The sequence below is a fragment of the Brachybacterium endophyticum genome (assembly GCF_003130585.1).
Lineage (GTDB): Bacteria > Actinomycetota > Actinomycetes > Actinomycetales > Dermabacteraceae > Brachybacterium > Brachybacterium endophyticum.
Genome location: NZ_QFKX01000002.1, coordinates 457829 through 914268, shown reverse-complemented (window position 1 = coordinate 914268; position 456440 = coordinate 457829). Strand labels below are relative to the sequence as shown.

Below are 456440 nucleotides of genomic sequence, written 5' to 3'. Positions count from 1 at the left end.
ATCGTCCGCCCCTGCGCGGTCCGCTGCCACCCCGGCCGCCGTTGCCCCGGCCGCCGCCGCGGGGAGTGCCCCCGCGGGTCGAGCCCCCGCGCGGCGCGGGACCGCCGCGGGAACCGCCTTTGCCGCCGCGGGATCCGCCCTTGCCACCGGCCTCCGAGGGCTTCCCGCCGCGAACGGCTCCGCGGCCCCCGGCCTTCGCGCCCTGGCCGCCTCGGCCCGTGCGGCCGCCGCCCTTCGAGGACGTGCGGGGACCGCCGCCGGATCCGCGCGTGCCGCGCTGTCCGGTGCTCGCCGCGGGCTCGTCCTCGTCCCAGGCCGCCCGCAGCTCCTCGTTGGTGCGGCGCTGCTCGGCGCGCTGGGAGTTGGCCCCGGCTCCGCCACCGGACAGGCGCAGCTTGCGCGGCGCGCCCTTGTGCTTGATCTTCGCCGGGTCCTCGACGGGCTCCCCGGAAGGCGACCGCCCGCCGAGCTCGACGAGCGCCTCCTCGTCGGGCCCGTCGACGTCCGCCCACTGCGGCTCCACCTCGGCGGCGGCGAGCACCTCGCGCGTGGCCTTCTTCTGGTGCGGCAGCGCGAGGGTGACGACGCTGCCCGAGGCACCCGCCCGCGCGGTGCGGCCCGAGCGGTGGACGTACTCCTTGGCGTCGTCGGCGGGATCGGCGTGCACGACCATGCTGACGTCGTCGATGTGGAGTCCTCGCGCGGCGACGTCCGTGGCCACCAGCACCGGGTATGCGCCCGCGCGGAAACCGGCGAGCACGTTGGTGCGCAGGCCCTGCTGCTTGTTGCCGTGCAGGGCCGCGGCTCCCACACCGACCTCGACGAGCTCCGCGGCCACGCGCTCGGCCCCCAGCTGGGTGCGCGTGAACACGAGGGTGCGTCCGCTGCGTGCGGCGAGCTGGGCGATGACCTGGCGCTTGGCCTTGGGGGCGATCGCGAGGACGTGGTGGTCCATGGTCTTCACCGCCGCGGCCACCGGCGTCGTCTCGTGCTCGACGGGGTCCACCAGGAAGGTGTCGACGATGGTCTCGACCTGCCCGTCGAGCGTGGCGGAGAACAGCATCTTCTGGCTGCCCATCGCGGTGGCCGCGAGGATCTCGCCGACCTGCGGCAGGAAGCCGAGGTCGGACATGTGGTCCGCCTCGTCGACCACCGTGGTCTCCACGCGGTCCAGGAACACCGCGTCGCGGTCGATCAGGTCGAGCAGCCGGCCGGGGGTGGCCACGATGATCTCGACGCCGCGCGCGAGGGCCTGCGCCTGCTTGTCGATGTTCATGCCACCGGCGACGAGCTGAGCCCTCACGCCGATGGCGCGGGCGAACGGATGGAATGTGTCCACGACCTGCACGGCGAGCTCGCGGGTGGGGACCAGCACGAGGCCCAGCGGGCGGCGGCGGTGCACCTTGCGGCCGCGGAACCGGGCCGTCATCGACAGCACGAAGGCGAGGGTCTTGCCCGAGCCGGTCTCGGCACGGGCCATCACGTCACGCCCGGCGAGAGCGTCCGGCAGGATCGCCTCCTGGATCTCGAAGGCATGCGTGAGGCCCTGCTCGGCGAGGACGTCGAGCAGCTCCTCACTGAGCGCCATGTCGTCGAATCGGGACGAGCGGTGGGCGCTGCGGCGTCGTGCCTTGGGCATCGGGGTCCTCCTGGGTCTGGGCGCGCCCCTCCCTCGGTACATGGGGCGCACCTCCATCATCGCGCAGGATCCGCTCTCGCGAGGCGCTCACGGCCCCGCGCGTGCGCAAGGACTCCCGCCACTTCTCGTCGCCCGGACATCGGGCCGCGTGGAAGAATGGACACCGATGATGCGCACACTGATGACCTCGAAGATCCACCGCGCGACCGTCACCCAGGCCGATCTGCACTACGTCGGCTCGGTGACGATCGACGCGGCCCTGATGGACGCCGCGGGGATCCTCGAGAACGAGCAGGTCTCGATCGTGGACGTCACCAACGGTGCGCGTCTGGAGACCTACGCGATCACCGGTGAGCGCGACAGCGGCGTGATCGGCATCAACGGTGCCGCCGCCCATCTCGTGGTCCCCGGTGACCTGGTGATCCTGATCGCCTACGGGGTGATGGACGAGACCGAGGCCGCCGCGCACAAGCCCTGCGTCGTCCACGTGGACGAGCACAACCGCGTGGTCAAGGTCGGCGACGACCCGGCCGAGCCGGTCCCGGGCATGCCCGACCAGCGCACCGGCCGCTGAGGGTCGGGGTGCGCTGAGCCGTGGCAGGGGTCCTCTCCGGGTTCTTCATCGTCTGGTGCCTGATCGCGATCGGCTGGATCATCGGGCGCACCGGGGTCCTGGGCGAGCACGGCCGCTTCGTGCTCAACCGCACCACGTTCTTCCTGGCCTCCCCGTGCCTCGTGTTCACCTCCCTGCTCGAGTCCGATCTCGAGCAGGTGCTGTCGATCCCGATGCTCATCGCCGGTGTGTCCGGTCTCGTCTCCGGCGGCCTGCTGCTGGGGGTCCTGCGCCTGTTCACCCACCGCCGTGGGCCGGATCTCGTGGTCACGGCGATCAGCGGGTCGGTCGTGAACGGGGCCAACATGGGCTTCCCGATCGCGGCGTACGTGCTGGGGGACACCTCCCACGCCCTGCCGGTGATCCTGTTCCAGCAGGCGATCTACACGCCGCTGTACCTCTTCGTCCTGCACGCGGTCACCACGAAGATGCGCCCATCCCCCGCCGGCGTCCTGCGCAACATCGCCTCGAACCCCACGATCGTCGCGGCCGTGATCGGCATCGTGCTCGTCCTGTGCGGTGTGAAGCTCCCGGCCGTGCTGCTGCGCCCCTTCGACTCCATCGCCGACATGGCGATCCCGGCCATGCTGCTGGCCTACGGCATCTCCCTGATCGGTTCGGCGCCGCTGGCCAAGGACGACGGCTACCGGGGGCTGATCGCGATCGCGACGGTGTCCAAGCTCGCGATGATGCCCCTGCTGGCCCTCGGCCTGGGGCTGCTGTTCGGCCTCGGCGGTCACGACCTGTTCGCCGTGGTGGTGATGGCCTCGCTGCCGACGGCCCAGAACGTCTTCGTCGCCGCCTCCCAGTACAAGGCCGCCGAGAACCTCGCCCGGGACACGGTGCTGCTGACCACTGTGGGCACCGTGGTCACGCTGCTCGCGCTCTCGGGGATCATGGGCACCTGACGCGTCGGCGCGGGACCGCGGAGGATCCCGCGCCGTGCCGGACACGGACGCGGTGTGCCCCGTCGTGCGCTGCGCGGTAGGATCACCCCGTGGCACGTTCGCTCCTGCTTCCGCAGCCGCGCCGGTGACTCGCCGCTCCCGCCCCACCGCGGGAGCGAGGATCGAGGACCGTCGCGGCTCCCCTCGCCTGTGCGGGGGTTTTTTCATGCCCGAGCGGGCGCGCCCCGCGGACCATCTACCCGAGGACACCACCCCATGAGCGAGGCACCCTTCCGCTACACGGCCGCAATGGCCCAGGAGATCGAGACGCGCTGGCAGCGGCGCTGGGACGAGGACGGGACCTACGAGTCCGTCAATCCCGTGGGCCCGCTGAGCGACGGCACCGAGCCCGCGGACCTGCCCGAGAAGATGTACATCATGGACATGTTCCCCTACCCCTCCGGGGTGGGGCTGCACGTGGGCCACCCGCTGGGGTACATCGCCACCGACGTGATCGCCCGCTTCCAGCGCACGCTGGGCAAGAACGTGCTGTACACGATGGGCTACGACGCCTTCGGGCTGCCCGCCGAGCAGTACGCGGTGCAGACGGGCACGCACCCGCGCACCACCACCGAGGCGAACATCGCGAACATGCGCCGCCAGCTGCACCGGCTGGGCCTGAGCCACGATCCGCGCCGCTCCTTCGCGACCACCGACCCGGCGTTCGTGAAGTGGACGCAGTGGATCTTCCTGCAGGTCTTCGACTCCTGGTTCGACCCCTCCGCCGCCAACGCCGACGGCGTGCGCGGCCGCGCACGCCCGATCAGCGAGCTGGTCGAGGAGCTGCGCGCCGGCACCGTCGATCCCTTCGCGCTGGCCGACCATCAGAACATCACGCTGCCCGAGACCTGGCAGGGTCGCGGTGCGGACCAGGTGCCTGCCGCCTCCGAGCCGGAGATCCGGGAGCTGGCCGAGTCCTTCCGCCTGGCCTACATCTCCGAGACACCGGTGAACTGGTGCCCGGGCCTGGGGACCGTGCTGGCCAACGAGGAGGTCACCCCCGAGGGACGCTCCGAACGCGGCAACTTCCCCGTCTTCCAGCGCAGCCTGCGCCAGTGGAACATGCGGATCACGACCTTCGCGGACCGTCTGCTGGAGGATCTGGACCGCGTGCAGTGGCCCGAGGCCGTGCGCTCGATGCAGCGCAACTGGATCGGCCGCTCCCACGGCGCCGAGATCCGCTTCGGGATCCGTGGGCGCCAGGACGACGGCAGCGGCAGCACCGGCTTCGAGGTCTTCACGACCCGGGCCGACACCCTGTTCGGTGCGACCTTCTGCGTGCTGGCCCCCGAGCACACGCTGCTGGCCGACGTCGAGGCGCTGCCGGCCGCGTGGCCGGAGGGCACCGACGACGCCTGGACGGGCGGGGCCGCGGATCCTCGGGAGGCCGTGCGCGCCTACCGCGAGCGCGCCGCGGCCCTGGGCCAGGAGGATCGCACCTCGGAGGACCGCGAGAAGACGGGAGTGTTCACCGGCCTGTACGCCGAGAACCCGATGGACGGCAGGCTGCTGCCCGTGTTCACCGCGGACTACGTGCTGACCGGCTACGGCACCGGGGCGATCATGGCCGTGCCCGCCGAGGACGAGCGCGACAACGCCTTCTCCGAGCGCTTCGAGCTGCCCATCATCCGCACCGTCCAGCCGCCCGCCGACTTCGAGGGCGGGGCCTGGACGGGCGAGGGCGCCAAGATCAACTCGGCCAACGACGAGCTGGACCTGAACGGTCTGAGCAAGGACGAGGCCAAGCGCCTGGCCACCGAGTACGCGACGGCCAAGGGCTTCGGCCGCGCCCGCACCACCTACCGCCTGCGCGACTGGCTGTTCTCCCGCCAGCGGTACTGGGGCGAGCCGTTCCCGGTCGTCTACGACCCCGCGGACCCGCTGACCCCCATCGCCCTGCCCGAGAGCATGCTGCCCGTCGAGCTGCCCGAGGTCACCGACTTCTCGCCGAAGACCTTCGACCCGCTGGACGCCGAGACCGAGCCGCAGACGCCGCTGGCCCGCGCGAGCGACTGGGTGCACGTCACGCTGGACCTGGGCGAGGGCCCCAAGGAGTACCTGCGCGAGACCAACACGATGCCGCAGTGGGCAGGGTCCTCCTGGTACCAGCTGCGCTACGTCGACCCGACCGACGATGCCCACGCGGTCGACCCCGAGAACGAGCGCTACTGGCTGGGGCCGCGGCGTGAGGGCGACGTGGGCGGTGTCGACCTGTACGTGGGCGGCGTCGAGCACGCCGTGCTGCACCTGCTGTACGCGAGGTTCTGGCACAAGGTGCTGTTCGACCGCGGCGTCGTCAGCAGCCAGGAGCCCTTCCACCGCCTGATCAACCAGGGCTACATCCAGGCCTACGCCTACACGGACGCTCGGGGCATGTACGTGCCGGCCGAGGAGGTCGTGGCCGAGGACGACGGCACCTTCACCTACGACGGCGAGCCGGTCTCCCAGGAGTACGGGAAGATGGGCAAGAGCCTGAAGAACGCCGTCACCCCGGACGACATGTACGACGAGTACGGGGCCGACACCTTCCGCGTCTACGAGATGTCGATGGGGCCCCTGGAGGACTCCCGCCCTTGGGAGACGCGCGCCGTGGTCGGCTCCCAGCGCTTCCTGCAGCGGCTGTGGCGCCTGGTCGTGGACGAGGAGAGCGGCGAGCTGCGTGTGAGCGAGGAGCCGGCCGACCGGCCCACGATGCAGGCCGTGCACCGCACGATCGACGGCGTGGCCCGCGACATGGAGGGCTTCGGGTTCAACACCGCGATCGCGAAGCTCATCGAGCTGGTCAACCATCTGACCAAGTCCGGCAGCTCGCCGCGCGAGGCGATCGAGCCGCTGGTGATCATGCTGGCACCCCTCGCCCCGCACCTGGCCGAGGAGCTGTGGTCCCGTCTGGGCCACGACTCCACCGTCACCCGCGAGCGCTTCCCCGCGGCGGATCCGGATCTGCTGAAGGCCGAGGCCGTCACCTGCGTCATCCAGATCAAGGGCAAGGTCCGCCATCGCATCGAGGTGGATCCCGAGATCACCGAGGACGCACTGCAGGAGGCGGCGCTGGCCGAGGAGCGGGTGCGAGAGCTGGTCGGGGACGCGGAGATCCGCAAGGTGATCGTGCGGGCCCCGAAGCTGGTGAACATCGTGATCTGAGACGGCCGCCCGACGGCCGGAGGGCTGCGGACCACCGCCCGACGACAAGAGCCCGGAACCCTCTGCAGGGGTTCCGGGCTCTTGTGCCGGGAGCCCTGCGACCGGTCGCTCGACGAGCGTCGCCCGGGGCTGGAGGGGGCGGGCTCAGGCCGAGCGGCCCGCCGCCGGCACCCCGGCGGCCCCGGGCTCGGAGGCCGCACCGGTCTCCCGCAGGTCCTTGCCCTTGGTCTCCGGCAGCGTCAGCACGATCGTGAGGGTCGAGATCACCATCAGAGCGATCGCATAGACCCCGAAGAGGACCTGTCCCCCGGTGCCGGAACCGGCGTGCGAGGAGATGAAGGTGTTCACGTACGGGGCCGTGCCGCCGAACAGCGCGATCGCCACCGCGTAGGGGATGCCGAAGCCGCTCGTGCGCTCGGCCGTCGAGAACATCTCGGCGTACATCGCGGGCGCATGCGAGATGAAGCCGGCGAGCAGGGCCAGCTGCACGCTGATCGAGACGACCAGCTGCCAGAACTCTCCCTGGATCAGCAGCACCATGGGGATGTAGGCGACCGCGGATCCCATCAGCGCGATCACCGCGCAGGCCTTGCGGCCGATGCGGTCCGAGGCAGCGCCCCACAGCGGCAGGGCGATGATCAGGACGATGTTGCCGATCAGCGAGGCCTCGAAGGCGTGCTCTGAGGAGTAGTGCAGGTTCTGCTGGGCGAGCGAGGCGATCGAGACCGACCAGACGTAATAGCTCACGGTCAGACCCATGGTCATCCCGATCACGATGAGCCCCGTGCGCCAGTTGCGCATCAGCGCCCGCCACACCTGGGTCTTCTCGCCGCTCTCCTGCTGCGCCGCGCGGTTCTCCTCGAACACGTCGGACTCCACCATGGAGCTGCGGATCCACAGGGCCACCAGCCCCAGCACCGCACCGAGGGCGAACGGGACGCGCCAGCCCCACGAGCTCATCTGCGCCTCGGTGAGCACGCTGGAGAGGAACAGACCGATGAGCAGACCCGCGAGCAGGCCGAGGGTGCCGGTGACGTAGATCGAGCTGGCCCAGAAGCCGCGGCGCTCGCGCGGCGCATGCTCGGCCAGGTAGGTCTGGGCGCTCGGCAGCTCGCCGCCGTGTGCCAGGCCCTGGACGAGCCGGGCGAGCAGCAGCACGACCGAGGCGAACAGCCCGACGGATTCGTAGGTGGGCAGCAGGGCGATCAGCAGCGATCCGCCGGAGGCGCAGAGGACCGCGAGCGTGAGGCCCTGCTTGCGGCCGATGCGGTCCCCGATCCAGCCGAACACGACCCCGCCGAAGGGGCGGGCGACGAAGCCGACGGCGAAGATCGCCATCGTGGACAGGAAGGCCGACGCCTTGTCGCTGGAGTCGAAGGCCTGGGCGGAGAAGTACACCGCGAAGCTCGCGTAGATGTTCCAGTCGTACCACTCCAGGGCGTTGCCGATGCCTGTGCCCAGGAGGGTCTTCAGCGTCGACTGCCGTGGGGCGGCAGCACTGGAGGGGCCTGCTGCCTGGGCACCGTGGGGCGAGGAGGTACTCATCATCGTCCTAGGGAAGCACGCCGTCGCCCCCTCTCGTGGCACCGTCCGCTCTCGAGCGGGATCCCGTGTCCCGCCCTCGCGACCCCTTCCCGTGTGAGTTGTCCACAGCGCCGGTCCTCCCCAGGCGCGCCGTCACGCCTCTCCGTAGCGTGCCTTCCATGACGGGATTCCTGGGATGCGACACCGCACGGATGATCACGCTCGCCGAACGGCTAGCCGGCGCGGCGGGCCGTCTCGCGGCACAGGGGGAGCTGCTCACCGCGGCTGCCGGTGTGTCCTGGGAGGGACCCGATGCCGAGGCGTTCCGGGAGGGATCCGCCCGCGCTCGCACAGAGGCCGCCTCCTGCGCCGCGGACCTCACCGACGCCGCACAAAAGATCCTCGTGCATGCCCAGGAGCAGGAACGGGCGAGCAGCGCCGAGGACTCGCCACCGCCCAGCCTCGCCGACCTCGCGGAGCGCCTGGGCACACCGCTCCGGGACCCGCTCCCGTGGGGCCACCCGGAGCAGGACTGGGGCGACGCCGTCCGCCACGATCTGTTCGGCCTGTCGGACGAGGAGCTGCGGGAGATCGCCCGTCCCGTCCCCCTCGGGTATCGAGATCACGAGGAGATGATGGAGGCGGTGCGTCGCACGACCGACCGTGCCGGAGAGGTCGTGGGCGGGCTGGTGGAGCGGGCACGCGACCTCGCCGACTCCTGGGGTGAGCCCGTTCGCGCGCGGGACGACGAGTACGACCTCGACCCAGTCTTCGAGAAGCATGGATCTCACCTGCGACACGTCCTGACGGCTCCTGTCCCCTACGCCGGGGAGGTCCAGACGGCGATGGATATCCACGGCCGAGTGTCCGATGCCCTCGATTCCGTCGAGCGGGCGGCCCAGGAACGCGGGTACGGGGAGGCGGTGGCGCCGGTGGTCTCCGTGGCGCGGGCACACGGCGCGCTGGGCGAGGCCGTGCTCGGGGAGCACTCGGTGCTGGGCGAGGCGGCCTCGCACATCGACAGCTCCCTGGGAAGTTCTCTCCAGTCCGTCTGGGAGACCACCCATGCCCTCGGGCAGGGGGACCTCGGCGGCGCCGCACAGGCGATGGAGAACAACGCCTACCGCCAGCTGGGGATCGGCGTGCACGCCCTGACCACCACTCCCGCCCCCATGCTCGGGGACGCCGCCTCCTCGTACCTCGGTGCCGGTGCGGACGTGCTCGACTCCCCCGTGTTCGCAGGGACCTCCGTGAACGGGGACCAGTTGCGCAGGGCCCAGGCAGCAGTGGACGGCGCCACGGAGATCTGGGAGCGCGGGCGTACCAACATCGCGGACATGAAGCCCGCGCTGGATCTGCGCAAGCAGTACGCCCCGATGCCCTGGGACGACTGAGCGCGCGCCCCGCCTGCTGCGGGAACGCGCGCTCTGCTCGTCACGGCGTCAGTGCGCCGTCGGGTGGTCCCCGAGATCGACGGCAGGGTCGGTGACCCCGGGAGCGGAGGAGTCCTCGAGACGGCTGTCCTCCGCCTCGCGGGCCTCCTGGTCCGTCTCGTCGTCCTCCGGCGGGGCCACCACCCGCAGGTCGAGCGCGTCTCCGCCCGCGGCGACACCCGCTGCGACGGCGTCGCCGTCGTGCACCTCGCCCCGCAGGATCATGCGCGCGAGGGCGTCGCCGATCTCCTTCTGCACCAGCCGCTTGAGCGGACGCGCGCCGTAGAGCGGATCGAAGCCCTGGTCGGCCAGCCACTGGGTGGCGGCGTCGTCCACGCCGAGCGTGATCCGGCGCTCCGCCAGCCGCGCGGAGACCGACGCGACCTGCAGGCGCACGATCCTCGCGAGCTCGGCCCGGTCCAGCGCGTCGAACATGATGACGTCGTCCAATCGGTTCAGGAACTCGGGCTTGAAGCTCGCCCGGACCACGTTCATCACCGCGTCGTGGCGCTCCTTCGTGCCGAGCGCCTCGTCCTGGAGGAAGTGCGCCCCGAGGTTCGAGGTGAGGATCAGGATGGCGTTGCGGAAGTCGACCGTCCGGCCCTGGCCGTCGGTCAGCCGTCCGTCGTCGAGCACCTGCAGCAGGATGTCAAAGACGTCGGAGTGGGCCTTCTCGATCTCGTCGAGCAGCACCACCGTGTACGGACGGCGACGGACCGACTCGGTGAGCTGGCCGCCCTCCTCGTATCCGACGTACCCGGGAGGCGCACCCACCAGCCGGGAGACCGTGTGCTTCTCCCCGTACTCGGACATGTCGATGCGTGTCATGGCGCGCTCGTCGTCGAACAGGAACTGGGCGAGCGACTTGGCGAGCTCGGTCTTGCCCACGCCCGTGGGGCCGAGGAACAGGAAGGATCCGGTCGGACGGTTGGGATCGGCGATCCCGGCCCGCGCGCGGCGCACCGCATCGGAGACCTCGGTGACGGCTCGGCGCTGGCCGATCAGCCGCTCCCCGATGATGTCCTCCATGTCCAGGAGCTTCTGGGTCTCCGACTGCAACATGCGGCCGGCGGGGATCCCGGTCCAGTTCGAGACCACCTCGGCGATGTCGTCGGGACCGACCCGCTCGGAGACCAGGGGGCGATCCTCCTCGGTCTCACCCGAGGCCTCATCCTCCTCGGCCTCCACCAGCTGACTCTTCAGGGCGGGGATGTCGCCGTACAGGATCTTCGAGGCGGCGGTCAGATCACCCTCGCGCTGGGCGCGGTCGGCCTGCATGCGCAGCTGCTCGAGCTGGGCCTTGAGGTCGCCGACCATGTTCAGACCGGCCTTCTCGCGCTCCCAGCGGACGGAGAGCTCCTCCATCTTCTCGGTGCGCTCGGCCAGCTGGCCCTGCACGGACTCCAGCTGCGCCTGACTGCCGGGGTCGTCGCTCCCCGTGAGCGCGAGCTCCTCCATCTTCAGGCGGTCCACCTGGCGGCGCAGGATGTCCAGCTCCACCGGGGAGGAGTCCAGCTCCATGCGCTGACGCGAGGCAGCCTCGTCGACCAGGTCGATGGCCTTGTCGGGGAGCTGACGGCCGGAGATGTAGCGATCCGAGAGGGTCGCGGCGGAGACCAGCGCGGCGTCGGTGATCGAGACCTTGTGGTGGGCCTCGTACTTGTCCTTGAGCCCGCGCAGGATGGTGATCGTGTCCTCCACGCTCGGCTCGCCGACGAACACCTGCTGGAACCGACGCTCGAGCGCGGGGTCCTTCTCGATGTTCTCCCGGTACTCGTCGAGGGTGGTCGCGCCCACCATGCGCAGCTCGCCGCGGGCGAGCATGGGCTTGAGCATGTTGCCCGCGTCCATCGACCCCTCTCCCCCGCCGCCGGCACCGACGACGGTGTGCAGCTCGTCGATGAAGGTGATGATCTGCCCCTCCGAGGAACGGATCTCGTCCAGGACGGCCTTCATCCGCTCCTCGAACTCGCCGCGGTACTTCGACCCGGCGACCATCGAGGAGAGGTCCAGCGAGATCAGGGTCTTCTCGCGCAGGGACGCGGGGACGTCGCCGGCGACGATGCGCTGGGCAAGCCCCTCGACGACCGCGGTCTTGCCGACGCCCGGCTCGCCGATCAGCACGGGGTTGTTCTTCGTGCGGCGGCTGAGCACCTGCACGACGCGCCGGATCTCGGCGTCGCGCCCGATCACGGGATCGAGCTTCCCCTCGCGGGCCTGCTCGGTCAGGTCGAGGCCGAACTTCTCGAGGCTCTCGAACGTCGCTTCGGGGTTCTGTGTATCCATGGGGTTCTCTCCGATCAGTGCGGGAAGGGCATCGCGCAGCACGCGGGGCGTCGCGCCGAAGTCGGCGAGCAGCCTCGCGGCGTCGTCCTTGCCGAGCGCGATGCCGATCAGAAGATGCTCGGTGGACAGGTGTGTGCGGCCGGCTTCGTCGGCCGCCCGACGGGCGGACTCCAGGGCGTCGTAGCCGGTGCCGACGAACGTCGGGTGGGTATCGCTGCCGCTCACGCGCGGCAACGCCTCGATGGCGTCGTTCGCGCGCGGGATGACCCGGGCGGGGTCTGCTCCGACGCGCTCGAGCAGGGCGCGCGCGATGCCGTCCTTCTGCTCGGCGAGTGCCGCGAGCAGATGGATCGCGAGGACCTGCGGGTTGCCGAGCTCCGCCGCCCGTTCGGCGGCCTGGGCCACGGCTTCCTGGGAACGGGCGGTGAAGTGGAACTCCACGGTCGCTGCCTCCGGTTCGTGGGTGGTCGATGGGTGTGAACGCGGAGCGCTCCCCGGCGGGGCGGGGACGGAACCCGCCCGGGCGCTCGGGGACGCCGACGTCCGACATGGAGCACAACGCCCGCAGGGTTGAGTCTATTCCGCTCAACCCTGTGGGATGCCGGCTGTCTCGCCTCCTCGCACGATTCGCGTCCTCCGCCTCCTATGCCCCCGACCGATCCACGTCATCGTCGCGCGTGCGGCTCTGTCCGTCCATCCCACGACGGCGCCGCACCACCCGTCGTCCACAGGATCCACGGACGGCCAGGATGCGCGGGACTGCCCCGGTAGCATCGACGCCACCGGCGCCTCCTCGGCTCCAACCCGCCATCCCACCACCCCGCCATCGCCGCTTTCCGCGAGGACCTCATGACGCATCCGCCGTCTTCACCCCCGCCCTCCCACCAGCCCCGACCTGTCCCGTCCGAGCAGAGCCCACCGGCACAGCAGACGGGCAGGGCCCCGCGTGGACAGCAGGCCCCGTTCGTGCACTACGAGCTGCCACGTCTGTACGACACCTCCGCACGTCCGGCCGGCGCCCTCACCCGCGCCCGCTATGCCCCCGCCCCGATGCAGGCCCCGCAGGACCAGCAGCCGGCATCGGCCTGGAGCACGCAGACCCGCCGCATACAGCAGGTCCAGCAGCAGAAGCCCGGCATGCCGGTGCCCGTGGTGCTGGGGTGGATCCTCGCGGTGCTGCTGGGGTTCGCTCTGCTGGTGGTGCTCTCCCTGCTGTTCCTGCTGTACGTGCTCGGCGGCGCCGATCCCGCCGCCTGGATCCTCCAGGCGATCCTGGCCGCCTTCTCCCTGCTCGTGATCGTCGGTGTGATCGTGCTGGCGGACAGGTGGGATCCGCAGCCGCTGCCGCTGCTGCTGTGCGCCGTGCTGTGGGGCGCCGCCGTGGCCGCAGGGACGGCGTACATCGTCAACTCGCTGATCATGATCCTCGCCTACTCCGCTGTCGGTGACGAGTCGATCGCGATGGGGATCGGCGCCGTCCTGGGAGCCCCTTTCGTGGAGGAGACGATGAAGGGCCTGGGGCTGGTGGTCCTGTTCCTGCTGGGGCGCAGGTACTTCAACGGGCCGCTCGACGGCCTGGTCTACGGGGCGCTGATCGGGGAAGGCTTCGCCTTCACCGAGAACATCACGTACTACGGAGACGCCTGGAACAACGGTCAGGTCGGAGGCATCGCGTCCAGCGTGGTCATCCGGGGCGTGATCGGGATCTTCGGGCACGCCATCTACACCTCCCTGACCGGTGTGATCATGGGACTGGTCGCCCGCAAGTGGGGCACGCTCCCGGGCGTGCTGATCTTCCTGGTCGCCACCTGGCCGGGGATGTTCCTGCACTTCGCGTGGAACGGCTCCGCGACGCTCTTCCCTTCGCTCGGCGCGCTGCTGATCATGCTGATCGCCGAGTTCGCGCTCTCCGCGCTCTGGCTCGGGCTGATCGCCGTGCTGGTCTTCGACGAGTCGCGGCTGACGCGCGTGCGACTGGGCGAGTACGCCAACATGGGCTGGCTGACCCACGAGGAGGTCACCATGCTGGGCACCTGGAAGGGCCGCCGCGAGGGCCGGGCGTGGGCGCGGTCGATCGGTGCCCTGCCGGCGATGAAGAGGTTCATCAAGGAGGCTGCGGCGCTCGCCGCGACGCGTCAGCGTCTGCTGGCCGACGGCGCATCACCGCGGGCGATCACCCACGAACGCGACCTGCTGGGACGACTGACGAGCAACCGCAGCGCGCTGCTGACCCGCGCCTGATCGCGCACCTGCGCCGGCCGCGTCCGCTCAGTGGTCCCCGGTGCTCTCGTCGCGCCTGCGCAGCCGGTCCATCTCCCGGCGTTCCTTCTTGGTGGGGCGGCCCGCGCCGCGCTCACGGCGCGGAGGGGCGGCCAGCAGCTGCGGTGCGGGCTCGGGTGAGTGATCCTCGTAGGCCTCGCGGGCGACCGGGGCGCCCACACGCTTGGAGAGCAGACGGGTCACCACCACGACCCGCTCGCGTCCGGGCCGGCGGATCCGCAGCTCGTCGCCCACGCTGATCCTCTGGGCCGCCTTGATCGCCTCACCCTCTCGGCGCACGTGCCCGCCGCGGCAGGCAGTGGTCGCCGCCGATCGGGTGGGGAACAGGCGCACGCTCCACAGCCAGACGTCCGCGCGCACGGCGGCCTGCTCCGTCACGGTGTGGGGACCTCGTGCACACCGGGCCAGGGATCGACGTGCTCGAGCTGGGCCGCGAGGGCGAGCAGCAGCTCGTCGTCCCCTGCTCGGACCGCGCCCAGCTGCACACCGAACGGCAGCTCGACGCCCTCGATGGATTCCCGGTGCAGCGGCAGCGACATCGCCGCCCGACCGGTCATGTTCCACGTGCTGGTCCACGGGGTGAAGGCGCACTGGGCGTCGAAGTCCGCTGCCGGGTCCTCGAGCTGGAGGTCGGCCGGGAATGCGGGCGGGCCGGCGAGCGTGGGTGTCAGCACGACGTCGAGGTCCTCGAAGGCCTCCCCGACCTCCCGGGCGAGCTGCTGCATGCCCGTCAGGGCACCGCCGAGGGCGCGACCGTCGTACTCACGACCCCGTGCGCGCAGCCACCGGGTGAGCGGCATCAGCCGGGCCTCAGCCTCCGCGGGGAGATCCATGGCTGCGGCACCGACCGTCCACAGCGGCATGAAGGTGCGCCAGCGATCGGTATCGAAGGGCGCGGGGACCGCGCTCACCCGGTGGCCGAGCCCGCGCAGCGCCTCGGCCGCGCGCTCGCTCGCGCGCAGCGCGGCCGGATGCACATCGGTCGCGATGGCGAGAGGGTCGGTCAGCAGGCCGATGCGCAGACCCCGGGGCGCCCTCTCGGTGAGCGCGAGGTAGGACTCGGCGGGCGTGGATCGGGGGAAAGCGTCGCCGGGCCGCACACGGGCGAGCAGGTCCAGGCCGAGGGCGGTGTCGCGGACGGTGCGGGCCAGCACACCGTCGGTGACCAGCCCCGGTCCCTCGGCGCCGTGGGGACCGGGCGAGACCAGCCCCCGTGAGGGCTTCAGTCCGACGATTCCGCAGCAGGCGGCGGGGATCCGGATCGACCCGCCGCCGTCGGACCCGTGGGCGATCGGCACGATGCCGCTGGCGACGGCGGCCGCGGCCCCGCCGCTCGAGCCGCCCGCCGTGCGGCGGGTGTCCCACGGGGTGCGGGCCGGAGCGGAGGTCGCAGGTTCGGTGTAGCAGGGCAGGCCGAACTCGGGGGTGGTGGTCTTCCCGATCGTCACGGTCCCGGCATCGAGCACGTCCTGCGCGACGCCGTCGGTGACCTCCGCCCTGTTCCCCCGCAGCACGGCGCTGCCGGCCTCGAAGGGCTCCCCCTGGATGCGGGAGAGGTCCTTGATCGGCATCGGGACGCCGAGGAGAGGCCGTTCCCGCGCCAGCCGCTCCCGGTCGGAGGTTCCGCTCACCCGCTCGATCTCGCGGGCTGCGGCCTCGGCCTGTGCCCGGCTGCGCTCGGGCAGCAGATGGGCGAAGGCGCCCACCTGCGGCCCCACCGTGCGAGCGGCCTCGAGGACGTGCTCGGTGTGCTCGCGCACGTCGATCGTGCTCTCGCGCAGGGCGCGGGCCAGGGAGAGCGTGTCGGAGCGGGCCGCACGGTCGATCTCTGCGCGGTCGGCCGCGGCACCCTCCCCGCCCGGGCGAGGGGCGCGTCCGCCGGCCGGGTGCGACGAGGTCATGCCAGGCGGGAGCGCACGTGCTCGACGATGCCGCGCGAGGCGGCCTCGATCTTGTCGGCCGTGTCCTCGAAGTCCGTGCTGTCGCCGTACCAGGGATCGCGGATCCCCAGGTCCTCGGGCGCATCGGGATCGAACTCCCGCAGCATGTGGAGCCGATCGGCCAGGTTCTTGCCCCCGACCCGCTCGATCGGGCCCACGTGGTCGTGATCGAGGGCGAGCACGAGGTCGGCCTGCGCGAGCTCCTGAGCGGTCACCTGGTGCGCGCGATGGGAGGAGGGGTCGAAGCCGAGCTCCCGGAGCTTCGCCCCGGCGCGGGCGTCGATCGGTTCACCGCTCTCCCAGCTCGTGGTGCCGCCGGAGCTGATCTCGACGCGCTCGCCCAGGCCCTCGTCCTCGAACGCGCCGCGCAGCATGTACTCGGCCATCGGTGAACGGCAGATGTTGCCGGTGCACACGGTGATGATCCTGAAGGTCACGAACGGCCCTCCCGGGCGTCGGGCGTCTGGGCGTCGGGCGATGGCTCCCCGGGCGAGGGCTCGTCGGACGGCGTCCCCGCGCCGTGACCGGGATGGCGCTCGAGATAGCCGTGGGCGAACCAGCAGGTGGCCTCGATGTCCAGGCCCGCCTCCTCGGCGTCCGCGATCGCGGTGCGCACGAGCGCGGTGCCGATTCCGCGACGTCCGTGCTCGGGGTCGACGACGGTCGACAGGATGTCGCGCGCGTCCTCGTGGCTGCCGGGTCCGTACTGCAGGACGCCGATCAGGTGATCGTCCAGGAGTGCCTCGTATCGCTCCCGATCAGCCGCATGGGTGATGCGCAGTCCTTCGGCGCCTCGTCCGCTGTTGCCCATGGGGCATCACGGTACACTGCCGGGCATGCCTGCGCCTCTGATCTGGCACATCACCGAACGTTCCGCCTGGGACGCGGCAGTGCCCACCGGCCGCTACACGTGCTCCACCCGCGGCCGCACGCTCGACGAGGTCGGCTACATCCACGCGTCCTGGCCCGAGCAGATCTCGATGGTCGCCAAGCGGGTCTATCCCGACCGGCCGACGGACCTCGTCATCCTCGAGATCGACGTGCAGCGCGTCGAGGCGGCGGGCATCGCCGTCGACGTCGAGCAGGACTCGGAGAGCTCGGGCCGCTCCTACCCGCACATCCGCGGCCCGGTCCCCATCAGCGCCGTGGTGCGCCTGCGCCGTACCAAGTGGCTGGGACGGGAGTTCGTGGTCGTGGCCTGAGCGTCTCCCCGCTCGCCGTCCTCCTCCCTCTCCCCCGTCGTCACACCGGCCTCCGCGGACGTAGCATCGAGCATGGCCCGATACCTGGACATCCATCCCGTCGATCCGCAGCCGCGTCTGATCGACCAGGCGGTGAGGATCCTGCACGAGGGCGGACTGATCGCCTACCCCACGGACTCCTGCTACGCGCTGGGCTGCACCCTCGACGCCCACCAGGGTCTGGTCCGGATCCGTCGCATCCGACAGGTCGGCGCCGATCACGACTTCACGCTCGTGTGCGCCGACTTCAAGCAGCTCTCGCAGTTCGTCCTGGTCTCGAACCCCGTGTTCCGCCTGGTCAAGAACACCACCCCGGGGCCGTACACGTTCATCCTGCGGGCCACGAAGGAGGTGCCGCGGCGGATGGCGCACCCTCGCAAGAAGACCGTCGGCGTGCGCATCCCCGAGCACAGGGTCACCCATGCCCTGGTGGAGGCCCTCGGGGAGCCGATCGTCTCCTCGACATTGCTGCTGCCGGGCCAGGAGACGCCGCCGTCCCAGGGCTGGGAGGTCCAGGACGTGCTGGACCATCAGCTCGAGGCGATCATCGACTCCGGCGAGGTGGGCACCGAGCCGACGAGCGTCATCGACCTCACCGGGGACGTCGCCGAGATCCGGCGCGAAGGTTCCGGTGACCTCTCGATGCTCCTCTGATCCGGGAAGGCGCCTCGGACCGGGACGCCACGCGGGCTCAGCGCCGCCCCTCGACCTCAGCGAGCGCCGGCGGGCCCGTCACTCTCCTCTGCCCGGCCCCCTCCCCCGGCGCAGGTGGCGAGAGCCCCGGAGAACGCGAGGATCCCGAGCGCGTACACGGGGACCAGCCAGAGCGCGTACCGCAGGGTCAGCGCGTCGGCCAGGGCTCCCACGATCGGCGGTGTCACGAAGAAGCCGATGCGCGCGAACCAGCCGACCACGGTGATCCCGAGCCCGTGCGGGACGCCCTCCATCTCGTCGGCCGCGCGGAAGGCCGCGGGGAACAGCGTCGCGATCCCCCACCCCGCGCACGCGAAGCCGATCAGGGCCGTGACCGGGTGAGGCAGCAGCAGCGCGAAGGCCATCCCGGCCCCGCTCAGCAGGGCCCCCAGCCGCGCGGTCAGCCGGTCACCGAGTCGGTCCACGACCCCGTCGCCCACGAAGCGGCCGATGGTCTGCGTCCCCTGCAGAGCGACGAAGGCGAGACCGGCGAGGAACGGGGTCGCGGCGAAGGTGTCGCGCATGAACAGCGCGCCCCAGGTGTTGCCGGCGTCCTCGGTGGCGCCGGCGAAGACGAGCACGAGGCCCAGGGCTGCGATCGCGAGCAGGCCTCGCGTCGCGGCGTGGCGCGACCGTCCTCGTCCTCGCGCTGCGGCGTCGATCCTCTCGCTCTTCTCAGCGGTCCCGGGATCGACGGGGCCGGAGGCCGAGGCCTCTGCCGCCGCTGATTCCCCACCCGTACCGGCCGAGGCCGGGGAGGGCGCCGCCGCTCCTGCCTCGAGGACGGCCGGACGACGCTCGGTCGAGTCATGACCGCCGAGCAGGAAGCGCCTGCTGCCCACGGCGAGAGCTCCGAAGACCACGAGCCCGACGAGGCCCTGGATCCACAGCGGCACGGCGAGCTGCGCGCAGGCCGAGCCGAGGAGCCCGCCGGTGACGGCACCGAGCGACCACCAGCCGTGATAGCTGTTCAGGATCGAGCGGCGGTAGCGGCGCTCGACGCGCATCCCGTGGGCGTTCATCGAGACGTCGGTGATCGCGTCGCTGGCGGCGGCCAGGAACAGGGCGACGGCCAGCCACAGCCAGGTGGCCGAGGTGTAGACGAGCAGGTGGACGGTGCTCGCGACCACCTGGAAGGTCACTGCGACGCGCGCCGAGCCCCACCGGGCCATCAGCGGCGCGGCCAGCAGGCCCGCGGCGAGCCCGCCGATGGGCCCGAGCCCGACCGCCAGTCCGAAGGAGCCGTTGGACAGCCCGATGGACTCCACCAGCTGGGGGTAACGCGGGAGGATCGCGCAGAACGAGGCGCCGTTGAGGAAGAAGATCAGCGAGACGGCCCAGCGGGCGTGACGGGCGTCGGCCGCGATCGGGGCGTGCCGCGTGCGTGGGGAGGACACGTCGTCGGTTCCTTCCGGGGCATGGGGTGGGACGTGGACGGGCCCCGCCCTCCGTGCGGAGGACGGGGCCCGTCGCGACGGCGCGGCACCGGTCTCAGATGCCGCCGCGCGTCATTTCAGCAGTGCGGGGATCGCCTGGAAGGCGAGGAACAGGGACAGGATGCACATCCCCAGGCCCACCACGAACAGGAACCAGGCGATGGTGTAGAGGCTCATGACCCACAGCCCGCCGATGAACAGTCCGAACACGACGATGAACAGCACCCAGGTCACCACGGGGTTGTGCGCGGAGGGCGTATCGGCCTCCTGCCGGGCGTGATCGGAGTGCGGGTCGGTCGTGGAGCTCATCGTTCCTCCAGGGAATGCAGCGGGGACACCCCTTATCCTAGACCAGCGCGCCCCCGTCGGCGCGCGCAGGAAGCGCGTGGATCGCGGTGACGAGCGCCTCGAACAGCCCGTCTTGCTCGCGGTCGAGCTCGGGATGCCACTGCACGGCCAGCACGGGGGCCCCGTCGACCGCCTCGAGGGCGAGCGGCAGACCACTGGCATGACGACCGACGACGCGCAGCCCGGCACCGACATTCCGCGCACCCTGGTGGTGGAAGGCCGTCACCTCGGGCTGGGTACCGACGGCCAGGGCGACGTCGCTCGCGGCCTCCACGTCGACCTCGACCCGGGTGGGCCGCTCCCCCGTGCGGGGGTGTGCCGGGAGGTCCTCGGGCAGGTGCTGGTGGAGGTCGCCGCCCTCGGCGACGGTGATGATCTGCAGCCCGCGGCAGATGCCCAGGACCGGCAGCCCGACGCGTCGCGCGGCGCGGTACAGGGAGGTCTCGAAGGCGTCGCGCTCCGGGGCGGGCGTCATGTCCGTGGCCCGCACCGGGGCGCCGTAGCCGGCGGGGTCGAGGTCGGCGCCGCCGCTGAGGACGATCCCGTCGAGCTCGGCCAGCTCCTCGTCGGTCCACTCGTCCTGCGGCGCGAGGATCACCGGCCGCGCACCTGCGCGGCGGATCGCGGCGACGTAGTGCTCGGTGAGCACCACCGCCTCGTGCCCTTCCCAGGCGCCGGACATCAGGGTGGACGTCCCAGCGGTCACGCCGATGAGCGGGCGACGGGTGCGCTCAGCCATGAGAGGTCCTTCCATCCTGTGGTCTCCCGCGCAGCGGGAACGATGATCCGACGTCGCCGGTCGGCGCGTCGGGATCCATGGGACCTCGCGGGCGCCACCGGGCGCCACGTGTGTGGCCGAATGTGTCGCGGGCACGGCCTCTGATAGGAATCGGTCATGTCGCTGGACCAGCCCGAGATGCTCGTCATCGAGCACGAGACCGATTGCCCGCCCGCCGTGCTCGCCGATGTGCTGGCCGAGCAGGGGGTCACGCTGCGCCTGGTGCGCGCGCACCGCGGCGAGCCGATCCCCGAGGACCTGCGCCACGTCGAGGGGCTGGCGATCCTCGGGGGAGGCATGGACGCCGACGACGACGCCTCCCACCCGTGGTTCCCCACCGTGCGCGCCCTGATCCGCACCGCGCGTGATCGCGGGGTGCCCACTCTCGGGATCTGCCTGGGCGCCCAGCAGCTGGCGCTCGCCCTCGAGGGGCGGATGGGCAGACGAGCGGTGGCCGAGGTCGGGATCCTGCCGGTCCGGGCCACCGACGACGGCGCCCAGGACCCGCTGATCTCGGCGCTGGGCCCCGATCCCCAGGTGCTGCAGTGGCACCAGGACCAGGTCGAGGAGATGCCGCCGTCCTCGCGGCTGCTGGCCACCGGAACGGACGGCTCGATCCAGGCCTTCGTCACCGAGGGGATCGCCTGGGGCGTCCAGTTCCATCCCGAGGTCACACCCGAGGTGGTCGCACGCTGGGCGGCCACCAGCGACCTGCTGCCCGTGGGCTCCACCCCGGAGCAGCAGGCCGCGGCCGTGGAGGAGGCCGAGGGGCCGCGGGCCTCCTGGCACGGCCTGCTGGCGGCCTTCGCAGGGATCGTGCGCGGCGACTGACCGTTCCCCGTCCCCTCCACGGCGGTCTGCTTCGCCGGAGGGCCTCGGCGCCCACCCGGCGGCCTCGGCCTCAGAGGCGCGCGGAGGCGAGCGCCGCTCCCTGGACGAGGGAGTCGAGCTTGGCCCAGGCGATGTCGGGGTGGACGCGTCCGCCCAGCCCGCAGTCGGTGGAGGCGATCACACGCTCGGGACCCACGGCGCGCGCGAAGCGTTCGAGCCGCTGCGCGACGAGTTCCGGGTGCTCCACGACGTTGGTGGAGTGGGAGACGACACCGGGGACGATGACCTTGTCGGCGGGCAGGTCGAGCTTCTCCCACACGGTCCACTCGTGCTCGTGGCGCACGTTGGCGGCCTCGAAGCTGAAGTACTTCGCGTGGATGTCGAGCATGGTCGGGGCGAGGTGCTCGAACTCGAGGTCCGTGGTGTGGGGGCCGTGCCAGGATCCCCAGCACAGGTGGAAGCGCACCTGCTCGGCGGGGATCCCCTCGAGCGCGCGGTTCACGGCGTCGATGCGCTTGCGCGTGAAGGCCAGGTAGTCCTCGACGCTGGGCTCGGGATTGATCTGGTCGAAGTTCTCGGCGATCGAGGGATCGTCGATCTGCAGCAGCAGGCCGGAGTCGGCGATCGCCCGGTACTCGGGGCGCATGACCTCGACCCAGGCGTCGAGGAAGGCGTCGACGTCGCCGTAGTGATCGTCCTGGATGCGGCTGCCGGATCCCGGCGAGAGCGTGTTGAGGAAGCCCTGGGAGATGCCGTGGGCGTCGAGGGCGCCGCGGAGGTTGCGGATGTCCTGGTCGACGAGGTCGCGGCCCAGATCGGTGAAGGCGACCTCCCCGGTAGCCGCGGGGAACACGTGCTGCTCCCCCAGCGAGATGCCGGAGGCCGGGTCGGCGTAGGCGTCGGCGAAGCGCACCCAGTCCCGACGGTCGGCGAAGCTCGTGAGCTGCACGTCCCCGGGGGCGGAGCGCACGGGTGCCTGCGTGCGATGGTCGACGCCGGTGACCTCGAGGCCGCTCACCCGGTCGAAGACGTAGCTCCACCAGGTCCCGTAGTTGTAGGTCGATCCCATCGCGTGGCCGTACTCGCCGTCGTTGGGGACGGTGATGCCCACCCGCTGCTGGCGGGCGACGATGTCGTCGACCGCGTCCGCGAGGATCTCGCGGAACTCGTCGGTGACGACGGGGGTGACACCGTCCTCGGCGAGCGCACGGGAGGCGTTGGCCTCGATGAGCTCGGGGGTGCGAGGGAGGGAGCCGGCGTGGGACGTGAGGATCTCGGTCATGCTCGCAGGCTACGAAGTTCCCTCCGCATCTGCGACACGACCTGACATCCGCGTTCACACCGCCGGCTCTCCCCGACCTCCGCCGGGCTCAGGATTCCGCGTACGCCTCGGGGCTCTGGCAGGTGCACACCAGATTGCGGTCACCGTAGGCCTGGTCGATCCGGCGCACCGGCGGCCAGTACTTGCCGGCGATCCGCATCTGCTCGCTGTCATGGCGGTCCGCGCCGTACGCCCCGCGGGAGGCCCACACCCCCGGGTACACCGCGATCTCGCGTGAGTAGGGATGCTCCCACTCGTTGCTCGCGATCGAGCGTGCCGTGTGCGGGGCGTTGACCAGCGGGTTGTCGTCCGCGGGCCAGGTGCCGTCGGCGACCTGCTCGGCCTCCCGGGCGATCTGCAGCATCGCGTCCACGAAGCGGTCCAGCTCGGGGAGGTCCTCGGACTCGGTGGGCTCGACCATCAGGGTGCCCGCCACCGGGAAGGACATGGTGGGCGCGTGGAAGCCGTAGTCGATCAGGCGCTTGGCGACGTCGTCGACGGTGATCCCGGTGCGCGCGGTGAACGGACGCAGGTCGAGGATGCACTCGTGGGCGACCAGACCGTTCTCCCCGCGGTAGAGGATGTCGAAGGCGGACTGCAGGCGCGAGGCCAGGTAGTTCGCCCCGAGCACCGCGGAGGCGGTCGCATGGCGCAACCCCGAGGCACCCATCAGGCGGATGTAGGCCCACGGGATCGGCAGGATCGACGGGGAGCCGTAGGGCGCCTGGGAGACGGGGGCACCGCCGTGGACGGCCCGCGGGTGCCCGGCGACGTAGTGCTCGGGGTCCTGCATCATCGGGTGGCCGGGCAGGAACGGCGCCAGGTGCGCCTTGGCCGCCACCGGGCCGACGCCCGGACCGCCGCCCCCGTGGGGGATGCAGAAGGTCTTGTGCAGGTTCAGGTGGGAGACGTCGCCGCCGAACTCGCCGGGCCGCGCGACCTCGACCATCGCGTTGAGGTTCGCGCCGTCGACGTACACCTGGCCCCCGGCGTCGTGGACGAGCTCGCACACGGTGCGCACCTGCTGCTCGTAGACGCCGTGGGTGGAGGGGTAGGTGATCATGATGGCGGCGAGCTCGTCGCCGTGGTCCTTGATCTTCTGCTGGAGGTCCTCGACGTCGACGTTGCCCTCGGCGTCGGAGGCGACCACGACCACCCGCAGGCCCGCCAGCACGGCGGAGGCGGCATTCGTGCCGTGGGCGCTCGCGGGGACCAGGCACACGGTGCGCTCGCTCTCGCCACGCGAGAGATGGTAGGCGCGGATCGCGAGCAGGCCCGCGTACTCGCCCTGCGAACCGGCGTTGGGCTGCAGCGAGACGGTGTCGTAGCCCGTGATGTCGGCGAGGTAGCGCTCGAGGGAGTCGATCAGCTCGAGGTAGCCGGTGACGTCCTCGCGGGGCGCGAAGGGGTGGACGGCCGCGAACTCGGGCCAGGTCACCGCGCTCATCTCGACGGCGGCGTTGAGCTTCATCGTGCACGAGCCCAGCGGGATCATGCCGCGGTCCAGGGCGTAGTCCTGGTCGGCCAGACGCCGCAGGTAGCGCATCAGCGCCGTCTCGGAGTGGAAGGAGGAGAAGACGGGATCGGTGAGATACGGGCTGGTGCGGTGCAGCTCGGCGGGCCAGGCACGGCCGATCTCGGCGAGCCCGTCCTCCTCGTCCCCCTCCGGCGGGGCGGACGCGGCGGGGGCGAAGTCCTCGAGCACCTGCACGATCGCGTCCAGCGTCTCGGCGTCGGTGGTCTCGTCGAGGCTGAGCCGCACGGTGTCGGCGTCGACGGCGCGGACCAGGTAGCCCGCGGCACCGAAGGCCTGCACGACCTCCTCGGCCCGCCCCTCGACGGTGACGGTGAGGGTGTCGAAGACGGCCTCGTGGGCCAGGGCGAAGCCGCTCTGGCGCAGCGCGGAGGCGAGATCGCTGGTGCGGGCGGCGACCTGGCGGGCGATGCGACGCAGTCCGTCGGGCCCGTGGTGGACGGCGTACATCGAGGCCATCACCGCGAGCAGCACCTGGGCGGTGCAGATGTTCGAGGTCGCCTTCTCGCGGCGGATGTGCTGCTCGCGGGTCTGCAGGGCGAGCCGCAGCGCGGGCGATCCCTCGGAGTCCTGGGAGATGCCGACGAGCCGACCGGGCAGCTGACGCTCGAGGCCCTTGGCCACCGACATGAACCCGGCGTGGGGGCCGCCGAAGCCGAGCGGGACGCCGAAGCGCTGGGAGGAGCCCACGGCCACGTCGGCCCCGAGCTCACCGGGAGAGGCCAGCAGCGTGAGCGCGAGCAGGTCCGTCGCCAGCACGAGCTTGCCGCCCGCGGCGTGGACGGCCTCGGCCAGCGGCTGCGGGTCCCACACCAGTCCGGAGGCCGCGGGGTACTGGGCGAGGACACCGAAGGCTCCGTCCTCGAGGGCGGATGCGGCCGAGGACGGGTCCTTGAGGTCCGCCGTGACCAGGTCGATGCCGACGGCCTCGGCGCGGCCGCGCACGACCGCGTCGGTCGCGGCGAAGACGTCCTCGTCGATCACGAAGCGGCCGACCTTCGCCCGGGTGGCGCGCCGCGCGAGCAGCATCCCCTCGGCCGCGCTCGTGGCCTCGTCGAGCATCGAGGAGTTCGCGATCGGCAGGCCGGTCAGGTCGGAGACCACCGTCTGGTAGTTCAGCAGCGCCTCGAGCCGACCCTGGGAGATCTCGGGCTGGTAGGGCGTGTAGGCCGTGTACCAGGCGGGATTCTCCAGGATGTTGCGCTGGATCGCCGCGGGGGTGATGGTGCCGTAGTAGCCCTCGCCCAGCAGCGGGGTGCGCACCGTGTTGGCGCGGGCGAGCTCGCGCAGCTCCGCCAGCACCTCCCGCTCCCCGACCCCTTCGCCGAGGGCCTCGTCCGTGCGCGGATCCAGCAGGATCGTGCCCGGGACGGTCTTCTCCAGGAGGGTGTCGAGGTCCTGGACCCCGATGGTCTCGAGCATGCGGCGCTGGGCCGCCTCGTCGGTGCCGACGTGCCGGTGGACGAAGGCGTCATGGGGGAACTGGCTGGTGGTGCTGCTCATCGACGTAGGTCGCCTCGCGTGGTGGTGGTGATGGGTGATTCGGTCACTCGCCGGTGAACTCGGTGTACTCCTGGGCCTCCATGAGATCCGGGGGCAGCGAAAGGAAGGAGGCCTTGACCAGCCAGCCGTCCTCGAAGGGCGAGGAGTTCACGAGCTCGGGCTCGTCGACGACCGCCTGGTTGACCTCGGTGACGGTCCCGTCGAGCGGGGAGAACAGGTCGGAGACGGACTTGGTGGACTCGATCTCGCCCATCTCCGTCCCGGCGCTGATGCTCGCTCCGACCTCGGGCAGGTCGACGTAGACCACGTCGCCCAGCTGGCCGGCGGCGAAGTCGGTGACGCCGATGACGGCCACGCCGTCCTCGTCGACGCGGACCCACTCGTGGTCCCTGCTGTACAGGAGCTCTCCGCTCATGGTGCTGTCCTTCCGATGGGGCGATGGGGCGATGGGGTGGTTCGGACGTCGATGGAGCTGACGCCGGTGGGGCGATGGCCGGTCGCGAGGACCGGGAGCCACGTCGTGGCGGGTCGGGACCGAGTATGACGGACCGGCAGCCCTCAGGAGCGTCGGTAGAAGGGCAGGGGGACGACGGTCGCGGGCAGGTCCTTGCCGCGGACGTCGATCACGACCTCGGTCCCCTCCGCGCTCGCGGCGGGATCGAGGTAGGCGAGGGCGATGGGGTGGCCGAGGGTCGGGGAGAGCACGCCGGAGGTGACCTCGCCGATCTCCTGGCCGTCCTGATCGCGGATCGCCGCCCCGGCGCGCCCGGCCCGGCGACCTTCGGCGGCGAGGCCGACGAGCACGGGCAGTGCGCCGGCGTCGGCGGCCTCGACGGCCTCCCGGCCCACGAAGTCGCCCTTGGAGGTGAGGGCGACGACGCGCCCCATGCCGGCCTGGGCCGGGTAGGTGCTGCGGCTGAGCTCGTGGCCGTACAGCGGCATCCCGGCCTCCAGGCGCAGGGTGTCGCGGCTGGCGAGTCCGCAGCAGGTCAGCTCGGCTCCCCCGGCCTCGGTCAGCACCGCCCACAGCGACAGGGCGCGCTCGGCGGGCACGTACAGCTCGAAGCCGTCCTCCCCGGTGTAGCCGGTGCGCGCCACCAGCAGCTCGTCGTCCTCGAAGCTCCCGGTGATGACCCGGTAGTACTTCAACTCGGCGATCTCCTGGAGGGTGATGCCGGTGCGGCCCGCGACCATGGCGCGGGTGACGATGTCCGCGCTGGACGGTCCCTGCACGGCGATCAGGGCGACCTCGGTGGAGCGGTCCTGGACGCGCACGTCCAGACCCTCGCTCCGGGTGCATAGCTCCTGCGCGACGACCTCCGCGTTCGAGGCGTTGGCGACCACCAGGAAGCGCTCCTCGCCCAGGCGGTAGACGATCAGGTCGTCGATGATCCCGCCGTCCTCGGTGAGCATCAGGGAGTACTTGGCGCGACCTTCCGAGATCCCGGAGAGCTTGCCGGCCAGCGCATGGTCCAGGGCCTCCCCCGCCTGCGGGCCGACGAGCTCGATCTCGCCCATGTGGCTGAGATCGAAGATCCCCGCGTGCTCGCGCACGGCCCGGTGCTCGGCCAGGTCCGAGGTGTACCGCACGGGCATCTGCCATCCCGCGAAGTCCGTGAAGGTCGCCCCCTGCTCCTCGTGGACGGGCTGCAACGGCGTGGTGCGGGACGTGGCGTCGGGCATCTGCTCTCCTGATCCGATCGGGCGGCTCACCCTCGGGCCGTCCCCGCGCAGGTGGGAGGGGACGACCAGGGGCGCTCGCCGCGTCCTCGCGGCGCTGCTCTCACTGTACCGGGGCGGGCGGGTAGACTGGGACGGTGACTCGGGAAGGTACATGGGAATGGCCGATCACGATCCGAGGGGATCGGGTCGTGATCCGCGCACCCGAGGACCCCGATCGCGCGGAGCTGATCCGGCTGATGACGGACCCGATCACCCGTGAGTACCTGGGCGGTTCGGTCGACTACGCCTCCCGCCAGGCCCTCGAGCTCTCCCCTCTGGGCCTGAGCTGGGGCCACTGGGTGATCGCCCGCGCCGAGGACGAGAGTCGGATGATCGGCTCGATCACCCTGGACTACGACCGCGGCGAGCTCGAGCTGTCCTACGCCCTGCTGCCCGAGGCGACCGGGCAGGGCCTGGCCGCGGCATCCTGCCGGCAGCTGCTCGCCTGGGCGCAGGAGAACCTCGAGGACGACCACGTGATCGCGGTGACCCAGACCCGCAACAAGCGCAGCGTGGCCCTGCTCCAGCGACTGGGCTTCAGTGTCCGCCGGGGTCTCGAGGAGTTCGGCTCCCAGCAGCTGATGATGGAGCGGTCCCTGGAGACCGCTCTGCCCAGCGCCGAGGAGATCGCCGCGTTCACCCCGCCGTACGCCCCGGCCGCCTGGCGCTGAGACTCGACGACCCCGCCGCCCGCGACCGGGCGGCGTCCACCGCACCATCGATGATCCGGGAGGATCCCTTGACAGCACAGAACACCCCCAGCGTCCCCACCACGACGTTCGCCGATGGTTCCCCCATGCCGCTGATCGGGTTCGGCACCTCCTCGACCAAGGGCGTCGAGGGCGCCGAGGCGATCGCCCGGGCGCTCCAGCAGGGGTACCGGCTGATCGACACCGCGGCCCAGTACGGCAACGAGGCGGCCGTCGGCCAGGGCCTGCGCGCCAGCGGCGTCGACCCGGCCGAGGTCGTCGTGACCACCAAGGTCGCGGGCGGGGACCAGGGTCGCGAGGCGGCCCGCACGGGCGTCCAGGAGTCGCTGCGCCGGCTCGGTCTCGAGCGCGCGGACCTGGTGCTGATCCACTGGCCCAATCCCTCCCGCGGTCTCGCGCTCGACACCTGGCGCACCCTCCTCGACCTGCGCGAGGAAGGCCTCGTCGCCCACGCGGGCGTCTCGAACTTCCGCCCCGAGCAGCTCCTGGAGCTCTTCGACGCCACCGGCGAGTGGCCCGAGGTCAACCAGATCCAGCTCTCGCCGGCCCTGCAGCGCCACGAGGCCGTCGCCTTCCACAAGGAGCACGACATCATCACCGAGGCGTGGGGCCCGCTGGGTGGGCGCGAGGGCCTCGGCGAGCAGTTCGCGATCCGTCGCATCGCCGAGAAGCACGACGCCTCGATCGCGCAGATCGCGCTGCGCTGGGCCGTGGACCAGGACATCGTCGTGATCCCCAAGTCCGTCAGCCCCGAGCGCCAGCGCGCCAACCTCGACCTCTCCGCCGTCGCCCTGGACGACGAGGACCGCGCGCTGCTGGCGACGCTCGACCTGGGCGAGGGCACCGCGTGGGACTCGCGCGAGCACGAGGAGTGGTGAGCCCCCGGTGACGGAGCCCGCCCCCTTCCGGCCCTCACCGCAGCAGCGACTGGTGGTCCTCAGCGGTGCGGGACTGAGCGCCCGCACGGGACTCGGGACCTTCCGGGGGCCCGGGGGCCTGTGGACGCTCGAGCCGGAGGTGGAGCACGCGATGCAGGCGAGCGCGCTGCCGGATTCCCTGCCCTCCCTGTGGAGGGTGTGGGGTGCGATGGCGCGGGTGGCCGGCGGACACGGCCCCACCCCGGGGCACTACGCGATCGCCCGGATGGGCGCGCCGGTGATCACCCAGAACGTCGACGGCCTACACCAGGCGGCGGGATCGACCGACGTCAGCGAGCTGCACGGCCGCGCCTACACCGCGGTGTGCCTGGACCCCGTCTGCAGCTGGGAGGCCCCGCTGACCCCCGGGGACGGGGAGCGCGCGGAGGATCACGGCGTTCCCTCGCAGTGCCCGCTCTGCTCGAGCCCGACCAGGCCCGACGTGGTGCTGTTCGACGAGATGCTGCCCGAGGGGGCGCTGCGACGGGCTCAGCAGCTGGCGGTCTCGGCCGATGTGTTCGCGGTCGTGGGCACCAGCGGCACCGTGTTCCCCGCGGCAGCCCTCGGCCCGCTCGCTCGCGAGCACGGGGCGACCACGGTGCTGATCGACATCGAGCCGCCGTCGGACCCCTTCGTGCGCGAGTCCTTCGACCACGTGATCACGGGGGACGCCCACCAGGTGCTGCCCGACTGGGAGCGCCACTGGACCCGCCCCGGCGGCGCCGTCAATCCGTTCCTGGACCCGTTCGGCTGACGAGGACGGAGAACGGCGGCCGACCCGGCGCTCAGATCCAGATGGCCGGGTCCACGAGCTGCTCGGGGTGCGAGCTCTCGCTGCGCACCCGCGCGGGCACGCCCACCGCGGTGGCATGGGGCGGGACGTCCCGCACCACCACCGCGTTGGCGCCCACCTGCGCGCCCTCCCCGACCCGCACGGGACCGAGAACGCGCGCTCCGGCACCGATCACGACCCCGTCCTCGAGGGTGGGATGACGCTTGATGCGGGCCATGCTCCGACCGCCCAGGGTCGCGCCGTGGTACAGCATCACGTCGTCGCCGATCTCGGCGGTCTCGCCGATCACCACGCCCATGCCGTGGTCGATGAAGAAGCGTCTGCCGATGCGTGCCCCCGGATGGATCTCCACGCCCGTGAGCGTGCGCGCGATCTGGGCGAGCAGCAGGGCGGGCAGACGCCCGCCCCTGCGCTCCCAGACGTCGTGGGCGATCCGGTGCGCCCAGATCGCGTGCAAGCCGGGAGAGGTCAGGGCGAGCTGGACACCGGAGGTCGACGCCGGGTCCCGCCGTCGGGCGGCCGAGACGTCCTCCCGCGCAGCGGCGAACACCCCGCGCCCGCGACCGGTCAGGCGTCGGGTCAACCGTCCCATCCCTCTCCTCGTCGGTCCTGCTGCTCGGCCGCGCGCATCCTGCTCAGCGGACTCAGTCCAGGTACTCGGCGTACAGGGGCGTGGTCAGGTAGCGCTCCCCGAAGGAGGGGATGATGACCACGAGGCGCTTGCCGGCCATCTCGGGGCGCGAGCCGACACGCACGGCGGCCTCGATCGCCGCACCGGAGGAGATGCCCACCAGCAGGCCCTCGCTGCGGGCCGTGGCGCGGGCGCGCTCCATGGCGGTCTCGGCGTCGATGTCCAGGACCTCGTCGTAGATGTCCCTGTCCAGGAGACCCGGGACGAAGTTCGCCCCCAGTCCCTGGATCTTGTGGGGGCCGGGATCGCCGCCGTTGAGGATCGGGGACTCGGCGGGCTCGATGCCCACGATCCTCAGGTCGGGGTTGTGCTCGCGGAGCACCTGGCCCACACCGGTGATGGTGCCGCCGGTGCCGATGCCGGCGATCAGCGCGTCGACCTTGCCGTCGGTGTCCTCGAGGATCTCCTGCGCGGTGGTGCGGCGGTGGATCTCGGGGTTCGCGGGGTTGTCGAACTGGTTGACCTTGAAGGCGCCGGTCTCGGCCGAGATCTCCTGGGCCTTCTCGACCGCGCCCTTGACACCCTTGGCGGCCTCGGTCAGCACGAGCTCGGCCCCGAAGGCGCGCAGCAGGGCGCGACGCTCCTTGGACATCGAGTCGGGCATCGTCAGGATCACCTTGTAGCCGCGCGAGGTGCCGATCATGGCCAGCGCGATACCCGTGTTGCCGCTGGTCGCCTCGACGATCGAACCGCCGGGCTTCAGATCGCCGGACTTCTCGGCGGCGTCGATCATCGCGACACCGATGCGGTCCTTGACCGAGCTGCCGGGGTTGTAGAACTCGAGCTTGGCGACGACGTCGGCCACGACCTCGTCGCCCAGGTGGTTCAGGCGCACCAGGGGCGTGCGGCCGACGAGCTCGGAGACGTTCTCGTAGATGGGCATGCGGGTCCCTTCCGTTGCGAGGGCCGACGGCTGCGCGCCGACCCCAGGTCCTAAGATCTGCTTGGGGCAACTATAAGGGGACTTCCTGGTCGCTGGTCGGGAGCTCCCTCGACCTTCGGAGGATCCCACACACGAGGCCGCTTCGTACCGTGAACTGCATGCTGCTCCCGACCCCGCTCCACCCCGCCGCGGCACCGCCCCTCCACCGTCCCGGCCCGGCGGCCCTCGCATCCCGACGTTCGCGGGGCCCGTTCCTGGCCGTGCTCGCGGCCGCGGTCGTGGCCTCGATCCTGCTGGCGCCGATCTCGACGCCGGCCGCCCTCGCCGCTCCCCCGTCCTCGGTCGCCATCGACGACGGCGAGCACGTCATCGACGATCCCGACGCCCTCGAGGGACGCCTCCAGCAGGTGTCCTTCCGCGAGCAGGTGGACGTCGCCGTGGTCACCCTGGACATCGCCGACCACGGGGCCGATCCGGCGGCCGACACCGGCCTGAACGACGCCGTGCTCGACGCCGCCCGCACACAGCATCCCGAGTGGATCCGCGGCGAGAAATGGGCCGACGGCATGGTGATCCTCGCGATCGACCCGGAGGGCCGCAAGCTCGGCACCTATGCCGGCGAGGACGTGAAGCTCTCCGACGGCGGCTTCGAGGACGTGCAGGAGGCGATGCGCGAGGACGCCGGCGACGGCGCCTGGGACGACGCCTTCGTGGCCGGCGCCCAGCAGTACGCCGACCTGCTCGGCAGGCCCTGGTGGCAGAGCCCCGCGGCGATCATCGTCGCGTTCCTCGCTCTCGGCGCCCTCGGAGCCGTCGCGGTCGCAGCACTCGTGCGTGGTGCGTCCGCACGTCGCCGGGTGCGCGGGGCCTCCGAGCGTCATGCCGACGTGCGCGCCAGACGGATGGAGACGGACCAGGCGGCCTCCCGGATCCCCCGGGACTCCCTCTACGGGGCGGCGGTCCTCGCCGATGTCGAGGACTACCGCCGAGCGGTCGACGAGGCCGAGGAGATCGCGGGGCGGCTGCCGGCGCGCCCGGGCCCACTGTGGGGCATCGGCGCCGGGTCCTCCCGCCTCGCCCGTGAGTACGAGAGATCCGTCGGGACCGCGGACACAGCGGACGACACGATCATCGGGGCCGCCGCTCTGCTGGGTCGCAGCGGCGACTACGCGGGCGCCTGGCAGGAGGAGCGCCGCCCGTTGGACGAGTCGATCGCCGCGGTGGATGCCACCGTCGCCGACGTGCTCGACCCCGACGGCACGGACGAGCAGCAGCACGCTCTCGCGTCCTCGCAGGCGGCCGCGGGCCTGCGAGCGACCGCGCAGGAGGTGGCGACCGAGCTCGAGCAGGTCACCGAGGCCTACCTCGAGGGGTCGACCACCCCGGATGCCGCCCTGGAACGACTCGACGAGCTGACGGAGCAGCTCGCCGTCGCCAGCACACGTCTGCGCGAGGAGGCGATCGACGCGCAGACCGAGGACGAGGAGGAGGCCGAGGTGATGCGCGAGGCGGACCCCTCGGGCTTCACCGACGACTTCCCCGGCTCGGTGCGCGGACGGCGCTTCGCCCGCCACCCCGGGGAGTACGTGGGCGAGTACTCGCTCAGCCCGGTGCTGTGGACCGGCGCCTGGTACGCGGGCGCCGGCACCGAGCTGACCGCGCACCGGAATCCGAGCGGCACCGCCGGGAGCACGAGCGGCTATTCCGCCGGCGGGTTCTCCGGGGCGGGCAGCTCGAGCAGCTTCTGAGCGGCCCGCGGCCCCGAGGCCGTCAGTAGACCATCCCCATCACCTCGCGCACGTGCGCGAGGGTCTCGTCGGCCACCGCGTTCGCCCGCTCGTTGCCCGCGCGCAGCACCGAGAAGAGGTAGCCCGGGTCCTTCTCGAGCTCCGCGCGGCGCTCGCGTAGGGGGGCGAGGTGCTCGTTGAGGACCTCGGCGGTCATCACCTTGAGAGTGCCCGCCCCCTTGTCGCCGATCTCCTCGGCGATCTCCTCGGGGCTGCGGCCGGTGCTCTGGGCGGCGATGGTCAGCAGGTTGGCGACCTCCGGGCGGTTCTCCGGGTCGAAGGTGATCTGCCGGTCCGCGTCGGTCTTGGCCTTCTTGATCTTCTTGGCGGTCTCCTCGGGACTCATCCGCAGCATGACGGTGTTGCCCAGGGACTTGCTCATCTTCTGGCTGCCGTCGAGTCCCAGGATCGTCGGCGCCTCGGAGAGCAGCGCATCGGGCATCGGGAAGTACTGCTCGCCGCCCGCGTAGCGCTCGTTGAAGCGTCGCGCGACCACGCGGGTCTGCTCGATGTGGGGCAGCTGGTCCCTGCCCACGGGCACGAGGTTCCCGTGGCAGAAGAGGATGTCCGCGGCCTGGTGGACTGGGTAGGTGAGCATCAGCCCGCCCATCGCGGACTTGCCCGCCGCGGCGAGCTCGGCCTTGACGGTGGGGTTGCGCTCGAGCTCCGGCTGGGTGACCAGCGACAGGAAGGGCAGCAGCAGCTGGTTGAGCGCGGGCACCGCCGAATGGGTGAAGATCGTCGACTTCTCGGGGTCGATGCCGGCGGCCAGGTAGTCGGTGATCAGCTCGCGCACCGACCCCCGGATGTCCCCGAGCACCTCGCGATCGGTGATCACCTGGTAGTCGGCGACGATCAACCATGTTTCGACCCCGGCGTCCTGGAGACGCACGCGGTTGCGCAGGGAGCCGAAGTAGTGGCCGATGTGGAGGGCGCCGGTGGGGCGGTCGCCGGTGAGCATCCGCAGCCCGCTGGGGTCGGTGCGGATCTTCTCCCAGGCGGCGTCGCTGCGGACGCGTGACGCCTCGTAGCTGGCGTCGGACGAAGGTGCGGTGTCGGTGGGTTCTGCGGAGGTCACCGATCCATGCTAGCCGTCCGCGGGGCACCCACGGTCACGGCCCGGGGAGCGGCGGCGGTGCTGGCGCGCACGATCAGCTGCGGCTTGACCTCGAGCTCGGTGCGGGTCGGGCGTCTGCTGTCCTCTCCCCCGCTGAGCGCGGCCCGCGCGGCCGCCCGCGCCATCTGGTCGACGCTCTGGCGCACGGTGGTCAGGGCCGGCGCGGTCAAAGCCGCCCAGGGCACGTCGTCGAAGCCGATCACGGAGACGTCCGCGGGAACCGAGAGACCGAGCGAGCGCACTCCCTCGAGTGCACCGGCGGCCATCACGTCGGAACCGCAGACGATCGCGCTCGCGCCCTGTCGCACGAGTTCGATCGCCGCCTCGAAGCCCCCCGCATAGGTGAAGTCGGTGAACGCGATCGGGCGGTGGGAGCCGGGCCCCGAGCGCTCGAAGGCGGCGACCTTCCGACGCACGGGCCAGGTGTGTTCGTCGCCGACCGCGAGACCGACGGTCTCGTGACCGAGCTCCTGGAGATGGGCCAGGGAAGCGGAGATCGCGTGGGCGTCGTCGCTGGAGACGAAGGCGGCCTCGAGGTCCTCTCGCACGCCGTTGACGAGCACCAGCGGAATGCCCGCCCGGGCGAGATCGCGATAGGCATCCAGGGCGGCTTCATCGCGCGCATGGAACCCGCTGACCACGATCACGCCTGCCGCCCCGGCCAGCAGCAGGCGGTCGATGGCCTCACGCTCACGCTCCGGGGTGCGGGCACGCATGCCGACCAGCAGGGCGGCTCCGTTCTCGTGGAGGTTTGCCTCGATCCGCTCCAGCCAGAGCCCGAAGACCGGGTTCTCGAGGTCCGGGACGATCGCCCCGACGGTGGTCTCCTCCGAGACGGCCGGCGCCTTGGGTGCGAGGCGCCCCCGCCGGCGAGCGATCTCGAGGACGCTGCGACGTGTCGCCTCGTTGACACCGCCCCTCCCGTTGAGCACTCGCGAGACGGTCGCCTCGCTGACACCCGCTTCCGCGGCAATGTCGACCAGTCGTGTGCCCACGCGCCCACCCCTTCCCCACGTGATCGCTGTCGCGATCGCACCGCCGCGACCGGCTCGAACAGCCGGCTGCAGACTGTACGTGATTGCAAATTCTTGCACAATCTTGCGCCGGAGTTCCGCTCGATGTACCTTCATCACCGCAGGTGGCGCTGAGGCCGCTCTGCTAGACCACCATTCGAAGGAGAACCTGGTGCTCATCCGTCGCAAGTCCTTTCTCGCTCTCGGCGCCGTCGGCGCCTCGGCCGCTCTGCTCGCCGCCTGCAGCTCCTCCGACTCCTCCTCGTCCTCGGACTCCTCGGACGCCGGCGGCAGCTCCGACGGCGGTGGCGACGCCCCCAAGGCCGATGCGAACGCCGACCTGGTGATCTGGGCCGACGAGGCGAAGGCCACCGCCCTCAAGGCCCCCGCCGAGAAGTGGGGTTCCGAGAACGGTCTGAAGGTCGCCGTCCAGACCGTCGCCAACGATCTGCAGACGTCGTTCGTGACCGCGGATCAGGCCGGCAACGGCCCGGACATCGTGATGGGCGCCCACGACTGGATCGGGAACCTCGTGCAGAACGGCGCGATCTCCACGGTGCAGCTGCCCGCGGACGCGAAGGACACGACGCTCTCCGTCGCGCTCGACGCCATGCAGTACAACGGTCAGACCTACGGCGTCCCCTACGCCGTCGAGACCCTCGTGCTGTTCGCCAACAAGAAGCTGACCGACACCCCGGAGCCGAAGACCTTCGAGGAGCTCGTCGAGGCCGGCAAGGCGGGTGGCGCCGACGCGGTCCTCTCTCTCCCCGTCGGCGAGCAGGGCGATGCGTACCACATGGAACCCCTGTACACCTCGGCGGGTGGCTACCTGTTCGGCAAGGACTCCAAGGGCCAGTACGACTCCAAGGACGTGGGCGTGGGCAAGGAGGGATCGATCGCCGCGGCGGAGAAGATGAAGGAGCTGGGTAAGCAGGGCGTCCTGAAGACCTCGATCACCGGCGACAACGCGATCTCGCTGTTCACCGACGGCAAGGCCGCCTATCTGATCTCCGGCCCGTGGGCGATCGCCGACATCAAGACCGCCAAGATCGACTTCACGCTCTCGGCGGTGCCCGGCTTCGAGGGCATGGACAAGGCCGTCCCCTTCGCGGGCGTCAACGGCTTCTACGCCGCCGCTCACGGCAAGAACGCGGGGAACGCCCAGACCTTCCTGAGCGACGTCGCCGGCACCGCCGACCTCGCCAAGGCGATGTTCCCCAAGAACGAGCTCCCGCCGGTGAACAAGGAGCTCCAGAAGGAGCTCGCGGTCGACAACCCCGAGATGGCCAAGGTCGCCGAGCTCGCCGAGAAGAACGCCGATCCGATGCCCGCCATCCCGGCGATGGCGGAGGTGTGGACACCGCTGGGCCAGGCCGAGGCGAACATCATCGGCGGGGCGGACCCGAAGAAGACGATGACGTCAGCCGGCAAGCAGATCTCCTCCAAGGTCTCCTGATCGCGTCGGGAGGGCCGCCGGGCGCGATGTCCGGCGGCCATCCCCGCGCGCCCGGTAGGCCCGTCCCATCCCGCGAAAGGCGAAGACGCCATGACCTCCACGAAGGCGCCCGGTCACGCCACCCGTTCCTCGACGGCCCCGGGGCTCGTCCTGCGCATCCTGCTGCTCGGCGCCGTCCTCGCCGTCACCGTCTGGATCGTCCCGGTGATGATCGGCCAGCGCCAGTGGCTGTGGCTCGCCGTCACGGTCCTCGCGGCCCTAGGGATCTTCGTCCTCTACTCCACACGACGTCTCGTCCCGGGCAAGTACATCTTCCCCGGCACGTTCTTCCTGGTGGTCTTCCTGATCGTGCCGATCGTGCTGACCGTCGGCTACTCGTTCACGAACTTCGGTGACGCCAAGCGCGGCACGAAGGACGAGGCCATCGCCTCGATCACCTCGAACTCGGTGCAGCAGACGGCGAACAGTCGGCGCCAGGCCCTGTCGGTGGGGGTGACCGGTGGCTTCACCGCCTCCGAGGACCCCGCGGACTACACCTTCTTCTTCGTGGACCCCGATGACCACAGCGTGCGCGAGGGCAGCTCCACCCAGGCCGCGACCGCGGCGGATCCCGACAGCATCACGGTCACCGACGGGCGGGTGAGCGCCGCCGACGGCTTCACCATCCTGACCGCCAAACAGGTCAACGAGGTCTACGGGACCCTCAAGGACGTGGGCGTCGAGACCTCCGACACCACCGCCCTGCGCCCACAGGGCACCACGCAGGCATTCGAGGGCACCAAGACCCTCCGGTACGACGCCGCGAGCGACACCATCACCGACAGCATCTCCGGAGCCGTCTACTCCGTGAAGAAGGTCGGCACCAGCGAGTACTTCGTGGACGCCGACGGCAACCGTCTCCCGCAGTCCTGGCTGCAGGGCGTCGGCGCAGCCAACTACGTGCGCCTGTTCACCGACTCCTCGATCGGGTCGCAGTTCCTGCGCGCCTTCGGCTGGACCCTGGTGTTCGCGGCGGGATCGGTGCTCCTGACCTTCCTGGTGGGCTTCGCCCTCGCCCTGGTGCTCAACGACGAGCGCCTGCGTGGTCGACGCATCTACCGCTCGGTCCTGCTGATGCCCTATGCGGTCCCCGGCTTCATCTCACTACTGGTCTGGTCGAACTTCTACAACCGCGACTACGGCCTGATCAACCAGACGCTGCATCTGCACCTGGACTGGTTCGGCGACCCGACGCTCGCCAAGGCCGCGGTGCTGCTGACGAACCTGTGGATGGGTTTCCCCTACATGTTCATCATCTCCACCGGCGCCCTGCAGTCGATCCCGAAGGACGTCCTGGAGGCGGCCCGCATGGACGGGGCCTCCCGGTTGCAGGCGACCCTCAAGGTCGTGATGCCGCTGCTGCTGGTCGCGGTCTCCCCGTTGCTGGTGGCCTCCTTCGCCTTCAACTTCAACAACTTCAACGCGATCGAGCTGCTCACGGGCGGCGGGCCCTTCCCCGCCGACCAGTACACGCGCGGCGCGACCGACATCATCATCTCGATGGTCTACCGGGCCGCCTTCGGCGGTTCCGGTGCGGACTTCGGCTTCGCCTCCGCGATGAGCGTGGCCCTGTTCGTGCTCACCGGGATCCTCGCGGCGGTGCAGTTCCGCTTCACCGCACGCCTCGAAGACATCAGCTGACCGGGCAGGAGACGACCGATGACCACTCCCCAGCACACTTCTCGCCGCACGGCCGAGCCCACACCCCGACGGATGCCTCTGGGGCGCTGGTTCGCCGAGATCGGATGGCGCCACCTGGTGGGCTTCCTCGCGGTCGTCTTCGCGGTGTTCCCAATCCTGTTCGTGCTCTCGGCCTCGGTGAACCCGCTGGGCACCGTCTCGTCGACGGGCATCATCCCCAAGGCGTTCAGCCTCGAGCACTACCGCACCCTGCTCAGCGGGGAGAAGGGCCCCTTCCTGCGCTGGTACCTCAACACCATCATCGTGTGCGTCGTCGTCTCCGTCGCGCAGGTGGCGCTGTCGGTGCTGGCTTCCTACGCATTCAGCCGCTTCCGCTTCACCGGCCGCCGCGCCGGGATGCTCACCCTGCTGCTGATCATGATGTTCCCTGCGATCCTGTCGATGATCGCCGTGTACTCGATGATCTCCGGCCTGGGGAAGATCGCGCCGATGCTGGGCCTGGACACGCTGCCCGGGTACATCATCGTGATGCTCGGCGGCTCGCTGGGCCAGGTGTGGCTGATCAAGGGCTTCTTCGACACCGTGCCCCGGGAGCTCGACGAGGCCGCGATCATCGACGGCGCGAGCCACTGGCAGGTGTTCAGCCGGATTCTGCTGCCCTCCCTGGTCCCGATCCTCGCCACCACGCTCGTGCTGAGCGTGGTCGGGGTGATGAGCGACTTCCTGCTGGGCTCGATCTTCCTGACCGGGGACGACCACAAGACGCTCGCCGTGGGTCTGTACGGGATGCTCTCGGGCGACCGTTCGAACAACCTCGGCGTGTTCGCCGCGGGCTCGGTGATGATCATGGTGCCCGTGATCGTGCTCTACCAGTTCCTCCAGCGCTACATCGTCGGCGGCTCGACCGCCGGTGCGGTCAAGGGCTGACGCGCCGTGGGACCTCGTACCGCACCGGATCCCGCCATCGAACCCAGCGGAGTGCCGCTGCCCGATCAGCCGCATCACGACCAGGGCCCGCTGTACACCGTGGGCCCGACGGGCCCCGGCGCCGACGCCCTCCTGCGGGTCTGGGTGCCGACCGCCTATCCCGTGCGCACCATCGCCCTGCGGGCGGTGCGCGACGGGGAGATCAGCACCGCAGTCCTCGAGCCCGAGGGCGAGTCCGGGCCTTCCCGCGACGCCGGCGTCATGGCTAGGAACCGTCCTCGCAACGCCCCTGGTACCTCCGACTCCGCCGGCCCGTCGGGCACCTGGTGGTCGGTGACACTCACCGCCTGGAACCCGGTGACGCCGTACCGGTTCTGCGTGCTCGCCGAGGCCGGCGCCCGCACCCCGGATGGGATCGAGATCCCTGCCTACGCCTGGCTCACGGCCGCTGGGCTCGTCCCCTGGGACGTGGCCGATGCGACGGACTTCCATCTCGTGACGCACCCGGGCGCACCGGACTGGGTGAACGACGCGGTCGTCTACCAGATCTTCCCCGACCGCTTCGCCCGCGGCTCGGCAGCGCCCGTGGACGAGGAGGAAAGGCCGGCTCCGCCGCTGCTCCCTCAGTGGGCGGTGCCGATGCGGTGGGACGAGGAGCCGGCCGTGCGCGGCGACCTCGCCGGCCGCCAGTTGTTCGGTGGCGACCTCGACGGCATCCGCGAGCACCTGGACCATGTCGCGTCGCTGGGCGCGAACACCGTCTACCTGACCCCCGTCTTCCCCGCGGGATCGGTGCACCGCTACGACGCCTCGACCTTCGACCGTGTGGATCCGCTGCTGGGCGGCGACGAGGCGCTCGTGCGCCTCTCCCGCGCGCTGCACGAGCGCGGGATGCGTCTGGTCCTCGACCTCACCACCAACCACACGGGCGCGACCCACGAGTGGTTCCGCGCCGCCCAAGCGGATCCTGCCGCCCCCGAGGCCGGGTTCTACGTGTTCCTCGACCATCCCGATCGCTACGTCAGCTGGCTCGACGTCCCCTCCCTGCCGACCCTCGATCTGAGATCGCCCACTCTGCGCGCTCGTCTCACCCGCGGGCCGGGCAGCGTCGTCGGCCGGTACCTGGATGCCCCGTTCGCCGCCGACGGCTGGCGGATCGACGTGGCCAACATGACCGGCCGGCGCGGCGAGGTCGACGTCACCCACGAGGTCGCCCGTGAGATCCGCGCGACGATGCGCCGGGTCGACGCGGGAACGGGCCGTGAGTCCTGGCTGGTCGCCGAGCACGGGCACGACGCGAGCGGCGACCTGTCGGGCGACGGCTGGCACGGCACCATGAACTACGCCGGCTTCACGCGCCCCCTGTGGGCATGGCTCGGCGACCCGCGCAGCACTCTGAACTGGCTCGGTCTGCCGATGACCCTGCCCAACCTGGGCGGGGGCGCGGTCTCCCGCACGCTGCGCGAGTACAACGCCCACCTGCCGTGGAGCTCCCGCATCCACTCCCAGAACCAGCTCTCCAGCCACGACACCCCGCGCACACGCACGGTCGTCGGCGAGCGCGGTCGCCAGCTGACGGCCATCGCCGCCCTCGCGACGCTGCCCGGTGTGCCCACGATCTTCGCCGGCGACGAGCTGGGGGCCGAGGGCCTCACCGGAGAGCACTCGCGCACGCCGATGCCCTGGGACGCGATCGCGACGGGTGATCCCACACGGATCGACGCGGAGGTCCTCTCCGTGACACGGGACCTGATGGGTCTGCGCCATGAGCTCCCGGCCCTGCGCCGAGGGGGCCTGCGCTGGCTTCACACGGGCGAGGATGCGCTGGTGTTCGTCCGCACCCACCCGGACGGCGATACGGTGATCCACCTGGCCCGCAGCGCCCACGACGAGATCGAACTCGACCTCGGGTGTCTGCCGGGCCACGTCGCCCCACAGCTCCTGCGCGACATCGGCGCGGCGCACGCGAGCGTCACGGGGACGACGGTGCACCTGACCGCTCAGGGCCCCGGCGCGACCCTGATCGCCGCCCCCAGCGCCTCCCGGTGAACCGGACACACCGGCCCCTTCTCCCCCACCATCCCCCTCGACACGCTCCCACTCGACACACTCCCCGGAGGAACGACCCCATGTCACCACACTCCCCGAAGGCATCCCGGTCCACGCAGTCAGGACCCATGTCCTCCACCACCGTCCTGCAGGGCCCGGACGCCGACGCAGCCCCCGTCCAGTGGTGGCGCGACGCAGTGGTCTATCAGGTCTACCCGCGCTCCTTCGCCGATGCCGATGGCGACGGCATGGGCGACCTCCCCGGCATCACCGCCCGCCTGCCCTACCTGGCCGAGCTCGGCGTCGATGCGATCTGGCTGTCGCCCTTCTACACCTCCCCGCAGAAGGACGCGGGCTACGACGTCTCCGACTACACCGACGTCGACCCGCGCTTCGGGACCCTCGCCGATGCGGACTCCCTGTTCGCCCGCGCCCACGAGCTGGGGCTGAAGGTCATCGTCGACATCGTCCCGAACCACTCCTCGGACCAGCACGAGCTGTTCCGGCGCGCCCTGGAGGCCGCCCCCGGGTCCCCCGAGCGCGATCTCTACATCTTCCGGGACGGCAAGGGCGAGCACGGTGAGCTGCCCCCGAACAACTGGACCTCGATCTTCCACGGACCGGCCTGGACCCGCATCACGGAGCCCGACGGCACCCCCGGCCAGTGGTACCTGCACATCTTCGACACCTCCCAGCCCGACTGGAACTGGGAGAACCCGGCGGTGCACGAGATGTTCCAGGGCGTGCTGCGGTTCTGGCTGGACCGCGGCGCCGACGGCTTCCGGGTGGACGTCGCCCACGGCATGGTCAAACCCGCGGGGCTGCCCGATGCCACGGTCAACGCCGAGGGGCTGATCGACATCCCCGAGGGCGAGGTCCCGGTCTACTTCGACAACGACGGCGTGCTGGACATCTACCGCGAATGGCGCCCGATCCTCGACTCCTACGAGGGTGAGCGGATGATGGTGCTCGAGGCCTGGATCCCCGAGAAGCGCCTGCCGCTGTACATCGGCAGCGAGAAGGCCCACCAGTCGTTCAACTTCGGCTTCCTGCAGGCCCGCTGGGACGTCGCGGCCATGCGCGCGGCGATCGAGGAGCCGCTGGCACTGGCCGAAGCGGTCGACTCCCCCACCACCTGGGTGCTCTCCAATCACGACGTGGTCCGTCACGCGAGCCGTTACGGCTTCCCCGCCGACCACGTCTTCGGCGAGGGCCTCGCGCGTGACGAGGTGCCCGACGCCGACCTCGGTCTGCGCAGGGCCCGCGCCGCGAGCCTGCTGATGCTGTCTCTGCCCGGCGCCGCGTACCTCTACCAGGGCGAGGAGCTGGGACTGCCGGAGGTCCGGGACATCCCCGACGAGCTGCGTGAGGACCCTGCCCACAAGCGCGCCGGAGTGCCCGGGCGCGACGGCTGCCGGGTCCCGCTGCCCTGGACCCGGGACGCCCCGGCGTTCGGCTTCTCGCCGAGCGGGCGCAGCTGGCTGCCCCAGCCCGCGGAGTTCGGGCCGCTCGCGGCCGACGTCCAGTCCGGCGACCCGCACTCGACGCTGGAGATGTACCGCGCCGCTCTCGAGCTGCGCCACCAGCTCGCGCTGGGGCGCTACGACCGGCCCGTCGAGTACCTCGAGGGCTTTCCCGAGGGAGTCCTCGGGATCTCCCGCGGGGACCTCCTGGTCCTCGTCAACACCACCGGGGCTGCGCTGGAGCTCGCGGGCATCGAGGCCACCGCGGACGCCGAGGTGCTCCTGAGCTCCGCCGCCGAGGACGCGCAGGGTGTCGAGGGCGACCGACGACAGGCATCGGTGCCGGCGAACGCCGCCGTCTGGCTGCGCAGGGCGGCGCCGGCCCGCGGCTGAGAGGACGCGTGGGATTGCGCACGGGCCGGCGAGGCCCCGGCGAGGCTGACCGGCACGCAGGCCGGCCGTCGGTAGTATCGCGCCATGCCAACGTCCCCCCAGGCGGCCGATCCGGGATTCGACGTCGTCGTTCTCGGAGCGGGTCTGAACTCCCTGAACCTCACGATCGCCTTCCACCGCGAGTACGGGATCGTCTCCACCCTCGTGGTCCGTGTGCCGGTCGCGATGAACGAGCACACCGTGACCGCGCGCAGCATCGTCCTCGGCGGTGATGCGAGCGACGAGGAGATGCGCGACGTCCTGGTCGAGCTCGCCCACCAGCGTCCCGCGGGTCGTCCTGCGCTGCTGCTGTGCAACGCGGACTCGTTGATCGCGTTCATCGACACCCATCGCGAGGTGCTCGAGCAGCACTACCTGCTCTCGCAGATCGATGCCTCCCAGCTCGAGCGGCTCGCGGACAAGGCCGAGTTCCAGGAGGTCTGCACGTCCCTGGGCATCGCCACGCCTCCCACGGTCGTCGTGGACTTCTCCCGTGCCCGCGAGGCCGGGTGGGACGGCGAGGACCCGCTGCCGTGGAACTACCCGTGCGTCGGCAAGGCGGCGAACACGGCCGAGTACGGGCGCGTCTCCTTCCCGGGCAAGCGCAAGGTCTTCTTCCTCGAGAGCGAGGAGCAACGCCTGGAGCTGGTGCGCAACCTCCGTCAGGCCGGCTTCACCGGGCGCTTCCTGTTCCAGGATCTCGTCCCGGGTGACGACACGGCCCAGCGCTCGATCACGGCCTACCGCTCGAGCCGCGGACGGGTGACGCTGCTGTGCGCGGCGCAGGTCCTGCTGGGCGAGCACACGCCGGAGGCCCTGGGTCGCCCCGCGGCGATGATCACCGGGTCCCACCCCGAGCTGACTGCGGCCGCTGCCCGCTTCCTCGACGCCGTCGACTACGTGGGCTTCGCGAACTTCGACGTGAAGGTCGATCCGCGCACCGGGGAGCAGTGCTTCTTCGAGATCAATCCGCGGATCGGACGGAACAACTACTACGTCACGGCGGCCGGCGAGTCCGTGGCCCGCCACGTCGTCGAGGACCTCGTGCGCGGGGAGGACATCGAGCCGGTCACCGTCACCCGCCCGGTCCTGTACTCGATCCTCCCGGTGCGGCTGGTGCTGCGCTACATCCGGGATCCGCACCTGCGCGTCCGCGTGAAGGACGTCGCGCGCACGGCGCTGGCGAACCCCTTCCGATACCGTCCGGAGGGGCCCTGGATGCGCGCCTACGCGCACGCGTCCGGTCTGAACTTCGTGCGCAAGTACCTGCGGATCTACCCCCGCCCGACCGACACCGGGTTCTGATCCGCCGCTCACGCACCGGCCCCGACCGTCCCGCGCCCGCCGCGTCCACGCGCCCGAAGGAGACCCCTTGACCCTCGCCCCCGCCCGCGCTCGCGGACCCCACCAGCCCCGTGACGACTTCGACCTGGTCATGCTCGGCGGGGACATCGGCGTCTACGCACTGGCCCGCGCCTTCCACGAGCAGTACGGGACGATCTCGCACATCATCACCCGCAGCATCTCGGGTCCCATCGCGGACTCCCGGATCCTGACCGCCCAGGAGCTGGGTGCCTCTGCGAGCGAGGACGACCTCGCCGCGGCGCTGCTGCGCCACGGCCAGGAACGTGCGCGCAACCGCCCGGGCGTCCCCGCGATCGTGCTGGCGAACGCGGACTGGCTGATCGCCCTGCTGAGCAGCCGTCGCGCGCAGCTGGAGGAGTACTTCATCCTCCCCGTCCTCTCGGAGAGCACGCTGCGGGACGTCTCGGACAAGGCCACCTTCTCCGAGATCTGCGAGAGCATCGGCGTCAGCACCCCGCAGACCGTCGTGGTGGACTTCTCCGGCGAGGGACCGACGTCCGTTCCCGAGCTGCCCTTCGAGTACCCGGTCGTCGCGAAGACGGCGCGTTCCTCGGCCTACGCTCACATCGAGTTCGAGGGCAAGAAGAAGATCTTCCACCTGGCCGAGCCGAGCGAGCTCGAGGACCTGGTGTGCCGGCTGGACGCCGCGGGCTACGCCGACCGCTTCGTCGTGCAGGAGACCGTGCCGGGCGACGACACGGCGATGCGCTCGATCACCGCCTACGTCGACAGCACGGGCGAGGTCACCCTGCTGGGCGGCGCCAACGTCCTGCTCGAGGAGCACACCCCCGGTGCGCTCGGGAACCCCGCCGCCATGTACACCACCGACCCCGGGGAGATCGCCGAGCAGGCCGTGCGCTTCCTCGAGCACACCGGGTACCGCGGCTACGCGAACTTCGACGTCAAGGTCGATCCGCGCACCGGCGTCGCGAAGTTCTTCGAGGTGAACCCCCGCATCGGGCGCAACAACTACTACATGACCGCCTCCGGGGCGAACGTCGCCCGGGCGGTCGTGGCCGACGTGATCGACGAGGAGCGCATCGAGCGCCTGGTGCCGGACGAGGAGATCCTGTACTCGATCGTCCCGCGGACGCTGCTGTGGCGGTACGTCACCGATCCTGCGCTGCGGCGTCGGGTGCGACGGATCGGCGCCCGCACCACGGTGCACCCGCTGGCGTACCCACCCGAGGGCCTGCGCCGGCGCGCATACATCGCCGCCGCCACCGCGAACCAGGTCAAGAAGTTCCTGACCTACTACCCGAGGCCCTCGGCCGACGGCTTCTGAGGCCCCGCCAGATCCGGAGCCGTGAGGGATCGGCCTCGGCGAGGGGTATCCCGTAGCCTGACGAGCATGACCGAGAACGCGTTCACCGTCACCTCCCGCTCCACGCCCGACGGCTCCGTGGTCGCGAGCGACCAGCTCGCACCCGAGCTCGACGGCTCCTCGACCTCGCCCGACCTCAGCTGGTCCGGCGCCCCCGAGGGAACCCGCAGCTTCGCCGTGACCTGCTTCGATCCCGATGCCCCGACCGGCTCGGGCTTCTGGCACTGGGTCGCCTGGGACATCCCGGCCGAGACCACGTCCCTGCCGCTGGGGGTCTCCCGTGAGGACGACTCCCTGCAGCAGGCGGCGAACGACTTCGGGCGCCCCGGCTACGACGGGCCGAACCCTCCTGCGGGCGCGCCGCACCGCTACGTGTTCACCGTGCACGCGCTGCCCGTGGAGACCCTGGGCGCCGATCCCGCCGACCCGCACGTGGGGGCCCGCTTCGCGATCTTCACCCAGCAGCTCGCGAGCACCGAGCTGACCGCCACCTACCAGGTCGCCGAGTGAGACCGGAGGCCTCCGCCCGAGCGGCGGAGGCCTCCCACCGGGGGTCCGGCACAGGTGCGGGGTGGGGACAACCCGACACCGCACCCGCCTGCTGGCGGTATGTGCAGGGAACGTCCAGGCGCGAAGACTTGCCGCATGGCTCCTCGTAGCACGTCCCCAGGCAGCACGTCCCCTCGCAGCACGTCTCCCCTGCGCGCCGTTCCTCGCCGTCCGCTCGCTGTCGGCGACTCCCCCTCGAGTTCCGATGCCGGACCGCTCCCGGCCGCCTCGACGGCACCTGCCGGCAGTGCACCGGCCATGTGGCGCGAACCCGCTCGGCGTGTCCCCGCGCGCCGCGCTGCTGCGCCGCGACCTCACGCTATGGTCGGGAGCATGGAGCGCTCACGCACGCGCGGCCAGGGAGGCGAGACGACCGGCCCCGGGCCGGTTCTCGCCGAAAGATCATCCCTGGGGTGGACCCCCGGGGGACCTCCGGTTGACGGAACGACCGGCGCGTCGGCGCAGGATGGAGCCATGACACTGCTCGAGAGGACTGCTCCGGTGAGCCCCGTGCCCGCGGGCGCGGGTGGCGGGCGTCCGCTGAAGGTGCTGCTGACCACCGACTGGTGGGAGCCCGCGGTCAACGGTGTCGTCGCCTCGGTGACCACTCTCCGTCGTCAGCTCGAGGCTCTCGGCTGCGACGTGCGCGTGCTGACCCTCGCCCCGGGACTGCGCTCCTCGTGCTCCGGGAAGGTCTACCGGCTGGGATCGGTCTCGGCCTCGCTGTTCTACGCGAGCGCTCGCATCGGCACCATCCACCAGCGCCGGATCCTCGGGGCGATCACCCGCTGGAAGCCCGACGTCGTGCATTCGAACTGCGAGTTCACCACGCACGTCTGGGCCCGCCGCATCGCCCGCGACCTCGATGTGCCGCTCCTGCACACGTACCACACGATCTACGAGGACTACACGCACTACTACTCCCCCAGCCGCACCATGGGGCGCAAGGCCGTCGCCGGGTTCTCCCGCCGCCTGCTGGAGAGGACCGATGCGGTCATCGCGCCCACCCAGAAGGTCGCGGAGCTGCTCGAGGGGTACCGCGTGAGCCGTCCCGTGCACGTCATCCCCACCGGCCTCGACCTCGGCCGGTTCCGTCCGGCGCAGACCTCGGCCGAGGCCACCGACGCCGCTGCGCTGCGTGCATCGCTGGACATCGGTCCGCGCCAGAAGGTGCTGCTGAGCGTCTCGCGCCTGGCCAAGGAGAAGAACCTCGACCAGGTGATCCGGGACGTCGCCGTCGCCGACCGCGAGGACGCCGTGCTGGTCCTGGTCGGTGACGGCCCCTACCGCGAGCACCTCGAGGACCTCGTGGACGAGCTCGGCCTGCGCCACGCCGTGCGCTTTGTCGGCTCGGTCAGTCCGCACGAGGTACCGCGCTGGTACCGGATGGCCGACCTGTTCGTCTCCGCCTCGCGGTCCGAGACCCAGGGGCTCACCTACATCGAGGCCCTCGCCTGCGGTCTTCCGCTGCTGTGCCGCCGGGACGACTCGGTCGCCGGGGTCCTGGTGGACGGGCAGACGGGATACGCCGTGGAATCGACGCAGGAGTTCGGGGAGCGCCTGGCCGCGCTGCTGGACGACGACATCGCCCTCGAGCGGATGTCCCACCGCGCCCTGCAGCACGCGCGCCGAACCTGCGGCGCGGAGGCCTTCGGCGCCCGCGTCCTCGACGTCTACCGCGGTCTGCGGCGCGAGCGGATCACCCGCACCAGCGCCCCCGGTGCGCGCCGTCCCGCCGCTCCCCTGCTGAGCGTCTGAGGCCGCCATGGGGTCCGACCCGAGCAGCGTCCCCGACAGCGACAGTGGCAGCCCCGATCGCAGCGGTCCTGAGAGCAGCGGTCCCGCGAGCACCGGTCCCGAGAGCGCAGGGCAGACCCGTGCGTCCTCAGCGCGGCCGCGTCTGCGCGTGCTGATCCCCAAGGGGCTCGCCGCGCTGGCGGGACAGTCCGGGATCGGCGAGGCCATCCGGCACCAGCGCCGCGCCGTCGAGTCCCTGGGACACGAGGTCGTCACCTCGCCGTTCGCCGACTTCGACGTCGTCCATCTGAACACGCCCTTCCCCGACACCCCGCTGCTCGCCGCCTGGGCGCACCTGCGCCGGCGCCCGGTGATGATGTGGGCGCACTCGACCGAGGAGGACTTCCGGGACTCCTTCACGGGCGCGAACCGCATCGCACCATGGTTCCGCCGCTGGATCGCCTGGATCTACCGCCGCGGCGACGCCGTCATCACCCCGACGCCCTATGCGCAGGGCCTGATCTCCCGCCCCCGCTACGGGATCCGTCGGCCGATCCACGTGCTCTCCAACGGCGTGGACACCACGTTCTTCCGCCGCCGCGAGGGCGATGCCGCAGCACTCCGGGAGCGGCTGGGTCTCCCGGCCGATGCGCGCGTGGTGATGAGCGTCGGGCTGCAGATGGTGCGCAAGGGCATCCTCGAGTGGATCGAGGTCGCACGGGCGCTGCCCGAGGTCACGTTCGTCTGGTACGGGCGCACCGACCCGCGGCTGATCACCGAGGAGGTCTCCTCCGCGGTGGCGTCGGCCCCGAGCAACTGCCTGTTCCCCGGCTTCGTCGCCCCCGAGCAGCTTCGCGAGGCCTATGGCGGCGCCGACGCCTTCTGCTTCCTCACCAAGGAGGAGACCGAGGGGATCGTGCTGCTCGAGGCGCTCTCGTGCGAGGCCCCGGTGCTGCTGTCGGACATCCCCATCTACTCCGACTGGCTGCCCGACGGCGAGGTCGTCCACAAGGTCGCGGTCCCGCCCGCGAAGGCCGTCGGCAGCAAGACCCCCGGCGCTGCGCACGTCCGCGGCCAGGCCGCGGAACGCATCGCGGGGCGTCTGCGCTCCCTGCTGGACGGGGAGCTCACGGACCTCTCGGCTGCGGGCCGACGGGCCGCCGAGGCCGTGGACATGCACGAGGTCGCCGCGTCCCTGCAGGGGATCTACGAGGCCGAGCGGGTCACGGAGGGCACGAAGAGTACGGGGATCAGCGCCCGCCGCCGGGCCTCCACAGCACCATCGCTCCGCTCTCCCCACGGGCAGGACGCTGGCCGCGCCGCAGAGCGCTGACGCGGCCCGCGCTGTCGGCCGTGAAGACCCGCGAGGTGCTCGCGGCCTCGATGCCGCCCATGGCCTCGATGGTCTCGCGCACGGAGCGCAGCTGCGAGCTGAGCGAGGCGACCTCGTCCTGCAGCGCGAGGATCCGTTTGATGCCCGCGAGGTTGATGCCCTCCTCCTGGGAGAGCCTCTGGACCTCACGGAGCTTGGCGACGTCGCGCGCGCTGTAGCGGCGGCCGCGCCCGGAGGTGCGGCGCGGGGAGACCAGGCCGATGCGGTCGTACTGGCGCAGCGTCTGGGGGTGCATCCCCGCCAGCTCGGCGGCGATGGAGATGACGAACACCGGGGCGTGCTCGTCGATGTGGTGCGTGGGGACCACTGCTCTCGCCTCTCTCCTGCTGCTGGTGACGTCGCCGGGGCCCGCGCGGACCGGCCCCGGACAGTCCGGCCCGGGCGGGTCCCGGAGACGGGCCGATCCGGGGTCGGCGCGGGTCAGCCCTGCGCGGCTGCGGCCAGACCCGCGCGCGGATCCTCGTCGCCGAGTGCGTCCCGCAGGGCCTCGACGGCCTCGCGGGTCTTCTCGTCGAGCTTCTCGGGAACGGCGACCTCGATCTTCACACGAAGGTCGCCCGTGCGCTTGGTCGTCCTCAGGCCCTTGCCCTTGACCCGCAGCGTACGGCCCGAGGGGGTGCCGGCGGGGACCTTGAGCTTGACCGTGCCGCCGTCGAACAGGGGGACCTCGATCCGGGTGCCCAGGGCTGCTTCGTCGAAGCGGACGGGGACGGTGATGTGCAGGTCCGCGCCGTCGGCCGACCACACCGGGTCGCTCGCGACGTCGAGGGTCAGCATCAGGTCGCCGGGCTTGCCGCCGTTCATCCCGGGCCTGCCCTTGCCGCGCAGACGGATCTTCTGGCCGTCGTGGACGCCGGCGGGGATCCGGGTGGTGACGGTGCGTCCGCCGACGTCGAGGGTGGCCTCGGTGCCCGTGGCCGCGTCGCGGAAGCTCAGACGCAGGTGCGCCGAGAGGTTCTCGCCGGGGGCCTCGGTCGCGTAGCCGCCGCGTCCGAAGCCGGCGCCGCCGCCCCCGAAGGGGGCACCGCCCCCGCCGCCGAACATCCGCAGCAGATCCTCCATGTCGACGTTCTGCTGGCCGCCGCCCCCGAAGGAGGTGCGTCCGCCGCCGCCGAACATCGAGCCGAACATGTCCTCGAAGCCGCCGCCTCCGCCGCCGGAGCCGGGGGCGAACCGGGCGCCGCCCGCGCCCATCGCGCGGATCGCGTCGTACTGCTCGCGCTGCTCGTCGTCGCTGAGGACGGAGTAGGCCTCGCCGACCTCCTTGAAGCGGTCCTCGGCCTTGGGGTCGTCGGGGTGACGGTCGGGGTGCAGGTCGCGTGCCTTCTTGCGGTACGCCTTCTTGATCTCCTGCGCGCTCGCGTCCTTCGAGACGCCGAGGGCCGCGTAGAAGTCCTTCTCGAGCCAGTCCTGCTGGGACATCAAGCGCCTCCTTTCGGGGAGCGTCGGTCCGTATGTCGGTATGTCTGTATGTCTGTATGTCTGGGGGGGGGATGCCCGGTCGCGAGTGGGCGGCCCGGGTATCGAGGGCGGATCGGCGGCGGGCCGGCGCGGAAGGTCTCCGCACCGGCCCGTCGCGCCGGAGATCCGGCCCGTGGTCGGGTCGGTCCGCGCTGCTCGAGCGGGGACCGACCCGGTCAGTCGGCGAGGGTCACTGGGGGCCCTCGGTGCCCACGCGGGCGGGGCGCAGCACGCGCTCCCCGACCTTGTAGCCCGGCTGCATGACGAGCTTGACGGTGTTGACCTCGACCGCGTCGGAGTCCTCGTGCATGAGGGCCTCGTGCAGGCTCGGGTCGAACACGTCGCCCACCTCGCCGTAGCGCTCGAGACCCTGGCCGCGCAGGACGTCCTCGAGCTTGGCGGCGATCGAGTGGAACGGGGTCCCCTCGGCGATGTCACCGTGCTGGCGGCCCAGCTCGATGTCGTCGAGCACGCCGATCAGGCTGGCCAGGACACGCTCGGTGGCGGCCTGCTTCTCGACCTGGGCGGTGTTCTCGATGCGTCGGCGGGAGTTCACGTACTCGGCCTGGGAGCGCTTGAGCTCCTCACCGAGGTCGTTCACCTGCTGCTCGAGCTCGGCGATGCGGCTGCTCTCGCCCGAGGCATCCTCGGAGGGGGCGCCGGAGGCATCCCCGTCCTGCTGCGACTGCTCGTAGAGCGCCGCCGCCTCGGCATCGAGCGGGTCCGTGCCCTCGCCTGCCGCCTCGCTCGCGCCGGCCTGGTCCGAGGGACGGACGCTGCCGTCCTCCGGATCCACCCTGCGCCGGTCGGTGAAGGAGAACCCCGCCTCGGCCTGGTCCCCGTCGCGGCCGTCCTGGCCCTCGGGATCCGGCGTCTGCTGGTTCTCGGTCATCACTTCTTCTCCTCGTCCTCGTCGTCCACGATCTCGGCGTCCACGACGTCGTCATCGTCCGACGACGCGGCGCCGTCCGCACCGGCCTCGCCCGCGGCCTGGCCGTCCTCACCCTGCTGGGAGTAGATGGCGGTGCCCACGGCCTGCAGGGCCTCGTTGAGGGAGTCGCGCTTGGCCTCGAGGTCCTCGGTGGAGGCCTCCTCGTTGGCCAGCAGGTCCTTACCCTCCTTGATGGCGTCCTCGGCCTTGGTGCGGTCGGACTCGGAGATCTTGTCCTCGTTGTCCTTCAGCAGCTTCTCGCCCTGGTAGACGAGCTGCTCGAGGGTGTTGCGGGCGTCGGAGTTCTTCCGGCGCTCCTCGTCCTCGGCCGCGTGGGCCTCGGCGTCCTTGACCATCTGGTCGATGTCCTCCTCGGAAAGGGCGGACCCGCCGGTGATCTGGATGGACTGCTCGTTGCCGGTGCCACGGTCCTTGGCGCTGACGTGCACGATGCCGTTGGAGTCGATGTCGAAGGTGACCTCGATCTGCGGGATGCCACGGGGCGCCGGCGCGATGCCGGTCAGCTCGAAGGTGCCCAGCATCTTGTTGTCGCGGGTGAACTGACGCTCGCCCTGGAACACCTGGATGGCGACCGACGGCTGGTTGTCCTCGGCGGTGGAGAACACCTCGGAGGCGCGCGTCGGGATGGCCGCGTTGCGCTCGATGAGCTTGGTCATCCGCCCGCCCTTGGTCTCGATGCCGAGGCTCAGGGGGGTGACGTCCATGAGGAGCACGTCCTTGCGGTCGCCGGTGAGCACGGCGGCCTGCAGGGCGGCGCCCACGGCGACGACCTCATCGGGGTTCACGCCCTTGTTGGGCTCCTTGTTGGTCAGCGACTTCACGAGCTCCGAGACGGCCGGCATACGGGTCGAGCCGCCCACGAGGACCACGTGGTCGATGTCGGAGACCGAGATGCCGGCGTCCTTGATGACCTGGTGGAAGGGAGCCTTGGTGCGCTCGAGCAGATCCGAGGTCATGTCCTCGAAGTGGGAGCGGGTGAGCTTCTCGTCCAGGTGCAGCGGACCGTTGTCGGTCATCGAGAGGTACTGCAGCGAGATGTTCGTGCTCGAGGAGGAGGAGAGCTCCTTCTTGGCCTGCTCCGCGGCCTCCTTGAGACGCTGCAGGGCGATGCGGTCCTTGCTGAGATCCACGCCGTCCTTGGACTTCACCTGCTGGATCAGCCAGTCGACGACCTTCTGGTCCCAGTCGTCGCCGCCCAGGCGGTTGTCGCCCGCGGTGGCCTGGACCTGGATTGCCGCGCCGTCCTCGTCCTTGCTCACCTCGAGCAGGGAGACGTCGAAGGTGCCGCCGCCGAGGTCGAAGACGAGGATCTGCTCGTCGTCCTTGCCCTTCTCCAGCCCGTAGGCGAGGGCCGCGGCCGTGGGCTCGTTGATGATGCGCAGGACGTTCAGACCGGCGACCTGGCCGGCGTCCTTGGTCGCCTGGCGCTCGGAGTCGTTGAAGTAGGCGGGGACGGTGACGACGGCGTCGGTCACGGTCTCGCCGAGGTAGGACTCCGCGTCACGCTTGAGCTTGCCCAGGATGCGGGCCGAGATCTCCTGCGGGGTGTACTTCTTGTCATCGATGTCGGTGCTCCAGTCGGTGCCCATGTGGCGCTTGACCGACGAGATGGTGCGGTCCACGTTGGTGACCGCCTGGCGCTTGGCGACCTCGCCCACGAGGACCTCTCCCTGCTTGGAGAAGGCCACGACGGACGGGGTGGTGCGCATGCCCTCCGCGTTCGCGATCACGGTGGGCTGGCCGCCCTCGATCACCGAGACGCAGGAGTTGGTGGTTCCGAGGTCGATTCCGACGACACGGGACATGGGTGCCTGCCTTTCTGCGGCACGGAGCCGCAAGCGATTGCGATCCGCCGGCGGCGCCGACGGGAAGATCTGAGTCGTACGGACTCAAGTAGAGATCCGCGACGCAGGACTGTCAAACCCTGCTGCAGCAAACTTGAGTACACATGACTCAACTACGGCGGAGTCAGGTTCATTCCCGCTGGCGAGTGATGTGTAGCAGGTCACGGAGAACCTCGGTGGCGAGCCCCTGCGTGCCATACCCTCGCGGGGTGCCCCAGCTCCCCTCCCCGCTCCAGCGTCCCGACGACCACACCGACGCGCCGCCGGACTCCAGCCGCTTCCAGCGCCTGGACGGCGCCGCGGTGCGACGTTCGGCGCAGTCGCTGCAGCAGCGCATCAGCTCCCGCTTCCCCGACCGCACGCTCTGGGAGGTGTGCGGCGAGGTCGTCGGGATCGTCGACGAGATCAACACCGGTTCCGGGATCAGCCGGCGCCGCGTCCGCGCGGCGCGCGTGCTCTCGCGCCTTGGCATGCTGCTGGTCGCGATCTTCCTGGGCGGGGCGGTCGCCCTCGCGGTCATCCAGGTCGCCACCTCCCCCGGCGCCGTCGGCCCGCTGGATCTGCTGCCGTTGATCGAGACGATCGTCAACGACCTGGTGTTCGGCGGCATCGCCGTGTTCTTCCTGTACTCGGTGCCCGAGCGGATGGAGCGTGCGCGGGTGCTGCGGATCCTGCACCGTCTGCGCTCGCTCGCGCACGTGATCGACATGCACCAGCTCACCAAGGTGCCCGAACGCCTCGAGCGCGGCTCCCGCGAGCAGGGCGGAATGGACCTGGACCGCGCGGACCTGACCCGCTACCTCGACTTCTGCACCGAGATGCTGTCGCTGGTGGGCAAGAGCGGCGCCCTGTTCGCCGAGGACACGACCGACGGGGACGTGCTGGACGCTGTCCAGGGCATCGAGGCCCTCACCTCGGACATGGCCCGCAAGGTGTGGCAGAAGATCGGGATCATCCAGCAGCAGGCCTGAGGGCTCGGGTGCGGTGCCGCCTGCTCCGAATGTCGCAGCCGAGTCCTAGAGTTCCTCGCATGAGGCGATTCACGGACGAGGACCTCCAGGGCGCGGAATTCCGCGAATGCGACCTCAGCGATGCCCGCTTGGTCGGCGTGGTCATGCGGGACGCGGTGATCGACGGGCTCGTCACGAATCTCGTCGTGAACGGGGTCGAGGTCATGGAGTACGTCGAGGCCGAGCTCGATCGTCGCTACCCGGCACGCCGTCTGATCCGTTCCGAGGATCCGGTCGAGCTCCGTCGAGGATGGCAGCTCCTACGCGCCGACTGGGCGATGACGGTGGCTCGCGTGCGTGAATCCCCCGGGCTCGAGAACGAGAGCGTGAATGACGAGTGGTCGACGCTGCAGACGCTGCGTCACCTGGTCTTCGTCCATGACTCGTGGTTCCGACGGTGCTGCCTCGGCGATGAGGGCACATTCACCCCACTGGGCCTCGCCATCGACGGCGTGCACGCCGAGGAGCAGGGGGCACGGCGCGGACGGGGTGGAGCGGCGAGGGCTCCGTATGGGGTATACACGGGGGAACCGCTGCTGACGTCGGTCTCGGCCCTCGCAGCGGCGCACTCGCCCCGTCGCACGAGAGGACCGCATGCACGACATCGACGTCCGCGTCCACCGCTCCGAGGAGAACCTGCCGCGCCAGGAGCAGCTGGCCTGGCAGATCGCCGAGGTCGCCACCGATCCGGTCGGGGTCGAGCCGGCCGTGGCCGAGATGATCATCAATCGGATCATCGACAACGCCTCGGTCGCGCTCGCCTCCCTCACCCGGGCGCCGATCGCCTCCGCGCGCGCCCAGGCGCTCAGCCACCCGGTCTCTCGCGGTGGCTCCGGCGCCGGGCTCTACGGGGTCCGGGAGCGCACCTCGCCGGAATGGGCAGCATGGGCCAACGGGGTCGCCGTGCGCGAGCTCGACTTCCACGACACCTTCCTGGCCGCCGAGTACTCCCACCCCGGTGACAACATCCCGCCGATCCTCGCGGTCGCGGAGCACACCGGGGCCTCGGGCGCCGACCTGATCCGCGGGATCGCGACCGGCTACGAGGTGCAGGTCGACCTGGTGCGGGCGATCAGCCTGCACGCCCACAAGATCGACCACGTCGCGCACCTGGGGCCGTCGGCCGCGGCGGGCATCGGCACCCTGCTGGGCCTCGACGCCGAGACCATCTTCCAGGCCGTCGGCCAGGCCCTGCACACCACCACCGCGACCCGGCAGTCCCGCAAGGGCGAGATTTCCACCTGGAAGGCGCACGCCCCGGCCTTCGCCGGGAAGATGGCGGTGGAGGCCGTGGACCGCGCGATGCGGGGGCAGACCTCCCCGGTCCCGATCTACGAGGGCGAGGACGGCGTGATCGCCTGGCTGCTCGACGGCCCGGACGCCCGCTACACCGTCTCCCTCCCCTCGCCCGGCGAGGCGAAGCGGGCGATCCTGGACACCTTCACCAAGGAGCACTCCGCCGAGTACCAGGCGCAGGCCTGGATCGACCTCGCGCGGCGGCTGCACGAGACCCACCCCGAGGTCACCGATCCCGAGGCCGTCGAGTCGATCCTGATCCGCACCTCCCACCACACCCACTACGTGATCGGCTCCGGCGCCGATGACCCCCAGAAGTACGATCCGCGCGCCTCCCGGGAGACCCTGGACCACTCGATCCCCTACATCTTCACCGTCGCCCTGCAGGACGGGCGCTGGCACCACGTGGACTCCTACGCCCCCGAGCGCGCCGCCCGTGCGGACACCGTGGCCCTGTGGCACAAGGTCACCACCACCGAGGACCCCGAGTGGACCCGTCGCTACCACTCCCTGGACCTCACCGAGAAGGCCTTCGGCGGCGCCGTGGTCATCACCATGGCCGACGGCACCGTGATCGAGGACGAAATCGCCGTGGCAGACGCCCACCCCCAGGGTGCCAGGCCCTTCGCCCGGGAGCAGTACGTCGAGAAGTTCCGCGCGCTCTCGGCCGGGGTGATCGAGGACGCCGAGGCGGAGCGCTTCCTGACCGACGTCCAGCAGCTCGCCGAGCTCCCTGCCGGCGAGCTCGAGCGCCTGGGCATCCTCGCCGCCGACGGGGTCATCGACCCGTCGGCCGGACCGAAGGGACTGTTCTGATGCTCTACTCCACGAGGACCCCCTCCCAGAAGCGACAGGACCTGCGCTCGCTGCTGAGGCCGGGCGCGGCCGTGCAGTTCCCGGGCGCCTTCACACCGCTGTCGACCCGCCTGATCCAGGAGCACGGCTTCTCGGGGATCTACCTCTCCGGAGCCGTGATCGCCAACGAGCTGGGACTGCCGGACATCGGCCTCACCACGCTCACCGAGGTCGCCCAGCGCGGCCGCCAGATCGCCCGCTCCACGGACCTGCCCTGCCTGATCGACGCCGACACCGGCTTCGGCGAGCCCATGAACGTGGCCCGCACGATCCAGGAGCTCGAGGACGCGGGGCTGGCCGGATGCCACATCGAGGACCAGGTGAACCCCAAGCGCTGCGGGCACCTCGACGGCAAGGCGGTCGTGGACGACGACACCGCCGCCCAGCGGATCCGCGCGGCCGCCGACGCCCGGCGCGATGGGGACTTCCTGGTCATGGCGCGCACCGACCTGCGGGCCGGAGCCGGCCTGCCGGCGGCGATCGACCGCATGAAGATGCTCGTCGACGCCGGCGCCGATGCGATCTTCCCCGAGGCGATGGCCGACCTCTCCGAGTTCGAGGCCGTGTGCGAGGCGCTGGACGTGCCCGTGCTCGCGAACATGACGGAGTTCGGGAAGTCGGCGCTGTTCACCCGGGACCAGCTCGCCGACGCCGGCGTCGCGATGGTGATCTACCCCGTCACGCTGCTGCGCACGGCGATGGGAGCGATCGATAACGTGCTCGGGACCATCAGCGCCGAGGGCTCCCAGGCACCGCACGTCGACGAGATGCTCACCCGCTCCCGGCTCTACGAGCTCGTCGACTACGAGGACTACAACCGCTTCGACACCGGGATCTTCGACTTCGAGGTCCCCACCGCCCACCAGGACAGGAGCGAGTCATGACCGAGAAGCAGCAGGACGCCCAGCACACCCGGGACACGCAGGACACGCAGGACCCGCAGAACGACGGCGGCTCCGGCGCGGAGGAGACCCCGGAGATCCACCGGGGACTCGCCGGCGTCGTCACCGACGTCACCCAGGTCTCGAAGGTCAATCCCGAGACCAACTCCCTGCTCTACCGCGGCTACCCCGTCCCCCAGCTCGCGGCGAGCCAGCCCTTCGAGGCCGTCGCCCACCTGCTGTGGATCGGGGAGCTGCCCACCGAGCAGGAACTCGAGGACGCCGTCGCCCACGAGCGCTCGCACCGCGACCTCGCCCCGCAGGTCAAGGACGCCCTGGACTCCCTGCCCGTGGACTGCCACCCGATGGACTCGGTGCGCACGGCCGTCTCCGTGCTCGGCGCCCTGGATCCTGCTGCCGAGGACGACTCCCCCGAGGCCGAGCTCGAGAAGTCCCGGCGTCTGCTCTCGCAGCTGCCCGCCGTCGTCGCCTACGAGCAGCGGCGCCGCCGAGCCGGCGGGCCGACCGACCCGATCGCCCCACGCGAGGACCTCGACCACGCCCAGAACCTGCTGTGGATGACCTTCGGGGAGGAGGCGGCACCCGAGGTCGTCGACGCCTTCCGCGTCTCGATGGTGCTCTACGCCGAGCACTCCTTCAACGCCTCGACCTTCACCGCCCGCGTCATCACCTCGACCCTCGCGGACCTGCACTCGGCTGTCGTCGGCGCGATCGGCGCCCTCAAGGGACCGCTCCACGGCGGCGCCAACGAGGCCGTGATGAACACCTTCGACGAGATCGGGATCCGCCCCGAGGAGTCGGCCGACGAGGCCCGATCCCGGGCGAAGGCCTGGATGGACGACGCGCTCGCCCAGAAGAAGAAGGTGATGGGCTTCGGGCACCGCGTCTACAAGAACGGCGACTCGCGCGTGCCCACGATGAAGCAGGCCCTGGACGCGATGATCGAGCACTTCGAGCGCCCCGAGATCCTGGGCCTGTACGACGGTCTCGAGCTGTCGATGGAGGAGGCGAAGGACATCAAGCCCAACCTCGACTACCCCGCGGGGCCGACGTACCACCTGATGGGCTTCGACACCGAGATGTTCACGCCGCTGTTCATCGTCTCCCGGATCACCGGCTGGACGGCGCACATCATGGAGCAGCGCGCGGCCAACGCCCTGATCCGGCCGCTCTCGGAGTACGTCGGACCGGAGGAGAGGCCCGTGCCGTGAGAGCCCGCCCGCGCCTGCACCGGGTCCTGCGGATCCGTGTGCTGGGCGCCGGGATCGCGGGCACCGCGGCGGCGGGTCTGCTCGCCGCCGCGGGCCACGACGTCGAGCTGGTCGACGAGCGCTTCGCGCTGCCGAGCGTGGGGACCTCGCTCGCCCTGTTCCCGCCCGCGCAGCGTGTGCTCGAGCGCCTGGGCGTCCTCGAGACGGTGCGCGAGCGGTCGACGGCGCCACGAGAAGGGCTGCTGGTCGGCCTCGAGGGTCGTGTGCTGGCCCGCATCCCCTCGGGCCGTGCCCTGCTGACGCCGCGTACGCACGTGCTCTCCTGCCTGCTCGATTCCCTGCCGCCGACGGTGCGGCGTCGCACCGAGACGATCCGCGACGTGCGACCACTGCGCGAGGACGTCGACGTGCTGGTCGGGGCCGACGGCGTGCACTCGCCGACCCGTCTCTCCGGCTGGGGCGAGCGGGCGGCCGCCCGCACCCACGGCGTGACCATCCTGCGCGGGACCCTCCAGGAGACCCCGCCGGAGATCTCGGAGACCTGGGGCGGGCCCTGGCTTTTCGGCATCACGCCGCTGCCCGGGGGCGGCACCAACTGGTTCGCCTCGATCCCCGAGCATCGCGAGCCCGACCGTGCCGGGGACCTCGCGCACCTGCGGGAGGTGCTCGGCGGCGTGCGCGCACCGATCGATGCGGTCCTGTCCGCGGCCGATCCCGCCCGCACCCTCGTGCACGGCCTCGCCACCGTGCCGCGGATCCGGCCCGTGCACGAGAACGTGGTGCTGATCGGCGACGCCGCCCACGCGATGGCCCCGAACCTGGGGCACGCCGCGAACACCGCGCTGCAGGACGCCGACGCCCTCTCCCGCGCCCTGTCGCGGACCGATTCCGTGGCGGAGGGTCTGAGGGCCTACACCACCACGCGCCACCTCCCCGACCAGGCCTGGCGCCTGGGCTCGCGGGCGATGATGGTCCTCGGCTCGGCCGATCGCACCGCCCCCGCGCGCGATGCGGTGCTGGGTGCTCTGGGACGGATGACCCGGCCCCCGTCCAGGACCTGAGCCCAGCCGTCGTTCCCTGGCCCATGTCAGGACTTCGTCCTAGGGTCGGGAGCCCGGGCCGCCCGCCTGGACGGTCCCCGCACGGACGACCCCGAACAGGAGATGCGCATGACTCTCGACCTCACCGGTTCCCTGCCCCTCGCACTCGGGGGCAACACCTTCGGCTGGACCAGCGACGAGGAGGAATCCTTCGCCGTGCTCGATGCCTTCCTCGCCGCGGGCGGGCGACACATCGACACGGCCGACGTCTACTCGGCCTGGGCCCCGGGCAACGACGGCGGCGTCTCCGAGCGCGTCATCGGGCGCTGGCTCGCCGACCGCGGCACGCGCGATCAGGTGGTGCTGGCGACCAAGGTCGGCGCGCTCGAGTCCCGCAAGGGCCTCGCGCGCGAGAACGTCGAGGCCGCGCTCGAGGAGTCCCTCGAGCGCCTGGGCACAGACCACGTGGACCTCTACTACGCCCACTTCGACGACGACTCCCAGTCCCCCGCGGAGCTCGCCCGGACCTTCGACGCGCTCGTGCGCGCCGGGAAGGTGCGAGAGATCGGCCTGTCCAACCTGAGCCCCGCCCGTCAGCTCGCCTACATCGAGGCCGCCCAGGCGGAGGGGCTCACGCTGCCCTCGGCCATCCAGGTGCAGTACTCCCTCGCGCATCGGGCGGACGTCGAGTCGGGGTACGGGCAGATCGCCCGGGACCACGATCTCGCTCTGCTGAGCTACTTCTCGCTCGCCGCGGGTCTGCTGACCGGCAAGTACCGCGGGCCCGAGGACCTCAGCGGTGCGGCGCGCAGCGGGCAGCTCGAGGGGTACGCGACCACGGAGGGCTTCGCGCTCGTGGACACCCTGGTCACGGTCGCCGAGCGCCACGAGGTCGAGCCGACCTCCGCGGCGCTGGCCTGGCTGCGGGCCAAGGGCGTCTCGGCGCCCGTCGCCTCCGCCCGCACCACCGAGCAGCTGCCCGCCCTGATCGACGGCGTGCGTCTGGAGCTCGACGAGAAGGACGTGGCGGAACTCGATGCGGCCTCCGCGCCGTTCACGAGCTGAGGTCGGCGCTCTCCCCGATCCGGCCGATCTGGCCGTCGAGGAAACGTGGCAGCCACACGGCCTCCCAGTCGGTGACCTCCTGGGCCATGTTGCCCTCGCGCAGCGGCAGCTCCTGCGCGGTCCAGTACGTCCCGACGCCGTCGCGCTCGAGGTATCCGTAGTCCACGAGCTCGCGGCGCAGGAAGGCGACGTCCTCGTGGATCGGGCGCAGGATGTCACCCACCTGGGCCTCGGTGTACGACTCCCCGGGGGCGAAGCGGGCGAGCAGCTCGAGGAGGACGGCGAGTCGTGTCTTGCGCTTGGCCGGGATGCTCAGCAGGTGACCGTCGCGCAGGAAGGGTCGGATGAGCTTCTCGTGCCGGGCGCGGGCCGCTCGGGGATCCGGGGCCTGCGCGTCGGCCGAGGCCGATGTGTCCGCCGGTACCGGCGCGCCGGCCGATGCCGGCGCGTCGACCGTCAGCCGGTCGGGATCCGTCGCGTCGCGGGCGAGCAGGGCGGCGCGGGCCGCCGTGTAGTTCTCACCGGTGCTCTCCATGCGGGCGCGGACGAGCTTCTTGAGGTCGGAGGAGCGGGTCATCGGGTCACCTCTGCCGCGTGACATCCCCAGCCTGTCTCGGCGGCACGATGCGTCGACGACGATCTGTCCTTACTCACTGCGATCCGAGGATCTGCTCCCCTTCGCCATCGGGCGCGGACTGGGGCCGACGCCGGGCTGGGCGGTGGATCACCGCCGCGCACAGCGTATCCGATCCGCGCGCGATCAGGGCGTCGTCCGCCCGCGAGCAGCGCGTCGCCCCGAATGTCCGTCCGCTCTCCTAGCCTTCGAGCACCGTCCCGTCGGCAGCGCCGGTCTCGTCGAGGAGGAGCCATGGACATCGCCAGTCGCCGCATCCGGCTCGAACGCGAGCGCATCCGCTCGGATCTCCTGAGCAGGGCGCCGGCTCTCGAGCGTCGGCTGACGGAGACCTCTTCGGGGTCGCTCGTGGCATCGGTGCCCGGCGGCGACGCGATCGAGGTCGGCAGGTTGCCCGTCGGTGGCGCGACCTCGTGGGTGGTGGTCGAGCGGCGAGGGAGCCGCATCAGGGTCCTGCCGTGTCGGAGCGCCCGTCAGGTCGTCGACACGGTTCTCAGCGGGCTGCGTGCGGTGCACGCCGCGTGAGAGGCCCGCCCCGGCGGGAACTCTCGGGCGTGGCGCTCAGCTGCACCTCGCCGGCGCGCTCTCAGCTGAGCCGGCGGGCGAGCGTCGAGATGACGTGCCAGTGCTTCTTGGAGGAGGTGTAGGAGCGGCCGTCCTCGTTGCGGACCTCGCGGTCCAGGACCCGGAAGCCGCGGAACATCTCGCCGATCTCCTGGGCGCTGCGGGTCGCGATGTCCTCGCGCTCGGCCCACGTGTCGGACTCACCGAACAGGTCCACGGCCATGACGCCGCCGATCTTCAGGGCCGAGGTGAGGCGCGGCCAGATCTCGCTCAGCCCCTCGGGGCCGAGCATCGGCAGCGCGTAGGCGGAGTAGACGACGTCCGCCGCGGGGAATTCCTCGACGTCGCGCGCATCCATGTGGTGGAAGTTGATGCGCCCGGTCATGCGCTCGTTCTCCACCAGACGCTGGGTCAGCGTGTCGTCGATGTCGTAGGCGTGGACGGTCCAACCGCGGCGCGCGAACTCGAGGGCGTCGGCTCCACCGCCGGCACCGATCTCGATCGCCACCCGACCCGGACCGTCGCCTCCCGCAGCGTGGATGGCTTGCGCCACGACCCGCCGGGCGGGACGCGCCGCAGCACTGGCGTTGTACGCATGCCAGTCGATCGTGGGGGCGGTGTCCATGCAGTTCAGCGTAACGATGTCAGTACAGCATTCAATGTTTTGGAGGTGTGGGGCACATCGGTTTCGTCACCAGCGAACATCACGACGCCTCACAGGGCCTCCCGCGCTCCGTGCGTCACACACCACGAGCCCCGCCGCGCGCCCCGGCACTCCTAGGATGAGCGACATGCCCACCACGCCGCTGCGCCTCCTCGCCGTCTCGCTGCACACGTCACCGCTCGCAGTGCCCGGCAGCGCAGACGCCGGTGGCATGAACGTGGTGGTGCTCGAGGAGGCCCGGGCGCTGGCGGCGGCCGGCCACCAGGTCGACATCGTCACCCGGCGCGCCGACCCCGACGCCCCCGCGATCCAGCAGGTCGCCCCGCGCCTGCGGCAGATCCTGCTGGCGGGCGGTCCCGCCGCTCCGCTCGCCAAGAGTGCGATGGAGCAGGCGATCGAGCCGTTCTCCGCCGACCTCGAACGACTCGTGGAGGACGCCGAGCACGCCGGGGAGCCCTACGACCTGATCCACGCCCATCACTGGTTCAGCGGGGTCGCGGCCCTCCCCGTCGCCCGTCGTCACCAGCTGCCCCACCTGCAGTCCTTCCACTCCGTCGCTGCACCGGAGGGTGAGGTCTCCCTCGGCGCCGGGGAGCCGGCGGAGTCCGCGGGAAGGATCCCCGGCGAGCGCCGGGCCGCCCGGGAGTCCCAGCTGGTAATCGCGGTGTCCAGGGCCGAGGCGCGCACCATCACCGAGCGTTACGGGGTGCCGGCCGACCAGGTCCTCGTGGTCCCGCCCGGTGTCGACACTGAGCGTTTCCGCCCCTCCACGCTGCCGACCGACGAACGGCTGAGCGATCCCGTGCTGCTGTTCGCCGCCCGTCTGCAGCCGCTCAAGGCACCCGATCTCGCCCTCGAGGTGCTCTCCCGGCTCGATCCCGAGATCTCCGCCCGGTTGCTGCTGGTGGGCGCCGCCTCCGAGGACTTCGCCCCGTACCGCCGGGAGCTGGAGTCCGCGGCCGAGGGGCTGGGCCTGGCCGACCGGGTCGAGTTCGCGGGGTCCATGGACCAGGACCAGCTGGCCGACCGGATGCGGGAGGCTGCGATGCTGGTGCTCCCCAGCTGGTCGGAGACCTTCGGTCTGGTCGCTCTGGAGGCCCAGTCCAGCGGCACCCCCGTGATCGCCTGGGAGTCCGCGGGCGGGGTGCGCGAGGCCGTCGGCCCGGGCAGTCGCCTGATCTCGAGCCGCGACGCCGACGTCTGGGCGGAGTCCGTCGAGTCCCTGATCGCCGACGCCGAGAAGTTCCAGGAGGCCTCCCGCGCCGCGCGGGCCTTCGCCGAGTCCCGCACCTGGCAGGCCTGCGCGCATCACCTCGAGCAGATCTACGTCGCCGCGGTGGGGACCGGCGCCGGCCGGCGCTCCCCCGTGGAGCCCTGGCACCTGGTGCGCACCGCGAGCACGGTGCTGGCCGTCCACGCCCATCCGGACGACGAATCGCTCTCGACGGGAGCCCTGCTCGCGGACCTCTCGGCCCGCGGGATCCGCGTGGTCGTGGTGACGGCGACCCGCGGTGAGGAGGGCGAGATCGTGCCGGGCAGCGTCGCGGAGGACGCGACGACTCCTCTCGAGGAGATCCGCGGCCTGGAGGTGCGCCGCGCCCTGGCGGCGCTCGGCGTCCACACGCACCATCTGCTCGGCGAGGCCCCGGCCCTGGAGGAGGGCGCCTCCCCGCGCCGCTACCGCGACTCCGGGATGCAGTGGGTCGGCGAAGGCGTCGCGGGCCCCTCGGACACGGCAGGCCCGACGAGCTTCACGCATCTGCCGGAGGACCAGGAGGTCGCGGACCTCTCGGCGCTGATCGCGCACGAGCGCCCCGACGTGGTCCTCGGCTACGACGACGAGGGCACCTACGGTCACCCCGATCATCTGCGAGCCCACACGGTCGCCGCAGCGGCGGCGAGGGCGCACGGTCTCCCCTTCATCGAGGTGTCGAGTGATCCGGATCCGGAGGCCGAGGTCGAGGGGCTCCCCTTCGCCTTCCGTGAGCAGCCGGGTTCCGCGAGGGCGCTCGAGGCGGCCCTGCGCTCCTACCGCACCCAGCTGACCGTCCTCGGTCCGCTCGAGGAGGGGCCGGGCGGGGTGCAGGTGCGCCACGTGGGCGGGCAGCTGCAGGACGTGCCGCTGCGGACGGGCCTGCGACTGCACGAGCCCGGCGAGTAGTCGCCTACTCGGGCTTGCGCGTGGGGATCTCGATCGGCGCCGTGCCTGCGGAGACCGGCGCGGGCCGGACCACGCGCTCGACGAGGTTCTCGAGCTCGGCGACCTCGTAGCCGGGCCACCCGAACAGCTCGCGTCGCCACTCGGGCGGCACGGCCTTCGGGCCCAGCGCCGCCCCGATCAGGGCGCCGGTGATGCACGCGACCGTGTCGGTGTCGTAGCCGGCGCGCACCGCCGAGGACAGGGCCGCGACCAGTGCCTCGCGGCGGGCGAAACGGTCCTCCGGGAGCGGCATCACCCGGTGCACGGCCGCCCAGGCCGCCTGGAACGCCGCGACCACCCAGCCGTTGCGCGGGAACTCGGCGGGCGAGGCCTGCTCGGCGTCCTCGATCCGTTCGCGCCACACGGCGCGGCGGTCCTCGGGGAGCCGGTCCAGGGCGATGCGCACGTCGATCTCCCCGGTGAGGATCGCGTGTCGCACGGCGAAGCCCCAGAGCACGCAGGCCTCGAGGGCGTCCGGGTGCACGTGCGTGAGCATGCACAGGGTGCGGATGCCGTCCTCGGTGTCGTCGTCGGAGGCATGCAGGTAGGGCAGGACGCTCGCGTGGGCGCGCATCAGGGCGGCGTTCCCGGCCACCAGTGGCAGTTCGCGGTTCGCGGAGGCGGCGGCCTCCTGCAGGTCCACCGCATGGGGCAGCGAACGCCCCGCCTCGCGCGCACCGTCGGCCGCGCGGCGCATGACCGTCGAGGTCAGGGCGCCGATGTCGGGGGTGCCCATCGACCACGAGTACCACTCGCGCGCGATCTGATCGAGGGCCGAGAGCGTCCGCAGGTCGTGGGTCCCCGGGGTCGAGGCCGCGGCCTCCAGCACCACGATCGCCATCGAGGTGTCGTCGGTCCACTCGGCCTCGCCCCAGTCCAGGACGCCGCCGCCGATCATGCCGACGTCCTCGCTGGCGGCGATCGGCCCCTGGAACTCGTAGGGAGCGCCGAGCGCGTCACCCGCTGCAGCAGCCACCACGGAACCGATGGCGCGCTCGAGCACGGCCTCGTCCGTTCTGCGGGCGTCGTCGCGGGGCAGGGGCTGGGTCACGGGGCCATGCTTCCACACCAGGTCGTGCGCGAGCCGTCGGACCGGCTCGATCCGGGCCCGCCCGAGCACGCGGTGGGGAGAACATCACACAGGCTGGGACGGATACAGTGGATCGTCTGCTGAAGGAGCTTCATGACCACCTCGTCCTCGCCCTCCCCCGCCGCGGATCCCGAGGCCCCCGGGGAGAACGCCGCGTGCGGAACGGACCCCCACGACCACACCGGGCACGATCACCCGCCCACCGGCGCCGACATCGTGACCTCGCTCGTGCGAGGCCTCTCGATCGTCTCGCTCGTGATCCCCGCCCTCGCGCTCGTGATGGTGCTCGCCGCGCTCGCGATCGCCCCCGCGACGCCGCTGCCGGCCGTCCTCGGACTCGCCCTGGGTGCCCTCCACCTCCTCGTGGTGGTGCTGACCAGTCTGTTCGTCACCAAGGTCCAGAGCCGCCTGGCGGTCAACCCCGGCCCGATGGCGGTCCGCTGCACGGTCGAGGAAGTGCTGCGGCTCGCGGCCGTGCTGCTCGCGGGGCTGCTGTGGCCCTTCGAACGACCCGGGCCGCTCGGCGTCTGGCTGGGCCTCGGGGCCGCCCTGGTGTGGCTCGCCCTCGCCACCGCGCAGACGGTCAGCGCCCGTCGCCGGATCGCCCGCCCCTCCCCGTGGGCGAGCGACGCCGTGGAGACCTTCCTCACCGAGAAGGTCGGGGTGCGCCGCTCGATGGTGCTGCGCGTGCTGGACGTCGCGGGCACCGCCTGCTTCCAGATCGGCGCGAGCGTCCTCATCGTGCTCTCGCCCGTGATGACCATCGGCACGATCGTGCTGTCGATCGCGAGCGGCCTGTCCACCCTGATCCTGCAGCGCCGCTCCCCCGGCGAGCGCGTCCGCACGGCGTGGGCCTACGCGCCCTTCGCCCTGGGCGTCCTCACCCTCGCCCTGGCGGTGCTGGGGCTCGTCTCCCTCTGACGCCGACGGGGCCGAGGGCCGCAGGGTCCACGGCGCCCCGGCAACCGCCCCGGCACCCCGTGCCGGCCCGCACCCGGCACACACAGCTCTCCCCGACGAAGGAGTCACCATGACCGACGCCACGCCCTCCGCCCCGACCCCCGGCACGCGCTCGGGCCTGGACCGCAGCGGCGTCGCCCCGGGCATCCGCGTCCAGGACGACCTGTTCGGTCACGTCAACGGCGCCTGGCTCGACTCCTACGAGATCCCGGCCGATCGCGCCTCCGACGGGGAGTTCCGCCGGCTGCGGGACCTCTCGGAGCAGCGTGTGCGGGAGATCGTCGAGGAGATAGCGGCCGACGACCAGCTCGATCCCGACACCGACCGTGGCCGGGTGGGGCTCCTGTACCGCCAGTTCATGGACGAGGACGCGGTCGAGAGCGTCGGCGGCGCACCGCTCGAACCGCTGCTGGCGCAGGTCACCGCGACCGCCTCCCTCGAGGATCTCGTCACCCTGCTGGCCGCCCCGACCTCGGGCACGAGCCCGCTGGTCGCGTACGTGTGGACCGATGACGACGACTCCTCCCGCTACCAGGTGAAGGTCCATCAGGCCGGGCTCGGCCTGCCCGACGAGTCCTACTACCGCGAGGAGGCCTACGCGCCGATCCGCGAGGCCTACGAGGCCCATCTCGCGCGCCTCGCCGAGCTCGCCGATCTTCCCGGCCGCGACGGCCTCGTGCCCGGTGACGCCGCGGCGCAGGCCCGCGCCGTCATGGACTTCGAGACGCGGCTGGCGGCCTGCCACGTGGACGTGGTGCGTCTGCGCGACAGCGAGAAGTCCAACAACCCGATGGACGCGGGCCGGCGCGAGGCCCTGGCCCCGACCTTCCCCTGGGACGCCTTCGAGGCCGGGTCCGGGGCCCCCGAGGGCGCCTTCGACGTGGTGTGCGTCAGCCAGCCCGAGTACGTCGAGGCGGTGGCCCCGCTGCTGGCGGCCGAGGACCTCGCCGTGCTGCGCACCTGGGCCGCCCTGCACACCGTCTCCGCCGCGGCCCCCTACCTCTCGAGTGCGTTCGTCGAGGCCGACTTCGACTTCTCCGGGCGGGTGCTCTCGGGCGCGGAGCAGCTGCGCGAGCGCTGGAAGCGCGGCATCTCGCTGGTCGAGGGCGCCGTCGGCTTCGCCGTCGGACAGGAGTACGTGGCCCGCCACTTCCCGCCCGAGCACAAGCAGACGATGCAGGACCTGGTGGCAGAGCTGCTGGAGGCGTACCGCTCCTCGATCCGCGAGCTGCCCTGGATGACCCCGGCGACCCGTGAGAAGGCCTTGGCGAAGCTGGAGCTGTTCACCCCGAAGATCGCCTACCCCGACACCTGGCGCACCTACGAGGGGCTCACGCTGGATCCGCAGGACCTGCTCGCCTCGGTGCTCGCGGCCCGCGAGCACGACGCCGCCCATGACTTCGCGAAGCTCGGCGGCCCGGTGGACCCCGACGAGTGGCACATGACGCCGCAGACGGTCAACGCCTACTACAACCCCGGCGCGAACGAGATCGTCTTCCCCGCCGCCATCCTCGAACCGCCCTTCTTCGACGCGAACGCCGAGGCGGCCGTGAACTTCGGCGGGATCGGCGCCGTCATCGGCCACGAGATCGGGCACGGCTTCGACGACCAGGGCAGCAAGTACGACGGCCACGGCAACCTGCGCTCGTGGTGGACCGACGAGGACCGCGACGCGTTCGAGACCCGCACCACGGCTCTGATCGGCCAGTTCGACCGGCTCACCCCGAGGGTGCTGCAGGACGCCGCCGCGGGCGAGGACGCCGCCGGTGCCGACGTGGCCGAGGGCGGCGAGCCGCCCCACGTGAACGGCTCCTTCACCATCGGCGAGAACATCGGCGACCTGGGCGGCCTCACCATCGCCATCAAGGCCTACCTCGCCCAGACAGGCGGGCAGCCCCCGGAGCTCGACGGAGTGAGCGGCCTGCAGCGGATCTTCTGGTCCTGGGCGACCGTGTGGCGCTCGAAGTCCCGCGCGCAGGAGGCCGCGCGCCTGCTGGCGATCGACCCGCACTCCCCCGCGGAGTTCCGCTGCAACGCGATCGCGAGCAACCTCGATGCCTTCCACGAGGCCTTCGACGTGCGCGAGGGCGACGGGATGTACCGGGCGCCGCAGGAGCGCGTCAGCATCTGGTGAGGCGCCGCGGACCCCGGTCCGTGGGGGCGAGCTCGCGCACATCGACCGTCGGGCCCCGGACCGCGCGCGATAGACTCCCCCTGACATCCACAGACAGGGGAGCACCCCGGCGGTGCTGAGAGTGCGCGAGATGCGCAGACCCTCGAACCTGATCCGGTTCACACCGGCGTAGGGAGTCGGGATTCTTCTGCGGTGTCCGCGGGCCTGACCTGGTCCGGCGGGCCTCGCAGCCCCTTCCGCCACGGAAGGAGAACCAGATGTCCTCACGGTCCACCCCCGCCTCCGCCACGGGCCCCGGGGCGACGGCTCCGTCGGCCGGTTCGACGGATCCGACGACCTCGACACCCTCCGCTGCCTCTGCTCCGACCGGCGCAGCCCCGAGCCGTCCGGCCTCGCCGTCGCCCGCGCTCGCGCGTCGCCCCCTGATGGCCTTCCGCACCGTCGATCTCGTGCTCACGGTCGCGATCGGCGTGGTCTTCGCCTTCGTGTTCCTGGCCTGGGGGCAGGTCTACACGCTGGTCACTCCGCTCCAGCTGGTGCTGCCTCCCTCGGTCGGGATGCTGGCGGGCGTCTGGTTCCTGCCCGCCCTCGTCGCCGTCCTGATCGTTCGCCGGCCCGGCGCGGCGCTGCTGGCCGAGCTGATCGCGGCCGTCCTCGAGATGGCACTGGGTGGCCAGTGGGGCGTGGGAACGGTCGTCAGCGGCGTGCTGCAGGGCGGTGGCGTCGAGCTCGCCTTCCTGCTCACCGCCTACCGGCGTTTCACTCTGCCCTTCGCGATGCTGGGCGGTGTCCTCGCGGCGGCCCTGGAGTGGATCTACGAGCGCTTCTCCTACTACCCGGAGTGGTCCTGGGCGAGTGCCTGGGGCCTGCTGGCCTTCTTCGTCGTCTCCGGCGCCGTCCTGTGCGGGGTGCTGGGCTGGTTCCTGGTCCGCGCCCTGGCCTCGACCGGGGCCCTCGGCGCCTTCCCGGCGGGTCGTCAGTGGGGCCGACGGTCCCGCGCATGACGGTGGGCTCGGCTCAGGCGCAGGTCGGGACGACACCGCTCGACGGGACCGCCTCCACCGATGGGGTCGCCTCCGCGGCCCGGGTCGCCTCCGCGGAGGCGGCCGGGACGCCCCTCGCCCTCGAGTCGGTCACCTGGACTCCCTCCTCCCGCACGCATCCCACGATCCACGACCTCACCCTGGCCATCCCGGCCGGCCAGCGGGTTCTGCTGACCGGGCCCAGCGGCGGCGGGAAGTCGACCGTCCTGAGGGCGCTCGCCGGCCTCCTGGACACCAGCACCGGCGACCTCGAGGGAACGGCCGACGGCCCCACCCGGCCCGGCGAGCGCGGGCTCCTGCTCCAACAGCCCCTGCACGCCCTGGTCGGGGGCAGCGTCGGCCGGGACACGGCCTTCGGCCCCGAGAACGTCGGTCTCGCGCGGGACCGCATCCAGCACAGGGTGACGGCGGCCCTGGAGGCGGCGCGCACCGGCCTCGACGCGTCGACGTCGCCCTGGGAGCTCAGCGGAGGCCAGCAGCAGCGGGTCGCCCTCGCCGGCGCGCTCGCCCTGGAACCCGGTGCCCTGCTGCTCGACGAGCCGCTCAGCATGCTCGACGCCCCCACGGCGTCCCGGGTACGCGAGGCCATCCTGGATGTCGTCAGCGCCCGCACCCTGGTCGTGGCCGATCACCACGTCGAGCACTGGGAGGACCATGTGGACCGGGTGATCGTGCTCGGCGCCGGGGCCCGGGTGCTCGCCGACGGCGCCCCGCACGAGGTGCTCGCAGACCGGGAGTCGGCGCCCGCTGCCAGCGCATCCGGCTCCCCCGAACACACCGTCGGCTCCGGCTCCTCCGAACGCATCGTCGGCTCCGGCGCCCCCGTTCTCGAGCTCGAGGGGGTCGCGATCGCGCGTCGAGCTGCACGGAGTCTGCCGCGGGATGCCCGCACGGATCGACCGCCGCTGCTGACGGGACTGGACCTGAGCGTGGCGGCGGGCTCCCTCACCGCGCTCACGGGTCCCAGCGGCAGCGGCAAGACGACGCTGCTGCGCACCGTCCTCGGGCTCACCGATCCGGCGCAGGGACGGATCGAGCGGCCCGCTGCGGAGCACCTCGCCCTCGTCCCCCAGGAGCCCGAACACTCCTTCGTCGCCCGCAGCGTGCGGGAAGAGGTGCTCGCCTCCCCCTGGGCGCGGGACGAGCAGCTCGCCGATCGTCTGCTCACCGCGGCGGGCCTGGACCACCTCCAGGACGCCCAGCCCTTCGAGCTCTCCGGCGGCGAGCAGCGCCGCCTGGCCGTGGTCGCCGCCCTCGCGCAGGAGCCCGAGCTGCTGGTGCTGGACGAGCCGACGGTCGGCCTGGACCGCGAGCGCCGCGAGGCGCTGTTCGATCTGCTGGACGAGGCCCGACGCGGCGGCTGTGCGGTGCTCGCAGCGACCCACGACCGCGAGCTCATCGACCGCGCCGACGGCCACATCGACCTCGACGCGCACCGGGTCCAGCACGCGCGCGAGGACGAGGCGGCCGCCCCGGACACCACCTTGCGGCCCGCCCGCCGCACCCGCCCCTCCCCTGCGGACGCCCTGAACCCGCTGACCACGATCGTGATCGCCGGCGCTGCCGCGGTCGGCTCCTTCGCTGTGGACCGCTGGCAGACGGGCCTGGTGCTCTGCGCGCTGGTGGCCGTTCTCGCCCCGCTCGCCGTGCGGGGCCTGCGCCGCACGGCGCTGCGCCTCGCCCCAATCCTGCTCGCCGCGATCGGACTGTGCTGGTCGACCGTGATCGCGTCCCCGCTCCCCGCGCTGTCGGGCGGGGCCTGGCTGCTGGGCCTCAAGGAGGCCCTGCGGATCACCTACTTCGTCGCGCCCGGGGTGCTCGTCTTCGCCTCCCTGGACCCCGCACGGCTGGGCGATGCCCTGGGCGGGCGACTGCGGTTGCCCGGCAGGCCCGTCGCCGCGAGCGTCGCGGGTCTGGTGCGTGCAGGACTCACGGCCGAGGTGTGGGATCGCATCATCACCAGCAGGCGTCTGCGGGGTCTGGGTGCGCGACGGGACCTGCGCCATCCGCTCGCGTCGACCATCGCTCTGGTGCGGATGCTGGCCTCGTGCACCCTCGCACTGCTGGTCGATGCCGTGCGGACGACGGAGCAGCAGGCGCTGGCGATGGATGCGCGCGGTTTCGCGACGGCCCAGCATCGCACCTGGGCTCTGCCCAGTCCGTTGACCGCGCGAGACGGCGTCGGACTGTCCCTCGCTGCGCTGCTGCTGGTCGCACCGTGGGTGCTGCGCGCCCTGTTCGGCGGCTGAGCGCTCGCGGATGGCCGGGGCCGAGCGAGCCAGGAGCGGCCCGGCGGCGTCTACCCTGGTGGGCATGACCTCCGATGCCACCCCCTCCTCTGCAGCCGAGAACGCGGACCAGGACGAGCAGGTCCTCGAGCTCGCCCGCGCGATGCTCGACGACGCCCGCGAGGGCCGGGCCCAGCGCCTGCTCCCACTGCTGGATCAGGGGGCGCCCGTCGGCATGAGGGACGCGCACGGGAACACGCTCCTCATGCTCGCCGCCTACCACGGTCACGCCGAGCTCGTCGCGGAGCTGGCAGCCCGCGGAGCGGATGTCGATCAGCTCAACGATCGTCAGCAGTCCCCGCTGGCGGGCGCCGTGTTCAAGGGCTTCGACGACGTCGCGAGGGCGCTGCTCGAGGCGGGCGCGGACCCGGATGCGGGCACGCCGAGCGGCCGCGACTCCGCGGTCTTCTTCGGCCGCGAGGAGATGGGGCAGCTCATCGAGCAGAGGGCGCCTCGCGGCTGACGCTCACCGGGCGGGCTGCAGGAACCGCATCGGCACGTGCTCGATCCCGGCTTCGACGTACAGGGGGCCGGTGGTCTCGAACCCCATGGAGGTGTACCAGGCCTCGAGGTAGGCCTGCGCCGAGATGTGCACCTCCGCGCTCGGTGCCAGCTCACGCGCGTGCTCGAGGGCGGCGAGCATGAGGCGCCGGCCGTGTCCCCCGCGCCGTCGGTCCCTGCGCACCGCCACCCGACCGATGTGCACGGTGCCGTCGAGATCGAGCAGAAGCCGCAGGTGAGCGATCGGCCTCCCGACGCCCTCCGCGTCCGCGGCCCCGGCAGCCGACTCCGCAGCAGCCTCGCCACCCGGTTCTGCAGCGGCCTCCTCGAGCCACATCAGCACGGTGCCGTCCTCGAGCTCGCGGCCGTCGAGATCGGCGTCGTCGGCGTGCTGCTCGAGGGTGAAGACGTCCTGACGCAGCTTGGCCAAGAGGTACACGGTGCGCGGGTCGATGTCGCGCAGATGGGCGTGGTGCAGGGTCGGCGTCCGGTCATCGCTCATCACCCCACGATATCGGTGGGACCTGCACGAACAGCAGTGCTCGTGGCGGCTCGTGCCGGGCGCCCCGGAAGTTCTGCCCGGCACCGTCCTCCCTGCGGCGTAATGTCAGGGGCGCGCGCCCACGCCCGCGCCCACGCCCACGCCACAGGAGGCCACCGATGCCGACCGTCCGCCGCCGCCCGCTGCCCCGAGCGCGTCACCTCGTGCCCACGTCCCTCGCGACCCTCGCCTGCGCGATCGTCGGGACCCGGGCGACCGCGGTCTCCGTGGACTCCGCGTGGTACGAGTCCCTGCGCAAGCCGTCGTTCCAACCTCCGCGGGCGGCGTTCCCGCTCGCCTGGACGGCGCTCTACACCGACATCGCCGTCGTCACCGCGAAGGCTCTGGACGAGCTGGAACCGAAGGAGCGTCGCCGTCTGGTGATCGCCCTCGCGGCGAACCTGGGGCTGAACGCCGCCTGGTGCTGGACGTTCTTCGCACGGCGCGAGATCTCACTGGCCGTGCCCGTCGCCGCCGCGCTCGCGGTCTCCAGCACGGATCTGGCCCGGCGGGCAGGGCGCGCGCGTCCTGCGCTCGGGCTCGCGCTCGCCCCCTACGCGGGGTGGACGACGTTCGCGACCGCGCTCAGCTGGGCGATCGCCGTGCTGAACCTCGAGGAGCAGCAGGTCGCGGCGCGCCGCTGACCGGCCACCCTCGGCTCACGCCAGCGCCCACGCCTCGGCGGGGTGCTCCCGGGTCCAGCTCGCCCGGCGCGAACGCACGCTCTGGCACCGCGGGCACCAGTAGACCGTGCGGGCGGCCATCTCGGCCGAGCGGATGATGGTGCCGCAGACCCGGCAGGGCAGGGACTGGCGGTGGTAGACGTAGAAGGACTTCTCCCGGGCGACCACGCCGGGATCCTCGTCGCCGTTCTGGCGCGTCCCGCGCGACCGCTCCATGATGCGCGCCTCGACGTCCCGGTGCTCGGGCTCGGTGGTGACGATGCGGCCCGTGCGCGCCCCGTACTCCATCAGCGGCACCAGGTCCTCCCAGATGCCGCGCACCATCCCGGCGGTGAGGTACTTGCCGGGCACGAAGGGGTCCAGGCGGGCGCGGAACAGTGCCTCGGCCCGGTAGATGTTGCCGACCCCGGCGATGACGTCCTGGTTCATCAGCAGCACGCCGATCGCGCTGCGCGAGGCGAGGACCCGGCGCACGAAGCGCTCGGGGTCCGCGTCCTCGCGCAGGGGGTCCGGGCCGAGTCGCTCGAGGACTGCTCGTCGACCTTCGGCGTCGACGATCTCGCAGGCGGTCGGCCCGGTGAGATCGGCGAGCCCGTGGCGGCCGATGATCCGCAGCCGGGTCGTCGGGCGCGGCGCCAGGTCGCGCCAGTCGTCCGTGGCCGCGTCGTGCACGTCATAGCCGTCGGCCGCGCCGGTTCCCCCTCGAGGGGCGCCGACGGGGCTCTCGCGCTCCCCGATCCGCACCCGCGGGGCGCCGATCGCGTGCGCGAGGGCGAAGCCGGGCTCGCCCGCGAAGGTCCAGGACCCGTACAGCCCCAGGTGCACACGCACCCAGCGGGTCACGGGATCACCGGGGGCGACGCTCTCCTCGGGCACGAAGGCGATCAGCAGCTGCTTGCCGGCGGCCTCGGCGCCCGCGAGCACCCACCGGTCGATGTCGGCGGCCTCGGGGAAGCGTCCCTGCGGGCTCGAGGTGCGCACCCTCTGACCGCCGAAGCCGGCCTCGAGGGCGGAGGCGAGCCGATGGACCGTGTGGCCCTCGGGCATCAGGCCTCGTATCCGCCGGTGCGCTCGTAGAGACCGACGAGGTCGATACGACGCTGGTGGCGCTCGTCCCCGCTGAACGGCTCGGCGAGGAAGAGGTCGATGAGGTGCTCGAGCTGCTCCTCGGAGTGCTGCCGGGCGCCGATGGAGATCACGTTCGCATCGTTGTGCTGACGGGCGAGCGTCGCGGTGTCCTCGTTCCACACCAGCGCGGCGCGCACGCCCTCCACCTTGTTCGCGGCGATCTGCTCGCCGTTGCCGGAGCCGCCGATGACCACGCCGAGGCTGCCGGGGTCGGCGACCACGGCCTCGCCCACCGCGGTGCAGAACGGCGGGTAGTCGTCGAGCTTCTCGTAGGTGTGGGCGCCGTGGTCGGTGACCTCGTGGCCCTTCGCGGTCAGCGAGTCCACGAGCCGGTTCTTCAGCTCGAAGCCGGCGTGGTCGGTGCCGATGTGAACGTGCATGGGGTGTTGCCTTCCGGGGTCAGTCGAAGATGGGGCCGACGGTGCGGCTGCGCTTGAGCTCGAAGAACCCGTCCACCTGGGACATCGCCTCGAGGCCGTCGAACAGGGTGCCGGCTTCCTCGCCCGTGGGTGCCGGGGAGATCACGGGGCCGAAGTAGGCACGGCCCTCGCCGAAGGAGATCACCGGGGTGCCGACCTCGTCGCCCACGAGCTCCACGACCGCCTTCTGCTTGCTGCGCAGGGTGTCGTCCGAGGAGTCGTCGCCGTAGGCCTCGATCAGGCCCGGCTCCAGCCCGGCCGATGCGAGGGCCGCGACCGCCGCGGCCCGGCGATCCGACTCGCCGCCCACGTGGTAGGCCTGACCGAACGCCGTGTAGAAGTCGGCGAGGTCCTGGTTGCCGCCCGCGTTCTCGACGGCGAGCGCGACCCGGGTGGGGCCCCAGGCGTCGTCCATGCTGCGGCGGTACCCCGCGTCCAGGTCGCGTCCCTCGTTGAGGGCTGCGAGCGACATCAGGGAGAAGGTGACCTCGACCTCGCGCACCTGGGCCGCGTTCAGCAGCCAGCGACTGGTCAACCACGCCCAGGGGCAGATCGGGTCGAAGAACAGTTCGACATGCCGTGTCGTCATGGAGGCTTCCTCTCACGTCGGGTCGCGGGCCTCGTCGGGGTGAGGTCCGCGCCCATTCTGTCACCGCCCGCGATGACGTGCGCATCGGCTCCCGGGCGACGGTCTCCCACCCACGTGGGAACCCGGACACGAGCGGGCCCGGCCGAAGGACGACGAACGGGCACGAACCGGGCAGGAAAAGACATTGCCACCGCTGCCGGTTCGGGATTGGATTCATGAGTGCACGAATCCCTCTCCCCCACCGGTGCGACAGGCGCCGCCGCTCCCGTGCCGCATGTCTCCGTCATGCGGTCGATCGTGCGCAACCATCGCCGCTCGATCCCGTGGATCATGGCGACGTCCGCGCTCGTCGAGGCCGTCGACATGCTGGTGCCGATCCTGGTGGGCTTCATCATCGACGTCGGGATCGTCAGCGGCAGCCTCACCGTCACCGTGCTGGGAGCTGCCGGGATCTTCGTGATGCGCCTGATCAGCACCTGGGTGTGGACGGTCATGTTCACCGCCTCCCAGCGCGCTCGACTGTTCGAGCGCCACCGACTGCGGGTCGCCGTCACCGGCGCGGTCCTGGATCCCCGCTCGCGACCGATCGAGCGCCCGGCCGGCGAGGTGCTCTCGATCGCGACCTCCGATGCCGACAAGGCCTCGGACGTGATGGACATGCTGCCCTGGGCCTTCCCCGCCTCCGCCGTGGTGCTCGCCAGCGGGGTGTGGCTGGCCGTGCTCGATCTCTGGCTCGGGGTCGCCACCCTGGTCGGGATCGCCGTGATGGTGCTCGTGATCCGTGTGATCAGCCCGGTGCTCTCGGCACGCTACGACGCCCAGCAGTCCCGCGCCGCCGACGCCGCCGCCACCGCGACCGACCTCGTGCACGGGCTGCGCGTGCTGCAGGGCCTGGGCGTCCAGTCCCGTGCCCGCGTGCAGTACCGCCGCCGATCCCGGATCGCCCTGGACGCCGCCCTGGTCAACGCCCGGTTCTCGGGTGTCTCCAGCGGCCTCACCACCGTGGTGACCGCCGCGATGATGGCCGCGGTCGTGATCATCGCTGCCCAGCGCACCGTCGCCGACGAGATGACGATCGGCACGCTGATCGCCGTGGTCGGTGTGGCCCGCTCGAACATGGGCATGCTGCAGGGGCTCTCGGGGATCCCGATCTGGTGGGCCAGCATGTCGACCTCCGCGGATCGCGTGCGCCGGCTGCTCGCGGACCTCGGACGCACGGTCGACGACCCGGCGCTGACGGTCGGCCACCTGCAGATCGCCCGCGACGAGCGCGGGGAGTCCCGCCCCGGGGAGCGGCGCCCGTCGGCCGGTGGACTGCACCTGCGGGGCGTCAGCACCGGCAGCCTGCAGGGGCTCGACATCGAGGTGCCCGACGGGCGCGTGATCGCGCTCGCCTGCGCCGACGTGCGCGACGCCGATGCGGTGATCGAGGCGGTCAGCGGCCGCGGCGAGCACACGGGCGTCCACCTGGGCGACCAGGAGGTCACCGCGACCTCGCGCTTCGCCACCCGCGCCGACCTGCTCGTCGAGCCCCACGTCGTCGACCTCTTCGACGGCACGGTGCGCGAGCAGCTCGCCACCCGGGCGCCCGCGAGCGACGCGACCGACGGCAGCGACGACTCCTGGGCCGACGCCGCGCTGCACGCCGCCGGGGCCGACGATCTGCTGCGGATCCTGCCCGAGGGTTACGACACCCGCATCCTGGATCGCGGCGCGAACCTCTCGGGAGGTCAGCGCCAGCGGATCGCGCTCGCCCGTGCGGTCGCCTCCGATGCGCCCGTGCTGGTGCTCCAGGACCCGACCACGGCGGTCGACGCCGTCACCGAGCAGCACATCGCCGAGGCCCTGGTCGCCGCCCGCCGCCAGGAGGATCGGGCGACCCTGCTGGTCACCCGTGCCCCCGCGCTGCTTCGCGAGGCCGACGAGGTTCTCTACGTGCGCGGCGGCAGGATCACCGCGCGCGCCGGGCACCAGGACCTGATGGACCGTGACGACTACCGGGAGATGGTGCGCCGATGATCCCCGACATGACCGCGATCCACTGGGACCGCGAGGCCGAGGACCTGCTGGAGTCCGACGCGACCGCGCGCCGCCAGCTCGACGAGCACGCCCAGATCCTGCCGATCGCCTCGGTGGGCACGTCGTTCTCGCACCTCGGCCGCCGTCTCCGCCAGCACGCGCTGATGACGGTGCTGACCGTGCTGGTCGTCGTCGGCGGCGCCGTCGCCGCCGCCTGGATGCCGCGGCTGATCGGCGGCGCGGTCGACATCGTCCAGGGCCATCAGGGCTCCGCGGCCGTGTGGCGGCAGGGCGCCCTGATCATGCTCGCCGGCGTGCTCCAGGCCGTGCTCTCGGCCCTGGGGTGGGCGCTGGTGAGCGGGCTCGGTCAGCGCGTGCTCGCCGCGATGCGCGAGGACGTCATCGACCGCGCCCTGGACCTGCCCGCGCAGACCATGGAGGTCACCGGCATCGGCGATGCGCTCTCGCGCGTGGCCGACGACGTCGACGTGACCGCCCGGGCCGTGAACAACGTGGTCCCGAACCTCATCCAGGTGGGGTTCTACGTGGTCGTCACCCTGGTGGGCATGGTGCTGCTCTCGCCGTGGCTGCTGATCCTCGTGCTCGTGGTGGTGCCGATGTACGCCGCAGCGGGCGTCTGGTACATCCGCCGGACCGCGCCGATCTACCGCCGCGAGCGCGTGGCGATGGGGGCTCGCGCCCAGGGCCTGCTCTCGGCGATCCACGGCATCCCCACCGTCCACGCCTACGGCATCGAGCGCCGCGAGACCCGCCACGTCGCGGTGCTCTCGGAGACCGCCGCGGTGCTCGGCATGCGGGTGATGGGGCTGGTCACGCGGGTCGTGAAGATCGTGGTGTGGCCGGAGAACCTCTCGATCGCCCTGGTGCTGGTCCTCGGCTACGCGATGGTCCACGTGGGCGGCGCCCCGGTGGGACTCGTGACCGCTGCGGCCCTGTACCTGATCAGCCTGCTGTGGCCGATGATGAACCTCCTGTTCAGCCTCGACGACGTCCAGTCGGCCGCGGCGAGCCTGACCCGGATGGTGGGCGTCATCGAGTCGATCGACCCGGCGACCTCTCCGGGCGAGGAGGTCCCCTCCGACGCCTCGATCCGTCTGCGCGACGTCTCGCACGCCTACGGGGAGGACGAGGACGGCACCGAGCGCACGGTGCTGCAGCCCATCGACCTGGACATCGCACCGGGTGAGTCGATCGCCCTGGTCGGCGCCTCGGGAGCGGGCAAGTCGACGCTCGCCGCGATCATCACCGGCACGCTGACGCCGCGTCACGGCACGGTGCTGCACGGCGGGGCGGACCTCGCCCGCGGGGACCTCGAATCCATCCGCCATCACGCCGTGATCGTCAGCCAGGACGTGCACGTCTTCCGCGGCACGCTCGCCGAGGACCTGCGGCTGGCGAAGCCCGAGGCGGACGACGAGGAGCTGTGGTCCGCGCTGCGGGCGGTCGAGGCGGACGCCTGGGCCGACCTGCTCCCCCGCGGCCTGGACACCGAGGTCGGGGAGAAGGGCGAGCGGCTCACGGCCGAGCAGTCCCAGCAGCTCGCGCTCGCGCGCGTGGCCCTGCGGGACCCCGCCGTGCTGGTGCTGGACGAGGCCACGGCCGACGAGGGCTCCTCCGGGGCACGCGTCCTGGAACGCGCGGCGACCCATGTCGCGCGTGGCCGCACCACCGTGATCGTCGCCCACCGCCTGTCGCAGGCCAAGGAGGCCGACCGCATCCTGGTGATGGAGGGCGGGTGCGTCGTCGAGCAGGGGCCGCACGAGGACCTCGTCGCCCACGGCGGGGTCTACGCCGAGCTCTGGGCGGCGTGGAGCGGGGACGACTGAGGGGTCCTCGCAGCTCAGACAGCAGGGACGGAGGGAGCTCGGCGCGACACGCCGAACGCCTCCGTCCCTGCGCACGCGCCCTGGGCACGTCCTCCGGGGTTGCTGATGCCATTCGTCACTGCGAGGTATGGTCGCCCCATACACCTTCCCCCCGCGGGGTGAAGATCCAGGGCCGACGGGCCGGTCGACCCGGGTCCCCGTGGGGCCTACCCGGCCAGGAGACGTCATGTCCTCCACTGCGCACTGGTCACCCGGCGACCAGGTGACCTGGACCTACTACACCCTGCAGCACCCGACCCGCACCGTCCGCCCCGGCACCGTGGTCCTCGACGACGACGAGCGCGGCCTCGTGGTCTGGATCGCCCCCGGCACCGAGGTGCTGCTGCCCGTCCTCGAGAACGGCTCGCCGCTGCGCCGTGCGGGAGACGAAGGCATGTTCACCCAGCCCCGGGTCCAGTCCAAGCAGCTGTGGACGGGCAACGGGATCCTGATGATCGGTCTTCCCGGACGCCCGTACTCGGTGTGGCTGTTCTACAAGGACGACGGTTCGCTGGGCTGTTACTACGTGAACCTCGAGACGCCCTTCGAGCGCACCGAGGAGGGCGTTCGCACCCGTGACCTCGTGCTGGACCTCGTGGTCCTGCCGCGCAGGGACTGGCACTACAAGGACGAGGACGAGCTCGAGGGCGCCGAGAGCGTCGGCTACTTCTCGTCCGGCGAGGCGCGCGACATCCGCGAGGCCGGCCGCACCGCGGAGCGCGACATCACCCAGTGGGCCTACCCGTTCTCCGCCGGCTTCGAGCACTTCTTCCCCGACCCCAGCTGGTCGATCCCGCCTCTCCCCGCGCACTACGAGTGGGAGCTGGACCTGACCGGTCGGGCCTGACGGGTCCGCGATCCACGGGGGCGCGGGGCACACCTCCGTCGACCTCTCGAGCAGGACCCTCGCACAGGTCCCTCGAACAGGCCCCTCGTGCAGGTCCCTCGCACAGGCCCCTTCCGGTTCCGGTCCGCCGCGCCTCACCGCGGTGGCAGGATGGGAATCATGCCTGTGAATCCTTCCGAGAACCTCACCCGGGACGAGGCGCGCGAACGCGCCGCGTTCCTCTCCACCGACTCCTACGACGTGCGCCTGGACCTGACGACGGGTCCCACCACGTTCGTCACCGAGTCGACCATCCGCTTCTCCGCCACCGAGGCGCGCGGCACCTTCGTCGACCTGATCGCCCCGAGCGTGCGGGAGATCGAGCTCAACGGTGAGCTGCTGGAGGACCCCGCCTCCCGCTTCGACGGCGCCCGGGTGCAGCTGCCCGAGCTCGCCGTCGGCGAGAACACCGTGCGCATCCTGGCCGACGGCGCCTACATGAACACCGGCGAGGGGCTGCACCGCTTCGTCGATCCGGTCGACGACGAGGTCTACCTCTACACGCAGTTCGAGGTCTCCGACGCCCGTCGCATGTTCGCGAACTTCGAGCAGCCCGATCTCAAGGCGACCTTCCGTTTCACCATCACCGCTCCGGATCACTGGCGGGTCATCTCGAACTCCCCCACCCCGCTCCCGGAGCCCGCGGGCGAAGGCACCGCGACCTGGACCTTCGAGCCCACCACCACCATCTCGACGTATCTCACCGCGCTGATCGCGGGCACCTACCAGGGCGGCGAGGGCGAGGTGACGACCCGCGACGGTCGCACGATCCCGATGGGTGTGTACGCCCGGGCCTCGCTCGCCGAGCACCTGGATCCCCAGAACATCATCGACGTCACCAAGGCCGGCATCGACTTCTACGAGGAAGCCTTCGACTGCGACTTCCCGTTCCCCAAGTACGACCAGGTCTTCGTGCCGGAGTACAACATGGGCGCGATGGAGAATCCCGGCGCGATCACGTACGTCGAGTCCTACGTGTTCCGCTCCGACGTCTCCGACGCGATCCGTGAGCGCCGCGACCTCACGATCCTCCACGAGCTCGCGCACATGTGGTTCGGCGACCTGGTCACGATGCGCTGGTGGGACGACCTCTGGCTGAACGAGTCCTTCGCCGAGTACGCCTCCACGCTCTCCAGCGCCGAGGCGACGAAGTGGACCGATGCCTGGACCACCTTCGCGAGCTCCGAGAAGGCCTGGGCCTACCGCCAGGACCAGCTGCCCTCGACCCACCCCATCGTGGCCGACATGGTCGACTTCGACGCCGTGGCGACGAACTTCGACGGCATCACCTACGCCAAGGGTGCATCGGTGCTGCGCCAGCTGGTCGCCTACGTCGGCAAGGACGCCTTCTTCGAGGGGCTGCGCTCCTACTTCCGCAAGCACGCCTGGTCCAACACCGAGCTGAAGGACCTGCTGGCCGAGCTCACCGAGACCAGCGGCCGCGACCTCGCCTCCTGGTCGCAGCTGTGGCTCGAGACCGCGGGCGTGAACACCCTGCGCCCGCGGATCCTCACCGAGTCCAACGGCACGGTGACCGCGTTCTCGATCGAGCAGACCGCGCCCTCGGACTACCCGACCCTGCGGCCGCACCGTCTGGGCATCGCCGGCTTCACGCTTGCCGACGGAACGCTGCGTCGCACCGAGAGCATCGAGGTCGACGTCGACGGGGAGGTCACCGAGGTCGACGGGCTCGTCGGCGCCGGCGCGGACCTCTGGCTGCTCAACGACGGCGATCTCGCCTACGCGAAGACCCGCCTGGACGAGGACTCCCTCGCGATCGCGATGGAGCACCTGCGCGACATCGAGGACCCGCTGGCCCGGACCCTGATCTGGTCGGCGGCCTGGGACATGGTCCGCGACGGCGAACTGCCCAGCCGCCGCTTCCAGCAGCTGGTGCTCGCGAACATCACCGGCGAGGACTCCTCGAGCGTGCTGCGCACCCTGCTGGGCCAGCTGCGCTCGGTCGCCGGCCCCTACGCGGCACCCGAGGAGCGCGCGGAGCGCACCTCCTCGGCCGCCGACGCGCTGTGGGAGCTCGCCCGGGCGGCCGAGGACGGCAGCGACGCCCAGCTCCAGTTCACCGAGTCGTTCGCGCTGATGTCCGCGACCGACGAGCACGCCGGCATCCTCGAGTCCCTGCTCGACGGCACCGTGACGCTCCCCGGCCGCACGATCGACACCGATCTGCGCTGGTCGCTGGTGATCGCCCTGTCGGCCCTGGGACGGATGGACGACGCCGCCATCGACGCGGTGCTCGCCGACGACGACACCCAGTCGGGCCGGAAGAAGGCGCTCACGGCGAAGGCCGCGCGGCCCACGCCGGAGACCAAGGCCGAGGCCTGGCGGACCACCGTCGAGGAGGACACCCTGCCCAACGAGTCGCTGAGCGCCGTGGTGATCGGCTTCGACCGCGTCCACGACGGCGAGCTGATCGCCCCGTACGAGTCGCGCTACTTCGAGATGCTCGAGACCGTGTGGTCCGAGCGGTCGAGCGAGATCGCGAACCGGCTGATCCAGGGGTACTTCCCCTCGCTGTTCGGCGGGGAGTCCGTGCTCGCGGAGGCCGACGCCTGGCTCGCCGCCCACCCCTCGGCCCCGCTCGGGCTGCGCCGCCCGATCATCGAGGGCCGCGACACCGTCGCCCGCCAGCTGCGGGTCCGGGAGGCCGACATCAAGGAGTGAGGGCGCCGCGTGGAACTCGGGGACGGGGCCGGGACGAGGTCCTTGCTCCCGTCCCCGAGCCCTCACGCTCCTTCTCGAAGGTGCCGTGTCCTCGGGGCGCCGTGCGGCGGCCGCTCAGGCTCCGAGGGCCTTCTCGATCTTCCCGGGGAGCACCGTGAGGGCGTACTTCTGGGCGAGCACCGTCCCCAGGGAGAAGGCGCTCGAAAGGTCCCCGTCCACGACCACGGCGTGACCGTCGGCGACCGCAGGGATCTGCTTCCACTGCTTGTCGCCGGTGATCTCGGTGGTCTTGATGTAGATGGGGAAGGCGACGAGCAGGTCGGCGTCCAGGGAGTCGAGCTGCTCGGCGGAGATCGAGACGGAGAACCCGGACTCGCCGGGCTTCCTGGCGGCGATCTCCTTCGACGGGGTGAAACCGAGGCCCTCGAGGAAGCCGAGTCGGGTGTCGCCGTCGACGTAGGCGCCCCAGCCCTCGGAGGTCTTCGTCGCCACCGTCACGGACTTGTCCTTCCAGTCGCCGTGGTCCTCGGCGACCTTCGCGAAGGCGTCGTCGAGCTGCTTCTGCAGCTGATCGGCCTTGTCGGAGGCCCCCAGGGCCTTGCCGATGATCCGGAGCTGGTCCTTGGGCGAGGTCAGGTAGTTCTGCGCCTTCTCGGGGATGCCGACGGTGGTCGCGATCTGCGAGAGACGGTCGTGGCGCTTGGAGTCGCCCGAGCTCTTCACGTCCAGGATCAGATCCGGGGTGAGGGAGGCGATCGCCTCGAAGTCGGGCTCCAGGGTCTCGATGATCGTCGGCGCCGAGTCGTACATGCCCTTGGCCCACGGGCCCACGCCCTCGCCGCCGAAGCCGATCCAGTCCGAGGCCCCCACCGGCTGCACGCCGAGCGCGAGAGCGGTCTCCGCATCACCCCACCCGAGCGCCACCACGCGCTGCGGGCGTTCCTTCACCTCGACGTCGCCGAACGCGGTCTTCAGCGTCACCGGGAACGCCCCGCCGCCGGAGTCCGAGGACCCCGAGCCCTTGGAGGACGAGCCCGACCCCTGGGAGTTCCCGCAGGCGGCGAGCAGACCGGCTGAGCCGAGCACGAGGCCTCCGGCGACGAGGGAACGACGAGTGAGCATGGAGGACCTCCGCGGGATCATGGGACCGACGCAGCAAAGGTTAGACTCACCTCAGCTGGACGCCAACGGCTCGGCAGCAGATTTACTGCACGTCACATCGGCGCCGAAGTGTCAGCATCCATCCGTCATGATCGACGCGTCCGCACGCCCAGCCCGTCCCCGCCCGGAGGCCCCATGATCAGGTCCGGCAGTCGCCCGCTGCTGATGATCATCGCGCTGTTCCTGGTCCTGCTCGCCCTGTGCGTCGCCTCCCTCGCGATCGGCTCGCGGCCCGTGCCGCCGGGCACCGTGCTGCGCGTGCTCACCGACGCGGCGACCCATCTCGGCCACGGCGGCTCCGACCAGCGGGCACCGGCGCTGAGGATGAGCGTCCAGGACTACTCCGCGGTGAGCGACCTGCGCGGCCCGCGCACGGTGATCGCCCTGCTCTCGGGCTCCGCACTGGGGCTCGCCGGAGGACTCATCCAGTCCCTGACCCGCAATCCGATGGCCGAGGCCGGGATCCTGGGCCTGAACGCGGGAGCGGCCTTCGCCGTGGCGCTCGCGATCACCGTGGTGGGAGTGACCTCGCCGTCGGGCTTCGTGTGGTGCGCCCTGCTGGGCGCCTTCATCGGGACGGTCGCGGTGTGGTTCGTGGGCACCGCGGGCGGCGGCGTCTCCCCCGAGCGCCTGACGCTCGCCGGTGTCGCGCTGGGAGCGGTTCTCGCCGGGATCACCTCGGCGATGCGGCTGACGAACCCCCAGCGCTTCTCCGCACTGCTGGTGTGGGAGAGCGGCGACCTGGCACAGCGCGGGTGGTCGCTCGTGCTCCCCGCCCTGCCGTTCCTGGTGGTCGGGGTCGGGTTGGGGCTCCTGCTCGGTCCTGCCATGAACGCGCTCGCCCTGGGTGACGACCTGGCGGTCGCCGGAGGCGTCCACCTCACCCGCACCAGGGTCCTGATGGTCCTGGCGATCACGCTGCTGGCCGGTTCGGCGACCGTGATGGCGGGGCCGATCTCCTTCGTCGGGCTGATGGCTCCGCACGTGGCCCGGTGGATCGTCGGCCCCGATCAGCGCCGCCTGCTGCCCCTGGCGATGGCGATCTCGGCGGGGGACATGCTCGTGGCCGACGTCCTCGCACGCCTCGTGCTCTGGCCGGGCGAGGTCCCCACCGGAATCCTCGCTGCCGTGATCGGCGCGCCCGTGCTGATCTGGCTGGTCCGACGGGCGGGGGCGAGCGCCCTGTGACTCCTCGCCGCTCCCACCCCGCACGGTCGCCCCGTCCCGCACGGAACACCGTGGTGCTGCTCGGCCTCGCGGCCCTCACCCTCGCCCTCGCGCTGCTCGCGCTCTACCTGGGCAGCTCGTCCGTGCTGTGGTCGACCACGCCCCACGGGACGCTCGGGGAGCTCTTCCAGGGGCTCGCCGGGAACGGTCCGCGCGCCCTGATAGTGCAGGAATGGAGGCTGCCCCGCGTGGTGGCCGGTCTCGCCTTCGGCGCTGCTCTCGGGGTCTCCGGTGCGATCTTCCAGACGCTCACCCGCAACGCCCTGGGCTCGCCCGACGTCCTCGGCTTCTCCACGGGCTCCTACACAGGGGTCCTGCTGACCACGCTCGTGCTGGGCACCGGCGGGATCAGCGCCTCCGACGGCGCCCTCATCCGCGCGGCGGCCTCGTTGGGCGAGACCGGCGGGGCGCTGCTCGGAGGTTTCGGTGCGGCGATCGTGGTGTACCTGCTCGCCTACCGGCAGGGCATCCAGGGCTTCCGCCTGATCATCGTCGGGATCGCCGTGGCGGCGATGCTCTCGAGCGTGAACACCCTGTTGCTGCTGCGCGCGGGCGACGAGGCCGCGATGGCCGCCAGCATCTGGGGCGCAGGCTCCTTCGATCTGCTGGCCTGGCCCACGCTCGCCCCCGCGCTGCTCGTGCTCGCGCTGCTGGTGCCGGCGGTGCTGGCGGTCGTGCCCGCGATCCATCAGCTGGAGCTGGGCGACGAGATCGCGGCCGTCCACGGGGTGCGCGTGGAGCGGGTACGCCGCGCGATCCTGCTGATCGCCGTGGCCATGGTCGCGGTGTGCACGGCGGTGGCGGGCCCGATCGCGTTCATCGCGCTCTCGGCGCCGCAGATCGGCCGACTGCTCGTGCGCGCCCCCGGCACGCCGCTGCTCCCGGCAGCTCTCACCGGCGCACTGCTGCTGACCACGGCCGACCTCGCCTCCCAGCAGCTCCTCCCGAAGGCCGTCCCGGTGGGGATGGTCACGGTGGTCCTGGGCGGGGCGTACCTCGTGACGCTGCTGGTCGTGCAGGCCGTGCGATCCACGCGTGCGAGGGTCCGGCGGGTGTGAGCCACCTGCATCGCTCCTCCCCTGTCAGCACGGAGGTCGGGCCACTAGGGTCGGCCCCATGCCGTTGAACGACCTGGTGCCGACGCTCGCAGCGCCGGCCGACGACGCGAAATCGCTCATGGATGCCTTCGTGGGCTGGCTGACCACCCACGGCGTGCGGATCGTGGTGATCCTGCTGGTCGCCACGATCGCCACGGCCGTCGGCTCGTGGCTGATCAACCGGTTCGTGCGCACGATGATCGACTCCTCCACGAAGATCTCGACCTTCGCGGGAGCCGTCGTCAAGCGCGACCAGCGCTCGGCGAAGGCGGCCCAGGCGCGCCGCGAGCAGCGCGCCAGAACCCTGTCGAACGTGGCCCGCAACCTGCTGCGGATGGTGGTCTGGGCCGTCGCCATCGTGATGATCCTGGACCAGCTGGGCCTGAACATCGCCCCGGTCATCGCCTCCCTGGGTGTGCTGGGACTGGCTGCGGGCATCGGCGCGCAGAACATCATCAAGGACGTCGTCTCCGGTGTGCTGATGCTGTTCGAGGACCTGGTCGCCGTGGGCGACGTGGTCGACATCGAGTACGCCAGCGGCACCGTGGAGAACATCAACCTGCGCACCACCCAGGTGCGCGCGCTCGACGGCTCGCTGTGGACCGTCCGCAACGGCGAGGTGATCCGCGTGGGCAACATGTCCCGAGGCTTCTCCAACGCCGTGGTGGTCCTGGACATCGAACCCTCCGCGGACGACGCCAAGGTCACCGAGGTCCTGGACTCCGTCGGCCGGGAGATCAGCGAGGACGAGGACTGGAAGGAGCTGCTGCTGGGGGCGGTCTCCGTCAGCGGCATGCTCGGCGTGGACGCCGCCCACTACCAGCGCCGCGTCGTGGCCCGTGTCCAGCCCGGCGAGCAGTGGACCGTGGAGATGGAGCTGCGCCGCCGCATCCGCCTGGCCTTCCGCGAGGCCGACATCGACTTCGCGCTCCCCCGCTTCAGCGAGACTAGCTGACCCGGTCCGCCCGGCGTCGGCACTCCTCGTCCTGCTCCCCCTCTCCTCCGCACGTCCCCTCCCGTCACCACCTCGGAGTGATCGATGACCATCCCCCTCACGCCCGCCGGCTCCGGTCCTGGCCAGGGCTCCGGCTCCGGCTCCGGCTCCGGCTCCGGACCGCAGCAGACCTTCTACGAGGCCGTCGGCGGCCACGAGACCTTCGTGCGCCTGGTGCGACGCTTCTACGAGGGCGTCGCGGAGGACCCCGAGCTGCGGGCGCTGTACCCCGAGGAGGACCTGGGGCCGGCCGAGGAACGTCTGCGGATGTTCCTCGAGCAGTACTGGGGCGGGCCGAAGACCTACGGCGAGACCCGCGGCCACCCGCGCCTGCGCATCCGCCACGCCCCCTTCGCGGTCTCCCCCTCCGCCCGTGATGCCTGGCTGCGACACATGAAGGATGCCGTCGACTCCCTCGAGCTGCCCCCGATGCTCGCCGACACCCTGTGGGACTACCTCGAGCGCGCGGCCCACTCGATGGTCAACACCGTCGACGGCGGCGAGGCGCCGATGCCCGACGGGTCGATCCCCGCCCACCTGGACTGAACGGGTCGGGTCGACCGAACGGGCCGGGTCGCGCCGAGCGCGCCCCGCAGGCCGCGCTCAGTCGTCCGCGCCCGGCTCCCCCGCGCTCGTGCGCCGCAGCCCCTCGAGGATGAGATCGAGACCGGCGCGGAACTGCACGGCGTCGTCATGCCCCACGAACTCCTCGATGATGAGGTGGATGTAGGGGAACTTCTCGGGGTCCAGGGCCCTCCAGGTCTCGGCGTAGGCTTCCAGCCCGCTGTCGCGATCACCCGCTGCGAGGTCGGCACCCGCCGGCGGCTCCTGTCCGAGGTCGATGGCCGTCCCGATCACGAACCCGAGCACCGCCGAAACGGCGTGGAAGGTGTCACGGGGGCTCATGTCCAGCCGCATCACCTGTTCGCCGAGGCGCTCGTAGGCGATCATCACGTGGGGCTGCGCCTCGGCGTCGCGCATCATGTACTTCCCCATCCACGGATGCAGTCGGATGTCGTCGAAGAGTGCGACGGCCAGTTCCCGGAGGCCCGCGAGGGGGTCCGCGGCGCGTGGAAGGTCCTCGGTGCGCTCGAGGTGGTCGACGACCACCTGGTCGGTCGCCCGGTCCAGCAACTCGTCCTTGCTGGAGACGTACCAGTAGATGCTCGCGACGCCCCCACCCAGCCGGGAGGCGAGAGCGCGGAAGGTCAGCGCGCCTTCCCCCGCCTCGTCCAGCAGTGCGATCGCCTCGCCGATCACGGCCTCCAGGGAGTGCACGGCCCGCCGTCGTCCCTGTGATGCACCAGCCATGGGCGATCCCTCCTGATCCGTTGCGCTCCGACCCCTCCAGGTCTACCTTATCGAACAGCGTTCTATTCTCGAACGGTGTTCGACAAGGAGATCCCGATGACCACTGCCCCGACGCTCCGGGAGCCCGTCGCCCCGGCGCCGTCCCGTACGTACCCGTCCCTGCGTGCCGCCTGGCTGCCGATGCTCGCTCTGTGCCTCGCGTTCTTCGTGGAGATGGTCGACAACACCCTGCTGCAGATCGCCCTGCCCACGATCGCCCGTGACCTGGGCAGCGGCACCACTGACATGCAGTGGGTGACGAGCGCCTACTCGCTGACCTTCGGCGGGCTGCTGCTGACGGCGGGGTCCCTGGCCGATCGCCTGGGCCGTCGGCGCGTGCTGCTGGTCGGCCTCGCGGTCTTCGGCGCGCTCAGCCTGCTGGTCGCATTCGTCCAGACCACGGGTGAGCTGATCGCCCTACGGGCGGCCCTGGGTCTCGCCGCCGCCGCGATGGCCCCGATCACCAACTCCCTCGTCTTCCGACTCTTCACCGACGATGTGGTGCGGATGCGGGCGATCACCGTGATGATGGTCGTGGGCATGAGCGGCTTCATCCTCGGCCCGCTGCTGGGCGGCACCGCGCTCGCCCATGTGCGGTGGGAGTGGCTGCTCCTGGTGAACGCCCCGATCGCCCTGGTGGCCTGGATCGGGGTCCGCTCGGGCGTGGCGCCGGACCGCTCCGAGGACCTCACCACCCAGCGTCTCGACCTCCCCGGGTCGGTGCTGAGCATCGCGGCGATGGGATCCGGCTGCTATGCCCTGACCAGCGGGGTCGAGAACGGGTGGCTCTCCGCGGCCACCATCGGCTGCGTGATCGGCTGTCTGCTCGCCCTGACCCTGTTCGTTCTGCGCGAGCGCAGCGCCGACTCCCCGATGCTCGACCTGCGTCTGCTGTCCACGGCGACCGTGCGCGGAGCCGCGATCGCACAGGTCGGCACCTCCATCGCGATGGCCGGAGTCATGTTCGCCCTGGTCATGCACTTCCAGTTCGCCCTGGGCTGGACACCGGTGGTCGCGGGGCTGGCGAACCTGCCGATGATCCTCACGATGATCCTGGCCTCGCCGCTGGCGGAGAAGCTCGTCGCCCGCTCCGGGCATCGGATCGCGTGCCTGGTCGGGGCCGCGAGCCTCGCCCTCGGCATCGGCGGCATGGCCTGGGGCGTCGGCCACGGCTACCTGCCGATCGCGGTCTCGATGGTCGTGATGTCCTTCGGTCTGCGGATCGTGATGACCACGGGAGCGGTCGCGCTGATCGGCGGGATGCCCGAGGACCGCACCTCGATCGGCGCCGCGATGAACGACACCGCCCAGGAGATCGGCACCAGCATCGGCACCGCCGTGGTGGGCACCCTGATCGCGGCTCTCGTGACCACCACCCTGCCGGCGGGCCGCTGGTCCCCGGCGCTCGTCGAGTCCTTCTTCCACGGGGAGCGGGTGGTCTTCGGGATCCTCGCGGTCGCCGTCGGGCTGATCGCGGGAGCAGGGGCCCTGACCCTCACGAACTCCCGCGAGACCGAGGAGCACCCCGAGTGACAGGGGCCCCCGCCCGGCCGGGCCGGTACCGGGCTGTCCCCTCGCCGCTCAGCTGCGGAACTCGAGCGGCTCCCCGGTGTACTGGTCCAGCAGCACGCGCACCTCGTCGGTGAGGCGGGTCGCGCGGCCCCGCTCGCGCTCGACCACCACGATCGTGGTGCGGGCGCTGACGTAGGGGAAGGAGGCCTCGGGGTCGTCGGTGCGCAGGATGAGGTAGTCCACGTCGAAGCTCGCCCCGCCGGTGCGCGAGACCCACAGCCTCACCAGCGCGCCCTCGCGCAGGTACTCCATCGGCCGGTGGTACTCCAGGCGCTGGGAGGCGATCAGGGTGAGCAGCGGCGCGGTCGCGTCGAACAGGTCCAACTGCGAGGGGCGGCGCACCGCTCCGCGCTCCACCTGCTCATCGCTCGGCGACCAGAACGCGCTGATCCTCGCCTCCTCGAGGAGGCGGAGCACCGCTGCGTTGTTGACGTGCCCGTACGCGTCCAGATCGTTCCAGCGCACGGGGATTGTGATGTCGAGATGAGCCATGGGGCCATCGTAGGGATCCGAGCGCCCGGGCCGACGTACCATCGGGGTCATGTCCGACCCTCTCACCGGTGCCGACGACCCCGCTTCCGCCACGCCCTCCCCTGCGGAGGTCTCCGCGGCCCTGCTGGATCTGCTCGATCTGCGCACCGTGGATGCCGGCGGCGATCCCTCCTCCCGCAGCGCGGCGGTCTTCGAGGGCGACACCCGACCGCAGCCCGGCGGGCACGTCTTCGGCGGCCAGGTGATGGGCCAGGCGGTCGTGGCCGTCGGCCGGACGGTCCCCGAGTCCCGCCGCATCCACTCGATGTACTCCTACTTCCTGGCGCCGGGCGATCCGAAGCTGCCGATCCGCTTCACGGTCGACGCCCTGCGCGACGGGGGCTCGTTCTCGGTGCGGCGCGTCCTGGCCACGCAGGAGGAGCGCACCATCCTGGCGATGACGGCGTCCTTCCAGGAGCAGCAGGAGGGGCTGCAGCACCAGGACCGCGCACCCGAGGCCCCGGACCCCGAGGGTCTGCCGACGACGGCCGAGGTGGTGGCGGGGATCGAACATCCGGTGGCGCGGTACTGGGCGACGCAGCGACCGATCGACATCCGCCACGTCACCGATCCGATCTACCTGCGCCCCGACGGCTCGGCGGCCGAGACCCAGATGCTGTGGATGCGGGTGATCTCCCCGATCAGCGCCGACGCCCTGGTCCACGACGCGATCCTCGCCTTCGCGAGCGACTACACGCCCTTCGAGCCGATCCTGCGCCGTCAGGGGCTGAGCTGGGTGACGCCGGGGCTCCGGATGGCCACGATCGACCATGCGATCTGGTGGCACCAGCACGTGGACGCGGGCGACTGGCTGCTGTACGTGCAGCGTTCCCCCTCGGCCAGCGGCGGGCGCGGACTCACCCAGGGCGAGATGTTCGCGCGCGACGGGTCGCTGGTCGCGACCGTCACCCAGGAGGGCATGATCCGCACCGGTCGCGGCGCACGTCGCGAGGCGTGATCCTTCGCGCATCACGCCCGGACAGGCGCTGACTCCGCGATCCGGGGCGCGAGCGCACGCCCCGGGCGGCGGGCGGGGTCAGGACATCGCGTCGTTGCCGGCCTTCTGCGCCTCCGGCAGCCCCTTTTTCGCGCTCTTGCGGCCGATGAAGATCTCCTGGAAGATCGGCGTCGCCGCGGTCAGGCCCGCGTTGGCCTTCGTGCCCGTGTCGGCAGGGGCAGGGTCCTTCGCGGCGTCGATGAAGGGCGTGACGTCCTGCCCCTTGTCCTTCCAGTAGTCCACGAACGCGTCCTGCACGTCGGCGTTGCCCGGGAAGGACACGCCCATCTCTCCGAGGGGCCGCTGCCCGTCGGCACTGCCCAGCCAGGTCAGCAGCTTGGAGATGCCGTCCTTCTTCTCGTCCTCGGCTTTGGCGTTGCCGACGGCGACCACGCCGTGCACCAGTGACTTCGCGCCCGCGGGCCCGGAGACCATCGGGGCGATCCCCCATTCGAAGCTGTCGCCCACGCCCTCCTCGATCGCGCTCAGGGAGTAGGGGCCGGACTGGAAGAGGGCGAGCTTGCCCTGGGCGAACAGGTCGCGCGTGAGGTCGCCGTTGTCGTTGGTGTCGGCGGCGTCCGGCGCGATGTGGTCCTTGTTGACCAGGTCGGCCAGGTACTGGAAGACCTCGACGCCCTCCTTCGAGGCGAAGGCGTACTTGTCCTTGTCGTCCTCCCACTCGGCGCCGTTGGAGGCGAGGAAGGGCCCGATGATCGCCTGTCGGTCGGCCGAGGAGTTGAAGCCGAACTGGCTGCGGGAGTCGGGATCGAAGCCCTTGTCGTCGGGGTGCCGTCCCTCCCCGTCGAGCGTCAGTGCCCTCCCGGCCTCCCGCAGCGGGTCGGACTTCGCGGAGGGGTCGAAGGAGAGGTCGGAGGGATCGATCTTCTCGGCCTCCAGCAGCTTCTTGTTGTAGAACAGCGCGATCGAGTCCCACAGCTGGGGAACGCCCCAGAGCTTGCCCTCGCGGGTGTAGAGGTCGACGACGGCCTTCTCCCAGGAGCCCTGTCCCTCGGAGACGGCGTCGTCGATCGCGACCAGGTCACCGGCCTGCTGGAACTGCACGTAGTTCGCGGAGTTCATGAGGTAGACGTCGGGGGCCTCGCCGCTGGCGACATCCAGGGGCAGCTTCGTCCAGTAGTCGTCCCAGGCGACCACGTCGATGGTGACCTTCCAGCCCGAGTCCTTCTCGAAGTCCTTGAAGGACTTCTCGTAGGCGGCCTTGGCCGCCTCGTCCCAGAGGCGGAAGGTCAGGGTCTTCTCGTCGCCGGAGCCCGAATCCTTCCCGCCCGAACCGCCCGACCCTCCCGAGGAGGGCGAGCAGGCGGCCGCGGTGCCGACGGCTCCGGTCGCGGCGAGTCCGGTGAGCAGGTGACGGCGACTGAGCATGGGGCGTCCTTCCGGGGATCCAGCGGGGCGTTTCGACGGACCCATTGTGCCCCGATCCGTCCTGTCCGGCGGGGGTCCTCCTCGGCGCGCCCTCGGTTCCTCGTCCGCGCTCAGCGCAGGGTGCCGGCGCCGATCGAGCGGGTGATCTGCCGCTGGAACACCATGAACAGGATGATCAGCGGCAGCATCGCGAGCGTGGTCGCCGCCATCACCAGCGTCCAGTTGCTCGAGTACTGGGACTGCAGGCCCGAGGTCGCCACCGTCACCGTCTGCCACGTCGGCCCCGACGTGATCACCAGCGGCCACATGAAGCTGTTCCAGTGGGTGACCACCGTGATCAGCACGAGGGTGACGATGATCGGTCGGTTCAGCGGGATGACGAGACTCCACAGCAGCCGCAGGGTGCCCGCACCGTCGAGCCGCATCGCATCCAGCAGCTCGGTGGACATGCCGCGGAAGTTCTCGCGCAGCAGGAAGATCGCGTACGGCGACCCCAGCACGAACGGCAGCACGAGCGCCCAGAAGGTGTTGCGCATCCCGGCTTCGCTCATCATCAGGTAGAGCGGCACCACGACCACCACCTGCGGGACCATGAGCGTGGCGACGTACACCCAGAACAGCAGGTCCCGGCCGGGGAAGCGCAGCAGGGCGAAGGCGTAGGCGGCGAGCACCGAGAACACCATCTGTCCGGCCAGGATCACCAGGACCATCTGCACGGTCACCACGATCGGGGTGACGAAGCCGCCCTCGGCGGTGGTGAACAGGCGCGTGAAGTTCTCCAGGGTGCCGGGCACGGGCAGCGCCAGGGGCCCGTCCTGGACGAACTGGTGGGGTGTCTTCAGCGCCGTGATCACCGACAGGGCGAAGGGCGCCAGGGTGAGCACGGCGGCGATCACCAGCACCGCGTAGGTCGCGGCGAGGGACAGCAGGCGTCGGGTGTGCATCGGATCCTCCGTCAGCTCATGTCGTAGGTGATGCGGCGACCGAAGTACCGCTGCTGGAGAACCGTGACCACGACCAGCAGCAGGAACAGGATCACCGCGACGGCGCTGGCCTTGCCCACGGAGAAGGAGTCGAAGGCCTGGTTGTAGATCAACGAGGCGATCACCTCGGTGCGGTGCGAAGGGCCTCCCCCGGTGAGGGCATAGACCATGTCGAAGACCTGGAAGCTCGCGACCACCTGGGTGACGGCCAGGAAGAACGTGGTGGGGCGCAGCAGCGGGATGGTCATGTGACGCAGGCGCTGCAGGGAGCTCGCGCCGTCGATGCGAGCGGCCTCGTAGATCGAGTCGGGGATGCGGGCGAGCCCCGCCTGGAAGAACAGCGAGACGTAGCCGACCTGCTGCCAGATCGCGACGAACGCGACCGCCGGCAGCGCGAGCAGCGGCGAGGTCAGCCACTCGACGCGGACTCCCAGCAGTGCGTTCAGCGCCCCGGTCGAGGGCTGGAAGATCCATTTCCACACCACACCGAGCGCGAGCGGCGCGCACACCCAGGGGATCACGACGATGACCCGCACGATGCTCGAACCCGGCACGGCGCGCACCAGCTGGGTCGCCAACAGCAGCCCGAGGGCGAGCGAGCAGGGGACGGCGATCACGGTGAACAGGGCCGTCACCCACAGCGAGTTCAGCAGCGCGCCGCCGGTGAGCAGGTCCGCGTAGTTCTGCAGACCCACGAACTGCCGGGTCCCGATCAGGTCCCAGCGGAACAGGGAGACGACGAACGCGATCGCGACCGGCAGCAACAGGAAGGCGGTGACGCCGATCAGGCTGGGGGCGAGCAGCAGGTAGGCCACCAGGGGTGAACGGGGACGCATCCGACCAGTATGACGCGGAGCGAGGAGGACGAGGCGCAGGTCGGGACCCCCGACGACCCGCGCGTCGCGCTCTCGCTCCTCTTCCTCCTCCCCCTCCGTCCCGGAATGCACCACGCCCCCTGCCGGTGGGACCGGCAGGGGGCGTGGTGCTCGGCGAACGGGGCCGTGGCCGCGTCGTCAACGCTCGCGACGAGGAGTCGTCAGCGCGTCAGACGACGGTGCGTCACCCGGTGGGGGCGCGCGGCCTCCTCGCCGAGGCGATCGACCTTGTTCTTCTCGTAGGCCTCGAAGTTACCCTCGAACCAGTACCAGTTCGCCGGATTCTCCTCGGTGCCCTCGAAGGCCAGGATGTGCGTGGCCACGCGGTCCAGGAACCAGCGGTCGTGGGAGACGACGACGGCGCAGCCCGGGAACTCCAGCAGAGCGTTCTCGAGCGAGCCGAGGGTCTGCACGTCCAGGTCGTTCGTGGGCTCGTCCAGCAGCAGCACGTTGCCGCCCTGCTTGAGGGTGAGGGCGAGGTTCAGGCGGTTGCGCTCACCGCCGGAGAGCACGCCGGCCTTCTTCTGCTGGTCGGGACCCTTGAAGCCGAACTGGCTGACGTAGGCGCGCGAGGGGATCTCGACCTTGCCGACCTGGATGAAGTCGAGACCGTCGGAGACGACCTCCCAGAGGTTCTTGTCCGGGTCGATGTTCTCGCGGTTCTGGTCGACGTAGCTGATCTTGACGCTCTGGCCTACCTGGAGGTCACCGTCGTCCAGCGGCTCGAGACCCACGATGGTCTTGAACAGGGTCGTCTTGCCGACGCCGTTGGGGCCGATGACACCGACGATGCCGTTCGGGGGCAGGGAGAAGGAGAGCCCGTCGATGAGCAGACGCTCGCCGAAGCCCTTCTTCAGGTCCTCCGCCTCGATCACCTTGGTGCCCAGGCGCGGGCCCGGCGGGATGGTGATCTCCTCGAAGTCGAGCTTGCGGGTGCGCTCGGCCTCCGCGGCCATCTCCTCGTACTTGGCCAGACGTGCCTTGGACTTGGTCTGTCGGCCCTTGGCGGAGGAGCGGACCCACTCGAGCTCCTCCTTGAGGCGCTTGGCGAGCTTCGCGTCCTTCTTGCCCTGGACGGCGAGGCGCTCCTCCTTCTTCTCCAGGTAGGTGGAGTAGTTGCCCTCGTAGGGGTAGAGGTGGCCGCGGTCGACCTCGGCGATCCACTCGGCGACGTGGTCGAGGAAGTAGCGGTCGTGGGTGACGGCGATGACGGCACCCTCGTACTGCTGGAGATGGTTCTCGAGCCAGAGCACGCTCTCGGCGTCGAGGTGGTTGGTGGGCTCGTCCAGCAGCAGCAGGTCGGGCTTCTCCAGCAGCAGCTTGCACAGCGCGACGCGGCGCTTCTCACCACCGGAGAGGTGGGTGACCTTCTCGTCACCGGGCGGGCAGCGCAGCGCGTCCATCGCCTGTTCGAGCTGGGAGTCGAGGTCCCAGCCGTTGGCGTTGTCGATCTCCGTCTGGAGCTTGCCCATCTCCTCCATCAGCGCATCGAAGTCGGCGTCGGGCTGGCCCATCTCCTCGCCGATGGCGTTGAAGCGCTGGACCTTGCGGAACAGCTCGCCCATCCCCTCCTGCACGTTCTCCAGGACGGTCTTGGACTCGTCCAGGGGCGGCTCCTGCAGGAGGATGCCGACGCTGTAGCCGGGGCTCAGGCGCGCCTCGCCGTTGGAAGGCTGGTCCAGGCCCGCCATGATCTTCAGGATCGTGGACTTACCGGCGCCGTTCGGGCCGACCATGCCGATCTTCGCGCCCGGGTAGAAGCTCATGGTGACGTCATCGAGGATGACCTTGTCGCCCACGGCCTTGCGGGCCTTGTACATGGTGTAGATGAACTCTGCCAAGCTGTTCTCCCTGGTAGAAGGTCGGTTTCGCCGCGGAACGCGGCTGTGCCTGCGACGGCTGGACTTGATGTGATCCTGGGCCCTCCGCGACCGATGGGTCCGGGCGGGCGGGCACGGCGAGAGCGAGCGGCCATGCGCGACCCCACGTTACCCGCTCACCGTTCACCGAGCGTCCTGATCCCGGGCGCATGTGACGCAGGTGCAGGGCCGCGCGGTCCTGAGTCCGTCGCGATCAGGCGAGCGGGACCCCGCGCCCCTCGAGCACGCGGCGCGCCATGATCGCGCCGTGCTCGACCGCTGCCGCGTCGTCCTGGTCCTCGACCTCGCCCTCGGCGGCGACCTGCTCGCCGGCCTCGCCGTTGCGCGACCACAGGTGCGCGTCGATGCCGAGCGCGCGGGCGGCTTCGACGTTCTCGGCCCGGTCGTCGAAGAAGACGAGGTCGCCCGGCCGCGTCACTCCCCCGGTCTCGTGAGCCAGGACGTCCATCAGGATCCGGTAGATCTCCGTCTCGGGCTTGACGACCTTCTCCTCGGCGGAGATCACGGCGAGGGAGAACGCCTCGAACCAGTCGGTCCGGCGCACGTCCTCCCCGAAGGCTGCCGACGCGTTGGACAGCAGCGCCATCCGCATCCCGTTGCGGGCGAGATCGTGGATCAGCTCGCGCGAGCGCGGGTCGAGCTGCAGGAAGTAGCGGTCGTCGGCGTCCTGGAGCTCGCGCACCTCGGTCTCGGTGAGCGCCTCGACACCGGCGGCGGTGGCGACCCGGCCCCAGTACTCACCGGCGTCGATGCGCCCGGCGTCGTAGTCGCCGCGGTGCTCCCACAGCGCCCGCCCGACCTCCTGGACGTCCCCGCCCAGCAGCTCGTGGATCGTGGGCACGGGATCATGGCCGGCGCTGAGCACCCCGCCGAAGTCGAAGACGACGGTGATCCGCTTCGGGTCCGCTGCGGCCGGTCCTCGCCTCTTCTTGCTCATGGGTTCCTCCTGCGCTCGGGGTCTCTGCTCATGGGGTCATTGCTGATCGGTCCGCGGCTCGGGGCCGCTCCTCGCGGTCGCCACTCGGGGCCGCCGCTTCTGGGGCGAGGCATTCACCCGCAGGTGGGCAGGCCCTTCGCACTGTCATGCTTCGCGATGCTCTTCACGGCTCCCAGGGCGTCGTCGAAGGTCTTGACCTTGACGACCTGGAGCCCGTCGGGTTCGTTGCCGGCGACCTCGTCGCAGTTGTCGGCGGGGGCGAGGAAGTAGTCGGCCCCACCGGCCTTCGCCCCGACCATCTTCTGGCGGATGCCGCCGATCGCGCCGACCTCGCCCTTGTCGTCGATGGTGCCGGTACCGGCGATGTCCTGGCCCCCGGTGAGGGCGCCGGGGGTGAGCTCGTCGTAGATCGACAGCGCGAACATGGTGCCGGCGCTCGGTCCGCCCACGTCGCCCACGCCCAGCCCCACGTCGAAGGGGAACTCGTAGCCGTCGTCCAGGACGATGCCCATGCGGGCCTTGCCCTCCACCTCGGTGGTGGGGACCTTCACGTCGCGTTCGGTGCCGTCGCGGTCGATGCGCATCGAGACCTCCCCGCCGGGCTTCGTGCGGGCGGCGAGCTCCTTGTAACCGGCTGCGTCCTTCGCGCCCTTGCCCCCGATCGTCAGCACGCTGTCACCGGGCTGGAGGACGCCGTCGGCCGGGGAGCCCTTCTCGACGCCGGCGACCTGGACCGCGTTCTCGTGGTCGATGCCCAGCTCCTGGAGCGCCACCACGACGGCGTCCTGTTGAGAGCTGCTCATCTGGACGTTGTTCTGCAGGGAGGTCTGCTGCTGGGTCTGGCCCTCTGGGAAGACGACCTCCCTGGGCATCACCGATCGTGTCGGGTCGAACCACGCGCGCACGACCTCGGCGGGGGTGACCGAGTAGCCGGGCCCGCCGTCGACGGAGACGGTCGTCATCATCAGCTTGCCGTCGGTGGGATAGGTCTTGTGCCCCTCGATGGAGAGCACGTCCTTGTCGTCGTACTTCCCGAGCACGTCGATCGCCGGGCCCGGCTGCTCGATGACATAGGGGACGGGGACGAACATCGCACCGAGGAGCATCGCGCAGATCACGAGCAGACTGCCCGCGGCCAGGCGGGGGTGGGCGAAGGCATCGCCGCCGATCCACTGCGCTGCTCGTCCCAGGCGTCCGGGGCGTCGGTCGGGAGGACCGTCGGTCGTCGGTTCGGGGGGCGTGGGAGTCACCGGGCCATTGTGCCGCACCGTGCTGGGCGGTCGGTGCCCGGGGCGGGCCGTCTCCCCTCACACCCATCGGCCCACCCGACGGCCCACCCATCGGCCCCGCGCTCGACGCCCTCAGCGAAACTGGGAGCCCGCCCGATGCGGGCGGTGAGGTGCTCGGTACGCTGAATCCGACGACGATCCAGGCCGCGCCGCGCCGTGCAGGACGCAGCCGGCCACATCCGGAGGTGCCTGATGAGCCAGAACCCGACACCCGACGACGACGCCCTGCGCCGCTTCCTCGAGGAGGCCCTGGGCGGAGCCATCCCCGAGGGCGCCCTGGACGGCGTGGACCTCAGTGAGCTCGCCAAGCAGGCGAACCTGCCCAGCGATCCCGCGATGCTGCAGGCCGCCGCCGCGCAGATGCAGCACGTCTTCAACGCCCAGGGCGAGGGCCCGGTCAACTGGACGCTCGCGCAGGACCTCGCGCGACGCACCGCCCAGGGGTCGGTCCAGGTCCCGGGCGCCCCCGCCCCCGCGGGCACGCCGGGCGATCCCGCGCCCACCGAGGAGCAGGTGAAGGAGTTGGACGAGGCCGCCAACATCGCCGCGCTCTGGCTCGCGGACTCCTTCACCTTCGACCTGCCGGCACGGCCGCTCGAGGTGTGGAGCCGCGGCACCTGGCTGCACCGCACCCAGGACAGCTGGCAGTCGATCGTCGAGCCCGTCGCGAAGTACATGGCCGGCGCCATCGGCGAGGCGATGTCCTCGCAGATCGAGAACTCCCCCATCGAGATGCCCGGCGATCCCGGGCAGATGATGGAGCGGATGGGCGGCACGATGTTCGGCGTCCAGTTCGGCCACGCGATCGGTTCGCTCGCCCGCGAGATGTTCGGCACCACCGATCTGTCCCTGCCGCTCGGCCCGGAGGGTCGCCCCGCCCTGGTGGCCGCGAACGTCGCGGACCTGGTGGAGTCCCACGGCCTGGACGCCCCCGCGGCGCGGATCTTCCTGGCCGCCCGGGAGCTCGCCCACACCGCTCTGTTCTCGGCCGCTCCGTGGCTGCCGCGCGCCCTGTACTCGGCCATCGAGGACTATGCCCGCGGGATCACGCTGGATCTCGACGCCCTCGACGAGATGGTGCGGGACCTCGACCTCTCCGATCCCTCGGCGCTGCAGGCCCGCAACCCCGACGAGATGTTCGTCTTCACCCGTCGCGCCTCCCAGGAGCGTGCCCTCGAGGAGCTCGCGACCACGCTGGCCCTGATCGAGGCGTGGGTGGACCACGTGACCTCCGAGGCGCTGACCGGCAAGCTCCCCCAGCTCGACGCCCTGCGCGAGGTGCTGCGCCGGCGTCGCGCGAGCGGCTCGCCGGCCGAGGAGATGCTCTCCAAGACCGTGGGCATCGAGCTGCGGCCCCGCCGTGTCCGAGAGGCGCTCGCCTGGTGGGCGAGCGTGCTGGCGACCGAGGGCGAGCAGGGCCGCGACGCGAAGTGGGCCCATCCCGACCTGCTGCCCGATGTCGAGGTGCTGAGCGGCCGACCGCAGGCTCCTGCGGCCGACGCCCCGGCCGTCGCCGCTGCCGAGGACGGCGAGGCGACGGAGGACTCGGAGGCCGAGGAGGGGATGACCCTGCCCGACGACTTCGACGCCGAACTCGCCAAGCTGCTCTCCGAGGCCGACAAGGCCTCGGAGGAGACGCAGGCACCGGCCGCGGGTGACCCCTCGGGCCAGGACTCGTCGGCCCAGGACTCGTCGGCCCAGGGCCTGTCCGATCAGGAGGATGCCTCGGGCGAGGAGGACTCGTCGGACCAGGACGGCCCGTCGAACGACGACGGCAGCTCGGACGAGGACCCGCGCGAGCGATGAGCCGCGCTCCCGCGCTGACCGAGCGGGCGTTGCAGGAGCTGCGCGCGGCGTCGACGGCGGCGATCGACCCGACTGCCCGCGCGGACTACGTGCACCTGCTCGAGGCGATCCCCGATGCGGTGCTGCGCGACGGGCCCGCGATGGCCGCCGAGGGTGGTGGGCTGCACGTGACGGCGAGCGCCGTCGTCCTCGACGGGGCGGCGGAGCAGCTGGCTCTGGTGTGGCACGGCAAGGCTCACTGCTGGGTGCAGCCCGGTGGTCATCTCGAGGCGGAGGACGCCTCGCTCGAGGAGGCGGCACGCCGCGAGGTCGCCGAGGAGACCGGGCTGCAGGACCTCAGCCTGGTCGGCCCGGGGCCGGCCCTGCTCGAGGTGCACGATCTCGCCTCCACCTTCGGGACCTGCGGCGGACACTGGGACGTCGTGTTCGTGCTGCGCGCCGAGGGCGACGCGGCCGACGTGACACTGCACCCGGAGTCCCCCGACGGCCCGGCCCCGATCTGGGTTCCGTGGCCGAGGACCGAAACGCCGGGAAGCCTCGATGACTCGGGCCTCCCCGCCACCGGGTTCAGTCCGCAGGTACCGCTTCCCGAGAATGCGGCTTCGGACATGGCCGAGATCCTCGCAAGGCTCGCTCCCTACCTCGACGAGTTCGCTGCCCCCACGAGGACGGCGAAGCACCGCGGGCTCTCCGAGGCCGACGGGAACGGCTAGGGCGTCCCAGCGGCGCGCCACGGGCGCCTGTGAGGGAGAGCAACTTCAGCCGAGGCCCACCACGCCATCATCGGACACGTCCTCGGTGCCGTCCGCGGAGTCCATCGGCCCGTGCTGCTGGGAGTAGGAGACGCCGTCGAGGAACCCGCGTGCGCGCTCGGTGTGGGGATACTTCGCCACGAACGCCCAGAACTCCGCGGAGTGGTCGTCCACGAGCAGATGTGTCAGCTCGTGGACGAGGACGTACTCCAGGACGTACTGCGGCATCGTCCGCAGCCTGGTGGACAGGCGGATCTCCCCCGTGCTCGAGGTGCACGACCCCCATCTCTGCCGCTGACGGCCGGACCAGGAGACCGAAGTCGGCCTGGCGCGGGAGTCCAGGTGCTGCTGGGACAGCCGCTCGGCCAACCGCATGAGGTCATCGTCGCCGTGGCGCGCTGGGCCGCGCGCGTTCTCCTTGCGCTGGAGCTGTTCGACCATGCTGCGCACCCAGTGGCGTTCCTGGCGAGCGCCGAACGAGGCGGGCACGGAGACCACGAGGTCGCCCTCGCGACGGGTGATCGACACGGTGCGACGCCGACGCGGCGAACGGCGCACGAGGATCCTCTCGCCGCGCGGACCGCGCATCCCCTCGTGCTCGGTGAGCTCTGGCATGGGCCCAGGATCTCAGAAAAAAATCTCGACGATCGTGTCGTCCCCAACTGTGCATGATCAAGGCGCACGTCAGTCCTCCCCAGACCCCGCGGGTCCCCGAGTGATCCACAGTCGCGGAGCCCTGATCCCCCGGGGGTCCACAGTCCAAGGGCACTTGTCCACAGCGGATCCACTGGACCGGCTTTGACCCCGGACGGGGCAGATACTACGTTCGGACGGCAGTGGAGTCCCGGGATAACTAGCATGGTGCGTACGGGGAAGGTGCACACGATGCTGAGCGCCCCCGGGACTCCACGAGAGCCGAAGAGCATCTCCGCCCGCCCCCGCGATCCCCCGTCGTCGCGGGGGTGAGCTCTGTCCGGGGCTCTTCACTCCGCGGCGGGTTCACCCCCGCCCCCGCCCCTCTGCCCCGGCACCGTTCCGGCTCGGATTCCGCGCCGCGTGGCGCACACGATCCCGATTCCTCATGCGAGGGCCATGCTCTGTACAGTGGCCGGGACGACCTCGCAGGACCCGGCCGTGACGTGCGGCGCCGAGGCTGCGGGGGCAACAGAAGGAGTGAGCATGGCTGACGAGAAGTACAGCGGTGAGTTCTACTGCGTGAAGTGCCGTGAGAAGCGCGAGGCCGAGGGCGACGTCGTCGTCTCGAACGAGCGCCGCATGGCCAAGGCCGTCTGCCCGGTCTGCGGCACCAAGCTGAACCGGATCCTGGGCAAGGCCTGATCCGCAGCGATCTCATCCGCTGAGCGCCGTGCGCTCATGCCTCAGGGGCGGCCCACCAGATGGTGGGCCGCCCCTGACGCTGTCTGGGTGGATGCCGGATGTCGGATCTGCTGATCCCTCGCTCGTGCGGACACGATCCTGCCCTTGCGGTGCCGGGTCAGGCGGCGTTCTTGCGGGGCCTGCCGCGTCCGCGCTTGAACGCGATCACGGCCCCGTTCTCGAGGATCTCCCCGCCCCACACGCCCCAGGGCTCGCCACGCTCGAGTGCACCCTCGAGGCACAGGGCCTTCAAGGGGCAGTCGGCGCACAGCTGCTTGGCGGATTCGAGGTCCGCCGGGCGCTCGGAGAAGAAGAGATCGGCCGCCTCGATGTCCTGGCAGGGCAGGGTCGCCGAGGGAGCGGCATCGTGGTGGATGTCGGGAGAAGTCGTGGGGTCACTGCGGGTGAGGACGTCGGTCATCGTCTCGCTGCTTCGAAGTCGTCGTGGTCGAGGACGGCGGGCGCATCCATGCGCTCTCGCCAGCGGGGGCGGCGGATCGAGACGGAGTCCCGATCAGATCAAGCCGTCAGCCCCTGGGGTCGATAGACCCGCTCGTTCGAGAGAGCGGGCACCGCGCAGAGGGCGGCGTCGAACCCGGAGAAACCGATCGGCGTGATCTGCGTCTTCCATGTGGTCATCAACGACACCCCCTTTCTTCTGCGCGCGCCCCGGTCTCCCGGACCACGTCGTGGACGATAACGAGATCAGACTACACGCCGGCCCACACTTCGGCGCATCTTTTTTTCACCTGCAGTTTTCCCGTCCGGCGGCGGTCTCGTCGACGCTTCTCGAGTGCGCCTCCCCTGCGAGCAGGGCGATGAGCACACGCCTTCAGAACGACGTCAGCGGCGGCCGAGGATCTCGAGGATCTCGCCGCCGTAGCGGCGCGCCCGGTCCGCCCCGACGCCGGGGACGGCGAGCAGCTCCTCCTCGCTCCGAGGGGCGCGCTCGGCGATCGCGGCGAGCGCAGCATCGGTCAGCACCGTGTACGCGGGCACGCCGGCCTGGGCGCTGCGCCCGCGACGCCACAGACGGAGGTTCTCGAGGGTCTCCTCGCCGTGGGCGGGCGGGCAGGCGGTGTGCCTCCCCAGGCGCTGCTCACCAGGGGTGTCGAGACCCTTGCCGCAGGATCGGCAGGTGGTGAAGACGGTCGCGCCGCGGCGGCCCGAGCGTCGCGGCTGGGCGGTGGCGACCGAGTCCTGGGAGCCGGGTCCCTCGAGCGCTCCGTCGAGGAAACGCGAGGGTTTGCGCGAGCCCCGGGAGCCGGCATTGCGGGCCGCCGCCCAGGAGATCGTCAGCAGGTCCTTCGCCCGGGTCAGGGCGACGTAGAACAGGCGACGCTCCTCCTCGACCTCGGCGGCCGTCTGCGCCATCGAGATCGGGAGCAGTCCGTCGCTGGCGCCGATCACGAACACGACGGGCCATTCGAGGCCCTTGGCGGCATGGACGGAGGCGAGCGTGACGCCGTCGACGGTCGGGGCGCTCTGCGCCTCGGCACGCTCCTCGAGCTCGCGCACCACGTCTGCGAGCGTCGCACCGGGACGCCCCAGGATCGTGTCCGTCAGCGACACCAGAGCGTTCAGGGAGTCCCAGCGCTCGCGCACCGCGCCGGTGGTCTCCGGTGCCTGCGCGCTCCAGCCCAGCCCGCCGACGACGTCGCGCACCGCCCGCGCGGGGTCGACCTGCTCGACGCGGGAGGCGGCCCGCAGGGCGACCATGGCCCGGCGGATCTCCTGACGCTCGAAGTACTTGTCGCCGCCGCGCACCAGGTAGCCGATACCCCGAGCCGTGAGGGCCTGCTCGACGGCCTCGGACTGGCTGTTGGTGCGGAACAGCACGGCGCAGTCCGAGGCGCTGCGCCCGTCGGCGATCAGGTCGGCGATCCGGGTGGCGACACCCTCGGCCTCGGCGACGTCGTCAGGATAGGACTCGACCACAGGCGGCTCCCCGCCCTCCCGCTGGGAGGCCAGGGTGAGCCGATGGTCCTTGGTGCGCCCGCGAGCGCCGTCCAGGACGCGATTGGCCAGTCGCACGATCTGCGGCGTCGAGCGGTAGTTGCGCTCCAGGCGCACGACGTCCGCCCCGCGGAACTCCCGCGGGAAGTCCAGCAGGTAGGAGGCGCGGGCACCGGCGAAGGTGTAGATGGTCTGCGCGGCATCGCCGACCACGCACAGGTCGTTGCCAGTGCCCAGCCACAGCCGCAGCAGAGCGTGCTGGAGGGTGGAGACGTCCTGGTACTCGTCGACGACGAAGTGCTTGTACTGGGCGCGGACCTCGCGGGCGACGTCGGGGCGCTCGGTGAGGAAGCCGACCATGTGCAGCAGGACGTCCTCGAAGTCGATGACACCCTTCTCCTTCTTGACCTCCTCGTACTGGGTGAGGATGCGGGAGATCGAGCGGGCGTCGAAGCCGGCGACGCCGGGGCGCCAGGTCTCCTTCGCGGCCTCGGGATAGCTCTCGGGCGTGAGCATGGAGACGCGGGACCACTCCACCTCGGCGACGATGTCGCGCAGTGCCGCCCGGTCAACGCTCATGTGCAGGCGCTGGCACGCCTCCGCCACGCCCGCGTACTTGTTGGGCATGATCTCCGGGACCGCTCCGCCCACCACGCGCGGCCAGAAATGGCGCAGCTGACGCAGGGCGGCGGCGTGGAAGGTGCGGGCCTGGACGGCGGGCACCCCCAGATCTCGCAGTCGCGAGCGCATCTCCGCTGCGGCCTTCGCGGTGAAGGTCACCGCGAGCACGTGGCGAGGGTTGAGGGTCCCTGTCGTCACCCCGTAGGCGATGCGATGAGTGATCGCCCGGGTCTTGCCGGTGCCGGCGCCCGCGAGCACGCACACCGGACCACCGAAGCTGCGCGCGGCCTCCCGCTGCTCGGGGTCCAGAGCCTCCAGGATCGCCTCCGCGGAGACAGGACCGGGGGCGTCGGAGGAGGACGGAGCAGCATCGAGGGTCGCCTCGGGAGCCGGGGCGGTGCGGGCGTCGGGGTGGTTCGCGGTCATCGTCCCTCAGTCTGCCAGCGCGCGGGGACGAACGAGCGGGCGCTGTGGAGGATCAGACGTCGTCGATCGGTCCGCCGTACCAGTCCTCCACCAGCGCCCGTCCGACCGAGGTCGAATGGGGCAGCTGGATCTCACCGGCAGCCACCGCGGCGGCGAGCTCCTCGCGACCGAACCAGCGGGCCGAGGCGAGCTCGCCGTCACCGATCACGATCTCCGGCCCGCCGGCCACCCAGGCCCGGAAGGCCAGCATCAACGATCGAGGGAAGGGCCAGGGCTGCGAGCCCACGTACTCCACCTCGTCCACATCCAGGGTGACCTCTTCGGCGACCTCGCGGGCCACGGCCGCCTCGATCGTCTCCCCCGGCTCCACGAATCCCGCGAGGACGGAGTGGAAGCCGCTACGGAAGCTCGCGTTGCGGGCCAGCAGGAGGCGGTCCTGGGCATCGCGCACCGCCATGATCACGGCGGGGTCGGTGCGCGGGAAGTGCTCGGTGCCGTCCTCGGTGCACTTCAGCACCCACCCGCCCATGGTCGGCGCGAGCAGGGCCCCGCACAGCGGGCAGTGGCGCATCGAGCGGTGCCAGGACCCCATCGCGGCCGCGGCCACGCACACCGCGGCGTCCTCGGGAGAGAGGTCGCCGACCACGCGCCGCAGATCCCGCAGGTCGCGTCCCGGATCGTCGAGCTCGGCGCTGGGTTCGGACGTCTCCACCGCGATCAGCCGCCTGCCCTCGCGCATGCCGAGATAGACGGCCGGGGCGGGCTGGTGCTCGCGGGGATCCTCCATCTCGAGGGCCGGCACCAGGTGGCCGTCGCGGTCCGCGAGCATGCTGGCCGCTCCCGCTCGGGTGACGAGATAGATCGCGTCCTCACCATGGTCCAGGACGTGATCGTCGGCACGACGAAGGGCGTCCCGATCCAGGTCGTGCCGCGTCAGAGGGGTCTGCAGCTGGGGTCCACGCACTCGCACCATGCCCTCAGCGTAGGCGCGTGGCGCATGTCCCGTGCCGGGCGTCCGGATCGGTTCGTCCGACGGCAGCTCCGCCGTGTGTCCCGACGCAGCTCCCAGCCGCATGCCGGGTACGGTGGTTCCGTGCCTCGCAATTCCTACTCCCTGGCAGCTTTCGCCGCCGCATCGGTCCCCGGCTTCGAGCCGGAGCGGACCGTCGCGATCCCGACCCCTCAGGACGATGTCGACGTCGCCGGAGTGATCGGGCAGGACGGGCGTCGGGTGCTCGTCACCTGCCCCCGCAGCACCGCCGGCGGGGTGCGGCTGGAGAAGGAGCTGAGCATCTCCGCGGCTCTCTCCCAGCACCACCTGGGCGATCTCGTCCCGGCGGTACTGGGCTCGGTCAAGCTGGGCGAGGGCGGTCGTGCCGCCGTCACCGACGTCCATGCCGGATCACCGCTGCTGCTGGACCGCCTGGAGCGCGATCGGGACCTGGCGGCATCGCTCGGCGAGGTCATCTCGCGTATCCACCGCGTCCCGGCCCGTGTGGCCGAGTCCTTCGGGGCGGAATCCTTCACCGCGCAGGCGCTGCGGGAGTCCCACCGCGTCCAGATCGCACGCGCCCAGGAGCTCGAGACGCTTCCCACCGCCGTCGTGCAGCGCTGGGATGCATTGCTGGCCGACCACGCCCTGTGGGACTTCGAGCCCGTCTTCATCCACGCCGATCTCTCCGAGGAGAGCCTGTTCTTCCGCGACTCGCAGATCACGGGCGTGCGCGGATGGGACTCAGCGCGCATCGGTGATCCGGCCGACGATCTCGCCTGGCTGGCCTCCGCCCTGGACGAGGACTCCTTCGACGCCCTGATGTCCTCCTACCGCGGGCACCTCGGTGAGCCGGCCCATCCCCGCCTTCTCGAGCGCGCCCAGGCCGTCGGCGAGTTCGCCGTCGTGGACTGGCTGCTGCACGGCATCGAGGCCGAGGACGACGTGATCATCGAGGACGCTCGCGGGATGCTGCGCGATCTCGAGTCCGACATCTCCCAGCTCGCCAAGGACGAGGCCGAGTCCGCTTACCTGTCCCTGGACGCGCACGAGGATGAGGGCGCTGAGCACGTCGGCGACGGGTCGGAGCACTTCGAGCCGGAGCACGTCGGCTCGGAGCGCATCCAGCCGGAGGGCTTCGAATCGGAGGGCTTCGGGGATGCGGGCGCCAGTGATGAGGGCGCAGTCGCACCCGATGACGCCCCGCGGTCTCAGAGGGCAGCGCACCACGAGAACTCTGCACCCCGTGAGAGTGCTGCGCCCCGTGAGAGCGCTGACGAGATCCCGGACGAGAGCGACTCCGACGGGCTGCGCGGTTCCTTCACGGACCCTCGCTCCTGACCTGGCCCCACTCCTGACCTGGCCCTCGTTCCTGCGCGGATCCGCCCGGGCCTCTCGTTCAGGCGGCGTCGGGGCGGGAATCGCCCGTGGGGTCCTCCCCGCGCTCCTGCGCGGCCGGTCGCGGTGGTGGCGACTGGCACAGGCCGGTGACCGCGCCGTCGAGTGAGAAGCCGAAGCCGCCCGTGGTGGGAGCGATCCTCGTGTCCCCCTCTCCCCAGGACATCGGTGGGTGCTGCGCATCCTCGATGCGTAAAGGATGCTCGGCAGCGAGAGGGCTCGTGCAGGCGTTCTCGAGCATCGGCGGCCAGGTGGCCTGAACGGGCCGGCCCCGATCGTCGCGCACCACGAAGCGCGGGGAGAGTTCGTCCGCGAACAGCGGGGAGATCTCGACGTCGTGAGGCCCGACAAGGCTGTCTGTGCGGTGCAGAGACAAACCTCCCTCGTGGACCATCACGTGGTGGCGGCGACAGAGCAGGACCAGGTTGTCGATGTCTGTGGCACCTGCCTGACTCCACGGGACGAGGTGGTGGGCATCGAGGTGCCGCACCTGGTGACAGCCGGGGAACTGGCAGGTGCGCTGCGTGGCGCGGAGCGCACGACGCTGCGCCGGAGATGCCAGACGACGGCTCCGCCCCAGATGCAGCACCTCCCCGTCATGGTCGGTGAGCAGCAGAGCCGTTCTCCCCGTGCAGCTCAAGCGCTGCGCGGTGCGCGCTTCGAGCGGCCCTAGCCCCACCACGCCGCAGCGGTCCCTCGGCGTGCCTGCGGAGCGTGTCGACGTCACGGGCGCGTCGGGCGATGACGGCGAGGAGCCGCGCACGCCACTGCCGCCGGCGGACGTTCCCGCGGGAACGTCACTTCGCTCCCGGGGTGTCATATCCCTCTCGGGGACCAAGCGCCCCGTTCCCGCTGTCGTGGGCATCTCGGCGCATCCCTTGGGCCGGTTCCCCTCGTCCGACTCCGTCGGCGACTGCTCCACGAGCATGTCCGGCGTCGCATGGACCAGGACCAGGTGTCGGTCCTCCCCGGAGCGATCCTGCGGCCCGGCATCGAGATAGGCCCGCGCCAGCTCGACGAAGACGTCGGCCCGTCGCTGCTCGAGCATCGAGCTGTTGGTCGGATCCCAGGCCTCCGGGGTCGTGTCGTGACTCCGGGAGCTCTCGTCATCGTCGGTGCTCTCGTCATGCTGGAGGGCGAGGTCCAGGGCGGTCACGACCTCGGCGCCCAGCTCGGCGGGCAGCAGAGCACGGATCTCGACCATGCCATCGCTCCGGACCTGCCAGGAGGCCTCTCGGCGAGCATCCTGACTCATCCGCGAGCCGGGATCCGCGCGGAACGAGCTGATGGTGCGTGCCAGCTGCGATGCCGTCATCTCCCGTGCCATCCCGACCAGCACGGCCTCGTCGACGAGGGCGGCGACACGCGTCATCTCGCGGACCTTCGAGTACGACAGGGCGCCCCGGGAGAACTCCTGCACGGTCAGCGGCATCTCTCGCAGTGCCCGCGCCACACGCACGTGTTCGCGCGCGGCGCCGGGCGACATGGAACAGGCCCAGCACAGCCAGTGCGCCGTCGACTTCAGGCCGACGTACCAGCGCACTCCCTCCCCGGCGTCGAACTCACCGATCAGCAGGAGGAGGCGGCACTCCGCCTCCGCGACGTGGGCAGCGTGCGCCTGGATCCGCGTGCCGAGGCGCTCGGCGTCCCCCTGGCGCAGCAGGTCCTCGATGCTCGCGAGAGCCTCACCCGCAGCCGACTCCGTCGTGGCCACCATGTCCCCTGTCCTTCCGCTGCCCCACCGCGCTGCTGCCGCCTCACCGCCCGCACTCCGAACCGGTCACGGCCCGGCCCGGTACCCAGGAGCCGTCCGATTCCACGTACCGCGTCCGCGCGAGTCTTCAGCCCATCACGGACGCCGTGCGCACGGGCGTTCGAGATCCGAATGGGGACAGCTGTGCAGTGGGGAGGACCGGTGCGCGCCGACCAGAGGAGCCGACGTCGCCTCCCACGCCCCCGTTCCTCGAGTGGTAGGCGGTCCCCGGTGCTCGGTGCCCGGTACCCGGTCCTCGGTCTCGGTGCCCGGTCCTCGGTACCCGGTGCTCGCTCGGTGCTCGGTGCTCGGTGCTCGGTGCTCGGTGCTCGACCCTCGCTGCTCGGTGCTCGGGCGTGTCTCGCCGCCCTGTCGATCCTCATCGTTCGGGCGAGGTCTCCTCGTCGGCAGCGAGCAGCATCCGTTCCATCGAACTGCGGGAGGGATGGTGCGTGACCTCGTGGCTGACGCCGTCGGCCACGTAGTAGAACACGGTGCGGATCCTGGACAGCGGCATCCCCGTGCGCTCGTGCCAGGCCAGCCGGTAGACCGACAGCTGCAGGGCCCGGGCTCGGCGGCGGGCGCCCGTGGGCGGTGATCCGGTCTTCCAGTCCAGGATCACCACACCGTCGGGGTGCTCGGGATCGGGGAAGACGGCGTCGATCACTCCCCTGATCGCCAGCGGCCCGATCCGCGTGGTCACCGGCTCCTCCACCGCGATGGGCACCTGGGACGCATACGGCGAGGACTCGAAGGACTCGCGCATCCGGGCGAGCGCGGCAGCATCGGTATCGGCCCCGGCGTCGGCGTCGGCGCGATCCTGCGTCCGATCCTGCTCCTGCTCCTCGAGGTCCGCGAACTCGGCGATGTCCTCGAGATCGAGCAGGGCACCACCCTCGAGGCGCTGCTCGATCCAGGCGTGGAACGCCGTGCCCCGGCGCGCCGAGCGTGAGGGGCGGCGCGGCAGGGGTCGCAGCATCGCGCGCGCTGCGGCCTGCGGGTCCTGGGCGCGGGCGACGATCTGGGAGGCCGAGAGGCGCGCAGGGGAACGCACCGTCAGCTGCTCACGACGCTCGGCGAGATCGGCGAGCACCCGCCGGGTCTGCTCGGCGAGCTCTGCGTCCTCGGGGACCTCGGGGAGGTCACCCTCGGAGGCGGCGGCGAGGAGCCGCTCGGCCTCGTGTCGGCGCTGCTCCGCCTCCCCCGGCGGCGGGGGCCACTCGGCCTCGAGGAGCAGGGCATCCAGAGGGTTCTTCTCCGGCACGTCCTCAAGGACCTGGAACGGTGCCGGCACCTGCGGGAGGACCTCCCGCAGGTAGCGCGATCGCGGCCGGGGCTTCGCCGCTCCGGTCCGCCAGGCGCACGAGCTCAGCAGGAGGTCCTCACGAGCCCGGGTGACCGCGACGTACATCAGCCGACGGTCCTCCCTCAGCGACTCCTCCCCCTGGTCGAAGCGGAACTGCTGGATCAGTGACTCGGCGTCGACCTGTGTGTCGGCGGCCGCCCAGTCCAGCTGCGGAAGGATGTCCGCGTCCCCGCGCAGGGAACTGGGGATCGAGGCGTCGGCGAGCTTGCCGAGCCAGCCGGAATCGGCCACGCGCACCGTGCCGTCCTCCGTGGTGCGTGCACGGCGGAGATCGTAGGAGGGCACCGATCCCTCGCTGAGTCCGGCGACGGCGACCAGGTCCCATTCGAGGCCCTTCGCCGAGTGCATGGTGACGACGGTGACGGCGTCCGGGTCCGGATCGGCCTGGCCGGCCCCCATCGACAGCCCCGCCTCCTGGTCCTCGCTGATCTCGAGCAGCGCCAGGAACGGGCCGAGGCCGGGGCGCTGCGCCGTGCGCTCGAACGCCGCCGCATGCTCGCGCAGAGCCGGCAGGCCTCCCAGGGCCGGCGAGGAGTCCGCGTCCGCGAGCAGGGTGAGATCGAGGTCGAGGGCGCGCACGGCCTCGTGGACGAGATCCGGGAGGGGCAGGGCGAGTCGGCGCCGCAAGTGTCGCAGCATCCCCTGCAGATCCAGCAGACGCTCCCGTGCCGCGGCGCTCAGCGAGCGTCCCTCGGAATCCGCCCAATCGGCTGGTGGGAGGTCGTCGACGGCGTCGATCAGCGACATCTCGTCGGCGTCGTCGACGGTCCCGGCCTCGCCGACGCCGCGGCGTCGCCTCGCCCCGAGCCTCTCGCGCCAGCGCCCCAGGACGGCGATGTCCCGCGATCCCAGGCGGAAGCGAGGACCGGCGAGCAGCCGCATCAGCCAATCGCCGCGCGACGGGTCGTGCACGCACTCCAGGAGTGCCCGCACATCGGCCACCTCGGGACGGTCCAGCAGGCCTCCCAGCCCCATCACCTGCACGGGCAGCCCTGCCTCTTCGAGCGCCTCGACGATCGGCGGGATCTGACGGCGGGCGCGCACCAGCACCGCTGCACTGGGCAACGGGGTCGATGTCGTGTCGGGACCGGACGACGAGGAGTCGTCACCGCGCACCTCCGGCCCGCGGCGCCGGCGGATCCAGGCGGCGATCGCTCGGGCCTCTGTCTGTTCGTCGGCTGCTTCGTGGACGTGCACCGTGCCCTCCCCGGCCCCGGGACGCACCTGGAGTTCGGGGATGGTGATCGCGGTGGAGGCGCTGCGCAGCGGCGCGGCGACGCGGTTGGCGACATCGAGGACCGCGCGGTCGTTGCGCCACGAGGTCGAGAGCGTGCGCTGGAGGACCTCCTGGGTCTCGCTCGCGAAGGAGCGTGCGAAGCCGTCGAGGGAGGCGGCCGAGGCACCGCGCCAGCCGTAGATCGCCTGCTGCGGGTCGCCCACCGCGCACGCGGCGTGGCCGGGACCGAACAGGTCGGCGAGCATCCGCAGCTGCGCGACCGAGGTGTCCTGGAACTCGTCGAGGAGCACCACCGGGTGCAGCTCGCGGGCCAGTCGCCCGGCCCCGGGCACCTCGCGGGCGATGCGAGCGGCCAGGTGCACCTGGTCGGAGAACTCCAGGGCGCTGCGCTCGGTGCGCACACGCGCGAACTCCTCGATCAGCCCGATCAGCTCGAGACGCTGCTCGCACGCGGAGACGACGGCGGCCACGTCCTTGGGTGTGGTACGGCGACGCCCGCTGACCTGCAGGGGGATCTGGGCGAGGTGTTCGCGAATCGCTCGCAGCTCGGCGGCCAGCTCGGCCGGGGAGACCAGGTGATCGGCGAGCGAGGAGGTCAGCGAGACCAGGGCGGCGGTCAGCGAGGCCGGAGAGGCGTCCAGAGCGAGAGTGTCGTCGGCGGCCTCGACGAGCTCGTGGGCGAGCTGCCAGGCGGCCGAGGGCGACATCATCGTGAACTCGGGGTCCAGGCCCACGCGCAGCGCGTGCTCGCGCACCAGGTCCAGGGCGAACCCGTTGTAGGTGTGGACCTGCACGTCCTGGCCGAGCAGGTCCTGCCCGGCCCGGGCCAGGCCGCGCGGCAGGGGGAGCCCCTCCGCGCGCAGGACGCTCGCGAGCGTCGAGAGGCGGCCTGCGATGCGTTCGGCCAGCTCGTGGGCTGCCTTGCGGGTGAAGGTCAGCCCCAGCACCTGACGGGGCTCGACGTGCCCGTTGGCGATCAGCCACACCACCCGCGAGGCCATGGTCTCGGTCTTCCCGCTGCCGGCGCCCGCGACCACCAGCATGGGGGCGAGCGGCGCCTCGATCACGGCGGTCTGCTCGGGGGTGGGCGCGGGGCGGCCCATCAGAGCGGCCAGGTGCTCGGCGGAGAACGTGGGCGGCGGCGCGGGCGAGGGCACGGGGTGCGCTGCGGAGCTCGGCGTCACAGCTCTGCCCCCTCGGGCCACAGCGGGCAGATCCTGCGCACGGAGCAGGTGTCGCAGTGGGCGTTGCGCCGTGCGGTCATCCGGGAGCCCGAGACCGCTCCCGCGGTGCTCTCGACCGTCGAGCTGAACCAGTCGGGGTCCTCGGCCGACGCCAGGGCGGTCTGGGTGCGCAGGGCGGGCCGGGCGCTGCCGGTCCCGACATAGACGAGCTGGCCGCCGGCCAGGTGCTGCGGGGCCTGCGGCCCGAGCTCGTCGGCCAGGGCTCCGCGGTCGACGGCGGTCTGGTACGCACCCAGCTGCAGGTCCTCCTCGACGTCGGCGGCCTTCTTGGGCGCCCGGCCCGTCTTCAGGTCGACGATCCGCAGCGTCTGCCCGGGGCCCGCCCCACCTTCGATGCGGTCGATGGCCCCGCGCAGCACGACCCCGCCCAGCCGGTACTCGAAGGGCGCCTCGATCGCGGCGGCCGGCGGGGCGGAACCCAGGTAGTCGTTCAGGAGCCGCACCGAGTCCTCCGCGCGACGCAGGGTGCGACGCCCCGACCAGGTCTCCTCCAGGCGCAGAGGGCGCAGCAGGGTCTGCAGACGCACCACCAGGTCCTCGACGCGTTCGGGGGCGACTCCGGTGGGGTTCTCCTGGGCCAGACGGTGCACGGCCGTTCCCACCAGCTGGGCGGGCCCGGAGGGGCGGGAGCCGCCTGCCCGTTCGAGGAGCCAGGCCAGCGGGCAGGCGTGGGCGCGCTCGAGCGCCGAGGGGCTCAGACGCACCGGCAGATCCGGGTCGAGCACGGGGCTCTCGCTGCTGGGCCGCTGGTGGTACCAGCTGCCGGGGTCCGCGCCGGGGATCCCGGCCTCGTGGAGGTCGTGCAGCAGCACGGCGGCCCGGGCCCGCTCCTCGTCATCTCCTGCGTTCAGGCGGCGCCGCAGGGCGGCGACGAGACGGCGCGGATCCGGGGCGGGGCCGGGATCCTCGGTGATCACGGAGCGATCGACCCATCCCTCCCCGGCCCGTCCGGCGAGCAGCGGGACCAGCGCCGAGGGCGCGAACTCACCACCGTCGACCGCGGTGACCAGCACGCGGGAGCGGGCGCGCGTGAGTGCGCTGACGGCGAGCCGCAGCTCGTCGGCCACCACGCTCTCGCGCTGCACGGCGCGCAGCGCGGCCGGCTCCAGGGGCAGCTCCTCGCCGTGGACGCCGGTACCCAGGAGGCTGAGCTCGGCGGCGCCGAACAACGTCGAGCGCAGGCGGACGTTGGGCCATGCCCCTTCCTGGACGCGCGCGAGGACCACCGTGTCGCGCTCGGCGCCGGCGAGCTGGGCGGGGGTGAGCACGGCGACGCGGCCGGTGGGCTCGGCACGAGGCGCCAGGGTGTCCTCGGCGACGGCCTGGCCGCGTACCTGGTCGATGAACACGAGGGCGTCGGCCTGGCCGCGACGTTCGGTGAAGCGGTCCACGGCGGCGAACAGGGCACCGACCGCGTCCAGTCGGTGCGCGGTGAGCCGTGCGCGGGCACCGTCGGCGTCCTGGTGGTCCTCCCCCAGCGCAGCGCGCTGCCACCCGTCCGCCAGGTGCGCCGCCTCCCACGCAGCCCAGAGAGCATCGGCCGCAGCAGGCGCAGGCCCGAGCTCTCGCACCGCACGGATCATCCGCCGGACCCGCAGCAGCGGCGTGGCGGTGCCCCCACCGTCCTCGAGACCCGGCGTCCGCTCCTCGAGGAGCGCGCGGGCCAGCAGGCGGCCCGAGTCCTCGGCCGACGGGGTGGCGTCCGCACGGTCCGAGTCCAGCAGCGTGCGCCGGATGCGGCGCAGACGCAGATCGTCCGCATCACCGAAGGGGCCGCGCAGCAGCTGCACGGCCTCGGCGGGCGAGAGAGGGAGCGGGGAGCCGGTCACCTCGTCGGTCGCGTCGTCGTCGGTCCCGCCGTCGTCGCCGATCCCGGCGTCTTCGCTAGTCCCGCCGTCTTCGCCGGTCCCGGCGCCATCGTCGCCCCGGACGTCCTCACCGCCCGCTCCCCCACCGTCGATCCCGAGCTCGACGATCCGCAGCAGGTCGAGGACGACCGGTTCCTCCCGCAGCGCGGGCAGACGCTGCGGTGTGGAAACGGCCAGGCCCGCCCGGGCGAGCTGGTCGGCGAGCTCACGCACCGTTCCACCCGAACGGCAGACGACCGCCATCTCGTCGTAGGCCACGGCGTGCTCGTGGTGGAGATCGCGCAGCGCCCCGGCGATGACGCGGGCCTCCTCCTCGGCGTCAGCGAGGGTCAGCACACTGAGTCCGCGGAGTGCGGCCGATGCGGACGGGCCCGCGTCCGACTCGATCGCGGCCGGCTCGGTCACGCCCGGCTCGGTCGCGGCCGGCGCATCCGCGGCGTCGGACGCCACGTCCAGCGGTCGGCGCAGACTGCTCGGGGACCCGGCGAGCGGGAGCCGGCCCCGCAGCGCATCGATCGCCGGGGCGGGGACGGCATCCCGGCGGGACCGGGCGAGAGCGACCTCCCGCGGAGCACGGGGCAGTCCGTCCCGGATCCTCGCGGCGGCGTCGGCGACGGCCCCGCGGAAGGAGTCGACCATCTGGTCGGGGCAGGAGGTCACCATCACGCGGGACCCGGCGCGCGCGAGGGCGAGCACCAGATCCACGCCCGCGGCCGTGAGGTCCTGGGCGTCGTCGACCACGACCGCGCGAGGCAGGTGGCGGGGGTCGAGGCCTCCGAGGAGCTGGGACCCCCGGCGCACGAGGGCACCGGAGTCGAGGCGGGGCCCGGCGTCCAGGGCCGTCATGCTCTGGAGGTCCAGGACGTCGAGGTAGTCGCGGAGGATCTCGGCGGCATCGAGCCAGGCCGGTCGGCCCCGCTGCAGCGCGAGCGTGCGCAGCGCGTCGGGGCCGATCCCGAGCTCCTCGGCGCGGGTGATCACGTCGCGCAGTTCGGTGCGGAAGCCGGGGAGGGCGCGTGTGGACGCCTCGAGGGACAGCGACCAGTCCTGTCGGTCGGCGATCAGATCGGACAGCAGCGCGTCCTGATCGGCGCCGGTGACCAGGCTCGGCTCTCCCTGCCCGCGCGCGATCGCCGCCGCACGGACCACGGCGAAGGCATGGGCCGGCGGGGTCGCGACGCGCACGCTGGCGGCCGCCCCGGCCAGCGCCACGGCATCCCGCAGAGGATCGGCCGCGGCCCGACGAGGCGAGAGCAGCAGCACCTCGTTCCCGACCGTCGTCGCGGAGGCGGATGCGGGCCGGCCGCTCCCGCCGTCACGGTGAGCGAGGTCGAGGGCGGCGGTGAGCGCGAGAGAGGTCCGCCCCGCTCCCGGGACGCCGTGGACGAGCACGTGCTCACCACTCGTGAACGCGTCCAGGGCCTCCGTCTGATCGGCATCGAGGTCCGCACGCGAGAGCGCCGCGGGCAGGCGTCGCCGATCCGGGGGCAGGACAGTGAGCTCCTCGAACGAGCTGCCCCCTCGGCGACCTGCGGACGTCCCGCTCACGGGCTCCGCGGCCGCCTGCTCCTGACCCGTCTTCTGCACGTCCCCCAGTGGATCACAGCGCGGGGACATCCGAGGACGGCGGGCGGGCGAGGACACGGAAGACACCAAAGGACGGACATTCCAGACAAATACCGTAGACTGGGCTCGAGCCGTGCGCCTGGACGGTCGCCCCGACGACCAGGGAACCACGCCGCCCTGCGCGCTAGGAGTGAGAGATGACCGGAACCCCGCAGAGGATGCCACGCTCGGAGCGCCGAGCGATGGTCCTCGCCCGCGCGAGCGAAGGCTTCATGGTGCACGGTTTCCGCAGCACCTCGATGGACGAGATCGCGCACTCGATCGGGGTCACCAAACCCGTGCTCTACCAGCACTTCGCTTCCAAGGAGGATCTCTACCTGGCCGTCCTCGGCGCGATCGGGGAACGGGCCCTGGCGGCCGCCCGGGCGCTGCCTCCCCTCCCGGCCGACGAGGACGAGCGCGCGCGGGCCGCTCTGCGCTGGGTGCGGGAGCTGACCACGGAGCGACCCGACGTGCGCCTGGTGCTCTCCCCGGAGCTCGTCTCCGACCCCGTCTCCCTGATGGCCTCACGCCTGCGCACCGAGCTCGCCCGGGAGATCTCGGTCGCGCTGGTGGGCCGCGACACGCTCAGCGACACCGCGGCCGTGGCGCTCGGACGCTGCCTGATCGCACTCGCGGGCGACGAGGTGCACGGCCGCGGCAGCGACCTGGAGACCGACCCCGAGTCGATCTCGCGCTTCATCGCCCGCGGCCTCTCGAGCATCGCGGAGACTCCGGACGGCCCGCGGCAACAGCCTGACGGCCTCGAAGTGGTCTGAGAGAGCAGCGATTCGTCTGAGAGCGCACCGATCGGCCGCCCCGGACCCGGTCATGGCGACTGCTGCGCCGGTAGGATCTTCCGTGCCGACGACGCGTCCCGAGGGGCCGTCGTCGGCCGTCGGTCCGGCGCAGAGCCGACCGCTCACACACACGAGGGAAGGACCCCGAATGGACATCCGCATCGGCATCCAGCACGCTCCCCGCGAGCTCGTCGTCGAGACCGAGGAGAGCGCCGAGTCGGTGAGGTCCGCGCTCGAGACCGCCCTGGCCGACGGCTCGCTCGCCGCGCTCACCGATTCCAAGGGCGGCACCGTGCTGGTCCCGGGCGAGAAGATCGCCTACGTCGAGATCGCGAGCGGCACGCCGAAGCGGGTCGGCTTCCTGGGCTGACCGCCGCCCGATGGGTCGGGGCCCAGGTCCCGGACCCGCCCGAGCCACGGGGACGAGGAGCGAGTCACACGCCCGGTCACCGCGATCCCGCGAGACCTCCCCGTGGCGCGCCGACGCCCGCGCGCTCCCTGCCTCTCTCACCTCGACGTCCGCGCGCCGCGACCCGGGTCGCGGCAGAGATCCCGGCCAGGGTTGAGCCACGGCACAGCGCTACGATGGCCGCGCACCCTTTTGATCAGAGAGATGAACTGTGCCCGACACCACCACGCACACCCCTGAGGCCGACGGCGCCATCGCGCCCGAGACTCCGGCCTCCTCCATCGCCGTCGAGCAGAGCTCCGGCACCCCCGACAGCGAGACCGCGGCCGCGGAGGCCGCGAAGGAAGCTCCGGCTCAGACCTTCGCCGACTTCGACGTCCGCGAGGACATCGTCGAGGCCCTCGCCGCCAAGGGGATCACCCACCCGTTCCCGATCCAGGCCATGACCCTGCCGATCGCGCTCAAGGGGCGCGACATCATCGGCCAGGCCAAGACCGGCACCGGCAAGACCCTCGGCTTCGGCATCCCGATGCTCCAGAGCGTCGTCGCGCCCGGTGAGGAGAACCCGCAGAGCCGCCCCGTCGGCACCCCGCAGGGCCTCGCCGTGCTGCCCACCCGTGAGCTGGCCGTTCAGGTCGCCTCCGACCTCCAGGCCGCTTCCGCCGATCGCGGCGTGCGGATCCTGACCATCTATGGCGGTCGTGCCTACGAGCCGCAGATCGAGGCCCTCCAGAAGGGCATCGAGATTGTGGTGGGCACCCCGGGTCGCCTCATCGACCTCATGCGTCAGGGCCACCTGGACCTCTCGCAGGTCCGCACGGCCGTGCTCGACGAGGCCGACGAGATGCTCGACCTGGGCTTCCTGGAGGACATCGAGAAGATCCTCAAGGCCGTCCCGACCACGCGTCAGACGATGCTGTTCTCCGCGACGATGCCCGGGCCGATCATGGCCCTGGCCCGCCGCTTCATGAGCAGGCCCACGCACATCCGTGCCCACGACCCGGGTGACGCCTCGCGCACCAAGGCCGACATCAAGCAGGTCATCTACCGCGCGCACCAGCTCGACAAGATCGAGGTGCTCGCGAAGATCCTGCAGGCCCGCGGCCGCGGCCTGACGATCGTGTTCATGCGCACCAAGCGCCAGGCGGACAAGGTCGCCCACGACCTCATGGACCGTGGCTTCGCCGCGGCCCCGCTGCACGGCGACCTGGGCCAGGGCGCCCGCGAGCAGGCCCTGCGCGCCTTCCGCACCGGCAAGATCGACGTGCTCATCGCGACCGACGTCGCCGCCCGCGGCATCGACGTCGAGGACGTCACCCACGTCATCAACTGGAACAGCCCGGACGACGACAAGACCTACCTGCACCGCACCGGCCGCACCGGTCGCGCGGGCAAGAAGGGCACCGCCGTCACCTTCGTGGACTGGGAGGACCTGGCGCGTTGGGCGCTCATCGCCCGCCAGCTGGGGCTCGAGTCCACCGAGGCCGTCGAGACCTACTCGACCTCGGAGCACCTGTTCACCGACCTGGACATCCCCACCGACGCCAAGGGCACCCTGCCCAAGGACCGGCGCACGCGCGCTGGCCTGGACGCCGAGGAGATCGAGGACCTGGGCGGGCCCGAGTCCCGCCGCGAGCAGTCCTCGCGCTCGGACCGCGGCGGACGCGGGGAGCACGGCGGCCGGGGCGGACGCGGCGGACGCGGTCGTTCCGAGGGCGGCGGCTCCCAGGGCGGCAACCGCTCCGAGGGTGGCAGCCGCTCCGAGAGCTCCGAGCGCCGTGAGGGCGAGAGCTCGGACGAGGGGCAGCGCCCCCGCCGCTCCCGCAGCCGCACCCGCACCCGCCGCGTGAACGGCGAGGTGGTCTCCGGGACCGAGCGCGAGAACGGCGGGAACCGCGAGGGCGGCCGTTCCGGCGAGGGCGAGGAGTCCTCGCGTCCGCGTCGTCGGCGCTCGCGCGGTGGCCGCAACCGTCGCCGCGGCGGCGAGGGCGGCCAGAGCGGCCAGGGCGAGCAGACCCCGGCCGGCGGCTCCCAGGAGAGTTGAGCTCACGAAGCGTCCTGATCCTCGGCGGGACCGGCACACTTGCCGCGACCGCCGAGGATCTTGCACGTTCGGGGGCCTCGGTGACCGTCACCTGCCGTCGGCCGGAGCTGGCCCCACCCCATTGGCACGACCTGGGGATCCGGGTGCTGCGCAACGATCGGGAGGACGTCGACGCCCTCGATGACCTGGTCGGCGACGGTCTCGACGGCATCGTCGACGGCCAGTGCTACTCCCCCGCCCACGCGGCGGACCTCGCCCGCTGGTCCACTCGCTGCGAGGGCACCGTCATGCTGTCCTCCCGTGCGGTCTACGTCGATGCGCTCGGGAACCATGCGAACTCCGACGTACGCCCCGTCTGGGACCGGCCGACGTCGGAGGAGAACCAGACCCTGGACTATGCCGGTGAGCCCTGGAACTCCCGCGAGGGGTACGGGACGAACAAGGCCGAGGCGGAGCGCGTTCTCGCCGCGAGCGGCCGACGGGTCTCGGTGCTGCGCCCTGCACGGATCCACGGGCCGAGCACGCGGCGGGTGCGGGAATGGCCGCTGCTCGCGGCACTGCTGGCGGGGACCCGCCGGATACTGGTGCAGAAGGCCGAGGAGGCCGGCTCGCTCACCTCGACCCTCACGATCTCTCGCGCCGTCTCCGCATGCCTGCGCGCGCCGGATGCCCGGAAGGTCAACGTCGCCGATGCCCCAACCGCGACGAACCTCGAGGTCGCGCGGATCCTGGCCTCGTCGTGGGGAGCGGAGGCGGAGATCGTCGCGGCCGGCGACGGGGGCCCGGTGGGCGGCCCCGGGATCGCGTCGGAACCAGAGCCCGGGACGGCCCTGATCCCCGGGGCCTGGGCGACCGGGCAGGAGCTCGAGGGGCGTCGACTGACCGAGCTGATCGGCACGCCGCCGGAGGTGAGGTCCACCCTCGAGCGCACGGCGGGTTGGGTCGGGGAGCTCGCTCGGCGCGCCCCCGACGGGCACTGGGAGCTGCCCGAGCAGTTCGACGGCTCCTGAGGCCACGTCCGCTCGTGCTCTCCCCCCCCCCCCCCGAAGGTTGGGGCTCAGGGACTGCTAGGGCTCAGGGATTGATGCCGAGGCGCTGGGGCTCAGGAGTCCAACGGCTCACGAGCTCAGCCGGCGGGCAGCACGTTCCAGGTCTCCAGGAACGAGTGGACCGCATCGAAGATCATCTGCACGCTGATCGCGGCGAGCAGCACGCCCGAGATGCGCGTGACCAGGGTGACGCCGCCGTCACCCAGGATCTTCGCGATGACGTCCGCGAAGCGCATGAACAGGTAGAGCACGACCGCCATCACCACGAGTGCGAGCGCGAGGGCGCTGACCCGGTCGAGCTCGCCGCCGGACTGGTCGACGAACAGCATCATCGCCACGATCGCACCGGGCCCGCCCAGAAGCGGGGTCCCCAGCGGCACCAGGGCGACGTTCACGCCGCTGCTCTGGGCCATCTCGCCCTCCTTGCCCGTCAGCAGCTGCATCGCGACCAGCAGCAGCAGGAGCCCGCCGGAGAACTGCAGAGCGGGCAGCGAGATGTGCATGTAGGCGAGGATGAAGCGCCCGAACACCGCGAACGTGCCGATGATCAGGATCGCGACACCGACCGCCACCATCGCCGCCCGCGAGCGCTGCTTCGCGGTCATCGTGCGGGTCAGCGAGAGGAAGATCGGCACCGTCCCCGGAGGGTCGACGATCACGAAGAGCGTGACGAGAACGCTCGCGAGGAAGCGCAGATCCACCAGGTTCACGGGGCGAGGACCTCTGTTCTGCTCGTGGCGCGCTCCAGCAGCGCGGCCAGCACGGCGGGGCGGGTGCGGTTCTCGCCCAGCCGGTTGGGTTTGCCGGCGCCATGGTAATCGCTGCCGCCGGTCTCGAGCAGGCCGTGGGAGCGTGCGAAGGCGCTCAGTCTCGCCCGCGAGACGTCGTCGTGCTCCCGATGGTCGACCTCGAGGCCCGCGAGACCTGCGTCGACCATCTCCTCCAGGAGGTCCTCGGGCAGGGACCCGTCGCGCGTGGACGATCCCGGGTGCGCGGCCACGGCGACGCCGCCGGCCGCGACGATCGACCGCACGGCGGTGGCCGGGTCGGGAGCGTAGTAGCGCACGTAGTACGCGCTCGTCGGGCTCAGCAGGTGGCTGAAGGCCGCGGAGCGGTCGGGGACGATCCCCCGCGCGACCAGCGCATCGGCGATATGGGGCCGGCCCACGGTCGTGTTCTCGCCCGCGACCTGCGCGGCGACGTCCTCCCAGGTGATCGGGTGGTCCTCGGCCAGACGCTCGACCATGCGCCGGGCACGGGCGTCCCGTGAGGAGCGCGCCCGCTTCATCTGCCGGGCCAGGTCCGTGTCCTCGCTCGGGTCGGGCAGCAGCGCGAGCACGTGCACGCTGAGGTGGCCGTGCTCGGCGGAGACCTCGATGCCCGGCACCACGCGCACCCCGTGCCGAGCGGCGGCGCGAGCGGCCTCCTGCCATCCCGCCGTGGTGTCGTGGTCCGTCAGCGCGATCGTGTCGAGTCCTGCACGCGCCGCCTGCGCGACGAGCTCCTCGACGCTCTCGGTGCCGTCGGAGCAGCGTGTGTGGGTGTGGAGGTCGATGCGCGGCTCGTCCTCGGGCTGCGGAGGGCGGGTGACCATGGCCCCATCCTGCCACTGCCGACGTGAGAACATCGCAGGGTGATGACTGAGCACCCCGAGACCCCGACCGCATCCCAGAACGACCCCTCGTCGGCGACGTCCGACGGCCCCGACGCCGAGGAGCTCGCCTCGCGCGGGGACTCCCGCTCGCAGCGCCCCACCAACGCTGCCTTCCGCAGCTTCATCGCCGCGGACTGGGACGAGACGATCCCCCGGGCCGAGCGTCGCGAGGTCGCGGACGCCACTCCCGCCCGCCGCGATGCCCTGGTGACCACGATCCCGGCGACACGCATGGTGCTCCCCGCGGGCGTGTTCAAGGTGCGCAGCAACGACACCGACTACCCGTTCCGTCCCGACACCGGGTTCGTCTACTACAGCGGCCTGGGCACGGACGAGGAGCCCGACAGCGTGCTCGTCGTCGAGCCGGACGCGGAGGACCCCACCGTGTCGACGGCGACCTACTTCTTCCGGCCCCGTGCCGGGTTCGACGCCACCGAGTTCTATGCCGACTCCCGGTACGGCGAGCTGTGGGTGGGACGTCGGCCCACCCTCGAGGAGACCGCGACCCGCATCGGCATCGAGTGCCGTCACATCGACGATCTGCGCGATGCCCTCGCCAAGGACGTCGGCCCCTCGCTGTCCCTCTCCGTGGTGCCGAACGTCGATGCGGGCGTGCAGGGGATGGTCGAGGAGATCCGCTCGCAGAACGGTCTCGCCGGCGGCGAGGAGCAGACCGCGGAGTTCGACCGTCTGCAGGAGGCGGCGAGCGAGCAGCGTCTGGTCAAGGACGATTTCGAGATCGGCCAGATGCGCCAGGCGGTCGATGCGACCATCGCGGGCTTCGGGGACGTGGTCCGTGCTCTGCCCGACGCGGTGGGGCACCGCCGTGGTGAGCGCGTGATCGAGGGCGCCTTCGGGGCCTCCGCGCGCGCCGAGGGCAACGGCGTCGGCTACGACACGATCGCCGCCGCGGGCAACCACGCCTGCACGCTGCACTGGATCCGCAACGACGGTCCGGTCCGCGAGGGCGAGCTGGTGCTGGTCGACGCGGGCGTCGAGATCGACTCGCTGTACACCGCCGACATCACCCGCACCCTGCCGGTCTCCGGCCGCTACTCCCCCGCCCAGCGGAAGGTCTACGACGCGGTCCTCGAGGCCGCCGACGCCGCCTTCGCGATCGCCCGGCCGGGGGTGCGCTTCCGCGAGCTCCATGCGACCGCGATGAAGGTCATCGCCTCCTACCTCGAGCAGTGGGGCCTGCTGCCCGGGACTGCCGAGGAGTCCCTCGCGCCCGAGGGACAGTTCCACCGGCGCTGGATGGTCCACGGCACCAGCCATCACCTGGGGCTGGACGTGCACGACTGCGCGCAGGCCCGCAAGGAGATGTACCTCGATGCCGAGCTGGTCCCGGGCATGGTGTTCACCATCGAGCCCGGGCTCTACTTCCAGGCCAATGACCTCAAGCTCCCCGAGGAGCTGCGCGGGATCGGCGTGCGCATCGAGGACGACGTGCTGGTCACCGCCGACGGCGTCGAGAACCTCTCGGCCGCGCTGCCGCGTCGGGCCGAGGACGTCGAGGCGTGGATGGCATCACTCACCACGGGCCGCTGACCAGGCGGGGGCACTACCCTGGAGGGCGTGAGCTCTCCCCAGTCCCGCTTCTACGCCGCACGCCTGGCAGGCACGCCCGTCTTCGACCCGATCGGTGAGTCCCTCGGGAAGATTCGCGACGTGGTCGTCCTGCCGCAGGCGCGCGCGGCCGCGCGCGCCGTGGGGTTCGTCGTCGAGGTCCCGGGGAAGAAGCGGGTGTTCCTGCCCGCCACCCGGGTCACCTCGATCATGCCCGGCCAGGTGATCTCCTCGGGCGTGATGAACGTGCGCCGCTTCGAGAAGCGCAGCGGGGAGCAGCTGGCCATCGGCGACCTGCTCGAGCGCACCGTGACGTTGCTGGACGGCTCCGGCCGCGCCACCGTGCAGGACGTCGGTCTCGAGCAGAACCGCCATCACGACTGGATGGTCACGAAGCTGTACCTGCGCCGGATCCGATCCGGATCGGGGCTGTCCAAGCTCGTCAGCCGCGGGCAGACCCTCACCGTGGACCAGTCCGGGGTCAAAGGACTGTTCGGCACCGACACCGAGCAGTCCGCGGCGCTGCTGCTGGCCTCCTACCAGGACCTCAAGCCCGCGGACCTCGCCGACATCGTCCAGGAGCTCGACGCCAAGCGCCGCATCGAGCTGGCCGAGGAGCTGCCCGACGACCGCCTCGCCGACGTGCTCGAGGAGCTCCCCGAGGACACCCGTGTCGAGGTGCTCACGGGACTGGACTCCTCGCGCGCGGCCGACGTGCTGGACGAGATGGATCCCGATGACGCCGCGGACCTGGTCCAGGAGCTGCCCGAGCAGGTCGCCGAGCAGCTGCTGGGTCTGATGGAGCCCGAGGAGGCCGAGGACGTGCGCCGCCTGATGGCGTACGACGAGTACACCGCCGGCGGCATGATGACCACCGAGCCGCTGATCACCGCGCCGGAGACCCCGGTCGCCCACTGCCTGGCGATGATCAGCCGCGAGGAGTTCTCCCCCTCGCTCGCCGCGACCGTCCACGTGTGCCGCTCCCCGCTCGAGACCCCGACCGGGAAGCTCCTGGGCATCGTCCACTTCCAGCACCTGCTGCGGGAGCGTCCGGACCGCCCCGTCGGGGAGATCCTCGACGCCGACCGTCACACCGTCGAGCCCAACATGCCGCTCTCGGGCGTGACCCGCGAGATGGCGACCTACAACCTGGTCTCCATCCCTGTCGTCGACGAGGACGGACGACTGCTGGGCGCGGTCACCGTGGACGACGTGCTGGACCACGTGCTGCCCGACGACTGGCGAGAACAGGACGAGCCGCCCGCGACCACGGGACAGATCGACCTCTCCGAGATCGCTCGGGGCATCCATGACGGCGACACGGGATCGGAGCCCGCCGGCACCGCGGCGAGCACCACCACCAGAAGGGAAGGGGGACGAGGATGATGGCGTCGGACCGCACACCGAACCTGGACGACCCGGAGCCGCTGCGCCGCAAGCTCGTGCGCAGCCCCCTGTCCGGCGACGCCTTCGGCCGCGGGGCAGAGGGCTTCGCCCGCTTCATGGGCACCCCCGCGTTCCTGGTGGGCATGACGGTGTTCTGTGCCGTCTGGCTGGTCTGGAACTCGCTGATGCCCGAGAGCGCGCAGTTCGACCCGCGCAGCCTGAACTTCACGCTGCTGACGCTGATCCTCTCCCTGCAGGCGTCCTACGCGGCGCCCCTGCTGCTGCTCGCGCAGAACCGGCAGGACGACCGCGACCGCGTGCAGGCCGAGCAGGATCGCCAGTCCAACGACCGCAACCACGCCACCACGGACTTCATCACCCGTGAGATCGCTTCCCTGCGGATCGCCCTGAACGACGTGGCGACGCGCGACTTCGTGCGCAGCGAGCTGCGTGACCTCCTGGAGAGCCTCGAGGAGGACCTCCACGAGGACTCGCAGGAGGAGGGCGCCGCACGCGCCCCCGAGGGCACGGGCACCGGGGGCAGCCGGGGCACCGGCGCCTCCATGGATCCCACCGACACGACGCGCGCCCCGGCCGAGGGCGGTGGCGCCGAGGCGCCCGCTGGCATCGACCGCGAGGAGCTGCGCGCGATGCTGCGCAGCGAGGTGCGTGCAGCCCTCGCCGAGAGGAGGTCCCCGTGAGCACGTCCGAGGATCCTGATCCACGGATCGCCCGCATCCACGAGGCGCTGGAGGCGGTGATCGACCCCGAGATCGGTCGCCCGATCACCGAGCTGGACATGGTCGACTCCGTGCACGTCGGGCACGACGGCGTCGCCGAGGTGACCATCCTGGTCACGATCGCCGCCTGCCCGATGCGCGACCGCCTCGAGCGCTCGACCGCCGAGGCCACCGCCACCGTCGCGGGTCTCACCGGGGTGAAGGTCGAGTCCCGCACGATGACCGACGAGCAGCGCAAGGCGCTGACCACCCGGCTGCGGCAGGGGCATCGTCAGATCCCCTTCAACAAGACCGGGAACCTCACCAGGATCCTCGCCGTCTCCTCCGGGAAGGGCGGCGTCGGCAAGTCCACCGTCACCGCGAACCTCGCCGCGGCGATGGCCTCCCAGGGCCTCGCGGTCGGCGTGATCGACGCCGACATCCACGGCTTCTCCATGCCCGGGATGTTCGGCATCGACGACAAGCCCACCAAGGTCGGCGACCTGCTGATGCCGCCCGAGGCGCACGGCGTGAAGGTCATGAGCATCGGCATGTTCGTCCCCGACGGCCAGGCGGTCGTCTGGCGCGGACCGAAGATGCACAGGGCGATCGAGCAGTTCGCCTCCGACGTGTTCTGGGGCGACCTCGACGTGCTGCTGATGGACCTGCCGCCCGGGACCGGCGACGTCGCGATCTCCGTCGCCCAGCTGCTCCCGAGCGCGCAGATGCTCGTGGTGACCACGCCCCAGGCGTCCGCGGCCTCGGTCGCCGAACGCGTCGGGTCCCTCGCCACCGCGACCAAGCAGGACGTCGCCGGGGTGGTGGAGAACATGAGCGGGCTGACCCTGCCCGACGGGACCCGGATGGACGTGTTCGGCAGCGGCGGCGGCGAGAGGGTCGCCCAGACCCTCTCGGGGGCGGTCGATCACCCGGTCTCGGTGCTGGGGCAGGTGCCACTGGACCCGGCGCTGCGGGAGGGAGCCGATGCGGGGACCCCGCTGGTGCTGTCGGACCCGACCTCGCCCGCGGCGATGCAGCTGTCCTCGATCGCCCGGGCGCTGGTGGCGCGACCGCGGGGGCTGTCGGGGATGCGTCTGCCGCTCAGCGTGCAGAGCTGATCGGGGGCCCCGGCGGCCGGGCCGATCCGACTCAGGTGGCCTCGTCGTCGAAGGGCGCCCGCTGCGGCCCCTCGTCCTCCGTCGAGGCCTTGCGGGAACCGCCCGTGCTGGAGGCCGCGGCCGTGCCGGCGGCAGCGCCGGTCAGGGCCTTGGTGTCCGGCAGGATGTCGTCGACGCTGGTGTCTCCCCAGGCGTCGCGGATGATGCGGCGAGGGTCGTACTGGCGCGGGTCGTACTTGCGCAGCTCGTCCATCGACAGGCCCATCTCGTCCTCGACGGTGGCCCGGGAGTCGTCGACCCAGCGGCGTGCCTTGCGCACCCACTGCACGACGTTGCGCGTGTACTCCGGAAGACGCTGCGGCCCGATGAAGATCAGGAACACGACCAGCAGGACGAGAGGCTCCCAACCCCCGAGACCCAGAAAATCCACGAGCCCACCTGCCATCGACCGGATACGTGCCCGCCCATTATGGCAGAGGGCACCTGCACGGGAGCCGTGTCGCCCACCCGTGACCGGACCGTGACGGGGGAAGCGCGACCTGACGTACCCTGGTCGACATCCGCGTGCGCGCCGACCAGCCAGGTCGCGCCGCCGCACCTCGGCACGTCGCAGCGACGCGCCCATCACCGACGAGCAGGAGGATCCACGGATGGCATCGGGGAAGGTGACCAGCTGGGCCCACGGCGAGGAGTTCGTCGACGAGGACGTGCTGTTCGAGACCGAGGGCGTTCTCGCCCGAGCACGCGAGCGCGGTTCGGAGCTGGGCGTGGCTCCCGTGCTGCCCGGCGCGGGCGCTCTCATGCGCGTGCTCGCCGCGGCGGTCGGCGCCAGGAGCGCGGTCGAGATCGGCACGGGTGCGGGCGTCGCATCGCTCTACCTGCTGGCCGGGATGCACGCCGACGGCGTCCTCACCACGATCGACCCCGAGGTCGAGAACCAGCGGGCCGCCCGCGAGGCCTTCACCGAGGCGGGTCTGCGCTCGGGCCGGGCGCGCACCATCGCCGGCAGTCCGCGCGACGTCATCGGGCGCCTGACCGACCACGCGTACGACCTGGTGAGCTTCCATGCGGACGCGCCCCACGCCTCGGACCTGCTGGCCCATGCCCGCCGTCTGCTGCGCCCCGGCGGCGTCCTCGTGATCTCCCAGGCGCTCTTCCACGACCGGGTCGCTGATCCTGCCGCGCGCGATGCGGCGACCCAGGAGGTCCGCGCTCTCCTGCGCGAGGTGCAGAGCGCCGAGGACCTCATCCCCGCGCTCTCCCCGAGCGGCGACGGCGTGCTGGCCGCGGTGCTGCGAGGCTGACCCGGCCCTGACCCGGCTCCGCTGCGGGCGACACCCGCCGGCGCGGGCTCCCCGGACGTCGAAGGACCCCGCCCTCCTCGGAGGAGCGGGGTCCTTCGCACTCGCGCGGCGGCTCGCCGGATGCCGCCGATCAGAAGCCGGTCAGGCCTTGATCACGCCCTGCAGGGCATCGCGCAGGGCCGCGGCCTCGGAGGCGTCGATCTCGACGACCAGGCGTCCACCGCCCTCCAGCGGGACACGCATGATGATGCTGCGGCCCTCCTGCACGACCTCGAGCGGACCGTCTCCGGTGCGCGGCTTCATAGCGGCCATGGGCCTGCCTCCTCGGTGATGTGATCGCACGTCGTTCCCGCCTGCGCGGGACCGTCGGCAGCAACTGTCGGGCACCAGTATCTCAGGTTCTCGGAGATGACGCTCACATGGTGGGCGGATCCGAACGCGCCGCGGCCTCCGAGGACACCTGCGGGGACCTCTGCGACGCCGGTTCGGCGGGGTCCTCCGAAGGTTCTTCGGAGCGCTCGGCGGAAGCATCCTCGTCGTCGGCGGACTCGTCGGCGCGATCACCGGCGCGCTCGTCGGACCGGCCCCCGCGTGATCGACGTGAGCCCCGTGCGCCGCTGCCCGCGCCGGATCGACGCTGTCGCCGGCGCCGATGATGGTGCTCGTCGGTGCCGGGCGCATCCATCGACAGGTCCAGGACGCCCAGGGCGGCCAACAGCATCACCACCGCCACCACCACGGCGACCACGAGCAGCAGGATCACTCCCGGTGAGACGGCGGTCATCGGCGGATCACCGCGGACTCGCGCAGCACCTCCAGCGCTTCCTCGGCCGAGTCGACCACGCGCAGCAGATCCAGATCCTTCTCGTTGATCAGCCCGTGCTCGAGGACCGTCGTGCGGATCCAGTCCAGCAGGCCCTGCCAGTAGTCGCGCCCCACCAGCACCAGGGGGAACATCCGGATCTTGTGCGTCTGCATCAGGCACAGGGCCTCGAACAGCTCGTCGAAGGTGCCGAACCCGCCGGGGAGCACGACAAAGCCGCTCGAGTACTTCACGAACACCGTCTTGCGGGCGAAGAAGTACCGGAAGTCGACACCCAGGTCGACGTACTCGTTCATCCCCTGTTCGAAGGGCAGCTCGATGCCCAGACCCACGGAGACGCCGCCGGCCTCCTTGGCGCCCTTGTTGCCGGCCTCCATGATCCCGGGGCCGCCCCCGGTGATGACGGCGTAGCCGAGGTCGACGAGGCCTCCGGCGATCTGCTCGGCCGTGGCGTAGGCCGGGTGGTCCCGGGCCACGCGCGCAGAGCCGAAGAGGGAGACCGCCGGCCCCAGCTCGGCGAGGGCGCCGAACCCCTCGACGAACTCGGCCTGGATCCGCATCACCCGCCAGGGATCGGAGTGGACCCACTCCCCCGGCCCCGCCTCCTCCAGCAGGTGCTGGTCCGTGGTGGTCGTGGGACGCTGGGCCCCTCGCAGGGTGATGGGGCCCTTGCGGTGCTGGTCGCTCTCGTGCAGCGTCATGCTGCGAGCGTAGTTCGCCGATCCTGGCAGCGGGTTCCGATCCGAGCATGGGTCACGGGGACGCCAGGATGCACGACGGCCCTCAGGGGCGCGGCGCGGGATCCTGGCGATGGCCGTCGCGGCGCTGCCTCACCAGCAGCAGGAGCACACCCAGGACGGCCCAGCCGCCGCCGACGAGCAGGGCCAGGGGGCTCGAGGAGATCAGCACGGCCAGCAGCAGGAGGGCGCCGACCACGGGGATCACGACGTGCACGAGCGGACGCACGGGTCCGCCGCGTCGCCGCACCGCGAAGTACCCGATCACGGAGGCGTGGACGAGCACGAAACCGGTGATCGCGCCGACGTCGACCGCGGAGGACACGACGTCCAGGCCGTCGCCCCGGGTGGACGCCCACAGCGAGACGGCCACGTTGCCGGCGGCGGCGATCAGGACCCCGGCCACGGGGGCGCCGGTGCGCGGCGAGACCCGGGAGAGCGCCCGCGGCAGCGAACCCGAGCGCGCCATGTCCATGATGATCCTGCTCGCCGCGGCCTGCCCGACCAGCGCGCTGAACATGGCTCCCGCGCCCTTGGCGAGGGACAGCAGGGCGTGCAGGAGAGGTCCCATGGCGGAGTCGACCATCGCGTAGTAGGCGTCGCCCTGCAGGGACGGGTCGGCCTGCAGCTCCTGCGGGGTCAGCGGCGAGAGCAGGGCTCCCAGATAGGTCTGGACGACGAAGAGGAGACCTGCGACGGCCAGGCACACCAGGGTCGCGCGGCCGATGGCGGAGGCACCGCCTCGGGTCTCCTCGGCGAAGGTCGCCAGGGCGTCGAAACCGAGATAGGACAGCACGGCGACGGAGACCGCGCCGAGGACCAGTGAGGGGTGCAGGCCGGCCGCGCCGCCCGTCAGCGGGTCGAGCCATCCGCGCACGGGTCCGTGGGAGGCCAGCACGCCGATGCCGGCGATGACGACGGCGGCCAGCACCAGCACCTCCACCAGCACCACGACGGCGATCACCCGGGAGGTGACCGTGATCCCGGCGAGGTTCAAGCCGGTGGAGACGACGACGGCGAGCGCGACGAAGGCCCAGACGGGCACCTGCGGGACGAGCGAGTGCAGGGCGATGCCGCTGAACAGATAGGCGACCGAGGGGATCAGCACGTAGTCCAGCAGCATCATCCAGCCGCCCATGTGCCCCACGCGGCGTCCGATGCCCTCGGAGGCGTAGGCGAAGACGCTGCCGGCGCGCGGCACGGCACGGGACATCAGCGCGTAGCTCGAGGCCGTCAGCCCCATCACCAGGGTGGCGACGAGATAGACGACGGGCACCACTCCCCCGGACTTCGCGTCCAGGGTCCCCCAGACGCCGACGGCCGCAGCGGGACCGATGAACACCAGCCCGTAGGCCAGCAGCTGTGCCGTGCCCATCCTGCGCTGCAGTGCCGGCTGGTCCTGATCCTGCGGAGCAGCCGGGCCCGGAGCCGCCGAGCTCATCGGCCGGCGGGTTCGAGCCAGCGCCGCAGCGCCGCGAGGGCCTGGCGGAGGTCCTCGAGGGGGACGTGCTCGTCGTCGGTGTGGGCCAGCAGCGGGTCGCCGGGGCCGAAGTTCACGGCCGGGGTGCCGAGCTCGGCGAAGCGGGAGACGTCGGTCCATCCCTGCTTCGCGGCAACGGTGACGTCGTCGCCGAGGGCTGCGAGGAACTCCCGGGCCGGGGGCGTGTCCAGTCCCGGCAGGGCGCCGGCGGCGCTGTCGGTCACCTCGATCTCGACGTCGCAGTCCTTCAGCAGCTCGCGCACGTGGGCCTCGGCCCGGTCGGGCGAGGTGTCGGGCGCGAAGCGGTAGTTCAGGGTGATGGCTGCGCGGTCGGGGATCACGTTCCCGGCGATGCCGCCGGTGATCGCGACGGCGTTGAGGCACTCGCGGTACTCGAGGCCGTCGATGACGGCGCGTCGGGCCTCGTAGGCGGCGAGCCGCTCGAGCACCGGGGCGAGGTGGTGGATGGCGTTGTCCCCCACCCAGTCCCGGGCCGAGTGCGAGGCCACGCCGCGGGCGGTGACCTCGAGCTTCATGGTGCCCTTGCATCCGCCCTCGACGCCGGCCGAGGTCGGCTCCCCGAGGATGGCGAAGTCGCCCTGCAGGTGCTCGGGGTGGGTGCGGGCGATGCGGGTGAGGGAGTTGTCGGCCTTGGCGACCTCTTCGTGGTCGTAGAAGATCCAGGTGAGATCGACGTCCGGGTCGGTGGTCTCCACGGCGAGCGCGAGGAAGATCGAGACCCCGCCCTTCATGTCGCAGGTGCCGCGGCCCACGAGCTCCTCGCGTCCGTCCCGGGTGCGCCGGCTCGAGGGGAGGTTGTCGGCGACGGGCACGGTGTCCAGGTGTCCGGCCATCACGACCCGCGTGGCGCGCCCGAGCTCGGTGCGGGCGATCACCGTGTCGCCGTCGCGGATCACCGTCAGGTGCGGGGCGTGGGTGCGCAGGGTCTGCTCGACCGCGTCGGCCAGGGCCTGCTCGTCACCCGAGACGGACGGGATGTCCACGATCGCGGCGGTGAGGTCGACGATGTCGGCGCGGGGGTCGAGGGCGGGAGCCGGGGTGGTCGTCATGCGTGACATCGTGCCACGTCAGCCCCGATCGCCGGTCGGCCCGTCCGGTCGGTCCATCGCCAGGACGCCGCTGTGGGCGGCGAGGCGCCGGGCGACCGCCTCGGCGTGGTGCAGGAGCTGCGGGTCGGTCCCGGGGGCGGCCGTGATCGCGGAGCCCGGCTGGGCCGTGGAGACCGGCACCCCCACGAGCAGTCGGCGCTCGTGGACGCGGTCGTCCTTGCCGATCGGTGCGTACAGTCCCTCGACCGCGATCGACCCGGTGGGCACCCGCCGGCCGGTCCCGCGCGAGGCCCAGGAGTCCTGCCGGGCCTCCCCGCGCTCCCGCCAGGCCCGCAGCAGCGGGGAGGTGAAGGCGTTCAGCTCGACGCCGGGAAGGTGCGCCTCGAGCACCCCGTCGCACTCGTACCGGCAGTCCTCGCCGGCGGTGACGACGAAGCGACCGGCCTCGTCGTCGACGTCGATGCGCATGCCGGGGCCGGTGAAGCGGACCAGTCCCGCCTCCTCGAGCGCGAGGAGCTGCCGCACCCGGACGACGGGCGGACCGGACGCCCAGGAGGCGAAGGCGTTGCGCAGGTGTCCGTCGATGTCGCGGGCGACGGACTCGGTCGTGTAGGCGCCGAGGTCGATCAGCTGATTGACCTGGATGCGGCAGGCGGTCAGCACGCGGAACACCAACAGCCAGCCGGGGTCCGGCGCCGCCGCCTCGCGGAGGCTGCGGCGCACCACCTCGAGCGTGCGCGCATGGGCGTCGCGGATGGGTCCCCCTCGCCTGCCAAAGGGGAACAGCATGCGCAGCAGGGCCTTCTCCTCGGCGAGCTCGCGGAAGCCGGAGACGACGAGGGCCCGCTGGAGCTCGGCGATGATCAGCGGCATCACGTCGGCCTCGTGGTCCAGTCCGTCGGGCCGCACGGAGAGCTCGAGGACGCGTTCGCGGGTGAGGATCCGCGGGACGTGCGGCTCGGGAAGGTAGGGGCGCAGGTCGGGCTTGGGCCGGTAGACCATGCCCGAGCGTGATCCGACCACCAGCTCCGGCTCGCCTCCCCCGCGCACGTAGCGCAGTCCCGAGGGGGCGTCGTCGTCGGTCTCGAAGCGTCCGCCTGCTGCGGCGGTGAGCATGCCGATCGCGTCGTAGAAGTTCAGACCCATGCCCTGCACGGCCACGCGCTCGCGGCCCAGCAGGGTCGCGTAGTCGACCTCCAGCGGGTTCGCCGGCGCGACGTGGACGAGACCGTGCCGTTCGGCGGCGTGCTCCATCACCTGCGAGCGCGGGCCGGGGGCGGTCGCGAGGTGACCGAGCGCGAGGGCGACGGCGTCGACCTCGAGGTCCGTGCCGTCCTCGAGAACCACCCGCTGGGCCTCGTCGGGAGCACCGGAGACGTCCACCGCGCTCTGCGGATGCAGGTGCACGCGCAGCCGGTCGGGGTCGGCGTCGGCCAGGGCGTGCTCGAGCACGGTGGCGAGATAGCGGCCGTGGGCGGCGCGGGAGGCGATGTCCGCCGGGGCCAGCCCCTCGGCGCCGAGGAAGTCGGCCAGGGTGTCCCGGCGGGACACCGGAAGCTGCGGGTGGCAGGAGTCGTCGGGGTACATCGTGGTCTGGCAGGTGGCGGTGTTCATCAGCAGCACCTCGCCCTGATCGCAGCGCCAGACGCTCCCCCCGCGCCCGACGTACGGGTCGACCAGGTGGACGTCCAGGATGCCGTCCCACTCCCCGTGCTGCGAGGCCGCCACCAAGCGCTCGATGATCGCGGTGCCGCGAGGCCCTGCACCGATCACGGCGACCGCACGGAGCGCGCCCGAGGGGGCTCGGGCACTCGTCCGTGCGGTGTCGGCGGAAGCGGTCATGGATCCCAGTATCGGGTCTGGCCGATGCTGCCGTGCACAGGGTCGGCAGGAGCGACTGTGACCTTGCTCCGTCGAGGCGTTCTCACCCGTTCGTGGCGGACCTAGACTTCGCGAGCGGGATCTCCGCCGCTCCACTCTCTCCAGGAGGTCCCGTGTCCCACGAACTCCGGCCCTGGCCCGCCCTGTGGTCGATGATCATCGGCTTCTTCATGCTGCTGGTGGACGGGACGATCGTCTCGATCGCCACGCCCCGCATCCAGGAGGAGCTCGGCGCCGACATCACCCAGGTGCTCTGGGTGACCAGCGCCTACCTGCTCGCCTACGCCGTTCCCCTGCTGGTGACCGGCCGGCTCGGCGACCGCCTCGGTCCCAAGCGCGTCTACCTCGCGGGGCTCGCGGTGTTCACCCTCTCGAGCCTGTGGTGCGGGCTCTCGGGGAGCATCGAGATGCTGATCGTGGCGCGCGTCGTCCAGGGCCTGGGCGCCGCGCTGATGACGCCGCAGACGATGTCGGTGATCACCCGGATGTTCCCGCCCGAGCGGCGGGGCCCGGCCATGTCGCTGTGGGGAGCGACCGCGGGCGTCGCGAACCTCGTCGGCCCGATCCTCGGCGGCTCCCTCGTGGACGGCCTGGGCTGGGAGTGGATCTTCTTCGTCAACGTGCCCGTCGGCATCGTCGGGTTCGTCCTCGCGGTCCGCCTGGTGCCGCGCTTCGAGCCGCAGTCCCACCGCTTCGACCTGCCCGGCGTGCTGCTCTCGGCCCTCGGGATGTTCCTCGTGGTCTTCGGCATCCAGGAGGGCTCGACCTATGACTGGGGCACGATCAGCGGGGTCGTCTCCGTCCCGCTGCTGATCGGGGCCGGGGTGGTCGTGCTGGCCGTGTTCGTGCTGTGGCAGGCGCGTCAGCGCAGCGGCGAGCCGCTGGTCCCGCTGGGCCTGTTCCGCGACCGCAATTTCGCGGTCGCGAACCTCGCGATCGCCGGGGTGGGCGCCGCGATCGTCACCTTCGCGCTGCCCGTCGTGCTGTGGGCCCAGAACGTCCGGGGCTTCTCCCCCACCCAGTCGGCGCTGCTGCTGGCACCGATGGCGGTCCTCGGCGGGGCGCTCGCACCCGTGGTCGGCAAGAACCTGCACCACTGGAACACGCGGCTGCTGGCCGTCGCGGGTCTCGCCCTGTTCGGCATCGGCATCGCCCTGATGGGCGTGGTGCTGATGTCCGACGGCGACTGGTACTGGCTGCTGCTCCCCGGCGTGGTGATGGGGCTCGGGAACGCAGGGATGTGGGCACCGCTGTCGATCTCCGCGACCTACGGCCTCTCCCGCTCGCAGGCCGGCGCGGGCTCCGGCGTCTACAACGCGATGCGCCAGCTCGGTGCCGTCGTCGGCTCGGCCGCGATCGCGGCCATGATGTCCTCGCGGATCAGCGCGCAGTTCACCGACGCCGGGATCGGCGGGGGCGCTTCGGGCTCGGGCGGCGCCGCCGGTGGCGCAGGCGGTGAGACCGGCGGCGCGTCCGGCGGCGCGCTGCCCGAGATGCTGCACGCGCCCTACACGCACGCGATGGGCCAGAGCCTGCTGCTCCCGGCCGCGATCATCGGGGTCTCGGTGATCGCCGCGCTGTTCCTGCGCAACGCGAATGCTCCGCGGCCGACTGTCGGCGTGCCGATCGGCGAGGAGCCGTCGGACGCGCGCTGACGCCTGCTGGCGCCCGCTGACGCACGGGAGGATCCCCACACCTGAGCAGGATGGGAACCGACCCCGTTCCCTCCGTAGAATCCCTGTCATGAGCACGCCTGCGAACACCGCCGACCAGACCACGCCGACCCGCGCCTGGGGCATCGGCCTGGCGACCCTCGCCGCCGACGGCTCGACCCTGGATGCCTGGTACCCCTCCCCGCAGCTCGGTGAGGCCCCGGCCGACGTCGAGACCCAGAACCTCCACGCCCAGCTCGGAGCCGCCGCCAGCGAGGACGAGGCGCGCGGCACCCACCAGGAGGTCGTGGTCCGCGAGATCGAACTCGCCACCGCCCCGGCCGACGCCGCCGACGCCTACCTGCGCCTGCACCTGCTCTCCCACCGGCTCCTCCAGCCCAACACCCAGAATCTCGAGGGCCTGTTCGGGCAGCTTACGAACGTCGTCTGGACGTCCGAGGGGCCCTGCGCCGTGCCCGGCTTCGAGGCGACGCGTCTGCGCCTGATCGCCACCGGCCGCACGCCCACCGTGTTCTCGGTCGACAAGTTCCCGCGCATGGTCGACTACGTGCTGCCCTCCGGCGTGCGGATCGGCGACGCCGACCGCGTCCGCCTCGGCGCGCACCTCGCCGAGGGCACCACCGTCATGCACGAGGGCTTCGTGAACTTCAATGCCGGGACCCTCGGCAGCTCGATGGTCGAGGGCCGCATCTCCCAGGGCGTCGTGGTCGGCGACGGCTCCGACGTGGGCGGCGGCGCCTCCACCATGGGCACCCTCTCCGGCGGTGGCACCGAGCGCGTGCGCATCGGCCGACGCTCCCTGCTGGGCGCCGAGTCCGGGATCGGCATCGCCCTCGGCGACGACTGCGTGGTCGAGGCCGGTCTCTACATCACCGCCGGCACCAAGGTCACGATCGTGGACCCGCGCGGCATGGAGGACGGCACCGTCGTCAAGGCGCGCGACCTCTCCGGCACCGACAACCTGCTGTTCCGTCGCAACTCCGTGAGCGGGGCGGTCGAGGTCGTCGCTCGCGAGGGCAAGACCGTCGAGCTGAACGCCGCGCTGCACGCGAACTGACGGCCCCGACCGCACCGGCCGCTTCCCCGGACACCGCACCCGACCCCGATGGCGAGGACTCGTCACCGCCCCGCCCGGCGCTCACGCAGCCGGCACCTCACGGTGCCGCTCGTGATGCTGCTGGTGCTCGTGTTCGTCGTCAGCGGCACGTACTTCGCGCTGAGCCGCTACGCGTCGGTCTCCCGCAGCGGCCAGTGCACCGCCGCGGGCCTCGGCACGAGCCACGAGTACACGACGGAGCGCGCGGCGAACGCGGCCCTGATCGGCGCGGTCGCGGTGGACAGAGGACTGCCGCCGCGGGCCGCGTCGATCGCTCTGGCGACCGCGTACCAGGAGTCCAAGCTCCAGAACATCGAGCACGGGGACCGCGACTCCCAGGGCCTGTTCCAGCAGCGACCCTCGCAGGGCTGGGGCACCGTCTCGCAGATCCGAGACCCCGTGCACGCCACGAACGCGTTCTACGACAGGCTCGTCAAACTCGACTACGAATCGATGAGCGTGAACGACGCGGCGCAGAAGGTGCAGCGCTCGGGCTTCCCCGAGGCCTACGGGGACCACGAGACCGAGGGACGCCTCTTCGCCTCGGCGCTGACCGGCCAGTCCGGCGGGAACCTCGTGTGCGACATCGGCGCGCCCGGATCGGCGGTCTCACCGCAGGCGCTGCAGGACTCGCTCGAGGCGCAGTTCCCCCGGCGCACGGCGGCCGGATCGATCTCTAGCTCGCTGGCCTCGGCATCCTCGGCCGCCGGACGCGTCCCCGACGACGCAGGAGCGACGGCCCTGGTCATCGACCCCCACGGCGATCGCACGCTGGGCTGGGCACTGGCCAACTGGGCCGTCGCCCGCGCCGGTGACGACGGCGTCATGCAGGTCTCCTACGCCGGGCACAGCTGGGAACGTGCCTCCCACGACCAGCAGGCCGGGACCTGGCCCGCGGCCGACGGCGGCGACCCCGACCGCGTGGTGGTGCTGGTCTCCGGCGGGTGATCCGGCGACCGGATCCCTGCGCCGGGGCCGTGACCCGGCCGGGCCGCGGAGGGACTAATAGCGCATCATCTGCCATATGGCAGATGATGCGCTATTAGTCCCTCGCAGGCCCACTACGGCTCGAGACGTGCCGAACCTGCCATCCTGAACCCGGCACCCGGTACCCGGCACCCGCCAACCGACAGCACCCCGCCGCCGACCTCAGTGGTCCTGGCGACGCTCCTGGGCGAGGCGCTCCTGCTGGGCGCGGCGCTCGGCCTCGAGCTCGGCCTGCAGCTCCTCGAGACGGATCTCGGTGGTGCCGGTGCGCGCCTGCATCGGGGCGTACTCCCGCAGGGGCTGGCCGGTGTAGATCTGCCGCGGACGGCCGATCTTGGTCTCGGGGTCGTGGATCATCTCGTTCCACTGCGCGATCCAGCCGGGCATGCGGCCGATCGCGAACAGCACGGTGAACATCTGCGTGGGGAAGCCCATCGCCTTGTAGATGATGCCCGTGTAGAAGTCGACGTTGGGGTAGAGCTTGCGCTCGACGAAGTAGTCGTCGTTCAGCGCGATCTCCTCGAGCTTCATGGCCAGGTCGAGGCGCTCGTCCTGGATGCCCAGGCGCTCCAGGACGTCGTCGGCGATCTTCTTGACGATCTTCGCGCGCGGGTCGTAGTTCTTGTAGACCCGGTGGCCGAAGCCCATCAGCCGGATCCCGTCCTCCTTGTTCTTCACCCGCTCCATGAAGTCGCGCGGGTCCATGCCGCGCTCGTTGATCTCGTCGAGCATCTCCATCACCGCGGCGTTCGCGCCGCCGTGGGCGGGGCCGGAGAGGGCGCCGATGCCCGCGGAGATCGAGGTGAACAGGTTCGCCTGGGCCGAGCCGACGAGGCGCACGGCGGAGGCCGAGCAGTTCTGCTCGTGGTCGGCGTGGAGGATCAGCAGCTGCTCGAGGGCGCGCACCACGACCGGGTCGGCGATGTACTCCTCGACGGGGAACCCGAAGGTGAGCCGCAGGAAGTTCTCGATCAGGGAGAGCCGGTTGTCGGGGTACAGCAGCGCGTGGCCCTTGCTGACCCGGTAGGCGTAGGCCGCCATCGTCGGCACCTTCGCGAGCAGGCGGTAGCTGCTCAGGCGCACCTGGTCCTCGTCGAAGGGGTCGAGCGAGTCCTGGTAGAAGGTCGAGAGGGCGGAGACGCCTGCCTGCATGACGGCCATCGGGTGGGCGTCGCGCGGGAAGCCGTCGAACAGGCTCTTGAAGCGCTCGTCGAGCAGGGTGCGACGCTCCACGGAGGAGACGAAGTTGTCCAGCTGGCCCTGGGTGGGCAGTTCGCCGTTGGCCAGCAGGTAGGCGACCTCGAGGTAGCTGGAGTGCTCGGCGAGCTGCTCGATCGGGTAGCCGCGGTAGCGCAGGATGCCCTCGTCGCCGTCGATGTAGGTGATCGACGACTTCGTGTTCGCCGTGTTCATGAACCCGGGGTCGTAGGTGACGTCGCCGGTCTCCTTGCGCAGCGGGGCGATGCTGATCCCGCTGTTGCCCTCGACGGCCTCGACGAGCGGCAGGTCCAGGTCCTTGTCGCGGTGGGTGAGGCGGGAGGACGGCGTCGCGTTGTTCATGTGCTCTCCGTTGTGCATCGGCGGCGGGACAGGGCCGACGGGCGGCCCTGGACTGGGGCGGACTGGACCGGGGCGGATCAGCGGCGGGCGAGCCGCTCGGCCGCGGCGGAGATGCGCTCGTCGCTCGCGGTCAGTGCGATGCGGACGAAGCGATTCCCCGCTTCACCATAGAACATTCCGGGGGCGCAGAGGATTCCCAGTTCGGCGAGACGCTCGACGCTGGTGACGCCGTTCTCACCGAACGTCGTCCACAGGTAGAGCCCGGCGCTCGAGCCGTGGATCTCCCCGCCGAATCCTTCGACGGCCTCGCGCAGCTGCTCGCGACGGGCCCGGTAGAGACCGTGCTGGGCGCGTACGGCGTCGTCGTCGGCGAGCGCGACGGTCATCGCGGCCTGGACGGGCGTGGGCAGCATCATCCCGGCCTGCTTGCGGATCGCGGTGAGCTCGCCGACCAGGCCGGGATCGCCGGCGACGAAGGCGGCGCGGTAGCCGGCGAGGTTGGACTGCTTCGAGAGCGAGTAGACGCACAGCAGGCCGGTGAGGTCCCCGCCGTTGACCCGCGGGTCGAGCACCGAGGGAACCTCCTCGACGTCCCAGGGCAGCAGGGCGTAGCACTCGTCGGAGGCGACGATGATGTCGCGCTCGCGCGCCCAGGCGACGAGCGCGCGCATCTGGTCGACGTCGAGCACCTCCCCGGTGGGGTTGCTCGGCGAGTTCACCCACAGCAGCGCGATCCGGTCGCGATCGGCGGGCTCGAGCGCCGCATCGCCCTCGGCGGCCAGGCGCGCCATGTCGACGGGGACGCTGCGGGCGCCGACGAACCGGGCCCCCATATCGTAGGTCGGGTAGGCCACGTGCGGGAAGGCGACGGCGGCGTCGCCACCGATGCCCAGCTGGAAGGGCAGGTGGGCGACGAGCTCCTTGGAGCCGACGGTGGGCAGCACGTGCTCGTGGCCGGTGTCCGGGGCCGCGCCGCGTCGGCGTACGACGAAGTCCACCAGGGCGTCCCGCAGGTCCGGGGTGCCGATGGTGGTCGGGTACCCCGGGGCGTCCGCGGCCTCCCGCAGCGCGTCCTGCACACGCACCGGGGTCGGGTCCACGGGGGTCCCCACGGAGAGGTCGACGATGCCGGTGGGGTGGGCGGAGGCGATCCGCTTCGCCTCGGCGAGGGAATCCCACGGGAAGGCGGGGAGGCGCTCGGCGAGCGCGTCGCGTCGGGCACCGAAGGGAGTCGTCGTCATCGCGGGGGTCCTTCCAGGGGCCGACGGGTCGGGAGAGGCGGAGCGGACGCAGCGGGCGGGCTGCACCGAACGGGTGGACCGCACGGAGCGGGTGGGCTGCACCGAGCGGGCGGACCGCACGGAGCGTGGATGCCCGCGGCGCGCATCAGTCGTTGGGGTTGGGCGGCAGCGCCTCGATCAGCGGGTGGTCCTTGTCGATCACGCCCATCTTGGCGGCGCCGCCCGGGGCGCCGATCTCGTCGAAGAACTCGACGTTCGCCTTGTAGTAGTCGGCCCACTCGTCGGGGACGTCGTCCTCGTAGTAGATCGCCTCGACCGGGCAGACGGGCTCACACGCACCGCAGTCCACGCACTCGTCGGGCTGGATGTACAGGGAGCGGCCGCCCTCGTAGATGCAGTCCACGGGGCATTCGTCCACACATGCCCTGTCCTTGACGTCGACGCAGGGCAGAGCGATGACGTAGGTCATGGCGCATTCCTTCCAAGGGCAGGGCCGGGGCGAGGCCATCGAGGTCCGTGCTCGAGGGGCCTGAGCTCCCGGGGCGAACGGGCACCTCCATGATGTCACCGCGAGGACGGCCGGGGAGACCTCCGCCCCACCCGTGGGCCCTCAGGTGACGAGGTCGACATCGCGGACGGGGCATCCTGCGGGGCCCGCCCGGGGCGCGGTGCGCCCCTGCCGCGGGGCCCCGGCGCCCACGGGCCACCCATGGGCCGCCGACGGGCCGGTCGCCGCACCACGACGGATACGCTCGGGCCATGGGACGCGACGAGAAGGGTGCAGCGCCCGAGGGGCCGGGACCGGAGGAGCATCAGCGGACGCCGGAGCGTCCGGGCTGGGCGCCGTTCCTCGAGCCGGGCGTGAGGGTGGTGCTGCGGTACCGGATCGACCGGCGGACGTCGCCGCACGGCGAGGGCATGACCGATGCGCTCGGCGTGATCGAGGCGGCCGACGAGGACAGCGTCACGGTGGCCACCCGGCGCGGCCCGGACCGGGTCCTGCGCGGCCTGGTGACCGCGGCCCGGCCGGTGCCCGCTCCTCCGCAGAGGCCCCGGCGAACGGGACACTGAGCGGCAGGGAGGGGCCCGGAACGGGCTGAGCGGGGCGCGTGGAGAGCGATTGCGCGGGGCTGACGCTCAGCGACGCACGCGGCGGCGGGAGAGCAGCATCTGCGCGCCCAGGAACACGAAGGGGACGGCCACACCGATCCCCTGGATGATCCACCCGGAGTACTGGGGCTGCCGGCCGAGGACGGCCGGCATCAGCACGCCCCCGCCCGCTCCGTTGCCGGCCAGGGGCATCACCATCAGCCCCCAGATGCACCCGAGCACCAGCACGGGCAGGCGGGAACCGGTCGATGCCCACAGGAACAGCGAGCACACGGCCTGGAAGACGGCCCCGAACAGCAGGCCCACGGGGAGACCGATCCCGAGCACGTCCCACTGCAGCCGGTGCATCGTCACCAGCAGCAGCACGGAGATCACCGCGACCACCAGCGCCGAGAGCACCTGGGAGATGCGGGCGGCGATCGTCGCGGTGTCCAGGACCGGAGCGTCCGTGGGCCCGCCGATCACGCGGTGCCCTTGGACTTCCCGCGCAGCTTGGAGCGCTCGTGGGCGCTGAGGGCGACCTTGCGGATGCGCACGACGTCCGGGGTGACCTCGACGCACTCGTCCTGGTTGGCGAACTCGAGGGACTCCTCGAGGGTGAGCTTGCGCGGCGGGACCAGGTTCTCGAACGACTCCGAGGAGGCTGCGCGCATGTTCGTCAGCTTCTTCTCCTTGGTGATGTTCACGTCCATGTCCTCGGCGCGAGAGTTCTCGCCGACGATCTGGCCCTCGTAGACCTCGCTCGTGGGCTCGACGAAGAACGAGCCGCGCTCCTGGAGGTTGATCATCGCGAAGGGCGTCACCGCGCCCGCGCGGTCGGCGACCAGCGAGCCCGAGGTGCGGAACTCGATGTGGCCCATCCAGGGCTCGAAGCCGTCGGCGTAGGAGGAGGCGATGCCGTTGCCGCGGGTCTCGGTGAGGAAGCGGGTGCGGAACCCGATCAGTCCGCGCGAGGGCACCAGGAACTCCATGCGCACCCAGCCCGAGCCGTGGTTGCTCATGGTCTCCATACGGCCCTTGCGGGCGGCCATCAGCTGGGTGACGGCGCCCAGGTACTCCTCGGGCACGTCGATCATCATCCGCTCGACGGGCTCGGAGGTCTTGCCGTCGATCTCACGGGTCAGCACGCGGGGCTTGCCGACGGTGAGCTCGAAGCCCTCACGGCGCATCTGCTCGACGAGGATCGCGAGCGCGAGCTCCCCGCGGCCCTGGACCTCCCAGGCGTCGGGCCGCTCGGTCGGCAGCACCTTGAGCGACACGTTGCCCACCAGCTCGGCGTCCAGACGGTCCTTCACCTGGCGTGCGGTGAGCTTGTGCCCCTTGCCGTTCTTGCCGGCCAGCGGCGAGGTGTTGATGCCGATGGTCATGGAGATCGCCGGGTCGTCCACGGTGATCAGCGGCAGCGGGCGGGGGTCCTCGACGTCGGCGAGGGTCTCGCCGATCATGATCTCGGGGATGCCGGCGACGGCGACGATGTCACCGGGGCGGGCGGTGCGCGTCATCGGCTCGCGGGCCAGCCCCTTGGTCTCCAGCAGCTCGGTGATCTTCACGGTCTTCACGTCACCGTGACGGGTGCACCAGGCGACCTGCTGGTTCTTGCTGAGCTCGCCGCTCTTGACGCGCAGCAGCGCGAGGCGCCCCAGGAACGGAGAGGCGTCGAGGTTGGTGACGTGCGCCTGCAGCGGCATCTCGTCGTCGAAGCTCGGCGCGGGGATCGACTCGATGATCGTCTTGAACAGCGGCTCGACGTTCTCCGAGGCGGGGAGCTCGCCGTCGGCGGGCTGCTCGGTGTCGGCGCGACCGGCCTTGCCGGAGGCGTAGACGACGGGGACGTCCAGCACCGCGTCGAGGTCGAGGTCGGGGACCTCCTCGGAGAGGTCCGAGGCGAGGCCCAGCAGCAGGTCGGTGGACTCCCCCACGACCTCCTCGATGCGGGCGTCGGGACGGTCGACCTTGTTGACCACGAGGATCACGGGCAGCTTCGCGGCGAGCGCCTTGCGCAGCACGAAGCGGGTCTGCGGCAGCGGGCCCTCGGAGGCGTCGACCAGGAGGACCACGCCGTCGACCATCGACAGTCCGCGCTCGACCTCGCCGCCGAAGTCGGCGTGGCCGGGAGTGTCGATGACGTTGATGGTGATGCCGTCGGGCTCGCCGTTGGCCTCGGCCGAGGGGCCGTGGTAGCGGATCGCCGTGTTCTTGGCGAGGATCGTGATGCCCTTCTCGCGCTCGAGCTCACCGGAGTCCATGGCGCGATCATCGTGCTTGTCGCGGTCTCCGAGAGCGCCGCCCTGCGTGAGCATGGCGTCCACCAGGGTGGTCTTGCCGTGGTCGACGTGGGCGACGATCGCGACGTTGCGCAGGTCGGTGCGGTGCTGAAGGGACATGCGGGGGCTGCTCGATTCGTGGTCGGAAAGGTGCGCACTCCGGACGTCGTCGCTCCCCGGCCGGGCACGTGGTGCGTGCCGCTCGGGGCGATCGGACACGATGCGCCGGGGAGATTCTACCGTCCGAGAAGGCGTTCACCGGGGTGCGGTTGGACACGCCGCCGGCCCGCCCGGACCCGCGAGGGCCGGGACGGGCCGGCGGATGCGATGCGAGCGGGCCGCTCGGCGGCAGGACTCAGACGTGCCCTGCGCCGGTGAAGGGATCCTCGGGGTCGCCGCCCAGCGGATGGTGCGGATCGACGTCCTCGGCGCGCGCGTCCTCGGACTCGGCGACGTCGGTGTCCACGTCGACCTCGATGGTCTCGGAGCCCGCGAGCGGGATCGAGCCACCGGGGATCGCGGCCAGGAGTCGCTTGGTGTACTCCTCCTGCGGGCCGTGGAAGACGGCGTCCGTGGTCCCGTGCTCGACGATCCGCCCCTTCTCCATCACCACGGTGCGATCGGCGATCTGACGGACCACCGCGAGGTCGTGGGTGATGAACAGGTAGGACAGGCCGAGCTCGGCCTGCAGGTCGTTGAGCAGGTGCAGGACCTGGTCCTGCACCAGCACGTCGAGGGCGGAGACCGCCTCGTCGCACACCACGACCTCCGGGTCGAGGGCGAGCGCGCGGGCGATCGCGATCCTCTGGCGCTGACCACCGGAGAGCTCGTTGGGGTAGCGGCGCATCATGGCCGCGGGGAGGGCGACCTTGTCGAGCAGGTCGCGGACCTTCGCCTCGCGGCTCTTGGCATCGCCGATGCCGTGCAGGCGCAGCGGCTCCTCGATCGTGCGGTAGATCGAGTACATCGGGTCGAGCGTGCCGTAGGGGTTCTGGAAGATCGGCTGCACGCGGCGGCGCAGCGCCATCATCTCCCGTCCCTTCATCCCGGCGATGTCGCGCCCCTCGAAGAGGATGCGTCCCGACGTGGGCTCGAGCAGGCGCAGGACCATCTGCGCGACGGTCGACTTGCCGGACCCGGACTCCCCCACGATCGCCGTGGTGGTGCCGCGGCGCAGATCGAAGCTGACGTCGTCGACGGCGGTGAACGGCGTGCTCCGCCAGGGCACCTTCCCGCGCAGGGGGAAGACCTTGGTGAGGTTCTCCGCGCGAATCACGATGTCGGCGTCGGTCCCGGTGCTCTCGCGTCCGCTCCCCGAGGTGTCCGCGTCGCTCGCCGCAGCCTTCGCGGCGGGAGTCGCGGCGGCCGTCGCGGCGACGGCCGCGGCTCCCCCGTCGGCCGAGGCGGCCGGTGCGTCGGAGCCACCGACGGGTGCGGCGCCGCCGTCGCCGGAGCCCGTGGCCTCGCCCTCCGCGCCCCGGTCCTTGGCCGAGACCAGACGACGGGAGGCGAGCGAGGGCGCGGCCGCGATCAGTCGCTTCGTGTACGGGTGCTGGGGGTCCTGCAGGATCTGCAGGGCCGGGCCGGACTCGACGATCTGGCCCTTGTACATCACCACCAGGTGCTGGGCGCGCTCCGCGGCGAGACCCAGGTCGTGGGTGATCAGCAGCACGGCGACCCCGAGCTCCGCGGTCAGGGTGTCGAGGTGGTCGAGGATCTGCTGCTGGACGGTGACGTCCAGGGCGCTGGTGGGCTCGTCGGCGATCAGCAGCCGGGGGCGCGCGGCCAGCCCCATGGCGATCAGCGCCCTCTGGCGCATGCCACCGGAGAACTCGTGCGGGTACTGCCCGGCACGACACTCGGCATCGGGGAGGCCGGCCTCCTCGAGAAGCTCGACGGTGCGCTGCTTGGCGGCGGCGCCCTTGGCGACACCGTTGGCGGCGAGCGCCTCGTCGATCTGGCTGCCCACCTTCCACAGCGGGTTGAGGTTGCTCATCGGGTCCTGCGGGACCAGACCGATCTCGCTGCCACGCAGGGCACGGATCTGTCCCAGCGGCACGGAGGTGATGTCCTTGCCGTCGAAGCGGATCGACCCTCCGGTGACCTTGCCGTTGTTGGGCAGCAGACGCGAGATGCTCATCGCCGTCGTCGACTTGCCGGAACCGGACTCGCCGACGATCGCGACGGTCTCACCGGGATAGACCTCGAGGTTCGCTCCGCGCACGGCGTGCACCGGGCCGCTGGAGGTGTTGAAGGTGATGTCGAGGTCGCGGATCTCCAGCAGGGGGCCGGCCTCGTCGGTCGCGGGCTGCTCGCCCGCGCGGGGTGCAGTGGTGGTGCTCATCGCTTCCTCGCCTTGGGGTCCAGGGCATCGCGGACGGCATCGCCGAGCATGATGAAGCTCAGCACGCAGATCGCGAGCGCGAAGGACGGGTAGAACAGCATCATCGGGTTGTTCCGGAGGGCGGGCTGGGCATCGGAGATGTCCCCGCCCCACGAGACGCTCCCGGTGCCCAGACCGAGGTACGCCAACGTGGACTGCGCGACGATGAAGACGCCCAGGTTCACGGTCGCCGTGACGATCACGGGGGCGATCGCATTGGGCAGCACGTGCTTGGCCAGGTTCGTCAGCCGCCCCGCTCCGAGCGCCGTCGAAGCAGTCACGAAGTCCTGGTACTTGACCGACAGCACCGTGCCGCGGGTGATGCGGGCGATGTTCGTCCACCCGAACAGCGCGAGGATCAGGGCGATCGTGACGGTGCCGACCCCGTTGCTCAGTGCGGTGAACGCGACGATCGCGCCGAGCACGAGCGGCAGGGCGAAGAAGATCTCGGTGATGCGCGAGAGGACCTCGTCGACCCAGCCGCCCACGTAGCCGGCGAACGCGCCGATGACGACGCCGATGACGGTGGAGATGACCATCGCGAAGAAGCCGACCGTCAGGGAGGTGCGGGTGCCGTACAGCACGCGCGCCCAGACGTCGTATCCCTGGCGGGTGGTGCCCAGCAGGTGCCCGTCGCCGGGAGGCTGGTTGGAGATCGAGAGATCACCCTTGGTGGGGTCGTACTGGGTGAAGACGCCCGGGAAGGCCGCCACGAACAGCAGCAGCAGGATCAGCAGCGCCGAGATCACGAACACGGGGTTGCGGACCAGGTTGTGGCTGGCCTCTCCCCACATGGAGCGCGGGGTGGCCGTGGTGTCCACGGCGTCGACCTTCTGCAGAGGGGTCTCGTCGAGCGGTGCGACGAAATGCTCGGCAGCGGGACGCAGGGAGCGTGCGGTCTGATCACTTCGCATGGCGGATCCTCGGGTCGAGCACGGCGTAGAGCAGGTCCACGATGAGGTTGGTGAGCAGGAAGACCATCACCATGATCGTGACCACGGAGACGATCACCGGGCTCTCGGACTTGTTGATCGCCTGGTAGAGCACCGAGCCGACCCCGTGGATGTTGAAGATCTTCTCGGTGACGATCGCCCCGCCCATCAGCGTGCCCAGGTCCGCACCGATGAAGGTGACCACGGGGATCAGGGAGTTGCGCATGATGTGCTTGGAGATCACGCCGCCGCGGGAGAGCCCCTTGGCGGTCGCCGTGCGCACGTGGTCGGCGGTGGCCACCTCCGTGATCGAGGTGCGCGTCAGGCGCAGCACGTAGGCGAAGGACACGATCCCCAGCACGAATCCCGGGAGCAGCAGGTTCACCACGCTCGCGTCGCGTCCCACGTTCACGGGGACGACCCCGAGCTGCACGCCCAGCACGAACTGCGCGACGAAGCCGATCACGAAGGTGGGGACGGCGATCACGAGGAGCGAGATCATCAGCAGGGTGGTGTCGATCCAGGTGCCCTTGCGCAGCCCGGAGATGACACCGGCGATGACGCCGAGCACCGTCTCGAAGGCGACGGCGATCAGGGCGAGGCGGAACGTCACCGGGAACGCGGTCTGGATCTGCTCGAGGATGGGTCGGCCGTTGAAGCCGACGCCGAAGTCGCCTCGCACCACCTTCCCCACGTAGATCAGCCACTGCACGATCAGCGGCTTGTCCAGGTTGTACTGCGCTCGGAGCTGGTCCTGCACGGCCGGCGAGAGGGGCTTGTCGCCCATGATCGCCTGGATCGGATCGCCGCCGGCGTAGAACGCCATGACGTAGATCAGCAGGGTCGCACCGAGGAAGACGGGGATCATCTGCAGCAGTCGCCGCACGATGTACCAGATCACTGGGTCACCTCAGGTTGATGGTGGAGGGACGAGACACGTCTCGTCCCGCGGAAGATGGCCGGGCCCGGCAGGGCCGTGCCGGCCGGGTCCGTGACCGACGGCGGGCGCAGCGCGCGACGGCGCAGCGGCGCCCGGCGGGGCATGCGGTCGCGGACGGACCTCGGGGCGGGAGGAGCACCGTGCTCCTCCCGCCCCGTGATCAACGGATGCGTGTGCTCGCGCCCGTCACTTGGTGACGGCGTAGTACAGCGGGACCGTGTCCCAACCGAACTTCACATCGGAGACGTTCTCCGAATAGCCGCCCAGGGTGTTCTGGTACCACAGCGGGATCGCCGGGAGGTCCTCCATCAGGATCGCCTCGGCGGCCTTGTACTTCTCCAGCGCACCCTTCTCGTCGGAGGCCGCGAGGCCCTCCTTGAGCAGGTCATCGAACTCGGGGTTCTTGTAGTCGCCGTCGTTCGAGCCCTTGCCGTCGGCAGCTGCCGAGGAGTAGAGCGGGCCGAGGAAGTTGTAGGCCGAGGGGTAGTCGGCCTGCCAGCCCGAGCGGAAGGCACCCTTGAGCTTGCGCTCGGTGATCTGCTGGCGGAAGTCGCCGAAGGCGGGGATCGGGTTCGGCTTCGCCGAGATGCCCAGGGTGTTCTTCACGCTGTTGCACACGGCCTCGACCCAGTCCTTGTGCGGCTGGTCCGCGTTGTAGGCGAGGGTGAAGTCGCCCTTGAAGGGCTTCTTCTTCTCCGCCTCGGCCCACAGCTTCTTCGCCTCGGCCTCGTCGAACTCGAGGACCTCCGCGCCGGGGACGTCCGTCGCACCGCCACCGGGGATCACCGGGGCGACGAAGTCGGTCGCCGGGGTGCGGGTGCCGTTGAACAGCTTGTCGCAGATCGACTTGCGGTCGATCGCGCGGGAGATCGCCTGGCGGCGCAGCTTGCCCGCCTGGCCCGAGAAGTTCGGGTCGTTCTGGGCGATGGTGAAGGTCTGGAACAGGGCGCCCGGCTCGTTGACGGCCCGGTCGCCCAGGGTGTCCTCGAAGCTCGTCAGTGCCGAGTTCGGGATGATGTCCACGACGTCGACGTCGCCCGACTCCAGGTCGCCGTACATGGTGTCGTCCGACGAGTAGATGGTGAAGGTCAGACCCGAGTTCTTGGCCTTGCGCGGGCCGTCGTAGCCATCGTTGGGGACCAGCACGATCTCCTGGTCGTGGGTCCAGGAATCGACCGTGTAGGGGCCGTTGGAGACCGGCTTCTCGCCGAAGGCCTTCATGTCATCGAACGCGGACTCCGGCAGCGGGACGTAGGCGGAGTAGCCCAGGCGGTTCGGGAAGTCGGACTGCTCGGAGACCAGCTTGACGGTGAAGGTCTGGTCGTCGACGACCTTGAGGCCCGAGAGCGTGTCATCGGCCTTGGCGCCGTCGGCGGAGACCTTGTCGAAGCCCTCGATGGGCTCGAAGAAGCTCTGGCCCAGCTGCGCGTTCTTGGCGTTGGCGCCGTAGTTCCAGGCATCGACGAAGGACTTCGCGGTGACCTCGGACCCGTCGGAGAACTTCTTCCCCTTCTTGATCTTGATCGTCCAGGTCTGGTTGTCGTCGGACTCGATGGACTCGGCGAGGTCGTTCTCGGCGGTGCCGTCGGCCTTGTAGTAGACGAGCCCGGCGAAGATGCAGTTCAGGACGCGGCCGCCACCCACCTCGTTGGTGTTGGTGGGGATCAGCGGGTTCTGGGGCTCGATGTTGAAGGCGTAGACGGGGTCGCCGGAGCCTCCGCCGGATCCCGACCCGCTGTCGCTGCCGCCGCCGCAGGCGGCCAGGGCGAGCGCAGCGGTGCCGCCGGCGGCGGTGCCGAAGATCATCGAGCGACGTGAGATGGTCATGGACACTCCTCGTGTCATCTGGGGCGGCACCGTGGATGCGGCACTGCTTTCCGTGAGGTGGCGCGATCGTGCGGTCCCTGAGGAGCGACGCGCGTGCCCTCCAGTGTGCATGATGTGACCGCGTGCATAGCGCAAGAAGTATCCATCTATTGGTCACGAAACGGTCACTGCCCCGCGTGCGTGCCTGAGCCGCCGCCCGCTCCCCTTGTTCCGCGTCTCCCCGCCGCTCACGTCGACTCCCCCGCTCTCACGCCCGTCCTCCCCGGGACCCGATCGCGACAGGACACGACGGGTGTTCCCACCGCCACGTCCGCTCACCTGGCCGAGTCGTCGCCCGTAGGGGGACAATGGGGCCATGACTTCCGCACAGACGCCGCAGAACGAGCAGGACGCACCGGTCGACCCCACCACCACGAACGCCTGGGAGAAGCTCCTGGCGCACGACGAGTCGATCGAGGGATCGCTGCGCGAATGGTTCGACGCCGATCCCCGGCGGGCGCAGCGCTTCAGCCACGACGCCGCCGATCTGCACGTCGACCTCTCCAAGAACCTGGTGACGGCCGAGACCCTCGACCTGCTCCTGCAGCTCGCCGAGGAGACGGGCGTCGCCGCCCGACGCGATGCGATGTTCGCCGGCGCGCACATCAACACCACCGAGGACCGCGCCGTTCTGCACACGGCGCTGCGCCGCCCCGAGGGCGCCTCCCCCGAGCTCGTCGTCGACGGCCAGGACATCGACCACGACGTGCACGAGACCCTCGGCCGCATCTACGACTTCGCGCGCTCGGTCCGCTCGGGCGAGTGGACCGGCGTGACCGGGAAGAAGATCGAGACCGTCGTGAACATCGGCATCGGCGGCTCCGACCTGGGCCCCGTGATGGTCTACGAGGCGCTGAAGCCCTACGCCCAGGAGGGGCTCGAGGCGCGCTTCATCTCGAACATCGATCCGACCGACGCCTACGAGACCACCGCAGACCTCGACCCCGAGACCACCCTCGTGATCGTCGCGTCGAAGACCTTCACCACGCTCGAGACCATCACCAACGCGCGGCTGGTGCGCGAGTGGCTTCTCGCCGGGCTGCGGGAGAACGCGGGGCTCACCGCCGAGCAGGAGAAGGAGGCCGTGGCGAAGCACTTCGTCGCCGTCTCCACCGCGCTGGACAAGGTCGCGGACTTCGGGATCGACCCCGACAACGCCTTCGGCTTCTGGAACTGGGTGGGCGGACGCTACTCGGTCGACTCCGCGATCGGCACCGTGCTGGCGACCGTGCTGGGCCCGGAGACCTTCGAGGAGCTGCTCGCCGGCTTCCACGCGATGGACGAGCACTTCCGCACCGCCCCGGCCGAGAAGAACGTGCCGCTGCTGATGGGCCTCATCAACATCTGGAACGTGAACTTCCTCGAGGCCGAGACCCACGCGGTGCTCCCCTACTCGCAGTACCTCCACCGCTTCCCCGCCTACCTCCAGCAGCTGACCATGGAGTCCAACGGCAAGGACGTGCGCTGGGACGGCTCGACGGCGACGACCGATACCGGCGAGGTCTTCTGGGGCGAGCCCGGCACCAACGGCCAGCACGCCTTCTACCAGCTGATCCACCAGGGCAGCCGGATCATCCCCGCGGACTTCATCGCCTTCGCGGACCCGGTGCGCCCTCTGAAGGACGGCGAGCAGGACGTCCACGAGCTGTTCCTCGCGAACTTCTTCGCCCAGACCAAGGCGCTCGCCTTCGGCAAGAACGAGGAGGAGGTGCGCGCCGAGGGCACCGATGGCGACCTCGTACCCGCGCGCATGTTCTCGGGCGACCGCCCCTCGACCTCGATCATGGCTCCCGCGCTCACCCCGAGCGTCCTGGGTCAGCTGATCGCCCTGTACGAGCACATCACCTTCGTCGAGGGCACCGTGTGGGGCATCAACTCCTTCGACCAGTGGGGCGTGGAGCTCGGCAAGCAGCTCGCGAAGGAGCTCGCCCCCGCCGTCGCCGGCGACGAGAGCGCGATCGACGCCCAGGACTCCTCGACCGCCGAGCTGATCCGCTACTACCGCAGCCACCGCACCGTCTGAGGGACGGGCGGGGCTCCGGCCGGCTGCGCCGCGGGCCTCGGGACGGCGGTCGCTGCCGTCGGCGGCCCGTCGGTGGCCCGTCGGCGGTTCACCGGCGCCGTCGGCGGCCCGTCGGCAGCCCGTCGGCGGCCCCTCGGCGGCGCACCCCGCCTATAGGACAGTTTCGTGCCGAGAACCCCCGTTTTCGGCACGAAACTGTCCGATAGAGGGCTCTCGGCATCTCGACCGGCTCCCCGGATGCCTCACCGCGTCCGCGCAGCCTCACGCAGCACCAGGTGACGGCACCGCAGCGGGGTTTCGCGTCTCACCCCCATCTCCAGCGGATGCGGCCGACCGGTCGCGCGCGTAGTCTGCTCGAAGCGCTCACCGTCGCCGCGGTGGGCGCTTCGTGCTCTCTCCCCCGCTTCGTCAGGACCCCTTCGTGCCCGAGACCTCCTCCTACGAGACGCCCACCTCCGAGAATCCCGTGCCCGAGAACCCCGCGCCCGGGACCGCCGCACCCGGAACTACAGCGCCCGAGTCCGCCGCGCCCGGGACCGCCGCACCCGGCGCCGCCTCCCCCTCCCCCGGCCGGCGCCCCGAGGACGAGCGCCTGCCGCTGGGTCGCAGCCTGGTCTACGGCGCCCAGCACGTGCTCTCGATGTACGGCGGCGTGGTCGCGGTCCCGCTGATCGTCGGCGGCGCCGCGAAGCTCGGGTCGGATCAGATCGGTCTCCTGGTCGCCTCGGCGCTGTTCGTCTCGGGCGTGACCACCCTGCTGCAGTCGCTGGGCATCCCCTTCTTCGGGGCGAAGCTGCCGCTCGTGCAGGGCACCACCTTCGGCGCCGTCTCCACGATGCTCGTGATCATCGCGGGCGACGGCGGTCTCCCCTCGGTCTTCGGTGCCGTGATCGTCGCCGGAGTCGTCGGCTTCCTGCTCGCGCCGGTGGTCTCGCGGCTACAACCGCTGTTCCCGCCCGTGGTGACCGGGACGATCATCGCGGCGATGGGGATCTCCCTGCTGCCGGTCGCCGCCGGATGGATCATGGGCACCGAGGGCGCCCCGGGCTACGGGAGCGCCCTGCATCTCGGGCTCGCGGCGTTCACCCTGGTGGCCGTGCTGGTGTTCTCGCGGATCCGGGCGCTCTCCGGCATCGCCATCCTGCTGGGCATCGCGGTGGGGACCGTGATCGCGGCGCTCGCGGGCTCCGCCGACTTCTCCCAGGTCGCCTCCGGCAGCGTCGTCGCCCTCCCGCGGCCGTTCGCCTTCGGGGCGCCCACGTTCCATCTCGCGGCGATCGTGCCGATGGTCGTGGTCATCATCGTCACCCTGATGGAGACCACCGCCAATCTGTTCGCGGTCACCAAGGTCGTGGGCACGGACCTGCCCCCGCGCCGCCTGGCCGACGGGCTCCGTGCCGACATGGCCGCAAGCGCTCTCGCCCCACTGGTGAACTCGTTCCCCGCGACCGCGTTCGCCCAGAACATCGGCCTGATCTCGGTGACCCGTGTGCGGTCGCGCTTCACGGTCGCCGCCGGCGGCGTGATCCTCGTGCTGCTGGGCCTGGTGCCGCTGCTGGGTCGCGTCGTCGCGGCCGTCCCGCAGCCGGTGCTCGGCGGCGCCGGCCTGGTGCTGTTCGGCTCGGTCGCCGCCGCCGGCATCCGCACCATCGGCGAGGCCCCGCGACGCGATGACCGCGACGCCGGGCACGACACCCTGATCGTCGCGGTCTCGCTGTCGCTCGCTGTGCTGCCCGTCGCCGTGCCCTCGCTCTACGACGCCCTGCCCTCGCTCGCCTCGATGGTGCTCGGCTCGGGCGTGAGCGCGGCCGCCTTCAGTGCCGTCCTGCTGAACCTGCTGCTGAAGGGCCGCGGCGGCATCCGCCCGCACGACCACCTGTAGGCGAGGGAGCCGGAACCAGGGCGCCACGTCCCGCCCGACGGGCCGGTGATGCCCCGATCTGCGCGACGGGCCGGGGCGCCCCGGCCCGGACTGCGGACCGAGGGCGTCCCGGCCCGTCGCGCGGATCCGGTCGAGGTCGGGCTCAGGCCAGGAAGTCCACGTCCTTGGTCTCGGAGCCCACCACGAGCGAGACCAGGGTGATCACTGCGGCGAGCGCGAGGTAGCCGCCGACCAGCCAGAGGTCGCCGCCGAGCACGCTCCACAGGGCGATCAGCGCGTAGGGCGCGGGGGCCGCACCGATCACGGAGGCCAGGTTGTAGCTGACGGCGCTGCCGGTGTAGCGCACGTCGGCCTTGAACATCTCGGGCAGGAAGGCCGCCATCGGCCCGAAGGTGAGGCCCATCAGGGTGAACCCGATGATCAGGGTGGCCATGACGCCCACGGTGCCTGCGGAGACCAGCGGCTGCAGCAGCAGCCCGTAGACGCCGATCGCGACGGAGACCACGATCAGCAGTCGGCGTCGGCCCACGCGGTCGGCGAGGGGGCCCGAGACGAGGGTGAAGATCCCGAAGAACACGACGCCGATGATGAGCATCGTGAGGAAGACCGGACGCGAGTACCCCAGGCCTGGGACCGCGTCCTCGGAGGGGGTGGTGCCCACGACCATGAGGAACGCGGTCATCATGTAGAAGAGCACGTAGGTCGCGACCATCGCGAGGGTGGCGAGGATCAGCGGCCGCCAGGCCGTGGTGAAGACGCGCGCGATGGGCACCGAGGCCACCCGCTGCTCGTCCAGGACCCGCTGGAAGGCGGGGGTCTCCATGAGCTTCAGACGGACCCAGAGGCCGACGACCACGAGGACCGCCGACATCAGGAACGGCAGTCGCCATCCCCAGGAGGCGAACTGGGCGTCGCTCATGGTCACGCTGAGCACGACGAACAGCACGTTGGAGAGGATGAAGCCGATCGGGGCCCCCAGCTGCGGGAAGGTCCCGTACAGCGCACGCTTGCCGGCCGGAGCGTTCTCGGTGGCCAGCAGGGCCGCTCCCGACCACTCGCCGCCCAGGCCCACGCCCTGGCAGAACCGCAGCAGCACCAGGATCGCCGGGGCGAGGAGCGTGAAGCCCGGCACCGAGGCAGTGGGCAGCACACCGATCAGGAAGGTCGCGATGCCCATCACGAGCAGGCTCGCGACCAGGGTGCGCTTGCGCCCGATGCGGTCGCCGAAGTGACCGAAGAGGATCGAGCCGATGGGGCGGGCGAAGAACGCGACCCCGAAGATGGCGAAGGAGTTCAGCAGCTGCGTCGTCGGCGTCTCGTTCGGGAAGAACAGGGCGGGGAAGACCAGCGAGGCGGCGGTCGCGTACGCGTAGAAGTCGAAGAACTCGATGGTGGTGCCGACCATCGAGGCGACGATCACGCGTCCGCGGGTGTTCGCGGGAGCAGCGTCGGGTGCTGTCGTCTCGGACTCGGCCGAGGTCACGGGGGCGGGAGAGTGCGTCACGATCGGGGATCGTACTCCCGGTCTCGCCATGCGGAACCCGGCGTCCGAGGATTGGGATCGCGGTGTGCAGGGGGGACCTGTCCGGCGGCCCGCCGATGGGAGCGGTCCGCCGACGCCCGACACCGGACACCGGACACCGGACACCGGATCGCACGGTGACGCACCCCACCGCCCCTCTTCCGCAGTGCCCCGGTGCTCGCACCCGGACAGTCCTAGTCTGAGGCCGTGCCCCCTGCGATCGCGCGTGACCTGAGCCCGGACGAGGCCCGTGCACGCCTCGACGAGCTCCTCGAGGTCTACCGCAGCGCCTGGGACGCAGGTGCTTCGCTGCTCGAGCATCTGCGCGGGCGCATCCGCTACTCGCTCTCGGCGATGCCCGGGACGCGCATCCTCGTGGTGGAGGACCCCACGACCCACCGCGCGCTCTCGATCATGTTCGGCCATGCCTACCACCGATCGTCCTGGTGGCCCCAGCAGGTCCAGGCTCCGCTCGAGGCGGCCGGGCATGCCGCATGGACGCAGGACGCGTTCGAGGTCGTGGAGATCGCGACGGCTCCCTGGGCGCGGGGGCAGGGCTACGCACGGGCCCTCCTGGAATCCCTGCACGCGACGATGCCGCAGCGCACCTCGCTGCTCTCGACCGGCCCCGACAACCCGGCCCGCGCCCTGTACCGCCGCTGCGGCTACGTCGAGTTGCTGACGGACTTCCGCTACGCGCTCACCGGCTCTCCCGCCGTGGTCCTCGGCTACCGCCGCCCCGGCTCCGGATGACGGAGGGCGGGAGCGCCTCATTCCTCGCGCGGTGCGCCGATCTCCCCGAGCAGGGCCTTGGCGTAGGAGGAGTGGACCGATTCCTCGTCCGAGGGGTGGTAGAGGCCGGCCCGCACGTCGCGTGAGAGTCGCTCGAGCTCGGAGCTTCGCGAGAAGTGCGCGCCACCGCTGGCGCGCAGCACCTGGTCGACGGTGCGGATCGCGGTCTCGGTGGTCCGCGACTTCACACCGGAGAGCTGCAGGAACCACCGCGGGCCGTGGTCCCGGACGCCGGGGCCACGTGCTCCGGTGCCGAGGGCGTCGAGGTCCGCGAGGAGCTTCTCGATCTGGAGCACGGATCCGTCGAGTCCGATCGCGGCATCGGCCAGGCGCCAGCGGATGTCGGGGTCGTCGGCGTGGACGATGCCGCGGGTGACGCTGCGTCGGTGCAGGGCGGTCTGCTGCCCGAGCTCGAGCGCGCGCTCCGCGACGCCCGTGTAGACCGAGGCGAGCAGCAGCTCGAAGGCGCCGAAGACCCCCATCACGAAGGGGTCGGTGTTCGGCCCGACGGACGTGCGGGTGATGACGTCGGCCGGTTCCAGCCGCGCGCCGTGGAGCCGGGTGGTGCGCGACTGGGTGGCGCGCATGCCGTGGGTGTCCCAGTCCGAGAGGGTCTCGACGCGATCCGTGCGGACGATCGTGCCGAAGACCAGTTCGGGCTCGAGGGACTCGGAGAACTCGGAGCGCTCGGACAGATCGGAGAGATCAGAGGCCCCGGCGGCGTCGCCCACCCTGGCATGGACGACGAGTCGGTCCCACACCGGCGCGAGGGAGGTGAAGATCTTGGTCCCGCTGAGGGAATACCCGCCATCGGCGTCCGCCACGGCGCTGGTGGCGGAGTCGAAGAGCATCGCCTCGTTGCCCGGCTCGGAGATCCCGAAGGCGAGCAGCTCGCCGCGGGCTGCGCTCGAGAGCAGCCGCTCGGCGCCCGCCCTCTCGGCGCCCGGGGCACCCACGCGCAGGGCGTGCAGGGCGGCCCCGGTGACCACCAGGTGCATGTTCATCGAGAGCGCCGTGGCCGGGGCCGCCTGCGCCAGTCGGCGCTGGATCCTCCCGGCCTCGAGCAGGCTCGCACCGAGCCCGCCCAGCTCGACGGGGACCAGCAGACGCAGGTATCCGCGCTCGCGCAGGGCGGCGAGGTCCGCCTCGGGGAAGGTGTTCTCCCGGTCGTGCACGGCGGCGCGCTCGCGGAAGGCCGCCAGCAGGTGTTCGGGCAAGAGGTCCTCGGGCAGCAGCTCCCCGGCCGGCAGGTCCTCGGGCGGCAGGTCCCCGGGCAGGAGGCTCTCGCCCCGGCGGGCCTCGGGATCGCGCGGGGCAGGATCGGCGGTGGTCATCGCCTCACCGTAGAGGAGCCGGCGGCTCCGCGCCGTCGCTCCGCGCGATGGTCGCGACCACCGGCCGATGGTCCGAGGCGAGCGTGCGAGGCACAGTGAGGTCGCGGATGCCGAGATCCCCGCGCACCCAGACCGAGTCCAGTCGACGCAGCGGGATGCCCGCCGGGTTGGTGGCGGCACGGGCGGCGTCCACGAACGGCACCGCTGCCTGCAGTTTCGAGAGGAGCGGGGTGCGTGGCACGTGGCGGCTGAGGATGCTCGCCGCCTCCTGCCAGCCCTGCGCCGCGAGCGGCGCGAGCTCACTCGAGCCGGGATCGGCGTTCAGGTCACCGACCAGCACCGCGGGCCCGGTGATCTCCTCGGCATGCTCGAGGATGCGCAGCACCTGCGCGGTGCGGTGGGCGTGGGACTCGTGGTCGAGGTGGGTCACCAGCACCGCGAGCTCGTCGCCGCCCTGCTCGCCGCCGTCGGCCGCCGACCCCGGACCATCGGCAGGTGGCACCGCGATCCGGGTGCTCAGCAGCACCCGCGGCTCCCGCGGCGGCAGCAGGCCGGGGTGCCCGGGCAGCAGGTGGGCCTGGGCAGAGCCGAGCGGGGAACGGCTGAGCAGGGCACAGCCGTACTGACGGCGGGGCCCCTCCTCATGGGGCGCCGGACGATCGATGGCGGGGGCGAAGCGCACGTGCATGCGCAGCATCTGGGCGAGACGGTGCGCCTGGTCCTCGCCGCCCGAGCGCGGCCCGAAGGCGACGTCGACCTCCTGCAGACCGACCACGTCCGCCTCAAGGGAGGCGATGGCGTCGGCGGTGCGCGCGAGATCGAGCCGCCCGCGGCCGTCGGCCCCGTGGTGGATGTTGTACGTCGCGATGCGCAGCGTGCCCTCGTCCATGTGTCAGTGGAGGCAGCCGGGTCCCAGCAGCGCCTTCAGCGAGGCGTACAGCGCTGCCGAGGGCGAGACCGCGAGACGCTTGTCGAGCTGCAGGAGGGTCGAGCGGCCGGGCTCCTGGAGCTTCAGCCGCACCTCGCTCATGCCGCGATTGTCCTCGAGCACGCCGCGCAGGTCCTCGGCGATGCGCTGGGTGAACCGGGTGGCGGGCACCGAGATCACCACGGGCCCGTCGGTCCCCATCGAGCTGGAGGTGTCGGGGATGCTCATCTCCATCACCCGCATCTCGGGCATGCCCTTGGACGTGTCGACGCGGCCCTTCATGGAGACCACGAGGTCCTCGGCGAGCTCGGTCGCGACGGTCTGGTAGGTGGTGGGGAACAGCAGGCAGTCGATCGACCCCTCGAGGTCCTCGACGGTGGCGATCGCCCACATGTCGCCCTTCTTGGTGGTCTTGCGCTGCAGGCCCGTGATCAGGCCCGCGATCGTGACCATCGTGCCGTCCTCGATCGCCCCGTCGTCGGCCAGGGAGGCGATCGTGGTCGTCGAGTTCTGGGCGATGATGTGCTCGAGCCCGTGCAGCGGGTGGTCCGAGACGTACAGGCCCAGCATGTTGCGCTCGAAGGCGAGCTTCTCCTTGCGGTCCCATTCGGGCAGCTCGGGGATGGTGATGGTGGCCGACGAGCCGGAGCTCTCCTCTCCCCCGTCGCCGCCGAAGAGATCGGAGCCGAAGAGGTCGTACTGGCCCTGGGCCTCCTTGCGCTTGACCCCGACCACCGAGTCGACCGCGTCCTCGTGGATGAGCACCAGCGAGCGGCGGTTCGCGCCCAGGGAGTCGAAGGCGCCGCCCTTGATGAGCGACTCGATCGTGCGCTTGTTGCACACGGTCAGCGGCACCTTGTCCAGGAAGTCGGTGAAGGAGGTGAAGGCGCCCTTCTCCTCGCGGGCCTGGAGGATCGCCTCGACGACGTTGGCGCCGACGTTGCGGATCGCGGAGAGCCCGAAGCGGATGTCGTCGCCCACGGCCGAGAAGTACAGGTCGGACTCGTTGACGTCCGGCGGGAGCACGGTGATGCCGTGGTGGCGGCAGTCGCCGAGGTAGAAGCCGAGACGGTCGCGGTTCTCCTGCGTGGAGGTGAGCAGCGCCGCCATGTACTCGGTCGGGAAGTGCGCCTTGAGGTACGCGGTCCAGTAGGAGACCACGCCGTAGGCCGCCGAGTGCGACTTGTTGAAGGCGTAGTCGGCGAAGGGCAGCAGCGTCTCCCACAGCGCCGTGATGGCCGCGTTCGAGTAGCCCCGCTCCTTCATGCCGGCCTCGAAGGAGACGTGCTGCTTGTCCAGCTCGGCCTTCTTCTTCTTGCCCATCGCACGACGCAGGATGTCGGCCTCGCCGAGCGAGTACCCGGCGACCTTCTGGGCGATCTGCATGACCTGCTCCTGATACACGATCAGGCCGTAGGTCTCGGAGAGGACCTCCTGCAGCGGCTCCTCGAGCTCCGGGTGGATCGGGGTGATCTCCTGCATCCCGTTCTTGCGCAGCGCGTAGTTCGTATGGGAGTTCATGCCCATCGGGCCAGGTCGGTAGAGCGCACCGAGGGCGGAGATGTCCCCGAACTTGTCGGGCTTCATCTGCCGGCACAGCTCTCGGTACCCGGCGGAGTCGAACTGGAACACCCCGGCGGTGTCGCCGCGCTGCAGCAGCGCGTACGGGGCGGGGTCGTCGAACTCGAGGGTCTCGAGGTCCGGGGCGGTCTTGCCGTTCTTCTCGATGTTCTCCAGGGCGTCGGAGATGATCGTGAGGTTGCGCAGCCCCAGGAAGTCCATCTTCAGCAGGCCGAGCGCCTCGCACTCGGGGTACTCGAACTGGGTGATGACCTGGCCGTCGGACGGGCGGCGCATAATCGGGATGATGTCGGTCAGCGTGTGGCTGGACATGATGATCCCGCAGGCGTGCACGCCCCATCCGCGGGCGAGGCCCTCGACGCCCTTGGCGATCTCGAGGACGCGCTGGGCGTCGGGGTTCTCCTGGACGACGCGCCGGAACTCCCCGGCCTCGGCGTAGCGCTTGTGCTCGGGGTCGTCGATGCCCGAGAGCGGGATGTCCTTGCCCATCACCGAGGGCGGGAGCGCCTTGGAGAGCATGTCGCCCATGGCGTAGGGGTAGCCGAGCACGCGCGAGGCGTCCTTGAGCGAGTTCTTGGTCTTCATGACGCCGAAGGTGACCAGCTGGGAGACCTTGTCGTCGCCGTACTTGCGGGTCACGTACTCGATGACCTCGCCACGACGGCGATCATCGAAGTCGACGTCGAAGTCGGGCATGGAGACGCGGTCGGGGTTCAGGAAGCGCTCGAAGAGCAGACCGTGCTCGAGGGGGTTCAGATCGGTGATGCGCATGGCGTAGGCGACCATCGAGCCGGCGCCGGAGCCTCGGCCGGGCCCCACGCGGATCCCGTTCTCCTTGGCCCACTTGATGAAGTCGGAGACCACCAGGAAGTAGCCCGGGAAGCCCATCTGGGTGATGATCCCGGTCTCGTAGTCGGCCTGCTTCTTCACGTCGTCGGGGATGCCCTGGGGGAAGCGGTACTCCAGCCCCCGCTGGACCTCCTTGATGAACCACGAGTGCTCGTCCTCCCCGGGCGGGCAGGGGAAGACGGGCATGTAGTTCGCGCCCTCGGCGGTGGTGGTGAACGAGACGTCGCACATCTCGGCGACCCGCAGCGTGTTGTCGCACGCCTCGGGGAGCTCACGGAACAGCTCGCGCATCTCGCGCGCGGACTTCAGGTAGTAGCCGGAGCCGCCGAACTTGAAGCGCCCGGGGGTGTCGAAGGTGGAGCCCGAGTTGATGCACAGCAGGGCGTCCTGGATCTTCGCATCCTCCTCGGTGACGTAGTGGAGGTCGTTGGTGGCCAGCAGCGGCGCGCCGATGTGCTTCGAGAGCGCGATCAGCTCCTGGGTCACGCGCTGCTCGAGCTGGAGCCCGTGGTCCATGAGCTCGACGAAGTAGTGCTCCTTGCCGAACATGTCCTGGAACTCGCCCGCGGCCTTGACCGCCTCGTCCCACTGCCCCAGGCGGATGCGCGTCTGGATCTCGCCCGACGGGCAGCCGGTGGAGGCGATCAGTCCGCTCGAGTACTTCTGGAGGATCTCGCGGTCCATCCGCGGCCACTTGCCCATCTGGCCGTCGAGCGAGGCCTCCGAGGCGAGCCGGAAGAGGTTGTGCATACCCTCGGTGTTGCGCGAGAGAAGGGTGAGGTGGGTGTAGGCACCGCGCGCGGAGACGTCGTCGCCGGCCTCCTGCTGCTCCTTGGTGCCCCACTGCACGCGGGTGCGATCGTGACGGCTGGTCCCCGGGGTCACGTAGGCCTCGACGCCGATGATCGGCTTCACGCCGGCCGCGGTGGCGGTGCGGTAGAACTCGTAGGCGCCGAACACGTAGCCGTGGTCGGTGATCGCGATGGCCTTCTGGTCCTGACGGACCGCCTCGTCCACGAGTTTGTCGACCTTCGCAGCCCCGTCCAGCAGCGAGTAATCGGTATGGACGTGGAGGTGAACGAAGTCGTCGGCCATGGGATCCAGCGTACTGGTGGGGGCCGACGGTCGGCTCCCTCCCGCGGCGTCGGGGAGGTCACCCCGGCGGGTCGCGGGGAGCGGGAATGCGCGCGGGGTGCGCGGCGTTCGGCGGCCGGATGCGCGGCGCTCGACGGGCGCGTGCGCCGACGTCCCTCCTCGCTCCGCTCAGGCGTCGTCCTGCTCGGCCTCCTGGTCCCGGCGCATGCCGGTCAGGAGCTGGTCGAGGTAGTCGTGGACGTCCTCGTAGCTGAGGTGGCGCTCGTCGCGGCGCGGCGGGATGCCGCCCACGAAGGCGCCGCCGTGCCAGGCCATCGAGTCGTCGGGCAGGGTCGGGTCGTCGTCGCGCCAGAGGTCCAGCGGGATCGCGTGGGCGGCGAGGTCGCGGGCGATCTCGTCGGCTCGGGCCGGATCCCCGGCTCGCTGCAGGATCTGCACCAGGAGCGACTGGGCGGCCCAGGCGGAGGCCTCGTCCCCACCGGGATCCACGGACTCCTGGACGAGCCCCACGAAGCTCGCCGCGAGGGCGTCCTCCCCCGCCTCGTAGTGGTCCTTGGCGATCCGCAGGGCGATCCGCGGGACGACCGTGCGGTGCTCCCACAAGCTCGCCGCGCCCAGCAGGGCCATGCCGGTGCCGGTCGGGAAGTCGGGGTCCAGGGCGAGCGCGGAGCGCGGCGGACGGCCCGCCCGGCGGTCGTCGTCGGCCTCGAGGAACGCTGCGGCCGCCTCGTCGATGGCCCGGCGCGTCCGGTCCTCGTCGCGCAGCACGACCTCCGCCTGCTCGGGGTCGATGCCCAGCACGCGCGCCACGCGGCCGACGGGGAAGTCGGACCTCGCGAGCGCTCGCTCGTGCGGGGCGACGAGTGCTGCGGGGTCGGCGCTGTTCTCGCTCATGCTCCGACGCTACAGGGCCGCGCCGCAGGACCCCGACCGGGCGGGGGCGCAGTGCGGCACACCGCTCAGGCGGTCTCGCGCAGCGCGTCCAGGGCGTGCTGGAGGTCCGCGGGATAGTGCGAGGTGTAGGTCACCTGCTCGCCGCTGCCGGGATGGACGAAGGAGAGCTCCATGGCGTGCAGCCACTGCCGAGTGAGGTCCAGGCGGGCCGCGACGGTCGGGTCCGAGCCGTACATGGGGTCCCCGACCAGCGGGTGGTGCATGGCCGAGAAGTGCACGCGGATCTGATGGGTGCGGCCGGTCTCGAGCTTGACCGCGCACAGGGCCGCACCGGGCAGCTCCTCGATCACGTCGTAGTGGGTGACCGAGGCCTTGCCGGAATCGACCACGGCGAACTTGAAGTGATGGGTCGGGGCGCGGCCGATGGGCGCGTCGATGGTGCCCTGGGGCGGCACCGGGTGCCCCTGGCACAGCGCGTGGTAGCTCTTGGCGACCTGACGGGCACGGAAGGCGTCCTTGAGGGTGGTGTAGGCACGCTCGGTGCGGGCGACGACCATCAGGCCGCTGGTGCCCACGTCCAGGCGCGAGACGATGCCCTGGCGCTCGGGATCCCCGGTGGTGCGGATGCTGACGCCGGCGCCCGCGAGGTGGCCGAGGACCGTCGGGCCGTTCCAGCCCGGGCTGGGGTGGGCGGCGACGCCGACGGGCTTGTCGATCACGACGATGTCGTCGTCGACGTGCACGAGCTCCATGCCCTCGACGATGCTGGGGCGCACGCGGACGGCGGGCGCCTCGTCGGGGATGTGCACGGTGAGCATCGCGCCGGGCTCGAGGCGGGTCGAGCGGGCGGGGGCGGAACCGTCCACCTCGACCTCGCCCGCGGTGACGAGATCCGCGGCCCGGGTGCGGGAGAGCCCGAACAGACGGGCGATGCCGACGTCGACCCTCTCCCCCGCGAGGCCCTCGGGGACCGGCAGGGTGCGCTGCTGGCTCATCGCGGTGGCTCCGTCTCGTCGTGGTCCGTCCCGGAGGTCGCCTCGCGCTCGGTGACGGCCGTGGGATCGGCGGGCCGTCCGAGCAGTCCGAGCAGCACCACGAGGACCGCGCCGGTGGTGACGCCCATGTCGGCGACGTTGAAGATCGGCCAGTGCGGCAGTTCGAGGAAGTCCACGACCCAGCCGGTGAAGGGGCCCGGGGCCCGCAGCAGGCGGTCGTGGATGTTGCCGAGCGCTCCGCCCAGCACCAGCCCGAGGGCGATCGCGTACCAGGGCGAGCGCACGGAGCGCACCGCGAAGACGATCACGCCGATCGCGATCACGATCTGCACGCTGGTGACGACGGGCGTGATGCCCGCGCCCATCCCCCATGCCGCTCCGGAGTTGTACAGCAGATTCAGCTGCAGCAGATCGCCGATCAGCGGCCGCTGCAGCCCCACCTCGAGGGTGGATTCGGCCCACTGCTTCGTCAGCAGGTCGACGACCAGGATCACGACGGCGACGACCCCGAGGACCGACAGGGCGCCGGCTGCGGGGAGGCGTGCCCGGCTCGAACGGCGGCGACCGCCGGACCGATGCGGTCCGGCGGTCGCCGATGCAGAGGCCTTCTGGCTCACAGGCCGAAGTTGGCTTGCTTGTCCTGGGTCTCGCTGGTCTCGAGCTCCTGCAGCTGGTTCTCGAGGTAGTTGCGCAGGCGGCTGCGGTAGTCGCGCTCGAAGGTCCGCAGCTTCTCGATGGACTTCTCGAGGTCGCCCTTCTGGGTCTCGAGGTCCGCGAGCGTGGTGCGGGACTTCTCCTCCGCCTCGGTGACGATGCGCTTGTGCTCCGCGTTGGCCTCGGAGATGAGGCGGTCGCGCTCGTCCTCGCCGTTGCGCACGTACTCGTCGTGCAGGCGGTTGGCCAGCGCGATGATGCCGGCGGCGGACTGGTCCCCGTCCTGCACCGGGACGGCGGCCTCGCTGGTCGGCGCGGAGCCGGTCGGTGCGGAGCCCTCGGTGCTCTCGCCCTCGACGGCGGTGGCGTCGGCCGAGGTGTCGGCGACGGCCGCGGTGGTCCCGCTCTCGGGCTCGGCGGCGGCCTGCTCGGAACCGGCGACGACGGTCTCGTCCGCGTCGGCCGTGTCGGTCTCGGCCGCGACGCTTGATCCGGCGGCACCCGCGCCTGCGCCCGCGGCACCGGCGGTGGCCTCGGACTCCTGGGCGGCGTTCTCGAGCTCGGCGACGCGGTTGTGCGCCTCCTCGAGCTCCTTGGTCAGCCGCGAGTTCTCGTCGATCAGCTCCTGCAGGCGCGGAAGCACCTCGAGGTCGAGGTAGTTGTCGACCTCGTCCATGTCATAGCCTTCGGAGAACCGAACCGGGGTGAACCGCTTGTTCTCCAGGTCCTCGGGCATGAGAGCCATGGGTCACCTTCTCGTACGTCTAGTGGTGGCGCGCCGCGCTACGCAGCTGCAGGACAGCCTAGCGGATTCCACGGGCAGGGACGGCCAGGTCGGGGAGCAGACCGGTCACATGTGGACAGGGCTCACAAGCACGGACCTCACAGGGCCATGCGACCCAGGATCCTCAGCAGCAGCGAGCACACCAGCAGCAGGACCAGCAGGCTGAGATCCAGGGACACGGCACCCAGCCGCAACGGCGGGATCAGCCGACGCAGGAAATGCACCGGCGGGTCCGTGAGCGTGAAGACGAGCTCGAACAGCAGCAGTACCAGCCCGCGCGGACGGAAGTCCCGCGCGTAGGCACGGATCCAGTCCAGCACGAGGCGTGCCAGCAGGACCAGCGTGTACAGCAGCAGCGCGAGGTACAGGATCGATGCGATCAGCGCCACCGGGCACTCAGCTCTGGTTGTAGAAACTGCCCTCGTCCGTGGTGGAGTCGCCGTCCACCTCGACGAACTCCGGGGAGAGCAGGAAGACCTTCCCCGTGATGCGCTCGATGCTGCCGCGGAGTCCGAAGACGAGGCCGGCGCAGAAGTCGACCATGCGCTTGGCGTCGCCGTCCTGCATGTCGCTGAGGTTCACGATCACCGGGACGCCGTCACGGAAGGACTCGCCGATGGCCTTGGCGTCGTTGTACGAGCGCGGGTGGATGGTGGTGATGCGCTGCATCGAATCCTCCGACGGATGGCTCACGGCCACCACGTTGCTCTGGCGCTGGCGGATCGGGGTCACCTGCGCCTCCCGCTCGTGGGTGGGCTCGACGGCGCGATCGGTGCGGCGCACCGGCGCGGACTCGTCGCGGCGAACCGCCTCGTCCTCGTAGTAGTCGTCATCGATCTCGTTGGCGAGGCCGAGCGCGACCATCGCGTTATGCCAGGCTCCCATGGTGCTCTCCCGGTGCATTCGTGTCCGCTGCTGGTGGTCAAGGGCTCCGGGGAAGCACGGGGAGTGCGCGGGAGCCCTGGTGAAGAACCTACCCGAGCACCCCGGCGCGGCAACGGACGTGTGCGGCGTGTCGTGGCGTGTCGCCTGTTCAGCGCGTCCGTCCTCGGGACGCCTCGCCCTTCAGTCGCGCTCGGCGGTCGCCCGTCGGATCACGCCGGCGAAGCGTCCCGTGCGTTCCTGCCCGCGATAGGAGAAGAAGGCCGGGTCCTCGAGGGTGCACGGGTGGTCGTCGTCGATGCTCGCCCGCGGGACGCCCTGCCCGACCAGGACCTCGACCGCACCGGCTCGCAGGTCCAGGCCCGGCGTCCCCGCCCGCGTCGTGGTCCAGGTCGCTTCGTTCACGGCACGGGCCTCCTCGCGCATCTGCTCCGGGACCTCGTAGCAGGCACCGCAGATGCCGGGACCGATCGTGACCTCGAGACGCTCGGGACGGCCACCGAGGTCGACCATTCGGGCGAGGGTGTTCTCGAGGACGCCGCCCAGGAGCCCCGCACGCCCGGCGTGCGCGGCCCCGACGACGCCCGCCGCCGGATCGCTCAGCAGCACCGGCAGGCAGTCCGCGACCATGATCGCGAGGGCCACGTCCTCCCGATCGGTGACCAGCGCGTCGGCCGTGACCGGCCCGGGAGCGCCCGGGTCGGGCACGTGCACACGATCGGAATGCACCTGGTCGACGAAGACGAGCGGCGCTCCCATCGCCCCGGCGAGGACCTCACGGTTCCGCTCGACCGCCGACGGGTCGTCGCCGACGTGGTGGGCGAGGTTCAGGGACGCGAAGGGCGGCACGGAGACGCCGCCCTCGCGCGCGCTGAACAGTGCCCGGGCCCCGCGCAGCTGCGGGACCCGGGCACCGTGAACGGCCGACGGCCGTGGAGATGTCACGGCCGGATCGTCACTTCAGGAAGGAGGGAAGATCCAGGTCGTCGTCATCGGCCGGGGGCTCCTCCACGCGGGGCGGCTGCACCGGGGAGGGCTGACGCTGCACCGGTGCCGGCTGCACGGGCTGGGCGCCGCGTGCGTCCCCGAAGGCCTGGCCCTGGGGATCCTGACCCTGCTGGGAGAACGGCTGCGCCTGCTGCGGAGCCTCCTGCTCAGAGTCGGCCGGATCCGTGCTCTCGCCGTGGAAGCCGCCCTGGGCCTCCTGCTGGGAGGGGGCGAAGCTCTGCTGGGGCACGCCCCAGCCTCCGCTGGTCGCCGGCGCCGCCGAGGCGGAGTCCGCCGACCGTGCCGGACGCGGCTCCGGACGCGAGGGGGCGCTCGAGGCACTCGCCCCGCGGCCCGCACCCAGGGCGCGGTTCGCACCCTCCTGGCGAGTGGCCCGCTCGGGCCGCGCGAGCGGCGAGGACTCGCTGCGCGGGGTGGGTCCGCCGCCCTCGAAGCCGGCCGCGATCACGGTCACGCGCACCTCGTCGCCCAGGGCGTCGTCGATCACGGAGCCGAAGATGATGTTCGCGTCGGGGTGCGCGGCCTCCTGCACCAGGCGCGCCGCCTCGGAGACCTCGTACAGGCCGAGGTCGCTGCCGCCCTGGATGGACAGCAGCACGCCGTAGGCACCGTCGATGGAGGCCTCGAGCAGCGGGCTGGAGACGGCGAGCTCGGCAGCCTGCAGGGCGCGATCGTCCCCACGGGACGAGCCGATGCCCATCAGGGCGCTTCCCGCCCCCTGCATCACGGACTTCACGTCCGCGAAGTCGAGGTTGATCAGACCCGGTGTGGTGATCAGGTCGGTGATGCCCTGGACGCCCGAGAGCAGCACCTGGTCGGCGCTCTTGAACGCGTCGAGCATGGAGACCTGCTTGTCGGCGATCGAGAGCAGACGGTCGTTGGGGATCACGATCAGCGTGTCCACCTCGGACTGCAGCGCCTCGATGCCGGACTCCGCCTGGCTCGAGCGGCGACGGCCCTCGAAGGTGAAGGGGCGGGTGACCACGCCGATGGTCAGCGCGCCGAGGCTGCGGGCGATCTTGGCGACGACCGGCGCGCCGCCGGTGCCCGTGCCGCCGCCCTCACCGGCGGTCACGAAGACCATGTCGGCCCCGCGCAGGACCTCCTCGATCTCCTCGCCGTGGTCCTCGGCGGCCTTGCGGCCGACCTCGGGGTCGGCGCCCGCGCCGAGACCGCGGGTGATCTCCTTGCCCACGTCGAGCTTCACGTCGGCGTCCGACATGAGCAGCGCCTGGGCATCGGTGTTGATCGCGATGAACTCGACGCCCTTGAGGCCGGACTCGATCATGCGGTTGACGGCGTTGACACCACCGCCGCCGATACCGACGACCTTGATGACAGCGAGATAATTCTGGGATCCGGCCACGTTCGAGTCCTTGCTCTTGTCGTACTCGTGCTGATGAGAGAGGGGTTGAGTCCGCGAACCCTGACCCTCGACCTCGACTTGAGGTTGGGACTTCACCGCTCTCATCCCTTATCTCGACGCTATGGACGAGGCCCCATGCGCGCAACGACCGGCCCGCGCGTGTCGCGGCGTGTCGCGGGCGTCGTGAGGGGTTGTCGACCGGCCGCGATCAGCGGGTGACGGGCGCGACCGGACTGGTGACGTCGATCTCGCTGCCGGGCTGGTCGAGCAGGGTCCTCGCGACCTTCGCCTTCAGAGCGCTGTCGTCGGCATTGCCCCACACGATGGTCTTCTTCGTCCCCTTCACGTCCACGCTCAGGGTGACGTCGTCGGGCGAGGAGGCCTTGATCCCCGTGACCGACGAGCGCATGTCCTCGGGCAGGGAGCCGAGCACCCCGAGCATCGCGCGGGAGACGGAGGCGGGGTCGCCCTTGCCCGCGACCTTCATCGGGATGAGGTCCTCGCCCTTGCCCGCGGCCTTCGGGAGGACGACGCCGTCGGCGTCGAGGATTTTCGTGGATCCGTCCTTCGACGCGACCGAGGCGATCGGCGCGCGCTCGGTGATCTCCACGCCGAGGGTCGAGGGCCAGCGCTTGGAGACCTTCGCCTCCTTGACCCCGGGCACCTTCTCGACCTCCTGCTCCACGCTTCCCGAGCGCACCAGCAGCATGCTGTGGTCGAGCTGATCGGACGCGGCTTCGTTCACGGTCTTGGCGCGCACGTAGGAGGTGCCCTCGACGCTCACTCCGTGCACGCGCAGCGGCGGGATCGTGATCGCGACGACGAGCAGCGCGATCACCACCAGCACGGTGACGATGCCGCTGAGGACGATCGCCCGGCGTCGGCGCCGCCAGGGTCGGGTGCGCAGCAGGTCCCCGAAGCGGTCCGCCGCCTGGACGACGCGGCCCCGCGCACCGGGTGCGCCCTGCTCGGACCCCTCGTCCGATGCCGTCTGCGAGCTCTGCTCCGTCGTCGTCCGACGACGCGTCTCCCCCGCGGGTCGATGAGTCGTCCTGCGGGCCGGGCGGGGGTCCTGGTCGCGGTCCTGGTCCTCGCCGCCGCGGGAGGCCGGGATCTCCGTCGGGGGCCGGGATCCCGAGCGCGCACGGTCGCTGCGGCCGGGCGAGTCCTTGCGCGGATCCGCGGCGCTCGTGCGGGTGTCGGCGGAGGCCGCCGGCTGCTTCGCGTCCGCGCTCCGGGCCTGCTCGGTGCCGCGGGAGCGGGGGTCGGCGGGCCGGGAGGAGCCCGGACGAGAGGCCGACGGGGTGCGCGGCGGTGCCGGGCGGCGTGCCATCACCGGTCCTCCTCCAGGGCGACGAGGACATCGGGGGTCACCTCGTTGATGTCCCCGGCGCCCAGCATCAGCACCACGTCCCCGTCGCGGGCGACGGAGGCGAGGGCCGGGCCGACCTCGCTGCGATCCTCGAGGGGATGCAAGAGGGCGCCGGCCTCGGCGCGCTCGGTGACGGTGCTCGCCGTGACGGTGGGGTCGGGGTCCTCACGAGCGGCGTAGATCGGCATCACCCAGCTCTCGTCGGCCCGTCCCAGCGCGTGCGCGAACTCGGGTGCGAAGTTCCGTGTGCGGGAGAACAGGTGGGGCTGGAAGACCACGAGGACGCGCCCCTCGGGGCCGACGATGCCGCGGGCCGCATCGATGGTGGCCTCGACCTCGCGGGGATGGTGCGCGTAGTCGTCGAAGACCGGCACCCCTCCCGCGACGCCCCGCAGGTCGAAGCGGCGCGACGCACCGGTGAACGGGCCGATGCCCGCTGCCAGCTCGCGCACCGTTCCCGCGGCCTCGACGTCGTGCTCCTCGCCGGCCGCGTCGTGGTCCTGTTCCGGAGCGGCGAGACCGAGCAGGGCGGCCGCTCCGGCCAGGGCACCCATCGCGTTCAGGACGTTGTGGTGGCCGGTGACGTGGAGGTCCAGCTCGATCTCGCCCACGGGCGAGGCCAGTCGGGCGTGGGTGCCCTCGGGAGCGGTGTCCTCCTCGAGCAGGCGCCAGTCGGCACCGGCGGAGCGGCCGTAGGTCTGCACCCGGGCGGCTCCCCCGCCGGCCCGCTCCCCGAGCGCCGCGGCTCCGGGATCGTCGGCGCAGACCACCAGGGTGCCGTCCGGCCCGAGTCGCCGGGTGAGCGCATCGAAGGCGGCGACCAGCGTGGGCTCGTCGCCGTGGAAGTCGAGATGATCGGCCTCGAGGTTGGTGACCACCAGGGCCGTCGGCGCGAAGGCGAGGAAGGAGCCGTCGGACTCGTCGGCCTCCACGGCGGCGGCTCGGCTGCTCGACGGCGTGCCGACCGGGTTCCCTGCCGCGGCGGAGAGCCCGGCGTTGCGCCCCAGGTCCGGCACGGCGGCGCCGAGCGCCCAGGCCGGGTCCTCCCCCGCTCCGCGCAGGGCCAGGGCGGCCATCGCGGTGGTGGAGGTCTTGCCGTGGGTCCCCGCGATCGCGAGAACCGTCCGGTCCTGGAGCAGACCTGCGAGGGCGGCGGCACGGTGGACCACGGGGATGCCCCGGCGGTGGGCGGCGAGCACCTCCACGTTGTCCGCGCGCACCGCGGTGGAGACCACGACGACGTCGACATCGGGGGGGAGCAGCGTCTCGTCGAAGCCGATGCCGATCTGCGCTCCGGCCTCGCGCAGCGGTCCGATGAACTGGCCGTCCTGGGAATCGGAGCCGCTCACCTGCAGTCCCGCCTCGAGCGCGAGCCGGGCGACGGCCGACATCCCTGCGCCGCCGATGCGGATCACGTGGATCGAGCGCACGGGTCCGTCGGGCCAGGCGGCCTGGGTGACCACGGCACCGGGGCGGAGAATCGTGCGCACCTCCTGGGGCAGATCGTCCGGCTCTGCGGGGCTCGCGGTCGTGCTCATGGCCTCACCGTAACCGGCGCCGCTCACAGCCTCCCGGAGGCACTCCGTGCGTCCCGTCCACCCGTGGTCCAGCGCACCCCGAGCGGGCCGGGGTCACCGATGGGAGGCGGCGGCCAGCACCAGACGGGCCAGACGCTCGGCGGCGTCGGTGATGCCGAAAGCACGGGAGGCCTCGGACATCGTGCGCAGCCGATCCGCGTCCAGCAGCAGCGGGAGCACGGTGTCGGTCATGACCGACCGGTCGAGGTCGGCGTCGGCGATCATCAGAGCGCCCCCGGCGTCGACAACCTCCTCGCCGTTCAGCGCCTGCTCGCCGTTGCCCACCGGGAGCGGCACGAACACGGAGGGCAGTCCGACGGCCGTGAGCTCGCTGACGGTCCCGGCCCCGGACCGGGTGAGGGCGAGGTCGGCGGCGGCGTAGGCGTCCTCCATGGCGCCCACGTACTCGAGCAGGCGGTAGCCCTCGTGCCCCGCCAGCGCGGCACCCACCTCGGTCTTGCCGCGGCCGGTCACGTGCAGGATCTGGCCCCCGGCCTCGAGCACCGTCGGGGCGCTCGCGACGACGACCTCGTTGAGGTGCTGGGCTCCCAGCGAGCCGCCCGTGACCAGCAGCACGGGCTTGCTCGGGTCCAGGCCCGCTGCCCGGACGGCCTCGGTGCGGCGGGCGGCGCGGTCCAGGCCGGCGATGCCCTCGCGCATCGGCATCCCGATGCGGTGGGCGTGGGGCAGCGGGGTGTGCTCGAAGGCGGTGAGGACACCGGCCGCGCCTCGCGCGCCCAGCTTGTTGGCCAGACCGGGACGACGGTTCGCCTCGTGCAGCAGGCGGGGGACCTTCGCCGAGGCAGAGGCGAGGTAGGCGGGAGGGCAGACGTAGCCGCCGAAGCCGCAGACGGCATCGACCTCCCGGTCCCGCAGCAGGGACCGCACCTCGCGCAGGGTGCCGGCGAACCGTCCCGGGAAACGCAGAGCGGCGCCGTTCGGGCGCCGCGGGAAGGGGACCTTCTCGATCGTGACCAGCTCGATGCCGGCAGCCGGGACGAGGTCCGCCTCGAGACCGTCCGCGGTGCCCAGGGCGAGGACGTCGGCCTCGGGGGCGAGGGTGCGCAGTGCCGCGGCGGTCGCCAGCAGCGGTGAGACGTGACCGGCGGTGCCTCCGCCCGCGAGCAGGATCGTCGGTGCGCTCGTCGTCGGTGCGGTCATCGTCGGGTCCGTCCCCCTCTGTCGGATGTGCGGGCGGCAGCCCCTGATGCGGCGCGCGACCCGGAGGCCCGGGACCCCGCGGCCCCCGGCCCGGACCTGCGCGTCTTCGCGGTGCGCTGGGCCGTCGAGCCGGACGATGACGATCCCGACCCTGACGGGCGGCCGCGGCTCGCCCGATTCTTCGTGGAGCGCGAGCGCGCAGGGGCGGATCCGGCTTCCTGCGAGCCCGCGGAACCGCGGGCCTTCTTGGCGCTGCGGCGCCGCCGCTTGCGGCCACCGGACCGCTCACCGCGGGATGCCGGGATCACGGCGAGGGTCCGCCGCATGACGCCGACCCGCGAGCTGAGCGCCTCCTGGGCCCCGGGCTCGTGACGCGCGAAGGAGATCAGCATCCCCAGGGCCAGCATCGAGGCGACCAGGGCCGATCCGCCCGAGGAGATGAAGGGCAGCGGCACACCGAGCACGGGCAGCATGCCGGTGACGACCATCATGTTCACGAAGGCCTGCCCCAGCAGCCAGGCCCCCACCCCGCCGATGGTGATCTGGATGAAGGGGTCCTGCGCCCGCGTGATCATGCGGAACAGGATCACGCCGAGGAGGCTGAAGAGCATCAGCACGCCGAGGGTGCCCACGAGCCCGAGCTCCTCGCCGATGATCGCGAAGATGTAGTCGTCCTGGGCGGCGGGCAGGCGGCCCCACTTCTGTCGGGACTCGCCCAACGTGACGCCCCACCAACCGCCTTCGGCGAGCCCCATCAGAGCCTGATCGGACTGCAGGCAGGAGTCGCCCTGGCAGGTGCCGTGGATCCAGTTGCCGATGCGCGCCATGCGGTTGGCGCTGGTGACGGCGAAGACGATGACCAGCGCCACGCCGACCGAGCCTCCGGCGACGAACCAGCGCCGCGGCACGCCCCCGACCCACAGGGCCCCGGCGACGAGCATCGCCATGATCATCACGGTGCCGAGGTCCTTGCCCAGGAGCACGAGGCCCAGGGCCATCACGATCACGGGCACGACGGGGACGATCAGCTGGACGGTCCGGTGCAGCAGCGGACGCTTCTTGGCGAGGATGGCGCCGAGCCAGACGGCGAGAGCCAGCTTGAGCAGCTCGGAGGGCTGCAGGCTCAGACTCCCGATCCGGATCCAGTTCGTGTTGCCGCCGGCGGCGTGGCTGAGTCCCGGCACGTGCACCAGGCACTGCAGGAGGATCCCGAGGACCAGCAGGCCCCAGGCGAAGCGTCGGTAGAGGGAGGGTGGGAGGCAGGCTGCGATCATCAGGCCCACGAAGCCGATGAGGGCGAAGCGTCCCTGGTTCACCAGGCCCGCGAACGGCGACTCGCCCTTGGCGATGCTGACCACGGAGCTGCTCGAGAGCACCATCACCAGGCCGGTGCCGATGAGCAGCGCTCCCACGCAGATCAGCCCGTAGAAGTCCAGCACCGGGGAGCGCCCCCAGTCGCCGAGACCGTTGCGGACGCGTCCGCCGACGTCGCCCAACGGTCGCTCCTCGTCGGGCCGCACGACAGCAGGTGCCCTGCGGGGGGTCTGCTGCGTGGTCATGCGGTCTCCTTCGTCGAGTCCTCCCGGGCTCGGGCTGCGGCGGCGAACAGGTCTCCTCGTTCGGCGTAGTCGGTGAACTGATCGATGGAGGCGGCGGCGGGTGCGAGCAGCACCACGTCCCCCTCCTGCGCCAGGCCGGCCGCCGCGGCGACGGCCGCCCGCATCATCCGGGCACGTCCTTCGGCGTCCTCAGTGTCACCCGCGTCGATGCGCTCGATCGGTATTGCGGGGGCGTGTCGGGCGAGCGCATCGCGGAAGGCGGTGTCGTCGACCCCGATCAGGACCACGCCTCGCAGGCGGGATGCGGCCTCGGCGACGAGGGCGTCGACGTCGGCCCCCTTGGTGTCTCCCCCGGCGATCCAGACCACGCTCTCCACCCCGCGCAGCGCGGCCAGGGCGGCGTCGGGGTTGGTGGCCTTGGAGTCGTCGACGAAGGCGATGCCGCCGGAGTCGGCCACCAGTTCGCTGCGGTGGCTGCCCGCGTGGAAGGCGCGCAGGCCGTCCCGGACAGCCGCCTGGTCGACGCCGTGGCCGCGGGCCAGAGCCGCGGCGGCGAGCGCGTTGAACACCACGTGTGGTGGGGCCCCGTGGGGGCCCAGGTGTGCCAGGTCCTCGAGCGAGGCGAGCTCGGCGGCTTGACGGTGCCGGTCCTCGACGAAGGCGCGGTCCACGAGCAGACCGTCGACGATGCCGAGCTCGGACGGCCCCGGGGACCCCAGAGTGATGCCGATGGCGCGGGCGCCCTCGGTCACGTCCGCGTCCTCCACGAGCCGGCGGGTGAGGTCGTCGGCCGTGTTGTACACGCAGCCGACGCGCGCCCCGTCGTAGATCTTCCCCTTGGCCTGGGCGTAGGCCTCGAGACCGCCGTGCCAGTCGAGGTGGTCCTCGCTGATGTTGAGCACGACGGCGGACTCGCAGTCCACGTGCTGCGTCCAGTGCAGCTGGAAGCTGGAGAGCTCGACGGCGAGGACGTCGAAGCCCTCGGGGTCCAGCGCCGCCTCGATCACGGGCAGACCGACGTTGCCGCAGGCGACTGCTCGCAGTCCGGCCTCGCGCAGGATGGTCTCGAGCATCGTGACCACGGTGGTCTTGCCGTTGGTGCCGGTGACTCCGAGCCGGGCGGGCCCGTCCGGAGCCTGCATGCGCCGGGCCAGCTCCACCTCGCTCCAGATCGGGATCCCCGCGACCGCGGCCTCGGCCAGCAGCGGCTGATCCGCGCGCCAGCCCGGCGAGGTGACGACCAGGTCGACGTCGACGTCGGTCGGCAGGGCGCGGGTGTGCTCGGCGCCGAGCCGGACCTCGACGTCGAAGACCTCGAGGATGCGCGCCTGCTCGCGGTTGCGGGGGGTGTCGGCGGCGTCGACCACCACCACGCTCGCCCCGCGCTGCATGGTCTGGTCCGCCACGGCGTAGCCGGAGACCCCGAAGCCGGTGACGAGGATGCGCACGCCCGCGACGTCCAGTCCGGGCCAGGGGCGGTCCTGCACGGGGGCCGCGGCGTCGTTCGTGCTCTGCGGTGCCGAGGTCACGGGGCGAGCCCCGGCAGTGCGTCGAGGTAGAACAGCCCCAGACCCGCGGCGCCGAGGACACCGGCGATGATCCAGAAGCGGACCACGATGGTGACCTCGTTCCAGCCCTTGAGCTCGAAGTGGTGCTGCAGCGGCGCCATGCGGAAGACGCGCTTTCGCGTCAGTTTGAAGCTCGTGACCTGGATGATCACCGAGAGCGAGATGATCACGAACAGCCCGCCGATGATCGCGCCCAGCAGCTCCGTGCGCGAGACGATGGTGAGCCCCGCGAGCGCGCCGCCGAGGGCCAGCGAGCCGGTGTCGCCCATGAAGATCTTCGCGGGCGAGGTGTTCCACCACAGGAAGCCGATGCAGGCGCCGCCGATCGCGGCCGCGATGATCGCGGTGTCCAGCGGGTCGCGGGCGCTGTAGCAGTGCGCTGAGTCGAGCATCAGATGCCCCGCGGAGCAGGTCTGGCGCCACTGCCAGAAGGAGATCACCAGGTAGACGCCGGCGAAGATGATGGTGGCGCCGGTGGCGAGACCGTCGAGTCCGTCGGTCAGGTTCACGCCGTTGGACCACGCGGCGACCAGGAAGTTCGCCCAGATCGCGAAGAGCACGAAGCCGACGGCGGTTCCCGCGAAGGCGAGGTCCAGCCACGGCAGGTCGCGCACGAAGGAGAGCCGGGTGCTGGCAGGGGTGTTCCCCTGAGGGCTCTTGAATACCAGCGCGAGCACGGCGAAGGTGGTCGCGATCGCGAACTGGCCGATGAGCTTCTGGTACGCACGCAGCCCCAGGCTGCGCTGGCGCGAGATCTTGATGAAGTCGTCGAGGAAGCCGACGATGCCCAGGCCCGTCATCAGGAACAGCACCAGCAGGCCGGAGGCGGTCGGGGGCTGCTGTGTCAGCAGGTGCGCGACCGCGTACCCCACGAGCACCGCGAGGATGATCGCGACTCCGCCCATGGTGGGCGTCCCGCGCTTGGTGGAGTGCGAGGTGGGTCCGTCGTCACGGATGAACTGCCCGTAACGGCGCTTGACCAGCATCCGGATGTACAGCGGCGTGCCGGCTCCCGCCAGGAGCAGCGCGATGCCGCCCGCGATGATGATCGCGATCATGCCGTCCCCCCTCGGACGTCGCCGCCCGTGCTCGTGGCCGTTGTCGGGTCCTCGCCCGCATCGGGGCCGCGCGAGAAGTCTGTCATGCCTGCGGCGTCCCCTCGATCACCGAGGTCCCCGCGACCCGCCAGGGCGTCGCGGAGAGGCTCGGCGAGGGTGCGCAGCCCGGAGTCGCGGGAGGACTTCAGGAGCACCACGTCGCCGGGCTCGATGTACTCGGTCAGACGCGCGAGCGCGACGTCGAGGTCGGGGACGTCCTCGGACTCCTCCCCGAAGCTCCCCTCCAGGCAGGCACCGCGATGGATGGGCATCGCTCCCGGGCCCACGGCGATCAGGTGCGAGATGTTCAGGCGCACCGCGAGGCGCCCGACCTCGTCGTGCAGCCGCAGCGAGTCCTCGCCCAGCTCGAGCATCTCGCCGAGGACGGCGATGGTGCGACGGGTGCGACCCAGATGGGCGAGCGTCTTGAGCGCCTGGCGCATCGAATCGGGATTGGCGTTGTAGGCGTCGTTGAGGATCAGGACGTCGCCCGCGGCGTGGACGGCCTCCATGCGCTGGCCGGAGAGGGGCTTCAGGGTGGGCAGCACGCGGGCCACGTCGGCCAGGTCCATCCCGGCCAGCAGGGCGGCGGTCGTCGCGGCCACGGCGTTCAGCGCCTGGTGCTCGCCCAGCAGCGCGAGGGTGATCTCGCGGGTCTCGGCAGGGACGGTGCTGCCGTCGAGGCGGGTGAGTCCCTCGGGGACGGAGAGGGTGAGGCGGGCGTGGGCGTCGTCGTCCAGGCGGAGGTCCTGGATGCGGACGTCCCCGGCGGCCTGACCCCAGGTCGTCACGGGGGCCTCGGTGCGGGAGGCCATTCCCGCCACGCGGGCGTCGTCGGCGTTGAGCACCGCGCGTCCGGTGGGCAGGAGCGCCTCGATGATCTCGCCCTTCGCGCGGGCGATCGCGTCCACCGAGCCGAACTCGCCCAGGTGGGCGGTACCCACGTTGAGCACGAGGGAGATGTCGGGCCTGGCGATGCTCGTCAGATGGGCGATGTGGCCGATCCCCCGGGCGCCCATCTCGAGGACCAGGAAACGGGTCTCCGTGGTCAGCGAGAGCACGGTCAGGGGCAGGCCGAGCTCGTTGTTGAAGCTGCCGGCCGGGGCGATCGTCGGACCGAGCTCACCGAGCAGCGACCCCAGCAGGTCCTTGGTGCCGGTCTTGCCGGCGCTCCCGGTCAGGGCGACCACGAGGAGGTCCTCGCGCTCGCTGCGTGCCCGCTCGAGCTGTGCCCGGGCGAGGTCGGAGAGGGCCTTCTCGACATCGGCGACGCGCACGGCGGGGACGTCGACCTCGTCGGTGACCAGGGCGAGCGCGGCGCCGGCATCGCGTGCGGTGGTGACGAAGCGGTGCCCGTCGGTGTTCTCCCCGTGGAAGGCGGCGAAGAGGTCGCCCGTCTCGATGTCGCGGGAGTCGATGCGGGCCCTCCCGCTCACGCGCTCGGACCCGAGGGCACCCCCGATCAGCTCACCGTCGGTGAGCTCAGCGATCTCCTGGGCTGTGATGGCGAGCATTCAGAGTCCTTCATCATCTCGAGGCGTGGGGCTGTCGGCCCCGCGAGCTGCAGGGGCCGCGTCGGACCCGGCGAGGCGTCTGCGCAGCTGCACGCGGTCGTCGAACGGAAGGACTGTATCGCCGATCGTCTGCCCCTTCTCCGCGCCCTTGCCGGCGAGCAGGATGGTGTCGCCCACGTCCGCGAGCTCGCAGGCGAGATCGATCGCGTTCTCCCGACCTGCGACGACGTGGACATCAGCCGTGGTCGACCCATCGATCCCCGCACGCACCTGCTCACGGATCGAGGCAGGATCCTCGCTGCGCGGGTTGTCATCGGTGATGATCACGACATCCGCGAGGTCCGCGGCGACGGCGCCCATGTGAGGGCGCTTGCCCCGGTCCCGGTCCCCGCCCGCGCCGATCACGGCGATCAGGCGCCGGGTGCCGGGCACGGCGCGCAGCGTGGCGAGGGTCTTCGCGAGCGCATCCTCGGTGTGGGAGAAGTCCACGACGCCGCGCACCGGGTGCTCGGCGACCAGCTCCATGCGGCCGGGCACCACGCCTGCTCGGGAGACGGTCTCGCGCACGTGCTCACCGTCGTGCCCGATCGCGGCGAGCAGCAGCATCACCGCGACCGTGTTGGCGACGTAGGGCATCCCGGGGATCTGCGAGCTCAGACGATGGCGCTCCCCACCGGGCATGCGCACCGTGAAGTCGCTGCCGAATCCGGAGGCTTCGACCTGCTCCACGACGACGTCCGCCTCGCGACGCGGGTCGGTCGTGAAAGTCGTCACGGGGATCCGCGCCTCTCCCGCCAGGCGCGCTCCCCACTCGTCGTCGACGCAGACCACGCCGCGGCGCGCGTGCTCGGGCGCGAACAGGGAGGCCTTGGCGCGGAAGTAGTCCTCCATCGTGGGATGGAAGTCCAGGTGGTCCTGCGAGAGGTTGGTGAAGCACGCGACGTCGAACAGGATCTCGTCGGCACGGTGCAGGACCATCGCGTGGCTGGAGACCTCCATCGCGCACACCGCGACGTCGTCCTCGAGCATCCGCGCGAGGATCCCCTGCACGTCCGGGGCCTCGGGGGTGGTGCGCACGGTGCCGATGCGGACGTCCCGCCCGTCGCCGTCGTGGTACTCGGTGCCGCTGGTGCCGATCATCCCGACGGGCACGGCGAGCTCGAGCAGGGCGCGCTGGAGCATCGTGGTCACCGAGGTCTTGCCGTTGGTGCCGGTGACGCCGATCGTCGTGAGCTGCTGGGCGGGCCGGCCGTAGACCTCGGCGGCGGCCGCGGCGGTCGCGGTCCGCGGATCGTCCAGGACCAGCGCCGTCAGGCCGGCGCGCACGCATTCCTGGGCGCCGACGGGATCGGTGAGCGCGGCGAGGGCGCCGGCCTCCGCGGCCTGTCCGGCGAAGCGGGCGCCGTGGGTGCGGGCGCCCGGCAGCGCGCAGTAGAGGTCCCCGGGGCGCACGCTGCGGGAGTCGAGGGTCGCGCCCTGCAGCGCCTCCTCGGTGACAGGCCCGACGACCTCGGCGTCGAGCAGACGCGCGAGGTCCCCGGCGGACAGGCCCGCGGCCCGACGTGGACGGGGAGGGACGACCTCCTCGGCGCCAGGCGCGCCCTCGGTCCCCTCGGCCGGGGTCACCATTCGTCCTCCAGCGTGCGTCCCTTCTTCCCGGTGGGGGCGATCCCCTGGGACTGCAGCGTGTACTGCATGATCTCGGAGAAGGCGGGCGCCGAGACGGTGTTGCCCGAGAGGAAGGTCTTCAGGCCGTAGACGAACACGCCGACGGCGATCTCGGGGTCGTCGATCGGTGCCATCCCGATGAAGGAGGCGGTGTACCCGGCGCCGCTCTCGGCGGTACCGGTCTTGCCGCCCACGGCATAGTTGGGGACCGCGGCGTTGGACTCCTCGTCGTCGTCGACGTCGTTGTCCATCAGGGCGCGGACCGTGCGTGCCGTGTCGCTCGAGCAGGCGCGCACGCCCTTGGCGGTGGTGGCGGCGGTGATCACGCCGTTCTCGTCGCGGGTGCCGGCGACGACCGTGGGCTGCATGCGCACACCGTCGTTGCCGAAGGCGCCGATGGCGGCGGTCATCTGGATCGGGGTGACGCTGTAGCCCTGGCCGAAGGCGATGGTGTACGCCATCCGCCCGTGCCAGTCGGAGACGGGGTGCAGGATGCCGCCGGACTCCCCCGGCAGGCCGATCCCGGTCTTCTCGCCGATGCCGAAGGCCTTGAGGGTCGAGTAGCGCTCCTCGTTGGTGACCGTCCTGGCGATCTGCACGGTGCCGACGTTCGAGCTCTCCTTGAGCACTCCCGCGAGGGTCAGGCGCTGGGTCTCGTGGTGGTGCGAGTCCTTGATGCGGTTGCCGTCGAAATCCATCGTGTACGGGATGGTGTACTCCGACTTCGGTGTCACCTTGCCCTTCTCCAGGGCGCACGCGACCGTCAGCAGCTTGCCCGTCGAGCCGGGCTCGAAGACGTTGGACAGCGACTGGTTGCCCAGCTGATCGGCCGGGGTCTTGCCGAACTCGTTGGGGTCGAAGGTCGGGTAGTCCGCGAGGGCGAGCAGCTCACCGGTGCGGACGTTGTAGATCACGGCGCTGCCGGCATCGGCGTTGAACTTCTTGACGGTGTCGGCGAGGACCTCCTGCGCCTTCCACTGCAGGTTCTCGTCGATCGTGAGCACCAGGTCGTCGCCGTCGACGGCCTCCTTGGTGGTCTGCTTGGCGGTCGGGATGACCTGACCGCCCGCGCCGCGCTGGTAGCTCGTCTTGCCGTCGGTCCCCCGCAGGTTCTCGTCGTACATCAGCTCCGCGCCGCCCAGCGACTTGCCGTCTCCGCCGACGAAGCCGATCACGTTGGCGCCGATCTTCCCGGCCGGGTACACGCGCTGGGAGACGCGGTCGGAGCCGATGCCGGGGATCTTCTGGCTCATCACGGCCTCACGCACGTCGGGCTCGACGTTCTTGCGCAGGTACACGAACCCACGGTCACCCGTGAGCTGCTTCTCGGCCTCGTCCATGTCCCAGTCCAGCAGGGGCGAGAGGACCTTCGCGGCAGCCTTCACCCCGGTGCCGAGCTCCTCGTCGTCGGGCTCGAAGTCGCTGACCTGCATCTGGTTCACCCACAGGTCGTAGCGCTCGACGCTGCGGGCGAGCACGGCGCCGTTGCGGTCCACGATCTCGCCACGCAGGGCGGCGATCGTCCTGTCCACCTCGCGCTGGTCGACGGCCTCGGCGGCACGCGCGCTCGCATCCAGGCCCTGCACCCACACCAGGCGGCCGCCCAGGGTGACGGCGGCACCGCCCATCAGCGCGAGCATCAGACGCCGGCGCACCATCGGCTCGCCCACCCGTGGGGCGGGGATCAGCGGCCCCGTGCCCCGCGAGGCCGAGCCCCGGGCGGCCGAGCGCGACGCCGTGGCTCCGCGACGGGCCGACGTGCTGCCGGTCGAGCGCGCCCTGCGGCCGCCCTCGCCGGAGCCGTCACGCCGCGCGTCACCGCCGCGGCGTCCGCCGCCGCGGGAACCGCCGGGTCCCGGCCGTCCGCCGGAGGTCGAGGCCATGATCAGTCTCCCTCGTTGCCCATTCCGTGATAGGTCTCCGCGTCCTCGTAGATCGAGGCCGCGGGGATCGAGGACGATTCTGCCCCGGAGGAGGACTGCACCGGCTGCGCCTCGCCGAGGACCTTGTCACTCCCCAGATCGATGTACGTCGGGCTGCCGGCCGGGACCATCCCGAGGTCCTCGGCGCGCTTGCCCAGCTCCTGGGGCGTGCTGAGCTGATCCTCCTGCTCACGCAGGCCCTGGGTGTCCTCGCTGAGCTTCTGCGAGGTCGACTCGAGCCGGGTTATCCGGTAGCTGGTGTCGGACATCTGGATGTTCAGGAACAGCACCGTGGCCAGGGTGGCCACGACGATCAGCGTGCACAGGATCGCGAAGGGCATCGGGCTGCGTCGCGGGCTGGGCGCGGCGACCACCGCCAGACGAGGCCGTGCGCTGGTGCGGGTGGCTCGACGCGGTGCGACGCGGGGGGCTGTGCTGATGGCCATGATGCTTTCCGATTCGTGGTCGGGTTCAGTGTGCGCTGGTCAGTCGCTCGGCTGCCCGGAGGCGCACCGAGGCGGAACGGGGATTGTTCTGGCGTTCGTCGTCGTCGGCCTGGAGTGCGCCGCGCGTGAGGGCCCGGAAGGTGGGCCGGTGCTCCTCGAGCTCGAAGGGCAGGTCCGGGGGCGCCGACGAACGGGTGCGCCGCCCGAGGGCCGCCTTCACGATCTTGTCCTCGCCCGAGTGGTAGGACTCCACGACCACGCGACCGCCGACGGCCACGCCGTCCAGCGCGCCGTCGATCGCGCGGGTGAGGATCGTGAGCTCGTCGTTGACGGCGATCCGCAGGGCTTGGAACGTGCGCTTGGCCGGATGGCCGCCGTGGGCGCGGGAGGCCGCGGGGATCGCGCGGTCCAGCAGCGCGACGAGGTCGGCGCTGCGGCGCAGCGGATGCTCGGCCCGCTCGGTGACGATGGTCCGGGCGATCCGCGGCGCGAAGCGCTCGTCCCCGTACACGCGCAGGATCCGCGACAGCTCTTTCTGATCGAGCTCGGCCAGCAGGTCGGCGGCCGTCGGGCCCCCGGACGCAGGATCCATCCGCATGTCCAGAGGAGCGTCGGAGGCGTAGGAGAACCCGCGCTCGGCGGTGTCGATCTGGAAGCTCGAGAGTCCGAGGTCCATCATCACCGCGGAGGCGCTCCGGCCGCGCTCGGCGAGGACCTCGGGGATCTGGTCGTAGGTCGCGTGGACCAGGTCGATGCGGTCGGCGTGACCCGCAGCCTCGAGGCGGGTCCTGGCGAGATCGAGGGCCGCCGTGTCGCGGTCGATGCCGAGCAGACGGGCGTTCGGGCAGGCGTCCAGCACGGCGACCGCGTGGCCGGCCATGCCGAGGGTCGCGTCGACGTAGAGGGAATCAGGGTCCTGGAGGGCAGGAGCGAGCAGGTCGATGCACTGCTGCAGCATCACGGGGGCGTGACGGTCCTCGGCGGGGACCGGGTGCTGGGCCTCGTCCATGCCACCGCCTCTCCCTGGTGCTGCGTGCTGCTGATGTGTTGCCACGGGCGTGCTGTCCGCGGTGCCGTCCGGCGGGATTCCTCGTCGCTCCCGACCCGCCACCGGGGAAGTTGCGTCGGGGCGGGAGCGACGAGAGGTCTCGCTGTACGGATCCGGTCAGAACAGGCCCGGGACCACCGATTCGGCGGTCTGGGCGAAGCCCTCCTCCTTCTGCTCGAGGTAGGTCTCCCAGGCGGGGAGGGACCAGACCTCGAGTCGGTCCAGAGCGCCGATCACGGCGCATTCCCGGTCGAGCCCCGCGTAGGTGCGCAGCTGGCCCGGGATCGTGATGCGGCCCTGCTTGTCCGGGATGACGTCCTCCGCCCCGGAGAGCAGCACACGCAGGTAGTCGCGCGTGCGCTGATCCGTGGTCGGAGCCCTGCGTGCCTCCTCGAGCTTCTGGCGGAACTCGGCGAGGGGGTACACCGCGATGCAGTGCTCCTGACCCCGAGTCATCACCAGGCCCGAGGCGAGCTCGTCCCGGAACTTCGCGGGAAAGATCAGGCGGCCCTTGTCGTCGAGCTTGGGCGTGAAGGTCCCGAGGAACATCCCGCCCCCTTTCTCGACGAGGGATCACCATCTCCCTCCTGCTCCCCCCACTTTACCCCACAACCCACCACACCCCGCTACCCGAACCCCGGACACACCACAAAATCTTTGCCAACCCGCAGGTCACAGGAGTGGTGGAAGGTGGAGTGAAAACGGCGGCACGGAGCGCGTCGCGAGAGATTCGCGCCTGGAGGGCACCGATCACCCCACGAAGCCGTTCAGCATTCGTGCAGGTCAGCGGATGCGGGGCTGGCGTGATGGCCCTTCGGACCACCAGAACTGCCCGTGTGGGGCGATGTGGAGGGCCGGCGTGGAGCGGAATGGAGGAACCCGGGATTCGCCGGGTGGAGGGGCGTGCCGAGGAGGCGCCGAGGAGGGGTGGAGCGCGGTGGGGCGGCGCGGCGCGGTCCGCGCCTGGTGCGGCCCGACCCCCGGTCCGGTCTGGCCCGGTCCGGTCCGGCCCGCCCGGGCCCGAGGACAGCAAAAGACCCCGAGCCGAGTGGCTCGGGGTCTCGTGGAGAGAACTACGGGAGGTGGGAGGGCGTCAGCCGCGTCCGTCGTCCCCGGAGCGCTTCTCCCAGCGCTCCTCGAGGCGCCGCATGAAGTCGTTGCCTCCCTGGGTCGGCTGCGTCGGGGCGTCCCCGCCGCTCCCCGACTCGGGCCCGGGGCGGTTCTTCGGGGAGGTCACGGCGTAGACGGCCCCTGCGAGCATCAGCAGGAAGGCCAGCACACCCAGCCAGACGGCCGGGAGCGAGACGGCCAGCACCAGCACACCGAGTCCGATCACCACGCCCGCCAACCCCAGCACGATGCGGCGGCGGCTGCGGCGGTCGCGGGGTGAGGAGCGGAAAGCACGCGCGAGCCGCGGATCATCGGCGAACAGCTGGCGTTCCATCTCATCGAGCATCTTCTGCTCGTGTTCCGAGAGCGGCATCGTTCCGGCTCCTTCTCCCGTGCCGTGTGCACTGCTGCTGAATGCGATCGCCGTGGTCGGCTCGACCCCCATCGGTGATCCCCCTAGGGTACTGCCGCCACACAGTGATTGGGAACCGTAGCGGGAGGTCGGGACCGCGACTGTCCACGGACTCCGCGGCACCGTCCTCGGCCCGGAGCCGTACGCCTGCCTGCCACGTCCCGCAGGGACGCTCCTCGCGGGCGCACGACGCATCCGGTGGAGGTGCTCAGCCCTCCCGCGGCTCGAGGGTCGAACCGCGTGTGAGGCTCTCCGAGCCGAAGCGGTCCCGCGCCCGGTCCATGGCGCTCTCCAGGCCTCCCCACCCGGTGCCTCTTCCGGTGAGCTCGGTCGCCGTCGGGTGCGAGGAGGTCTCCTGCAGACGCTCCGCCCGCACACCGGCCAGGCGCACTGCGGGCATCCGCGGCACCTCGCGGTCCCACAGCGCGACCACGTGCTCGCGCAGCCGCTCACCGCTCGCGGTGGGCTGGTCCATGGTCGCGGAGCGGGTGATGGTGGTGCCGTCGGGAGCTCGCAGCTTGACGGAGACGGCCCGCGCGGCGAGATCGCTGCGACGCAGACTGCGGGAGACCTCGTCGGCCATCACGGTCAGACGCCGGCGCACCTCCGCAGGGTCGACGAGGTCGTGCTCGTAGGTGCGCTCGGTGCCGACACTGCGGTCGCGCACGCGGGTGCCCAGCCCCGTACGGTCCTCGCCGGCGGCGAGGGTCGCGATCATCGGGGCCTGCGGGCCCACGGCGCGGCGCAGAGCGCTTGCGGGCACGTCCCGCAGCTGGCCGACGGTGCGCACCCCGAGCCTCTCGAGGGCCTGCTGCGCCTTGGGGCCGATGCCCGAGATCACCCCGACCGGCAGGGGGGCCAGGAAGGAGGCGGTCTGCTCCGCGGGGACGATCAGCATTCCGTCGGGCTTCGCACGGGCCGAGGCGATCTTCGCGACCGCGCGGGAGACCGAACCGCCGACGCTCGAGGGCAGGTCGAGCTCCTCGCGGATCCGGGAGCGCAGGCGCTGGGCGATCCGATCCGGTGGCCCGAACAGGCGACGGGCGCCCGCGACGTCGAGGAACGCCTCGTCCACACTGATCTGCTCGATGGCCGGCGTGACCTCTCTCAGCAGATCCATCACCCGGGCCGACACCTCGCGGTAGACGTCGATGCGCGGCGGCACGATCACCAGGTCGGGGGCTCGGCGTCGGGCGATCGCCATCGGCATCGCGGAGCTGATGCCGCGTGCACGAGCGGGATAGCTGGCAGCGGCGACCACGCCGTGGTTGCCGGCTCCTCCGACCACCACCGGGAGTCCCTGGAGGGAGGGGTCGTCGCGGACCTCGACCGAGGCGAAGAAGGCGTCCATGTCGAGGTGGAGGATCGTGCAGTCCTCGATGCCCATGGGACGCACCTCCCTCTGCTTCCGCGCTGCCTCTCCCACGACCCCGACCATCCTATTGCGGGAATCCGAGTCGACGGATGTCAGCCGGCGAGGGCGACGGCCTCGGAGGGGGCGAGCGAATCGAGCAGCTCGCGGCGCACCTGGTCGATCCTCTCGGACGTGCTCTCGCGGTGCAGTGCGAGCAGGTACGGGTCGGGGATCGCACGGGAGTCGCGATCCAGCCTGTCGCGCTCGACGACGAAGCGTGCGGCCGACTCCGCCCACCGACGGCGCTCGCCTCCCATCCGATCCAGCGCGGTCCACACGTTCAGAGGGAGTTTGCGGCGCCGGGTGCGGTTGGCCCGGGTGACGAGCACACCCGCCGTGCGCAGGGCGGCACGGTGGACCAGCTCGTAGCTGCCGCGCGGATCGCCGTGCTCGATATCGCGTGCTCGCGAGAGGAGCGCCTGCGCCGTCTCGAGCGCGGCGAGATCCTGATCCAGGTGGAGGAGCTCAGCGGTGTGCGTGGTCATGGTCATGACGCTAGAGGCGAGCACCGACATCCGGGAGTGCGAGGCCGCGGTTGGGGACCGGCGACCCCTGGGGAGGACGCGGTCGGGCATACCTCTAGAGTGGTTCCGTGAGCTCGTCAGGACGCGGCCGCGGCCGCCGCAGCGCCCCGTCCGTGCCGTTCCCGGATCTCGGACCCGTGGGCGAGGCCATACCGATCTCGACGGGCACCGCGCGCCTCGAGCTGGAGACCGACGGCTCGGTGCTGCTCGAGGTCAACGGCGTCCCGTCCTCGCATCTCGATCCCGACCCCGATCACCTCATGTTCGAGTACCTGCGATGGATGCGCACGGCCACGCTCTGTTGGGTGCGCGAGCGTCGAGAAGGAGCGGACGCCCTGCAGCTGGCTCATCTGGGCGGTGCGGGCTGCGCCCTGCCGCGCACGCTGGCCCATGACCTGCCCCGGGCCCGACAGACGGTGGTCGAGCTCGATGCGATCCTCGCCGAGAGGGTCCGGGTCTGGTTCTCCCTCCCCCGCTCCCCGCAGCTGCGGATCCGCGTCGACGACGCAGCACGCGCCCTGGAGAGCTGGCGCGAGGACCGCTTCGAGGTGCTCACGCGGGACGTCTTCGCCGGGTCGACGACGCCGAGCTCGTTGATCGGGCTCGAGGCCGCGCGTCACGCGCACCGGGCCCTCGTGCCCGACGGCCTGTACCTCGTCAACTGCGCCTCGGCCCCGGGCTCGCGTCTGCTCGCCGATGAGCTCACCACCCTGCAGCAGGTGTTCTCGCACGTGGGGGCTGTCGCCGAGGCCGCCCATCTCAAAGGGCGCCGGCGCGGGAACTGCGTGCTGCTGGCCTCGGACGCGCCTCTGCCCGAGGAGCTGGACCGGGCTCTGCGCTCGGATCCCGTCGCCGTGCGCCTCGCGGTGGGCGACGACGCCGCACGCATCGCTGCGCCCGGCCGCGTGCTCGGTGCAGAAGCCATGAGGACCCCCGCCGAGGACGACTGACCGGCGAGAGGTCAGGGTGCGCTGATCAGAACGAGCGGTTCAGAGCGGGCGGATCAGAGCAGGCGGACCTGCTCCGCCTGCGGGCCCTTCTCGCCCTGGGCGACGTCGAGCTCGACACGCTGTCCCTCGTCCAGGGTGCGGTAGCCGTCCATGTCGATCGCGCTGTGGTGGATGAAGACGTCGGCCCCTCCCCCGTCGACCTCGACGAAGCCGTATCCCTTCTCCCCGTTGAACCACTTCACGGTGCCCTGCGCCATGGGTCGCGTCATCTCCTGCGTCGTTCTCTGTCGTCCGGTGCCGCGGCGGGCTCAGCGGGGAGCCTCGGGACCGGGGTTCTTGCCGTCGCCGTCCTCGCCGGCGAGGAAGCGTTCGAAGCGGTCGGCGAGCTCCTCGCCCGTGGGCAGGTCCATCGTGGTGCTGAAGACACCCTCGTTCTCGGTGGTCTGCGCGTCGTACTGCTCCTCGAGCGCGGCGACCATGCTGAGCACCTCCTCGTTGTCGCTCAGCGTGCTCTCGAGAGCGGCGCCGGCCGCCTCGGTGAGGTCGCCGAGGTCCACGAGCGGGATGTCCAGTCCGGCCCCCTCGCTGACCCGGCGCAGGAGAGCGAGCGCTCCCGCGGGGAAGTCCGTGCGGGTGAGGTAGTGCGGGACCTGAGCGGCGTAGCCCAGAGCGGGGTGCCCGGCCTTGCCGAGCTCGTGCTCGAGCAGGGCGCCGAACGAGGCGGGCACGACGATCTCCCCGCCCTGCTCGGGGTCGTGGGAGGAGATCAGGTCGCGATCGTTGGCGTGGGAGACGAGGGCGATCGGCCGGGTGTGCGGCATCGCCATCGGGATGGCGCTCATGCCGACCACGCGCTCGACGTCGAAGAACTCGATCAGATCGATGACGGCCTGACTGAGTCGCTTCCACTGCAGGTCCGGCTCGGGGCCGTCGAGGAAGAGGAAGGGACGGTCGTTCTCGTCGTACATCAGGTGCAGGGCCATCTCGGGGACGGTGACCTCGGTGTACACCGCGCCGTCGAACACCGCCTGAGGGCGCGAGCCGCGGTAGTCGACGAGCTCGTCGACGTCGAAGTTCACGATCCGCACGTGGCGCAGGGTGTCCTTGAGGTAGGTCGAGGCGATGCGGCACGAGTTCCCGGCGTCGACCAGGCCCGGCAGTGCGTGCACCAGGGTCAGTCGTCCACGGGGCACTGCTGCGATCACATCGGCCGATTCGTAGGCGTAGAGGTCACGGGGATCACGCATCGGTGCACCTCGCTCCTCGTCCGCGCCGCCGAGCAGGGCTTTTCCCCGCGGTCGACGCCTTCCACCATAATGGATCGCCATGTCTTCGCGTGCTCAGGATCAGGGCCCCACCCCCTCACGCACGCGTCCGTCGGAAGGACCCTCCGTGGAACACGCATCAGAGCCGGTTGAGGACGCGCATGTCGCGCGCGAGATCGGCCTCGAGCAGGCCTACGCGGACAGGCTCTACGCACGCGTGGACGATCTGATGGGACAGATCCAGGTGAGCCTGGACGACGTCCAGGGGTCGCAGGACGCCGCCACCCACCAGAACAGGTCCGAGCGCGACGCCTTCATGGCCCTCTACGAGGACCGTCTGGCGCTGTTGCGCACGGTCAGCGAGAACGTCGTGTTCGGCCGGCTGGACACCGACGAGGACGAACGCCACTACATCGGTCGCATCGGCCTGTTCACGGCCGAGCGCGAGCAGCTTCTCGTGGACTGGCGCGCTCCGGCCGCCGCCGCCTACTACCAGGCCACGAGCCTCGAGCGGCTGGGGGTGCGACTGCGCCGCCACCTGATCTCCCAGGGCCGGACCGTGGTGGGCCTCGAGGACGACGTGCTGGACCAGTCCCTCCTGGAGACGGACGACGAGGTGGTGCTGCAGGGAGAGGGCGCGCTGCTGGCCGCGGTCTCCTCGCAGCGCACGGGCCGGATGGGGGACATCGTCGCCACGATCCAGGGCGAGCAGGACCGCATCATCCGCTCCGCCAATCGCGGGGTGCTGGTGGTCCAGGGCGGACCCGGGACGGGGAAGACCGCAGTCGCCCTGCACCGCGCCGCCTACCTGCTGTACACCCACCGCCGACGGCTCGAGCACTCCGGCGTGCTGATCGTCGCGCCCACCCGCGGGTTCCTGCGCTACATCGAGCGCGTGCTGCCCAGCCTCGGGGAATCCGGCGTCGTCATGTCCACTCCCGGCGGCCTCTTCCCCGGCGTGGAGACGACCGTCCACGACCATCCCGCGGTGGCCCGCCTCAAGGGTGACGGCGCGATGGCCGAGCTGCTCTCGCGCGCGGTCAAGCAGCGCCAGCTGGTCCCCGAGGAGGACCTCGAGCTGAGGATCGACGGCACCCCCGTGCGGGTGACGCGCCGGATCATCAGCGAGGCGGGGCGCGAGGCCCGGGCGACCCACAAGCCGCACAATGCGGCCCGTGCCGTGTTCGTGCGCGCCGCGCTGGACCGGTTGGTCGAGCAGTACGAGGGCGAGCTCGCCCGCCGGGGCACCACGGTCCTGCCGGAGGACCGTCCCGGGTATCTCGACGACCTGCGCCGCGATCCGCAGGTGCGTCGGACGCTCAATCTCGCCTGGCTGCCCTACTCCCCCGAGTCGTTCCTGCGCGTGCTGCTGAACAGGCCCGAGCGTCTCCGGGCGGCCGCACCCCGCACGCTCGCCCAGCAGGATCTGGAGCTGCTGGTGCGACCGAAGGACTCACCGTGGACCATCGAGGACGTGCCGCTGCTCGACGAGGTCGCAGAACTCCTCGGAGAGGACGACTCGGCACGACGTGCCGAGTCCGACCGCGCGCGCTCGCAGCGCGATGCCGACCTGTCCTACGCGCGCTCCGTGATCGAGAACATCGACACCTCCGGGATCGTTCGCGACGAGGACCTCGCCGACCGCATGGAGAGCAGGGGCGACGGCAGGACGCTCGCCGAGCGAGCCGCCGCGGACCGCGCCTGGACCTACGGGCACATCGTGGTCGACGAGGCCCAGGAGCATTCGGCGATGATGTGGCGCTGCCTGATGCGTCGCTGCCCCTCGAAGTCCTTCACGGTCGTCGGTGACGTCGCGCAGACCTCCTCGGCCGGCGGGACGGACTCGTGGGAGGACGCGCTCGCGCCCTACGTCGAGGACCGGCTCGAGGTCGAGCCGCTGAGCGTCAACTACCGCACGCCGCGACGGATCATGGACGTCGCACAGGCTGTCGCCGAAGCGCAGCAGCTGCCCATCACGGAGGTCACGTCGGTGCGCGAGGGCGATTGGCCACTCGGGGTCCTGAGGGCCGACGAGGCGGGCCTCCCGGCAGCCGTCGCCGAGATCGTCGCCGCCCAGCAGGACGCGGGCGTCGGGCGTCTCGCTGTGCTCTGCCCGGGCGAGCTGATGGACCCGGTGCTCGCCGCACTCCGAGGACACGACGGCCTGGAGCGCATCGGCACCGGCAGCGCGGGCATCGACCTGCCGATCGCGGTGATGACCGCCCAGGACGCCAAGGGGCTCGAGTTCGACGGGGTCACCGTCGTGGAGCCGGCCGCGATGCTGGAGGGACGCGACACCGGGCCGGGTGATCTCTACGTGGCCATGACCCGTGCGACCCAGCGCCTGGACGTGGTGCACGCACTGCCCGTGCCGGACGGCTTCCCGCACGACGGATGAGCCGGAGGGGCGGACGAGCCGACGGCGAGGCGCCTCCGACCAGGGTCGACAGGGCCTGGACATGAACGGACCGACGGCCGTGGCTTCCCCTCCACGACCGCCGGTCGGTGGTGCACCCGCTGGGTGCACCCTGAACATCCTAAGGGCACGAGGACCCCGGCTCGGACCGTTTTCCACCGATCGAGCAGATCCGGTCTGGATCCAGGCACGAAAATTCTTCGAAGAGCGGGCTCACCGAGCCCGGACACCGTGGACCCCGCGCCGCCCGCGCGTCAGAACTCCGAGATCGACCCGGTCCCGACGGCCCCCGTGCCGGCGGCCTCCTCGCGAAGTCCGGCGATCGCGGACTCGAAGTCCTCGAGACTGTCGAAGTCCTGGTACACGCTCGCGAACCGCAGGTACGCGACGACGTCGAGCTCCCGCAGCGGCTGCAGGATCGCCAGACCCACGGTGTGTGCGTCGACCTCGGCCTGGCCGCTCTGGCGCACCGACTCCTCGACCCGCTGCGCGAGCACGGCCAGCTGGTCGTCGCTGACCGGTCTCCCCTGGCAGGCCTTGCGCACTCCCGAGATCACCTTGCTGCGGCTGAAGGCCTCGCTCACGCCCGACCTCTTGAGGACGGAGAGGGATGCGGTCTCGATCGTCGAGAAGCGGCGAGAGCAGTTGGGGCACTGACGCCGCCGACGGATCGAGGAGCCGTCGTCGGCAGTGCGCGAATCGATCACGCGGGAATCGGGGTGGCGGCAGAAGGGGCAGTGCACGCCGGCCAGCCTACCGGGCTGGCGGTCACCACGTCCGGGACCGGGAAGGACCGACCCCCGCGAGGTCACGCCTCGCAGGGGTCGGGGTCGGGGGATGCGGCTCGACGGCTCAGGCGGCGTCGACCGCATCGTCGGGCAGCTCGAGGACCTGGCCCTCGGTGATGCGCGGACTCGACAGACCGTTCACCGAGCTGATCTCGCGCACGAAGTCCTGTGTGTCCTGCCCCTCGGGGGCGTACTGCTCGGCGTACTCGCTCAGCGTGTCCCCCGCGCGGACGGTCACGGTCCCGGAGGTCCCGGCATCGCCGGCGAAGGCCGAGGGGACGTCGAGGACAAGCACTCCGGCGAGCGCCACCAGGATGCCCGCGAGGAAGGCGAGGGAGGCCAGCAGGATGCGGCCGCGGCGGGTGAGCTGCAGTCGAACACCCTTGCGAGCGATCTCCTGCTCGCGGCGGGCCGAAGAGGCGGGGAGAGGAAGAACCGTAGCCATTGTCCGAACTCCTGTTCGATCGAATACGTGTACGACTGTAGGCCGAGGGGGCGCGACACGCAAGACCCGTGTCGAACACATGTTTGGAATCGTGCCCGCCGCCACCTACGCTGAGCGACGACCCCACTGAAACGCAGGGGTGGGACAGACGACGCGAGGAGCCGAGCCGATGACCCCGAGGACACCCAGCACCCCGGACCCCGCCGCCGGCGCTCGCGCGGACGGCGCGGAGGCATCCGCCGCCGCTGCACCGGACGCCGAGGGCCTGACCGCGCGCCAGCGCCGCATCCTCGAGACCATCACCGCGGCGATCGATCGGCACGGCTACCCGCCGACCATGCGCGAGATCGGCGACGCCGTGGGACTGACGTCCCCCTCGTCCGTCTCCCACCAGCTGCAGGCACTCCAGCGCAAGGGGTTCCTGCGCCGGGACCCCAAGCGCCCCCGCGCCCTCGAGGTCGTCCTTCCCGACGAGGCCGACGAGCCCGAGACCGTCCCCGTCGAGGCCTTCGGCGCGCCGTCGCCCTCCGTGAGCGTCCCGCTCGTGGGCCGCATCGCCGCCGGCGCACCGATCACCGCCGAGGAGCAGGTCGAGGACGTCTTCACCCTCCCCCAGCAGCTCGTCGGCGACGGCGAGCTGTTCCTCCTGCAGGTGGTCGGTGACTCCATGGTCGACGCCGCCATCTGCGACGGGGACTGGGTCGTCGTGCGCTCACAGCCGGTCGCGCAGAAGGGCGAGATCGTCGCCGCCATGATCGAGGGCGAGGCGACCGTGAAGACCTTCACCCAGAGCGACGGGCACGTCTGGCTGATGCCGCACAACCCCGCCTTCACGCCGATCCTGGGCGATCACGCCGAGATCCTCGGCAAGGTCGTGGCGGTGCTGCGAGCGGTCTGACCCTCTCGCTCTGACAGGCAGGCCCTGCTCAGGCGCTCGCGCGGGCGAGCCGCGAGAGCGCCCCCATCGCGACCTCGGGGTCCGTGGTGGGCCACAGCGGAGGCATCGCCTCCCGCAGCACGCCGCCGTAGCGCTTCGTGCGCAGGCGAGGGTCCAGCACGGCGACCATGCCGCGGTCCTCGCTCGAGCGGATCAGCCGCCCGGCCCCCTGGGCCAGCAGCAGCGAGGCGTGACGCACCGAGACCTGCATGAACCCGCTGCCGCCCTCGGCATCGGCCCGCTCGGAGCGCGCGGACACCAGCGGATCATCGGGCCGCGGGAACGGCAGGCGGTCGATGGTGACCAGCCGGCAGGTCCGCCCCTGCACGTCCACACCCTGCCAGAGCCCGATCGTCCCGAACAGGCTCGCGGTGTCGTCGCTGCGGAAGGCCTCGACGAGTCGCGGCAGCGAGTCCTCCCCCTGCAGACCGATCGGCAGGTCCAGCCGGGCACGCACGTGCTCGGCCGCGATCTCCGCGCCGCGGCGGGAGGAGAACAGGCACAGCGCGCCGCCCCGGGAGGCCTCGACGAGCTCGGTGAGGTGCTCGAGCATCGCGGGGGCCGGACCCTCGCGACCGGGCTGGGGCAAGTGGGATGCGATGTAGAGGATGCCCTGGCGTCGGTAGTCGAAGGGGCTGCCCACGTCGATCCCCGCCCACGCACCGGGGTCCTCGCGCGCGGGCGTCTCCTCCTCGCCGATCCGGCGCCGGGAGCCGAGCCCGATCGACCGGGCGGGAGCTTCGAAGCGCCCGCCGAGGGCGAGCGTCGCCGAGGTGAGCACGGCCGTGGTGTCCTCGAGGATCCGCCCCCGCATGGCGCCGGCGACGTCCAGAGGTGCCACCTGCAGGCTCGAGCGGCCCGTGCGCTCGGAGTGCGAGACGGAGACGACGTCGTCCTCATCGGGGCCGACGAGCCGTTCGCACACGTCGATGATCTCCTGCAGGTTCGCACGCACCGCCTTGCGGGCGCCCGCCGCACCCTGACCGTCCCCACCGGCGTCCTTCGCGTCGGCGTGCGCGCCGCGGGCCTCGGTGCGCAGATGCTCGAGCGCATCGGCCGCGGGAGCGGGCAGCGGTCCGATCACGCGACCGTCGGGCAGGTTCGGGAGCACGGCGGCGAGCTCCTCACCGGCATCGTCCAGCGCGGTCGCGGCGACCCCGAGACCGCGCAGCTCGCGCACGGCCCCGCGGACCATGCCCACCGTCAGCTGGTCGGTGACGGCACCGGTCACCCGCGCCGTCAGCTCATGGGCCTCGTCGAAGACCACGGTGTCGTGATCGGGGATGATGCCGTGGTTGTCGAAGGCGTCGATGGCCAGCAGGGCATGGTTGGTGACCACCAGGTCGACCTCCCGTGCCACCGCGCGGCTGCGCTCGGCGAAGCACTGGTCCACGAGCGGGCACTGCCCGCCCAGGCACTGCGATCCGCTGACGGAGACCTGGTGCCACGCACGGTCGGAGACCGGCATCTCGAGGTCGTCGCGATCGCCGGTGTCGGTCTCGGCCGACCACTCGCGGAGACGCCGCACCTGCTCGCCGAGCCGTTCCGAGGTGCCCGTGGAGGCGTCCCTCGCGCTCTGGGCGAAGAGGGCGCCGGGTTCGAGGTCGCTCGGGTAGCCGCCGTCGATCTTGTGCAGGCAGAGGTAGTTCCCGCGTCCTTTGAGGAGGGAGAACGTCGGCGTGCGCGGGAGGTGAGGGGCGAGCGCCTCGACGAGCCGCGGGAGATCCTTGCGCACGATCTGGGACTGCAGGGCGATGGTCGCGGTGGAGACCACCACAGGACGGCCGGTGACGATCGCGTGGCGCAGCGCGGGCACCAGGTAGGCCAGGGACTTCCCGGTGCCGGTCCCGGCCTGGACCAGGAGGTGGCGCTTGCCCTCGAGCGCCACGTCCACGGACCTCGCCATCCGCGTCTGGCCGTCGCGTCGCGTGCCCTCCAGCGCTCGCACGGCGGCGTCCATCAGCACGTCCAGATCGGCGATCGTGGACGTGGTCTCGGAGGCGGTGGCGGGCACCGATCCACCCTAGCGGCGCACGCGCCGTCGCCGGCGCAGGCGCCCCGCGTGCTCGCTCAGGCGAGCACGCGGAACTCTGCCGCCAGGGCCTCGTCCACGAGGGCGTGCAGGCGCGTGCCCTCGGGCAGGTGCTCCTCCGCCAGGATCTCCCCCGAACTGTGCGCGCGGGAGATCAGGTCGCCGCGGGTGTAGGGCACCACGGTGTCGATCTCGACGGCCGGTCGCGGAAGTCGATCGGCGATCTTCTCGCGCAGCTCGTCGATGCCCTCGCCCGTGCGGGCGGACACCACGGCGGACTCCCCGACCTGGCTGCGCAGGCGGGCGATCGTCTCCGGCGAGGCGATGTCGGCCTTGTTGAGCACGATGATCTCGGGCACGTCGAAGCCGTCGATGTCGGCGAGGACCCCGCGCACGGCACGGATCTGGCCCTCGGGGTCCGGGTGCGAGGCATCCACCACGTGCAGCAGGAGATCGGCGTCGCCGACCTCCTCGAGCGTGGAGCGGAACGCCTCGACGAGCTCCGTGGGCAGGTGGCGCACGAAGCCGACGGTGTCGGCGTAGGTGAACTCCCGCCCGTCCGGTGTGGTGGCCCGGCGGACCGTCGGGTCGAGGGTCGCGAACAGTGCGTTCTCGACGAGCACGCCGGCGCTCGTGAGCCGGTTCAGCAGGGAGGACTTCCCGGCGTTGGTGTACCCCGCGATCGCGACCGCGGGCACCTCGCGGCGGTGGCGGTCGGCGCGCTTGGCCTCGCGGCTGGGTGCCATCTCCTTGATCTGGCGGCGCAGCCTTGCCATGCGGGTGCGGATGCGACGTCGGTCCAGCTCGATCTTGGTCTCACCGGGACCGCGCGACCCCATCCCGGCGCCTCCGGCGGCGACGCGGCCACCGGCCTGGCGGGACATGGACTCGCCCCAGCCGCGCAGGCGAGGCAGCAGGTACTCGAGCTGGGCGAGCTCGACCTGCGCCTTGCCCTCGCGGGACTTCGCGTGCTGGGCGAAGATGTCCAGGATCAGCGCGGTCCGGTCGACGACCTTGACCTTGACGATGTCCTCGAGGGCTCGCCGCTGGCTGGGTGCGAGTTCGCCGTCGGCGACGACGGTGTCCGCACCGGTCTCTGCCACGAGCTCGGCGAGCTCGGCGGCCTTGCCCTTGCCCAGGAAGGTCGCGGGATCGGGATGCTGGCGGCGCTGCATGACGCCGTCGAGGACCTCCGAGCCCGCGGTCTCGGCGAGCGCCGCGAGCTCACGCAGGCTGTTCTCGGCCTCCTCAACGTTCCCGCTGGTGTAGATGCCGGCGAGGACCACGTTCTCGAGGCGCAGCTGGCGGTACTCGACCTCGGTGACGTCCTCGATGTCGGTGCGGATGCCCGCGACGCGGCGCAGGGCGCGACGGTCGGCGAGGTCCATCTGCTCGCCGTCGGCCTCGGAGGAGTAGGTGACGGCGGAGACGGACGCGTCCCCGCGCTCGAGGATCCGGCGGGTCAGGGGATCGGTGCTCGCGTGCTCGCCTGCTCCGTCGACCTGCTCGCCCTCACGCTCGCTCGCGGTGGCGTTCTCGGGGTCCGGATGAAAAGCGATCGGCACGGTGGCGGCCTTCTTCCTGTGGAGGTCTGTGGTACGTCCCCAGGATCCCACGGCGGCGACTCGGGGGCGAGGGATTTATGCCCTGGGCGCACCGGCCCCGGCGGGGTGTGACGCCGGCGCGGGGCGGGCGGGTGCGGGCGTGCGCCAATGCGTACCCTGGTCATCGTGTCCGAGCACTACTTCTCCCCCGTCAGCGCGACCGACGACGCGCGTCTCCCCCTGCAGGTCGAGCTCGACGGGTCGACCCGCGACCTGGTGACCTCGAAGGCGGTGTTCAGCGCTCGCGGGCTCGACAAGGCGACCGCTGTGCTGCTGCACCGCCTCGACGTCCTCCCGGCGGTGCCCACCGGTGGGAGGCTGCTGGACCTGGGATGCGGGTGGGGGCCGATCGCTCTCACGGCCGCTCTGCGCCATCCCGACGCCGAGGTGTGGGCGGTCGACGTCTCGGAACGAGCCCGCGACATCACCCGGGAGAACGCCGCCCGACTGGGCGTCACCGTGCACGTCGCCGCTCCCGAGGAGGTGCCGGACGGCCTCGCCTTCGAGGCGATCTGGTCGAATCCGCCGATCAGGATCGGCAAGCAGGCACTGCACGAGCTGCTCGAGCACTGGTGCGCCCGTCTGGCCCCGCAGGGAACGGCGTCCCTTGTGGTGGGGAAGAACCTCGGTGCGGACCCGCTGGCCACGTGGCTGGACTCCCGTCTTCCCGGGCGCGAGGTCCGCAAGCTGGCGAGCGCCAAGGGGTTCCGGATCCTCGGGGTCGGTCCGGAGACGGCGAGCAACCCCTCGGCGTGAGAGGTTCCTGAGAGGGCCTGAGCGGGTCTCGCCTGCCGGGCGGATGCACCGAGGAGTGCCCCGCCGCCCTCAGGAGAGCGGGAGCGTGGTCTCGCCGTCCGCGACGAGCTCGGCGGGGCCCGTGAGGGTGATCTCCCCGTCAGGGGTGCGAGCGACCTCGAGGACCCCGCCGGGCACGTCGACCCGCCAGGGACCGTCGTTCGCGGATCCCGCCCACTGCGCCGCCAGGACCCCGACCGCCGCCGTGCCGGTCCCGCAGGACTGGGTCTCGCCGACGCCGCGCTCGAAGACGCGCATGGCCACGTGGTCGAGGCCGCGGCGGCTGACGAGCTCGATGTTCGCGCCGTGCTCTGGCTCCGGGTCCAGGACGGGCCGGGCGGTGAGGTCGAGGTCCTCGAGGGACACGCCCTCGGGCAGCTCGGCGATCGCGTGCGGGTTGCCCATGTCCACGTCCCAGGCCGGCAGCTCGAATCCGTCGACGCGGACCGTGCGCGCAGGCCCCTCGCTGATGGCCGCAGGGCCCATCCCGACCCGCACCTGCCAGGGCTCGCCGGCCTGCGCGGGCTCGGCGAGCAGCTCGAGCCGCCGCACCCCGGCCCTGGTCCACACGTCCGCCGCCCGGATGCCCTTCTCGTCGGCCTCCAGTCGGCCCGCCCGGGACAGGAAGGCCCCGAAGACGCGCACCCCGTTGCCGCACATCTCCGCGATCGAACCGTCGGCGTTGCGGTAGTCCATGAACCACTCGGGGGCGTCGGCCGGGGCGTCGACGTCGGTGCGGCGCGTGCGCACCACCCGGATCATGCCGTCGCCTCCGATCCCGCCGCGCCGGTCGCACAGGGCGGCGACGGCGTCCGGGCCCAGCTCCAGATCACCGTCGGGATCGTCGATCACGACGAAGTCGTTGCGGGTCCCGTGTCCCTTGGTGAAACGAAGAGGTGCGGATGCGGAGCCGCCGGTCGCGAGCCTGTGGGTCGACATGACCGCGAGCCTACGCGTCGCCTGCACCGCGCCGGGAGGCCAGGAGGTCCAGAGCACGCCGGGGAAGGTCGTCGCCCGCGGCGTCGAGCCAGTCGACGCGCTCGTCGCGCCGGAACCAGGTGTCCTGCTTCCTCACCAGGCGGCGGGTCCCCGCGATCGTCGACTCGATCGCCTCGGGGCATCCCATGTCCCCGGTGAGGACGGCGAGCGCCTGCTCGTACCCGATCGCCCGTCGCGCGGTGCCTCCCCGCTCGAGGCCGCGCTCGCGCAGCTCCCGCACCTCGTCGAGCAGACCCGCATCGACCATCGTGTGAACGCGCTCGGCGACGCGGCCATGGAGGTCGCCGCGCTCGCGGGCGAGCCCGAGCTGATGCGTACCGGGCTCGAGGTACCGGCGCTCGGGCAGGAAGGCCCGGAACGAGCCTCCGGTGATCTCACCGACCTCCAGTGCGCGCACGATCCGGCGGGTGTCCTGCGGACCGATCACGGCTGCCGCCTCGGGGTCCCGACGGATGAGCTCCGCGTGCAGGGCCGCGGGCCCCTCTGCCCGTGCGCGCTCCTCGAGGCGGGCACGGACCAGCGGATCCGTCGGCGGGAACCGGATGTCGTCCAGGAGCGCCCGCACGTAGAGTCCGGAGCCTCCGACGACGAGGGGGCGGCGGCCGCGCCCGCGGATCTCCGCGACCGCCTCTCGCGCCGCACGCTGGTAGGCCGAGACGCTCGCCTCCTCGGTGACCTCCAGGACGTCCAGCAGGTGATGGGGCACCCGCCCCCGCTCCTCGGGGCCGACCTTCGCGGTGCCGACGTCCATCCCGCGGTACAGCTGCAGGGCGTCGGCGTTGACGATCTCCCCGTCCAGGCGCTCTGCGAGGGCGATCGCGAGATCGGATTTCCCGGTCGCGGTGGCCCCCACGATCGCGAGCACCGGCAGCGCCGCGGCCTGGTCGGATGCGTCGTTCTCGGAGGGGGCGGACATGACGTGCACTGTATCGGTCCGTGGCGTGCGCGACCCTGCCCGGGAGGTCCCGGCGCGAGGGGCTACAGTGGGGGCGTCTTCGACCGCCTGATCATCTCGAGGTTCCCGTGACACAGCAGCAGGTCTCCTCCTCCGCCGCGTCGGCCGAGGGAGTGTGCCCGATCAGCACCCGACGCGTCGAGGCGTCGCTGAAGAACCACGGCTACGCCTACGTCGAGGACACCGATCATCCCGAGGTGCTGCGCGCCCGCTTCGACGACTACCGCTTCCAGTTCATGCTGACGGGCGAGGCCGGCTCCGTCCTGCAGGCCCGCGGCCGCTGGAACCGCTCGGTCTCGGCCGCGCGCAAGCCGGAGATGCTCAAGCTGTGCAACGAGTGGAACATGAGCCGGGTGTGGCCCAAGGTCTACGTGCGCCGTGAGTCCGAAGGCCTGCTGGGCCTGTACGGAGAGGTGACCTCCGACTTCAGCTCCGGTGGCTCGGACCAGCAGATCGATCGCGCGATCGAGTGCGGCCTGCGCACCGTGATCGCGTTCTTCCGCGAACTCGAGGAGCGTCTGGGCTCGGAGGTCGACGAGCTCGACGCCTGAGCGCGGAAACCTCGCGGACGCGCTCCCTGAACAGCCAGTTCATCGAATAGCCCCCGGCCGGCAATGTGATTCCGGTTACGGTGTGGGGACCTTTCCCCCGCCGTACACAGGAGTCCGGATGAGCTCGTCCCCGCTGTCCCGCCGGTCCTCGGTCACCGCGCCGACCCGTCCGCCGGGCGACCGCCCGCGGGACGACCACCCGGATCTGCCCACCGGAGCGGCCGCTCGCGCGCCCGGCAGCGACGCGCCTCTGGTCAAGCGCAGGATGACACCCGGCCGGCGCCGCAGGATCTGGCGCGACACGGGACTGTTCTTCCTGCTGATCGCCCCGAACCTGCTCGCGATCCTGGTCTTCTCCTACTGGCCCTCGGTGTACAACATCGTGCTGAGCTTCATGGACTGGAACCTGCTGGACCCGTTCCCCGAGTGGGTGGGCCTGGCGAACTACAAGGACGTGTTCGCCGATCCCGATTTCTGGACGATCATCCTGAACACGGTCGTCTTCACCGGCGTCACCGTCGCCGGGTCGCTGGTGGGCGGGCTCGCCCTGGGGTCGCTGCTGGCCACGCGGGTGCGCTTCACGGGCCTCGTCCGCACCTTCGCGTTCGCCCCGCACATGCTCCCCGGAGCCGCCGTCGGCATGCTCTGGCTGTTCATGTTCGACCCCAACTACGGGCTCTCCCGCTTCCTGTTCGGACTGTTCGGCGCCGACTCCCCGCAGTGGACGACGACCTCTGACTGGTCCCTGTGGGCGCTGACCATCGCCTACCTGTGGCAGCGCCTCGGATTCGTCACCGTCATCTACTACACGGCGATCCTCGACCTCCCGCAGACCCTCTACGAGGCGGCCGCGCTGGACGGCGCCCACGGCTGGAGGATGCTGCGCCACATCACGCTCCCGCTGCTCAGTCCGATCACCTTCTTCCTCTCCGTGACCGGAGTGATCGCCTCCGCCCAGGCCTTCGACCTGATATCGATCATGACCGGCGGCGGGCCCGGCATCTCCTCCTCGACCCTGAGCTGGATGGTGTACGAGGAGGCCTTCCAGAACTTCGACATCGGCCGGGCATCCGCGGCGGCGACCACGCTGTTCGCACTGCTGCTGATGATGACCTTCATCCAGGTCCGCTTCTCGAACAAGAGGGTGAACTACGCATCATGAGCTCCGCCGTCCCCACCGCGCCCTCGGCGCCCACCCCGTCCGACACGTCCCTTCCCACGAGCGGTCCCACCCCCACCGGCGCGGACCCGAGCCGTCGCCCCCTGTGGCTGCGGATCGTTCTCACGGTCCTGGTGATCGCGTGCGGTCTGGTGTTCCTGGTCCCGATCTACTGGTTGTTCAGCGGGGCCGTGAAGTCCAACGACGACATCTACTCCTGGCCGCTCAAGTGGATCCCCACCGCGCTGCACTTCGAGAACTTCCGCGAGGCGTGGGAGACGGTGCCCTTCGGCCGATTCGCCCTGAACTCGCTGATCACCACGAGCATCGGCACCGCCCTGGAGATGATCAACGCGATCCTGTGCGCCTACGCCTTCGCCTTCGTGCCCTTCCGCTACAAGAACGCCATGTTCCTGTTCATGATCGGGTCGATGATGCTGCCCGGGCACGTGACGCTGATCGTCAACTACATCACCGTGGGGAACCTGGGCCTGCTGAACACCTACCCCGGCCTGATCCTCCCGGGGATCGGCTCCGCCTTCGCGATGTTCCTGCTGTACCAGCAGATGCGCACCGTCGATCCCGAGATCCTGCAGGCCGCGGAGGTCGACGGAGCCGGCCACTGGCGACGGATGGTCACGATCGTGGTGCCGATGAGCGCGCCGATGATCCTGACCGCCACGCTGATCGTGATGATCGGCAAGTGGAACGAGTACGTGTGGCCGCTGATCAGCACGAACACGGCGAACATGCGCACGCTGCCGATCGGTCTTCTGTACCTGCGCAGCCAGGAGGGCTACACGAACTGGGGCGCGCTGCTGGCGGGCACCCTGATGGCGGCCCTGCCCATGCTGATCCTGTTCTTCCTCGCCCAGCGCCGCATCATCGGCGGCATGGCGGCGGGGGCGATCAAGTGAGCCGCTGCCGGTCCGGTCCCGCCCGGCACCGTGGAACCACCCCGTCCCGCGATCGAAGGAGCCTCTCGCCCATGCCCTCTCCGTCCCGTTCCCGGCGCCATGACATCGGCCGACGCTCCCTGCTGGGCGGCCTCGGCCTCGGGGCCGCCGGCCTCGCCCTCGGGGCGTGCGGATCGCCCGGCGCCGGGGACAACGACCCCTCGGACCCGATCCGCGAGAAGTTCTCCCAGGCGCGCACGTCGATCCCGAAGAAGTACCGGAACCGCACGCCGATCGTGTTCTGGGCGCCGTTCAGCGGCGTGAACTACGAAGCGGTCCAGGCGGTGTTCGAGCGCTTCAACGAGTCCCAGGACGAGATCGTGGCGCTCTCGGAGTCGCAGACCGACTACGCCTCGCTCAACCAGAAGTTCACGGCGGCGATCCAGGCGCGGCAGGTGCCGGACATCGTCTGCTTCCCCGAGATGCAGTGGCTGCAGTTCTACTTCGCCGGGGCGCTCGCGCGGCTGGACGACTACTTCGACGACGAGTGGAACCTCGACGTGTACATCGAGAACTACGTCGCCGAGTCCGTCGCGGCCGGCCACACCTACGTGGTCCCCTTCGCCCGTTCGACGCCGCTGTTCTACTTCAACCGCGACCAGTACCGGAAGGCCGGCCTTCCCGAGGACGGCCCCAAGACCTGGGACGACCTCGCCGAGTTCGCCCCCGAGCTCGCGAAGATCGAGGTCAGCGGGAAGCCCCTGAAGACGGTCGCCTTCGGCTCGGCCGACAGCTGGTACGCCCAGGCCGACATCTGGGCCTTCGGCGGGAGGAACTCCAAGGGCCTGAAGGCCACCATGAACGACGAGCGCGGTGTCGACTGGCTGGAGTGGCAGCGTCGGTTCATCCACGAGGACCACTTCGGCTACATGGCCCAGTCCCCCGACACCGACTTCACCACCGGGCTCGTCGCAGGTACCCGCCAGTCCACGGCGGCCCTGCGCAACCTGACCGAGCTCGCCACCTTCGACGTCGGCTGTGCGTTCATGCCCGGGCAGGTGAACGCCCCCACCCAGGTGCCCACGGGCGGCTCGGGGCTCTCGATCGTGCGCTCGGACTCCAAGGACCGTCAGGACGCGTGCGCGGAGCTGTTCCGGTTCCTCGCGAAGCCGGAGATCTCCGCGCAATGGCACAAGGAGACCGGGTACGTCCCGATCGTCACCAAGGCCAGGGACACGGATATCGTGAAGAACCTGGTCAAGCAGAACCCGAACTACGGTGTCGCCCTGGACCAGCTCCCCCGGGCGCACACCGCCGACACCAGCAACTGGTTCCAGTCCAGCGCCCGGGTGATCGAGGAGGGTCTGACCTCCGTGTACGGAGACAATGCGGACGCCAAGGGGGCGCTCGACGCGATCGCCGAAGGCATCCAGAAGATCATGGACGACAACAGCGAAGCACTGCAGGAGGTGATCGGCTGATGCAGCCGAAGATCGTCGGGCACCGCGGGGCGGCCCTGGTCGCCCCGGAGAACTCCCTGCGCGCCTTCCGTGCGGGTGCCGAGGCGGCAGCGGACCTGCTCGAGTGCGACGTGCACCTGAGCGCCGACGGCCGGCTGGTGGTCATGCACGACACCACGATCGACCGCACCGCCGCCGAGGACTCCCCTCTGCGGACGGGTGCGCTGGCCGAGCTCACGCGAGCCCAGATCGACCGCGTGCGCCTCGCCGACGGCGAACCTGTCCCCTCCCTCGCCGAGGTGCTCGATGTCGCCCAGCACGCCGGGATCCCCATGTACGTCGAGGTCAAGGCCCCCGCCGCGGCGGAGCTGACCGCGCAGATGCTGGTCGACCGCGGCATGGACTCGGGGTCCACCTGGATCATCTCCTTCAAGGCCGATGCCCTGCGCGCCGCCCGCGAGACGGCGCCGCAGATCCCGATCGCCTACATCGCCCACGCGGCCGACGAGAACTTCTGGCCGATCGCGGCGGAGCTCCGGGCGGAGGCGGTCAGCCTGCAGATGTCCAAGCTCCCCGACGCGGACGTGCTGCGGGCGCACGAGGCCGGGTTCGTGCTCAACGCCTGGACCATCAACGACGAGGAGTCGCTGCAGCGGGCCGTGGCGCTGGGCATCGACACCATCACGACCGACGACCCCGGCTGGGCCCGCGGCGTGCTCGCCGCACGCACCGACACGACGGTCTGAGCCGGCGGAACCGGCAAGGCGGGTCCGCGAAGGTCACCATGGGGTAACGGACCCGCGACTGCGCTCATCCCCGGTCGCCCGGGGGCGTACGGTCCGTCCATGACCCAGACCACATCAGCGTCCCGGAACGAGTCCGGGACGGCGCGTCCGCTGGTCACCCTCCGTGGAGTCCAGAAGCACTTCGGGGATCTCCACGTGCTGAAGGACATCGACCTCGAGGTCTCCCCCGGCGAGGTCGTCGTCGTGCTCGGCCCCTCGGGCTCGGGCAAGTCCACGCTGTGCCGCACCATCAACCGTCTGGAGACCGTCGACACCGGCGAGATCACGATCGACGGTCGGCCGCTGCCGAGCTCCGGGCCGGGCCTGGCGCATCTGCGGTCGGAGGTCGGCATGGTCTTCCAGTCCTTCAACCTCTTCGCCCACAAGAGCGTGCTGGACAACGTCACCGTCGCCCCGATCAAGGTCAAGAAGCTCCCGCGGCGGCAGGCGGAGGAGCTCGGCATGAGCCTGCTCGAGCGCGTCGGCGTCGCCGACCAGGCGCACAAGATGCCCGCCCAGCTGTCCGGCGGTCAACAGCAGCGCGTCGCGATCGCCCGCTCACTGGCGATGCAGCCGAAGCTGATGCTCTTCGACGAGCCCACCTCCGCGCTCGACCCGGAGATGATCAACGAGGTCATCGAGGTGATGACAGGACTCGCTCGCGAGGGCATGACGATGATCGTCGTGACCCACGAGATGGGGTTCGCTCGCCGCACGGCCGATCGGGTGGTCTTCATGGACGCGGGCCGCATCCTCGAGGTCGCCCCGCCCGAGCAGTTCTTCTCCGAGCCCGAGTCCGAACGGGCCAAGGACTTCCTGTCCAAGATCCTGCACCACTGAGTCACCGCCCCACACCCGTCTCCTCCCCACACCCGTCACCGCCCGCTGCGCCGAAGGAGCCCCTCATGTCCCTCACCAGACGTCTCTTCCTCACGACCACTGCCGGCTCGGCAGCCGTCCTCACCCTCGCGGCGTGCGGAGGCTCGAGCGACTCCGGCGACGAGGTCGCCGACGTCGACCCCTCGAGCTTCGAGAAGGGCTCGACGATGGCGAAGCTGGCCGACGCCGGCAAGATCACCATCGGCACCAAGTTCGACCAGCCGCTGTTCGGTCAGGCCGGACCGGACGGTGACCCCGTGGGCTTCGACGTCGAGATCGGGAAGATGGTCGCGGCGGCCCTGGGGATCAAGCCCGACGGCATCGAGTGGACCGAGACCGTCACCGCCAACCGCGAACCCTTCATCGAGAACGGGCAGGTGGACATCGTCGTCGCGACCTACACGATCAACGACGAACGCAAGAAGGTCGTCGACTTCGCCGGCCCCTACTACGTCGCCGGCCAGGCCCTGATGGTGAAGAAGGGCGATGACGCCATCGGCGGGCCGGACGATCTCAAGGACACGAACGTGTGCTCGGTCGAGGGGTCCACCCCGGCCCAGAACATCGAGGACAACTACCCCGACGCGAAGCTGGTCACCTTCGACACCTACTCCAAGTGCGTGACGGCCCTGAACAACGGCCAGGCCGACTCGGTGACGACCGACAACGTGATCCTGGCCGGCTTCGTCAAGGCCGACGAGGACAAGCTGCAGATGGTCGACAAGGGCAAGACCTTCACCAAGGAGCCCTACGGGATCGGGCTGAAGAAGGACGACGACGACTTCCGCGCGTTCATCAACGACACGCTGCAGAAGGCCTACGACGACGGCAGCTGGGCGAAGGCCTGGGAGTCCACGGCCGGCCAGGTGCTGCCCACCCCGGAGCCGCCGACCATCGACAAGTACTGATCCGCCCCGATGGGAAGTCTGATCGCCTCGCGCGCCGCCATCGGTGACGCGTTCCTGACCACGCTGTTCCTCGCCGGTGTCTCCGGGGTGCTCTCGCTGCTGCTGGGGACGCTGCTCGCCGCCCTCCGCGTCTCGCCGTACGCTCCGCTGCGCACCGTCGCGACCGTGTACACCGAGTTCCTGCGCAACACACCGCTGACCATCGTGTTCTTCTTCTACGTGTTCGTGACCCCGTCGATGGGGTTCACCTTCGGGTACAAGACGGCGGCGATCACGGCGCTCACCTGCTACACCTCGGCGTTCGTGGCCGAGGCGGTGCGCTCGGGCATCAACTCGGTGGCCGTGGGTCAGGCGGAGGCGGCGCGCTCCCTGGGGATGTCGTTCTCCCAGAACCTCTCGCTGGTGGTTCTCCCCCAGGCGTTCCGCACCGCGATCCCGCCGCTGATCAGCGTGCTCATCGCGCTGGTGAAGAACACGTCGGTCGCCGGCGCCTTCAGCGTGCTCGAGCTGTTCGCGCTCTCCAAGCGGCTGACCAACGTGCATTCGGCGGACGTGATCGCGATCCTGATCGGCATCGCCCTGTGCTACCTGGTCATCTGCATCCCGCTGGGCCGCCTCGCGGCCGCCATGGAACGGAAGGTGGCGTTCGCACGATGAGCAGCGGTCCCGTCCTGTACGACGTCCCCGGTCCCGACGAGAAGAAGCGCGAGCGGCTGGTGAGCTGGATCGCCGGCGCCGTGCTGGTGGTCGCGATCGTGGCGGTGGGCTGGCGTCTCGCGGCCAACGGCGTGTTCGACGACCGCTGGCGGATCCTCCTGGAGGCTCCCACGAACTTCGCGGGCTACCAGGTGGGCGACATCTGGTCCGCGGTGTTCCGCGGCCTCCTGAACACCCTGGTCGCGGCCGTGATCTCGCTGCCGCTCGCGATGATCCTCGCGGTCCTGCTGGTCTCCCTCCGCGCCGCCCCGTGGGCGCCGGTGCGCTGGCTCGCCTCGGCCGTGATCGAGGTGTTCCGCGCCCTGCCGGTGGTGCTCGTGATGTTCTTCGGGATCCTGGTCCTGCCCGGGGCCTCCCCGCTGATGGCCGTGGTCTTCGGCCTCGTCGTCTACAACGCGGCCGTGTTCGCGGAGATCCTGCGGGCCGGCATCAACGCGCTGCCCGCGGGGCAGACCGAGGCCGCGTACTCGCTGGGCATGCGCAGCGGGCTGATCTACCGCATCATCCAGCTGCCGCAGTCGGTGCGGATGATGCTCCCCTCCCTGATCGCGCAGGGAGTGGTGCTGATCAAGGATTCGTCCCTGGGCTACATCGTGGGCTACGCGGAGCTGCTGCGACAGATCAGCCGTGTCGCGGACGCCCTGACCGACGCCGACTACCTGCTGCCGCTGCTCGCGGTGGGCGCTGCGGTGTTCGTGACGCTGAACGTGCTGCTCTCGCGGCTGGCGGTGTGGGTCCAGCGCCGTGGGCGCCTGCAGCGCCGCGGAGCGCGGGTCGCCCGCACGGCGACACTCGTGGAGGACTGAGACGCGCAGCGACCCGAGCGCCCTCAGCGACCGGTCGCGGCGAGCAGCTCGCTGGAGACCACCCGGCGGATCAGTGCGCCGTCGTAGCCGCGGCGTCGCAGATACCCCTCGAGGCGGCGGGCCATTCGTGAGCGCTGCTGGCGGTCCTCGGTGTCGGTCCGCCGGCTCTCCCGGGCGATCCGAGCGCGGGCGAGCTCGCGGCAGCGCGCTTCCTCCTGCAGCTCGGCCTCGTCGAGGTCCTCGGCATCCCCGCGCAGCGCGGCATCGATGGTCGCGGCCTCGACGTCCTTGGCCTCGAGCTCGCGGCGCAGGGCCTCGTCCGCGAGACCGCGCAGTCGCCGGCGCTGCTCGACCCAGTCCCGTGCGAAGGCGGCGTCATCGATCAGGTCCGCGCGGGCGATCCGAGACATGACCTCGTGGGCCAGGTCGGCAGGGACCTCGCGGTCGTAGAGCCGCTCGCGCATCTCCCCGGCGCTGCGGCGGCGCGAGGCCAGCAGGCGCATCAGATAGCGGCACTCGTGAACGATCCGCTTCTCGCGCTCGACCTGCTCGGGGCTCGGTTCCTCCGGCTCACGCGCGAGGATCTCCTCGGTACGCGCGGCGAGGTCCCGGTGCAGGGGCGTGATGCGTGACGGTGTCATCGATGCGGAGGCCTGGCCGATCGACGTGCGGCGGCAGGGCTCGATGCCCTGCCGCCGCACGGTGGATCAGATCGTCGCCGGGACGTCCTCGTCCAGAAACTCCTCGGCGGAGAAGGTCTCGCCCTCTGCCTCCGCCGGGGCCTCCTCGGCGGCGCCGAACTGGCCGACCCCGAGGGCCTGGAGGATCTTCTGCTCGATCTCTGCCGCGAGATCCGGGTTGTCCTTGAGGAACTGGCGGGCATTCTCCTTGCCCTGGCCCAGCTGATCACCCTCGTAGGTGAACCAGGCACCGGACTTCCGCACGATCCCGTTCTCCACGCCCATGTCGATCAGGCCGCCCTCGCGGGAGATGCCCTCGCCGTAGAGGATGTCGAACTCGGCTTGCTTGAAGGGCGGGGCCATCTTGTTCTTCACGACCTTCACGCGGGTGCGGTTGCCCACCGAGTCCTGGCCCGTCTTGAGGGTCTCGATACGGCGGATGTCCATGCGCACCGAGGCGTAGAACTTCAGTGCCTTGCCGCCGGTGGTGGTCTCCGGGCTGCCGAAGAACACGCCGATCTTCTCGCGCAGCTGGTTGATGAAGATCGCGGTGGTGCCCGAGGAGGAGAGCGCACCGGTGAGCTTCCGCAGCGCCTGGGACATCAGGCGCGCCTGCAGACCCACGTGGGAGTCGCCCATCTCGCCCTCGATCTCGGCCTTGGGCACGAGGGCCGCGACAGAGTCGACGACCACGATGTCCAGGGCACCGGAGCGGATCAGCATGTCGGTGATCTCGAGCGCCTGCTCGCCGGTGTCGGGCTGGGAGACCAGCAGGGCGTCGGTGTCCACGCCGAGCTTCTTGGCGTACTCCGGGTCCAGGGCGTGCTCGGCGTCGATGAACGCGGCGATGCCGCCGTTGCGCTGCGCGTTGGCGACCGCGTGCAGGGCCACCGTGGTCTTGCCGGAGGACTCCGGGCCGTAGACCTCCACGATGCGGCCACGCGGGTAGCCGCCGACGCCGAGGGCTGCGTCCAGGGCGACCGAACCGGTGGGGATGACCTCGACCGGGGGACGGGACTCGTCACCCAGGCGCATGATCGAGCCCTTGCCGAACTGGCGGTCGATCTGCGCGAGCGCGTTGTCGAGGGAGGACGCGCGGTCCTTGGGGGCTGAACTGGACTTCGCTGCGGGCATGTTCTCGTTCCTTCCGGGGAGCCGGTGCGACCGGCGGATGCGTGCCGTGCGGCCACACTAGGTCGACGGTCGGACATCCGGGAGGTTCCCCTCTCCCCTGTGGATGTCCGGACCCTGGGGAGGGCCCGTCGGGAGAAGCGGATCGATCCTGTGCGGAACCGGTCGTCGGGCCTCACGATACCCGAACAGATGTTCGAACGCACGAATGCGACACGCGGCGCGCCGGGTGATCCGGCGCGCCGCGTGGGCTGTGGGGTCTCCGCGTCCTGCTAGAGCGGGACGTACCCGGCCCGGACGGGCCGACGGGCGGTCATCGGTTCTGACGGAGCTCGGGTGGGATCTCCCAGCGGCGGGACTCGGGGACGTCCATCTCGTCGCACAGTGCGGTCCACACCCTGCGCACGTCCTCGCCCTGCTCCATCGCCTCACCAGGGGTGCGACCCGAGAGCGGTGCCAGGGCGAGCTCGCGCGTGTAGGTCTCGGCGAGGGTGCGCCCGAAGACGTGGACGGCCAGCTGCGTGTACTCGCTGCGACGCACGTCAGTAGGCGCCGACGAGGCTCTCGGTGTCGTCGGCCAATCCCTCCGGGACGGTGTCGGGGATGTTCATGCCCTCGGCGGCGGCGATGCGGTCGGAGACCTCTCGCAGCAGGAAGGACAGCGGCATCCCTAGCGCCTCGGTCACCGAGGACAGCAGCTCGCTCGAGGCCTCCTTCTGGCCGCGCTCGATCTCGCTGAGGTAGCCCAGGGAGACGCGGGCGTCCGAGGAGACCTGACGGAGGGTCCGGCCCTGGGAGCGCCGGGCCTCGCGCAGGACGTCGCCGAGCTCCTGGCGGAAGAGGATCATGGGTCGGTCTCCCTTCGTGTGCGCGGTGGAGGCAGGTGCCGCCGCCACGGGTGCGTGCATGTCCGCTCGGGGCCGCAGGGCCCCGCCGGGACGCTGCGCTCCCCCACGCAGGGTACCGGGACGGGCGGTGGCACGGGCAGGCACCGGAAGTCCGGGGCGCCGTGCGCGGGTGGGATTCGGAGTGCTCATCACGATGAGTGCAACGTCCCGGCACCCCTGTCTGTTCCCGCTCCTGCGGACCGGGTCGCCCGCGACGCCCGAGAACCATGCCCTGCCGCACGGGCACGGCACCCCGCGCACCATCGCGCCGGGCCCACGGGTGCGCACGTCATGGCAGGTCAGTCCCGGGTTCCGAGAGACACGACCGTGGTATCGAGATGCCGCTGGAGAAGCGAGAGCGCCGCCTCGACGCTCACGCGACGCACCTCACGTCGCGACCCGCGCTCGTGGAGCTCGCACTCCTCGAGCACGACGGGCCCCTCCGGTGTCCGTCCCGCCAGGGCGAGACGGACGCTGCCGGCGGGCACACCACGCTCGTCGGCCCCCGGGCCGGCGACGCCGGTGGTGGAGACGGCGAGGTCGGCCGCGTAGAGCTCCAGGGCGCCCAGCGCCATCTGACGTGCGATCGAGGCGGTCACCGCCCCGGTGCGTGCGAGCTCCGCCTCGTCGACGCCGAGCACGCGGTGCTTGGCGTCGTAGCTATAGCAGGCCGCCCCGCCGACCACACAGGAACTGGCCCCGGGCACGTCCACGAGACGGGCCACCACGGCACCCGCGGTGAGCGACTCGGCGGTCGCCAGGTGCAGGCCGGCTCCCGCTGCCAGGGCGATGATCCGGGCGGCGGGGTCCACGTCGGCGGTCATGCCCGCGATCCGCCGCGCAGCGCCTCGCGCCGCAGCCGCAGCCCGTCCTTGAGGTTCACGAGTCCCGAGTAGACGGTGAGCACGAGCGCGATCACCACCAGTGCGAGCCCGATCCAGTGTGCGGGACCCCACCACAGGTCGAAGGGCAGCAGGCAGAAGGTGATCGCGATCGTCTGCATCATCGTCTTGGTCTTGCCGGCGAGGTTCGCCGGCAGCGCCCCGTACTTCAGGATCGTGAAGCGCATGATCGTGATGCCGAACTCGCGCAGCAGGATCAGGATCGTCATCCACCAGGGCACGTACTCCCACACCGAGAGCATGACGAAGGCCGCTCCGGTCATCGCCTTGTCGGCGATCGGGTCGACGATCTTCCCGAAGTCGGTGATCAGGTTTCGGCTGCGGGCGAGGTATCCGTCCAGGAAGTCGGTGATCATCGCGACCACGAAGATCGCGGTGATCAGCAGCCGCCAGGAGATCACGTCGGGGAAGACCGCCGCCACGGCGACGAACACCGGCACCATCACGCACCGCAGCATCGTCAGGACGTTCGCGATGTTCCACAGCGGGACGGGGCGATGGGTCTCCGGGGCGTTCATGCCTGCTCCTTGTCCGCGGGCGTCCTCGACGCCCGGGGTTCCTGCGCTTCTCGGGGTGGCACGGGCCGCTCACCGTCCGGTGAGCTGCCAGGCGTCCTCCCCGTCGGCGCTGTCGTTGTCGTCGTAGTAGTCGGTCGCCACATCGCCGCCGTCGTGACGGAGCGGGTCCTCGCCGTAGCGGTCGTTCGCCGAGGTCGTGGTTGCCGGGGTGGCGTCGTAGGGATCCCCTCCGGGGACCGCGGGGCCGTCGGCGTAGCCGCCGTCTCCCGGGTACCCGGCGCCGTCTCCCGGTGCAGCTCCGTACTCCTCGGCACCCACCTCGGCACCGGAGTCGAAGGGGGCGTCGGACTCCGAGGGTGCACGGCCGGCGCCGCCCTCGTCCTCCCCCTTGATCCGGGCGATCGCACCGGCGAGGTCGTCGGGGCTGACGAGCACGTCGCGTGCCTTGGACCCCTCCGAGGGGCCCACGATCTCGCGGGACTCGAGCAGGTCCATGAGCCGGCCGGCCTTGGCGAAGCCCACGCGCAGCTTGCGCTGGAGCATCGAGGTCGAGCCGAACTGGGTGGTGACGACGAGCTCGGTGGCCTGCAGCAGCACCTCGAGATCGTCGCCGATGTCGTCGTCGATCTGCTTCCTGGCCGCGGCGACGGTGACGTCCTCGCGGTAGTTCGGCTTCATCTGCGCCTTGACGTGGTCGACGACCTTGTGGATCTCCGACTCGTTGACCCAGGCGCCCTGGACGCGCATGGCCTTGGCCTTGCCCATCGGGTGGAACAGGGCGTCGCCCTGGCCGATGAGCTTCTCGGCGCCGACGGCGTCGAGGATGACGCGGGAGTCCTGGAGCGAGGAGGTCGAGAAGGCGAGGCGGCTGGGCACGTTCGCCTTGATGATGCCGGTGACCACATCGACGCTCGGGCGCTGGGTCGCGAGCACCAGGTGGATGCCGGCGGCGCGAGCGAGCTGGGTGATGCGCTGGATGGAGGCCTCGACGTCGCGCGGGGCGACCATCATCAGGTCGGCGAGCTCGTCGACGACCACCAGCAGGTACGGGTAGGGCGCGAGACGGCGCTCGCTGCCCGGGGGCACCGTGACCTCGCCGGCCCGGACGGCCTTGTTGAAGTCGTCGATGTGCTTGAACCCGAAGGTCGCGAGGTCGTCGTAGCGGGCGTCCATCTCCTTGACGACCCACTCGAGGGCCTCGGCGGCCTTCTTCGGGTTGGTGATGATCGGCGTGATCAGGTGCGGGATGCCCTCGTAGATCGTGAGCTCGACGCGCTTGGGGTCCACCAGCACCATGCGCACCTCCTCCGGGGTGGCGCGCATCAGGATGGAGGTGATCATCGAGTTCACGAAGCTCGACTTGCCGGCGCCGGTGGCGCCCGCGACCAGCAGGTGAGGCATCTTGGAGAGGTTCGCGACGACGAAGCCGCCCTCGACGTCCTTGCCCACGCCCATCACCAGCGGGTGCTCGTTGCGCGTGGCGACGGTGCTGCGCAGCACGTCACCCAGCGAGACGGTCTCGCGGTCGGTGTTGGGGATCTCGATGCCGATGGCCTTCTTGCCCGGGATCGGCGAGAGGATCCGCACGTCCGAGCTGGCCACCGCATAGGAGATGTTCTTGTCCAGGGCCGTGACCTTCTCGACCTTGGTGCCCGGGGCGAGCTCGACCTCGTAGCGGGTGACGGTGGGGCCACGGCTGAAGCCCACGACCTCGGCGTTGACGTTGAACTGGGCGAAGACCTCGCCGAGGGCCTCGACCACGCGGTCGTTGGCCTCCGAGCGGGACTTGGCCGGCGGGCCCTCCAGCAGGAAGGAGGACTCGGGCAGCGTGTAGACCACGTCGCCGGCGAGCTCGAGCTGCTCCCCGGCGCGCGGCAGGTCGCCGCTCGGCGGGAGCACGATCTCCGGGCGCTCCTCGTCCCTGCTGCTCCCCTTCGTCGGCTTGCCCGCGCCCGCGGCGGCGGTGGGCTGCGGGGTGGTGGGCTGGGGGCGCCCGGCGCCCGCGGCACCGGCGGCGCCCGCCGCGCCCGTGCGCGCTCCGCTCTCGGCCGTGGGCAGCGCCTCGGTCTTCGAGGGGAACCCCTTGGCGCGGGAGTTCTCGTCGGCGACCACGTCGAACACCTCGGTGCTGTCGGTGGCGGCGTCCTCGGAGCCCTTGCGGCCGCGACGGCCGGCACGGCCCCCGCGCTTGCCCGCGGGGGCCTCGTCCTCGCCGGGCACGGCACCCGCGAAGGCCTCGTCGCCCGCGTAGCCGAACTCGTCGTGGTCGCGGGCGGCGTCCTCGGCGATCTCCTTCTTGGTGCGCCGGCGGCGCGGCGTCTTCTGCTCGGGGGTCTGCTCCGCCGCCGCATCACCGGCGGCGGCGCGGCGGGGACGCAGACCGAAGCTCTCGCGCTCGGCGTCCTCCTCCTCGCTGTGGCCGACGAGCGTGTCGTAGACGCCGCGGATGCGCTGCGGGAGGGCCTCCACGGGGGTCGCGGTCAGCACGAGCACCGCGAACAGCGCGACCACGACGTAGACGACGACCACCACGGGCGGCGGGACCAGGGCGGCCAGCGGCGCCGCCGCGAGGAACCCGAGCACGCCGCCGCCGGAGGCGAGGGCGTCGATGCCGTCGGCCGGGGCGGGCATCCGCGAGGAGATCGAGGCGATCGCCGAGAAGGAGATCAGCAGCAGGGCGACGCCGAGTGCGACGCGCGTGTTCGCGCGCACGAAGTCGGGGCGGCGGAACATCCGCATCGACCAGCCCAGGGCCAGCAACGGGACCACCACCGAGGCGATGCCGAAGGTGCCGCCGACCACCGCGTGGACGCCGTCGAAGAAGGTGCCGGGCGCCTGGAACCACTCGCGGGTGGCGACCAGGGCCGCGATCAGCAGCAGGAACAGCGCGTACCCGTCCCGGCGCTGCTCGAAGGGGACCTCCCAGCGGGCCACGCCGATCGCGCGGATGAAACCACCGATCGCGCGCGCGACGCCGAGGTACCCGGCGCGCACAGCGCGCACGGGCAGCGGAAGCGTCGACGGATCGTGGGAAGCCGCGCCTGCTCCGCCCGCGGAGCGGGAGGACGTGGTCCGGGACGAGCCCTTCGACGCACGTGCGGGGGAAGACGTACGTGTCGCCATGGGGCCAATCTACCCTCTCGGGTCCACCCCACCCCCGGCAGGCGACACGCCGCCACCCCGGATCCTCGTCACCCTGGGGCCGGATCCGGGGCGGCGCGGGGCTCAGGCCTCGACGACCACCGGAATGATCATCGGGCGCCGGCGCAGGCGCTGGCCCACGTAGCGGCCGACCACGCGGCGCATGACCTGCTGCAGCTGGTGGGTGTCGTGCTTGCCGTTGCCGGCCTGGTCCAGGAGCGCCTTCTCGAGCGCCTTGACGATCTCGGGCCGGATCTTCTCGAACACGGCCTCGTCCTCGGCGACGCCGCGGGCGTGGATCTCCGGGCCGGCGACGATCTCTCCGGTCTCGGAGCTGACCACGGCGAACAGGGAGATGAATCCCTCGTCGGCGAGGATCCGACGGTCCTTGAGGTCCGCCTCGTCGATCTCCCCCACGCTGGAGCCGTCCACGTACACGTAGCCGTTGGGGATCTCCCCCACGACCTTCGCCACGCCGTCCTTGAGGTCCACGACGCTGCCGTCGTGCGCCAGCACCACGTTCTTGGCGGGCACGCCCGAGGACTCGGCGATGCGGCCGTTGGCGATCAGGTGCCGCACCTCGCCGTGCACGGGCATGACGTTCTTCGGACGCACGATGTTGTAGCAGTACAGCAGCTCGCCGGCGCTCGCGTGTCCGGAGACGTGCACGCGGGCGCTGGCCTGGTGGACGACCTCCGCGCCGAGCGCCATCAGTCCGTTGACGATGCGGAAGACAGCGTTCTCGTTGCCGGGGATCAGGGAGCTGGCGAGGATGACGACGTCCCCCGGGCCCACGGAGACGCGGTGGTCGCTGTTGGCGATCCGTCCCAGGGCGGCCATCGGCTCGCCCTGGCTGCCGGTGCACATGAGCACGACCTGCTCATCGGGCAGGGAGTCGATCTTCTTGACGTCCACGAGGGTCTTCGGGGGGACGTCGAGGTATCCCATGTCCGACGCGATGCCCATGTTGCGCACCATCGAACGGCCCACGAAGGCCACCTTGCGGCCGTGCTTCGCCGCGGCGTCGAGCACCTGCTGGACACGGTGGACGTGGCTGGAGAAGGAGGCGACGACGATCTTCTGGCGCGAGCGCGCGAACACGGAGTCCAGCACCGGCCCGATCTCGCGCTCCGCGGTCGTGAACCCGGGCACCTCGGCGTTGGTGGAGTCGACCATGAACAGGTCGACGCCCTTCTCGCCCAGCCGGGCGAAGGCCCGCAGATCGGTGATGCGGCCGTCCAGCGGCAGCTGGTCCATCTTGAAGTCGCCCGTGTGCAGGACGGAACCCGCGGGCGTCTGGATGTAGACCGCGAGCGCGTCGGGGATCGAGTGGTTCACGGCCACGAACTCGCAGTCGAAGGGGCCGAAGCTCTCGGTGTCGCCCTCGCGCACGGCGAGCGTGTAGGGCTTGATGCGGTGCTCGCGCAGCTTGGCCTCGATGAAGGCGAGGGTGAGCTGGCTGCCGACGACGGGGATGTCGGGCTTCAGACGCAGCAGGTAGGGCACCGCGCCGATGTGGTCCTCGTGGCCGTGCGTGAGGACGATCGCGGCGATGTCGTCGACGCGGTCCTCGAGGTACTGGAAGTCCGGCAGGATCAGGTCGACGCCGGGCTGGGACTCCTCGGGGAACAGCACGCCGCAGTCGACGACGAGCAGGCGCCCGTCGAAGTCGAACACGGTCATGTTCCTGCCCACGTCGCCGAGGCCTCCCAGCGGGATGATCCGCAGGGTGTCCTTGGCGCGTTTGCGGGGCTGCTGGAGCCGCTCGCTGAAGGGAGTGATGGTGGTCATGGGTCCTTCCGGGGTCAGACGAGCGGTGGGATGCCCTCGAGGCCGCCGAGCGCCTCGGTCAGCTCGGCGATCTGGGGCGCGCTCGCGGGGACGAGAGGCCCGCGCACGGCCGCGTGCGGGAGGACGCCCTGGAGGACCAGGGCCGTCTTCGCCGCGACCACGCCGGGCATGCGGGACATGATCGCCTGGACCACGGGGGCCAGGCGGCGGTTGATCTGCTGTGCTGCGGGGAGGTCGCCGTCGTTGACGGCGGCCGCCATCTGCGCCTCGAGATCGCCGGCGACGTGGCCGACCACCGAGACGATGCCGGCCGCTCCGAGGGCGAGCCAGGCGAGGTTCAGGGCGTCCTCCCCCGAGTAGTACACGAGGTCGGACTGGGCGGTGATGAGAGCGGCCTGCTGGAGGTCTCCCTTGGCGTCCTTGACCGCGAGGATGCGCTCGTTCTGTGCGAGGCGCAGCAGCGTCTCGTGCGCGAGCGGCACGCCGCTGCGGCTGGGGATGTCGTAGAGCAGGACGGGCAGGTCGGTCGCGTCGGCCACCTGCTCGGTGTGGGCGATGATGCCCTCTTGTGAGGGCCGGGAGTAGTACGGGGTCACCACGAGCAGGCCCTGGAGGTCCAGGTCGCCGTGGGCGCGGGCGAGCTCGATGCTGTGGCGGGTGTCGTTGCTGCCCACCCCGGCGAGCAGGGTGACGTCGCTGCCGACTGCCTCGCGGACCGCCTTGACCAGCGCGAGCTTCTCCTCGTCGGTCGTCGTGGGCGACTCCCCCGTGGTGCCGTTGACCACCAGGGTGTCGTTGCCGTGGGCGACCAGGTGGGCGGCGACGGCCTGCGCGGCGTCGAGATCGAGCCGTTCGCCGTCCGCGCTGAAGGGGGTGACCATCGCGGTGCCGACGGTGCCGAAGGGACGCGCGGCGTCGGTGATCGGGACGGTCATGATGTCCTCCTGCTGGGACGGGCGGAACTGCTGGGTCGTGGGCTCCTCGGAGCGAGGGCCTCGGCGCCGGGCGGGTGGGCCCGGGCGCCGACGGGGTCAGGGGGCGACGCGTCCGCCGTCCTGGAAGGCGGCGTGGGTCAGCGGCATCTTCTCGGCGAAGTGCTGCTCCATCTGCTCGGCGACCATCTCGATCTCCCGCTGCGGGAAGGACGGGAAGGTCGAGTCCTCGTGCTGGGTGCGCAGGGAGAGGAAGTTCATCATGCTGCGGGCGTTCACGGTCACGTACATCGAGGAGTAGAGGTTCAGTGGCAGCACGGTGCGGGCCACCTCACGGGCGACGCCGGCCTCGAGCATCTCCAGGTAGGCCCGGTACGCACTCGTGGACTGGGTGCGCACCGACTCCTCGACGATCGCGTGCTGCTCGGCCGTGCCGGGCTCGAAGGTGTACGCGCCGGGCTTGCCGATCTGCTGGAGGTTGCGGTCGGTCCCGGGCACGTAGAAGACGGGGCGCATCTTCCGGTAGCGCCCCGACTCCTCGTTGTAGGAGGCCATCCGATGGCGCATGAACTCGCGGAAGACGAAGATCGGCGCCTCGACGTAGAAGGTGAAGCTGTTGTGCTCGAAGGGGCTGCCGTGGCGGTCGCGCATCAGGAACCGGATCAGCCCCTTGTCGCGGTCGCTCGCATCCTCCCCGGCCTTGGCCAGCGTCTTCTCCCCCTGTGTGGAGACGCGCGCGGCGAAGACCACGTCGCCGTCCTGAGCGGCGGACCGCACCAGCTGGACGGTCATGTCGGACCGGAAGACGATGTCGCTCTCGCTGTCGCTCATGGTTCCTCAGGGTAGTCGAGGTGGGGAGGTCAGCGAGGCCGGGACATGGCGATGTCCCGGGCCCGCTGGGTGACGATCCCCTCGAGATCGGGGGCGGTGTAGGCGTCCTCCCCCACTCGGTGGCGCACGGCCGCTGCCAGCAGCCGGTCGGCCATCGCGGGGTTCTTGGGCAGCACCGACCCGTGCAGGTAGGTGCCGATCACCTCACGGTGCACGGCACCTTCGCTGCCGTCGTTCCCGTTGTTGCCGGCCGCCCGGGAGTCGTCCGGGCCGAAGGGCCTCACCGTGCCCAGATGGACACAGCCCTCGCCGAGGGTGGTCAGACCCGAATGGTTCTCGTAGCCCACGACGGGGCCGAAGCGCTCGGTCTCGATCGTGAGGTTGCCGATCAGGCGCTTCGAGCTTCCCCGGGTCTCGACGTCCAGCAGCGAGATGCCCGTCAGCGGCTCGTCGGCGGTGTCGCCCGTGGCGGGGACGAACACGTGGCCGAACAGCTGGTAGGAGCCGCAGACGGCGAGCATGGGGACGTCCTGCTCCGCCCAGTCGCGGATCGCTCCGCCGTGGGCGAGCAGGTCGGCGGCGATGCGGACCTGGCCGGAGTCCTGGCCGCCGCCGGCGACGACGAGGTCGACCTGCTCGGGCAGCTCGTCCCCGACCTCGTGGGCCAGCAGCTCGACCTCGAAGCCGCTCCACTGGGCGCGACGCATCAGGGTCAGGGTGTTGCCCCAGTCCCCGTAGATGTTCATCTCCGAGGGGTAGAGCTGGAGGATCCGCAGGGGCGGGGCGTCGGCACGGGCCGGGCGCAGTGCCGGGGTGGGCACCGGTGTCAGGTCGGGGGCGGGCGCCGGCTGCTCGGTCACAGGACCACCTCCACGTCGGTGATGCGCGAGAGCTGCGCGCGCACGGCGAGCATCGCGGTATAGGTGCAGAAGATGCGCATGGGCCGCCCGCTCTCACGGGAGGCGGCGATCAGCGAGCCCAGGGCGGCGCCGAGGTCGGTCTCGACGCCGTCGACGATGACCTCGTCGTAGCGCAGGCGCAGCGCCATGTCGAAGGCGCGCACGCCGCTGACCACGTGCACGCCGCTCGCCCGCAGCGCGCTGAAGTCGACGTCCCACAGCCACGACATGTCGCGCCCGTCGGCGTAGTCGTCGTTGATCGCGATCATGGTCTCGGCGGGTGCGGTGTCGGCGCTGAGCAAGCTCATGCGGAACCCGGCGGGGTTCTTGACCAGGGCCAGCTCGAGCGCACGTCCCTCGACCTCGAGCATCTCCCCGCGCCCGAAGGCGGCGCGCACCTGCGAGAGCGCATGAAGCAGGGAGTCGAGGTCGGCGCGCTCGCCCAGCAGCGAGGAGGCCAGCGCCAGGGCGCCGGTGGCGTTGAGCATGTTATGGACGCCGGGCAGGGCGAACTCGACCTCGTGCTCGGCGCCGCCGACGCGCAACGAGGCGCGGCGCCCGTCGATGGCCTCGAGCCGGGTGCCGGCGCTCTCGGCGTCCTCGGGCTGCTCGGTGCCCAGGCCCGCGTCCTCGGTCATCGCAGGACCCTCCTGCTCCGCGCGACGGAGGTCGTCGTCGGAGAGGAAGACGCGGCGCAGGCGCTCGCCGATGCCGAAGCCCTCGACACGAGCGGTGAGATCAGCGGTGAAGCGCGGGGCGGCCAGTCGCGGGTCGTCGGCGTTGAGGACGACGAGCTCGGTGGTCGCCGTCGCGACCGAGTGGAGGAGGTTCGCGGTGTGGTCGATCTCTCCGAACCGGTCCAGTTGGTCACGCATGACGTTCAGCAGCAGGCTGGCCCGGGGCCGCACCTGGCGCACGAAGTGCACCGCGTGGGCCTCGTCGAGCTCGAGCACGGCGATGTCGGCGTCCAGCCGGCCGCGCGCGTCGACCTCCGTCAGCAGGGAGGCGGCGACGCCGCGCACGAAGTTGGACCCGGTGGGGTTGGTGAACACCCGCAGGCCCTGGGAGCGCAGCAGCTCGACCAGGATCTTGGTCGTGGTGGTCTTGCCGTTCGTGCCGGAGACCACGACCACTCCCAGGGGCAGCTGCTCCAGGGTGCGGGCGAGGAACCCCGCGTCGATCCTCTCGACGACGAGTCCGGGGAAGGCACTGCCTCCGCGGCCCTTGCCGCGCAGTCGGGCCAGGCGGCGCGCGGCACGGCCGGCGGCCACGGTGAGAGCGGAACGCATGATCCGCATCGTACTGGAGCGACCGGCCCGGAAGACCACGCCCGGGGGCGTGTCAGAGCAGGATGAGGAACGTCATGGAGGTACGACGCATCCGGTCCCGCCACCCGCCGGGCGGAACGGCGGTGCGGATCAGCGGCGGACGATCCTGAGGTGCCCCTCGTGGACCTGCACGGCGATGTCGTCGAGAGAGGTGAGCAGCGCGTCGGCGTGCGGGCCGAGGTCGTGGGCGGGCGTCGTCGTGGTGAGCGCGATCGCGAGGCAGCCGGCGGCCTGCGCCGAGGCGAGACCGCCCAGGGAGTCCTCGATCACGAGCGCACGGGCGGGCTCCACGCCCAGGCGCTCCGCCCCCAGGGCATAGGCCTCGGGGTCGGGCTTGCCGTGGGCGACCTGGTCGGCCGTGACGACGCTCTCGGGGGCATCGAGACCGGTAACCGACCACCGTGCCTCGAAGAGCCGCCGCGTGCAGGAGGTGACGATGGTCCAGGTGGGGCGCCCGAGCTCGGCCGCTGCCGCATCGAGCTCCTGGACGATCCTCTCGGTGCCGGGCAGCACGGAGATCTGCGACGCGTCCTCGACCTCGAGGTCCTCGACGCGGGCATGGGCCGCCTCGACCTCGTCCTCAGGCATGTCCGGAAAGACCTCCGCGAGCACGACGCGGGCCGGCATCCCGTGGAGCGTGTGGTCGAAGGCGCGCGCCGAACCGTGCTCCTCGAGCAGCTTCGTCCACGCCCGCACCACCGACGGACCGGAGTCGACGAGGGTCCCGTCCATGTCCAGCAGCAGGGCGTCGACATCGAGCGGGAACGGGTCCGTGGCGGGGGTCCCCCGGTCGGCGTCAGTGTTCATGCTCCAACCGTCTCACACCCTGTTCTACCTGCGCATGCGGGCAACTCCCCGGATACGGTGGGGTGGCGATGAGGAAGCACGAGACCACCGACTCACGACCGGGTGCCGGGACTCCGCTCGCGGTGTCCGCGGCCCGCCGCAAGGGGCTCTCCGTCGGGATCGCGACGGGCCTGTACGGCATCTCCTTCGGCGCGCTCGCCACGGCGTCGGGACTCGATGTCTGTCAGACCATGGTGCTCACGGCGATCATGTTCACCGGCGGCAGCCAGTTCGCGTTCGTCGGCGTCATCGGCGGGGGCGGCAGCGCCCTGGGAGCGGCGCTCGCGGCGATCCTGCTGGGCATCCGCAACACCCTGTACGGGCTGGTGCTGGCTCCGGTCCTGCCCCGCGGCGGGGCCAAGGGGGCGGCCCGCTCGCTGCTCACGATCGACGAGTCCGCTGCGGTGGCCGCGACCACGGAGGACCCGGTCGCCAAGCGTGCGGGCTTCTGGGCCGCCGGGCTCGCGGTCTACGTCTTCTGGAATCTGTTCTCCCTGGTCGGTGCACTGATCGGTCAGAGCGTGGGCGACCCGAGCGCGTGGGGCCTCGATGCAGCCGCGGCCGCTGCGTTCCTGGGCCTGCTGTGGCCGCGACTGGTCTCGCGCGACATCGTCGCGGTGGCCGTCGCCGCGGCCTTCATCGCCCTGATCACCACCCCGGTGCTCCCCGCAGGACTGCCCGTCCTCGCCGCCGCGCTGGTCGCGGTCCTCGTGGGGCTGCTGCCGCGGCGCCCGCGAACGGAACCGGGTACGGGCGGCACCGCCAGCGCCGGGACGGATGCCGACGGGGCGGATGACGCCCGCATCGCCGCGGAGCAGGAGGATCGCGCATGAGCTGGCTGTGGATCGGCGTGATCGGGGCGACCGTCGTCGCCTTCGTCCAGAAGTGGCTCGGCTACCAGGTGCCCCCGGCCGTGCTCGAGAAGCCGCGCATCGCCCGCGTCACCGCCCTGCTGCCGGTCGCCCTGCTGGGCGCGCTGGTGGCGACCCAGGCCGTGGCCGACGGCCAGCACCTCACGGCCGACGCGCGACTGCCCGCCCTCGCCGTCGCGGCGCTCCTGCTCGCCCTGCGCGCCCCGTTCCTCGCGGTGGTGATCGCCGCCGCCGTGGTCGCGGCGGTGTGCCGGGCGCTGGGGTGGGGCTGAGGTCTACTCGCGCCCCGCTTCGAGCCGGATCGCCCGGCGCACCGCCTCGCGCGCGTGCTTGGTGTCGCGGCTCGCGGAGTAGGCGAGGCCCAGGCGGTACCAGGCCCGCCAGTCGTCCTCTCCCCCGGCGCGGACAGCATCGCGAGCCGCCTCGAACTCGGTGTGGGCGGCCTCCCGGCGGGCCGCACGTGCCTCGGCCGGGGTCGCCGTCACGCCATCGGCGGTCTCGGCGCTCTCGGTCCCCGTGCGCAGACCTGCCGCGGCCTCGGTGTCGAAACGGGATCCGCCGTAGATCCGCGCGAGCCGTCCCGCGCGCAGCCCGAACAGCACCTCGCGCCAGGTCACCCAGACGGTGAGCGCGAGCAGGACCACCAGCGCCGCGGCGAGGCCCCAGCCGATGGCGCCCCCGGCGCGGGCGAATCCGCCGGCGATCCACAGCAGACCCCAGCAGTAGGCCGCGGTCACCAGGACCAGGACGGCCACTCCGAGCTTCGCGCGCATGCTCAGCCGAGGTCCATGTAGCCGTCGAGACCGACGGTGAGGCCGGGACGCGAGGCGATCTCGCGCACGCCCAGCAGGACGCCCGGCATGAAGCTGACGCGGTCGAAGGAGTCGTGGCGCAGCTGGAACTGCTCGCCGACGCCACCGAACTGGACGACCTCGTGGGCGACCAGTCCGCGCTGACGGACCGCGTGGACGTGGACGCCGTCGACGACGGCGCCGCGGGCGCCCAGTTCGTCCTTCTCGGTCGCATCCGGGACGGACCCCAGTCCCCCGGCCTCGCGGCCGCGCGCGATCGCGGCCGCGGTGTGGCGAGCCGTTCCGGAGGGGGCGTCGAGCTTGTCGGGATGGTGCATCTCGATGATCTCGGCGCTCTCGTAGTAGCGCGCAGCGGCCTCGGCGAAGCGCATCGTCAGCACGGCGCCGATGGCGAAGTTCGGGGCGATCAGCACGCCCGTGGCGGGCGAGCCCCCGAGCGCCTCGCGCACCTCGGCCAGGGAGTCCTCGTCCCAGCCGGTCGCACCGACCACGGCGTGGATGCCGTTCTCGATCGCCCACAGCACGTTGCGCTTGGTCACGGACGGCACGGTGAGATCGACGACGACCTGGGCGCCGGCCTCCGCCGCACCCTCGAGGTGGTCCGAGCTCCCGATCCGGGCGACGAGCTCGAGGTCCTCGGCCTGCTCGATCGCCGTGCAGGCGGCGCTTCCCATGCGCCCCTGGGCGCCGAGGACGGCGACGCGGATGCTCTGCGACATGGAGGTTTCCTTCCGATGGGGCCGGCGGTCCGGCGCGGTGGTGGGGGCTGCGGGGTCGGGACGGGGCGGCTCTCAGCCCGGTTCGGGGCCGACGTCGACGCGGGTCGTGAAGGAACCGGCGAGACGATCCGCGAGGTCGCGGACATCCTCGGCGCTGACCGAGGCCATGCGGGCGACGGCCTCGTCGACCGTGGAGTAGCGGCCCTGGACGAGCTCGAGACTGCCCAGTCGCCCCATCCGGGAGGCGGTGTCCTCGAGACCGAGGGCGAGGGCGCCGGTGATCTGACCGAGCGCCCGGCGCATCTCGTCGTCGGTGACACCGCCGTCGCGCATCGCCTCGAGCTCGGCGCCCATCATCTCCACGACCTGCTCGGCGCGGGAGGGCCGGCAGGCCGCGTACAGCCCGAACAGGCCCGCGTCGCGGTAGGCGGCGCTGAAGGAGTAGACGGTGTAGACCAGGCCGCGCTCCTCGCGGATGTGCTGGAACAGCCGTGAGGACATGCCGCCGCCGAGGATCGCCATCAGCACGTTCATCGCGTGCCGGTCCTCGCTGGTGGCACCGATCGAGGGCCCGCCGAGGTAGATGTGGGTCTGCTCGAGGGGGCGGACCAGACGATGGGTGGGGACCGCGGAGGCGGATCCCCGTGTGGTCCCCTCGGTCGGCACGGTGCGCTCGAGGGCAGGACGACGGGCGAAGGGCAGGGCGCTCTCGTCGAGGGACCAGCCACCGGCGGCGAGACGGTCCGTGAGCTGGGCGGCCACGGCGTCGTGGTCGAGGTCGCCGACGGCGGTGACCACGAGATTGCCGGAGCGGTAGTGCTCGGAGAAGTGGGCGCGCACGTCGGCGTCGGTGAGCGCACTGACGCTCTCCACGGTCCCGCCCACGGGCCGACCCATGGGGGTGTCGGGCCCGAGGACCTGGGCGAGGAACTCCTCGTACCCGGAGTCGGTGGGGTCGTCCTGCGCCATCGCGAGCTCCTCGAGGATCACCTCGCGCTCGGTCTCGAGCGCCGAGGGGGCGAGGGTCGAGGAGGTGACCATGTCGGTGAGGACGTCGAGGGCCAGCGGCAGGTCCGCGCTGCGGACCCGCCCGTGATAGAGCGTGTGCTCCTTCGCGGTCACCGCGTTGGACTCGCCTCCCACCTCGTCGAAGGCGGTGGCGATGTCCAGGGCGCTGCGGCGGTCCGTGCCCTTGAACAGGAGGTGTTCGAGGGCGTGGGTGGAGCCGGCGTGCGCCGGGGTCTCGTCGCGCGATCCCACCGGCAGCCAGAGGCCGACGGTCGCGCTGCGCACGGAACGGTCGGTCTCGGTGAGCAGCCGCACCCCGCCGGGCAGGATCGAGCGGCGCACCAGGGGTCCCGCTGTGCCGTCCGAGAGCAGCTGGTCACGGGCGGCGTCGTCGAAGGTGAGGTCGAGGGGCATCTGTCCAGTCTCGCACGCAGGATCAGGGGTGGTGAGACACCGCGGGCGGCACCCCATCAGGGATGCCGCCCGCGGCGGGTGGGCCGGTCCGCAGCTCGCGCCGCCGGACCGACCGAGGGGTCACTCGGACTCGGCAGCGCCCTCGGCGGGCGTCTCCTCGGCCTCGTCCTCGGCGATCGCGAGGCTGATCTTGCCGCGCGCGTCGATCTCGCGGATCTCGACCTCGATCTTCTGACCGACCTTGGCGACGTCCTCGACGTTGTCCACGCGCTTGCCGTCGTTCAGCTTGCGCAGCTGGGTGACGTGCAGGAGGCCGTCCTTGCCCGGGGTCAGCGAGACGAAGGCGCCGAAGTCGACCACGCGCACCACGGTGCCGAGGTAGCGCTCGCCGACCTCGGGGACCATCGGGTTGGCGATCGCGTTGATCGTCGTGCGAGCGGCCTCGGCCGAGGGGCCGTCGGTCGCGCCGATGTAGACGGTGCCGTCGTCCTCGATGGTGATGTCGGCGCCGGTGTCGTCCTGGATCTGGTTGATCATCTGGCCCTTGGGGCCGATGACCGCACCGATCTTGTCCACGGGGATGGTCACCGCGAGCACGCGGGGCGCGTTCGGGCTCATCTCGTCGGGGACGTCGATGGCCTCGTTGAGCACGCCCAGGATGTGCAGGCGGGCCTCACGGGCCTGGGACAGCGCGGAGATCAGCACGGAGGCGGGGATGCCGTCGAGCTTCGTGTCCAGCTGGATCGCGGTGACGAACTCGTTGGTCCCGGCGACCTTGAAGTCCATGTCGCCGAAGGCGTCCTCGGCACCCAGGATGTCGGTCAGCGCCGCGTACTTGGTCTCGCCCTCGACGGTGTCGGAGACGAGGCCCATGGCGATGCCGGCGACGGGCGCCTTCAGCGGCACGCCCGCGTTCAGCATCGACAGGGTCGAGGCGCACACGGAGCCCATCGAGGTGGAGCCGTTGGAGCCCAGCGCCTCGGAGACCTGGCGGATCGCGTACGGGAACTCCTCGCGGCCCGGGAGCACCGGGACCAGGGCGCGCTCGGCGAGCATGCCGTGGCCGATCTCGCGGCGCTTCGGGGACCCCACGCGGCCGGTCTCGCCGGTGGAGAACGGCGGGAAGTTGTAGTGGTGGATGTAGCGCTTGCGATGGACCGGCGAGAGCGAGTCGATCTGCTGCTCCATCTTGAGCATGTTCAGCGTGGTGACACCCAGGATCTGGGTCTCGCCGCGCTGGAACAGGGCGGAGCCGTGCACGCGCGGGAGCACCTCGACCTCGGCCGAGAGCTGACGGATGTCGCGCAGACCGCGACCGTCGATGCGCACGCCCTCGGTGAGGATCTTCTGGCGCACGACCTTCTTGGTGAGCGCGCGGTAGGCGCCGGAGATCTCCTTGTCGCGCCCCTCGAGCGCAGCGCCCTCGGCGCCGAGGTCGGTGACGACCTCGGCCAGCAGCTCCTCGGTGCGCTCCTCGCGCTCCTGCTTGCCGGCGATGCTCATGACCTCGCGGAGACGCTCGGCGGCGCTCTTCTCGACGATCTCGTAGGCGTCGTCCTGGTAGTCCAGGAACAGCGGGAACTCGCGCACGGGCTTGGCTGCCTTGTCGGCGAGCTCCTGCTGGGCGTCGCACAGGGCGCGGATGAAGCCCTTGGAGGCCTCGAGGCCCTCGGCCACGACCTCCTCGGTGGGGGCGATCGCGCCCTGGTCCTTGATCATGCCCCAGGCGTTGTCGGTCGCCTCGGCCTCGACCATCATGATCGCGACGTCGTCACCGACGATGCGGCCGGCGACGACCATCGAGAAGACGGCCTCGTCGAGCTGGCTGAAGGTCGGGAAGGCGACCCACTGGCCACCCTGGGCGCTGGGCATGAGCGCCACGCGCACGCCGCCGATCGGGCCGTTGAACGGCAGGCCCGAGATCTGCGTCGAGGCGGAGGCACCGTTGATGCCGACCACGTCGTAGGCGTCGTCGGGCCCGGAGGCCATGACGGTGAGGACGACCTGGACCTCGTTGCGCAGCCCCTTGACGAAGGCCGGACGCAGCGGGCGGTCGGTGAGGCGGCAGGCGAGGATCGCGTCGGTGCCCGGGCGGGCCTCGCGGCGGAAGAACGAGCCGGGGATGCGGCCCGCGGCGTACATCCGCTCCTCGACGTCGACGGTGAGCGGGAAGAAGTCGAAGTTGTCCTTCGGCTTGTTGGAGACGGCGGTCGCCGACAGGATCATCGTGTCGTCGTCGAGGTACACCGAGACGGCTCCGGCGGCCTGCTGGGCCAGACGTCCGGTCTCGAAGCGCACCTCGCGGGTGCCGTAGCTTCCGTTGTCGATGACGGCGGTGGTCGCCGTGATCTCGGGGCCTTCCATGGCCATGGGGATCTCCTTCGGTGGGATCGGTGTCCCCCTGCCGGACGCGGCCATCGTCAGGGGCCCGCGGGCCGGATCCGGTGGGCCGGATCCGCGTCTCCCGAAGGTCTCTGCCGAGGACCGTGCCGACGGCGAGGGGGCGGATGGGTCGTGCGCGCCGCTCTCAGCGGCTGCGCTGCCCCGCCCTGCGACGCGTGCGCAGGCCAGGACGAGCACCGCCGCCCGTCCCTGGGGACGAGCGGCGGAGGGTGTCACCGGCGGATGCCGAGGCGCTGGATCAGCGAACGGTACCGCTCGATGTCGGCGTTCTGCAGGTACTTCAGCAGACGACGACGCTGACCGACCAGGAGCATCAGACCACGACGGGTGTGGTGGTCGTGCTTGTGCTCCTTGAGGTGCTCGGTCAGGTAGGTGATGCGATGGGTCAGGAGCGCGACCTGGACCTCGGGCGAACCGGTGTCGCCCTCGTCGGTCGCGTACTCCTTGATGATCTCCTGCTTGGTAGCGGAGTCGAAGGCCACTGGCTTCTCCCTCGGTCGTTGCGCGGCGCGCCGGGGCCTGTTCTCCCGGGCTCTGTGTGTCGGGTCCTCGCGTGCTGTGCCCGCAGATCCGCTCGGCGACCCCGGGACGCTGCTCGGGTGCTGCACGGGCGATCATGTCTGCGGGCGCGCGGAACCCTCCGCGGCCGTCATGACGGCGACCAGAGCCTATCAGCGGCGGTGGAGGACGTCGGACTGCACCGACTCCAGAGTGCGGCGAGTCACGTCCTTGTCGAGCTCCATCTGCGCGACCAGGGCATTGACCGAGGAGAAGCGCAGGGTGGGGCGCTGACGCTCGACGAACTCGAGGCGGACGGTGTCGCCGTAGAGGTCGAGGGAGTTGTCGCCGTGGACGTAGGCCTCGACCATGCGCGGGGACTCCTCGCTGCCCTCGTGGAAGGTCGGGTTGGTGCCGATCGAGATCGTCGTGCGCGCACCCACCAGCGGCGGGGCCCCCCGGTGCTCCTGCGACTGCTCGACGACGGTCAGGAAGCCCGCGTAGACGCCGTCGGCCGGCACGAGACCCTGCGGCATCGGCCCGAGGTTCGCGGTGGGGAAGCCCAGTTCGCGCCCGCGCTTGAAGCCGTGGTGGACGACGTCGGCCACGGTGTGGAACCTGCCCAGCATCGCGGTCGCCTCGGGGATCTCTCCGCTCAGCAGGGCCTCGCGGATCGCCGAGGACGAGATCCGGGGAGCCTCCGCGGGGCCCGGCTCCCCCGGCGAGCGGGCATCGAGCGGACCGGCGTCGATGGCCGCGGCATCGGTCGCCGCCGTCTCGCCCGGCGAGAGGTCCGGCAGCACGACGACGTCGAAGCCGTAGCGGCGGCCGAGCTCGAGCAGCGTGTCCACGTCACCGGCGTTGGCCCGGCCGAAGCGGGTGTCGGAGCCGGTGACGATGCAGCGCATCCCCAGCCCCTCGACGAGGAAGACGCGCACGAACTCCTCGGCGCTGTACTGCGCGAAGTCCCAGGTGAACTCCAGGTCGAGGACGCCGTTCATACCGGCGAGCAGGAGCAGGCGATCACGATCCGTGTGCGCGGTGATCAGCGGGGGCTCGCCCGGGGTCTGCATGACGTGCCGGGGGTGGGGCCAGAAGGTCAGGGCCACCGGTTCGAGCGAGCGTGCCGCGGCGTTATCGCGCAGGGCGTCGAGCACGTAGCGGTGCCCGAGGTGGACGCCGTCGAAGTTGCCGATCGTCACCGCGCTCGCGCCGAGGTCCGCGGGCACCTCCTCGAGGGAGTGCCAGATCTGCGCACGGGTCACGGGGGCCGATCCTTCCGACGGGGCCCGCCCCCGCGGCCGGGAGCGGGAGGACGGGGAACACTGTAGCGCCGCGCGCGTGGGGCCACGTGCGCGGTTCGCCTCCCGGCCACGGTCGAATGTGACGAGTCCGTGATACGTGCGCTCTCGGCCGGGCGCACGGGCCTGCCGTACAGTGAAGGACACGAGTGCGGACCCGTGGACCTTCTGCGGGCGGTCCCGTGACGAGGGGGAACCGGAACCGCAGCGAAGAGATGAGCGAGACCCCATGTCGCACCTCACCGACACCGATGCCGGTCGCACCGGCAACGGGCGCCGTCGCGCCCTGCTGATCCTGATCGCGATCATCGCCGTGCTGGCGATCGTGCTGACCGGCGGCGCCTTCGCCTACGCCAAGAGCTACGAGGGCAAGGCGCTTCCCGGCACCACCGTGCTGGGCAAGGACGTCTCCGGCAGCTCCGCCCGGGACATCGCGGCCCTGGTCGAGAAGAAGGCCTCGGGGACCGACGTCACCGTCGACACCGACGGCCGCGAGAGCACGGCGTCCCTGCAGGAGCTCGGCGTCAGCGTCGACGCGAAGAAGACGGCCGAGCAGGCCGTCGCGCACGACGGCTCGGTCTCCCAGGTGGTCTCCTCGACGCTCTCGGGCTCCCGCGCCGTCGACCCGGTGGTCTCGGTCGACGAGAAGGCCGCGTCCGCGTTCGCGAGCGCACAGATCCCGAAGGATCGCACCGCCGCGAAGGACGCGAAGGTCGGGTACGACGAGAAGGCCGGGACCTGGAAGGTCCGCAAGTCGACGAACGGCCAGGGCGTCGAGACCGACGCGTTCGTGAGCGCGCTCAAGAAGAAGGCGTCCTCTCTCGAGAGCTTCACGATCACCCAGAGCATCACCTCGAGCACCCCGAAGATCACCACGGACAAGGCCAAGAAGGCCAAGGACCGGGTGACGACCATGCTGGACCAGCCGATGTCGGTGAAGGGTCCTGACGGCGCCACCCATTCGGTCTCCTCCGAGCGCCGCTCGGGCTGGATCTCGGTGGAGCCCGACGAGAAGGGCGAGGACCTCCGGATCGCCGTGGACGAGGACGCCGTGCGCGAGTGGGTCTCCGCCCGCGCCGACGAGGACGCCGTGGAGAAGAAGGACGGCATCGAGCAGGTCGACCCCGAGGGCAAGGTCGTCAAGACCATCGCGGAGAAGACCGACGGTGTGGAGATCACCAACGCCGACGCGGTCACCGAGAAGCTCGTGACCTCGCTGACCGGCGACAGTCCGCTCGAGGCGGCCTTCGAGACCACGACGCACAAGGCCGAGATGACCCAGGCCAAGGCGCCCGACTCCGACGAGGAGTCGGACAAGGACAAGAAGAAGGACTCCGAGGACTCCGACGACAAGGACCCCAAGGACAAGGACAAGGCCACCGGGTCGGGCTCCTCCAAGGACGAGGAGAAGTCCTCCGACAAGCCCACGGGCGAGAAGTGGATCGACGTCGACCTCACCAAGAAGACGGTCACCGCTTACCAGGGCGACACCCCGGTGTGGGGTCCGCGCACGATGGTCGACGGCGCCGACGACCACCAGACCGTCACGGGCTCCTACGAGATCTACCTGCGCTACGAGAAGCAGGACATGACCAACGGTGCCTACAAGGACCAGAACGACCCCGAGTTCTACGAGACCAAGGACGTCCCCTGGGTGCAGTACTGGCACCGTGGGTTCGCCTTCCACGGAGCCCCCTGGCGCTCCTCCTTCGGGTACTCCGGATCCCATGGCTGCATCAACATGCCGGTCTCGGACGCGAAGTGGCTCTACGACTGGGCGTCGATCGGCACGCGGGTCGAGGTGCACCGCTGATCCACCGCTGACCCCGGGCCGAGCACATGTCGGGCCCGGGTCGGCCGGACCTCGGTGATCTCAGCTGCGCGCCTGGGGCGGGATCACGAGGGCCGGCCGGAGGGTGCCGCTCTGCGACTCGAGCACGGCCACCAGCGCCCCGCGCGGGTCGCGGGCGGCGAGGGTACCGTTCGCGGCGCGTTCCCCGTCCGGGGAGGTGATCCGCTTGCCCTGACCGAGGGCCGTGGCGGCCTCTTCGTCCACGTCGACGACGGGCAGCACGCGGGCGGCGATCTCGCCCAGCCCTTCGAGCGGCAGGTCCACGTCGTCCCCCTCGCCCCGAGCGGGCACATGGTGAGCGCTCTCGACGTCGAAGGGCCCCACCCGGGTGCGCCGCAGCGCGGTGAGGTGCCCGCCCACGCCGAGGGCCTCCCCCAGGTCGCGCGCCAGGGCACGCACGTAGGTCCCGGAGCTGCAGGTGACCGTCACGTCGAGGTCGAGGAAGGGACCGTCGGTCCGGCGCTCCAGGACGCGCAGCTCACCGATCGTGACCGGGCGCGCCTCGAGCTGCACGTCCTCGCCGGCCCGGGCGCGCGCGTACGCGCGCTTGCCGTCGACCTTGATGGCGCTCACCGTCGAGGGCACCTGCTGGATCCGGCCGCGCAGGGCCTCCAGGCTCTCCTCGATCCGCGCCTCGTCGATGCCGTCGGCGGGCACGACGTCGCCGATCTCCTCGCCCTCGCGATCATCGGTCGTCGTCGCCCGGCCCAGTCGGACGGTGGCCGTGTAGGTCTTGTCCAGACCCACCAGGTAGGTCAGCAGACGTGTCCCCTGGCCGACGCCGAGCACGAGGAGCCCGGTCGCCATCGGGTCGAGGGTGCCGGCGTGCCCGACCTTCTTGGTGCCCAGCAGCCAGCGCACGCGGGCGACGACGTCGTGACTGGTGCGCTCGGGTGCCTTGTCGACCAGGAGGATGCCGTGCGGGAGCGCCGCGAGGTCCTGGGGGCCGCGAGCCATCACGCGCGCGGGTCCTCCGTGTCCTCGTCCGAGCGCTCCGAGGACTTCCGGTCCTCGGTGCCCTCGGCCTCGAGGTCCGACTCGAGGTCGCCGTCCTCGAGGTCGCCGTCCTCCTCGTCCTCCTCGTCCTCACGGGGTGCACGGTAGGGATCCGCCTCCCCGGCGTAGCTCGCGCCCTCCTTGAGCTCGGCGAGATCGGCGTCGCGGGTGCGGGCGTGGACCAGGAGGTCCTCGATGGTGCGAGCGTTCTCCGGCAGGGCGTCCTCGACGAACTCGAGGGTGGGGGTCAGCCGCACACCGGTCTGACGTCCCACCTCGCGGCGCAGCATGCCGGTGGCGCTGGCCAGCGCCGCTGCGGTCCCGGCGCGCTCCTCCTCGTCACCGAAGACGGTGTAGAAGAGGGTCGCGTGCTGCAGGTCGCCGGTCACGCGCACCTCGGTGATGGTGATGAATCCGAGGCGCGGATCCTTCACCCGGGTGTCGAGCATGGTCGCGACGATCTGCTGGATGCGGTCGGCGAGGCGCCGGGCGCGGGGGCTGTTCTCACTCATGAGGGGTCCTTTCGCGGGGCCCGTGCTCCGGGGCACGGGCGGGCTGGTGCGTGACGTGTGGGGCGTGCTCCGCGTCCCCGGCCTCGTCCTCCGCCGTGGCGGTGACGGTCAGGGTGCGCAGCATCGCGAGCTGGGGGTGATCGCGCGGCACGGCGAGGACGACGTCACGGTCGATCGACTGGTCGACGCGGTGGCGGAACTCGCCGTCGGCGCTGAGCACATGGAGGTCGTGGGCCTCGAGGATCTCCCGGACCCGTGTGTACGGGGCGGTGCGACGGTTCAGGGCGAGAGCGATGCCCCCACCGGTGCGCAGCAGGGCCCGCCAGGCGGGAACCGCACGCTCGAGGAGCTCCAGCGGGGACCGCTGCCATCCCTCGGTGCGGGCGCCGTGCTGGACTCCGTAGGGCAGGTCCGCGACCAGGGCGTCCACGGAGCGGTAGGGCAGCACCGCCCCCAGGTCCGCGGTGTCGCAGGTCAGCAGCCGGACCTTCTGGACGTCGCCGGCGCGCTGGGCGGTCCGGTCGGCGGCGAGGTCGAGCTCCCACCGCGATCCGGCGCTCTTCGCCCCACGGCCCGTGCCGGTCGTCGGCAGCCCCCCGCTGCTCTGCGTGTGCGGGAGACGGTGCTGCTTGGCCCACGCGGCGAGGAAGGTCCGGTAGGCGTCGATGTCCTTGCGGTCGAGGTCGGCGCCCGTGGGGCTGAGGCCGAGCCGCAGAGCGCGGTTGAGCGTGGTGCCCCTGCCGCAGGTGGGGTCGAGGACGGCGAGGTCGCCGCGCAGCAGACCGGCCCGGCGCGAGGAGAGGGCGGCCGCGAGGTTCAGCAGCATCGCCGTGAACTGCTCGTTGGTCTTGCCGGGGTAGCGCAGGGTGGTCTCCAGCTCGCTGCCGTGGCGCATCGCCTGCGGCAGCGCTACGGGGCGCAGCAGCGTCTCTCCGCCGTCATCGGCGGACGGATGCGGGGCGAACAGGGCGAAGGGCGCCGAGAGCATCGCGAGGAGCGAACGCACGAGGTCGGTGTCCTCGGCGAGGATCCGCAGGTAGTCGACGCCCGCCACGGAGTGCTCGTGCACGTCCGCCGGAGCACCCGCGTGGGATCCGAGCACCCACTGCGCCTCTCGGACCGAGAGCGGCCCGGCAGCGGCGGTGAAGACACGGTTGGCCGAGGGGGACCGCAGCAGGAGCAGCTCAGCGCTCATGGCCTCCCACCTCGCTCACCGATGATCCGCGTCCCCGCGGACGCGGAGGCGTCGGGCGCCCCGGAGATCCGGGGCGCCCGACGCGCACTGTCACTTCGAGGCGTTCTCGCGCGGCTTCTCGCGCATCTCGTACGTCGTGACCACGTCACCGACCTGGAGGTCGTTGAACCGACCCAGGTTGATGCCGCACTCGAAGCCCTCGCGGACCTCGGTCACGTCGTCCTTGAAGCGACGCAGCCCGGAGATCTCGAGGTCCTCGGTGATCACCACGCCGTCGCGCGTGATGCGGGCCTTGGCCCCACGACGGATCTCGCCGTCGCGCACGATCGAACCCGCGATGTTGCCGAACTTCGAGGAGCGGAAGATCTCGCGGATCTCGGCCGATCCGGTATCGACCTCCTCGTACTCGGGCTTGAGCATGCCCCGCAGAGCCTGCTCGACCTCCTCGATGGCGCGGTAGATGACCGAGTAGTACTTGATCTCCACACCCTCGCGGTCCGCGTACTCCGCGTTCTGCCCCTCGGCGCGCACGTTGAAGCCGATGATCACGGCATCCGACGCGACGGCGAGGTTGATGTTGTTCATCGTGATCGCGCCGACGCCGCGGTCGATGATCCGCAGCTGCACCTGGTCGTCGATCTCGATGCCCAGCAGGGCCTCCTCGAGCGCCTCGACGGAGCCCGCCGCATCGCCCTTGAGGATGAGGTTGAGCGTCTCGACCTTGCCCTCGGCCATGGACTTGGTGATGTCCTCGAGGCTGATGCGCTTGCGGGCCTTGGACAGGGCCGCGGCACGCTGGGCGGCCTCGCGCTTCTCGGCGATCTGACGAGCGGTGCGCTCGTCAGCGGCGACCAGGAAGGAGTCACCGGCACCGGGCACGGAGGTCAGTCCGAGCACCTGCACCGGGCGGGACGGGCCCGCCTCCCCGACGTTCTGGCCGTTCTCGTCGAGCATCGCTCGCACACGACCGTGGCCGGTGCCGCAGACGATCGCATCGCCCACGTGGAGCGTGCCCTGCTGCACCAGGACCGTGGCCACGGGACCGCGTCCGCGGTCCAGGTTGGCCTCGATCGCGATGCCGCGTGCCGGCTTGTCCGGGTTGGCGCGCAGGTCCAGGGCGGCGTCCGCGGTGAGCAGGACGGCGTCCAGGAGCTTCTCGATGTTCTGCCCCTCGCGGGCCGAGACGTCGACGAACATCGTCTCGCCGCCGTACTCCTCCGCGATCAGGTTGTACTCGGTCAGCTGCTGACGCACCTTGTCGGGGTTCGCACCCGGCTTGTCGATCTTGTTGACCGCGACCACGATCGGGACGTCGGCCGCCTGGGCGTGGTTGAGCGCCTCGATCGTCTGCGGCATCACGCCGTCATCGGCCGCGACCACGAGGATCGCGATGTCGGTGACGTCGGCACCACGGGCACGCATGGCGGTGAACGCCTCGTGACCGGGGGTGTCGATGAAGGTGAGCGAGCGGTCCTCGGTTCCCTCGTCGACCTCGTGCTCGACGTCGACCTGGTAGGCACCGATGTGCTGGGTGATCCCGCCGGCCTCGCCGGCCTGGACCTTCGCGTTGCGGATCGAGTCCAGCAGGCGGGTCTTGCCGTGGTCGACGTGGCCCATCACGGTGACGACGGGCGAGCGCGGGAGGCGGTCCTCGTCGTCCTCGTCGGCGAGCTCGGCATCGAGATCGATGTCGAACTGCTCGAGCAGCTCGCGCTCCTCGTCCTCCGGGGAGACGATCTCGATCTTGTAGCCGAGCTCCTCACCGAGCAGGTTGAAGGTGTCCTCGTCCAGCGACTGCGTGGCCGTGGCCATCTCGCCCATCGCGAAGAGCACGGTGATCAGCGACGCGGGGTTCACGTCGATGCGGTCGGCGAAGTCGCTCAGCGAGGCGCCGCGACGCAGACGGATCTCCATCCCGTTGCCACGGGGGATCGACACACCGCCCGGAGCGGGTGCCTGCATCTGCTCGAACTCCTGGCGCTTCGCCCGCTTCGACTTGCGCGAACGGGCGGGCTTGCCGCCGCGACCGAAGGCACCCTGGGTGGCACCACGACCGCCGCGACCGCGCGGGCCGCCGAAGCCGCCCCGAGGACCGCCGCCGCCACCGGGGGCGCCAGGAGGACCGCCACCGCCACGAGGACCGCCGCCGCGGCCACCTCCTCGGCCACCGCCGCCGCCCGGCTTCTGGGCGTCGGCGAGACCACCGTGGGAGTGCTGGCGCATGATGCCCGGGGTGGGCATGCCGGGACGCGGGGCACCGGGACGGGGACCGCCGGAACGGCCTCCCTCGCGGGGCGGACGCGTGCCCTGCTCACCGCCGGCTCCCCCACGGCCCTGGCCCTGGCCCTGGCCCTGACCCTGACCGCCCTGGGGACGGCCGCCGGGACGGGGCATGCCCTGGGAGGTCGCGAACGGGTTGTTGCCCGGGCGCGGCGAACCGGGGCGACCGCCGCCGTCGCGCTGCGGGCGCGGACGGCCGGGGCGGGGCATGCCCTGCGAGGTCGCGAACGGGTTGTTGCCGGGACGGGCGCCGCCGGGCTTCGGGGCGCCTCCGGGCTTGGGGGCGCTCGTGCCCGACTCGTCGTCGGCGGCAGGAGCCTCCTCGGAGGCCTCCTGCTGCGCGGCGGCCGTGCGCGGCGTGGGAGCGCCGGGCTTCGCAGCGGGCTTCGCGGGAGCTTCCTGCGGCGCATCCTGCTCGGTGCCGGCCGTGGAGGACGTGTCCTCCGAGGCCGCCGGGGCGGACTGCTCGGGCTGCGCCGACTCGCTCGGGGCGGAGCTCTTGGCCGCGCCGGGCTTGGCGGGCGTGGGCTTCGCAGGCGAGGGCTTCGCGGCACTCTTCGGTGCCGACTTCTTGTCATCGGCCGCGGGGGCCGGGAACGCATCGCGCATCTTGCGCGCGACGGGTGCTTCGATGGTCGAGGAGGCGGAGCGAACGAATTCGCCCATGTCCTGCAGCTTCTGCAGAACGACCTTGCTCGGCTGTCCGAGCTCCTTGGCGAGCTCGTGGACGCGGACCTTAGCCACAATTCTCCTGTCTCGGTCCGGCCGACAGAAGGGCGCGGACCATTAGTTCCTGTGGGTGCTCATGACCGAGTACTCATCGGATGTCCATTGGTTCTTCTACCTGTTCCCCTGGAAGGTGGATGGGTATGAGGCCTCGAGATCCCGGGCCAGAAGCCCGGTGTCGACACCGCCGCGGAAGGACCGGGCGAAGCCGCCCCGCTGGAGTGCGAGGTCGAGACATGATGCGTCCGCGTGGAGCCACGCTCCCCGACCCGGTGCGGATCCGGTGGGATCCGCACGCATCCGGGGTGCTCCCCCTGACGGGGATTGCTCCGCGACGATGCGCACCAGCTGATCGCGCCGGGCCACCGTTCGGCAGCCCACACACGTGCGCTCGGGTCGATGACGAGGGGATGCACTGCGCATGTTCGCCTCCGTTCCCGCACGCTGAGCGCCGACTCCCGCCGCCGGCCCCGGGAGCGGATCCCGGTGCCGTCACGGCACCGGTCACCGGCGCACACAGCCTGATCAGTGTAGCCGACGAGCGCCCCGGCCCCGACATCAGCGAGGTGTGGGTTACATCGTGCTCAGGAGTGCTCCGCGGGCGGCACGTCGGTGCCCTCGGGGAGATCGCTCGGGTCGTCGTCCGGCCCGATCGGTCCGGTCTGCTCGGCGATCCCGGCCGCGGCATCGGCGGAGTCGGGCTTGATGTCGATCTTCCAGCCGGTGAGCTTCGCCGCCAGGCGGGCGTTCTGCCCCTCCTTGCCGATCGCCAGCGAGAACTGGCCCTCGGCGACGCTCGCCCGCACCGCGCGGGCGTCCTCGTCCAGGACCACGACCGAGCTCACGCGAGCGGGCGAGAGCGCGTGGGCGACGTAGACGGCGGGGTCGTCGTCGTAGTCGACGATGTCGATCTTCTCGCCGTTCAGCTCGTTCATCACGGAGCGCACGCGCGCCCCCATCGGGCCGATGCACGCACCCTTGGGGTTCACGCCCGGGACCGTCGCGCGCACGGCCATCTTGGTGCGGTGACCGGCCTCGCGGGCCAGGCCCACGATCTCCACGGTCCCGTCGGCGACCTCGGGCACCTCGAGCGCGAACAGGCGTCGCACGAAGTTCGGGTGGGAGCGCGAGAGCGTGATCTGGGGGCCCTTGGGGCCGCGTCGGGTCTCGACCACGTAGGCGCGCAGGCGCCGACCGTGGGCGTAGTCCTCACCGGGCACCCGCTCGTGCGGCGGCAGGACGGCCTCGACCGTCCCCAGGTCGACCAGCACCATCCGCGGGTCGCGTCCCTGCTGGATGACCCCGGAGACGATGTCCTCCGTGCGATCGGCGTACTCCCCCAGCACGGCATCGTCCTCGAGCTGACGGATGCGCTGGAAGATGACCTGGCGGGCGGTCGAGGCGGCGACGCGCCCGAAGTTCTCCGGGGTGTCGTCCCATTCCTCGACGAGATCGCCGTCGGCGTCCCGCTCGCGGGCGAGCACCGCGACCGTGCCGGTGTGCTCGTCGATGACGACGTCCGAGTCCTTCACCGGGTGGTCGGTGTGGAGGTAGGCGGCGTGCAGCGCCTGCCGGATCGCGTCCAGCAGCACGTCCACGGGGATCTCGCGCTCGCGTTCGAGGGCCCGCAGGGCTCCCATGTCGATGTCCATGTCAGCGCTCCGAATCGTCAGCGGCGGATGAGGGTCGTTCCGGGCGGTCCCCGCCCGGTGCGGCGGTCCCCTCGCCCGTGAGCTCGGCGAGGTCCGCGGGCGGGTTGAACTCGATCTCCACCGTGCCCTTGTCGACCTCGTCGAAGGGGAGCTCCAGGGTGGCCGGGGTCCCCTTGGGCAGCTTCCGCGGCCTGCCGCGGTCATCGACCCCGGCCTCCGGGCGCAGGGCCAGGGAGTCGTCCTCGCGGACCTCCAGCAGCCGCGCCCGCACGGACGAGCCGTCACGCAGGTCGAGGGCGAGGACGCGACCGCGGGAGCGGCGGAAGTGGCGCGGCTCGGTGAGCGGACGGTCGACACCGGGCGTGGTGACCTCGAGGACGCTCGCCCCCGCGCCCAGCAGGGACTCGTCGCCGTCCAGGAGCTCGGAGAGCTCGCGGGACGCGTCGGCGACGGTGTCGAGATCGACGCTGCCGGCGCGCTGCTCGGGAAGGTCCACCACGAGGGTGACCTCGCGGGTGCCCTGCCGCTCGCGGACGTCGAGGCCCTCGACGACGAGATCGTGTCGGGAGAGGACCTCCTCCGCGGCGCGGCGCAGGGCCTCGGTCGTCTCCTGCGTGCCCATCGTCGCCACCTCTCCTCGTGCTCTGTCCTGTGCTTGTGGGGATTGCCCACTCTAGTCGGAGCGCGCAGCTCGCGCCCGCCGCGGGCCCCACGGAGCCGCCCCACGTGGCGAGGCGCACGCGGGCCGGCGGTGAGGCCCCGACCGCACACGCGGACGGCCTCGTGTCGCCGGTCATCGGCGCCTGACGGGCCGGGGCGCTCCCTCGCGGGACGACGATGGCAGAATCGTCCCCATGTCTGCCGATGCCCGCCACCTCGACCGTGGGCGTCGTGCGTTCCTGCTGGGCTCGGCCGCGGCGGGGGCGCTCGCCCTGGCGGGGTGCGGGCCCGTGCGCCTCGGCGGCCCCGCCGCCTACACGCCGCCGCCCGAAGGCATCGACGACCTCTACCGCAAGGACCTGCTGGCCCTGCTCGATCGCGGACTCGCAGCCCGCATCCCCTCGCACCCCGACACCGACGACCTCGTCGCGGGCGTGCGCACGGCCTTCTCCCGGCAGCGTCAGGCGATGCTGACCGGTGCGGAGGCGGAGCGAAGCGCCTCGCCCGCCAGCGACGACGGCGCCGGAGCCTCCGACGGCACGTCGTCCGAGGACGCCCAGGCCCCCACGGACCTGCAGGGGCTCGAGGATCTGCTCGTGCGGATCCGTGACCTCACAGCCGACGCCGCTCGGCAGGTCTCGGGCTCGCTCGCGCGGCCGGTGCTCGCGATCGGCGTCTTCGCCGCCTGGGCCGCGCAGCGCCTGCAGATCGTCGGGTCGACGAGGAAGCCCTCAGCTCCGCCGTCGGCCGGGAGCATCGAGCCGGCGCGCACCGTCCCCGACAGCGACCCGCCCTCGATCGGCGCGGAGGTCGACTACCGCTCCGCGCTCGAGCGGACACAGGAGGACGAGTGGTACGCGGGGTACGTGCGGGAGGTTCTCGCGGCGTACGAATCCGGGAGCGCGCGCAAGAGGCTGATCGCGCTCTCGGACGCGGACCGCGCACGCGCCGAGAATCTCGCCGACTTCGCCGAGGAGGCCGGCGCGAAGGTGGTGACGCGGGACGCCGCCTACCCGCTCCCCGGCGGCGCCGTCACGGACGAGCTGCGCAAGGACGAACCGGAGGACCTCGCGCTCACGCTGGTCGAGGACCACGTGATCCTCGCGGGCGCTGCACCGTTCGAGCGTCGCCCGCTCGCGATCGCCGCCGCCCTGGACCAGGCGGTGCAGCTGGCTGCGCTGCGGTCCTCGCTCTCGGCCCTGCCGACGCTCGACCCCGAAGGCGAGGACTGACCCGGACGCCCTCGCGGGATCAGTCGCGGACGGCTCGGACGACGAGGTCCACGACCTCGTCGGGTCCGGTCTCGGCGACCTCGCCGCTCGCGCGGTCGCGCACCTCGACCTTCCCCTCCGCCAGGCCGCGGCCGACGACCACGGTGGTCGGGACGCCCAGCAGCTCGGAGTCCTTGAACTTCACGCCCGGGGAGACCTTCGGGCGGTCGTCGTAGAGCACCTCGAGGCCCTGTGCCTCCAGGTCCTGCGCGATCCGCTCGGCCTCCTCGAAGATGGCCGTATCCTTGCCGGTGGCCAGCACGTGCACGTCGGCGGGGGCGACCGCGCGGGGCCACACGAGTCCCTTGTCGTCGCTGTGGAGCTCCGCGATCGCGGCCACCGCGCGGGTGACCCCGATGCCGTACGAGCCCATCGTCACCACGACCGTCTTGCCGTTCTCGTCGAGCACGCGCAGGTCCAGCGCCTCGGCGTACTTGCGTCCCAGCTGGAAGATGTGCCCCATCTCCATGCCCCGCGTCAGCCGCATCGGGCCCGAGCCGTCGGGGGCCGGGTCGCCGTCGCGGACCTCGGCGGCCTCGATGGTGCCGTCGGCCGTGAAGTCGCGTCCGAACACGAGGTCGTAGACGTGGACGTCCTGCGCCCCTGCCCCGGCGACCCAGCGCGTGCCGGGGACCACGCGCGGGTCCACGAGGTAGCGGATCTTCGAGGGCGACTCGAGGCCCAGACCCTTGGGGCCGATGTACCCCTTGGTGAGCACCGGGTGCTTCGCGAAGTCCGCCTCGGTGAAGGGCGCCGCGATGGCCGGGGCCACCGCCACCTCGAGACGCTTGTCGTCGACCTCGCGGTCTCCGGGCAGCGCGATCACCAGGGGCTCGGTGGTGCCGTCGGGGTAGGTCAGCGAGTAGACGAGGTGCTTGAGCATCTCGTAGCGGGTCCACTCGCCGCTCTCGGCCACGGCACCCTGGCCCGGGTAGGTCTGGTTGGAGTGATCGGTCAGGGCGGCGATCGTGTTCACCCCGGGGGTGGGCTCCTCGTGGGCAGCGGGCAGCGCGGCCATCGCCGCCTCGTCGAGCCCCTCGGGCGCGACGGTGGTGACCGCCTCGACGTTGGCGGCGTACCCGCCGTCGGAGACCACGAAGGTGTCCTCGCCGATCGGCGTGGGGTGCAAAAACTCCTCGGAGCGCGAGCCACCCATGGCACCGGCGTCGGCCTGGCAGATGACGGTGGGCAGACCCAGCCTGTCGAAGGTGCGGCGGTAGGCGCCGCGCTGCTTGTCGTAGGAGCTGTCCAGGCCCGCGTCGTCGACGTCGAAGGAGTAGGCGTCCTTCATGATGAACTCGCGCACGCGCAGCAGGCCCGCTCGCGGGCGGGCCTCGTCACGGAACTTGGTCTGGATCTGGTACAGCATGACCGGGAGGTCCTTGTACGAGTTGAACAGATCCTTGACCGCGAGGGCGAACATCTCCTCGTGGGTCGGGGCCAGCAGGTAGTCGGCCTGCTTGCGGTCCTTGAGGCGGAACAGCGTGGGCCCGTACTCCTCCCAGCGACCGGTCGCCTCGTAGGGCTCGCGCGGCTGCAGGGAGGAGAAGAGCAGCTCGTTGCCGCCGATGGCGTCCTGCTCCTCGCGCACGATCTGCTCGACCTTGCGCATCACCCGCAGCCCCAGCGGCAGCCAGGTGTACACACCGGGCGCACTGCGACGGATGTACCCGGCGCGCACCAGCAGTTTGTGGCTCGCGACCTCGGCGTCCGACGGGTCCTCGCGCAGAGTGCGGATGAACGAGGAGGACATGCGGATCATGAAGGGCCTTTCGGACGGTGGGGCGGTCACCCTGCATCGGCGGAAGGTGCCGGAACCATCGTAGAGGAGCGCGGGGCATGGCCGGTCCAGCGGATCGCGCCCGGGCAGCCCGGGCGCGCCGACGCCCCGCCTGCTTGACATCTGCGACCCACCGACCCGTACGATCAGTAATCGATTTCCGACGACGATGTCCGGACGGTGCGCATCCGATGACCCCTCCCCCTCAGGGACCCGCGACGGCGGCTCCCGCTCCCGATGGTCCGCCGAGCAGGTCGCCGGACCAGGACTCGACCCCGCCACGCGATCCCGGTCGCGAGCGTGATCTCCTGCTCGAGGTGCACGGGGCGGTGAAGACCTTCCCCGGCGTCCGCGCCCTGTCCGAGATGGACCTCGAGCTGCACGGAGGCGAGGTCCTCGCCCTGGTCGGCGAGAACGGGGCGGGCAAGTCCACGCTGATGAAGGTGCTCACCGGTGTGCACCACCCCGACGCGGGAGAGTTCCGCTACCTGGGACGACCCCTGCGCGTCTCCGGACCGATGGACGCCGCACAGCAGGGGCTCGCGATCATCCATCAGGAGCTGAACCTGATCCCGTCCCTGACCGTCGCCCAGAACATCTACCTGGGCCGTGAGGACCTCGCGGCGCGCCTGCTCACACGCCCGCGGCAGCTCGAGGCACGGGCGCAGTCGCTGTTCGACGAGCTGGGGATGGACCTGGATCCCTCGGCCCGCGCGGAGGACCTCCCCGTCGCCCAGCAGCAGATGGTCGAGATCGCCAAGGCGCTCAGCTTCGATGCGCGCGTGCTGATCATGGACGAGCCCACCGCCGCTCTCAACGAGAGCGAGGTCGAGACCCTGCACGCCCTGATCCGCGACTTCGTGACGGAGCGCACCGGGGTCGTCTACATCTCCCACCGCATGGAGGAGCTGCGCAGGATCGCCGACCGGGTGCAGGTGATCCGCGACGGGGAGTTCGTGGACGACTTCCCGATGGCCGGCGCGAGCATGGACGACGTGGTCACCAAGATGGTCGGCCGTCCCGTGGAGACCGGCGGCTCCGGCAGCGGCCCCCGTGACGTGCGCGAGGACCGGGAGGTCATCCTGTCCGTCGAGCACCTGCGTTCCCGCCCCCTGGTCGAGGACGTCTCCTTCGACCTGCGCGAGGGCGAGATCCTCGGGTTCGCGGGACTGATGGGGGCCGGTCGCAGCGAGACGGCGCGCGCGCTGATCGGCTCGCTCCCCCGTCAGGGCGGGAGCGTCCGCTACCGCGGCCGGCCGGTGAGCTGGCGCAGCCCCGCGCAGGCGGCCCGAGCAGGCATCGGCTACCTCCCGGAGGACCGCAAGCGCCTGGGGCTCATGCTCGAGGCGTCCGTGCTGCGCAACATGGAGCTCTCCTCCCTCGGCGAGCGCTTCCAACGGGGCGGCTTCGTCCGCGACGGCGCCGCCCGCGCAGCGGCCGAGGAGAAGGCGGGCGCCCTGCACGTCCGCACTCCGCACCTGGACCAGCCGATCAAGAACCTCTCGGGAGGCAACCAGCAGAAGGCCGTGATCGGCCGCTGGCTGCTCAAGGACTGCGACGTGCTGATCTTCGACGAGCCCACGCGCGGCATCGACGTCGGAGCGAAGGAGGAGATCCACACCCTGCTCGAGGACCTCGCCGCCCAGGGCCGCTCGATCATCGTCATCTCCTCGGAGCTGCCGGAGGTGCTGCGCCTGGCCCACCGCGTCGTGGTGATGAACCAGGGCCGCGTCTCGGGAGTGCTCGAGGCCGCCGAGGCAGACCCCGAATCGGTGATGCGCCTGGCCACCGCCGAGGACCTCACCACCACTACGGAAGGACACCGATGAGCACCGCCGCCACCGACGCCCCCACCAGCGAGGCGGCCGCCCCCGGTCGATCCCGCGGCGCCCGACGCGTCCGGATCCAGCAGCTGCTGGCCGCCGGCACCCTCGTGCTGATCTTCATCGCGTTCTCGATCGCGAGCCCCACGATCTTCCCCACCTGGGGAAACATCGTCACGATCCTGTACTCGACGGTCGTGATCGGCCTGCTCGCCCTGGGCGCCACCTTCGTCATCACCACCGCCGGGATCGACCTCTCCGTGGGCACCGGCATGGCGCTGTGCGCCGTCATGAGCGGCATGTTCATCGTCAACTGGGGCGTCCCGGTGCCGATCGGGATCGTGCTGGCGATCCTCTTCGGCGGATTCGTCGGCCTCGTCAACGGCTTCAACGTGGCGATCCTGGACCTGCCGCCGTTCATCGCCACCCTGGCGATGATGATGGTCGCCTCCGGGCTCGCCCTGGTGATCTCCGGTGCCGCCCCGATCTACTTCGAGGACGGCTCCTACATGGGCTTCTCCACCGGGATGCTCATCCCCTCGATCCCCAATGCGGTGCTCGTGCTGCTGGTGGCGGCGGTGATCGCCGCGATCCTGATGTCGCGCACGCTGCTGGGCAGGTACGCGACCGCGATCGGCTCGAACCGGGAGGCCGCGGACCTCGCGGGCGTGGACGTCAAGAAGTGGCTCATCATCGTCTACGTCGTGGGCGGCCTGTTCACCGGGCTCGCAGGCGTGATGATCTCGGCACGCCTGGGGTCGGCCCAGCCCGCCACCGGGATGGGCTACGAGCTCGATGCGATCGCCGCCGTGGTGATCGGCGGGACCTCGCTCGCCGGCGGACGCGGCACGGTGTTCGGCACCATGATCGGCGCCCTGATCATCTCGGTCCTCACCAACGGGCTGCAGATCCTCTCGATCCCCCAGGAGTGGCAGGACGTGCTGCTGGGCGCCGTGATCCTGGTCGCGGTGTACATCGACCGTCTGCGTCGCCGTTCGGAGCACACGGCATGAGCACGCTCTCGCGACGCTCCCTGCTGGCGCTCGGCGCCTCCGGCATGGTGCTGCCCGTCGCCGCGTGCTCGTCCGCCCAGGACGACGCGCGCCACGTCGCCCTGGTCTCCAAGGGCTTCCAGCATCAGTTCTGGCAAGCCGTGCGTCGGGGCGCGCAGGCCGAGGCCGATGCGCAGGGGGCGATCCTCACCTTCGAGGGCCCGCCGGCGGAGACGGACATCGAGGCCCAGATCACGATGCTCCAGAACGCGGTCACCAGGAACCCGGACGCGCTGGGGCTCGCGGCCCTGGACTCCCGCGCCGCCGCTCTCGCCCTCGACGAGGCGGCGTCGAAGGGCATCCCCGTGGTCGCCTTCGACTCCGGCGTCGACTCCGACATCCCGCTGGCGACCGTCGCGACCGACAACAGGGCCGCCGCCACCAAGGCCGCCCAGCACATGTGCGAGTTGATCGAGGGGAAGGGGAAAGTCGGCATCGTCGCCCACGACCAGGTCTCGCTCTCGGGCACCGACCGTCGCGACGGCTTCCTGGAGGGGCTGGAGGAGTACGGCCCGGACGTGGAGGTCCTCGAGGTCCAGTACGGGGGCGGTGACCAGGCGGCGTCGGCCGACATCGCCCGCTCGATGGTCGCCGCGCACGACGACCTGCGCGGGCTCTTCGGCACCAACGAGGGATCGGCGATCGGCGTGCTCAAGGGCGTCGAGGAGGCCGGCCGCATCGACCTGGCGATCATCGGCTTCGACTCCGGCCGCGCCCAGGTCGAGGCGATCCGTTCCGGGGAGATGGCCGGGGCCGTCACCCAGGACCCGGCGAAGATCGGCGCCCTCACCGTGCGCACGGCCCTGCAGGCGCTCTCCGGGAAGAAGCCCGAGAAGGTCATCGACACCGGCTTCCTCTGGTACGACGCCTCCAATCTCGACTCCGCCGAGGTGCAGAAGGCCGTCTACCTGTAGTCGCGAGACGGCGGGTCCACCCGACGTCCGGACGGGCATCCGGGGGACGTCCGGCGGCATCCCTCCTAAGCACCCGTCCCCGACTGCGCAAGGATGGCGCCATGAACGAGGACGATCAGGTTCGCACCGCACGCACCGTCGACGGCTCGGCGGGCGATGCCGACTACGGGGCGATCAGCGCGGGATACGGGGGTACCGGCAGCCCGATCCTCGGATCGCGGCCGCCGTCGAGGACGCCCTCGGCGAGGCCCGGACGCTCGTGAACATCGGGGCCGGGGCGGGGTCCTACGAGCCCCGGGATCGGGAGGTCACGCCCGTCGAGCCGAGCGCGACCATGCGCGCCCAGCGCGCCGGGCACCTGGCCGCCGCGATCGATGCGAATGCCGAGCACCTCCCCTTCCCGGACGGCTCCTTCGAGGCGGCGCTCGCCTCGTTCACGGTGCACCAGTGGGGCGATCTGGACGCCGGGCTGCGCGAGATGCGGCGGGTCACGACGGGGCCCGTGGTCGTGCTGAGCTGCGACCCGGCGGCGCTGGACCGGTTCTGGCTGGCCCACTACGCCCCCGAGGTGATCGCCACCGAGGCCCGCCGCTACCCCGCTCCCGAGCGGATCGCCCACGTGCTGGGCGGGCGGACGGAGGTGCGCGAGATCCCCGTGCCGAGGGACTGCACGGATGGCTTCGGCGAGGCGTACTTCGGCCGCCCCGAAGCCCTCCTGGACCCCGGCGCACGCCGAGCGAACTCGGCGTGGAGCTTCGTGGAGGACTCCGTCGCCGAGCGCTTCGAACGCACGCTGCGGGCGGACCTCGACAGCGGTGCCTGGGACGCGCGGCACGGGCACCTGCGCTCGGCGGATCACTTCGACGGCTCGCTCCGGCTGGTGATCGCCCGGCCCACCGGGTGAGGCGGCAGGAGCAGCAGGGACTCAGAAGAGGATCGTGCTGAGGTCCCCGCGATGCCGGAAGCCCGCGGCGGCGTACGCACGGCGCGCGGGCTCGTTGTAGTCGTTGACGTACAGCGAGACCCTCGGTGCGTGGTCGCGCGCCACGCGCGGGACGAGGTCGCGCATGGCGGCCCGGGCGATCCCCTCCCCGCGCCGGGTGGGGTCGACCCACACCCCGTGGATCTGCGCGACCGGGCCGAACACGGCGCCGACGTCGGCCTTGAACAGGACCTGCCCCTCCTCGAGGACCACGTAGGTGCGGCCCAGCGAGATCAGGTCACGCACCCGCGCCCGGTACCCGCGGCCCCCGTCGTGGGCGAGAGGGTCCGTCCCGACCTCCTCGCGGAACATCGCCACGGCGGCGGGGAAGACCATCGCGTCCTCGCCCTGCACGGCCGCTCGCACCCCCGAGGGCCCGCGGACGGTGCTCGCGGCCTCGGTCGCCTCGAGCAGCGGCTGGGACCAGCGGTGCTCGCGGACCTGCGCACCCCACGCTCCCTCGAGCTGCGTCCACAGGGCGGTGACCGCGGCGCGATCGCCGACGATCGAGCTGCAGCGACGGGGCCGCGCGAGCAGCTGCTCGGCGAACTGCCCGGTCGCGCGGGAGGCGGCGCTGACCGGGGCGACGTTGACGCCGTGCCACAGCAGCCCCGTGAGGTGGTGGTCGTCCTCCGCGGCGCTGAACTCCTGACCCACGCTCAGGCTGTGGCGCAGGTCGATCAGTCGCGCCCCGGGCAGCGCGTTGACCAGGGGATCGGAGAGGGCATGGTCGATCGCGCCCTGGACGTGCGCCGGCCTCAGGGCTCGCAGCCGAGGACCGCGGGAGAACATGGGTCAGAGCCTCTCACGGGAACAGGGTGATGGGGTCGACGATGTCCGCGTACAGCAGCATCACCGTCATCGCGAGGAACGCCAGCGCCACCACGTTCGTCAGCGGCAGCAGGCGGGACATGTCGACCGGGCCGGGGTCGGGCCGGCCGCGAAGACGGGCCACGAAGCGGCGGACACCCTCGACCAGGGCGCCCGCGACGTGACCGCCGTCGAGCGGCATGAGCGGCACCAGGTTGAACACGAACAGGGCCATGTTCAGCGAGGCGAGCATCGAGATCAGGGTCGAGACCTTCGCGGTGAGGTCGAACTCGGGCTGGTCGGCGCTCGCGACCTCGCCCGCGAGACGGCTCACGCCCACCACGCCCACGGGGCCGTCGGGATCCCGCTCGCCGTCGCCGAAGGCCGCCTGCGCGACGTCGACCAGCCGCATCGGCAGGGTGATCACGATGCGCGCGGTCCCCTCGAAGGTCTGCCAGACCATCCCCGGCACCTCGAGCGGCGAGGAGCGCTGCAGCTCCTGGCCGGGGCCGATGCCCAGGAACCCCACCTTCTCGGTGGCGATGCTGCCATCGGGGTTCTTCTGGGCGCTCCCGTCCGCGGCGATCTTCGGTCTCTGATCGAGGATGGGGGTCGCGTGGAGCGTCTTCCTCGCACCGTCGCGCTCGACGACGACGTCGATGCGGCTGCCGCCCGCGGCGCGCACGGCCGTGGTGACGTCGGACCATTCGTCGATCCCCCGGCCGTCGACCGAGAGGATGCGGTCACCGGGCCGGATGCCGGCGGCGAGGGCCGGGGCCTCCTGGCGGCCCTCGCACGAGGTCCCTGCCGGGGCCGAGGCCGGCAGCACGCAGCGCGAGACGCTCTCGACGGTCGTGGAGGTGCTGGGCAGCCCGATCCCGCACACCAGGACCGCCAGCAGGACGGCACTGATCAGCAGGTTCATGGTGGGCCCGCCGAGCATCACCACGAGCTTGCGCGGGACGCTGAGCGCGGAGAAGGTGCGGTGGGCCTCGGAGGGGTCGTACTGCGAGGCCTCCCACTCGCGGGCGTCGCGGGACATCTGCTGCACCAGACCCGTGGAGTCCTCGCGGATGGTGCCCGGGGCGTCGCCCTTGTGGGGCGGGTACATCCCGATCATGCGGATGTACCCGCCGAGGGGGAAGGCCTTGAGCCCGTACTCGGTCTCGCCTCGGCGGCGCGAGAGGATGGTCGGCCCGAAGCCGATCATGTACTGGGTGACGCGCACCCCGAAGGCCTTGGCGGGCACCAGGTGCCCGAGCTCGTGGAGAGCGATCGAGACGGCGATCCCCAGAGCGACCACGACAACACCTAGCGCGTACAGCAGGGCGGTCATGCGCGGGGTCGCCCTCTGCGGGGAGGGATCACGGCACGGAGGCCATGAGGTCGGCGACGTGATCGAGGTACACGTCGACGACGGACTCCTTGTAGCCGTCCTCGCCCTTGCGGCGCCGGAAGGCGGCTCGGCGCACGTCGTCCACGCTCATCGGCAGTCCCTCGGTGAAGTAGGCGATGAGCTGGTCGCACAGGGCGTCCACGTCCGTGCGGTCGTAGGACTTCTCCCCCGGCGCTCCCGGGGCGAAGCGCTCCCCCGCGGGGCGCTCGAGGCGCTCCTTGAGGGACTCGGCGCGGCCGGTGAGCTTGCCGATCCACTGCTCCTCGCCCTCACGGGCGATGGCCTCGTCGCGCTGCTGGAGCGCGAAGGCATCGGAGAGGCGGTCGAGGGCCTCGTCGACCGTGCGCATGTCGTAGCCGCCGCGCTGGGTGCCGAAGCTGGCGGCGGTGACGGAGGAGCTGTCGAAGTCGGTCCCGCCCTGCTCGTAGGCGGTGCGGGCGCGCGCGAGGAAGTCGTCGACCTCGTGGGGGTCGTAGCCGACGCTGAAGCGGGAGACGCGCTCGAACGATGTGCTCACGGGGCTGTTCCTTCCGGGGGTCGGTGCCGCGCCCCACTGTACTCAGGCGGTGCGGCGATCGGCGCGTGCCGCGCCGGGGTGCGGATGGGGTGCCGGGACGGGCCTCAGAAGGCGTCGGCCCGACCGGTGACGTCGGCGTCCGTCGCGTCGGGGCCCGTCGCGGGGCCAGTGCCGACGCCCACGAGGTCCTCGGAGTCCTCGGTGCGGCCGGCGACGGCCTCCACCCTGGCCACGCGGGCCTCGCGGTCGGCGCGATGGGTGTCGGTCTCCAACACGGTCGCGGCGAGTTGCCCGCAGGCCCCGTCGATGTCCGAACCACGGGTGTCGCGCACGGTGGTGCGGATGCCGTTGGCCCGCAGCGTCTCCACGAAGTGCTTCTCCACCATCGGGTCCGAGGCCGTCCACTTCGACCCCTTGACCGGGTTCAGCGGGATCGGGTTGACGTGGATCCAGTGCTTGCCGCCCTTGGCGATCAGCCGCTCGGCGAGCAGCTGGGCCCGGTGCGCCTGGTCGTTGATGTCGCGGATCAGGGCGTACTCGATGCTCACGCGCCGGCCCGTGGTCTCGAAGTACTCGTACGCCGCCGACAGGATCTCGTCGACGTCGAAGCGGGTGTTGATCGGCACCAGCTCGTCGCGCAGTGCGTCGTCAGGCGCATGCAGGGAGACGGCGAGGGTGACCGGGATCTGCTCCTTGACCAGCTTGCGCACCGCCGGCGCGAGGCCCACCGTCGAGACGGTGATGTTGCGGGCGCTCATGCCGAACCCCTCGGGTGCCGCGGCGTTCAGGCGCTTGCAGACGGTCGCGACCGGGCGGTAGTTCGCCAGCGGCTCGCCCATGCCCATGAACACGATGTTGCTGACCCGGCCCACCCCGCCGGGGACCTCGCCCGCGGCGAGCTTGGCGTTGGCGATGCGCACCTGCTCGAGGATCTCGGCCGTCGACAGGTTCCTGCTCAGACCCATCTGACCGGTCGCGCAGAACGGGCAGTTCATGCCGCAGCCGGCCTCGGAGGAGATGCACAGCGTCACGCGGCCCGTGTAGCGCATCAGCACGGACTCCACCAGGGAGCCGTCGAACAGGCGCCACAGCATCTTCTGGGTGGCGCCGTTGTCGGCGCTCTGCATGGAGACCAGCGTCAGCAGCTGCGGGAAGAACCGTGCGACGAGCTCTTCGCGGCGGTCCTTGGGAAGGTCCGTCATCTGCTCGGGGTCGACCGTCGCGTGCTCGAAGTAGTGCACGGACAGCTGCTTGGCGCGGAACGCGGGCAGGCCCATCTCCTTCACGGCCTCGATGCGCTCGTCCATGGTGAGGTCGGCCAGGTGGGCCGGCGGCTTGCCGCGGCGGGTGGGGCGCAGCTGCAGCTGGCCCGGCGCCAGGGCGACCTTCTCCCCCGGGATCGCCTCGCGGGAGAGGTCGGGAAGGTCCGGTGCGGTCCCCTGGGCGGGGACGGTGGGGTCGGGCAGGTCGCGGTTCATACCAGTACCTCCAGGAGGATGAATGTCGCAGGGGCGGCCAGGAGGATGGAGTCGATGCGGTCCAGCACGCCGCCGTGGCCCGGCAGCAGCGTTCCCATGTCCTTGATGCCCAGGTCGCGCTTGAGCAGGGATTCGGCGAGGTCGCCGCAGGTGGAGACGAGCACCAGCACGGGACCGATCACCAGTCCCGCCCACCACGGGGCGGAGACGGCGAGGGACAGGAAGCCGACGGCGGCTGCGGTACCCAGGACCAGGGAGCCGACGAAGCCCTCCCAGCTCTTCTTGGGGCTGATGCTCGGGGCCATCGGGTGGGAGCCGAACAGCACGCCGGCGGCGTAGCCGCCCACGTCGTTGGCGACCGGGACCAGGATCGCGAGCAGCACCAGCACGGCGCCGTCGGCCCGGTCGAACAGCAGGAGCGAGAAGCTGCCCAGGAAGGGCACCCAGGCGATCGTGAACACCCCGGCGGCGACATCGCGCAGGGCGACCGTGCCCAGCGACTCGGTGACCCGCCACAGGATCATCACGCAGACGGCGACGGCGGTCGCGATCACCAGGCCGTCGAGGTGGAACACCGTGGTCGAGACGACCATGCCGATCACGCCCACGAGCACCGGCATCACCGGCACCCGCAGCCCACCGGCGGCGAGGGCCCGCGTGAGCTCGAGGACGGCGAGCACCAGCGCGAGCGCGATGAACGCGGGGAAGACGACGGGGATCAGGAACAGGACGATGAGCAGCAGCGCGCCGAGTCCGAGGCCGACCAGGATCGCTGCTCGCAGGTCACGGCCGGGGCCGCGGCGCGCAGGGCGACCCCTGCGCGGGGTCGCCTCGTCGGCGTCCGGCCGCGAGCCGACGCCCGACAGCGACGGACCGTCGGCCGGGCGCGGGCGAGGTGGGGACGTCTGCCCGTGCCCGGATCCGCCGAACACCGCCTCATCGAACGGTGAGGCGGTGCGGCGGGGATCCGGTGCGGGGGCGGACACGGGAGGGACCTGCTGGCGGGAGCGGAGGGCTCAGACGGTGGCCAGCTCGGTCTCCTTGGCCGCGAGGGCCTCGTCGACCTGGTCGGTGTACTTCTTGGTCAGCGCCTCGAGGTCCTTCTCGGCGCGTGCGCCCTCGTCCTCGCCGATCTCCTTGTCCTTGACCAGCTTCTCGATGGCCTTCTTGGCGGAACCGCGGCTCGCGCGCACGGCCACCCGGCCGTCCTCGGCCTTGGTCTTCGCCTGCTTGATGTACTCCTTGCGGCGCTCCTCGGTGAGGGCGGGAAGGACGACCCGCAGGTTGTCGCCGTTGTTGGTCGGGTTCACGCCCAGGTCGGAGTCCCGCAGAGCGCTCTCGACGGCGCTGGTGGACGACTTGTCGTAGGGGGTGACGATCACGGTGCGGGCCTCGGGGAACTGCAGGGAGGCCAGCTGGTTCAGAGGCGTCGGCGCCCCGTAGTACTCCACCGTGATGCCCTGGAACATCGCGGCGTTCGCGCGCCCGGTGCGGATCGCGGAGAAGTCCTCCTTGGTGACCTCGATGGTCTTCTTCATCTTCGTCTCGGCGTCCTTCAGGATGCCCGGGGTGTCCTCGCTCACGTCGCACTCCTCGCTGCTTGGTCGGGATGGGGTGTGGTCTTCACGGCGTCCGGCCCATTCTCCCTCATCGAGCGCTCACGCGCCGGGGCGGGGCCGGGACGTCACTCGCCGGTGACGAGCGTGCCGATCGGCTCGCCGACCAGCGCGCGGGTGATGTTGCCCGGTTCGTCCAGGCCGAACACCATCATCGGCTGGCTGTTGTCCATGCACAGGCTGAAGGCCGTGGCGTCGACGACCTTGAGGCCCCGCTGGAGCGCCTCGCCGTAGGTGATCTCGGTGATCTTCTCGGCGCTGGGATCCTTGCGCGGATCGGCGGTGTAGACGCCGTCGACGCCGTTCTTGGCCATCAGCACCTCCTGGCAGCCGATCTCCAGGGCGCGCTGAACGGAGACGGTGTCGGTGGAGAAGTAGGGCATGCCGGCGCCGGCACCGAAGATCACCACGCGCCCCTTCTCGAGGTGGCGGACCGCTCGCAGCGGCAGGTAGGGCTCGGCGACCTGGCCCATCGCGATCGCGGTCTGCACGCGCGTCGAGATGCCCTTCTGCTCGAGGAAGTCCTGCAGCGCGAGGCTGTTCATGACGGTGCCGAGCATGCCCATGTAGTCCGCGCGCCGGCGGTCCATGCCGCGCTGGGAGAGTTCGGCGCCGCGGAAGAAGTTGCCGCCGCCCACGACGACCGCGCACTCCACGCCGTGGCTGACGCCCTCGGCGATCTCCCCCGCGATCCGCGAGACCACGTCGGGGTCGACCCCGACGGTCCCGCCGCCGAAGGCCTCCCCGGAGAGCTTGAGGAGGACTCTGCGGCCGTTCTCCTTCCTGGGGAGCACCGGGATCTGGGAGGTGACGGACGCCTGAGTCATGGAAGGTCCTTCCGGTCGAGATCTCGGGTGATGATACCGGCGCCGACCGCGCTCCACCTCATGGGGAGGCCGAGGACGTGATGACGTCGGCACGCAGAGGCCCGGGAGCGGTGCACGGCGGGTGGTCGTGGGGCGCGGGGCCCGGGCCGGGGGCGAGACGCCGGGGCGAGGGGCGGGGCATGGGGTGGGCTGGGCGTGGGCTGGGCCGGCATGCCGAAGGCCCTGCACCTCGGGGGTGCAGGGCCTTCGGGGAGAGCGGGGTGCTGAACCGGGTCGTTCGATGGTCCCGAGTGAGGTCTCGAGCTCGTAGAGAGCTCGAGACCTCACGGGGCGCCATCGACGCGCACCCGCGACGTCATCGCCCGGCGCAGGGGCGCCGGCACGCCGGAGGTGCGGTACCCGGAGGGCAGCCTCCTGCGCCGATCAGTTCCCGACGCGGAAGCGGACGAAGCCCGTGAGGGTGCCGCCGGCGCCCTCGAGGATCTTGCCCACCGTCTGCTTGGGGTCCTTGGCGAAGGCCTGGTCCAGCAGCACGTTCTCCTTGAAGTAGCCGTTCAGGCGACCCTCGATGATCCTCGGGATGGCCTTCTCGGGCTTGTTCTCGTTCTTCGCGGTCTCCTCCGCGATGCGACGCTCGTTGGCGACGATGTCCTCCGGGACCTCCTCGCGCGTGAGGTAGGCCGGCGAGTACGCCGCGATGTGCATCGCGATGTCGCGCGCGACCTCGGCGCCAGCGGCGTCGGTGGCCACCAGGACGCCGACCTGCGGGGGCAGGTCCTTGTTCGTGCGGTGCATGTAGGAGGAGACGACCTCACCCTGCACGCGGCCGATACGACGCACGAGGATCTTCTCGCCCATCGTCGCGGCGGCGTTGGTGAGCGCCTCGCCGAAGGAGGTCTCGGCGAGCTGCTCGGGCTCGGTCGCACCGGACTCGACGGCGGCCGCGACGGCCTCGTCGCCGAGGGCGACGAACTTGTCGTTCTTCGCCACGAAGTCGGTCTCGGAGTTGATCTCCACGAGGGTGCCCTCCTGGCCACCCTCGACGTCGCGGATGTCCGCGGCGACGAGGCCCTCGGAGGCGCTGCGGCCCTCGCGCTTGGCGACGCCCTTCAGGCCCTTGACGCGGATCAGCTCGACGGCCTTGGCCTTGTCACCCTCCGCCTCGTCGAGAGCCTTCTTGACGTCGAGCATGCCGGCGCCGGTCGACTCGCGGATCTCCTTGATGTCAGCAGCCGTGTAGTTGGCCATGTGCTCCTTCTTCCTGGGGAGTGAGGTCGTGCTGGAGTCCGAGGGAGGTCCCGCAGGGGGACGTCCTCACGCGGAGGACGTCCCCCTGGGTCCTCACTCGGAGGGCTCGGTCTGGGCCGCGGTGGCCTCGTCGGCGGACTCCGCAGCCTGGGCCTCGGTGTCCGGGGCGTCGGCGGCAGGGACGACCGGGGCGTCCTCGGCCGGGGTCTCCTCGGCCGGGGCCTCGGCTGCGACGGACTCCTCGGCGGGGGCGCCGTCCTGCTGGACCTCGGACTGCTTGAGCAGCTCCTGCTCCCACTCGGCGAGCGGCTCGGCGTCGACCGCGGAGACGTTCTTCTCGCCCTTCTCGGACTTCGCGTGACGCTCCTGCAGGCCGGCGGCGACCGCATCGGCGACGACCCGCGTGAGCAGGGCGACGGAGCGGATCGCGTCGTCGTTGCCCGGGATCGGGTAGGTGATCTCGTCGGGGTCGCAGTTGGTGTCGAGGATGGCGACGACCGGGATGCTGAGCTTCTGGGCCTCGTCGACGGCGAGGTGCTCCTTGTTGGTGTCCACGATCCAGACCGCGCTCGGGGCACGGCCCATGTCGCGGATGCCGCCCAGGGTCTTCTCGAGCTTGTCCTTCTCGCGGCGCATCATCAGCAGCTCCTTCTTGGTGCGGCCGGAGGAGGCCACATCGTCGAAGTCGATCTGCTCGAGCTCCTTGAGGCGGTTCACGCGCTGCGAGACCGTCTGCAGGTTGGTGAGCATGCCGCCCAGCCAGCGCTGGTTCACGTAGGGCATGCCCACGCGGGTGGCCTGCTCACGGATGGACTCCTGCGCCTGCTTCTTGGTGCCGACGAACAGGATGGTGCCGCCGTGGGCGACGGTCGCACGGACGAACTCGTACGCCTTGTCGATGTAGGTCAGCGTCTGCATCAGGTCGACGATGTAGATGCCGTTGCGCTCGGCGAACACGAAGCGCTTCACCTTCGGGTTCCAGCGACGGGTCTGGTGTCCGAAGTGGACGCCGCTCTCGAGGAGCTGGCGCATGGTGACGACTGCCATGGTCTGTCTCTTCCCGATCCTGGGCTCACGCGGCGCACCGGTTCGGCGTCCGCGGTCCTCGCGCAGGACCTGCATTCTCGGTTCTCCCCTGCCGCCGGACGGCGCAGGGCCTGGTGCCCGGTCCTCCGACCGCCCCGGATCCCGCGTCGCTCCCTTCGGGAACGGACGGTGATCACGAGGACCGACGACCGGTGGGACCGTACGGGCACGCGAAGTCGCCCGGACATGCCGGACGCTGTCGTCAGTCTAGCCGACCGCCGACGCCGCACCCACCCCGCGGGGAGCGCCGTGCGTCACGCCGATCCTCCCCACAGCGCGGTCGTCCCCCGCGGACGATGTCCTCTGGCGCCCCGTCACGGGTGACCCGAGACTTCCGGCATGCTCCCGCACCTGCCCTCCCATCCGCACCCCTCCCCGACCCGGCCGTCGGCGCACGTCCGGCGTCGCCGCGCCCTGGCCGCACTGATCGGCGTCCTGCTCGTGGTCCTCCTGCATCTGACGACGCCTGCACACGCCGATCCGGGGATCCGGGCGGACGAGGGAGCGACCGGATCCCTCGGCGAGTCGGCCGGCTCCCCCGGCGACCCGACGAGCCACGGGAGGTGGGGATGGCCGATGGATCCTCCCCACGAGATCGTCGGTCCCTTCGTCCCACCGCCGGACACGTACGGCGCCGGACACCGCGGCGTCGACATCATCGGGGCCGGCACGCAGGTGCGAGCGGTCGAGGACGGGACGGTGCGGTTCTCGGGCTCGGTGGCCGGGCGCGGCGTGGTCTCGATCCTGCACTCCGACGGACTGCTCTCGACCTACGAGCCGATCACGGCCTCCGTGAAGGTCGGAGAGCACGTCAGCGGTGGCCAGCCGATCGGCGAGCTCGAGGAGGCCGGCTCGCACTGCGAACGGGCGTGCCTGCACCTGGGCGCGCGGCGCGGAGGCGCCGACTACACCGATCCGGAGCCGCTGCTGCGCGGTGCCGCTCCGAGTGTGCTGCTCCCGCTGACGGGTTCCCTCTCCCTGCTCACCGAGGTCCCCCGGCACCGACACTGATCGCGACCCGCACCCGGTCCCGCCTGCTCTCAGGCGCGGGGATGGGCCTGGTCGAGGGTGGCGCGCAGGCGCTCCGCGCTGACGTGCGTGTAGATCTGGGTGGTGCCGAGGGAGGCGTGGCCCAGGAAGTCCTGGACACTGCGCAGGTCCGCCCCGCCCTCGACGAGATGGGTGGCTGCGGTGTGCCGCAGCGTGTGAGGGGTGGTGTGACGGTGGATGCCGGCCTCACGGGCGTGGCGATCCACCAGGGTGCGCACCGCGCGGTCGCCGATCCGAGCGCCCCGGGCCCCGAGGAAGAGGGCTCGGCCGGCAGCGGCGGTGACCAGTTCGTCGCGCCCCTCGTCCCGCCAGCGGGAGATCGCCCGGACCGCCGGTATACCGACCGGGACGACGCGCTCCTTGGCCCCCTTGCCCATCACGCGCACCGTGCGCTCCGAGTCGTCGATGTCATGGACGTCCAGGGCGACCATCTCCGAGACCCGCAGACCCGAGGAATAGAGCAGCTCCAGGATCGCCGCGTCCCGCAGTCCCAGTGCGCGCGCACGAGCGTCGGCCTCGCCGGTGTCGGACGGGGCCGGCCGACCGGTTGTGCCCTGTGCCCCGCCCTCCTCGCCGGGAGCGGCGGCCAGGCCGAGCAGCTGATCGGCCTGCTCCGTGCTGAGCACCGTGGGGAGGTGCCGCCCGCGGCGGGGTGCCTTGAGACGACCGCCGATGTCCTGGGGGATGCGACCGGTTCGCGCGAGCCAGGTGACGAAGGTGCGGGCAGCGGCGGCTGCCCGGGCGAGCGAGGAGGCAGCGAGTCCGGATTCCGCGCGGGCTCCGAGCCAGGATCGCAGTGCGGTCACGTCGATCTCCTCCACGGGGATCCGCTCGGCCTCCCGCAGGTAGACGAGGAGGCTGCGGGCCTCGCGGACGTAGGCCGTGACGGTGTGCTCGGAGCGTCCCCGCTCGAGTCGCAGATGCTCGGCGAAGGGCTCGAGCACGGACTCGTCGGACGTCCCGGTCCGTCCGGTGCTCTCGCCTCGCGTCGTGCCCATGGGGCCAGTGTCGCACCGTCGAGGGTGAGTTCCGCCGAGGATTCATGGCGTCGAGGGCCGGTGTCGTTCAGGGTCGGTGTCGACCAGGGCCGGTGCCGACCAGGGTCAGCGTCGCCGCACCCGCTCCCCCTCGACCCGGACGATGCCCAGCAGGTCCAACCTGCCGAGGACGGCCCGCACCTCTCGCTCCTCCCAGCCGATCTCCTCGCCGACCCTCCGGGGCGAGGTGGCCGAACGCGGAGGGACGGCATCGAGCACGCGATGCTCGACGGGCGACAGGATGTCGAGTTCGTCCTGGACCGCATGGGAGGACTCCCCGGCGGGATCGGTGTGCGGGAGCAGTTCACGGATCTCCTGTGCCTCGGTGACCAGCGTCGCTCCGTTCTCGCGGATCAGTCGATGACAGCCCGCGGATGCGGCGGACGCCACCGGCCCGGGGACGGCGGCGATCGTGCGACCAATGTCCTCGGCCCGGCGTGCCGTGGAGAGGGCACCGGAGCGCCAGGAGGCCTCGACGACGACCGTCACCCGGGCGAGAGCGGCGATCAGGCGATTGCGTTCGAGGAACCTCCAGCGTGTCGGCGCAGTGCCGGGAGGTGCTTCCGACAGCAGCAGGTGCCGTTCCCGCACCGCCTGCAGCAGACGCTCGTTGCCGCGCGGGTAGAGCCTGTCCAGACCACCGGCGAGGATCGCGACGGTGGCCCCGTCGACCCCCAGCGCGCCCCGGTGCGCAGCGGCGTCGATGCCGTACGCACCCCCGGACAGGATCGGGATCCCCTCCCCTGCCAGCGCTGCCGAGAAGGACCCGGCGCAGTCCTCCCCGTAGGCGGTGGAGGCTCGCGAGCCGACCATCGCGACGGCATGCGCCCCGGTGAGGGCATCCGCACGACCGGGGCCGTGGGCCCACAGGCAGAAGGGAGCGCGCTTGTCCAGGTCCTCGAGGGCGCTCGGCCATTCCTGATCACCCGGGACGATCACGCGCATCCCCTGCTCACGGGCCTGGTCCAGGACGGCGTCGACGTCGATCCGCCGTCGGCGCTCGCTCCAGCGGCGCAGCGCGGCGCGTCCGGAGACCTGGGGGTCCTGACGTCTGGTGGTGGGATCGGAGGGGTCTGCCAGCCGATGCTTCTCGATCGCGCGGGCGATGGGGCCGACGTCCTCCGCGGCGAGGATCTCCAGTCCCGCACCGGCGCCGTACTCGGTGCAGGTGGCGTGCGCGGCGGCGTCCGAGGGCTCGGCGAGCAGCGACCAGGTCACCCGGGAGATGCGGTCATCGTCGAGGGTCATCGCAGATCGTCCCCCCGCAGGGTCAGGGCGAGTCCCACATGGTCGACGTCGGGGCGGGCATCGCCCTCGAGGTCCGCGACGGTCCATGCCACCCGCAGCACACGATCGTGCCCCCGCAGGGTGAGCCGGCCGTGGGCGAGGGCGCGCTGGAGCATCGTGGCTGCGAGCGTGTGCGCTGCGTACTCGCGGCGAAGCTGCGCACCCGGGATCTGGGAGTTCAGGAGCCAGGGCTCGTCGGCGAAGCGCGCTGCCTGAGCACGGCGGGCCCGCACGACGCGCTGGGCGATGCGGGCGCTGGGCTCGCCGCCCAGCGATCCCGCCGCGCTGCCCGTGCGCACGGACTCATCGCTGCCGACCTGCAGACGCATGTCCATGCGATCCAGTACGGGGCCGGAGATCTTCCGCAGATAGCGTCGACGCTGCAGGGGCGTGCAGGTGCACTCCCTGCCGTTGCCGAAGGCCATCCCGCACGGGCACGGATTCGCCGCCAGCACCAGTTGGAATCGCGCGGGATAGCGGGCGGCCCCCTGGGAGCGGTGCAGCGTGATGTCCCCGGTCTCGAGGGGCTCGCGCAGCGCCTCGAGCACCCGTCCGGAGAACTCCGGGGCCTCGTCCAGGAACAGCACGCCGGCGTGTGCACGCGAGACCGCGCCCGGGCGGGCGGTGCCGCTGCCGCCGCCCACGATGCTGGGGACGCTCGCGGTGTGGTGCGGGGACTCGAAGGGGGCGGTGCGGATCAGCCCGCGCTCCGCATCGAGGCTGCCGTCCAGGGACCGGACCGCGCTCAGGGCGAGGGCGTCCTCGTCGGCGAGCGGGGGCAGGATGCCGGGGATGCGGGAGGCGATCATGGTCTTGCCCGTTCCCGGTGGCCCCTGCAGCAGCAGGTGGTGGCCTCCTGCCGCGGCGACCTCGGCCGCCCGGCGCGCCTGCGCCTGCCCGATGACGTCGGCGAAGTCCGGGACGGGGACGGCGTCCGTGACAGGAGGTGCGGGCGGCGCGACCGGGCGCTCCTGGAGCATGGCGCGCCCCGGGAGCGGCGGCAGCGCGCAGCCGTGACCCGCGAGCACGGTCGCGAGGTCGCGCGCAGGGGTGATCTCCAGGCCCTCGACGAGCGCCGCCTCCCGGGCATTGGCCTCGGGCACGACGACACGTCGCACCCCGGCGTCGCGGGCCGCGAGCAGGGCGGGGAGCACGCCGGGCACGGGACGCAGCGAGCCGTCCAGGCCGAGCTCCCCCAGGTGCGCGACCTTCTCGACCGCTCCCGCTGGGACCGCGCCCTGAGCGGCGAGGATCGCGACGGCGATGCCGAGGTCGAAGCCCGAGCCGGCCTTGGGGACGAACGCGGGCGAGAGGTTCACCGTGATCCGACGGGGCGCGATCGCCGCGCCCACGGCCCCCGCTGCCGCCCGCACCCGTTCCCGCGCTTGCAGCGTGGTGGAATCGGGCAGACCGACGAGGAAGAACGCCGGGAGACCGGTGGCGACGTCGGCCTCGACCTCCACCACGGTGCCGGTGATGCCGCGCAGTGCGACCGAGCGAGTACGGGCCTGCCCGCACCTGGGCCCGGAGGTCACGAGACCGCTCGCAGATGTTCGATCTCGCAGCCGCCCGCACCGAGCACGTGCACGGCGACCACGTCGATGCGCACGTCGCGGTGGCGCGGAGCGTTGTCCATCAGATACGTGCCGGCGAGCAGTCGGAGCCGCCGCACCTTCTGGGGCGTGACGGCGGCCTGCGGCACCCCGGTCAGCAGGGAACGGCGCGTCTTGACCTCGACGAACACGAGCGTGGGGCCGTCCAGGGCGACGATGTCGATCTCGCCGGCGCGGCTGCGCACGTTGCGATCGATGATCTGCCAGCCGGACGCGGCGAGCCGGGAGGCGACGACGTCCTCGCCGATCGCCCCGAGCTCGAGGGTGCTGAGCCGGGCCGGCGGGACGGGAGCGGGGAACGGGACTGGGGCGGGTGCGGGGTCCATCTCCTCACCCTGGCCGGACGGAGCCGGCGGCGCGGTGGGTTGTGGACAGCCGCGATGGTGGAGGACCCGTGCGCGGTGCTCGTCGGCCGCCCGCCGTCGTCGACCGCCCGTTCCTCTCGTCGGCTCAGGGCAGGGCGATGTCGGGCTTGGCGAGCTCCTCGATGTTCACGTCCTTGAAGGTCACCACGCGCACCGAGCGCACGAAGCGGCTCGAGCGGTAGATGTCCCAGACCCAGACGTCGGCGAGGGTGAGCTCGTAGAAGACCTCCCCGCCCGCGGTGCGCACCTGCATGTCCACCTGGTTGCACAGGTAGAAGCGGCGCTCCGTCTCCACCACGTAGGTGAACAGGCCCACCACGTCCCGGTACTCCCGGATCAGCTGGAGCTCCATGTCGGACTCATAGCTCTCGAGGTCCTGGGTGCTCACGGCTGCGCCTCCTTCGGGATCAGGGGACGGGGCTGATCGCCCGCGCCGCCCCACAGTACGCCAGGCTCCTGCTCGGCAGATGGGAGGCCGAGGTTCCAGGACCGACGGTGCTGGGCGTGGGCACCGAGCCGGCGCAGCGCCTCGCGATGGGCGGCCGATCCGTACCCCTTGTTGCCGGCCCAGCCGTAGTCGGTGGCGAGGGCGTCGAGCTCGACCATGTGCTGGTCCCTCTCGACCTTCGCCAGCACGCTCGCCGCGGCCACGCTCTGGCAATCGCGGTCGGCCTTGACCTGCAGGTGCACGAGCGAACGCGGGACGGCGCGGCCCTGACGCGCCAGCTCGCCCAGAGCCGGGGTGACGATGTCGGCGTCGCCGTCCATCAGCACGATCTCGGGCGGGACGGGGAGGTGAGCGAGGGCGCGGCCCGCGGCGAGGGCGAGAGCGGCGAGGATGCCGCGTTCGTCGATCTCGGCGGGGCTCGCCCAGCCGGTCGCGTGAGCCAGCGCGGCCTGCCGGATCGGGGCCACGAGTCCCTCGCGGCGACGGGCCGTGAGGGCCTTGGAGTCGCGGACGCCGTCGGGCAGCGGCCGCTCGATCCCCGCCGGCAGGATCCGCACCGCACAGGCCCCCACCACGACGGGCCCCGCCAGGGCTCCGCGGCCCACCTCGTCGAGCCCCGCGACGACCACACCGGAACCGGCGGCCGGGTGGGAGCGGGCGAGGGAGAGCTCGGTGTCGAGCGTGGGGACGATCGCTGCCGGCAGCGACCGCACGCGGGATGAGGCGTCGGAGGCCATCACGCGCCGCGGGGGCTCAGGAGTTGGCGGGGACGGCGTCGAAGGCGTCGCGGCCGTCCCCCAGTCCGGTCCAGTGGCTGGCGGGCCAGAAGATCGCGACGGCACGACCCGTGACGTCGTCCTGGTCCACGAAGGGCTCCTCGCCCTGGGAGTAGTGATAGGCGGAGTCCGCGGAATCGAAGCGGTTGTCGCCCATCACCCACAGCTTGTCCTGGGGCACGGTGACGTCGAAGTCCCACTGACAGGCCGGGGTCTCGGGGTTGATGTAGGGCTCGTCGATCGTCTTGCCGTTGACGCTCACCGAACCGCCCCGCTCGCACTGCACCCGGTCGCCGGGCTCGCCGATCACGCGCTTGACCAGGTGGTCCTGGGAGGGATCCGGGGCCAGCCCCACCCAGCTGAGCACGGTCAGCAGGCGGTACCGGGGCGTCTGGGTCATGCCCGTCTCCGACTGCATCCAGTTCTGGGTGTCCTCGAAGACGACGACGTCCCCCCGATGCAGGTCGAAGACCCCGGGGGTGAGCTTGGAGACCAGGATCTTGTCGTCCTGGACCAGGGTCGGGTTCATCGAGTCCGAAGGGATGAAGAACGGCTGGATCAGGAAGGTCTTGACGAGGACCGCGATGATCAGGGCCACGAGCATGGTCACGACGTAGTCGAGCCAGCTCCCGCGGTAGCCGCGGCGCTTGGCGTGCGTGCGGGCGCCGGATGCGCCGGCACTGCTCCGCTCGGGAGCCGACTCCTGCTCGTCGCCGGCGGTCGGGTCCCCGGGCTCGGGCGCCTTCTCGTTCATCGCGCTGATCCTAACTGTCCGGGGGTCCCGGCCCTGTCACGGGGCCACACAATGCGACTGGCCTCACCGACCACCCGATCCACAGGTATCATCCCTCCGCCGGGCTGGCCGAGCAGGAATCGCGAGTCGGTCGAATCCGTCCGCGAATCCCCCAGGACGAACATGCGCCCCTCGGGCACCTCCAGGTCGAAGCGGACGGTGCTGGTGTCGGTCCCCCGCGGGAGATAGGGCTCCTCGAGCGGCTTTCCGTTCAGGATCAGACGGCCCTTCGAGCAGCACGAGATGTGGTCTCCACCGACGGCGACGACCCGCTTGACCCAGTAGGACGAGATCGCGCCCTGCTTCGGGAAGTAGCCGGAGCCGTCGAACACCACGATCTCCCCGCGCTCGGCGGTCCCGCGGGTGCTGCGGTCGGCCAGGACCACGTCCCCGGTGCGCAGCGTCGGCGCCATCGACGAGCTGGGCACGCGGAAGGGGGCGACGACGAACGAGCGCACACCGAACGCGGCGATCAGCAGCACGACGACGACGGCGGCGGCCACCAGGAGTGGCCGCCGCCGTGACGGGGAGGCCCCGGTGCGTTCGGACGCCGGGTCCGTGGGCATCGAGGCCTCCTCTCGCGCAGGATCCTCGAGGATCAGGAGTGCTCGCGCTTCTCCTTGATGCGGGCCTTCTTGCCCGTGAGGTTGCGCAGGTAGTACAGCTTGGCGCGCCGCACGTCACCACGGGTGACGACCTCGATCTTGTCGATCGTGGGGGCGTGGACGGGGAACACGCGCTCCACGCCGACGCCGAAGGACACCTTGCGCACGCGGAAGGTCTCGCGGATGCCGTCGCCCTGGCGAGCGATGACGTACCCCTGGAAGACCTGGACGCGCGAGCGGTTGCCCTCGACGACCTTCACGTGGACCTTGACGTTGTCGCCCGCGCGGAAGGCGGGGATGTCCTCGCGCAGCTGCGCCTTGTCGAGCTCGTCGAGCTTCTGCATGTGCTCTCTCCTGCCGTTCGCCCCAGGTCGGACGGAGTTCTCGTGGGGCCGTCGCACGGACCCCTGTCATGAACCGTTCTCGTTCCGGCGCGACGCGCGAGCCCTGAGGCCGCTTCGTCGTGCCGTGGTGCTGGGCCTCTGGCCGCGTTTCCGACGCGACGGACCTGCCCGACCGCTCGGTGCATCGCTCCCCTGGGGCAGAGCGGTGCGCGGCGTGCACCCAGCGGGTCATTCTGCCAGGGGCGACGCGTGAGCGGCAATCCCGCCCGGCGCAGATCACGCTTCGGCGAGCACCCGGCCCACTCCCCGCACTCTCCCCCGGTGATCATCCGCGGGACGTGCCGTTCAGTCGCGGGCGTCCCAGAGGTCCGGGCGCCGCTCGCGGGTGCGCTCGGCGGAGCGCTCCGAACGCCAGGCTGCGATCCGGCCGTGGTCCCCGGACAGCAGGATCTCGGGGGCCTCGCGCACGGCGCCCGCGGGATCGACCCAGCGCGCCGGCCGCGTGTACAGCGGGTACTCGAGCAGGCCGTCGGAGTGGGACTCCTCGACCAGCGACTCGGCGTTGCCGACGACCCCCGGGACGAGACGGACGATCGCCTCGGTCAGGGCGAGCACCGCGACCTCGCCGCCGTTCAGGACGTAGTCCCCGAGGGAGACCAGGGCGATCTCGTGCCCGGCGGCCTCGAGGTGCTCGTAGACCCGCTCGTCGATGCCCTCGTACCGGCCGCAGGCGAACAGGATCCACTCGCGCCCGGACCACTCCTGCGCGGTGGCCTGCGCGAACACCTGACCCGCGGGATTCGGGAAGACGATCAGCGGCTCGGCCTGCGGCCCGAGCTCGGCCTTGCCCTGCTCGATCACGGCGGCGAAGGCCTCGGCCCACGGCTCGGGCTTCATCACCATCCCGGCCCCACCGCCCAGCGGCGAGTCGTCGACGGTGCGGTGACGGTCGTGCGCCCACTCGCGCAGGTCGTGGCGGTGCACCGAGATCAGCCCGTCGCGGGCGGCCTTGCCGATCAGGGACAGGTCCAGCGCTCGCAGGTAATCGGGGAAGATCGTGATCGCGTCGATGCGCACGGCTCAGTCCTCGCCGGTCGTCGCGTCGTCGCTCCCGCCGTCGGCGTCGCTCGCCTCGGCCGCGTCGAAGAGCCCGCCGGGCGGGTCGGCCAGGACCTGCCCGGCCTCGGTGTCGACCTCGGGGACGAGCTCGGCGACGAAGGGCAGCATGACGCGTGACCCGGCCGGCGTGCGGACGATCAGCAGGTCCTGCGCGGGGTAGTGCTCGAGGTCGACGACGGTGCCGAGCTCGCGCCCGTCGACGTGGCGAACGGTGAGGCCCCTCAGCTCGGAGGGGTACCAGGCATCCGGATCCTCCTCGGCCTCGAGGTCGGGATCCACGGCGAGGGTCAGCTCGAGACCGCGCAGGGCCTCGGCGGCGGTGCGGTCGGCGACCTCCTCGAACCGTGCGTACCAGCGCCCCTGCTGCACCCGCGTGGTGGCGAGCGTCAGCTCCCGGGGCCCCTCGGCGGCGGGGACGGGGAAGACGGTCCCGGCGGCGAGGCGTTCCTCGGGCTGGTCCGTCCGCAGGATCAGTGCGACCTCCCCGCGCAGGCCGTGGGCCTTGCCGATGGTGGCGATGGTGACGTCGAGGGCGTTCACACGGGCTCCTGCTGCTCGGATCGGAAGTGGTCGGATCGGACGGGAGAAGAGGGACGGAACGCGCAGGAGGCGGCACCGCGTGCGGTGCCGCCTCCTGCGTCAGATGAGGGGAAGAGCTTCAGCGCCGGTCGACATCGACGATGTCGACACGCACGTCGTCCTCCGAGATGGCCCCGGTCACGGTGCGCAGGGCGCGGGCCGTGCGACCGGACCGACCGATCACCCGACCGAGGTCGTCGGGGCTGACCCGCACCTCGAGCAGGGGACCGCGACGGGTGTCCTTCTCGGTGACGCGGACGTCGTCGGGGTTGTCGACGATGCCGCGCACCAGGTGGTCGAGTGCTTCGGCGCGAGAGCTCATCTCAGGCCTCGTCGCTCTTGGCCTCGTCCGCGGCCGCGTCGGCCTCGGTGGTGGTCTCGCCCTCGGCGGGAGCCTCCTCCGAGCCCGGCTCGACGTCCTGGCCCGCGGGCTGCTCCGGCGCGTCGGCGTCCTTGGACTTCTTGGCGCCTTCGCGGGACTTCTCGGCGGCCTTGTCGGCCTCGGCGATCAGGGCCTCGGCGGACTGCTTGTCCTCGGCGCCCTTGAGGGTTCCGGCGGTGTCGCCCTCGCCGGTGAACTTCTGCCAGTCACCGGTGACCTTGAGGAGGGCGGCGACCTGCTCGGTGGGCTGGGCGCCCACGCCGAGCCAGTACTGCGCGCGCTCGGACTGCACCTCGATCAGCGACGGCTGCTCGGTGGGGTGGTACTTGCCGATCTCCTCGATCACGGCGCCGTCACGCTTCTTGCGGGAGTCGGCCACGACGATGCGGTAGAACGGTGCACGGATCTTGCCCATGCGCTTGAGACGGATCTTGACGGCCACGAGTGTGGACTCTCCTTCGGCGATGTTCGGGTGAGTCGCGTCGCAGCCTGTGGGGTCATGCGGGCGCTGACGCGTCTCGGGGTGTCGCACGCCGGCGGGTAGAGGGCCGGCCGACGCGCATACAGGGCTTGATTATGCCAGCCCGGTGGATGTGGTGCCAGGTGAGCCCGTGTGCCCCGGGGCACACGGGCCGCGACGGAGCCCGGCACACCTGCGCCGAGGCCCCGGCGAGACCTGGTCACGCGCCGGTGATGCTGCCGACCAGCTGGTTCGCGCCGAGCGCGATGAACACGACGGCGACGATCCCCAGGACCACGTTGAGCACCCAGCCGTTGCGCCACCGCTCGGGCATGTGACGGGAGTTCATCAGCACCAGCAGCGTGATCGCGAGGAAGGGCATGAACAGCGAGCCCAGCACGCCGTAGGCGACGATCACCTGCACGGGCTTGCCCAGGAGCAGCAGGAGCATCGGGGGGAAGGTCAGCCACAGGATGTAGATCCGGTAGTAGGTGCCGCCGATGCGGCGCTTGGGGTGGTCCTCCGGCAGCTTGCGGGCGCTGCCCCAGAAGTCGGCGAACATGATCGAGACCCCGTTCCACACACCCAGCACGGACGAGAACGAGGAGGCCCAGAAGCCGATCAGGAAGACCCAGCTCATGGCGGTGCCGTAGCGGGAGGCGAGGACGTCGGCGAGGTCGAGCAGGCCGCGGTCCTCCTCCCCGATCGCGATGCCCGAGGAGTACAGCAGCTCCGCGCCGACGACGAGCATGGCGATCACGAAGATCCCGGAGAGGACGTAGGCCATCGCGTTGTCGATGCGCATCACGCGCATCCATCGCGGGGTGGACCAGCCCTTCTCGGTGAGCCAGTAGCCGTAGGCGGCCAGGGTGATCGTGCCGCCCACTCCCCCGGCGATGCTGAGGGTGTACCAGAGGCCGCCGTCGGGGATCCGCGGGATCAGCCCACCCAGGATGTCGCCGATGTTGGGGAGGGTGATCACGGCCGCGCCGACCACGGTCACGAACATGATGCCGACGAGCACCGCGACGACCTTCTCGAGGGCGTGGTAGTGGCCGAACCACACCAGCGTGGCACCGATCAGGCCCGAGATCACCGCGTAGACGGCCAGAGGCATGTGGGCGAACAGCGGGATGTCGCCGATCACCGGCAGCTGCGGGACCAGCGCCGCCAGCGGCAGCGCCGAGGCGCTCATGGCGGTGGCCCCGTAGACGAAGCCCCACACCACGATGTACGGGCCGAAGTACCAGGACGTCCAGCGGCCCACGCGGCGCCAGCCCTCGAAGATCGAGTGGCCGGTCGCGAGGGTCCAGCGACCCGCGCCCTCGACGAGGAAGATCTTGATGACCACGCCGGCGACCGCCGCCCACAGCAGGGCGTACCCGTACCGGGATCCCGCGACGAGGGTCGCCACGAGGTCCCCGGCGCCGATACCGGTGGCGGCGACCACCAGGCCGGGGCCGATGAGCTTCCAGCGGGCGGGACCCTCGGCCTCGCCCACGGCGTCGACGGCGGTGGGCGCGTCGGCCGCGGACGAGGGGTCCGTGCCGGCGGAGGTCCGGGCAGAAGGGTCGTGGGCTGCGGGGCGGCGGGATGCCTGCGCTTCGTCCTCGGAGTGCATGGGCAGACGGTAGCGCGGGAGCGGCGCTGCACGGCCGCCGGACACGCTCGAGGGGCGGTGTCAGCGCACGACGGCCCCGTCCAGGACGATCCGGCTCGGGGCGCGCAGCGTCCGGTGGTCCCGACGCGGGTCCTCGTCCACGACCAGGAGATCGGCCGGGGCGCCGTCCTCCAGTCCGGGCACGCCGAGGAACTCCCGGGGCGCCCAGGAGGCTGCCTGCAGGATCGCGACCGGGTCGAGCCCGCAGGCGGCGAGCTCGTCGAGCTCGTCGTGGATGATCCCGTGGCCCAGCACTCCCCCAGCGTCGGTCCCGGTCAGCAGCTGGATGCCGGCGTCGTGCGCATCGCGGGTGCGCTCGAAGCGCTGCGCGCGCAGACGTCGCATGTGGTCGGCGTAGCGAGGGAACTTCTTCTCGCCCTGGGAGGCGTAGGTCTCGAACTCGTCGACGTTCACGAGGGTCGTCACCACCGGCACGCCCGCCTCCGCTGCGCGGGCGATGGTGGCGTCGGTCAGTCCGGTCGCGTGCTCGAGGCAGTCGAAGCCCGCGTCCAGCACCAGCGGCAGGGTCTCCTCGTCGAAGGTGTGCGTGGTGATGCGGGCGCCGCCGGCGTGGGCCACCTCGGCGGCGACGCGGAAGTCCTCGGCCGACCAGGTGGGGGTGAGGTCCCCGGCCTCCCGGTCGATCCAGTCGCCGACGAGCTTCACCCAGCCGTCCCCGCGCTGCGCCTCGGTGGCGACGGTCGCGGGCAGCTGATCGGGATCGACCTCGTGGGCGTAGCCGATCAGGTAACGACGGGTGCGGGCCACGTGGCGCCCCGCGCGGATGATGCGGGGCAGATCGCTCTCGCGCTGCAGGGGTGCGGTGTCGATGATCGAGCCGGCGTCACGGATCAGCAGCACGCCGGTGTCGCGGTCGGTGCGGGCCTGGCCCCGCGCCTGGTCGAGGGTGGTGCCGGTGCCCTCGTCGCTGATGCCGACGTGGCAGTGCAGGTCGGCGAGGCCGGGCAGCACGTAGCCGTCGACCTCGCGGACCTCGGTGCCGGAGGGCAGGTCGGGGCGCTGGTGGCGGATGCGGCCGCCGACGACCCAGGCCTCGGGGACCTCCTCCTCGGGCCCCAGCAGGATCGGTCCGCGCAGATGCAGGACGGGCGCCTGCGGAGCGGTCCGGTCGTAGGCGGGCCCCTCGCTGCCCGGCCGCATCCCTGCGGCGACGGACTGGCGGGCGGCACGGGCGAAGGGTGCGTCGGAGACCATGCTGCGAGGCTACCCAGTCACGCGCTCCCGGGGGTGGCCGGATCGACCGCCCGGTGATGCAATGGACGTGTCCCACTTCACCGGCGAAGGACGGATCCCATGGGCACGCATCTGGTCACCCGATCCCTGCTCGGCACGGCCCGGGCCCCCGAGATGGTGCTGCGTCGCCACGTGAGCGCCGCCCCGTCGGCGGTGCGAGAGGCCCTGGTCGATCCCGAGCGGCGCTCCCGCTGGCTCGGCGACGTCGAGGGCGACCCCAGCGGGCCCGGCGACTCCTTCGAGCTGCGACTGGGCGATGACGCCTCCGATGCGGCCGTGGGCCGGCTGCTGATGCTCGAGGCGGACCACCTCGCCCTGGCGTGGTCCTGGCAGGGAGAGCGGGACAGCATGATCCACGCCCGCGTGCGTCCCGACGGCGAGGGCGCCGCGATCTGGCTGCGGCACACGCTCACCGAGCCCGACCACGTCGAGGGCTACGGGGGCGGCTGGGAGCAGCTCCTGCAGGCTCTCGCCCGCGAGCTGGGGTGCGAGGCGGCCGAGGCGGCCGACGACGCGGCGATCGAGACCGCCGCCGCCGAGCGCTGGCACCTGATGACCGAGCGGCCCCTCGAGGTCGTCCGCGACCTGCCCGTCCCCGCCGAGAGGGTCTGGGAGGCCTTCACCTCGAGCGAGGGACTCGGGTCCTGGTGGTGGAAGCACTGGGAGGACGTCACGGTCTCGCTCGACACCGAGAACGGCAGCTACCGGATCGACGCCCCGCGGATCGGCACGAGCATCCGCGGGCAGCGTCTGGTCGCCGAGCAGCCGTCGCGCCTGGCGGCCACCTGGGTTTGGGCCGACCAGGACGGCACAGCCGTCGACGAGGCGATCGACCTGCACCTGACCGCCGGCGGCGACGGCGCGGGCACCCGCCTGACACTGCGCCACACGGGTCCGTGGGCGGAGGACTCCCTGCCCGAGAACTACCGGCAGGGCTGGGACGCCAGCCTCGATCAGCTCTCCGAGGTGCTCAGGGGCTGAGGGACGGCGAACGCGGGGACGGTCCCGGTGCTCAGCGCCCCTTGCCGAAGAGCTTCTGCATCTCGGGCGGCAGCTGCGAGGGGTCGATGTCCGAGAGATCGCCGGCACCCTGACCGGAGGGCGCCCCGCCGCCGAAGGCCGAGCCGCTGCTCGCGGGCTGCTCGGCGGCGCGGCGCGCGGCCTCGGCCTCCTCACGAGCGGCCTTGGCGGGGTTCTTCGACTTGGACTTCTTGCCCTTCTTGGCGGGGGCCTGCATGCGGCCGCGGGACTTCTTGCCCGCTCCCATGCCGGGCATGCCCGGCATGCCGCCGCCCATGCCGCCGCGACCGCCCATCGACCGCATTGCCTGCTGGGCGTTCTTGAAGTTCTCCAGCAGCTGGTTGATCTGCTGGACGGTCGAGCCGGAGCCCTTGGCGATGCGCGAGCGGCGCGAGCCGTTGATGATCTTGGGATCGGCGCGCTCTGCCGGCGTCATCGAGCGGATGATCGCCTCGATGCGGCCCAGCTGGCTGTCGTCGAAGTTGTCCAGCTGATCGCGGAACTGCCCCATGTTCGGCATCATGCCGAGCATCTTCTTGAGGCTGCCCATCTTCTTGATCTGCTGCATCATCCCCAGGAAGTCGTCCAGGGAGAGGTCCTGGCCGCTCTGGAGCTTGCTCGCGGTCTTCTCGGCCTCGGCCTGGTCGAAGGTGCGCTCGGCCTGCTCGATGAGGGTGAGCACGTCACCCATGTCCAGGATCCGGCTGGCCATGCGGTCGGGGTGGAAGCGCTCGAAGTCGCCGAGCTGCTCGCCGGTGGAGGCGAACAGGATCGGCCGCTCGGTGACACCGGTGATCGAGAGCGCGGCACCACCGCGGGCATCACCGTCGAGCTTGGAGAGCACCACACCGGAGAAGCCGACGCCGTCGCGGAAGGCCTCGGCGACCCTCGCGGCGTCCTGCCCGATCATCGCGTCGACCACGAAGAGGGTCTCGTCCGGATGCACGGCGTCGCGGATGTCGCGCGCCTGCTGCATCATCTCCTCGTCGATGCCGAGGCGACCGGCGGTGTCGACGATGACCACGTCGTGCTGCTGGAACTGGGCGGTCGAGACACCGTTCAGCGCCACCTGCACCGGATCGCCCACGCCGTTGCCCGGCTCGGGCGCGAAGACGGGCACGCCCGCACGCTCGCCGACGATCTGGAGCTGGTTCACGGCGTTGGGTCGCTGCAGGTCGGCGGCGACCAGGATCGGGGTGTGCCCCTCCCCCTTCATCCACTTCGCGAGCTTGCCGGCCAGAGTGGTCTTGCCGGCGCCCTGGAGGCCCGCGAGCATGATCACCGTGGGCGGGTTCTTGGCGAAGGACAGCTCCCCGGTCGCACCGCCGAGGACGGTCACCAGCTCGTCGTTGACGATCTTGACGACCTGCTGGGCGGGGTTCAGCGCCTTGGAGACCTCCTCGCCGAGGGCCCGCTCACGCACGGCGCCGGTGAAGGAGCGCACGACGCTGACGGCGACGTCGGCGTCCAGCAGGGCGCGGCGGATCTCGCGGATCGTCTTGTCGACGTCCGCCTCGCTCAGACGGCCATGGCCTCGCAGCCCCTGGAGGGACGCTGTGATGCGGTCGGAGAGGTTGTTGAACACGAAAGCGGCTTCCCCTTGCTCGGACGGACCGCCCCAGTGTAGTCAGCCGCCCCGTGCACGCCATGCCCGCGGGCATGCAGCGCGGCCCACCTCACCCGCGCGGCCCGGCCCGGCCCGCGGGGGCGCCCCCTCCGGGCATGCCCCGTGGCGCGCGGGAGCGCTCAGGTCGCGGCGGCGTCCATCAGGGCGGCGATCACGCGACCCACCATCGGCGCATCGAGCGGGCGGCCCCGGGTGTCGGTCAGGTAGAGGACGTCGACGGCGCGCTGGCCGAGGGTCATCACGTGGGCGCTGCGCACGTGGAGGCGGTGGAGGGTGATCATCTCGGCCACGTCCGCCAGCAGGCTCGGTCGGTTGCGAGCGTTGACCTGGACGACCGTCGCCTCGCTCGAGGCGCCGGGGAGGAGGGTCACCACGGGTGCGTCCTCGGCCGTGCGGGGCGGGGCACCGGGGGCCACGTCCAGCACACGCGCAGCGGGGTCCTCACGACGCCGGATCTCCCGTTCGAGGGCCGAGCGCAGCGCGGTGGGATGGGGCTGCTCGGAGGGACGGCCGGTGACCCACCAGGTGTTGACGGCGACCCCGTCGAGGGTCAGCACCACGGCGCTGCGCACGTCCATGCGGTGACGCGCGAGCACTCTGGCCTGGGCGGCGAAGACCCCGGGCCCATCGGGCGCACCGAGGCACACCTGGGTGATGGGCTCCTGATCGGTGGGCGCGGGGTAGAGCACCTGGGCTCCGCCGGTGCGCACCACGGCCTCGCGGACCGCCTCCTGGACCGCGCGCTGCGGGGCGAGCAGGTCACGCGGGGCGCGCGGGGTCCCGGTGAGGGCGTCGCGGGCCTGCGCGGTGACGTGGTCGACGAGCTGCGAGCGCCAGGAGGACCAGGCGGCGGGCCCGGCGGCGCGCGCGTCGGCCTCGGTGAGAGCCCGCAGCAGCTCGAGCGTGCCCAGATCGCGGCCGACGGCCTGCAGGAGCGCCTCCAGGGTGCTCGCATCCGAGGGGTCCCGACCGGTGGCGAGCTCGACGAGGGTGAGGTGCTCACGGACCAGGAGCTCGACGAGGTCGGCGTCGGAGGCGTCGAAGCCCAGCCGCAGGGCCGCCGCGCGCGCCAGCGGCGCTCCCTCGGCGGCATGGTCCCTGCTGCCCGCTCGCTTCCCCAGGTCGTGCAGGAGCGCAGCGACCAGCAGGATGTCGGGGCGGTCGACGGTGCCGAGCATGGCCTGCGCCTCGCGCACCGTCTCGATCTGGTGGCGGTCCACGGTGAAGCGGTGCACCGGCGAGCGCTGCGGCCGGTTGCGCACGCCGTCCCAGCCGGCGACCCAGCGACCGAAGGCGCCGTGCACGTCGAGGGCCTCGTAGGTGGGGCCGATGTGCTCGCCGGCCAGGGCATCCACCAGGACGTCACGCTGGAGGGCGCTGAGCGAGGAACGGGTCGGACCGCTCGCGAGGCGGCTCAGGGTGGCATCGGCCAGCGGCATGCCGCTGGTGGCGGCGAGCCTCACGGCCGCCAGATCGCGCAGCGGATCGCTCGCCCGGGGGTCGATCGAGACCTCGCCTCCCTGGACGATGACGCCGTGGGGATGGCGGGTGAGGACGGGACGACGATCGGCACCCAGGCCCCGCGTCCCGCGGCCCCCGGGAGCCGCGGCGGCCCGCGCGGCGCGCACCGTGCGGTGCAGCTGCCAGGCGACCGCACGGGAGGCGTCGGCGAGGGCCGCGAGATGATCGTCGGCGGTGTCGAACCCTGTCAGGCCCGCGACCGAGTCCTGGTCGGCTCGGGTGAGGCGGGTGGTGCCGCGTCCGGTGACCGTCTGCAGGGCGTCGCGGGCGTCCAGCAGCACCTCGGAGGCCTCGTCGAGCACGCGGTGGTCGTGATCGGCGAGCCAGGACTCGGCGAAGGCCCGGATGACGACGGTGTCGCGCAGCCCGCCGCGATCGGACTTGAGGTTGGGCTCGGTCGAGTGGGCGAGCTGGCCGTAGCGGCCCTCCCGGTCCTCCGCGATCCCGATCAGCTCCTCGGTGAAGCGGCGGGCGTCCCGGCGCCACTGCGCGCGCACCCGGGCGGCAGCCTCGTCCACGAGCGCGACGTCGCCCGCGACCGGGCGGAGGTCGAGCAGGGAGATCGCTGCACGCAGGTCCTCCTGGGCAACCTTCGCGCACTCCTCGGGGCTGCGCACCGCATGGTCGAGGGAGGTCCCGGAATCCCAGATCGGGTACCACAGGCGTGCTGCGAGGGCACCCGCCTCCTCCTCCCCCATCGGCTCCGGATCCACCAGCAGGATCAGGTCGAGGTCGCTCATCGGCCCCAGGTCGCGCCGCCCCAGGGACCCGATCGCGGCCAGGGCGGCCCCGGACGCCGGAGCGCCGGCCGCCTCCCAGAGCTCCCCGAGCCATCCGTCCACCAGGACGGCGTGCTCGTGGCGCCGGGAGGGGCCGGCCTGCGGGTCAGCGAAGCCCGCGTGCAGGACGTGGGTGAGACGTCTGCCGGGCAACGGCTCAGACGGCATCCGCACCCCTGTCCCCCGTGCGCACGCGGACGACCTCGACCACGTCGGTGACCCAGACCTTGCCGTCGCCGATGCGACCGCTGCGCGCGGTGCGCACGATCAGATCGACCGCCTCGGCCACGCTCTCGTCCGGCAGCACGATCTCGATCCTGCTCTTGGGGATCTGGTCGATCCGGTACTCGGCGCCGCGGTAGACCTCGGTGTGCCCTCCCTGGCGTCCGTAGCCGGCGACCTCGGTGACCGTCATCCCGGCGACGCCGTACTCGCGCAGGGCGTCGGCGACGTCGTTGAGGGCGTGGGGCTGGACGATGGCGGTGATGAGCTTCATCGGGGGTCTCCTGTCGTGGCGGGCGCGGCGCGCTCGGCGGGCTCAGCAGGTCGGGACTCCTCGGTCCCGGCCGGGACCGAGGACGAGGCGACCGCGGGTTCCCCGGTGCGCTCGGCGTCCGTCGCCTCGTGGGCTCCCTCCCCGCGGGACGGGGTGGGGGTCGGGGCGGAGGTCGCCGTCGGCACCGGGGAGGCGCTGCGGCGGGAGGTGAAGCCGCCCATCAGGTCCCAGCCGGTCTCCGCGTGGCGGGTGACGTCGATGCCGGTGAGCTCCTCCTCCTCGGTGATCCTCCACCCCATGATGCCCTTCAGGGCGAGGGCGATGATCGCGGTGACCGCCGCGGAGAACACCATCGCACCGATCGCGATCACGATCTGCACGAGCAGCTGGCGCACGCCGCCGCCGTAGAAGAGGCCGGTCTCGGTGCCCAGGAAGCCGATCAGGACGGTGCCGACCAGACCGCCGACCAGGTGCACACCGACCACGTCGAGGGAGTCGTCGAAGCCGAGCCGGTACTTCAGGCCCACCGCCAGCGCGCACACCGCGCCGGAGACCGCGCCCAGCACGATCGCGCCGACGGGGCTGACCGCGGCGGCGGCCGGCGTGATCGCGACGAGCCCTGCCACCACGCCCGAGGCGGCGCCCAGGCTGGTCACCCGGCGGTCGCGGATCTTCTCGGTGATCATCCAGCCGACCATCGCGGCGGCCGTCGCGACCGTCGTGTTGACCCAGGCGAGTCCGGCGGTGCCGTCGGCGGTCCCGGCGGAGCCGGCGTTGAAGCCGAACCATCCGAACCACAGCAGCGCCGCACCCAGCATCACCAGCGGCAGGCTGTGGGGCTTCATGGGATCCTTGCCCCAGCCCAGTCGCCTGCCCACGATCAGCGCCAGCACGAGACCCGCGGTGCCGGCGTTGATGTGGACCACCGTGCCGCCGGCGAAGTCGATCGGCTCGGCGATCGCGGCGAAGGGGCCGTCGGCCGAGAACAGGCCACCGCCCCACACCATGTGGGCCATCGGGGCGTAGCACAGGATGATCCAGGCCACGCTGAAGGCGATCCAGGTCCCGAAGCGGACGCGATCGGCGATCGCCCCGGAGATCAGGGCGACGGTGATGATCGCGAAGGTCATCTGGAATCCGGCGGCCACCAGGAAGGGCACCCCGGACTCGGCGAGCAGGGACTGCGAGTCCTCGCCGTGCAGCCCGAAGAACTGCAGCGGGTTGCCGAAGACCCCGCCGATGTCGTTCCCGAAGGCGATCGAGTAGCCGACGAGCGTCCAGACGATCGCACCGACCCCGAGGGCCGCGAACGACATCAGCATCATGTTCAGCACGGTGCGGGCGCGCACCATGCCGCCGTAGAAGAACGCGAGAGCGGGCGTCATCAGAAGCACGAGCGACGCACTCACCAGCAGCCAGGCGGTGGCCCCGGTGTCGAGGGTGAAGGGCTCCATGTCCAGTCCTGTCTCGGAGGAACCGGGGCCTCCTGCGGAGGGCCGGTGGGCCCGGGACGGGCCGTAGCGACATGGTGGGCCGAGACTCCTGCGAACGCCCATGCGAGAGGGCGTCGTGATCATTTCGTGACCGGACGTCCGTCCCCCAAGACGACCGCGCCCCGGGGCCGCAGTGCTCCGAAGGCGGCGTGAGAGGCCTCGGTGGGAGGCCCCGGGGGGACGCCCCGCGATCTCGGAGAGCACGCCGCCACCACGACGGGACGAGCAAGGGCCGCCGCTCCCTGTTGGGGGCGACGGCCCTACGCGTCCTCTCGGCCGCCTTCACGATCTCCCAGGTCGCGGACCGGACCGTGGGCGTCCACGGGGTGATCCAGACGTCGCGACCCGGCTGAGACCGGGCTCAGGCCTCCAGCAGGGCGTCGACGAATCCGTGGGCGTCGAAGGGTGCGAGGTCGTCCATGCCCTCGCCGAGTCCCACCATCTTCACCGGCACCCCGAGGGCGCGCTGGACGTTGACGACGATGCCGCCCTTGGCGGTGCCGTCGAGCTTGGTGAGGACGATGCCGGTGACCTCGACGACCTCCGCGAACACCTTGGCCTGCTGCATGCCGTTCTGCCCGGTGGTGGCGTCCAGGACCAGCAGGACCTCCGCGACCTCGTCGCCGTGCAGGGCCTTCTGGGCGACCCGGCGCACCTTGCCGAGCTGGTCCATGAGGTCACGCTTGTTCTGCAGGCGCCCGGCGGTGTCGACGATGACGACGTCGGCGCCCTGGGTGATCCCCTCGGTGACGGCGTCGAAGGCCACGGAGGCGGGATCGGCGCCGTCGCGGTCGGAGCGCACCGTGTCCACACCGACCCGGGACCCCCAGGTCGCGAGCTGATCGGCGGCGGCCGCACGGAAGGTGTCGGCGGCGCCGAGCACGACGGTGCGGCCCTCGGCGACGAGCACGCGGGCGAGCTTGCCGACCGTGGTCGTCTTGCCGGTGCCGTTGACCCCGACCATGAGGGCGACCGAGGGCACCTCGGTGCCGTCGGGGGCGGTGCGCCGGCTGGCGGCGAGTCGCCGGTCGAGCTCCGGGTCCACCAGAGCCAGCAGCTCGGTGCGCAGCGCCTCGCGGATCTGCTCGGGATCCTCGGTGCCGATCACCTGGATGCGCCGGCGCAGGTTCTGCATGAGCTCGTCGGTGGCATCCGGACCGAGGTCTGCCATCAGCAGCGTCTCCTCGATCTCGTCCCAGGTGTTCTCGTCGATGTTGCCGCTGGTCAGCAGCCCGAGGAGCCCGCGACCGATGCTGCCCGAGCGCGAGAGACGGTCGCGCAGGCGCTCCATGCGCCCGGCCGCGGGCTCGGGGGTCTCCAGCGGCGGTGCGGTCTCGGCACCGGCGGCGTCGCCCGGTGCCGGCGCGACCTCGGTCTGCGCCGTCTCGTCGGCGGGCGCCGAGGGCGCCGAGGGCGCCGTGCCGGGGCGGTCAGTCGCCGCGGTGTCGGGGCTCTGGGTGCGAGAAGGTTCCGTCCCCGGGATGACCGGGTTCGAGGGGTGCGCGGCGCGGGCGGAGGCCTCGCTGCTCGTCGTGGGACGACCCTCGCCCTCGGCGGTGGGCGTGCGCGGCGTCTGCTCCTCGGCGGTCGAGGGCTGGTCGGCCGAGGCCCCGGTGGCCGTCGAGGCGTCCTGGCTGCCGGGGCGCGTCGGGGCGGAGAGCGTGTCGCCCCAGGTGGGCGCCGCAGGGCGGTCGCTGCGGGGGCGCTGGGCGGTGGTGGTGCCGCCGCTGCGGGTCGAGGGGCCCTGCTCGTCCCCTCCGGAGCCGCGACGCCCCTTGCTGCGCACCCATGCCCAGGCGCCGGCACCGATGACGACGATGCCGCCTCCAGCACCGGCGAGAACGGCGAGGATGTCATTCGGGTCCACTGGTCACCTCCGGGTCGAACGGCGCCGGTCGGCGCGGGCCTCGAACAGTGTAGGGGGCCTGACGGGAGGGAGGGATCAGGTGTTCAGGCCCCGCGTCCGTTCAGGCCCCGCGTCGCGTGCGGGAGGATCCGCGCAGGACGGTGCCGTCCTCGCCGCGCTCGACCGAGCGCGCGCTGAGCGCCGTCAGCACGAGGACGAGCGCACCCACCACGACTGCGAAGAGAAGGAAGACGACCACCACGATGCCCATGGCGTCATTCTGACGATCCGGGCACGCCGGCACCACCATCCTGGGGAGCGGCGTCGGTGCGACCTTGGTCACATTCTCGTGCGTCGTCGGTGCCCGCCGCACGGGCGGGCCGGAGCGCTCGCCGGCCCCGGTGTACGGGACCGACGAGCGCAGTGTCAGACGAGGCCGGGGAACCAGATGCCGATCTCGCGCTCGGCGGACTCGGTGGAGTCGGAGCCGTGCACGAGGTTCTGGATCACCGGGGCGTCCCACTCGCGGGCGAGATCACCGCGGATGGACCCGGGAGCGGCCTCGGTGGGGTTGGTGGCCCCGGCGAGGGAGCGGAACCCGGCGATCACGCCCTCGCCCTCGGCGACCAGCGCGACCAGCGGGCCGGACCCCATGTACGTCACGAGAGGGGCGTGGAAGGGCTTGCCCTCGTGCTCGGCGTAGTGCTGGGCGAGGGTGTCGGGATCGGGGACCCGCTGGTCGAGAGCGAGGATGCCGTAGCCCTTGGCCTCGAGGCGGCGCAGGATCTCGCCGCGCAGGCCGCGCTCGACGGCGTCGGGCTTGAGCAGGATCAGAGTGCGTTCGGTCATGGCCCGACTGTATCGGCCGACGGCCGTGGTCACCGCATCGTCGAGATCTCAGTCGCCCGTCGACGCCGAGGGCGCGTCCTCGGGATGCGCAGCCCAGTAGCGCGCGTCGACGGCGTCCTTCTGGGCATCCAGGGTGTGGCCCTTGAGCACGCCGAACACGTAGAGCGCGGCGAAGAGGATGCCGACGATCCACATGGCGGGGACCCAGATGCCCAGCAGGATCATCGGGATCTGCAGCACGGCCCCCAGCACGTACGGCCAGCCGCGCTTGCGCAGCATCCCGGCGCAGGCGACCAGGAGCAGGGCGGTCACCAGGGAGAGGGACCACACGGGGAGGCGGTCGGCCGGATTCAGCTGATGGGAGACGAGGGCGGCGAAGAACGCCACGAGCGCCTCGACGGTGAGCGTGGTGGAGCTGAGCATCCGCTGCGCACCGTGGGGGCGCCGGGAGGGCGTGAGGTCCGGGAGCATGATCAGTCCTCCTCCCCGGCGCCGAGGAGATCGCGCACCTCGGCGGCGAGGGTCACGGACCCGGCTGCCACGACGCCGCCGAACTGGTCACCTGCGTCCTCGGCGAGGTCGACGGCCCTCTGGATCGCATCGGGCAGCGAGGCGGCCTCCAGCACGCGCTCCTCGTCCTCGAAGACCTCGCGGGCGATGTCCGCGAGACGGTCGGCGGGGATCGCCCGCGGGGAGGAGGACTGGGTGATCACCACGGAGTCCAGCAGCGGCTCGAGGGTCGCGAGCAGCTGCTCGGCGTCCTTCTCCTGGAGGATGCCGACCAGGCCGATGGTGCGGGTGAAGCGGAAGCTCTCGCGCACGGTCGCGACCAGCGCCTCGGCTCCCGCGGGGTTGTGCGCGGCGTCCACCAGGACCGTCGGCGCCTGGCGCACCACCTCGGCGCGCCCGGGAGAGGTGACGGTCGCCAGGCCCTCGGTCAGCAGGTCGGAACCGAGCGGCGTCTCTCCCCCGCCCAGCAGCGCCTCGCAGGCGGCGATCGCGAGCAGGGCGTTGTGGGCCTGGTGCTCACCCAGCAGGGGCAGGAAGACGTCCTCGTAGCGGCCGGCCATGCCCTGGAAGGTGACCAGCTGGCCGCCGACGCCCGGCGTGCGCGAGAGCACCCCGATCTGCTCGCCCTCGACCGCGGCCTCCGCGGCGAGCTGCTGGAGCCGTTCGGCCAGGACGTCGGCCGCGCCGAGCTCGGGCTGCTCGGCGATCACGGCGAGCGCACGCTCGGTGAGGATCCCGGCCTTCTCGCCGGCGATCTCCTCGATGCTCTCCCCCAGGTACTCCTGGTGGTCGAAGCCGATGGGGGTGATCACGGTGACGTCGGGATCGATCACGCCCGTCGCATCCCAGGTGCCGCCCATGCCGGTCTCGACGACGGCGACGTCCACCGGGGCGCTCGCGAACGCCTGATAGGCCATGGCCACGAGGTACTCGAAGTAGGTCAGGCGCGGCCCGCCCGCCTCCTCCGACTCGGCGTCGACGATCTGCGCGAAGGGCTCGACGTCGCGGTAGGCCTGGACGAAGGCCTCCTCGTCGACGGGGACGCCGTCGACGGCGATCCGCTCGACCGGGGAATGCAGGTGGGGGCTGGTGGTGCGACCTGTGCGCAGGCCCGCTGCGCGCAGGATCGCCTCGGTGATGCGCGCCGTGGTGGTCTTGCCGTTGGTGCCGGCGATCCGGATCGAGCGGTAGGAGTTCTGGGGGTCCCCCATCAGCTCCATCACCCGGCGGATGCGCTCCAGGTCGGGCTCGATCCAGTTCTCGGGGGCCCGCTCGAGCAGCGCGGCGTAGACCTCGCGCAGCTCGGGGCCGAACGCGGGACGGGACACACGGGGCACTGCGGCTCCTCCGGACGATCTGGTGGGACGGGCGACGCGGTGACCGGCCGCCCTTGTTCACAGGACGGGCGGCGCGCTGCCGGTGCGGTCGGCCGACGGTCGGGACAGCCGTGCCGGCGCCGGGTCCAGTCTACGAGCGGGGAACGCATCGTTCCTCCCCACCGTGCGCGCATCCACATGCCCCCGGATCCCGTGGTCCGACGCGCACGTTCTCCCTAGCCTCTGGAGCGACCCCGGCTGCTCGGGGGCCGGGTCGACGAGGAGGAGGGCCGCCGTGGTCGCCAGCGAGAGCGAGGTCGGAGCAGGGCGCGCGGAGCCGCGGGCGCACAGGCGCGTGGGCGTCCCGGGGATCGGCCGATGAACGGCTTCCTCGGGATGGACACCGCCCAGGTGCGGCAGCACGCCCTCCGGCTCCGTGCCGCGAGCGCCCGCATGGACGCGCTGAGGGTCGGCCTCGACCCGGCGATGGCGGGACTGAGCTGGAAGGGAGTGGATGCGGACGCCTTCCGGGCAGCGTGGGCGGAGCTGTCCACCGGGCCTCTGCACTCACTCCCCACCGACCTCGTGGCACTCGGCCTCAGCGCCGAACGCCACGCCGCCGAGCAGGACGCCGCCTCGGACGTGGAATGGAACGGCGAGACCCGGGGCGGCCGATCGGGCGGCGAGGAGGCATCGAGGATCCCGCCCGCCCCGTCTCCCGAGCGGCGCAGGGGCTATCTGCGCGAGGACGATCCGTTCCTGGCGGATCCGTTCGAGACCCGCGTCGAGGGGATACTCTCCCACTCCGCCCACCGGCTCTCCGAGGCCGTCGGGTGGGGCTGGGACCTCGGGCTCGACGGTCTCGGGGTCGGGATCGACGCCCTGGGGCGCCGCAGCGCGGCGGTCGACCAGCTGCGCGCGGACGGCGACCGGCTCGGCGGGATCCTCGAGGACTGGGCGGCCGGCGAGCGCGTGCCCACGTACGCCGAGCTGACGGCATCGGGGCTGCTCACCGCGGGGTCGGCCGGCGTCACCGCCTACGAGGCGACGGGGAACCGGGACACGGCGCTCCTCGACGACCGTCCGGGCGGACTCGTCACCGGAGTCCTCGTGGACACCGAGCAGCATCCCGGCCCGCGCGACCTCGGTGATCTGATCATCGGCAACGACGACCTGCGCATGGAGGGCGAGGGCCAGGGGCCGACAGGCTCCCTGGCGACCGGCCGGATCGGCGTTCAGGAGGTCCACAGCACGGCCGGTGGGGATCCGGTCTACATCGTGCAGGTCCCACCCACCGAAGGCGCGGGGATCGGGGAGGTCCCCGAGGCGTACGGCGGTCAGGGCAACTCCCGGGACTGGGGATCGAACCTGCGGCTCGTGGCGGGCCAGGACCCGGCGGCGATGGACGACGTCCGTGCCGCTCTCACGGAGGCCGAGGTCCCCGCCGGCGCACAGGTCATGCTCGTGGGCCACTCCCAGGGCGGGATCATCACCTCGCACCTGGCGGCGGACCCGGGCTTCAACAGCACGAGCGGCGCCGCGGGCACCTACGACGTCACCACGAGCTTCTCGTTGGGCTCCCCGGTCCAGACCGTGCTGCCGGCGCAGGATTCGACCGAGGTGGTGAACGTCGCCCATGGTCCGATCGGCCTGGACCCCGCGGTCACCCCCGGCCCCGACCTGCGGTACACCGGGGATCCGGTCGCGGAGCTGGACCTGCAGGGCGCACAGGTCGGAGGCGGGTTCCTGAGCGCCCCGAACGTGCACGAGGTGGTGCTGCCGGGGAGCACCCGCCGCGTGAGCGACGGGGTCCCGGGCGTGGCGGCGAACCACGATTCCTACGACGAGCGACACCCCGGGGACCTCTACTACGGCAGCGTGCAGCGGCACGCCGCCTCGGATCCGGTGCTCTCGGGTCTCCGGGGCGACCTCGAGGGGAGGTACATCGGAGAAGGCACCTACGTGGCGAGGTCGACCGTGGTGGAGGTCGGCCGCGGCGCCCCCTGATCCCTCACCGGGCAGACATCGAGCCGGTGCAGGGAGAAGGGGCGCCGAGCCGGTCAGACCTTCGCGACCGACACGGTCACGGTGCCTCCGGAGACCTTCTCGCCGGCCGCGTGCGCTCCCGTGGCCGGCTCGGCCGGGACGGACAGCTCGGTGGCGAGCACCTCGGCGGCCACCAGGTCCCGGTGTGCCGCGACCGCCTCGACGACCTGCTGGTCGCCCGCGACGGTGAGGCTGATGCGGTCCGAGACGTCCAGCCCCGCCTCGCGCCGTGCGGCCTGGATCGCGCGGACCACGTCACGCGCCGTGCCCTCGGCCTCGAGCTCGGGCGTGAGGCGGGTGTCCAGGACCAGGAAGTCCCCGCCGCGCAGCACACCGATCGCGCGGCCCTCGGCGCCCGAGTCGGATCCCGCGACGAGGTCGAGCGTGTACTCGCCCTCCTCGAGGGCGATGCCGCCGGAGGTGACGGTGCCGTCCTCGGCCACGGACCAGTCCCCGCCCTTGGAGCCCTTGATCACTGTCTGGACCTGCTTGCCCAGACGCGGCCCCGCGGCGCGGGCGTTGACGCTCAGACGCTGCTCGACGCCCAGGCCCTGGGCCTCCTCACTCGCGACGTCCAGCAGGCGCACCTGCTTGATGTTCAGCTCGTCGGCCAGGAGCTCCGTGAACGGCTCGAGGGAGGCCGGGTCGCTGTGGACCACGGTCAGCTCGGCGAGGGGCAGTCGCGCCCGCAGCCCCTCCTTCTTGCGCAGGGAGTTGCCCACGCTCGCCACCCGTCGCACGTCGTCCATCCGAGTGACCAGCGCGGAGTCCTGCGGGAACGCCTCGGCGTCGGGCCAGTCGGTCAGGTGCACCGACCGCTCCCCCGTGAGCTGCCGGAAGATCTGCTCGGCGACCATGGGCAGCAGGGGCGCGGCGACCTGGCAGAGCGTCCGCAGGCAGGTCGAGAGCACGTCGATCGCCTGCTCGTCGCCCTCCCAGAAGCGGTCACGGGAGCGTCGGACGTACCAGTTGGTGAGCATGTCCAGGTAGTCCTGGATCTGCTCGGCGGCGTCGGCGATCGCGAGCCCCTCGAAGGAGCTGCGCACCCCGCGCACGAGATCGCCGGTGCGCGCGAGCAGATAGCGATCCATGACGTCGGTCGAGTCGAAGCGCTCCCGGCCGCGGTACCCCTCGGGGCTGCCCTGGGCGTCCTTGGGGCCGGCCGCGTTGGCGTACAGGCCCAGGAAGTACCAGACGTTCCACAGCGGCAGCACCACCTGCCGGGTGGCGTCGCGGATCTTCGCCTCGTCCACGATGAGGTTCCCGCCGCGCAGGATCGGCGAGCTCATCAGGAACCAGCGCATCGCGTCGGCCCCGTAGGTCGAGTACATCTCGCGCACGTCGGGGTAGTTGCGCAGGGACTTGCTCATCTTCTGGCCGTCCTCGCCCAGCACGATGCCGTGGCAGATGACGGAGGTGAAGGCGGGGCGGTCGAACAGCGCCGTGGAGAGCACGTGCATCATGTAGAACCAGCCGCGGGTCTGGCCGATGTACTCGACGATGAAGTCCGCCGGGTTGTGGCCCTCGAACCATTCGCGGTTCTCGAAGGGGTAGTGCACCTGGGCGAACGGCATCGACCCCGAGTCGAACCAGACGTCGAAGACGTCGGTGATGCGGCGCATCGTCGAGGCCCCGGTGGGGTCGTCGGGGTTGGGCCGGGTGAGCTCGTCGATGTAGGGACGGTGCAGGTTGACCTCGCCGTGCTCGTCGCGCGGGAGCGTCCCGAAGGCCTCCTCGAGCTCCGCCAGGGAGCCGTACACCTCGATCCGCGGGTGGTTGGGGTCATCGCTCTTCCACACCGGGATCGGCGAGCCGAAGTAGCGGTTGCGGGAAATCGCCCAGTCGCGCGCGCCCTCGAGCCAGGTGCCGAACTGGCCGTGCTTGACGTTGCCGGGGACCCAGTCGATCTGCTCGTTGAGCTCGAGCATCCGCTCGCGCTGATCGGCGACCTTCACGTACCAGGAGCTGACCGCCTTGTAGATCAGCGGCTTCCGGCAGCGCCAGCAGTGCGGGTAGGAGTGCACGTAGCTCTTCTCGCGCAGCAGCCGGCCCTCGCGCTGGAGGTTGCGGATGATGGGGCGGTTCGCCTCAAACACCTGCACACCCGCGATCTCGTCGAGATCGGTGCCGCGGAAGTAGTCGAGGAACTGGGCGCCGTCGTCGACCGAGACGATCACCGGGATCCCGTACTCGGCGCTGACCTGCTGGTCGACCTCGCCGTAGGCGGTCGCCTGGTGGACCACGCCGGTGCCGTCGTCGGTCGAGACGTAGTCCGCGACGGTCACGATCCACGCGTTCTGGGTGCCCCAGCGCTCGCGGTCCTCGGAGTAGACGGTCCACAGCGGCTCGTAGGCCACGTGCTCGAGCTCGGAACCCCGGTAGCGGCGCTCCGCGACCGCGGCCTGGGCCTCCTCGGCCGAGGCGTAGCCGAGCTCGCTCGCGTAGTCGCCGACGAGCGCCGCGGCGAGCAGGTAGGAGCCCTCGCCCGCCGCGGTGCCGTCGGCCGTGCCCTCCGGCCCGGCGGGCACCACCGCGTACTCGACCTCGGGGCCGACGGCCAGCGAGAAGTTCGTGGGCAGGGTCCACGGGGTCGTCGTCCACGCGAGCGCCTTGACCCCCGCCAGCCCCAGCTCCTCCGCCTTCTCGCCGACGAAGGGGAAGGTGACGGTGACGGTCGGGTCCTGGCGATCCTGGTAGACGTCGTCGTCCATGCGCAGCTCGTGCGAGCTCAGCGGCGTCTGGTCGTTCCAGCAGTAGGGCAGCACGTAGTAGCCCTCGTAGGCGCGGCCCTTGTCGTAGAGGGTCTTGAAGGCCCACAGCACCGACTCCATGAAGGAGGGGTCCAGGGTCTTGTAGTCGTTCTCGAAGTCGACCCAGCGCGCCTGGCGGCTGACGTACTCCTCCCACTCCTTGGTGTACTTCAGCACCGAGTTGCGGGCGGCGTTGTTGAACGCCTGGACGCCCATCTCCTCGATCTCGGCCTTCTCGGTCATGCCGAGCTCGCGCATGGCCTCGAGCTCGGCGGGCAGCCCGTGGGTGTCCCAGCCGAAGCGACGGTCCACCTTGTAGCCGTCCATGGTGCGGAAGCGCGGGATGACGTCCTTGACGAACCCGGTCAGCAGGTGCCCGTAGTGCGGGAGGCCGTTGGCGAAGGGAGGGCCGTCGTAGAAGACGAACTCGGGGGCGCCCTCGCGCCGGGCGATCGAGGCGCGGAAGGTCTCGTCCTCCTCCCAGAAGCCCAGGACGCTGTTCTCCAGGGCGGGAAGGTTCGGCGAGGGGACGAGCGGGTCTCCGGAGACCGGGTAGACCATGGCAACCTCCGAGGGGTGCGTGGACGGACGGCGACGATGCTGTCCGAGGACGCTGCTCCCACCGCCGTCACCAGGACGACCGGCGCGATCGCGCGGTACCACCTCGGTTGATGCCCGACAGGGCATCCCCTTGTTCCTCAGCTGTGACGGGCTGGTCCCGGCGGGTTCTACTGAGCCGGGCCTCCTGCGCGAGCAGGCGCGACGACCGTTCTTCCCGCGGCTCTCCGGTGATGGCCGGGTCGATGCCGATGGCTCGCAGTCTACGCGGGCTCCCCGTGACCGGTCACGCCTGACCGCGGTGGAATCGGTCTCGTCGGGATCGGCCCCTTCACCCCTGGGTCGTCTCCCGGCCCGCCAGCGGGAGGGTGAGGGTGAAGACCGTGCGGCCCGGCACGGATTCCAGGTCGATGCTGCCCCCGTGGGCCTCGGTGATCGCGCGGACGATCGGCAGACCCAGCCCGGTGGTGTCGTCGTCTCCCGAGCGGGCGGCGTCGGCCCGCGTGAAGCGCTCGAAGACGTGGTCGAGGACCCCCGGGGCGATGCCGGGGCCGTCGTCGGCGACCTCGAGCACGGCCCTGTCCTCGCGGGTGCGCAGGACCACCCGCACCTGCGTGCCCGTGGGGGTGTGCTTGCGGGCGTTGGAGAGCAGGTTCACCACCACCTGGGAGAGCTGCCGGGCGCTGCCGTGCACGGGGACCGCGGCCTCGGGGACCTCGAGGTCCCACTGGTGATCGGGCGCGGTGACCTGGGCGTCCAGGGCGGCGTCCAGCACGAGCTCGCCGAGGTCGCACTCGCCCGCCTCGAGCGGGGCGCCCTCGTCGAGCCGGGCCAGCAGCAGCAGGTCCTCCACGAGCGAGGTCATCCGGACGGACTGCGCCTCCATGCGCTGGACGGACTGCTCGCCGCGATCGCTGAGCTCCTCGGTCATGCGCAGCATCTCGGTGTAGCCGCGGATCGCGGTCAGCGGGGTGCGCAGCTCGTGGGAGGCGTCGGCGATGAAGCGGCGCATCGACTCCTCGCTGCGCTGCCGGGTCTCCAGCGCGTCCTCGACGTTGTCCAGGAGCAGGTTCAGCGCACGGCCGACCTCCCCGGCCTCGGTGCCCGAGAGCGCGATCCGCGCATCGACCCTCTCCCCCAGGGCGACGTCCCCGCGGGAGAGCGGCAGGTCGGCGACGTGGCCGGCGACGGCGGAGACCTCCTCGAGAGGCCGCAGGGTCCGGCGCACGATCAGCGACCCCGCGATCCCGCACAGCGCCGTGGCGAGCAGCCCGGCGCTCACCAGGGTGATGTCCAGCCGTGTGAGGGTCGACTGCACCTGCCGGAGCGGGACCCCCGTGGCCAGCTCGTCACCCTCGCCGACGGGAGTCATCATGACGCGGTAGGCGCCGATGGAGAGATCCAGGTCGGTGTGCTCGCCGGGGTCGAGGTCGGCGGTCGCCTCGGAGATCTCGCCCCGGTCGGCCGATCCCAGCTTCTCGACCTGCCCGTCGGTGCCGCGCCAGGCCGCGGTGACGACCCTCCCGTCGTCGAGGAACGCGGCCAGTTCGAACTCCCCTCCCCCCGGCCCGGAATCAGAGGAGCCGCCCGAGTCCGAGGAGCCGCCGGAGTCCGAGGAGCCGGCCGGCGGCGGGTGCGGGGCCCCGTGGCCGTCCGCTCCGGCCTGACCCGCTCGCTGCGAGGCCCGGACCAATTGGGCGTCGAGCTGCTGCTCGAGATGGTTGCGCACGGAGACATGGGTGACGGCCCCGACCAGCACGCACAGCACGGCGACCGTGGTCACCAGCAGCACCACGAGGGTCGCGCGCAGGGAGAGCCGGCGCCGACGTGCAGGGGACGGGGGCTGCGAGGCCGCAGGGCTCATGCGGGCTTGAGCATGTAGCCGGCTCCGCGGACGGTGCGGATCATCGGCTCCCTGCCGACGTCGATCTTCTTGCGCAGGTAGGAGATGTAGAGCTCGACGATGTTGGCCTGCCCGCCGAAGTCGTAGTTCCACACCGCGTCCAGGATCTGTGCCTTCGAGAGCACGCGCCGCGGGTTCTCCATCAGGTACTGCAGCAGCTGGTACTGGGTCGCGGTCAGTGGGATCTCCTCCCCCGCACGCGTCACCTCGTGGGTGTCGAGGTCCATCACCAGGTCCCCCACCACCAGTTCGGTGCTGCGGACCGGTGCCGCCCCCGTGCGCTGGACCAGACGGTGCAGCCGCAGCAGCACCTCCTCCATCGTGAAGGGCTTGGTCACGTAGTCGTCGGCGCCGGAGGCGAGTCCCTGGACCCGGTCGGAAGGGGCGTCCATCGCCGTCAGCATGAGCGAGGGGACCTCGGGCTGCAGGGCGCGGATCCTGCGCAGCACCTCGAGGCCCTCGATGCCCGGCAGCATCCGGTCCAGGACCAGCACGTCGGGGCGGAGCTCGCGAGCGACCCGCACGGCCTCCAGCCCGTCGCCGACGACGGTCGCCTCCCAGCCGATCATCTGCAGCGGGAAGCGCAGCAGGTCGGCGATCGTCGGCTCGTCCTCGACCACGAGCGCCCGGATCGCCGTGCCGTCGGACCGCGTGAGGGCCGGCAGCGCGGAGAGCGCGGAGGGGGTGTGGGTCATGGTCTGCTCCCGTTCGAGGTGGTGGGACCGACCCTAGACCCGGGCAGGTGCGCAGCACAGAGCTGCGCGGGGGCGCACAGGCGGTCGATCGCCTCGGCACAGTCGTCGCACAGGTTGCGTCCCGCGAGGCGCTCGGACGACACCTCGAGGTGAGAGCACCCTCACCTCTTCCCCGGTTAGCGGACATGCGATGCTGGACGCGCTGTCCCGATCCCCGAAGGAGCGCTCATGGCCACGCTCGGCGAACCGTTCACCGCGAAGTGCCACCGGTCCGGCACCACCGTGGAGGTCGACGGCGAGCACACGCTCCTGCAGGCCCTCCTCGATGCCGGCATCGACGTCGACTACTCGTGCGAGGGCGGGGTGTGCGGCACCTGCGTGCTGCCGCTGCTGGCCGGGGACGTGATCCACGAGGACGAGTTCCTCGACGAGGACGAGCGCGAGGAGCGGATCACGGTGTGCGTCTCCCGCGGCATCGGGGAGATCGAGCTCGACGTCTGATCGGAGCCCGCGCGGCGGTCGGTGACCGCGTGGATCAGCGGGCGCGGGTCCGACGACCTGCGGCCGACCGGGAGACCCTTAGCGGCGACGGGGCCCGGCGACGACCCATCCGATCGTGACCAGCAGGACCGAGATCGCCGCCATCGCGGTCGAGGACGCGAGGGGCATCAGCGGACCACCCAGCAGCACCGTGAGCAGACAGAGCAGCGCGATCGTCACGATCACGGCGAACAGCTGCGGCCGGTCCCCGGCGCGAGGTCCCTCCGGCCGGGCGGAGCTCAGGGTGTGGGAGGGGACGGTGTGCATCCTGCGCTCGTCCATGTCCGTCCTCCTGGTGCTGCTGTCCTGCGGGGTGGTGCGTCCTGTGCGGCGCCCGGTCCCGGGCGGCGTAGCCGTCCCCGGTCACTCTGTCATCGAGCCGCCGATGGTTCCACCATCTCGCGCCCGGCGCGTCGGCACATCCCTCGTCCGGCGGATCCTAGGGCATACCCCGGTCGTAGGCGGCCTCCCCGCCCGGGGCGCTCACGCCTCAGAGTCCGACGTGCCGCGCCACCTTGTGCTGGGCGGCTTGCGCGAGGGGCCGGATCGTCACCAGGTCGAGGTTGACGTGGTGCGGTGCGTTCAGCGCGTAGGAGACGACGTCCGCGCAGTCATCGGCGCTCAGCGGGTTCTCGACGCCGTCGTAGACCTTGTCCGCACGCTCCTTGTCCCCCAGGCGCACCAGGGAGAACTCCTCGGTGCGGACCATGCCGGGCGCGATCTCGATGACCCGGATAGGCTCGCCGGCGAGTTCGAGGCGCAGAGCCGAGGCGACCATGTGCTCTCCGGCCTTTGCGGCGTTGTACCCGGCGCCACCCTCGTAGGCACCCTGGGCCGCGGTCGAGGACAGCACCAGGATGTCGCCGCGGCCGCTCGCGCGCAGGGCCGGCAGGAGCTCGCGGGTGACCCGGGCGGTGCCCAGCACGTTCGTCGAGTACATGCGCTGCCAGGCGTCCAGGTCCGCCGCATCGACGGCCTCCTGTCCGAAGGCTCCGCCGGCGATGTTCACCACCGCGTTCACCCGTCCGTCGAACAGCTCGTCCACACGCTCGACCAGACGGGCGACGTCCTCGTCCTCGGTGACGTCCGCGACGAGGGTCTCGCAGCCCGTCTCCGCGGCCAGAGTGGCCAGCCGGTCCTCGCGCCGGGCGACGGCGAGCACGCGCCAGCCGTCCGCGCGCAGGCGTCGGGCGCTCGCCCGACCGATCCCGGAGGAAGCACCGGTGACGACGGCGGTCAGGCGGTCGGCCGAGGTGGAGGGGATGGCGGCGGCAGAAGCATCGGAGGTCATGGACACCGAGGATACGGGCGCGAGCACCGAGGGGTCCCGACCGGTCCGCCGGCGCGAGAGGATGGGCCCATGAGCACCCCGTCCGCACCCGCATCCCTCCCTGCAGTCTCGCCCGAGTCACCGGTCCTCTCCCACGAGCTGGTGCTCTACGACCTCGACGGGACCCTCGTCGACTCCGTCGGCCTGATCGTCGACTCCTACGCCCACGTGTTCGAGCGCTTCGGGATCCAGGGGTACGAGGAGGCCGAGGTGCGCAGCTGGATCGGCCTCGCGCTCGAGGAGACCTTCGAGGCCCTGGATCCGCAGCGGACACCGGTGATGGCGAGGGCCTACCGGGAGTACAACGTGACCCACCACGACGACCGGATCGCGACCTACCCCGGCGCCGCCGAGCACCTGGAGGTCCTGCGGGCCGCGGGCGCCCGCCTGGGAGTGGTCACCTCGAAGGGCGCGGAGCTCGCCCGCCGCGGCCTCGAGATCACGGGGGCGCCGGCCGTCGAAGCGGTGGTCGGCAAGGAGCACACGGCCGCGCACAAGCCCGATCCCGCCCCGCTGCACTATGCGCTCGACCTGCTCGAGGGACGCCCCGAGCGTGCCGTCTACGTGGGCGATGCCGCGACCGACCTGCAGGCGGCGCACGCGGCAGGCATGGACGCCGTGGGCGTCACCTGGGGTGCGGGGACGCGACCCGCCCTCGAGGCCCAGCAGCCGCTCGCCGTCGTCGACAGCTTCGAGGAGCTCACGCGTCTGCTGGCCCCCGGGGCCTGAGCACCGTTCCACCCGGGGACTCGGCTCTGCAGGCGGTCCCGACGCCGTGAGCCGCGTGACCCGCAGCGTGACCTACCAGGTGGTCTCGTCGTCGGCGTGGTGGTCCTCGGGCTCGATCTGCAGGGTGCAGTGGTCCAGACCGTGGCGTTCGCGCAGCATCTGCTGGGCCGCGTCGAGCACCGCGTGGCTCTCCTGGGTCGTGGCCACCCGCAGGTGCACCGTCAGCACGTCCATCCCCGAGGTCACGGCCCACAGGTGCAGATCGTGCACGCCGGTCACACCGGGCAGCGCCCGCAGGTCCTCCTCCACCCTGCCGGGGTGGAGGTGGGGAGGCGTGACCTGACCGAGGACGCCGAGCACCTCCCGGCCCAGCAGGGCCGCGCGCACCGCCACGAAGATGCCGATCGCGAGCGCGATCGCCGTGTCCCACAGACTCGTCCCCGTCGCGCCCACGAGGATCGCCGCGGCGATCACGCCCACCGAGCCGACGCTGTCGGCCAGCACCTCCAGGTACGCGCCCCGGACGTTCAGGCTCTCGGCCGCGCCTGCGCTCAGCAGGCGCATCACCACGAGGTTCACCACCAGACCCAGCGCTCCCACCACCAGCATCGGCGTCGAGGAGACCTCGGCAGTGCCGCCGATCCGACCGATCGCCTCGACGATCACGAAAGCGGCGACGGCGAGCATCACGAGGACAGCGAGCAGGGAGGCGAAGACCTCCACGCGGTAGCGGCCGTAGGTGCGCCGCCCGCTGTGGTCCGGCCGGGCAGCGAGGACGGTCGCGCCGAGCGCCGCCCCGAGGGTGAGGACGTCGGCCGCCATGTGGCCGGCATCGGAGAGCAGGGCCAGGGAGTCCGCGGCGAGCGCGGTGACCAGCTCGACGACGAAGAACCCGCCGATCAGGACGAGGGCGAGCGCGAGTCGACGCCGGTGCCTGCCGCTCGCGCTCACCGACCCTGCCGAGGTGCCGTGCGAGTGCCCGTGCCCGCTCATCGTCCCTCGCCCTCCTTCTCGGGGTGGGTGACCTCCGAGTGCTCGGTGTGGGCGATCGCGAGGTCCAGGAGCATCCGCACGTGCGGGTCCTCGAGCCGGTAGTAGATCCGTCGGCCCGCACGGCGGGTGGCGACCACCCGATGGGCGCGCAGCAGCTTGAGCGCGTGGGAGGTGGCGGAGTCCGACTGGCCGGTCAGCGCCGCCAGGTCGTGCACGCAGAGCTCCCCGTCCAGGAGTCCGAGCAGGAGGGTCAGCCGCGTCGGATCGCCCAGCAGCGAGAAGACGTCGGCCGTGTCGTGGACCGCCTCGGGGGCCGGCAGACGAGCTGCGACCAGGGCGACGCGGTCGGCGTCGACAAGATCGTCCGCACAGTCCCCGGGTGCCGCGCCCGCCACCGAAGCAACACCTGACACGTTGTTCATATGTTCAGGCTACGTGCCGCCCCGGAGGACGGGCAAGGTGCGGTCACAGGGCGATGGCGTCGGCCTCCTCGTGCTCGAGGTCGCCCGAGACGCGCCCCTTCGCGATCCGCGAGACGACCGCAGCGATCGCGCCGTCGCCGGTGACGTTGGTGGCGGTGCCGAAGGAGTCGATCGCGATGTAGGAGGCGATCATCAGGCCGACGGCGGCGTCCCCGAAGCCGAGCATCGAGGAGAGGATGCCGGTGGCGGCCATGATCGCGCCGCCGGGCACCCCGGGCGCGGCGATCATGACGACGCCGAGCATGAGCACGAAGCCGATCAGCTTCGGGATGCTCAGGTCCATCCCGGTGATCAGCATGATCGCGACGGCGAAGGAGGTGATCTTCAGGGTGGATCCGGCGAGGTGGATGGTCGCGCACAGCGGCACCACGAATCCGGCGATCGCCGAGGGCACGCCGTTGCGGCGCGCGCACTGGAGGGTCACCGGGATGCTCGCGGCCGAGGAGCTCGTGCCCAGTGCGGTCGCGTAGGCGGGAGCCATGGTGGCGAGCATCCGCAGAGGATTGCGCCGCATCGCGATGCCGGCCGCGCAGTACTGCACCACCAGCACGATCACCGTGAGCACGAGGACCATCACCACGACGGCGAGGAACGTGCCGATCACGGTCCAGATCTGGCCATTCATCGTCAGCCCCAGGAACATGCCGAAGATGTAGACGGGCAGCAGCGGGATGATGATCGCCTCGATCGTGCGCACCACGATCGTGCGCAGCTGCTCGAAGGATTCCTGCAGGGCGCCGCGCTTGACGAGGGTCAGTCCGATGCCCAGGCAGAAGGACAGCAGCAGCGCCGTCATCACCTCGAACACCGGCGGCATGTCGATCGAGAAGTACGGCGCGATCGCCGAGTCCTCGGGGTTCTCCAGCGTGCCCACGCTCGCACCGGCGAGGAGCCGGGGCAGCAGCAGGAGGGAGACGCCGAGCGCGAAGAACCCGCACAGGATCGTCGAGGCGTAGGCCAGGGCCGTGGTCAGGGCCAACATCTTGCCGGCACCGCGGCCCAGCTCCCCGATCGCCGGGGTCACCAGACCCACGATGATCAGCGGGATCAGGAACTCCAGGAACCCGGAGAACAGGCCGTTGAACGTCGTGAACACGCGGGCGAGCGCCTCGGGCATCACCAGCCCCAGCAGCACGCCCAGCACGATCGCGAGCACGATCCGCGGGAGCAGACCGAAGCGGCGACGCCGCGGGGCGGGATCGGCGGGCGAGGCTGAGGCCTGGTCGGCCGGGGCGGGCGCGGCCTCGGGGGTCCGTGCGGAGGAGGGCATGCGGGCGTCCTGTTCCGGGCGGGGGCGGGGAAGGCACCACCCTAGCCCGCGCGAAACCCTCCCCCGCGGACGCGTCGCACCGTAGGATCGCCCGAGTGCTCGCCTTCGGTCGCATCGTCGCCGCCTCCTTCCGGCAGTACTCCACCTACCGCGTCGCCACCGTCGCCGGCGTCTTCACCAACTCGATCTTCGGGCTGATCCGCGCCTCGATCCTGCTCGCAGCGATCTCGACGGCCGGCGGGGAGCTGCGCGGGTACGACGCCCTGCAGGCCGCGACCTACGTGTGGCTGGGCCAGGCGCTGCTGGCCCCCATCGAGGCCTTCGGCACGCGCGAGGTCGCCGAACGGGTCCACGAGGGCGACATCGCCGTGGACCTGCTGCGCCCGATGGGATTCCTGCGCCTGCACTACGCCAGGAAGCTGGGGCGCTCGGCCTTCCTGCTGCTCGCCCGGGGGATCCCCCCGATGCTGGTCGGGGCCCTGCTGACGGGCATCACCCTGCCCACGGACCCGCTGAGCTGGCTGCTGGGGCTGCTGGCCGTGGTCCTCGCGATCACGGTCGCCTTCCTCGCCGACCTGATCGTGAACCTGACGGCTTTCTGGCTCGTGCAGACCCGGGGGCTGACGGTCGTCTACACCGCGGTGATGAACCTGCTCTCGGGATTCCTGATCCCGATCGCCTGGTTCCCCGACCAGCTGATCGCGCTCACCCGTGCAACCCCGTTCCCGGCCATGGTGCAGACCCCGATCGACGCCCTCTCCGGCCGGCTCACACCCCTCGAGACGCTGCCGCAGGTGGGCATCCAGGTGGCCTGGGCCGCGGTGCTGACGGTGGGCGCCTGGCTGCTGCTGCGGGCCGGGACACGCTCGCTGGAGGTGCAGGGTGGCTGAGTCACGACGCCTGCAGGCCAGGCCCTCCCCCGCCGACCGGCCGGTCTCCCTGCTGCGCATGGTCGCGACCCTCTACGGCTCGCGCATCCGCTCGCAGGCGGCGTTCCGCGCCAGCTTCCTGATGGACCTGCTGGGGCAGGTGCTGATCGTCGGCACCGAGTTCCTCGAGCTGTGGGTGATCCTCTCCCAGGTGGACGTGCTGGGAGGGATGACGCTGCCGCAGGTCGCCGTGGTCTACGGCCTGGGGGCGCTGGCCTTCGGCATCGCCGATCTGCTGTTCGGGGAGATCGACGGCCTCTCGACCGCGATCCGCTCGGGCAAGCTCGAGACGCTGATGGTCCGCCCCGTCCCGATGCTGCTGCAGATCTCGAGCCTCGACCTCTCCCTGCGGCGGCTGGGGCGGATCGTCGTGGGCCTCGCGATGCTGGCGACGGCCCTGGCGATCGCCGGCTTCTCCCCCACCCCCGCCCATCTGCTCCTGGTGGTCCTCGCGCCGCTGGCCGGCGCGGCGATCCTCGGCGCCCTGTTCACGATGGCCGGAGCGATGCAGTTCTGGCTCGTGGACGGTCGCGAGTTCGCCAACGCCTTCACGTACGGCGGGAACTACGTGGCCACCAACCCCGGTGCCGTCTTCCCGCTGCCGCTGCGGGCCTTCTTCACCTTCGTGATCCCGGCGACCCTGGTCGCCTACACCCCGACCCTCGCCCTGCTCGACCTCACCGGCCCCGCCCTGCTCCCGCAGTGGACGGGCTGGCTGGGGGCACCGGTCGCGATCCTGATCTGGATCGTGGCCGCCCTGCTGTGGCGCTCGGGCGTTCGACACTACACAGGAGCAGGCGGATGACGACCTCGAACGACCCCGCGATCGAGCTGCGGGCCCTGCGCCGCGACTACGTCGTGCGCGGCCGACGGCGGACCACGGCCGACGCACCGCACGAGACGCCGGACGACCCCTCGCGGACCACGGCGACCCGCGGGCCCCGCCGGGACCGCGCCGCCCTCGGAGCCCGGATCCCCCGTGGCGTGCGCGGTGCTCGCAGGGCGCAGAGGATCATCCGCGCGGTCGACGACGTCAGTCTCCGGGTCGACCCGGGTGAGGCCGTCGGCTTCGTGGGCGCCAACGGTGCCGGGAAGTCCACCACGATCAAGATGATGACCGGCATCCTGCAGCCCACGGCGGGTCATGTGCGCGTCCTGGGGCGACGACCGGTCCCCGAGCGCCGTCGGCTGAGCCGGGAGATCGGCGTGGTCTTCGGACAGCGCTCCCAGCTGTGGTGGGACCTGCCGCTGCGGGATTCCTTCCGGATCCTGGGGGCGATGCACCGCCTCCCCGAGTCCGCCCGCACCGCTCGCCTCTCACGCCTCGTCGAGGGTCTGGACCTGCAGGACTTCCTGGACCGTCCGGTGCGTCAGCTCTCGCTGGGCCAGCGCATGCGCGGTGAGGTCGCGGCCGCCCTGCTGCACTCCCCGCGCCTGGTGATCCTCGATGAGCCGACCATCGGGCTGGACATGATCTCCAAGGAGGGCCTGCGCCGCTTCCTGCGCGAGGACCGCGAGGAGCGCGGGACGACCCTGTTCCTGACCACCCACGACATGAGCGACGTCGAACGGCTCTGCGAGCGGATCGTCGTCGTGAACTCCGGGACCGTCGCCTTCGACGGGCCGCTCGCCGGCTTCCGCGAGTCCCTCGGGGCTCCGCGCGAGCTGATCATCGACCTCGCGGAGCCGCAGGAGCGGCTCACCCTGCCCGCGGGGGTCTCGACGCTCGCGGTCGAGGCGGAGGGCATCCGCCATCGGATCGCCTTCCACGGCAGCGAGATGACGGTGCCGCGGCTGCTGGCCGCCGTGGGCGAGCAGGCCGAGATCGCCGATCTCTCCCTCGCCGAGCCCGCGATCGAGGACCTGGTGCGGGAGATCTACGCGCGCGGTCGCTGACGCGGTCGCCGGGCAGCGCCGTATCCTCGATCCCGAGCGCACCGACCGACGCTCGCCCCACGTGGAAGGAGACGCCCGTGAGCCCTGCCAGCCCGTCCGTCGGGCGGATGATCGCCGGCGGCCTGGACGCCGTCCCGAAGCAGATCCGGCACGACGACACGCGCACACGCCACGAGGCGATGGCCCGCGGCATGCTCGACCACGTGCTGCGCGACCGGCGCGCGCGCCGCCAGTTCGCCCGCCACGTCGCCGGGATCTCCGGCAGGGCCCCGGCGTTCCGCACCACTACCCGCACCACCCCCGACGCCTACGACCTGATCGGTCGGGCCCCCTCGGGCGCCGGTCCCGAGTTCCTCGGCATCAAGCTCGTGATCGACGGGGATCTCGGCGAGGAGCGCCTGCACACCCTCTTGGGCGGCCTCGACCACGCCCCCGGCAGCCGCCTGCTGCTGATCGTGCCCCGCTCACGCCGGTCCCAGGTGCGCAAGGTCGAGGACCCGACCGGCAGGATGCTGATGGTGACGTGGGCGCAGCTGGCCAAGCGCCTGGTCCAGCGCGACCCCGAGAGCGCCGAGCTGTGGACCGCCCTGGCCGAGTTCGGGGAGAACGAGGCCGTCGAGGACGCCCAGCAGCCGATCGCCCCCAAGGTGCTGCTGGACGAGGAGGTCACCAACGAGCTGCGTGACCACCTGCGCTCGATGCTGCTGATCAGCCGCACGCTGATCCACCGCTCCCCGCGCTTCTCCTCCAGCCGCAGCCACCCCCGCGCCTGGCTCCACGCAGGCGGCAGCAACGAGGACCTCGGGGTCGAGTTCGACGCGGTCGAGGACGGCTCCGCGATCTGGCTGGTCGGCTCACGCCCCCAACGCACCCTCCCGCTGGGCATCGGCGCCCTGGACGGGGACGAGGAGCACGAGGCCGCGAACGCGCGCCTGCAGGAGATCGCCGCCGCACCCGACTGGCGCCACGACCCCGACCTCACCGTGGACCCGTCGCCGTTCCTGGGCACTCCCGCCTCGCGCAAGGTGGAGGACGCCCGCTCGCTGCTGTGGGAGGTCCTGGATCCGGGGCGGCTCGAGGCCGCAGGGTTCCCGCTGGTGCCGCGCCAGCAGCCGGACATGACCGAGGACCGCCTCTCGGTGCGCGTGCACGCTCCCTCGATCCCCCGCTCGGGCACCTTCCTGGTCTCGATCGGCGGTTCGAGCACCTGGCGCACGCTGCTGCCGCGGGTCACCCGCGAGTTCGACAACCGCACCTATGTCGTGCAGGCCAAGAAGTCCGCCTCCGTCCAGGAGTTCGTCACCGACGTCCACGAGGCGCTGCACTCGCTGGCCACCAAGCCCTGAGCGGCGGTGCGGACCCGGGCCGTGCGGCTCACACCGCCGATCGGCGCCGCGGCTGGGACAATGGACGGCGGGCCCACTCCGGCGCCCTGTCCAGCTCGCAGAGAGGCATATCCGGTGAACGGTGCGTTCAAGGTCCGCGGTGGCAAGCTCGTCTCGGTCGAGGTCGAGGCCTCCGACGGTGTCATCACCTCCGCGCACGTGTTCGGGGACTTCTTCCTCGAACCCGATGAGGCCCTCGAGGACATCGACGCCGCGATCGTCGGTCTGCCGGTGAAGGCCAGCGCCCAGCAGATCACCGAGTCGATCACCTCCCGCCTCGCCGCCCGCCACGGCGACGTCGAGATGATCGGCTTCGACGCCGATGCGGTCGCGATCGCCGTGCGCCGAGCCCTGGGCAACGCGACCAGCTGGGACGATCACGAGTTCGACGTGATCGGGCCGGTCACGATGGCCCCGATCATGCACGTCGCCCTCGACGAGGTCCTCCCCCACGAGGTCGCCGCGGGCAGGCGCCGGCCGCTGCTGCGGATCTGGGACTGGGACTCGCCGCTGGTGGTGATCGGTTCCTACCAGAGCGTGAAGAACGAGATCGATCCCGAGGGCGCCGCCGAGCACGGCATCGGGGTGGTGCGCCGGATCACCGGGGGCGGCGCGATGTTCATGGAGGCCGGCAACTGCCTGACCTACTCGCTCGTGGTGCCGTCCTCGCTCGTGGAGGGCCTGAGCTTCGAGCAGTCCTACGCCTATCTCGACGACTGGGTGATGGGGGCCCTCGCCGAGATCGGCGTGCGCGCCCGCTACGTGCCGCTGAACGACATCGCCTCGGACAAGGGCAAGATCGGCGGGGCCGCCCAGCGCCGCTTCGCCGACGGCGTGGTGCTGCACCACGTGACGATGAGCTACGACATCGACGCCGACAAGATGGGCGAGGTGCTGCGCGTGGGCCGCGAGAAGCTCTCGGACAAGGGCACCCGCAGCGCGAACAAGCGCGTGGACCCGATGCGCTCGCAGACCGGCATGACCCGCGAGGCGATCATCGACAGCTTCCTGGACTACTTCCGCGGCAAGTACGCAACGCACGACTCGGCCTACACCGAGGACGAGCTCGGGAAGGCCCGGCACCTGGTGGAGACCAAGTTCGGCACCGAGGAGTGGACCCAGCGGGTGCCGTGACAGCGGGGCCGCCGGGAACCGCCGCGCGATGCGCCCGTGATCACGTCGCAGGATTGCGCCCTCAGGCACGATGCCTGGAACAATGGCCCCATGACCGATACCGCCCCGCGCCCGAACGCCGCGTCCGCTCTCCCCGACAAGCCCACCCTCGAGGGCCTCGAGGACAAGTGGGACCGCGTATGGGACGAGGCCCAGGTCTACGCCTTCGACGCCGACACCACCCGTGACCAGGTGTTCAGCGTCGACACCCCGCCGCCCACGGCGTCGGGCTCCCTGCACATCGGCCACGTCTTCGGCTACTCCCAGGCCGACATGATCGTGCGCTACCAGCGCATGCGCGGGAAGAACGTGTTCTACCCGCTGGGCTGGGACGACAACGGCCTGCCCACCGAGCGCCGCGTGCAGAACTACTTCGGGGTGCGCTGCGACCCGTCGCTGCCCTACGAGGAGGACTTCACGCCCCCGCAGGAGGGCGGCGACAACAAGTCCTCCAAGGCCGCGAACCAGACGCCGATCTCGCGCCGGAACTTCATCGAGCTCTGCGAGAAGCTGACGAAGGTCGACGAGGCCTCCTTCGAGGAGGTCTTCCGCACCCTGGGCCTCTCGGTCGACTGGAACCACAGCTACCAGACGATCGACGCCCGCTCCCGGGCCACCAGCCAGCGGGCCTTCCTCGAGAACCTCGAGAAGGGCCAGGCCTACCAGTCCGAGGCCCCCACCATGTGGGACGTCACCTACCGCACCGCGGTCGCGCAGGCCGAGCAGGAGGACCGCGAGCGCGACGGTGCCTACCACCGCATCGGCTTCGCGAAGACCGACGGCAGCGGCGAGAAGGTCTTCATCGAGACCACCCGCCCCGAGCTGCTGCCCGCCTGCGTGGCCCTCGTCGCCCACCCGGACGACGAGCGCTACCAGGACCTGTTCGGCACCACGGTCACCTCTCCCCTGTTCGGCGTCGAGGTGCCCGTGATGGCGCACCCGCTCGCCCAGGCGGACAAGGGCGCGGGCATCGCCATGATCTGCACCTTCGGTGACGCCAACGACGTGACCTGGTGGCGCGAGCTCGAGCTGCCCACCCGCAGCGTGATCGGCCGGGACGGCCGCTTCCTGCCCGAGGCGCCGTGGATCACCTCGGCCGAGGGCCAGGAGCGCTACGCCGAGCTCGCCGGCCTGACCGTGTTCAGCGCGCAGAAGCGCGTGGTCGAGATGGTCACCGAGAGCGGCGACCTGGTCGGCGAGCCGAAGAAGATCACCCACCCCGTGAAGTTCTACGAGAACGGCGACAAGGCCCTCGAGTACGTCACCAGCCGCCAGTGGTACCTCACCAATGGCGGGCGCGACAGCAGCGAGGGCGGGCTGCGCGACGCCCTCATCGCCCGCGGCGCCGAGATCACCTGGCACCCCGCCTACATGGAGTCGCGCTACCGCAACTGGGTGGAGGGCCTGGTCGGCGACTGGCTGGTCTCCCGCCAGCGCTTCTACGGGGTGCCGATCCCGGTCTGGTACGCCCTGGACGCCGCCGGCGAGGTCGACTACGACACGGTGCTCACCCCCGAGGTCGAGCGTCTGCCGATCGATCCGACGACCGACGTGCCCGCCGGCTACGAGGAGGCCCAGCGCGAGCAGCCGGGTGGCTTCACAGCCGACCCCGACATCCTCGACACCTGGGCGACGAGCTCCCTGACCCCGCAGCTCGCAGGCGGCTGGGACGCCGATCCGGAGCTGTTCGCGAAGGTCTACCCGATGGACCTGCGCCCGCAGGGCCACGACATCATCCGCACCTGGCTGTTCTCCACTATCGTCCGCTCGCACCTGCAGCAGGACTCCCTGCCCTGGACCAACACCTCGATCAACGGCTGGATCCTGGATCCGGACCGCAAGAAGATGAGCAAGTCCAAGGGCAACGTGGTGACCCCGATCGGCCTGCTGCACAGCCACGGCTCCGACGGTGTGCGCTACTGGGCCGGGCGTGCCCGCCAGGGCGTGGACACGGCCTTCGACGAGGGCCAGATGAAGATCGGCCGGCGCCTGGCCATCAAGATCCTCAACGCCTCGAAGTTCGCGCTCGGCTTCGGCGAGGCCCCCGCGGATCCCTCGGGTCGCCTGGCCGCTGATCCCGCCGCGGTCACCGCGTCCCTGGACCGCGCGATGCTCGCGAGCCTCGCCGGTGTCGTGGACACCGCCACCGCGGCCTTCGAGGAGATGGACTACGCGCGTGCCCTCGAGGTCGTCGAGCCCTTCTTCTGGACCTTCTGCGACGACTACATCGAGCTGATCAAGGACCGCGCGCACGGCAGCGCGGGCGAGCAGGGCGTCGCCTCCGCGCGGGCCGCGCTGGCGATCGCGCTCGAGGTGCTGCTGCGCCTGTTCGCCCCGGTGGTCGTCTTCGCGACCGAGGAGGTCTGGTCGTGGTGGCGCGAGGGCAGCGTGCACACCCAGGCCTGGCCCGAGTCGGCTCCGCTGCGCGAGGCCGCAGCCGGCCGGGACGCCGCCCTGCTGACGACCGTCGAGCAGGCCGCGATCGTGCTGCGACGCATCAAGTCCGACGCCAAGGTCTCCCAGAAGACGCCGATCCTGCAGGTCACCGTGAGCGCCCCCGCGCAGGCGGTGGAGCATCTGGAGGCCGCCCGCGGCGACCTCACGGCGCTCGGCAGGATCGAGTCGCTGACCATCACCGGTGGGGGCGAGGAGATCGACACCGCGGACGTCGAGCTCGGCGAACCGCCGGTCAAGAAGCCGCGCGGCTGACCCCTCTCAGCGCACGACCTCCCGGCGGGAGCCGTCCACGCGCCGCGTCCATCCGCGGTCATCGAGGTGCTCGAGCAGCGGGACGGCGACCCGGCGGGTGGTCCCGAGCGCCTGCCGGGCCGCGCTGAGGGTGAAGGGCTGATCCAGTCGTGCGAGCTCGCGCATGGCGAGGGCGGGAGCCGAGGGCAGCAGGACCACCCCGTCCGGCAGACGCAGCAGACGGCCCTGCGCCTCGGCGGCCGCGAGTTCGCGTGCTCCCAGGTCCAGCGCGGCCAGATCATCGGCCTCGGGTGCCCGGAAGGGCTCGGACCGCAGGCGGGACTCGAGCGTCGCGACGCGGGGTTCGACCGCGCCCAGCCCCGGGGCCGCGTCCGGGTCGGCGATGCGGCCGTCCCGCTGGACGAGCCGGGCGCTCTCGAGCACGGGCTCGAGCAGCCCGCCGTCGGGAAGACCGAGAAGGTCGAGTGCCGCGCCCCGGCTGATCCCCGGCGACAGAGGGTCGCGGGTGCTCTCCACGGTGAGGGCGTCCCGCAGGGTGGAGGCCCAGCGGCCGATCGCGTCGACGTCCACGAGCCAGTCGCGCAGGCGTCGCACGGCCGCGGGCAGCGGATCGGGCACGTGCACGCCCATGCGTCGCAGCCGGTCCTCGCGGATCGCCCCGCGGCGGGCGGTCTCGTGCACCACGTCGCCCACCGGTGAGATCGTGGCGAGCGTGCGTGCGCGGCGTCCGCCATCTCCCCGGCGCGTCAGCTCGGGCGGGTCGACGTCGAGGATCCGGGCCCCGCCGAGCACCGCATGTTCCCCGCTGCCCCGCAGCAGCACCCGATCACCCACGCGCAGGGGCAGCGCCCGTTCGAGGGTGATCCGCGCGTGCTCGGGACCGAGGCCCCGCACCCGGGCCGGCACCGCCGCGCTGCCGGCATGGACGACGGCCTCCCTGGGCACGTCCTCGAGCAGGGCTCCTGTGCACCGGCGGACGTCGACCACGGCGACGGGCTCGAACGCCCCGGGGGTGACCAGCGCATCCCCGCGCGCGATCGTCCCGGCGTCGATGCCGCGCAGGTTGATCGCGGCGCGGCAGACGGGGCCGAGCGCTTCGGCAGGACGCTCACGACTCTGCAGGCCGCGCACGGTGACCGGCGTGCCCTCGCCGGCGGCCGCGCCCTCGGCGCCGATCAGGTGGAGGCGGTCGCCCTCGCGGAGCGTCCCGTTCGCGAGGGTCCCGGTGACCACGGTCCCGGCGCCGGTGATCGTGAAGGAGCGGTCGACCCACAGCCGCAGCGGCGCGTCCGGGGAGGGCTCGGGGGCACGCTCGAGCACACCGTCGAGCACGGTGCGCAGCTCCTCGATGCCCTGCCCGGTGCGGGCCGAGGTGATGACGAGCGGGGCATGGGCGAGTCCCGTCGAGGCGAGCTCGGCGCGGGCCCGTGCGACCACCGCCTCCACACCCTCGGGGCCGTCCTCGGCGAGATCGGCGCGGGTGATGACGAGGAGGCCGGTGTCGATGCCCAGGGCTGCGACGGCATCGCGGTGGTCGTCGGACTGGGCCTGCCAGCCCTCGTCGGCGGCGACGACGAAGCAGACGATCGGCGCGGGGCCGAGACCGGCGAGCATGTTGCCCAGGAAGCGCTCGTGGCCGGGCACGTCGACGAAGGAGACCTCCCGCCCACTGGGCAGGCGGGACCAGGCGAAGCCGAGGTCGATGGTCAGTCCGCGACGCTTCTCCTCGGCCCAGCGGTCCGTGTCGAGGCCGGTGAGAGCGCGCACCAGGGCCGACTTGCCGTGGTCGACGTGACCGGCGGTCGCGACGACGCGCTCGATCATGCGTCCTCCTGGGCGGCGCCCGCTCCCTGCGCGGCACGCACGGCGCGGGCGAGGTCGACGTCCTGGGCGGCGGGGATGCAGCGCAGGTCCAGCAGGCACGCGCCGTCGCGCACGGTGCCGACGACGGCCGGGTCCCCGCGTCGCAGCGGCTCGGCGAGGTGCTCGGGCAGGGCCAGCGCCCAGCCGGGCAGCGGCACCTCCGCGCCCCCTCCCCCGCCGACGCGCCCCTCGTGCGCGACGACCTGCCCGCCGACCTGGTCGGCGAGGGCCGTGGTGCGCGTGCGCAGGGCCTCCGGGTCGGCGTGCAGGGCGGCCGGAACCGGCGGCTCGGGGCCCCGCAGGGTCGCTTCGAGGGCGGCGAGCGCGAGCTTGTCGGCCCGCATCGCGCGGGACATCGGGTGACGGGCGAGGCGAGCGACCACCTCGGCACGTCCCAGCAGGATCCCGGCCTGGGGCCCCCCCAGCAGCTTGTCGCCCGAGGCGATGACGAGGTCGGCGCCGTCGCGCAGCGCCGTCCCCAGGGCCGGCTCCTCCGGGAGGACAGGATCGGGCTCGAGGAGCCCGCTGCCGAGGTCGACCACGAGCGGGAGGTCGGCCCGGTGGCAGACGTCAGCGAGCTCGGCGACCGGGACGGCGGAGGTGAATCCGCTGATGCGGTAGTTGCTCGCGTGGATGCGCAGGACCGCACCGGTGTCGGGGCCGATCGCCGCGCGGTAGTCGTCCGCGTGGGTGCGGTTGGTGGTGCCGATCTCGCGGATCCGGGTGCCGGTCGAGGCGACGAGGTCCGGGAGGCGGAAGCCCGCGCCGATCTCGATCATCTCCCCGCGCGAGAGGACGACCTCGCCGGTCCCCGCCAGCGCCGTGGTCGCCAGCAGCAGCGCGGCGGCGCCGTTGTTCACGATCAGCGCGTCCTCCGCGGCCGGGCAGGCCTCGAGCAGCGCCGTGCGGGCGGCGGCGCCGCGGCGGGAGCGCTGCCCCGAGGGGAGGTCGAACTCGACGTCGGTGTATCCGGAGGCGTCCTGCAGCGCGGCCCGGGCGGCGGCGGAGAGCGGGGCACGACCGAGGTTCGTGTGGACGATGACGCCGGTCGCGTTCAGCACCGGCCGCAGCGAGTGCGCCCCCGCGCCGCCGATGCCGGCCAGCAGCTCCTGCTCCACCTGCTCCGGGGAGATCTGGCCGCTGCGCGCGCGGTCCTGGACGGCGCGCACGAGCTCACGGACCACCCGCTCCCCCATGCTCGCGCTCGCCCGTGCGACCTCCGGGAGGGCGAGCAGGCGGTCGGTGCGCGGGATGCGGCGGCGGGGATCGGTCTCTGCCACGAGTGCGGCTCCTCCTCGGCGCGGTGCACCTGAGCCCGGCCGGCTGCGCGGCGCCGGAGGATCGTCGGATGCAGGGATCGGATGTGGCGGAGGCGGACGGGAATCGAACCCGCCAGACCGAGGTCCTCGGTCTCACCAGTTTTGAAGACTGGGGTGCCCACCAGGACACGTACGCCTCCGTGGTCGATCCTATCGCCCCTGCGCGTGCCGTCCGGGAGGGGCGGTCGTCGCCCTGCCCGCCCGGCCCCGGCGGTCCTAGACTCGACATCATGGCTCCCGACGACTCCGTCCCCACCCCGCTGACGACCTCGACGCCGTCGATCTCCGTGCGGCTGACGACGATGGCCCACGGCGGGGGCTGCGCGAGCAAGATCCCGGCGGGCGAGCTCGAGGAGGCCGTCTCCGCCCTCGCCGGCCAGTCCGCGGGCGATGTGATCGTCGGACTGGACGACGGTGACGACGCCGCAGCCGTCCGGGTCCGCGAGGATCTCGCCGTCCTCTCCACGGCCGACTTCTTCACCCCGGTGGTCGACGACGCCTTCGACTGGGGGCGGATCGCCGCCGCGAACGCCCTCTCGGACATCTACGCGATGGGCGGCGACCCGGTGGTGGCGATCAACCTGGTGGGCTGGCCCCGCGAGACCCTGCCCTACGAGCTGCTGCGCGAGGTGCTGCGGGGCGGCCTGGACGTCGCCGCGCAGGCCGGTGTCCCGGTGATCGGCGGACACAGCGTGGATGATCCGGAGCCGAAGTACGGGATGGCGGTCACCGGGACCGCGCATCCGGATCGACTGCTGCGCAACGACGCCGCCGAGCCGGGCCTGCCGCTCACGCTCACCAAGCCGATCGGGGTGGGCCTGCTGAACAACCGTCACAAGGCCACCGGCGACGCGTTCCCCGCAGCGATCGAGACGATGACGACGCTGAACCGCGATGCCGCGAGGGCCGCCCTCGCGGCGGGGGTCCGCGCGGCGACCGACGTGACCGGGTTCGGACTGCTCGGGCACCTGTTCAAGATGATGCGCGCCTCGGGGACCGCCGCGGTGATCGAGCGCGGTGCGCTCCCGTTGGTCGACGGCGCGGCCGAGGCGCTGCGGGACGGGTTCGTCTCCGGCGGCACCCGCCGGAACCTCGACTGGGTCCGCGAGCACCTGCAGGTGGACACCGGCATCACCGAGGACGACCTGCTGGTCCTCGCGGACGCGCAGACCAGCGGCGGGCTGCTCGTCGTGGGCGAGGTCCCGGGCTATCCGGTGATCGGTGAGACGGTCGCGGCGTCGGCCGACGTTCCCGCGGGAACGCTCCGGATCCGCTGACGCGCGTTGCCCCGCATCCGTCGCGGCGGCTCGCCCGACCGGACGGATCACCTCCGCAGCACCTGACCCTCCGCGCTGGACGGAAGCCGGGTCACTCGCGTGTCGACGGCGGGAGCTGCCCGGCGTAGTCCTGCTGTCGCAGGTCGAGCACGCTCGAGATCTGGTCGGCGGCGTCCTCGCCGAGCACGAGTCGCAGCGGGCTGCCGGAACGCCGGGCCACGTGGGCGAGGAGCTGCGCGGCGACGGCATCGGGCGGCGTCCCGCCCCCGGTCGCGCCGGGCTCGCTGTCCCAGGGCACCTCCGCCGTGCCGAGGACGCCCTCACGCAGCGTGTCGTAGGCGTCCAAAGGGCTGCTGAACTGCATGCCCGCGGTCGCCCACTGCGTGTCCATCGCCCCGATCTCGGCGATGGTCACCCGCACTCCCATCGGCGCCGCCTCCGCCGCGAGCGCCTCGCTGAAGCCTTCGAGTCCCCATTTGGCGGCGTTGTAGAGACCGAAGAACGGCATCGATCCCACGGCGCCGACGGAGGAGATCTGGACGATGTCCCCGCCGCCGGCCCGCATCCTCGGCAGGGCGGCCTGGCTCAGCCACAGCGGGCCGAGCAGATCCACCTCGAGGATGGCGCGCGCCTCGTCCTCCGTGACCTCCTCGACGGCGCCCACCAGGCCGTAGCCGGCATTGTTCACGAGGGCGTCCAGTCGCCCCGTCGCGCGGACGGCATCGTCCACGGCTTGGTGGCACGCCGCCCGGTCGGTGAGGTCGAGTGGGAAGACCGTCAGCCGGGGGTGGGAGACGGGGAGCGCCGATCCGCGGGTCGTCGCGACGACCCGGTGCCCTTCTGCCAGCGCTCGCTGCACGAGGGCGAGGCCCAGGCCTCCGCTCGCGCCCGTGATGAGCCAGGTCTGCTCGGTGGTCATGCCCCGATCCAACACCAGAGCACCCGTTACGTCCCGTTCTTATCCGTCACCGTGGCTCGCGGCCCGCCTCACCACCCCGTGGTGATCGAATCCCCCGTGATACCGGCGGCGCGGCGTTTCTCGAGGCGATCCTTCTGCGGGATCATCACCCGTCGCGGATCCTTCACCGACTCGTGCCCCGCGTGCAGCACGCCGAAGCGGGTGAGCGCGGAAGCTCCCGCGAGCGCCAGTCCGCTCGCCACCGCGATGGTGCGGCTGCGCCGCGCGAACAGGGTGCCGATGCCGCCCGCGACCGCGAGACGCTCGGCCCAGGTCAGGAGCTTCCCGGGGGTGCCTTCCTCGAGGGGCTCCGATTCCAGCGGATGCATCCTGGACTTGGTGTAGTGCATGCCCACGATGTCGCCGACGACGCCCGCCGCGGCCAGCAGACGTGCGGGGCCCGCGTTCCTCCGGGAGGTCAGGGCCATCGCCATGCCGCCCGCAGCGAGGCTCGCCGAGGAGACGAACACGTAGGGCAGCCCGTGGCGCGCGGCGTTCCAGGTCGGAACAGCGGTGTCGCCCAGCAGCACGGCGGTGTAGGCGGCGAGCGGGGCGCCCATCACGCCCTGCAGCGCGGCCGACGGCCCCTCGGCGAGGCGCAGCAGCGGGCGCAGTGGCCCCAGCGGGAGCCGCTCCCCCGTCATCCGGTCGACCTCGTTGGCGGCGGTCATGCCCGCACCGGTCGCATACGAGCTGAGGATCCAGGTGCCCAGGCTCATCGGGGAGCTCACCTTGAACACGCGCATCATGTGCAGGAAGCGCTCGGGGCGCCCCAGGTCGATGACCAGGGCGGGTGTCCCCACGCCCACGGCGCCGATCGCGACCAGGCGCGCGGTGCGGCGCAGCTCGGCGTTGCCGCTGAGGGCGGCGCCGGCCTGCAGCAGACCGGAGGCGCCGGCCAGCCCTCCCACGAAGAGGTAGATCCCGATCGGGGTCTCCCACGGGGGCGCCTTGACCACGGGACGGCCGTAGTAGGACTCGAACTCGACGTCCTCGACCATCGCCATCTCGTGCGAGCCGTCACCTCCGGCGCCGCCGTCGAGCGGGCTGCGGCGACGCCGCTTGCCGCCCCCGCCCCGCTTCCTGCGTCCGCCCTCGGGCTCGGGCTGGCGGTACTCGTCGTAGGAGGAGTGGGTCACCGGCGTCCTCCCAGGAAGGCGAGGGCGGTCGCGGCCAGCATCCCGCCCATGGCGACGGCGGCGGTGCGGTACATGTGCGGCAGGTCCTTGGTCGGCACCTGCGGATCCGGGGGCAGGCCGTAGACCTCGGGCTCGTCCAGGAGCAGGAAGACCGAACCGGTCCCTCCCACGCCGTCCTCGGGGTTCGCCCCGTAGAGGCGGGCCTCGGTCATCCCCTGTTCGTGCAGCTGGGCGATGCGCTCGTGGGCCGATTCGACCATGTCGTCGTGGTCGCCGAACTTGATCGAGGTGGTGGGGCAGGTCTTCGCGCAGGCGGGTTCCTCGCCCTCCACCAGACGGTCGTAGCAGAGGGTGCACTTGTTGGCGGTGCCCTTGTTGGGCACGTCCTGCTGCACGCGACCGCGCTGGCCCTTGGGGGCGACGGTGCCGTCGTCGCGGCGCTCGATGACGCCGAAGGGGCAGCCGCCCACGCAGGTGCCGCAGCCGTTGCAGATGTCCTCCTGCACGACCACGGTGCCGAACTCGGTGCGGAACAGCGCGCCGGTGGGGCACACGTCCAGGCAGCCCGCGTGGGTGCAGTGCTTGCACACGTCCGAGGACATCAGCCAGCGGAACTCCGGGGTGTCCGGCGGGGCGGTGTCGGCGCGGGAGAGGTCCTCACCGGGCCGACCGCCGGGCGTGCTCGCGCCGCTGCGCGGTCCGATCGAGGGCATGCCGAGGCTGACCAGCTTGCGCCCGGTCTCGCGAGCCTCCTCGATGCGGTCCTTGCCCTGCTCGACGAAGGCGACGTGCCGCCAGGTGTTGGCTCCCAGGGACCCGGTGTTGTCGTAGGAGGAGCCCATGATCTGCAGGTTGCCGTCCTGCGGATTGTGGTTCCACTCCTTGCACGCCACTTCGCAGGCCTTGCAGCCGATGCAGATCGAGGTGTCGGTGAAGAAGCCCTTGCGGTCGTGGTCGTGGCCCCAGCCGGCGTCGGCCGCGGGATCCGCCTCGGGTCCGGACAGCAGTCCCATCAGTCCTCCTCGCCTCCCTGCTCGTGCTTCCCGTCCTCCGACAGCCCCGGGCTCTGCGGGCCCTGGCGGTGGTGCGCGGGCAGGTCGAAGCTCTCCTCTATGGTCTCACCGGTGGAGAGGTCGATGTCCTCGGGGTGGGTGCCCTCGGGGAAGTCGGGCGCGGTCACCCGGGTGTCGCCCGTGGAGAGCGTGAGACCCGCTTCCCTCTGCAGCTGCTCGACCAGCTCCTGGCGCGCCTTCCCGCGGGGCCGACGGCCGGGGCGGATCGTGCAGGCGGTGACCTTCGAGTTCTGGATCTGGGTGTTCGCGTCCAGGTTCATCCCGATCAGGTCATTGACGCTGTCGCCGTCGACGACGGCGTGCGTGCCCTGCGCCCAGTGGTAGGGCAGACCGATCTGGTGGACGGTCTGACCGGCGACCGTGAGCGGCGTCATCCGCTCGGTGACCAGCGCGATCGCCTCGATCGCGGCGCGCGGGGAGATGACCGTCGCCCAGCCGTAGGGCTCGATCCCCACCTCCTCGGCCAGCTCCGGGGAGATCTCGCAGAACAGCTCCGGCTGGAGCTCGGAGAGGTAGGGCAGCCAGCGGCTCATGCCACCCGCGGTGTGGTGCTCGGTGACACGGTAGGTGGAGAACACGTAGGGGTAGACGTCCTGGTGCGTCCCGCTGGTCCCCGGGGCGTTGAGGTTGTGGCGGTCCTGGAAGGACACCCGCGTGGGGTTCGACTGCTGCGGGTACAGCGGGTTCGGGATCGCCGACTCGACGGGCTCGTAGTGGGTGGGCAGGGGCCCGTCGACGAGGCCCGTCGGCGCGTACAGCCAGCCGCGGCCGTCGGCCTGCATGATGAAGGCGTCGTTCCCCGCGAGCGCCGCAGGGCCACCCGCATCGGTGTCCCCGGGGTCGTGGGGGTCCTTGTCGGCGGGGAAGTCGGGCACGTCGGGACCGGACCAGCACTTCTGCTCGTCGTCCCACCACATGAGCTTCTTGCGCTCGCTCCACGGCTTGCCGTCGGCGTCGGCCGAGGCGCGGTTGTAGAGGATCCTGCGGTTGGCGGGCCAGGCCCACGCCCACTCGTGCGCGAACTCGTCCTGCTCGGTGCGGGGCTTCTTGCGGGCCGCCTGGTTGATGCCGTCGGCGTAGACGCCGGTGTAGATCCAGCAGCCGCCGGAGGTCGAGCCGTCGTCGGTCATCTGGGTGTAGCTCGTCAGCGGCTTCCCGGCGTCGGGACCGGACTCGAAGCGGCCGTTGATCTCGGCGATCACGGCCTCCGGGTCGACCTCGCCGCTCTCGTCCACCGGGTAGTCCCAGGTCAGGTCGAGCAGGGGCCGGTCACGGGGGTCGGTGGAGTCCTTGAGCTTCTCGCGGATGCGGTTGCCCAGGTCGAAGAGGAACTCGAGCTCGCTCTGGGCATCGCCCGGCGGCTCCACGGCCTTCTCGCGCCACTGCACGAGGCGCTGGGTCTGCGTGAAGGAGCCCGCCTTCTCGGTGTGGTTGGCGGCCGGGAGGAAGAAGATCTCGGTGCCGATGTCCTCGGTCCGCAGCTCCCCCGAGTCGATCTCGGGCCCTTCCTTCCACCAGGTCGCCGATTCGATCATCGAGAAGTCGCGCACGACCATCCACTTCAGGTGGGACATCCCCAGGCGCTGCATGCGGCCGTTCGCCGATCCCACGGCGGGGTTCTGCCCCAGCAGGAAGTAGCCGTCCACCCCGTCGTCGAGCATCCGCATCAGCGTCTGGTAGGTGCCGGCTGGCCCGTTCAACCGCGGGAGGTAGTCGAAGGCGAAGTCGTTCTCGGCCGTCGCGGCGTCCCCCCACCAGGCCTTCAGCAGGTTCACGGCGTAGGCGCGCGAGTTGGCCCAGTACCCCTTCTGCTCGGAGCGGCCGATCGAGTCGGTGTAGGCGGCGAAGTCGTCGTGCTCGCCGACACTGACCATCGGCAGGTATCCCGGCAGCAGGTTGAACAGGGTGGGGATGTCCGTGGACCCCTGGATGGTGGCGTGGCCGCGCAGCGCCATGATGCCGCTGCCGGGCCGGCCGACGTTGCCCATCAGCAGCTGCAGGATCGCAGCGGTGCGGATGAATTGCGCGCCGCCCACGTGCTGGGTCCATCCCACCGCGTAGGCGAAGCACGTGGTGCGCTCGCGACCGGAGTTGCTGACCAGCGAGTCGGCCAGGTAGTCGAAGTCCGCGCGGGAGATGCCGCAGGTCTCGGTCACCATCTCCGGGGTGTACCGGGAGTAGTGGCGCTTGAGGATCTGGAAGACCGTGTGCGGGTCCTGCAGGGTCTCGTCGCGCTCGGGCAATCCGTGCTCGAGCGGCGGCCCGCCGGCGCCGAAGGCCTCACTGGCCCCGGCGTGCCCCGAGGTGTAGTGCGAGCCGTCGCGACCGGTGAACGTGCTGGCGTCGCCCACACGCTCGCCCTCCTGCGAGGCCGAGTACTGCCAGGAGTCGGTGTCGTAGGAGCCGGTCTCCGGGTCGAAGCCGGAGAACAGACCCTCGAGGTCCTCGGTGTCCTGGAAGTCCGAGCTGACGATCGAGGAGGCGTTGGTGAACGCCTTGATGTAGTCCTCGAAGTACAGGTCGTTGCTGAGGACGTGGTTGATCAGAGCGCCCAGCAGCACGACATCGGTGCCCGCACGCGTGGGGATGTGCTTGTGCGCGTTGGCGGAGGTGCGTGTGAAGCGCGGATCGACGTGGATGATCCGGGCGCCGCGCGCCTTCGCCTCCATCACCCACTGGAAGCCCACGGGATGGGCCTCGGCCATGTTCGAGCCCTGGATGATGATGCAATCCGCGTTGGCCATGTCCTGCAAGGACTGGGTGGCGCCGCCGCGGCCGAACGAGGCTCCCAGACTGGGAACCGTGGCGGAGTGTCAAATACGGGCCTGGTTCTCCATCTGCACCGCGCCCGCCGCGGTGAACAGCTTCTTGGCGAGGTAGTTCTCCTCGTTGTCGATGGTCGCGCCGCCCAGGCTCGCGATGCCCATCGTGCGCCGCAGCGTGCGGCCCTTCTCGTCCGTCTCCTCCCAGTGGCGACGGCGCGCCTCGAGGAAGCGGTCGGCGATCATGTCCAGCGCCGTCTCGAGGTCGAGGTCCTCCCACTCGGTGCCGTGGGGGCGGCGGTAGCGGACGGTCGTCACGCGCCGCGGGGAGTTCACGAGCTGCTCGCTGGCCGCACCCTTGGGGCACAGGCGGCCGCGGGAGATCGGCGAGTCGGGGTCGCCCTCGATCTGGGTGACCTTGCCGTCCTTGGAGTAGACGAGCTGCCCGCAGCCGACGGCGCAGTAGGGGCACACGCTGTGGGCGACGTGGTCGGCCTCGACGGTGCGCGGCTTCTTGTCCCGCGTGTGCTGGGAGGTGACCGCGGTGCCACGCCCCAGGATGTCCCCGTCGCGCAGCTGGCGCACGACGGGCCATTCCAGGAAGCTGAAGCGGGGCATGTCCCCATTCTACGCCTCGCAGCAGGCCTTTCAGCGCCGTTCCGGACGTGGGTCGACGTGCCTTCGGGCCACGCCCCGTCCGACTGCGGACCTGCCCGGCCCCTCCCGGGTCAGTCCGTCTCGTCGCCCTGCAGCTGCTCGTGGTGACGGATCACCTCGGTGACGATGAAGCGCAGGAAGGACTCGGCGAAGACGGGGTCCAGACCCGACTCCTCGGCGAGGGACTTCAGACGCGCCACCTGCTGACGCTCACGGCTCGGATCGGCAGGCGGCAGCCCGTGCTCGGCCTTGAGACGCCCCACCCGCTTGGTGTGGCGGAAGCGCTCGGCGAGCAGGTTCACCAGCGCGGCGTCGATGTTGTCGATGCTCGAGCGTTCCTCCAGCAGGAGCTCGCGGGCGCGTGCCGCGTCGACCTCGGCCGACGGGTCACTCGCCTGATCGGACGTATCCGCGAAGAGATCGGTGACGATGTCGCTCGCCCGGACGTCGGGCGGGGTGGTGTCCTCGTGCCTGCTCATGGCTGCGTCCCTCGGCGTCGTTCTCAGGCGCTCTGCTCGTGGCGCTCGTCGGCCTCTTGCGCCGCTTCCTTCATGGTCGCCATGAGCGGGGCGCGTCCCTCGGTCACGACGCCCTCGGTGATCACGACGCGGGCGATGTCGCGGCGCGAGGGGACCTCGAACATGACCGGCTGCAAGGTCTCCTCGAGGATCGCCCGCAGGCCGCGGGCGCCGGTGCCGCGCTCGATCGCGCGCTCGGCGATCGCCTCCAGCGCGCTGCGCTCGAAGTGCAGCTCCGCACCATCGAGCTCGAACATCCTCTGGTACTGCTTGACCAGGGCGTTCTTGGGCTCGGTGAGGATCTGGATGAGCGCCTCGCGATCGAGGTTCGCCACGCTGGTCAGCACCGGCAGACGCCCGATGAACTCGGGGATCAGGCCGAACTTGAGCAGGTCCTCGGGCAGCAGCTTGGAGTAGATCGCGGTCTGCTCCATCGGGGTGTGCAGCTCGGCGCCGAAGCCGATGCCGCGCTTGCCGATGCGCGACCCGATGATGTCCTCGATGCCTGCGAAGGCACCGGCCACGATGAACAGGACGTTCGTCGTGTCGATCTGGATGAATTCCTGGTGGGGGTGCTTGCGTCCGCCTTGCGGCGGGACCGCGGCGACGGTGCCCTCGAGGATCTTCAGCAGCGCCTGCTGCACGCCCTCGCCGGAGACGTCCCGCGTGATCGAGGGGTTCTCGGCCTTGCGACCGATCTTGTCGACCTCGTCGATGTAGATGATGCCCCGCTCGGCCTTGGCGACGTCGTAGTCGGCGGCCTGCAGGAGCTTCAGGAGGATGTTCTCGACGTCCTCGCCGACGTATCCGGCCTCCGTCAGCGCCGTCGCGTCCGCCATGGCGAAGGGGACGTCCAGCAGCCGGGCGAGGGTCTGGGCGAGGTAGGTCTTGCCGCAGCCGGTGGGGCCGACGATCAGGACGTTGGACTTCGCGACCTCGATCTCCTCGACCTCGTCCGCGGACTCCTCCCCCGATTCGCCAGCTGCCGCGGAGCCGGTCTTCGCACCGCCGGTGGCGGACTTCGCGCTCTTCGTCGCGGCCTTGGCCTCGCGGCAATCCGAGCCCGCGACCGCGGGGCCGGCGACGGCCGTGCCCGCGGACTCCTGGGCCCGCACACGCTTGTAGTGGTTGTAGACGGCGACCGAGAGGGCCCTTTTCGCGGGGTCCTGGCCGACCACGTACTGCTCGAGGAAGTCGAAGATCTCCCGCGGACTGGGCAGCGCGGCGGGCTCCTCGGGGGCGGGCTTGGCGGCCTGGATCTCCTCGGCGATGATCTCGTTGCACAGCTCGATGCATTCCTCGCAGATGTACACCTGCGGGCCCGAGATCAGGCGCTCCACCTGCTTCTGCGACTTGCCGCAGAAGGAGCACTTGAACACGTCGGCTCCATCGCTCATGCGCGCCATGTCCGTCCTCTTCCCTTTCCGGTCGGGCCGTGGGCGGTCGGTGCCGCCGCGGCCGGAGCCGCCCGCGGGCCGTCGGCCGCGTGCCTCAACGGTATCCCAGCGACCGGGGCGGTCGTGGGAGACGCGCGGCCCCTCCCCGACGGGAAGGGGCCGCACGGGGACGCTCCGGCCCGCTCGTCCCGGTCCGGGACGGGCCGACGCCCCCTGTGATCAGCGGTTGAGCTGACCGGGGATCTCCTTGCGCGAGGCCAGCACCTGATCGACCATGCCGTACTCGAGGGCGTCCTTGGCGGTCAGGATCTTGTCGCGCTCGATGTCGCGGTTGACGTCCTCGGCCGAGCGGCCGGTGTGGTGGGCCAGCGTGGTCTCGAGCCACTCGCGCATGCGCAGGATCTCGTTGGCCTGGATCTCGATGTCCGAGGCCTGACCGCCGCCCTGGCCGCCCATCGCGGGCTGGTGGATGAGGATGCGGGCGTTGGGCAGCGCCAGACGCTTGCCCGGTGCGCCCGCGGCCAGCAGCACGGCCGCGGCGGAGGCCGCCTGCCCGAGGCAGACGGTCGCGATCTCCGGCTTGATGTACTGCATCGTGTCGTAGATCGCGGTCAGCGCGGTGAACGAGCCACCGGGGCTGTTGATGTACAGGGTGATGTCGCGATCGGGGTCCTGGGACTCCAGCACGAGCAGCTGGGCCATGACGTCGTCGGCCGAGGCGTCGTCGACCTGGACGCCGAGGAAGATGATGCGGTCCTCGAACAGCTTGGTGTAGGGGTCCTGGCGCTTGAAGCCGTACGCGGTGCGCTCCTCGTACTGCGGGAGGACGTAGCGCGAGGACGGCATCGGGCCGGCCTGGGCGACGGGCAGACCGCCCTGTGCCGTGGGGGCGAAGCGGGGATCGAAGGTCACGTGATGCTCCTTGGTGTGTTCCGGATGGCGGATGGCGAGAAGGAGGGATGCTGCGGCAGGGCCGCGCTCACTCCTCGGTGCCGCCCCCGCCGCTGACGTCGTCCGCGCGGGTGACGATCCCGTCGATGAAGCCGTAGTCGAGGGCCTCCGGGGCGGTGAACCAGTGGTCGCGGTCGCCGTCGGCGATGATCTGCTCGACGCTCTTGCCGGTCTGCTCGGCGGTCAGCTCCGCCATCTGCTTCTTCATGGAGAGGATCAGATCGGCCTGGATCTTGATCTCGCTCGCCGTGCCGCCGAGACCGCCCAGGGGCTGGTGCATCAGAACACGGGTGTTCGGGGTCGCGTAGCGCTTGCCGGGCGTGCCCGAGGAGAGCAGGAACTGCCCCATCGAGGCGGCCATGCCCATCGCGATCGTCACCACGTCCGGCTGGATGTACTGCATGGTGTCGTAGATGGCCATGCCGGCGGTGATGGAGCCGCCGGGGCTGTTGATGTAGAGGTAGATGTCCTTGTCCGGGTCCTCCGCGGCGAGCAGCAGGAGCTTCGCGCAGATGGCGTTGGAGTTGTCGTCACGGACGTCCTCCCCCAGCCACACGATGCGCTCGCGCAGGAGTCGCTGGTAGACGTTGTCGTCCAGTCCCATGGGGGCTTCGCCCGAGGCGCTGCGGGGCTGCGAGGTCATGGATGTCTCCTTCGAGGGGCCGACGTATCGATGGGTCGACCCTATGTCGCGCCCGCCCCCTCGAGGCGGACTGTTCGCCGCAGGCGCACAGGGGGACGGAGGGGCCGCTCGATGAGTGCGGCAGGCCACCCGGACGCCGACGCCGGTGTTGCGCGCGTCGCCCGCAATGCCCGCTCCGGGTAAAGGTGGTGACCGGCGCTGTCGGCGAGGGTCTACGGACCCTCAAGAGGTGGCAAAAATGCAGGTCGCAGTGCTTCCTACGTCTGGTCGAGGACCCCCGCCGCCCGTAGTGTTGAGGCGTCGGCGCGACCGCGGGCCTCTCTTCGCCCGCCGCATCGTCACCCACTTGTTCATCCCGCAGGGGATGAGGAGCCCGTACGAGCATCCGTCAGCGGATGAGACCCGGAAGGACCCCGCCTCCCATGGCCCAGAAGAACACGCACCGCGCCGCCGGCCGCGCCGTCACCCCGATCAACGCCCCCTCCGCAGCGATCCGCACCGCGAGCGGCGCAGCCGTCCTCGGCTCCGTGATCGTCGGCTCCGCCTTCACCATGCAGGGCGCGAGCGCGCAGAGCGCCCCTGCCGCCCCGGCCCCCTCGACCCACACGGTCTCCCAGGCCGCCCCCTCGACCAAGAGCGCGAGCGCGCCCCTCAACGCCGGCCACACGCTGCACTCCGGCGTGCGCGGCGAGAGCGTCTCCGCCCTCCAGGCCGCACTGAACGACCACGGCTCGAAGCTCGCGGTCGACGGCGTCTTCGGCCACAAGACCAAGTCCGCCGTGCGCGACTTCCAGGCCTCCAACGGCCTCCGCGTCGACGGCCGCGTGGGCCCCGAGACCCGCGGTGCGCTGAACGGCTCCTCGAACGGGTCGTCCTCGTCCTCCGAGAGCACCTCCGGCTCCGCCATCGTCGATGCCGCGAAGTCGCAGACCGGCGTCCGCTACAACTGGGGCTCCACCGACCCGGGCAACGGCCTGGACTGCTCCGGCCTGACCGGCTACGCCTACAAGCAGGTCGGCAAGTCGCTCCCCCGCACCTCCGGTGGCCAGGCCGCCGGCGGCACGACCATCTCGAAGTCGCAGGCCCAGCCCGGCGACATCGTCCACTGGCCCGGCCACGTCGGCATCTACGCCGGCAACAACAAGGTCGTCGACTCCTCGCCCTCGCAGGGCGGCGTCACGGAGCGCACCATCTGGGGCAACCCGACCTTCGTCTCCTACCGCTGATCACCCGGGAGCGGCGACCAGAGCGCCCCTCCCCGCGACCAGCTCCCGAGCGGGGCGGCACCACATCGGTGCCGCCCCGCTCTTCGTCGTGACGGCGCGTCGCAGCGGGCATGGGCCGCCGGGCCGCTGTGGCGACCGGCGGCGCTGTGTCGCCCGGCGACCGGCGACCGGCGCCGGCCGAGCGCCCCCTCGGGACTCCTAGACCTGCGGAACGCTCAGGCACAGGGCTGGGCTCCCGGCGCTCCCAGGGCTCCGCCTGGCGGCGTGTGTCCTGGCCGGGCGCCGGGTGGCGTGTGCCGCCCTAACATCACCGCCCGGGGATTTCAGGGGACGGGCGCACGTATTCCGCTCGGCCCTGTCACCGAGCACCTCGCGAGCCACCCGGCACCGCGCGAGCACTCGACCCCCGGCCTCCGCACCCACAGCGAGCTCCCCCGCCTGCCCACCACGAGCTCCCCGCACCACCACGAGCGCACGAGAAGGGCCGCCCACCGGATCACCGGTGGGCGGCCCTCTCAGTGCGAGCCGGCGGTGCAGCGTGCAGGGATCCCTGCACGCTGCGCCGCGGACCGCGGCGAGGAGGAATCACTTCTCCTCGGACGTCTCCTCCGCCTTCTTGGCCGCCGACGTCTTGGACGCGACGGGCTTCTTGGCGGTGGTCGACTTCGACGTCGAGGACTTCGGGGTCGAGGACTTCGAGCCGGTCGACTTGGAGGTCGAGGAGGTCGAGGACTTCGCCGCGCTCGAGCTCGTGGAGGTCGACTTCTTGGCCGGAGCCTTCTTGGCGGGGGCCTTCTCCTCCTCGCCCTCGGCGTCCTTGGCCGCAGCGGTGGACTTCGCCGCGGTCGACTTCGTCGAGGTGGACTTCGCCGCCGTGGACTTGGTGGTGCTGGCCTTCTTGGCCGGCGCCTTCTTCGCGGGAGCCTTCTCCTCGCCGTCCTCGTCCTTCGCGGCAGCGTCCTTCGAGGTCGACGCCTTCTTCGCCGGGGCCTTCTTGGCCGGCGCCTTCTTGGCGGGGGCCTTCTCGGCCGGGGCGTCCTCGGAGTCCGCGGCGGCCTCGTCCGTCGACGCATCGGCCGACGTCTCCAGGCCCAGGTCCAGGACGTCGCCCGCGGCGTTCTTCACGGTGACCTCGGCCAGGGCCACGTCGAGGGCCTTGGAGCGCTGGGCCTCGGCGAAGACCTGCTCGAGCTGGCCGGACTGGGCGAGCATCGAGATCAGCTGGTTCGGGTCCATGCCGTACTGCGCGGCGAGCTGGCTCAGGTAGGACATGAGGTCCTCCTGCTCCACGTTGACCTCGCGGGTCTCGTTGATCGCGTCGAGCACGAACTGGGCACGGATCGCGGAGATGGTGTCCTCGCGGATCTCCTCGGCGTGCGGGTCGCCCGCCTCCTTGCCCTCGTTCTCGAGGTGCTGGGCGATCTCGTCCTCGATCAGCTGGTCCGGGACCGGCAGGTCGAGATCGGCGACCAGCTGGTCGAGCAGGGCGTTGCGGGCCAGGGCGACGCGGTTGGAGACCGCATCCTTCTCGGCCTGCTCCTTGAGGTCCGCCTTGAGCTCGTCGATGGTGTCGAACTCGGAGGCCATCTCGGCGAACTCGTCGTCGGCCTCGGGCAGCTCGCGCACCTTGACGCTCTGCGCGGTGACGCTGATGTCGGCCTCCTCGCCGGAGCGGTCGCCGCCGGCGAGCTTCGAGGTGAAGGTGGTGCTCTCACCGGCGGAGAGGCCGATGAGCGCCTCGTCCATGCCCTCGAGCATGTTGCCCTCACCGATGTGGTACGAGACGCCCTCGACGGACTCGACCTCCTCGTCACCGACCTTCGCGGTCATGTCGAGGGAGACGAAGTCGCCGTCCTGAGCGGGGCGGTCCACGCCGACCAGCGTGCCGAAGCGCTCACGCAGAGCGTCCAGGCGCACCTGGACGGCGTCGTCGTCGACGGCGGGCTCCTCGATCTCGACGGTGACGTCGGAGAAGGCGGGGAGGGTGAACTCGGGGCGCACGTCCTGCTCGACGGTGAACTTCAGGTCACCGGTGTCGGTGCCGTCCAGGCCCGGGATCTCGCTGACCTCGACCTCGGGGCGGCCGAGCGGGCGGATCTCCGCCTCCGTCGCGGCCTGCTGGTAGAAGTCGGGCAGGGAGTCGTTGACGGCCTCCTGCATGATCGCGGGACGGCCGAAGCGCTGCTCGACCAGACGCGTGGGGACCTTGCCCTTGCGGAAGCCGGGGATCTGCACCTGGTCGGCGATCTTCTTGGTGGCCGCCTCGACGGCCGGCTTCAGCTCGTCGAAGGGCAGAGCGACGGTGAGCTTCACCCGGGTCGGGCTGAGCTTCTCGACTTCGGTCTTCACGTGCAGGTCTCCCTGTTGAATGTCTCGGTGGATGGATTCTCCGGCGGCGCCGCCCGGTGTCTCGGCACGGCGGGCGACCCGGCTGCGGGTCGGGGTGACAGGATTTGAACCTGCGGCATCCCGCCCCCAAAGCGGGTGCTCTACCAAGCTGAGCTACACCCCGGAGGGCAACCCTCCCGATCCTACCTGCTCGCCACGGCGACCTCTCGGCGCCCCCGGGTGGCTGTGACAGGAGACATGCGCCGACGGCGGGCGCCGAGGTGCACGAGGGCTCGTACCTCTGGTCTAATAGACGCGGCCGCACACGCCGGATCCGGTTCCGCGGGACGCAAGTCTCCCGCCACGATCCGATATCGTTGCTGGTCACGCGGGCGTAGCTTAATGGTAAAGCCTCAGTCTTCCAAACTGATGACGCGGGTTCGATTCCCGTCGCCCGCTCCCCCGCAGCGGCGGGCCGAGCGAGACGATCGCTCGGCCCGCCGTTCGCATCTCCGCTCGCTCCGCCCACCGATCGCGATGACATTCCCGCTGGCGCCGCTGGTGCCGACGCGCTTCACTGGGATCATGCTCGAGATGACCGACGAGGAGCGCTACACCGCGATCCGGGCCCGCGACGCCCGCTTCGACGGGCGCTTCTTCACCTGCGTGCGCTCGACCGGGATCTTCTGCCGTCCCTCCTGCCCCGCGCGCACGCCCGCACGCTCCAACGTGGACTTCGTCCCCACGGCGGCAGCGGCCGTCGAGGCGGGGTTCCGGGCGTGCAAGCGCTGCGGGCCCTCAGCGCCTCCCGGCACCCCGGTCGCCGATCCCGCGGGAGGGCTGGCCGAGCGCGCGCTGCGCCTCATCGCCTCGGGCGCGCTCGACGAGGGCTCCGTCCCCGACCTCGCGGACAGGCTCGCGGTCTCCGAGCGCACGCTGCACCGGGCCCTGCTCGCCCAGACCGGCGCCTCCGCTCTCGCTCACGCGAGGATGCGGCGCGCCCGCCGCGCCCACGACCTCGTGCTCGAGACCGACCTCCCGATGTCCGAGGTCGCCTTCGCCGCCGGCTTCGGCAGCGAGCGCCAGCTGCACGACACCTTCACCCGCACGTTCGGGCACGCCCCGTCGGTGGTGCGCGAGCGCGCGGCCCGTGCCGGACGGACCCGCCCGTCGAGCGCGACGGAGCGGGAGCGCGCCGGCGGCCGCGGCCGATCGGGCGGGACCGAGGCCGCCGAGCTGCACGCCCGGCTCGCGGTGCGCCTTCCCTTCGACGGCGCGGGCCTCGCCGCCTGGTTCGGCCATCGTGCGGTCGACGGCGTCGAGGAGGTCGAGGGCGACCGCTGGCGGCGCGCTCTGCGCCTCCCCCACGGCCCCGCGGTCATCGACGTCGGTCTCTGCCCGATCGGCGGGAACGGCGGCGCACCGCCCCACGGATCCGCTCCTGCGCGAGGCTCCGCCACCACCGCTCACCTGCCTCTCACCGTGCGCCTGGCCGACATGCGGGACTACGGCGCCGCGGTCGCGAGCGCCCGCGCCCTGCTGGACCTGGATGCGGACCCGGTCGGCATCGACGACTCCCTCACCCGCTCGCTGCCCGCGCTCGCGGGCCTGGTATCCGACAGGCCCGGCGTGCGACTGCCCGGCCTGCCCTCGCTCGCCGAGGCCCTGCTCTGGGCGATCGTCGGCCAGCAGATCACCAGCACGCAGGCCCGCGACCAGATCGAGAGGGCGACCGACCTGATCGGCGAGGAGCTCCCGCCCTCGCTGCGGGCGGGCGGGATCCTTCGGCTTCTGCCGACCCCCGAGCAGGCGGCCGCACGCGCCGAGGACTGGTACCGCGGCCCCGGCACCCGCCGACGCGCCCTGGCCACGGCGCTCACCGCGCCCCCGGACCCCGATGCGCTCCCGACCGGCGATCTGGCCGCGGCCGTCCTCGCCCTGCCCGGGGTCGGCCCGTGGACCGCCGGCTACGCCCTCCTGCGCGGTGCCCGCGCCACCGACGTGGTCCCCGCCCGGGACGTGGCCATGCTGGCCGCTGCCAGGGACCTCGGGCTGACCGAGGACCTCGCGCAGCTGCCTGCCGTGCTCGCGCCGGCCGCGCCCTGGCGCTCCTACGCCTGCCTGCACCTGTGGCACCACGCGACCTCCCTCCCACCTGCGCGGCGACCCCGGAGCACCCAGAGCCCCCGGAGCACCCGGAGCACCCGGAGCACCCGGAGCACCCGACCAGCCACCACCTGAGGAGCACACCATGAGCGCACGAACGATGGACAGGACCACGCACACCGTGCAACCGCCGCGCCACCTGACGGTCGACACGCCCGTCGGCCGCTACCTGATCGCCGCGCAGCACACCTCCGACGGCGACGCGGTGACCGGCGTCTGGCGCGACCAGCAGAAGCACTTCCCCCGCGCCGGACGACTCGGTGAGCAGGCCGAGGACGGCGACGCCCTCCTCGCCGAGGCCTCCCTCCAGCTGCTGCAGTACCTCGCCGGTGAGCGCGAGGGGTTCGACCTGCCGCTGCGCGCCGAGGGGACGCCGTTCCAGCTGCGGGTCTGGGAGCAGCTGCGCGCGATCCCCTACGGCGGCACCACCACCTACGGGACGCTCGCCCGGGACCTCGGCGCCCCGCGCGCCTCCCAGGCCGTCGGCGCGGCCGTGGGGGCGAACCCGTTGTCGATCCTGGTCCCCTGCCACCGGGTGGTCGCCGCCGACGGTCGTCTGACCGGGTACGCAGGCGGCCTCGAGACGAAGCAGGCGCTGCTGGGCCTGGAGGGCGCCCTGCCGCGCTGACCGGGCACGGCGTGGGATCATGGGGCCATGTCCTCGCAGATGCCGCCGAGCAGCCCGACCCCGTCCGCGTTCACCTTCCCCGTGGCGGCCCGCTACGCCGGAATGGCCAGCTCACCGCTCAAGGACATCTTCGCCCTCGCCGCCAAGCCCGACGTCGTCTCCTTCGCCGGCGGCATCCCGGACCCCTCCCTCTTCGCGCTCGAGGACATCGCCGAGTGCTACGACTGGGTGCTCACCCACCAGGGCACGCGCGCCCTCCAGTACGGCGTCAGCGAGGGTGAGGCCGAGCTGCGCGAGCAGGCCGCCCGGCGGCTCTCACGGGACCTGGCGACCGACGCCTCTCAGATCCGCATCACCTCCGGCTCCCAGGAGGGGCTGTTCGTCGCGGCCGAAGCCCTGCTCGAACCCGGAGACGTCGTCCTGGTCGAATCGCCCACCTACCTCGCCGCGGTGCAGGCCTTCGCGGTGCACGGAGCGCGCATGGTCGGCGTCGAGACCGACGACGGCGGCGTGCTGCCGGACGCGCTGGACCGCGCGATCCGCCTGCATCGCCCCCGGCTGGTCTACCTGATCCCGACCTTCCAGAACCCCACCGGCCGCTCGATGTCGGCCGAGCGGCGCGCGCAGGTCGCCGAGGTGCTGCGCCGCTACGACGTCCCGCTGATCGAGGACGACCCCTACGGCGAGCTGTCCTTCGACGGCCACCGCTTCGCCCCGATCGCCGCGGAGCCGGGCATGTCCGGTCGCACCCTGCTGATGAAGTCGATGTCCAAGCTCATGAGCCCGGGCGTGCGCATCGGCTGGATCCGCGCCGAGGGACCGATCCTGGACACGCTCGCGGTCGCCAAGGCGGCGATCTCGATGCAGTCCTCGGTGGTGGATCAGCTGACCGTGGCCCGCTACCTGGAGACCAAGGACCTGGACGCGCACGTGCGCAGGGTCATCGAGGTCTACCGCGCGCGGCGCGACGCGATGGCGGCGGCGCTGACACCGGTGCTCCCCGCCCAGGCTCACGTGACGCGCCCGGAGGGCGGGATGTTCCTGTGGGCCGCCCTCGGCGAGGGCTACGACGCCCAGCTGATGCTCGACGACGCCGTCGCCGCGGGCGTCGCCTACCTGCCAGGGTGGTCCTTCTACGCGGAGGACCCGGACCTCTCGACGATGCGCCTGAGCTTCGTCACCCACTCCCCCGAGGTGATCGAGCAGGCCGTGGGGCGTCTGGGCGAGGTCATCGCGCGCCAGGGCTGAGCTCGAGCACGCGCCGACGGGCATCGAGGGCGAGCAGCACGAGCGCGAGCACCCAGACACCGGTCGCCAGCGCCCAGGAGCTCCCCAGTGCGGCCGTCAGCGCGGCCGCGATCACCAGCGCGAACAGCGGCGCGTCGGCCTGCCAGAGGAGCATCGGCACGATCGAGGCATCGCCCTGGACCGTGGGCATCGGCGTGGTCAGCGCGAGCGGCATGGGCCCCTTGGCGGCGTCGCGGATGCGCCCGAGGACCAGCGTGGCCGCGAGGGCTGGAGCGAGCACGAGCGCGGCGGCAGCCGGGGCGGGAGCCCCACCGCCGGCGGCCGCTGGGCCCGTCCCCGGGCCGATGAGCAGCGCGCACGCCGATCCGGCTGCCGAGAGCACGATGAGGACCAGCAGCGGGGCCGGGGAGTGCAGGAGCACCTGGGCCCGCGTGGACTGCCCGAACAGTCGCGGGGCCCCGATGGTCTGGATGCCGTGCCGCAGTCCGTCGACGAACACGCCGCTCGCGCTCCACAGCATCAGCGCCCCGATGACGAGCGCGAGGACCGCGAGCGGACCGGTGAGCCCGCGGGAGAGCGCGAGCAGGCCACCGGCGAGGAGAACTCCTGCCGCGGCGATCAGCAGTCGCTCGGGCGTGCGCATGAGGGCGACCAGGTCGCGCCTCAGGTACAGGGCGGCCAGGGCGAGCGGGCCCCTGCCGCCGCCGCGGACGGCCCGCAGCCTGCGGCCTGTCGTCGGCAGCGCACGGTACGTCCCGGCCGCGGCCGCGAGATCGGAGGAGCGGGCGGCCGTGGTGGCCGATTCCCAGCGTCGGCCCTGGTCGACGAGCACCCGCCCGCGCACGCGGTCGAGCGCCGGGATGCAGGCGGCCACCACGAGCAGACCGAGCACGAGCAGACCGAGCGCCCAGAGGACGGTGCCCTGCTCCGGTGAGGCTCCTGCCGCGGCACCGGGCAGCGCGGGATAGGCCCCGGCGAGGGCGCGCTGCGCCTCCTCGGACCCGGAGAGCGCGCCCACCAGGGCCACGGCGATGCCCGCGAGGGCGAGCAACCCTGCGAGCAGGCGCCGGGCTCCGGCTCCGAGCACCTGCCCCGCGAGCCACGCCCCCTGGAACGCCAGGGCGATGCCGAGGCTCGCGGCGGCGAGCGCGACCGCTCCGCCCGTCGAGGCCTGCGCGCCGAGCACGAGGACGCGACCGAGCACGATGGAAACGGCGAGCAGGACCAGCGCGATCGCGATCCCGCTGCGGGCGAACGGCCGGATCAGGGCGGTGCGTCGCGGACGCTCGCTCGCGGCGAGGGTGACCGCGAAGAAGGGCGCGAGGACGGCGGGCCCGTGTCCCGCCCCGGCGAGCACCAGCAGCGCGGCCCCCATCAGGGATCCACCGCCCAGCAGGGCTCCCGTGACCGGCGCCGAGAGCACCGGCAGCACGTCCGGCCGGGCCAGCAGGATCCCGGCGGCGCGCAGGGCCGGCACGCCGAGCACGAGCACCGAGACGACCGCGATGTACACGAGGTAGGCGAGGTCCAGGACACCGCGGGCGCCCTCGCGATCGCTCCACACCTCGGCGACCGCGCGCCGCGCGATGCGCCGGCGTTCCCTCTCGTGCGCCCTGTCCGCACCGTCCGCTCCGTCCGCTCCGTCCGCGCTGATGACGGCATCGCGGGGGCCTGCGCTCACGCCCGCTCCCCCGGGCCCGTCGCCGTCTCCGTGCCCGTCGTCTCCGTGGCCGCCTCCGGTTCCCCGCCCCCGTCCCCGTCCTCGCCCACGAGCGTGAGGGTGTCGGTGGCGAGGGCGCCTGCCAGGTGCGGGCTGTGGGTCGCGATGACGAGCGCGGAACCGTGGTCGACGCGGCGCTGCAGGGCCTCGATGACGAGGTCGAGGCGGTCCGGGTCCAGTCGCTGCTCGGGTTCGTCCAGGAGCAGCACGTCGAGGGGACGGGCGAGAGTAAGGGCGATCGCGACCAGCTGGGACTGCCCGCTCGAGAGCTCGTGGGGGTAACGGCGGGCGAGCGCGGAGATCGCCAGCTCCTCCAGCAGGTCGTCCGCGAGGGAGGCGGCGGCAGAGGCCGGGCTGCCCCAGGTGGCGCCGATGAACCGCAGGTGCTCGGCAACCGTGAGGTCGCGGGCGGTAATGGGCGGGCCGATCAGGGCGGCGAGGGTGCGGCGGAAGCGTCGGTCGCGGTCGTCGGGGACCCTCCCGGCGATCTGCACGCGGCCCGCGGTGGGCGCGATCATGCCGGCCAGCACCCGCAGCAAGGTGGTCTTCCCCGAGCCGTTGGCACCGCGCAGGGCGAGGACACCGCCCGGGGGCACGTGGCCGCTGGCACCGTCGAGCATGAGCACGTCGTCGTGCAGGACGGCCACGTCCTCGAATGCCACCGGCGCCGGGCCCCGGTCCTTTAGCGACGCCGGTCCGGACGTGCCGGAGGGAGAGGACGAGGAGGCTGCCATGGGTTCATGCAACAGCATCCGGGAACCCGCCGCATCCGACGATGGTCGGCCCGGCAGCGCTGCGATCAGGTACGGGCTGCCCTGCGGGTACGGCCGACGGGCGCGGGCGTGTGATGGGGCAGGACCTTGGCGAGCCAGGCTCCGCCGCCCAGGCAGAGCACGCCGCTCACGATCGCGGCCGCGGCGACCGGGGCGATCAGGGTGACTCCGGTGACGATCAGCGGCGCGGCCAGACGCCCCACGCCCAGCAAGGTGTTCCACCAGGCCAGGTAGCGGGTGCGCCCGTGCACGGGCGACACGTCGATGCCCAGGGTCATCACGATCCCCGAGCCCAGACCATTGCCCAGCGACATCAGCAGGCTGGGGACCAGCAGAGCGGTCACCGACCCCGTGCCGCCGTCGTCCCCCGCGGTGCTCGCCAGGACACCCATCAGCACGAAGCCGACGCCCATCACCAGCGAGCAGGGCACGGCGACCGCGGCGCGCCCGAAGCGGTCCATGAGCACGCCGGCCGGGACGACGAGGGCGATGTCGAGCACGGCGGAGATGCCGAAGACGATCGAGATGGTGGTGGCGTCGACCCCCAGCACGGCGCCGAGCAGCGGCACGATCGTCGGACGGTTCACCCGCGCCATCAGCAGCGGCGTGATGCCGAGGACGACGACGAGCATCCGGGTGAGCACCCCGCGGGTCAGCCGCGATCGCGCCGGACTGGCGCGCATCGGGCTGCTGCGCGTCGACCGGTCGGCAGTGGACCGGCCCGGACGGCCGGCAGCGGTGCGGGCCCCCTCCCCGGGCACCATGAACACCGCGACCATCACCGTGGCGGCCGCGCTGAGGGTGGCGAAGAGAGCGAAGACCCAGCTCTCATGCCCGAGTGCGGTCACCACCGCTCCCAGCAGCGGGCCGACCACCTGGCCGATGCGCATCATGCCGCCGAACAGGGTCATGCCACGGGCCCTCACCGCCGAGGGCAGCGCGCCCCCGAGATAGGACTGGCGGCCCAGCGCCCAGACCTGGGAGCTCGCGGCCATCACGACCAGCAGCAGGACGAGCATCCCGCGGTGCACGGTGGTGGGGCCGTCCTGGAGACCGCGCCCGATCACGACCAGCGCCACCAGGTTCGTGGCGACCAGCAGGATGCCCGTGCCGATCAGCGCGCGCTGTGCCCCCACCCGATCCATCAGTCGGGCCGAGGGGATCGGTCCGAGCACGGCCGCGATCCCGAAGACGAGCGTGATGGCCGCGGTCGCCGGCACCGAGAATCCCAGGGCGAGGGCCAGCAGCGGTATCACCGGCAGCAGCGCGTTGGATCCCGAGGCCTCGATCAGTGTGGGCGCGTAGACCGGGCCGATCAGCGAGCGGATGACCCGGCGGGCCTCACCGTCCGACGACCGCCCGACGGCGGTGGGCACGGATGAGGAGGGCACGCTCTCACTCTTCCACCGGATCCTTCGCCAGGGCAAAGATGTCCACGCCCGGCGGCCCTCCCTCGCAGCGGGATAGCGTGGAGCCATGAGCACGGCGCATCCCGCAGACCCTCCGCCCCCTCCCCGCCTCGCGGTCTTCGCGGCGGACTCCCTGCTGGGCGAGGCCGTCGCCCGGGACGCACTGCTGCGGGCGTGCGAGGTGGTGAGCGCGGCCGAGGATCCCTCGCTCGTCGCGCAGGTCTCCCCCGCCCAGCAGATCATCGGCATCGACCCGGGTGATCCCGTCGGTCTGCTCGCGGCGCTGGACGGAGCGAGCGCGGTGATCCTCGCTCTCGAGCCGGATCCCGTCCCCGGCGCTCACCGCTGCGACCTCTCCGAGCTGCTGGTGAGCGTCGTGCGCGCGATGCGCCGCACCGGCGTCGGCCGACTGGTCTCCTCCTCGAGCCTCGCCCTGAGCGGCGAGGCCGCGGATCCTCGCGTCGACCGCAGCACCCGTCGCGCGGCGCGCGACCTGCTCACGGCGCTGCGTACCGAGGTCTCGCCCGAGGATCACACGCGCGAGCTGCGGCGCTGCGAGATGCTCCTGGACGGCAGCGGCACGGACTGGACGGTCCTGCGTGCGGGCCGGCTGACCGACCTGCTGGGCACGCGCAGGCCGCGACTGGTGGACGCGGCGAGCGCCACCGACGCATCGAGCCGCCGGATCGCCCGAGAGGACCTGGCACGGGCGCTGGTGGACCAGGCCCTGGTGCCGGGCGATCCCGGAGCGCGGGTGCGGACCGTCGTCGCCGACGGCTGACGCCTGCGGTCGGTCGGGACCGCGCGCTCAGACCTCCGCGGTGCGTGCCCCGCCGTAGGCGGCGGTCGTCGCGACCTCGCCGGCGCGCGCCTGCTCGGGATCGGTGCCGGCGGCGGTCGAGGCGGCGGCCCAGCGGATCGACCAGGCACGCACGTAGTCCGCTCCCTCGTCGCTCGCGAGCCACTGCGGCGCGGGCTGCGGGACCTGCCCGCACAGGTCCTGCCATCCGCCGCTGAAGGCCGCGAGACCGAGCAGGGCCAGATCCCATCCCACTGCCAGCGCCCCCGGACCGAAGCGGGAGAAGACCTCCGCGTCGACGTCGGTGGTGTGGGTGAGCTCGAGATCGGTGCTGCCGTCGTCCACCGGGTCCAGACGGATCAGGAGATCGTCACGGCGCCCCTCGTACTCCCAGCTCAGGTGCAGGGAGTGCGGCGCCTCCACCTCGAGGATGCCGCCCTCGGCGCCGGGTGCGGTGAAGCGGCCACCCTCGCGCAGGTCACCGCCGACGGGCCCGTACCACTGCACGAGCTGCGCGGGGTCGGTCAGCAGCGGCCACAGCCGCGCCGGTGCCGGGGCGAAGATGGTCGCGAGCGTCATCGTGAGGTGGACGCTGTCCTGGCAGGGGACGATGTCGACGGTGCGGCGCACGGCGTCGACGGGGGAGGCTGCCGCGAGAGCGGTCATCCATGCTCCTTGGACGGGGTCGGGCTGCGGACGTCCCGCGGACGGTCACGCAGGCGCCGTCGATGCTACGCCCGGCCCCGACCGCCCGCCAGGGTCCGTGATCCCCTCCTCCCGGGCCCCTCTCCGCCCTCCGCCCGCTGCCGCGCCCGGTCCGCCCCTCGGGCCGTGATCCACGGACGGACTCGCCCGGCGCCCGGTGTGCGTTTCCATCTCCCGGCCGCAGGGGCCCTAGCATGTCCGTGTGCATCTGAGCCCGACTCCCCAGAGCCCGACGCCCGACCCCTCCGGTTCCCCCGCGGACGCTCCCCACCGTGAGCCGCGCGACCTGCCGGTCCATCTCTTCGACCTCGACGGTGTGATCACCCCGACCGCGCGCATCCACATGGAGGCGTGGGCGGAGATGTTCTCCGCCTTCCTCACCTCGCGCGGTGTCACCGAGCCCTACACCGACGCGGACTACTACGCGCACGTGGACGGACGCCCCCGCACCCACGGCGTCCGCGAGCTGCTCGCCTCGAGGTCCATCACGATCCCCGAGGGATCGTCCGATGACCCTGTCGACCAGCCCGAGGGCAGCGAGACCATCGCCGGCCTGGGCAACCGCAAGAACGCCCGGGTGCTCGAGAAGATCCGCCGCGACGGCATCGCCCCCTACCCCGGCACCGTCACCTATCTCGACGCCCTGCCCAGCAGCGCGCGTCTGGCGATCGTCTCCAGCTCGCGCAACGCCGAGGAGGTGCTGAGCGGGGCAGGCCTGCTCGACCGCTTCGAGGTGATCGTCGACGGCAACGTGGCCTCCCGCGAGTCCCTGCCGGGCAAGCCCGCCCCCGACACCTTTCTGCGTGCCGCGGACCTCCTGGGCTGCGACTCCCACGACGCCGTGGTCTACGAGGACGCCGTCTCGGGAGTGCGCGCGGGCGCCGCCGGCGGGTTCGGCGCCGTCGTGGGCGTGGACCGCGGCGCCGGGCACGAGGCCCTCGCCGATGCCGGCGCCGACCGCGTCGTCTCCGACCTCGAGGAGCTCGCCCCCGCCTCGTCGGCCGAGGGGACGACCGGAGCCCCGCACCAGACCACACAGCAGACCCCGTCGGAGGAGCAGTCATGAACCCCCGCGACCACGTCATCGGCGATCCGGTGGACCGCCAGCACCTGCCCGTGGACGAGTGGCGCCTGGTGGAGTCCCGTCCCGGTGGAGAGCTCGGCCAGTTCGAGACGCTGTTCACGACCGCCAACGGCTACCTCGGGATGCGCGGCACCCCCGAGGAGGGGCGCCCCGTCCACGCCCACGGCACCTTCATCAACGGCTTCCACGAGACCTGGCAGATCAACCATGCCGAATCGGCCTTCGGGTTCGCGCGCACCGGTCAGACGATCGTCAACGTCCCCGACTCCACGGTGATGAAGCTGTACGTCGACGACGAGCCGCTGCTGCTGGACGTCGCCGAGCTCGAGGAGTACGAGCGCTCGCTGGACTTCCGGGACGGGACGCTGCGCCGCGACCTGATCTGGCGCACGCCCGCCGGCAAGCGGATCCGGGTGCGCACGAGCCGCATGGTCTCCTTCAGCAACCGTCATCTCGCGCAGATGACGATGGAGCTGGAGATGCTCGACGGCAGCGCGCCGATCGCGGTCTCCTCGCAGATCATCAACCGCCAGGACGGCAGCGACGACTTCGGCGTCCACGCCTCCCCCGGCGGCAAGAACGACCCCCGACGCACCACGACCTTCGACCACCGGGTGTTGGTGCCCCATCAGGACTGGCACTCGGACCGCCGGATGCTGCTGGGGTACCGCACGTCCGACTCCGACATGTCGCTCGCGATCGGCGCGGACCACCAGGTCGACTCCGACCTCGAGGTCGAGCAGCTGGTCTCGACCGAACCCGATCAGGGCAAGCATGTCTTCCGCGCGAACATGGTGCCCGGGTCGTCGCTGCGGATCACCAAGGCCGTCTCCTACCACTCCTCGGCGTTCCTGCCCGTGCGCGAGCTGTTCGACCGCTGCCGCCGCACCCTGGACCGCGTCCGCGCCGAGGGCTTTACCCCCGGTGAGCAGGACCAGCGAGCGTTCCTCGAGGACTTCTGGGAGCGCACCGACGTGCAGATCCCCGGCCACCCGGTCGAGCAGCAGGCGATCCGCTGGTGCCTGTTCCAGCTCGCCCAGGCCACGGCCCGGGCCGACGGCCTCGGGGTCGGCGCCAAGGGCGTCAGCGGCTCGGGGTACGAGGGCCACTACTTCTGGGACACCGACGTCTACGTCGTGCCGTTCCTGACCTACACGACGCCGCTGTGGGCCCGCAACGCCCTGCGCTTCCGCGTGAACCTGCTCGACAAGGCGCGCGAGCGCGCCCGCGAGCTGAACCAGCGCGGGGCACTGTTCCCCTGGCGCACGATCAACGGCGACGAGGCCTCGGCCTACTACGCCGCCGGCACCGCGCAGTACCACATCGACGCGGACGTGGCGTACTCGATCGCGCAGTACTCGGACGTCACCGGGGACCTCGACTTCTATGACCGCGAGGGCATCGAGGTGCTCGCCGAGACCGCCCGCATGTGGGCGGACCTGGGCTTCTGGCGCAGCCACGGCGACGACCACCACGAGTTCCACATTCACGGCGTGACCGGGCCCGACGAGTACACGACGGTGGTGAACAACAACATGTTCACCAACGTCATGGCGCGGCACAACCTGCACCGGGCCGCCGAGGCCGTCCGCGGCCTCAGCGAGCGCAATCCCGCGGAGTACGAGCGTCTGGTCGCCGCCATCGGCCTCGACGAGGGCGAGCCCGCCCAGTGGGAGGCGTGCGCCGAGGGCATGTACGTCGTGCGCGACGAGGCCTTCGGGATCCACCCGCAGGACGACTCCTTCCTCGACAAGGAGGTCTGGGACCTCCCGGCGACGCCGCCCGAGGCGCTGCCCCTGCTGCTGCACTTCCACCCGCTGGTGATCTACCGCTTCCAGGTCCTCAAGCAGGCCGACGTCGTGCTCGCGCTGTTCCTGCGCGGCGGCGAGTTCACCCTCGAGGAGAAGCGCGCCGACTTCGAGTACTACGACCCGATCACCACGGGCGACTCGAGCCTCTCCTCGGTCGTGCAGTCGATCGTCGCCTCCGAGGTCGGCCACCATCGCGCCGCCCTGGACTACTTCCACGCGGGCCTGTTCGCGGACCTCGCGAACCTGCACGGCAACACGGCCGACGGCGTCCACATCGCCTCCGCCGGCGGGGTCTGGAACGCCCTGGTGCACGGGTTCGGGGGCATGCGCCACGACCAGGGCACCATCAGCTTCGACCCGCGCCTGCCCTCCTCGTGGCCGGAGTTGACCTTCCCCCTCACCATCCGCGGCTCCCGCTTCCGCGCCCGCCTCACCCGCTCCGAGATCTCCTTCGTCCTGGAGGACGGGGCCGAGGTCGAGGTCGACGTGCGCGGCGAGAGCGTGAGGATCACGGCCGAGGGCGTCACCGTCGCGCTGGCGGACCAGGGGCCGCGCCTGGGCGACACCGATCTCAGCGAACCGGTCGGTCTGGGTGACCGGCGCGCGGACGGCTCGATCCTGACCTCCTCGGTCCCGGCCGACCCGGACTCCCCCTGGGAGTTCCCCGTCGCGCCCGAGGAGGGACAGGAGGCCTCTGCATGAGAGTGCGCGACATCGGCGGCGGGCGGTGAGCCGGAAGGCTCGGCGCGAGGTCACGATCGCCCGACCCCGCCTGAGCATCTGGCACGTGCTGAACCGTCTGCGCGTCCGCATGATCGACATCCAGGTCTGGGACGTGGCCGGCACGATGACGTTCTACATGCTGCTGTCGGTGCTCCCCGCCGCCATCGCGATGATCTCGGTGGTCTCCATGCTGGGCTTCCAGGAGCGCACCGTCGACACGCTGGGAAGCCTGGTCACCGAGGTGTTCCCGAGCGTGGACGCCGAGCCGTACGAACGCACGCTGCTGGCCCTGGGCACGACCCGGGGAGGCGTGCTGGGGCTGACGCTGGGCACGTTCGGCGCGCTGCTGTCGGCCTCCAACGGCATGGCGGCCTTCCACCGGGCGCTCCATCACGTCTACGACACCCGTGAGGGCCGCCCCTTCCTGTGGTTCCGCACCATCGTGTTCGGGGAGACCGTGCTGGCCGTCGCGATGGTGATGCTGATCGCGGGCGTGGTCGTGGTGGGAGGCGAGGCCACCCAGGAGGTCGGCGAGTTCGTGGGGATCCCCCGCTTCGCCTTCCAGGTGTGGAACGTGGTGAAGTGGCCGATCCTGCTGGGGATCCTGATCGTCGCGATCTCGCTGGCCTACTACCTCTTCCCCAACGTGCGCCTCCCCCGCTACCGGGTGATGACGGTGGGGTCGACCCTGGTGGTGCTGCTGCTGTTCGGGGCCGCTCAGCTGCTGGGCCGCCTCACCGGCGAGCTCACCCGGATCTCCGACCTCCTGCCCGCTCTGAACGGCGCGATCGGCATCCTGCTGCTGCTGTGGCTCGCGAACATCGTGATCGTCGCCGGCGCGGCGCTGGACGCCGAGCTGCTGCGCGCCCGGCAGATCGCCGCGGGCCTTCCCGCCTGGCACCACCTGGCCCTGGAGACGCACGCCTCGCACTCCCTGGAGTTCCTCGCCGGGGTCGCCGACCACAACGAGGAGGTCGGTCGTGCGGTCTGCGAGGCCGCGCGCACCGAGCAGCCCCTCACCCACGGGCGCTCGGCCTCGATCGTGGACGCCGGCAGCCTCTTCGCGATTAATCCTCCTCGCCGACGGGCCGTCCACACCGGCCCCGAGCAGCCCGTCCCGGTGATCTCCCGGCCCACCGCCCTCGCTCCGTCCCCGTCCCGGGAACCGGCCACGCCCGGGGCCTCCGACATCCCGGCGGCCACCATGTCCTCGGCCGATCCGGCACCGAGCAGCGCGGCCTCGCCCGCCGCGGCGAACGCGTCCGCGTCCTCGCCCTCGGCCGCGTCGTCGTCCGCGTCGTCGCCCCCGGCCGCGCCCTCCCGCCCCTCCCCGTCCCGTGACACCCCAGGAGAACAGCAGTGACCGTCCGCCCCATCACGATCATCGGACATCGGGCGCTCGAGCGCCCCACCCGCAAGGTCCGAGAGATCACCGACGAGATCCGCACGCTGGTCGCGGACATGTTCGAGACCAACGACGCGGCGGACGGTGCAGGGCTGGCGGCGCCGCAGGTGGGTGCGCGCTGGCGGATCTTCGTCTACTCCTGCACCGACGCGGAGGACATCGAGCAGCGCGGGGTCGTCATCAACCCCCGGCTGCAGCGCTTCGGCACTCTGGTCCTGGACGAGGAGTCCATCGAGGGCTGCCTGTCGGTGCCCGGCGAGGGCTACCCGACCGCACGTTTCACCGGGGCCCGGGTCACCGGCACCGACCTCGAGGGCAACGAGGTCGACGTGTCCGACGAGGGCGGCGTCCTGGCCCGCTGCCTCCAGCACGAGGTCGACCACCTCGAGGGCATGCTCTACGTCGAACGCCTCTCACCCACTCTGCGGCGGGAGGCCCTGGACGCGGTCACGGCGCGCGGATGGCGCTCGCGGGGTGTGCTCTCGTGGGATCCGCGACAGCTCGAGGCCGACGAGGTCTGAGCGGCACCCGGAGAACCGTCACCGCGACCGTCATCGGGACCGTCGTGCTCAGGTCCCGCGAGTACGCTGAGGGCATGGATCGTCGCCCCTGTCTCTCCCGTCGCCGCGCCCTGGGCGCACTCGCCCTCGGCTCCGGTTCCACGCTCGCGCTCGGCGCCTGCGGCCCGGACGACGAGGGCTTCGGCAACGCCGACCCGGTCCAGGCGTCCGACGACGCCGTCGCCCTCTCGGAGATCCCCGAGAACGCGACCACCCTGGTGAACTTCGGCGGCGAGCAGCCCTACGTCGCGATCGTGCGCGGCTCCGGGAAGGACATCAGCGCGATGTCCGGCTACTGCACACACCAGGGCTGCGCCCTGGCCGTCGGCCACGACGGCGCCGAGCTCGACTGCCCCTGCCATGGCTCCCGCTTCGACTCCACCAGCGGCGACGTCGTGCGCGGCCCGGCCGAGGACCCGCTGGGCAAGGTCGAGGTCACCCTCGACGGCGACCAGCTGCGCCGCGTGCGCTGAACGATGACGCAGGATCCCTCCCGCCCTCATCGCGACGTCGTCTCCTTCGTGCGCCGCGGCAGCCGCCTCTCGGCGAGCCGCCAGGACGCCTGGGACCGTCTGGCCGACACCTGGGTGCTGGACCTCCCGCGCGGCGAGCGCGACACCGTCCCGGCCCACGGGACCCGGCTCGACCCCGCGCAGGTCTTCGGCCGCACTGCACCGCTGGTGGTCGAGATCGGCAGCGGACAGGGCGAGAACATCGCCGCGGCGGCCACGGCCCGCGACGACCGCGACCACCTCGCCTTCGAGGTCTACGTCCCGGGCATCGCGCAGTCGCTGGACCGGATCGAGCGCGCCGGCAGTCCCCGCAACCTGCGCCTGGTGCCGCTGGACGCCCTCCACTCCCTCCCCACCCTGCTGGCGCCGGGCAGCATCACCGAGCTGTGGATCTTCTTCCCCGATCCCTGGCACAAGTCCCGCCACCACAAACGGCGCCTGGTGAACCCTCCGCTGCTGGATGCGGTGCTGCCGCTGATGGCACCCGGGGGGCTGCTGCGCCTGGCGACCGACTGGGCGGAGTACGCCTGTCACATGCGGGCAGTGCTGGACGCCGACCCGCGCCTGGTAAACACCTCCCCCGACGGCCCACGCCCCGACGGGACGCCGAGCGACGAGGTGCCCGACGAGATGCCCGTCCACGGCTGGTCCCCCCGCTTCGAGGGGCGCGTGCTCACCAGCTTCGAGCGCAAGGCCCATGACGCCGGACGCCTGATCTGGGACCTGACGTACGAGGTCGATGGCGAGGGCTCCGCGGGAGCGAGCGCGCGTTCGAGCGGCCCCACCGACTGACGCGCGCGGGCACGCCGCCTGCCCCGTCTGGAGGCTGCCCGCCGCCCCGGGTCCCGCCCGCTGTCCGGCGGCCTGCCTGCCGTCTATAGGAGAGTTCCGAGCCAAATCCGAGCGATTCTGACTCGGAATCCTCCTATAGGCGCCGCAACCTGCCCCGGCCGACACCGGCCGTCCCCACCGCGCACCCCACCCGGCCCGCGCCTCCCGCGGAGGTTTCGTGAGGACCTTGCCATGAGCCGGTGGAGCGCGCGACGACGCCGGTGCCCGGGGATATCCTGAGTGCTTCCGTCACGCCGCGTTCGTCGGCCCGAAGCATCCGGAGGACCGCTCATGAGCGAGCCCGACATCGACCTGCCCGGCGACTGGGAGAACGACGGCGGGACCCGTCGGACCCGCCGCCCCCACCGCGGCCGACGCGCACTCCTGATCATCCTCCTGATCCTCGTGGTGCTGGTCGCGGCCGCGGGGATCATCGCCGCCCGCTACCTGACCTCGCTCAACAACTCCTACGAGAAGCGCACCACGATCAGCATCGACGACGACAGGTCGGGCGACACCGCGGGCGAGAACTTCCTGCTCCTGGGATCGGACAAGCGCAGCCCCGAGGCCGCCGCGGCCGAGAAGGTCTCCGGGCAGCGTTCGGACGTCATGATGCTCGTGCACGTCCCCGCCGATCACTCGGGGGCCTACGTGATGTCCTTCCCCCGCGACCTGTACGTCGACATCCCCGGTCACGGGAAGGACCGCATCAACTCCGCGATCGAGTACGGCGGGGTGCCCCTGGTGGTGAACACGGTCGAGGACTACACGGGAGCGCACATCGACCATGTCGGTCTGATCGACTTCGAGGGGATCCAGGGGCTCGTCGACGCCCTCGGCGGGGTCGACGTCCAGGTGCCCAAGGAGTTCACCTCCAATGGCGTGGAGTTCACCCAGGGCAGCATGCACATGGACGGCAAGACCGCCCTGGTCTTCGCCCGTGAGCGCAAGACCTTCGCCGACGGCGACTTCCAGCGCAACCGCGACCAGCAGGCGCTGCTCAAGGGCATCATCGGGGAGCTGCTGGACCGTGACACCCTCTCCAGCCCCTCGAAGATCTCCGACACCGTCGAGGTCGTCTCGCCGTACCTCACCACCGACGACGCCCTCACGGGCTCGCAGCTCGTGAAGCTCGGCATGTCCCTGCGCGGCATCCGCGGCTCCGACATCGACTACCTCTCCGTGCCCTACGGCGACCCCTACACGACCAAGGGCGGCGCGAGCGTCGTGGGCAGCGACGAGGCGGGCATGAAGGAGCTCAAGAAGGCCCTGGCCGACGACACGATGGACCAGTACGTGGAGGACCAGGAGAACTCCTGAGAGGCGTCACGGGGCGTCCTCGGCCCGATGCGCCCCGGCAGGTACCATCGGAGACGACCCCGAGAACCGCCCAGGAGGCTCACGTGCCCAACCCACTGGTGAAGATCGCGATGACCGGTGCCAGCATCGCCGCCGGCGTCGTCGGTCAGAAGGTGATCACCGCGATCTGGAACAGCGTCCTCGACGAGGACGCCCCGACGAACAAGAACATCAAGCGCTCGGCCAAGGAGACCAAGGCCGCTCGCAAGGAGGCCAAGAAGTCGGGCGCGTCGAAGGCCGAGGTCAAGGCGATCACCGACCCGGAGAACGAGCGCCCCGCCTGGCAGATCATCGTCTGGACCCTGCTCACGGGCGTGGTGCTGCAGGCGTTCCGCCAGGCCGCGCGCAACGGTACGGAGGTGGGCGCCCGGAAGATCACCGAGCGCCGCCCGCGCCCCAACCGCGGCTGAGCGCTCACCGCTCGCACGAGGGCCCCGGACCGATCGGTCCGGGGCCCTCGTGCGAGCGGTGAGCGGGAGCCGTGGCACGTCACCGTGCGCTCCAGCCCTCGGGGCTCACGGCTCACGGCTCACGGCTCACGGCTCACGGCTCAGCGTTCAGGGCTCAGAGAATTCAGGACTCGGAGCTCGCCCTTCAGAACTCCTCGGGATCCTCGCGCCCGCCGTGGGAGTCCAGCGTGTCGCCGGTGACGAGGAAGCCGACGCGACGCACGAGCGAGACCGCGTGGTCGCCGATGCGCTCGTAGTAGCGGCCCAGCAGCGTCAGGTTCATGACCTCGGCGCTGGTGTAGTCGTCGTGACGGGTGACCGCGCGGTAGATGTCGCTCTGCAGGGCGTCGATCTCGTCGTCGTCCTTTTCGACCTGCGCCGCGAGGGCGAGGTCGTTCCCGCTGATCACCCGGGCGCTGGAGCCAACCGCTCCCAGTGCCAGCTCCCCCAGACGCTGGAAGTCCTCACGATGGCGCTCCGGGACGGCCAGCTGCGGGTGGCTGCGCCGGGCGACGATCGCGATGTGCGCGGCGAGGTCGCCCATCCGCTCGATGGTCGAACTCATCCGTAGGCCCGCCACCAGCAGGCGCAGATCCCCCGCCACGGGCCCCTGCCGGGCCAGCAGCTGGATCATGGTCTCGTCCAGCTGCGCCTGGTCCTCGTCGATGTGGGAGTCGGCAGCGATCACGCGCTCGGCGAGCGCCAGGTCGCCGTCCAGCAGAGCGGTGGAGGCGCCACCCAGCCCTTCGTGGACGCGGTCCAGCATCGCCACCAGGTCCTCGACCAGGTGTCGCAGATCGCTGCGATACGCCTCGCGCATGTGCCCCTCGTTCCCTTCATCGCGTCCCGGCGGGCTGGTCCCACCGGGGGCCGCCTGTGCGGCGCCGGCGCCTGATCCTCGCAATCACAGGTGAACGCGAGGGCACCGCCCGGTGAACTCCTGCGGACCTCGACGCACCGGAGGACGTCCAGCTGCAGGAATGCCGTTCACCTGGACCTACGATAGGGGGCGTGCCTGTGTCAGTCCTCCTCGTGCTCGCCGGGGCCATCGGTCTCGTGATCGGCTGCGCGGCGACTCTCTCCCTGGTGCGTCAGAACCGGGGAGCCCCTGCGCCGACCACCGTCACGTCGACGGTCCCGGAGCCCGCGGCGGAGGTGCTCACGATCCTCTCGACCGCGTACGTGGTCCTCGACGCCGGCGGCGACGTCCTGCGGGTCTCCCCGCTCGCCTATTCCTACGGGATCGTGCGCGCCAGCAGCGGTGACTACCCGCGCCTGGCCAACCAGGAGCTGATCGAGCTGGCGGCCGACGTCGCCCGCAACGGCGGCTACCGCGACGAACGGCTGACGATCCGACGCCAGGGCCCGGAGGACTCCGAGTCGGTGATCGACGTGCGTCTGGGGACCCTGGGGTCACGCGGCGTCCTGCTGCTGGCCGAGGACCGGACCCGCGCGGTGCGGGTCGAGGAGACCCGACGCGACTTCGTCGCCAACGTCTCCCACGAGCTGAAGACCCCCGTCGGCGCGATCAACCTGCTCGCCGAGACGATGGAGGACGCGGCCGAGGATCCCGAGGCGGTGCGCCGCTTCGCCCAGCGCATGCAGTCCGAGTCCCAGCGTCTGTCGCACCTGGTCCAGGAGATCATCGAGCTCTCGCGCGTCCAGGGGGCCTCCGCGCTGCCGGACGCGAGCGCCGTCGACGTGGACGACGTCGTCGAGGAGGCGATGAGCGCCAACCGCAACCTCGCCCTGGGCTCGGACATCGTCCTGGCGGGCGGGGCTCCCTCGGGCCTGCAGGTCTACGGCTCCACGACGATGCTCACCACGGCCCTGTCGAACCTGATCTCCAACGCGATCGCCTATTCGCCCTCGGGCACGCAGGTCGGCGTCTCGGCGCGGCGGGACGCCGGCATGGTCGAGATCGTCGTCAAGGATCAGGGCATCGGGATCTCCAAGGAGGACCTCGAGCGGGTCTTCGAGCGCTTCTTCCGCGTGGATCGCGCGCGGTCACGCGCCACCGGGGGCACGGGCCTCGGTCTCGCGATCGTCAAGCACATCGCGACGGACCACGGCGGGGAGGTGACGGCCTGGTCGATGGAGGGTCAGGGATCCACGTTCGTGCTCCGCATCCCCGAGATGGGTCGCACCGATGCGACCACGGTCGGCACCGCGAACAGGTCGGAGGGGGATGCCTCGTGAGCTCGCAGACCGCCGCCCGACACCTCTCGCGCTCGCCCCGTCCCGGCACTCCCGCGCCCGGTCTCACGCCTGCGTCGGCGCCCGCGTCCGCGCCTGCCGGGGTCTCCCCGGCCCCACGTCTTCATCCCACCCCGACGGCGACCGGAGCACCGGTCCCGTATCGTCACTGCCGAGGCGGCGCTGCCGCACGAGAGAGAGGACGCCGATGACCCGGATCCTGATCGTCGAGGACGAGGAGTCGTTCTCCGACCCCCTCGCGTACTCCCTGCGCAAGGAGGGATACGAGGTCGCCGTCGCAGCCACCGGCACCGAGGCACTGCGGATCTTCTCCACCCATGGAGCCGAGCTGGTGCTGCTGGACCTGATGCTGCCGGGCATCGGCGGCACCGAGGTGTGCCGCGAGATCCGCCGCACCTCGAGCGTGCCGGTCATCATGCTGACGGCGAAGGACGACGAGTTCGACAAGGTCCTGGGGCTCGAGCTGGGGGCCGACGACTACGTCACCAAGCCCTACTCCTCCCGTGAGCTGCTGGCCCGCATCAAGGCGGTGCTCCGGCGCGGGCAGGACAGCGCCGAGGACGAGACCGAGGCGACCCTGCGGGCGGGCGGCATCGAGATGGACGTCGAGCGCCATGTGGTCACCGTGCGCGGGGAGGAGGTCTCCCTCCCCCTCAAGGAGTTCGAGCTGCTCGAGCTGCTGCTGCGCAACGTCGACCGTGTGCTCACGCGCGGTCAGCTCATCGACCGGGTGTGGGGAGCGAACTACGTGGGCGACACCAAGACCCTGGACGTGCACGTCAAGCGCCTGCGGGCGAAGATCGAGAGCGACCCCAAGAACCCGGTGCACCTGGTGACGGTGCGCGGACTGGGCTACAAGTTCGAGACGCTGGAGCGCTGAGCGCTACCGTGCCTCATCGGCCGCCGGTGGGCACGGGCCCGCTCGGCGGCCGGCACGGCGGTCCTCGACCCGACGCAGGCCCGCGTGCGCGGCGTCGCCCCTAGACGACGGCGCGGCGTCGACCCTCGTGGTGGCTCTCAGCCCTCGCCGTGGCCGGAGCCCCCGCCGCCGTCCGACGCGTTGCTGCCGGAGCCGCCGCCATCGGAGGAGCCGCTGCCGGAGCCGCCCTCGGACCCGCCGGACTTGTAGTACGACAGGCTGCTGTCGGTGACCGGGAGCGTCTCGGTGCGCTTCTTCCCGTCGGCCGACATCGTCAGCTTCATGGTCTTGCCGGGATCGACCGGGAAGTCGTCGGCGCCGATCCGGATCGGGTTCGACTCCTGCGGGTCCTTGTTCTTCTGCAGCGACTTGGGCTCGACCTGGACGGTCTCGTGAGCGGGCACCTCGACGCTGTCGGAGAAGACCGTGGTGCCCTCGTAATCGCCCTGGATCTTCACGGTCACCGGCTTGTCGGTGTAGTTGACGACGGACCCCAGCAGCTCGCCGCGCTGGGAGTCGTCCACGATGACGATCGCGTTGCGCACACCGACGGTGAAGTTCTTCTCGGCGTCGACGAGGCTGACGTTGGTGCCGTCGGCCGCCTGGTAGAAGTCGTGCGTCTGCACCGGGTTCATGTAGCTGCAGCCGGTCGCGCCGAGGGACAGCGCGAGCGCGGCGACGGTGAGGGCGAGTCGAGGACGACGCACGGACTTCACGAGGACTCCTGTTCATGTCCGTCCGGAGGGGCGACCCGGGCGGGAAAAGGGATCGGGGACGCCGGGATCTGACGCGACGTCGTACCTGTCCAGACTAGCGCACGGACGCCGTTCGCCCGGTCACAGCGGCGGCGCGGGCCGCGTGATCCCTCGCATGCCCGGCGCGGCGCCGAGTCCCTGCCGAACTGCCGAGGGCGCCGCTCCCTCACCCTCGTGACCAGCGCCGATATCAAAAGGGGCGCATTTTATCAGACGTCCTCGTGGTAGACTGGAAGCCAGGAAAGGGGCCCAACACATGAACTTTGCCGTCGGCGAGACAGTCGTCTACCCGCACCATGGAGCAGCGCTGATCGAGGAGGTCAAGAGCCGCACCATCAAGGGCGAGGATCGCACCTACCTCAAGCTCAAGGTGGCACAGGGAGATCTCACCATCGAGGTACCGGCCGACAACGTCGACCTGGTCGGTGTCCGCGACGTGGTGGACAAGGAGGGCCTGGAGGAGGTCTTCGACGTCCTCCGTCAGCCGTACACGGAGGAGCCGACCAACTGGTCGCGCCGCTACAAGGCGAACGTCGAGAAGCTCGCCTCGGGTGACGTCAAGAAGGTCGCGGAGGTCGTCCGTGACCTCTGGCGTCGCGATCAGGACCGCGGCCTCTCGGCCGGGGAGAAGCGGATGCTCGCCAAGGCGCGACAGATCCTCGTCTCCGAGCTCGCGCTCGCGGAGAAGACCGACGAGATCAAGGCCGAGTCGATCCTCGACGAGGTCCTCGCCTCCTGACACCCGCCCCGGTCCCGCAGGTCGCAGACCTCGCGGACCCGGAGCGCACCGATCGACCCCGGACGACCCTGTCGTCCGGGGTCGTCGTCTGCTCGGAGCCGCTCCGTCGAGCCGTCCACGGACGCCGACGGGACGGATCCGCGCAGCACCCCTGGCCTCAGCGCCCCTCCCGTGCCACGATGGTGACGTGCGCCACACCGCCCTGCCGAACGGTGCACCTCGTCCTGACTCCGTGAGCCCCACGGAGAGGAGTCGGCGCATCGCCCCGCGGGGGCGGGAAGGAGGGACCGTGCGCACCATCGCCGTCGTCAGCGGTTCCGGCGTGACGGCCTCCGCGCAGCTCGCGCGTCAGATGCACGATCATCTCGACCGACGCCAGATCCAGGCCCATGTCCTCCCCACCACCGTGATGGACATGCTCTCGCAGGACTTCCACGCCGACCTCATCATCGCCACCGTGGAGATCCCGCAGAGCCTGCGGATCCCCGTGATCTCCGGCATGCCGCTGCTGCTGGACACGAACCCCCAGCTGGTCTTCGACGACGTCGAGCGGCTGCTGGCCAGGCCCCATCCGACGCGTTCCTCCCCGCGTCGCCCCGGCTCCCGGCCCCTGCATCGACCAGGGAGCGGCGCGACCCGCTGAGGCGGCGAGGGGTCCGTCCCTCGACCCGGTGTGCACGCGGGGTCCGATCTGCGTACTGTCGCAGGGCAAGCCACAGCCTCCGCCCGCCGCGGACACCATCACACCTCGCGGCGGTGCGCGCTCGTCCACCCGAACATCCCGGAGTTCCTATGTCCGCGTCCGAGTCGCCACTCCCCCTGCTCACCGCCGACGACGTCGAGGCGGCCGCCTCACGTCTGGAGGGCATCGTGCGACGCACCCCGGTCCACCTCAGCGATCGCCTGAGCGCGATCGCCGGGGTCCCGGTGTGGCTGAAGCGCGAGGACCTGCAGGTGGTGCGCTCCTACAAGCTGCGCGGCGCCTACCTGTTCATGGACGCCCTGGACGAGGACTTCCGCTCGGTCGGCGTGGTCGCCGCGAGCGCCGGCAACCACGCGCAGGGCGTGGCCTACTCCTGCAACGTGCTGGGCATCGACGGCCGGATCTACGTGCCCGGGACCACCCCACGCCAGAAGCGCGACCGCATCACCACACTGGGCGGCGACCGTGTCGAGCTGATCCTGATCGGTGACACCTTCGACGACGCCTCCGAGGCGGCGGCCGACGACGCCCGCCGCACCGGGGCGACCATCGTGCCGCCCTTCGACGACCCGCAGACCATGTCCGGACAGGGGACCGTCGCCCTCGAGGCCGTCACCGACATCCGCGAGACCCACGGCCAGGACGTCGACACAGTGGTCCTGCCCGTCGGCGGCGGCGGACTGCTGGGTGGTTGCGGCACCTGGCTGCGTGAGCGCGAGCCCTCGATCCGCGTGGTGGGTGTCGAGCCCGCGGGCGCGGTCTCCATGGCCGCCGCGATGCGTCACGGCAGCCCCGTCACCCTGCACGAGATGGACCGCTTCGTCGACGGCGCGGCGGTGCGCCGCGTCGGCGCGTCGACCCTGCGCGCCGCCCAGGCGATCCAGCCGGACCTGCTCGCGGTCGACGAGGGCGCGGTGTGCTCCGAGATGCTCGCGCTCTACCAGACCGACGGGATCATCGCCGAGCCGGCCGGCGCCCTCGCCGCCTCCGCCGTCGCCTCGGGGCTCGTCGGGAACGACGGCTCGACCGGGGGTGACACGGAGGACCGCGGCGGCATCCTGGTGATCGTCTCGGGCGGCAACAACGACGTCTCCCGGTACAACGAGGTGGTCGAGCGCTCCCTCGTGCACGAGGGCCTCAAGCACTACTTCCTGGTGACGTTCGCGCAGGAGCCCGGGGCCCTGCGCCGGTTCCTGGACCAGGTGCTGGGCCAGGACGACGACATCGTCCTGTTCGACTACATCAAGCGCAACAACCGCGAGGAGGGCCCCGCGCTCGTGGGCATCGAGCTGGGGGCGAGGGAGAACTTCGAGCCGCTGCTGTCCCGGATGGCAGCCTCCAACATGCAGATCGAGCGCATCGATCCCGAGGACCCGATCTACCGCTATCTGACGTGAGACGGCGGGGCGCACGGGAGGGGACGACTGCCTCTCGAACCTGCGCCACGCTCTCGCCGCAGAGGGGCCCGCGCATCGTGGCGATGCGCGGGCCCCTCTGCGTCCTGGGCTGTCGGTGCTGGAGTGTCGGTGCTGGGCTGCCGGTCCCGGGCCGTCAGTCCTGCGCAGCAGCCTCGCGGGCCTCGACGGCGGAGCGGACGATGTCCTCGAGCGACTTCTCGCTCTTCCAGCTGAGGGTCTCGCGGATGCGGTCGGTCGAACAGATCAGACGGGCCGGATCTCCCGCACGCCGCTCGCCGATGCGCGGTTCGATCTCGATCCCCTTCACCTTCGCGATCGCGTCGATCACCTCGAGCACGCTCGAACCGGTGCCGGTGCCCACGTTGAACACGCGGTGAGGACGGTCGCCGCCCCGCAGGTACTCGAGCGCCGCGATGTGGGCCTCGGCCAGGTCGAGCACGTGCACGTAGTCGCGGATGCAGGTGCCGTCGGGGGTGTCGTAGTCCTCCCCGAACACCGTCGGCACGTCGCCGCGCTCGAGGGCGTCCAGGATGATCGGCACCAGGTTCATCACCTGCGTGTCCGCGAGCTCGGGCCAGCCGGCGCCCGCGACGTTGAAGTAGCGCAGCGCGACGGTGCGCATGTCGTGCGCACGCTCGGCGTCGGCGAGCATCCACTCCCCCACGTACTTGCTCGCGCCGTAGGGGTTGATCGGCTGCGGGGCGAGATCCTCCGTGACCTCGGGGACGTCGGGCATCCCGTACACGGCCGCGGACGAGGAGAACACGACGTCGCGCACCTTGGCCTTCGCACAGGCGGCGAGCACGTTGGCGAGCCCGCCGACGTTGTCGTGCCAGTACATCTCCGGGTTCTCGACGGATTCGCCCACCTGCTTGTGCGCGGCGAAGTGGATCACCGAGTCCGCACCGGAGCTGGTGAGGTGGAAGGCGAGCCGGTCCACGGCCTCCGGGGAGGTGACGTCGAGCTCGACGAGGTCCGCGCCCTCCGTGCGGGCGCGATAGCCCGTGGAGAGGTCGTCGACCACGACGACCTGCTCGCCCCTCTCCAGCAGGAGTCGCACCACGTGCGACCCGATGTACCCGGCACCACCGATCACGAGAGTCGTCATGGTTCGACCCTAACGGGTATCCGCGGTGATCAGGCCCAGGACTGCGCGAGCGGCTTGCCCTCGGCGTACCCGCTCGCGCTCTGCAGCCCCACCACCGCGCGCTCGCGGAACGCGGCGAGGTCCACCGCTCCTGCGTAGGTGCACGAGGAGCGCACGCCGGCGGTGATCTCGTCGAGGAGGTCCTCGACGCTGCCGGCCCCGTCGGCCAGGTACATGCGCGAGGAGGAGATGCCCTCCTCGAAGAGGGCCTTGCGGGCGCGGGCGAAGGCGTCCTCGGCGGCGGTGCGGGAGGAGACGGCACGCTTGGAGGCCATGCCGAAGCTCTCCTTGTAGGCGCGTCCGCGCTCGTCCACGTGCAGGTCACCGGGGGACTCGTAGGTGCCCGCGAACCAGGAGCCGATCATCACGGCCGAGGCGCCGGCGGCCAGGGCGAGAGCCACGTCGCGGGGGTGGCGCACGCCGCCGTCGGCCCAGATCCGGGCGTCCAGGGCGCGCGCGGCCTCGGCGCACTCGAGGACGGCCGAGAACTGGGGGCGCCCCACCCCGGTCATCATCCGGGTGGTGCACATCGCGCCGGGCCCGACGCCGACCTTGACGATGTCGGCACCTGCCTCGACGAGGTCGCGGGTCGCCTCGGCCGTCACGACGTTGCCGGCGACCAGGCGGACAGGGGTGCTCCCCCGCTCGCCGATCTCCTGGCGGGCGGTGCGCAGGGCCTCGAGCATCTTGTCCTGGTGGCCGTGGGCGGTGTCGAGCACGAGAACGTCGGCCCCGGCGTCCACGAGGGCGCGTGCACGCGCGGCGACGTCGGCGTTGATGCCGATCGCGACCGCCACCCGCAGGCGCCCCTCGTCGTCGAGCGCCGGGTCGTAGATCGTCGAGCGCAGCACGCCGCGGGCGGTGAGGACGCCGCGCAGCGCCCCGTCCTGCTCCAGCACCAGGGCGGCCTCGTGGTGGGTCGCGGCGATGCGCGCGTGGAGCGCAGCGGGATCGCCGGTGACCTCCGAGGCGGACAGACGCAGCACGTCGGTGCTCAGCACCTCCCCGACCTCGGTGAAGGCGTCCCGGCCGGCGAGCTCCTCGGCCGAGACGACACCGAGGGGCCGGTCCTCGTGGTCGATGACGACCACGACGCCGTGGGAGCGCTTGGGCATGAGTGCACGCGCCTGGCCGATGGTGCCGCTCGCCTCGAGGGTCAGCGCATGGTCGACGAGCGGATCGCGCGCCTTCACGCTGCGCACGATGTCCTCGACCCGCTCGGCGGGCAGGTCCTGGGGCAGCACGGCCAGACCCCCGCGCCGGGCCATCGTCTCGGCCATCCGGCGCCCCGAGACCGCCGTCATGTTCGCGGCGACGAGCGGGATCGTCACCCCGGTGTCGTCGTCGGACGCCAGATCCACCTCGAACCTCGAGCCGATCGCGGAGCGAGCGGGCAGGAAGAAGCAGTCGTCGTACGTGAGGTCGGTCTGCGGTGTGTGGATCAGGCGCATGGCACCAGGGTACGGACCCTCTGCACGCGCGCGAGAGGCGTCCGTGAACGCGCAGGGCGTGACAACCGCCACGCGCGGGCGCCCGACGGTCGTGCCGCGGCGCGGCTGCGGCGAGGTGTCTGCATTCGTCCTGTTCTGCGACGTTTGCTCGTGAGGGCGCTCAGGCACGCGAGCGGCGTCCCGATCCCCTTCACACGCCCCGCCTCGCGCCGCGCTGACGCGATCAGCGGACATCCGTAGGATGACCCGCATGACGGACCAGACACCTGGTCGCCGTTCGCGTCGCCCGTATCGGGGTCGACACGCAGACGAGCAGACCGACAGCGGCACCATGCCCTCGGTGCGCGCGGACCGCGACGAAGACCGTGCCGCCGGGTACGACGCCAGCGCTGCACGGCGCTGGGTCGGCGCCCGCCGGGACGTCACCCCGCGCGCCTCGAGCGTCGAGAGCGCCGCCGCCGAGAGCCCCGTCCGCGAGACCCCCACCCGCGAGACCGCCGCGCGGGAGGATGCCCCGAGCGCGGCGCAGTCTCAGCAGGGCGCCGATCCCGCCTCCACCGCTGCCTCGGCCGACGACGCGCCGACCAGGCGTCGGGGTCGACGCGCGGGCCAGCCCAGGGACGAGCAGGCCGAGATCCGCGCCGCCTGGCAGGCCGAGGACGGCGGCGCCACCGCGTCCCGTCCGTCGCGCGCCCGCCGCGGCCGTCGAGCGACCGACGACGAGATGGACGCCTGGTCCGCGGCGGACAGCAGGGTCGTGCCGCGCCCGGGTCCGGCAGCGGACCCGTCCCGGCCGTCGGCCGCTTCGACGGCATCGTCGCCCGACCCCTCGGCCACGGACGACTCCGAGGAGCCGCCGACCACTGTCCTGCCCCCGATGGACGAGCCCCGCACCGGGGTGCGCCTGGGGTCGTCCTCGACGGTGACGGCCCTGGGGCCGCGCGACCAGGAGCCCGAGCAGCCCGACACCACCGAGACCGGCACGAGCGACGCGGACCACACGTCCGCCCCGGGCGCCGACGACTCCGACCGCCCCGCCTCGCCGGGCTCCCCGTCCCGGGACCGCTCCGGCGCAGAACGTCGCGCCGGCACCGCCGCTGCGGCGACCGGTGCCGCGGCAGCGGGCGGCGCAGCACTGGCCTCCGCCGGGTCGGGCTCCGACGGGTCGCGGTCCGGTGGCCCCGCGGGTTCGGGCTCGGCCGCGGACGGCTCCGCCGCGACAGGTTCCGGTGGGGTGGCCTCCGGTGGCAGCGGCTCCGGTGGCAGCGGCTCGGGCCCCCGCGGCCCGCGGTCGGGCGGTCCGGCGGGTCCGGGCCGTGACGACAGCGCCCCCTCCGGGCGTGGAGGCGAGGGCTCCCTGCCCCGCGCCGCGGGATGGACCGTGCTGACCACGTTCATCCCGGGGACCGGGCTGCTCTCGACCAAGCTCAAGCGCGTGGGCTGGGTGATCCTCGGGGTACTCGTGATCGCGCTGGCCGCCCTCGCCATCTGGTTCGCCGCCGGTGATCCCCTGCTGACCACCCTGAAGTTCGTCAGCAGCAGGAAGGTCCTGATCGCGATGATGGTCGCGATCGCCGTCATCGGGCTGATCTGGATCCTCCAGGTCGTGGCCTCGAACCTCGCGCACAACACCAAGGAGCGGCTGCAGGGGCGTCGCCGGATCATCTCGCTGCTGATCGCCGTGGTGATGGTGATCGGCATCGCGCTGCCCCTGGGACGCGCGGAGCAGTACGTCTTCGCCGCGCAGGGCCTGCTGGGCAACGAGAACGTGTTCCGCTCCTCCGGCGGCAAGGGCGGGAACCTCGGCTCCGGCAAGGACGCCTGGAAGGGCAAGGAGCGCGTGAACATCCTGCTCCTGGGCCAGGACGCCGGCAGCGATCGCGAGGGCACCCGACCGGATACCATCATGGTCGCCTCGATCGACACGAAGACGGGACGCACCGCCCTGTTCTCCCTGCCCCGCAACCTCGAGAAGCCCCGCTTCCCCAAGGGCACCGTCGCGCAGAAGGAGTTCCCGCGCGGGTTCGACTACTACGGGAAGGGCCAGAACCTCATCAACGCGGTGTGGTCCTGGGCCGATGAGAACAAGGACCTCTTCCCCGAGGACACCCAGAACCCCGGTCTGACCGCCACCGAGTGGGCGGTCGAGGAGGCCACCGGTCTGGGCATCGACTACTACTCGATGGTCAACCTGCAGGGCTTCTCGGATCTCGTCGACACGATGGGCGGCGTGGACATCAACGTCGAGAGGAAGATCCCGATCGGCGGCGGCACCAACCAGGCCACCGGTGGGAAGTACCCGATCAGCGGCTACATCGAGCCGGGTCAGCAGAACCTCGACGGCGACAAGGCGCTCTGGTACGCCCGCTCCCGTGAGGGCTCGACGGACTTCAACCGCATCTGCCGCCAGCAGCGGATGGTCCGTGTGGTCTCGGAGCAGACGAACCCCACGAAGCTCGCCCTGAACTTCACCGACCTGGTGGGCGTGGCCGGCTCGAACATCGAGACCGACATCCCCTCGGACGACCTCGATGCGTTCGTCGACCTGGGCTGGAAGGTCAAGGATGCGGGCTTCGCCTCGTACCCGATCCAGCCCGGCGTGGACCTCCCCGACCGCCAGCGCAAGAGCTACTTCGTGGACGGCCACCCGGACTGGAAGTACCTCAAGACCTGGGTGCAGGAGTCGATCGACGACTCGATGAAGACCACCGAGTCGACCTCCGTGGCGGGCACCGACGACGCCAAGAAGAAGAACAAGGCGTCCGAGAGCGCCGAGAGCACCAAGGACGAGAAGACCGAGGAGCCCTCCGACGAGCCCTCCGCGAGCGACTCCTCGACCAAGTCGGACGAGGACAAGGCCGCGAAGGAGGCCAAGGAGCAGGCCGAGGCCGATCCGCTCGCGGCGTGCATGCCCGGCACCCAGGATCCCGACGCCGAGGCCGGCGACTGACCCGTCGATGTGGGGCCGCTCGGCCCCGCGCCGGGGCCGAGCGGCCCGTCGCCGGGGCCGCTCGCCCGGCCCTCAGTCGTCCAGCTGGAGCAGCGCGTTCTCGATGAGCTCGGGCATCGCGGGGTGGATCCAGTACTGGGTGCGCGCGATGTCGTGCGCGGTCTGCCCCGTGCTCATCGCCTGGATCAGCAGCTGGATGAGGATCGTGGACTCGGGCCCGATGATGTGGGCGCCCAGGATCCGTCCGCTGCCGGCATCGACGATGACCTTCGCGAAGCCCGTGGTGTCCTCGAGGGCCCAGCCGTAGGCGATCGAGGAGTAGTCCTGGACGGCCACGCGCACGTCGTGGCCCTCGCGGCGGGCCTCGTCCTCGGTGAGACCGACCATCGCGATCTGCGGGTGGGTGAACACGCCCGCGGGCACCGGCATCGTGTCCGAGCGCTCGAGGTCCTCCGGGTGCAGGACGTTGTGGCGCACGATGCGCTGCTCGTGGTTCGCCACGTGCTTGAGCTGCGCGGGGCTCGAGAGGTCGCCGAAGGCCCAGACGCCCTCGACCGCCTGGCCGTCCTTCCCCAGTGCCCGCTGGTGGGCATCGACCCTCACGCAGCCGTCCTCGGCCTCGGCGATCCCTCCCGCCTGCACGTCCAGCAGGTCGGTATTCGGTCGGCGTCCGGTCGCGACCAGGATCTCGTCTGCATGGATCTCGACGTCCGCGCCAGCCGAACCGGCGGCGTCGCCGGTCGGCGAGTCCGTGCGGCGCCCGCGCAGGATCACGCCGCCGTCCTCCGTGCGGTGCACGGACGTGGTGGTGACGTCCGTGTGCACGTCCCACTGCTCGCGCGCGACCTCGGTGATCCGCTCGGAGACGTCGGCGTCGGCCGCTCGCAGCAGCCGGCCGGAGCGGGCGACGACGCTGACAGCAACCCCCAGCCCGGAGAAGATGTGCGCCATCTCCAGGGCGATCACGCCGGAGCCGAGAATCACCAGCGAGGAGGGCAGGGCGTCGATCCGCATGATCGAGTCGGAGGTGTGCGGGTGGGACTCGGCGAGTCCCTCGATGCCCGGGATGATCGGTCGGGAGCCCGCGCCGAGCACGACGGTGTCGGCCGTGATCTCCTCGGTGCCGCCGTCGCGCAGGTCCACGCTCAGCGCGCGCGGGCCCGTGAAGCGGGCGGTGCCTCGCAGCAGGGTCAGGTTGGCGTTGTCCTCGTGGTCGCGGCGGTACTCCTCGCCGCCGGCGACGATGCCGTCGATGCGCCCGAAGATGCGGTCGCGGATCGCCGGCCAGTCGACGTCGTCCAGGGTCTCGCTCACGCCGAAGCGCCCGGCCTCGGCCGGGGTCCCCGCGACCTCCGCGGTGTGCACGAACATCTTGGTGGGGATGCACCCCACGTTCAGGCAGGTGCCGCCGAACACGCGGTCGGGGCCGACGCCCCGGTCGATGTAGACGATCGAGCGGTCCGCGAACTCGGGGCCGGGGAAGGAGTTGCCGGATCCGGAGCCGATGAGGGCGATGTCGTAGTGGGTCACCCCGGCAGACTACGCGGGGCGGCTGCGCTCGCGGAGGGTGCGGTGAACGGGCATACTCGACACGGTCGCGCCATGGATGCGGGCCATTTCACGCTCCGCCCGCCGCCCGCGCACCGACGCGAACGAGGACCAGGAGAACAGGTGAACACGATGCTGAAGTCCCTCGAGGACCTCGACCGTTCGGACCCGGAGCTGCGGGACTGGGTCGCCGAGAGGGTGCGGCGCCTGGAGGCCGACGACCGCCGCAGCGCCGACACCCACCTGCTCAAGCCCGATCTGCCGCGGGACTGGGGCATCGACCTCTACCTCAAGGACGAGACCACCCACCCCACCGGCAGCCTCAAGCACCGTCTGGCCCGCTCACTGTTCATGTACGCCCTGGTCAATGGCTGGCTGAGGCCGGGGATGCCGGTCATCGAGGCTTCCTCGGGATCGACCGCGGTGAGCGAGGCGCACGTGGCCCGGATGCTCGACGTGCCGTTCGTGGCGGTGATGCCCCGCTCCACGAGCACGCGCAAGATCGCGCTGATCGAGGCCGAGGGCGGCCGCTGCCACATGGTCGAGCGGCCCGAGGAGATGGCCGCCGCCTCCCGCGCCCTCGCCGAGGAGTGCGGGGGCCTGTTCATGGACCAGTTCACCTTCGCCGAGCGGGCCACCGACTGGCGGGGCCACAACTCGATCGCGCGCTCGATCTTCGAGCAGCTGACCGAGGAGCCGCACCCGGTGCCGCGCTGGCTCGTGGTCGGAGCGGGGACCGGCGGGACCAGCGCGACCCTGGGCCGGTACGTGCGCTATCACCGCCTGCCCACGTCCCTCGCGGTCGCCGACGTCGAAGGCTCGGCCTTCTTCGAGGGCTGGCGCAGCGGTGATCCGGACGGCCCCTGCGAGCGCGGCTCGAGGATCGAGGGGATCGGACGGCCCCGGGTGGAGCCGAGCTTCGTGCCGGGGGTCGTGGACCGGATGCTGCGCATCCCGGACGCGGCCTCCGTCGCGGCCGCCCGCTTCGTCTCGGACCGACTGGGGCGGCGCGTCGGTGCTTCGACGGGCACGAACATGGTGGCCGTGGCCCGCCTGGTCGACGAGATGCGCGAGCGCGGCGAGCACGGCAGCGTGGTGACGCTCCTGTGCGACAGCGGCGAGCGCTACACCCGGACCTACTTCGACGACGACTGGGTGGCCGAGCAGGGCTGGGACCTCGAGCCCTGGCTCGCCGAGCTGCCCCGGTTGCTGCCGCTCGGAGAGCGCTGAGGATCGCGGGCTCGTTCAGCGCGGCCCGGGCCCTTCCTCCCAGGCGGTGAGCAGCCCGATGGTGCGCTCGAGGGCAGCGCGGTCCTCGGCGTCGAGATCGGGGATCCGCTCCCGCAGCACCCGCGCCCAGTGCAGACGGATGATCCGCCCGTGCTCCTCGGCCTTGGCGGTCAGCCGCAGGTGGACCCGGCGGGAGTCCTCGGGATCGCTCTCGCGCTCCACCAGGCCCTTGGTGACCAGCCCGCGCAGGGCGGTGCTCATGTTGCTGCGGTGCAGGCCGGTCGCACGGGCGGTCTGGCCCGAGGTGGTGCCCGGATGGCGATGCACCCAGCGCAGCACGATGATCTCGGTGCCGTTCAGCGGTGCCACGCTGGTGTCCTCGATGTCGGAGACCTGGATCAGCCGCGCGATGCCGACGATGCCGTCGGCCAGGTCGAACATGAGCGGGTCCTCGCCGCCCAGGCGCGCGTCGGCGTCGGCGGCGGTGGTGCCCTCCCCCTGGGCGCTGCCAGAGGCGTCGGGACGACCACCCGACGACGGCTCGGGATCGATCCTGCTCACGACGTCGATCCTAGTGCCGGTCCTGCCATCGGCCCACGCTTGCTCAGCGGCGCAGGTGCACGAAGGCCCGCAGCGGCGGGTCGTGATCGTGGGCCTCACGCAGGCCGAGCGATTCGTAGAAGGCCCGCTGGGAGGCGTCGGCGTCGGTGAGCAGGACCTGCTGGCGCAGATGGGCGAACGGGGCGAGGGCCGCCCGCACCAGATCGGCTCCGATCCCGCGGTGGCGGGATCCAGGGTCGACCAGCACGTCCTGGAGGTAGGCGATGCTCGCCCCGTCGCTGAGGACGCGGGCGATCCCGAGCAGGCGCTCGCCCTGCCGGGCGGTGACGACGCGGGTGCTGCCCGCGAGCGCACGGCCCAGGGTCTGCGGGTCCTCGGTGTACGCGTCCCAGCCCACCGCGTCGTAGAGCGCGAGCGTCTCCTCGAACGCCGGCACCTCGGCACGGATCTGCACACCTGCCGGGTCCGGAGCCCCGGGGTCTGCGGGACGCACCTCGCCTCGCGGGTCGTCGGCCTCCTCGCGCATGTCCACGAGCTGGAAGAGACGGCAGTCCGCCCAGCCGTCCCCGGCGATCCCTAGTCGCAGCATGCGCGGCGCGAAGCCGCATTCCTGGAAGCCACAGGCGCGCAGCACGGACGCCGAGCGATCGTTGCCCACCACGACGCTCGCCTCCAGCCGGTGCAGCCCGAGCCCCTGGAAGGCGACGTCGATGATCTGGCGCAGCGCGTGGGTGACCACTCCTCGCCCGGACTCGCCCTCGTCGATCCAGTAACCCACGCTCGCCCACTGGGCAGGGCCGCGCAGGATCTGGTTCAGCGTGATGCGGCCGACGATCCGGCCGGGCTCGGAGAGGCGATCATCCAGCAGGATCGCCATCGGCAGGCAGGTCCCGGCGTCGTACTGCGCGAGCAGCTGGGCGATCGCGGCCCGCTGGCCGGCTCGCGTGGCCCAGTCGTCCCCGTGCGCCGGTGCCCCGGTGAGCAGGTAGCTGCGGTTGCGGTCCTCGAGGTCGGCGAGCGCCGAGGCGTCCTCGAGGCGCAGCAGACGGAGACTCACGCTGGATGCCGGCACGCGCTCGGCCGATGTCCGCTCGCTCGTCCGCTCCCCCATGGCCGCTCTCCCCTCACCGCTGCGCGCCTCGCGCCCCGTGCGCTCACCGCTCATTGTGCCCGTCGGCCGTGTCATCGGGGTCGTCGACCGCGTCGGTGTTCCCGTCGCTCCCGCCCGTGCCCGATGCACCGCGGCTGATCTCCCCGACGGGCGCGCCGTCCCTCCCTCGCGGGGTGGGCGGAGCGAGCACACCGAGCGCAGCTAGCGCCCGGGCCACGAGCAGGGAGATCGCCGGCGTCGTCATGACGGAGGCGAGCACGTCGGTGGGGTGGTGCACGCCGAGCGCTACGCGCGACCAGGTCGTCAAGAGCACGAGGCCCACGGCGAGCACGACGGCGAGGAGCCGGCGACGTCTGCCGCGGAGCAGGATGACGACCGCGCAGCACACGGCCGTGACGAAGGCCGTGTGGCCACTGGGGTAGCTGAACGACTGCGGATCGGGCACCAGTACGTGCACGATCACCCCCGGGTCGGGACGCGGCCGCTGGACCATCACCTTCTCCAGGTGGACGACGCCCCATGGGACGGCGATCAGGACGGCCGCCCCGAGCGCGGTGCGCAGGCGACGGGCGAGGATCCCGGCGGCGATCACCACCGCCACGGCGACGGGAGCCGCACCGGACCCCCACGCCAGGTCGATGCCGGAGGCGAGTTCGGAGGTGAACGGGCCGAGTGCGCCGTTGGCCCTGCGGATCCACGCCAGGTCGAGTGCCTCGATCGCCGGCGCGGCAGTGATCAGACGGCCGACGATCACCGTCACGAGAACGACGAGGCAGACCCCCAGGATCGGGAGGACGAGTCCCCGTGGGCTCCGGGCGGGGGCGCCACCGGGGCGGTCCGCCACCGGGGTGTCGCGTATCCCTGGTGTGCCACGTGTCCGGTGTGCCGCGTGCGCGCCACGGTGTGCTCGTTGATCCTCCACGAGCTCTACGGTGACCTGTTAGGCCCGAGACGTCCTGCGGAATCGCGCGAGGGTGACCCATCCCCCATCCTCACCCGGCACCCGCACCCGCACCCGCACCCGCACCCGGCACACGACGGGCCGAGGGGCCTCGACGTCACCCCGACGACGGATGCGTCGATCACAGTCAGCTCCCCCGATCTCGTGCCGTGATCGGCGCATGCTCGGCACCCCGATCGGCCCGGGACACGGGCCCCGACCGCGAGGCCTCGATGACCCGGAACGACGCGGGCGGATCCGGACGCGGAATGGCCCACTGACCAGCGCGGGAAAGGCACGCTGAACAGCGGGGAAGCTCAGCCTTCTCATGGCTGACAAGCCCGGATCCCGGCGCTACTCTCATGGTCATGAAGATGAGCACTGATCTCGAGAAGAAGTTCCAGGCGCAGATCACTCTGGAGCTCGCCGCGTTCTCCACCTACCGCCAGCTCGCCGTCGAGGCCGATGAGCAGGACCTGCCGGGCATCTCGGCATGGCTCCAGGCCCAGGCCGAGGAGGAGCTGGTCCACGCCAACAAGTTCATCGCCCACGTCTCCGACCGTGGCAACCACGCGCAGATCGGCACCATCGAGGCCCCGGAGGTCACCCCTGGCCTCTCCGTGCTGGCGATCTTCGAGGCCGCCCTGGCCCACGAGGAGAAGGTCTCCGAGTCGATCCGCGAGCTCTACCGCTCCGCGGACAAGGAGGGCGACCTCGACTCCGTCCCGCTGCTGCAGTGGTTCATCGACGAGCAGATCGAGGAGGAGTCGACCGTCTCCGAGATCATCGGTCGCGTGAAGCGCGTGGGCGGCGACGGCTCCGGCATCCTGCGTCTGGACTCCGAGCTCGGCTCCCGCACCCCGGCGGTCGCCGACGGAGTGAGACTCCCTCGCCACCGGTGCTGACCGGGAGCCCCGGCACCAGCGCCGACCCGACGGCCGACGGCCCGGACACCTCGTGTGTCCGGGCCGTCCGTGCGTCGGGAGCCGTCATGGTGGGCGCCACCGAGGACGCCCCGACCCAGAGGCCCCGACCGAGAGGCCCGACTCAGAGGCCGAGGGCCGGCAGCTGCTCACGGGCCGCCAGATGCCCCAGCGCCGCGATCCGCCCCGCCCGGTGGAAGGACAGCGCCGAGGCGCCGTCACCGGCCGGGAGCTGGATCAGCGAGACCTCCGGATGCGCCGCGAGCACGGCCTGCTCGATGCCGTGCTGGGCGATGCTCAGGGAATCCATGACGTAGTGGACCGTGCGTCGCCGCGGGACGCCGGTCCTCCAGGGCTGCGCGGCCGGTGGCCCGAGCACGCTCACGGCCAGGACCCGATCAGCTCGGGGATCCGGCTCCGGTGGGACGGGAAGCGGTTGGACCAGGGTGCCGTCGGCCAGGATGCGGCCGGCGAGTTCGATGGGCGGGAGCAGGGCGGGGACGGCGATCGAGGCGCGCACCGCCTCGCGCAGGAGCCCGCTGTCGAGGTCGACGGGGAGCCACGTGCTGACGTCGGTCGCGACGACGCGCAGGGGCAGGTCGAGCTCCTCTATCCGGCGCTCGCCGTACAGCTCCTCGAGCAGCCGCTCGATCCTCCGACCTCCCACCAGGCCCGCCCCGCGGACGCGCAGATCGAGCAGACGCAGGGCGTCTCGGAGCCGGGCGCGGTCGACCCGCTGCTCCAGCAGGTGATCGCTGCCCGCCGCGACGGCGCCGGCGACCAGCGCGCCCATCGAGCAGCCGTGCAGCCTCACGACCTCGTGGCCCCGCTCGCCCAGAGCACGCAGGACCCCCAGGTGCGCCAGCCCGAACGCGGAGCCGGCGCCGAGCACGAGTTCGATCCTCACGTCCGCGAGGCTACCGTCGGCGGATCCTCAGCTGCCCGGGATTTGAAGGCTCCAGACCTGCATCTCCTGTCCGCTGATGCGCAGCTGCTCGCCGTCGGCCGGGTAGAGACGACGCGTGTGCGGGAGGTCCCTGTCCCCGATCGCCTCGAGGATGCTGCCGTCGACGAAGATCCGCAGGCCACCATCGAGCGCGGCGATCTCCCGGACGGTGCCGTCGGCCGAGAGGATCTCCACCCGCGCCCCGTGCGGGGCCCGGACCTCGAGTCGGATCGGCGCCGACGCCTGGACGGCGTTGCCGATCACGAGCTCCTCGCGGGCGCGCAGCGCGTCGACCTCGGCGGGCACCCGCGCGAGCAGACGGTCCTGGTCGAGCTCGAGGACGCGCGGGAGGGTGAGGCAGCCGGCCCATCCCTGCGCGTCGGTCTGTTCCTGGGTGCGTTCCGCCCCCTCCCAGGACCATCCCCACATCAGGACCCGCTCGTTCTCGCGATCCTGGATCGCCTGCGGAGCGTAGAGGTCCGATCCGGAGTCGATCGGGCCACCGGTGCGGGGGACGAAGCGCGGCAGGCCCTGCTCGTCCTGCTCGTCCTGCTCGAGGCTGCCGACCAGGTACACCGTGTGATCGGTCTGGGCGCTCGACGCTCCACGACGGTCCCACAGCGACAGCAGCAACACCCAGTCCTCGCCGATCTGCACCAGCTGCGGGCATTCCCAGATCTCCGCGGGAGCCACCTCGGCAGCGATCGGATCATCCCCGGTCAGCAGCGTCCCCAGCAGCTCCCACTGCTCGAGGTCGTCACAGGAGTACAGGAGCAGCTCGGGGGTCGCGGAGTCCTCCGACTCCCCGAGGTCCCCGGCACCCTGGATCGCGAAGCGGCGCCCGAAGGCCTCGAGCACGAAGGGGTCTCGCACCCCCAGCAGTCGCCGCCCCTCGGGGACGCCCGCGACCACGTGCCCCTCCTCGAGCACCTCGGTCATGTCCTCGCTGGTGCGGGCGACCATCACGCGGGCGAGCTCGTCGTGCACGCCGTCGACCCCGGAGTAGACCAGGGTGGGAGCGCCACCGCGGGCGCCGTCGCGCAGGGCGACGCCGCTCCAGCAGCCGCCAGCGTCGGCCTCCCCCGCACGCGGAGTGATGCTGTCGGGCTCGACGCGCCAGGTCACCAGGTCGGAGGAGGACATGTGGCCCCAGCGGATGTTCCCGTGACGCGGCGCGCCCGGGTTGTGCTGGAAGTGGACGTGCCAGCGGTCGTCGACGCGGACGATCCCGTTGGGGTCGTTGATCCATCCGGTGGGATGGACGCGATGGAGGGCGGGGAAGTGGGGATCAGCGGCGGGAGTCATGTGGGCACCTCGTCGTAGGGGCGTGACGGCAGGGGTGGGCGGTGCGGCCGGGGAGCCGGAGTCCTCCACTCTGACATGACCGCGGTCGTGGCGCAGACCCGGGGCACGACGGCAGTCCGCCCCGCTTGTCATCCGACACAGGACGTGCCCGGTCTCGCGACGGACGCGGGCCCGCCGTCCCCGCACGAGGGGCGACGGGCCCGCGACCGTAGCCGGGCGCCTCAGGCCTTCTCGACCTCGGGGAGCAGGTCGGGGTTGTCCTTCAGCCACTTCTCGATGGCCTCGGGCTCCTTGCCCTTGCCGTACTCGTTGACCACGAGGTCCTCGAGGCTGTTGTACTGCTCGTCGTCGAGCTTGATCCCGCCGATGAACTTCGCGGCGTCCGCGAAGTCGTCGCCGAAGCCCTTGCGGGCCAGGAAGTGCAGCCCCTCGGACTTGCCCATCGCACCCTCGGGGTCCTTGAGGTCCTTCACGGGGAAGGTGGAGTTCGCCCAGAAGGGGCGCCACAGGGTGACGACGATGTCCTTCTTCGCCTCGGTGGCCTTCTTGAGCTCGCTCAGCATGGCCTGCGTGGAGGAGGTGACGAGCTCGTACTCCTTGTCGAGCCCGTAGGCGGGCATCGCCCCGTCCTTGACGACGCCGGTGAGGCCGGCTCCGGGTTCGATGCCGATGATCTTGCCGTCGAACATGTCGGCCTTGCCCTTGAGATCGGAGATCGACTCGATCTTCGTGTACGTCGGCACCGCCATGGTGAGCACGGCGTCCCCGTAGTACGTGTCGAGGTCCTCGATGTCCTTCCCGTACTTGTCCATGTACTTCTTGTGGGTGATCTCGGGCCATGCCGAGGGGTACATGTCGATGTCGCCCTTGGCGAGAGCCGCGTACAGCGCGGCCGGCTGCTCGATCTCCTGGTGCTCGACGGAGTAGCCCATCTTCGAGAGCCGGTTGTCCAGCAGGTACGCGGTGCTCAGGCCGTCGGTCCACGACGGGACGTAGCCGAGCGTGATGCTCTTGCCCTCGCTCCCGGAGCCGGAGCCACCTGAGTCCCCGCCGGTGGTGGCATTGCCGGAGCAGGCAGCGAGGCCGAGTCCGAGCGCCCCGGCGACGCCGACGAGGGCGGAGCGGCGGGTGAGAGGGCGGGAGCGGAGATTCTGTCGGTCGTTCATCGGTGCTGCTCTCCTTCGGTGGTGCGGTTGGGAGTGGCTGTGGCGGGAGGGCGGGAGGGCGGGAGGGCGGGAGCGGCCGGGGCGGCCGGGGCGCCGGTCAGCCGTCGGCCGCGGCGCGCTTGCGCCGACGGCGGCGCACCAGGGCGACGAGCGAACCCGGGTACTGGCTGGGGGCACCGAGCGCTGCGGTGAGCCGGTCGAGGAAGACGGCGAGGAAGACCACGGAGAGTCCCGCCTCGACGCCGAGCGGCAGGTCGAGGCTGGAGATCGCCTCGACGACCTCCTTGCCCAGGCCGGGTGCGCCGATCATGCCGGCGATCACGCCCATCGACAGCGCGAGCATGATCACCTGGTTGACGCCCGCCATGATGGTCGGCACCGCCAGCGGCAGCTGGATGCCGCGCAGGATCTGCCACGGGGTCGCCCCGAAGGCCTCACCCGCCTCGACCGTCTCGGTGTCGACCTGGCGGATGCCGAGCTCGGTCATGCGCACCCCGGGAGGGAGGGCGAAGATGATGGTCGCGACCATGCCGGGGACGACGCCGATCGAGAACATGGTGACGGCGGGGATGAGGTAGACGAAGGCGGGCATCGTCTGCATGAAGTCCAGGATCGGGCGCACGATCGCACTGACGGTCCGGCTGCGGGCTGCGAGCACGCCCAGGGGGATTGCGATCACGACGGCGATCACGGTGGCCACCAGCACCAGCGCGGTCGTCTCCATCATGTGCACCCACTGCCCCATGGAGAGCACAAGCAGGAACATCACGGCGGTGCCGAGGGCGAACTTCCAGGAGCGCAGCACCCAGGCCAGCAGCACGCAGATCACGATCAGGGCGACCGGGGCGATCGCGGTCAGACCGAAGGTGAGGTTCTCGACCAGGAAACTGAAGACGGCCTTGATCAGGTCGAACAGCCAGGAGACGTTCTCGGTCAGCCAGTCGATGAAGGACTGGACCCAGTCACCGATCGGGATGGCGGGCACGAGGCTCTCGTCGGGGTTCATCGGCCCTCCTCCCCTGTGGTGGTCACGTCGTGGTCAGGGGCGCGGTGCGTCTGCCCGCTGCCGTCAGGGGGTGGTGGCGCCGCGACGCTCCCCGGGGATGTCTCCTCCTGATGGACACCGGCGGCGGTCAGCAGCGTGACCCGGGGGACGACCCCGGCGAAGTGCCCCTCCTCGTCCACGACGACGAGCGGGCTGCGGTGCCGGGCCGAGGGCGCGAAGAGCTCGGCGATCGGGGCGTCCTCACGGACGACGGGCATCTCGTGCACGTCCGACCAGGGCAGCTCGTCGCGCCCGGCGCTGACCGCGTCGGCGACGTCGTCCTCCCACAGCACGCCGGCCGGCGTCTGGTCGCGGTTCAGCACCACGAGCCACGGGTTCTGGGTCTCGCGCATCAGCTTGTGCGCAGTGCGCGGACCCTGTGCGGCGCCGAGGACCTCGGCGGGCTTCTCGAGGATCGCGCCGGCGGTGAGCACGCGGCTGCGGTCGACGTCCTGGATGAAGCGGGCGACGTAGTCGTTGGCGGGCTCGTTGAGGATCTCCTCGCTCGTGCCCACCTGGACGATGCGGCCGTCGCGCATCATCGCGATGCGATCGCCCAAACGCATGGCCTCGTTGAGGTCGTGGGTGATGAACAGGATCGTCTTCTCCAGGCGCTGCTGGAGGTCCACGAGCTGGTCCTGCATGTCGCGGCGGATCAGAGGGTCCAGCGCGCTGAAGGCCTCGTCCATCAGCAGGATGTCCGTCCCGGCGGCGAGCGCGCGGGCAAGTCCCACGCGCTGCTGCATGCCGCCGGAGAGCGCCGAGGGCGGGTACCCGCCCCAGCCCGTGAGTCCGACCATCTCCAGGGCGGTGCGCGCCTTCTCCTCGCGCTCGCTGCGGCCGACGCCGCTGATCTCCAGGCCGTAGGCGGCGTTCTCGCCGACCGTCCGGTGGGGCAGCAGTGCGAAGTGCTGGAAGACCATGGAGATCCGTTCGCGGCGGACCTGGCGCTCCTGCTTGGCGCTCATCGAGAAGAGGTCCTGCCCGCCGATCTCGAGACTGCCCGCGGTGGCGGGGAGCAGACCGTTGACCATGCGGATCAGCGTGGACTTGCCCGATCCGGACAGCCCCATCACCACGAAGATCTCTCCGGGCTCGACGTCGAAGGACGCGTCGATGACGGCAGCGGTCAAGCCCTCCTCGCGCAACTGGTCGCGGGTGGCGCCCGCGCGCAGGGCATCGACGCCCCGCTGCGGGCGGCGCCCGAAGATCTTGTGGAGACCGTCTGCGGAGATGACGGGCATTCTTGCTCCCTCGTGTCGACGTCGGACAGGGCTGAGTCGCTCACAGCCGAAGACTGCGATGGCGCACCTCTGCGCTCCGCATCGGAAGCGATTTCCGGCTCGGTTCTGTTTCTCTATCATCGCCGCCTGACCTGGGCTTCTCAATCACGTTCGGTCCGAGGGCGTCGGCAGGGGCCCCTTCCGGCACCTTCTCGGAACCCGCTTCCCACCCCTCCGCAGGCTCTTCTCCCGATGGTCGTTCCTTCCGTGCGACCAGCACGGTCAGCTGCTTTTCCGGAGATTTCCGTCATCGCCTGCCAAAGCCATGCGTAACGCTTCCGTCACGATTCGCGCGTGTCCGCTCCGAGGCCTCGTACCCGCCCCTTCTCCGGCGATCTCAGGCTCCGGGGCCGACCTCGGCGAGGGCCCAGGAGCCGGTCGTCGGACGCCGACCGCATGCAGGGTGGGAGAATCACTGGCAGCTCGAGGCCCCCGCCGACATCGTGTCCCGCGCGCCGGCCCACCCCCCACCGTGGATCCACCGGACGGAGCCGGCCATGACCCTTCCCATCGCGCTCGCGGTCGCCGCGATCGTCATCATCTGCGCGACCGATGTGATCGCCCCGCGCCTGCGCACCGACCGCCGCCCCGCTGATCCTCGTGGGCACCCGACAAGATCGAGACGCTGCGGGTCCTCGAGGCGCAGCGCAAGGCCCTGCTGGATGCGCGCGACGACGGGCTCTTCGATCCCGAGATGGTCGAGCACGTGCTCTCCACGCTCGATGCCGAGCAGATCTCGGTGGAGCTGCGGGGCGGGCCGCACGGCTGACGCGCAGGGCCCCTGCCGGCTGACGGGGCACTCATCCGCCGGTCGAAGGGGCGCTCACCCTCCGGTCAGGAGCATCACCGCGACCACCAGCATCGTCACCGCGACGAGCCCGTCGAGCACGCGCCAGGCGCGAGGGCCAGAGAGCAGGCCACCGAGACCGCGTGCGCCGAAGCCCAGCGCCGAGAACCACAGCGCACTGCCGGCGATCGCACCGAGGGCGAACGCCCACCGCCCGGTCCCGTGGGTCGCCGCGACGGACCCCAGCAGCAGCACGGTGTCGAGGTACACGTGGGGGTTGAGCCAGGTGAGGGCGAGCGCGGCGAGGGAGACTCGCACCACTCCGCCTCCCCGGTCCGAGACGGTCCCCGTCTCCAGCGACTCGCCCGTCGGCCGCAGGGCCCTGCGAGCGGCCAGGAGCGCATAGCCGACGAGGAACGCCGCGCCCGCCCAGCGGACGACATGCACGAGCTGCGGCTCCTGCTCCACGAGCAGACCGAGTCCTCCCGCTCCGGCGCTGATCAGCACCATGTCCGAGAGCGTGCACACCACCACGACCGCGAGCACGTGCTGACGCCGCAAGCCTTGGCGCAGGACGAAGACGTTCTGCGAGCCGATGGCGACGATCAGGGCGAGGCCGGTGAGAAGACCGTGGAGCGGAGCGGGCATCCCTCGACGCTAGAACCTCCGCTCGATGAAGCACCAGCAAGGATGCCTGACGCAGATTTAGCATCTCTTCATGAACGTCGATCCGGTTCTCGCGCGCACACTGGCCGCCGTGGTGGACGAGGGCTCCCTCGAGGCCGCCTCCCGTGCCCTGCACCTCACGCCCTCGGCCGTCAGCCAGCGGGTGCGGCTGCTGGAACAGACGCTGGGCCGACGGCTCCTCGTCCGCTCGCGTCCGGTGCGTGCCACGGAGGCCGGTCAGGCCGTGATCCGCTTCGCTCGATGCCACGCCCTGATCGAGGCGGAGGCGCAGGAGGCGCTCGGCCTCGAGGACGAGGGGCACGCGCCGCGGATCGCGATCGCGGTGAACTCGGACTCGTCCGCGACCTGGTTCATCGCTCCGCTCGCCTCCTTCGTCGCCGAGCACGACGTCCAGGTCGAGATCCTGCGGGAGGACCAGGACGCCACCGCGCAGCTGCTGGAGAGCGGGGCCGCCATGGCCGCCGTGACCTCCTCCGCGCTGGCCTCGCCCGGCTGCTCCGTGGCGGCGCTGGGGAGCCTGGTGTACGAGGCCGTGGCCTCCCCGATCTGGTGGGAGAGATGGGTCCGTGACGTCGAGGAGGGGGACCCCACCGCACCGGCGACGTCCGGAGGCTCGTCCTCGCCGGCCGGTCCCGCCCCGTCGAAGGGGGGGGTCGCCGTCACCCGAGATCCTCAGCAGAGCCCCACGCATCGACTTCGACCGCTCTGACCGGTTGCAGGAGACGTGGCTGCGGTCCCGCGGCGTGGACGCCTCGGTGGCGCCCCGCCACCTGGTCCCCTCCACGCATGACCTCGGGAGCGCAGTCGAGGCGGGGATCGGCTGGGCGATGATGCCTCTGCAGCAGTCCGTGCCGCTGCGCGAGGAGGGCCGGGTGCTGCCGCTCGGTGGGGAGGAGGTCTCGACGCCCCTGTACTGGCAGGCCTGGCGGACCCCGCCCGATCTGCTGCGTGCGCTCGGCGAGGAGGTCCAGGCTGCTGCCCGCCGGGAGCTGCGTGCGGCATAGGGTGGCCGCATGTCTCTCTCCGACACCACCGCCGACCAGCTCGAACTCGTGCAGGAGGAGGCCGTGCGGATCACGAGAGATCTGATCCGCATCGACACCAGCAACTACGGCCGCAACGAAGGGCCCGGCGAGCGCGAGGCGGCCGAGTACGTGGTCTCCCAGCTGCGCGAGGTCGGGTACGAGCCGGAGATCATCGAGTCCGAGCCCGGACGCGCGAGCGTCGTGCTGCGCATCCCCGGCGCGGACCGTGAGCGGGGTGGGCTCGTGATCCACGGGCACCTCGACGTCGTGCCCGCCGACGCCGCGGACTGGAGCGTGGATCCCTTCGCCGCAGAGATCCGCGACGGGGTGCTCTACGGTCGCGGCGCCGTGGACATGAAGGACATGGACGGGATGATCCTGGCGATGGTCCGCCACCTGGCGCGCACCGGCCAGAAGCCGCCGCGGGACCTGGTGATCGTGATGTTCGCCGACGAGGAGGCCGGTGGCGTCCTGGGCTCGCGCTGGCTCGTCGAGCACCGGCCGGAGATCTTCGAGGGGTGCACGGAGGCGATCAGCGAGGTGGGCGGCTACTCGATCACCGTGCCGCAGAAGGACGCCGGGCGCGACGTGCGCGCCTACCTGCTGCAGACCGCGGAGAAGGGCTACGCCTGGATGCGTCTGCGCGCCCACGGCCGCGCGGGCCACGGGTCGGTCCCCAACGACGAGAGCGCGATCGTGCGGTTGTCCCGGGCGATCTCCGCGATCGACGAGCACGTGTTCCCCTACGAGTACATCGCGAGCGTGCGGACCCTGTTCGACCGTGTCGGCGAGATCTCCGGGACGGAGTGGGAGGAGAGCGACCCCGCAGCCTTCCTGCCGATGCTGGGTGGAGCGAGGCAGTTCGTCTCCGGCACCCTCTCGGACACCGCGAACGCGACCACCCTGCGCGCCGGGTACAAGGGCAACGTCATCCCCCAGACGGCCGAGGCGGAGCTGGACTGCCGGTTCCTGCCCGGCCACCGGGACGAGCTGCTGGCGCTCATCGACGAGCTCTCCGGGCCCGACGTCGAGATGATCGTCGACACCATCGGCATCGCCCTCGACGCCCCCGACGACACCCCCTTCGTCGACGCGATGCACCGCGCGATCCTCGCCGAGGACCCCGGCGCCGAGCTGCTCCCCTACTGCCTCAGCGGCGGCACCGACAACAAGCAGCTCGCCCAGCTGGGCATCACGGGCTACGGCTTCGCCCCGCTGCAGCTGCCCGCCGACCTCGACTTCGCGCCCCTGTTCCACGGCATCGACGAGCGCGTGCCCGTGGACGCGATCCGCTTCGGCGCCCGGGTGCTGCTGCGACTGGTCGCCGACTGCTGACGGCGACCGGGTGTTCGGGCACGGGCACGGCCGCCGGCCACCGGCCGTCGGGCTGCCTCGGCGCGCTCTCAGAGTGCCGCGCCGAGGACCAGCCCGAGCGTCGCGGCTGCGGAGCCCACCACCAGGGTGCCCAGCAGGTTGCCCAGGGCTAGGACCATGCGCCGCTGCTGCAGCAGTCGCACCGTCTCGACGCTGGCCGTGGAGGACGTCGTGTACCCGCCGAGGAACCCGGCTCCGAGGACGAGCTGGAGCTCGGGCGTGAGGAGCTGCGCTCCGAGCATCCCGGTGACCAGGCCCAGCAGCAGGGAGCCACTGATGTTGATCAGGATGGTCCCCCACGGCATCGCCGAGGAGACCCGGGACCGCACCAGCCCGTCGAGGACGAACCGAGCGACCGCGCCGACGCCGCCGGCGAGGCTGAGCAGGATGAAGACGGCGACGCTCATCGAGCACCCCCTGCCCGGCGGCGGGAGGCGAGCAGGACGCCGGCGAACGCGAAGAGCACGCCGAGCACGACGCTGAGCAGGGCGAAGGCGAGGGCACGGCCGACGGTGCCGTCGGCCAGCAGCTGCTGGGTCGCCAGCGAGAGCGCGCTGTAGGAGGTGAAACCGCCCATCAGGCCCGTGCCCAGCAGCAGGCGCAGGGAGCGGCGGGGACCCGTGTCGGGCCCGCGGCGCGCGAGGGACTCCAGGAGCACGCCGAGCAGCAGCGCGCCGACGAGATTGATGCAAGACAGGGCGATCGGGAATCCGCCGACCTCGGGGACGACCAGGGTCAGTCCCTCGCGTGCCGCCGTCCCGAGCGTCCCTCCGAGCAGGACGAGCGCGAGGGCACCGGCCTGCAGGTGGAGGGGGCGCACGGGCCGCTGCGGGAGCCGCTCCGCGCGAGCGGCCTGCTCGTCGCCGGTCCGGCCGGATGTCGTCATGGCGGTCTCCTGTCCCGTCGAGGCCCACCACAGGGAGAGCACCTGCCCGGGCGCGTCACGCTGGAGCGGACAGGGCCCATTGTCGGTCATCGGGACGGGCCGCGATTCGCGGGGTCAGGAGGTGGTGGCGGGAGTTCCCCAGGCGGCCTTCAAGCGGTCGACGTGGCCCGCCAGGATCGCGGCCATGTCGACCGTGGGGTCGATCAGCCACTGCAGCTGCAGCCCGTCCATGAGCGCGACCGTCTCGCGCGCGATGGACTCCACCGGGGCGTCCTCGCGCACGTCACCGTTGGCCTGATCGGCGATCAAGCCGCTGCGCAGGGTCTGCATGACGTTCTCGAAGTGCTCGACCATCCAGCCGTGCGCCGGATGGTCGGCCTGGGTGGCCTCACCGGTGACCGTGACGTAGAGCAGAACGATCTGGCGGCGCCCCATGTTCAGCCCGGCCACCCGCACCAGATGGTCGAAGGATGCCCAGGGTGCCGACCCCTCCGGCGGGCGCGGGTCACTGTCCACCGCGTCACGGTGGGCGAGGACCGCCGTCAGCAGGTCCCTCTTGGAGGGGAAGTGGTGGGCCAGGCCCGAGGGCGAGATCCCTGCGCCCTCCGCGACCTGCGCCATCGACGTCGCGGCGAAACCCTGGTGGGCGATCAGGTCGACGGCGGTGCGCAGCGCCTGGTCCCGCACGATCGCGGAATCCTGTCCGCGCGGCCGCCCCGGGGGCCTGCGCCGCGTGCGGCCGTGCTCCGTCGTCGCGCTCACGTGCGCCCCTCTCCTCCGTGCGCCGACGAGCCGAGGTCGGCCGGTGCCGCCCCGGGCGCTGGACGCGCCCCGTCAACAATGGTTGATGGCCACTATTACACGGCGGGGCGTCGCACGGTCAGCGATCGATCCCGGCGGCTTCCCAGAGGGCATGGAAGTGGTGCAGGGGGCCGTGTCCTCGGCCGACGTCCAGCCGGTCGCTCGCCGCCAGCGCATCGTGGAGATACGCCTTGCCCTCGCGCACCGCATCTACGGCGCTGCGCTGCGGGAGCAGGGCGGCGATCGCGGCGGAGAGCGTGCACCCGGTGCCGTGGTCGTTGGTCGTCGCGATGCGGGGAGCGGGCAGCTCGAGGATCCCCTCGGGCCCGCACAGCAGGTCGGTGCTGGTGGCGGAGCCGTCGAGGTGACCGCCCTTGAGCAGCACCCTGCTCGGACCGAGCTCGAGCAGAGCCGGCGCACGGCGGCGCATCTCCGAGAGGTCCCAGTCGGGCTCCTCCCCGAGCAGCACCGCTGCCTCCGGGAGGTTCGGCGTGATGATGCTCGAGCGCGGCACCAGCAGATCGCGCACGGCGTCGACGGCGTCCTCGTCCAGGAGGCGGTCCCCGCTCTTGGCGACCATCACCGGGTCCAGTACCACGCGGTCCGCGCCGTGGTGGGCGAGCCTGTCGGCGATCACCTCGGCGATCCCCGCGTTCGCGACCATGCCGATCTTCACGGCGTCCACGCGCACGTCCTCGAAGACCGCGTCGATCTGCTCCCCGACGAACTCGGGATCCATCGCCCGCACGCCGCGCACGCCCTGGGTGTTCTGGGCGACCACTGCCGTGACCACGGCCATCGCGAAGGCGCCCTGGGCGCTGATGGCCTTGAGATCGGCCTGGATCCCGGCTCCGCCCGTGGGGTCGGTGCCCGCGATCGACAGGATGTTCGGGATGGGGTGGGCGCTGGTGCTCACGATGCCTCTTCCACGCGGCCGGCGGGGAGGGCTCACAGGAGATCCGTCCCTGCGCCGGCATGATCCGGATCAGGTGCTCAGGGTCTCCACGCCGTCCGAGACCGCGCCCGGCGCGACCATCTGACCAGTGGATTCTCAGCCCCTTGCCGGGACTCCCCTCGGTCCGTTCACGGTAGCAGGGCGGGCTGCGCGGGCGGGTGGGGCGGGTGGGTGGGGCGTCGACCGGGCGGGGGTGAGCCAGGTGGGGGGGGGGCAGGGCGTCAGGATGGGGGCGGGGCCCGCCGACAGCAGGCCCGTCGGTGGCCCAGCCCGTCGACAGCCGATCCTCTGGCGGCCCGTCGGCCCACGGAAGCCCCTCGGACAGTTCCGTAGCAAGAACGTCGGTTCTCGCTACGGAACTGTCCTATAGAGGGCGGGCGCGGGCCCAACCGGGGTGAACGGGGCCCCGTGCGGCTTACTCCCCGCTGTCCTTCTTACCGGTGAGTCCGCTGATCGCGCCCTTGACGCTGTCCTTGACGTCCTGGGCCTTCTCCTGGAAGCCGGCGCGGGTCTGCTGGGCCTTGCCCTCGCTCTCGGCCTCCTTGTCACCGGTCAGCTTGCCCAGGCCCTCCTTGGCCTGACCGCCCAGCTTGTCGGCCTTGTTCTCGAACTTCTCGTCCGCACTCATCTGGTGCCTCCTTCGCTGTCGGTTCATGACGTCGTGCACCCTCGAGTATAGGAGGCCGGGGTCACACCGGCGCGCCTGGGATACGCCGAACGCGGGCGGGGCGCCGCGGGTGGGCGCGCCCGCCGCGGGTGGGCGGGCCCCAGCGTGAGCGTGCCCGCCGCGGGTGCGCGCGTCCGCCGCAGGTGGGCGGGGCCCTGCGTGGGCGCGCCCGCCACGCATGAACGTGCCCGTCGAACGTCGACGCGACCACCGCACACACCCCCCACACAGAGACGCGCCCCGCCGTCCACCACGAGGGTGGGCGACGGGGCGCGCTGCACGCTATGCGTGCGACTCCCGGAGCGAGGGGTGCGGGGCGGACCCGCTCCTCAGCTCAGGAGGAGGTTCAGACCGACTGGATGTTGGTCGCGGTCAGGCCGCGATCCGTGCGCTCGGTGTCGAAGGAGACCTTCTGGTCCTCCTCGAGGTTGCGGTAGCCGGAGCCGGCGATGTTGCTGAAGTGGGCGAAGACGTCGGCCGAGCCGTCGTCGGGGGCGATGAAGCCGTACCCCTTCTCGGAGTTGAACCACTTCACGGTGCCTGTAGTCATGCAGTCTTTCCTTCGGTGTGCAGAGGGCAGATGCCCCCTGTGCGGTCGCGACGAGATTTCCGCCGCGCGCCCCCATCGACGATTCCGGTGGGACCGGTCCGCGATGGGGAGTTGGTGGGGATGGGCGCTGGGCCCATCCGAGTGGGCTGCCGGTGCGAGGCGGCGATCCTGGCGAGGATCTGCGTCGCTACGGTCGGTGCAGGGGTGCGGGTGCTGCGAGTGAAGATTCCTGACGTTCGGCCGTGCGCATCGGAGCGCTTGTGGTTCGAGCGTACCTGATGGCAGCCGATCGCACGAGAGTTTTGTGGGACGAAGTGCGCGCCTCCCCGGGGAGGTCCCCCAGGAAGGCGCGCACGCCGCCTACGCGGCGTCTCCGCGCCGTCTCTCGCCGCTCGAGGACAGCTCGAGGGCCGCTCGAGGTCAGCTCGTCGCGGGGCCCACCCACACCTGCTGGGCGTTGACGAACTCGCGGATCCCGTGGGGGCCGAGCTCGCGGCCGTAGCCCGAGCGCTTGATGCCGCCCGAGGGCAGGCGCGGGTCGGTCTTGACGATCCCGTTGACGCTCACCTGACCTGCCTCGATGCGCCGGGCCAGGTCGACGCCGCGGGAGGCCTCGGTCCAGATCGAGGAGCCGAGGCCGTAGGGGGTGTCGTTGGCGATCGCGATGGCGTCCTCGGCGTCCTCGGCGGCGACCACCACGGCCACCGGACCGAAGGTCTCCTCGGTGCACGCGGTCATCCCGGGCTTCACGTCGGTCAGCAGCGTGACCGGGTAGAAGTAGCCCTCCCCCGCAGGCATCTCGCCGCCCAGCATCAGGCTCGCCCCCGCCTCGACGGAGGCGGTGACCTGCCGGTGCAGGTTCTCCCGCAGCTCCTCACGGGCGATCGGACCCACCTGGGTGGTGTCCTCGCGCGGATCGCCGACGGTGAGCGCCGCGAGCCGCGCCCTGAGCAGCTCGACGAACTCGTCGTGCACCGAGCGCTCGACGATCACGCGCTTGGCGGCGATGCACGACTGCCCGGCGTTGATGATCCGTGAGAGCGCCGAGACCTCCGCGGCCTTCTCGAGGTCCGCGTCGGCCAGGACGATGCACGGGTCCGAGCCTCCCAGCTCGAGCACGGCCGGCTTGATCTCGCTCGCGGCGATGGCGGCGACCTTCGCGCCGGCACGGTCCGAGCCCGTGAAGGAGACCGCGGCGATGCGCGGGTCGCGGATCGCCTGCTCGACGTCCTCGGTCCGCGCCTGCAGGGTCTGGAAGATCCCCTCCGGGGCGCCGACGGCGCGGAACACCTCCTCGATCGCCGCCGCGCAGCCGGGAACGTGCGGGTCGTGCTTCATCACGCAGGTGTTGCCGGCCATCAGCGCGGGTGCCGCGAAGCGGAACGCGATCCAGAACGGCGCGTTCCAGGGCAGCACACCCAGCACGGGTCCCAGCGGCAGGTGCTGGACGTAGGAGGAGGTGGCGTCCGAGGCGATGTGCTGGTCGGCCAGGTACTCCTCGGCGTGCTCGGCGTAGTGCTCGGCGGCCCAGGCGGCCTTGCCGACCTCTCCCCTGGCCTCGCCGATGGGCTTGCCCATCTCCTCGGTCATCAGCGGCGCGAGCTCCTCGACGTGCTCGCGCATGTACGCGGCGACGGCGCTCAGGACCTCGGCGCGTTCGGCGAAACTCGTCTCCTTCCAGGACTCGTAGGCCTGCTCGGAACGGTCGATGATCTCGGTGATCTGCGCCGGCGTCGCGGCGGGCACCTCGCGCACGACGGTGCCGGTGGTGGGATCGATGGCAGTCAGAGTGGACATCTTCGTCTCCTCTCAGAGGGCCTGGGCGGCGGGGCCGACCGACCGGGCGGTGGCGTTCGCGGACGGAGCGACGGACCTCTCGGATCCGATGATCGGGATGTCGCCGTCGGCCGCGGACCCCGTCCCGCCGGGGTGGACGGTGAAGTCCTCGGGGGCGTGGAAGAAGGACTCGCAGCCGTCGGCGGTGATGCGAACGGTGTCGGAGATCCCGCAGGTCTTGTCGCCGTCCACACCCCACATCCACGGGATCAGGTGGAAGGTCATGCCCTCCTCGAGCTCCCGCTGGTCCCCGCTCATCAGGGAGAGGATGTATCCCTCGTCCCAGCTGGGCGGGAAGGCGATCCCGATCGAATATCCGGCGCGGGTGACCAGGCGCGCGCCCACCGAGTTGTCCTCGATCACCGCACGTGTCAGTTCGTCGACGGCGGAGACCGTGACACCCGGCTTCATGAGGGAGCGCAGCTCCGCCAGGGCTTGCTTCATCGTCTCCTGAGCCTGGTGCATGGAGTCGGTGAGCTCGCCGTTGACCACGGTGCGCATGAGCGCCGCGTGGTAGCGGCGGTAGCAGCCACCGATCTCGAGGAACACGTGCTCACCGGGCTGGATGGTGCGCCCCTCCCAGGTGGCGTGCCCGATCATCGAGCGCGGCCCGGAGGTCACGTACGGCATCACCGCGGGGAACTCGCCGCCGGCGCGGAACATCGCCGAGGAGATCGCGGCGGCGACGTCGTTCTCGGTGTTCCCCGGGACCGCGACCTCCACGCCCGCGGCCCATCCGGCCTCGGCCGCGCGTGCGGCGCGACCCATCACCTCGATCTCGGCGGCGGACTTGCGGATCCGCCCCTCCTCGACGATGCCGAAGCAGTCCACGAGGCCGCGCCCGAAGGCATCGTGCATGCGGTCCTGCTGGTAGGCGGGGAAGTAGTAGCTGTTGCGCTCGAAGCCCACCGTCGCATCGCCCAGGCCGAGCTCCTTGAGCACGTCCACGAGCGAGGCGATCGCATCACCGGTGTCGGGGTAAGGCCTGGTGCGACCCACCCAGGTGCGATGGATGACGTTGGACTCCTCCATCGCACGGGTGACGAACACCGAGTCGTCCTCGAGCGGCACCACGAGCGCCTGGAAGAACGAGTACCCGGTGGTCTGGTAGTCCGTGAGGTACATGAGGTTCTCCGGATCGGAGATCACCACGGCGTCCAGTCCGCGCTCGGCCATCCGCTGCCGCAGCCCGTCGAGGCGGCGCTCGTACTCCTCGGGCGCGAACGTCATGTCGTCCCGGCGGCGCATCAGGCCACCACCGTCGTCGTCGCGGCCGCCTCGATCGCCTGCTCGAGCAGGTCGAGGCCTGCGTCGAGGTCGTCGTCGGGGATGGTCAGCGGCGGGATCAGCTTGACCACGCGCCCGTCCTGCCCGCAGGGGCCGATCAGCAGTCCGCGCTCGAAGCTCGCCTGCTGCACCTTCTTGGCGACGGCGCCGTCCATGGTGTCCAGCGCCTGCATCATGCCCTTGCCGCGCACCTCCCATCCGGCGTCGGGATGGGCGGCGGCGATCTTCTCGAGACGCTCGCGCATCACCTTCCCCTTGCGCGTGACCTCGGCCGTGAAGGAGTCGTCGGTGAAGTAGTCCAGGGCGACGGTGCCGGCGACGAAGGAGAGGCCCTGACCGCGGAAGGTGCCGGTGTGGGCGCCGGGCGACCAGTGGGCGTCGACCTCGGGCTTGTTGAGGTTCATCGCGATCGGGGTGCCGAAGCCGCCCAGGCCCTTGGCCAGCGTGATGATGTCCGGGTCCAGGTCCATGCCGTCGAAGGAGAAGTAGGAGCCGGTACGGCCGATGCCCGCCTGGATGTCGTCGAAGATCAGCAGCGCACCGACCTCACGGGCGAGGTCCTGGACCGAGCGCAGCCATTCGGCGCTGGCGACGTTGACGCCGCCCTCGGCCTGGACCGGTTCGACCAGGAAGGCCGCCGGCGCCGTGAGTCCGCTCGAGGTGTCCAGCAGGGCCTCGCGGTACTCGGAGATCGCGGTGTCCCCACCAGGTGCGGTCTCGAAGGGCAGGCGAATGATGTTGTCCAGCGGGACCCCGGCCCACTGCCGGAAGGCGTGGTTGGCGGTCGCGGCGAGCGAGCCCAGGGTCATCCCGTGGAAGCCGTGGCTGAAGGCGACGATCTCCCGCCGCCCGGTGGCGCGGCGGGCGAGCTTCATGGCCGCTTCGACGGCGTTCGACCCGGTGGGGCCCATGAACTGCATCTTGTGGTCCATGCCGCGGGGAGCGAGCACGACCTCCTGGAACTTGGAGACGAAGTCCCGCTTGGTGGTGGTGTACGTGTCGAGGCTGTGGGCCACCCCGTCATTGCTGATGAAGTCGATCAGCGCTTCTTTCATCTTCGGGTTGTTGTGCCCGAAGTTGAGCACTCCTGCCCCGCCGAAGAAATCGATGTAGGAGGTTCCGTCCTCGGAGACCTGGCGGGCATTGGAGGCCGTGGCGAACACGGTGGGGTAATTGCGGCAGTAGCCGCGGATCTCGGACTCATGATTCTCGAAGACTGCGGTGTCCATGGCGTGTGCCTCGCTTTCGGCGACGTGCGAGAGATGCCATCGTCCCGGACCACGGTGTCCGGGATCGACGAAGGCGGCCCCGAATCGAGAACCGCCTCATGACGCACCCTCAGCCCCCGGGATCACCCCCGTCAAGCCCCCACGCCGCCGTGACGTTCGCGTGACCTTTCGTCTCATGGGACGACCAGGGAAAACGCCCCGAAATCCGCGGGGGCGACACCCCGCGTGTCGACCCCTCGGACGGCGGTTCCGAGCCCCCTGCGAAAGCCGGGTCGTCACGCCCGTCCGCGGCCCCCGATGAGGGGCCTCGACGGCGCGGGCCGACGGGAGGCCCTCCCCGGGACTGCCGCGGCGAGTGCGCGGAAGAACGCATACGGACAGCACGGAATTCTCTTGGGGAGGAGGGTCGGCGCTTCAGGGCGGAACTATTTCGCGATAGGCCCGGGAACACCCGGGGAAAGGAAGTCCCGCTTCAGGCGTTCTGCAGGCCCGGCCCCTCGGGGAGAATCCCCGCGCATTCTCGTGCTGATTCCGCGGGGCTGTCACCGTGTTACTGCGGTGACTCTCCAGTGCTTCCCACCGGCTGCTGCGGCCCGCGTCCGCCGCCGCACGATCACGAGCGCCGCCCGACGGTCAGGAACGCTGCCGGACGATCTCGACCGCTGCCCGCGGGCTGCCGCGCCACGCGGGTCCATGACCCGGGAGGATCAGCTCGGCCGGCAGGGTGGTGAGCACCTCGAGCTGCTCGAGGGCCTGCTGGGGATCGTGGGCGAAGAACTCCGGGAGCATCTGCGGGCCGTGGAGTCGCGAGAGCGGGTGCCCTGTGACCAGGGCGTCGCCGGTCACGAGGACGCCCGGCTCCCGCAGCAGGTAGGCGGCGTGGCCGCGGGTGTGCCCGGCGACCAGCACGGGCTCCGGCGCGCCGGGGAGGTCGAGCATCCCGGTCGTGGGCAGCGCCGTCGCCCCCGTCAGGTGCACCGGTGTCGTTCCCCCGGAGCGCAGCACCATGGCCAGCCAGGACGGCATGTGCGGCAGGGTGAGGTTGCGCAGCACGTCGAGGGGTCCGGCTTGGTCGTGGACCTCCCCGTGGAGGTGGGGGATCTCGGCGGGGTGCGCGTGGACGGGGACGGCCCGGTGCCGCAGCAGTCCGGGGAGGGCCCCGACGTGATCGATGTGCCCGTGCGTGAGGAGAACGGCCCGCAGGCCAGCGATGCCGCCGGCGAGCGAGCGGACGTCGCCGGCGACCTGAGCGGCGTCCGCCGGATAGCCGGCGTCGATGAGGGTCAGCTCCCTCCCGTCGCGCAGCAGCACCCAGTTCGATCCGCGCCCCCGCGAGAAGAAGACGCCGTCGGCGACCTCCTGCAGGGCATCGATCCTGCGGCTGCTCCGACGTGTCAGCACTGCTCCGTCCTCCGTTCGGGTCGCTCCGGTCACGCCGCTCGCTCGGCTCCTCCGGGAATGCCTCAGTCGCCCAGGATCGCTCCCCGCGAGGCGGAGCCGACGAGCCGCACGTACTTCGCGAGCACGCCCTTGGTGAACTTGGGGGGCAGCGGCGCCCAGCCCTCGCGGCGGGCCTCGAGCTCCTCGGGATCCACGAGGACGTCGAGCTTGCCCGTGGCGACCTCGAGCCGGATGTGGTCGCCGTCGCGCACGAAGGCGATGGGGCCGCCGTCGACCGCCTCGGGGGCGATGTGACCCACGCAGAGCCCGGTGGTGCCGCCGGAGAAGCGACCGTCGGTCATCAGCAGCACGTCCTTGCCGAGCCCCGCCCCCTTGATGGCGGCGGTGATCGCGAGCATCTCGCGCATGCCGGGGCCTCCCTTGGGGCCCTCGTAGCGGATGACGACGACGTCCCCGTGGGTGATGGTGCCGTCGCGCAGGGCCTTCAGGGCGGCCTTCTCGCGCTCGAAGACCCGGGCGGTCCCCTCGAATACGTCGCCCTCGAAGCCGGCGGACTTCACGACGGCCCCCTCGGGCGCGAGGGTCCCGTGCAGGATGGTGATGCCGCCGGTGGGCGCGATCGGGTCCGAGGCCGGTCGGAGCACCGTGCCGTCGGGCTTCGGCGGGTCCAGCACCTCGAGGTTCTCGGCGACGGTGCGGCCGGTGACGGTGAGGCAGTCGCCGTCCAGGAGCCCCTCGTCCAGCAGGGTCTTCATGACCACCTGGATGCCGCCGACGTGGTCCACGTCGTTCATCACGTACTGCCCGTAGGGCTTGAGGTTCGCCAGGTGCGGGACCTTGGCGCCGATCCTCGCGAAGTCCTCGAGGGTGAGGTCGACGTCGACCTCGTGGGCGATCGCCATCAGGTGGAGCACGGCGTTCGTGGAGCCGCCGAAGGCCTGGACCACGGCGATGGCGTTCTCGAAGGCGGGCTTGGTCATGATGTCGCGGGTGGAGATGCCGGCCTTGAGCATCCCGACCACGGCCTCTCCGGCCCGGCGGGCATCGGCGTCCCGGCGGCGGTCGGCCGACGGCGGTGTCGCCGAGCCCGGGATCGACATGCCGATGGCCTCGGCGACCGTCGACATCGTGTTGGCGGTGTAGAAGCCGCCGCAGGCGCCCTCGCCCGGGCAGATCCGCCGCTCGATGTGGTCGGCGTCGGCCTGGCTCATGCGTCCGCGGGCCAGCGCTCCTGCGGCCTCGAAGCCGTCGATGATCGTGACGTCCTTGGACTCCCCGGTCGAGAGGTTCACATGGCCGGGCATGATGCTGCCGGCGTAGACGAAGGCGCTGGCCAGGTCCAGGCGGGCGGCGGCCATCAGCATCCCCGGCAGGGACTTGTCGCAGCCGGCCAGCAGCACGGACCCGTCGAGCCGCTCGGCGCTCATCACGGTCTCGACGCTGTCGGCGATGAGGTCGCGGGAGACCAGCGAGAAGTGCATGCCGTCGTGGCCCATCGAGATCCCGTCGGAGACGGAGATGGTGCCGAACTGCAGCGGGTACCCGCCGCCCGCGTGGACGCCCTCCTTCGCGGCGCGCGCGAGACGGTCCAGGGACAGGTTGCAGGGGGTGATCTCGTTCCAGGAGCTCGCGATGCCGATCTGCGGCTTCGCCCAGTCCTCGTCGCCCATCCCGACGGCGCGCAGCATGCCTCGCGAGACGATCGCATCGGGACCGTCGGTCACCTGGCGGCTGCGGGGCTTGATGTCGTGGGCGGGATCGCCGGAGTCATCGGACGGGGGCGCGGCAGCGGTTCCAGAGATGTCCATGGGGGCGAGCGTAGGCCCCATGGTCCGTGCTGTCAGCCGGCAGCCGACGTCGGCTCCTGTCGACGGCCGCCCCAGCAGCGGTCCGTCGCTGAGGGCCCGCAGTCGAGGGAGCAGCAGCGAGAGCAGGAGCGTCTGGGCGAGGCCGAGCAGGAGCAGCGCCGTGGTCGGCGGGTTCATCGCGGCGATGAGGTCCGCGGGGAACACCCCGGTGACGACGGTGACCACCAGCAGTCCGAGCGCTGCGATCGCGCCGAGCAGACGGGTCCTGGGCGCGAGGGCGTCGATCCGCCCCTCGGCCAGGAAGAACCCGAGCTGCTGGAGGGCCAGCCAGACGAAGGCGAGGTCGAGGTACCCCACCGCTTCGATGCCGCTCACCAGCCGCAGCGCGTCCACTCCGACGGCGCCCGTCACGAGCCCCACCAGCACCGGGACCGCGGCCCTGTCGTGGAGCGCGGCCATCGCGGGCAGCAGCGCCTGGGCCGCCAGGAAGACACCCAGGAACCACAGCGTCTCCCCGTAACGACGGCCGATCTCGTGCAGCAGGCCGGCGTCCGTGCCGCCCACCGCGAGCAGGGAGAGTCCGACGGCGACGGTCGCGACGGTGAGGCTTGCAGGCACCAGGAGCCGTCGCACCCGACCGGCGACGAAGCGCGCGGCCGTGCCGCCGCGAGCCTGCTGCCGACGGTAGGACAGCAGCCCGGCGAAGCCCCCGATCATGAAGAACAGCGGCAGCACCTGCAGCAGCCAGGTCAGCAGCGGGTACCAGGCACGCCCCACGGTGGAGTGTGGACGGGCACGAGCACGCAGAACAGCACCACCGCCGCCGCGACCAGCGCGATCAGAGCGCGCCCCGGGCGGCGGGCGCGGCGAGGTGCCTGCGTCGCTGCCGTCATGCGGTCAGTCTGCCCCATGGCCCGACGAAGGCGACCGCTGCCGGGGTCCCTCCGCGCCAGGCGCCCGAGCGGAGGTGACGACCGCCCGCGAGGCGGCGGGAGGATGCGGGGCCCCGTCGCGGCGGGTTCGGCCGGGCAACCGGCGTCGACTCCCCCGACGCACGGCGCCGCGAGGCGATCCGGTCGACCACGAGGCCGAGCGCGAGGGCGACGCCGGTGCCGATGACAGCGCTCAGCAGCGGCTGGTCGGCGAGCCACTGGCCGGCCAGGACACCCATCACCGCGTTGTAGGACGCCCAGATGACCCCGGAGAGGGCGCTGATGCGGAGGAAGCGTCGCCAGGGGAATCCGACCGCCCCGGCGGCGAGGTTCACGGCCACGCGCCCGACGGGGATGAAGCGGGCGGTGAGGAGGAAGGAGGCTCCCCGTCGCTCCAGTCCCTGCTGAGCGCGGTCGATCGACGCCGTCAGCCGCGGACCGCGCAGCCACCGGCCGCGGAGGGCGCCGAGGCGCCCTCCGATCGCGAAGGCGATGTTGTCACCGATCATGGCGCCCAGCGCCGCGACGGCGACCAGCAACAGCATCGTCGGCAGGGAACCGGCCGAGGCCGCCACGGCGACCGCCGAGACCAACACGATCTCGCTCGGACCGGAGGGAAGAAGCCGTCGACGATCGCCACGGCGAGCATGATGAGAGGGAGCCACGGCGAGGCCGCGGCCTGCAGAATGAAGTCGTTAATCATGTCCACGCCGAGGACCGTAGGAAGACGGTCCTGACGTGCACATCACCCGGTGGTCCCGTGCGACCCCATACCTGGGAGCCACGGCGAGGACGGCCTCAGAGAGCCCGGTACGCCGGGGCGAGCACCTCGCGGCACCAGGTCCGGAAGTCGGTCCGCGCGAGGCGGGCCGTCTTCCAGTCCTCCTCGTAGATCCCGCCGTCCTGGGCGGCGAACATCTGCGTGGTGTCGGTGATCGCCTGCTCGCTCGCCCCGCGCGAGCGGAGCATCGCGGCGAAGTCGTCCATCGGCATGCGCTGGTAGGCCACGGGGCGCCCCAGCTCCTCGCCGATGATCGCGGCCATCTGGTCCGGGGTGAGACGGTCCGGGCCGAACAGCGGGAGGTCCTCCTGGCCGCTCCACGAGGGGTCGGTGAGCAGCTCCGCCGCTGCGGAGGCGATGTCCCGCGTCGCGATCGAGGCGAGGAGCCGGTCCCCCGCGCAGGTCATGGCGAAGACCCCCTGATCCTTGATCACGCTGACCTGCCCCAGCAGGTTCTCCATGTAGAACGGGAGGGACAGGGCGCGGTAGTCGGCGCCGGAGGACCTCAGGACCTCGTCCATGGCGAAGGCGGCGGAGAGCACGCCCGCGGGATGCGGCCAGCCGTGACCGGCGCTCGTCACGCCGACCACGCGGGTGACGCCGTTGCGCGCGACGGCTGCGGCGCCGGCCCGGGCGAAGCCGAGGTAGTGGGCCTCCGCGCTCGGTGCGGTGGAGCCCGGCGGGATCAGCCAGAACAGTGCGTCCGCGCCTCCCAGGGCCGTATCGAGCACGGCGGGGTCATCGTGGGACCCCTCGACGACCTCGACCCGGGAGCGCACCTCGGATGCGAGGCGCGCGGGATCACGCACGATGACGCGCACCCCTTCGCCGCGCTCGAGCAGCTCCTGGACGACCTGGGATCCGATCTGACCTGTGGGTGTGGTGACGACGATCATCATGAACCTCCTAATATGAACCTGAATTCCGGTTCCGAATCTAGACCCGGACACCCCACCCGTCAACTAGCATGTCGGGCATGGCCACCGCCGACACCGCCCTGCGCGCCGACGCCCGTCGCAATCGCGACGCGGTGATCGATGCCGCCGGAGCGCTCTTCGCCGAGCGCGGCGACGACGTGCAGATGGGCGAGATCGCCCAGCGCGCGGGCCTCGGGGTGGGCACCCTCTATCGCCACTTCGCCGACAAGCAGTCGCTGCGCGCGGCGATCATCGGGCGCAGGTTCGAGGCGATGGCCGAACTCGCACGATCCTGCGCGCAGGTGGAGGACGCCGGGGACGCCTTCGAGTCCCTGCTGCTCGGGTACCTCTCGGAGGTCGAGAAGGACGTCGCGTTCCGCGTCGCCCTCCTCTCCCCCACACCCGCCCACTGGGACGACATCGAGAAGCAGAAGGAGTCGTTCTCCGCCGCGGTCTCGGAGGTCGTGGACCGCGCAGTCACCGAGGGTCACCTCCGGGCGGACTTCACGGCCGCGGACTTCATCCTCGTCACCCGCGGGACCATCGCGAACATGACGGAGGAGGGTGACTGGCGCCGCCATCTCACCCTCCAGCTCGAGGGCGCCCTGACCAAGGACGCCCCGACGAAGGGCGCTCCGACGAGGGGCGCTCCGGGTCAGTCCCCCCGCGACTCCGGGCGGTAGGCCCGCAGGAAGGCCCGCAGCCCGCGACCGGCCCTTGCATACACCGCAGCCCACCAGGAGGATCAATGCGCGTCGTCATCATCGGAGCCACCGGCCACATCGGCGGATACCTCGTTCCCCGCCTGGTCCACGCAGGCCACGACGTGGTCGCGGTCAGCCGTGGGCGACGCGCCCCGTACCGGGAGGACCTGGCCTGGAAGAGCATCGAGACGGTCACGCTCGACCGGGAGGCCGAGGACCGAGCAGGAACCTTCGGCACGCGCATCGCGGAGCTGGGAGCTGACGTCGTCATCGACCTGGTCTGCTTCACGCGCGATGCGGCGCAGCAGCTCGTCGAAGCCCTGCGCGACACCGGGGCGCTCCTGGTGCACTGCGGGTCCATCTGGGTGCACGGCGCCTCCGCGGCGGTGCCCACCCGTGAGAACGAGGCCCGTGAGGCATTCGGGCAGTACGGGGTCGGAAAGTCCGAGATCGAGGCGTACCTGCGGGACGAGTACGAGCAGAGCGGATTCCGTTCGATCGAGCTGCATCCCGGGCACATCAGCGGACCCGGCTGGGCCGTCATCAATCCCGCAGGGAACCTCGACCTCACGGTGTGGGAGGCGCTCGCGGCCGGCGCCACGGTCACGCTCCCCCACCTTGGACTGGAGACGGTCCATCACGTGCACGCCGATGACGTCGCCCAGGCCTTCGAGCGCGCGATCGATGCGCCCGCCGCTGCGCTGGGCCGCAGCTTCCACGTGGTCTCGGAGCGCGCGGTGACCCTGCGCGGGTACGCCCAGGAGGTCGCCTCGTGGTTCGGCCGGGAGGCCGTGCTCGCCTTCGCGTCTTTCGAGGAGTTCCGTACCGTCGTCGGCCAGGGGAACGCCGACGTCACCTCCGACCATGTCTCCCGCAGCCCGTCGATGAGCATCGAGCTCGCGCGCGAGGTGCTCGGATATGACCCGCAGCACACGTCGTTCGAGGCCGTGCACGAGGCACTGGGCTGGCTGGACGCCCACGGCGAAGTCGATCTGGGGACGGGTCTCGTGCGAGACACCCCCGCAGGCACCTAGGCCTTCTCGGAACTCTCCGTGCTGACCTCTTCGCCGCCCGAGGACTCGTCATCGTCCTGCTCGGAGTATTGGCGCTGGCGTTCGCGCTGGCCGTGGGTGAGCGTGCGCAGGTTGGTCGACACGTCGAAGCTCGATCCCAGGGAACCGGCCACCACGCCCATCGCGGCACTGAGCCACGCGATGTCGAGATAGTTCCCGAAGGTCGGCTGCTGTTGGATGATCGAGGCCATGTAATCCGGCGCGATGACGATCAACCCGCCGACGAGGATGAGGACGACCAACGCCAGATACAGCCCGAGCACGCACACGACCAGGGTCATCACCGTGGAAAGGTTGTAGAGCAGCACCACCCGTGCGAGGTTCGCGCGCTTCGGTGAGTCCCACAGCGCGTTGCTGATGATCAGCCACAGCACCATCGCGACCATCGCGAGCACGCCGACGCCGACCAGCCGCAGCGACGAGAGGTATGTCGACATCGCCCAGATCGAGCTGTAGAAGATGCCGAAGGCGCCGGTGGCCGAGGCTGCGGCGAGCGCACTGGACAGCCGCGGCGCGGTCCTGCTCGGTTCGTTGCCCGCGACCATGCCCAGCACGGTCCGGAGCCCGCCGGTGACGGGCTTCGAGTGGAGCATCTCGTGGTCACCGGCATCGGTCGCGTCCGTCCACGTCGACCACCCTTTCCCGAACCGCGCCGCGTCGCGGGCCTCGCCCGTCGGCCTCATCCGCAGGGCGCAGTCCATCAGGGTGTGGAGGATCCGTCGCCGGCTGGCGAAGGCCCCGAGAGTCGGGCACGAGATGACCGCGACCTGCTCGTCGGGGAAGATCTCCGCGATCAGCGGCTTCCCCTCGGTCAGACGAGGGATCTCCGTCAGCAGCAGGATGACGTCGGTGCGCTCGTAGTCCTCGGCGAGCTGGACCGCGTCGCGCAGGTCCAGGGAGTTGTCCGGACGCAGGCGGAGCGTCGCGGTATGGGTGCGCAGCTCGATCGGTGGGTTGAAGGCCTCGTCGAGGAGATGCTCGAGATCGTCCTTCACCGAGTGAGCTCGCGCGGTGGGCACGCCGGGATCCGCCACGAGGAGCACGTTCAGCCCACCCGCTGAGCAGTCTTCCTTAGCCTGTTCGTTCACAGGTCAACCCTAGAGGCCGCGGGCGGCACGAGTCGATACCGCGACGAGTAAAACGACCGACGCGCGCATCGCATGCTCGATGACGGTGGGCCCGGAGGGGATCGAACCCTCGACCCGCGGATTATAAGTCCGCCAGAGCATCGGCCGCAGAGCGTATACAAGCAGGTCAGAGGGCTCGTACTGCTACCCGAAGCGCGACGGACACCATCGCGTTGCTGTCAGCGTTGCTGTCAAGAGGTGTTCGAGACGAGTCGGCATCTGTTCCTTGGGGATGGTGTCTCCAGAAGCCCTAGTCACACGTGCGCTCGGCTTTCCTCAACCTTGGACTCGAATGTCGAGTGGCTCGCGGGACAGCAAGCTGCCGATGAGCTCCTCGATGCGGGTACGGATCTCGTCGCGCACCGGGCGGACTTCCGCGACGCCCTTGCCGGCTGGGTCCTCGAGTTTCCAGTCCTCGTACCGCTTGCCCGCGCAGTAGGGGCAGGCGTCGCCGCATCCCATGGTGATGACCACATCGGAGGCCTGGACGGATTCGAGAGTGAGGATCGTCGGCTTCTGGTGGGAGATCTCGATGCCGACCTCCGCCATGACTCCACCGCTGCGGGATTGATCGAGTCGGCGGGCGCAGACCCGGCGGAGCGGACCTCGATGCGGTTCCCGGCGAGCTCCCTCAGCCACCCGGCTGCCATCTGGGATCGACCGGCGTTGTGGACACAGACGAACAAGACGCTGGGGCGAGCGGTCATGGGAGCCTCCCGACCGGGGGTGAGGTTCAGGCGATGTCGAGGAACGCGCGGAGTTCGGCAAAGGCTGACGGGACGACGGAGTAGTGGGCCCAGCGGCCCTTCTGCTCGCGCGTGAGCAGGCCGGCGTCGACGAGCTTCTTCATATGGTGGCTGACGGTGGGTTGACTGATGCCGAGCGGCTCGGTGAGATCGCACGCGCAGACCGACTCACAGCCCTGGGCGGCGACGTGGAAGAGGAGCCGGAGGCGTGTGGGGTCGGACAGCGCCTTGAACAGGGAGGCGATCCTCTCGGCGTCGACGGTGTCGACCGGACCTGCGGACAGCGTGCAGCACTCCTCAGAGCCGGTCCTCGCCGCGAGTCCGGTGGCTGTGGCGTCGGTCGTCGTGGTCATGCCCCCACCTTACATTGACAGTCGTCGATGTGGAACATAGCGTACTCATCGATAACCGTCGATGGAAGGTGCCGAGGTCTGATGAGTACGACCACCAAGGACGTGGAGCAACCGCGCGTGATGAAGGAGATGTCCTTCCTCGATCGCTGGCTCCCGGTATGGATCCTGGCCGCCATGGCCGTGGGACTCCTGCTGGGGCGGTTCGTCCCCGGCCTGAACACCGCGCTGGAGGCGGTGAAGATCGGGTCTGTGTCCCTCCCCATCGCGATCGGGCTGTTGGTGATGATGTACCCGGTCCTGGCGAAGGTCCGCTACGACGAGACCCGGAGAATCGGAGCTGACCGACGCCTGCTGGTGACCTCGCTGGTGCTGAACTGGCTCGTCGGACCGGCCCTCATGTTCGGCCTCGCGTGGATCTTCCTTGCCGACCTGCCGGAGTACCGGACCGGCTTGATCATCGTCGGTCTCGCGCGCTGCATCGCGATGGTGCTCATCTGGAACGACCTCGCCTGCGGTGACCGCGAAGCTGCCGCCGTGCTGGTCGCGATCAACTCCGTCTTCCAGGTGATCGCCTTCGGTGCCCTGGGCTGGTTATACCTCCAGGCGCTGCCGTCGTGGCTGGGACTGCCGACCACGTCGGCCGAGTTCTCGATCGGCGCGATCGTCCTCAGCGTGCTGATCTTCCTCGGGATCCCTCTGGTCGCCGGGTTCCTGACCCGCGTCCTCGGGGAGCGGGCGAAGGGCCGGACCTGGTACGAGGAGCGGTTCCTCCCGAAGGTCGGCCCGTGGGCGCTGTACGGGCTGCTGTTCACCATCGTGCTGCTGTTCGCCCTCCAGGGCGACGCGATCCTCTCCGCCCCAGGCGACGTGGCCCGCATCGCCCTGCCCCTGCTGGTCTACTTCGTGGTCATGTTCCTGGGGTCCTTCCTGCTCGGCCGCGCGATCGGCCTCGACTACGCGAAGTCCACGACCGTCGCGTTCACCGCCTCAGGCAACAACTTCGAGCTCGCCATCGCCGTCGCCATCGGCACCTTCGGCGTCACCTCCGGCCAAGCCCTCGCCGGCGTCGTCGGCCCCCTGATCGAGGTCCCGGTCCTCGTCGCCCTCGTCTACGTCGCTCTCGCGATGGGCCGCCGGCTCTTCCCAGGCGACCCAACCGTTCCCACCCGATGAACCAGCAGAGAGTTCGAGTCACCATGACCGCGAAACGCCCCGCAGTCCTGTTCGTGTGCGTGAAGAACGGCGGCAAGTCCCAGATGGCGGCCGCCCTCATGCGCCACCACGCCGGAGATGCCGTCGAGGTGCACTCCGCCGGCACCCGCCCCGGCACCGCCATCAATGCCCAGTCCGCTGAGGCGATCGCCGAGGTCGGCGCGGACATGTCCTCCGCCGTCCCGCAGCCGGTGACCCCCGAGCTGCTGCGCAGCGTCGACCACGTGATCGTCATCGGCGGCGAAGCCGTCATCGAACCCGTCGAGGGGATGACCGCGCCGGTCACCACCTGGCACACCGATGAGCCCTCCCATCGGGGCATCGAAGGGATGGAGCGTATGCGCCTGGTGCGGGACGACATCGACGCCCACGTCCGCGCACTCATGAACGACCTCACCCCTACCGCGAACTGACCGCACCCGCAGCAAGGAGACCCATCATGCTGACAACCGCAACGAGCTCGCATCCCGTCGTCGTCATCGGCGCTGGCCCCATCGGCCTGTCGGCCGCCGCCCACCTCTCCGAGCGTGGCCTGCCGTTCCTCGTCCTCGAGGCCGGGACCGCAGCAGGAGCAGCGATCGCCGACTGGGGGCACACACGCCTCTTCTCCCCGTGGCAGTACAACCTCGATGCCGCCGCGCGGCGTCTCCTCGAGGCCGACGGCTGGACCGCTCCCGACGTGGACGCCCTGCCAACCGGTCACGAATTGCGCGAGCAGTACCTTGAACCCCTCGCCCAGCTTTCGCAGCTCGCCGAGTCGATCCGCTACGACGCACGCGTCACCGCCGTCTCCCGAGCCGGCATGGACAGGACGCGTACCGCACGCCGGGAGGAGACCCCCTTCCTCATCCGGACCGAGACCGCTGACGGACACAGCGAAGACGTCCTAGCCTCCGCCGTCATCGATGCCTCTGGCACCTGGTCCACCCCTAACCCGCTGGGCCAGGCCGGTCTCCTCGCCCCCGGTGAACGACAGGCCGTCGCTGCGGGCCGCATCACCCCGCCACTGCCGGATGTGCTGGGTCGTGATCGCGATCGTGTCGCCGGCAAGCGCGTGATGGTCACCGGCGCTGGCCACTCGGCCGCGAACACCCTGCTGGACCTCGCAGAACTGGGTTCGACCACCGTGATCACCTGGGCCGTCCGCACCGCGGACCTCACTCGCGTCTACGGCCGCGGTGAACAGGACGAGCTCTCGGCCCGAGGAGCGCTCGGCTCCCAGTTGCGCGAGCTGGTCGACTCCGGACGCATCAAGGTCCTCACCTCCTTCACCATCACCCGCTTCTCCGGCGAGGACGCGCTTACCGTTCACGCGGTGACCCCGGACGGAGAGCGCGAGGTCACTGTGGACGTGCTGGTGCCTGCGACCGGGTTCCGTCCTGAACTGAGGATGCTCTCCGAGCTCAGGCTGAACCTGGACCCGGCGGTCGAGGCCCCCGCCCAACTGGGACCGCTCATCGACCCCGAGTTCCACTCCTGCGGCTCTGTCGAGCCTCACGGGGAAAGAGTCCTCGCCCACCCCGAGAAGAACTTCTACATCGTCGGCATGAAGAGCTACGGACGCGCCCCCACGTTCCTCATGGCGACCGGCTATGAGCAGGTCCGCTCCATCGCAGCGTCTCTCGCCGGCGACCGCGACGCAGCAGACGCGGTCCACCTCGAACTGCCCGAGACCGGCGTGTGCACCACCGACCTCGGCGGCAGCTGCGATGCGCCCACGAAGGCCACCGACGTCTGCGGAGCGTCCGCACCCAGCTAGGAATCGTGCTGCACCGGACCACAACCCAGCGCGATTGCTTGCGGTCTGCAAAAACCCAACAGGTAACCAGATTCCGAGCGCGCGCCCAAACTTCGCCGTAGAGCAACTGACCGATGCCCCACAGAGAAAATTCGATCCCGAAGATTGCCGTGCGGTGGAATCAGCCCCGACCCCGGACTGCCGTTCCCGCAAGACTCTCATCGCGGGTATCGCTCTCGTCCCGCGAACGCGGCCGGCAGGCGTGCTCCCCCGTCAAGCGAGCCGGAATCGCTACCACGTTGCTGTCAAACCACTCCGCAGGACACGATGGTGTCGCCGAAAATGAGCTCTGACCAGTGGGCCCGGAGGGGATCGAACCCTCGACCCGCGGATTAAAAGTCCGATGCTCTGCCAACTGAGCTACAGGCCCCGACCCGCGAAGCGGGCCCGACCATCCTACCGGCCGGCGACGCTCATCCCGGACGCCCCCAGCGCGATCATGTCGGGCGGGAGGAACTCGCCTCGAGCACGCACTATCCGCCCTCAGACGCCAGGCGCCGCAGCCTTCTTCATGCGGTTCCGCCCGACGATCAGCAGGACGACACCGGTGACCACGAGCAGGAATCCGACGACACCGACGAACACGCTGGCCACGATGCCGCCGACCCCTCCCAGGATGCCGCCGACCGACAACGGCGGCGCGACCATGACCTCCTGGTCACCGTCACAGGTGATCGAGTACTCCTGGGTGGTCTTGGCGGTGAAGGAGCCGAAGGACTCCCACTGCTGGCCGTCCGCCGGGGTCGAGCTGCTCGCCGAGATCGTCCCGGTCTCCGGCTCGGTGCCGTCGGCTCCGACGATGATGCACGAGGGCGTGCTCTCGCCCTGGACCTTGTAGGCCTGCATGTCCTTGCCGGCTTCCAGCTGGAGGGTCGTGGTGCCCGTGAACGTGGTGCTCTCGTCGGCGACCTTCTTGGCGACGCCGACCACCCCGATGATCGAGACCACCAGGACCACGACACCGATCACGAACCCGATGATGCCGAGGATCAGCAGGATGAGCCCGGCCTTCTTCATGCCGGTGCCGGGCGGCTTCGCGCCAGGGTTCGTCGCGGGCGTGGTGCCGCCCATCCCCTGCGGGCCGCTGGAGGGGTTCACGGGCTGGGCTGGACTGCTCACGGCTACGTCTCCTGGTCCAGGAAGGGGCGCCGAGAACTCGGCGCACGCGACTCACGCTAGCGCACGCGGTCAGCGGCATCAGCCGGTCGGACGGCATCAGCCGGTCCCCGTGGCCTCACCCTTCGCTGTCGTCCATCCACGGCAGGTCGTCGTCGTGGCCGACCACGCACAGCGGCACCACGACCACGGGCCGCACCTGCCGATGGGACAGCTGGGTCGCGACCGAACCGTTGATGAACTCGCGCATCGAGTCGCGCAGGCCCGGCTTGCGGGTGCCGAGGACGAACATGAGCGCGTCGACGTCCTCGGCCACCTCGTGGAGCTCGACGGTCGGGGTGCCGCGGCGCGCGACAGCCTTCCATTCCACGGGCGTCCCCCCCACGCCCTCGGTCACCACGTCGCGCAGGTCATCGGGGAACACGGGGTCGTCGATCTCCGCGGCGAGTCCGGCGGCGTACAGCGACCCCTGCGGCGTCTCACCGAGCGCGAGCATCGTCGACTCCACGTACACGCAGGTGAGCGTCGCGTGGAAGGCCTTCGCGTACTGCGCAGCGACGGAGATGACCGCCCGGGATCTCTCGTCGACCACGCCGACGACGATCTGACGGGGGCCTCTGTCCCGGTGCGCGTCACCGCTGGGCCTCGGCGCGTCACCGGTCTGGTCAGGATGGGCATTCACGGCGGACCACTTCCTTCCATCACCTGCGCCACGTCGCAGGGCCTGACGGTCGTCCCGGCATCCTCGCCGGTGACCCCATTGTGCTCCCCGTCGGCCTTCGGTGGGTGATCTGTCGGCCCCGCGACGCAACCGTTACCGCGTGGCGCGTCCTCGACGGCGCCGTCGAGGACCCGCAGCGCCCGCCACCGACTTCCTAGACTTCCCTGATGACCATGGAGAGGAACCCCGAGATGCCGCACCGATCGCGAGCACTCACCCTCGCCGGTCCCGCAGAGGGCGAGATCATCGAGCGCAAGTCCCGGTTCCTCGCCCTCCTGCATCCCGTGCGCTCGATCGAGGACGCGGACGCTCTCGTGCGCGAGGCCCGGTCAGCACATCCCGACGCGCGTCACCACTGCACGGCGCTCGTCATCAGCGAGGCGACCACGGGCGCCGGCCCCGTGCAGCGCTCGAGCGACGACGGCGAACCCTCGGGCACGGCCGGGATGCCGATGCTGCAGGCGCTACTGCACGCCGACCTCACCGACACCCTCGCGGTCGTGGTGCGCTGGTTCGGCGGGGTGAAGCTGGGCGCGGGCGGTCTCGTGCGTGCCTACACCGCTGCGATCGAGGACGCCCTGGACGGTGCGGCGCTGTGCGAGCGCGTCGAACGCTGCGAGATGGCCCTCGACGTCCCCTTCACCGACGTCGGCCTGGCGGAGAACGCCGTGCGCCAGTGGGCGGACCGCCAGGGCGGCGTCGTCGGCGAGACCACGTACACGCCGCAGGGCGCCCGCCTGACGCTGCAGATCGCCCCGGAGCTCGCGCACGATCTCTCCCAGGACGTGGCCGCCTGGTCCCAGGGCCGCCTCACTCCCCACGAGATGGGCCGGCGCATCATCGACGTGCCGCTGAGCCGCTGAGGCCGTGTCCGCCCCCGAGGTGAACACGAGACGATGCGGGAACCGGGCGAATCACCCAGGCCCACACCCTCCGGCTCTGTGACATCACGTACAGCCAGGCACGAATGCCCAGGAGACAGGTGAACGGCAGGTGAACACCCCGCAGGTCCAGCTGGCCCTGCGGCTACCCCCCGACGCACACTGGCCACATGACAGGTGACATCGTCATCCTTGTGCTGCTGATCATCACGGCAGTGGCCTTCGACTTCACGAACGGCTTCCACGACACCGGCAATGCGATGGCGACGTCCATCGCCACCGGGGCGCTCAAGCCCAAGACCGCGGTGACGCTGTCGGCGATCCTGAACGTGATCGGAGGGTTCCTCTCGGTCGAGGTGGCGGTCACCGTCACCACATCGGTCCTGAAGATCCAGGACACCGACACCGGGGCGCTGATCACGGGCCTCGACGCGGAGACGGCGATGTTTATCATCTTCGCCGGGCTCGTCGGCGGCATCCTGTGGAACCTCGCCACCTGGTTGTTCGGCATCCCCTCCAGCTCCTCCCACGCCCTGTTCGGGGGCCTCATCGGCGCGGGCCTCGCAGCCTTGGGCACCGTGGGGATCAACTGGGAGGGCCTGATGATCAAGGTCCTCATCCCGGCGATCCTCTCCCCCTTCATCGCCGGCGCGATCGCGGCGACCGCCGCCTGGCTCGTGTTCAAGGTGACCTCGAACGTGCGCGAGGAGCGCCGCGAGAAGGGCTTCCGCTACGGCCAGATCGCGACCGCCTCCCTGGTCTCGCTCGCCCACGGCACGGGCGATGCGCAGAAGACCATGGGCGTGATCGCACTAGGCCTGATCGCCCACGGCACCCTGACCGATCAGGAGATCATCGACAACGGCCTGCCGCCGTGGATCATCATCGTGTGCGCCGGCGCCATCGCGCTCGGCACCTACATGGGCGGCTGGCGCGTGATCCGCACGCTCGGCAAGGGCCTCGTGGAGCTCGACTCCCCGCAGGGCATGGCCGCCGAGGCCTCCTCCGCCGCGATCATCCTGACCTCGAGCCACCTCGGCATGGCGCTGTCCACCACCCACGTCGCGACCGGCTCGATCGTCGGCTCCGGTGTGGGCCGCCCGGGAGCCCAGGTGCGCTGGAGCGTCGCCGGTCGCATGGCCGTCGGCTGGCTGATGACCATCCCCGCGGCCGCCGTGGTCGGCGCCCTGACCTACTTCATCGGCCATCTCGTGGGCGGCGTCGGCGGAGCGTTCGTGGTGTTCGCGATCCTGCTGGCCGTCGGCGGGTACATCTACTACCGCTCGCAGCTGCAGAAGGTCGACGCGGGCAACGTCAACGACGAGTGGGACGAGGGCGCCGAGGCGGTCTCCCTCCCCGGCGACGGCGCCGTCGGGCCCGACGCACGCACGGGTGTCATCGGCGCGATCACCGACGCCCCCGAGCGACCTGATCCGCTACGGTCCGACGACGAGAGCACCCCACGACCCACCGTCCCCACCCCGAGCAGGAAGGACTCCTGACATGTCCGACGAGATCGTCGAGATCATCACCGGCACACTTCGTGTGCTCGGCGTGGGCCTCCTGCTGGGCGCCGGGCTGCCGCTGCTGTACTCCGTCGGCATCCGGCTGCTGGACCGCGGCGAGGGCGGCACGGAGCGCGACGGCACCGTCCTCGCGCCGCATCCTGTGGCACGCGTCGCCGCCTGGCTCATCTTCGCCGTGGTCGCGCTCGCGGTGGTCTATGGTCTTCTGTTCATCACCAAGGGCAGCCTCGACCACTATCTGGGCATCCAGCTGCCCATCTGAGGGCAGCTGACCACGAGGAGTCGATGACGATGAGCAACCCTCTGAGCAGGATGCTGGACTGGCTGCGTGTCGGGTACCCCGACGGCGTGCCACCCAAGGACTTCTATCCGCTGCTGGCCCTTCTCACGCACAACCTGAGCGAGGAGGAGCTGGAGCGGATCATCAGTGACCTCCAGCGCGAGAACCCCGAGCGAGACGTCACCCAGGAGGACGTGCGCGGCGCCATCAGTCGTGTGACGGACGCCCCGGTGACCGAGGACCACACGCGCGAGGTCGCCGAGCGGCTGGCCGAGGCGGGATGGCCCGTGGACGAGGAGTCCGCCGAGGTCGCCCGCGCGGTCGCCGCCGACGGCGGACTCGAGGGACCCCTCACCCGGGTCCGTCGGCCCACGAGCGACGGCACCGACGGCGAGAGCGGAGCCTCCGAGACCCAGGCGTCTGCTGCCGGCGACCCGAGCACCGTGGAGCCCTCGGAGCCGGCGCAGCCGTCGACCGCGTCCGAGTCGCCCACGGCCGCACCCTCGGCCGCTACCCCGACCTCGCCCACAGAGGACGGCACGCAGCCCGTGCCGCAGGCACCGTCCGACACCGGGCGCACGTACGTGCGGAACACGCGGCAGACGCACGCGGGGACCGGCGTCACGGGCTCCGAGCCAGCGGACGCCCCACACTCGTTCGACGAAGGCGGAGCACCCTCCAACGCCGTCCAGCGCATCCTCGACTGGCTCTCGGCCGGCTACCCCGCCGGCATCCCCGCGACCGACAGGCTGCCGCTGCTGGCGCTCCTGCGCCGCCAGCTGACCGACGAGGAGGCCTCGGAGATCGCCTCGCACCTGGTGGACGAGGCCGGCCACCGGATCGTCGATCCCACCGACGCGGGCGTCGCGATCACCCGGTACACCAACGACCTGCCCACCGAGCAGGAGATGCGCCGCGTGGCGGAGCACCTCGCCGAGAAGGGCTGGCCCCTCGGGGATCGCCGCTGAGAGTCGCCCGCCCCGTCACAGACACGAGCGCCCGGTGCCGATCGGCACCGGGCGCTCGTCCGTGCGCTGCTGACCGTGAGGTCAGCGACGGTTCTTCGTCACGAGACCGTAGATCACCATGACCACGATCGCCCCGACCACCGACAGCAGGATGGTGCCGATGCTCCAGGGGTTGCTCATGATGCCGCTGATGCCGTTGCCACCGAACAGGCTGCCGATGAAGCCGCCCACGATGGCGCCGACGACGCCGAGGATGATGGTCATCCCGATGCCCATCGCCTGCTTGCCGGGCAGGATCGCCCGCGCGATGAGGCCGATGATGGCGCCGATGATGATCCAGGAGATGATGAGACCGATGAGGCCCATGGGGAACACCCCTTTCGTTCGGTCCACCGGCTGTGGACGCTGTACAGCCACACTCTCACATGTTGATCACGCCAGCGCGGAGGACGGCCTGGGCACCGGGGAGGAACCGAGCGAAAGCAGGACAGACCGAACGGTCGGATCATGCTGCTGCGGCACCTGGCGTCCGAGCACCCAGCCCCTGAACGCCCACCCCTCGACTGCCCGTCCCCCGGACGCACGAACGCGCCCTGCCCCACGACCGAGACAGGGCGCGCCGTCGTGCCGGAGGACTCAGAAGTCCCAGTCGTCGTCCTCGGTCTCGACGGCCTTGCCCATGACGTAGCTCGAGCCGGAGCCCGAGAAGAAGTCGTGGTTCTCGTCGGCGTTCGGCGAGAGCGACGCGAGGATCGCGGGGTTGACCTCGGTCTGGTCCGCCGGGAACAGCGGGTCGTAGCCGAGGTTCATGAGCGCCTTGTTGGCGTTGTAGCGCAGGAACATCTTGACGTCCTCGGTCCAGCCGACCGGGTCGTACAGATCCTCCGTGTACTGCTCCTCGTTGTCGTACAGGTCCATGAGCAGCGAGAACGTGTAGTCCTTGAGCTCGTCCCGACGCTGCGTGGAGGCCTTCTCCATGGCCTTCTGGAACTTGTAGCCGATGTAGTAGCCGTGCACGGCCTCGTCACGGATGATCAGACGGATCACGTCGGCCGTGTTGGTCAGCTCGCCATGGCTGGACCAGTACATCGGCAGGTAGAAGCCCGAGTAGAAGAGGAAGGACTCGAGCAGGGTGGAGGCGACCTTGCGCTTCTCCGGATCATCGCCCTGGTAGTAGCCCATGACGATGCGCGCCTTCTTCTGCAGCGCCTCGTTGTGCTCGCTCCAGCGGAAGGCCTCGTCGATCTGCTTGGTGTGCGAGAGCGTCGAGAAGATCTGCGAGTACGACTTCGCGTGCACGGACTCCATGAACGCGATGTTGGTGTACACGGCCTCCTCGTGCGGGGTCACCGCATCGGGGATCAGCGAGACCGCGCCCACCGTGCCCTGCACCGTGTCCAGCAGCGTCAGACCCGTGAACACGCGCATGGTGAGGGTCTGCTCGCCCTCGGTCAGTCGCCCCCAGGACTGGATGTCGTTGCTCAGCGGGACCTTCTCGGGGAGCCAGAAGTTCCCGGTCAGACGGTCCCAGACCTCGAGGTCCTTGGGGTCGGGGATACGGTTCCAGTTGATGGCCTGGACCGACGTCTTCAGGTGATCGGAGTTCACCGCTGCCTCACGTTCGCTCAGGGGTCGGATCGATCCCCCAGTCTAGGTCTCCGCGCCCCCTCTCCGGGAGGACGCGCAGGACTGCGAGCGCGTCTGTGGTGGAGTCGACCACGGGAGTCGGCGCCGGTGCCGGCCACCGCCCTCCCGAGGCCTCGCCCGGTCCCTCGCGCTCATCGCTCTGACCCTGTCCGTCGGGCCAGCCCGACACGACAACCACCGGGTGACAGGATGGGCCCAGCGCCTCCCGCCGACGAGACTCGAGACATGACGACGACCTCTCCCCCAGCCGACCGTGCACCCGCGGATGCACCGGTGCGGGCCCCCGGATTCCTCGCCCGCTGGGCGGGGACGATCCTGCGCGCCCTGGTCTACTCGATCCCGGCGTTCGTGCTGGGGCTCCTCGGATTCGTCGTCACCCTGGTGCTGCTCGCGGTGGGGACGGGCACCGCGGTGATCTGGATCGGACTCCCCCTCCTGGTCGCGGGCGTGTCGGTCGCACGCGGCTTCGCGGAGGCCGAGCGTGGCCTGCAGAGAGTGCTGCTGGGCCGTGCCCTCCCGCGTCCCGAGCGACGCCGTGCCGGGCCCGATGCGGGACGGTTCCGCCGCCTGCTCGTGCCCCTGACCGACCCGCAGTCGTGGCTGGACTGCCTGTGGACGCTCGTGCACTTCGTGCTGGCCGTGGTCACCTTCCCGATCATGCTGGCCTCAGTCATCGGCAGCGTGGCCACCGTCGCGGGGCCCCTCGCCTCGATCATCGTGCGTCTGGCCCAGCCCGACGCCGACATCACCGGTCTCGGCGAGCTGCTCGGCCTGGAGGACGCCTCCGCGATCGGCCTGGACCTCGGGCTGCAGGTCCTCGCCGGGCTGATCTTCCTGCTGACGGTCCACCCGGTCTCCCGGGCGGTCATCGGGGTGCACCACGCGGTGGATCACGCCCTGCTCAGCTCGCGGTTCGACGAGCAGCAGCAGCTGGCCCGCACCGAGGAGTCCCGCGCGGCCGGACGCGTCGCCGAGTCGGAGTCGCTGCGTCGGCTCGAGAGGGACCTGCACGACGGGCCGCAGCAGGGCATCGTGCGCGCCACGATGGACCTGGCCCGCGCCGAGCGCATGGCCGACGGGGACCCCGAGCGCGCCCAGCAGATCCTCCGTGAGACCCGCACCCTGCTGGGCTCCACTCTCGAGGACCTGCGCCGGCTCTCCCGAGGGATCGCCCCGCCGATCCTGGTCGACCGCGGTCTCGCGGCGGCCCTGGCCGAGCGCGCGGCCCTGTGCCCGGTGCCGACCTCGGTGGACTGTCCCGATCTCGACCTGCCCGAGCACGTGCAGATCGGCATCTACTACGTGGTCTCCGAGGCCCTCGCGAACGCTGCCAAGCACTCGCAGGCCCGCACCGTGCAGGTGCGGGTGACCCGGGAAGCCGGCAGCGCCCGCGCCGTGATCGCGGACGACGGACGCGGCGGGGCGAACATCGCCGCGGGGCACGGCCTCGCCGGACTGGCCGGACGCGTCGCCTCCCTGGAAGGATCACTGCATGTGGACTCCCCCGCCGGCGACGGCACCCGGATCGAGGCGGTGATCCCGTGCGCGTCGTGATCGCCGATGACTCCGCGCTGCTGCGCGAGGGGCTGCGTCTGCTGCTGGAGGACGCCGGACACGAGGTCGTCGCGGCCGCCGCGGACGGCACCGAGCTCGTCGCCCGGGCCCTCGAGCACCGTCCCGATCTGGTGATCGCCGACATCCGGATGCCCCCGAGCCACAGCGACGAGGGCCTGCGGGCCGCCCAGGAGATCCGCGGCGCCTGGCCCGCGGCACCGATCATGCTGCTCAGCCAGTACGTCGTGGTCGCCTACGCCTCCGAGCTGATCGGCTCCGGCACCCCGGCGACCGGGTACCTGCTCAAAGACCGTGTCAGCGACATCGGCCGGTTCCTCGAGTCGATCGAGCGAGTCGCCGGCGGCGGCGTGGTCATGGACCCCGACGTCATCGCGCAGGTCCTCGCCTCCCAGCGCCGCTCCCCTCTGGACGAGCTCACGCCCCGCGAGCGCGAGGTGCTCGAACTGATGGGCGAGGGCCTCACGAACGCCGGGATCGCCGAGCATCTCGTGGTCACCGAGGGCGCCGTGGAGAAGCACACCCAGCGCCTGTTCGCGAAACTCGGCCTGAGCCCCGACGCGAGCGTCCACCGCCGCGTGATGGCGGTGCTGACGCTGCTGGGTGGGTAGTCGGGCCGACGCCCACGCGCACGCCGACGCAGGACGACGTCCGTGCACCTCGTCCATCGACGAGGTGCACGGACGTCGCTCACGTCCGCTGTCGCGGGATCGTGCCTGGCCTCAGTGGTCGGAGGCACCCTCGGCGCCGGCGCCGGTGAAGGCGCGCACCTCCATCTCCGCCGCCTTCGCTTCGTGGTCGGGCTCGGACTTGGTGACGAAGGTGCCGACGATGCCCAGTAGGAAGCCGAGCGGGATCGAGACGATGCCGGGGTTCGACAGCGGGAACAGGTCGAAGTCCGCGCCGGGGAACATGGCCTTCTCGTTGCCGGAGACCGCCGGGGAGAGCACGATCAGGATCAGGCAGGCCGCGAGCCCGCCGATCATCGAGAACAGTGCCCCGCCGGTGTTGAACCGCTTCCAGAACAGCGAGAACAGGATCGTCGGCAGGTTGGCGCTCGCGGCGACCGCGAACGCGAGGGCGACCAGGAAGGCCACGTTCTGCCCCAGGGCGACGACTCCGCCGACGATGGCGAGGATGCCGATCGCCACCACCGTCCAGCGGGCGATCTTCACCTCGTCGTCCGCCGGGACCTCGCCCTTGCGGATCACCGAGGCGTAGATGTCGTGCGCGAAGCTGGTCGCCGCGGTGATCGCGAGGCCGGCGACGACCGCGAGGATCGTGGCGAAGGCGATCGCGGAGACCACGGCCATCAGCACCGGGCCGCCGATGGCGAGCGCGAGCAGCGGTGCCGCCGCGTTCTCGCCGCCCGGCGTGGACGGATCGGCGAGCACCTCGGGGCCGACGAGCGCCGCGGCGCCGTAGCCGAGGATCAGGGTGAGCACGTAGAAGATGCCGATGATCCAGATCGCCCAGACCACCGAGCGCCGCGCCTCCTTGCCGCTGGGCACCGTGTAGAAGCGCATGAGCACGTGCGGGAGACCCGCGGTGCCCAGCACGAGCGCGAGGCCCAGGGAGAGGAAGTCGACCGGATTGGGGTACTTCAGGCCGGGCGCGAGGATCGCTTCTCCATCGGGCGACATGGCGATCGCCTCGTCCAGCACGGCCGAGAAGTTGAAGCCGTAGCGCCCCAGCACCAGGATCGCGAGGATCCCGACGCCGACCACGAGCAGCACGGCCTTGATGATCTGCACCCAGGTGGTGCCCTTCATGCCGCCGACGATCACGTAGACGATCATCAGCAGGCCCACGACCACGACCGTCAGCGCCGTGGGCAGCTTGCCCTCGAGGCCGAGCAGCAGCGCGACCAGGCCTCCGGCGCCCGCCATCTGCGCGATCAGGTAGAAGAAGCAGACCGCGAGGGTGGTGAGCGAGGCGGCCAGCCGCACCGGGCGCTGGTTCAAGCGGAAGGAGAGCACGTCGGCCATCGTGAACTTGCCGGTGTTGCGCAGCAGCTCGGCGACCAGCAGCAGGGCGACCAACCAGGCGACCAGGAAACCGATCGAGTAGAGGAAGCCGTCGTACCCGGCCATCGCGATGGCGCCGCAGATGCCCAGGAAGCTCGCGGCGCTGAGGTAGTCCCCGGAGATCGCGATGCCGTTCTGGGGGCCGGAGAACGAGCGGTTGCCCGCGTAGAACTCGGCCGCGCTGGCCTTCTGACGGGAGACGCGGAAGACGATGAACAGCGTGACCGCGACGAACAGCGCGAACACGATCATGTTGATGACGGGATTGATCTCGTGGCTCATCGCTGGTCACCCTCCTCCGGGACGTCGGCGCGATGCCGGCCGGGAGCGTGCCCGGGGTCGGCGAGTCCGTCCGAGCGCTCCGGGGCTGCGGAGTCGCGGTCGGCGGCGCCCTGGCCCGCACCCGGGGTCGCGGAGTCCTCGAGGATCTCCCCGGACTCCATCTCGGCGCGGATCGCCTCGGCGTGGGGGTCGTAGCGCTTGTCGGCCCAGGAGCGGTAGAACATCGTGATCGCGAAGGTGGTGATCACCTGGCCGAACCCAAAGAGGAGGCCGACGTTGACGTTGCCGAACACCTTGATCGCGAAGAACTCGTGGGTCCATCCGGCGAGGATCACGTACAGCAGGTACCAGGCCAGGAACAGGACCGTCAGCGGGACGATGAACGAGAGGAACGAGCGCCGCAGGCGCTGGAAGTCCTCGGACTGCTGGACGGCGATGCTGCGTTCCGCGACGCTGAGCGGGTCTGGGGATCTCGAGAGGTCTGACATGCCGGGCTCCTTCGCTCGGACGTGCACAGGGGTCCCCGCGGGAAGAACCGCGAGGACCCCAATGTATCGTGAGTCACACCGTCGCCGTCGGAGATGTCCCGAGTGTCGCGGCGCCTGGCAGAGCACCCGCAGGACGACGAACGGCCCGCCCGGTTTCCCGGAGCGGGCCGTTCGAACGCCGGTCGTGGGCTCAGAGCGTCACAGCATGCAGCTGACGCAGCCCTCGACCTCGGTGCCCTCGATGGCCATCTGCCGCAGGCGGATGTAGTAGAGGGTCTTGATGCCCTTGCGCCATGCGTAGATCTGGGCCTTGTTGACGTCGCGCGTGGTGGCGGTGTCGGGGAAGAAGAGCGTGAGGCTCAGACCCTGGTCCACGTGCTTGGTGGCCTCGGCGTAGGTGTCCACGATCTTCTCGTAGCCGATCTCGTACGCGTCCTGGTAGTACTCCAGGTTGTCGTTCGTCATGAACGGCGCCGGGTAGTAGACGCGGCCGATCTTGCCTTCCTTGCGGATCTCGATCTTGGAGACGATCGGGTGGATCGAGCTCGTCGAGTGGTTGATGTAGGAGATCGACCCGGTCGGCGGGACGGCCTGCAGGTAGGCGTTGTACATGCCGTGCTTCTGGACGTCCGAGCGCAGCTGCTTCCAGTCCTCCTGGGAGGGCAGGTGCACGTTCGAGTTCGCGAACAGCTCGCGGACCTTCGCGGTGCGCGGCTCCCAGACCTCGTCGGTGTACTTGTCGAAGTACTCGCCGGTCCCGTACTTCGAGTTCTCGAAGTCGTAGAAGGTCTCGCCGAGCTCCTTGGCGATCCCCATCGAGGCCTTGATGGCCTGGTAGGTGACCGCGTAGAAGTACATGTTCGTGAAGTCCAGGCCCTCGTCGGAGCCGTAGAAGATGCCCTCGCGCGCCAGGTAGCCGTGGAGGTTCATCTGTCCCAGGCCGATCGCGTGGGACTTGCGGTTGCCCTCGGCGATGGTGGGGACGGACTCGATGTCGGAGGTGTCCGAGACGGCGGTCAGCGCGCGGATCGCGGTGCTGATCGTGCTCTCGAAGTCCGGGGAGTCCATCGCCTTGGCGATGTTCAGCGACCCCAGGTTGCAGGAGATGTCGCGACCCATCTCGTCGTACGTGAGGTCGTTGTTCATGTGCGACGGGGTCGCGACCTGCAGGATCTCCGAGCACAGGTTCGAGTGGGTGACCTTGCCGGCGATCGGGTTGGCCCGGTTCACCGTGTCCTCGAACATGATGTACGGGTAGCCGGACTCGAACTGGATCTCGGCGAGGGTCTGGAAGAAGTCGCGGGCCTTGATCTTCTTCTTCGCGATCCGCGGGTTGTCGACCATGTCGCGGTAGTTCTCGGAGACCGAGATGTCCGCGTACGGCTTGCCGTACTCGCGCTCCACGTCGTACGGCGAGAACAGGTACATCGGCTCGTTGTTCCGGGCGAGCTCGAAGGTGATGTCCGGGATCACGACGCCCAGCGAGAGGGTCTTGATGCGGATCTTCTCGTCCGCGTTCTCGCGCTTGGTGTCCAGGAACCGCAGGATGTCGGGGTGGTGGGCGTGCAGGTAGACCGCACCCGCGCCCTGACGCGCGCCGAGCTGGTTGGCGTAGGAGAAGGAGTCCTCGAGGAGCTTCATCACGGGGATGACGCCGCTGGACTGGTTCTCGATGTGCTTGATCGGCGCGCCGTACTCACGCAGGTTGCTCAGCAGCAGCGCGACGCCGCCGCCGCGCTTGGACAGCTGCAGGGCGGAGTTGATGCCGCGACCGATGGACTCCATGTTGTCTTCCATGCGCAGCAGGAAGCACGAGACCAGCTCGCCGCGCTGGGCCTTGCCGGCGTTCAGGAACGTCGGGGTCGCGGGCTGGAAGCGACCGTCCAGGACCTCGTCGACGATCCGACGGGCCAGCTCCTCGTCACCGCGGGCGAGGGTGAGGGCCACCATCACGACACGGTCCTCGAAGCGCTCGAGGTACCGCTTCCCGTCGAAGGTCTTGAGCGTGTACGAGGTGTAGTACTTGAACGCGCCCAGGAACGTCGGGAAGCGGAACTTCTTGGCGAAGGCCTGCTCCGACAGCTGCTCGACGAAGTCGAAGGAGTACTGCTCGAACACCTCGGGCTCGTAGTACTCGTTCTCCACGAGGTAGTCGATCTTCTCGCGAAGCGAGTGGAAGAAGACCGTATTGGGGTTCACGTGCTGCAGGAAGTACTCACGGGCGGCGAGACGATCCTTGTCGAACTGGATCTTCCCGTCGGGCCCGTAGAGGTTCAGCATCGCGTTCAGCGCGTGAAAGTCCAGGGACTTGTGATGCTCCACCGAAGGCATCTCGGTCAGTGTCGCCAAAACTCTTCCAATCCGTCGTGAACTTGCTGCACGTCTCGCGGCGTGCCCAGCAGCTCGAACCTGTACATGTGCGGGACGCTGCACTTGGCGGAGATGATCTCGCCCGCCAGGCCGTACGCCTCGCCGAAATTCGTGTTCCCCGCCGTGATCACGCCCCGGATGAGTTTCCGGTTGCGTTCGTCGTTGAGGAACTTGATGACCTGCTTCGGGACTGCTCCGTGTCCGTTGCCGCCGCCATAGGTCGGCACCATCAGGACGTACTCCTCGTCCATGACGAGGGGGTCGTCCGCGCGATAGAGGGGGATCCTGCTGGCCGGCGTCCCCAGCTTCTGGACGAAGCGGTGGGTATTGCCGGACACGGAGGAGAAGTAGACGAGGGTGCCCATCCGCCTCACCTCCGCATGAACGGGTGCGTCAGATGACCGGGTGCGTCAGATGGCTGCGGTCTGCGCGCCCTGGGCGCCCGCGGCCACGACGGCCTTGATCTTGTCCGGGCGGAAGCCCGACCAGTGGTCCTCGCCGGCGACGACGACGGGCGCCTGGACGTAGCCCATCGACTTCACGTGGGCGAGCGCCTCGGCGTCCTCGGTGATGTCGACGACGTCGTAGGCGATGCCCGACTTGGTGAGGGCGCGCTTGGTCGCGTCGCACTGGACGCACATGGGCTTCGAGTACACGGTGATGGCCATCGGGCGATGCCTTTCTCGGAGAGTTCGGGCCGCGTGACCCGGCGCAGCGGATCCGGGTCGAAGGGACGGTGAGGGCGAGGGGCCGAAGGAGCGTCCGACGAGGTCGGAGAGGAGTTCCGACGGCCCGTCGAGCGGTGTCCGGAGAACTCCCGCGCCGACACCTCCAACACTACACCTAGTGGTGCCCCCTCGTCTGCACCACAAGATGTACTGAACTACAAGACTGTTATCCACAGCCCGTTGGTGACGGATTGTGGACGAGCGCGGACACGCTGGGGACGAACGCGCATCGTCTGCACGGATGCTGTGGACAGTGCTGTGGAACGGCCCGTGGAGGCCCGCCCGAGCGGTGGATGACGAGCGCTGCGCGGGTCGCTCGGCGGCCCTTCACGGACCCCGAATCCGGCTCGATTCGTGTCGCTCTCGGCGTGTCGCGGCGTGTCGTCCGCGGCCGACGCCCGAGGGTCCCTTCTCCCCCGTGGATCCACAGCCGGACGCCCGCTCGGCGTGTCGTCAGATCCCGTCGAGGACGGGGCCGACCGATTCCCACGACGTGGGCTCGTCCACGCCGCGAACGTGGCCCGACACGGAGCGACCCCCGGGGCGAGAGGTCCCGGGGGTCGCAGCGCAGCAAGGCGCGAGGATCAGGTGCTCGGGCGATCCGTCCCGTCGGCAGGGCCCTCCGGGCGGGGCCCGTCGGGACGTTCGCTGCCCGCGCGCTCACTGCCCGAGCGTGCAGCATCCGGGCGTGCAGCATCCGGGCCCGAAGCATCCGGGCCCGCGCCGTCCTCGAGCTGATCGGCCACCGCGGAGAGATCCTCGGTGGGCGCGGCGGGCGCCGGCCCCTCCTCACCTGACTGGGTGGGGAGAGGGCCGATGGTCACGCCGGTGGTCGCGGCGGCACTGCTCCCCCCGGTTGCCGAGGAGGCGTCCGTTCCGCGGTCGTCGGTCGCGGCACTCGTGGCAGAGGTCGCGGCCGCAGCCTCCGGCGCTCCCCCACCTGCCTCGGTGTCGGCGACGGCCGGGCCATCAGCCGCGGTGGCCTGGGCCTCGGCGCTGCTCCCTGCCTCGGAGGTGCCGGCCTCGGTCTTCCCCGGCGCGGCGTTCTCGGCCCCGCTGTCATCCACCTCGGCGTCCTCGTCCTCGGGGGCGGCATCGAGCGACCGCTCGTCGGCCTCGACGAGGGTCTTCAGGACCTCGCGCAGCAGCTCGACCTGTGCGAGCGCTTCGGCGGCGCCGGCATGCGGCTCCTTCCCGGACTCGACGAAGGCGTGGAAGGCCTCCCACATCGACTCGGCCGAGCCGAGGTCGGAGGAGCGGGAGGTGACCACGACCCGTCCGTGCTCCTTCTCCCGCAGCGAGCTGTGGGAGCGGGAGTCCAGGTGGGAGGGAGGCGCGATGTCGAGGTCGAGCCGCTTGCGGGCGGTGAGCACCTCGTAGGTTTCCGAGTACTCCGGGGCGAAGGGCAGGTAGTGCCAGACCAGCCGGACCGGGGACCCGTTCTCGAGCTCGCCCAGCAGCTCGATCGACCCCGGGATGACGCCGGTGGGCCAGTGCCGCACGCCCACGAGCTTCTCGACGGGCCCGTAGACCCGCTCGGTGACGGCCAGCTGGTGTGCCACGCCCGTCAGCAGCCCCTTGACGTAGAGATCACGGTCGCGCTGGGTCGCCCCCTCGCCGGTGCCGGCGACCACGGCCTCCTGCAGGTTCTTGCGCCGCTCCTGGCGCTTCTCCGAGGGCAGGTCGTAGGCCGCGGAGGTCACGTGCGCACGCGAGAACAGCGGCCCCGACGCGGGCATGAGCACCTCGTGGTCGATCATCCGCACATCGCGACCGCGCAGGTTCTCGGAGACCTCGTCGAGGACCTCGTCGTACTGCTGGGGGTAGGCCATCATCACCAGGCGCCGGCCCATCACGCGCTCGAAGTCGCGGATCCTCGCGACCTCGGCCGCCGAGTACCCGAGCGGCGGCTCGACGAGCACCGGGATCCCACGCTTCAGCAGCTGGAGGAGGTCCTCGACGTGCAGCCCGTCGGTCGAGAGCACGACGGCGTCCAGCTCGATCGTCTTGGCCCGCGCGGCGGTGATCAGGTCGGCGACGGTCTCGAAGCGCTGGTCCTCGCCGACGCCCCAGACGTCCGCGGACTCGCTGCGACGCCGCGGCGAGTGGTCCACCAGAGCGGTCACCGCGAACCGGTCCCAGCGGCGGCGCAGCACCGGCAGGTGCACGGCCTGCGCCATCGTTCCGGCACCGATGACGGCGATGTTCAGGATCCTCGGCATGAGGGCGGTCTCCTCGCGGGGTGGTCGTGTGCCGCTGTTCTACCACAGCGCGCTGATCCGGATCCTCCCCGGGGCCTGCACGGACAGCGGTCGGCTCAGGCTCTCACGCGAGGTCTCGCGCGAGCGCGGCCACACCGGCGGCGACACCGACTGTGTGCAGCGGTGTCTCCCGGTTATCGTGGGGCGCGTGCCGATGCTCTACTCCCTCGTGCGCCCCGTCCTGGGGCCGCTGTTCACCACCTACTGGCGTCCCCGCGTGACCGGTCTCGAGAACATCCCCACCACGGGAAGCTTCCTGCTGGCCTCGAACCATCTGGCCAACGTGGACAGCTTCCTCATCCCCGTGGTCAGCCCGCGGATGGTCCGCTTCATCTCCAAGGACGTGTACTGGAAGAACGGCGGAGTGATCGGCCGGCTCCAGAAGTGGTTCATGAGCTCGGTGGGCACGGTACCGCTGGACCGCGAGGCCCTCAGCTCCGGTCGCGGAGCCCTCGAGGCGGCCCTGCAGGTCCTCCAGGAGGGCAACGGCTTCGGCATCTACCCGGAGGGATCGCGCAGCAAGGACGGCCTGCTGCACAAGGGGCAGTCCGGTGCGGCCTGGCTCGCCCTGCAGTCCGGCTGCCCGGTGATCCCGCTGGGACTGGTGGGAACCCAGAACCTCTTCCGCGCGGGCAGGCTCCTGCCCACCCGGTATCGCGTGGACATGCGCTTCGGCGAGCCGATCGACTTCTCCGACCTCCCCACCGATCTCAGCACGGGGGCCCGGCGCCGGCTCATCACCGACAGGATCATGACCGAGATCCAGGCGCTCTCCGGGCAGGAGTGGGCACCCGGGGCAGCACCGCGCAGCGGCGGCACCCCCGCAAACGGCGACGGCGCGCTCGCGTAGGATCGTCTTCTCCCCCGACACAGGAGGTCAACGTGGCAGTGGTGGTCGGCTTCATCCCCACCCCGGTGGGATTCGACGCGCTCGACACGGCCCGCGCCCAGGCGGAGAGTCGGGGCGGCCCCCTGATCGTCCTGAACGTGGTGCATTCGAACGACGAGGACGATCCGCGCCACGCGAGCGACGGTGACCTCGATGCGGCGGCCGATCGCCTGCGCGGCTCCGCCGTGCGCGTCGACATCCGCCAGGAGACCAGCGACGAGGACATCTCCGACGTCCTGCTGGACACGGTCGAGAAGGAGAAGGCCGAGCTGCTCGTGATCGGCCTGCGCCGCGAGCGCGACGTCGCCCGTCACCTGCTGGGCATCACCCCGCAGAAGCTCCTGCTCTCGGCCCCCTGCGACGTGCTGGTGGTCTGAGGACCCGCGGCCGGCGACGCCGAGGACACCCTCGCCCGGCCGCGCCCGCCCACACATCCACCGCCCCTCCCCCGAGCTGCTGACGACGCCGAACAGCGTCTGGACAGCACGCGGCCCGGCGCCGAACGCGTCGACACCGGGCCACGGGAGGAGGGATCAGATCACTCCGAGAGCGGATCCGCTCCGGGGACCTGGTCGCCCTGGTCGCCGCGCACGGCCTTCTCGATGCGCTCGCCGACCTCCTGGTCGATCTTCTTCCAGTACTCGAAGGCGTTGGAGAGCACCGGCTCGATCACGGTCTCCAGCGCACCGGCGACGGTCTCGATCAGACGCTCGCGCTCGCCCTCGTCCATGACCTCACGGATGAGGGTGTGGGCCTGGCCGAAGTCGTCGTCGTCCTTGCGCAGCGTGTAGGCCTCGCGCACGAGGGTGCCGTCGGCCTCCCAGCCGTTGTCGACCGGGCCCTGCTCGTCCTGGTAGGCACGCCCGAAGGAGTTCGGCGCGTACACCGGCGCATCGCCGCTGTGGAAGAACTCCATCGACCCCTCCTTGTCGTAGGAGTTGGTCTTCACGACGGTGCGGTTCACCGGCAGCTGGTTGAAGTTCGTGCCCAGCCGGTTCCGGTGCGCGTCGGGGTAGGAGAACACGCGACCCAGCAGCATCTTGTCGGGCGAGACGCCGGTGCCCGGCACCATGTTCGAGGGGCTGAACGCGGCCTGCTCGATCTGGGCGAAGTGGTTCACCGGGTTGCGGTTCAGCGTGAAGCGACCGACGGGGATGCGCGGGTAGTCCTTCTTCGACCAGATCTTGGTGAGGTCGAAGGGGTTGAAGCGGTAGGTCTTCGCCTCCTCGTAGGGCATGATCTGCACCTCGACGCGCCAGGAGGGGAAGTCGCCGCCGTCGATCGCGTTGAAGAGGTCGCGACGGTGGTAGTCGCCGTCGAGGCCCGCGAGCTCACCGGCCTCCTCGTTGGTCAGGCACTCGACGCCCTGCTCGGTCAGGAAGTGGTACTTCACCCAGAACTTCTCGCCGGCCTCGTTGACCCACATGTAGGTGTGCGAGGAGTAGCCGTTCATGTTGCGCCAGGTCTTGGGCAGACCGCGATCGCCCATGACGTAGGTGACCTGGTGCGCCGACTCGGGCGAGAGCGTCCAGAAGTCCCACTGCATCGTGTTGTCACGCAGACCGGCATCCGGGGTGCGCTTCTGGGAGTGGATGAAGTCGGGGAACTTCATGGGGTCGCGCACGAAGAACGTCGGCGTGTTGTTGCCGACGATGTCGAAGTTGCCCTCCTGGGTGTAGAACTTCAGCGCGAAGCCGCGCACGTCACGCCAGGTGTCGGGCGAGCCGAGCTCACCGGCCACGGTCGAGAACCGCGCCAGCATCGGGGTCTTGGCGCCCTTCTGGAAGAGCCCGGCCTTGGTGTACTGCGAGACGTCCTCGGTGATCTCGAGCTCGCCGAAGGCGCCGGAGCCCTTCGCGTGCGGGCTGCGCTCCGGGATGCGCTCGCGGTCGAAGCGGGCGAGCTTCTCGACGAGGGCGACGTCGTGGAGCATCAGGGGGCCGTCGGTGCCCAGCGAGAGCGAGTTCGCATCGCTCTCGCGGCGTGCGCCGGCGTCGGCGGTGGACGGCTTGGTCGAATCGTGGTCGGCAACGGGGTCGAACGAGGTCACGATGTCTCCTTCAGGGGCGTGGTCCCGGCACGAGAGCGCCGGGAGGCGGGGCGTCCCCGTCGCGCCCGCAGAGGCGCTCGGGGTGTGGGCCCCGTCCCGCTCGGGCTGAGCGGGACGGGCGTCGCAGTTCGTCGCAGTGTTTGACGGATGTCGCGTTGTCCAGCAGTTATCAGGAAGCCTCGGCGCCGACCGGAGGGGGGGCACCGACCGGTTCCGATGCGGTGCGGCATGCGGAGCACACGCCGCGGAAGAGCACCTCAGCGACCTCGATGTCGAAGCCGAGATCGTCCGACGGTGTCAAGCACGGCGCCTCTCCGGTCGTGCAGGGCACGTCCTCGAGGCGACCGCACACCCGGCACACCATGTGGTGGTGGTTGTCGTGCCGGTGGATCTCGTAGCGGGCGGCGTGACGCGCGCCGGTGGCGACGCGCCGCAGCAGTCCCGCATCGGTGAGCGCATGCAGGACGTCGTAGACGGCCTGACGCGAGACCGTGCCGAGACGCTCACGCACCGCGGCGGCGATCTCGTCCGCCTCGGCATGCTGACGCTCGGCGACAACCGCTAGTGTCGCCAGCCGCGGAGCGGTGACGCGAAGACCCGCAGAGCGCAGGTCATCAGCCAGGTCGGTCGTCATACGAACAGGCTACTACGCTTTTTGGACCTGGTCCAGAAATCGACCGGGCACAGACGGAGTCCGCGAATCTTTCTGACACACCTCGGCCCGGTCGCCATGTGCGGCCGGGCCGAGGTGGGTTCGGTGCGGAGTCCGGCCGAGCCCGACACCACCGCGGAAAGCGGCGGGACGGGGCCCGATCAGGACCGCGGAGGATCAGCGGGGAAGCTGCTTGCAGATCCAGGGGAAGGTCGGGGCGATCCAGCAGATGACGGCCCGCTGGTGCAGAGGATCGGACGCCTCGATACCGCCCTCGATCGCTCGCTCGCGAGGCGAGGCGACTGTGTGGTTCGAGTCGGCGATGACCGCTCCATGGCTCTCGGACGCGAAGGCGGCACCGGGCACCGCCAGGGAGCCGACGAGCAGTGCACCGGCGGCGACAAGGGTGGTCAGGGGGCGGGTGGCGAAGGACAGCGAACGAGACATGACGGTTCTCCTGGGGTGTAGCTCCATGGGTGGGTGGCCGGGATCGGCCGTACGACCAGGGCCGCGCCTGCGTTCCCTGCACTTCACGTTCCGATCTGGGTGCAGATGGAGCCACGGTCGTGCTCGCACATTACGCTGAGCACAGTGAACTTCCAGGGGTCTGCCGTGCCGAAGGACGTCGCGCCTTCGCCGACGTCCCCTCCGCGGCGCCCCGAGCATCGGAGAGGCTCCCTGTGGTCACGTGCCCTGGGTGGCCTCTTCCGGCCCTCGGAGACCATTCCCGGCTCCCTGCGCGTGAGCGCAGGTGCCACCGTCGCGATCACCCTCTTCCTCCTGGTGCTCATCGTCCCCTCCACGCTCCCCTACGGCATCCCCTCGGCGTTGATGGGCGTCGGGCTCAGCCTCGGCGGCGGTCTGGCGATCGCGCGACCCGTGAGCGGCGGTGTCCTCATCGGGCTGATCCTCTCGGCCGCCCTCATCGACCCCGGGCTCACGCCCGGGCTCGGCGTGCTGGTCTCCCCGGTCGCCCTGGCCACCTGCGCAGGGGCGGGACGTCTGCTCCCGGCCATCGCGATCGGGCTCTGGCACACCGCGGTGATCACCGTGGCCTCCGAGCGCACCGCGCAGAGCAATGCCGATCTGGTCGCCAATGCTCTGGTCTGGATCTTCCTGCTCGCCGCTGCGTATCTTCTCGGGGCCCTGTGGCGCTCGATGATCCTCTACATCGGCGCCGAGCGCGCACGTCACGCCTTCGACCTCGCCGAGCAGCGCCGGGCGATCGCGCGCGAGCTCCACGACACCGGGGTCCGGGCGATCACCGAGGTCATCCTCCTGGCGGAGACCGCCCAGCGCGCCAAGGGTGTCTCGACGCAGGATGCCGAGGCCTTCGCCCGCATCTCGCGCACGGCGCGACTGTCCACCGACGATCTGCGCAGCCTGATGGAGTCGCTGCGCACGGAGACGTCGCTCGAGGACGGCATCCACGGATCGCCCGTGCACGCCGCGAGCTGGGATGACGCCCTGCAGGCTGCGCGGGACCGGCTCGAGGCCGCGGATTTCTCGGTCAACCTGATCTCGGAGGCGGAGGAGCCCGTGCCGCCCTCGGCCACCCCGGTGCTCCTGCGCTGCCTGTGGGAGGCCGTCGCCAACGTGATCCGGCATGCCGACCCTGCCGGGCCGGTCGCGATCATGTCCGAATCCACGTCCGATGGTGTCGAGCTGCTGGTGCGCAATACGATCGATGCCGACCCCGTCGTCTGCGTGAGCGGCGGCGTGGGACTGCGAGGACTCCGCGAGCGACTGTCGGCCGCCGGTGGATCCCTCGAGGTCCAGCGGGACGGGGAGATCTTCCTGACCCGCATCAGACTGCCCCGGGAACCGGGTCTGTGACGACAGCGCCGACCGCACCGCCCTCACCCCACCCCGAGAGGATCCCGCCCCGATGATCACCGTGCTGATCTGCGACGACGACCCCATCGTCCGCACCGCCCTCGAGGGCTACCTGGCCCGCGAGGACGACGTGCGCGTGGAGCGCGCCGTGGACAGCGCCGAGGCCGCTCTCGAGGCCCTCGGGGCGGTGCAGCCCGACGTCGTGCTCATGGACCTGGTACTGCCGGGCATCGACGGGATCACCGCGACCCGGCAGATCTGCGAGCGGCCGGGAGCTCCCGCGGTCATGGTGCTGACGACCTTCGGCACCGAGGAGCAGGTGACGTCCGCGATCCAGGCCGGCGCCGTCGGCTTCCTGCTGAAGTCCACGACGGCAGCAGCGCTGGCGGCGGCGGTACGCGCGGCAGCCGTCCGCGCCGGCACCATGATCACCCCGGAGCTCGCCGCCCACCTCGCCAAGACCGCTTCCCAGGAACGGTCCGAGGGCCCCCTGGCACCGAACGCGGCGGACGGATCGCTCCCGGCACCGAGTCCGAGCACGGCGAGCGCTGTCTCCCCCGACTCCGCGGGAGCGCCACGCTCTCTGCCCGCCCTGACCCCCGGGCCGGACTCCGTCCCGGACGCGGATGCCGCGGCAGCGACGTACTCGCTCACCGATCGCGAGCGCGACGTTCTCGAGCTGGTCTGCGAGGCCGAGTCCAACGCGCGCATCGCCGAACGCCTCAGCCTGTCGGAGTCCACGGTGAAGTCCCACGTCGGCTCTCTGATGACGAAGCTCGACTGCTCCTCGCGCCTGCAGGTCGCCGTGCGCGCCTTCGAACTGGGACTGGTCTCCGCGCCGCACCGACGCGGCTGAGAGGTCTCAGGGCGACGGTCCGGATGCGCTCATTCGCCCCGGCGGCGAGACATCCTCCGGTCCAGCAGGACACCGAGCACGAAGACCACCAGCGCGGCCAGTGCGCACACGAGCCGCACCACACCCGACGTCTCGCCGCTCCCCAGGAAAGCGGGAACCACGAGGAACACCAACCCGACGATGATTGTGGTCGCCATGAGCGAGACCCTCCTTGAGTTCGGTGTGCCCGGACCGTGGTCGTCCATGACGCCTCCTCGCTCGCGCGGACGGTCGTGACGACCGGCGCGACGCCCGGCGAAAGCATTGTTAGATCGTCTACGGGTCGGTACGGTACCGCGGACCGGATGATTGATGTCAAACCACAACTAAACCGGCGCGTCACTCAGCCGACCAGGCTTGCGTGGAGGCCCCGAGAACGACGGAGACGCGATGAAGCTCGAGGGACTGACGACCGAACACATCGGCCGCAGGATCACGGTTCACGGAGCCGGCCACCCCGCCGTCGGAGTACTCACCGGTCTCCGCAGAGCGGTAAACCGCTACCCCGTCCGTGCGCACGGCGACGGCGCCCCCTACGAGGAGCGCACCTGGGTCACGGTCTGGATCGACGGAACCGTCTACGAACCGCTCGAAGGCTGGCTCGTCGACGTCGACGTCGACGTCGACGATCTTGGCTGAGCGAAGCACCTTGGTCGACGAACGGCTCTCCTGCACATCACCCCTCGCACGCATCGGCCGGAGGCCGGCCGAGAACCGGCCACGGACGCGCTCCACGGCCAAACACGAACGGCCCCTCCCCAGCATCGAAGCTGGTGAGGGGCCGTTTCCCGGAGCCGCCTGCCGGAATCGAACCGGCGACCTATTCATTACGAGTGAATCGCTCTACCGACTGAGCTAAGGCGGCGTGTCCGCAGCGCACCGCGGACCTGGCTACTCTACGAGACCCGCGCCGGGAGGCGCAAAGCGGATCGGTGAGCAACGCGTCACGCCGCGCCGGCCGGCCATCGCGCAGCGCACTCCCCCGTCAGCAGGTCAGGCCCTTCTGGGGCGAGGTCCCGTCGATCAGGTACGCGTTCACGGCCTGCTCGACGCAGCCGCCGCTGCGGCCGTAGGCGGTGTGCCCGTCGCCGTCGAAGGTGATGAGCGAGGCGTTGTCGAGCTCCTTGGCGAGCTTCTTCGACCAGGCGTAGGGGGTCGCCGGATCCCTGGTCGTGCCCACCACCACGATCTCGCCGCTGCCCTCGGCGTGCACGGGAGCGGGCTCCCGCAGGGGCTTGACCGGCCACAGGTCGCACATGGCCTGCGAGTAGTCGGTCATGCCCGCGGCCGGGTACTCCTTCAGCAGGCGCTTGCTCTCCTTCTTCTGCCAGTCCAGGTCCTTCACCCCCGGGCGGTCCAGGCAGTTCACGGCGTTGATCGCGAAGAGGTCGTTGCCCTTGTAGGAGCCGTCGTCCTGACGGCCGGCCGAGAGGTCCGCCAGGGCCAGCAGCGCGGTGCCGTCACCGTTCTTCGCGTCCTTCAGGGCGTCGACGCCCAGGCTCCAGTAGTCGTTGCTGTACAGGGTCATCTGCATGCCCGCAGCCGCGAGCGCGCCGGTGAGCGGGCGATCGGGATCCGTCGTCGGCAGAGGCTCGTCGGAGATCGAGTCGAGCAGGTCGCTGAGCTCGCTGGTGGCCTGCTTCGGCGAGGAGGACTCCATCGGGCAGTCCTCGCGCTCGGTGCAGAACTTCGCGAAGGATTCGGTGGCCTTCTGGAACCCCTCGGCCTGGCCGGCGACGAGCTCGTCCGCCGTCAGGCTCGGCTCCATCGCGCCGTCCAGCACGAAGCGCCCCACCCGGTCGGGATAGAGGTCGGCGTAGATCGAGCCGAGGTAGGTGCCGTAGGAGAAGCCCATGTAGTTCAGGGAATCATCGCCCACGGCCGCGCGCAGCACGTCCATGTCGCGCGCCGCGGAGTAGGTGTCGAGGTAGGGCAGCAGGTCCCCGGAGTTCTTCTCGCACGCGTCGCTGATCTTCTCCATCCAGTCCAGGGACTTCGTGAGGCCCTCCGGGGTGCCGCCGTCGAAGGTGTCGGCGCGGTACTCGTCGGTCTGCTCATCATCGAGGCAGCGCACGCCCTCGGACCGGGAGACCCCGCGGGGGTCGAAGCTGACGAGGTCGTAGTTCCGGCGGACCTCCTGGTTGAACAGGTAGTCACCGTTCTCGGCGAGGAAGTCGACGCCGGAGTTGCCGGGCCCGCCGGGGTTGGTCATGAGCGTCCCCTTGGGGTCGCCGGTGGCGGGCAGGCGCACCATCGCGATCTCGACGTCCTCCGCCCCGGGATCGTCCCAGGCGCGCGGCACCTTGACGCTCGCGCACTCGAGGCCCGGGATCGCGGCTTCGTCGCGCACGCCCTGATCACAGGTCCCCCAGTCCGCGTGCTGGTCGTAGTACTCGGCGTAGTCCGAGCTCTCGGCCGGGTCCCCGGGCAGGTCCTTCGCGTGGGAGGTGCCGAGCTCCGCGAGCGGCGGGGTCGACCCGTCGCCGGACGCCCCGGCCGAGGACCCTGCCGACGCGCCGTCGCTCGCGCTGCTCGATCCCGATCCCTTCGATCCGCCGCCCGGCTGGTCGCCGTCGCCGCCGGCGTCGAGCAGGCTGCACCCGGAGAGCAGGAGCGCTGTCGCGGCGGCGCCGGCGAGCACGCGCAGGGCGCCTCGGTGCGAACGGGTGCGCTGCATGGGGCTGCTCCTGGGGATCGGGGGCACGGGGTGCCCGCCCATCCTAGGGACGCGGGCGCCCCGAGCCCCGTTCAGCCACGGCCGGCCAGGCCGATCTCGCGGATCAGCCGATCTCGCGGTTCAGCCGATCTCGCGGCGCGACCAGCGGATGGCGCCCGCGATGAACGGCAGGACGATGAGCAGCACGGGGGCCATGATGCTGGAGACCTCGATCTGGTTCGTCGCGATCGCCTGGGCCGCCGTCGAGAGATCCACGTACCTCAGCACGTCGGAGACCGTCTGCGAGCCCAGCGCGCCGATCAGGTTGCCGGCGATGGTGACCACGAACGGCACGACGATCGAGACGACCATGGCCAGGGCCGTGCCCTGGAGGAGCGTGGCGCAGGCGATCGCGAAGAGAGCCGAGAACAGGCCGGCGAGCCCCAGGCCCAGGATGTTGTCCCCGAGGTTCTGGAACGAGGCGCCGCGGCCCGAGACGGAGCCGACGAGCGCGGAGAGTCCCAGTGCGAGACCGAAGGTCACGGCCATCACCAGGATCGTGATCGCGAGCGCCGCGATCACCTTGGAGACCAGCACTCCCGTGCGGCGCGGGCGCAGCAGGAAGGTCTGCTGGATCGACTGCGGCCACTCCCCCGCGACCGTGAGCACGGTAAGCACCGGCAGCACGACCGAGAGGACGAGCGAGACGGCGATCAGGGCGCCGCCGGAGGAGACCTGGATGTCGGGCTCGAGGATGAGCGGCTGCAGGACCGTGGCGAGCAGGGCCATGCCCAGCACGCACACGCCGCTGACGGCCAGCAGGATCCGCATCGCCAGGGTGTCGAGCACCTGACGCAGGTCCAGCAGCGGACGCACGGTGCCGGGGGCACGCGTGGGACCGGCGGGCGACGCGCGGTGCGAGGGAGCGGACGCCTTCGAAGGCCCGGAGTGGTTCGGGGTGGTCGTCGTGGTCATGCTGATGCCTCCTGGGCCGCGGGCGCGGTGCTCGCGCGGTCGTCGTCGGTCAGGGAGAAGAAGACGTCCTCGAGGGAGCCGTCGCTCAGTCGCTGCAGCTCGGTCAGCACGAGGGAGTGCTCGAGGGCGAGGCGCCCCACGTCGGCCGGTTCGAGGGCGAGCGTGAAGGAGCCGTCGGACTTGGGGGTCGAGGCGACACCCGACGACTCGATCGCGCGGCGTAGGGCCTCGACGTCCGTGGCCGCCACGCGCGTGCCGCCCTGCGAGGTGACGTCCTCGAGAGTGCCCTCGGCGACGAGGCGACCGTGGGCGATCATGGCGACGCGGTCCACCGTCGCCTGGACCTCGTGGAGCTGGTGGCTGGAGAGCAGCACGGTGCCGCCGGCGTCGGCGAAGGAGCGCAGCAGGCGGCGCATCCAGCGGATCCCCTCGGGGTCCAGGCCGTTGGCCGGCTCGTCGAGCACGAGGGCGGCGGGGTCGCCGATGAGCGCGACGCCGATGCCGAGGCGCTGCCGCATGCCGTAGGAGTAGCCGCGCACGCGCTTGCGTCCCGCGCCGTCGAGCCCCACCAGGGAGAGCACCTCGTCGGCGCGGCTCGCGGGCATCCCGCAGGTGCGGGCCGCCAGGCGCAGCGTCTCGATGCCGGTGCGGCCGGGATGCAGGGTGCGCGCATCGAGCATGACGCCGATGGTGCGCGCTGGCTGCGGGAGCGCACGGAAGGGGGAGCCTCCCACGAGCGCGTGGCCGGCGTCCGCCTCGGCGAGCCCGGTGAGGATGCGCAGCGTCGTGGACTTGCCGGCGCCGTTGGGGCCGAGGAACCCGGTGACGCTCCCGGGCTCGCACAGCAGGTCGAGGCCGTCGACGGCTCGCTGTTCCCCGTAGGACTTGGTGAGGCCCTCGATGCGCAGCTCCAGGCCGCCCGCGGATGAGCCCTCTGTCGCCGATCCGGCGGCCCGGGAGCCGTCGGCGGCGCGGTGCGTGGTGGTGGTCATGGGGCCACCCTCCCGAAAGAGGCGTCGCCGCGGATCCGTCGGCAGGAGTGTTCGGCACCGACTTTGGTCGCCGCACGCGTGCCCGAGCTGCGACCGAAGGACGACCTGGCGCCGGTTCGCGCTGGATACAGTGGCCCGATGGAGCAGGAGGCGGTGCCGGGACGCCGGGCGTGGGTCGAGATCGTGCTGGTGATCGCGGTACTCGCCGAGACCGCCGGGCGGGTGGCGTGGAACCTCACCCAGCGTCCGGGCGAGGATCCGCTCTCGATCGTCATCGGACTGCTCGCGGGGCTCGCGCTGCTGGCCCGACATCGCTGGTGGCGCTGGCTGCTGCCCCTCGTGCTCGTCGTCGACGTCCTGGGCGCCTCCCAGGTGGTGCTCGCCGTCGCGACGTTCGCGCTGACGGTGCGACTGCGCGGCCGCTGGCAGCCGATCGGCGTGATGGCTCTCGCGGTGGTCGCCGGCGTCCTGCCGCACCTGGTCGACCCCTCCCATCCCACGCTCGCGGGCGCGATCGTGAGCGGTCTGGTCGCGGTGGTCGCGGGGCTGATGGGCATGTACGCCCGCGCGCGCTCGGAGCTGCTGCGCGAGCTCACCGGGCGGGCCGAGGAGGCCGAGCACCGCCGGGCGACCGCCGAGCAGGACGCCCGCCGTGCCGAGCGCACCCGGATCGCGCGGGAGATGCACGACATCGTCGCCCACAAGATCTCCCTGGTGGCCCTGCAGGCAGGAGCGCTCGAGGTGAACCAGAACCTCGAGCGGGAGGAGGTGTCCCGATCCGCCGGGCTGATCCGGGAGACCGCCGCCGATGCCCTCTCCGAGCTGCGCGAGGTGCTCGGTGTGCTGCGCGGAGAGGAGGAGGTCGCCCCGTTGAACCCGCAGCCCACCTGGGAGGACGTCAGGCGTCTGGTGGACGCGACCAAGGAGGCCGGGGTGCAGGTCGAGCTGTTCGACTTCATCGACGTCCGCGTGCCCGACGCGCTCGCTCGCACCGCCTACCGGGTGGTGCAGGAAGGGCTGACGAACATCCACAAGCACGCCCGTCACACGCGCGCCAGGGTCGCGCTGATCGGCGAGCCGGGCGACGACCTGCTGATCGAGATCAGTAATGTGCTTCCCAAGGGGTTCACCTCGGATCTGCCCGGAGCCCGCATGGGGCTCTCCGGCATCGAGACTCGGGTGACGCATGCCGGCGGGACATTCACGTCGGGCCCCACGGACGACGGACGTTTCGAGGTGAAGGCGGTGATCCCGTGGCCGAATCAGCAGGGGTGAAGCGGATCGCTCTGATCGACGACGACTCGCTGGTGCGCGCCGGGCTCGCGATGATCCTCGGCGCCGATCCGGGCATCGAGGTCGTCGGCGAGGGATCCGACGGGAACCAGGCGGTGCAGCTCGTGCAGCGCCACCGGCCCGACGTGCTGCTGATGGACGTGCGGATGCCCTCGATGGACGGCATCGCCGCCACCGAGGCCGTGTGCGCCGAGACCGATCCGCCGAAGATCATCATGCTGACCACGTTCGACATGGACGAGTACGTGTTCGAGGCGCTCGAGGCCGGGGCGAGCGGGTTCCTGCTCAAGGACACTCCCCCGCAGGACCTGATCCGCGCCGTGCACGTGGTCGCCCAGGGCGACGCCATGCTCGCCCCGACGGTCACCCGGCGGATGCTCTCCCACTTCTCGCAGTCCAACCCCGGCGCCCAGAGCGCCGAGCATCCCGGCCTGGATCAGCTCACCGAGCGCGAGCGCGAGGTGCTGGGTTCGGTGGGCGCGGGGCTGTCCAACGCGCAGATCGGCGAACGGCTGTTCATGAGCGAGGCGACCGTGAAGGCGCACGTCTCGAAGATCTTCGCCAAGCTCGACTGCTCCAATCGCGTGCAGATCGCGATCATCGCCCACGAGGCCGGACTGAGCGGAGGGCTCGACCCGGCGGAGGGGTGAGCGGGGCGGGTCCGTGCGACTCGCTCACATCAACACCCCGCCCGCGGATCCGCCGCGTCGCCTCAGTCCTCGTATCGCAGCAGGTCCCCGGGCTGGCAGTCCAGGACTCTGCAGATCGCGTCGAGGGTCGAGAAGCGCACCGCCTTCGCGCGCCCGTTCTTGAGCACCGCGACGTTCGCCGGGGTGATGCCGACCGCGTCCGCGAAGTCCCTGACACTCATGCCGCGCTCGGCCAGCATGCGATCGATCGTGATGCGGATCGGCATCACACCACCTCGTCCAGCTCGGCGCGCAGATGGATGGCATTGCCCAGCAGGGACCGCAGCACGAGCGTGATGCAGATGGTGGAGACGAGGGCGATGCACGCCATGACCTGGATGAGCGCGAGGAAGGGGCTCCCGGCCTGACCGTTGCTGATCACGAAGAACCCCACGACGATCAGCACGGCAGCGCACCCGAGGGTGGCGACCAGCACGTCGACCCAGCGCAGGGACGGGCTCGTCAGCATGGTCCCGCTGTGGACGCGGTGCACGAGCAGCCCGACCATGGCCAGGGCGATGAGCCCGAGAATCGTGAAGGTGATCGCGACCGCGAGGAGCGGGCCACGAAGGCCTGCGTACTCGGGAAGGGTCGCGGCGGCGTCCGCAGAGAACCCGGGAAGCAGAGCGATGGCACCGAGGCCGACGAGGAAGAGCACGATCAGGAGTGCTTCCGTGGCGACGACGAGGGCGAACGGCGGGCGTGGGAGATCTCGAGTCATATATCGAGTATCGATAGGTTTCTATCGAAAGTCAATAGGCATCCGGAGGCGGCGCTCACGATGCACCGGCCCCTCACCCCCGTTCGGCACTCACATCAACACCCCTCCCGACACCTCGATGCGCTCGCCCGTCGCCCACCCGAACTCCGGCGACACCAGGGCAGCGATCGCGCCGGCGATGTCGCCGGGCTCGCCCACACGCCCCAGCGCGGTCTGCCCGGACAGCATCTCGCGCATGGAGTCGCTGTCGCGCATGGCTCCCCCGTTGAAGTCGGTGGCCGTCGGCCCCGGTGCGATCGAGTTGACCCGGATCCCCCGTGGCCCCAGTTCGAGGGCGAGACTGCGGGTGAGCGCCTCGAGCGCCTGCTTCGATGCCGCGTAGACGGAGGTGGCCGGACTGACGTGCCGGCTCAGCGAGCTCGACACGTTCACGATCCGCGCGCCCTCCGTGAGGTGGGGCAGGAAGGTCTGGGTGACGAACAGCGGACCTCGGACGTTGACCTGGAACGTGGTGTCGACGTCCTCCGGCGTGATCTCTCCGAGCGGCGCGAAGAGCCCGACCCCGGCGTTGTTGACCAGCACGTCGATCATTCGGGCGCCCCACTGCTGCTCGATACCGGCGAGCGCGGCGTCACGGGCCGACGCGATGGACGCGAGGTCGGCGACGTCGAGCCGGACCGCGAGGGCCTCACCGCCCGACGCGGCGATCTCGTCGACGACGTCGCTCGCGTCCCCTCGCGCGGCAGCGACGATCTTGATGCCGTTCCGGGCGAGGACGAGCGCGGTGGCCCGGCCGAGTCCGCGGTTGGCTCCGGTGACGAGGGCGATGCGTGTCATGTCAGCTCCGATAAGTAAATGAATACTTACCGCTAAAGTAGACCGGGTCCAAGCGCCCGTCAACACCGAACTCGAGGGAACCCCGATGCCACGTGACGCCGACGCCACGAAGGAGCGGATCCTTGCCGCAGCGACCGCGGAGTTCGCGACCCACGGCTACGCCGGCGGGCGCGTGGAGCGGATCGCCTCGCAGGCGAAGAGCAACGTGCGGATGATCTACGCGTACTACGGCGGCAAGAGCAGCCTGTTCGATGCGACCGTGGCGGAGGCGCTGCGGCGTATGGCCGAGAACGTCCCTCCGCGCCCGGACGACCTCGCCGAATGGGCCGGGGACGTGTTCGACCACCATCAGCGCTTTCCCGACGTGCTCCGGCTGAGCATGTGGGCCCAGCTCGAGCGGCCGGAGGCCACTGCCGAGCCGAGCGAGGCCTATCGCGACAAGACGCTCGCCGTGGCGACGGCCGACGCGAGTCCCCTCTCGCCCGTGGACGTCCTCGTCTTCGTCTACGCCATCGCCCAGGCCTGGCAGCTTTCCCCCGCGGGGCTCACCGGCCTCGAGGAAGCGACGGACGAGAGCGAGACGGTCGCTGCCCGCCGACGCTCGGTCGTCATCGCCGTCGAGCGGATGCTGCAGAAGGGACCCTGAAGCGAAGCCACTCCGCATCGCATGGGAAAGAATCGGCGCATGAGCACCTGGGGCGACGTCGCCGACGCCTATCCGCGATCCTTCGGGAAACTGTGCGCAGGGACTGTGGATCGCCTGCTCGAGGACACCGGACCCGGGTCACTGCTCGACGTCGGCTGCGGCGCAGGAGACCTGGCTGCACGAGCCGAGTCGGCAGGACGCAGCGTCACCGCCATCGAACCGTGGCACTGAACTTCGCTGCCACGGCCTCGTACGTGCTCGCGACGAAAACAGCGGGCTGATCAAGGTTCACGTGATGACGATGCGCAGCGACGTCATGCCAGGGCACCTCTCACTCACTGGAGCCCTCGGTGACCGGCCGCAGGAACGTGCGCTCGTAGCGACGCACGCAGCCCGACTCGTCACGGATCCTGTCCGCCGCGATGAAGTCCGGATCGACGCCGAAGAGCTCGCGGTACCGCTCGTAGTCGGCGAGGCTCGGGAAGCTGAACAGGGCGTACGCGATGTCGCTGGCCCCTTCGGCCGGGAGGAAGTACCCGTGGTGGACGCCGCCGTGGCGGTTCACGAGCTCGATCCAGCGCCGGGCGAACCGCTCGAAGGCCTCGATCTGCTCAGGGTCGATCTCGTACCGGACGTGGCAGGTAATCATGCGGCGAGACTATGCCGGTCGCGGGTGCGGCCGGCAGGAATCGGAGAGATGGGCCCGTAGGTTCAACCGATGTTCCCGAACCGCCCTCCGACCGGAAGATCCCGGACGCTCCGCGCCGTCATGGGCGGAGGACTACAGTCACGACGAACGCCGTGAACCTGCTTCCGGACCACAAATCTGAACCGAGAGGGACCACGATGGGGTCGAACCCTACGGACATGCCGAACCGAGTGCTGATCTCCGGCGCGGGGTTCGCCGGTCTTGCGTCGGCGTTCTGGATGCGACGACTCGGCTATCAGGTCACGGTCGTGGAGACCGGCCACGGGGTGAAGAAGGGCGGGACGCCCGTCGACATCCGCGACGAGACGATCGCGATCGTCGATCGGATGGGCCTGCTCGAGGCGATCCGCGCGAAAGCCCTGCCGCCCCGTGCGACGGAGCTGGCGACCGTCGACGGCGGCGTGATCGGCCGGATCGAGCCCTCGCCGCCAGGCGTCGACGGACCCGCCGACGGCTACGAGATCCACCGCGACGATCTGCTGGCGATCCTGTTCGCCGCGATCGAGGATGACGTCGAGCTCCGCTTCGGGAATTCCATCGTCGAGCTGACGGACGTGGAGGGCGGCGTACGGGCCTCCTTCCGCGACGGTTCGACCGGGGAGTACGCGCTCGTGCTGGGCTGCGACGGCAACCATTCGACCGTCCGGCGCCTGAGGTTCGGCCCCGAGAGCGGCTACAGCCGCTTCCTGCGCAACTACTTCACCGTCGCCATCGTCGGCGACACGTTCATCCCTGCCGACACCACGCGGATCCTCAGCCTCCCGGGCCGGACCCTGATGCTGAACTCCTACGAGACGACCACGGACATCGTCCTCGCCTTCCACGCCGACGAGGAGATCGCCTACGACTACCACGACGACGAGGAGCAGAAGACGCTCCTGCGCACGGCGTTCGCCGATGCCGGTGGCCCGTTCGTCGAGATGGTCGAGCGAGCCGTCACCGCGGACAACTTCTACTTCGACAAGCTCAGCCAGATCAGCGTGCCGAGCTGGTCCTCCGGCCGCATCGCGCTGGTGGGCGACGCCGGGTACTGCGCATCGCCCGCGGCGGGGATGGGCGGTTCGCTCGCGATCATCGGCGCGACCGCGCTGGCCGACGCCTTTTCCACGGCCGGTGGCGACATCGACGCCGCCTTCGTCGAGTACGAACGCACCCTCCGGCCCACCGTCGAGCGGATCCAGACCCAGGCCGCGGAGAACGGCGTCTCGCTGTTCTTCCCCGAGACCGAGGACGCCATCCGGACGCGCAACGCCGTCTTCCTCGGGAACTGACCGCCTCGCATGGCCACACCGCGGCACCGGACGACCTCACACCGCCCAATACCCGTCCTTCGCGCACGCAGATGGGACCATGAGCCATGCCTCCCGGTCCCGACGCACAGACGCCGACGTCCTCACTCGCGGTGACGGTGGGACCCCTGCGACACACGTGGCCCGCGCTGGTCCTGCCGGTCGTGCTGGGCGGTGCGAGCGTCGCCATGGTCGTGCTCACCCAGACCTGGGTGTACATCGCCGGGTGCCTCCTCCTCGGGCTGGCCCTCCTCCTGCTGCTGCGCGCCGTGCTGCACGGACGCGTGCGCACCGTCCTCGCACCTCTCGCAGGTCTCGCCGTGGCGGCAGCGACCCTGTGTCTTCCGATCCTGGTGACGGCGGTGCGCGTGGACGGCGCGGTCGCCTGGCACCGGGACGACCTCCCCCAGGACGAGCACTCGGCTCCCTATGTCGGGAAGAACCACCTGGTCTTCACACGTGGGGGCAGGACGGAGGTCGTGGAGACCTCGTCCGGACGGACCCTGAGCACCGACGGAGCCGACCGCGAGAGCAGCCGTCTGTCGTCGTCGGGCGATGTCTACGTCGAGTCCGAGGCCCTCGACGGATCACGGGACGTCTGGCGGGTATCCGACGGCAAGCGGACCCGGGTGGGGTCGTTCGTGGTCCCCGAGAACGGCACGCTGGACGTGATCGCCGCCGAGGACGGGTACGCCGCGGTTCGCATCTGCCCACCGGAGAGCGACACGTCGGCGACGCCCACGACCTGCCGCGTCACCGGGACCACCCCGGACGGGAGCACGGGCTGGTCCACCGAGCTGGGCTACGGGACGGGCTACGACCTCGATCGGCACCCGATCCCTCTGCGCGGCTTCGGGATGGATCCGGGAACCCGTGATCCGGTTCTGCTCGATCCGCGCACCGGCAGCACCGAGGCCCCCGCGAACCCGGACCTCGATCCCGATGTCCTCATGAGCACGTACACCCCCACCGAGCCCCGCTCGAGCTCCTTCGAGGTCGACGAGGCCCACCCTCAGCGGCGCCTCGCGGAGACCCCCGGGTTCGCGTTCGCCCTGGAGGATTCCACGCTCTTCGTGGAGCCCGACGGCGCGAGGGCCTGGCGCCAGCAGATCCCCGGCGCCCCTGCCGATCAGCAGGTCGTGGCGGTCGCGAACGGGCAGGTCGTGATCACCTCGAAGCCGACCGCCTGGTCCCCGTACCGCAGCTGGCTGCACCCTGATTCCGAGCAGGTCACGGTGCTGTCCGCGAAGAACGGGACGATGCTGACCACCACCGAGATCCGCCATCCCGGCGACATCCACCCCACCGGTGGACACTTCGTCCTGGTCTCACGGGGCGACGGGCACGAGAGGTCCTGGGACGTCGTCGACTAGAGCACTTGCGGGAGGCCCGCGACCTCACCCCCACCCGAGTTCGTGCAACCTCGACTCGGAGAGTCCGAACATGTGGCCGAGCTCGTGCAGCACCGTCACCCGGATCTCCGCGCCCAGCTGGTCGCGGCTCGCGCACACCCGCTGCATGGGGCCGCGGAAGATGAGGATCCGGTCGGGCTCGATGTAGCTGTCGAAGGTGCTGCGCTGGTCCAGGGGGATGCCGTGGTAGATGCCGAGCAGCTCGGAGCTCTGACGGCCGTCGCGAACCGGGTCGGGCTCCTCCTCGATCAGGATCACCACGTTGGACTCCGCGATCAGTCGCGCGGTCTCCTCCGGCAGGGAATCCAGGGCGTCGTCGACTGCTTCCTCGAAGTCCTCGTGGCTGATGCTGATCATGCGCTCATCGAACCACGCGACCCTGCGGGAGTTCCCTGTGTCCTCCCGATGTCGGGTGTGCCGCATCGAGCGGGAACCCGTTCGCGACCCGCGCCCCCGGATCGGTATGCTTCCGCGTGGGCCCCCATCGTCTAGTGGCCCAGGACACCGCCCTTTCACGGCGGCGACACGGGTTCGAATCCCGTTGGGGGTACTTCTCTTCTCCATGCGAATGGCTCTCGAGCCCTCTCCGCCCGCGCCCGCACGGCACCCGCCACCGGCGACTCCGACGGCAGCGAGCTGCAGACCGCGATGCTCTGAGAGGCCCACCCTCCCCTGCCGCGACGCCTTCCCCGTGTGTTTCGATGGCTGTCCCGGGGCATTCCCGAGCGGACGCGCCTCGGCGCGATGCGGTGGACACCGATCGCGACGGCGTCCGCTCATGTCAGAAGGAGCTGACCATCATGGCGACGATCCTCTGCGTCCTGTATCCCGACCCCCAGGCCGGCTACCCGCCGCCCGCCGTGCGCGACTCGATCCCCGACGTCCCGTGGCAGGTGGGAGGCGAAGACGCCCCGAAGCCGGAGGCTCCGCTCGGATTCACCCCCGGCGAGCTGGTGGGCAGCGTCTCGGGTGAGCTGGGCCTGCGCGACTACCTCGAGAACAACGGCCACGAGCTCCTCGTCACCAGCGACAAGGACGGCGAGGACTCCGCGTTCGAGCGTCTGCTGCCGAAGGCCGACGTCGTCATCTCCCAGCCGTTCTGGCCCGGCTACCTCACGAAGGAGCGGATCGCGAAGGCGAAGAAGCTGAAGCTCGCGATCACCGCGGGCATCGGCTCGGACCACGTCGACCTCGACGCGGCCGCCGAGGCCGACATCACCGTCGCCGAGGTGACCGGCTCGAACTCCGAGAGCGTCGCCGAGCACGTGGTGATGATGACGCTCGCCCTCGTGCGCAACTACCTGCCCTCCCATGCGATCGCCCAGGCCGGTGGCTGGAACATCGCCGACTGCGTCTCCCGCGCCTACGACGTCAAGGGCATGTCCTTCGGTGCCGTCGGCGGCGGGGCGATCGGCATGGGCGCGCTGCGCCGCCTGCAGCCCTTCGGTCTCGATCTCCACTACTCCAAGCGTCACCGCCTGGACGAGGAGACCGAGAAGGAGCTCGACCTCTCGTACCACGAGGACATCGGCGAGATGGCGAAGGAGATGGACATCCTGAGCCTGCAGATCCCGCTGTACCCGGCGACGCGCCACATCATCGACGCCGACATGCTCTCCTCGATGAAGCGCGGGACGTACCTGATCAACTGCGGGCGCGGTGAGCTGGTGGACCCGGACGCGGTCGTCGAGGCCGTGCACTCCGGGCAACTGGCCGGGTACGCGGGCGACGTCTGGAACCCGCAGCCTCCGAGCGCCGAGGACCCGTGGCGGACGATGCCGTTCAACGGGATGACCCCTCACGTCTCCGGCACGACCCTCTCCGCGCAGGCCCGCTACGCCGCCGGCGCCCTGGACATCCTGCAGCGCTTCCTCGAGGGCACCGGGATCGAGGAGGACTACCTGATCATCGACGGCGGCGACCTCGCCGGCACCGGGTCCAGCACGTATCAGCTGAGCTGATCCGGCCGGGTCCGCTTCTGCGACGCCGACCCAATCCCGGGCTCCTCGGCCTCACTGCGAGGTGTTTCACAGGCCGAGTGGTCGAGGGGCCCGGATTGGTCCGGTAGAGTTGTTCAGGTCGGAAACGCGCGAGCGAGGACGATGAGAATGGCCCTGTAGCTCAGTTGGTTAGAGTGCCGCCCTGTCACGGCGGAGGTCGCCGGTTCAAGCCCGGTCAGGGTCGCCCCGCACGAGAGGCCCCGGAGCAGATGCTCCGGGGCCTCTCGCATGTCCGCGTCCGCGTCGGGTCGTCGCGGACGTCAGCGCCCGACGGCCGCCGAGGTCAGCCGACGATCTGCAGGTCGAACACGTGGATCGTGGCGTTCGCCGGCAGCTGCACGGCCTCGATCTCCTTCCCCGAGTCCAGCGGGACGCCCACTGCGTACAGCCGGTACGTCCCGTCCTGGTTCGCGTAGCCGTCGGGGGTGTTGCGACCGGCGGAGGCGACGACCTCCTCGGCGGTGTCGACGCCGGCGCCCACGCCGGTCCAGTTGGGAACGGCGAGCGAGCCGGTGCTGGTGGTGCCGTCGGTGTAGTACACGGTCACCGTCCCGGCGGCGTTCAGTCCCGAGCCCGAGGCGAGCAGGGCGAGCGCGGAGCCGCTGCCGTCGACGCTGATGGCCTGCCCCTGGGCGACCACGTTGTCCTTCGCGGCGGGCCCGAGGTCCGGCCAGGTGAAGGTCGCCCCGGCGCCCTCGATCTCGCTGCCCCGGCTCACCCCTTCCTTCTTCAGCGCGGCGTCGGAGAAGGAGTTGCCCTCGCCGTCGAACTCGCCCGCCGCTCGCTGCGCGAGGGAGGTGGTCCCCACGTTGTTGCGGGCCGCCGCGAGACTCGCGATCGGCTCGCCGGAGGTCTGGACCCGCTCCCCGGTGATGCTGCCGTGCCCGTCCCCGCCCGTGTAGGCGATGTCGGCCGTGAAGGTGTAGGAGTGGAAGCCGTCGCGGAGAGTGGGGACCCGCACGTCGAAGGTCCTGGTGACCCTGGAGCCCGGCTGGATCCGCTTCGCGACGGTGATGGCCTCGGGCGAGGTGGTCCACCCCTCCGGCCCGTGCAGGGTGATCGTGGTGCCCGTCATCGCCTCGCGCGAGGAGTTCGTGATCGTCACCGACAGGGTCTGGATCGAGTCCTGCTCCGCCAGGTCGACCATCGACACCTGGGCGTCGATCTGCCGCGGCGTCTGGCTCGCGGCGAGCGCCGGCACGGCGGCCCCGAGCACGAGCGCGAGGGCCAGCAGGATCGTCTGCGGGATGCGCCGCAGCGCGAGCACGCGGTTCGTCGACGTCGCCGGCAGCGTCGCCGCCGCGGGTCGGTCGTCCGTGCGGCTCGGGGTCGGGGCGGGTGTTCTCATCGGGTTCACTTCGGCATCTCCTTCTGCTTCGAGTCGATCCCCTGGCGCAGCTCGCTCCAGCGCCCGCGGGTGAAGTCGGGGTACTCGAGCGTGGCTCCGCCCTGCTCGATGGACATCTCGCTCATCGGCACCGCCGCGCACCAGGTGGCGGAGTCGTAGACGTCGATGTCCGGCACCAGCCCCAGCCGGATGGACTGGACGGTGCGCCACTGCAGCAGGTAGTCGATGCCGCCGTGGCCGCCGTTGGCCTCCGCGTCGTCGCCGACCTCCTTCCACAGCCAGTGGTCGAACTCCTCGAGGAAGGGGTCGAAGCTGTGCCAGGCGTCGTCGCCGTGATCGGGCTCGACGTAGATCCGCGCCCCGGAGTCACCCGTGCCCACGTAGTCCTCGAACAGACCCCGGGTGCCCTGGATCGAGTTGATCCGGCTGTAGGGGCGGGCCGTGGTGGTGTTCAGCTCGGTGCGGATCGAGCGCCCCTTCTCGGTCTCGTGCAGGCAGGTGACGAGGTCGCCGGTGACGTAGGTGTCGTTCCACGAGGGGTGGTCGGCCGGCATGAAGCGCTTGCGGTAGTCCGCGAGGCCTCGGGCGGCGCTCGCCTGCGCGCTGATCGTCGTGATCCGGTCGCCGCGGTTGATGTCCATGGCGTTGGCGACCGGCCCCAGGCCGTGCATCGCGTAGAAGGAGCGGTTGTGCTTCGTGTGCCAGGTGCGACGCCAGTGGTCGGTGTAGTAGTCCTCGTCGAACAGCAGCGGACGCAGGTCGTGGCAGTATCCGCCGGCCCCGTCGCTGAGGTCGCCGAACACCCCGGCGTGGGCGGCGCGCATCATCGCCAGCTCGTTGCGCCCGTAGCAGCAGTTCTCCGAGAGGAACAGGTGGTTCCTGGTCTTCTCGACCGTTCCGACGAGGTCCCAGATCTCGTCGAGCTCCGTGGCGATGGGCAGCTCGACGGCCGCGTTCGCGCCCGCCTCGAGGGCGGCCTTGCCGTGGGCGTAGTGGAACTCCCACGGCGTCGCGATGTAGACGAGGTCGAGCTTCACCTCGTCGAGCATGTCCTGGAAGGATCCCTCGGACCCGCCGAACTCCCGGGGCCGGTCGTGGCCGTCGTCCTCGAGCTGGTCGGCGACCTTGGTCGCGCGATCGGCGCGGATGTCGCAGACGGCATCGATGCGGGCGCCGGGCACCGCGGCCCATCCCTGCCACATCGTCCCGCCGCGCTGTCCCAGGCCGATCAGCCCGATCCGCACGGTGTCGCGCTGGGCGAAGGGGACGCCGATCATGCTCGCGCGCCCCTTCAGGGGCGAGTCGCCCGTGGAGCCGCTGGTCGTCTCCGCGGGAGCGGCTCCGGCCGGCAGGGCGGTGCCGGCGCCGGCGAGGCCGGCGAGCCCGGCCCCTCCCAGGAGTGTTCTTCTCGATGGCGTGCGCGCAGTGCTCACGGTCAGTCACCTTGCTGTGGGGAGGGATGGCCGACGCACGTGCGCCCGGCCGCGCATGGGCGCGGCCGACGGACATCGGGTCGTTCGGAGAGCACGTCCTCGTGCAGACCGGAGGCTCCGGAACGTCCCGGACGAACCGGGGCTGGTGTGAAACTCCCACCGATCCGTCCGGATGTCAATCGAATCACACCAGATCGGGACGAAGGTGCCGGGCCACCCCGAGCACCCGCCACCGGTGCGAGCCTCCTACGCTCGAGGGATGAGCACACGACTCCGGAACCACCGCATCCGCCTCGCCGCGCGCCCGCACGGGGAGCCCACCAGCACGGACTACCAGCACGACGTCGTGGACGTCCCCTCCCCCGCCGACGGCCAGGTGCTCCTGCGCACTCGCTACCTCTCGCTCGATCCGTACGTCCGCGGCCGGATGAGCGATGCCGAGTCCTACGCCGCCCCCATGGAGATCGGCGACGTGATCGTGGGCGCGACCGTGTCGGAGGTCGTCGAGTCCGCCGCCGAGGGCTTCACCGCCGGTGACGTCGTGCTCTCCTACGGCGGCTGGCAGGAGTACAGCGTGGAGGCGGCCGAGAGCCTGCGCGTCCTCAACCCGGACGGCGCGCCCCTCACCACCGCGCTCGGCGTGCTGGGGATGCCCGGCTTCACCGCCTACGCGGGGCTGCTCGCGATCGGCAGGCCACAGCCCGGGGAGACCGTGGCCGTGGCCGCGGCGACGGGCCCGGTGGGCTCCGCCGTGGGACAGATCGCGCAGGTCCTCGGAGCGCGCGCGGTGGGCATCGCCGGGGGCGAGCACAAGGTCGAGCGCCTGCGCGAGTTCGGGTTCGACGCCGCACTGGACCATCGCACCCCGGACCTCGGCGCCCGCCTCGCCGAGGTCACCCCGGACGGCATCGACGTGTACTTCGAGAACGTCGGCGGGAGGGTCTGGGACGCCGTGCTCCCCCGGCTCAACGAGTTCGCCCGCGTGCCGGTGTGCGGCCTCGCCGCGAGCTACAACGCGACCTCGCTCCCCGACGGGCCGGACCGCAGCGGCCAGCTCATGGGCGCTGTGCTCCGCAAGAGCCTGACCCTGCGCGGCTTCATCCAGCGCGAGTTCGCGCCGACGATGTTCGAGGACTTCCTGCGGGAGATGACCGGCTGGGTGGAGAGCGGCCGGGTCCGCTACATCGAGGACATCCACGAGGGACTGGACAGCGCCCCCGATGCCTTCGTGGGGATGCTGCGCGGAGCGAACCTCGGCAAGACGATCGTGCAGGTCTCCTGAGGCCACCCGCTCTCGCACCCGTGGCATGCCTCTCACCCGTGTCGACCGGTTGGGAGCACCGCACGCCGCCTGCTAGCCTTGTCGTCGGTCGCCTCGAGCGATCACGGCTCTGTAGCTCAGTTGGTAGAGCGTTCGACTGAAAATCGAAAGGTCACCGGATCGACGCCGGTCGGAGCCACCACCAGGGGCCCTCACGCACACGCGTGAGGGCCCCTTCTCATACCCCCCCCGGCGCAGCTCGACTCCCCCGGCACGTGCTGGAATGGCAGGGTGACCTACTTCTACCGCCCGGCCGACGGGCACGGGCTCCCCCACGATCCGTTCAACGCCATCGTGGCGCCCCGGCCCATCGGCTGGATCGCCACCGTCGACGCGCAGGGCAGGCACAACCTCGCGCCGTACTCGTTCTTCAACGCCCTGAACTACCGGCCCCCGCTGATCGGCTTCTCCAGCAACGGTTGGAAGGACACCGTGGCCAACTGCGAGGCGACCGGGGAGTTCACCTGGAACCTGGTCTCGCGCGCGCAGGCCGAGCAGATGAACGCGACCTCGACCACCGCCGCGGTCGACGAGTTCGAGGCCGCGGGCATCCTCACCGCCCCCTCGCTCGAGGTCGAGCCCCCACGGGTGGCCGCCTCGCCGGTGAGCTTCGAGTGCAGGGTCACGCAGATCATCGACCTGCAGACGTCGGCCGGCGCCTTCGCGGGCTCGCGGTTCACCGTGGGTGAGGTCGTGGGCGTGCACCTCGAGGAGTCCGTCCTGGTGGACGGCGTCTTCGACACGGTCGTGGCCGACCCGGTGCTGCGCGGCGGCGGCCCCACGGCATACTTCGGCATCGATCAGGCGCTGCGGTTCGACATGCGCCGACCGGACTGAGCGCGTCACCTCACGCGCCGGGTCGCACGGGTCCCGCCCTCAGATCCCGTTCTCGCTGCGCGAGCGTCGTTCGACGACGTCCTCGAGCTCCTTCTCGGTCTCGTCCTCGAGGTCGATGTCGATGTCCAGGGCCGACGCCGCCTCGGAGTCCTCCGGCTCGCCCCAGTTGCTGAGCCCCGAGAGGTCGGCGTCCTCGTGCGCGCTGCCCACCACGTTCTCGGGGAAGCGCGAGGGCTCCTCGTCGCCGAGGTGCGGGCCCTGCGCCTCGTCGATGAAGCCGTCCTCGTCGTCGTCCTCGTCGAAGGTCGCCGCCAGACGCGGGGTCAGCTCGTCGATGGTGTACGCGCTGCCGGCGACGAAGCCCCGTCGGAAAGCGGCCCGGCCCACCATCGTGCTGGAGACGGTCACCGTCGCCATCTGCGCGAGCATCACCAGCAGCATCGATCCGGCGATCGTCCAGCTGCCGGCGATCAGGGCGCCACCGGCCAGGATCAGCAGCAGGCCCACGGTCTGCGGCTTGGAAACGGCGTGCATCCGACGCAGCACGTCGGTGAAGCGCTGAAGGCCGATCGAGGCCACGAACGCGAACAGGGACCCGAGTGCGATCAGCACCAGGCCGAGGACGTCCATCACCGTCATGACTCCTCCCTGTCCGGCTCGTGCGCGTCGCTCGCCGGACCCGGCAGCCGCGGTCCCGCTCCGCGGCCGGTCCCGTGGCGCAGACGCTCCCCGGAGTCGTCGGTGAAGGGAGCGTTCCCGGCAGCCTCCGCGGGCTCCGCTCGGTCGGCCTGCTCTGTTCGATCTGCCTGCTCTGCTCCGCCGGCAGGCTCCGGTGCGTGGGCCGGATCCGCCGCGTCGGCCTGATCCGCCACGTCGGCCCGTTCCGCCGCGTCGACCTGCTGCGCGCCCGGAGCCCGCACCGCAGCGGCGACCTGCTCGGCCCCGTCCCCGGATCCCGGATCCTCCGCCGGCCCGGCGGCGACCTGGCCCCGCGACCCCGGGTCCCCGTGATGGATCGCCTCACCGCTGACGGCCCGGTCGCGGGAGACGAACCGTGCGACCACCAGGGTGCCGACGAAGGCGAGCGCCGTCAGGCCGAGCATCGGCGGCACCGCGTACTCGGTGCCGCTGCCCGCCGTGTAGAGCGCCATCCCGGCGATCACCAGCACGATCAGCATGTCGGAGGCGACCGCACGATCCAGGACCGTCGGCCCCACGACCATCCGGTGGACGGCGGGGATCGCGGCGAGGCCGAGCACCACGGCGATCACCAGCAGCATGATGTCCAGGCTCATGAGGCCTCGGCCTCCTCGAGCACGTCCTTGCGGGCCAGGGCCTGCAGCAGGCGCATCTCCTGGGCCCGCGTCCGCTCCCGCGCGACCTCGGCCGCCTCCTCGGTGCCCACACCGATCACGTGCAGGAACAGGGTCCCCGTGGCGCGCTGCGCCTCGACCACCACGGAACCGGGGATCAACGTCGACAGCGCCGCTGTGAAGGTGAGGAACAGGTCGGAGCGCGAGGCCAGGGGCACCGCGATCACGGCCGTGGGCGGCTCGGGCCCCGGGCGCACGGCCCACCAGGCGATCTGGACGGCCGAGACCGTCATGTCCCACAGGAAGCGCACGCAGAGCCACAGGAACGCCAGCGGCCGCAGCGTCACCTCGCGGGCCATCGAGGGCAGGGGGAAGACGACGTAGACGAGGATCGCGACCGCGAGCCCGCCCAGCACGTCCCGCGGGGAGAACCCGCCCCACAGCAGGCACCAGAACACGGTCGTGACGGCGAGGCCCAGCCACCGGCTGGGCAGTTCGCGCAGCATCGCCCTCATCGCCCCTCCACCCGGGTGCCGTCGTCACCGATGCGCCAGTGCAGGTGCGATGCGGCGTCCTCACCGAGCACGGCGCTGACGTACGGCTTGCGGTCCAGGACCGAACGGGCGGCCTCGTCGGTGTAGTGCAGCAGCGGACCGGCCAGGACCGTCAGCAGCACGGAGACGATCACCAGGGCGCCGGTCGCGCCGAACATGAGCGCGGGGACGGGAGCTCCCGTGCGGTCGATGTCGGTGCCGCTCGGCGGGCTCTGCCAGAAGGCACGGTTCCAGATCTTCGCGATCGCGTACAGGGTGAGCAGGCTCGTCACCACGCTGATCACCACGAGGATCCAGGAGGCCTCGTTGCCGCGGGCGATGCCCGCCTCCACCAGGCCGACCTTGCCGAGGAACCCGGAGAAGGGCGGGATGCCCGCGAGGTTCATGGCCGGCAGGAAGAAGAGGACGGCCAGCAGCGGGGCCGCCTTGGCCAGGCCGCCCAACCTGCCCAGGTTCGTGGTGCCCGTGCGGTGCTCGATGAGCCCCGCGACCAGGAACAGCGTGGACTGCACGGTGATGTGGTGGGCGACGTAGTAGATGGTCGAGGCGATCGCGAGCCGCGTGGTCACCCCGATGCCGAACAGCATGAAGCCCATGTGGGAGACCAGCGTGAAGGATAGGACACGCTTGAGGTCCGTCTGGGCGACGGCGCCCAGGATCCCGATCACGAGGCTGGCGCCGGCGGCCGCGAGCAGCAGCACCTCCAGCTGGGAGGCCGGGAACAGCAGCGTCTCCAGGCGGATGATCGCGTAGATGCCCACCTTGGTCAGCAGTCCGGCGAACACGGCGGTCACCGGCGCCGGCGCCGTCGGGTAGGAGTCCGGCAGCCAGGCGCTGAGCGGGAAGATCGCGGCCTTGATCGCGAAGGCGACCAGCAGCGTGAGCTCGAGCCCCATGCGGGTGGCGTCGGGCAGCTGGTCAAGGCGCACCGCGAGCTCGGCCAGGTTCACCGTCCCCACCGCGGCGTAGACCGCGGCGATGCCGGCCAGGAAGATGATCGAGCTGAGCAGGGAGACGATCACGTAGGTGGTCGCGGCGCGGATGCGGCTCGCGGACCCGCCCAGGGTCAGCAGCACGTAGCTCGCCGCGAGCAGGATCTCGAAGCTCACGTACAGGTTGAACAGGTCCCCGGCGAGGAAGGCGTTGGAGACGCCCGCGACCAGCACCATGTAGGTCGGGTGGTAGATCGCGACCGGGGTGCGCTCGGTGTTCTCGCTGACCGTCTGCGCACTGGAGTAGATCAGCACGGCGAGGGTGACGATGCTGGAGACGACCAGCATCAGGGCCGTCAGCCTGTCGGCGACCAGCACGATCCCGAGCTGCGGCGTCCAGCTCGCGATCTGCAGCACGAGCGTGCCGTCCGCGCTCACCCCGTAGCCGATGGCGAGGGCGGCCACCAGGATCGCGACCAGGGTCGCGATGCTCACCGCACGCTGCAGCCGTGCGTGGTGGCGCAGGATCAGCGAGGCGGCCGCGCCGCCCAGGGGCAGGACGACGGGCAGGGCCAGCAGCAGCTCGATGCTCATCGGCGCTCCTCCCCCTCTGCCTCGTCGGCCTCGGTGTAGTCCTGCGGGACGTCCTCGTCGCCCGAGAGGTCCTCGCCCAGCGGGTCGGCCTCGCGACGCTCCGGGAGTCCCTGCGATGTCGCGAGCGCGCCGCGGCGGGCGTCCTCGTCGAGCTGGTCGGCCCAGCCCACCTCGATGCCCTGCCCGGTGCGCCCGCGGGAGCGGCGCAGCACGCGCCGGTCCTCGACGTCGTCGGGGACCTCGTCGTGGCCGAAGAGCTGCCAGGCCCGGTAGGCCAGCGCCATCACGAAGGCGGTCACGCCCAGGGTGATGACGATGGCGGTCAGCACCATCGCGAACGGCAGCGGGTCGGTCATGGTCCCGGGATCCCCGCTGCCCTCGAAGGGCGGCTCGCCCCACGGCCCGGCGGCGACGATGAACAGCAGGTTCACCCCGTTGCCCAGCAGCACGAAGCCCAGGATGATGCGGGTCAGGGTGCGTTCGAGCACGAGGTAGACGCCGCAGGCGATCAGCACGCCGGCGGTCAGGACCAGGGTCAGGCTCACGCTCATTCGGTCTCGGCCTCCTGGTGGAGATCGATCTGGGACCCCAGGCTGCGCAGGATGTCCAGCACCACTCCGATCACCACGAGATAGACGCCGATGTCGAACAGCAGCGCGCTGGGGAAGTGCAGCTCGCCGAGCACCGGGACGTGCACGACGGGGGTCGCGGTCGAGAACACGCTGCCGCCGAAGAACACGGGCAGCACCGCCGCCGCCACCGCGGTCGCCATGCCGACGCCGAGCACCAGACCGGCCTGCACCGGCGCGGCCTCGGAGAGCTCGTAGCGGCCGCCGGCGATGTAGCGCAGGGTGAGCGCGATGCCCGCGACCAGGCCGCCTGCGAAACCGCCGCCGGGATGGTTGTGACCGGCCATCAGCAGGTACACGGAGAACATCATCATCAGCGGGAACGACAGCCGGGTCATCACTTCGAGGACCACCATGCGACGCTGCGGGGCCAGCGTGCGTCCCGCGGAGAGCCAGGTGCGCCAGCGGTTGCCGCTGACGTCCTCGGGGCGCGTGTCGAGCTCCAGGAGGTTGCGGGGCAGCTCGGTGTCGGCCCGACGGTTCCAGATCGTGCGCGAGGGCCGCACCGACTCCACCCGGGCGATCGACTGCTCGCGCTGGGTGACGAAGATCAGGGAGGCGACGCCCGTGGCGACCACCAGCAGCACCGAGATCTCCCCGAAGGTGTCCCAGACGCGGGCGTCCACGAGGGTCACGTTGACGACGTTGTGGCCGCCGCCGATCGTGTACGCCGCCTCGATGAGGTCACGCCCCAGCGGATCGTCCTGGCGGGCCGCCGCCGCGTAGACCGCGACGCCGCAGAGCGCCGCCGCGGTGCCGATCGCGATCGTCCAACGCAGCCAGCGGTCGAGGTTCAGGGGACGACGGGAGAAGTACGCGGGCATGCGCCGCAGGGCGAGCACGAGCACCACGGTCATCATGGTCTCGGCGAGCACCTGGGTGAGGGCGACGTCGGGGGCACCGGCGAGCAGGAAGTAGAGGGCGACCACGTAGCCGGTGACCGTGATCAGGAAGACCGCGCGCAGTCGCCGGCGTGCCCTCGCCGCGCCGATCGACGCGATCGCCGCGACCACCAGCAGCAGGATCTCGACCGGGCGCATGAAGGGCACGAAGTTGTCGGGCAGGGGGTTCTGCCAGAACAGGATCGGCGCGGCCATGGCGATGATGACCACGAGCATCGTGCCCAGGGTGAAGGGCAGCGAGCCCCTCTGGTAGAGCGGGGTGACCAGCACGGCGATGCTGTCCACCGCACGCATCAGCCCGCGGAACCCGCGCTCGGCGTCCAGCAGCACCCCGGCGCGTCCGGGCGCCCAGCGCTGCGGGGAGACGGCGCGCTGGAATCGCTCGACGGGCCGTGCCAGGACCGCCACCAGGACGCCGAGCCCGAGCGTCACGGCGCTCAGCAGCAGGGGCACTCCCAGGTGCGGGACGATCGCCAGGTGCACCCCGGCGTGCTCGCCGGGGACGCCGTCGGCGATCCGGGCCGTGATCACCTCGAGGCCGTGGGCGAGCACGGGCAGGGCGAGCGTCGCCAGCGTGATCACGGCCGGCGGCAGCCAGAACCCGGGGCTGATGGCGGCCGCCCGCACGGGCGGCGCACCCGGGGCGCGCCCGAGCGCACCGGTGAGGAAGCGCCACGAGTAGGCGACCGTGAGCACCGACCCGGCGACGAGCGCGACCAGCAGGAGGCGCTGGGCGGTCCCGCCGTACCAGAGGGCGGTGAAGATCGCCTCCTTGGAGACGAAGCCGAGCAGCGGCGGGACGGCGGCCATGGAGGCGGCCGAGATCAGCCCGATCACAGAGACGATCGGGGCGGCACGCCACACGCCCGAGAGCACCCGCATGTCACGCGTGCCGTACTTCTTGTCGATGATGCCGACCACCATGAACAGCGGCGCCTTGAAGGCGGCGTGGGCGACCAGCATGGCGCTCGCGGCGAGCACCGCATCGGGGGTCGCGAGACCGGCGACGGCCATCAGGAAGCCCAGCTGGGAGACGGTCCCGTAGGCCAGCAGCAGCTTGATGTCGACCTGGCGCAGAGCACGCCAGCCGCCCAGCAGCATCGTCGCCGCGCCGAGCACGACGATCACCGGGCCGACGTACGGCACCTGGGCGATCGCGGGGTCCAGGCGCAGCACCAGGTAGACGCCCGCCTTCACCATCGCAGCGGCGTGCAGGTAGGCGGAGACGGGGGTCGGTGCCGCCATCGCACCGGGCAGCCAGAAGTGGGTGGGCACGAGCGCGGACTTGCTGACGGCGCCCGCGGCGATCAGCAGCAGCGCGATCACGAGATAGGCGTCGTCGCCGTGCCAGATCGGGCTCTCCACGATCGCGGCGAGGCTCATGCTGCCCGCCCGCTCGGCGAGCATCAGCAGCCCGACGAACATCGCCAGCCCGCCGGCCGTGGTCGAGATCAGCGCGTTGATCGCGGCACGGCGCGAGGCCCGCTTCTCGGCGTAGTGGCCGATCAGCAGGTAGGAGAAGATCGTGGTCAGTTCCCAGAACACGAACATGACCATGACGTCGTCGGCCAGCACCAGCCCCACCATGGCGCCGGCGAAGGCGGTCAGCACGCCGGCGAAGCGCCCCAGCCCGGGCTCGGTGTTCTTGAAGTAGCGCGCGCAGTAGACCAGCACGAGCGCGCCGACCGCCGTGGCGATCATCGCGAGCAGCCAGCTCAGGGTGTCCAGCCGGAAGGTCAGCGTGATCCCGAACTGCGGGATCCAGGGGATCGAGTGCACCCGTGGCGAGGTCGTGAGCGCCGCCGGGTCCAGCGTGGCCAGCCACAGGGCGCTGGCCGCGGGGACCACGGCCAGGAGGTAGAAGGCGCTGCGCCCCATCACCCTCACCGCGAGCGGCCCGAGCAGGGCGGCTGCGAGATGCGCGACGAGCACAGCGAGCACGGGCACTCCGTCCATGAGGGCGGCTGGGGATACTCGGAATTCTATCTGCATGCCCTGTGCCGCCGCTGGGTCGGAGTGACCTTTCCCTGCGGGCCGGACATAGGGTGCGCACATGAGCGTGCCCCATTCCTCATCCGGACCTGCCCCGGCGGCCCGCTCCCGCCGCTCCCTCGTCTCCTTCGCCCTGTGGGACGGCGGGATGTCCGCGTTCAGCTCGGTGATCCTGACGTTCGTCTTCGCGACCTACGTGACCAACGCCGTCGCCACCCAGGGGGCCGTCGGCGAGGAGGCGATCAAGGCGGCGCAGGACCACGGCTCCCAGGTGCTCACCTCGTGGCAGGCCGCGGGCGCCGTCGCGATCGCGCTGCTGGCGCCGCTGCTGGGGAACCTCGCGGACTCCGGGGGATCGCGCAACGCGCTGCTGCGCATCACCACCCTGGCGACGGTGGCGACGATCGCGGCGATGCCCCTGGTCGCCCTGGACGCGGACTCGTTGACGCTCGGTGCCGTGCTGATCGCCCTCGCGGTCGTGTTCTCGGAGCTCGCGGGGGTCTTCGTGAACTCGGTGCTGCCGGAGATCTCCACGACGGAGAACCGCGGGCGCGTCTCCGGCACCGCCTGGGCCGTCGGCTACTGGGGGTCGATCCTGTGCCTGGTGCTCGTGCTCGTGCTCTTCGTGATGCCCGGCACCGGGATCCTCGGCATCCCCGCGGACGACGGCTGGAACCTGCGGGCGATCCCGCTGTTCACCGCGCTCTGGATCCTGCTGGGCACCCTCCCGCTGATGCTGTGGGCACCGCGTCATCGCGCACGCGGCGAGATCGAGGGCGGTGACGACGCGGCGACTGAGGGCGAACGGCGGGTCCAGACGGGCAGGACCCGGTGGACCCCCTGGCAGGGGTATGCGGCGATCGTGCGCCGGGTCGTCCGCGCCTTCCGCGAGGAACCCGCGACCCTCGCCTACCTGGCGGCCTCCGCGATCTACCGGGACGGGCTGGGCGCGGTGTTCTCGGTGGCCGGGGTGCTCGCCGCGAACGCCTACGGGTTCTCGACCGTCGAGGTGATCGTGTTCGGGATCGCCGCCAACCTGATCGCGGGCGTCGGGGTCTTCCTGGGCGGGCGGCTGGACGACCGCATCGGCTCGCGCGCCGTGATCATCATCGGCTGCGCGGCGATCGTCGTGCTGGGCCTGGTGATCTTCCTTCTCGAGGCCCAGCTGGTGTTCTGGGTGATGGGCCTCACGATCTGCCTGTTCGTCGGCCCGGTGCAGTCCTCCTCGCGGAACCTGCTGACCCGGCTCTCGGCCCCGGGGCGCGAGACGGAGAACTTCGGCCTCTACGCGACCACGGGCAGGGCGCTCGGCTTCCTCGGCACCGCCGCGTTCTCCGCCTCGGTCGCCCTGTTCCACGACACCCGCATGGGCATCATCGGGATCATCGTGGTGATCGCCCTGGGGCTGCTCGCCTTCGTGCCCATCCGCCTCGGAGCGGCGGGACGGGCGGGTGCCCTCGACCCGGCGGACCGGCCCGGTGCTCCCGGGCGCCCCGGCGCGTCCGAGCGGACCAGCGCTTCCGGCTGAACCGGCGCGGGTCAGCCGTCGACGAGCGTCACCTCGAAGGAGTAGCGCGAGGCGCGATAGACGTGGTGGCCGTACTCGATCACGGAGCCGTCGTTGGCGAAGGACTTGCGGTCCATCGTCAGCAGCGCCGCGCCGACCGATTCCTCGAGCAGTGTCGCGTGCTCCTCGTCGGCCGTGACCGCGCCGATGCGCTCGTGGCCGACGGCGGTGGCGATCCCGCGCTCGCGCAGGGCCGCGTACAGCCCCTTCTCCAGCAGCTCCTCACGGGTGGGCGCGAACTTCTCCGGCAGGGTGTTGCGCATGACGGCGAGCGGTTCGTCGTCGGCGTAGCGCACGCGCACCAGCTCCAGCACGAGCTCGCCGGCGCCCAGCAGCAGGCGCCCCGCGGCCTCCGCCGAGGGGCGACCGATCCGGTACTCGAGGACCTCGGTGCGGGGGCGCTTGCCCTCCCGCGCGAGGTCGTCGAACAGCGAGGTCAGCGCGACGGGGCGGTTGACCTGGGATTCGACGACCTGGGTGCCGACCCCGCGCTTGCGCACCAGCAGTCCCTTGTCCACGAGCTCCTGGATGCCCTGGCGCACCGTGGGGCGTGAGAGCTTCAGCCGGCTCGCGAGCTGCAGCTCGTTCTCGATCCGCGAGCCCGGGGGCAGCTGCCCGTCGCGGATCGCCCCTTCGATCGCAGCGGAGAGCTGCAGGTAGAGGGACGTCGAGGAGCCGCGGTCGATGGGGATGATCAGTTCGGTCGGGGGGATGCTCTCCGCGCCCATGGGTCCCTCCTCGTCCCGGTGTCGGCGTCAGGGGTGACATGGCACCCCTCAGCGCTGCCGCTGTCCTGACAAATGTACACAGTGCCTTCGGGGCCGCCCCACGCCGGGGTCGTTCCCCCGTCAGGGGTCAGTCCCCGTGGGTGGCCTGGTAGCGCTCCTCGAACTCCTCGAGCGAGACGCCCCGGGTCTCGGGGACGATCCGCCAGTAGAACAGGAACGCGACGACGTTGATGATCGCGAACACCAGGTAGGTCTTCGCGCCGCCCAGGCCCGCCATCATCGAGGGGAAGACGGCCGCGACGATGCCGTTGAACAGCCACAGCATGCCCACCGAGATCCCCTGCGCCCCGCCGCGGATCTTCGCGGGGAAGATCTCCGCGAGCAGCACCCAGGTGACGGTCCCTGCCTGCTTGGCGAACACGAACAGCGAGACCACCACGAGCACCAGCCAGGGCACCACGACGGGGATCGTCCCGGCGATGCTGCCGTCGGCCTTCATGTGGGGCTCGATGCCGAAGTGGAAGAGGCCCGCGAGCACGAACAGGGCCACGGCCACGCCGAACTCCTGGGCCATGCCCACGTGACGCCGGGCGAAGCGGAAGACCACGTACAGCCCCACCGCAGACCCCACCGCCGAGACCAGCCCGGTGACGACGTTCAGCGTGATCGCGTCGGCCGTCGAGAATCCCGCCGCGCCGAGGATCGTGGGCATGTACCACATGGCGGTGTTGATGCCGGTGAGCTGGTCGAAGATGCCCAGGGCGATGCCGATGAGGATCAGTCGCCGTGCCCAGCGCCGGGTGAACCCCTGCCGCAGCGTCCACTCGGTCTGGCGTGCCTGCTTCTCCTCGAGCTCGACCATCTCGACGACCTCGTCGGCGATGTCGTCCTTGGCGGGGTCGCGCAGTGCCTTCAGGCTCGCGATGACGTCGTAGTAGCGCTTGTTCGCGGCGAACCAGCGCGGGGACTCCGGCATCACGCGCATCCCGACCCACAGCACGATCGCGGGGATGGTGGCGAGCACGAGCATCCAGCGCCAGGCCTCGCCGTTGCCGTCGGAGACGACGATCCCCTCGATGTGCTGGAGCACGTCCCAGGAGACGACGTCGCCCGAGGAGTACTTCCCCGAGGGGTCGTCCTGCACGGTCGCCTGCGGGGCGGAGTGCATCCGCGCGATGACCGCGTTCATCGAGTAGGCGACGAACTGCCCGAAGACGATCATGAACTGGTCGATCGCGACGAGCGGCCCGCGGATCCGCTTGGGCGCGGCCTCCGCGAGGTACAGCGGCACCGTCGAGGAGGCTCCGCCCACGGCCATCCCGAGGACGAAGCGGAAGGGCGCGATCACGGCGACGTTCGGCGCGAAGGTGCAGCCCAGCGTGCCGACGACGAACACGATCGCGAGCACCATGATCGCCCGACGACGGCCGATGCGGTCGTTGAGCTGACCTCCCAGCAGGGCCCCGGCGGCCGCGCCGAAGGCGAGCAGCGAGGTCACCAGCCCCTCCTCGGCGGCGCTCAGGCCGAGGCCTCCGGCCGGGCCGGGCAGGTGCATGTAGGGCAGGGCGCCGGCGATCACACCGGTGTCGTAGCCGAACAGCAGGGAGCCCATGGTGGCGACGGCCGCGATCACGAGCGGTCCGCGGCGCCGTCCGGACGCCCTGATCCGGCCGACGAGCGAGGGGATCTCGCCGGTGGCGGGGACCTCGCCCCGTCGGGGCCCGGTCCCCTCACCGGGGCGGGGTTCGCTGGGTGTGGACATCATCGTCCTCCGGTCTCGGTGTGGGTCTCGGGCATCTCGGTGCCCGCCTCGGACATCCGGTTCACGGCCGCTCGCGCACGTCCACGGGCACGAAGCCGTCGGTCGTGAGGGCCTTCTCCGCTGCCGCGCAGGCGGCGGCGCCCAGGTAGCCGTCCCAGACGCCCGCGGAGCGTGCGGCCACGTTCGTGCCCTCGCGGACCGCGCCGATCCAGGCCTGCACCTCGGCGTCGTAGGCGTCGAGGAAGCGGGGACGGAAGTCGGCGGGGATCGCCCCGCCCCACTGGCCGCCCTCGCGGTGCGTGGTGATGCGGCCGCTCTCCTGGCCGATGGTGGCGATGCCCTTCGAGCCCAGCGCCTCGGTGCGCACCTCGTAGCCCGAACCGGTGTTGACGTAGAGCTCATCGGTGACGATGCGACCGGATGCGGTGCGGAACAGCAGCAGCATCGGATCGTGCTGGCCCTCGTCCGCGCGTGGTCCGGGCAGCGGGAGCACCACCTGCACCGCGGTGATGGGCTCGTCGAGGAAGTAGTGGATCGCGTCGATCTCGTGCACGGCCGAGTCGTAGACCATCATCGTGTCGGTGAAGCCCGGCAGCGTGGTGGCGTTGCGGTGCTTGCAGTTCAGCACGCTGATCTGTCCGAGCTCACCGGAGTCGATCGCGTCCTTGAGCTCCGCGTAGTCGCGGTCGAAGCGGCGCATGAAGCCCAGCGAGACGTACGCGCCGCCGGAGGCCTGCTCGGCCTCGACCACGCGGTAGGCGTCCTCGGGGTTCATGGCGAGCGGCTTCTCGCACAGCACCGGCTTGGACACCTCGATGCAGGCGATGGCCTGGTCGCGGTGGAAGGCGCCGGGGCTCGCGATCAGCACGGCGTCGACGTCGTCCGCGGCGATGAGCTCCTCGGGGGTGTCCACGACGCGGGCGCCGGGAACCGTGCCCGCGATCTCCTCGGCCTTCTCGCGGAGGTAGTCGGTCACGACGCTGACGCGGGCGCCCTTGATCCGGTCGCGGATGCGCACGACGTGGTCGGCGCCCATCTGGCCGACGCCGATGACGCCGACGCGGACGTCGGCCGGCGCTGCGGACGCGTCCTGCTCACTGCTGCTCATGGGGTGTCTCTCCTTCGGGACGTGGATGTCGGATCGCGCTCGGGCGCTCTCAGGCCTCGCCGGCCAGACGGGGGTCGGGCCCGGCGTCCTCCCAGGTGCCGCGCACCCAGGTCTGATCGGGATGGTCGGTGATGTTCCAGGCCCGCTGCGGCGCGGGGCCCGCCATCACGTTGAGGTAGTACATGTCGTGGCCGGGGGCGGCGGCGCAGGGTCCGTGCCAGCCGTGGGGCACCAGCACCACGTCGCCCGCGCGGACCTCCACCAGGGTGTCGATCGGCCGCTCGGGGTCGGTGGAGGAGGTCTGGTGGTAGCCGAAGCCGGGACCGCCGTCGGGGGCGTCCTGGATCTCGTAGTAGTAGATCTCCTCGAGGTCCGACTCGGGGTGCTCGGGGTCCTCGACGGTGGTGTCGTGCTTGTGGGCGGGGTAGCTCGACCAGTTGCCGCCCGGGGTGATGACCTCGCACGCGATCAGCGAGTCGCAGTCGTCGAACGATCCGACGGTCCCGAAGTTCCGCACCTTCCGCGTCATGCTCCCGCCGCCGCGGATCTCGACGGGCACGTCCTCGGCGGCGATCCTCGCGGCGGGGTGGGAGGCCGTCGCGACCGCGATCGCGAGCGCGAACCGGCCGCCGCCCGAGCTGCTGACCGCGAGCTCGGACTCGATGCCCGCGTAGGCGACGTCGGTCGCCGCCGAGAACACGTCGCTGCGCCCGGCCAGGTCGAACTCGTGGTCGCCGGCGCGGTCGGTGACCCTCACGTGGCAGGACCCGCTGAGCGGGACCACCATGATCTCGGTGCGGCCGGTGCCCAGGTGCGCCGATCCCCCGGGCTCGAGGGCGAGCACACGCAGGCCGGTGTGGGCCCAGTCCTCCCGCTCCCCCGGGTCGATGACGGTGTCGTAGGGGCCCTGCGCCGAGGACCCCGCGGGGATGTGCAGTTCACTCATCGTCTCGCCTTCCTTCGCCTCGTCTCTCAGCGGATCATCTGCACCGCGGTGCCCACCGCGGCCTCGACGTCGTCGTCGCCCGGGTACAGCAGGGTGCGGCCGACGACCAGTCCGCGCACGTTCGGCCGCGCCAGCGCGCTGCGCCACTTCGCGTAGACGGCCTCGGCCTCGCTCGCACCGGGGTCCCCGCCCAGGATCAGGGTGGGCAGCGTGGTCGCGTCCATGACGCGTTCCATGTCGGCCACGGCGGGCAGCTTGAGCCAGCTGTACGCGCTGGTCGCGCCGAGCCCCTGGGCCACGTGGATCGAGCGGATCACGGCCTCGGGGCTGAGGTCGTTGACGACCTTCCCGGCCGTGCGCGAGGACCAGAAGGGCTCGATCATCGCGATCAGCTCGTGGCGGGCGAGGTCGTCGATCGCCTCGGCGCTCCACTGCAGGGCCGTCGAGGTGCGATCGTCGGCGAGGTCGATGCGGGTGAGCATCTTGCCGCCCGCGAAGCCGGCCTGCGCGATCGCCTCCGCGTCGTAGGCCGTGAAGCGGTCCTCGATCTCCCAGGAGGCGCCCTGCAGGCCGCCGCGGTTCATCGAGGCGAACACGACCTTGTCCTCGAGCGCACCGAGCAGCAGCAGGTCCTCGAGGATGTCGGCGGTGCCCAGCACGCCGTCCACGCCGGGCACGGCGAGCGCGGCGCGCATGCGGTCCAGCAGGTCGGTGCGGCTGGCCATGGCCTCGGGCCGATCGCCGACGCCGAGGGCCCCGCGGGCGGGATGGTCGGCCGCGACGATCATCAGCGAGCCGTCGGTGTCGGCGACGGTCCGGCGTCGTCGTGCCCGGAGCAGCCGTCCGATCCGGCCCGGGTCCTGGACGCGCACCCGGGTGATCTCCTCGTAGCTGTCCACGAAGCTGTCGGTCATCGCTGAGCACCCTCCTGGAGACCCCGGGAGCGGATCCCCGCGAGCATCTCGTCGATGGTCCGGCCGTGGTTGGGGTCCTCGCCCGCCAGCAGCTGGTCGATCTCGTCCGTGGTGGGCATGGCGGTCGAGCACTCGAGGCGGCTGGTGACGATCGCGCCCGCGGCGTTGCAGCGGGTGAGGGTCTCGGTGAGCGACTGGCCCGAGAGCAGGCCGTGGCACAGGGACCCGCCGAAGCTGTCCCCTGCGCCCAGGCCGTTGATCACCTGGATCATGTTCGGGGGCACCTCGACGCGCTCGTCGCGGGTCTTGCCGAGCACGCCCTTGGGGCCCTGCTTGACGATCGCGACCTCCACACCGGCGTCGAGCAGCGCGTCGGCGGCGCGCTCGGGTTCGGTCTCCCCGACCGCGACCTCGCACTCCTCGCGGTTGCCCACGGCGACCGTCGCGTACTGCAGCGCCCGGTGGTACTCCTCGCGGGCCTCCTGCGTCGAGGACCAGAACATCGGCCGGTAGTCGAGGTCGAAGACGGTGTGGCGGGTGCGACCGCGCGCCTCGAGGGCGGCGTGGTGCGCGGAGCGGCTGGGCTCCTCCGACAGCCCCGTCCCGGAGAACCAGAACAGCGGTGCGGAGCTGATCGCCTCGAGGTCGAGGTCCTCGGGGGCGACCTGCAGGTCCGGGGCGCTGGGCTCACGGTAGAAGTAGAGCGGGAAGTCGTCGGGCGGGTAGATCTCGCACAGGGTGATCGGGGTCTTCAGCACCTCGTCGGTGACGACGAACTGCCCGCTCACACCGAGCCGCTCGAGCTCGGCCACGACGTAGCGCCCGAAGGGGTCGTCCCCGACGCCGGTGATCACGGCCGGGCGGTGCCCCAGCCGGGCTGCGGCGACGGCCACGTTGGCGGGGCTGCCGCCCAGGAACTTGCCGAAGCTGTAGACGTCCTCGAGCCCCGTCCCGACGGCCAGCGGGTACAGGTCCACCCCGCTGCGACCGAAGGTGATGATGTCGAGATCTGCTGATGCCATGGGAATGATGCCTCTCTGCACACGTGCGGTCCGCTCCGAGGGCACGCCCTCGTGCCGTCCGGCTCGGTGCGACTATGTTGTCACGCTGCGATCTATATGTCCATACAAAGTTTGGGTCGGGTCGGGTCGGACCGGCCGGCGGACCACGGAGGTCGGCGCGGCCGGCCTCAGGGCTCCCCGGTGAGGAACTGGGCGCGGCCGTGACCGAAGGACCAGTCCTCCCGGCCGTTCTCGGCGACCGAGACGATGAGGTCCTCGGGTCGGACCAGCCCCGCCTCCCCGAGACGCTCGGCGAGCCGGGCGTAGATCGCCTGCTTCTGCTCCTGCGAGCGCCCCTGCTGCAGGATCTGGATGATCGTCGCGCCGTGACTGCGCTCGATGCCGAGTCCCGTGTCCTCGGCGATGATGCTGCCCACCGGCACCTCCTCGAGGATCTGATAGCGGTCCCCCGGGGGGTGCCGAGAAGTGCTCGAGCATGACCTCCTGGACGGCGTCGGCGAGCTCCTTCTTCTGCGAGGCCGTGCGGCCCTCCTGCAGCGTTATCCGCACCAGCGGCATGTCATCTCTCCTCTCCGGACCCGGCGGGGTGCCGCCCACGGCGGGTGTGGGCAGCGGCGGCGCGCTCAGGCACCCGACCGGGCGGCGGCCTCGAGCAGTGTCCGGGCACCGCGCTCGATGCCCTCGATCCGGTCGAACGCGGCGTCCTCGTGCTCGATGTTGATGGTCAGATCCGGGTCGACGGCGGCGAGAGCGCCGAGGAAGCGGGTCCAGTAGTCCACGTCGTGACCCTCGCCGAGCGCGACGAAGCGCCAGGCCGGGTCCGCCGGCCAGCTCGAGCACCAGTGGCCGATGCCGGTGGGGGTGCGCTCGGCGGGGTCCTCGGGGACGGGGTCGAAGGCCGTGTCGAGCACGCCGCGGGTGCCGGCGCCGGGCAGCACGGCGGTGTCCTTCGCGTGGACGTGGAGGATGTGCTCCGCCAGGCGCTCGATGCACTCCAGCGGCTCCATCTGCTGCCAGAACAGGTGCGAGGGGTCGAGGTTCACGCCGATGTTCGTGGGCTCGACGCGCTCCAGGAACTGCTCGAACGTGGGCGGGGAGAACACCAGGTTGCGCGGATGGAGCTCGAAGGCGATCTTCACGTCGCGCTCGCGAGCCAGGGCGTCCATCCGCTTCCAGAAGGGCACGGCGACGGACCACTGGTACTCGAGGATCTCGAGGTCGATCCCGTTCCAGGGGTTGACGATCCAGGCCGGGTACCCGGCTCCCGGGTCCGTGCCCGGCGTGCCCGACATCGCGACCACCTCGGGGACCTCGAGAGCCCCGGCGAGCTCGATCGTGCGGCGCAGGTCCTCGGCGTGGCCGATACCCTCGGTGGGCAGCGGGGACAGCGGGTTCCCCGAGACGGTGAGCCCGGTGAGCTGCATGTCCGCCGCCGCGAACACCGCGCGGTACTCGCGCCGTGCCCGCTCGCTCGCGAGCAGGAGGTCGACGGGGGCGTGGGGTGAGGGGATGAACCCTCCGGTGTTGACCTCCGCTCCTCTCAGGCCGACGCCCGCGAGGACCTCGAGGGCCTCCTCGAGCGTGCGGTCCTGCAGGCAGGCGGTGTAGGCGCCGTAGGTGAATGCCATGGAGTTCTCCGTTCAGTGATCGAGGATCAGGCGGGTCGTACGGATCGAGCGGGTCTGGCGGGTCTGGCGGGTCGAGCGGGTCTGCTCAGGCGACGTCGACGCTCGCGCCGTCGTTCTCGGCCGAGCGTGCGACGGCGTCCAGGATCCGCATCTCGCGGTAGCCGTCGGCGAAGGTCGCGCAGACCGGGAGCGCCCCGTCGGTGATGCCCGCGACCTGCTGCAGGAAGGCGTGCGCCTGGTAGGTGAACTGCTCGATCTGGTTCAGGCCGACGCCGGCGAAGGCCATCGAGGACCCCTTGTCGAAGTAGGGGAAGGAGGGGTTGGCGAGGACCTGGCGGAAGCCGCCGAGGCCCGCCGGGCTGGAGTCGTCGGCCAGCTGGATCTCCCCGGCGCGAGCGAGGTCCCAGCTCGCGCTCCCCCGGCTGCCGGCGACGTCGATCATCATCTGGTTGGGCCTGCCGAAGGCCACGCGCGAGCACGAGAAGGTGCCGGCGGCTCCGCTGGCGAAGTGCGCGGTGAAGGTGGCGACGTCGTCGTTCTCGACCGGCTCGGTGGGGTCATCGGCGCTCGCGGTGAGGCCGCGGCCGCCGGCGACCGCCCCGGAGGCGACCGGACGCTCGGTGATCGAGGTGACCAGCACGGCGCCGGAGACCGAGGCGATCGGCCCGCCGATCAATTCGGCGGTGTCCACGAGGTGGCTGCCGATGTCCCCGAGCGCGCCGCTGCCCATGGGCCCCTTGTACCGCCAGGCGATCGGCGTCAGCGGGTCCGCGCCGTAGTCGCAGGAGTAGCGGGCGTCGAGATGGTTGACGGTGCCGAGGTTGCCGTCGGCCACGAGCTTCGCGAGCTGGGCGACGCCCGCGTTGCGGCGGAAGGTGAAGCCGGTCGAGAGCACGGGATCGGGGTGCGCGGCCTCGAGCTCCGCCATCGCCGCGGCGTCCTCGAGGGTGCCGGCCAGCGGCTTCTCGCAGAGCACGTGCTTGCCCGCGGCGACCATGGCCTCGGCGATCTCGCGGTGCAGGGCGTTGCCGACCACGATCGAGACGATGTCGATCGAGGGGTCCTCGGCGACCTCGCGCCAGTCCCCCACGGCGTTCTCGTAGCCGTAGTGGGCGGCGGCGTCCTCGGCGAAGGGCAGGTGCGCGTCGGCGATCGTCGCCAGGCGCACCGGCGGCAGGCCCAGCTCGTAGACGGTGGTGGCCTGGCGCCAGGCGTTGGCGTGGGTGCGGCCGGCCATGCCGGCACCGATGACGGCGACGGACAGGGGCTCGGTGCTGCCGGGGGTCGTGCTGCGGGGTGCGGTGCTCATGAGCGGGATCCTCTCGAGAGGTGGTGCGGCGGGAGATCGACGGGTGACGGGTGCATGGGGAGCGTCGGGCTCAGCGCAGTCGCTTCACCCCTCCCGCCTCGCGGAAGGTCTGCTCGATCTCCTCGAGCGTGTACGTCCTGGTCTCGGGGATGCGCAGGAAGTACCAGATCACGGCGCCGACGTTGACCAGGGCGAAGAGGGCGTAGGTGGTGACCGGACCCAGGCCGGACATGATGGTCGGGAACACGAAGGTGATGATCATGTTGGTGATCCACAGGATCATGACGGTGAAGCCGTTGGCGGCCCCGCGCACGGCGCCCGGGAAGATCTCGGAGAGCATGACCCACATGACGGGCCCGGGACCGGACTGCATGCCGAGCATGAACAGCACGATCACGACGACCACGAGGTAGGGCACGAAGCCCGGGACCTCGGAGGAGACCGCTCCGCCGGCATCCATGTAGGGGTTGATCCCGATCAGGAAGATCACGGTCATCGCGATCAGCGACACGGTCAGGAGCACCTGGCCGACCAGCAGCACCTGGCGCCGGCCGAAGCGGCGCAGGGCGAGCAGGCCCAGGCCGGAGCCGATCACCGAGGCGATGCCGGTGAAGACGTTCAGGATGATCGAGGCCTGCGAGCTGAAGCCCGCGGCCATCAGCACCTGGGGCGCGTAGTACATCATCGTGTTCACGCCGGTCAGCTGCTGGAGCATCGCGAAGATGCCGCCGAAGACGATGATCGAGCGCAGCCACGGGATGCGCACCGCTCGGCGCAGGGAGAGCGTCTCGCGGTGCTTCTCCTCCTCGTGGACCTCGACCATCTCGGCGAGCTCGGCGGCGACGTCGTGGCGCCCCTCCGTGCGCAGCCGCTTCAGGCTCCCGATGGCCTCACGGATCCTGCCCTGGGACACGTACCAGCGGGCGGACTCGGGCATCATGCGGATCCCCAGCCAGAGACCGATCGCGGGGACGGAGCACAGCACGAGCATCCAGCGCCAGGCATGGCCGTTGCCGTCGGAGATGGTCAGTCCGGCGATGCCGGACAGGGCGTCCCAGGTCTGGGTGCTGCCGCTCGCGTAGGTGCCGGAGGGGTCGTCCTCGACCACGGCCGAGGGCCCGCCCTGGCTGCTCGCGATGATCGCGTTCATGACGAAGGCGGCGAACTGACCGGTGACGATCATCAGCTGGTCGACGGCGACCAGGCTGCCGCGCGCCTCGCGGGGCGCGCTCTCCGAGAGGTAGACGGGGACCGTCGTGGAGGCACCGCCCACCGCGAGCCCCAGCACGAAGCGGAACACGTAGAGCACGGCGATGTGCCACGAGAGCGCGCAGCCCAGCGCACCGATGAAGAAGACGACCGCGAGCAGCAGGATGTTGTGCCGGCGCCCGTAGCGGTCCGAGAGCCGGCCCCCGACGACCGCGCCGACGGCGCATCCGGCCAGCAGGAACCCTCCGACCAGGCCCTCCTCGACGGAGTTCAGCCCGAGCCCGCCGGCCTCGCCGGGCATCATCATGTACGGCAGGGCCCCGGAGATGACCCCGGTGTCGTAGCCGAACAGGAATCCGCCCAGGCACGCGACGACCGCGAGGAACGCGATCGATCGGCGGCGGCCGGTCGGCGGGGTGTGACGGACCATGGCCGTCAGCCGCGACGGGGCCGCGGTGGGGTGAGTGCTCATGTCCCCTCCTCGGAACGTGAGTGGCGCCGGGATCCGGCGCGGACCGGGGCGCTCCTGCGTCCACTCGTCAGCGAGCAACTTGTCCGGTCAAAGTGTCTGCCGCAGCAGATAGCGGATGACCCTAACACGCACTCCGCAGGCAGGGAACCCACGTCCGCCAGGGCGGATACGCCATGGGTTGCTGTCGCTTGTCAGTACAAAAGATTGACATGGCGGCAGAGATGTCGGCATGCTGGTGCCACGACCCATCGCCGCGTCGTTCGACCCGGCGATGGCACGGATCCCGGGCCGCAGCATGCGGCCCACACCGCCCGCATCGTCCACGGAGGCAGCATGAGCGAGCACAGCGGCACGACGACGCCGTCCCCCGCCGCACCCACGGTCCGGCTCACCGTCGGCCAGGCGCTGGTCCGGTTCCTCGCCGCGCAGCACACCGAACGCGACGGCGAGCGGCAGCGGCTGATCCCCGGCACCTTCGGCATCTTCGGCCACGGCAACGTCGCGGGCGTGGGCCAGGCCCTCCTGCAGAACGCGGTCGACCCCGCCGAGGGCGAGGCCGAGATGCCCTACTACCAGGCCCGCAACGAGCAGAACATGGTGCACGCTGCGGTCGCCTACGCGCGCACCCGGAATCGTCTGCAGACGCTCGCCTGCACCGCCTCCATCGGACCGGGCTCCACGAACATGGTGACCGGCGCCGCGCTCGCGACGATCGATCGCATCCCCGTGCTGATCCTGCCCAGCGACGTGTTCGCGAACCGGGCGGTCGACCCGGTGCTCCAGCAGCTCGAGGACGAGCGCGCGATGGACGTGAGCGTGAACGACGCCTTCCGTCCCGTCTCCCGCTACTTCGATCGGATCTGGCGTCCCGAGCAGCTGATCCCGAGCGCCCTCGCCGCGATGCGGGTCCTCACCGATCCGGCCGAGACCGGCGCGGTCACCCTCGCCCTGCCGCAGGACGTCCAGGCCGAGGCCTACGACTGGCCGCTCGAGTTCTTCCGCGAGCGCACCTGGCACGTGGCGCGTTCCGTGCCCGAGCCCGCCGCGCTGGATCGCGCCCTCGAGGTCATCCGATCCGCGCGTCGGCCGCTGCTGGTGGCCGGCGGCGGCGCCGTCTATTCGGAGGCGAGCGAGGCGCTCGCGGCCTTCGCCGAGGCGACAGGGATCCCGGTCGCCGACACCCAGGCCGGCAAGGGCGCGCTCAGCGCCGACCACCCCGCGAGCGTGGGCGGCGTCGGCGCGACCGGCAACGACGCCGCGAACACCCTCGCCGCGGAGGCCGACGTCGTGATCGGCGTGGGCACCCGCTACACGGACTTCACCACCGCCTCGCACACGGCGTTCCGCGATCCCGACGTGCGCTTCGTGAACCTCAACGTCAAGGCGTTCGACGCGGCCAAGCACTCGGCCGAGATGGTCGTGGCCGATGCCCGCACCGGGCTCGAGGCGCTGACCGCTGCGCTGGCGGGGACGACCGGCTCCGCGGACGGATACCGCGCGCCGCAGGAGCACCAGGATCGTGCCCGCGAGCTGCGGGAGCAGTGGGAGGAGCGCATCGCCCCCTGCTTCGCCCCGCACGACCAGGAGCTGCCCGCGCAGACGGAGATCTTCGGGGCGCTCAACGAGATGATGGGCGAGAGCGACATCGTCATCAACGCCGCCGGGTCGATGCCCGGGGACCTGCAGGCGCTGTGGCGTGCGCGCACCCCGCTGCAGTACCACCTCGAGTACGGCTACTCCTGCATGGGGTACGAGCTGCCGGCCTCGCTGGGCGCGAAGATGGCGGCACCGGAGAGCGAGGTCGTCGCGATCATCGGCGACGGCACCTTCCAGATGGCCCCGCAGGAGATCGCGACCATCGTCGCCGAGGACCTCAAGGTGATCCTGGTGATCCTGCAGAACCACGGCTGGTCCTCGATCGGCTCGCTCTCGGAGTCCCACGGCTCCCAGCGCTTCGGCACCCGCTACCGGATGCGCAGCAAGGAGTCGGGACTGCTCGACGGCGAGAAGCTGCCGATGGACATCGCCGCGAACATCCGCTCCTACGGCATCGAGGTCAGCGAGGTGAGCGCGACCGCGGACTTCCGCGACGCCTTCCGCCGTGCCGAGGCCTCCGAGCACGCGAGCGCGATCGTCGTGAACACCGACCTGTACGGCCCGAACCCGCCGGGCATCGGCTGGTGGGACGTGCCCGTCTCCCAGACCTCCCGCCTGGAGTCGACGCGGGAGGCGTCGGCCGCCTACGAGAGCGAGAAGGCGCCCCAGCGCCACTACCTGTGAGCGCACCGGAGGCGGCGCACCCGCACGGCCCCGCCCTCACGGCTCCACCTGCATCACTCCCCTGCACCACCCACGTGCACCGCACCATCCGCACCTCACCACCACGGAGGACGACATGACAGACGTCAAGCACTGGATCGACGGCCGCGAGACCGCGAGCACCGGCTCCACCCAGCCCATCCTGGATCCCTCGACGAACGAGGAGATCGCGACCCTGCACCTCGGCGACGCCTCGACGGTGGACCAGGCCGTGCAGGTCGCCCGCACCGCGCAGCGCGAGTGGGCGCAGGTCTCG

The 456440-nt window shown here is 71.3% G+C and carries 403 protein-coding genes, 9 tRNA genes, 4 pseudogenes and 2 riboswitches (3 of these 418 only partly in view); of the genes and pseudogenes, 156 read left to right on the top strand and 260 right to left on the bottom strand.

The window, feature by feature from the left end; genetic code table 11:
• Nucleotides 1-2, bottom strand: a 2-nt sliver of a protein-coding gene (locus DEO23_RS08450; RefSeq protein WP_109275510.1) for an L-serine ammonia-lyase. Its footprint begins 1393 nt before the window's first position; a 2-nt sliver of its 1395-nt coding sequence is all that appears in the window; only part of the start codon is in view: it crosses the left edge, with 2 bases visible at nucleotides 1-2; the stop codon falls past the left edge of the window.
• Nucleotides 1-1639 carry the 5' portion of a DEAD/DEAH box helicase gene (locus DEO23_RS08445; protein WP_109275509.1) on the bottom strand. It extends 2 nt beyond the left edge of the window, so only the first 1639 of its 1641 coding nucleotides appear in the window; its start codon is at nucleotides 1637-1639; its stop codon straddles the left edge of the window (only 1 of its three bases is visible, at nucleotide 1). Before DEO23_RS08445 ends, DEO23_RS08450 begins: the two co-directional genes overlap by 4 nt.
• Nucleotides 1640-1805: 166 nt before the next feature.
• Between DEO23_RS08445 and panD the strand changes: the two genes are divergently transcribed.
• The 3 genes from panD to leuS all read left to right on the top strand — a co-directional run bounded on the left by panD (nucleotide 1806) and on the right by leuS (nucleotide 6343).
• A complete protein-coding gene (gene panD / locus DEO23_RS08440; RefSeq protein WP_109275508.1) occupies nucleotides 1806-2213 on the top strand; it encodes an aspartate 1-decarboxylase in 408 nt (135 codons plus the stop codon).
• A gap of 20 nt (nucleotides 2214-2233) precedes the next feature.
• A complete protein-coding gene (locus DEO23_RS08435) occupies nucleotides 2234-3160 on the top strand; it encodes an AEC family transporter (RefSeq protein ID WP_109275507.1) in 927 nt (308 codons plus the stop codon).
• A 255-nt stretch (nucleotides 3161-3415) separates the two neighbouring features.
• Nucleotides 3416-6343 (top strand): leucine--tRNA ligase, encoded by a 2928-nt coding sequence (gene leuS / locus DEO23_RS08430; protein WP_109275506.1) that lies wholly within the window; start codon nucleotides 3416-3418, stop codon nucleotides 6341-6343.
• Between the two features lie 144 nt (nucleotides 6344-6487).
• Here the strand turns inward: leuS and DEO23_RS08425 are convergent, their stop codons facing one another.
• A complete protein-coding gene (locus DEO23_RS08425; protein WP_338067826.1) occupies nucleotides 6488-7891 on the bottom strand; it encodes an MFS transporter in 1404 nt (467 codons plus the stop codon).
• A gap of 155 nt (nucleotides 7892-8046) precedes the next feature.
• Here DEO23_RS08425 and DEO23_RS08420 point away from each other — a divergent pair, with 155 nt between their 5' ends.
• Nucleotides 8047-9261, top strand: coding sequence for a hypothetical protein (locus tag DEO23_RS08420; protein WP_109275505.1), 1215 nt, complete (start codon nucleotides 8047-8049; stop codon nucleotides 9259-9261).
• A 48-nt stretch (nucleotides 9262-9309) separates the two neighbouring features.
• Here DEO23_RS08420 and clpB read toward each other — a convergent pair whose 3' ends face one another.
• Nucleotides 9310-12027, bottom strand: coding sequence for an ATP-dependent chaperone ClpB (gene clpB, locus DEO23_RS08415; RefSeq protein ID WP_109275504.1), 2718 nt, complete (start codon nucleotides 12025-12027; stop codon nucleotides 9310-9312).
• Nucleotides 12028-12552: 525 nt separating this feature from the next.
• On the opposite strand from clpB, the gene DEO23_RS08410 reads away from it, so the two are divergent.
• On the top strand, nucleotides 12553-13827 hold the full coding sequence (locus DEO23_RS08410) for a PrsW family intramembrane metalloprotease (protein WP_240613299.1): 1275 nt from the start codon (nucleotides 12553-12555) through the stop codon (nucleotides 13825-13827).
• Between the two features lie 27 nt (nucleotides 13828-13854).
• Here DEO23_RS08410 and DEO23_RS08405 read toward each other — a convergent pair whose 3' ends face one another.
• The 4 genes from DEO23_RS08405 to DEO23_RS08390 are packed head-to-tail and all read right to left on the bottom strand — an operon-like array spanning nucleotide 13855 to nucleotide 16617.
• Nucleotides 13855-14244 carry an RNA-binding S4 domain-containing protein gene (locus DEO23_RS08405; protein ID WP_109275502.1) on the bottom strand — a complete coding sequence of 130 codons (390 nt, stop codon included), beginning with the start codon at nucleotides 14242-14244 and terminating at the stop codon, nucleotides 13855-13857.
• On the bottom strand, nucleotides 14241-15767 hold the full coding sequence (locus tag DEO23_RS08400) for an amidase (RefSeq protein WP_109275501.1): 1527 nt from the start codon (nucleotides 15765-15767) through the stop codon (nucleotides 14241-14243). The genes DEO23_RS08405 and DEO23_RS08400 overlap by 4 nt, the downstream gene beginning before the upstream one ends.
• Nucleotides 15764-16243: a low molecular weight protein-tyrosine-phosphatase gene (locus tag DEO23_RS08395; RefSeq protein ID WP_109275500.1), complete on the bottom strand. Its 480-nt coding sequence runs from the start codon at nucleotides 16241-16243 to the stop codon at nucleotides 15764-15766. The genes DEO23_RS08400 and DEO23_RS08395 overlap by 4 nt, the downstream gene beginning before the upstream one ends.
• Nucleotides 16240-16617 carry a GNAT family N-acetyltransferase gene (locus DEO23_RS08390; RefSeq protein WP_109275499.1) on the bottom strand — a complete coding sequence of 126 codons (378 nt, stop codon included), beginning with the start codon at nucleotides 16615-16617 and terminating at the stop codon, nucleotides 16240-16242. Before DEO23_RS08390 ends, DEO23_RS08395 begins: the two co-directional genes overlap by 4 nt.
• A 25-nt stretch (nucleotides 16618-16642) precedes the next feature.
• On the opposite strand from DEO23_RS08390, the gene DEO23_RS08385 reads away from it, so the two are divergent.
• Complete coding sequence (locus DEO23_RS08385) at nucleotides 16643-17008, top strand: DUF952 domain-containing protein (RefSeq protein WP_109275498.1); 366 nt, start codon at nucleotides 16643-16645, stop codon at nucleotides 17006-17008.
• 72 nt (nucleotides 17009-17080) lie between these two features.
• Complete coding sequence (locus DEO23_RS08380) at nucleotides 17081-17701, top strand: L-threonylcarbamoyladenylate synthase (protein WP_109275497.1); 621 nt, start codon at nucleotides 17081-17083, stop codon at nucleotides 17699-17701.
• A gap of 56 nt (nucleotides 17702-17757) precedes the next feature.
• Here the strand turns inward: DEO23_RS08380 and DEO23_RS08375 are convergent, their stop codons facing one another.
• From DEO23_RS08375 to DEO23_RS08365, 3 genes are all read right to left on the bottom strand, one after another.
• Nucleotides 17758-19137, bottom strand: coding sequence for an MFS transporter (locus tag DEO23_RS08375; protein WP_109275496.1), 1380 nt, complete (start codon nucleotides 19135-19137; stop codon nucleotides 17758-17760).
• 111 nt (nucleotides 19138-19248) lie between these two features.
• A complete protein-coding gene (locus DEO23_RS08370) occupies nucleotides 19249-19485 on the bottom strand; it encodes a hypothetical protein (RefSeq protein WP_109275495.1) in 237 nt (78 codons plus the stop codon).
• Nucleotides 19486-19522: 37 nt separating this feature from the next.
• Nucleotides 19523-20263: a gamma-glutamyl-gamma-aminobutyrate hydrolase family protein gene (locus DEO23_RS08365; RefSeq protein ID WP_109275494.1), complete on the bottom strand. Its 741-nt coding sequence runs from the start codon at nucleotides 20261-20263 to the stop codon at nucleotides 19523-19525.
• Between the two features lie 156 nt (nucleotides 20264-20419).
• Between DEO23_RS08365 and DEO23_RS08360 the strand changes: the two genes are divergently transcribed.
• Complete coding sequence (locus DEO23_RS08360; protein ID WP_109275493.1) at nucleotides 20420-21133, top strand: type 1 glutamine amidotransferase; 714 nt, start codon at nucleotides 20420-20422, stop codon at nucleotides 21131-21133.
• 70 nt (nucleotides 21134-21203) lie between these two features.
• Here DEO23_RS08360 and DEO23_RS08355 read toward each other — a convergent pair whose 3' ends face one another.
• The 4 genes from DEO23_RS08355 to gcvT form a co-directional block, all read right to left on the bottom strand.
• Nucleotides 21204-22415, bottom strand: a complete 1212-nt coding sequence (locus DEO23_RS08355; protein WP_109275492.1) for a cobalamin-independent methionine synthase II family protein — start codon at nucleotides 22413-22415, stop codon at nucleotides 21204-21206.
• Nucleotides 22416-22503: 88 nt separating this feature from the next.
• Nucleotides 22504-25491 carry an aminomethyl-transferring glycine dehydrogenase gene (gene gcvP, locus DEO23_RS08350; protein ID WP_109275491.1) on the bottom strand — a complete coding sequence of 996 codons (2988 nt, stop codon included), beginning with the start codon at nucleotides 25489-25491 and terminating at the stop codon, nucleotides 22504-22506.
• A gap of 43 nt (nucleotides 25492-25534) precedes the next feature.
• The gene (gcvH, locus tag DEO23_RS08345) at nucleotides 25535-25906 is read right to left on the bottom strand and encodes a glycine cleavage system protein GcvH (RefSeq protein WP_109275490.1); all 372 of its coding nucleotides are present in this window, start codon (nucleotides 25904-25906) and stop codon (nucleotides 25535-25537) included.
• A 143-nt stretch (nucleotides 25907-26049) separates the two neighbouring features.
• Nucleotides 26050-27174: a glycine cleavage system aminomethyltransferase GcvT gene (gene gcvT / locus DEO23_RS08340; protein ID WP_109275489.1), complete on the bottom strand. Its 1125-nt coding sequence runs from the start codon at nucleotides 27172-27174 to the stop codon at nucleotides 26050-26052.
• A 188-nt stretch (nucleotides 27175-27362) separates the two neighbouring features.
• Between gcvT and DEO23_RS08335 the strand changes: the two genes are divergently transcribed.
• The 3 genes from DEO23_RS08335 (at nucleotide 27363) to DEO23_RS08325 (ending at nucleotide 29594) form a co-directional block, all read left to right on the top strand.
• Entirely contained in the window at nucleotides 27363-27884 is a 522-nt protein-coding gene (locus DEO23_RS08335) for a GNAT family N-acetyltransferase (protein WP_240613298.1), read from the top strand.
• Nucleotides 27885-27952: 68 nt separating this feature from the next.
• On the top strand, nucleotides 27953-28801 hold the full coding sequence (locus DEO23_RS08330) for an aldo/keto reductase (RefSeq protein WP_109275488.1): 849 nt from the start codon (nucleotides 27953-27955) through the stop codon (nucleotides 28799-28801).
• 7 nt (nucleotides 28802-28808) lie between these two features.
• Nucleotides 28809-29594: an SIR2 family NAD-dependent protein deacylase gene (locus DEO23_RS08325; protein ID WP_109275487.1), complete on the top strand. Its 786-nt coding sequence runs from the start codon at nucleotides 28809-28811 to the stop codon at nucleotides 29592-29594.
• A 31-nt stretch (nucleotides 29595-29625) separates the two neighbouring features.
• Here DEO23_RS08325 and epsC read toward each other — a convergent pair whose 3' ends face one another.
• Both epsC and cysK read right to left on the bottom strand, forming a co-directional pair.
• The gene (gene epsC, locus DEO23_RS08320) at nucleotides 29626-30225 is read right to left on the bottom strand and encodes a serine O-acetyltransferase EpsC (RefSeq protein WP_109275486.1); all 600 of its coding nucleotides are present in this window, start codon (nucleotides 30223-30225) and stop codon (nucleotides 29626-29628) included.
• 52 nt (nucleotides 30226-30277) lie between these two features.
• Complete coding sequence (gene cysK, locus DEO23_RS08315; protein WP_109275485.1) at nucleotides 30278-31207, bottom strand: cysteine synthase A; 930 nt, start codon at nucleotides 31205-31207, stop codon at nucleotides 30278-30280.
• 158 nt (nucleotides 31208-31365) lie between these two features.
• On the opposite strand from cysK, the gene DEO23_RS08310 reads away from it, so the two are divergent.
• Nucleotides 31366-32955, top strand: coding sequence for a DUF5129 domain-containing protein (locus DEO23_RS08310; RefSeq protein ID WP_109275484.1), 1590 nt, complete (start codon nucleotides 31366-31368; stop codon nucleotides 32953-32955).
• Between the two features lie 22 nt (nucleotides 32956-32977).
• Here the strand turns inward: DEO23_RS08310 and trpS are convergent, their stop codons facing one another.
• Both trpS and DEO23_RS08300 read right to left on the bottom strand, forming a co-directional pair.
• The gene (trpS, locus tag DEO23_RS08305; RefSeq protein ID WP_109275483.1) at nucleotides 32978-34072 is read right to left on the bottom strand and encodes a tryptophan--tRNA ligase; all 1095 of its coding nucleotides are present in this window, start codon (nucleotides 34070-34072) and stop codon (nucleotides 32978-32980) included.
• Complete coding sequence (locus DEO23_RS08300) at nucleotides 34069-35106, bottom strand: LacI family DNA-binding transcriptional regulator (RefSeq protein ID WP_240613297.1); 1038 nt, start codon at nucleotides 35104-35106, stop codon at nucleotides 34069-34071. The genes trpS and DEO23_RS08300 overlap by 4 nt, the downstream gene beginning before the upstream one ends.
• A gap of 190 nt (nucleotides 35107-35296) precedes the next feature.
• Between DEO23_RS08300 and DEO23_RS08295 the strand changes: the two genes are divergently transcribed.
• The 10 genes from DEO23_RS08295 to DEO23_RS08250 all read left to right on the top strand — a co-directional run bounded on the left by DEO23_RS08295 (nucleotide 35297) and on the right by DEO23_RS08250 (nucleotide 49439).
• Nucleotides 35297-36580, top strand: coding sequence for a sugar ABC transporter substrate-binding protein (locus tag DEO23_RS08295; protein WP_109275481.1), 1284 nt, complete (start codon nucleotides 35297-35299; stop codon nucleotides 36578-36580).
• Nucleotides 36581-36670: 90 nt separating this feature from the next.
• The gene (locus DEO23_RS08290; RefSeq protein WP_109275480.1) at nucleotides 36671-38260 is read left to right on the top strand and encodes an ABC transporter permease subunit; all 1590 of its coding nucleotides are present in this window, start codon (nucleotides 36671-36673) and stop codon (nucleotides 38258-38260) included.
• Nucleotides 38261-38278: 18 nt separating this feature from the next.
• Nucleotides 38279-39187 carry a sugar ABC transporter permease gene (locus DEO23_RS08285; RefSeq protein ID WP_109275479.1) on the top strand — a complete coding sequence of 303 codons (909 nt, stop codon included), beginning with the start codon at nucleotides 38279-38281 and terminating at the stop codon, nucleotides 39185-39187.
• A gap of 6 nt (nucleotides 39188-39193) precedes the next feature.
• On the top strand, nucleotides 39194-41236 hold the full coding sequence (locus tag DEO23_RS08280) for a glycoside hydrolase family 13 protein (protein WP_109275478.1): 2043 nt from the start codon (nucleotides 39194-39196) through the stop codon (nucleotides 41234-41236).
• A 128-nt stretch (nucleotides 41237-41364) separates the two neighbouring features.
• Nucleotides 41365-43092: a glycoside hydrolase family 13 protein gene (locus DEO23_RS08275; protein WP_109275477.1), complete on the top strand. Its 1728-nt coding sequence runs from the start codon at nucleotides 41365-41367 to the stop codon at nucleotides 43090-43092.
• Nucleotides 43093-43176: 84 nt separating this feature from the next.
• Entirely contained in the window at nucleotides 43177-44436 is a 1260-nt protein-coding gene (locus DEO23_RS08270; RefSeq protein WP_109275476.1) for a carboxylate--amine ligase, read from the top strand.
• A 67-nt stretch (nucleotides 44437-44503) separates the two neighbouring features.
• Nucleotides 44504-45781 carry a carboxylate--amine ligase gene (locus DEO23_RS08265; protein ID WP_240613296.1) on the top strand — a complete coding sequence of 426 codons (1278 nt, stop codon included), beginning with the start codon at nucleotides 44504-44506 and terminating at the stop codon, nucleotides 45779-45781.
• Between the two features lie 66 nt (nucleotides 45782-45847).
• Nucleotides 45848-46330, top strand: a complete 483-nt coding sequence (locus DEO23_RS08260) for a YbhB/YbcL family Raf kinase inhibitor-like protein (protein WP_109275475.1) — start codon at nucleotides 45848-45850, stop codon at nucleotides 46328-46330.
• Nucleotides 46331-46843: 513 nt separating this feature from the next.
• The gene (locus tag DEO23_RS08255) at nucleotides 46844-48127 is read left to right on the top strand and encodes a glycosyltransferase family 4 protein (protein WP_109275474.1); all 1284 of its coding nucleotides are present in this window, start codon (nucleotides 46844-46846) and stop codon (nucleotides 48125-48127) included.
• A 148-nt stretch (nucleotides 48128-48275) separates the two neighbouring features.
• Nucleotides 48276-49439, top strand: coding sequence for a glycosyltransferase family 4 protein (locus DEO23_RS08250; RefSeq protein WP_205678899.1), 1164 nt, complete (start codon nucleotides 48276-48278; stop codon nucleotides 49437-49439).
• Here the strand turns inward: DEO23_RS08250 and DEO23_RS08245 are convergent.
• From DEO23_RS08245 to dnaK, 4 genes are all read right to left on the bottom strand, one after another.
• Nucleotides 49357-49734, bottom strand: a complete 378-nt coding sequence (locus tag DEO23_RS08245; protein ID WP_240613319.1) for a heat shock protein transcriptional repressor HspR — start codon at nucleotides 49732-49734, stop codon at nucleotides 49357-49359. The two genes, DEO23_RS08250 and DEO23_RS08245, sit on opposite strands and share 83 nt — an antisense overlap.
• Before the next feature lie 185 nt (nucleotides 49735-49919).
• Nucleotides 49920-50921 carry a DnaJ C-terminal domain-containing protein gene (locus tag DEO23_RS08240; protein WP_109275471.1) on the bottom strand — a complete coding sequence of 334 codons (1002 nt, stop codon included), beginning with the start codon at nucleotides 50919-50921 and terminating at the stop codon, nucleotides 49920-49922.
• A gap of 229 nt (nucleotides 50922-51150) precedes the next feature.
• Complete coding sequence (locus tag DEO23_RS08235) at nucleotides 51151-51852, bottom strand: nucleotide exchange factor GrpE (RefSeq protein ID WP_109275470.1); 702 nt, start codon at nucleotides 51850-51852, stop codon at nucleotides 51151-51153.
• Nucleotides 51852-53717 carry a molecular chaperone DnaK gene (dnaK, locus tag DEO23_RS08230; RefSeq protein WP_109275469.1) on the bottom strand — a complete coding sequence of 622 codons (1866 nt, stop codon included), beginning with the start codon at nucleotides 53715-53717 and terminating at the stop codon, nucleotides 51852-51854. Before dnaK ends, DEO23_RS08235 begins: the two co-directional genes overlap by 1 nt.
• Nucleotides 53718-53965: 248 nt before the next feature.
• On the opposite strand from dnaK, the gene DEO23_RS08225 reads away from it, so the two are divergent.
• The 6 genes from DEO23_RS08225 (at nucleotide 53966) to DEO23_RS08195 (ending at nucleotide 61135) form a co-directional block, all read left to right on the top strand.
• The gene (locus DEO23_RS08225; RefSeq protein WP_109275468.1) at nucleotides 53966-54727 is read left to right on the top strand and encodes a hypothetical protein; all 762 of its coding nucleotides are present in this window, start codon (nucleotides 53966-53968) and stop codon (nucleotides 54725-54727) included.
• 633 nt (nucleotides 54728-55360) lie between these two features.
• A complete protein-coding gene (locus DEO23_RS08215) occupies nucleotides 55361-56878 on the top strand; it encodes an MmgE/PrpD family protein (RefSeq protein ID WP_109275467.1) in 1518 nt (505 codons plus the stop codon).
• Nucleotides 56878-57801: a methylisocitrate lyase gene (gene prpB / locus DEO23_RS08210; protein ID WP_109275466.1), complete on the top strand. Its 924-nt coding sequence runs from the start codon at nucleotides 56878-56880 to the stop codon at nucleotides 57799-57801. Before DEO23_RS08215 ends, prpB begins: the two co-directional genes overlap by 1 nt.
• Complete coding sequence (locus DEO23_RS08205) at nucleotides 57798-59030, top strand: bifunctional 2-methylcitrate synthase/citrate synthase (protein ID WP_109275465.1); 1233 nt, start codon at nucleotides 57798-57800, stop codon at nucleotides 59028-59030. The genes prpB and DEO23_RS08205 overlap by 4 nt, the downstream gene beginning before the upstream one ends.
• The gene (locus DEO23_RS08200) at nucleotides 59027-60091 is read left to right on the top strand and encodes an FAD-dependent monooxygenase (protein WP_240613295.1); all 1065 of its coding nucleotides are present in this window, start codon (nucleotides 59027-59029) and stop codon (nucleotides 60089-60091) included. The genes DEO23_RS08205 and DEO23_RS08200 overlap by 4 nt, the downstream gene beginning before the upstream one ends.
• Nucleotides 60092-60199: 108 nt before the next feature.
• Nucleotides 60200-61135, top strand: a complete 936-nt coding sequence (locus DEO23_RS08195) for an aldo/keto reductase (protein WP_109275464.1) — start codon at nucleotides 60200-60202, stop codon at nucleotides 61133-61135.
• Here DEO23_RS08195 and DEO23_RS08190 read toward each other — a convergent pair.
• Nucleotides 61125-61712, bottom strand: coding sequence for a DUF2087 domain-containing protein (locus tag DEO23_RS08190; protein WP_109275463.1), 588 nt, complete (start codon nucleotides 61710-61712; stop codon nucleotides 61125-61127). The two genes, DEO23_RS08195 and DEO23_RS08190, sit on opposite strands and share 11 nt — an antisense overlap.
• A 291-nt stretch (nucleotides 61713-62003) precedes the next feature.
• Here DEO23_RS08190 and DEO23_RS08185 point away from each other — a divergent pair, with 291 nt between their 5' ends.
• Nucleotides 62004-62294 carry a hypothetical protein gene (locus DEO23_RS08185; RefSeq protein ID WP_109275462.1) on the top strand — a complete coding sequence of 97 codons (291 nt, stop codon included), beginning with the start codon at nucleotides 62004-62006 and terminating at the stop codon, nucleotides 62292-62294.
• Nucleotides 62295-62355: 61 nt separating this feature from the next.
• Here the strand turns inward: DEO23_RS08185 and DEO23_RS08180 are convergent, their stop codons facing one another.
• Nucleotides 62356-62958, bottom strand: a complete 603-nt coding sequence (locus tag DEO23_RS08180; RefSeq protein WP_109275461.1) for a class I SAM-dependent methyltransferase — start codon at nucleotides 62956-62958, stop codon at nucleotides 62356-62358.
• Between the two features lie 166 nt (nucleotides 62959-63124).
• Between DEO23_RS08180 and DEO23_RS16370 the strand changes: the two genes are divergently transcribed.
• Nucleotides 63125-65158, top strand: coding sequence for a glycosyltransferase (locus tag DEO23_RS16370; protein ID WP_240613294.1), 2034 nt, complete (start codon nucleotides 63125-63127; stop codon nucleotides 65156-65158).
• A gap of 4 nt (nucleotides 65159-65162) precedes the next feature.
• On the opposite strand, the gene DEO23_RS08165 is transcribed toward DEO23_RS16370, so the two are convergent.
• Nucleotides 65163-66248, bottom strand: a complete 1086-nt coding sequence (locus tag DEO23_RS08165) for an ADP-ribosylglycohydrolase family protein (RefSeq protein ID WP_240613293.1) — start codon at nucleotides 66246-66248, stop codon at nucleotides 65163-65165.
• Nucleotides 66249-66380: 132 nt separating this feature from the next.
• Here DEO23_RS08165 and DEO23_RS08160 point away from each other — a divergent pair, with 132 nt between their 5' ends.
• The 5 genes from DEO23_RS08160 to DEO23_RS08140 all read left to right on the top strand — a co-directional run bounded on the left by DEO23_RS08160 (nucleotide 66381) and on the right by DEO23_RS08140 (nucleotide 73175).
• Nucleotides 66381-67208 (top strand): hypothetical protein, encoded by an 828-nt coding sequence (locus DEO23_RS08160; RefSeq protein ID WP_109275460.1) that lies wholly within the window; start codon nucleotides 66381-66383, stop codon nucleotides 67206-67208.
• Between the two features lie 109 nt (nucleotides 67209-67317).
• The gene (locus DEO23_RS08155; RefSeq protein ID WP_109275459.1) at nucleotides 67318-69381 is read left to right on the top strand and encodes a M13 family metallopeptidase; all 2064 of its coding nucleotides are present in this window, start codon (nucleotides 67318-67320) and stop codon (nucleotides 69379-69381) included.
• 85 nt (nucleotides 69382-69466) lie between these two features.
• A riboswitch (TPP riboswitch) is annotated at nucleotides 69467-69573 on the top strand.
• Between the two features lie 65 nt (nucleotides 69574-69638).
• Nucleotides 69639-70385 carry an ECF transporter S component gene (locus DEO23_RS08150; protein WP_240613292.1) on the top strand — a complete coding sequence of 249 codons (747 nt, stop codon included), beginning with the start codon at nucleotides 69639-69641 and terminating at the stop codon, nucleotides 70383-70385.
• Nucleotides 70382-72673 (top strand): ATP-binding cassette domain-containing protein, encoded by a 2292-nt coding sequence (locus DEO23_RS08145; RefSeq protein ID WP_109275458.1) that lies wholly within the window; start codon nucleotides 70382-70384, stop codon nucleotides 72671-72673. Before DEO23_RS08150 ends, DEO23_RS08145 begins: the two co-directional genes overlap by 4 nt.
• A 64-nt stretch (nucleotides 72674-72737) precedes the next feature.
• A complete protein-coding gene (locus tag DEO23_RS08140; RefSeq protein ID WP_109275457.1) occupies nucleotides 72738-73175 on the top strand; it encodes an ankyrin repeat domain-containing protein in 438 nt (145 codons plus the stop codon).
• Between the two features lie 3 nt (nucleotides 73176-73178).
• Here DEO23_RS08140 and DEO23_RS08135 read toward each other — a convergent pair whose 3' ends face one another.
• Nucleotides 73179-73715, bottom strand: a complete 537-nt coding sequence (locus tag DEO23_RS08135) for a GNAT family N-acetyltransferase (protein WP_109275456.1) — start codon at nucleotides 73713-73715, stop codon at nucleotides 73179-73181.
• 158 nt (nucleotides 73716-73873) lie between these two features.
• Between DEO23_RS08135 and DEO23_RS08130 the strand changes: the two genes are divergently transcribed.
• Nucleotides 73874-74398, top strand: coding sequence for a TspO/MBR family protein (locus DEO23_RS08130; RefSeq protein ID WP_109275455.1), 525 nt, complete (start codon nucleotides 73874-73876; stop codon nucleotides 74396-74398).
• Nucleotides 74399-74413: 15 nt separating this feature from the next.
• Here the strand turns inward: DEO23_RS08130 and DEO23_RS08125 are convergent, their stop codons facing one another.
• From DEO23_RS08125 to DEO23_RS08115, 3 genes are read right to left on the bottom strand one after another with little or no spacing between them, the layout of a single operon-like run.
• On the bottom strand, nucleotides 74414-75484 hold the full coding sequence (locus tag DEO23_RS08125; protein ID WP_109275454.1) for an Fpg/Nei family DNA glycosylase: 1071 nt from the start codon (nucleotides 75482-75484) through the stop codon (nucleotides 74414-74416).
• Nucleotides 75484-75945 (bottom strand): ribose-5-phosphate isomerase, encoded by a 462-nt coding sequence (locus DEO23_RS08120; RefSeq protein ID WP_109275453.1) that lies wholly within the window; start codon nucleotides 75943-75945, stop codon nucleotides 75484-75486. Before DEO23_RS08120 ends, DEO23_RS08125 begins: the two co-directional genes overlap by 1 nt.
• A gap of 19 nt (nucleotides 75946-75964) precedes the next feature.
• Nucleotides 75965-76573, bottom strand: a complete 609-nt coding sequence (locus DEO23_RS08115) for a DsbA family protein (protein WP_109275452.1) — start codon at nucleotides 76571-76573, stop codon at nucleotides 75965-75967.
• A gap of 219 nt (nucleotides 76574-76792) precedes the next feature.
• On the opposite strand from DEO23_RS08115, the gene DEO23_RS08110 reads away from it, so the two are divergent.
• The 4 genes from DEO23_RS08110 (at nucleotide 76793) to pepN (ending at nucleotide 84046) form a co-directional block, all read left to right on the top strand.
• Nucleotides 76793-78592, top strand: coding sequence for an ABC transporter transmembrane domain-containing protein (locus DEO23_RS08110; RefSeq protein ID WP_240613291.1), 1800 nt, complete (start codon nucleotides 76793-76795; stop codon nucleotides 78590-78592).
• A gap of 8 nt (nucleotides 78593-78600) precedes the next feature.
• Entirely contained in the window at nucleotides 78601-80439 is a 1839-nt protein-coding gene (locus DEO23_RS08105; RefSeq protein WP_109275667.1) for an ABC transporter ATP-binding protein, read from the top strand.
• Nucleotides 80440-80665: 226 nt separating this feature from the next.
• Nucleotides 80666-81325: a ribonuclease FAU-1 family protein gene (locus DEO23_RS08100; RefSeq protein WP_109275451.1), complete on the top strand. Its 660-nt coding sequence runs from the start codon at nucleotides 80666-80668 to the stop codon at nucleotides 81323-81325.
• A gap of 159 nt (nucleotides 81326-81484) precedes the next feature.
• A complete protein-coding gene (gene pepN, locus DEO23_RS08095) occupies nucleotides 81485-84046 on the top strand; it encodes an aminopeptidase N (RefSeq protein ID WP_109275450.1) in 2562 nt (853 codons plus the stop codon).
• A gap of 114 nt (nucleotides 84047-84160) precedes the next feature.
• On the opposite strand, the gene DEO23_RS08090 is transcribed toward pepN, so the two are convergent.
• A complete protein-coding gene (locus DEO23_RS08090; RefSeq protein ID WP_109275449.1) occupies nucleotides 84161-85168 on the bottom strand; it encodes an iron-siderophore ABC transporter substrate-binding protein in 1008 nt (335 codons plus the stop codon).
• Between the two features lie 174 nt (nucleotides 85169-85342).
• Here DEO23_RS08090 and DEO23_RS08085 point away from each other — a divergent pair, with 174 nt between their 5' ends.
• The 4 genes from DEO23_RS08085 to DEO23_RS08070 all read left to right on the top strand — a co-directional run bounded on the left by DEO23_RS08085 (nucleotide 85343) and on the right by DEO23_RS08070 (nucleotide 89071).
• A complete protein-coding gene (locus DEO23_RS08085; RefSeq protein ID WP_205678895.1) occupies nucleotides 85343-86395 on the top strand; it encodes a FecCD family ABC transporter permease in 1053 nt (350 codons plus the stop codon).
• 50 nt (nucleotides 86396-86445) lie between these two features.
• Nucleotides 86446-87492, top strand: a complete 1047-nt coding sequence (locus DEO23_RS08080; RefSeq protein WP_240613290.1) for a FecCD family ABC transporter permease — start codon at nucleotides 86446-86448, stop codon at nucleotides 87490-87492.
• 58 nt (nucleotides 87493-87550) lie between these two features.
• Nucleotides 87551-88486 carry a mechanosensitive ion channel family protein gene (locus tag DEO23_RS08075; RefSeq protein WP_109275448.1) on the top strand — a complete coding sequence of 312 codons (936 nt, stop codon included), beginning with the start codon at nucleotides 87551-87553 and terminating at the stop codon, nucleotides 88484-88486.
• Nucleotides 88487-88570: 84 nt separating this feature from the next.
• A complete protein-coding gene (locus tag DEO23_RS08070; protein ID WP_109275447.1) occupies nucleotides 88571-89071 on the top strand; it encodes a globin in 501 nt (166 codons plus the stop codon).
• Between the two features lie 57 nt (nucleotides 89072-89128).
• Here DEO23_RS08070 and DEO23_RS08065 read toward each other — a convergent pair whose 3' ends face one another.
• Nucleotides 89129-89836: a TetR/AcrR family transcriptional regulator gene (locus DEO23_RS08065; protein WP_109275446.1), complete on the bottom strand. Its 708-nt coding sequence runs from the start codon at nucleotides 89834-89836 to the stop codon at nucleotides 89129-89131.
• Nucleotides 89837-89932: 96 nt separating this feature from the next.
• Here DEO23_RS08065 and DEO23_RS08060 point away from each other — a divergent pair, with 96 nt between their 5' ends.
• Nucleotides 89933-91408, top strand: coding sequence for an MFS transporter (locus DEO23_RS08060; RefSeq protein WP_109275445.1), 1476 nt, complete (start codon nucleotides 89933-89935; stop codon nucleotides 91406-91408).
• A 48-nt stretch (nucleotides 91409-91456) separates the two neighbouring features.
• Here the strand turns inward: DEO23_RS08060 and DEO23_RS08055 are convergent, their stop codons facing one another.
• Nucleotides 91457-91939, bottom strand: a complete 483-nt coding sequence (locus tag DEO23_RS08055) for an acyl-CoA thioesterase (protein ID WP_109275444.1) — start codon at nucleotides 91937-91939, stop codon at nucleotides 91457-91459.
• 49 nt (nucleotides 91940-91988) lie between these two features.
• On the opposite strand from DEO23_RS08055, the gene DEO23_RS08050 reads away from it, so the two are divergent.
• Nucleotides 91989-92936 carry an acyl-CoA thioesterase gene (locus DEO23_RS08050; RefSeq protein ID WP_109275443.1) on the top strand — a complete coding sequence of 316 codons (948 nt, stop codon included), beginning with the start codon at nucleotides 91989-91991 and terminating at the stop codon, nucleotides 92934-92936.
• Nucleotides 92937-93014: 78 nt separating this feature from the next.
• On the opposite strand, the gene DEO23_RS08045 is transcribed toward DEO23_RS08050, so the two are convergent.
• From DEO23_RS08045 to DEO23_RS08020, 6 genes are all read right to left on the bottom strand, one after another.
• Nucleotides 93015-94361, bottom strand: coding sequence for an ABC transporter substrate-binding protein (locus DEO23_RS08045; RefSeq protein ID WP_109275442.1), 1347 nt, complete (start codon nucleotides 94359-94361; stop codon nucleotides 93015-93017).
• Between the two features lie 110 nt (nucleotides 94362-94471).
• Nucleotides 94472-95305, bottom strand: a complete 834-nt coding sequence (locus DEO23_RS08040; RefSeq protein ID WP_109275441.1) for a carbohydrate ABC transporter permease — start codon at nucleotides 95303-95305, stop codon at nucleotides 94472-94474.
• 11 nt (nucleotides 95306-95316) lie between these two features.
• Nucleotides 95317-96180 (bottom strand): carbohydrate ABC transporter permease, encoded by an 864-nt coding sequence (locus DEO23_RS08035; protein ID WP_109275440.1) that lies wholly within the window; start codon nucleotides 96178-96180, stop codon nucleotides 95317-95319.
• A 200-nt stretch (nucleotides 96181-96380) separates the two neighbouring features.
• A complete protein-coding gene (ettA, locus tag DEO23_RS08030; RefSeq protein WP_109275439.1) occupies nucleotides 96381-98060 on the bottom strand; it encodes an energy-dependent translational throttle protein EttA in 1680 nt (559 codons plus the stop codon).
• A gap of 232 nt (nucleotides 98061-98292) precedes the next feature.
• Entirely contained in the window at nucleotides 98293-99036 is a 744-nt protein-coding gene (locus DEO23_RS08025; protein ID WP_109275438.1) for an HAD family hydrolase, read from the bottom strand.
• Nucleotides 99037-99149: 113 nt separating this feature from the next.
• Nucleotides 99150-100286: a YlbL family protein gene (locus DEO23_RS08020; RefSeq protein ID WP_240613289.1), complete on the bottom strand. Its 1137-nt coding sequence runs from the start codon at nucleotides 100284-100286 to the stop codon at nucleotides 99150-99152.
• Between the two features lie 231 nt (nucleotides 100287-100517).
• Between DEO23_RS08020 and DEO23_RS08015 the strand changes: the two genes are divergently transcribed.
• Nucleotides 100518-102131 carry a zinc-dependent metalloprotease gene (locus tag DEO23_RS08015; RefSeq protein ID WP_109275437.1) on the top strand — a complete coding sequence of 538 codons (1614 nt, stop codon included), beginning with the start codon at nucleotides 100518-100520 and terminating at the stop codon, nucleotides 102129-102131.
• Nucleotides 102128-102844 (top strand): NUDIX domain-containing protein, encoded by a 717-nt coding sequence (locus tag DEO23_RS08010; RefSeq protein WP_276309443.1) that lies wholly within the window; start codon nucleotides 102128-102130, stop codon nucleotides 102842-102844. Before DEO23_RS08015 ends, DEO23_RS08010 begins: the two co-directional genes overlap by 4 nt.
• Nucleotides 102845-102889: 45 nt before the next feature.
• Here the strand turns inward: DEO23_RS08010 and DEO23_RS08005 are convergent, their stop codons facing one another.
• The gene (locus tag DEO23_RS08005) at nucleotides 102890-103498 is read right to left on the bottom strand and encodes a M48 metallopeptidase family protein (RefSeq protein WP_109275436.1); all 609 of its coding nucleotides are present in this window, start codon (nucleotides 103496-103498) and stop codon (nucleotides 102890-102892) included.
• Between the two features lie 564 nt (nucleotides 103499-104062).
• Here DEO23_RS08005 and DEO23_RS08000 point away from each other — a divergent pair.
• Complete coding sequence (locus tag DEO23_RS08000; RefSeq protein ID WP_109275435.1) at nucleotides 104063-104221, top strand: DUF5679 domain-containing protein; 159 nt, start codon at nucleotides 104063-104065, stop codon at nucleotides 104219-104221.
• A 157-nt stretch (nucleotides 104222-104378) separates the two neighbouring features.
• Here the strand turns inward: DEO23_RS08000 and DEO23_RS07995 are convergent, their stop codons facing one another.
• The 3 genes from DEO23_RS07995 to nudC form a co-directional block, all read right to left on the bottom strand.
• Nucleotides 104379-104681: a WhiB family transcriptional regulator gene (locus DEO23_RS07995; protein ID WP_109275434.1), complete on the bottom strand. Its 303-nt coding sequence runs from the start codon at nucleotides 104679-104681 to the stop codon at nucleotides 104379-104381.
• A 422-nt stretch (nucleotides 104682-105103) separates the two neighbouring features.
• Entirely contained in the window at nucleotides 105104-107263 is a 2160-nt protein-coding gene (locus DEO23_RS07990; RefSeq protein ID WP_109275433.1) for an ATP-dependent DNA helicase UvrD2, read from the bottom strand.
• A gap of 52 nt (nucleotides 107264-107315) precedes the next feature.
• Nucleotides 107316-108236 (bottom strand): NAD(+) diphosphatase, encoded by a 921-nt coding sequence (nudC, locus tag DEO23_RS07985; protein WP_109275432.1) that lies wholly within the window; start codon nucleotides 108234-108236, stop codon nucleotides 107316-107318.
• Between the two features lie 120 nt (nucleotides 108237-108356).
• Between nudC and DEO23_RS07980 the strand changes: the two genes are divergently transcribed.
• Nucleotides 108357-109595 carry a phosphotransferase gene (locus DEO23_RS07980; protein WP_109275431.1) on the top strand — a complete coding sequence of 413 codons (1239 nt, stop codon included), beginning with the start codon at nucleotides 108357-108359 and terminating at the stop codon, nucleotides 109593-109595.
• 58 nt (nucleotides 109596-109653) lie between these two features.
• Here DEO23_RS07980 and DEO23_RS07975 read toward each other — a convergent pair whose 3' ends face one another.
• The 3 genes from DEO23_RS07975 to DEO23_RS07960 form a co-directional block, all read right to left on the bottom strand.
• A complete protein-coding gene (locus DEO23_RS07975) occupies nucleotides 109654-111369 on the bottom strand; it encodes an HNH endonuclease signature motif containing protein (RefSeq protein WP_165831765.1) in 1716 nt (571 codons plus the stop codon).
• A 415-nt stretch (nucleotides 111370-111784) separates the two neighbouring features.
• Nucleotides 111785-115192: an ATP-dependent DNA helicase gene (locus DEO23_RS07965; protein ID WP_240613288.1), complete on the bottom strand. Its 3408-nt coding sequence runs from the start codon at nucleotides 115190-115192 to the stop codon at nucleotides 111785-111787.
• Nucleotides 115189-118707: a UrvD/REP family ATP-dependent DNA helicase gene (locus tag DEO23_RS07960; protein ID WP_240613287.1), complete on the bottom strand. Its 3519-nt coding sequence runs from the start codon at nucleotides 118705-118707 to the stop codon at nucleotides 115189-115191. Before DEO23_RS07960 ends, DEO23_RS07965 begins: the two co-directional genes overlap by 4 nt.
• Before the next feature lie 176 nt (nucleotides 118708-118883).
• Between DEO23_RS07960 and DEO23_RS07955 the strand changes: the two genes are divergently transcribed.
• The 4 genes from DEO23_RS07955 (at nucleotide 118884) to DEO23_RS07940 (ending at nucleotide 122988) form a co-directional block, all read left to right on the top strand.
• Nucleotides 118884-119504, top strand: a complete 621-nt coding sequence (locus DEO23_RS07955; protein ID WP_109275428.1) for a TetR/AcrR family transcriptional regulator — start codon at nucleotides 118884-118886, stop codon at nucleotides 119502-119504.
• A gap of 169 nt (nucleotides 119505-119673) precedes the next feature.
• Nucleotides 119674-119895: a DUF3107 domain-containing protein gene (locus DEO23_RS07950; protein ID WP_109275427.1), complete on the top strand. Its 222-nt coding sequence runs from the start codon at nucleotides 119674-119676 to the stop codon at nucleotides 119893-119895.
• Between the two features lie 250 nt (nucleotides 119896-120145).
• A complete protein-coding gene (locus DEO23_RS07945; protein WP_240613286.1) occupies nucleotides 120146-121978 on the top strand; it encodes a DEAD/DEAH box helicase in 1833 nt (610 codons plus the stop codon).
• The gene (locus tag DEO23_RS07940) at nucleotides 121975-122988 is read left to right on the top strand and encodes a Rossmann-fold NAD(P)-binding domain-containing protein (RefSeq protein WP_133249853.1); all 1014 of its coding nucleotides are present in this window, start codon (nucleotides 121975-121977) and stop codon (nucleotides 122986-122988) included. The genes DEO23_RS07945 and DEO23_RS07940 overlap by 4 nt, the downstream gene beginning before the upstream one ends.
• A gap of 116 nt (nucleotides 122989-123104) precedes the next feature.
• Here DEO23_RS07940 and DEO23_RS07935 read toward each other — a convergent pair whose 3' ends face one another.
• Both DEO23_RS07935 and DEO23_RS07930 read right to left on the bottom strand, forming a co-directional pair.
• Entirely contained in the window at nucleotides 123105-123737 is a 633-nt protein-coding gene (locus DEO23_RS07935; RefSeq protein ID WP_205678893.1) for a MarC family protein, read from the bottom strand.
• Nucleotides 123734-124621 carry a PHP domain-containing protein gene (locus tag DEO23_RS07930; protein WP_109275425.1) on the bottom strand — a complete coding sequence of 296 codons (888 nt, stop codon included), beginning with the start codon at nucleotides 124619-124621 and terminating at the stop codon, nucleotides 123734-123736. Before DEO23_RS07930 ends, DEO23_RS07935 begins: the two co-directional genes overlap by 4 nt.
• Before the next feature lie 42 nt (nucleotides 124622-124663).
• Between DEO23_RS07930 and DEO23_RS07925 the strand changes: the two genes are divergently transcribed.
• From DEO23_RS07925 to DEO23_RS07910, 4 genes are read left to right on the top strand one after another with little or no spacing between them, the layout of a single operon-like run.
• Nucleotides 124664-126232 (top strand): aminopeptidase P family protein, encoded by a 1569-nt coding sequence (locus DEO23_RS07925; protein ID WP_109275424.1) that lies wholly within the window; start codon nucleotides 124664-124666, stop codon nucleotides 126230-126232.
• Nucleotides 126233-126259: 27 nt separating this feature from the next.
• Nucleotides 126260-127636, top strand: coding sequence for a magnesium transporter MgtE N-terminal domain-containing protein (locus tag DEO23_RS07920; protein ID WP_109275423.1), 1377 nt, complete (start codon nucleotides 126260-126262; stop codon nucleotides 127634-127636).
• Nucleotides 127633-128337, top strand: coding sequence for a DUF1003 domain-containing protein (locus DEO23_RS07915; protein WP_420808018.1), 705 nt, complete (start codon nucleotides 127633-127635; stop codon nucleotides 128335-128337). Before DEO23_RS07920 ends, DEO23_RS07915 begins: the two co-directional genes overlap by 4 nt.
• Nucleotides 128334-129473, top strand: coding sequence for an Mrp/NBP35 family ATP-binding protein (locus DEO23_RS07910; RefSeq protein ID WP_109275421.1), 1140 nt, complete (start codon nucleotides 128334-128336; stop codon nucleotides 129471-129473). Before DEO23_RS07915 ends, DEO23_RS07910 begins: the two co-directional genes overlap by 4 nt.
• 31 nt (nucleotides 129474-129504) lie before the next feature.
• Here the strand turns inward: DEO23_RS07910 and DEO23_RS07905 are convergent, their stop codons facing one another.
• Nucleotides 129505-129903 (bottom strand): twin-arginine translocase TatA/TatE family subunit, encoded by a 399-nt coding sequence (locus tag DEO23_RS07905; protein WP_165831764.1) that lies wholly within the window; start codon nucleotides 129901-129903, stop codon nucleotides 129505-129507.
• A gap of 220 nt (nucleotides 129904-130123) precedes the next feature.
• Between DEO23_RS07905 and DEO23_RS07900 the strand changes: the two genes are divergently transcribed.
• Nucleotides 130124-130777 carry an O-methyltransferase gene (locus tag DEO23_RS07900; protein WP_109275419.1) on the top strand — a complete coding sequence of 218 codons (654 nt, stop codon included), beginning with the start codon at nucleotides 130124-130126 and terminating at the stop codon, nucleotides 130775-130777.
• Between the two features lie 141 nt (nucleotides 130778-130918).
• On the opposite strand, the gene DEO23_RS07895 is transcribed toward DEO23_RS07900, so the two are convergent.
• The 6 genes from DEO23_RS07895 to DEO23_RS07870 form a co-directional block, all read right to left on the bottom strand.
• Nucleotides 130919-131089: a DUF3117 domain-containing protein gene (locus tag DEO23_RS07895; protein ID WP_109275418.1), complete on the bottom strand. Its 171-nt coding sequence runs from the start codon at nucleotides 131087-131089 to the stop codon at nucleotides 130919-130921.
• Between the two features lie 103 nt (nucleotides 131090-131192).
• Nucleotides 131193-131561: a hypothetical protein gene (locus DEO23_RS07890; protein WP_109275417.1), complete on the bottom strand. Its 369-nt coding sequence runs from the start codon at nucleotides 131559-131561 to the stop codon at nucleotides 131193-131195.
• Complete coding sequence (locus DEO23_RS07885) at nucleotides 131558-132301, bottom strand: LOG family protein (RefSeq protein WP_109275416.1); 744 nt, start codon at nucleotides 132299-132301, stop codon at nucleotides 131558-131560. Before DEO23_RS07885 ends, DEO23_RS07890 begins: the two co-directional genes overlap by 4 nt.
• Nucleotides 132302-132383: 82 nt before the next feature.
• Nucleotides 132384-133712, bottom strand: coding sequence for an APC family permease (locus DEO23_RS07880; protein ID WP_240613285.1), 1329 nt, complete (start codon nucleotides 133710-133712; stop codon nucleotides 132384-132386).
• 62 nt (nucleotides 133713-133774) lie between these two features.
• A complete protein-coding gene (gene dapE / locus DEO23_RS07875) occupies nucleotides 133775-134887 on the bottom strand; it encodes a succinyl-diaminopimelate desuccinylase (RefSeq protein WP_165831763.1) in 1113 nt (370 codons plus the stop codon).
• 18 nt (nucleotides 134888-134905) lie between these two features.
• A complete protein-coding gene (locus DEO23_RS07870; protein WP_109275413.1) occupies nucleotides 134906-136729 on the bottom strand; it encodes an FAD/NAD(P)-binding protein in 1824 nt (607 codons plus the stop codon).
• Between the two features lie 152 nt (nucleotides 136730-136881).
• Between DEO23_RS07870 and DEO23_RS07865 the strand changes: the two genes are divergently transcribed.
• The 3 genes from DEO23_RS07865 to DEO23_RS07855 all read left to right on the top strand — a co-directional run bounded on the left by DEO23_RS07865 (nucleotide 136882) and on the right by DEO23_RS07855 (nucleotide 140485).
• Nucleotides 136882-138423, top strand: a complete 1542-nt coding sequence (locus DEO23_RS07865) for a DHA2 family efflux MFS transporter permease subunit (protein ID WP_109275412.1) — start codon at nucleotides 136882-136884, stop codon at nucleotides 138421-138423.
• 88 nt (nucleotides 138424-138511) lie between these two features.
• Nucleotides 138512-139498, top strand: a complete 987-nt coding sequence (gene dapD, locus DEO23_RS07860; protein WP_109275411.1) for a 2,3,4,5-tetrahydropyridine-2,6-dicarboxylate N-succinyltransferase — start codon at nucleotides 138512-138514, stop codon at nucleotides 139496-139498.
• A gap of 48 nt (nucleotides 139499-139546) precedes the next feature.
• Nucleotides 139547-140485 carry a hypothetical protein gene (locus DEO23_RS07855; protein WP_109275410.1) on the top strand — a complete coding sequence of 313 codons (939 nt, stop codon included), beginning with the start codon at nucleotides 139547-139549 and terminating at the stop codon, nucleotides 140483-140485.
• A gap of 201 nt (nucleotides 140486-140686) precedes the next feature.
• Here the strand turns inward: DEO23_RS07855 and DEO23_RS07850 are convergent, their stop codons facing one another.
• The 3 genes from DEO23_RS07850 to fdxA form a co-directional block, all read right to left on the bottom strand.
• The gene (locus tag DEO23_RS07850; RefSeq protein WP_109275409.1) at nucleotides 140687-142084 is read right to left on the bottom strand and encodes a citrate synthase; all 1398 of its coding nucleotides are present in this window, start codon (nucleotides 142082-142084) and stop codon (nucleotides 140687-140689) included.
• A 77-nt stretch (nucleotides 142085-142161) separates the two neighbouring features.
• Complete coding sequence (gene dapC / locus DEO23_RS07845; RefSeq protein WP_109275408.1) at nucleotides 142162-143325, bottom strand: succinyldiaminopimelate transaminase; 1164 nt, start codon at nucleotides 143323-143325, stop codon at nucleotides 142162-142164.
• A 145-nt stretch (nucleotides 143326-143470) separates the two neighbouring features.
• Nucleotides 143471-143794 (bottom strand): ferredoxin, encoded by a 324-nt coding sequence (gene fdxA, locus DEO23_RS07840; RefSeq protein ID WP_109275407.1) that lies wholly within the window; start codon nucleotides 143792-143794, stop codon nucleotides 143471-143473.
• A 290-nt stretch (nucleotides 143795-144084) separates the two neighbouring features.
• Between fdxA and DEO23_RS07835 the strand changes: the two genes are divergently transcribed.
• On the top strand, nucleotides 144085-144396 hold the full coding sequence (locus tag DEO23_RS07835; protein WP_240613284.1) for an acetyltransferase: 312 nt from the start codon (nucleotides 144085-144087) through the stop codon (nucleotides 144394-144396).
• A gap of 66 nt (nucleotides 144397-144462) precedes the next feature.
• On the opposite strand, the gene DEO23_RS07830 is transcribed toward DEO23_RS07835, so the two are convergent.
• The 6 genes from DEO23_RS07830 to DEO23_RS07805 form a co-directional block, all read right to left on the bottom strand.
• On the bottom strand, nucleotides 144463-144900 hold the full coding sequence (locus tag DEO23_RS07830) for a hypothetical protein (protein WP_240613283.1): 438 nt from the start codon (nucleotides 144898-144900) through the stop codon (nucleotides 144463-144465).
• The gene (gene typA, locus DEO23_RS07825; protein WP_109275406.1) at nucleotides 144897-146819 is read right to left on the bottom strand and encodes a translational GTPase TypA; all 1923 of its coding nucleotides are present in this window, start codon (nucleotides 146817-146819) and stop codon (nucleotides 144897-144899) included. Before typA ends, DEO23_RS07830 begins: the two co-directional genes overlap by 4 nt.
• Before the next feature lie 235 nt (nucleotides 146820-147054).
• The gene (locus DEO23_RS07820; RefSeq protein WP_109275405.1) at nucleotides 147055-149043 is read right to left on the bottom strand and encodes an ABC transporter ATP-binding protein; all 1989 of its coding nucleotides are present in this window, start codon (nucleotides 149041-149043) and stop codon (nucleotides 147055-147057) included.
• Entirely contained in the window at nucleotides 149040-149996 is a 957-nt protein-coding gene (locus tag DEO23_RS07815; protein WP_109275404.1) for an ABC transporter permease, read from the bottom strand. The genes DEO23_RS07820 and DEO23_RS07815 overlap by 4 nt, the downstream gene beginning before the upstream one ends.
• The gene (locus DEO23_RS07810; RefSeq protein WP_109275403.1) at nucleotides 149986-150915 is read right to left on the bottom strand and encodes an ABC transporter permease; all 930 of its coding nucleotides are present in this window, start codon (nucleotides 150913-150915) and stop codon (nucleotides 149986-149988) included. The genes DEO23_RS07815 and DEO23_RS07810 overlap by 11 nt, the downstream gene beginning before the upstream one ends.
• Nucleotides 150916-151140: 225 nt before the next feature.
• Entirely contained in the window at nucleotides 151141-152781 is a 1641-nt protein-coding gene (locus DEO23_RS07805) for a peptide ABC transporter substrate-binding protein (RefSeq protein ID WP_109275402.1), read from the bottom strand.
• A 355-nt stretch (nucleotides 152782-153136) separates the two neighbouring features.
• Here DEO23_RS07805 and pgi point away from each other — a divergent pair, with 355 nt between their 5' ends.
• Together pgi and DEO23_RS07795 are read left to right on the top strand one after the other, a co-directional pair.
• A complete protein-coding gene (gene pgi, locus DEO23_RS07800; protein ID WP_109275401.1) occupies nucleotides 153137-154843 on the top strand; it encodes a glucose-6-phosphate isomerase in 1707 nt (568 codons plus the stop codon).
• A 421-nt stretch (nucleotides 154844-155264) separates the two neighbouring features.
• The gene (locus tag DEO23_RS07795) at nucleotides 155265-156725 is read left to right on the top strand and encodes a nucleobase:cation symporter-2 family protein (RefSeq protein WP_240613282.1); all 1461 of its coding nucleotides are present in this window, start codon (nucleotides 155265-155267) and stop codon (nucleotides 156723-156725) included.
• A gap of 142 nt (nucleotides 156726-156867) precedes the next feature.
• Here the strand turns inward: DEO23_RS07795 and DEO23_RS07790 are convergent, their stop codons facing one another.
• On the bottom strand, nucleotides 156868-158229 hold the full coding sequence (locus DEO23_RS07790; RefSeq protein WP_420808017.1) for an MFS transporter: 1362 nt from the start codon (nucleotides 158227-158229) through the stop codon (nucleotides 156868-156870).
• Nucleotides 158230-158454: 225 nt separating this feature from the next.
• Between DEO23_RS07790 and DEO23_RS07785 the strand changes: the two genes are divergently transcribed.
• A complete protein-coding gene (locus tag DEO23_RS07785; RefSeq protein ID WP_109275399.1) occupies nucleotides 158455-159000 on the top strand; it encodes a GNAT family N-acetyltransferase in 546 nt (181 codons plus the stop codon).
• A 17-nt stretch (nucleotides 159001-159017) separates the two neighbouring features.
• On the opposite strand, the gene DEO23_RS07780 is transcribed toward DEO23_RS07785, so the two are convergent.
• From DEO23_RS07780 to DEO23_RS07655, 26 genes are all read right to left on the bottom strand, one after another.
• Nucleotides 159018-160373 (bottom strand): acyl-CoA dehydrogenase family protein, encoded by a 1356-nt coding sequence (locus tag DEO23_RS07780; RefSeq protein WP_109275398.1) that lies wholly within the window; start codon nucleotides 160371-160373, stop codon nucleotides 159018-159020.
• A 4-nt stretch (nucleotides 160374-160377) separates the two neighbouring features.
• On the bottom strand, nucleotides 160378-161262 hold the full coding sequence (locus DEO23_RS07775) for an endonuclease/exonuclease/phosphatase family protein (protein ID WP_109275397.1): 885 nt from the start codon (nucleotides 161260-161262) through the stop codon (nucleotides 160378-160380).
• A gap of 3 nt (nucleotides 161263-161265) precedes the next feature.
• Entirely contained in the window at nucleotides 161266-164826 is a 3561-nt protein-coding gene (gene dnaE / locus DEO23_RS07770) for a DNA polymerase III subunit alpha (protein WP_109275396.1), read from the bottom strand.
• Nucleotides 164827-164994: 168 nt separating this feature from the next.
• On the bottom strand, nucleotides 164995-165720 hold the full coding sequence (locus DEO23_RS07765) for a hypothetical protein (RefSeq protein WP_109275395.1): 726 nt from the start codon (nucleotides 165718-165720) through the stop codon (nucleotides 164995-164997).
• 65 nt (nucleotides 165721-165785) lie between these two features.
• A complete protein-coding gene (locus tag DEO23_RS07760; protein WP_109275394.1) occupies nucleotides 165786-166715 on the bottom strand; it encodes an RluA family pseudouridine synthase in 930 nt (309 codons plus the stop codon).
• A complete protein-coding gene (gene lspA / locus DEO23_RS07755) occupies nucleotides 166712-167332 on the bottom strand; it encodes a signal peptidase II (RefSeq protein WP_165831762.1) in 621 nt (206 codons plus the stop codon). Before lspA ends, DEO23_RS07760 begins: the two co-directional genes overlap by 4 nt.
• On the bottom strand, nucleotides 167329-168114 hold the full coding sequence (locus DEO23_RS07750; RefSeq protein WP_109275393.1) for a DivIVA domain-containing protein: 786 nt from the start codon (nucleotides 168112-168114) through the stop codon (nucleotides 167329-167331). The genes lspA and DEO23_RS07750 overlap by 4 nt, the downstream gene beginning before the upstream one ends.
• Before the next feature lie 137 nt (nucleotides 168115-168251).
• Nucleotides 168252-168542, bottom strand: coding sequence for a YggT family protein (locus DEO23_RS07745; protein ID WP_109275392.1), 291 nt, complete (start codon nucleotides 168540-168542; stop codon nucleotides 168252-168254).
• A gap of 7 nt (nucleotides 168543-168549) precedes the next feature.
• Entirely contained in the window at nucleotides 168550-169038 is a 489-nt protein-coding gene (locus tag DEO23_RS07740; protein WP_109275654.1) for a cell division protein SepF, read from the bottom strand.
• Between the two features lie 180 nt (nucleotides 169039-169218).
• A complete protein-coding gene (gene pgeF / locus DEO23_RS07735) occupies nucleotides 169219-169980 on the bottom strand; it encodes a peptidoglycan editing factor PgeF (RefSeq protein WP_109275391.1) in 762 nt (253 codons plus the stop codon).
• 10 nt (nucleotides 169981-169990) lie between these two features.
• Complete coding sequence (ftsZ, locus tag DEO23_RS07730) at nucleotides 169991-171409, bottom strand: cell division protein FtsZ (protein ID WP_109275390.1); 1419 nt, start codon at nucleotides 171407-171409, stop codon at nucleotides 169991-169993.
• Nucleotides 171410-171617: 208 nt separating this feature from the next.
• Nucleotides 171618-172742 (bottom strand): cell division protein FtsQ/DivIB, encoded by a 1125-nt coding sequence (locus DEO23_RS07725; RefSeq protein ID WP_109275389.1) that lies wholly within the window; start codon nucleotides 172740-172742, stop codon nucleotides 171618-171620.
• A complete protein-coding gene (murC, locus tag DEO23_RS07720) occupies nucleotides 172742-174319 on the bottom strand; it encodes a UDP-N-acetylmuramate--L-alanine ligase (protein WP_109275388.1) in 1578 nt (525 codons plus the stop codon). The genes DEO23_RS07725 and murC overlap by 1 nt, the downstream gene beginning before the upstream one ends.
• 93 nt (nucleotides 174320-174412) lie before the next feature.
• Entirely contained in the window at nucleotides 174413-175519 is a 1107-nt protein-coding gene (locus DEO23_RS07715) for a UDP-N-acetylglucosamine--N-acetylmuramyl-(pentapeptide) pyrophosphoryl-undecaprenol N-acetylglucosamine transferase (protein ID WP_109275387.1), read from the bottom strand.
• Nucleotides 175516-177078, bottom strand: a complete 1563-nt coding sequence (locus DEO23_RS07710; protein ID WP_109275386.1) for a peptidoglycan glycosyltransferase FtsW — start codon at nucleotides 177076-177078, stop codon at nucleotides 175516-175518. The genes DEO23_RS07715 and DEO23_RS07710 overlap by 4 nt, the downstream gene beginning before the upstream one ends.
• Nucleotides 177075-178607: a UDP-N-acetylmuramoyl-L-alanine--D-glutamate ligase gene (murD, locus tag DEO23_RS07705; protein WP_109275385.1), complete on the bottom strand. Its 1533-nt coding sequence runs from the start codon at nucleotides 178605-178607 to the stop codon at nucleotides 177075-177077. Before murD ends, DEO23_RS07710 begins: the two co-directional genes overlap by 4 nt.
• The gene (gene mraY / locus DEO23_RS07700; protein WP_109275384.1) at nucleotides 178604-179704 is read right to left on the bottom strand and encodes a phospho-N-acetylmuramoyl-pentapeptide-transferase; all 1101 of its coding nucleotides are present in this window, start codon (nucleotides 179702-179704) and stop codon (nucleotides 178604-178606) included. The genes murD and mraY overlap by 4 nt, the downstream gene beginning before the upstream one ends.
• Nucleotides 179701-181257 carry a UDP-N-acetylmuramoyl-tripeptide--D-alanyl-D-alanine ligase gene (locus tag DEO23_RS07695; RefSeq protein ID WP_109275383.1) on the bottom strand — a complete coding sequence of 519 codons (1557 nt, stop codon included), beginning with the start codon at nucleotides 181255-181257 and terminating at the stop codon, nucleotides 179701-179703. The genes mraY and DEO23_RS07695 overlap by 4 nt, the downstream gene beginning before the upstream one ends.
• On the bottom strand, nucleotides 181258-182883 hold the full coding sequence (locus tag DEO23_RS07690) for a UDP-N-acetylmuramoyl-L-alanyl-D-glutamate--2,6-diaminopimelate ligase (RefSeq protein WP_240613281.1): 1626 nt from the start codon (nucleotides 182881-182883) through the stop codon (nucleotides 181258-181260).
• On the bottom strand, nucleotides 182880-184808 hold the full coding sequence (locus DEO23_RS07685; protein ID WP_240613280.1) for a peptidoglycan D,D-transpeptidase FtsI family protein: 1929 nt from the start codon (nucleotides 184806-184808) through the stop codon (nucleotides 182880-182882). The genes DEO23_RS07690 and DEO23_RS07685 overlap by 4 nt, the downstream gene beginning before the upstream one ends.
• A gap of 2 nt (nucleotides 184809-184810) precedes the next feature.
• Nucleotides 184811-185293: a cell division protein FtsL gene (ftsL, locus tag DEO23_RS07680; RefSeq protein WP_109275381.1), complete on the bottom strand. Its 483-nt coding sequence runs from the start codon at nucleotides 185291-185293 to the stop codon at nucleotides 184811-184813.
• A 25-nt stretch (nucleotides 185294-185318) separates the two neighbouring features.
• A complete protein-coding gene (gene rsmH / locus DEO23_RS07675) occupies nucleotides 185319-186302 on the bottom strand; it encodes a 16S rRNA (cytosine(1402)-N(4))-methyltransferase RsmH (protein WP_109275380.1) in 984 nt (327 codons plus the stop codon).
• Between the two features lie 156 nt (nucleotides 186303-186458).
• Nucleotides 186459-186890: a division/cell wall cluster transcriptional repressor MraZ gene (gene mraZ, locus DEO23_RS07670; protein ID WP_109275379.1), complete on the bottom strand. Its 432-nt coding sequence runs from the start codon at nucleotides 186888-186890 to the stop codon at nucleotides 186459-186461.
• Nucleotides 186891-187434: 544 nt separating this feature from the next.
• Nucleotides 187435-187824 (bottom strand): DUF3040 domain-containing protein, encoded by a 390-nt coding sequence (locus tag DEO23_RS07665; RefSeq protein WP_109275378.1) that lies wholly within the window; start codon nucleotides 187822-187824, stop codon nucleotides 187435-187437.
• Between the two features lie 247 nt (nucleotides 187825-188071).
• The gene (dinB, locus tag DEO23_RS07660; RefSeq protein ID WP_109275377.1) at nucleotides 188072-189250 is read right to left on the bottom strand and encodes a DNA polymerase IV; all 1179 of its coding nucleotides are present in this window, start codon (nucleotides 189248-189250) and stop codon (nucleotides 188072-188074) included.
• Between the two features lie 80 nt (nucleotides 189251-189330).
• Nucleotides 189331-189762 carry an SAV_6107 family HEPN domain-containing protein gene (locus DEO23_RS07655; RefSeq protein ID WP_240613279.1) on the bottom strand — a complete coding sequence of 144 codons (432 nt, stop codon included), beginning with the start codon at nucleotides 189760-189762 and terminating at the stop codon, nucleotides 189331-189333.
• 107 nt (nucleotides 189763-189869) lie between these two features.
• Here DEO23_RS07655 and DEO23_RS07650 point away from each other — a divergent pair, with 107 nt between their 5' ends.
• A complete protein-coding gene (locus tag DEO23_RS07650; RefSeq protein WP_165831760.1) occupies nucleotides 189870-190751 on the top strand; it encodes a spermidine synthase in 882 nt (293 codons plus the stop codon).
• 53 nt (nucleotides 190752-190804) lie between these two features.
• On the opposite strand, the gene DEO23_RS07645 is transcribed toward DEO23_RS07650, so the two are convergent.
• Together DEO23_RS07645 and DEO23_RS07640 are read right to left on the bottom strand one after the other, a co-directional pair.
• The gene (locus tag DEO23_RS07645) at nucleotides 190805-191008 is read right to left on the bottom strand and encodes a cold-shock protein (protein WP_109275375.1); all 204 of its coding nucleotides are present in this window, start codon (nucleotides 191006-191008) and stop codon (nucleotides 190805-190807) included.
• Between the two features lie 51 nt (nucleotides 191009-191059).
• Nucleotides 191060-191998: a PAC2 family protein gene (locus DEO23_RS07640; RefSeq protein ID WP_109275374.1), complete on the bottom strand. Its 939-nt coding sequence runs from the start codon at nucleotides 191996-191998 to the stop codon at nucleotides 191060-191062.
• A 145-nt stretch (nucleotides 191999-192143) separates the two neighbouring features.
• On the opposite strand from DEO23_RS07640, the gene DEO23_RS07635 reads away from it, so the two are divergent.
• A complete protein-coding gene (locus DEO23_RS07635) occupies nucleotides 192144-194414 on the top strand; it encodes a HelD family protein (protein WP_240613278.1) in 2271 nt (756 codons plus the stop codon).
• 272 nt (nucleotides 194415-194686) lie between these two features.
• Here the strand turns inward: DEO23_RS07635 and nrdR are convergent, their stop codons facing one another.
• Together nrdR and DEO23_RS07625 are read right to left on the bottom strand one after the other, a co-directional pair.
• Nucleotides 194687-195175: a transcriptional regulator NrdR gene (gene nrdR, locus DEO23_RS07630; RefSeq protein WP_109275372.1), complete on the bottom strand. Its 489-nt coding sequence runs from the start codon at nucleotides 195173-195175 to the stop codon at nucleotides 194687-194689.
• Between the two features lie 109 nt (nucleotides 195176-195284).
• The gene (locus DEO23_RS07625) at nucleotides 195285-195665 is read right to left on the bottom strand and encodes a LysM peptidoglycan-binding domain-containing protein (RefSeq protein WP_109275371.1); all 381 of its coding nucleotides are present in this window, start codon (nucleotides 195663-195665) and stop codon (nucleotides 195285-195287) included.
• Between the two features lie 169 nt (nucleotides 195666-195834).
• Here DEO23_RS07625 and lexA point away from each other — a divergent pair, with 169 nt between their 5' ends.
• Nucleotides 195835-196563 (top strand): transcriptional repressor LexA, encoded by a 729-nt coding sequence (gene lexA, locus DEO23_RS07620; protein WP_109275370.1) that lies wholly within the window; start codon nucleotides 195835-195837, stop codon nucleotides 196561-196563.
• 28 nt (nucleotides 196564-196591) lie between these two features.
• On the opposite strand, the gene DEO23_RS07615 is transcribed toward lexA, so the two are convergent.
• Together DEO23_RS07615 and hflX are read right to left on the bottom strand one after the other, a co-directional pair.
• Complete coding sequence (locus DEO23_RS07615; RefSeq protein WP_109275652.1) at nucleotides 196592-198562, bottom strand: ATP-dependent DNA helicase; 1971 nt, start codon at nucleotides 198560-198562, stop codon at nucleotides 196592-196594.
• Nucleotides 198563-198672: 110 nt separating this feature from the next.
• Nucleotides 198673-200199, bottom strand: a complete 1527-nt coding sequence (gene hflX, locus DEO23_RS07610; protein WP_109275369.1) for a GTPase HflX — start codon at nucleotides 200197-200199, stop codon at nucleotides 198673-198675.
• A 165-nt stretch (nucleotides 200200-200364) separates the two neighbouring features.
• Between hflX and DEO23_RS07605 the strand changes: the two genes are divergently transcribed.
• Entirely contained in the window at nucleotides 200365-200994 is a 630-nt protein-coding gene (locus DEO23_RS07605) for a class I SAM-dependent methyltransferase (RefSeq protein ID WP_109275651.1), read from the top strand.
• Nucleotides 200995-201063: 69 nt separating this feature from the next.
• Here the strand turns inward: DEO23_RS07605 and dapF are convergent, their stop codons facing one another.
• A complete protein-coding gene (dapF, locus tag DEO23_RS07600; protein ID WP_109275650.1) occupies nucleotides 201064-201972 on the bottom strand; it encodes a diaminopimelate epimerase in 909 nt (302 codons plus the stop codon).
• 10 nt (nucleotides 201973-201982) lie between these two features.
• Nucleotides 201983-202948, bottom strand: a complete 966-nt coding sequence (miaA, locus tag DEO23_RS07595; protein ID WP_109275368.1) for a tRNA (adenosine(37)-N6)-dimethylallyltransferase MiaA — start codon at nucleotides 202946-202948, stop codon at nucleotides 201983-201985.
• 107 nt (nucleotides 202949-203055) lie between these two features.
• Here miaA and DEO23_RS07590 point away from each other — a divergent pair, with 107 nt between their 5' ends.
• The 9 genes from DEO23_RS07590 (at nucleotide 203056) to DEO23_RS07550 (ending at nucleotide 211148) form a co-directional block, all read left to right on the top strand.
• Nucleotides 203056-203538: a type III secretion system chaperone family protein gene (locus DEO23_RS07590; protein ID WP_240613277.1), complete on the top strand. Its 483-nt coding sequence runs from the start codon at nucleotides 203056-203058 to the stop codon at nucleotides 203536-203538.
• Nucleotides 203539-203656: 118 nt separating this feature from the next.
• On the top strand, nucleotides 203657-204700 hold the full coding sequence (locus DEO23_RS07585; RefSeq protein ID WP_109275367.1) for a carbohydrate ABC transporter permease: 1044 nt from the start codon (nucleotides 203657-203659) through the stop codon (nucleotides 204698-204700).
• Nucleotides 204697-205614: a carbohydrate ABC transporter permease gene (locus DEO23_RS07580; RefSeq protein WP_109275366.1), complete on the top strand. Its 918-nt coding sequence runs from the start codon at nucleotides 204697-204699 to the stop codon at nucleotides 205612-205614. Before DEO23_RS07585 ends, DEO23_RS07580 begins: the two co-directional genes overlap by 4 nt.
• A gap of 71 nt (nucleotides 205615-205685) precedes the next feature.
• Nucleotides 205686-207074: an ABC transporter substrate-binding protein gene (locus DEO23_RS07575; protein WP_109275365.1), complete on the top strand. Its 1389-nt coding sequence runs from the start codon at nucleotides 205686-205688 to the stop codon at nucleotides 207072-207074.
• Nucleotides 207074-207799, top strand: a complete 726-nt coding sequence (locus DEO23_RS07570) for a glycerophosphodiester phosphodiesterase (protein ID WP_109275364.1) — start codon at nucleotides 207074-207076, stop codon at nucleotides 207797-207799. Before DEO23_RS07575 ends, DEO23_RS07570 begins: the two co-directional genes overlap by 1 nt.
• 99 nt (nucleotides 207800-207898) lie before the next feature.
• A complete protein-coding gene (locus tag DEO23_RS07565; RefSeq protein WP_109275363.1) occupies nucleotides 207899-208678 on the top strand; it encodes an amino acid ABC transporter ATP-binding protein in 780 nt (259 codons plus the stop codon).
• Between the two features lie 65 nt (nucleotides 208679-208743).
• Complete coding sequence (locus tag DEO23_RS07560; protein ID WP_109275362.1) at nucleotides 208744-209625, top strand: glutamate ABC transporter substrate-binding protein; 882 nt, start codon at nucleotides 208744-208746, stop codon at nucleotides 209623-209625.
• Nucleotides 209626-209634: 9 nt separating this feature from the next.
• Nucleotides 209635-210282, top strand: a complete 648-nt coding sequence (locus DEO23_RS07555; protein ID WP_109275361.1) for an amino acid ABC transporter permease — start codon at nucleotides 209635-209637, stop codon at nucleotides 210280-210282.
• Nucleotides 210279-211148, top strand: a complete 870-nt coding sequence (locus DEO23_RS07550; protein ID WP_109275360.1) for an amino acid ABC transporter permease — start codon at nucleotides 210279-210281, stop codon at nucleotides 211146-211148. Before DEO23_RS07555 ends, DEO23_RS07550 begins: the two co-directional genes overlap by 4 nt.
• 23 nt (nucleotides 211149-211171) lie before the next feature.
• On the opposite strand, the gene DEO23_RS07545 is transcribed toward DEO23_RS07550, so the two are convergent.
• The 13 genes from DEO23_RS07545 to DEO23_RS07485 form a co-directional block, all read right to left on the bottom strand.
• A complete protein-coding gene (locus tag DEO23_RS07545) occupies nucleotides 211172-211789 on the bottom strand; it encodes a regulatory protein RecX (protein ID WP_109275648.1) in 618 nt (205 codons plus the stop codon).
• Between the two features lie 66 nt (nucleotides 211790-211855).
• A complete protein-coding gene (recA, locus tag DEO23_RS07540) occupies nucleotides 211856-212962 on the bottom strand; it encodes a recombinase RecA (RefSeq protein ID WP_109275359.1) in 1107 nt (368 codons plus the stop codon).
• A gap of 310 nt (nucleotides 212963-213272) precedes the next feature.
• Nucleotides 213273-213500 (bottom strand): DUF3046 domain-containing protein, encoded by a 228-nt coding sequence (locus DEO23_RS07535; protein ID WP_109275358.1) that lies wholly within the window; start codon nucleotides 213498-213500, stop codon nucleotides 213273-213275.
• Nucleotide 213501: 1 nt separating this feature from the next.
• Nucleotides 213502-213807: a helix-turn-helix domain-containing protein gene (locus tag DEO23_RS07530; protein WP_109275357.1), complete on the bottom strand. Its 306-nt coding sequence runs from the start codon at nucleotides 213805-213807 to the stop codon at nucleotides 213502-213504.
• Between the two features lie 338 nt (nucleotides 213808-214145).
• On the bottom strand, nucleotides 214146-214670 hold the full coding sequence (locus DEO23_RS07525) for a CinA family protein (RefSeq protein WP_109275356.1): 525 nt from the start codon (nucleotides 214668-214670) through the stop codon (nucleotides 214146-214148).
• Nucleotides 214667-215266 carry a CDP-diacylglycerol--glycerol-3-phosphate 3-phosphatidyltransferase gene (gene pgsA, locus DEO23_RS07520; protein ID WP_109275355.1) on the bottom strand — a complete coding sequence of 200 codons (600 nt, stop codon included), beginning with the start codon at nucleotides 215264-215266 and terminating at the stop codon, nucleotides 214667-214669. The genes DEO23_RS07525 and pgsA overlap by 4 nt, the downstream gene beginning before the upstream one ends.
• 69 nt (nucleotides 215267-215335) lie before the next feature.
• Nucleotides 215336-218389: an FtsK/SpoIIIE family DNA translocase gene (locus tag DEO23_RS07515; RefSeq protein WP_109275354.1), complete on the bottom strand. Its 3054-nt coding sequence runs from the start codon at nucleotides 218387-218389 to the stop codon at nucleotides 215336-215338.
• A 102-nt stretch (nucleotides 218390-218491) separates the two neighbouring features.
• Nucleotides 218492-220198 (bottom strand): ribonuclease J, encoded by a 1707-nt coding sequence (locus tag DEO23_RS07510; protein WP_109275353.1) that lies wholly within the window; start codon nucleotides 220196-220198, stop codon nucleotides 218492-218494.
• A gap of 14 nt (nucleotides 220199-220212) precedes the next feature.
• Entirely contained in the window at nucleotides 220213-221133 is a 921-nt protein-coding gene (gene dapA / locus DEO23_RS07505; protein WP_109275352.1) for a 4-hydroxy-tetrahydrodipicolinate synthase, read from the bottom strand.
• Between the two features lie 96 nt (nucleotides 221134-221229).
• Nucleotides 221230-221961, bottom strand: coding sequence for an FAD-dependent thymidylate synthase (gene thyX / locus DEO23_RS07500; RefSeq protein WP_109275351.1), 732 nt, complete (start codon nucleotides 221959-221961; stop codon nucleotides 221230-221232).
• A gap of 29 nt (nucleotides 221962-221990) precedes the next feature.
• Nucleotides 221991-222821: a type 1 glutamine amidotransferase gene (locus DEO23_RS07495; RefSeq protein WP_240613276.1), complete on the bottom strand. Its 831-nt coding sequence runs from the start codon at nucleotides 222819-222821 to the stop codon at nucleotides 221991-221993.
• The gene (locus DEO23_RS07490; RefSeq protein WP_420808016.1) at nucleotides 222818-224158 is read right to left on the bottom strand and encodes a MurT ligase domain-containing protein; all 1341 of its coding nucleotides are present in this window, start codon (nucleotides 224156-224158) and stop codon (nucleotides 222818-222820) included. The genes DEO23_RS07495 and DEO23_RS07490 overlap by 4 nt, the downstream gene beginning before the upstream one ends.
• 120 nt (nucleotides 224159-224278) lie before the next feature.
• Nucleotides 224279-224995 (bottom strand): HAD family hydrolase, encoded by a 717-nt coding sequence (locus DEO23_RS07485; protein ID WP_109275349.1) that lies wholly within the window; start codon nucleotides 224993-224995, stop codon nucleotides 224279-224281.
• Nucleotides 224996-225063: 68 nt separating this feature from the next.
• Between DEO23_RS07485 and DEO23_RS07480 the strand changes: the two genes are divergently transcribed.
• A complete protein-coding gene (locus DEO23_RS07480) occupies nucleotides 225064-225867 on the top strand; it encodes an AzlC family ABC transporter permease (protein ID WP_109275646.1) in 804 nt (267 codons plus the stop codon).
• A complete protein-coding gene (locus tag DEO23_RS07475) occupies nucleotides 225864-226178 on the top strand; it encodes an AzlD domain-containing protein (RefSeq protein ID WP_109275348.1) in 315 nt (104 codons plus the stop codon). The genes DEO23_RS07480 and DEO23_RS07475 overlap by 4 nt, the downstream gene beginning before the upstream one ends.
• 3 nt (nucleotides 226179-226181) lie before the next feature.
• On the opposite strand, the gene DEO23_RS07470 is transcribed toward DEO23_RS07475, so the two are convergent.
• The 6 genes from DEO23_RS07470 to DEO23_RS07445 all read right to left on the bottom strand — a co-directional run bounded on the left by DEO23_RS07470 (nucleotide 226182) and on the right by DEO23_RS07445 (nucleotide 233025).
• Nucleotides 226182-226679 (bottom strand): tetratricopeptide repeat protein, encoded by a 498-nt coding sequence (locus tag DEO23_RS07470; RefSeq protein WP_109275347.1) that lies wholly within the window; start codon nucleotides 226677-226679, stop codon nucleotides 226182-226184.
• A 2-nt stretch (nucleotides 226680-226681) separates the two neighbouring features.
• A complete protein-coding gene (gene dapB, locus DEO23_RS07465) occupies nucleotides 226682-227437 on the bottom strand; it encodes a 4-hydroxy-tetrahydrodipicolinate reductase (RefSeq protein ID WP_109275346.1) in 756 nt (251 codons plus the stop codon).
• A gap of 72 nt (nucleotides 227438-227509) precedes the next feature.
• Nucleotides 227510-228859: a M16 family metallopeptidase gene (locus DEO23_RS07460; protein ID WP_109275345.1), complete on the bottom strand. Its 1350-nt coding sequence runs from the start codon at nucleotides 228857-228859 to the stop codon at nucleotides 227510-227512.
• Nucleotides 228860-228979: 120 nt separating this feature from the next.
• Nucleotides 228980-231223: a polyribonucleotide nucleotidyltransferase gene (locus tag DEO23_RS07455; protein ID WP_165831780.1), complete on the bottom strand. Its 2244-nt coding sequence runs from the start codon at nucleotides 231221-231223 to the stop codon at nucleotides 228980-228982.
• Nucleotides 231224-231474: 251 nt separating this feature from the next.
• Nucleotides 231475-231744 carry a 30S ribosomal protein S15 gene (rpsO, locus tag DEO23_RS07450; protein ID WP_109275343.1) on the bottom strand — a complete coding sequence of 90 codons (270 nt, stop codon included), beginning with the start codon at nucleotides 231742-231744 and terminating at the stop codon, nucleotides 231475-231477.
• A 189-nt stretch (nucleotides 231745-231933) separates the two neighbouring features.
• On the bottom strand, nucleotides 231934-233025 hold the full coding sequence (locus DEO23_RS07445; protein ID WP_109275342.1) for a bifunctional riboflavin kinase/FAD synthetase: 1092 nt from the start codon (nucleotides 233023-233025) through the stop codon (nucleotides 231934-231936).
• Between the two features lie 265 nt (nucleotides 233026-233290).
• Here DEO23_RS07445 and DEO23_RS07440 point away from each other — a divergent pair, with 265 nt between their 5' ends.
• On the top strand, nucleotides 233291-234874 hold the full coding sequence (locus DEO23_RS07440) for a L,D-transpeptidase family protein (protein ID WP_109275341.1): 1584 nt from the start codon (nucleotides 233291-233293) through the stop codon (nucleotides 234872-234874).
• A gap of 60 nt (nucleotides 234875-234934) precedes the next feature.
• Here DEO23_RS07440 and truB read toward each other — a convergent pair whose 3' ends face one another.
• The 7 genes from truB to DEO23_RS07405 all read right to left on the bottom strand — a co-directional run bounded on the left by truB (nucleotide 234935) and on the right by DEO23_RS07405 (nucleotide 242896).
• The gene (gene truB / locus DEO23_RS07435; RefSeq protein WP_109275340.1) at nucleotides 234935-235870 is read right to left on the bottom strand and encodes a tRNA pseudouridine(55) synthase TruB; all 936 of its coding nucleotides are present in this window, start codon (nucleotides 235868-235870) and stop codon (nucleotides 234935-234937) included.
• On the bottom strand, nucleotides 235870-236421 hold the full coding sequence (gene rbfA, locus DEO23_RS07430) for a 30S ribosome-binding factor RbfA (protein ID WP_109275339.1): 552 nt from the start codon (nucleotides 236419-236421) through the stop codon (nucleotides 235870-235872). The genes truB and rbfA overlap by 1 nt, the downstream gene beginning before the upstream one ends.
• A complete protein-coding gene (locus tag DEO23_RS07425; RefSeq protein WP_205678891.1) occupies nucleotides 236414-237616 on the bottom strand; it encodes a TRM11 family SAM-dependent methyltransferase in 1203 nt (400 codons plus the stop codon). Before DEO23_RS07425 ends, rbfA begins: the two co-directional genes overlap by 8 nt.
• A gap of 90 nt (nucleotides 237617-237706) precedes the next feature.
• Nucleotides 237707-240640, bottom strand: a complete 2934-nt coding sequence (gene infB / locus DEO23_RS07420; RefSeq protein WP_109275338.1) for a translation initiation factor IF-2 — start codon at nucleotides 240638-240640, stop codon at nucleotides 237707-237709.
• Between the two features lie 96 nt (nucleotides 240641-240736).
• A complete protein-coding gene (locus DEO23_RS07415) occupies nucleotides 240737-241045 on the bottom strand; it encodes a YlxR family protein (RefSeq protein WP_109275337.1) in 309 nt (102 codons plus the stop codon).
• A gap of 161 nt (nucleotides 241046-241206) precedes the next feature.
• Nucleotides 241207-242274: a transcription termination factor NusA gene (gene nusA, locus DEO23_RS07410; protein ID WP_109275336.1), complete on the bottom strand. Its 1068-nt coding sequence runs from the start codon at nucleotides 242272-242274 to the stop codon at nucleotides 241207-241209.
• A gap of 1 nt (nucleotide 242275) precedes the next feature.
• A complete protein-coding gene (locus DEO23_RS07405; RefSeq protein ID WP_109275645.1) occupies nucleotides 242276-242896 on the bottom strand; it encodes a ribosome maturation factor RimP in 621 nt (206 codons plus the stop codon).
• Nucleotides 242897-243128: 232 nt separating this feature from the next.
• Between DEO23_RS07405 and DEO23_RS07400 the strand changes: the two genes are divergently transcribed.
• Complete coding sequence (locus DEO23_RS07400) at nucleotides 243129-244166, top strand: DUF4439 domain-containing protein (protein ID WP_109275335.1); 1038 nt, start codon at nucleotides 243129-243131, stop codon at nucleotides 244164-244166.
• A gap of 19 nt (nucleotides 244167-244185) precedes the next feature.
• Here the strand turns inward: DEO23_RS07400 and DEO23_RS07395 are convergent, their stop codons facing one another.
• Entirely contained in the window at nucleotides 244186-245967 is a 1782-nt protein-coding gene (locus tag DEO23_RS07395) for a proline--tRNA ligase (RefSeq protein WP_109275334.1), read from the bottom strand.
• 347 nt (nucleotides 245968-246314) lie between these two features.
• On the opposite strand from DEO23_RS07395, the gene DEO23_RS07390 reads away from it, so the two are divergent.
• From DEO23_RS07390 to DEO23_RS07375, 5 genes are all read left to right on the top strand, one after another.
• Nucleotides 246315-247814 carry a sugar ABC transporter ATP-binding protein gene (locus tag DEO23_RS07390; protein ID WP_240613275.1) on the top strand — a complete coding sequence of 500 codons (1500 nt, stop codon included), beginning with the start codon at nucleotides 246315-246317 and terminating at the stop codon, nucleotides 247812-247814.
• Nucleotides 247811-248821, top strand: a complete 1011-nt coding sequence (locus DEO23_RS07385) for an ABC transporter permease (protein WP_109275332.1) — start codon at nucleotides 247811-247813, stop codon at nucleotides 248819-248821. Before DEO23_RS07390 ends, DEO23_RS07385 begins: the two co-directional genes overlap by 4 nt.
• On the top strand, nucleotides 248818-249774 hold the full coding sequence (locus DEO23_RS07380) for an ABC transporter substrate-binding protein (RefSeq protein ID WP_109275331.1): 957 nt from the start codon (nucleotides 248818-248820) through the stop codon (nucleotides 249772-249774). The genes DEO23_RS07385 and DEO23_RS07380 overlap by 4 nt, the downstream gene beginning before the upstream one ends.
• Before the next feature lie 101 nt (nucleotides 249775-249875).
• Nucleotides 249876-250037: a hypothetical protein gene (locus tag DEO23_RS16365; protein ID WP_240613274.1), complete on the top strand. Its 162-nt coding sequence runs from the start codon at nucleotides 249876-249878 to the stop codon at nucleotides 250035-250037.
• On the top strand, nucleotides 250034-250678 hold the full coding sequence (locus DEO23_RS07375) for a class I SAM-dependent methyltransferase (RefSeq protein ID WP_240613273.1): 645 nt from the start codon (nucleotides 250034-250036) through the stop codon (nucleotides 250676-250678). Before DEO23_RS16365 ends, DEO23_RS07375 begins: the two co-directional genes overlap by 4 nt.
• Nucleotides 250679-250699: 21 nt before the next feature.
• Here the strand turns inward: DEO23_RS07375 and DEO23_RS07370 are convergent, their stop codons facing one another.
• The 9 genes from DEO23_RS07370 to rpsB all read right to left on the bottom strand — a co-directional run bounded on the left by DEO23_RS07370 (nucleotide 250700) and on the right by rpsB (nucleotide 259695).
• Complete coding sequence (locus DEO23_RS07370) at nucleotides 250700-251548, bottom strand: GNAT family N-acetyltransferase (RefSeq protein WP_109275330.1); 849 nt, start codon at nucleotides 251546-251548, stop codon at nucleotides 250700-250702.
• Nucleotides 251549-251561: 13 nt separating this feature from the next.
• On the bottom strand, nucleotides 251562-252902 hold the full coding sequence (locus tag DEO23_RS07365; RefSeq protein WP_109275329.1) for a M50 family metallopeptidase: 1341 nt from the start codon (nucleotides 252900-252902) through the stop codon (nucleotides 251562-251564).
• Between the two features lie 28 nt (nucleotides 252903-252930).
• Nucleotides 252931-253479 carry a hypothetical protein gene (locus DEO23_RS07360; RefSeq protein ID WP_109275328.1) on the bottom strand — a complete coding sequence of 183 codons (549 nt, stop codon included), beginning with the start codon at nucleotides 253477-253479 and terminating at the stop codon, nucleotides 252931-252933.
• Between the two features lie 104 nt (nucleotides 253480-253583).
• The gene (rlmN, locus tag DEO23_RS07355; RefSeq protein WP_109275327.1) at nucleotides 253584-254957 is read right to left on the bottom strand and encodes a dual-specificity RNA methyltransferase RlmN; all 1374 of its coding nucleotides are present in this window, start codon (nucleotides 254955-254957) and stop codon (nucleotides 253584-253586) included.
• Nucleotides 254954-255943, bottom strand: a complete 990-nt coding sequence (locus tag DEO23_RS07350) for a phosphatidate cytidylyltransferase (protein ID WP_240613272.1) — start codon at nucleotides 255941-255943, stop codon at nucleotides 254954-254956. The genes rlmN and DEO23_RS07350 overlap by 4 nt, the downstream gene beginning before the upstream one ends.
• 30 nt (nucleotides 255944-255973) lie before the next feature.
• Nucleotides 255974-256540 (bottom strand): ribosome recycling factor, encoded by a 567-nt coding sequence (frr, locus tag DEO23_RS07345; RefSeq protein ID WP_109275326.1) that lies wholly within the window; start codon nucleotides 256538-256540, stop codon nucleotides 255974-255976.
• A gap of 101 nt (nucleotides 256541-256641) precedes the next feature.
• A complete protein-coding gene (pyrH, locus tag DEO23_RS07340) occupies nucleotides 256642-257400 on the bottom strand; it encodes a UMP kinase (RefSeq protein WP_109275325.1) in 759 nt (252 codons plus the stop codon).
• Between the two features lie 423 nt (nucleotides 257401-257823).
• Complete coding sequence (tsf, locus tag DEO23_RS07335) at nucleotides 257824-258648, bottom strand: translation elongation factor Ts (protein WP_109275324.1); 825 nt, start codon at nucleotides 258646-258648, stop codon at nucleotides 257824-257826.
• 93 nt (nucleotides 258649-258741) lie between these two features.
• Nucleotides 258742-259695 (bottom strand): 30S ribosomal protein S2, encoded by a 954-nt coding sequence (gene rpsB / locus DEO23_RS07330; RefSeq protein WP_109275643.1) that lies wholly within the window; start codon nucleotides 259693-259695, stop codon nucleotides 258742-258744.
• Between the two features lie 378 nt (nucleotides 259696-260073).
• Between rpsB and DEO23_RS07325 the strand changes: the two genes are divergently transcribed.
• A complete protein-coding gene (locus DEO23_RS07325) occupies nucleotides 260074-260745 on the top strand; it encodes a murein hydrolase activator EnvC family protein (protein WP_109275323.1) in 672 nt (223 codons plus the stop codon).
• 29 nt (nucleotides 260746-260774) lie between these two features.
• Here the strand turns inward: DEO23_RS07325 and DEO23_RS07320 are convergent, their stop codons facing one another.
• From DEO23_RS07320 to DEO23_RS07250, 15 genes are all read right to left on the bottom strand, one after another.
• Nucleotides 260775-261782: a tyrosine recombinase XerC gene (locus DEO23_RS07320; protein WP_109275322.1), complete on the bottom strand. Its 1008-nt coding sequence runs from the start codon at nucleotides 261780-261782 to the stop codon at nucleotides 260775-260777.
• 105 nt (nucleotides 261783-261887) lie between these two features.
• Nucleotides 261888-263069, bottom strand: coding sequence for a DNA-processing protein DprA (gene dprA, locus DEO23_RS07315; RefSeq protein WP_109275321.1), 1182 nt, complete (start codon nucleotides 263067-263069; stop codon nucleotides 261888-261890).
• Nucleotides 263066-264643: a YifB family Mg chelatase-like AAA ATPase gene (locus DEO23_RS07310; RefSeq protein ID WP_109275320.1), complete on the bottom strand. Its 1578-nt coding sequence runs from the start codon at nucleotides 264641-264643 to the stop codon at nucleotides 263066-263068. Before DEO23_RS07310 ends, dprA begins: the two co-directional genes overlap by 4 nt.
• The gene (locus DEO23_RS07305) at nucleotides 264640-265047 is read right to left on the bottom strand and encodes a YraN family protein (RefSeq protein WP_109275319.1); all 408 of its coding nucleotides are present in this window, start codon (nucleotides 265045-265047) and stop codon (nucleotides 264640-264642) included. Before DEO23_RS07305 ends, DEO23_RS07310 begins: the two co-directional genes overlap by 4 nt.
• 124 nt (nucleotides 265048-265171) lie before the next feature.
• On the bottom strand, nucleotides 265172-265474 hold the full coding sequence (locus DEO23_RS07300) for a DUF2469 domain-containing protein (protein ID WP_109275318.1): 303 nt from the start codon (nucleotides 265472-265474) through the stop codon (nucleotides 265172-265174).
• On the bottom strand, nucleotides 265471-266271 hold the full coding sequence (locus DEO23_RS07295; protein WP_109275317.1) for a ribonuclease HII: 801 nt from the start codon (nucleotides 266269-266271) through the stop codon (nucleotides 265471-265473). Before DEO23_RS07295 ends, DEO23_RS07300 begins: the two co-directional genes overlap by 4 nt.
• 16 nt (nucleotides 266272-266287) lie before the next feature.
• Nucleotides 266288-267064, bottom strand: a complete 777-nt coding sequence (gene lepB, locus DEO23_RS07290) for a signal peptidase I (RefSeq protein ID WP_109275316.1) — start codon at nucleotides 267062-267064, stop codon at nucleotides 266288-266290.
• Nucleotides 267061-267669 carry a signal peptidase I gene (lepB, locus tag DEO23_RS07285; RefSeq protein WP_109275315.1) on the bottom strand — a complete coding sequence of 203 codons (609 nt, stop codon included), beginning with the start codon at nucleotides 267667-267669 and terminating at the stop codon, nucleotides 267061-267063. Before lepB (DEO23_RS07285) ends, lepB (DEO23_RS07290) begins: the two co-directional genes overlap by 4 nt.
• Before the next feature lie 32 nt (nucleotides 267670-267701).
• Nucleotides 267702-268052 carry a 50S ribosomal protein L19 gene (rplS, locus tag DEO23_RS07280; protein ID WP_109275314.1) on the bottom strand — a complete coding sequence of 117 codons (351 nt, stop codon included), beginning with the start codon at nucleotides 268050-268052 and terminating at the stop codon, nucleotides 267702-267704.
• Nucleotides 268053-268397: 345 nt separating this feature from the next.
• On the bottom strand, nucleotides 268398-269129 hold the full coding sequence (trmD, locus tag DEO23_RS07275; protein ID WP_109275313.1) for a tRNA (guanosine(37)-N1)-methyltransferase TrmD: 732 nt from the start codon (nucleotides 269127-269129) through the stop codon (nucleotides 268398-268400).
• A gap of 3 nt (nucleotides 269130-269132) precedes the next feature.
• Entirely contained in the window at nucleotides 269133-269711 is a 579-nt protein-coding gene (gene rimM / locus DEO23_RS07270) for a ribosome maturation factor RimM (protein ID WP_109275312.1), read from the bottom strand.
• A 118-nt stretch (nucleotides 269712-269829) separates the two neighbouring features.
• Entirely contained in the window at nucleotides 269830-270072 is a 243-nt protein-coding gene (locus DEO23_RS07265; RefSeq protein WP_109275311.1) for an RNA-binding protein, read from the bottom strand.
• 1 nt (nucleotide 270073) lies between these two features.
• Nucleotides 270074-270574 (bottom strand): 30S ribosomal protein S16, encoded by a 501-nt coding sequence (rpsP, locus tag DEO23_RS07260; RefSeq protein WP_109275310.1) that lies wholly within the window; start codon nucleotides 270572-270574, stop codon nucleotides 270074-270076.
• 238 nt (nucleotides 270575-270812) lie between these two features.
• Nucleotides 270813-272213 (bottom strand): Nramp family divalent metal transporter, encoded by a 1401-nt coding sequence (locus DEO23_RS07255; protein WP_109275642.1) that lies wholly within the window; start codon nucleotides 272211-272213, stop codon nucleotides 270813-270815.
• Nucleotides 272214-272273: 60 nt separating this feature from the next.
• On the bottom strand, nucleotides 272274-273413 hold the full coding sequence (locus DEO23_RS07250) for an amidohydrolase family protein (RefSeq protein WP_109275641.1): 1140 nt from the start codon (nucleotides 273411-273413) through the stop codon (nucleotides 272274-272276).
• Nucleotides 273414-273566: 153 nt separating this feature from the next.
• On the opposite strand from DEO23_RS07250, the gene DEO23_RS07245 reads away from it, so the two are divergent.
• Entirely contained in the window at nucleotides 273567-274487 is a 921-nt protein-coding gene (locus DEO23_RS07245; RefSeq protein WP_109275309.1) for an SRPBCC family protein, read from the top strand.
• Between the two features lie 31 nt (nucleotides 274488-274518).
• On the opposite strand, the gene ffh is transcribed toward DEO23_RS07245, so the two are convergent.
• The 9 genes from ffh to DEO23_RS07205 form a co-directional block, all read right to left on the bottom strand.
• The gene (ffh, locus tag DEO23_RS07240; protein WP_109275308.1) at nucleotides 274519-276111 is read right to left on the bottom strand and encodes a signal recognition particle protein; all 1593 of its coding nucleotides are present in this window, start codon (nucleotides 276109-276111) and stop codon (nucleotides 274519-274521) included.
• A gap of 161 nt (nucleotides 276112-276272) precedes the next feature.
• Complete coding sequence (locus tag DEO23_RS07235; protein WP_109275307.1) at nucleotides 276273-278621, bottom strand: [protein-PII] uridylyltransferase family protein; 2349 nt, start codon at nucleotides 278619-278621, stop codon at nucleotides 276273-276275.
• Nucleotides 278611-278949, bottom strand: a complete 339-nt coding sequence (locus tag DEO23_RS07230) for a P-II family nitrogen regulator (RefSeq protein WP_109275306.1) — start codon at nucleotides 278947-278949, stop codon at nucleotides 278611-278613. The genes DEO23_RS07235 and DEO23_RS07230 overlap by 11 nt, the downstream gene beginning before the upstream one ends.
• On the bottom strand, nucleotides 278946-280403 hold the full coding sequence (locus DEO23_RS07225; RefSeq protein WP_109275305.1) for an ammonium transporter: 1458 nt from the start codon (nucleotides 280401-280403) through the stop codon (nucleotides 278946-278948). Before DEO23_RS07225 ends, DEO23_RS07230 begins: the two co-directional genes overlap by 4 nt.
• A 400-nt stretch (nucleotides 280404-280803) precedes the next feature.
• On the bottom strand, nucleotides 280804-282309 hold the full coding sequence (gene ftsY / locus DEO23_RS07220) for a signal recognition particle-docking protein FtsY (protein ID WP_109275304.1): 1506 nt from the start codon (nucleotides 282307-282309) through the stop codon (nucleotides 280804-280806).
• A gap of 100 nt (nucleotides 282310-282409) precedes the next feature.
• A complete protein-coding gene (locus tag DEO23_RS16080) occupies nucleotides 282410-282559 on the bottom strand; it encodes a hypothetical protein (protein ID WP_165831759.1) in 150 nt (49 codons plus the stop codon).
• Between the two features lie 155 nt (nucleotides 282560-282714).
• A complete protein-coding gene (ndk, locus tag DEO23_RS07215; RefSeq protein WP_109275303.1) occupies nucleotides 282715-283137 on the bottom strand; it encodes a nucleoside-diphosphate kinase in 423 nt (140 codons plus the stop codon).
• A gap of 48 nt (nucleotides 283138-283185) precedes the next feature.
• Nucleotides 283186-283608: a DUF4233 domain-containing protein gene (locus tag DEO23_RS07210; RefSeq protein WP_109275302.1), complete on the bottom strand. Its 423-nt coding sequence runs from the start codon at nucleotides 283606-283608 to the stop codon at nucleotides 283186-283188.
• Nucleotides 283609-283610: 2 nt separating this feature from the next.
• Complete coding sequence (locus DEO23_RS07205; RefSeq protein WP_109275301.1) at nucleotides 283611-284984, bottom strand: bifunctional folylpolyglutamate synthase/dihydrofolate synthase; 1374 nt, start codon at nucleotides 284982-284984, stop codon at nucleotides 283611-283613.
• A 357-nt stretch (nucleotides 284985-285341) separates the two neighbouring features.
• On the opposite strand from DEO23_RS07205, the gene DEO23_RS07200 reads away from it, so the two are divergent.
• The gene (locus DEO23_RS07200) at nucleotides 285342-286970 is read left to right on the top strand and encodes a WXG100 family type VII secretion target (RefSeq protein WP_109275300.1); all 1629 of its coding nucleotides are present in this window, start codon (nucleotides 285342-285344) and stop codon (nucleotides 286968-286970) included.
• Between the two features lie 53 nt (nucleotides 286971-287023).
• On the opposite strand, the gene ileS is transcribed toward DEO23_RS07200, so the two are convergent.
• The 3 genes from ileS to DEO23_RS07185 all read right to left on the bottom strand — a co-directional run bounded on the left by ileS (nucleotide 287024) and on the right by DEO23_RS07185 (nucleotide 292915).
• Nucleotides 287024-290320 carry an isoleucine--tRNA ligase gene (gene ileS, locus DEO23_RS07195; RefSeq protein WP_109275299.1) on the bottom strand — a complete coding sequence of 1099 codons (3297 nt, stop codon included), beginning with the start codon at nucleotides 290318-290320 and terminating at the stop codon, nucleotides 287024-287026.
• A 328-nt stretch (nucleotides 290321-290648) separates the two neighbouring features.
• Nucleotides 290649-292181 (bottom strand): sensor histidine kinase, encoded by a 1533-nt coding sequence (locus DEO23_RS07190; RefSeq protein ID WP_109275298.1) that lies wholly within the window; start codon nucleotides 292179-292181, stop codon nucleotides 290649-290651.
• Complete coding sequence (locus DEO23_RS07185; RefSeq protein ID WP_109275297.1) at nucleotides 292178-292915, bottom strand: response regulator transcription factor; 738 nt, start codon at nucleotides 292913-292915, stop codon at nucleotides 292178-292180. Before DEO23_RS07185 ends, DEO23_RS07190 begins: the two co-directional genes overlap by 4 nt.
• Nucleotides 292916-293143: 228 nt before the next feature.
• Between DEO23_RS07185 and DEO23_RS07180 the strand changes: the two genes are divergently transcribed.
• The gene (locus DEO23_RS07180; RefSeq protein WP_109275296.1) at nucleotides 293144-293416 is read left to right on the top strand and encodes a 2Fe-2S iron-sulfur cluster-binding protein; all 273 of its coding nucleotides are present in this window, start codon (nucleotides 293144-293146) and stop codon (nucleotides 293414-293416) included.
• Between the two features lie 78 nt (nucleotides 293417-293494).
• Here DEO23_RS07180 and DEO23_RS07175 read toward each other — a convergent pair whose 3' ends face one another.
• Both DEO23_RS07175 and DEO23_RS07170 read right to left on the bottom strand, forming a co-directional pair.
• Nucleotides 293495-293737 carry a hypothetical protein gene (locus tag DEO23_RS07175; RefSeq protein WP_109275295.1) on the bottom strand — a complete coding sequence of 81 codons (243 nt, stop codon included), beginning with the start codon at nucleotides 293735-293737 and terminating at the stop codon, nucleotides 293495-293497.
• 208 nt (nucleotides 293738-293945) lie between these two features.
• Complete coding sequence (locus DEO23_RS07170; RefSeq protein WP_109275294.1) at nucleotides 293946-294746, bottom strand: SDR family oxidoreductase; 801 nt, start codon at nucleotides 294744-294746, stop codon at nucleotides 293946-293948.
• 69 nt (nucleotides 294747-294815) lie between these two features.
• Between DEO23_RS07170 and DEO23_RS07165 the strand changes: the two genes are divergently transcribed.
• A complete protein-coding gene (locus DEO23_RS07165) occupies nucleotides 294816-295514 on the top strand; it encodes an HAD family hydrolase (protein ID WP_109275293.1) in 699 nt (232 codons plus the stop codon).
• Nucleotides 295515-295586: 72 nt separating this feature from the next.
• Here the strand turns inward: DEO23_RS07165 and DEO23_RS07160 are convergent, their stop codons facing one another.
• Genes DEO23_RS07160 through DEO23_RS07150 form a run of 3 tightly spaced genes read right to left on the bottom strand, consistent with a single transcriptional unit; the run spans nucleotide 295587 to nucleotide 298259 of the window.
• Nucleotides 295587-296507: a cation diffusion facilitator family transporter gene (locus tag DEO23_RS07160; RefSeq protein WP_109275292.1), complete on the bottom strand. Its 921-nt coding sequence runs from the start codon at nucleotides 296505-296507 to the stop codon at nucleotides 295587-295589.
• Nucleotides 296504-296929 carry an ArsR/SmtB family transcription factor gene (locus DEO23_RS07155; RefSeq protein ID WP_109275291.1) on the bottom strand — a complete coding sequence of 142 codons (426 nt, stop codon included), beginning with the start codon at nucleotides 296927-296929 and terminating at the stop codon, nucleotides 296504-296506. The genes DEO23_RS07160 and DEO23_RS07155 overlap by 4 nt, the downstream gene beginning before the upstream one ends.
• Before the next feature lie 43 nt (nucleotides 296930-296972).
• Nucleotides 296973-298259 (bottom strand): dicarboxylate/amino acid:cation symporter, encoded by a 1287-nt coding sequence (locus tag DEO23_RS07150; RefSeq protein WP_109275290.1) that lies wholly within the window; start codon nucleotides 298257-298259, stop codon nucleotides 296973-296975.
• Between the two features lie 95 nt (nucleotides 298260-298354).
• Here DEO23_RS07150 and DEO23_RS07145 point away from each other — a divergent pair, with 95 nt between their 5' ends.
• The 6 genes from DEO23_RS07145 to valS all read left to right on the top strand — a co-directional run bounded on the left by DEO23_RS07145 (nucleotide 298355) and on the right by valS (nucleotide 306351).
• Entirely contained in the window at nucleotides 298355-299149 is a 795-nt protein-coding gene (locus DEO23_RS07145) for an ABC transporter permease (protein ID WP_109275289.1), read from the top strand.
• Nucleotides 299142-299993, top strand: coding sequence for an ABC transporter permease (locus DEO23_RS07140; protein ID WP_240613271.1), 852 nt, complete (start codon nucleotides 299142-299144; stop codon nucleotides 299991-299993). The genes DEO23_RS07145 and DEO23_RS07140 overlap by 8 nt, the downstream gene beginning before the upstream one ends.
• Nucleotides 299990-301084, top strand: coding sequence for an ABC transporter ATP-binding protein (locus DEO23_RS07135; RefSeq protein WP_240613270.1), 1095 nt, complete (start codon nucleotides 299990-299992; stop codon nucleotides 301082-301084). The genes DEO23_RS07140 and DEO23_RS07135 overlap by 4 nt, the downstream gene beginning before the upstream one ends.
• A 77-nt stretch (nucleotides 301085-301161) precedes the next feature.
• Nucleotides 301162-302430, top strand: coding sequence for a hypothetical protein (locus tag DEO23_RS07130; protein ID WP_109275288.1), 1269 nt, complete (start codon nucleotides 301162-301164; stop codon nucleotides 302428-302430).
• Nucleotides 302431-302544: 114 nt separating this feature from the next.
• Nucleotides 302545-303603 (top strand): lipoate-protein ligase LplAB, encoded by a 1059-nt coding sequence (locus DEO23_RS07125; RefSeq protein ID WP_165831758.1) that lies wholly within the window; start codon nucleotides 302545-302547, stop codon nucleotides 303601-303603.
• 90 nt (nucleotides 303604-303693) lie between these two features.
• Nucleotides 303694-306351: a valine--tRNA ligase gene (gene valS, locus DEO23_RS07120; RefSeq protein WP_109275286.1), complete on the top strand. Its 2658-nt coding sequence runs from the start codon at nucleotides 303694-303696 to the stop codon at nucleotides 306349-306351.
• 6 nt (nucleotides 306352-306357) lie between these two features.
• Here the strand turns inward: valS and selB are convergent, their stop codons facing one another.
• The 3 genes from selB to DEO23_RS07105 form a co-directional block, all read right to left on the bottom strand.
• Entirely contained in the window at nucleotides 306358-308175 is a 1818-nt protein-coding gene (selB, locus tag DEO23_RS07115) for a selenocysteine-specific translation elongation factor (protein WP_109275285.1), read from the bottom strand.
• On the bottom strand, nucleotides 308172-309494 hold the full coding sequence (gene selA / locus DEO23_RS07110; protein ID WP_109275284.1) for an L-seryl-tRNA(Sec) selenium transferase: 1323 nt from the start codon (nucleotides 309492-309494) through the stop codon (nucleotides 308172-308174). Before selA ends, selB begins: the two co-directional genes overlap by 4 nt.
• Nucleotides 309495-309578: 84 nt before the next feature.
• Nucleotides 309579-309673, bottom strand: a tRNA-Sec gene (locus DEO23_RS07105).
• A 90-nt stretch (nucleotides 309674-309763) separates the two neighbouring features.
• On the opposite strand from DEO23_RS07105, the gene selD reads away from it, so the two are divergent.
• On the top strand, nucleotides 309764-310810 hold the full coding sequence (gene selD, locus DEO23_RS07100) for a selenide, water dikinase SelD (RefSeq protein WP_109275283.1): 1047 nt from the start codon (nucleotides 309764-309766) through the stop codon (nucleotides 310808-310810).
• A gap of 91 nt (nucleotides 310811-310901) precedes the next feature.
• Here the strand turns inward: selD and DEO23_RS07095 are convergent, their stop codons facing one another.
• The 8 genes and pseudogenes from DEO23_RS07095 to DEO23_RS07055 form a co-directional block, all read right to left on the bottom strand.
• Nucleotides 310902-311729 (bottom strand): SDR family NAD(P)-dependent oxidoreductase, encoded by an 828-nt coding sequence (locus DEO23_RS07095; protein ID WP_109275282.1) that lies wholly within the window; start codon nucleotides 311727-311729, stop codon nucleotides 310902-310904.
• Nucleotides 311730-311797: 68 nt separating this feature from the next.
• Entirely contained in the window at nucleotides 311798-312907 is a 1110-nt protein-coding gene (gene nrfD / locus DEO23_RS07090) for an NrfD/PsrC family molybdoenzyme membrane anchor subunit (RefSeq protein ID WP_109275281.1), read from the bottom strand.
• Complete coding sequence (locus DEO23_RS07085) at nucleotides 312904-313920, bottom strand: 4Fe-4S dicluster domain-containing protein (RefSeq protein WP_109275280.1); 1017 nt, start codon at nucleotides 313918-313920, stop codon at nucleotides 312904-312906. Before DEO23_RS07085 ends, nrfD begins: the two co-directional genes overlap by 4 nt.
• Nucleotides 313921-314012: 92 nt before the next feature.
• Nucleotides 314013-317360 (bottom strand): annotated as a pseudogene (fdh, locus tag DEO23_RS07080) (formate dehydrogenase); the annotation flags it as partial.
• Between the two features lie 110 nt (nucleotides 317361-317470).
• Complete coding sequence (locus tag DEO23_RS07070; protein WP_109275277.1) at nucleotides 317471-317878, bottom strand: chorismate mutase; 408 nt, start codon at nucleotides 317876-317878, stop codon at nucleotides 317471-317473.
• 23 nt (nucleotides 317879-317901) lie between these two features.
• Nucleotides 317902-319323, bottom strand: a complete 1422-nt coding sequence (gene clpX / locus DEO23_RS07065) for an ATP-dependent Clp protease ATP-binding subunit ClpX (RefSeq protein ID WP_109275276.1) — start codon at nucleotides 319321-319323, stop codon at nucleotides 317902-317904.
• Between the two features lie 210 nt (nucleotides 319324-319533).
• Nucleotides 319534-320226: an ATP-dependent Clp protease proteolytic subunit gene (locus tag DEO23_RS07060; protein WP_420808015.1), complete on the bottom strand. Its 693-nt coding sequence runs from the start codon at nucleotides 320224-320226 to the stop codon at nucleotides 319534-319536.
• A 67-nt stretch (nucleotides 320227-320293) separates the two neighbouring features.
• Complete coding sequence (locus DEO23_RS07055) at nucleotides 320294-320908, bottom strand: ATP-dependent Clp protease proteolytic subunit (RefSeq protein WP_109275275.1); 615 nt, start codon at nucleotides 320906-320908, stop codon at nucleotides 320294-320296.
• A gap of 422 nt (nucleotides 320909-321330) precedes the next feature.
• Here DEO23_RS07055 and DEO23_RS07050 point away from each other — a divergent pair, with 422 nt between their 5' ends.
• Nucleotides 321331-322134, top strand: coding sequence for a C40 family peptidase (locus tag DEO23_RS07050; RefSeq protein ID WP_109275274.1), 804 nt, complete (start codon nucleotides 321331-321333; stop codon nucleotides 322132-322134).
• 585 nt (nucleotides 322135-322719) lie between these two features.
• On the opposite strand, the gene tig is transcribed toward DEO23_RS07050, so the two are convergent.
• A complete protein-coding gene (gene tig / locus DEO23_RS07045) occupies nucleotides 322720-324483 on the bottom strand; it encodes a trigger factor (protein ID WP_109275273.1) in 1764 nt (587 codons plus the stop codon).
• A gap of 89 nt (nucleotides 324484-324572) precedes the next feature.
• Nucleotides 324573-324646 (bottom strand) — tRNA-Pro (locus tag DEO23_RS07040).
• A 204-nt stretch (nucleotides 324647-324850) separates the two neighbouring features.
• Between DEO23_RS07040 and DEO23_RS07035 the strand changes: the two genes are divergently transcribed.
• The 4 genes from DEO23_RS07035 to DEO23_RS07020 all read left to right on the top strand — a co-directional run bounded on the left by DEO23_RS07035 (nucleotide 324851) and on the right by DEO23_RS07020 (nucleotide 328504).
• Nucleotides 324851-324921: transfer RNA gene (locus DEO23_RS07035), tRNA-Gly, on the top strand.
• A gap of 78 nt (nucleotides 324922-324999) precedes the next feature.
• Nucleotides 325000-326703, top strand: coding sequence for an Ada metal-binding domain-containing protein (locus tag DEO23_RS07030; RefSeq protein ID WP_240613269.1), 1704 nt, complete (start codon nucleotides 325000-325002; stop codon nucleotides 326701-326703).
• A 10-nt stretch (nucleotides 326704-326713) separates the two neighbouring features.
• Nucleotides 326714-327256: a methylated-DNA--[protein]-cysteine S-methyltransferase gene (locus tag DEO23_RS07025; protein WP_240613268.1), complete on the top strand. Its 543-nt coding sequence runs from the start codon at nucleotides 326714-326716 to the stop codon at nucleotides 327254-327256.
• A 27-nt stretch (nucleotides 327257-327283) separates the two neighbouring features.
• Nucleotides 327284-328504: an aminotransferase-like domain-containing protein gene (locus DEO23_RS07020; RefSeq protein WP_240613267.1), complete on the top strand. Its 1221-nt coding sequence runs from the start codon at nucleotides 327284-327286 to the stop codon at nucleotides 328502-328504.
• On the opposite strand, the gene DEO23_RS07015 is transcribed toward DEO23_RS07020, so the two are convergent.
• The 3 genes from DEO23_RS07015 to DEO23_RS07005 form a co-directional block, all read right to left on the bottom strand.
• Nucleotides 328485-330185 carry a hypothetical protein gene (locus DEO23_RS07015; protein WP_240613266.1) on the bottom strand — a complete coding sequence of 567 codons (1701 nt, stop codon included), beginning with the start codon at nucleotides 330183-330185 and terminating at the stop codon, nucleotides 328485-328487. The genes DEO23_RS07020 and DEO23_RS07015 overlap by 20 nt on opposite strands.
• Nucleotides 330182-330958 (bottom strand): ABC transporter ATP-binding protein, encoded by a 777-nt coding sequence (locus DEO23_RS07010; protein WP_109275272.1) that lies wholly within the window; start codon nucleotides 330956-330958, stop codon nucleotides 330182-330184. The genes DEO23_RS07015 and DEO23_RS07010 overlap by 4 nt, the downstream gene beginning before the upstream one ends.
• A gap of 65 nt (nucleotides 330959-331023) precedes the next feature.
• Nucleotides 331024-332388, bottom strand: coding sequence for an MFS transporter (locus DEO23_RS07005; protein WP_240613265.1), 1365 nt, complete (start codon nucleotides 332386-332388; stop codon nucleotides 331024-331026).
• Nucleotides 332389-332473: 85 nt separating this feature from the next.
• Here DEO23_RS07005 and DEO23_RS07000 point away from each other — a divergent pair, with 85 nt between their 5' ends.
• The gene (locus DEO23_RS07000) at nucleotides 332474-333187 is read left to right on the top strand and encodes an NAD(P)H-binding protein (protein WP_109275270.1); all 714 of its coding nucleotides are present in this window, start codon (nucleotides 332474-332476) and stop codon (nucleotides 333185-333187) included.
• A gap of 27 nt (nucleotides 333188-333214) precedes the next feature.
• Here the strand turns inward: DEO23_RS07000 and DEO23_RS06995 are convergent, their stop codons facing one another.
• Nucleotides 333215-333871, bottom strand: a complete 657-nt coding sequence (locus tag DEO23_RS06995; protein ID WP_109275269.1) for an SRPBCC domain-containing protein — start codon at nucleotides 333869-333871, stop codon at nucleotides 333215-333217.
• Nucleotides 333872-334253: 382 nt separating this feature from the next.
• Between DEO23_RS06995 and DEO23_RS06990 the strand changes: the two genes are divergently transcribed.
• From DEO23_RS06990 to DEO23_RS06955, 8 genes are all read left to right on the top strand, one after another.
• A complete protein-coding gene (locus tag DEO23_RS06990) occupies nucleotides 334254-334976 on the top strand; it encodes an HAD family hydrolase (RefSeq protein ID WP_109275633.1) in 723 nt (240 codons plus the stop codon).
• On the top strand, nucleotides 334973-337507 hold the full coding sequence (locus DEO23_RS06985; protein ID WP_109275268.1) for a glycoside hydrolase family 65 protein: 2535 nt from the start codon (nucleotides 334973-334975) through the stop codon (nucleotides 337505-337507). The genes DEO23_RS06990 and DEO23_RS06985 overlap by 4 nt, the downstream gene beginning before the upstream one ends.
• 25 nt (nucleotides 337508-337532) lie before the next feature.
• A complete protein-coding gene (locus DEO23_RS06980; protein ID WP_240613264.1) occupies nucleotides 337533-338891 on the top strand; it encodes a YihY/virulence factor BrkB family protein in 1359 nt (452 codons plus the stop codon).
• Nucleotides 338888-339454 carry a peptide deformylase gene (gene def, locus DEO23_RS06975; protein ID WP_109275267.1) on the top strand — a complete coding sequence of 189 codons (567 nt, stop codon included), beginning with the start codon at nucleotides 338888-338890 and terminating at the stop codon, nucleotides 339452-339454. The genes DEO23_RS06980 and def overlap by 4 nt, the downstream gene beginning before the upstream one ends.
• A 74-nt stretch (nucleotides 339455-339528) precedes the next feature.
• On the top strand, nucleotides 339529-339966 hold the full coding sequence (locus tag DEO23_RS06970; RefSeq protein WP_109275631.1) for a QcrA and Rieske domain-containing protein: 438 nt from the start codon (nucleotides 339529-339531) through the stop codon (nucleotides 339964-339966).
• 3 nt (nucleotides 339967-339969) lie between these two features.
• Nucleotides 339970-340797, top strand: coding sequence for a tRNA (guanosine(46)-N7)-methyltransferase TrmB (gene trmB, locus DEO23_RS06965; protein WP_109275266.1), 828 nt, complete (start codon nucleotides 339970-339972; stop codon nucleotides 340795-340797).
• A gap of 330 nt (nucleotides 340798-341127) precedes the next feature.
• A complete protein-coding gene (locus DEO23_RS06960; RefSeq protein WP_109275265.1) occupies nucleotides 341128-342156 on the top strand; it encodes an LCP family protein in 1029 nt (342 codons plus the stop codon).
• 83 nt (nucleotides 342157-342239) lie between these two features.
• Nucleotides 342240-342605: a DUF4235 domain-containing protein gene (locus DEO23_RS06955; protein WP_109275264.1), complete on the top strand. Its 366-nt coding sequence runs from the start codon at nucleotides 342240-342242 to the stop codon at nucleotides 342603-342605.
• Nucleotides 342606-342789: 184 nt separating this feature from the next.
• On the opposite strand, the gene phoU is transcribed toward DEO23_RS06955, so the two are convergent.
• The gene (gene phoU / locus DEO23_RS06950; protein ID WP_109275263.1) at nucleotides 342790-343464 is read right to left on the bottom strand and encodes a phosphate signaling complex protein PhoU; all 675 of its coding nucleotides are present in this window, start codon (nucleotides 343462-343464) and stop codon (nucleotides 342790-342792) included.
• A 191-nt stretch (nucleotides 343465-343655) separates the two neighbouring features.
• Between phoU and DEO23_RS06945 the strand changes: the two genes are divergently transcribed.
• Together DEO23_RS06945 and DEO23_RS06940 are read left to right on the top strand one after the other, a co-directional pair.
• Entirely contained in the window at nucleotides 343656-344843 is a 1188-nt protein-coding gene (locus DEO23_RS06945) for a sensor histidine kinase (RefSeq protein ID WP_109275262.1), read from the top strand.
• 205 nt (nucleotides 344844-345048) lie between these two features.
• Nucleotides 345049-345741 (top strand): response regulator transcription factor, encoded by a 693-nt coding sequence (locus tag DEO23_RS06940; RefSeq protein WP_109275261.1) that lies wholly within the window; start codon nucleotides 345049-345051, stop codon nucleotides 345739-345741.
• A 137-nt stretch (nucleotides 345742-345878) separates the two neighbouring features.
• Here the strand turns inward: DEO23_RS06940 and DEO23_RS06935 are convergent, their stop codons facing one another.
• A complete protein-coding gene (locus tag DEO23_RS06935; RefSeq protein WP_205678889.1) occupies nucleotides 345879-346496 on the bottom strand; it encodes a hypothetical protein in 618 nt (205 codons plus the stop codon).
• 295 nt (nucleotides 346497-346791) lie between these two features.
• Between DEO23_RS06935 and DEO23_RS06930 the strand changes: the two genes are divergently transcribed.
• The 3 genes from DEO23_RS06930 to ilvA all read left to right on the top strand — a co-directional run bounded on the left by DEO23_RS06930 (nucleotide 346792) and on the right by ilvA (nucleotide 349374).
• Nucleotides 346792-347274 carry a CarD family transcriptional regulator gene (locus DEO23_RS06930; RefSeq protein ID WP_109275260.1) on the top strand — a complete coding sequence of 161 codons (483 nt, stop codon included), beginning with the start codon at nucleotides 346792-346794 and terminating at the stop codon, nucleotides 347272-347274.
• 289 nt (nucleotides 347275-347563) lie between these two features.
• Nucleotides 347564-347917: a PTS sugar transporter subunit IIB gene (locus DEO23_RS06925; RefSeq protein WP_109275259.1), complete on the top strand. Its 354-nt coding sequence runs from the start codon at nucleotides 347564-347566 to the stop codon at nucleotides 347915-347917.
• Nucleotides 347918-348066: 149 nt separating this feature from the next.
• Entirely contained in the window at nucleotides 348067-349374 is a 1308-nt protein-coding gene (ilvA, locus tag DEO23_RS06920; protein ID WP_109275258.1) for a threonine ammonia-lyase IlvA, read from the top strand.
• A 154-nt stretch (nucleotides 349375-349528) separates the two neighbouring features.
• Here ilvA and galE read toward each other — a convergent pair whose 3' ends face one another.
• Complete coding sequence (gene galE / locus DEO23_RS06915; RefSeq protein WP_109275257.1) at nucleotides 349529-350503, bottom strand: UDP-glucose 4-epimerase GalE; 975 nt, start codon at nucleotides 350501-350503, stop codon at nucleotides 349529-349531.
• Nucleotides 350504-350532: 29 nt separating this feature from the next.
• Nucleotides 350533-351993, bottom strand: a complete 1461-nt coding sequence (locus DEO23_RS06910) for a GuaB1 family IMP dehydrogenase-related protein (protein ID WP_109275256.1) — start codon at nucleotides 351991-351993, stop codon at nucleotides 350533-350535.
• Nucleotides 351994-352243: 250 nt separating this feature from the next.
• Here DEO23_RS06910 and DEO23_RS06905 point away from each other — a divergent pair, with 250 nt between their 5' ends.
• Nucleotides 352244-354943, top strand: coding sequence for an LCP family glycopolymer transferase (locus DEO23_RS06905; RefSeq protein WP_240613263.1), 2700 nt, complete (start codon nucleotides 352244-352246; stop codon nucleotides 354941-354943).
• A 72-nt stretch (nucleotides 354944-355015) separates the two neighbouring features.
• On the opposite strand, the gene DEO23_RS06900 is transcribed toward DEO23_RS06905, so the two are convergent.
• Entirely contained in the window at nucleotides 355016-356473 is a 1458-nt protein-coding gene (locus tag DEO23_RS06900; RefSeq protein ID WP_109275255.1) for a mycothione reductase, read from the bottom strand.
• A 150-nt stretch (nucleotides 356474-356623) separates the two neighbouring features.
• Here DEO23_RS06900 and DEO23_RS06895 point away from each other — a divergent pair, with 150 nt between their 5' ends.
• Nucleotides 356624-357721, top strand: a complete 1098-nt coding sequence (locus tag DEO23_RS06895; protein ID WP_109275629.1) for a PLP-dependent cysteine synthase family protein — start codon at nucleotides 356624-356626, stop codon at nucleotides 357719-357721.
• Between the two features lie 15 nt (nucleotides 357722-357736).
• On the opposite strand, the gene DEO23_RS06890 is transcribed toward DEO23_RS06895, so the two are convergent.
• The 3 genes from DEO23_RS06890 to DEO23_RS06880 form a co-directional block, all read right to left on the bottom strand.
• A complete protein-coding gene (locus DEO23_RS06890; protein WP_109275254.1) occupies nucleotides 357737-358282 on the bottom strand; it encodes a MarR family winged helix-turn-helix transcriptional regulator in 546 nt (181 codons plus the stop codon).
• Between the two features lie 43 nt (nucleotides 358283-358325).
• Nucleotides 358326-359339, bottom strand: coding sequence for a GNAT family N-acetyltransferase (locus tag DEO23_RS16560; RefSeq protein WP_165831757.1), 1014 nt, complete (start codon nucleotides 359337-359339; stop codon nucleotides 358326-358328).
• 97 nt (nucleotides 359340-359436) lie between these two features.
• Nucleotides 359437-360153, bottom strand: coding sequence for a phosphatase PAP2 family protein (locus DEO23_RS06880; RefSeq protein WP_165831756.1), 717 nt, complete (start codon nucleotides 360151-360153; stop codon nucleotides 359437-359439).
• A 548-nt stretch (nucleotides 360154-360701) separates the two neighbouring features.
• On the opposite strand from DEO23_RS06880, the gene DEO23_RS06875 reads away from it, so the two are divergent.
• Nucleotides 360702-361238, top strand: coding sequence for a ferritin (locus DEO23_RS06875; RefSeq protein ID WP_109275628.1), 537 nt, complete (start codon nucleotides 360702-360704; stop codon nucleotides 361236-361238).
• Nucleotides 361239-361380: 142 nt separating this feature from the next.
• Here the strand turns inward: DEO23_RS06875 and DEO23_RS06870 are convergent, their stop codons facing one another.
• The 6 genes from DEO23_RS06870 to DEO23_RS06840 form a co-directional block, all read right to left on the bottom strand.
• Nucleotides 361381-362163, bottom strand: a complete 783-nt coding sequence (locus tag DEO23_RS06870) for a patatin-like phospholipase family protein (protein WP_109275251.1) — start codon at nucleotides 362161-362163, stop codon at nucleotides 361381-361383.
• A gap of 27 nt (nucleotides 362164-362190) precedes the next feature.
• The gene (locus DEO23_RS06865; RefSeq protein ID WP_109275250.1) at nucleotides 362191-363507 is read right to left on the bottom strand and encodes a glycoside hydrolase family 32 protein; all 1317 of its coding nucleotides are present in this window, start codon (nucleotides 363505-363507) and stop codon (nucleotides 362191-362193) included.
• 221 nt (nucleotides 363508-363728) lie between these two features.
• Nucleotides 363729-364673 (bottom strand): glycine betaine ABC transporter substrate-binding protein, encoded by a 945-nt coding sequence (locus DEO23_RS06860; protein ID WP_109275249.1) that lies wholly within the window; start codon nucleotides 364671-364673, stop codon nucleotides 363729-363731.
• Nucleotides 364674-364770: 97 nt separating this feature from the next.
• Nucleotides 364771-365679 carry an ABC transporter permease gene (locus DEO23_RS06855; protein ID WP_109275248.1) on the bottom strand — a complete coding sequence of 303 codons (909 nt, stop codon included), beginning with the start codon at nucleotides 365677-365679 and terminating at the stop codon, nucleotides 364771-364773.
• Entirely contained in the window at nucleotides 365676-366962 is a 1287-nt protein-coding gene (locus DEO23_RS06850; RefSeq protein ID WP_109275247.1) for a quaternary amine ABC transporter ATP-binding protein, read from the bottom strand. Before DEO23_RS06850 ends, DEO23_RS06855 begins: the two co-directional genes overlap by 4 nt.
• Before the next feature lie 862 nt (nucleotides 366963-367824).
• Nucleotides 367825-368436 carry a LysE/ArgO family amino acid transporter gene (locus DEO23_RS06840; RefSeq protein ID WP_109275245.1) on the bottom strand — a complete coding sequence of 204 codons (612 nt, stop codon included), beginning with the start codon at nucleotides 368434-368436 and terminating at the stop codon, nucleotides 367825-367827.
• Nucleotides 368437-368506: 70 nt separating this feature from the next.
• Here DEO23_RS06840 and DEO23_RS06835 point away from each other — a divergent pair, with 70 nt between their 5' ends.
• From DEO23_RS06835 to DEO23_RS06830, 3 genes are read left to right on the top strand one after another with little or no spacing between them, the layout of a single operon-like run.
• The gene (locus DEO23_RS06835; protein WP_240613262.1) at nucleotides 368507-369184 is read left to right on the top strand and encodes an ArgP/LysG family DNA-binding transcriptional regulator; all 678 of its coding nucleotides are present in this window, start codon (nucleotides 368507-368509) and stop codon (nucleotides 369182-369184) included.
• A gap of 34 nt (nucleotides 369185-369218) precedes the next feature.
• Nucleotides 369219-369479, top strand: coding sequence for an ArgP/LysG family DNA-binding transcriptional regulator (locus tag DEO23_RS16350; protein WP_240613261.1), 261 nt, complete (start codon nucleotides 369219-369221; stop codon nucleotides 369477-369479).
• 9 nt (nucleotides 369480-369488) lie between these two features.
• Nucleotides 369489-370835 carry a M20/M25/M40 family metallo-hydrolase gene (locus DEO23_RS06830; protein ID WP_109275244.1) on the top strand — a complete coding sequence of 449 codons (1347 nt, stop codon included), beginning with the start codon at nucleotides 369489-369491 and terminating at the stop codon, nucleotides 370833-370835.
• 68 nt (nucleotides 370836-370903) lie between these two features.
• Here the strand turns inward: DEO23_RS06830 and crcB are convergent, their stop codons facing one another.
• From crcB to DEO23_RS06765, 15 genes and pseudogenes are all read right to left on the bottom strand, one after another.
• Nucleotides 370904-371281: a fluoride efflux transporter CrcB gene (gene crcB, locus DEO23_RS06825; RefSeq protein ID WP_109275243.1), complete on the bottom strand. Its 378-nt coding sequence runs from the start codon at nucleotides 371279-371281 to the stop codon at nucleotides 370904-370906.
• Nucleotides 371278-371760 (bottom strand): CrcB family protein, encoded by a 483-nt coding sequence (locus DEO23_RS06820; RefSeq protein WP_109275242.1) that lies wholly within the window; start codon nucleotides 371758-371760, stop codon nucleotides 371278-371280. Before DEO23_RS06820 ends, crcB begins: the two co-directional genes overlap by 4 nt.
• Nucleotides 371761-371874: 114 nt before the next feature.
• The gene (locus DEO23_RS06815) at nucleotides 371875-372522 is read right to left on the bottom strand and encodes a TetR/AcrR family transcriptional regulator (protein ID WP_109275241.1); all 648 of its coding nucleotides are present in this window, start codon (nucleotides 372520-372522) and stop codon (nucleotides 371875-371877) included.
• Between the two features lie 118 nt (nucleotides 372523-372640).
• Complete coding sequence (thiD, locus tag DEO23_RS06810; protein ID WP_205678887.1) at nucleotides 372641-373477, bottom strand: bifunctional hydroxymethylpyrimidine kinase/phosphomethylpyrimidine kinase; 837 nt, start codon at nucleotides 373475-373477, stop codon at nucleotides 372641-372643.
• A gap of 29 nt (nucleotides 373478-373506) precedes the next feature.
• Nucleotides 373507-373646: riboswitch (TPP riboswitch) on the bottom strand.
• 285 nt (nucleotides 373647-373931) lie between these two features.
• Nucleotides 373932-374144, bottom strand: a complete 213-nt coding sequence (locus tag DEO23_RS06805) for a CsbD family protein (protein WP_109275240.1) — start codon at nucleotides 374142-374144, stop codon at nucleotides 373932-373934.
• Between the two features lie 385 nt (nucleotides 374145-374529).
• Nucleotides 374530-374733 carry a cold-shock protein gene (locus tag DEO23_RS06800; protein WP_109275239.1) on the bottom strand — a complete coding sequence of 68 codons (204 nt, stop codon included), beginning with the start codon at nucleotides 374731-374733 and terminating at the stop codon, nucleotides 374530-374532.
• A 420-nt stretch (nucleotides 374734-375153) separates the two neighbouring features.
• Nucleotides 375154-376530 carry an NAD-dependent succinate-semialdehyde dehydrogenase gene (locus DEO23_RS06795; protein ID WP_109275238.1) on the bottom strand — a complete coding sequence of 459 codons (1377 nt, stop codon included), beginning with the start codon at nucleotides 376528-376530 and terminating at the stop codon, nucleotides 375154-375156.
• 12 nt (nucleotides 376531-376542) lie between these two features.
• Nucleotides 376543-377817: an ectoine hydrolase gene (doeA, locus tag DEO23_RS06790; RefSeq protein ID WP_109275237.1), complete on the bottom strand. Its 1275-nt coding sequence runs from the start codon at nucleotides 377815-377817 to the stop codon at nucleotides 376543-376545.
• The gene (locus tag DEO23_RS06785) at nucleotides 377817-379085 is read right to left on the bottom strand and encodes an aspartate aminotransferase family protein (protein ID WP_109275236.1); all 1269 of its coding nucleotides are present in this window, start codon (nucleotides 379083-379085) and stop codon (nucleotides 377817-377819) included. Before DEO23_RS06785 ends, doeA begins: the two co-directional genes overlap by 1 nt.
• Before the next feature lie 633 nt (nucleotides 379086-379718).
• On the bottom strand, nucleotides 379719-380486 hold the full coding sequence (locus DEO23_RS06780; protein WP_165831755.1) for an MBL fold metallo-hydrolase: 768 nt from the start codon (nucleotides 380484-380486) through the stop codon (nucleotides 379719-379721).
• Between the two features lie 62 nt (nucleotides 380487-380548).
• Entirely contained in the window at nucleotides 380549-382294 is a 1746-nt protein-coding gene (gene ilvD, locus DEO23_RS06775; protein ID WP_109275626.1) for a dihydroxy-acid dehydratase, read from the bottom strand.
• A 102-nt stretch (nucleotides 382295-382396) separates the two neighbouring features.
• Nucleotides 382397-383071: pseudogene (locus DEO23_RS16555) on the bottom strand (acyltransferase family protein); the annotation flags it as partial.
• Nucleotides 383044-383187 carry a hypothetical protein gene (locus tag DEO23_RS16075; RefSeq protein WP_165831754.1) on the bottom strand — a complete coding sequence of 48 codons (144 nt, stop codon included), beginning with the start codon at nucleotides 383185-383187 and terminating at the stop codon, nucleotides 383044-383046. The gene DEO23_RS16075 and the pseudogene DEO23_RS16555, both read right to left, overlap by 28 nt.
• Nucleotides 383184-383822: a DedA family protein gene (locus tag DEO23_RS06770; RefSeq protein ID WP_240613259.1), complete on the bottom strand. Its 639-nt coding sequence runs from the start codon at nucleotides 383820-383822 to the stop codon at nucleotides 383184-383186. The genes DEO23_RS16075 and DEO23_RS06770 overlap by 4 nt, the downstream gene beginning before the upstream one ends.
• Nucleotides 383823-384024: 202 nt before the next feature.
• The gene (locus tag DEO23_RS06765) at nucleotides 384025-384906 is read right to left on the bottom strand and encodes an NAD(P)H-binding protein (protein WP_240613258.1); all 882 of its coding nucleotides are present in this window, start codon (nucleotides 384904-384906) and stop codon (nucleotides 384025-384027) included.
• A 77-nt stretch (nucleotides 384907-384983) separates the two neighbouring features.
• Here DEO23_RS06765 and DEO23_RS06760 point away from each other — a divergent pair, with 77 nt between their 5' ends.
• Together DEO23_RS06760 and DEO23_RS06755 are read left to right on the top strand one after the other, a co-directional pair.
• Nucleotides 384984-385607 (top strand): TetR/AcrR family transcriptional regulator, encoded by a 624-nt coding sequence (locus DEO23_RS06760; RefSeq protein WP_109275624.1) that lies wholly within the window; start codon nucleotides 384984-384986, stop codon nucleotides 385605-385607.
• 65 nt (nucleotides 385608-385672) lie between these two features.
• The gene (locus DEO23_RS06755; protein ID WP_109275234.1) at nucleotides 385673-386662 is read left to right on the top strand and encodes an NAD-dependent epimerase/dehydratase family protein; all 990 of its coding nucleotides are present in this window, start codon (nucleotides 385673-385675) and stop codon (nucleotides 386660-386662) included.
• On the opposite strand, the gene DEO23_RS06750 is transcribed toward DEO23_RS06755, so the two are convergent.
• The 4 genes and pseudogenes from DEO23_RS06750 to DEO23_RS06740 all read right to left on the bottom strand — a co-directional run bounded on the left by DEO23_RS06750 (nucleotide 386659) and on the right by DEO23_RS06740 (nucleotide 388927).
• Nucleotides 386659-387789, bottom strand: coding sequence for a hypothetical protein (locus tag DEO23_RS06750; RefSeq protein WP_240613257.1), 1131 nt, complete (start codon nucleotides 387787-387789; stop codon nucleotides 386659-386661). The genes DEO23_RS06755 and DEO23_RS06750 overlap by 4 nt on opposite strands.
• An 86-nt stretch (nucleotides 387790-387875) precedes the next feature.
• Nucleotides 387876-387948 (bottom strand) — tRNA-OTHER (locus DEO23_RS16070).
• Nucleotides 387949-388104: 156 nt separating this feature from the next.
• Nucleotides 388105-388535, bottom strand: a pseudogene (locus DEO23_RS06745) (arsenate reductase ArsC).
• 26 nt (nucleotides 388536-388561) lie between these two features.
• The gene (locus DEO23_RS06740) at nucleotides 388562-388927 is read right to left on the bottom strand and encodes an ArsR/SmtB family transcription factor (protein WP_109275232.1); all 366 of its coding nucleotides are present in this window, start codon (nucleotides 388925-388927) and stop codon (nucleotides 388562-388564) included.
• Between the two features lie 81 nt (nucleotides 388928-389008).
• On the opposite strand from DEO23_RS06740, the gene arsB reads away from it, so the two are divergent.
• The 3 genes from arsB to DEO23_RS06725 are packed head-to-tail and all read left to right on the top strand — an operon-like array spanning nucleotide 389009 to nucleotide 391898.
• A complete protein-coding gene (arsB, locus tag DEO23_RS06735; RefSeq protein ID WP_109275231.1) occupies nucleotides 389009-390100 on the top strand; it encodes an ACR3 family arsenite efflux transporter in 1092 nt (363 codons plus the stop codon).
• Nucleotides 390101-390123: 23 nt separating this feature from the next.
• The gene (locus tag DEO23_RS06730; protein WP_109275230.1) at nucleotides 390124-390552 is read left to right on the top strand and encodes an arsenate-mycothiol transferase ArsC; all 429 of its coding nucleotides are present in this window, start codon (nucleotides 390124-390126) and stop codon (nucleotides 390550-390552) included.
• 26 nt (nucleotides 390553-390578) lie between these two features.
• Complete coding sequence (locus DEO23_RS06725) at nucleotides 390579-391898, top strand: FAD-dependent oxidoreductase (RefSeq protein WP_109275229.1); 1320 nt, start codon at nucleotides 390579-390581, stop codon at nucleotides 391896-391898.
• 336 nt (nucleotides 391899-392234) lie between these two features.
• Here the strand turns inward: DEO23_RS06725 and DEO23_RS06720 are convergent.
• The 3 genes from DEO23_RS06720 to DEO23_RS06710 form a co-directional block, all read right to left on the bottom strand.
• A tRNA-Lys gene (locus DEO23_RS06720) sits at nucleotides 392235-392307 on the bottom strand.
• A gap of 113 nt (nucleotides 392308-392420) precedes the next feature.
• Entirely contained in the window at nucleotides 392421-393056 is a 636-nt protein-coding gene (locus tag DEO23_RS06715; RefSeq protein ID WP_133249852.1) for a hypothetical protein, read from the bottom strand.
• Nucleotides 393057-393171: 115 nt separating this feature from the next.
• Nucleotides 393172-393735, bottom strand: coding sequence for a universal stress protein (locus DEO23_RS06710; protein WP_165831753.1), 564 nt, complete (start codon nucleotides 393733-393735; stop codon nucleotides 393172-393174).
• Nucleotides 393736-393941: 206 nt separating this feature from the next.
• Between DEO23_RS06710 and DEO23_RS06705 the strand changes: the two genes are divergently transcribed.
• From DEO23_RS06705 to DEO23_RS16345, 4 genes are all read left to right on the top strand, one after another.
• Complete coding sequence (locus tag DEO23_RS06705; RefSeq protein WP_338067818.1) at nucleotides 393942-394637, top strand: IMPACT family protein; 696 nt, start codon at nucleotides 393942-393944, stop codon at nucleotides 394635-394637.
• Nucleotides 394638-394825: 188 nt separating this feature from the next.
• Entirely contained in the window at nucleotides 394826-396157 is a 1332-nt protein-coding gene (locus DEO23_RS06700; RefSeq protein ID WP_109275225.1) for an inorganic phosphate transporter, read from the top strand.
• A gap of 1 nt (nucleotide 396158) precedes the next feature.
• On the top strand, nucleotides 396159-396443 hold the full coding sequence (locus tag DEO23_RS06695) for a hypothetical protein (protein ID WP_109275224.1): 285 nt from the start codon (nucleotides 396159-396161) through the stop codon (nucleotides 396441-396443).
• Between the two features lie 29 nt (nucleotides 396444-396472).
• On the top strand, nucleotides 396473-397429 hold the full coding sequence (locus DEO23_RS16345; protein WP_165831752.1) for a DUF3349 domain-containing protein: 957 nt from the start codon (nucleotides 396473-396475) through the stop codon (nucleotides 397427-397429).
• An 81-nt stretch (nucleotides 397430-397510) separates the two neighbouring features.
• On the opposite strand, the gene DEO23_RS06680 is transcribed toward DEO23_RS16345, so the two are convergent.
• Nucleotides 397511-397795, bottom strand: coding sequence for a GlsB/YeaQ/YmgE family stress response membrane protein (locus DEO23_RS06680; protein WP_109275223.1), 285 nt, complete (start codon nucleotides 397793-397795; stop codon nucleotides 397511-397513).
• 270 nt (nucleotides 397796-398065) lie between these two features.
• A complete protein-coding gene (gene nrdF, locus DEO23_RS06675) occupies nucleotides 398066-399037 on the bottom strand; it encodes a class 1b ribonucleoside-diphosphate reductase subunit beta (RefSeq protein WP_109275222.1) in 972 nt (323 codons plus the stop codon).
• A 264-nt stretch (nucleotides 399038-399301) separates the two neighbouring features.
• Here nrdF and DEO23_RS06670 point away from each other — a divergent pair, with 264 nt between their 5' ends.
• Nucleotides 399302-400630 (top strand): sensor histidine kinase, encoded by a 1329-nt coding sequence (locus tag DEO23_RS06670; RefSeq protein WP_109275221.1) that lies wholly within the window; start codon nucleotides 399302-399304, stop codon nucleotides 400628-400630.
• Nucleotides 400618-401259: a response regulator gene (locus DEO23_RS06665; RefSeq protein WP_109275220.1), complete on the top strand. Its 642-nt coding sequence runs from the start codon at nucleotides 400618-400620 to the stop codon at nucleotides 401257-401259. Before DEO23_RS06670 ends, DEO23_RS06665 begins: the two co-directional genes overlap by 13 nt.
• A gap of 111 nt (nucleotides 401260-401370) precedes the next feature.
• On the opposite strand, the gene DEO23_RS06660 is transcribed toward DEO23_RS06665, so the two are convergent.
• The 6 genes from DEO23_RS06660 to DEO23_RS06635 form a co-directional block, all read right to left on the bottom strand.
• On the bottom strand, nucleotides 401371-402957 hold the full coding sequence (locus DEO23_RS06660) for a solute symporter family protein (RefSeq protein WP_109275219.1): 1587 nt from the start codon (nucleotides 402955-402957) through the stop codon (nucleotides 401371-401373).
• Nucleotides 402954-403445 carry a DUF485 domain-containing protein gene (locus DEO23_RS06655; protein WP_109275218.1) on the bottom strand — a complete coding sequence of 164 codons (492 nt, stop codon included), beginning with the start codon at nucleotides 403443-403445 and terminating at the stop codon, nucleotides 402954-402956. The genes DEO23_RS06660 and DEO23_RS06655 overlap by 4 nt, the downstream gene beginning before the upstream one ends.
• A 198-nt stretch (nucleotides 403446-403643) precedes the next feature.
• On the bottom strand, nucleotides 403644-405776 hold the full coding sequence (nrdE, locus tag DEO23_RS06650; RefSeq protein WP_109275217.1) for a class 1b ribonucleoside-diphosphate reductase subunit alpha: 2133 nt from the start codon (nucleotides 405774-405776) through the stop codon (nucleotides 403644-403646).
• A 5-nt stretch (nucleotides 405777-405781) separates the two neighbouring features.
• On the bottom strand, nucleotides 405782-406180 hold the full coding sequence (gene nrdI / locus DEO23_RS06645) for a class Ib ribonucleoside-diphosphate reductase assembly flavoprotein NrdI (protein WP_109275216.1): 399 nt from the start codon (nucleotides 406178-406180) through the stop codon (nucleotides 405782-405784).
• A 45-nt stretch (nucleotides 406181-406225) separates the two neighbouring features.
• The gene (gene nrdH, locus DEO23_RS06640; protein ID WP_165831751.1) at nucleotides 406226-406483 is read right to left on the bottom strand and encodes a glutaredoxin-like protein NrdH; all 258 of its coding nucleotides are present in this window, start codon (nucleotides 406481-406483) and stop codon (nucleotides 406226-406228) included.
• A 644-nt stretch (nucleotides 406484-407127) separates the two neighbouring features.
• Nucleotides 407128-408765, bottom strand: a complete 1638-nt coding sequence (locus DEO23_RS06635; protein WP_109275215.1) for a Gfo/Idh/MocA family oxidoreductase — start codon at nucleotides 408763-408765, stop codon at nucleotides 407128-407130.
• Between DEO23_RS06635 and DEO23_RS06630 the strand changes: the two genes are divergently transcribed.
• Nucleotides 408764-409654 (top strand): lysophospholipid acyltransferase family protein, encoded by an 891-nt coding sequence (locus tag DEO23_RS06630; RefSeq protein WP_240613256.1) that lies wholly within the window; start codon nucleotides 408764-408766, stop codon nucleotides 409652-409654. The genes DEO23_RS06635 and DEO23_RS06630 overlap by 2 nt on opposite strands.
• Before the next feature lie 32 nt (nucleotides 409655-409686).
• Nucleotides 409687-410070, top strand: coding sequence for a universal stress protein (locus DEO23_RS06625; RefSeq protein WP_109275214.1), 384 nt, complete (start codon nucleotides 409687-409689; stop codon nucleotides 410068-410070).
• A 161-nt stretch (nucleotides 410071-410231) separates the two neighbouring features.
• Here the strand turns inward: DEO23_RS06625 and DEO23_RS06620 are convergent, their stop codons facing one another.
• From DEO23_RS06620 to DEO23_RS06610, 3 genes are all read right to left on the bottom strand, one after another.
• Entirely contained in the window at nucleotides 410232-411743 is a 1512-nt protein-coding gene (locus tag DEO23_RS06620) for a catalase (RefSeq protein ID WP_109275213.1), read from the bottom strand.
• Between the two features lie 169 nt (nucleotides 411744-411912).
• Nucleotides 411913-412377, bottom strand: a complete 465-nt coding sequence (locus DEO23_RS06615) for a Fur family transcriptional regulator (RefSeq protein WP_109275212.1) — start codon at nucleotides 412375-412377, stop codon at nucleotides 411913-411915.
• Between the two features lie 195 nt (nucleotides 412378-412572).
• Nucleotides 412573-412842 carry a hypothetical protein gene (locus DEO23_RS06610; protein ID WP_109275211.1) on the bottom strand — a complete coding sequence of 90 codons (270 nt, stop codon included), beginning with the start codon at nucleotides 412840-412842 and terminating at the stop codon, nucleotides 412573-412575.
• A 294-nt stretch (nucleotides 412843-413136) separates the two neighbouring features.
• Here DEO23_RS06610 and DEO23_RS06605 point away from each other — a divergent pair, with 294 nt between their 5' ends.
• Nucleotides 413137-414231, top strand: a complete 1095-nt coding sequence (locus DEO23_RS06605; protein ID WP_165831750.1) for a sensor histidine kinase — start codon at nucleotides 413137-413139, stop codon at nucleotides 414229-414231.
• Between the two features lie 52 nt (nucleotides 414232-414283).
• On the top strand, nucleotides 414284-415087 hold the full coding sequence (locus DEO23_RS06600; RefSeq protein WP_109275209.1) for a response regulator transcription factor: 804 nt from the start codon (nucleotides 414284-414286) through the stop codon (nucleotides 415085-415087).
• A 29-nt stretch (nucleotides 415088-415116) separates the two neighbouring features.
• On the opposite strand, the gene DEO23_RS16060 is transcribed toward DEO23_RS06600, so the two are convergent.
• On the bottom strand, nucleotides 415117-415284 hold the full coding sequence (locus DEO23_RS16060) for a hypothetical protein (protein ID WP_165831749.1): 168 nt from the start codon (nucleotides 415282-415284) through the stop codon (nucleotides 415117-415119).
• A gap of 232 nt (nucleotides 415285-415516) precedes the next feature.
• Between DEO23_RS16060 and DEO23_RS06590 the strand changes: the two genes are divergently transcribed.
• Entirely contained in the window at nucleotides 415517-415765 is a 249-nt protein-coding gene (locus tag DEO23_RS06590) for a hypothetical protein (protein ID WP_109275207.1), read from the top strand.
• Nucleotides 415766-415918: 153 nt separating this feature from the next.
• Here DEO23_RS06590 and DEO23_RS06585 read toward each other — a convergent pair.
• The 4 genes from DEO23_RS06585 to DEO23_RS06570 all read right to left on the bottom strand — a co-directional run bounded on the left by DEO23_RS06585 (nucleotide 415919) and on the right by DEO23_RS06570 (nucleotide 419749).
• Nucleotides 415919-415991 (bottom strand) — tRNA-Thr (locus tag DEO23_RS06585).
• 120 nt (nucleotides 415992-416111) lie between these two features.
• The gene (locus DEO23_RS06580) at nucleotides 416112-417803 is read right to left on the bottom strand and encodes an alpha/beta hydrolase (protein WP_109275206.1); all 1692 of its coding nucleotides are present in this window, start codon (nucleotides 417801-417803) and stop codon (nucleotides 416112-416114) included.
• 120 nt (nucleotides 417804-417923) lie between these two features.
• Nucleotides 417924-418757 carry a V-type ATP synthase subunit I domain-containing protein gene (locus tag DEO23_RS06575; RefSeq protein ID WP_109275205.1) on the bottom strand — a complete coding sequence of 278 codons (834 nt, stop codon included), beginning with the start codon at nucleotides 418755-418757 and terminating at the stop codon, nucleotides 417924-417926.
• Complete coding sequence (locus tag DEO23_RS06570; RefSeq protein WP_109275204.1) at nucleotides 418754-419749, bottom strand: ABC transporter ATP-binding protein; 996 nt, start codon at nucleotides 419747-419749, stop codon at nucleotides 418754-418756. Before DEO23_RS06570 ends, DEO23_RS06575 begins: the two co-directional genes overlap by 4 nt.
• Before the next feature lie 138 nt (nucleotides 419750-419887).
• Here DEO23_RS06570 and DEO23_RS06565 point away from each other — a divergent pair, with 138 nt between their 5' ends.
• The gene (locus tag DEO23_RS06565; RefSeq protein WP_109275203.1) at nucleotides 419888-421024 is read left to right on the top strand and encodes a sensor histidine kinase; all 1137 of its coding nucleotides are present in this window, start codon (nucleotides 419888-419890) and stop codon (nucleotides 421022-421024) included.
• Nucleotides 421003-421692 (top strand): response regulator, encoded by a 690-nt coding sequence (locus DEO23_RS06560; RefSeq protein ID WP_240613255.1) that lies wholly within the window; start codon nucleotides 421003-421005, stop codon nucleotides 421690-421692. Before DEO23_RS06565 ends, DEO23_RS06560 begins: the two co-directional genes overlap by 22 nt.
• A gap of 62 nt (nucleotides 421693-421754) precedes the next feature.
• Here DEO23_RS06560 and DEO23_RS06555 read toward each other — a convergent pair whose 3' ends face one another.
• The 3 genes from DEO23_RS06555 to DEO23_RS06545 all read right to left on the bottom strand — a co-directional run bounded on the left by DEO23_RS06555 (nucleotide 421755) and on the right by DEO23_RS06545 (nucleotide 423289).
• The gene (locus DEO23_RS06555) at nucleotides 421755-421958 is read right to left on the bottom strand and encodes a helix-turn-helix domain-containing protein (protein WP_109275201.1); all 204 of its coding nucleotides are present in this window, start codon (nucleotides 421956-421958) and stop codon (nucleotides 421755-421757) included.
• Nucleotides 421958-422452 carry a DUF2975 domain-containing protein gene (locus DEO23_RS06550; protein ID WP_109275200.1) on the bottom strand — a complete coding sequence of 165 codons (495 nt, stop codon included), beginning with the start codon at nucleotides 422450-422452 and terminating at the stop codon, nucleotides 421958-421960. The genes DEO23_RS06555 and DEO23_RS06550 overlap by 1 nt, the downstream gene beginning before the upstream one ends.
• A gap of 90 nt (nucleotides 422453-422542) precedes the next feature.
• Nucleotides 422543-423289: an SDR family NAD(P)-dependent oxidoreductase gene (locus tag DEO23_RS06545; protein WP_109275199.1), complete on the bottom strand. Its 747-nt coding sequence runs from the start codon at nucleotides 423287-423289 to the stop codon at nucleotides 422543-422545.
• Nucleotides 423290-423374: 85 nt separating this feature from the next.
• Between DEO23_RS06545 and DEO23_RS06540 the strand changes: the two genes are divergently transcribed.
• The gene (locus tag DEO23_RS06540; RefSeq protein ID WP_109275198.1) at nucleotides 423375-423935 is read left to right on the top strand and encodes a TetR/AcrR family transcriptional regulator; all 561 of its coding nucleotides are present in this window, start codon (nucleotides 423375-423377) and stop codon (nucleotides 423933-423935) included.
• 39 nt (nucleotides 423936-423974) lie between these two features.
• The gene (locus DEO23_RS06535; RefSeq protein ID WP_109275197.1) at nucleotides 423975-424166 is read left to right on the top strand and encodes a class I SAM-dependent methyltransferase; all 192 of its coding nucleotides are present in this window, start codon (nucleotides 423975-423977) and stop codon (nucleotides 424164-424166) included.
• Between the two features lie 100 nt (nucleotides 424167-424266).
• On the opposite strand, the gene DEO23_RS06530 is transcribed toward DEO23_RS06535, so the two are convergent.
• Nucleotides 424267-424584 (bottom strand): NIPSNAP family protein, encoded by a 318-nt coding sequence (locus tag DEO23_RS06530; RefSeq protein ID WP_109275196.1) that lies wholly within the window; start codon nucleotides 424582-424584, stop codon nucleotides 424267-424269.
• Nucleotides 424585-424802: 218 nt separating this feature from the next.
• On the opposite strand from DEO23_RS06530, the gene DEO23_RS06525 reads away from it, so the two are divergent.
• Nucleotides 424803-425915: an FAD-dependent monooxygenase gene (locus DEO23_RS06525; protein ID WP_109275195.1), complete on the top strand. Its 1113-nt coding sequence runs from the start codon at nucleotides 424803-424805 to the stop codon at nucleotides 425913-425915.
• 131 nt (nucleotides 425916-426046) lie between these two features.
• Nucleotides 426047-427306, top strand: a complete 1260-nt coding sequence (locus tag DEO23_RS06520; RefSeq protein WP_165831748.1) for a hypothetical protein — start codon at nucleotides 426047-426049, stop codon at nucleotides 427304-427306.
• A 24-nt stretch (nucleotides 427307-427330) separates the two neighbouring features.
• On the opposite strand, the gene DEO23_RS06515 is transcribed toward DEO23_RS06520, so the two are convergent.
• Entirely contained in the window at nucleotides 427331-427702 is a 372-nt protein-coding gene (locus tag DEO23_RS06515; RefSeq protein ID WP_109275193.1) for a metallopeptidase family protein, read from the bottom strand.
• A 120-nt stretch (nucleotides 427703-427822) separates the two neighbouring features.
• Here DEO23_RS06515 and DEO23_RS06510 point away from each other — a divergent pair.
• The 3 genes from DEO23_RS06510 to DEO23_RS06500 all read left to right on the top strand — a co-directional run bounded on the left by DEO23_RS06510 (nucleotide 427823) and on the right by DEO23_RS06500 (nucleotide 429529).
• Nucleotides 427823-427895, top strand: a tRNA-Glu gene (locus DEO23_RS06510).
• Nucleotides 427896-428145: 250 nt separating this feature from the next.
• Nucleotides 428146-429306, top strand: a complete 1161-nt coding sequence (locus tag DEO23_RS06505) for an NAD-dependent formate dehydrogenase (protein ID WP_109275192.1) — start codon at nucleotides 428146-428148, stop codon at nucleotides 429304-429306.
• A 149-nt stretch (nucleotides 429307-429455) separates the two neighbouring features.
• A tRNA-Asp gene (locus DEO23_RS06500) sits at nucleotides 429456-429529 on the top strand.
• A gap of 99 nt (nucleotides 429530-429628) precedes the next feature.
• Here the strand turns inward: DEO23_RS06500 and DEO23_RS06495 are convergent.
• A complete protein-coding gene (locus DEO23_RS06495; RefSeq protein ID WP_133249850.1) occupies nucleotides 429629-430693 on the bottom strand; it encodes an NEW3 domain-containing protein in 1065 nt (354 codons plus the stop codon).
• Between the two features lie 5 nt (nucleotides 430694-430698).
• Complete coding sequence (locus tag DEO23_RS06490; RefSeq protein ID WP_240613254.1) at nucleotides 430699-432126, bottom strand: Gfo/Idh/MocA family protein; 1428 nt, start codon at nucleotides 432124-432126, stop codon at nucleotides 430699-430701.
• Between the two features lie 259 nt (nucleotides 432127-432385).
• Between DEO23_RS06490 and DEO23_RS06485 the strand changes: the two genes are divergently transcribed.
• The 3 genes from DEO23_RS06485 to DEO23_RS06475 all read left to right on the top strand — a co-directional run bounded on the left by DEO23_RS06485 (nucleotide 432386) and on the right by DEO23_RS06475 (nucleotide 434284).
• Complete coding sequence (locus DEO23_RS06485; protein ID WP_109275190.1) at nucleotides 432386-433408, top strand: NADP-dependent oxidoreductase; 1023 nt, start codon at nucleotides 432386-432388, stop codon at nucleotides 433406-433408.
• 105 nt (nucleotides 433409-433513) lie between these two features.
• Nucleotides 433514-433589: transfer RNA gene (locus DEO23_RS06480), tRNA-Phe, on the top strand.
• Nucleotides 433590-433678: 89 nt separating this feature from the next.
• The gene (locus DEO23_RS06475; RefSeq protein WP_109275189.1) at nucleotides 433679-434284 is read left to right on the top strand and encodes a flavin reductase family protein; all 606 of its coding nucleotides are present in this window, start codon (nucleotides 433679-433681) and stop codon (nucleotides 434282-434284) included.
• A 39-nt stretch (nucleotides 434285-434323) separates the two neighbouring features.
• Here DEO23_RS06475 and DEO23_RS06470 read toward each other — a convergent pair whose 3' ends face one another.
• Genes DEO23_RS06470 through DEO23_RS06445 form a run of 6 tightly spaced genes read right to left on the bottom strand, consistent with a single transcriptional unit; the run spans nucleotide 434324 to nucleotide 441164 of the window.
• Complete coding sequence (locus DEO23_RS06470; RefSeq protein ID WP_109275188.1) at nucleotides 434324-434923, bottom strand: cation:proton antiporter; 600 nt, start codon at nucleotides 434921-434923, stop codon at nucleotides 434324-434326.
• Nucleotides 434920-435579, bottom strand: a complete 660-nt coding sequence (locus tag DEO23_RS06465; RefSeq protein WP_109275187.1) for an MrpF/PhaF family protein — start codon at nucleotides 435577-435579, stop codon at nucleotides 434920-434922. The genes DEO23_RS06470 and DEO23_RS06465 overlap by 4 nt, the downstream gene beginning before the upstream one ends.
• Nucleotides 435576-436112 (bottom strand): Na+/H+ antiporter subunit E, encoded by a 537-nt coding sequence (locus tag DEO23_RS06460; protein WP_109275186.1) that lies wholly within the window; start codon nucleotides 436110-436112, stop codon nucleotides 435576-435578. Before DEO23_RS06460 ends, DEO23_RS06465 begins: the two co-directional genes overlap by 4 nt.
• On the bottom strand, nucleotides 436109-437677 hold the full coding sequence (locus tag DEO23_RS06455) for a Na+/H+ antiporter subunit D (protein ID WP_109275185.1): 1569 nt from the start codon (nucleotides 437675-437677) through the stop codon (nucleotides 436109-436111). The genes DEO23_RS06460 and DEO23_RS06455 overlap by 4 nt, the downstream gene beginning before the upstream one ends.
• The gene (locus tag DEO23_RS06450) at nucleotides 437674-438228 is read right to left on the bottom strand and encodes a Na(+)/H(+) antiporter subunit C (RefSeq protein WP_109275184.1); all 555 of its coding nucleotides are present in this window, start codon (nucleotides 438226-438228) and stop codon (nucleotides 437674-437676) included. Before DEO23_RS06450 ends, DEO23_RS06455 begins: the two co-directional genes overlap by 4 nt.
• A complete protein-coding gene (locus DEO23_RS06445) occupies nucleotides 438225-441164 on the bottom strand; it encodes a Na+/H+ antiporter subunit A (protein WP_109275183.1) in 2940 nt (979 codons plus the stop codon). Before DEO23_RS06445 ends, DEO23_RS06450 begins: the two co-directional genes overlap by 4 nt.
• Nucleotides 441165-441261: 97 nt before the next feature.
• On the opposite strand from DEO23_RS06445, the gene DEO23_RS06440 reads away from it, so the two are divergent.
• On the top strand, nucleotides 441262-442728 hold the full coding sequence (locus DEO23_RS06440; protein WP_109275182.1) for an MFS transporter: 1467 nt from the start codon (nucleotides 441262-441264) through the stop codon (nucleotides 442726-442728).
• 11 nt (nucleotides 442729-442739) lie between these two features.
• Here DEO23_RS06440 and DEO23_RS06435 read toward each other — a convergent pair whose 3' ends face one another.
• The 11 genes and pseudogenes from DEO23_RS06435 to DEO23_RS06390 form a co-directional block, all read right to left on the bottom strand.
• Complete coding sequence (locus DEO23_RS06435) at nucleotides 442740-443495, bottom strand: GntR family transcriptional regulator (protein ID WP_109275181.1); 756 nt, start codon at nucleotides 443493-443495, stop codon at nucleotides 442740-442742.
• A 127-nt stretch (nucleotides 443496-443622) separates the two neighbouring features.
• The gene (locus DEO23_RS06430; RefSeq protein ID WP_205678885.1) at nucleotides 443623-445257 is read right to left on the bottom strand and encodes an MFS transporter; all 1635 of its coding nucleotides are present in this window, start codon (nucleotides 445255-445257) and stop codon (nucleotides 443623-443625) included.
• Nucleotides 445258-445318: 61 nt separating this feature from the next.
• Nucleotides 445319-446365 (bottom strand): Gfo/Idh/MocA family protein, encoded by a 1047-nt coding sequence (locus DEO23_RS06425; RefSeq protein WP_109275179.1) that lies wholly within the window; start codon nucleotides 446363-446365, stop codon nucleotides 445319-445321.
• Nucleotides 446366-446414: 49 nt separating this feature from the next.
• The gene (gene iolB / locus DEO23_RS06420; RefSeq protein ID WP_109275178.1) at nucleotides 446415-447311 is read right to left on the bottom strand and encodes a 5-deoxy-glucuronate isomerase; all 897 of its coding nucleotides are present in this window, start codon (nucleotides 447309-447311) and stop codon (nucleotides 446415-446417) included.
• Between the two features lie 26 nt (nucleotides 447312-447337).
• Nucleotides 447338-448225 carry a Cgl0159 family (beta/alpha)8-fold protein gene (locus DEO23_RS06415; protein ID WP_109275177.1) on the bottom strand — a complete coding sequence of 296 codons (888 nt, stop codon included), beginning with the start codon at nucleotides 448223-448225 and terminating at the stop codon, nucleotides 447338-447340.
• Nucleotides 448222-449247 (bottom strand): 5-dehydro-2-deoxygluconokinase, encoded by a 1026-nt coding sequence (gene iolC / locus DEO23_RS06410; RefSeq protein ID WP_109275176.1) that lies wholly within the window; start codon nucleotides 449245-449247, stop codon nucleotides 448222-448224. Before iolC ends, DEO23_RS06415 begins: the two co-directional genes overlap by 4 nt.
• A 167-nt stretch (nucleotides 449248-449414) precedes the next feature.
• Nucleotides 449415-449663: a tautomerase family protein gene (locus tag DEO23_RS16340; protein ID WP_240613253.1), complete on the bottom strand. Its 249-nt coding sequence runs from the start codon at nucleotides 449661-449663 to the stop codon at nucleotides 449415-449417.
• Between the two features lie 82 nt (nucleotides 449664-449745).
• Nucleotides 449746-449805, bottom strand: a pseudogene (locus tag DEO23_RS16335) (hypothetical protein); the annotation flags it as partial.
• A 65-nt stretch (nucleotides 449806-449870) separates the two neighbouring features.
• Complete coding sequence (locus tag DEO23_RS06400; protein WP_109275175.1) at nucleotides 449871-450875, bottom strand: sugar phosphate isomerase/epimerase family protein; 1005 nt, start codon at nucleotides 450873-450875, stop codon at nucleotides 449871-449873.
• A gap of 85 nt (nucleotides 450876-450960) precedes the next feature.
• Entirely contained in the window at nucleotides 450961-452184 is a 1224-nt protein-coding gene (locus tag DEO23_RS06395) for a Gfo/Idh/MocA family protein (RefSeq protein ID WP_109275174.1), read from the bottom strand.
• 70 nt (nucleotides 452185-452254) lie between these two features.
• Nucleotides 452255-453865: an MFS transporter gene (locus DEO23_RS06390; RefSeq protein WP_109275173.1), complete on the bottom strand. Its 1611-nt coding sequence runs from the start codon at nucleotides 453863-453865 to the stop codon at nucleotides 452255-452257.
• 333 nt (nucleotides 453866-454198) lie between these two features.
• On the opposite strand from DEO23_RS06390, the gene iolD reads away from it, so the two are divergent.
• The gene (gene iolD, locus DEO23_RS06385; protein WP_109275172.1) at nucleotides 454199-456145 is read left to right on the top strand and encodes a 3D-(3,5/4)-trihydroxycyclohexane-1,2-dione acylhydrolase (decyclizing); all 1947 of its coding nucleotides are present in this window, start codon (nucleotides 454199-454201) and stop codon (nucleotides 456143-456145) included.
• Nucleotides 456146-456260: 115 nt separating this feature from the next.
• A protein-coding gene (locus DEO23_RS06380) for a CoA-acylating methylmalonate-semialdehyde dehydrogenase (protein WP_109275171.1) crosses the window boundary here: on the top strand, nucleotides 456261-456440 show its 5' portion. 1314 nt of this gene lie beyond the right edge of the window; the window shows 180 of its 1494 coding nt (coding positions 1-180); the start codon lies at nucleotides 456261-456263; its stop codon lies beyond the right edge, outside the window.

Coding starts and splice junctions, on each gene's coding strand:
- panD (WP_109275508.1), top strand. CDS start 1,806: ATGATGCGCACACTGATGACCTCGAAGATCCACCGCGCGACCGTCACC.
- leuS (WP_109275506.1), top strand. CDS start 3,416: ATGAGCGAGGCACCCTTCCGCTACACGGCCGCAATGGCCCAGGAGATC.
- DEO23_RS08425 (WP_338067826.1), bottom strand. CDS start 7,891: ATGATGAGTACCTCCTCGCCCCACGGTGCCCAGGCAGCAGGCCCCTCC.
- DEO23_RS08420 (WP_109275505.1), top strand. CDS start 8,047: ATGACGGGATTCCTGGGATGCGACACCGCACGGATGATCACGCTCGCC.
- DEO23_RS08400 (WP_109275501.1), bottom strand. CDS start 15,767: ATGACCTCGTCGCACCCGGCCGGCGGACGCGCCCCTCGCCCGGGCGGG.
- DEO23_RS08390 (WP_109275499.1), bottom strand. CDS start 16,617: ATGGGCAACAGCGGACGAGGCGCCGAAGGACTGCGCATCACCCATGCG.
- DEO23_RS08385 (WP_109275498.1), top strand. CDS start 16,643: ATGCCTGCGCCTCTGATCTGGCACATCACCGAACGTTCCGCCTGGGAC.
- DEO23_RS08380 (WP_109275497.1), top strand. CDS start 17,081: ATGGCCCGATACCTGGACATCCATCCCGTCGATCCGCAGCCGCGTCTG.
- DEO23_RS08370 (WP_109275495.1), bottom strand. CDS start 19,485: ATGAGCTCCACGACCGACCCGCACTCCGATCACGCCCGGCAGGAGGCC.
- DEO23_RS08365 (WP_109275494.1), bottom strand. CDS start 20,263: ATGGCTGAGCGCACCCGTCGCCCGCTCATCGGCGTGACCGCTGGGACG.
- DEO23_RS08360 (WP_109275493.1), top strand. CDS start 20,420: ATGTCGCTGGACCAGCCCGAGATGCTCGTCATCGAGCACGAGACCGAT.
- DEO23_RS08355 (WP_109275492.1), bottom strand. CDS start 22,415: ATGACCGAGATCCTCACGTCCCACGCCGGCTCCCTCCCTCGCACCCCC.
- gcvP (WP_109275491.1), bottom strand. CDS start 25,491: ATGAGCAGCACCACCAGCCAGTTCCCCCATGACGCCTTCGTCCACCGG.
- gcvH (WP_109275490.1), bottom strand. CDS start 25,906: ATGAGCGGAGAGCTCCTGTACAGCAGGGACCACGAGTGGGTCCGCGTC.
- gcvT (WP_109275489.1), bottom strand. CDS start 27,174: ATGCCCGACGCCACGTCCCGCACCACGCCGTTGCAGCCCGTCCACGAG.
- epsC (WP_109275486.1), bottom strand. CDS start 30,225: ATGGGACGGTTGACCCGACGCCTGACCGGTCGCGGGCGCGGGGTGTTC.
- cysK (WP_109275485.1), bottom strand. CDS start 31,207: ATGCCCATCTACGAGAACGTCTCCGAGCTCGTCGGCCGCACGCCCCTG.
- DEO23_RS08310 (WP_109275484.1), top strand. CDS start 31,366: ATGCTGCTCCCGACCCCGCTCCACCCCGCCGCGGCACCGCCCCTCCAC.
- DEO23_RS08290 (WP_109275480.1), top strand. CDS start 36,671: ATGACCTCCACGAAGGCGCCCGGTCACGCCACCCGTTCCTCGACGGCC.
- DEO23_RS08285 (WP_109275479.1), top strand. CDS start 38,279: ATGACCACTCCCCAGCACACTTCTCGCCGCACGGCCGAGCCCACACCC.
- DEO23_RS08275 (WP_109275477.1), top strand. CDS start 41,365: ATGTCCTCCACCACCGTCCTGCAGGGCCCGGACGCCGACGCAGCCCCC.
- DEO23_RS08270 (WP_109275476.1), top strand. CDS start 43,177: ATGCCAACGTCCCCCCAGGCGGCCGATCCGGGATTCGACGTCGTCGTT.
- DEO23_RS08260 (WP_109275475.1), top strand. CDS start 45,848: ATGACCGAGAACGCGTTCACCGTCACCTCCCGCTCCACGCCCGACGGC.
- DEO23_RS08255 (WP_109275474.1), top strand. CDS start 46,844: ATGACACTGCTCGAGAGGACTGCTCCGGTGAGCCCCGTGCCCGCGGGC.
- DEO23_RS08245 (WP_240613319.1), bottom strand. CDS start 49,734: ATGCACCCCCAGACGCTGCGCCAGTACGACCGCATCGGCCTGGTCTCC.
- DEO23_RS08240 (WP_109275471.1), bottom strand. CDS start 50,921: ATGTCCCAGCAGGACTGGCTCGAGAAGGACTTCTACGCGGCCCTCGGC.
- DEO23_RS08235 (WP_109275470.1), bottom strand. CDS start 51,852: ATGACCGAGAACCAGCAGACGCCGGATCCCGAGGGCCAGGACGGCCGC.
- dnaK (WP_109275469.1), bottom strand. CDS start 53,717: ATGTCCCGTGTCGTCGGAATCGACCTCGGAACCACCAACTCCTGCGTC.
- DEO23_RS08215 (WP_109275467.1), top strand. CDS start 55,361: ATGCACGACATCGACGTCCGCGTCCACCGCTCCGAGGAGAACCTGCCG.
- prpB (WP_109275466.1), top strand. CDS start 56,878: ATGCTCTACTCCACGAGGACCCCCTCCCAGAAGCGACAGGACCTGCGC.
- DEO23_RS08205 (WP_109275465.1), top strand. CDS start 57,798: ATGACCGAGAAGCAGCAGGACGCCCAGCACACCCGGGACACGCAGGAC.
- DEO23_RS08195 (WP_109275464.1), top strand. CDS start 60,200: ATGACTCTCGACCTCACCGGTTCCCTGCCCCTCGCACTCGGGGGCAAC.
- DEO23_RS08190 (WP_109275463.1), bottom strand. CDS start 61,712: ATGACCCGCTCCTCCGACCTCAAGAAGCTCGTCCGCGCCCGCATGGAG.
- DEO23_RS08185 (WP_109275462.1), top strand. CDS start 62,004: ATGGACATCGCCAGTCGCCGCATCCGGCTCGAACGCGAGCGCATCCGC.
- DEO23_RS08180 (WP_109275461.1), bottom strand. CDS start 62,958: ATGGACACCGCCCCCACGATCGACTGGCATGCGTACAACGCCAGTGCT.
- DEO23_RS16370 (WP_240613294.1), top strand. CDS start 63,125: ATGCCCACCACGCCGCTGCGCCTCCTCGCCGTCTCGCTGCACACGTCA.
- DEO23_RS08160 (WP_109275460.1), top strand. CDS start 66,381: ATGACCACCTCGTCCTCGCCCTCCCCCGCCGCGGATCCCGAGGCCCCC.
- DEO23_RS08155 (WP_109275459.1), top strand. CDS start 67,318: ATGACCGACGCCACGCCCTCCGCCCCGACCCCCGGCACGCGCTCGGGC.
- DEO23_RS08150 (WP_240613292.1), top strand. CDS start 69,639: ATGTCCTCACGGTCCACCCCCGCCTCCGCCACGGGCCCCGGGGCGACG.
- DEO23_RS08145 (WP_109275458.1), top strand. CDS start 70,382: ATGACGGTGGGCTCGGCTCAGGCGCAGGTCGGGACGACACCGCTCGAC.
- DEO23_RS08140 (WP_109275457.1), top strand. CDS start 72,738: ATGACCTCCGATGCCACCCCCTCCTCTGCAGCCGAGAACGCGGACCAG.
- DEO23_RS08135 (WP_109275456.1), bottom strand. CDS start 73,715: ATGAGCGATGACCGGACGCCGACCCTGCACCACGCCCATCTGCGCGAC.
- DEO23_RS08130 (WP_109275455.1), top strand. CDS start 73,874: ATGCCGACCGTCCGCCGCCGCCCGCTGCCCCGAGCGCGTCACCTCGTG.
- DEO23_RS08125 (WP_109275454.1), bottom strand. CDS start 75,484: ATGCCCGAGGGCCACACGGTCCATCGGCTCGCCTCCGCCCTCGAGGCC.
- DEO23_RS08120 (WP_109275453.1), bottom strand. CDS start 75,945: ATGCACGTTCACATCGGCACCGACCACGCCGGCTTCGAGCTGAAGAAC.
- DEO23_RS08115 (WP_109275452.1), bottom strand. CDS start 76,573: ATGACGACACGGCATGTCGAACTGTTCTTCGACCCGATCTGCCCCTGG.
- DEO23_RS08105 (WP_109275667.1), top strand. CDS start 78,601: ATGACCGCGATCCACTGGGACCGCGAGGCCGAGGACCTGCTGGAGTCC.
- DEO23_RS08100 (WP_109275451.1), top strand. CDS start 80,666: ATGTCCTCCACTGCGCACTGGTCACCCGGCGACCAGGTGACCTGGACC.
- pepN (WP_109275450.1), top strand. CDS start 81,485: ATGCCTGTGAATCCTTCCGAGAACCTCACCCGGGACGAGGCGCGCGAA.
- DEO23_RS08090 (WP_109275449.1), bottom strand. CDS start 85,168: ATGCTCACTCGTCGTTCCCTCGTCGCCGGAGGCCTCGTGCTCGGCTCA.
- DEO23_RS08085 (WP_205678895.1), top strand. CDS start 85,343: ATGATCAGGTCCGGCAGTCGCCCGCTGCTGATGATCATCGCGCTGTTC.
- DEO23_RS08075 (WP_109275448.1), top strand. CDS start 87,551: ATGCCGTTGAACGACCTGGTGCCGACGCTCGCAGCGCCGGCCGACGAC.
- DEO23_RS08070 (WP_109275447.1), top strand. CDS start 88,571: ATGACCATCCCCCTCACGCCCGCCGGCTCCGGTCCTGGCCAGGGCTCC.
- DEO23_RS08065 (WP_109275446.1), bottom strand. CDS start 89,836: ATGGCTGGTGCATCACAGGGACGACGGCGGGCCGTGCACTCCCTGGAG.
- DEO23_RS08060 (WP_109275445.1), top strand. CDS start 89,933: ATGACCACTGCCCCGACGCTCCGGGAGCCCGTCGCCCCGGCGCCGTCC.
- DEO23_RS08055 (WP_109275444.1), bottom strand. CDS start 91,939: ATGGCTCATCTCGACATCACAATCCCCGTGCGCTGGAACGATCTGGAC.
- DEO23_RS08050 (WP_109275443.1), top strand. CDS start 91,989: ATGTCCGACCCTCTCACCGGTGCCGACGACCCCGCTTCCGCCACGCCC.
- DEO23_RS08045 (WP_109275442.1), bottom strand. CDS start 94,361: ATGCTCAGTCGCCGTCACCTGCTCACCGGACTCGCCGCGACCGGAGCC.
- DEO23_RS08040 (WP_109275441.1), bottom strand. CDS start 95,305: ATGCACACCCGACGCCTGCTGTCCCTCGCCGCGACCTACGCGGTGCTG.
- DEO23_RS08035 (WP_109275440.1), bottom strand. CDS start 96,180: ATGCGTCCCCGTTCACCCCTGGTGGCCTACCTGCTGCTCGCCCCCAGC.
- DEO23_RS08025 (WP_109275438.1), bottom strand. CDS start 99,036: ATGAGCAAGAAGAGGCGAGGACCGGCCGCAGCGGACCCGAAGCGGATC.
- DEO23_RS08015 (WP_109275437.1), top strand. CDS start 100,518: ATGAGCCAGAACCCGACACCCGACGACGACGCCCTGCGCCGCTTCCTC.
- DEO23_RS08010 (WP_276309443.1), top strand. CDS start 102,128: ATGAGCCGCGCTCCCGCGCTGACCGAGCGGGCGTTGCAGGAGCTGCGC.
- DEO23_RS08005 (WP_109275436.1), bottom strand. CDS start 103,498: ATGCCAGAGCTCACCGAGCACGAGGGGATGCGCGGTCCGCGCGGCGAG.
- DEO23_RS08000 (WP_109275435.1), top strand. CDS start 104,063: ATGGCTGACGAGAAGTACAGCGGTGAGTTCTACTGCGTGAAGTGCCGT.
- DEO23_RS07995 (WP_109275434.1), bottom strand. CDS start 104,681: ATGACCGACGTCCTCACCCGCAGTGACCCCACGACTTCTCCCGACATC.
- DEO23_RS07990 (WP_109275433.1), bottom strand. CDS start 107,263: ATGACCGCGAACCACCCCGACGCCCGCACCGCCCCGGCTCCCGAGGCG.
- nudC (WP_109275432.1), bottom strand. CDS start 108,236: ATGGTGCGAGTGCGTGGACCCCAGCTGCAGACCCCTCTGACGCGGCAC.
- DEO23_RS07975 (WP_165831765.1), bottom strand. CDS start 111,369: ATGGTGGCCACGACGGAGTCGGCTGCGGGTGAGGCTCTCGCGAGCATC.
- DEO23_RS07955 (WP_109275428.1), top strand. CDS start 118,884: ATGACCGGAACCCCGCAGAGGATGCCACGCTCGGAGCGCCGAGCGATG.
- DEO23_RS07950 (WP_109275427.1), top strand. CDS start 119,674: ATGGACATCCGCATCGGCATCCAGCACGCTCCCCGCGAGCTCGTCGTC.
- DEO23_RS07930 (WP_109275425.1), bottom strand. CDS start 124,621: ATGGTCACCCGCCCTCCGCAGCCCGAGGACGAGCCGCGCATCGACCTC.
- DEO23_RS07925 (WP_109275424.1), top strand. CDS start 124,664: ATGACTGAGCACCCCGAGACCCCGACCGCATCCCAGAACGACCCCTCG.
- DEO23_RS07915 (WP_420808018.1), top strand. CDS start 127,633: ATGATGGCGTCGGACCGCACACCGAACCTGGACGACCCGGAGCCGCTG.
- DEO23_RS07900 (WP_109275419.1), top strand. CDS start 130,124: ATGGCATCGGGGAAGGTGACCAGCTGGGCCCACGGCGAGGAGTTCGTC.
- DEO23_RS07895 (WP_109275418.1), bottom strand. CDS start 131,089: ATGGCCGCTATGAAGCCGCGCACCGGAGACGGTCCGCTCGAGGTCGTG.
- DEO23_RS07890 (WP_109275417.1), bottom strand. CDS start 131,561: ATGACCGCCGTCTCACCGGGAGTGATCCTGCTGCTCGTGGTCGCCGTG.
- DEO23_RS07885 (WP_109275416.1), bottom strand. CDS start 132,301: ATGACGCTGCACGAGAGCGACCAGCACCGCAAGGGCCCCATCACCCTG.
- DEO23_RS07880 (WP_240613285.1), bottom strand. CDS start 133,712: ATGGGCACGGCACAGCTGCTGGCCTACGGGCTGGTGTTCATCGGTCCC.
- dapE (WP_165831763.1), bottom strand. CDS start 134,887: ATGACGACCACCCCGGCTCCCGCCCTCGACCCCCGCGCCGACATCGTC.
- DEO23_RS07870 (WP_109275413.1), bottom strand. CDS start 136,729: ATGACCGCTTCCGCCGACACCGCACGGACGAGTGCCCGAGCCCCCTCG.
- dapD (WP_109275411.1), top strand. CDS start 138,512: ATGAGCACGCCTGCGAACACCGCCGACCAGACCACGCCGACCCGCGCC.
- DEO23_RS07855 (WP_109275410.1), top strand. CDS start 139,547: ATGGCGAGGACTCGTCACCGCCCCGCCCGGCGCTCACGCAGCCGGCAC.
- DEO23_RS07850 (WP_109275409.1), bottom strand. CDS start 142,084: ATGAACAACGCGACGCCGTCCTCCCGCCTCACCCACCGCGACAAGGAC.
- dapC (WP_109275408.1), bottom strand. CDS start 143,325: ATGACGACGACTCCCTTCGGTGCCCGACGCGACGCGCTCGCCGAGCGC.
- fdxA (WP_109275407.1), bottom strand. CDS start 143,794: ATGACCTACGTCATCGCTCTGCCCTGCGTCGACGTCAAGGACAGGGCA.
- DEO23_RS07835 (WP_240613284.1), top strand. CDS start 144,085: ATGGGACGCGACGAGAAGGGTGCAGCGCCCGAGGGGCCGGGACCGGAG.
- typA (WP_109275406.1), bottom strand. CDS start 146,819: ATGTCCCTTCAGCACCGCACCGACCTGCGCAACGTCGCGATCGTCGCC.
- DEO23_RS07820 (WP_109275405.1), bottom strand. CDS start 149,043: ATGAGCACCACCACTGCACCCCGCGCGGGCGAGCAGCCCGCGACCGAC.
- DEO23_RS07815 (WP_109275404.1), bottom strand. CDS start 149,996: ATGCGAAGTGATCAGACCGCACGCTCCCTGCGTCCCGCTGCCGAGCAT.
- DEO23_RS07805 (WP_109275402.1), bottom strand. CDS start 152,781: ATGACCATCTCACGTCGCTCGATGATCTTCGGCACCGCCGCCGGCGGC.
- pgi (WP_109275401.1), top strand. CDS start 153,137: ATGACTTCCGCACAGACGCCGCAGAACGAGCAGGACGCACCGGTCGAC.
- DEO23_RS07780 (WP_109275398.1), bottom strand. CDS start 160,373: ATGACCACCGCCGATCCTGCCCCGCGCGATCCCGAGGCCCGCCGGGGC.
- DEO23_RS07775 (WP_109275397.1), bottom strand. CDS start 161,262: ATGGACGAGGGCACGCTGCGCATCGCGACGTACAACATCCACCACGGG.
- dnaE (WP_109275396.1), bottom strand. CDS start 164,826: ATGGCCGACGACTTCGTTCACCTCCACGTCCATACCGATTACTCGCTG.
- DEO23_RS07765 (WP_109275395.1), bottom strand. CDS start 165,720: ATGAGCGAGAACAGCGCCGACCCCGCAGCACTCGTCGCCCCGCACGAG.
- DEO23_RS07760 (WP_109275394.1), bottom strand. CDS start 166,715: ATGAGCCAGCAGCGCACCCTGCCGGTCCCCGAGGGCCTCGCGGGGGAG.
- DEO23_RS07750 (WP_109275393.1), bottom strand. CDS start 168,114: ATGGCTCTCATGCCCGAGGACCTGGAGAACAAGCGGTTCACCCCGGTT.
- DEO23_RS07740 (WP_109275654.1), bottom strand. CDS start 169,038: ATGGGAGCCTGGCATAACGCGATGGTCGCGCTCGGCCTCGCCAACGAG.
- DEO23_RS07725 (WP_109275389.1), bottom strand. CDS start 172,742: ATGGCACGCCGCCCGGCACCGCCGCGCACCCCGTCGGCCTCTCGTCCG.
- murC (WP_109275388.1), bottom strand. CDS start 174,319: ATGAGCACGACCGCGAGCCCCGCAGAGCCGGACGATCTGCCCCAGGAG.
- DEO23_RS07715 (WP_109275387.1), bottom strand. CDS start 175,519: ATGACCGCACCGACGACGAGCGCACCGACGATCCTGCTCGCGGGCGGA.
- DEO23_RS07710 (WP_109275386.1), bottom strand. CDS start 177,078: ATGACCACGCAGCAGACCCCCCGCAGGGCACCTGCTGTCGTGCGGCCC.
- mraY (WP_109275384.1), bottom strand. CDS start 179,704: ATGATCGCGATCATCATCGCGGGCGGCATCGCGCTGCTCCTGGCGGGA.
- DEO23_RS07695 (WP_109275383.1), bottom strand. CDS start 181,257: ATGCTCGCCATCACAGCCCAGGAGATCGCTGAGCTCACCGACGGTGAG.
- DEO23_RS07685 (WP_240613280.1), bottom strand. CDS start 184,808: ATGGCCTCGACCTCCGGCGGACGGCCGGGACCCGGCGGTTCCCGCGGC.
- ftsL (WP_109275381.1), bottom strand. CDS start 185,293: ATGGCCATCAGCACAGCCCCCCGCGTCGCACCGCGTCGAGCCACCCGC.
- rsmH (WP_109275380.1), bottom strand. CDS start 186,302: ATGGACGAGGCCCAGCACCCGGTCCCCGCCGAGGACCGTCACGCCCCC.
- mraZ (WP_109275379.1), bottom strand. CDS start 186,890: ATGTTCCTCGGGACCTTCACGCCCAAGCTCGACGACAAGGGCCGCCTG.
- DEO23_RS07665 (WP_109275378.1), bottom strand. CDS start 187,824: ATGCCGCTCTCGGAACACGAGCAGAAGATGCTCGATGAGATGGAACGC.
- dinB (WP_109275377.1), bottom strand. CDS start 189,250: ATGGGCATCGAGGACTGCACGATCCTCCACCTCGACATGGACGCCTTC.
- DEO23_RS07655 (WP_240613279.1), bottom strand. CDS start 189,762: ATGACCACGCACACCGCTGAGCTCCTCCACCTGGATCAGGATCTCGCC.
- DEO23_RS07645 (WP_109275375.1), bottom strand. CDS start 191,008: ATGGCGCAGGGCACCGTGAAGTGGTTCAACGGGGAGAAGGGATACGGC.
- DEO23_RS07640 (WP_109275374.1), bottom strand. CDS start 191,998: ATGCGTGATCCCCGTGACCTCTACGCCTACGAATCGGCCGATGTGATC.
- DEO23_RS07625 (WP_109275371.1), bottom strand. CDS start 195,665: ATGGCTACGGTTCTTCCTCTCCCCGCCTCTTCGGCCCGCCGCGAGCAG.
- lexA (WP_109275370.1), top strand. CDS start 195,835: ATGACCCCGAGGACACCCAGCACCCCGGACCCCGCCGCCGGCGCTCGC.
- DEO23_RS07615 (WP_109275652.1), bottom strand. CDS start 198,562: ATGGACGCCGCCGTGCGAGCGCTGGAGGGCACGCGACGCGACGGCCAG.
- dapF (WP_109275650.1), bottom strand. CDS start 201,972: ATGTCGACCCACAGGCTCGCGACCGGCGGCTCCGCATCCGCACCTCTT.
- miaA (WP_109275368.1), bottom strand. CDS start 202,948: ATGTCCGCCCCCTCCGAGAACGACGCATCCGACCAGGCCGCGGCGCTG.
- DEO23_RS07585 (WP_109275367.1), top strand. CDS start 203,657: ATGAGCTCGTCCCCGCTGTCCCGCCGGTCCTCGGTCACCGCGCCGACC.
- DEO23_RS07580 (WP_109275366.1), top strand. CDS start 204,697: ATGAGCTCCGCCGTCCCCACCGCGCCCTCGGCGCCCACCCCGTCCGAC.
- DEO23_RS07575 (WP_109275365.1), top strand. CDS start 205,686: ATGCCCTCTCCGTCCCGTTCCCGGCGCCATGACATCGGCCGACGCTCC.
- DEO23_RS07570 (WP_109275364.1), top strand. CDS start 207,074: ATGCAGCCGAAGATCGTCGGGCACCGCGGGGCGGCCCTGGTCGCCCCG.
- DEO23_RS07565 (WP_109275363.1), top strand. CDS start 207,899: ATGACCCAGACCACATCAGCGTCCCGGAACGAGTCCGGGACGGCGCGT.
- DEO23_RS07560 (WP_109275362.1), top strand. CDS start 208,744: ATGTCCCTCACCAGACGTCTCTTCCTCACGACCACTGCCGGCTCGGCA.
- DEO23_RS07555 (WP_109275361.1), top strand. CDS start 209,635: ATGGGAAGTCTGATCGCCTCGCGCGCCGCCATCGGTGACGCGTTCCTG.
- DEO23_RS07550 (WP_109275360.1), top strand. CDS start 210,279: ATGAGCAGCGGTCCCGTCCTGTACGACGTCCCCGGTCCCGACGAGAAG.
- DEO23_RS07545 (WP_109275648.1), bottom strand. CDS start 211,789: ATGACACCGTCACGCATCACGCCCCTGCACCGGGACCTCGCCGCGCGT.
- recA (WP_109275359.1), bottom strand. CDS start 212,962: ATGCCCGCAGCGAAGTCCAGTTCAGCCCCCAAGGACCGCGCGTCCTCC.
- DEO23_RS07530 (WP_109275357.1), bottom strand. CDS start 213,807: ATGATCCTCTTCCGCCAGGAGCTCGGCGACGTCCTGCGCGAGGCCCGG.
- DEO23_RS07525 (WP_109275356.1), bottom strand. CDS start 214,670: ATGACCGCCGACGTGGACCCCGCCGCCCGGATCATCGCCCTGGCAGCG.
- pgsA (WP_109275355.1), bottom strand. CDS start 215,266: ATGAACGCCCCGGAGACCCATCGCCCCGTCCCGCTGTGGAACATCGCG.
- DEO23_RS07515 (WP_109275354.1), bottom strand. CDS start 218,389: ATGGCGACACGTACGTCTTCCCCCGCACGTGCGTCGAAGGGCTCGTCC.
- DEO23_RS07510 (WP_109275353.1), bottom strand. CDS start 220,198: ATGACCACCATCACTCCCTTCAGCGAGCGGCTCCAGCAGCCCCGCAAA.
- dapA (WP_109275352.1), bottom strand. CDS start 221,133: ATGACCGTCCCGATCACCGACGCCGCGCGTCCCTTCGGCACCGTCGGC.
- thyX (WP_109275351.1), bottom strand. CDS start 221,961: ATGAGCGACAGCGAGAGCGACATCGTCTTCCGGTCCGACATGACCGTC.
- DEO23_RS07490 (WP_420808016.1), bottom strand. CDS start 224,158: ATGCGGATCATGCGTTCCGCTCTCACCGTGGCCGCCGGCCGTGCCGCG.
- DEO23_RS07485 (WP_109275349.1), bottom strand. CDS start 224,995: ATGAACACTGACGCCGACCGGGGGACCCCCGCCACGGACCCGTTCCCG.
- DEO23_RS07480 (WP_109275646.1), top strand. CDS start 225,064: ATGAGGAAGCACGAGACCACCGACTCACGACCGGGTGCCGGGACTCCG.
- DEO23_RS07475 (WP_109275348.1), top strand. CDS start 225,864: ATGAGCTGGCTGTGGATCGGCGTGATCGGGGCGACCGTCGTCGCCTTC.
- DEO23_RS07470 (WP_109275347.1), bottom strand. CDS start 226,679: ATGCGCGCGAAGCTCGGAGTGGCCGTCCTGGTCCTGGTGACCGCGGCC.
- dapB (WP_109275346.1), bottom strand. CDS start 227,437: ATGTCGCAGAGCATCCGCGTCGCCGTCCTCGGCGCCCAGGGGCGCATG.
- DEO23_RS07460 (WP_109275345.1), bottom strand. CDS start 228,859: ATGCCCCTCGACCTCACCTTCGACGACGCCGCCCGTGACCAGCTGCTC.
- DEO23_RS07455 (WP_165831780.1), bottom strand. CDS start 231,223: ATGGAAGGCCCCGAGATCACGGCGACCACCGCCGTCATCGACAACGGA.
- DEO23_RS07440 (WP_109275341.1), top strand. CDS start 233,291: ATGTCGCACCTCACCGACACCGATGCCGGTCGCACCGGCAACGGGCGC.
- truB (WP_109275340.1), bottom strand. CDS start 235,870: ATGGCTCGCGGCCCCCAGGACCTCGCGGCGCTCCCGCACGGCATCCTC.
- rbfA (WP_109275339.1), bottom strand. CDS start 236,421: ATGAGTGAGAACAGCCCCCGCGCCCGGCGCCTCGCCGACCGCATCCAG.
- DEO23_RS07425 (WP_205678891.1), bottom strand. CDS start 237,616: ATGAGCGCTGAGCTGCTCCTGCTGCGGTCCCCCTCGGCCAACCGTGTC.
- DEO23_RS07415 (WP_109275337.1), bottom strand. CDS start 241,045: ATGCGCAGTGCATCCCCTCGTCATCGACCCGAGCGCACGTGTGTGGGC.
- nusA (WP_109275336.1), bottom strand. CDS start 242,274: ATGGACATCGACATGGGAGCCCTGCGGGCCCTCGAACGCGAGCGCGAG.
- DEO23_RS07405 (WP_109275645.1), bottom strand. CDS start 242,896: ATGGGCACGCAGGAGACGACCGAGGCCCTGCGCCGCGCCGCGGAGGAG.
- DEO23_RS07400 (WP_109275335.1), top strand. CDS start 243,129: ATGTCTGCCGATGCCCGCCACCTCGACCGTGGGCGTCGTGCGTTCCTG.
- DEO23_RS07395 (WP_109275334.1), bottom strand. CDS start 245,967: ATGATCCGCATGTCCTCCTCGTTCATCCGCACTCTGCGCGAGGACCCG.
- DEO23_RS07385 (WP_109275332.1), top strand. CDS start 247,811: ATGAGCACCGCCGCCACCGACGCCCCCACCAGCGAGGCGGCCGCCCCC.
- DEO23_RS07380 (WP_109275331.1), top strand. CDS start 248,818: ATGAGCACGCTCTCGCGACGCTCCCTGCTGGCGCTCGGCGCCTCCGGC.
- DEO23_RS16365 (WP_240613274.1), top strand. CDS start 249,876: ATGAACGAGGACGATCAGGTTCGCACCGCACGCACCGTCGACGGCTCG.
- DEO23_RS07370 (WP_109275330.1), bottom strand. CDS start 251,548: ATGTTCTCCCGCGGTCCTCGGCTGCGAGCCCTGAGGCCGGCGCACGTC.
- DEO23_RS07365 (WP_109275329.1), bottom strand. CDS start 252,902: ATGACCGCCCTGCTGTACGCGCTAGGTGTTGTCGTGGTCGCTCTGGGG.
- rlmN (WP_109275327.1), bottom strand. CDS start 254,957: ATGAACCGCGACCTGCCCGACCCCACCGTCCCCGCCCAGGGGACCGCA.
- pyrH (WP_109275325.1), bottom strand. CDS start 257,400: ATGACTCAGGCGTCCGTCACCTCCCAGATCCCGGTGCTCCCCAGGAAG.
- tsf (WP_109275324.1), bottom strand. CDS start 258,648: ATGGCCAACTACACGGCTGCTGACATCAAGGAGATCCGCGAGTCGACC.
- rpsB (WP_109275643.1), bottom strand. CDS start 259,695: ATGGCAGTCGTCACCATGCGCCAGCTCCTCGAGAGCGGCGTCCACTTC.
- DEO23_RS07325 (WP_109275323.1), top strand. CDS start 260,074: ATGCTCCCGCACCTGCCCTCCCATCCGCACCCCTCCCCGACCCGGCCG.
- DEO23_RS07320 (WP_109275322.1), bottom strand. CDS start 261,782: ATGGGCACGACGCGAGGCGAGAGCACCGGACGGACCGGGACGTCCGAC.
- dprA (WP_109275321.1), bottom strand. CDS start 263,069: ATGACCCTCGACGATGACCGCATCTCCCGGGTGACCTGGTCGCTGCTC.
- DEO23_RS07305 (WP_109275319.1), bottom strand. CDS start 265,047: ATGGACCCCGCACCCGCCCCAGTCCCGTTCCCCGCTCCCGTCCCGCCG.
- DEO23_RS07295 (WP_109275317.1), bottom strand. CDS start 266,271: ATGGCCTCCGACGCCTCATCCCGCGTGCGGTCGCTGCCGGCAGCGATC.
- lepB (WP_109275316.1), bottom strand. CDS start 267,064: ATGAACGAGAAGGCGCCCGAGCCCGGGGACCCGACCGCCGGCGACGAG.
- lepB (WP_109275315.1), bottom strand. CDS start 267,669: ATGCCCACGGACCCGGCGTCCGAACGCACCGGGGCCTCCCCGTCACGG.
- rplS (WP_109275314.1), bottom strand. CDS start 268,052: ATGCAGAAGCTCGACGAGCTCGACAAGGCGCAGCTGCGCGAGGACATC.
- DEO23_RS07265 (WP_109275311.1), bottom strand. CDS start 270,072: ATGAGCTCTCGCGCCGAAGCACTCGACCACCTGGTGCGCGGCATCGTC.
- DEO23_RS07255 (WP_109275642.1), bottom strand. CDS start 272,213: ATGCACTCCGAGGACGAAGCGCAGGCATCCCGCCGCCCCGCAGCCCAC.
- DEO23_RS07250 (WP_109275641.1), bottom strand. CDS start 273,413: ATGCGGCCGGGCAGCGAGGGGCCCGCCTACGACCGGACCGCTCCGCAG.
- DEO23_RS07245 (WP_109275309.1), top strand. CDS start 273,567: ATGGGCACGCATCTGGTCACCCGATCCCTGCTCGGCACGGCCCGGGCC.
- DEO23_RS07235 (WP_109275307.1), bottom strand. CDS start 278,621: ATGCCGTCTGAGCCGTTGCCCGGCAGACGTCTCACCCACGTCCTGCAC.
- DEO23_RS07230 (WP_109275306.1), bottom strand. CDS start 278,949: ATGAAGCTCATCACCGCCATCGTCCAGCCCCACGCCCTCAACGACGTC.
- DEO23_RS07225 (WP_109275305.1), bottom strand. CDS start 280,403: ATGGAGCCCTTCACCCTCGACACCGGGGCCACCGCCTGGCTGCTGGTG.
- DEO23_RS16080 (WP_165831759.1), bottom strand. CDS start 282,559: ATGGGCATCGTGGTGGTCGTCTTCCTTCTCTTCGCAGTCGTGGTGGGT.
- ndk (WP_109275303.1), bottom strand. CDS start 283,137: ATGACCGAACGCACTCTGATCCTGCTCAAGCCCGACGCCGTCGAGCGC.
- DEO23_RS07210 (WP_109275302.1), bottom strand. CDS start 283,608: ATGCTCCCGGACCTCACGCCCTCCCGGCGCCCCCACGGTGCGCAGCGG.
- DEO23_RS07200 (WP_109275300.1), top strand. CDS start 285,342: ATGAACGGCTTCCTCGGGATGGACACCGCCCAGGTGCGGCAGCACGCC.
- ileS (WP_109275299.1), bottom strand. CDS start 290,320: ATGGTCTACCCGGTCTCCGGAGACCCGCTCGTCCCCTCGCCGAACCTT.
- DEO23_RS07190 (WP_109275298.1), bottom strand. CDS start 292,181: ATGAGCCCTGCGGCCTCGCAGCCCCCGTCCCCTGCACGTCGGCGCCGG.
- DEO23_RS07185 (WP_109275297.1), bottom strand. CDS start 292,915: ATGACCCACACCCCCTCCGCGCTCTCCGCGCTGCCGGCCCTCACGCGG.
- DEO23_RS07180 (WP_109275296.1), top strand. CDS start 293,144: ATGGCCACGCTCGGCGAACCGTTCACCGCGAAGTGCCACCGGTCCGGC.
- DEO23_RS07175 (WP_109275295.1), bottom strand. CDS start 293,737: ATGGACGAGCGCAGGATGCACACCGTCCCCTCCCACACCCTGAGCTCC.
- DEO23_RS07170 (WP_109275294.1), bottom strand. CDS start 294,746: ATGACCTCCGATGCTTCTGCCGCCGCCATCCCCTCCACCTCGGCCGAC.
- DEO23_RS07165 (WP_109275293.1), top strand. CDS start 294,816: ATGAGCACCCCGTCCGCACCCGCATCCCTCCCTGCAGTCTCGCCCGAG.
- DEO23_RS07160 (WP_109275292.1), bottom strand. CDS start 296,507: ATGAGCGGGCACGGGCACTCGCACGGCACCTCGGCAGGGTCGGTGAGC.
- DEO23_RS07155 (WP_109275291.1), bottom strand. CDS start 296,929: ATGAACAACGTGTCAGGTGTTGCTTCGGTGGCGGGCGCGGCACCCGGG.
- DEO23_RS07150 (WP_109275290.1), bottom strand. CDS start 298,259: ATGCCCTCCTCCGCACGGACCCCCGAGGCCGCGCCCGCCCCGGCCGAC.
- DEO23_RS07135 (WP_240613270.1), top strand. CDS start 299,990: ATGACGACCTCGAACGACCCCGCGATCGAGCTGCGGGCCCTGCGCCGC.
- valS (WP_109275286.1), top strand. CDS start 303,694: ATGACCGATACCGCCCCGCGCCCGAACGCCGCGTCCGCTCTCCCCGAC.
- selB (WP_109275285.1), bottom strand. CDS start 308,175: ATGATCGAGCGCGTCGTCGCGACCGCCGGTCACGTCGACCACGGCAAG.
- selD (WP_109275283.1), top strand. CDS start 309,764: ATGGCTCCCGACGACTCCGTCCCCACCCCGCTGACGACCTCGACGCCG.
- DEO23_RS07095 (WP_109275282.1), bottom strand. CDS start 311,729: ATGACCACCGAGCAGACCTGGCTCATCACGGGCGCGAGCGGAGGCCTG.
- DEO23_RS07085 (WP_109275280.1), bottom strand. CDS start 313,920: ATGGGACTGCTGTCCGGACCCGAGGCGGATCCCGCGGCCGACGCCGGC.
- DEO23_RS07070 (WP_109275277.1), bottom strand. CDS start 317,878: ATGAGCAGGCACGAGGACACCACCCCGCCCGACGTCCGGGCGAGCGAC.
- clpX (WP_109275276.1), bottom strand. CDS start 319,323: ATGGCGCGCATGAGCGATGGAGCCGACGTGTTCAAGTGCTCCTTCTGC.
- DEO23_RS07055 (WP_109275275.1), bottom strand. CDS start 320,908: ATGACCTCGCAGCCCCGCAGCGCCTCGGGCGAAGCCCCCATGGGACTG.
- DEO23_RS07050 (WP_109275274.1), top strand. CDS start 321,331: ATGGCCCAGAAGAACACGCACCGCGCCGCCGGCCGCGCCGTCACCCCG.
- DEO23_RS07030 (WP_240613269.1), top strand. CDS start 325,000: ATGACATTCCCGCTGGCGCCGCTGGTGCCGACGCGCTTCACTGGGATC.
- DEO23_RS07025 (WP_240613268.1), top strand. CDS start 326,714: ATGAGCGCACGAACGATGGACAGGACCACGCACACCGTGCAACCGCCG.
- DEO23_RS07020 (WP_240613267.1), top strand. CDS start 327,284: ATGTCCTCGCAGATGCCGCCGAGCAGCCCGACCCCGTCCGCGTTCACC.
- DEO23_RS07010 (WP_109275272.1), bottom strand. CDS start 330,958: ATGGCAGCCTCCTCGTCCTCTCCCTCCGGCACGTCCGGACCGGCGTCG.
- DEO23_RS07000 (WP_109275270.1), top strand. CDS start 332,474: ATGAGCACGGCGCATCCCGCAGACCCTCCGCCCCCTCCCCGCCTCGCG.
- DEO23_RS06995 (WP_109275269.1), bottom strand. CDS start 333,871: ATGACCGCTCTCGCGGCAGCCTCCCCCGTCGACGCCGTGCGCCGCACC.
- DEO23_RS06990 (WP_109275633.1), top strand. CDS start 334,254: ATGGAGGCGTGGGCGGAGATGTTCTCCGCCTTCCTCACCTCGCGCGGT.
- DEO23_RS06985 (WP_109275268.1), top strand. CDS start 334,973: ATGAACCCCCGCGACCACGTCATCGGCGATCCGGTGGACCGCCAGCAC.
- DEO23_RS06970 (WP_109275631.1), top strand. CDS start 339,529: ATGGATCGTCGCCCCTGTCTCTCCCGTCGCCGCGCCCTGGGCGCACTC.
- trmB (WP_109275266.1), top strand. CDS start 339,970: ATGACGCAGGATCCCTCCCGCCCTCATCGCGACGTCGTCTCCTTCGTG.
- DEO23_RS06960 (WP_109275265.1), top strand. CDS start 341,128: ATGAGCGAGCCCGACATCGACCTGCCCGGCGACTGGGAGAACGACGGC.
- phoU (WP_109275263.1), bottom strand. CDS start 343,464: ATGCGCGAGGCGTATCGCAGCGATCTGCGACACCTGGTCGAGGACCTG.
- DEO23_RS06940 (WP_109275261.1), top strand. CDS start 345,049: ATGACCCGGATCCTGATCGTCGAGGACGAGGAGTCGTTCTCCGACCCC.
- DEO23_RS06930 (WP_109275260.1), top strand. CDS start 346,792: ATGAACTTTGCCGTCGGCGAGACAGTCGTCTACCCGCACCATGGAGCA.
- ilvA (WP_109275258.1), top strand. CDS start 348,067: ATGTCCGCGTCCGAGTCGCCACTCCCCCTGCTCACCGCCGACGACGTC.
- galE (WP_109275257.1), bottom strand. CDS start 350,503: ATGACGACTCTCGTGATCGGTGGTGCCGGGTACATCGGGTCGCACGTG.
- DEO23_RS06910 (WP_109275256.1), bottom strand. CDS start 351,993: ATGCGCCTGATCCACACACCGCAGACCGACCTCACGTACGACGACTGC.
- DEO23_RS06905 (WP_240613263.1), top strand. CDS start 352,244: ATGACGGACCAGACACCTGGTCGCCGTTCGCGTCGCCCGTATCGGGGT.
- DEO23_RS06895 (WP_109275629.1), top strand. CDS start 356,624: ATGCTGAAGTCCCTCGAGGACCTCGACCGTTCGGACCCGGAGCTGCGG.
- DEO23_RS06875 (WP_109275628.1), top strand. CDS start 360,702: ATGAAGATGAGCACTGATCTCGAGAAGAAGTTCCAGGCGCAGATCACT.
- DEO23_RS06865 (WP_109275250.1), bottom strand. CDS start 363,507: ATGACTCCCGCCGCTGATCCCCACTTCCCCGCCCTCCATCGCGTCCAT.
- DEO23_RS06860 (WP_109275249.1), bottom strand. CDS start 364,673: ATGAACGACCGACAGAATCTCCGCTCCCGCCCTCTCACCCGCCGCTCC.
- DEO23_RS06855 (WP_109275248.1), bottom strand. CDS start 365,679: ATGAACCCCGACGAGAGCCTCGTGCCCGCCATCCCGATCGGTGACTGG.
- DEO23_RS06850 (WP_109275247.1), bottom strand. CDS start 366,962: ATGCCCGTCATCTCCGCAGACGGTCTCCACAAGATCTTCGGGCGCCGC.
- DEO23_RS06840 (WP_109275245.1), bottom strand. CDS start 368,436: ATGCCCGCTCCGCTCCACGGTCTTCTCACCGGCCTCGCCCTGATCGTC.
- DEO23_RS06835 (WP_240613262.1), top strand. CDS start 368,507: ATGAACGTCGATCCGGTTCTCGCGCGCACACTGGCCGCCGTGGTGGAC.
- DEO23_RS06830 (WP_109275244.1), top strand. CDS start 369,489: ATGTCTCTCTCCGACACCACCGCCGACCAGCTCGAACTCGTGCAGGAG.
- crcB (WP_109275243.1), bottom strand. CDS start 371,281: ATGAGCGTCGCCGTCTTCATCCTGCTCAGCCTCGCCGGCGGCGTCGGC.
- DEO23_RS06820 (WP_109275242.1), bottom strand. CDS start 371,760: ATGACGACATCCGGCCGGACCGGCGACGAGCAGGCCGCTCGCGCGGAG.
- DEO23_RS06805 (WP_109275240.1), bottom strand. CDS start 374,144: ATGAGTGCGGACGAGAAGTTCGAGAACAAGGCCGACAAGCTGGGCGGT.
- DEO23_RS06800 (WP_109275239.1), bottom strand. CDS start 374,733: ATGACTACAGGCACCGTGAAGTGGTTCAACTCCGAGAAGGGGTACGGC.
- DEO23_RS06795 (WP_109275238.1), bottom strand. CDS start 376,530: ATGTCCACTCTGACTGCCATCGATCCCACCACCGGCACCGTCGTGCGC.
- doeA (WP_109275237.1), bottom strand. CDS start 377,817: ATGCGCCGCCGGGACGACATGACGTTCGCGCCCGAGGAGTACGAGCGC.
- DEO23_RS06785 (WP_109275236.1), bottom strand. CDS start 379,085: ATGGACACCGCAGTCTTCGAGAATCATGAGTCCGAGATCCGCGGCTAC.
- ilvD (WP_109275626.1), bottom strand. CDS start 382,294: ATGGACATCTCTGGAACCGCTGCCGCGCCCCCGTCCGATGACTCCGGC.
- DEO23_RS16075 (WP_165831754.1), bottom strand. CDS start 383,187: ATGACGGCAGCGACGCAGGCACCTCGCCGCGCCCGCCGCCCGGGGCGC.
- DEO23_RS06765 (WP_240613258.1), bottom strand. CDS start 384,906: ATGATGATCGTCGTCACCACACCCACAGGTCAGATCGGATCCCAGGTC.
- DEO23_RS06760 (WP_109275624.1), top strand. CDS start 384,984: ATGGCCACCGCCGACACCGCCCTGCGCGCCGACGCCCGTCGCAATCGC.
- DEO23_RS06755 (WP_109275234.1), top strand. CDS start 385,673: ATGCGCGTCGTCATCATCGGAGCCACCGGCCACATCGGCGGATACCTC.
- DEO23_RS06740 (WP_109275232.1), bottom strand. CDS start 388,927: ATGACCACGACGACCGACGCCACAGCCACCGGACTCGCGGCGAGGACC.
- arsB (WP_109275231.1), top strand. CDS start 389,009: ATGAGTACGACCACCAAGGACGTGGAGCAACCGCGCGTGATGAAGGAG.
- DEO23_RS06730 (WP_109275230.1), top strand. CDS start 390,124: ATGACCGCGAAACGCCCCGCAGTCCTGTTCGTGTGCGTGAAGAACGGC.
- DEO23_RS06725 (WP_109275229.1), top strand. CDS start 390,579: ATGCTGACAACCGCAACGAGCTCGCATCCCGTCGTCGTCATCGGCGCT.
- DEO23_RS06705 (WP_338067818.1), top strand. CDS start 393,942: ATGACCATGGAGAGGAACCCCGAGATGCCGCACCGATCGCGAGCACTC.
- DEO23_RS06700 (WP_109275225.1), top strand. CDS start 394,826: ATGACAGGTGACATCGTCATCCTTGTGCTGCTGATCATCACGGCAGTG.
- DEO23_RS06695 (WP_109275224.1), top strand. CDS start 396,159: ATGTCCGACGAGATCGTCGAGATCATCACCGGCACACTTCGTGTGCTC.
- DEO23_RS16345 (WP_165831752.1), top strand. CDS start 396,473: ATGAGCAACCCTCTGAGCAGGATGCTGGACTGGCTGCGTGTCGGGTAC.
- DEO23_RS06680 (WP_109275223.1), bottom strand. CDS start 397,795: ATGGGCCTCATCGGTCTCATCATCTCCTGGATCATCATCGGCGCCATC.
- DEO23_RS06670 (WP_109275221.1), top strand. CDS start 399,302: ATGACGACGACCTCTCCCCCAGCCGACCGTGCACCCGCGGATGCACCG.
- DEO23_RS06660 (WP_109275219.1), bottom strand. CDS start 402,957: ATGAGCCACGAGATCAATCCCGTCATCAACATGATCGTGTTCGCGCTG.
- DEO23_RS06655 (WP_109275218.1), bottom strand. CDS start 403,445: ATGTCAGACCTCTCGAGATCCCCAGACCCGCTCAGCGTCGCGGAACGC.
- nrdE (WP_109275217.1), bottom strand. CDS start 405,776: ATGCCTTCGGTGGAGCATCACAAGTCCCTGGACTTTCACGCGCTGAAC.
- nrdI (WP_109275216.1), bottom strand. CDS start 406,180: ATGGGCACCCTCGTCTACTTCTCCTCCGTGTCCGGCAATACCCACCGC.
- nrdH (WP_165831751.1), bottom strand. CDS start 406,483: ATGGCCATCACCGTGTACTCGAAGCCCATGTGCGTCCAGTGCGACGCG.
- DEO23_RS06630 (WP_240613256.1), top strand. CDS start 408,764: ATGAGGGCGGTCTCCTCGCGGGGTGGTCGTGTGCCGCTGTTCTACCAC.
- DEO23_RS06635 (WP_109275215.1), bottom strand. CDS start 408,765: ATGCCGAGGATCCTGAACATCGCCGTCATCGGTGCCGGAACGATGGCG.
- DEO23_RS06615 (WP_109275212.1), bottom strand. CDS start 412,377: ATGACGACCGACCTGGCTGATGACCTGCGCTCTGCGGGTCTTCGCGTC.
- DEO23_RS06610 (WP_109275211.1), bottom strand. CDS start 412,842: ATGTCTCGTTCGCTGTCCTTCGCCACCCGCCCCCTGACCACCCTTGTC.
- DEO23_RS06600 (WP_109275209.1), top strand. CDS start 414,284: ATGATCACCGTGCTGATCTGCGACGACGACCCCATCGTCCGCACCGCC.
- DEO23_RS16060 (WP_165831749.1), bottom strand. CDS start 415,284: ATGGCGACCACAATCATCGTCGGGTTGGTGTTCCTCGTGGTTCCCGCT.
- DEO23_RS06590 (WP_109275207.1), top strand. CDS start 415,517: ATGAAGCTCGAGGGACTGACGACCGAACACATCGGCCGCAGGATCACG.
- DEO23_RS06580 (WP_109275206.1), bottom strand. CDS start 417,803: ATGCAGCGCACCCGTTCGCACCGAGGCGCCCTGCGCGTGCTCGCCGGC.
- DEO23_RS06575 (WP_109275205.1), bottom strand. CDS start 418,757: ATGACCACGACGACCACCCCGAACCACTCCGGGCCTTCGAAGGCGTCC.
- DEO23_RS06570 (WP_109275204.1), bottom strand. CDS start 419,749: ATGACCACCACCACGCACCGCGCCGCCGACGGCTCCCGGGCCGCCGGA.
- DEO23_RS06565 (WP_109275203.1), top strand. CDS start 419,888: ATGGAGCAGGAGGCGGTGCCGGGACGCCGGGCGTGGGTCGAGATCGTG.
- DEO23_RS06555 (WP_109275201.1), bottom strand. CDS start 421,958: ATGCCGATCCGCATCACGATCGATCGCATGCTGGCCGAGCGCGGCATG.
- DEO23_RS06550 (WP_109275200.1), bottom strand. CDS start 422,452: ATGACTCGAGATCTCCCACGCCCGCCGTTCGCCCTCGTCGTCGCCACG.
- DEO23_RS06545 (WP_109275199.1), bottom strand. CDS start 423,289: ATGACACGCATCGCCCTCGTCACCGGAGCCAACCGCGGACTCGGCCGG.
- DEO23_RS06540 (WP_109275198.1), top strand. CDS start 423,375: ATGCCACGTGACGCCGACGCCACGAAGGAGCGGATCCTTGCCGCAGCG.
- DEO23_RS06535 (WP_109275197.1), top strand. CDS start 423,975: ATGAGCACCTGGGGCGACGTCGCCGACGCCTATCCGCGATCCTTCGGG.
- DEO23_RS06530 (WP_109275196.1), bottom strand. CDS start 424,584: ATGATTACCTGCCACGTCCGGTACGAGATCGACCCTGAGCAGATCGAG.
- DEO23_RS06525 (WP_109275195.1), top strand. CDS start 424,803: ATGCCGAACCGAGTGCTGATCTCCGGCGCGGGGTTCGCCGGTCTTGCG.
- DEO23_RS06515 (WP_109275193.1), bottom strand. CDS start 427,702: ATGATCAGCATCAGCCACGAGGACTTCGAGGAAGCAGTCGACGACGCC.
- DEO23_RS06505 (WP_109275192.1), top strand. CDS start 428,146: ATGGCGACGATCCTCTGCGTCCTGTATCCCGACCCCCAGGCCGGCTAC.
- DEO23_RS06495 (WP_133249850.1), bottom strand. CDS start 430,693: ATGAGAACACCCGCCCCGACCCCGAGCCGCACGGACGACCGACCCGCG.
- DEO23_RS06485 (WP_109275190.1), top strand. CDS start 432,386: ATGAGCACACGACTCCGGAACCACCGCATCCGCCTCGCCGCGCGCCCG.
- DEO23_RS06470 (WP_109275188.1), bottom strand. CDS start 434,923: ATGACGGTGATGGACGTCCTCGGCCTGGTGCTGATCGCACTCGGGTCC.
- DEO23_RS06465 (WP_109275187.1), bottom strand. CDS start 435,579: ATGAGCCTGGACATCATGCTGCTGGTGATCGCCGTGGTGCTCGGCCTC.
- DEO23_RS06460 (WP_109275186.1), bottom strand. CDS start 436,112: ATGAGGGCGATGCTGCGCGAACTGCCCAGCCGGTGGCTGGGCCTCGCC.
- DEO23_RS06455 (WP_109275185.1), bottom strand. CDS start 437,677: ATGAGCATCGAGCTGCTGCTGGCCCTGCCCGTCGTCCTGCCCCTGGGC.
- DEO23_RS06450 (WP_109275184.1), bottom strand. CDS start 438,228: ATGAGCGTGAGCCTGACCCTGGTCCTGACCGCCGGCGTGCTGATCGCC.
- DEO23_RS06445 (WP_109275183.1), bottom strand. CDS start 441,164: ATGGACGGAGTGCCCGTGCTCGCTGTGCTCGTCGCGCATCTCGCAGCC.
- DEO23_RS06440 (WP_109275182.1), top strand. CDS start 441,262: ATGAGCGTGCCCCATTCCTCATCCGGACCTGCCCCGGCGGCCCGCTCC.
- DEO23_RS06435 (WP_109275181.1), bottom strand. CDS start 443,495: ATGGGCGCGGAGAGCATCCCCCCGACCGAACTGATCATCCCCATCGAC.
- DEO23_RS06430 (WP_205678885.1), bottom strand. CDS start 445,257: ATGTCCACACCCAGCGAACCCCGCCCCGGTGAGGGGACCGGGCCCCGA.
- DEO23_RS06425 (WP_109275179.1), bottom strand. CDS start 446,365: ATGAGCAGCAGTGAGCAGGACGCGTCCGCAGCGCCGGCCGACGTCCGC.
- iolB (WP_109275178.1), bottom strand. CDS start 447,311: ATGAGTGAACTGCACATCCCCGCGGGGTCCTCGGCGCAGGGCCCCTAC.
- DEO23_RS06415 (WP_109275177.1), bottom strand. CDS start 448,225: ATGACCGACAGCTTCGTGGACAGCTACGAGGAGATCACCCGGGTGCGC.
- iolC (WP_109275176.1), bottom strand. CDS start 449,247: ATGGCATCAGCAGATCTCGACATCATCACCTTCGGTCGCAGCGGGGTG.
- DEO23_RS06400 (WP_109275175.1), bottom strand. CDS start 450,875: ATGGCATTCACCTACGGCGCCTACACCGCCTGCCTGCAGGACCGCACG.
- DEO23_RS06395 (WP_109275174.1), bottom strand. CDS start 452,184: ATGAGCACCGCACCCCGCAGCACGACCCCCGGCAGCACCGAGCCCCTG.
- DEO23_RS06390 (WP_109275173.1), bottom strand. CDS start 453,865: ATGAGCACTCACCCCACCGCGGCCCCGTCGCGGCTGACGGCCATGGTC.
- iolD (WP_109275172.1), top strand. CDS start 454,199: ATGAGCGAGCACAGCGGCACGACGACGCCGTCCCCCGCCGCACCCACG.